419 protein-coding genes, 3 tRNA genes, 2 rRNA genes and 1 other RNA gene (2 of these 425 cut by a window edge) are annotated in these 461373 nt (G+C 49.2%); 234 read left to right on the forward strand and 191 right to left on the reverse strand.

The window, feature by feature from the left end:
- The 4 genes from LQ777_RS08325 to LQ777_RS08340 form a co-directional block, all read left to right on the forward strand.
- Positions 1-689, forward strand: a 23S ribosomal RNA gene (locus LQ777_RS08325) (it extends 2145 nt beyond the left edge of the window).
- A gap of 121 nt (positions 690-810) precedes the next feature.
- Positions 811-921 (forward strand): 5S ribosomal RNA (gene rrf, locus LQ777_RS08330).
- A gap of 122 nt (positions 922-1043) precedes the next feature.
- A complete protein-coding gene (locus tag LQ777_RS08335; RefSeq protein WP_232562058.1) occupies positions 1044-1529 on the forward strand; it encodes a (2Fe-2S)-binding protein in 486 nt (161 codons plus the stop codon).
- 2 nt (positions 1530-1531) lie between these two features.
- On the forward strand, positions 1532-3700 hold the full coding sequence (locus tag LQ777_RS08340; RefSeq protein WP_232562059.1) for a xanthine dehydrogenase family protein molybdopterin-binding subunit: 2169 nt from the start codon (positions 1532-1534) through the stop codon (positions 3698-3700).
- 75 nt (positions 3701-3775) lie between these two features.
- On the opposite strand, the gene LQ777_RS08345 is transcribed toward LQ777_RS08340, so the two are convergent.
- Positions 3776-4150, reverse strand: coding sequence for a hypothetical protein (locus LQ777_RS08345; protein ID WP_232562060.1), 375 nt, complete (start codon positions 4148-4150; stop codon positions 3776-3778).
- A 462-nt stretch (positions 4151-4612) separates the two neighbouring features.
- Here LQ777_RS08345 and LQ777_RS08350 point away from each other — a divergent pair, with 462 nt between their 5' ends.
- Positions 4613-5689: an endonuclease/exonuclease/phosphatase family protein gene (locus LQ777_RS08350; RefSeq protein ID WP_232562061.1), complete on the forward strand. Its 1077-nt coding sequence runs from the start codon at positions 4613-4615 to the stop codon at positions 5687-5689.
- Positions 5690-5757: 68 nt separating this feature from the next.
- Complete coding sequence (locus tag LQ777_RS08355) at positions 5758-6285, forward strand: GreA/GreB family elongation factor (RefSeq protein WP_232562062.1); 528 nt, start codon at positions 5758-5760, stop codon at positions 6283-6285.
- 39 nt (positions 6286-6324) lie between these two features.
- Here the strand turns inward: LQ777_RS08355 and LQ777_RS08360 are convergent, their stop codons facing one another.
- Positions 6325-7065, reverse strand: coding sequence for a pseudouridine synthase (locus LQ777_RS08360; RefSeq protein WP_232562063.1), 741 nt, complete (start codon positions 7063-7065; stop codon positions 6325-6327).
- 161 nt (positions 7066-7226) lie between these two features.
- Between LQ777_RS08360 and LQ777_RS08365 the strand changes: the two genes are divergently transcribed.
- The 6 genes from LQ777_RS08365 to LQ777_RS08390 all read left to right on the forward strand — a co-directional run bounded on the left by LQ777_RS08365 (position 7227) and on the right by LQ777_RS08390 (position 15573).
- Positions 7227-8309 carry a Gfo/Idh/MocA family oxidoreductase gene (locus LQ777_RS08365; RefSeq protein ID WP_232562064.1) on the forward strand — a complete coding sequence of 361 codons (1083 nt, stop codon included), beginning with the start codon at positions 7227-7229 and terminating at the stop codon, positions 8307-8309.
- 80 nt (positions 8310-8389) lie between these two features.
- Positions 8390-9385 (forward strand): phosphotransferase enzyme family protein, encoded by a 996-nt coding sequence (locus tag LQ777_RS08370; RefSeq protein ID WP_232562065.1) that lies wholly within the window; start codon positions 8390-8392, stop codon positions 9383-9385.
- Positions 9386-9408: 23 nt separating this feature from the next.
- Positions 9409-9921 (forward strand): hypothetical protein, encoded by a 513-nt coding sequence (locus LQ777_RS08375; RefSeq protein WP_232562066.1) that lies wholly within the window; start codon positions 9409-9411, stop codon positions 9919-9921.
- A 3-nt stretch (positions 9922-9924) separates the two neighbouring features.
- Positions 9925-10212 carry a hypothetical protein gene (locus tag LQ777_RS08380; RefSeq protein ID WP_232562067.1) on the forward strand — a complete coding sequence of 96 codons (288 nt, stop codon included), beginning with the start codon at positions 9925-9927 and terminating at the stop codon, positions 10210-10212.
- A gap of 466 nt (positions 10213-10678) precedes the next feature.
- Complete coding sequence (locus LQ777_RS08385) at positions 10679-13882, forward strand: SusC/RagA family TonB-linked outer membrane protein (protein ID WP_425276945.1); 3204 nt, start codon at positions 10679-10681, stop codon at positions 13880-13882.
- 86 nt (positions 13883-13968) lie between these two features.
- The gene (locus tag LQ777_RS08390; protein ID WP_232562069.1) at positions 13969-15573 is read left to right on the forward strand and encodes a RagB/SusD family nutrient uptake outer membrane protein; all 1605 of its coding nucleotides are present in this window, start codon (positions 13969-13971) and stop codon (positions 15571-15573) included.
- Positions 15574-15645: 72 nt separating this feature from the next.
- On the opposite strand, the gene LQ777_RS08395 is transcribed toward LQ777_RS08390, so the two are convergent.
- The 13 genes from LQ777_RS08395 to LQ777_RS08455 all read right to left on the reverse strand — a co-directional run bounded on the left by LQ777_RS08395 (position 15646) and on the right by LQ777_RS08455 (position 34554).
- A complete protein-coding gene (locus LQ777_RS08395) occupies positions 15646-16743 on the reverse strand; it encodes a fasciclin domain-containing protein (RefSeq protein ID WP_232562070.1) in 1098 nt (365 codons plus the stop codon).
- 614 nt (positions 16744-17357) lie between these two features.
- A complete protein-coding gene (locus LQ777_RS08400) occupies positions 17358-18743 on the reverse strand; it encodes a mannitol dehydrogenase family protein (RefSeq protein WP_232562071.1) in 1386 nt (461 codons plus the stop codon).
- Positions 18744-18810: 67 nt separating this feature from the next.
- Entirely contained in the window at positions 18811-19056 is a 246-nt protein-coding gene (locus LQ777_RS08405; protein ID WP_232562072.1) for a hypothetical protein, read from the reverse strand.
- A gap of 973 nt (positions 19057-20029) precedes the next feature.
- Positions 20030-20356 carry a hypothetical protein gene (locus LQ777_RS08410; protein ID WP_232562073.1) on the reverse strand — a complete coding sequence of 109 codons (327 nt, stop codon included), beginning with the start codon at positions 20354-20356 and terminating at the stop codon, positions 20030-20032.
- A 222-nt stretch (positions 20357-20578) separates the two neighbouring features.
- Positions 20579-22006: a glycoside hydrolase family 30 protein gene (locus LQ777_RS08415; RefSeq protein ID WP_232562074.1), complete on the reverse strand. Its 1428-nt coding sequence runs from the start codon at positions 22004-22006 to the stop codon at positions 20579-20581.
- Between the two features lie 107 nt (positions 22007-22113).
- Entirely contained in the window at positions 22114-23577 is a 1464-nt protein-coding gene (locus tag LQ777_RS08420) for a RagB/SusD family nutrient uptake outer membrane protein (RefSeq protein WP_232562075.1), read from the reverse strand.
- Between the two features lie 86 nt (positions 23578-23663).
- The gene (locus tag LQ777_RS08425; RefSeq protein WP_232562076.1) at positions 23664-27083 is read right to left on the reverse strand and encodes a TonB-dependent receptor; all 3420 of its coding nucleotides are present in this window, start codon (positions 27081-27083) and stop codon (positions 23664-23666) included.
- A gap of 257 nt (positions 27084-27340) precedes the next feature.
- Entirely contained in the window at positions 27341-28456 is a 1116-nt protein-coding gene (locus tag LQ777_RS08430) for a FecR family protein (protein WP_232562077.1), read from the reverse strand.
- Positions 28457-28708: 252 nt separating this feature from the next.
- Positions 28709-29302, reverse strand: a complete 594-nt coding sequence (locus LQ777_RS08435) for an RNA polymerase sigma factor (protein WP_232562078.1) — start codon at positions 29300-29302, stop codon at positions 28709-28711.
- Positions 29303-29558: 256 nt separating this feature from the next.
- Positions 29559-31304, reverse strand: a complete 1746-nt coding sequence (gene ggt / locus LQ777_RS08440) for a gamma-glutamyltransferase (RefSeq protein ID WP_232562079.1) — start codon at positions 31302-31304, stop codon at positions 29559-29561.
- Between the two features lie 76 nt (positions 31305-31380).
- Positions 31381-32238 carry a sugar phosphate isomerase/epimerase family protein gene (locus tag LQ777_RS08445; protein ID WP_232562080.1) on the reverse strand — a complete coding sequence of 286 codons (858 nt, stop codon included), beginning with the start codon at positions 32236-32238 and terminating at the stop codon, positions 31381-31383.
- 151 nt (positions 32239-32389) lie between these two features.
- A complete protein-coding gene (gene kbl, locus LQ777_RS08450; protein ID WP_232562081.1) occupies positions 32390-33586 on the reverse strand; it encodes a glycine C-acetyltransferase in 1197 nt (398 codons plus the stop codon).
- A gap of 5 nt (positions 33587-33591) precedes the next feature.
- Positions 33592-34554: an NAD-dependent epimerase/dehydratase family protein gene (locus LQ777_RS08455; RefSeq protein WP_232562082.1), complete on the reverse strand. Its 963-nt coding sequence runs from the start codon at positions 34552-34554 to the stop codon at positions 33592-33594.
- A gap of 218 nt (positions 34555-34772) precedes the next feature.
- Between LQ777_RS08455 and LQ777_RS08460 the strand changes: the two genes are divergently transcribed.
- A complete protein-coding gene (locus LQ777_RS08460) occupies positions 34773-35237 on the forward strand; it encodes an Lrp/AsnC family transcriptional regulator (protein WP_232562083.1) in 465 nt (154 codons plus the stop codon).
- Between the two features lie 10 nt (positions 35238-35247).
- On the opposite strand, the gene LQ777_RS08465 is transcribed toward LQ777_RS08460, so the two are convergent.
- The 11 genes from LQ777_RS08465 to aroQ all read right to left on the reverse strand — a co-directional run bounded on the left by LQ777_RS08465 (position 35248) and on the right by aroQ (position 46600).
- Entirely contained in the window at positions 35248-36273 is a 1026-nt protein-coding gene (locus LQ777_RS08465; RefSeq protein WP_232562084.1) for a LacI family DNA-binding transcriptional regulator, read from the reverse strand.
- Positions 36274-36627: 354 nt separating this feature from the next.
- Positions 36628-38913, reverse strand: coding sequence for a family 20 glycosylhydrolase (locus LQ777_RS08470; RefSeq protein WP_232562085.1), 2286 nt, complete (start codon positions 38911-38913; stop codon positions 36628-36630).
- Positions 38914-38942: 29 nt separating this feature from the next.
- Positions 38943-41018: an alpha-L-fucosidase gene (locus tag LQ777_RS08475; protein ID WP_232562086.1), complete on the reverse strand. Its 2076-nt coding sequence runs from the start codon at positions 41016-41018 to the stop codon at positions 38943-38945.
- A gap of 87 nt (positions 41019-41105) precedes the next feature.
- Positions 41106-41324, reverse strand: a complete 219-nt coding sequence (locus tag LQ777_RS08480) for a hypothetical protein (RefSeq protein ID WP_232562087.1) — start codon at positions 41322-41324, stop codon at positions 41106-41108.
- 6 nt (positions 41325-41330) lie between these two features.
- Positions 41331-41972, reverse strand: coding sequence for a histidine phosphatase family protein (locus tag LQ777_RS08485; RefSeq protein ID WP_232562088.1), 642 nt, complete (start codon positions 41970-41972; stop codon positions 41331-41333).
- A 43-nt stretch (positions 41973-42015) separates the two neighbouring features.
- Positions 42016-42798, reverse strand: coding sequence for an adenosylcobinamide-GDP ribazoletransferase (locus LQ777_RS08490; RefSeq protein WP_255720846.1), 783 nt, complete (start codon positions 42796-42798; stop codon positions 42016-42018).
- A 50-nt stretch (positions 42799-42848) separates the two neighbouring features.
- Positions 42849-43862, reverse strand: a complete 1014-nt coding sequence (gene cobT / locus LQ777_RS08495; protein WP_232562089.1) for a nicotinate-nucleotide--dimethylbenzimidazole phosphoribosyltransferase — start codon at positions 43860-43862, stop codon at positions 42849-42851.
- Positions 43862-44335: a nucleoside triphosphate pyrophosphohydrolase family protein gene (locus LQ777_RS08500; protein ID WP_232562090.1), complete on the reverse strand. Its 474-nt coding sequence runs from the start codon at positions 44333-44335 to the stop codon at positions 43862-43864. Before LQ777_RS08500 ends, cobT begins: the two co-directional genes overlap by 1 nt.
- Positions 44336-44469: 134 nt before the next feature.
- Positions 44470-45048 (reverse strand): MarC family protein, encoded by a 579-nt coding sequence (locus tag LQ777_RS08505; protein WP_232562091.1) that lies wholly within the window; start codon positions 45046-45048, stop codon positions 44470-44472.
- 25 nt (positions 45049-45073) lie between these two features.
- Positions 45074-46105, reverse strand: a complete 1032-nt coding sequence (locus tag LQ777_RS08510) for an aminotransferase class V-fold PLP-dependent enzyme (RefSeq protein ID WP_232562092.1) — start codon at positions 46103-46105, stop codon at positions 45074-45076.
- 51 nt (positions 46106-46156) lie between these two features.
- Complete coding sequence (aroQ, locus tag LQ777_RS08515; protein ID WP_232562093.1) at positions 46157-46600, reverse strand: type II 3-dehydroquinate dehydratase; 444 nt, start codon at positions 46598-46600, stop codon at positions 46157-46159.
- Between the two features lie 83 nt (positions 46601-46683).
- Between aroQ and xerD the strand changes: the two genes are divergently transcribed.
- On the forward strand, positions 46684-47595 hold the full coding sequence (gene xerD, locus LQ777_RS08520; protein ID WP_232562094.1) for a site-specific tyrosine recombinase XerD: 912 nt from the start codon (positions 46684-46686) through the stop codon (positions 47593-47595).
- Positions 47596-47713: 118 nt separating this feature from the next.
- Here xerD and LQ777_RS08525 read toward each other — a convergent pair whose 3' ends face one another.
- Positions 47714-48265 (reverse strand): hypothetical protein, encoded by a 552-nt coding sequence (locus LQ777_RS08525; protein WP_232562095.1) that lies wholly within the window; start codon positions 48263-48265, stop codon positions 47714-47716.
- 97 nt (positions 48266-48362) lie between these two features.
- On the opposite strand from LQ777_RS08525, the gene LQ777_RS08530 reads away from it, so the two are divergent.
- Entirely contained in the window at positions 48363-49556 is a 1194-nt protein-coding gene (locus LQ777_RS08530) for an aminotransferase class V-fold PLP-dependent enzyme (RefSeq protein WP_232562096.1), read from the forward strand.
- A 34-nt stretch (positions 49557-49590) separates the two neighbouring features.
- Here the strand turns inward: LQ777_RS08530 and LQ777_RS08535 are convergent, their stop codons facing one another.
- From LQ777_RS08535 to LQ777_RS08550, 4 genes are all read right to left on the reverse strand, one after another.
- A complete protein-coding gene (locus LQ777_RS08535) occupies positions 49591-49995 on the reverse strand; it encodes a VOC family protein (RefSeq protein ID WP_232562097.1) in 405 nt (134 codons plus the stop codon).
- 4 nt (positions 49996-49999) lie between these two features.
- Positions 50000-50200: a hypothetical protein gene (locus tag LQ777_RS08540; protein ID WP_232562098.1), complete on the reverse strand. Its 201-nt coding sequence runs from the start codon at positions 50198-50200 to the stop codon at positions 50000-50002.
- 57 nt (positions 50201-50257) lie between these two features.
- A complete protein-coding gene (locus tag LQ777_RS08545) occupies positions 50258-50764 on the reverse strand; it encodes a SixA phosphatase family protein (RefSeq protein ID WP_232562099.1) in 507 nt (168 codons plus the stop codon).
- Positions 50765-50992: 228 nt separating this feature from the next.
- Positions 50993-51442: a WapI family immunity protein gene (locus tag LQ777_RS08550; RefSeq protein ID WP_232562100.1), complete on the reverse strand. Its 450-nt coding sequence runs from the start codon at positions 51440-51442 to the stop codon at positions 50993-50995.
- A gap of 411 nt (positions 51443-51853) precedes the next feature.
- On the opposite strand from LQ777_RS08550, the gene asnS reads away from it, so the two are divergent.
- The 3 genes from asnS to LQ777_RS08565 all read left to right on the forward strand — a co-directional run bounded on the left by asnS (position 51854) and on the right by LQ777_RS08565 (position 55362).
- On the forward strand, positions 51854-53308 hold the full coding sequence (asnS, locus tag LQ777_RS08555) for an asparagine--tRNA ligase (RefSeq protein ID WP_232562101.1): 1455 nt from the start codon (positions 51854-51856) through the stop codon (positions 53306-53308).
- Positions 53309-53400: 92 nt separating this feature from the next.
- On the forward strand, positions 53401-54483 hold the full coding sequence (locus tag LQ777_RS08560) for a complex I subunit 1/NuoH family protein (protein ID WP_232562102.1): 1083 nt from the start codon (positions 53401-53403) through the stop codon (positions 54481-54483).
- A 192-nt stretch (positions 54484-54675) separates the two neighbouring features.
- On the forward strand, positions 54676-55362 hold the full coding sequence (locus tag LQ777_RS08565) for a sphingomyelin synthase family protein (protein WP_232562103.1): 687 nt from the start codon (positions 54676-54678) through the stop codon (positions 55360-55362).
- On the opposite strand, the gene LQ777_RS08570 is transcribed toward LQ777_RS08565, so the two are convergent.
- Positions 55341-56321: a BamA/TamA family outer membrane protein gene (locus LQ777_RS08570; protein WP_232562104.1), complete on the reverse strand. Its 981-nt coding sequence runs from the start codon at positions 56319-56321 to the stop codon at positions 55341-55343. The two genes, LQ777_RS08565 and LQ777_RS08570, sit on opposite strands and share 22 nt — an antisense overlap.
- Before the next feature lie 336 nt (positions 56322-56657).
- Between LQ777_RS08570 and LQ777_RS08575 the strand changes: the two genes are divergently transcribed.
- The 7 genes from LQ777_RS08575 (at position 56658) to LQ777_RS08605 (ending at position 67308) form a co-directional block, all read left to right on the forward strand.
- Positions 56658-57473, forward strand: coding sequence for a phytanoyl-CoA dioxygenase family protein (locus LQ777_RS08575; RefSeq protein WP_232562105.1), 816 nt, complete (start codon positions 56658-56660; stop codon positions 57471-57473).
- Positions 57474-57596: 123 nt separating this feature from the next.
- Entirely contained in the window at positions 57597-58370 is a 774-nt protein-coding gene (locus LQ777_RS08580; protein ID WP_232562106.1) for an SDR family NAD(P)-dependent oxidoreductase, read from the forward strand.
- Positions 58371-58619: 249 nt separating this feature from the next.
- On the forward strand, positions 58620-59978 hold the full coding sequence (locus LQ777_RS08585) for a DEAD/DEAH box helicase (RefSeq protein ID WP_232562107.1): 1359 nt from the start codon (positions 58620-58622) through the stop codon (positions 59976-59978).
- A gap of 270 nt (positions 59979-60248) precedes the next feature.
- Entirely contained in the window at positions 60249-62723 is a 2475-nt protein-coding gene (locus LQ777_RS08590; protein ID WP_232562108.1) for a TonB-dependent receptor, read from the forward strand.
- A 36-nt stretch (positions 62724-62759) separates the two neighbouring features.
- Complete coding sequence (locus LQ777_RS08595; RefSeq protein ID WP_232562109.1) at positions 62760-63968, forward strand: PepSY-associated TM helix domain-containing protein; 1209 nt, start codon at positions 62760-62762, stop codon at positions 63966-63968.
- 78 nt (positions 63969-64046) lie between these two features.
- The gene (locus LQ777_RS08600) at positions 64047-66182 is read left to right on the forward strand and encodes an outer membrane protein assembly factor BamB family protein (protein WP_232562110.1); all 2136 of its coding nucleotides are present in this window, start codon (positions 64047-64049) and stop codon (positions 66180-66182) included.
- 142 nt (positions 66183-66324) lie between these two features.
- Positions 66325-67308, forward strand: coding sequence for an alpha/beta hydrolase (locus tag LQ777_RS08605; protein ID WP_232562111.1), 984 nt, complete (start codon positions 66325-66327; stop codon positions 67306-67308).
- Positions 67309-67344: 36 nt separating this feature from the next.
- Here the strand turns inward: LQ777_RS08605 and LQ777_RS08610 are convergent, their stop codons facing one another.
- Positions 67345-67986, reverse strand: coding sequence for a hypothetical protein (locus LQ777_RS08610; protein ID WP_232562112.1), 642 nt, complete (start codon positions 67984-67986; stop codon positions 67345-67347).
- A gap of 172 nt (positions 67987-68158) precedes the next feature.
- Here LQ777_RS08610 and ssrA point away from each other — a divergent pair.
- From ssrA to LQ777_RS08630, 4 genes are all read left to right on the forward strand, one after another.
- Positions 68159-68533, forward strand: a transfer-messenger RNA (tmRNA) gene (ssrA, locus tag LQ777_RS08615).
- A 112-nt stretch (positions 68534-68645) separates the two neighbouring features.
- The gene (locus tag LQ777_RS08620) at positions 68646-69047 is read left to right on the forward strand and encodes a hypothetical protein (protein WP_232562113.1); all 402 of its coding nucleotides are present in this window, start codon (positions 68646-68648) and stop codon (positions 69045-69047) included.
- A 58-nt stretch (positions 69048-69105) separates the two neighbouring features.
- Positions 69106-70377 carry a hypothetical protein gene (locus tag LQ777_RS08625; protein WP_232562114.1) on the forward strand — a complete coding sequence of 424 codons (1272 nt, stop codon included), beginning with the start codon at positions 69106-69108 and terminating at the stop codon, positions 70375-70377.
- Between the two features lie 105 nt (positions 70378-70482).
- Positions 70483-71481 (forward strand): hypothetical protein, encoded by a 999-nt coding sequence (locus tag LQ777_RS08630; RefSeq protein ID WP_232562115.1) that lies wholly within the window; start codon positions 70483-70485, stop codon positions 71479-71481.
- A 214-nt stretch (positions 71482-71695) separates the two neighbouring features.
- Here the strand turns inward: LQ777_RS08630 and LQ777_RS08635 are convergent, their stop codons facing one another.
- The 6 genes from LQ777_RS08635 to LQ777_RS08660 form a co-directional block, all read right to left on the reverse strand.
- Positions 71696-71887 carry a hypothetical protein gene (locus LQ777_RS08635; protein ID WP_232562116.1) on the reverse strand — a complete coding sequence of 64 codons (192 nt, stop codon included), beginning with the start codon at positions 71885-71887 and terminating at the stop codon, positions 71696-71698.
- A gap of 36 nt (positions 71888-71923) precedes the next feature.
- Entirely contained in the window at positions 71924-72298 is a 375-nt protein-coding gene (locus LQ777_RS08640; protein ID WP_232562117.1) for a hypothetical protein, read from the reverse strand.
- Between the two features lie 181 nt (positions 72299-72479).
- On the reverse strand, positions 72480-73382 hold the full coding sequence (locus LQ777_RS08645; protein WP_232562118.1) for a CHC2 zinc finger domain-containing protein: 903 nt from the start codon (positions 73380-73382) through the stop codon (positions 72480-72482).
- A gap of 74 nt (positions 73383-73456) precedes the next feature.
- Entirely contained in the window at positions 73457-74914 is a 1458-nt protein-coding gene (locus LQ777_RS08650; protein ID WP_232562119.1) for a Kelch repeat-containing protein, read from the reverse strand.
- 209 nt (positions 74915-75123) lie between these two features.
- Entirely contained in the window at positions 75124-75621 is a 498-nt protein-coding gene (locus tag LQ777_RS08655; protein WP_232562120.1) for a hypothetical protein, read from the reverse strand.
- A gap of 66 nt (positions 75622-75687) precedes the next feature.
- On the reverse strand, positions 75688-76065 hold the full coding sequence (locus tag LQ777_RS08660; RefSeq protein WP_232562121.1) for a hypothetical protein: 378 nt from the start codon (positions 76063-76065) through the stop codon (positions 75688-75690).
- Positions 76066-76327: 262 nt separating this feature from the next.
- Between LQ777_RS08660 and LQ777_RS08665 the strand changes: the two genes are divergently transcribed.
- Both LQ777_RS08665 and LQ777_RS08670 read left to right on the forward strand, forming a co-directional pair.
- Entirely contained in the window at positions 76328-77149 is an 822-nt protein-coding gene (locus LQ777_RS08665) for a DUF1206 domain-containing protein (RefSeq protein ID WP_232562122.1), read from the forward strand.
- Positions 77150-77229: 80 nt separating this feature from the next.
- A complete protein-coding gene (locus LQ777_RS08670) occupies positions 77230-78087 on the forward strand; it encodes a M23 family metallopeptidase (protein ID WP_280059685.1) in 858 nt (285 codons plus the stop codon).
- A gap of 177 nt (positions 78088-78264) precedes the next feature.
- Here LQ777_RS08670 and LQ777_RS08675 read toward each other — a convergent pair whose 3' ends face one another.
- Both LQ777_RS08675 and LQ777_RS08680 read right to left on the reverse strand, forming a co-directional pair.
- Positions 78265-79356: an alpha/beta hydrolase gene (locus LQ777_RS08675; protein WP_232562123.1), complete on the reverse strand. Its 1092-nt coding sequence runs from the start codon at positions 79354-79356 to the stop codon at positions 78265-78267.
- A 210-nt stretch (positions 79357-79566) separates the two neighbouring features.
- Positions 79567-81054: a capsule assembly Wzi family protein gene (locus LQ777_RS08680; RefSeq protein ID WP_232562124.1), complete on the reverse strand. Its 1488-nt coding sequence runs from the start codon at positions 81052-81054 to the stop codon at positions 79567-79569.
- 336 nt (positions 81055-81390) lie between these two features.
- On the opposite strand from LQ777_RS08680, the gene LQ777_RS08685 reads away from it, so the two are divergent.
- Together LQ777_RS08685 and LQ777_RS08690 are read left to right on the forward strand one after the other, a co-directional pair.
- Entirely contained in the window at positions 81391-82548 is a 1158-nt protein-coding gene (locus LQ777_RS08685) for a zinc-dependent alcohol dehydrogenase (protein WP_232562125.1), read from the forward strand.
- 29 nt (positions 82549-82577) lie between these two features.
- On the forward strand, positions 82578-83636 hold the full coding sequence (locus LQ777_RS08690) for an SDR family NAD(P)-dependent oxidoreductase (protein WP_232562126.1): 1059 nt from the start codon (positions 82578-82580) through the stop codon (positions 83634-83636).
- A 136-nt stretch (positions 83637-83772) separates the two neighbouring features.
- Here the strand turns inward: LQ777_RS08690 and LQ777_RS08695 are convergent, their stop codons facing one another.
- From LQ777_RS08695 to LQ777_RS08710, 4 genes are all read right to left on the reverse strand, one after another.
- Entirely contained in the window at positions 83773-84033 is a 261-nt protein-coding gene (locus tag LQ777_RS08695; RefSeq protein ID WP_232562127.1) for a hypothetical protein, read from the reverse strand.
- Between the two features lie 307 nt (positions 84034-84340).
- Entirely contained in the window at positions 84341-84727 is a 387-nt protein-coding gene (locus tag LQ777_RS08700) for a hypothetical protein (RefSeq protein WP_232562128.1), read from the reverse strand.
- A gap of 482 nt (positions 84728-85209) precedes the next feature.
- On the reverse strand, positions 85210-85578 hold the full coding sequence (locus tag LQ777_RS08705) for a hypothetical protein (RefSeq protein ID WP_232562129.1): 369 nt from the start codon (positions 85576-85578) through the stop codon (positions 85210-85212).
- A 132-nt stretch (positions 85579-85710) separates the two neighbouring features.
- A complete protein-coding gene (locus tag LQ777_RS08710) occupies positions 85711-86019 on the reverse strand; it encodes a hypothetical protein (protein WP_232562130.1) in 309 nt (102 codons plus the stop codon).
- A gap of 183 nt (positions 86020-86202) precedes the next feature.
- Between LQ777_RS08710 and LQ777_RS08715 the strand changes: the two genes are divergently transcribed.
- Both LQ777_RS08715 and LQ777_RS08720 read left to right on the forward strand, forming a co-directional pair.
- Positions 86203-86358, forward strand: a complete 156-nt coding sequence (locus tag LQ777_RS08715; protein ID WP_232562131.1) for a hypothetical protein — start codon at positions 86203-86205, stop codon at positions 86356-86358.
- Between the two features lie 405 nt (positions 86359-86763).
- Complete coding sequence (locus LQ777_RS08720) at positions 86764-87576, forward strand: FkbM family methyltransferase (RefSeq protein WP_232562132.1); 813 nt, start codon at positions 86764-86766, stop codon at positions 87574-87576.
- A 24-nt stretch (positions 87577-87600) separates the two neighbouring features.
- On the opposite strand, the gene LQ777_RS08725 is transcribed toward LQ777_RS08720, so the two are convergent.
- Both LQ777_RS08725 and LQ777_RS08730 read right to left on the reverse strand, forming a co-directional pair.
- Complete coding sequence (locus tag LQ777_RS08725) at positions 87601-88293, reverse strand: DUF421 domain-containing protein (protein WP_232562133.1); 693 nt, start codon at positions 88291-88293, stop codon at positions 87601-87603.
- 7 nt (positions 88294-88300) lie between these two features.
- Complete coding sequence (locus LQ777_RS08730; protein ID WP_232562134.1) at positions 88301-88990, reverse strand: DUF421 domain-containing protein; 690 nt, start codon at positions 88988-88990, stop codon at positions 88301-88303.
- 182 nt (positions 88991-89172) lie between these two features.
- On the opposite strand from LQ777_RS08730, the gene LQ777_RS08735 reads away from it, so the two are divergent.
- Both LQ777_RS08735 and treZ read left to right on the forward strand, forming a co-directional pair.
- Positions 89173-90912 carry an alpha-amylase family protein gene (locus tag LQ777_RS08735; protein WP_232562135.1) on the forward strand — a complete coding sequence of 580 codons (1740 nt, stop codon included), beginning with the start codon at positions 89173-89175 and terminating at the stop codon, positions 90910-90912.
- A gap of 238 nt (positions 90913-91150) precedes the next feature.
- Positions 91151-93052: a malto-oligosyltrehalose trehalohydrolase gene (gene treZ, locus LQ777_RS08740; RefSeq protein ID WP_232562136.1), complete on the forward strand. Its 1902-nt coding sequence runs from the start codon at positions 91151-91153 to the stop codon at positions 93050-93052.
- A 123-nt stretch (positions 93053-93175) separates the two neighbouring features.
- On the opposite strand, the gene LQ777_RS08745 is transcribed toward treZ, so the two are convergent.
- The 3 genes from LQ777_RS08745 to LQ777_RS08755 form a co-directional block, all read right to left on the reverse strand.
- Positions 93176-94327 (reverse strand): TIGR03364 family FAD-dependent oxidoreductase, encoded by a 1152-nt coding sequence (locus tag LQ777_RS08745; RefSeq protein WP_232562137.1) that lies wholly within the window; start codon positions 94325-94327, stop codon positions 93176-93178.
- A 59-nt stretch (positions 94328-94386) separates the two neighbouring features.
- Complete coding sequence (locus LQ777_RS08750; protein WP_232562138.1) at positions 94387-95124, reverse strand: HAD family hydrolase; 738 nt, start codon at positions 95122-95124, stop codon at positions 94387-94389.
- Between the two features lie 125 nt (positions 95125-95249).
- Positions 95250-96749 carry a nicotinate phosphoribosyltransferase gene (locus LQ777_RS08755; RefSeq protein ID WP_232562139.1) on the reverse strand — a complete coding sequence of 500 codons (1500 nt, stop codon included), beginning with the start codon at positions 96747-96749 and terminating at the stop codon, positions 95250-95252.
- Positions 96750-96898: 149 nt separating this feature from the next.
- On the opposite strand from LQ777_RS08755, the gene rpoN reads away from it, so the two are divergent.
- The 7 genes from rpoN to LQ777_RS08790 all read left to right on the forward strand — a co-directional run bounded on the left by rpoN (position 96899) and on the right by LQ777_RS08790 (position 104798).
- Positions 96899-98350, forward strand: a complete 1452-nt coding sequence (gene rpoN, locus LQ777_RS08760) for an RNA polymerase factor sigma-54 (RefSeq protein WP_232562140.1) — start codon at positions 96899-96901, stop codon at positions 98348-98350.
- Positions 98351-98529: 179 nt separating this feature from the next.
- Positions 98530-99117, forward strand: coding sequence for a phosphatase PAP2 family protein (locus LQ777_RS08765; protein WP_232562141.1), 588 nt, complete (start codon positions 98530-98532; stop codon positions 99115-99117).
- A 107-nt stretch (positions 99118-99224) separates the two neighbouring features.
- Positions 99225-100022, forward strand: coding sequence for an enoyl-CoA hydratase/isomerase family protein (locus LQ777_RS08770; protein ID WP_232562142.1), 798 nt, complete (start codon positions 99225-99227; stop codon positions 100020-100022).
- 71 nt (positions 100023-100093) lie between these two features.
- Positions 100094-100167, forward strand: a tRNA-Arg gene (locus tag LQ777_RS08775).
- A gap of 365 nt (positions 100168-100532) precedes the next feature.
- The gene (locus LQ777_RS08780; RefSeq protein ID WP_232562143.1) at positions 100533-100871 is read left to right on the forward strand and encodes a PadR family transcriptional regulator; all 339 of its coding nucleotides are present in this window, start codon (positions 100533-100535) and stop codon (positions 100869-100871) included.
- On the forward strand, positions 100868-103594 hold the full coding sequence (locus LQ777_RS08785; RefSeq protein ID WP_232562144.1) for an ABC transporter permease: 2727 nt from the start codon (positions 100868-100870) through the stop codon (positions 103592-103594). The genes LQ777_RS08780 and LQ777_RS08785 overlap by 4 nt, the downstream gene beginning before the upstream one ends.
- 745 nt (positions 103595-104339) lie before the next feature.
- The gene (locus LQ777_RS08790; RefSeq protein ID WP_232562145.1) at positions 104340-104798 is read left to right on the forward strand and encodes a hypothetical protein; all 459 of its coding nucleotides are present in this window, start codon (positions 104340-104342) and stop codon (positions 104796-104798) included.
- Positions 104799-105774: 976 nt separating this feature from the next.
- Here LQ777_RS08790 and LQ777_RS08795 read toward each other — a convergent pair.
- The 3 genes from LQ777_RS08795 to LQ777_RS08805 form a co-directional block, all read right to left on the reverse strand.
- Positions 105775-106389 (reverse strand): hypothetical protein, encoded by a 615-nt coding sequence (locus LQ777_RS08795; protein ID WP_232562146.1) that lies wholly within the window; start codon positions 106387-106389, stop codon positions 105775-105777.
- A gap of 72 nt (positions 106390-106461) precedes the next feature.
- Complete coding sequence (locus LQ777_RS08800; RefSeq protein WP_232562147.1) at positions 106462-107190, reverse strand: hypothetical protein; 729 nt, start codon at positions 107188-107190, stop codon at positions 106462-106464.
- 287 nt (positions 107191-107477) lie between these two features.
- Positions 107478-107771: a TIGR03643 family protein gene (locus LQ777_RS08805; protein ID WP_232562148.1), complete on the reverse strand. Its 294-nt coding sequence runs from the start codon at positions 107769-107771 to the stop codon at positions 107478-107480.
- Positions 107772-107873: 102 nt separating this feature from the next.
- Here LQ777_RS08805 and LQ777_RS08810 point away from each other — a divergent pair, with 102 nt between their 5' ends.
- The gene (locus LQ777_RS08810) at positions 107874-108128 is read left to right on the forward strand and encodes a hypothetical protein (protein WP_425276929.1); all 255 of its coding nucleotides are present in this window, start codon (positions 107874-107876) and stop codon (positions 108126-108128) included.
- Positions 108129-108243: 115 nt separating this feature from the next.
- The gene (locus LQ777_RS08815; RefSeq protein WP_232562149.1) at positions 108244-109464 is read left to right on the forward strand and encodes a hypothetical protein; all 1221 of its coding nucleotides are present in this window, start codon (positions 108244-108246) and stop codon (positions 109462-109464) included.
- 72 nt (positions 109465-109536) lie between these two features.
- On the opposite strand, the gene LQ777_RS08820 is transcribed toward LQ777_RS08815, so the two are convergent.
- The 4 genes from LQ777_RS08820 to LQ777_RS08835 all read right to left on the reverse strand — a co-directional run bounded on the left by LQ777_RS08820 (position 109537) and on the right by LQ777_RS08835 (position 115748).
- Complete coding sequence (locus LQ777_RS08820) at positions 109537-111156, reverse strand: hypothetical protein (RefSeq protein WP_232562150.1); 1620 nt, start codon at positions 111154-111156, stop codon at positions 109537-109539.
- Entirely contained in the window at positions 111143-111727 is a 585-nt protein-coding gene (locus tag LQ777_RS08825) for an RNA polymerase sigma factor (RefSeq protein WP_232562151.1), read from the reverse strand. Before LQ777_RS08825 ends, LQ777_RS08820 begins: the two co-directional genes overlap by 14 nt.
- Positions 111728-111789: 62 nt before the next feature.
- The gene (locus tag LQ777_RS08830) at positions 111790-112731 is read right to left on the reverse strand and encodes a hypothetical protein (protein ID WP_232562152.1); all 942 of its coding nucleotides are present in this window, start codon (positions 112729-112731) and stop codon (positions 111790-111792) included.
- Between the two features lie 641 nt (positions 112732-113372).
- Entirely contained in the window at positions 113373-115748 is a 2376-nt protein-coding gene (locus tag LQ777_RS08835; RefSeq protein WP_232562153.1) for a choice-of-anchor Q domain-containing protein, read from the reverse strand.
- Positions 115749-116051: 303 nt separating this feature from the next.
- Between LQ777_RS08835 and LQ777_RS08840 the strand changes: the two genes are divergently transcribed.
- Positions 116052-117200, forward strand: coding sequence for an acyltransferase family protein (locus LQ777_RS08840; RefSeq protein WP_232562154.1), 1149 nt, complete (start codon positions 116052-116054; stop codon positions 117198-117200).
- A 727-nt stretch (positions 117201-117927) separates the two neighbouring features.
- On the opposite strand, the gene LQ777_RS08845 is transcribed toward LQ777_RS08840, so the two are convergent.
- Complete coding sequence (locus tag LQ777_RS08845) at positions 117928-120645, reverse strand: cellulose binding domain-containing protein (protein ID WP_232562155.1); 2718 nt, start codon at positions 120643-120645, stop codon at positions 117928-117930.
- 670 nt (positions 120646-121315) lie between these two features.
- Here LQ777_RS08845 and LQ777_RS08850 point away from each other — a divergent pair.
- Entirely contained in the window at positions 121316-121693 is a 378-nt protein-coding gene (locus LQ777_RS08850) for a hypothetical protein (protein ID WP_232562156.1), read from the forward strand.
- Positions 121694-121738: 45 nt separating this feature from the next.
- On the opposite strand, the gene LQ777_RS08855 is transcribed toward LQ777_RS08850, so the two are convergent.
- Positions 121739-122854: a DUF5694 domain-containing protein gene (locus LQ777_RS08855; RefSeq protein ID WP_232562157.1), complete on the reverse strand. Its 1116-nt coding sequence runs from the start codon at positions 122852-122854 to the stop codon at positions 121739-121741.
- A gap of 418 nt (positions 122855-123272) precedes the next feature.
- Here LQ777_RS08855 and LQ777_RS08860 point away from each other — a divergent pair, with 418 nt between their 5' ends.
- A complete protein-coding gene (locus LQ777_RS08860) occupies positions 123273-125678 on the forward strand; it encodes an ABC transporter permease (RefSeq protein WP_232562158.1) in 2406 nt (801 codons plus the stop codon).
- Between the two features lie 244 nt (positions 125679-125922).
- On the forward strand, positions 125923-126273 hold the full coding sequence (locus LQ777_RS08865) for a DUF2200 domain-containing protein (protein ID WP_232562159.1): 351 nt from the start codon (positions 125923-125925) through the stop codon (positions 126271-126273).
- A gap of 137 nt (positions 126274-126410) precedes the next feature.
- Here the strand turns inward: LQ777_RS08865 and LQ777_RS08870 are convergent, their stop codons facing one another.
- Entirely contained in the window at positions 126411-126605 is a 195-nt protein-coding gene (locus LQ777_RS08870; protein ID WP_232562160.1) for a hypothetical protein, read from the reverse strand.
- A gap of 334 nt (positions 126606-126939) precedes the next feature.
- On the opposite strand from LQ777_RS08870, the gene LQ777_RS08875 reads away from it, so the two are divergent.
- The 5 genes from LQ777_RS08875 to LQ777_RS08895 all read left to right on the forward strand — a co-directional run bounded on the left by LQ777_RS08875 (position 126940) and on the right by LQ777_RS08895 (position 131649).
- A complete protein-coding gene (locus LQ777_RS08875; RefSeq protein ID WP_232562161.1) occupies positions 126940-127179 on the forward strand; it encodes a hypothetical protein in 240 nt (79 codons plus the stop codon).
- A 448-nt stretch (positions 127180-127627) separates the two neighbouring features.
- Positions 127628-127825 (forward strand): hypothetical protein, encoded by a 198-nt coding sequence (locus LQ777_RS08880; protein ID WP_232562162.1) that lies wholly within the window; start codon positions 127628-127630, stop codon positions 127823-127825.
- Between the two features lie 230 nt (positions 127826-128055).
- Positions 128056-128430, forward strand: coding sequence for a hypothetical protein (locus LQ777_RS08885; protein ID WP_232562163.1), 375 nt, complete (start codon positions 128056-128058; stop codon positions 128428-128430).
- Positions 128431-129102: 672 nt separating this feature from the next.
- Positions 129103-129912, forward strand: a complete 810-nt coding sequence (locus tag LQ777_RS08890; protein WP_232562164.1) for a helix-turn-helix transcriptional regulator — start codon at positions 129103-129105, stop codon at positions 129910-129912.
- A 78-nt stretch (positions 129913-129990) separates the two neighbouring features.
- The gene (locus tag LQ777_RS08895) at positions 129991-131649 is read left to right on the forward strand and encodes a serine hydrolase domain-containing protein (RefSeq protein ID WP_232562165.1); all 1659 of its coding nucleotides are present in this window, start codon (positions 129991-129993) and stop codon (positions 131647-131649) included.
- 407 nt (positions 131650-132056) lie between these two features.
- Here the strand turns inward: LQ777_RS08895 and LQ777_RS08900 are convergent, their stop codons facing one another.
- Positions 132057-132269, reverse strand: a complete 213-nt coding sequence (locus LQ777_RS08900; RefSeq protein ID WP_232562166.1) for a hypothetical protein — start codon at positions 132267-132269, stop codon at positions 132057-132059.
- Positions 132270-132655: 386 nt separating this feature from the next.
- Positions 132656-133390, reverse strand: coding sequence for a murein L,D-transpeptidase catalytic domain family protein (locus LQ777_RS08905; RefSeq protein ID WP_232562167.1), 735 nt, complete (start codon positions 133388-133390; stop codon positions 132656-132658).
- A 103-nt stretch (positions 133391-133493) separates the two neighbouring features.
- Between LQ777_RS08905 and LQ777_RS08910 the strand changes: the two genes are divergently transcribed.
- Entirely contained in the window at positions 133494-134231 is a 738-nt protein-coding gene (locus tag LQ777_RS08910) for an EcsC family protein (protein WP_232562168.1), read from the forward strand.
- A 4-nt stretch (positions 134232-134235) separates the two neighbouring features.
- Here LQ777_RS08910 and LQ777_RS08915 read toward each other — a convergent pair whose 3' ends face one another.
- The 3 genes from LQ777_RS08915 to LQ777_RS08925 form a co-directional block, all read right to left on the reverse strand.
- Positions 134236-135375 (reverse strand): serine hydrolase domain-containing protein, encoded by a 1140-nt coding sequence (locus LQ777_RS08915; protein ID WP_232562169.1) that lies wholly within the window; start codon positions 135373-135375, stop codon positions 134236-134238.
- Between the two features lie 53 nt (positions 135376-135428).
- The gene (locus tag LQ777_RS08920) at positions 135429-136100 is read right to left on the reverse strand and encodes a PorT family protein (RefSeq protein WP_232562170.1); all 672 of its coding nucleotides are present in this window, start codon (positions 136098-136100) and stop codon (positions 135429-135431) included.
- 88 nt (positions 136101-136188) lie between these two features.
- On the reverse strand, positions 136189-136746 hold the full coding sequence (locus LQ777_RS08925; protein ID WP_232562171.1) for a DUF4142 domain-containing protein: 558 nt from the start codon (positions 136744-136746) through the stop codon (positions 136189-136191).
- Positions 136747-136883: 137 nt separating this feature from the next.
- Here LQ777_RS08925 and LQ777_RS08930 point away from each other — a divergent pair, with 137 nt between their 5' ends.
- A complete protein-coding gene (locus LQ777_RS08930; RefSeq protein WP_232562820.1) occupies positions 136884-137840 on the forward strand; it encodes an EamA/RhaT family transporter in 957 nt (318 codons plus the stop codon).
- On the opposite strand, the gene LQ777_RS08935 is transcribed toward LQ777_RS08930, so the two are convergent.
- The 9 genes from LQ777_RS08935 to LQ777_RS08975 all read right to left on the reverse strand — a co-directional run bounded on the left by LQ777_RS08935 (position 137837) and on the right by LQ777_RS08975 (position 146187).
- Complete coding sequence (locus LQ777_RS08935) at positions 137837-138208, reverse strand: hypothetical protein (RefSeq protein ID WP_232562172.1); 372 nt, start codon at positions 138206-138208, stop codon at positions 137837-137839. The genes LQ777_RS08930 and LQ777_RS08935 overlap by 4 nt on opposite strands.
- Before the next feature lie 169 nt (positions 138209-138377).
- Positions 138378-139400: an MlaD family protein gene (locus tag LQ777_RS08940; protein WP_232562173.1), complete on the reverse strand. Its 1023-nt coding sequence runs from the start codon at positions 139398-139400 to the stop codon at positions 138378-138380.
- Positions 139401-139473: 73 nt separating this feature from the next.
- Positions 139474-140229, reverse strand: coding sequence for an ABC transporter ATP-binding protein (locus LQ777_RS08945; RefSeq protein ID WP_232562174.1), 756 nt, complete (start codon positions 140227-140229; stop codon positions 139474-139476).
- Between the two features lie 30 nt (positions 140230-140259).
- Positions 140260-141075 carry an MlaE family ABC transporter permease gene (locus LQ777_RS08950; protein WP_232562175.1) on the reverse strand — a complete coding sequence of 272 codons (816 nt, stop codon included), beginning with the start codon at positions 141073-141075 and terminating at the stop codon, positions 140260-140262.
- A gap of 305 nt (positions 141076-141380) precedes the next feature.
- A complete protein-coding gene (locus LQ777_RS08955) occupies positions 141381-142946 on the reverse strand; it encodes a DUF4384 domain-containing protein (protein ID WP_232562176.1) in 1566 nt (521 codons plus the stop codon).
- Positions 142947-142967: 21 nt separating this feature from the next.
- Positions 142968-143555, reverse strand: a complete 588-nt coding sequence (locus tag LQ777_RS08960) for a hypothetical protein (protein WP_232562177.1) — start codon at positions 143553-143555, stop codon at positions 142968-142970.
- An 86-nt stretch (positions 143556-143641) separates the two neighbouring features.
- The gene (locus tag LQ777_RS08965; RefSeq protein WP_232562178.1) at positions 143642-144388 is read right to left on the reverse strand and encodes a hypothetical protein; all 747 of its coding nucleotides are present in this window, start codon (positions 144386-144388) and stop codon (positions 143642-143644) included.
- Positions 144388-145050, reverse strand: a complete 663-nt coding sequence (locus LQ777_RS08970; protein WP_232562179.1) for an RNA polymerase sigma factor — start codon at positions 145048-145050, stop codon at positions 144388-144390. The genes LQ777_RS08965 and LQ777_RS08970 overlap by 1 nt, the downstream gene beginning before the upstream one ends.
- A 249-nt stretch (positions 145051-145299) precedes the next feature.
- The gene (locus LQ777_RS08975; protein ID WP_341871371.1) at positions 145300-146187 is read right to left on the reverse strand and encodes a lytic transglycosylase domain-containing protein; all 888 of its coding nucleotides are present in this window, start codon (positions 146185-146187) and stop codon (positions 145300-145302) included.
- A gap of 253 nt (positions 146188-146440) precedes the next feature.
- On the opposite strand from LQ777_RS08975, the gene LQ777_RS08980 reads away from it, so the two are divergent.
- Both LQ777_RS08980 and LQ777_RS08985 read left to right on the forward strand, forming a co-directional pair.
- Positions 146441-148147, forward strand: coding sequence for an IlvD/Edd family dehydratase (locus LQ777_RS08980; protein ID WP_232562180.1), 1707 nt, complete (start codon positions 146441-146443; stop codon positions 148145-148147).
- A 32-nt stretch (positions 148148-148179) separates the two neighbouring features.
- Entirely contained in the window at positions 148180-148947 is a 768-nt protein-coding gene (locus tag LQ777_RS08985; protein ID WP_232562181.1) for an SDR family NAD(P)-dependent oxidoreductase, read from the forward strand.
- A gap of 26 nt (positions 148948-148973) precedes the next feature.
- On the opposite strand, the gene LQ777_RS08990 is transcribed toward LQ777_RS08985, so the two are convergent.
- From LQ777_RS08990 to LQ777_RS09020, 7 genes are all read right to left on the reverse strand, one after another.
- On the reverse strand, positions 148974-149894 hold the full coding sequence (locus LQ777_RS08990; protein ID WP_232562182.1) for an EamA family transporter: 921 nt from the start codon (positions 149892-149894) through the stop codon (positions 148974-148976).
- 118 nt (positions 149895-150012) lie between these two features.
- A complete protein-coding gene (locus tag LQ777_RS08995) occupies positions 150013-151440 on the reverse strand; it encodes a leucine-rich repeat domain-containing protein (protein ID WP_232562183.1) in 1428 nt (475 codons plus the stop codon).
- A gap of 96 nt (positions 151441-151536) precedes the next feature.
- Positions 151537-154395 carry a M16 family metallopeptidase gene (locus tag LQ777_RS09000; RefSeq protein WP_232562184.1) on the reverse strand — a complete coding sequence of 953 codons (2859 nt, stop codon included), beginning with the start codon at positions 154393-154395 and terminating at the stop codon, positions 151537-151539.
- 172 nt (positions 154396-154567) lie between these two features.
- On the reverse strand, positions 154568-155545 hold the full coding sequence (locus LQ777_RS09005) for a lipid A deacylase LpxR family protein (protein ID WP_232562185.1): 978 nt from the start codon (positions 155543-155545) through the stop codon (positions 154568-154570).
- 130 nt (positions 155546-155675) lie between these two features.
- A complete protein-coding gene (locus tag LQ777_RS09010; RefSeq protein WP_232562186.1) occupies positions 155676-155861 on the reverse strand; it encodes a CsbD family protein in 186 nt (61 codons plus the stop codon).
- Positions 155862-155920: 59 nt separating this feature from the next.
- A complete protein-coding gene (locus tag LQ777_RS09015; protein ID WP_232562187.1) occupies positions 155921-157069 on the reverse strand; it encodes a flavin-containing monooxygenase in 1149 nt (382 codons plus the stop codon).
- 72 nt (positions 157070-157141) lie between these two features.
- A complete protein-coding gene (locus tag LQ777_RS09020; RefSeq protein ID WP_232562188.1) occupies positions 157142-157591 on the reverse strand; it encodes a DUF2147 domain-containing protein in 450 nt (149 codons plus the stop codon).
- A 206-nt stretch (positions 157592-157797) separates the two neighbouring features.
- On the opposite strand from LQ777_RS09020, the gene LQ777_RS09025 reads away from it, so the two are divergent.
- The 11 genes from LQ777_RS09025 (at position 157798) to LQ777_RS09075 (ending at position 172897) form a co-directional block, all read left to right on the forward strand.
- Positions 157798-158328, forward strand: a complete 531-nt coding sequence (locus LQ777_RS09025) for an acyl-CoA thioesterase (protein WP_232562189.1) — start codon at positions 157798-157800, stop codon at positions 158326-158328.
- An 84-nt stretch (positions 158329-158412) separates the two neighbouring features.
- Positions 158413-159684, forward strand: a complete 1272-nt coding sequence (locus LQ777_RS09030) for a dicarboxylate/amino acid:cation symporter (RefSeq protein ID WP_232562190.1) — start codon at positions 158413-158415, stop codon at positions 159682-159684.
- Between the two features lie 154 nt (positions 159685-159838).
- Positions 159839-160318 (forward strand): hypothetical protein, encoded by a 480-nt coding sequence (locus LQ777_RS09035; RefSeq protein WP_232562191.1) that lies wholly within the window; start codon positions 159839-159841, stop codon positions 160316-160318.
- 275 nt (positions 160319-160593) lie between these two features.
- A complete protein-coding gene (locus LQ777_RS09040) occupies positions 160594-162648 on the forward strand; it encodes a M3 family metallopeptidase (protein ID WP_232562822.1) in 2055 nt (684 codons plus the stop codon).
- A 677-nt stretch (positions 162649-163325) separates the two neighbouring features.
- Positions 163326-168593, forward strand: a complete 5268-nt coding sequence (locus LQ777_RS09045; RefSeq protein ID WP_232562192.1) for a beta strand repeat-containing protein — start codon at positions 163326-163328, stop codon at positions 168591-168593.
- Positions 168594-168702: 109 nt separating this feature from the next.
- Positions 168703-169749 carry a T9SS type A sorting domain-containing protein gene (locus LQ777_RS09050; RefSeq protein ID WP_232562193.1) on the forward strand — a complete coding sequence of 349 codons (1047 nt, stop codon included), beginning with the start codon at positions 168703-168705 and terminating at the stop codon, positions 169747-169749.
- Positions 169750-169866: 117 nt separating this feature from the next.
- Positions 169867-170010 carry a hypothetical protein gene (locus LQ777_RS09055; RefSeq protein WP_232562194.1) on the forward strand — a complete coding sequence of 48 codons (144 nt, stop codon included), beginning with the start codon at positions 169867-169869 and terminating at the stop codon, positions 170008-170010.
- Between the two features lie 97 nt (positions 170011-170107).
- On the forward strand, positions 170108-170395 hold the full coding sequence (locus LQ777_RS09060; protein WP_232562195.1) for a PqqD family peptide modification chaperone: 288 nt from the start codon (positions 170108-170110) through the stop codon (positions 170393-170395).
- Positions 170367-170807: a lasso peptide biosynthesis B2 protein gene (locus LQ777_RS09065; protein ID WP_232562196.1), complete on the forward strand. Its 441-nt coding sequence runs from the start codon at positions 170367-170369 to the stop codon at positions 170805-170807. Before LQ777_RS09060 ends, LQ777_RS09065 begins: the two co-directional genes overlap by 29 nt.
- Positions 170798-171718, forward strand: a complete 921-nt coding sequence (locus LQ777_RS09070; protein WP_232562197.1) for a phosphoenolpyruvate carboxykinase (ATP) — start codon at positions 170798-170800, stop codon at positions 171716-171718. Before LQ777_RS09065 ends, LQ777_RS09070 begins: the two co-directional genes overlap by 10 nt.
- Complete coding sequence (locus LQ777_RS09075; RefSeq protein ID WP_232562198.1) at positions 171719-172897, forward strand: nucleotidyltransferase domain-containing protein; 1179 nt, start codon at positions 171719-171721, stop codon at positions 172895-172897.
- A 1-nt stretch (position 172898) separates the two neighbouring features.
- Here the strand turns inward: LQ777_RS09075 and LQ777_RS09080 are convergent, their stop codons facing one another.
- Positions 172899-173555: an arginine-tRNA-protein transferase gene (locus LQ777_RS09080; RefSeq protein ID WP_232562199.1), complete on the reverse strand. Its 657-nt coding sequence runs from the start codon at positions 173553-173555 to the stop codon at positions 172899-172901.
- A gap of 189 nt (positions 173556-173744) precedes the next feature.
- Between LQ777_RS09080 and LQ777_RS09085 the strand changes: the two genes are divergently transcribed.
- Positions 173745-174278 (forward strand): hypothetical protein, encoded by a 534-nt coding sequence (locus tag LQ777_RS09085; RefSeq protein WP_232562200.1) that lies wholly within the window; start codon positions 173745-173747, stop codon positions 174276-174278.
- A 42-nt stretch (positions 174279-174320) separates the two neighbouring features.
- Here LQ777_RS09085 and LQ777_RS09090 read toward each other — a convergent pair whose 3' ends face one another.
- Positions 174321-174479, reverse strand: a complete 159-nt coding sequence (locus LQ777_RS09090) for a hypothetical protein (RefSeq protein ID WP_232562201.1) — start codon at positions 174477-174479, stop codon at positions 174321-174323.
- A 266-nt stretch (positions 174480-174745) separates the two neighbouring features.
- Between LQ777_RS09090 and LQ777_RS09095 the strand changes: the two genes are divergently transcribed.
- Positions 174746-175519, forward strand: a complete 774-nt coding sequence (locus LQ777_RS09095; protein ID WP_232562202.1) for an OBAP family protein — start codon at positions 174746-174748, stop codon at positions 175517-175519.
- A 207-nt stretch (positions 175520-175726) separates the two neighbouring features.
- Here the strand turns inward: LQ777_RS09095 and LQ777_RS09100 are convergent, their stop codons facing one another.
- The gene (locus LQ777_RS09100) at positions 175727-176623 is read right to left on the reverse strand and encodes an SDR family oxidoreductase (protein ID WP_232562203.1); all 897 of its coding nucleotides are present in this window, start codon (positions 176621-176623) and stop codon (positions 175727-175729) included.
- A 124-nt stretch (positions 176624-176747) separates the two neighbouring features.
- Positions 176748-178724 carry an asparagine synthetase B family protein gene (locus tag LQ777_RS09105; RefSeq protein WP_232562204.1) on the reverse strand — a complete coding sequence of 659 codons (1977 nt, stop codon included), beginning with the start codon at positions 178722-178724 and terminating at the stop codon, positions 176748-176750.
- A gap of 138 nt (positions 178725-178862) precedes the next feature.
- On the opposite strand from LQ777_RS09105, the gene LQ777_RS09110 reads away from it, so the two are divergent.
- Positions 178863-179564 carry a hypothetical protein gene (locus LQ777_RS09110; protein ID WP_232562205.1) on the forward strand — a complete coding sequence of 234 codons (702 nt, stop codon included), beginning with the start codon at positions 178863-178865 and terminating at the stop codon, positions 179562-179564.
- Here the strand turns inward: LQ777_RS09110 and porU2 are convergent.
- Together porU2 and LQ777_RS09120 are read right to left on the reverse strand one after the other, a co-directional pair.
- Positions 179561-182821 (reverse strand): putative type IX secretion system sortase PorU2, encoded by a 3261-nt coding sequence (gene porU2, locus LQ777_RS09115; protein WP_232562206.1) that lies wholly within the window; start codon positions 182819-182821, stop codon positions 179561-179563. The genes LQ777_RS09110 and porU2 overlap by 4 nt on opposite strands.
- A 211-nt stretch (positions 182822-183032) precedes the next feature.
- Positions 183033-183581, reverse strand: coding sequence for a YceI family protein (locus LQ777_RS09120; protein ID WP_232562207.1), 549 nt, complete (start codon positions 183579-183581; stop codon positions 183033-183035).
- Positions 183582-183873: 292 nt separating this feature from the next.
- On the opposite strand from LQ777_RS09120, the gene LQ777_RS09125 reads away from it, so the two are divergent.
- From LQ777_RS09125 to LQ777_RS09155, 7 genes are all read left to right on the forward strand, one after another.
- The gene (locus LQ777_RS09125; protein WP_232562208.1) at positions 183874-184383 is read left to right on the forward strand and encodes a DUF4494 domain-containing protein; all 510 of its coding nucleotides are present in this window, start codon (positions 183874-183876) and stop codon (positions 184381-184383) included.
- A gap of 229 nt (positions 184384-184612) precedes the next feature.
- On the forward strand, positions 184613-185065 hold the full coding sequence (locus tag LQ777_RS09130; RefSeq protein WP_232562209.1) for an HYC_CC_PP family protein: 453 nt from the start codon (positions 184613-184615) through the stop codon (positions 185063-185065).
- A gap of 74 nt (positions 185066-185139) precedes the next feature.
- Positions 185140-187419, forward strand: a complete 2280-nt coding sequence (locus LQ777_RS09135; RefSeq protein ID WP_232562210.1) for a TonB-dependent receptor — start codon at positions 185140-185142, stop codon at positions 187417-187419.
- A gap of 60 nt (positions 187420-187479) precedes the next feature.
- Positions 187480-188064 (forward strand): AraC family transcriptional regulator, encoded by a 585-nt coding sequence (locus tag LQ777_RS09140; protein ID WP_232562211.1) that lies wholly within the window; start codon positions 187480-187482, stop codon positions 188062-188064.
- 128 nt (positions 188065-188192) lie between these two features.
- Positions 188193-188540, forward strand: coding sequence for a four-helix bundle copper-binding protein (locus LQ777_RS09145; protein ID WP_232562212.1), 348 nt, complete (start codon positions 188193-188195; stop codon positions 188538-188540).
- A 56-nt stretch (positions 188541-188596) separates the two neighbouring features.
- Positions 188597-190105 (forward strand): hypothetical protein, encoded by a 1509-nt coding sequence (locus LQ777_RS09150; RefSeq protein WP_232562823.1) that lies wholly within the window; start codon positions 188597-188599, stop codon positions 190103-190105.
- 41 nt (positions 190106-190146) lie between these two features.
- Positions 190147-190509, forward strand: a complete 363-nt coding sequence (locus LQ777_RS09155; protein WP_232562824.1) for a heavy-metal-associated domain-containing protein — start codon at positions 190147-190149, stop codon at positions 190507-190509.
- A gap of 196 nt (positions 190510-190705) precedes the next feature.
- Here LQ777_RS09155 and LQ777_RS09160 read toward each other — a convergent pair whose 3' ends face one another.
- The 6 genes from LQ777_RS09160 to LQ777_RS09185 form a co-directional block, all read right to left on the reverse strand.
- Positions 190706-191938 (reverse strand): MFS transporter, encoded by a 1233-nt coding sequence (locus LQ777_RS09160; protein ID WP_232562213.1) that lies wholly within the window; start codon positions 191936-191938, stop codon positions 190706-190708.
- 62 nt (positions 191939-192000) lie between these two features.
- Positions 192001-193305, reverse strand: coding sequence for a Gfo/Idh/MocA family protein (locus LQ777_RS09165; RefSeq protein ID WP_232562214.1), 1305 nt, complete (start codon positions 193303-193305; stop codon positions 192001-192003).
- 49 nt (positions 193306-193354) lie between these two features.
- Complete coding sequence (locus LQ777_RS09170) at positions 193355-194125, reverse strand: 3-ketoacyl-ACP reductase (protein ID WP_232562215.1); 771 nt, start codon at positions 194123-194125, stop codon at positions 193355-193357.
- Between the two features lie 74 nt (positions 194126-194199).
- Positions 194200-195348, reverse strand: coding sequence for a Gfo/Idh/MocA family protein (locus LQ777_RS09175; protein WP_232562216.1), 1149 nt, complete (start codon positions 195346-195348; stop codon positions 194200-194202).
- Between the two features lie 195 nt (positions 195349-195543).
- A complete protein-coding gene (locus tag LQ777_RS09180) occupies positions 195544-196407 on the reverse strand; it encodes a sugar phosphate isomerase/epimerase family protein (protein WP_232562217.1) in 864 nt (287 codons plus the stop codon).
- Positions 196404-197783: a glycosyl hydrolase gene (locus tag LQ777_RS09185; RefSeq protein WP_232562218.1), complete on the reverse strand. Its 1380-nt coding sequence runs from the start codon at positions 197781-197783 to the stop codon at positions 196404-196406. Before LQ777_RS09185 ends, LQ777_RS09180 begins: the two co-directional genes overlap by 4 nt.
- A gap of 375 nt (positions 197784-198158) precedes the next feature.
- On the opposite strand from LQ777_RS09185, the gene kynU reads away from it, so the two are divergent.
- A complete protein-coding gene (gene kynU, locus LQ777_RS09190) occupies positions 198159-199433 on the forward strand; it encodes a kynureninase (protein ID WP_232562219.1) in 1275 nt (424 codons plus the stop codon).
- Here kynU and queG read toward each other — a convergent pair.
- Positions 199423-200361, reverse strand: a complete 939-nt coding sequence (gene queG, locus LQ777_RS09195) for a tRNA epoxyqueuosine(34) reductase QueG (RefSeq protein ID WP_232562220.1) — start codon at positions 200359-200361, stop codon at positions 199423-199425. The genes kynU and queG overlap by 11 nt on opposite strands.
- A 180-nt stretch (positions 200362-200541) precedes the next feature.
- On the opposite strand from queG, the gene LQ777_RS09200 reads away from it, so the two are divergent.
- From LQ777_RS09200 to LQ777_RS09210, 3 genes are all read left to right on the forward strand, one after another.
- Positions 200542-201153 (forward strand): nucleotide exchange factor GrpE, encoded by a 612-nt coding sequence (locus LQ777_RS09200; protein ID WP_232562221.1) that lies wholly within the window; start codon positions 200542-200544, stop codon positions 201151-201153.
- A gap of 83 nt (positions 201154-201236) precedes the next feature.
- Complete coding sequence (gene dnaJ, locus LQ777_RS09205; protein WP_232562222.1) at positions 201237-202400, forward strand: molecular chaperone DnaJ; 1164 nt, start codon at positions 201237-201239, stop codon at positions 202398-202400.
- A 280-nt stretch (positions 202401-202680) separates the two neighbouring features.
- A complete protein-coding gene (locus LQ777_RS09210) occupies positions 202681-203268 on the forward strand; it encodes a c-type cytochrome (RefSeq protein ID WP_232562223.1) in 588 nt (195 codons plus the stop codon).
- Positions 203269-203461: 193 nt separating this feature from the next.
- On the opposite strand, the gene LQ777_RS09215 is transcribed toward LQ777_RS09210, so the two are convergent.
- Positions 203462-203974: a molybdopterin-binding protein gene (locus tag LQ777_RS09215; RefSeq protein ID WP_232562224.1), complete on the reverse strand. Its 513-nt coding sequence runs from the start codon at positions 203972-203974 to the stop codon at positions 203462-203464.
- Positions 203975-204268: 294 nt separating this feature from the next.
- Positions 204269-206095, reverse strand: a complete 1827-nt coding sequence (locus LQ777_RS09220; RefSeq protein WP_232562225.1) for a glycoside hydrolase family 35 protein — start codon at positions 206093-206095, stop codon at positions 204269-204271.
- 644 nt (positions 206096-206739) lie between these two features.
- Between LQ777_RS09220 and LQ777_RS09225 the strand changes: the two genes are divergently transcribed.
- The 5 genes from LQ777_RS09225 (at position 206740) to LQ777_RS09245 (ending at position 213406) form a co-directional block, all read left to right on the forward strand.
- On the forward strand, positions 206740-208920 hold the full coding sequence (locus LQ777_RS09225; RefSeq protein ID WP_232562226.1) for a prolyl oligopeptidase family serine peptidase: 2181 nt from the start codon (positions 206740-206742) through the stop codon (positions 208918-208920).
- Positions 208921-208970: 50 nt separating this feature from the next.
- On the forward strand, positions 208971-209645 hold the full coding sequence (locus LQ777_RS09230) for a hypothetical protein (protein WP_232562227.1): 675 nt from the start codon (positions 208971-208973) through the stop codon (positions 209643-209645).
- A gap of 178 nt (positions 209646-209823) precedes the next feature.
- Entirely contained in the window at positions 209824-210363 is a 540-nt protein-coding gene (locus LQ777_RS09235) for a hypothetical protein (RefSeq protein ID WP_232562228.1), read from the forward strand.
- 4 nt (positions 210364-210367) lie between these two features.
- Positions 210368-211300 carry an alpha/beta hydrolase gene (locus tag LQ777_RS09240; RefSeq protein WP_232562229.1) on the forward strand — a complete coding sequence of 311 codons (933 nt, stop codon included), beginning with the start codon at positions 210368-210370 and terminating at the stop codon, positions 211298-211300.
- 168 nt (positions 211301-211468) lie between these two features.
- A complete protein-coding gene (locus tag LQ777_RS09245; RefSeq protein WP_232562230.1) occupies positions 211469-213406 on the forward strand; it encodes an alpha-amylase family glycosyl hydrolase in 1938 nt (645 codons plus the stop codon).
- Positions 213407-213553: 147 nt separating this feature from the next.
- Here the strand turns inward: LQ777_RS09245 and LQ777_RS09250 are convergent, their stop codons facing one another.
- From LQ777_RS09250 to LQ777_RS09290, 9 genes are all read right to left on the reverse strand, one after another.
- Complete coding sequence (locus LQ777_RS09250; protein WP_232562231.1) at positions 213554-214927, reverse strand: cytochrome-c peroxidase; 1374 nt, start codon at positions 214925-214927, stop codon at positions 213554-213556.
- Between the two features lie 163 nt (positions 214928-215090).
- Entirely contained in the window at positions 215091-215645 is a 555-nt protein-coding gene (locus tag LQ777_RS09255; RefSeq protein ID WP_232562232.1) for a hypothetical protein, read from the reverse strand.
- A gap of 260 nt (positions 215646-215905) precedes the next feature.
- The gene (locus LQ777_RS09260) at positions 215906-217063 is read right to left on the reverse strand and encodes an acyltransferase family protein (protein WP_232562233.1); all 1158 of its coding nucleotides are present in this window, start codon (positions 217061-217063) and stop codon (positions 215906-215908) included.
- A 367-nt stretch (positions 217064-217430) separates the two neighbouring features.
- Complete coding sequence (locus LQ777_RS09265; protein ID WP_232562234.1) at positions 217431-218432, reverse strand: substrate-binding domain-containing protein; 1002 nt, start codon at positions 218430-218432, stop codon at positions 217431-217433.
- The gene (locus LQ777_RS09270; RefSeq protein ID WP_232562235.1) at positions 218429-219373 is read right to left on the reverse strand and encodes an ABC transporter permease; all 945 of its coding nucleotides are present in this window, start codon (positions 219371-219373) and stop codon (positions 218429-218431) included. The genes LQ777_RS09265 and LQ777_RS09270 overlap by 4 nt, the downstream gene beginning before the upstream one ends.
- A 12-nt stretch (positions 219374-219385) precedes the next feature.
- Positions 219386-220774, reverse strand: coding sequence for a glycoside hydrolase family 140 protein (locus LQ777_RS09275; RefSeq protein ID WP_232562236.1), 1389 nt, complete (start codon positions 220772-220774; stop codon positions 219386-219388).
- Positions 220775-220807: 33 nt separating this feature from the next.
- Complete coding sequence (locus LQ777_RS09280; protein WP_232562237.1) at positions 220808-221641, reverse strand: phosphogluconate dehydrogenase C-terminal domain-containing protein; 834 nt, start codon at positions 221639-221641, stop codon at positions 220808-220810.
- A 21-nt stretch (positions 221642-221662) separates the two neighbouring features.
- The gene (locus LQ777_RS09285) at positions 221663-222493 is read right to left on the reverse strand and encodes a sugar phosphate isomerase/epimerase family protein (RefSeq protein ID WP_232562238.1); all 831 of its coding nucleotides are present in this window, start codon (positions 222491-222493) and stop codon (positions 221663-221665) included.
- Between the two features lie 3 nt (positions 222494-222496).
- Positions 222497-223501, reverse strand: coding sequence for a GntR family transcriptional regulator (locus LQ777_RS09290; RefSeq protein WP_232562239.1), 1005 nt, complete (start codon positions 223499-223501; stop codon positions 222497-222499).
- A 222-nt stretch (positions 223502-223723) separates the two neighbouring features.
- Between LQ777_RS09290 and LQ777_RS09295 the strand changes: the two genes are divergently transcribed.
- The 4 genes from LQ777_RS09295 to LQ777_RS09310 are packed head-to-tail and all read left to right on the forward strand — an operon-like array spanning position 223724 to position 229431.
- Positions 223724-224770, forward strand: a complete 1047-nt coding sequence (locus LQ777_RS09295; protein ID WP_232562240.1) for a Gfo/Idh/MocA family protein — start codon at positions 223724-223726, stop codon at positions 224768-224770.
- Positions 224771-226234, forward strand: a complete 1464-nt coding sequence (locus tag LQ777_RS09300; protein WP_232562241.1) for a sugar ABC transporter ATP-binding protein — start codon at positions 224771-224773, stop codon at positions 226232-226234. It abuts the gene before it with no gap.
- A gap of 9 nt (positions 226235-226243) precedes the next feature.
- Positions 226244-227881 (forward strand): glycoside hydrolase family 140 protein, encoded by a 1638-nt coding sequence (locus LQ777_RS09305; protein WP_232562242.1) that lies wholly within the window; start codon positions 226244-226246, stop codon positions 227879-227881.
- Positions 227878-229431 carry a D-apionate lactonase family protein gene (locus tag LQ777_RS09310; protein WP_232562243.1) on the forward strand — a complete coding sequence of 518 codons (1554 nt, stop codon included), beginning with the start codon at positions 227878-227880 and terminating at the stop codon, positions 229429-229431. The genes LQ777_RS09305 and LQ777_RS09310 overlap by 4 nt, the downstream gene beginning before the upstream one ends.
- A 14-nt stretch (positions 229432-229445) precedes the next feature.
- On the opposite strand, the gene LQ777_RS09315 is transcribed toward LQ777_RS09310, so the two are convergent.
- The 4 genes from LQ777_RS09315 to LQ777_RS09330 all read right to left on the reverse strand — a co-directional run bounded on the left by LQ777_RS09315 (position 229446) and on the right by LQ777_RS09330 (position 231482).
- A complete protein-coding gene (locus LQ777_RS09315; protein ID WP_232562244.1) occupies positions 229446-229946 on the reverse strand; it encodes a YdcF family protein in 501 nt (166 codons plus the stop codon).
- A gap of 2 nt (positions 229947-229948) precedes the next feature.
- Positions 229949-230407: a MarR family winged helix-turn-helix transcriptional regulator gene (locus LQ777_RS09320; RefSeq protein WP_232562245.1), complete on the reverse strand. Its 459-nt coding sequence runs from the start codon at positions 230405-230407 to the stop codon at positions 229949-229951.
- Positions 230408-230571: 164 nt separating this feature from the next.
- On the reverse strand, positions 230572-230988 hold the full coding sequence (locus LQ777_RS09325) for an organic hydroperoxide resistance protein (protein ID WP_232562246.1): 417 nt from the start codon (positions 230986-230988) through the stop codon (positions 230572-230574).
- Between the two features lie 86 nt (positions 230989-231074).
- Positions 231075-231482, reverse strand: coding sequence for a hypothetical protein (locus tag LQ777_RS09330; RefSeq protein ID WP_232562247.1), 408 nt, complete (start codon positions 231480-231482; stop codon positions 231075-231077).
- Between the two features lie 120 nt (positions 231483-231602).
- Here LQ777_RS09330 and LQ777_RS09335 point away from each other — a divergent pair, with 120 nt between their 5' ends.
- The 3 genes from LQ777_RS09335 (at position 231603) to LQ777_RS09345 (ending at position 232975) form a co-directional block, all read left to right on the forward strand.
- Positions 231603-231998, forward strand: a complete 396-nt coding sequence (locus tag LQ777_RS09335) for a DUF1622 domain-containing protein (protein ID WP_232562248.1) — start codon at positions 231603-231605, stop codon at positions 231996-231998.
- The gene (locus tag LQ777_RS09340; RefSeq protein WP_232562249.1) at positions 231985-232302 is read left to right on the forward strand and encodes a DUF1622 domain-containing protein; all 318 of its coding nucleotides are present in this window, start codon (positions 231985-231987) and stop codon (positions 232300-232302) included. Before LQ777_RS09335 ends, LQ777_RS09340 begins: the two co-directional genes overlap by 14 nt.
- A gap of 79 nt (positions 232303-232381) precedes the next feature.
- Positions 232382-232975, forward strand: coding sequence for a hypothetical protein (locus LQ777_RS09345; protein WP_232562250.1), 594 nt, complete (start codon positions 232382-232384; stop codon positions 232973-232975).
- 7 nt (positions 232976-232982) lie between these two features.
- On the opposite strand, the gene LQ777_RS09350 is transcribed toward LQ777_RS09345, so the two are convergent.
- Positions 232983-234017, reverse strand: a complete 1035-nt coding sequence (locus LQ777_RS09350) for a helix-turn-helix transcriptional regulator (protein WP_232562251.1) — start codon at positions 234015-234017, stop codon at positions 232983-232985.
- A 278-nt stretch (positions 234018-234295) separates the two neighbouring features.
- Here LQ777_RS09350 and LQ777_RS09355 point away from each other — a divergent pair, with 278 nt between their 5' ends.
- Both LQ777_RS09355 and LQ777_RS09360 read left to right on the forward strand, forming a co-directional pair.
- A complete protein-coding gene (locus LQ777_RS09355; protein WP_232562252.1) occupies positions 234296-235180 on the forward strand; it encodes a cytochrome c in 885 nt (294 codons plus the stop codon).
- 72 nt (positions 235181-235252) lie between these two features.
- Positions 235253-236770 (forward strand): right-handed parallel beta-helix repeat-containing protein, encoded by a 1518-nt coding sequence (locus tag LQ777_RS09360; RefSeq protein WP_232562253.1) that lies wholly within the window; start codon positions 235253-235255, stop codon positions 236768-236770.
- An 82-nt stretch (positions 236771-236852) separates the two neighbouring features.
- Here LQ777_RS09360 and LQ777_RS09365 read toward each other — a convergent pair whose 3' ends face one another.
- Positions 236853-237641, reverse strand: coding sequence for a glucose 1-dehydrogenase (locus tag LQ777_RS09365; protein ID WP_232562254.1), 789 nt, complete (start codon positions 237639-237641; stop codon positions 236853-236855).
- 232 nt (positions 237642-237873) lie between these two features.
- Between LQ777_RS09365 and LQ777_RS09370 the strand changes: the two genes are divergently transcribed.
- Positions 237874-239556 carry a sodium:solute symporter family protein gene (locus LQ777_RS09370; protein ID WP_232562255.1) on the forward strand — a complete coding sequence of 561 codons (1683 nt, stop codon included), beginning with the start codon at positions 237874-237876 and terminating at the stop codon, positions 239554-239556.
- A 56-nt stretch (positions 239557-239612) separates the two neighbouring features.
- Here LQ777_RS09370 and LQ777_RS09375 read toward each other — a convergent pair whose 3' ends face one another.
- Positions 239613-240512, reverse strand: a complete 900-nt coding sequence (locus LQ777_RS09375; protein ID WP_232562256.1) for a DUF2911 domain-containing protein — start codon at positions 240510-240512, stop codon at positions 239613-239615.
- Between the two features lie 67 nt (positions 240513-240579).
- Between LQ777_RS09375 and LQ777_RS09380 the strand changes: the two genes are divergently transcribed.
- Together LQ777_RS09380 and LQ777_RS09385 are read left to right on the forward strand one after the other, a co-directional pair.
- Entirely contained in the window at positions 240580-241119 is a 540-nt protein-coding gene (locus LQ777_RS09380; RefSeq protein WP_232562257.1) for an NUDIX hydrolase, read from the forward strand.
- Positions 241120-241416: 297 nt separating this feature from the next.
- Positions 241417-241818: a hypothetical protein gene (locus LQ777_RS09385; RefSeq protein ID WP_232562258.1), complete on the forward strand. Its 402-nt coding sequence runs from the start codon at positions 241417-241419 to the stop codon at positions 241816-241818.
- Between the two features lie 70 nt (positions 241819-241888).
- Here the strand turns inward: LQ777_RS09385 and LQ777_RS09390 are convergent, their stop codons facing one another.
- The 5 genes from LQ777_RS09390 to LQ777_RS09410 form a co-directional block, all read right to left on the reverse strand.
- Positions 241889-242392: an O-acetyl-ADP-ribose deacetylase gene (locus LQ777_RS09390; protein ID WP_232562259.1), complete on the reverse strand. Its 504-nt coding sequence runs from the start codon at positions 242390-242392 to the stop codon at positions 241889-241891.
- 34 nt (positions 242393-242426) lie between these two features.
- The gene (locus LQ777_RS09395; protein ID WP_232562260.1) at positions 242427-244088 is read right to left on the reverse strand and encodes a S8 family serine peptidase; all 1662 of its coding nucleotides are present in this window, start codon (positions 244086-244088) and stop codon (positions 242427-242429) included.
- A gap of 279 nt (positions 244089-244367) precedes the next feature.
- Positions 244368-245969 (reverse strand): aldehyde dehydrogenase (NADP(+)), encoded by a 1602-nt coding sequence (locus LQ777_RS09400; protein ID WP_232562261.1) that lies wholly within the window; start codon positions 245967-245969, stop codon positions 244368-244370.
- 56 nt (positions 245970-246025) lie between these two features.
- A complete protein-coding gene (locus LQ777_RS09405; protein ID WP_232562262.1) occupies positions 246026-247165 on the reverse strand; it encodes an amidohydrolase in 1140 nt (379 codons plus the stop codon).
- A 68-nt stretch (positions 247166-247233) separates the two neighbouring features.
- Positions 247234-248160: a sugar phosphate isomerase/epimerase family protein gene (locus LQ777_RS09410; RefSeq protein WP_232562263.1), complete on the reverse strand. Its 927-nt coding sequence runs from the start codon at positions 248158-248160 to the stop codon at positions 247234-247236.
- A 169-nt stretch (positions 248161-248329) separates the two neighbouring features.
- On the opposite strand from LQ777_RS09410, the gene LQ777_RS09415 reads away from it, so the two are divergent.
- From LQ777_RS09415 to LQ777_RS09455, 9 genes are all read left to right on the forward strand, one after another.
- The gene (locus LQ777_RS09415; RefSeq protein ID WP_232562264.1) at positions 248330-249277 is read left to right on the forward strand and encodes a threonine ammonia-lyase; all 948 of its coding nucleotides are present in this window, start codon (positions 248330-248332) and stop codon (positions 249275-249277) included.
- Between the two features lie 26 nt (positions 249278-249303).
- Positions 249304-250794: a glycosyltransferase family protein gene (locus LQ777_RS09420; RefSeq protein ID WP_232562265.1), complete on the forward strand. Its 1491-nt coding sequence runs from the start codon at positions 249304-249306 to the stop codon at positions 250792-250794.
- A 279-nt stretch (positions 250795-251073) separates the two neighbouring features.
- Positions 251074-252765, forward strand: a complete 1692-nt coding sequence (locus tag LQ777_RS09425; protein ID WP_232562266.1) for a CTP synthase — start codon at positions 251074-251076, stop codon at positions 252763-252765.
- Between the two features lie 104 nt (positions 252766-252869).
- Entirely contained in the window at positions 252870-254723 is a 1854-nt protein-coding gene (gene yidC / locus LQ777_RS09430; RefSeq protein WP_232562267.1) for a membrane protein insertase YidC, read from the forward strand.
- A 120-nt stretch (positions 254724-254843) separates the two neighbouring features.
- Complete coding sequence (locus LQ777_RS09435) at positions 254844-256634, forward strand: ABC transporter substrate-binding protein (protein WP_232562268.1); 1791 nt, start codon at positions 254844-254846, stop codon at positions 256632-256634.
- Between the two features lie 63 nt (positions 256635-256697).
- Positions 256698-257984 carry a glutamate-1-semialdehyde 2,1-aminomutase gene (hemL, locus tag LQ777_RS09440; protein ID WP_232562269.1) on the forward strand — a complete coding sequence of 429 codons (1287 nt, stop codon included), beginning with the start codon at positions 256698-256700 and terminating at the stop codon, positions 257982-257984.
- A complete protein-coding gene (locus LQ777_RS09445) occupies positions 257981-258625 on the forward strand; it encodes an HAD family hydrolase (RefSeq protein ID WP_232562270.1) in 645 nt (214 codons plus the stop codon). The genes hemL and LQ777_RS09445 overlap by 4 nt, the downstream gene beginning before the upstream one ends.
- Positions 258625-259632 (forward strand): glycosyltransferase family 2 protein, encoded by a 1008-nt coding sequence (locus tag LQ777_RS09450; RefSeq protein WP_232562825.1) that lies wholly within the window; start codon positions 258625-258627, stop codon positions 259630-259632. Before LQ777_RS09445 ends, LQ777_RS09450 begins: the two co-directional genes overlap by 1 nt.
- A 111-nt stretch (positions 259633-259743) precedes the next feature.
- Positions 259744-260097 carry a hypothetical protein gene (locus LQ777_RS09455; protein WP_232562271.1) on the forward strand — a complete coding sequence of 118 codons (354 nt, stop codon included), beginning with the start codon at positions 259744-259746 and terminating at the stop codon, positions 260095-260097.
- Between the two features lie 26 nt (positions 260098-260123).
- Here the strand turns inward: LQ777_RS09455 and LQ777_RS09460 are convergent, their stop codons facing one another.
- Both LQ777_RS09460 and LQ777_RS09465 read right to left on the reverse strand, forming a co-directional pair.
- Complete coding sequence (locus LQ777_RS09460; RefSeq protein ID WP_232562272.1) at positions 260124-260279, reverse strand: hypothetical protein; 156 nt, start codon at positions 260277-260279, stop codon at positions 260124-260126.
- Between the two features lie 144 nt (positions 260280-260423).
- Positions 260424-260633 carry a zinc ribbon domain-containing protein YjdM gene (locus tag LQ777_RS09465; RefSeq protein WP_232562273.1) on the reverse strand — a complete coding sequence of 70 codons (210 nt, stop codon included), beginning with the start codon at positions 260631-260633 and terminating at the stop codon, positions 260424-260426.
- A gap of 133 nt (positions 260634-260766) precedes the next feature.
- On the opposite strand from LQ777_RS09465, the gene hisS reads away from it, so the two are divergent.
- Positions 260767-262131, forward strand: a complete 1365-nt coding sequence (gene hisS, locus LQ777_RS09470) for a histidine--tRNA ligase (protein WP_232562274.1) — start codon at positions 260767-260769, stop codon at positions 262129-262131.
- Between the two features lie 76 nt (positions 262132-262207).
- On the opposite strand, the gene cobA is transcribed toward hisS, so the two are convergent.
- The 9 genes from cobA to LQ777_RS09515 form a co-directional block, all read right to left on the reverse strand.
- The gene (gene cobA, locus LQ777_RS09475; RefSeq protein WP_232562275.1) at positions 262208-262972 is read right to left on the reverse strand and encodes a uroporphyrinogen-III C-methyltransferase; all 765 of its coding nucleotides are present in this window, start codon (positions 262970-262972) and stop codon (positions 262208-262210) included.
- A 70-nt stretch (positions 262973-263042) separates the two neighbouring features.
- A complete protein-coding gene (locus tag LQ777_RS09480; RefSeq protein ID WP_232562276.1) occupies positions 263043-265187 on the reverse strand; it encodes a nitrite/sulfite reductase in 2145 nt (714 codons plus the stop codon).
- A 149-nt stretch (positions 265188-265336) separates the two neighbouring features.
- Positions 265337-266605 carry a sulfate adenylyltransferase subunit 1 gene (locus LQ777_RS09485; RefSeq protein WP_232562277.1) on the reverse strand — a complete coding sequence of 423 codons (1269 nt, stop codon included), beginning with the start codon at positions 266603-266605 and terminating at the stop codon, positions 265337-265339.
- A 99-nt stretch (positions 266606-266704) separates the two neighbouring features.
- Positions 266705-267607 (reverse strand): sulfate adenylyltransferase subunit CysD, encoded by a 903-nt coding sequence (gene cysD / locus LQ777_RS09490; RefSeq protein ID WP_232562278.1) that lies wholly within the window; start codon positions 267605-267607, stop codon positions 266705-266707.
- A gap of 63 nt (positions 267608-267670) precedes the next feature.
- Positions 267671-268405, reverse strand: a complete 735-nt coding sequence (locus LQ777_RS09495; RefSeq protein WP_232562279.1) for a phosphoadenylyl-sulfate reductase — start codon at positions 268403-268405, stop codon at positions 267671-267673.
- Positions 268402-269511, reverse strand: a complete 1110-nt coding sequence (locus tag LQ777_RS09500) for a Gfo/Idh/MocA family protein (RefSeq protein ID WP_232562280.1) — start codon at positions 269509-269511, stop codon at positions 268402-268404. Before LQ777_RS09500 ends, LQ777_RS09495 begins: the two co-directional genes overlap by 4 nt.
- A gap of 11 nt (positions 269512-269522) precedes the next feature.
- Entirely contained in the window at positions 269523-270716 is a 1194-nt protein-coding gene (locus LQ777_RS09505; RefSeq protein WP_232562281.1) for a trans-sulfuration enzyme family protein, read from the reverse strand.
- Positions 270717-270761: 45 nt separating this feature from the next.
- Entirely contained in the window at positions 270762-271841 is a 1080-nt protein-coding gene (locus tag LQ777_RS09510) for a sulfite exporter TauE/SafE family protein (protein ID WP_232562282.1), read from the reverse strand.
- A 208-nt stretch (positions 271842-272049) separates the two neighbouring features.
- A complete protein-coding gene (locus LQ777_RS09515; protein ID WP_232562283.1) occupies positions 272050-272919 on the reverse strand; it encodes a glycerophosphodiester phosphodiesterase family protein in 870 nt (289 codons plus the stop codon).
- Between the two features lie 267 nt (positions 272920-273186).
- Here LQ777_RS09515 and LQ777_RS09520 point away from each other — a divergent pair, with 267 nt between their 5' ends.
- Positions 273187-274200, forward strand: a complete 1014-nt coding sequence (locus tag LQ777_RS09520; protein WP_232562284.1) for an LLM class flavin-dependent oxidoreductase — start codon at positions 273187-273189, stop codon at positions 274198-274200.
- Between the two features lie 87 nt (positions 274201-274287).
- On the opposite strand, the gene LQ777_RS09525 is transcribed toward LQ777_RS09520, so the two are convergent.
- Together LQ777_RS09525 and leuS are read right to left on the reverse strand one after the other, a co-directional pair.
- Complete coding sequence (locus LQ777_RS09525) at positions 274288-275373, reverse strand: acyloxyacyl hydrolase (protein WP_232562285.1); 1086 nt, start codon at positions 275371-275373, stop codon at positions 274288-274290.
- 351 nt (positions 275374-275724) lie between these two features.
- Positions 275725-278580, reverse strand: a complete 2856-nt coding sequence (gene leuS, locus LQ777_RS09530) for a leucine--tRNA ligase (RefSeq protein ID WP_232562286.1) — start codon at positions 278578-278580, stop codon at positions 275725-275727.
- A gap of 103 nt (positions 278581-278683) precedes the next feature.
- Between leuS and LQ777_RS09535 the strand changes: the two genes are divergently transcribed.
- From LQ777_RS09535 to LQ777_RS09545, 3 genes are all read left to right on the forward strand, one after another.
- Positions 278684-279727, forward strand: a complete 1044-nt coding sequence (locus LQ777_RS09535) for a 3-oxoacyl-ACP synthase III family protein (protein WP_232562287.1) — start codon at positions 278684-278686, stop codon at positions 279725-279727.
- The gene (locus LQ777_RS09540; protein ID WP_232562288.1) at positions 279728-281509 is read left to right on the forward strand and encodes a hypothetical protein; all 1782 of its coding nucleotides are present in this window, start codon (positions 279728-279730) and stop codon (positions 281507-281509) included.
- Between the two features lie 123 nt (positions 281510-281632).
- Entirely contained in the window at positions 281633-282823 is a 1191-nt protein-coding gene (locus tag LQ777_RS09545) for a S8 family peptidase (protein WP_232562289.1), read from the forward strand.
- 274 nt (positions 282824-283097) lie between these two features.
- On the opposite strand, the gene LQ777_RS09550 is transcribed toward LQ777_RS09545, so the two are convergent.
- Positions 283098-284696, reverse strand: a complete 1599-nt coding sequence (locus LQ777_RS09550) for a carbon-nitrogen hydrolase family protein (RefSeq protein ID WP_232562290.1) — start codon at positions 284694-284696, stop codon at positions 283098-283100.
- A 98-nt stretch (positions 284697-284794) separates the two neighbouring features.
- A complete protein-coding gene (locus LQ777_RS09555) occupies positions 284795-285808 on the reverse strand; it encodes a threonine aldolase family protein (RefSeq protein ID WP_232562291.1) in 1014 nt (337 codons plus the stop codon).
- Positions 285809-285903: 95 nt separating this feature from the next.
- On the opposite strand from LQ777_RS09555, the gene LQ777_RS09560 reads away from it, so the two are divergent.
- From LQ777_RS09560 to LQ777_RS09575, 4 genes are all read left to right on the forward strand, one after another.
- Positions 285904-286728, forward strand: coding sequence for an inositol monophosphatase family protein (locus tag LQ777_RS09560; protein WP_232562292.1), 825 nt, complete (start codon positions 285904-285906; stop codon positions 286726-286728).
- 39 nt (positions 286729-286767) lie between these two features.
- Positions 286768-287319 carry a YfiT family bacillithiol transferase gene (locus tag LQ777_RS09565; protein ID WP_232562293.1) on the forward strand — a complete coding sequence of 184 codons (552 nt, stop codon included), beginning with the start codon at positions 286768-286770 and terminating at the stop codon, positions 287317-287319.
- Positions 287320-287397: 78 nt separating this feature from the next.
- Positions 287398-287553: a FeoB-associated Cys-rich membrane protein gene (locus LQ777_RS09570; RefSeq protein ID WP_232562294.1), complete on the forward strand. Its 156-nt coding sequence runs from the start codon at positions 287398-287400 to the stop codon at positions 287551-287553.
- 51 nt (positions 287554-287604) lie between these two features.
- Positions 287605-288993, forward strand: a complete 1389-nt coding sequence (locus LQ777_RS09575) for a DUF4403 family protein (RefSeq protein ID WP_232562295.1) — start codon at positions 287605-287607, stop codon at positions 288991-288993.
- An 8-nt stretch (positions 288994-289001) separates the two neighbouring features.
- On the opposite strand, the gene LQ777_RS09580 is transcribed toward LQ777_RS09575, so the two are convergent.
- From LQ777_RS09580 to LQ777_RS09605, 6 genes are all read right to left on the reverse strand, one after another.
- A complete protein-coding gene (locus LQ777_RS09580) occupies positions 289002-289628 on the reverse strand; it encodes a DNA-3-methyladenine glycosylase family protein (RefSeq protein ID WP_425276930.1) in 627 nt (208 codons plus the stop codon).
- 202 nt (positions 289629-289830) lie between these two features.
- Positions 289831-291300, reverse strand: a complete 1470-nt coding sequence (locus tag LQ777_RS09585) for a cellulase family glycosylhydrolase (protein WP_232562296.1) — start codon at positions 291298-291300, stop codon at positions 289831-289833.
- 118 nt (positions 291301-291418) lie between these two features.
- Positions 291419-292609, reverse strand: a complete 1191-nt coding sequence (locus tag LQ777_RS09590; protein WP_232562297.1) for a threonine synthase — start codon at positions 292607-292609, stop codon at positions 291419-291421.
- Between the two features lie 65 nt (positions 292610-292674).
- The gene (locus tag LQ777_RS09595; protein ID WP_232562298.1) at positions 292675-293580 is read right to left on the reverse strand and encodes a LysR family transcriptional regulator; all 906 of its coding nucleotides are present in this window, start codon (positions 293578-293580) and stop codon (positions 292675-292677) included.
- Positions 293581-293659: 79 nt separating this feature from the next.
- Positions 293660-294556 carry an oxygenase MpaB family protein gene (locus tag LQ777_RS09600; protein ID WP_232562299.1) on the reverse strand — a complete coding sequence of 299 codons (897 nt, stop codon included), beginning with the start codon at positions 294554-294556 and terminating at the stop codon, positions 293660-293662.
- Between the two features lie 125 nt (positions 294557-294681).
- Complete coding sequence (locus LQ777_RS09605) at positions 294682-295713, reverse strand: aldo/keto reductase (RefSeq protein ID WP_232562300.1); 1032 nt, start codon at positions 295711-295713, stop codon at positions 294682-294684.
- 297 nt (positions 295714-296010) lie between these two features.
- Here LQ777_RS09605 and LQ777_RS09610 point away from each other — a divergent pair, with 297 nt between their 5' ends.
- Positions 296011-296229 (forward strand): VF530 family protein, encoded by a 219-nt coding sequence (locus tag LQ777_RS09610; RefSeq protein ID WP_232562301.1) that lies wholly within the window; start codon positions 296011-296013, stop codon positions 296227-296229.
- 31 nt (positions 296230-296260) lie between these two features.
- A complete protein-coding gene (locus tag LQ777_RS09615) occupies positions 296261-297169 on the forward strand; it encodes a glycoside hydrolase family protein (RefSeq protein WP_232562302.1) in 909 nt (302 codons plus the stop codon).
- A 65-nt stretch (positions 297170-297234) separates the two neighbouring features.
- Here the strand turns inward: LQ777_RS09615 and LQ777_RS09620 are convergent, their stop codons facing one another.
- Positions 297235-297747 carry an META domain-containing protein gene (locus LQ777_RS09620; RefSeq protein WP_232562303.1) on the reverse strand — a complete coding sequence of 171 codons (513 nt, stop codon included), beginning with the start codon at positions 297745-297747 and terminating at the stop codon, positions 297235-297237.
- Between the two features lie 109 nt (positions 297748-297856).
- Positions 297857-298612, reverse strand: coding sequence for an SDR family NAD(P)-dependent oxidoreductase (locus LQ777_RS09625; protein WP_232562304.1), 756 nt, complete (start codon positions 298610-298612; stop codon positions 297857-297859).
- Between the two features lie 206 nt (positions 298613-298818).
- Between LQ777_RS09625 and LQ777_RS09630 the strand changes: the two genes are divergently transcribed.
- The 5 genes from LQ777_RS09630 to LQ777_RS09650 all read left to right on the forward strand — a co-directional run bounded on the left by LQ777_RS09630 (position 298819) and on the right by LQ777_RS09650 (position 305712).
- Positions 298819-301377: a DUF7133 domain-containing protein gene (locus LQ777_RS09630; RefSeq protein ID WP_232562305.1), complete on the forward strand. Its 2559-nt coding sequence runs from the start codon at positions 298819-298821 to the stop codon at positions 301375-301377.
- A gap of 27 nt (positions 301378-301404) precedes the next feature.
- Positions 301405-302463: a sugar phosphate isomerase/epimerase family protein gene (locus LQ777_RS09635; RefSeq protein WP_232562306.1), complete on the forward strand. Its 1059-nt coding sequence runs from the start codon at positions 301405-301407 to the stop codon at positions 302461-302463.
- Between the two features lie 69 nt (positions 302464-302532).
- A complete protein-coding gene (locus LQ777_RS09640) occupies positions 302533-303318 on the forward strand; it encodes an SDR family NAD(P)-dependent oxidoreductase (protein WP_232562307.1) in 786 nt (261 codons plus the stop codon).
- A 177-nt stretch (positions 303319-303495) separates the two neighbouring features.
- Positions 303496-304752 (forward strand): MFS transporter, encoded by a 1257-nt coding sequence (locus LQ777_RS09645; protein ID WP_232562827.1) that lies wholly within the window; start codon positions 303496-303498, stop codon positions 304750-304752.
- A 345-nt stretch (positions 304753-305097) separates the two neighbouring features.
- Entirely contained in the window at positions 305098-305712 is a 615-nt protein-coding gene (locus LQ777_RS09650; protein WP_232562308.1) for a hypothetical protein, read from the forward strand.
- 216 nt (positions 305713-305928) lie between these two features.
- Here LQ777_RS09650 and LQ777_RS09655 read toward each other — a convergent pair.
- From LQ777_RS09655 to LQ777_RS09680, 6 genes are all read right to left on the reverse strand, one after another.
- A tRNA-Val gene (locus tag LQ777_RS09655) sits at positions 305929-306006 on the reverse strand.
- A 44-nt stretch (positions 306007-306050) separates the two neighbouring features.
- Positions 306051-307361 (reverse strand): MFS transporter, encoded by a 1311-nt coding sequence (locus LQ777_RS09660; protein ID WP_232562309.1) that lies wholly within the window; start codon positions 307359-307361, stop codon positions 306051-306053.
- 81 nt (positions 307362-307442) lie between these two features.
- A complete protein-coding gene (locus tag LQ777_RS09665; protein ID WP_232562310.1) occupies positions 307443-308348 on the reverse strand; it encodes an alpha/beta fold hydrolase in 906 nt (301 codons plus the stop codon).
- Between the two features lie 51 nt (positions 308349-308399).
- Positions 308400-308852, reverse strand: a complete 453-nt coding sequence (locus LQ777_RS09670) for a hypothetical protein (RefSeq protein ID WP_232562311.1) — start codon at positions 308850-308852, stop codon at positions 308400-308402.
- Positions 308853-309503: 651 nt separating this feature from the next.
- The gene (locus LQ777_RS09675) at positions 309504-313490 is read right to left on the reverse strand and encodes a hybrid sensor histidine kinase/response regulator transcription factor (protein WP_232562312.1); all 3987 of its coding nucleotides are present in this window, start codon (positions 313488-313490) and stop codon (positions 309504-309506) included.
- Positions 313491-313919: 429 nt separating this feature from the next.
- Complete coding sequence (locus LQ777_RS09680; RefSeq protein ID WP_232562313.1) at positions 313920-314258, reverse strand: LytTR family DNA-binding domain-containing protein; 339 nt, start codon at positions 314256-314258, stop codon at positions 313920-313922.
- A gap of 1023 nt (positions 314259-315281) precedes the next feature.
- Between LQ777_RS09680 and LQ777_RS09685 the strand changes: the two genes are divergently transcribed.
- The 15 genes from LQ777_RS09685 to LQ777_RS09755 all read left to right on the forward strand — a co-directional run bounded on the left by LQ777_RS09685 (position 315282) and on the right by LQ777_RS09755 (position 330945).
- Positions 315282-316346 (forward strand): hypothetical protein, encoded by a 1065-nt coding sequence (locus LQ777_RS09685; protein ID WP_232562314.1) that lies wholly within the window; start codon positions 315282-315284, stop codon positions 316344-316346.
- Between the two features lie 50 nt (positions 316347-316396).
- Complete coding sequence (locus LQ777_RS09690) at positions 316397-317116, forward strand: hypothetical protein (RefSeq protein ID WP_232562315.1); 720 nt, start codon at positions 316397-316399, stop codon at positions 317114-317116.
- A gap of 82 nt (positions 317117-317198) precedes the next feature.
- Positions 317199-318026: a YjbH domain-containing protein gene (locus LQ777_RS09695; protein WP_232562316.1), complete on the forward strand. Its 828-nt coding sequence runs from the start codon at positions 317199-317201 to the stop codon at positions 318024-318026.
- The gene (locus LQ777_RS09700) at positions 318013-319173 is read left to right on the forward strand and encodes a YjbH domain-containing protein (protein ID WP_232562317.1); all 1161 of its coding nucleotides are present in this window, start codon (positions 318013-318015) and stop codon (positions 319171-319173) included. Before LQ777_RS09695 ends, LQ777_RS09700 begins: the two co-directional genes overlap by 14 nt.
- A gap of 17 nt (positions 319174-319190) precedes the next feature.
- Entirely contained in the window at positions 319191-319997 is an 807-nt protein-coding gene (locus LQ777_RS09705; RefSeq protein ID WP_232562318.1) for a polysaccharide biosynthesis/export family protein, read from the forward strand.
- A gap of 11 nt (positions 319998-320008) precedes the next feature.
- Positions 320009-322342 carry a GumC family protein gene (locus LQ777_RS09710; RefSeq protein WP_232562319.1) on the forward strand — a complete coding sequence of 778 codons (2334 nt, stop codon included), beginning with the start codon at positions 320009-320011 and terminating at the stop codon, positions 322340-322342.
- Positions 322343-322561: 219 nt separating this feature from the next.
- A complete protein-coding gene (locus LQ777_RS09715; RefSeq protein WP_232562828.1) occupies positions 322562-323083 on the forward strand; it encodes a sugar transferase in 522 nt (173 codons plus the stop codon).
- Between the two features lie 24 nt (positions 323084-323107).
- Positions 323108-324181, forward strand: coding sequence for an NAD-dependent epimerase (locus LQ777_RS09720; protein WP_232562320.1), 1074 nt, complete (start codon positions 323108-323110; stop codon positions 324179-324181).
- Positions 324182-324206: 25 nt separating this feature from the next.
- Complete coding sequence (locus LQ777_RS09725; protein WP_232562321.1) at positions 324207-325049, forward strand: glycosyltransferase family 2 protein; 843 nt, start codon at positions 324207-324209, stop codon at positions 325047-325049.
- Entirely contained in the window at positions 325006-326265 is a 1260-nt protein-coding gene (locus LQ777_RS09730) for a hypothetical protein (protein ID WP_232562322.1), read from the forward strand. Before LQ777_RS09725 ends, LQ777_RS09730 begins: the two co-directional genes overlap by 44 nt.
- Positions 326240-327436 (forward strand): glycosyltransferase family 4 protein, encoded by a 1197-nt coding sequence (locus LQ777_RS09735; protein ID WP_232562323.1) that lies wholly within the window; start codon positions 326240-326242, stop codon positions 327434-327436. Before LQ777_RS09730 ends, LQ777_RS09735 begins: the two co-directional genes overlap by 26 nt.
- Positions 327433-328614, forward strand: coding sequence for a glycosyltransferase family 4 protein (locus tag LQ777_RS09740; RefSeq protein WP_232562324.1), 1182 nt, complete (start codon positions 327433-327435; stop codon positions 328612-328614). Before LQ777_RS09735 ends, LQ777_RS09740 begins: the two co-directional genes overlap by 4 nt.
- 5 nt (positions 328615-328619) lie before the next feature.
- Positions 328620-329156 carry an acyltransferase gene (locus LQ777_RS09745; protein ID WP_232562325.1) on the forward strand — a complete coding sequence of 179 codons (537 nt, stop codon included), beginning with the start codon at positions 328620-328622 and terminating at the stop codon, positions 329154-329156.
- A complete protein-coding gene (locus tag LQ777_RS09750; protein ID WP_232562326.1) occupies positions 329153-330247 on the forward strand; it encodes a glycosyltransferase family 4 protein in 1095 nt (364 codons plus the stop codon). Before LQ777_RS09745 ends, LQ777_RS09750 begins: the two co-directional genes overlap by 4 nt.
- An 8-nt stretch (positions 330248-330255) precedes the next feature.
- Positions 330256-330945 (forward strand): WecB/TagA/CpsF family glycosyltransferase, encoded by a 690-nt coding sequence (locus LQ777_RS09755; RefSeq protein WP_232562327.1) that lies wholly within the window; start codon positions 330256-330258, stop codon positions 330943-330945.
- A 75-nt stretch (positions 330946-331020) separates the two neighbouring features.
- Here LQ777_RS09755 and LQ777_RS09760 read toward each other — a convergent pair whose 3' ends face one another.
- The gene (locus LQ777_RS09760) at positions 331021-331779 is read right to left on the reverse strand and encodes a tyrosine-protein phosphatase (RefSeq protein WP_232562328.1); all 759 of its coding nucleotides are present in this window, start codon (positions 331777-331779) and stop codon (positions 331021-331023) included.
- A gap of 170 nt (positions 331780-331949) precedes the next feature.
- Here LQ777_RS09760 and LQ777_RS09765 point away from each other — a divergent pair, with 170 nt between their 5' ends.
- Both LQ777_RS09765 and LQ777_RS09770 read left to right on the forward strand, forming a co-directional pair.
- Positions 331950-333599 (forward strand): T9SS type A sorting domain-containing protein, encoded by a 1650-nt coding sequence (locus tag LQ777_RS09765; RefSeq protein ID WP_232562329.1) that lies wholly within the window; start codon positions 331950-331952, stop codon positions 333597-333599.
- 21 nt (positions 333600-333620) lie between these two features.
- On the forward strand, positions 333621-335678 hold the full coding sequence (locus LQ777_RS09770) for a thioredoxin domain-containing protein (protein WP_232562330.1): 2058 nt from the start codon (positions 333621-333623) through the stop codon (positions 335676-335678).
- A 183-nt stretch (positions 335679-335861) separates the two neighbouring features.
- Here LQ777_RS09770 and LQ777_RS09775 read toward each other — a convergent pair whose 3' ends face one another.
- Positions 335862-336281, reverse strand: coding sequence for a secondary thiamine-phosphate synthase enzyme YjbQ (locus LQ777_RS09775; RefSeq protein WP_232562829.1), 420 nt, complete (start codon positions 336279-336281; stop codon positions 335862-335864).
- Between the two features lie 267 nt (positions 336282-336548).
- Here LQ777_RS09775 and LQ777_RS09780 point away from each other — a divergent pair, with 267 nt between their 5' ends.
- Positions 336549-337469 (forward strand): hypothetical protein, encoded by a 921-nt coding sequence (locus LQ777_RS09780; RefSeq protein WP_232562331.1) that lies wholly within the window; start codon positions 336549-336551, stop codon positions 337467-337469.
- A gap of 100 nt (positions 337470-337569) precedes the next feature.
- Here the strand turns inward: LQ777_RS09780 and ruvC are convergent, their stop codons facing one another.
- Complete coding sequence (ruvC, locus tag LQ777_RS09785) at positions 337570-338175, reverse strand: crossover junction endodeoxyribonuclease RuvC (RefSeq protein ID WP_232562332.1); 606 nt, start codon at positions 338173-338175, stop codon at positions 337570-337572.
- A gap of 46 nt (positions 338176-338221) precedes the next feature.
- Here ruvC and LQ777_RS09790 point away from each other — a divergent pair, with 46 nt between their 5' ends.
- The 8 genes from LQ777_RS09790 to LQ777_RS09825 all read left to right on the forward strand — a co-directional run bounded on the left by LQ777_RS09790 (position 338222) and on the right by LQ777_RS09825 (position 345262).
- Positions 338222-339184: a lysylphosphatidylglycerol synthase transmembrane domain-containing protein gene (locus LQ777_RS09790; RefSeq protein WP_248478388.1), complete on the forward strand. Its 963-nt coding sequence runs from the start codon at positions 338222-338224 to the stop codon at positions 339182-339184.
- Positions 339181-340302: a glycosyltransferase family 2 protein gene (locus LQ777_RS09795; protein WP_232562334.1), complete on the forward strand. Its 1122-nt coding sequence runs from the start codon at positions 339181-339183 to the stop codon at positions 340300-340302. Before LQ777_RS09790 ends, LQ777_RS09795 begins: the two co-directional genes overlap by 4 nt.
- Positions 340303-340405: 103 nt before the next feature.
- Positions 340406-341053, forward strand: coding sequence for a polysaccharide deacetylase family protein (locus LQ777_RS09800; protein ID WP_232562335.1), 648 nt, complete (start codon positions 340406-340408; stop codon positions 341051-341053).
- Positions 341040-342089: a glycosyltransferase family 2 protein gene (locus tag LQ777_RS09805; RefSeq protein WP_232562336.1), complete on the forward strand. Its 1050-nt coding sequence runs from the start codon at positions 341040-341042 to the stop codon at positions 342087-342089. The genes LQ777_RS09800 and LQ777_RS09805 overlap by 14 nt, the downstream gene beginning before the upstream one ends.
- A 61-nt stretch (positions 342090-342150) precedes the next feature.
- Positions 342151-342954 (forward strand): TatD family hydrolase, encoded by an 804-nt coding sequence (locus LQ777_RS09810; protein WP_232562337.1) that lies wholly within the window; start codon positions 342151-342153, stop codon positions 342952-342954.
- Between the two features lie 24 nt (positions 342955-342978).
- Positions 342979-344064, forward strand: a complete 1086-nt coding sequence (locus LQ777_RS09815; RefSeq protein WP_232562338.1) for an asparaginase — start codon at positions 342979-342981, stop codon at positions 344062-344064.
- A gap of 71 nt (positions 344065-344135) precedes the next feature.
- Positions 344136-344222, forward strand: a tRNA-Ser gene (locus LQ777_RS09820).
- Positions 344223-344401: 179 nt separating this feature from the next.
- Complete coding sequence (locus LQ777_RS09825; protein WP_232562339.1) at positions 344402-345262, forward strand: DNA/RNA non-specific endonuclease; 861 nt, start codon at positions 344402-344404, stop codon at positions 345260-345262.
- Positions 345263-345285: 23 nt separating this feature from the next.
- Here LQ777_RS09825 and LQ777_RS09830 read toward each other — a convergent pair whose 3' ends face one another.
- Positions 345286-346665, reverse strand: coding sequence for a M43 family zinc metalloprotease (locus LQ777_RS09830; RefSeq protein ID WP_232562340.1), 1380 nt, complete (start codon positions 346663-346665; stop codon positions 345286-345288).
- A gap of 777 nt (positions 346666-347442) precedes the next feature.
- Here LQ777_RS09830 and LQ777_RS09835 point away from each other — a divergent pair.
- The 3 genes from LQ777_RS09835 (at position 347443) to LQ777_RS09845 (ending at position 350615) form a co-directional block, all read left to right on the forward strand.
- The gene (locus LQ777_RS09835) at positions 347443-348339 is read left to right on the forward strand and encodes an alpha/beta hydrolase (RefSeq protein ID WP_232562341.1); all 897 of its coding nucleotides are present in this window, start codon (positions 347443-347445) and stop codon (positions 348337-348339) included.
- A 99-nt stretch (positions 348340-348438) separates the two neighbouring features.
- Entirely contained in the window at positions 348439-349392 is a 954-nt protein-coding gene (locus tag LQ777_RS09840; protein ID WP_232562342.1) for a DUF6624 domain-containing protein, read from the forward strand.
- Between the two features lie 785 nt (positions 349393-350177).
- Complete coding sequence (locus LQ777_RS09845) at positions 350178-350615, forward strand: hypothetical protein (RefSeq protein WP_232562343.1); 438 nt, start codon at positions 350178-350180, stop codon at positions 350613-350615.
- Between the two features lie 510 nt (positions 350616-351125).
- On the opposite strand, the gene LQ777_RS09850 is transcribed toward LQ777_RS09845, so the two are convergent.
- On the reverse strand, positions 351126-351320 hold the full coding sequence (locus LQ777_RS09850; protein ID WP_232562344.1) for a hypothetical protein: 195 nt from the start codon (positions 351318-351320) through the stop codon (positions 351126-351128).
- 26 nt (positions 351321-351346) lie between these two features.
- Complete coding sequence (gene yidD / locus LQ777_RS09855) at positions 351347-351703, reverse strand: membrane protein insertion efficiency factor YidD (RefSeq protein WP_232562345.1); 357 nt, start codon at positions 351701-351703, stop codon at positions 351347-351349.
- Between the two features lie 449 nt (positions 351704-352152).
- Here yidD and LQ777_RS09860 point away from each other — a divergent pair, with 449 nt between their 5' ends.
- From LQ777_RS09860 to LQ777_RS09885, 6 genes are all read left to right on the forward strand, one after another.
- A complete protein-coding gene (locus LQ777_RS09860; protein ID WP_232562346.1) occupies positions 352153-352698 on the forward strand; it encodes an RNA polymerase sigma factor in 546 nt (181 codons plus the stop codon).
- Positions 352699-352709: 11 nt separating this feature from the next.
- Complete coding sequence (locus tag LQ777_RS09865; RefSeq protein WP_232562347.1) at positions 352710-353342, forward strand: hypothetical protein; 633 nt, start codon at positions 352710-352712, stop codon at positions 353340-353342.
- A 203-nt stretch (positions 353343-353545) separates the two neighbouring features.
- Positions 353546-353713 (forward strand): hypothetical protein, encoded by a 168-nt coding sequence (locus LQ777_RS09870; RefSeq protein ID WP_232562348.1) that lies wholly within the window; start codon positions 353546-353548, stop codon positions 353711-353713.
- A 73-nt stretch (positions 353714-353786) separates the two neighbouring features.
- Positions 353787-354116 (forward strand): hypothetical protein, encoded by a 330-nt coding sequence (locus LQ777_RS09875; protein WP_232562349.1) that lies wholly within the window; start codon positions 353787-353789, stop codon positions 354114-354116.
- Between the two features lie 259 nt (positions 354117-354375).
- Positions 354376-354558 (forward strand): hypothetical protein, encoded by a 183-nt coding sequence (locus LQ777_RS09880; RefSeq protein WP_232562350.1) that lies wholly within the window; start codon positions 354376-354378, stop codon positions 354556-354558.
- A 161-nt stretch (positions 354559-354719) separates the two neighbouring features.
- Positions 354720-355718: a hypothetical protein gene (locus tag LQ777_RS09885; RefSeq protein ID WP_232562351.1), complete on the forward strand. Its 999-nt coding sequence runs from the start codon at positions 354720-354722 to the stop codon at positions 355716-355718.
- A 65-nt stretch (positions 355719-355783) separates the two neighbouring features.
- Here LQ777_RS09885 and LQ777_RS30585 read toward each other — a convergent pair whose 3' ends face one another.
- Entirely contained in the window at positions 355784-357283 is a 1500-nt protein-coding gene (locus LQ777_RS30585; protein WP_280059686.1) for a PKD domain-containing protein, read from the reverse strand.
- A gap of 167 nt (positions 357284-357450) precedes the next feature.
- Here LQ777_RS30585 and LQ777_RS09900 point away from each other — a divergent pair, with 167 nt between their 5' ends.
- The 7 genes from LQ777_RS09900 (at position 357451) to LQ777_RS09930 (ending at position 362309) form a co-directional block, all read left to right on the forward strand.
- Positions 357451-357663: a helix-turn-helix domain-containing protein gene (locus LQ777_RS09900; protein WP_232562352.1), complete on the forward strand. Its 213-nt coding sequence runs from the start codon at positions 357451-357453 to the stop codon at positions 357661-357663.
- A gap of 208 nt (positions 357664-357871) precedes the next feature.
- Complete coding sequence (locus LQ777_RS09905) at positions 357872-358303, forward strand: hypothetical protein (RefSeq protein WP_232562353.1); 432 nt, start codon at positions 357872-357874, stop codon at positions 358301-358303.
- 2 nt (positions 358304-358305) lie between these two features.
- On the forward strand, positions 358306-359022 hold the full coding sequence (locus tag LQ777_RS09910) for an antA/AntB antirepressor family protein (protein WP_232562354.1): 717 nt from the start codon (positions 358306-358308) through the stop codon (positions 359020-359022).
- Entirely contained in the window at positions 359019-359396 is a 378-nt protein-coding gene (locus LQ777_RS09915) for a LytTR family DNA-binding domain-containing protein (RefSeq protein ID WP_232562355.1), read from the forward strand. Before LQ777_RS09910 ends, LQ777_RS09915 begins: the two co-directional genes overlap by 4 nt.
- Positions 359397-359467: 71 nt before the next feature.
- Positions 359468-359761 carry a hypothetical protein gene (locus LQ777_RS09920; protein WP_232562356.1) on the forward strand — a complete coding sequence of 98 codons (294 nt, stop codon included), beginning with the start codon at positions 359468-359470 and terminating at the stop codon, positions 359759-359761.
- Entirely contained in the window at positions 359754-361040 is a 1287-nt protein-coding gene (locus LQ777_RS09925) for a tyrosine-type recombinase/integrase (protein WP_232562357.1), read from the forward strand. Before LQ777_RS09920 ends, LQ777_RS09925 begins: the two co-directional genes overlap by 8 nt.
- 27 nt (positions 361041-361067) lie before the next feature.
- Positions 361068-362309, forward strand: a complete 1242-nt coding sequence (locus tag LQ777_RS09930) for a phage integrase SAM-like domain-containing protein (RefSeq protein WP_232562358.1) — start codon at positions 361068-361070, stop codon at positions 362307-362309.
- 203 nt (positions 362310-362512) lie between these two features.
- On the opposite strand, the gene LQ777_RS09935 is transcribed toward LQ777_RS09930, so the two are convergent.
- Entirely contained in the window at positions 362513-363787 is a 1275-nt protein-coding gene (locus LQ777_RS09935; protein WP_232562359.1) for a sensor histidine kinase, read from the reverse strand.
- Between the two features lie 266 nt (positions 363788-364053).
- Between LQ777_RS09935 and LQ777_RS09940 the strand changes: the two genes are divergently transcribed.
- Positions 364054-364434, forward strand: a complete 381-nt coding sequence (locus tag LQ777_RS09940; RefSeq protein WP_232562360.1) for a response regulator — start codon at positions 364054-364056, stop codon at positions 364432-364434.
- Between the two features lie 50 nt (positions 364435-364484).
- Here the strand turns inward: LQ777_RS09940 and LQ777_RS09945 are convergent, their stop codons facing one another.
- Complete coding sequence (locus LQ777_RS09945) at positions 364485-364730, reverse strand: hypothetical protein (protein ID WP_232561706.1); 246 nt, start codon at positions 364728-364730, stop codon at positions 364485-364487.
- Positions 364731-364919: 189 nt separating this feature from the next.
- Between LQ777_RS09945 and LQ777_RS09950 the strand changes: the two genes are divergently transcribed.
- Positions 364920-365186: a hypothetical protein gene (locus LQ777_RS09950; protein WP_232562361.1), complete on the forward strand. Its 267-nt coding sequence runs from the start codon at positions 364920-364922 to the stop codon at positions 365184-365186.
- Between the two features lie 78 nt (positions 365187-365264).
- On the opposite strand, the gene LQ777_RS09955 is transcribed toward LQ777_RS09950, so the two are convergent.
- From LQ777_RS09955 to LQ777_RS10005, 11 genes are all read right to left on the reverse strand, one after another.
- Complete coding sequence (locus LQ777_RS09955) at positions 365265-366605, reverse strand: MBL fold metallo-hydrolase (protein WP_232562362.1); 1341 nt, start codon at positions 366603-366605, stop codon at positions 365265-365267.
- A gap of 728 nt (positions 366606-367333) precedes the next feature.
- Positions 367334-367783, reverse strand: a complete 450-nt coding sequence (locus LQ777_RS09960) for a response regulator (RefSeq protein WP_232562363.1) — start codon at positions 367781-367783, stop codon at positions 367334-367336.
- 47 nt (positions 367784-367830) lie between these two features.
- Complete coding sequence (locus tag LQ777_RS09965) at positions 367831-370341, reverse strand: PAS domain-containing protein (RefSeq protein WP_232562364.1); 2511 nt, start codon at positions 370339-370341, stop codon at positions 367831-367833.
- Positions 370342-370510: 169 nt separating this feature from the next.
- A complete protein-coding gene (locus LQ777_RS09970) occupies positions 370511-370972 on the reverse strand; it encodes a response regulator (protein WP_232562365.1) in 462 nt (153 codons plus the stop codon).
- A gap of 1269 nt (positions 370973-372241) precedes the next feature.
- The gene (locus tag LQ777_RS09975) at positions 372242-372787 is read right to left on the reverse strand and encodes a hypothetical protein (RefSeq protein ID WP_232562366.1); all 546 of its coding nucleotides are present in this window, start codon (positions 372785-372787) and stop codon (positions 372242-372244) included.
- 1742 nt (positions 372788-374529) lie between these two features.
- The gene (locus LQ777_RS09980) at positions 374530-375018 is read right to left on the reverse strand and encodes a hypothetical protein (protein ID WP_232562367.1); all 489 of its coding nucleotides are present in this window, start codon (positions 375016-375018) and stop codon (positions 374530-374532) included.
- 436 nt (positions 375019-375454) lie between these two features.
- Positions 375455-376852: a replicative DNA helicase gene (locus LQ777_RS09985; protein ID WP_232562368.1), complete on the reverse strand. Its 1398-nt coding sequence runs from the start codon at positions 376850-376852 to the stop codon at positions 375455-375457.
- Positions 376849-377409 carry a hypothetical protein gene (locus tag LQ777_RS09990; RefSeq protein WP_232562369.1) on the reverse strand — a complete coding sequence of 187 codons (561 nt, stop codon included), beginning with the start codon at positions 377407-377409 and terminating at the stop codon, positions 376849-376851. Before LQ777_RS09990 ends, LQ777_RS09985 begins: the two co-directional genes overlap by 4 nt.
- Before the next feature lie 173 nt (positions 377410-377582).
- A complete protein-coding gene (locus tag LQ777_RS09995) occupies positions 377583-377747 on the reverse strand; it encodes a hypothetical protein (protein WP_232562370.1) in 165 nt (54 codons plus the stop codon).
- Between the two features lie 148 nt (positions 377748-377895).
- Positions 377896-378195, reverse strand: coding sequence for a helix-turn-helix domain-containing protein (locus LQ777_RS10000; protein ID WP_232562371.1), 300 nt, complete (start codon positions 378193-378195; stop codon positions 377896-377898).
- 2 nt (positions 378196-378197) lie between these two features.
- Positions 378198-378434 (reverse strand): hypothetical protein, encoded by a 237-nt coding sequence (locus LQ777_RS10005; protein WP_232562372.1) that lies wholly within the window; start codon positions 378432-378434, stop codon positions 378198-378200.
- A 218-nt stretch (positions 378435-378652) separates the two neighbouring features.
- On the opposite strand from LQ777_RS10005, the gene LQ777_RS10010 reads away from it, so the two are divergent.
- Positions 378653-379363 carry a LexA family transcriptional regulator gene (locus LQ777_RS10010; RefSeq protein ID WP_232562373.1) on the forward strand — a complete coding sequence of 237 codons (711 nt, stop codon included), beginning with the start codon at positions 378653-378655 and terminating at the stop codon, positions 379361-379363.
- A gap of 19 nt (positions 379364-379382) precedes the next feature.
- Here the strand turns inward: LQ777_RS10010 and LQ777_RS10015 are convergent, their stop codons facing one another.
- On the reverse strand, positions 379383-380636 hold the full coding sequence (locus LQ777_RS10015) for a tyrosine-type recombinase/integrase (protein ID WP_232562374.1): 1254 nt from the start codon (positions 380634-380636) through the stop codon (positions 379383-379385).
- A 393-nt stretch (positions 380637-381029) separates the two neighbouring features.
- On the opposite strand from LQ777_RS10015, the gene LQ777_RS10020 reads away from it, so the two are divergent.
- From LQ777_RS10020 to LQ777_RS10060, 9 genes are all read left to right on the forward strand, one after another.
- A complete protein-coding gene (locus LQ777_RS10020) occupies positions 381030-382232 on the forward strand; it encodes a phage integrase SAM-like domain-containing protein (RefSeq protein WP_232562375.1) in 1203 nt (400 codons plus the stop codon).
- Between the two features lie 244 nt (positions 382233-382476).
- Positions 382477-383028, forward strand: coding sequence for a hypothetical protein (locus LQ777_RS10025; RefSeq protein WP_232562376.1), 552 nt, complete (start codon positions 382477-382479; stop codon positions 383026-383028).
- 56 nt (positions 383029-383084) lie between these two features.
- On the forward strand, positions 383085-383705 hold the full coding sequence (locus tag LQ777_RS10030) for a hypothetical protein (RefSeq protein ID WP_232562377.1): 621 nt from the start codon (positions 383085-383087) through the stop codon (positions 383703-383705).
- Positions 383706-383816: 111 nt separating this feature from the next.
- Positions 383817-384041, forward strand: a complete 225-nt coding sequence (locus LQ777_RS10035) for a hypothetical protein (protein ID WP_232562378.1) — start codon at positions 383817-383819, stop codon at positions 384039-384041.
- A 4-nt stretch (positions 384042-384045) separates the two neighbouring features.
- The gene (locus LQ777_RS10040; RefSeq protein ID WP_232562379.1) at positions 384046-385440 is read left to right on the forward strand and encodes a hypothetical protein; all 1395 of its coding nucleotides are present in this window, start codon (positions 384046-384048) and stop codon (positions 385438-385440) included.
- Position 385441: 1 nt separating this feature from the next.
- Positions 385442-385891, forward strand: coding sequence for a hypothetical protein (locus LQ777_RS10045; protein WP_232562380.1), 450 nt, complete (start codon positions 385442-385444; stop codon positions 385889-385891).
- Positions 385888-387642, forward strand: coding sequence for a DNA cytosine methyltransferase (locus tag LQ777_RS10050; RefSeq protein WP_232562381.1), 1755 nt, complete (start codon positions 385888-385890; stop codon positions 387640-387642). The genes LQ777_RS10045 and LQ777_RS10050 overlap by 4 nt, the downstream gene beginning before the upstream one ends.
- Positions 387639-388310, forward strand: coding sequence for a PD-(D/E)XK nuclease-like domain-containing protein (locus LQ777_RS10055; protein WP_232562382.1), 672 nt, complete (start codon positions 387639-387641; stop codon positions 388308-388310). The genes LQ777_RS10050 and LQ777_RS10055 overlap by 4 nt, the downstream gene beginning before the upstream one ends.
- Positions 388307-388552: a hypothetical protein gene (locus tag LQ777_RS10060; RefSeq protein ID WP_232562383.1), complete on the forward strand. Its 246-nt coding sequence runs from the start codon at positions 388307-388309 to the stop codon at positions 388550-388552. Before LQ777_RS10055 ends, LQ777_RS10060 begins: the two co-directional genes overlap by 4 nt.
- 218 nt (positions 388553-388770) lie before the next feature.
- On the opposite strand, the gene LQ777_RS10065 is transcribed toward LQ777_RS10060, so the two are convergent.
- A complete protein-coding gene (locus LQ777_RS10065) occupies positions 388771-389295 on the reverse strand; it encodes a DUF4468 domain-containing protein (RefSeq protein ID WP_232562384.1) in 525 nt (174 codons plus the stop codon).
- Positions 389296-389488: 193 nt separating this feature from the next.
- Between LQ777_RS10065 and LQ777_RS10070 the strand changes: the two genes are divergently transcribed.
- The 15 genes from LQ777_RS10070 to LQ777_RS10140 all read left to right on the forward strand — a co-directional run bounded on the left by LQ777_RS10070 (position 389489) and on the right by LQ777_RS10140 (position 400614).
- Complete coding sequence (locus LQ777_RS10070; protein WP_232562385.1) at positions 389489-389959, forward strand: DNA-packaging protein; 471 nt, start codon at positions 389489-389491, stop codon at positions 389957-389959.
- On the forward strand, positions 389956-391290 hold the full coding sequence (locus LQ777_RS10075; protein ID WP_232562386.1) for a PBSX family phage terminase large subunit: 1335 nt from the start codon (positions 389956-389958) through the stop codon (positions 391288-391290). The genes LQ777_RS10070 and LQ777_RS10075 overlap by 4 nt, the downstream gene beginning before the upstream one ends.
- Positions 391291-391292: 2 nt before the next feature.
- Positions 391293-392087: a hypothetical protein gene (locus tag LQ777_RS10080; RefSeq protein ID WP_232562387.1), complete on the forward strand. Its 795-nt coding sequence runs from the start codon at positions 391293-391295 to the stop codon at positions 392085-392087.
- 35 nt (positions 392088-392122) lie between these two features.
- Entirely contained in the window at positions 392123-392386 is a 264-nt protein-coding gene (locus tag LQ777_RS10085) for a hypothetical protein (RefSeq protein WP_232562388.1), read from the forward strand.
- A 2-nt stretch (positions 392387-392388) separates the two neighbouring features.
- On the forward strand, positions 392389-392634 hold the full coding sequence (locus LQ777_RS10090) for a hypothetical protein (RefSeq protein WP_232562389.1): 246 nt from the start codon (positions 392389-392391) through the stop codon (positions 392632-392634).
- The gene (locus LQ777_RS10095) at positions 392600-393643 is read left to right on the forward strand and encodes a hypothetical protein (RefSeq protein WP_232562390.1); all 1044 of its coding nucleotides are present in this window, start codon (positions 392600-392602) and stop codon (positions 393641-393643) included. The genes LQ777_RS10090 and LQ777_RS10095 overlap by 35 nt, the downstream gene beginning before the upstream one ends.
- A gap of 129 nt (positions 393644-393772) precedes the next feature.
- Positions 393773-394243, forward strand: a complete 471-nt coding sequence (locus tag LQ777_RS10100) for a hypothetical protein (RefSeq protein WP_232562391.1) — start codon at positions 393773-393775, stop codon at positions 394241-394243.
- Positions 394240-394683, forward strand: coding sequence for a hypothetical protein (locus tag LQ777_RS10105; RefSeq protein WP_232562392.1), 444 nt, complete (start codon positions 394240-394242; stop codon positions 394681-394683). The genes LQ777_RS10100 and LQ777_RS10105 overlap by 4 nt, the downstream gene beginning before the upstream one ends.
- A gap of 1 nt (position 394684) precedes the next feature.
- Positions 394685-394831, forward strand: coding sequence for a hypothetical protein (locus LQ777_RS10110; protein ID WP_232562393.1), 147 nt, complete (start codon positions 394685-394687; stop codon positions 394829-394831).
- 238 nt (positions 394832-395069) lie between these two features.
- Positions 395070-395573, forward strand: a complete 504-nt coding sequence (locus tag LQ777_RS10115) for a hypothetical protein (RefSeq protein ID WP_232562394.1) — start codon at positions 395070-395072, stop codon at positions 395571-395573.
- 11 nt (positions 395574-395584) lie between these two features.
- On the forward strand, positions 395585-396214 hold the full coding sequence (locus LQ777_RS10120; RefSeq protein ID WP_232562395.1) for a hypothetical protein: 630 nt from the start codon (positions 395585-395587) through the stop codon (positions 396212-396214).
- Entirely contained in the window at positions 396211-398877 is a 2667-nt protein-coding gene (locus LQ777_RS10125; protein ID WP_232562396.1) for an SGNH/GDSL hydrolase family protein, read from the forward strand. The genes LQ777_RS10120 and LQ777_RS10125 overlap by 4 nt, the downstream gene beginning before the upstream one ends.
- Before the next feature lie 4 nt (positions 398878-398881).
- Positions 398882-399355 carry a hypothetical protein gene (locus tag LQ777_RS10130; protein WP_232562397.1) on the forward strand — a complete coding sequence of 158 codons (474 nt, stop codon included), beginning with the start codon at positions 398882-398884 and terminating at the stop codon, positions 399353-399355.
- A complete protein-coding gene (locus tag LQ777_RS10135) occupies positions 399352-400005 on the forward strand; it encodes a hypothetical protein (RefSeq protein ID WP_232562398.1) in 654 nt (217 codons plus the stop codon). Before LQ777_RS10130 ends, LQ777_RS10135 begins: the two co-directional genes overlap by 4 nt.
- A gap of 12 nt (positions 400006-400017) precedes the next feature.
- Positions 400018-400614, forward strand: coding sequence for a hypothetical protein (locus LQ777_RS10140; protein WP_232562399.1), 597 nt, complete (start codon positions 400018-400020; stop codon positions 400612-400614).
- Here LQ777_RS10140 and LQ777_RS30665 read toward each other — a convergent pair.
- Both LQ777_RS30665 and LQ777_RS10145 read right to left on the reverse strand, forming a co-directional pair.
- On the reverse strand, positions 400564-401097 hold the full coding sequence (locus LQ777_RS30665; protein ID WP_425276931.1) for an RES family NAD+ phosphorylase: 534 nt from the start codon (positions 401095-401097) through the stop codon (positions 400564-400566). The genes LQ777_RS10140 and LQ777_RS30665 overlap by 51 nt on opposite strands.
- 13 nt (positions 401098-401110) lie before the next feature.
- Positions 401111-401590, reverse strand: coding sequence for an MbcA/ParS/Xre antitoxin family protein (locus tag LQ777_RS10145; RefSeq protein WP_232562400.1), 480 nt, complete (start codon positions 401588-401590; stop codon positions 401111-401113).
- 426 nt (positions 401591-402016) lie between these two features.
- On the opposite strand from LQ777_RS10145, the gene LQ777_RS10150 reads away from it, so the two are divergent.
- The 12 genes from LQ777_RS10150 (at position 402017) to LQ777_RS10200 (ending at position 413492) form a co-directional block, all read left to right on the forward strand.
- Entirely contained in the window at positions 402017-402976 is a 960-nt protein-coding gene (locus LQ777_RS10150; protein ID WP_232562401.1) for a restriction endonuclease, read from the forward strand.
- A gap of 210 nt (positions 402977-403186) precedes the next feature.
- Entirely contained in the window at positions 403187-404929 is a 1743-nt protein-coding gene (locus LQ777_RS10155; protein ID WP_232562402.1) for an ATP-dependent nuclease, read from the forward strand.
- A 271-nt stretch (positions 404930-405200) separates the two neighbouring features.
- The gene (locus tag LQ777_RS10160) at positions 405201-406676 is read left to right on the forward strand and encodes a pentapeptide repeat-containing protein (protein ID WP_232562403.1); all 1476 of its coding nucleotides are present in this window, start codon (positions 405201-405203) and stop codon (positions 406674-406676) included.
- 105 nt (positions 406677-406781) lie between these two features.
- On the forward strand, positions 406782-406988 hold the full coding sequence (locus LQ777_RS10165; RefSeq protein WP_232562404.1) for a helix-turn-helix domain-containing protein: 207 nt from the start codon (positions 406782-406784) through the stop codon (positions 406986-406988).
- A 317-nt stretch (positions 406989-407305) separates the two neighbouring features.
- The gene (locus LQ777_RS10170) at positions 407306-408148 is read left to right on the forward strand and encodes an antA/AntB antirepressor family protein (RefSeq protein WP_232562405.1); all 843 of its coding nucleotides are present in this window, start codon (positions 407306-407308) and stop codon (positions 408146-408148) included.
- Positions 408149-408202: 54 nt separating this feature from the next.
- Positions 408203-408565 carry a LytR/AlgR family response regulator transcription factor gene (locus LQ777_RS30670; protein ID WP_425276946.1) on the forward strand — a complete coding sequence of 121 codons (363 nt, stop codon included), beginning with the start codon at positions 408203-408205 and terminating at the stop codon, positions 408563-408565.
- Positions 408562-408873 (forward strand): hypothetical protein, encoded by a 312-nt coding sequence (locus tag LQ777_RS10175; RefSeq protein ID WP_232562406.1) that lies wholly within the window; start codon positions 408562-408564, stop codon positions 408871-408873. The genes LQ777_RS30670 and LQ777_RS10175 overlap by 4 nt, the downstream gene beginning before the upstream one ends.
- Positions 408866-410107, forward strand: a complete 1242-nt coding sequence (locus tag LQ777_RS10180; RefSeq protein WP_232562407.1) for a phage integrase SAM-like domain-containing protein — start codon at positions 408866-408868, stop codon at positions 410105-410107. Before LQ777_RS10175 ends, LQ777_RS10180 begins: the two co-directional genes overlap by 8 nt.
- A 70-nt stretch (positions 410108-410177) precedes the next feature.
- A complete protein-coding gene (locus LQ777_RS10185) occupies positions 410178-411026 on the forward strand; it encodes an HNH endonuclease (protein WP_232562408.1) in 849 nt (282 codons plus the stop codon).
- 124 nt (positions 411027-411150) lie between these two features.
- A complete protein-coding gene (locus tag LQ777_RS10190; RefSeq protein ID WP_232562409.1) occupies positions 411151-411966 on the forward strand; it encodes a hypothetical protein in 816 nt (271 codons plus the stop codon).
- 42 nt (positions 411967-412008) lie between these two features.
- Positions 412009-412401 (forward strand): hypothetical protein, encoded by a 393-nt coding sequence (locus LQ777_RS10195; RefSeq protein WP_232562410.1) that lies wholly within the window; start codon positions 412009-412011, stop codon positions 412399-412401.
- A gap of 371 nt (positions 412402-412772) precedes the next feature.
- Entirely contained in the window at positions 412773-413492 is a 720-nt protein-coding gene (locus LQ777_RS10200) for a hypothetical protein (protein ID WP_232562411.1), read from the forward strand.
- A gap of 177 nt (positions 413493-413669) precedes the next feature.
- Here the strand turns inward: LQ777_RS10200 and LQ777_RS10205 are convergent, their stop codons facing one another.
- Entirely contained in the window at positions 413670-414959 is a 1290-nt protein-coding gene (locus LQ777_RS10205; protein WP_232562412.1) for a Y-family DNA polymerase, read from the reverse strand.
- A complete protein-coding gene (locus LQ777_RS10210) occupies positions 414943-415446 on the reverse strand; it encodes a LexA family protein (protein WP_232562413.1) in 504 nt (167 codons plus the stop codon). The genes LQ777_RS10205 and LQ777_RS10210 overlap by 17 nt, the downstream gene beginning before the upstream one ends.
- A gap of 122 nt (positions 415447-415568) precedes the next feature.
- On the opposite strand from LQ777_RS10210, the gene LQ777_RS10215 reads away from it, so the two are divergent.
- Positions 415569-415889, forward strand: coding sequence for a hypothetical protein (locus tag LQ777_RS10215; RefSeq protein ID WP_232562414.1), 321 nt, complete (start codon positions 415569-415571; stop codon positions 415887-415889).
- A 107-nt stretch (positions 415890-415996) separates the two neighbouring features.
- Here the strand turns inward: LQ777_RS10215 and LQ777_RS10220 are convergent, their stop codons facing one another.
- The 3 genes from LQ777_RS10220 to LQ777_RS10230 form a co-directional block, all read right to left on the reverse strand.
- Positions 415997-416350 carry a hypothetical protein gene (locus LQ777_RS10220; protein ID WP_232562415.1) on the reverse strand — a complete coding sequence of 118 codons (354 nt, stop codon included), beginning with the start codon at positions 416348-416350 and terminating at the stop codon, positions 415997-415999.
- Positions 416351-416900: 550 nt separating this feature from the next.
- Complete coding sequence (locus LQ777_RS10225; protein ID WP_232562416.1) at positions 416901-417137, reverse strand: hypothetical protein; 237 nt, start codon at positions 417135-417137, stop codon at positions 416901-416903.
- Between the two features lie 816 nt (positions 417138-417953).
- Positions 417954-419035 (reverse strand): IS3 family transposase gene (locus LQ777_RS10230; protein WP_232562417.1). Its coding sequence is split into 2 segments (ribosomal slippage): positions 417954-418783 and positions 418783-419035, totalling 1083 coding nucleotides; the frame shifts between segments, so codons are not numbered across the junction.
- A gap of 685 nt (positions 419036-419720) precedes the next feature.
- On the opposite strand from LQ777_RS10230, the gene LQ777_RS10235 reads away from it, so the two are divergent.
- Positions 419721-419978: a hypothetical protein gene (locus tag LQ777_RS10235; protein WP_232562418.1), complete on the forward strand. Its 258-nt coding sequence runs from the start codon at positions 419721-419723 to the stop codon at positions 419976-419978.
- 88 nt (positions 419979-420066) lie between these two features.
- On the opposite strand, the gene LQ777_RS10240 is transcribed toward LQ777_RS10235, so the two are convergent.
- From LQ777_RS10240 to LQ777_RS10265, 6 genes are all read right to left on the reverse strand, one after another.
- Positions 420067-420561, reverse strand: coding sequence for a hypothetical protein (locus LQ777_RS10240; RefSeq protein ID WP_232562419.1), 495 nt, complete (start codon positions 420559-420561; stop codon positions 420067-420069).
- 252 nt (positions 420562-420813) lie between these two features.
- Positions 420814-421308: a hypothetical protein gene (locus tag LQ777_RS10245; protein ID WP_232562420.1), complete on the reverse strand. Its 495-nt coding sequence runs from the start codon at positions 421306-421308 to the stop codon at positions 420814-420816.
- Between the two features lie 50 nt (positions 421309-421358).
- Positions 421359-421751 carry a hypothetical protein gene (locus LQ777_RS10250; protein ID WP_232562421.1) on the reverse strand — a complete coding sequence of 131 codons (393 nt, stop codon included), beginning with the start codon at positions 421749-421751 and terminating at the stop codon, positions 421359-421361.
- Positions 421752-422146: 395 nt separating this feature from the next.
- Positions 422147-423244, reverse strand: coding sequence for a T9SS type A sorting domain-containing protein (locus tag LQ777_RS10255; RefSeq protein WP_232562422.1), 1098 nt, complete (start codon positions 423242-423244; stop codon positions 422147-422149).
- Between the two features lie 6 nt (positions 423245-423250).
- Positions 423251-423631 carry a hypothetical protein gene (locus LQ777_RS10260; RefSeq protein ID WP_232562423.1) on the reverse strand — a complete coding sequence of 127 codons (381 nt, stop codon included), beginning with the start codon at positions 423629-423631 and terminating at the stop codon, positions 423251-423253.
- Between the two features lie 7 nt (positions 423632-423638).
- Positions 423639-424379: a hypothetical protein gene (locus LQ777_RS10265; RefSeq protein WP_232562424.1), complete on the reverse strand. Its 741-nt coding sequence runs from the start codon at positions 424377-424379 to the stop codon at positions 423639-423641.
- Between the two features lie 361 nt (positions 424380-424740).
- On the opposite strand from LQ777_RS10265, the gene LQ777_RS10270 reads away from it, so the two are divergent.
- From LQ777_RS10270 to LQ777_RS10295, 7 genes are all read left to right on the forward strand, one after another.
- Complete coding sequence (locus LQ777_RS10270) at positions 424741-424953, forward strand: helix-turn-helix domain-containing protein (RefSeq protein ID WP_232562425.1); 213 nt, start codon at positions 424741-424743, stop codon at positions 424951-424953.
- A gap of 321 nt (positions 424954-425274) precedes the next feature.
- Positions 425275-426027 carry an antA/AntB antirepressor family protein gene (locus LQ777_RS10275; RefSeq protein WP_232562426.1) on the forward strand — a complete coding sequence of 251 codons (753 nt, stop codon included), beginning with the start codon at positions 425275-425277 and terminating at the stop codon, positions 426025-426027.
- Between the two features lie 3 nt (positions 426028-426030).
- Positions 426031-426450, forward strand: a complete 420-nt coding sequence (locus tag LQ777_RS30675) for a LytR/AlgR family response regulator transcription factor (RefSeq protein ID WP_425276932.1) — start codon at positions 426031-426033, stop codon at positions 426448-426450.
- Positions 426447-426755, forward strand: a complete 309-nt coding sequence (locus tag LQ777_RS10280) for a hypothetical protein (RefSeq protein ID WP_232562427.1) — start codon at positions 426447-426449, stop codon at positions 426753-426755. Before LQ777_RS30675 ends, LQ777_RS10280 begins: the two co-directional genes overlap by 4 nt.
- On the forward strand, positions 426748-428031 hold the full coding sequence (locus tag LQ777_RS10285; protein ID WP_232562428.1) for a tyrosine-type recombinase/integrase: 1284 nt from the start codon (positions 426748-426750) through the stop codon (positions 428029-428031). The genes LQ777_RS10280 and LQ777_RS10285 overlap by 8 nt, the downstream gene beginning before the upstream one ends.
- A gap of 31 nt (positions 428032-428062) precedes the next feature.
- A complete protein-coding gene (locus tag LQ777_RS10290) occupies positions 428063-429304 on the forward strand; it encodes a phage integrase SAM-like domain-containing protein (RefSeq protein ID WP_232562429.1) in 1242 nt (413 codons plus the stop codon).
- Between the two features lie 349 nt (positions 429305-429653).
- Positions 429654-430655 (forward strand): hypothetical protein, encoded by a 1002-nt coding sequence (locus tag LQ777_RS10295; RefSeq protein ID WP_232562430.1) that lies wholly within the window; start codon positions 429654-429656, stop codon positions 430653-430655.
- 82 nt (positions 430656-430737) lie between these two features.
- Here the strand turns inward: LQ777_RS10295 and LQ777_RS10300 are convergent, their stop codons facing one another.
- Positions 430738-431328 (reverse strand): hypothetical protein, encoded by a 591-nt coding sequence (locus LQ777_RS10300; RefSeq protein WP_232562431.1) that lies wholly within the window; start codon positions 431326-431328, stop codon positions 430738-430740.
- Between the two features lie 242 nt (positions 431329-431570).
- Between LQ777_RS10300 and LQ777_RS10305 the strand changes: the two genes are divergently transcribed.
- The 18 genes from LQ777_RS10305 to LQ777_RS10390 all read left to right on the forward strand — a co-directional run bounded on the left by LQ777_RS10305 (position 431571) and on the right by LQ777_RS10390 (position 455457).
- Positions 431571-436565 (forward strand): tape measure protein, encoded by a 4995-nt coding sequence (locus LQ777_RS10305; RefSeq protein WP_232562432.1) that lies wholly within the window; start codon positions 431571-431573, stop codon positions 436563-436565.
- 5 nt (positions 436566-436570) lie between these two features.
- Entirely contained in the window at positions 436571-436879 is a 309-nt protein-coding gene (locus tag LQ777_RS10310; RefSeq protein ID WP_232562433.1) for a hypothetical protein, read from the forward strand.
- Positions 436860-438695 (forward strand): hypothetical protein, encoded by a 1836-nt coding sequence (locus LQ777_RS10315; protein ID WP_232562434.1) that lies wholly within the window; start codon positions 436860-436862, stop codon positions 438693-438695. Before LQ777_RS10310 ends, LQ777_RS10315 begins: the two co-directional genes overlap by 20 nt.
- A 1-nt stretch (position 438696) precedes the next feature.
- The gene (locus LQ777_RS10320; protein WP_232562435.1) at positions 438697-441483 is read left to right on the forward strand and encodes a discoidin domain-containing protein; all 2787 of its coding nucleotides are present in this window, start codon (positions 438697-438699) and stop codon (positions 441481-441483) included.
- Between the two features lies 1 nt (position 441484).
- Complete coding sequence (locus tag LQ777_RS10325; protein WP_232562436.1) at positions 441485-443566, forward strand: right-handed parallel beta-helix repeat-containing protein; 2082 nt, start codon at positions 441485-441487, stop codon at positions 443564-443566.
- Positions 443539-444498: a hypothetical protein gene (locus LQ777_RS10330; protein ID WP_232562437.1), complete on the forward strand. Its 960-nt coding sequence runs from the start codon at positions 443539-443541 to the stop codon at positions 444496-444498. Before LQ777_RS10325 ends, LQ777_RS10330 begins: the two co-directional genes overlap by 28 nt.
- Positions 444498-444734, forward strand: a complete 237-nt coding sequence (locus tag LQ777_RS10335; RefSeq protein WP_232562438.1) for a hypothetical protein — start codon at positions 444498-444500, stop codon at positions 444732-444734. Before LQ777_RS10330 ends, LQ777_RS10335 begins: the two co-directional genes overlap by 1 nt.
- 46 nt (positions 444735-444780) lie before the next feature.
- On the forward strand, positions 444781-445731 hold the full coding sequence (locus LQ777_RS10340) for an Ig domain-containing protein (RefSeq protein ID WP_232562439.1): 951 nt from the start codon (positions 444781-444783) through the stop codon (positions 445729-445731).
- Positions 445732-445796: 65 nt separating this feature from the next.
- Complete coding sequence (locus LQ777_RS10345; RefSeq protein WP_232562440.1) at positions 445797-447839, forward strand: hypothetical protein; 2043 nt, start codon at positions 445797-445799, stop codon at positions 447837-447839.
- Positions 447839-448675, forward strand: coding sequence for a hypothetical protein (locus LQ777_RS10350; RefSeq protein ID WP_232562441.1), 837 nt, complete (start codon positions 447839-447841; stop codon positions 448673-448675). Before LQ777_RS10345 ends, LQ777_RS10350 begins: the two co-directional genes overlap by 1 nt.
- Positions 448675-448980, forward strand: a complete 306-nt coding sequence (locus LQ777_RS10355; protein ID WP_232562442.1) for a hypothetical protein — start codon at positions 448675-448677, stop codon at positions 448978-448980. The genes LQ777_RS10350 and LQ777_RS10355 overlap by 1 nt, the downstream gene beginning before the upstream one ends.
- Positions 448981-449052: 72 nt before the next feature.
- The gene (locus LQ777_RS10360) at positions 449053-449901 is read left to right on the forward strand and encodes a hypothetical protein (RefSeq protein ID WP_232562443.1); all 849 of its coding nucleotides are present in this window, start codon (positions 449053-449055) and stop codon (positions 449899-449901) included.
- Positions 449902-449959: 58 nt separating this feature from the next.
- Entirely contained in the window at positions 449960-451117 is a 1158-nt protein-coding gene (locus tag LQ777_RS10365; RefSeq protein WP_232562444.1) for a hypothetical protein, read from the forward strand.
- A 70-nt stretch (positions 451118-451187) separates the two neighbouring features.
- Entirely contained in the window at positions 451188-453455 is a 2268-nt protein-coding gene (locus LQ777_RS10370) for a putative Ig domain-containing protein (RefSeq protein WP_232562445.1), read from the forward strand.
- 50 nt (positions 453456-453505) lie between these two features.
- Complete coding sequence (locus LQ777_RS10375; protein WP_232562446.1) at positions 453506-453868, forward strand: hypothetical protein; 363 nt, start codon at positions 453506-453508, stop codon at positions 453866-453868.
- Positions 453869-453870: 2 nt separating this feature from the next.
- Positions 453871-454281 (forward strand): hypothetical protein, encoded by a 411-nt coding sequence (locus tag LQ777_RS10380; protein ID WP_232562447.1) that lies wholly within the window; start codon positions 453871-453873, stop codon positions 454279-454281.
- A 1-nt stretch (position 454282) separates the two neighbouring features.
- Positions 454283-454945, forward strand: a complete 663-nt coding sequence (locus LQ777_RS10385; protein WP_232562448.1) for a hypothetical protein — start codon at positions 454283-454285, stop codon at positions 454943-454945.
- Positions 454946-454950: 5 nt separating this feature from the next.
- Positions 454951-455457, forward strand: coding sequence for a CHAP domain-containing protein (locus LQ777_RS10390; RefSeq protein WP_232562449.1), 507 nt, complete (start codon positions 454951-454953; stop codon positions 455455-455457).
- Positions 455458-455776: 319 nt separating this feature from the next.
- Here LQ777_RS10390 and LQ777_RS10395 read toward each other — a convergent pair whose 3' ends face one another.
- The 9 genes from LQ777_RS10395 to LQ777_RS10435 all read right to left on the reverse strand — a co-directional run.
- Entirely contained in the window at positions 455777-456010 is a 234-nt protein-coding gene (locus LQ777_RS10395) for a hypothetical protein (RefSeq protein ID WP_232562450.1), read from the reverse strand.
- Between the two features lie 79 nt (positions 456011-456089).
- Entirely contained in the window at positions 456090-456731 is a 642-nt protein-coding gene (locus LQ777_RS10400) for a hypothetical protein (protein ID WP_232562451.1), read from the reverse strand.
- A gap of 10 nt (positions 456732-456741) precedes the next feature.
- On the reverse strand, positions 456742-457491 hold the full coding sequence (locus tag LQ777_RS10405; protein ID WP_232562452.1) for an ASCH domain-containing protein: 750 nt from the start codon (positions 457489-457491) through the stop codon (positions 456742-456744).
- A 53-nt stretch (positions 457492-457544) separates the two neighbouring features.
- On the reverse strand, positions 457545-458363 hold the full coding sequence (locus LQ777_RS10410; protein WP_232562453.1) for an adenine nucleotide alpha hydrolase family protein: 819 nt from the start codon (positions 458361-458363) through the stop codon (positions 457545-457547).
- The gene (locus tag LQ777_RS10415) at positions 458360-459232 is read right to left on the reverse strand and encodes a DUF5131 family protein (protein WP_232562454.1); all 873 of its coding nucleotides are present in this window, start codon (positions 459230-459232) and stop codon (positions 458360-458362) included. The genes LQ777_RS10410 and LQ777_RS10415 overlap by 4 nt, the downstream gene beginning before the upstream one ends.
- The gene (locus LQ777_RS10420; protein WP_232562455.1) at positions 459232-459465 is read right to left on the reverse strand and encodes a hypothetical protein; all 234 of its coding nucleotides are present in this window, start codon (positions 459463-459465) and stop codon (positions 459232-459234) included. Before LQ777_RS10420 ends, LQ777_RS10415 begins: the two co-directional genes overlap by 1 nt.
- Positions 459465-460106 carry a hypothetical protein gene (locus LQ777_RS10425; protein WP_232562456.1) on the reverse strand — a complete coding sequence of 214 codons (642 nt, stop codon included), beginning with the start codon at positions 460104-460106 and terminating at the stop codon, positions 459465-459467. The genes LQ777_RS10420 and LQ777_RS10425 overlap by 1 nt, the downstream gene beginning before the upstream one ends.
- Before the next feature lie 32 nt (positions 460107-460138).
- Complete coding sequence (locus LQ777_RS10430) at positions 460139-460639, reverse strand: hypothetical protein (protein ID WP_232562457.1); 501 nt, start codon at positions 460637-460639, stop codon at positions 460139-460141.
- On the reverse strand, positions 460639-461373 hold the 3' portion of the coding sequence (locus tag LQ777_RS10435; protein WP_232562458.1) for a P-loop NTPase family protein. 120 nt of this gene lie beyond the right edge of the window; only the last 735 of its 855 coding nucleotides appear in the window; its start codon lies off the right edge, out of view; its stop codon occupies positions 460639-460641. Before LQ777_RS10435 ends, LQ777_RS10430 begins: the two co-directional genes overlap by 1 nt.

Consider the following 461373-nt stretch of genomic DNA (forward strand, 5'->3'; position numbering starts at 1 on the left):
GGCGGTCTAACCTAGACTTAGGGACCGTGTTTGGTGGGTAGTTTGACTGGGGTGGTCACCTCCGAAAGGGTAACGGAGGTTTCCCAAGGTTTGCTCATGCCGGACGGTAATCGGCAGCGGAGTGCAATAGCAAAAGCAAGCTTGACAGTGAGGCAAACAGGCCGATCTGGGACGAAAGTCGGGTATAGTGATCCGGTGGTTCCGCATGGAAGGGCCATCGCTCAAAGGATAAAAGGTACGCCGGGGATAACAGGCTGATCTCCCCCAAGAGCTCACATCGACGGGGAGGTTTGGCACCTCGATGTCGGCTCGTCACATCCTGGGGCTGGAGAAGGTTCCAAGGGTTCGGCTGTTCGCCGATTAAAGTGGCACGCGAGCTGGGTTCAGAACGTCGTGAGACAGTTCGGTCCCTATCTGTGGTGGGCGTTGGATGACTGAGGGGGTCTGTCCTTAGTACGAGAGGACCGGGATGGACCAACCGCTGGCGGATCGGTTGTTTGGCCGCAGGCACGGCCGAGTAGCTACGTTGGGAACAGATAAGCGCTGAAGGCATCTAAGTGCGAAACTGGCCCCGAGATGAGTCATCCGGTATAAAGGGTCGTAGGAGACGACTACGTTGATAGGCGACAGGTGTAGGTGCAGAGATGCATAGAGCTGAGTCGTACTAATGAGCCCGGACGCGTGATTGTTGTTGCTGCAAATGGAATGTGTGGAAATGTGTGTATTGAATTGTTTGTTTCTTTCTGTGGGGACAAAGACAACGCCATAAAGACATAAAGACTTTGAGCGCAAGCTCGACGAGTTCAACAGGTTGGTGCGGTTAAGGCGGGTGAACACCTCTTCCATTTCGAACAGAGCCGTTAAGCCCCGTACTGCCGATGGTACTGCTGTCACAAGCGGGAGAGTAGGAAGGTGCCACCTTATGATATAAAGCGAGTGAATAGGAGACTATTCACTCGCTTTTTTTATGCCTTTTATACTGACTCAGTAGAGTAGTTTAGCCTTTTTCTTAACTTAGTTCTTTGAGTCAACCCTGTAAAGAAATGGCAATCTTCAAACTGCAAGTAAACGGCCGCAGCTATCAGGCTGATGTCGATTCTGATACGCCCCTGTTGTGGGTCTTACGTGATTCTTTTGGCCTTGTTGGAACGAAATATGGATGCGGAATCGCGCAGTGTGGTGCGTGCACTGTGCATTTAGACGGTGAAGCAGTCCGCTCTTGTGTACTGCCTGTATCTTCTGTCGGCAAAGCAAAAGTCACGACTATCGAAGGGCTTTCGGTAAAAGGAGATCACCCCGTGCAGAAAGCCTGGGATGAAGTTGACGTGCCGCAATGTGGTTATTGTCAGGCGGGGCAGATCATGACCGCAGCTGCGTTATTAAAGCGTAATCCAAAGCCAACGCAGGCGCAAATTGACGATACGATGACCGGTAACCTTTGCCGGTGTGGTACGTATCATCGTATCCGCGAAGCGGTTAAGCTGGCAGCTGATTCGACTTCCTCTCCTAAACCTGCAAAAACAAAATAGCCATGCAGACCCTCTCAAAGCCAAGTCGTAGGAATTTTTTAAAGATCGCAACAGCCGCTGGTGGCGGTTTGTTGCTGGGCTTTAACTGGTCTGAGTCCGAAGCTGCTGGATCTACTCTTGTCGATACGACAGCAACTGCTGTTTCAGGCGTTGAGTTTAACAGCTACCTTTCGATCAGCCCGCAGGGAGTTATCACTATTTTTTCGCCAAATCCCGAAGTTGGACAAGGGATTAAAACGGCTTTCCCGATAGTAGTAGCCGAAGAATTGGACGCTGACTGGAAGAAAGTGGTTGTAGAGCAAGCTCCTCTCGACACTAAAAAATTTGAACGCCAGGTAGCGGGTGGTAGTGGTTCTATTCCTCATTCCTGGCAGCGGTTACGCAAGGCGGGAGCGACTGCCAGGCAAATGCTGCTGGAAGCCGCTTCCAAACGCTGGAATGTGCCCGTCTCTGAATGCACAACCGAAAACGGATTTGTCCTCCATACGGCTAGTAATCGTCGACTGAGCTACGGTGAATTAGCTACAGATGCCGCTCAGCAAACGGTTCCGGCTGATGTTAAGCTGAAAGATACCAAGGATTTCAAACTCATTGGTTCGACCATCAAGAACGTCGACAATCCGAAAATCAATACTGGTAAGCCGCTATTTGGTTTAGACTTTTATAAGGAGGGTATGTTGTTTGCCATGCTGCAACGTCCCGCTTTTGGTTATAAGTTGAAATCACTGGATGCGAAAGCCGCCAAGGCAATGTCGGGTATTGTCGATGTAGTGACGTTCGATAACAACGTCGCTGTCGTCGGTAAATCAACCTGGCAGGTGAAGAAGGCGAAAGATGCGCTGAAAATAGAATGGGAAAAAGCGGAAGCACTGGAAAGTACTACGGATCATAATCGTATTCTTAAACAGATGCTGGACGATTCAAACGCAACCGTTCGTCGGAAGGATGGTGATGTAGATAGTGCATTCAAAAATGCGGCAAAGGTTGTCAAAGCCGAATACCAATGTCCGTTTTTGCCCCACAATCCGTTGGAGCCAATGAATTTTTTCGCGCATGTTCGTCCGGATGGTGTTGAGCTGGTCGGGCCTACGCAAACGCCGGAGTTAGCTCGCAACGAAACGGCCAAGCTGCTTGGCATTTCGCCTGATAAAGTAAGCGTTCAGTTAACGCGGATGGGTGGTGGGTTTGGCCGTCGCCTGAAGGCCGACTACGTAATTGAAGCGGTTCAGGTGTCGAAGCTCGTAAATGCGCCGGTCAAAGTTATCTGGACCCGTGAAGATGATATGAGTGGTGGAAGTTACCGTCCTGCTGTGCGATACCGTTTTGAGGCTGCTCTCGATGGGCAGGGCAACATGATCGGTTATAAATTGCGGGGAGCGAGTATCAACGCGGGGAACGCAACGCGCGAAGATAATTTTCCGTCGGGTGCCGTTGACAACCTGTTGATCGATAGTGTAGATCATAAATCGCCGATTACGACCGGTCCCTGGCGCGCGCCAATTACCAACTTTCTGGCTTTTGCTGAGCAGTCGTTCCTGGATGAAGTGGCGCAGGCTGCCGGAAAGGACCCTGTACAGTTCCGGCTGGAGCTGCTCGATAAAGCGAAGCAAAAGCCGGCTGGGGCAATCAAATACGACATCGACCGCATGAAAGGCGTTATCGAACTAGCTGCTGAAAAGTCGGGATGGGGCAAAAAGAAAGGAGCCGATGGTAAACCAGTGGCGCAGGGTTTCAGTGTGTATTTCTCACACCGTTCGTATGTTGCCCAGGTCGGTGAGGTGGTGATGCAGAAAGGCAAGCCCGTTTTGCAAAAAGTTTACTCGGCTGCTGATTGTGGCATTGTTATCAACCAAAGCGGATCGCAGCAGCAAGTGCGTGGTTGCATTGTTGATGGTATTGGACACGCTATGTACGGCAATATGACCTTTAAAGAGGGTGTCCCCGATCAAAAAAACTTCAATGAGTACCGGCTTATCCGGCTCAATGAAATTCCGGAAATTGACGTGCACTTTGTAAAGAATGATATTGAACCGACGGGATTGGGCGAACCATCGTTACCACCCGCCGGAGCCGCCATCGCGAATGCCATCTACAAAGCGTCGGGCAAACGGTTGCGCAGCCAACCATTCATTGAGCAGGAAGAGTTCAAAGAATTTAAAGGCGTATCGTAGTTTTATTACTCGAATAGTTTACAAACAGAAAACCCGGTCTTAGCCGGGTTTTCTGTTTGTTCAGAATGATTGTTGTTACTGCATAGCAATTACTCGGTTTGATTTTTCGGTAGGGCGGGTCGATACGTTTAACTGCTTGCGGATGCTGCCCTCGCTTGATTTTACCTCCAGTTCGTATTTACCGTCGGCCAGTTGCTCGACATTTAATTTTACAGCATACTTCGTTTCTTTTTTGCTGATGTTCTGGTTGAAAATAACCTGATTGTCAGCATTACGAAGCATCACGACAACGGGTACCTCATCTGTCTTATTAACTGATACGCGAATGTGATTGCTAACGGTAACAAAAGCACTGGCATCAAAGGACAAAGCTTTCGGTGTCGTTGGATTGGCTAAGGTTGCAGCGCTCATGAAGAGAGAAATAGCCAGATTACTCATGAATGATAGCATAGTAGTAGTTGTTTAATGTTCTGGAGTTAATTCGTTGTCTTTCGTTGTTTACTCGTTCATTATGTATAAGCCAAAGCTCGTGCCAATCGAGAGCGTGATTGACAGTCAAGTAGTTAACTGTTAAACTGTCCGCTACTTTTGTCCGCAACTGGACAACTCTCGTTCACTTGCGGACAAAAGTAGCGGGTGCTTTACTCGGCAGAAAGTGAGAAAAATATGAATTGTCAGGAATAGCTTTTTAAGCGTATGTTATCCTGCTTGAGCTGTGTTTTGGTTCGTTTTAGCGCTTTGTCTAACAGGTCGCTATTGGTTGGTGCGGGCTCTTGAGTTACACGTTGCTCTCGTTGGTCTTAAACCAATACTTACCTTTCTGAGTGCTCTTCGATCGGTTACAGAATAAGGAACTCAAACTTCGAATGGCCGTTCAGGGTTGTCGTTCTTACAAGCCATTCACATTTAACTATGTCTACCGTTGACCACGTTCTGCTTGGTTACTCCATTTTTATTGTAATAGCCTCCTTTCTTAACCTTATACGGCTCGACTACTGGTGGATTCGGATGTGGGATTTTCCGCATTTGCAGCTTACCGTCATGGCTGCTGCCGGTTTGTTAAGCTGGTTGTGGCTCGATCATCTGATGGACGGGTATCGGGTGTTAATTCCGATTGGATTGCTACTGGCGCTACTCTATCACGGATGGCTTATTTATCCGTTTACGCCCCTCTACCGGAAGCAGGTAGTACGCTATGTGGGTAAAAAGGATGGTGATGAACTTGATGACAACACGATTCGACTGCTCGTGTCCAATGTCTACATGGAAAACACCCAAGTACCAAAAGTCAGGACGTTGGTCGAGAAGCATAAACCTGATGTTGTGCTGATACTGGAAGCGAATCAGAAATGGAAAGATGAATTAGCGTCGATAGAGGTTGACTTTCCACACCGGATAATGCATCCGCTGGAGAATACATATGGTATGCTGTTGTATTCACGCTTTCCCATTCGTCACCACGAACTACGCTTTTTGATTCAGGACGATATTCCATCGGTATACGCTCAGCTTGAGCTGCCCTCAGGAGAGCTGATCAACTTTTATGGGGTTCATCCCATGCCGCCCAGCCCAACTGAACATTATCGGTCAACCGAACGAGATGCTGAACTGTTGCTGGTTGGCAAGGAAGCCAGGGAAAAAACAGGGCCTGTTATTGTGGCTGGTGATTTGAACGACGTGGCCTGGTCGCACACAACGCGCTTGTTTCAGCGAATAAGCGGTCTGCTGGATCCCCGAATCGGTAGGGGGTTATACAATACATTTCACGCCAAGTATTTCTTTCTACGCTGGCCTTTGGATCATGTGTTTGTGTCGCATCATTTCCAGCTACAGAAAATACTGCGCCTGCCAAACTGCGGATCTGACCACTTTCCGATGTTTATTTCGCTAACCTACGTACCCGAAGAAGAACAAGTGATTGAGGAAATCCCGCAACCCGAAGGGAACGATTTAGAAGAAAGCAGAGAAAAGATAGAAGAAGCCACGTAGAGCGGATCTAACGTGATGACAACTAATGGTTGTTTATCGCTGTTATGTTGAGATAAGCAGTAATCAACATGAGCAGGGCTTTTCTAAAAAACGAGAGTGCAGACGATCCCGTTGTTATTCCGGCACGGGCACCGCTGCCAATAGGTACCATCAACTACGTTACGCCACGCGGTTTGGCTTTGTTACGCACCGAACTGGAGACGCTGGAAAGTGAACGGGCACATGTTCAGTCGAACGAGAGTGATGAAACGGAGCGAACCCGGCAACTGGCGTTGCTCAATGGCCGGATTGCTAACCTTAACCAGCGCATTGCCAGTGCAAAAGTTGTCGATACGCGCGACCATCCGGAAAACGAAATTCGTTTTGGGGCGACCGTCAGCCTACATAGCCAAACAGACGCACCCGTTCATACTGATCGTCAGTTGACAATTGTTGGCGTTGACGAAGCAAACGCTAGTCTAGGCAGGATCGCTTTTACGGCACCGATTGCGCGGGCATTGCTGGGAAAGCACGTGGGAGACACCGTTTCGCTGCCCGCGATCCGAGGAATCAACAAAATGGAAATAACCGCAATAACCTATGACGAAGCCAGTTAACCCATAGTACCGTCGTTCGGTTGCTGATAACGGTAGCGCTTACACCTGCAAAATAGATGAATCGTATCCGGAGAATAAGGTGGTCAACATTCGACTAAACTCGGCCTGTACGGGAGCCGTAATGACAACCGGTTCGCCTGTTTGCGGATGCGTAAACTGGATACGGCTAGCGTGTAGCAACATGGTGTTCATGGCAAATTGATCCAGAAAAAGTTTGTTCTGTTTGTTGCAACCGTGGGGACGGTCGCCGATGATTGGATGGAGGATATGCGCCATGTGTTTACGCAGTTGATGCATACGTCCCGTCGTCGGTTTAAGCTCGACCAGCGAATAGCGCGAAGTAGCGTGCTTGCCGAAGGGTAGCGGAATCTCTGCGCGTTGTAATGTTTTCAGTGCCGTCACCGCGTCCTGAACCACACCGTCATCTCGTCGTAGTGGATAGTCAATAACTTGTTCATCATCGGTATAACCCCGCACGATAGCCAGATACGTTTTGTCAACGGCTCCCTCAGCAAATTGCTGCTGCATAACCGAATTCATGGCTTCTATCAGCGCAAAAAGCAGTACACCGCCCGTTTTGCGGTCCAAACGATGCACGGGATATACGCGCTGGCCTAGCTGGTCGCGGAGAAGCTGAACCGCAAATTCGCTGGCGTCACTAGCTATCGGGGATCGGTGGACCAGTAGTCCATGTGGCTTATTGATCGCTACCAAATCCACGGTCTGATACAGCAATGTCAAGGGCTGACGTGGATCAGGTACTACGTTACTTACCTCCATAATGGACAAAAATACGGGATAGATGGCTATGTCGTACGAAACGGCTGGTGTCCGCTCGGGTGAAGTATTATTTTTGCGGCTTGGCTGGTAACTTTTGCGTTTCTTTGCCGAAGAAAAGGCTCGGTGTCCTTAACATTAACTTACCCTTCAACGTCACGTTCATGTCTCTTTCAACAAATTCACTGCGGGTTCTTGTGGTCGGCTGCGGCAACATGGGCTCGTCGCACGCGATTGCTTATAAAACGTTGGATGGTTTCGATATCTGCGGAATCGTATCGACTGGAAATAGTAAGGTAGTTCTTAACGAACGACTGGGCGGAGGGTATCCTTTATTCGATGATTATACGACAGCACTGGCCGAAACCCAACCCGATGCCGTCTGCATTTCAACCTATCCTGATACGCACGAAGCGTTTGCGATACAGGCATTCGAAAAAGGCTGCCACGTCTTTATCGAAAAGCCGGTTGCCGACACCGTAGAGGGCGCTAAGCGGGTAATTGCAGCCGCCGAAAAAGCCGGAAAGAAGCTTGTAGTCGGCTATATTCTGCGGCATCATCCTTCCTGGGAGAAATTTGTGGAAGTAGCCCGCGAAATGGGTAAGCCGCTGGTAATGCGGATGAACCTGAACCAGCAAAGCCACGGCACAATGTGGACCGTGCACCGCAATCTGATGAAAAGTCTTAGCCCGATTGTCGATTGTGGTGTGCATTACATAGACGTAATGTGCCAGATGACGCGGTCGAAACCGGTTCAGGTAAACGCCATCGGTGCTCGTCTGACGAATGACATTCCCGCCGATAATTACAATTACGGCCAGTTACAGATCCGCTTTGAAGATGGTTCTGTGGGCTGGTACGAAGCAGGCTGGGGGCCGATGATGAGCGAAACTGCGTTTTTTGTGAAAGACGTTATTGGACCCAACGGCTGCGTTTCTATCGTCGCCAAAAATGCTGGAAGTGCTGGTAAATCAGATAATGTCGATTCGCACACAAAAACCGAATCGTTACGTGTTCACCGGGCCGCGCTCAATGCGTCAGATCAGTTTGTGGAAGAAGATACCTGGATTGATATGCAGGATGAACCTGACCACCAGGAGCTTTGCAACCGTGAACAGCGCTATTTCCTGAAAGCAATCCAGGAAAACATTGACCTGACTGACCACATGCAGGACGCTGTCAACAGCCTGCAAATTGCGTTCGCCTGCGATGAGTCCGTGCGGACGGGACAGCCGGTACTTTTATAACGGAGAGAAGATCGTTTATTCAGGGCTGTGTTCGCACAGCCCTTTTTGCGTTGTAATCACCATCCATAAAGCCTTCACCTATGACTATCTTTCCTACCCAATATTCGACTTTGTCCGCGTTGGCTTTGCGAGATCGTATTGCAGAACGCTACGGATTTGATGAGCTTCGTTGTCGGTTTCTGCTGCACGGAGTCAGCGATACCTATGTGCTGGAAAGCCCCGTCGAAAAGTACATCTTCAAGGTATATCGGGATGCTCACCGGAGCCTGAACGAAATAAAGGGCGAAGTAGAGCTGCTTAACATTCTGAAGGAGCAAGGGGCAAAAGTGGCTTATCCAATTCGAGACATGCGGGGTGAGCAGATTCAGGTGTTCAACGCTGCGGAGGGAACTCGGCATGGTGTCCTGTTTACGTTTGCCCATGGATATAATGTCTATGATCTAACAGACGAGCAACTGCGGGTAGTAGGGAGAGAGATGGCCTTTAACCACAACATTACGGCCCGAATCGACTTATCGTACGAGCGAAAAGCGTACGACATGGATACCACGCTCACACGACCGCTCGAACTCCTTAAGCCAGCCTTTGCCGATAATCTGGAGGGCTACACATATCTGTTAGCGCTGGCTGATCAGGTCAGGGAAAAAATGGCATCGTTCGATACGGATAACTTTGGTTATGGTTATTGCCACTACGACTACTTGCCAAAGAACTTCCATTTTGATGGTAATGCGTTTACTTTGTTTGATTTCGATTTCGCTGGCAAGGGGTATCTGGCTAATGATCTGGCGTCGTTCCTGGTTCATTTTTTCTTTCATACCATTACCGGAAAAATAACAAAGGAAGAAGGAGATCGGCAGTTCGCGGTATTTATCGAGGGTTATCGGCAAGTGCGTACACTGTCTGATGAAGAATTGGCTGCGGTTCCGTTCTTCGGTATTATGTTCTGGATTTTTTACCTGGGCTTTGCGTACGAAAACGTTGACGATTGGTCCAACAGCTTCTTCGGACCACGGTATCTGAACGAACGGGTATCTGCAATCCGGCGATTCACGGAGATGTATTGTGCGTTTTGACAACTAGTAGAGAATACAGAACGATGCGGCTAGTACAAGCGATAACGACTATTTTTTTCGGGCTACTCCTGCTGGATGGACTGCCTTCTTATGGGCAGCGGGCAAAAGAGCTACAGCGTTTTCAGCTGGCCCAAGTTCAGCAGGGCGTTGCTGTCGATGCGTCTTATTTCTACGTCGTCAACAACCATTCGCTGACGAAACACCTCAAATCGGGTGGTAAGCAAGTGGCCGTCTGGCAAGATACAACGGGGCTGCTAAAGCACATGAACAGCGGTGTAGTTATCGGGAAGAAGCTGTATTGTACGCATTCCAATTATCCGGACGTGCCTATGGCAAGCTCGCTCGAAATTTTCGACACCCGTACGCTACGGCATATCGGTACGCATAGTTTTGGCCTTTTTCCCGGATCAGTTACCTGGGCCGACTTTCACCAGGGACACTGGTGGGTTGCTTTCGCCAACTATTCGGACAAAGCCTCTGCCGAAGGACGTGACAACCGCTGGACTACCCTGGTGAAATTTACCAAAAGCTGGTAACAGGTGGAGGCCTGGACGTTTCCGCCTGTTGTATTGCAGGCATTTTCGCCAAAGAGTACCTCTGGCGGAGCGTGGGGGAAAGGCGGATTCATCTACTGCACGGGCCACGATAAACCTGAACTATACGTTCTCAAGCTACCGGAGCGTGGGCATACCCTGCAATACGTAAAAACAATACCGACCATCAGCGAAGGGCAGGCGTTTGCGATTGACCGGAGCATCAGGTCAAAACAGGTTCTATACGGTATCACCCGGCACGACAATTACGTAATCGTATCGGTTATTGACTAACTGAACACTGACTTTGTACTAAAACCGTTCGACCAATACCCATGACTAAGCCTTACTAGGGTTAATCCTAGTGGTGTTCTTCCGGCAATAATTAGTTGTAGGCATTATTCGGAATCGAGCGTTCCTGCCTATGCGCTTCGTAGCGAGTAGGGTTTGTTAATAATTAGTATATGGGTAGATCGAATTGGATAGAGCTAATTTGGGCTACTAAGATCTACAAATAGGATTAAAAGATAAATATCTGTAATACAATATATTATCTATAGATTTTTGGGTTTATTAAAATGTACTTAAAAATTTATTAAAAAATTTTAATTATCGATGAGTAGTTCGGCCGCATTAAGTATTTCTTACGCCAGAGTCTGACAATTCTTTATTTCCTCTATTGTTGAACCTAAACGGATCGTCTCGGCGACCCAGAAACTTCATGCAAAAACTTTTACGCCCGCAGGCCCCGCTTGTGAGGATGTTGAGGCTGTCCTCCACACAAAGTTTCCTTTTTTTATTCGGGACTTCGCTTGCCTACGCTGCACCGGCTCCAAGCTGGGAGACCTTGTCTGGCAATCTTACGGTTCATTTGGCAACCAATTACGTCGACAGAACGATATCGGGTCGGGTAACGGACGAAACGAACGCGTCGTTACCGGGGGTCAGTATCGTTGTAAAAGGAAGTCAGCGCGGTACGGTCACAGATTCGGATGGTCGGTATAAACTCGATGTACCGAACGGTGATGCGACGTTGGTGTTTTCATTCGTGGGGTATTTGCCCCAGGAAGTACGCCTAGGAGCCCAAGGCGTTATCGATGTATCGCTCAAGACCGATAACAAAGTACTCGATGAGATTGTAGTTATCGGGTATGGTACGACTAGAAAATCGGACTTAACCGGTTCTGTGGCGACCGTCAAACAATCGGAATTGCAGGAGCGCCCTGCGCCTTCGCTCAACCAAGCGCTCCAGGGCCGGATGCCTGGTGTGCAGGTAAATAACAACTCGGGCCGTCCGGGTGGTCGAACCACCGTCAGGATTCGGGGCTTTAGCTCCATTAATACATCGAACAACCCGCTGTACGTGGTCGACGGCGTCATTCTGCCGCAAGGCAACCAGAACCAGTTTTCGAACGCCATCGATTACATCAACCCCAACGACATTGTCTCGGTTGAAGTATTGAAAGATGCCTCGTCGACGGCTATTTATGGCGCACGGGGTGCCAATGGTGTTATTCTGGTAACGACCAAGAAAGGCAAAGCCGGTGAAGGGAGCGTAACCTACAACGCTGATTTTAGCGTAAACACGATTGGCCCTAACCGACCTCGGGTGCTAAACGCCCGCGAATATTTAGCTACGGAGGAGCTGGCTTATAATAACATTCAGAAGTACGATCCCGTTGGCTGGAATGCCGGACGGTACACGTATTTGGACCCGATTGCCCGCCGGAAACAATACAGTGCCAACTTTCCGGGCGTTTTTGACGCTAACCTGAACCCGCTTTACGATACTGATTGGTTTAAAGAAACGACGCAGAACAAGCTGTCGCAAAACCATCAGCTGGGCTTTAGTGGTGGAAGCGAGCGGACGCAGTATTCACTGTCGCTGGGCTACCGGAACGATGAGGGTTTGATCAAAACGTCGTATATGAAGCGGTACTCGGGCCGGTTTACGGTGGACGATCAGGTCAAGAAGTGGTTGAAAGTGGGCGGTACGCTGGCCTATAACAACCAGAGCGAGAACATCGTAGACCAGAATGATGCGGTAGCGCGGCAAATTGTGGAAGATTTTCCGTTCCTGCCCGTTACGTACCAAAACGGTACATACGCCAGCAACCGCGACTACCCAAGCGCTGAAGGAACGTTCAGTTCGTACGCCCGCCTGATGGGCCGCCGGTACATCCTCAACACGCAGACCACGCAGGGTAGTTTGTACGCGAACATCGCCTTAGCCAAAGGCTTAGAATTCCGGTCGATTTTGGGTGCCAACATTGTGACTCAGGAACAGAACAATTCGGAGAGCCGACTGCTGAACATCGGGGGCAGCGGAACGGGAGAAGCTCGAAATCAAAAAGAAACGTTCTGGTCGTTGTCGAACACCCTGACGTACAACCGACAGTTTGGTCAGGACCACTCGGTTACGGGTTTGCTGGGTATTGAGTGGCAGGAGAACCAATTTTTCAGAGTGGCAGCTTTAGTCAATGGCTTTGCCACCGATTATTTCGGCTTTAATAACTTAGGTGCGGGTTCTATAAATCCTCGTGTTGAATCGGATGCATCGCGGTTCGCATTCAACTCGTACTTCGGGCGGTTTAATTACGGTTTTAAGAATAAATATCTCCTGACTCTGACGGGCCGGGCTGATGGTTCCTCCCGCTTCGGGGAAAACAACAAGTTTGCGTTCTTCCCGTCGGCGGCTTTGGCCTGGCGCGTATCGGAAGAAGATTTCCTGAAAACCAATCCGATCATCTCGAACCTGAAGGTGCGGACCAGCTACGGATTGACCGGTAATGCCGAAATTCCGAACTACCAGTCGCTGGCTACGCTAAGTTCGGTCTACAGCACCGTCTACAACGACGCACGGGTCGGCGGAACGGGTATTAACCGATTAGCTAACCCCGACCTGCGCTGGGAGAAAACCGCCCAGTACGACGTTGGGTTAGAAATCGGCCTGTTCAAAGGTCGGGTTAGCCTCGAAGCTGATTACTACTACCGACTAACGACCGACATGCTGTTGGATGCGCCGGTTCCGCGTACCAGCGGCTACGCCACCATTCGTCAGAACGTGGGATCGATGCAGAACCAGGGCTTCGAATTTGGTTTGAACACGATAAACATCAGCCGGGGCGACTTTACCTGGAACACAACGTTCAACATCTCGCTTAACCGCAACAAAGTACTTTCCTTAGCAACGCCGTCGGACATCTTTAACGTGGGTGGTCCAAACTTCACCAATCCCACCAACGTCATTCGCGTGGGTGAACCGGTCGGAGCCTTCTGGGGGCTGACCCGGCTGGGTACCTGGAGCGAAGCCGAGCGCGAAGAAGCGGCTAAGTTTACCAGCTATAGGAACAACCTGACGATGCTGCCCGGTGACATCAAATACCTGGATGTAAACGGTGATAAGGCCATCACCGATGCCGACCGTAGCATTATTGGCAACGGCAGTCCGAAAGGCTGGGGTTCGTTGATCAACAATTTCCGGTTCAAAAACTTCGACGCCACGCTTGATCTTCAGTTCATGTACGGCAACGACGTGATGCTCATGAACCTGCACGCCAGTGAAGACCGGCAGGCGCTGGCTAATAGCTACACCTCGGTGCTGAACGCTTGGACGCCAACGAACCAAAACACCCCCATCGCCGAAATTCGGGAAACCCGCGCGGGTTACGTGACGAATGTGGACAGCCATTGGATCAAAGACGGTTCGTTCCTACGGGGCCGGAACGTCTTGCTAGGCTACACCCTGCCGACGCAGGTAACGAACCGATTGAAACTGAACCGGGTGCGATTCTACGGTACGGTGCAAAACTTCTTCCTGCTGGTCGACGATCCTATCATTGGCGATCCGGAAGTGACGCCTACCAATCAGGGCAACGGCAACAGTTCCTTCTCGCAGGGCATGATCTGGCACAATTACCCAAAACCCACCACCTACCTGATGGGTATACAAATTGGTCTGTAACGTAAATTTTCGTCACCCAGTAGTCACGATTTACATGGTGAACCGTGGCTATCGGGTGACAAACCACTAAACTCCTGAATTTTATCATGCGATTTACCATCGTAAAAAACATAAGCAAGGCCCTGCTGTGCGGCACCGTTCTGCTTGGTCCCGTTGGTTGCTCTGATTTCCTAGACGAGCAGCCACCTTCGAACCTGACTACTGAGAGTTTCTACACGATACCTGACCACGCCGAAGCCGCGTTGGCTTCCGTGTACGCTGAGGTCCGATTCTTCGGCGGTGGTGCCGGTATTTTTTCATCTAACTGGCAGTTACTGGAGGCTATGACCGGCACGTCAACGACGGAAACCGCCCAGAACTCGGACCTCAACAACCTGTATAGCCTGTCACACGACGGTAATACGGTTCACGTTGTTAACTGGTGGAACGGCTTGTACCGCGTCATCGCGCAGGCTAATTTAGTACTCGACCGGGTGCCAGCCATTACGCCGATGCCCGAAGCGCAGAAAAAGAAGATCCTGGGCGAAGCACGGTTTCTGCGGGCGTGGGCGTACTTTACACTGGTTCGGCTTTGGGGCGATGTGCCTCTGATTACGAAGCCACAAGCCGATGCTACAGCCTCAGATTTCCGGCCGGCACGTAACAACCAGGAGGAAGTTTACAAGCTGATCGTTGAGGATTTACAGGCGGCAGAATCGGCTGGTCTGGCCTGGATGGACGTTAGTGGACGGGTGAATCTGGCGGCTGTGAAAACGCAGCTGGCGAAGGTGTATTTGACGATGGCTGGCTTTCCGCTGAGCAAAGGTGCGTCGCACTACAAATTAGCCGCCGACAAAGCCTTGGAAGTCATCACCTACGCTACGTCTAAACCAGCAGAAATTAATCTGTTTTCGACCTACGAGGACGTACACCGCGAACAAACCGAAAACCGCCTGGAACACCTGTTTATGATTCAGTACAACACAATCGTGCCAGGAGTAAACGTATCGGGAGTAGATATCCCGGGGGGATCCAATCCGATGGACAATTTCTATGGGAACTTTAAACCAATCAACTTCAACGGTCCTACGGGTACGGGCAGCTCAATTCCAACGCTGGATTTTTATAATTCATTCGAGACGGGCGACCGACGGACCAAAGACCAGGAAGGGTATTTTTACACTACCTATTTCACCAATGGTACCGGTGCCCGGTTTGACCTGGGCCGTCCATACGTGTTTAAGCATTTCAACCGGACGTCAAACGGTACGGAGGGCGTGGCCGGTACGCGCCAAAATAACCTGAACGTTCCCCTGATTCGTTACGCCGAAACGCTGCTGATTTTTGCTGAAGCGCAGAATGAGGTGGGTGGACCGACGCAGGCCACTTACGATGCCCTAAAGCGCATTCGGGACCGGGCACAGCTGACGACGCCCGCTTTGGGTACGTACACGCAGGCCAACTTCCGGGAGGCCGTTTGGCGGGAGCGCTGGTGGGAATTCTGCTACGAGCAGATTACCTGGTTCGACATGGTGCGAACTCGGAAAGTGTTTAACGAGAAGACCAAAGGTTTCGACAACTTTGTTGGGCACGTCAACTTAAATACGAACAAGGTTCTGGAACAGAAACATCTGCTCCTGCCGCTTGGTGTTCAGGAGATGCTAAACAATCCTAACCTGCGTCCGCAGAACCCAGGGTATCCAGGAGTATAACGGGATGATCACAAATGAAAAACGCCGGGCATGACACCCGGCGTTTTTTGTTACTAGTAATTGGTTCGTCGGTTACTGACTCAACAGTACGCGGTCGATAACATGCACGATGATACCGTTAGATGCTACCTGATCGGCCTGCGTGACCGTAGCGGCATTACTACCATTGCCTTTTCCTGTTACCGTAACTTTGCCATTGTTGACGTTAACCCGAACGCTACCGCCCTGAGCGGTGACAATATCGGCACCGTTCTGGAAGGTTTGTGCATAAGCCCGGTAGTTCAGCACGTGATACAGTAAGAGACTAGCCAGTTTCTGCTGATCTGCTGCCTTAATAGCCGCTTCGTCGGCGTAACCTGCTGCCTTGAATGCGTCGTTGGTCGGCGCGAAAATCGTATAACCGTTCTGGGTATTTTTGTTCAAAACATCCTGCACACTGGCGCCCGCCCGATCAATGGCCGCTGCCAGGAACGATAAATTCGCATTATTTTTTGCTAGCGTAACAACATTGACTGTTGCTGGTGTAAGCACCTGGTTGATAATATGTACTACGCTACCAACCGTTGGATTGTCACCCTGAATAATTTTTGCCTGGTTGACGCTAATGTCGCTGTTGCTGACTTTGTAGACGGAGATTGTATTGTCAGCAAGGGCGGTCTGATAAACGGTATTAACACCGGTTGGAATAGAGGACTGGTCAATACGGGAGTTTACGAGGTGATACCGCAAGATACGCTGTAAATCAGCGGCTGGTGCTGCCTGAATAGCGGCCTCGTTGGCATAACCGGCGGCCTTAAAGGCATCATCCGATGGCGCAAAAATGGTAGCGTTCTCCTTGTTAAATTCAGAAGTTAGTCCAGCTCGTAAAATAGCTGCTTCTAACAGATTAAGATTGTCTTTCTGCGCAATGTACGTCACAGAAGCAACGACGGTTGTTCCGGGTGTTGTAGCGGTGCCCGTGCCTGGCGTTGTTGCCGTACCCGTACCCGGCGTGGTAGCGGTACCGGTACCGGTGCCTGGCGTCGTAACTGTGCCTGATCCAGGATTTGTGGTGCCAGTTCCGGGCGCTGGGGCAGGCGTTTCTTTTGTGCAGCTAAAAAAGAAGGGACCAGCTGCGAGTAAAAGCAGAAGCGAACTCTGTCGAAAGCCCGCGCGAATGAATTGAAACATAAGTTGAGTGGTTTAAAAGATGAACAGATAAAACAAACTAGCATTACAGACGTGGCCCACTTTATGAGTGATACGTACAGTAATTCATATAAATAAAACTTGCTTTTGCTTGTGATGTTGTGTGGTAGAGTAAGTAGAATTGTGCAGTAATAGTTGATTTTTTCAGATAACTGCTTGATTTTGTTAAATTTATATTGTAATTATCCTATTTTTTGGTCGGCAAATTCTTGATTTAACGGTACACCGAGCTTTCGGGCATAGTAGAGTGGAGATAAGTCTGAGTATCCAGCAGTAGGTTACTCAATTCCATTGATTATTCGAAGCTCATAAGGGAGAGTTATGACGCTGGTGACTAACGATCAGATGACCTTTAGGCGTCCCTAAAAACAGGAAAAGGAAAGTGAGATCGGGGAGGATAGGAGAATGCACGGTGGAACTCGGGAGTGGCTCCCACCGCGAAACAAAGGCAATGCCACTCCGGGACGCTGGCAGCACAACTTCGTTGAACCGAACGGTTTATGAGCGATGCAACACGTCGTAGGTGGGTTTGCCTATTCCCGCCGATATTCACAAAAAGCGTTACTTTACTATGAACATCGGCGAGACGTGACAATTTAGTGTAGTTCTAGTAACGTACACATCGTTTGGCGGAGTGTGAACGCAACACCGTAAATGGCTATCTGCTTGCGGTATAATTTGTAAGCTGCCGCAAAATGTGGAATCGTCCGTAGGTTAGCCGAAGCAAAAGGTGAGCTGTCCAGAAAGGCTAGAACGTCCGAGTCCTCGATCTTGTACCAATCATCCTCGCTCAAACAGATCTCATTGATTTCGTACTCTTCGTCCTTGTCGTCGGTTGTTGCCGAAAGGTAGTGCCCGTAAGTAGCTAATAAAAACGCAAGGCAGTACGTCGGTTTTTCCTGTTTTACCAATTCTGCGAGCGTCGGCAGAATAAACGCCGGTAGTTTAGACGCTCCGTCGGCGCACAATCGCGATAAAGGAATGTTCACAGCCGCGCTAGATAAACGTCGGAGTAACTTAGTCTTGTAGTCAGTAAGATCAATGCTTCCGGGTACAGTAACCAGCGGGCTGACAAGGCGGTTGATAAAGACGTTGACGTAATTACTGAACACGCTGTCGCTCATGGCTTCGTGAACGGTTCGGTAGCCAGCCAGAAAAGCAGGATAAGCCAGCAAACTGTAGGACGCGTTTTGAAAGCGTTGTTGCAGAGCTTCGTAGGGATTGCTGTCGTCGACAAATGTGACTCCGGCGATTTCCCAGTCCGGTCGGCCTGAGCCGAACTTGTCTTCAATAACCCAGCTGGTCAATTCCTCCCAATACTCGGCCCTCGTGGCAGTGCGTTCGTCGCTGAGATCGTCTTCCGTTGATGGAATAGACGTTACTGAGTCCGCTACTGAATTAGGGAACGTGACGTGCCGTTCAATCCAACTGGCCAAATCTGCGTCTTTGTCGTTGACAAATGACAGCAACGCTTTTCGGGTCGCATCACCATTGCGTGGTAAATCGTCGCACGATAGAATAGTCAACGGATCGCCCAACTGCTCGCGTCTTCGGGCTAATGCTTTGGTTAAAAAATCAAAAGCTAGCAAGGTTTGGTCAGTATCGACTATACCCTGAACACCCCACTTTTCTCCGTCTTCCGTTAGTGAAAGGGCAACGATTTTGACTGCTGGATCGGCTAAAGAGGAAAGGGCTTCCTCCGGCTGAGTACTGGCCGTTATAACGTCGATGAGGGATCCGCTTTCGTTTATTATCGATAATTTTTCGAGCCTATCGGCGGGAAGCAGGCTGATAACGCGAATTCCCCAGTTGGACTGGTTGGCTAAATTCATAAACTTAGCCGTGTAATAAGCCGGGTGTTTATGAATAATCGTACCGACACCGATATGCACCATACCGGCGCTTAGTTGAGTCGGATTATAAGTAGAGCTGGTGATAGCTGACGTGCCTTCCATCAGAACGGGCTGAGGTAGTGTAAACATGATCAGAGCTATTTTAGCGTGGTTGATGAGTGTAACAAATGCGCAAGAGCCTATCCAAACGTGTCAGCTAGGCCGCTTTTGCATGGACAAGTTGCGGAATGGGGCTCGTTTGCGTTTGACCCATTTCGTCCTGCTGACGCAGTCCTTGAGCAATCTGGATTATCTGGTTCCCCAGTTTCCCCTGTTCTTCAATACTCGCCTGAGCGTACTGGTTCTGTCTGGTTGGTTCCCAGTCAAACAATTCCGTTTTGGCGTCGTAGATGCCAAGTGGCGTATGGCCGTCCTCATCGGACAAAAGTGCTAATGCAGACATGGCTTCTGACTGTGTAGAACAGTAAAAGGCATGGTACTGCTTTTCAAGCAGATATAGAACAGAATATCGGTTCATGATGATAGGATCAGTGCACAACAAAAAGCACTAGCTATAGATTAGACTATGAACGTCGCCGTAAGTCTCCTAACTAGTCAATTTTGTTTTGCGTTGTACAATAAGCGCTGAATGCTTTCCATTAGTAAACCTGTATAGTTAGTCAGCAATACGAATGGGACATACAGGTGGAAAGCTACGGGCGTCTAACGGGCTAGCAATTCGAGAAATGTCTCAACTAGTCATTAGAAATCGCCTTGAGAAATCAGAAAGAATTAGCCGATTAATTGCGGGATGAAAACGTTCGTTGGGGGCAAGGTAGCAGATTACCACCAAAGGGAGTAAGCATGCGCGCCAAACCCTCAAAAACTGCGGTATTATGCTGAACAAAGCCTAACAGGAATAAACGAGAAAAAGTACAAATCGATATCCACGTAGCCTTTGCTGTACTTTTATGTTTTAGTGCGTATGATGAGTTCATAGTCAGGATAAATTCTTAATAATCAACTAATAAATCGAAAGAATGTTGAGCATTCTTCGTTCAGGTAGATAACTAACCAATGCACCTGAATAGTTTGTTAATATTGGTAAAGTTCAAAAAGTGCCTCTGATTCTTCTGCAAAAAAGTAAATTGTACAACCGATTCTTTATCCAGTAATATAGATAACGGGGCTTAAAATGAGCCGTTTATACGATTGTTTGCCCGGTTGATAGTATGCGAGCATACATTTGATAAATTATTCGTCTGTCAAAAGTTCTTCATAAAGTACACAGTAGACTCTACTGCCAATTTGAATTATTGTGTAATAATTGATGCCTAATAGAATAAAAAAAGAAAAGCTGCCCAAGCTTTTAGCGCTCAGGCAGCTTTTTCGAAAAACTTTTCTTTGTATTGTCTAAAACGAAGCAGGCGTGTTCCTTAGTTAACCATGTTCTGCTCACGGGCAAACTTTTCTCGAATGGCCGCTTCGACGTAAGCCGTACTATTAAGTTGTTGACTGACAATTTCCGCTACGTCGAGGGCCACCCCGTTGATGGGTAAAGAAATCTTTTCGTCGGTTTGCTCATCGGCTGTGTGGTTCGGTACCAGCGACCGAACCGGATGCCCGATTAACCGGCCTGTCTCGTCGTACTCGCCCCAGAATTCCCAGTATTTAGAGTGAAACAGGTTCCCACCTACTGATTTGACCAGAACCTGTTTGTCATCAACTAAAAGCCGGATCGCATATTTTCTAGTAGTTAACATCGTGTTTATATTCTCGTTGAGCGTAAGGATCAACGATTGTTTTCGGAGCGTCGATCCTTACGCTTCTGTACTTGACTCGATTAGGAAACACGGCTCGTGCATCGCGTGTTTTGTTGCAAGCTCAAAATTGCCCCGCATTCGTTGCTGGTCGAAATTAAAGTTGACCAGTGCCTGATTTCATCCGCTGAATATGGGTTTTTGTCGGTCGAACGAATTACGAAATCACCAAACGTAGGTTCCAACCGATCCTGCTGGCAGTGCTGTGCTAACCAGTTTGCCGTTGTCGCGGACATTGAACGCCTGTGTTACCTCCTTTGTATTAAGCACGATCAGGACTTTTCGGCCATCGGGCGTTTTAAAGGCTACATTTGGTAAAGCGTCTGACGTGTTTGACTGAATGCGTACCGAGCCGGGCCTGACAAATTTTGACGCTACCGCTATGTTGTAGTAGGCCGGATTTCGTGTCACGGCATTGCCATCCAGCGTGATAGCGCCCAGGCATTGGGTGCATCCACCAATCGTATGAGGTTCCTGTTTCGGATCAGCGGCCAGGTTCCATTCCAGCACGGTACGGCTCCAGTTGCGGGTCGCTCCAATGATGAGCGTCTTGACGTGCCAGGCCAGATCACCTTTCAGGTTGCCGGGCGCACCGATCCATTGCTCGGTGAAGTACAGGTTTTTGTCCGGATGCGCTTTGTGTACGTCCGTCAGAGCGTCGATGGGTCCAGCGTAGAGGTGAAAAGCTGAGCCGTCGACGTATTGCTTTGCGTCCGGATCGTTCAGAATCGAGATGGGGTAATCAGGTCGGTCGGCGTTGTGATCGTACAGAACGATTTTTGTGTCGATACGCGCCTGTTTAAACGCAGGTCCTAAACTTTGCTTGATAAACGTCGCCTGGTCCTGTGGGAGCATCAACAGACTTGGGTTATTGCCCGGATGCAGCGGTTCGTTCTGAATCGTAATCGCATCGATGCGAATGCCTTCCTCCTTCATGCCCCGAATGTATTTGACGAAATACTGCGCGTAGGCATCGTAATACGCCGGCTTTAAACTTCCCCCTTTTGAGTTGGCATTGGTTTTCATCCAGGTTGGTGGCGACCAGGGCGAACCCAGAATCTTGATGGTGGGATTGATCGCCAGAATCTCTTTCAAGATTGGAATCAGATGGGTCCGATCCGGGTTCAGTGAAAACTTTTCCAGCTTCTCATCGGTCTGACCTTCGGGCAAATCGTCGTACGAAAAAACGCGGTCGTCCAGGTCCGATGCGCCGATGCTGATGCGTAGGTAACTCACACCGATGCTGTTTCCTTCGGTAGCGAAGAGTTCTTTCAGCAAGGCCGCGCGGGCTTTTGTGTCCATGCGGTTGAGCAGCATGGCACTACCGCCCGTTAGCGTGTAGCCAAACCCATCAATTGATTGAAACGTCTGCGATGCGTCAATAGCAATGGTTGGATTCTGGTTTGTTGCGCTGGAAAACGAAAGCGTTCCGGGCTGCCTGGCAAACAAGGCCGACCGGTCCGGATTGGTCAGCCAGAACTGGACACCCGCCGACGACGTATGATTGAGCGAACCCCGCTGACAACTGCTTCCAATCCCAAACAAGGTCAGGAAAGTCAACGCAACGATTTTTTGTTTATGACGTGTATGCATGGGGAATAATTTTATTGGAAGCTACGCTTCACGGGTTCGTAGACTCATACGCCGTATCTTGGAGATACGGCGTATGAGTCTACGAACCCGTGAAGCGGCAAACTACACTAATAGCCAGGGTTTTGCTGGATCAACGGATTGTTGTTGATCTCGCTTTGCGGAATCGGGAACAATAAGTAGTTGACATCCCGTGCACCGCGAATCTGTTGGATGATGTCCAGTGCCGTTACTTTGTGCGTAGCGCCGGCATCGGCTTGCGTCTGGCGGGCGTAGCGCAACAGATCAAACCAGCGTTCGCCCTCGAAAGCCAGTTCCAACCGACGCTGGCGGTCTACTTCATCGCGGAACGCTTGTTTGGTAGCAAGATCCGCCTGCGTGAGAGCAGGCAGACCCGCGCGAGTCCGGACCGCGTTCAGGCGGGTAAACGCTTCCTGATTAGGCCCGTTCTGTTCGTTCGACGCTTCGGCAAACATCAGCATCACGTCAGCCAGTCGCAGTACGTAGTAATTGTCGGGGCTGTTGAACGCGTTTGGATTACTCCGCCACTTGTACACAAACGGACCGTTGTCATTCGCGTTGCCCGAGGTGGCCATCACAAAACTGGCGTGGTTGCGACCGGCTTGCGTTACTTCGCCCGTAAACTTCCAACGGAGATCGTTCAGGGTATCCGCGTATTGGAGCAACTCCGTCGTGGGGATGTTAAACTTCGGAAACGAATACGTAGCCGGGGGCGAAGGCAGTACCAGGTCGGGTAGGATGAATCCACCGTCGGCATTACCCGCAAATTGTACTTCAACAATCGACTCGGTATTGTTATCGGGCGGGAACAGCGCATTGAAGCTTGGCGACAACTGGTACAGACCGCTGTTGATCACTTTATTGGCTGCGGTAGCCGCATCGTTCCATTGGCGCTGGGTCAGGAAGACGCGCGTCTGTAGTGCGTTGACCGCAGTTTTGATGATCCGCGTCCGGTTTGCCGTCTGGCTCCCAAACGATGTCGCTGTTAGTTGCTCGGCCTGTTGCAAATCGGTCGTGATCTGCGCGTACACCTGTTCAGCCGTTGAGCGGGCAAGGGCAACGACGCCTGGTTCACCCGATTCGGTGGGTTCTAGCCGCAGCGGAACACCCCCGTACATGCGTACCAGATTGAAATAATGCAGCGCGCGTAAAAAATACGCTTCGCCAATAATCTGATTTCGGCGCGTTTGATCCATCTGGATGTTCGGTACATACCGCAGCACAGCGTTGGCCCGGTTGATACCAACGTACGAATTCTGAAATACACCGCTTACCTGACCCGTCTGGGGTGTCCAGATCAGGCGTTCCAGCGCGTTTACGTCGCCGTTGTTGCTGGTGACGTTGTCCGACGGCATTTCACCCACTACGTTTAGATCCTGTCCGTAAAGACTGCCTTGTTGCAGCGCATCGTAGGCCGCTGTCAGGGCCGCTTCGGCATCGTCAGCACTGGTGAAAAAGTTTTCGGGCGTGATGCTGGGCAAAGGTTGTTTGTCCAGCACATTACAGCTCGCCAGCAGCAGAAAAGGAATGCAAAATATGATAAGACGTTTCATAGAGCTAATGAGAAAGCGACTGAGTGATTGGGCGAACGGTGTTCCAACGGGGTAGTCGGTCAGTCGCCCAATCACTCAGTCACGGATTAAAATGTGACATTAAGACCAGCTGTGTAGGTACGCGCTTGCGGATACACACCAAAGTCCCGACCGAAGCCAACCGACGAGAATGGGTCGGCGCTCACCTCTGGATCGTAGCCACTGTAGTTGGTAAACGTGAGTAGGTTCTGACCCGTCACGTACAACCGAACGCCACTGATTTTGGCCCGTTGCAGAAACTTGTTGGGCAGATTGTAGGCAACCGTCAGGTTTTTCAGCCGAACGTAGGTGCCATCTTCTATGAAGCGGGTCGAGAATCGGTTGTTCTGGTTGGGGTCGTACCGAACCGCCCGCGGAATAGTTGTATTGGTATTCGTTGGCGTCCAGCGATTCAGCACCGCCGTTGTCTGGTTGAGCGGGTCCGACATGCCTTCGATGGTTACCCGGTTCTGGTTGTAGATGTCGTTGCCGAAACTACCCTGGAAGAATAAGCTTAGTTCGAATCCTTTGTACGAGAAGTTGTTCGTGAAACCAGCGATGAAATCCGGGTTCGGATTACCGATGATGGTCCGGTCATTGGCGTCAATGCGTCCGTCGCCGTTCAGATCCGCAAAGCGAATATCCCCCGGTTTTGGCTGACCCGGCTGCGTGGCGGCACTCGCAATTTCGTCCGTCGTCTGGAAAATACTCTGCACCTGGTAGCCGAAGAAAGCACCCAGCGGAGCCCCTTTCTGCGTAATCGTGTAATCGCCGATGATAGTCCGGTCTACTTCCTGGCCCTGCTCGTTGCGGAGCGTACCGATGTCGATTACCTGGTTGCGGTTCAGCGAGAAGTTCAGGTTGCTCGACCAGGTAAAGCCATTGCCTTCGCTCTGGATGTTGGTGCTGTTGATTCCAATTTCAAACCCTTTGTTCTGAACGGTACCGATGTTCTGAATGGTCTGCGGATTTTGGGCACCGGCATTGAACGGCAGGGGTACGCTGGTCAGCAGGTTCCGGGTTTGTTTTAGATACGCGTCGAGCGTAACCGTCAGCCGGTCTTTAAAGAAACCCGCGTCGATCCCTGCGTTGTACTGGTAGGTCGTTTCCCAACTCAGGGCGTTGTTGCCAATGCGATCAGGGGCAATACCGCCCGAAATACCGCTGGTACCGGCGTAGTTGTAACCTGAACCATAAGTGCTGAACCGGTCGTAAGCACCAATCTCCTGGTTACCGTTAGCCCCGAAGCTAGCCCGAATTTTCAGGTCATTGATGGCTTTGCCCTGCGGGAAGAACGGCTCACGCGATAAGCGCCAGCCCAGCGACAAGGCCGGGAAATAGCCAAAGCGATTGTTCGGCGCAAACCGGCTCGACCCATCGGCCCGTAAGCTCAGCGTAGCCAGATACCGTTCGTCGTAGTTGTAAATCGCCCGCGCAAACAAGCTGAACAAACCCCACTGGTCCTGGTAACTTGATGGGCGCGTAAACTGCGTTCCTGCCGACAGATACGGCACGGCATTGGATGGGAAACCGGTCACCGAAGCGCCCGACGTAAACCGATCCGACGCCTGTACCGACTGTCCCGCCAGTAAGGTCAGGTTGTGCTTGTCGCCGATGTTTGGGTCGTAGGTCAGCGTATTTTCCCACAGCCAGATAAGCTGCTGGTTGGTTCCCGTACGGGCACTACCGCGTGTGGCCGGGCTGGCATTCTGCGTACCCGGATAGTTGCGGGATATAAATTCGTTTTCGATCTGCGACCGGAAATCCAGTCCCAGCGAGCTTCTGAATGTCAGATTTTTCAAAACGTCGAACTCGCCGTACGCGTTGCCGATGACCTGGTAGATCACCGCGTTGTTCCGCGTTTCGAGCAGGTTACCCACCGGGTTGTCGAACTGCTGGAACGGGTTGATGCTGTAGGTGCCGTCGGCGTTGCGAATCGGAATGGTCGGTATCTGCGCCAGCGCGCCCAAGACCGTACCGGAGTTTCCAGCGCCTAATTCACTACGAACGCTACCGTTGGTGTTCGTGCGGCTCAGGTTCAGGCTAGTTCCTAACCGGAAACGCGTACTCATCTGCTGATCCAGGTTCAGTTTGAAGCTGTACCGGTCGAAGCCGGAGTTCTGGGCAATACCGTCCTGTTTGAAGTAACCACCCGATACGTAATATTTCGTTTTGTCGGTACCACCACTCAGGCTGATTTGGTAGTTGCGGATAGCCGCCTGCCGATAGACTGCATCCTGCCAGTCGGTGTTGTACGGCAGCGAATCCAGGTTGGCAAACGAAGGCGACTGACCGGCTGCGGTTTGGGCATCGTTATAATACTCGGCAAACTGACGCGAGTTCAGCATGGGCAATTTTTTGCGAAGCTGCTGGATACCGTAATAGGCGCTGAAATTGACCTGCGCCTTGCCGGTTTTACCCCGCTTGGTCGTGATGACGACAACCCCGTTCGACGCCCGTAGCCCGTAAATGGCCGCAGCGGCTCCGTCTTTCAGCACGTCAATCGACTCAATATCGCTTGGGTTGATCGTGTTCAGCGGATTTGGGCGCTGGTTGCCGACACCGAGCTCGCGGTCGTAGGTTGGCAGAACGGGTACGCCGTCGATCACGTACAGGGGCGAGTTGGTCAGACTGACGGAGTTATTGCCCCGAATCCTGACGTTGATACCCGCGCCCGGCGCACCGGTAGGGGAGGTCACCTGAATACCGGGAGCCTGACCCTGAAGCGCCTGATCGAAACCCGCAACGGGCTGCCGCTCGATGGACTGGCTGTTTACCGACGTAACGGCGGTGGTTAGCTCCTGCCGACGCTGGGTACCGTAACCGACTACGACCACTTCAGAAAGCGATTTGACATCTGTTGCCAACGTTACGTTGAGCGTGGTTCGGTTATTAACCGGAACCTCTTGCCCGACGAACCCGACAAAGCTGAAAACTAGCACCGCGTTGTTGTCGGGGACCGTCAGCGTGAAGTTGCCGTTAACATCGGTAACGGTTCCGGTCGTAGTTCCTTTGATAACAACGCTTACACCGGGCAGCGCTTCGCCCGCATCACTGGTTACTTTCCCGGATACGGAGAGGGCGGCCCGTTCGACGTTTGGGCGTTGCTCGGGTGTTGTTGCGGCTACCGCACGCTTCAAAATAATTTGTTGACTCGATACTTCGTAATTGATCTGAAGGGGTTTCAGCAGATTGTCGAGGATCGTAGCCAGCGTTTGGTTCCGCATCGAAAAGCTTACCCGTCGGTCGGCCCGAATCAGCTCGGAGCTGTACAGAAAACGTACCTGAGCAGTTTTTTCTATCTGTTCCAGCACGCTTTCAACGCTCTGGTTGGTGCACGTAATGTTAATTCGTCGATCAAGTAGTTCTTGTCCCTTGCTATCGTGCGCCAGGGACATACCCGCAAATACGACGGCTATAATGAACTGAAAGAGACCAATTTGCATGATTTTAGAGACCTGCTCACGCAACTGTCGTTTATTTTTCATATTTTTTCACGCTTAATGTTAATTCTCTGGAATTGGCAACAAAGTTCCGTTAGCCTCGGCGAGGCCAATGTTTGGCGACATTGTACGGATGCACTACGGGGTCGTCGGTGCTGCAACACCGGCGGCCTTTATCATTGGGTGGTAATCAAGCTGTGGCGATTTATGTCATAGGTGGTTCTGGGTTTTATTGGTTGGTTTTTGAATCTAGTTAGTGATTGTAGCGCTGGTTGGCGAATAGGCGCTTACAAACCATGAACTCACTGGCATCCCTGACTCGTGATGATAATCTGACCGTCTACTACCTCGTAGCTGGATTCGGTTCCGGCGCAGATCCATTCCAGTTTTTTGTAGAGCGATTCATCATCCAGCCGGGCAGTCAGGGTACAGTTGGCCATCAGCGCTTCGTCAAAAACGATATCGACTCCGTAGGCCCGTTCCAGTGCTGCAAATACATCCGCAATGGGTGTTTGTTTAAAGACAAAAGCGGTAGTAAGGATTTGGTTGTCAACCCGAAGCGGTTGGGCTATCAAGGATCGAACCAGTCGCTTATCGACCCGCATCCACGTTGCCTGCTGATTCGGCATCAGAATCATACCGCCTAACTCCCGGCTTGTTTTCTGAATGCCCGCGTCTTTATCCGCCTGGGCAAAAACCGAAACCTTACCCGTCCGGACGGTTACCGAAACGTTCTGGTCTTTCTCGTACGCTTTGACAAAAAAGCTGGTGCCTAATACTTTGGTGACTAGCTCGTTGGCGTAGACCAGAAACGGTTTTCCCGGATTTTTATGGATCTGGAAAAAAGCTTCGCCTGTCAGGTACACCTCACGCGTTTGGGTATTGAACTGCTTGGGGTAGCTGAGACGGCTGTTTTTGTACAGGACGATGGTACTTCCGTCGGAGAGAGTCACCTTTTTGGGCTGCGAGCCACTGTTCTCTACCTCCACAAGCGGCTGAGTAGCGCTTTCGAGTAAGTGTGCATAGGAATTTGTGGTTGACGATTCTGGTTTTAACTGAGTCTGGTAGAGCCACAACAAACCAAGCAGCAAGGCTACCGAAGCCGCCATGTAATACCAGGTTGCGCTGATCCGCCGGACAATCGGTGCGGTAGGTTCTTCGCTCGCCGGCATAGCTTGCGCCCGCTGAACCAACTGCGCTACCTTCTGATCAATATGCTCGTCAGAAAGCAGCAGTAGATTCCCCTTGATCGTCAGTAGCTGCTGACGAGCCTGTTGAATAGTCGCTTTTTGGGCTGGATGATCCGTTTGCCACTGTTCCCAAAAGATGTCATCCTGCGGAAGCGGGTTAAAAACCCAACGCCGGAAAGCAACGTCTTCTAAAAAATCGTCAAACTCGAAGAATTGATAATCTTTCATTGAAAAAGGCAGTTAGGTGCCTCTACATAATGGATTATCCCTTTTCGGTGGCTTTATACTTACTTTTTTGTAAAATTATTTTTTCCGCTGTTAAAGAGGTTGTCTACGGTCTTGGTTCGACATCGTTTTTGTCCTCCTGACGACAGGAAGGATCTTCAAGAATGACCTTTAATGACTATTCGCGAAGATCCTTCCTATCGTCAGGAGGACAAAAAACAATCTAATGGCCTTTCGATGAACCAATTACAGCGTTCACATAAACAGGCTATAATACAGGAGCAGGAGGTAGGTCCAATGGTCGCGGAGCCGTTTGAGCGAGTTCTGGAGCAGGTTGGCAACGGACTGCGAATTGATGCCCATCGTTTGGGCAATCTGTTCGTACGTCAGGTTTTCGTAGTAACGCAGGTATAGGGCTTCCTGCTGGCGTTTCGACAGGTCGGCTACGCGGTTCTTTAATTGTTGCGTGGTTAGCTGCCAGTTTTCTTCACTGATAATTCGGTTTTCAACTCCCGTGTCGTCACTTACGTCGAGCCAACCCTGTAACGTTTCGTTTACGGGCAGGTGCTTTTGGTGGAGTTTAATAAAGTGATGCCGAAGTGTTTTTAGCAGGTAGAATTTAACAAACAGCGTGTCGTTCAGGTGAGCGCGATGTTCCCATAGCTTCAGGAAAATATCCTGAATCGAATCTTCGATTAACGTTGTGTCTTTGGTAAACTTCGTGGCGTAGTTAAAAAGCGTCTGGTAATACTTTTTTGCCAACTGACCCAACGCAACGGTATTACCTTCCCGAAACTGCTGCCATAACGCATGGTCATCGTCGGGTGAGAAACTAGGAGGAACAGACATGCAATCGGTAATCTAATGGGTCAGGCGAACACGCTTGTATCTATGGCAACACTTTTGGCTAAAAAAAGCTTCATTTTCTCCTACTAAATTCTACTGGATCAATCGAACGAACGATACCATCGGGTGTTGTTCGTGCATGGAATTGCGAAGACTCTAAAGTATCTGAGCTATCAGCAAAAGACTGTTAGACAAGAGAAGCTTGGCTTTTACCGTAAAGAAGAACCAAAGCGATGATACAACTACTGCGTATAAACGGCTAATAGCCAGCGGCCTGTCCATCTTTGCGCATTTCGCTGGCACCCCAATAGATCCGGTTCAGACTATCCCACTGAATAGCCTGATAGCCACCAAAAAAATCGGTGTCGATCAGACGGTGTCCCCGGCGTTCCAACTCATCCCGAACGGTCTTGTCTATGCCGCTTTCGAGCGCTAGCCGGCCCCCGTCTTTCATAACCGTTCCAATTGGTTCGCTACTACCCGAATGACTGAACCGGGCGGCATCTCCGGCTTCCTGCACGTTCATGCCAAAATCAATAATGTTGCAAAGCACCTGGGCGTGTCCCTGAGGTTGCATGGCACCGCCCATGACGCCAAAGCTTAAAAACGGTTCTTTATTTTTGGTGACGAAACCCGGAATGATCGTGTTGAACGGGCGCTTGCCCGGCGCGTAGTGGTTGGCATGATCGGGCTGCATGTTGAAGCTCGTGCCCCGGTTGTGAAAGACAAAGCCCAACCCGTCGGGTACCATGCCGCTCCCGAACTCAAGCATGTTGCTTTGAATCAGCGAGACGATATTTCCCTGATCGTCGGCTGCGGTCAAATACACCGTATCGCCCGCGCGTAAGGTCGGATCGTTAGCATCGATGCGCTCGGCAGCTTTCTTGGGGTCGATCAATTTGCGTCGACGAGCTGCGTAGTCTTTGTTCAGTAAAGCGGCTACGGGAATCTTTGAAAAGTCGGGATCGGCATAGTACCGTGCCCGATCTTCGAAGGCTAACTTCTTGGCTTCAACCAACAAATGCAGATAATCCGCGCTGTTGTGCCCCATGCTTTTCAGGTCAAAGCCTTCCAGGATGGTGAGCATCTGCAACACGGCAATCCCCTGACCGTTGGGCGGTAGCTCGTAGACATCGTAGCCCCGGTAGTTTACCGAAACCGGATCAATCCAGGTGCTTTTGTGATTAGCCAGATCGTCTTTACGCAGGTATAATCCCGCTCGGCGGGCGTAATGGTCAATCGCTTCGGCCACAGCTCCTTTGTAAAAGCCATCCCGACCGTTAGCAGCAATTTTTTCGTAGGTATTGGCTAGGTCTGGGTTCCGAAATAACTGTCCTTCGATCGGCGCTTTTCCGTCGATCAGAAACGTTTTACGGAAATTCTCAAATTCAGAAACGACGGCCTGATTGTCGGCTAACCGACGAGCGGCAACCTGCCAGGAATACGCAATCACCTGAGGGACTGGAACGCCTTCGCGGGCGTAGCGAATGCTCGGGGCGAGTAAGTTGGCAACGGGTAATTTTCCGAAACGCTTGTGTAATTCAAACCAGCCATCGACCGCGCCGGGAACCGAAACCGACAAGGGACCGTAGAGCGGTATCTGCGTCTGCTTGCCCAGTAACCCTTTCAACGTCTCGTACGACAATCCTTTTGGTGAACGTCCGCTTGCATTCAGGCCGTACAGTTTCCGGTCCTTAGCTGACCAGACAATGGCAAATAAATCGCCCCCAATGCCGCCGTTGTTCGGTTCGATAACGCCCAACGCAGCGTTGGCCGCAATCGCTGCGTCGATGGCAGTTCCGCCTTGTTTCAAAACATCCAGACCGATCTGCGTAGCAAGCGGATGACTCGTTGCCACCATGCCATGCTTGCCCAGCACCGGACTGCGGGTCGCGAAGTTAAGGCCACTAATGCGGTCGCCTTTGCCGGTAATGGGTTGGCCAAAAAGCGGACACGTAAAGAGGCTTATAAAAACGGTTAGATAACGGACACAACGAATGGTCATGGTTACAGGCTAAAAAGGCAACTTCCCGAAAGTTAGGTGCTTTCGGGAAGTTGAGAAATGTACTACATCCAGGATGCTATTCGGTTAAACCTTTCAGATAGGCAATACTTTGCCGAACCTGCGTATCCTCGTGGTTGCTTTCGTCTTCGATGAAATAATGCTTGATGCCAACTTTCTTAGCGGCCTTCAATACCGCTGGCATATCGATTTGGCCTTGTCCTAGCACTACGTCGTTTTCGGGAGGGGTACCACCACTCAGATCGCCTTTGATACCTTTTTTGAGGTCTTTCAGGTGCATTAGTTTCCAGCGGCTACCGTACTTGTTCAGCAGCTTGACCGGATCGGCTCCACCGTGGGTAGCCCAGAGAATATCCATCTCAAACGATACGTATTCTGGCTTGGTGTTCTGAACGATGTAATCGAACAGGGTACCGTTCTGATAAGGACCGAATTCGTAACCGTGGTTGTGGTAGCAGAACGTCAGGCCATTGTCTTTCAGGATTTTGCCCACGCGGTTAAAATCTTCGACGGCCTTCTTTGCGTTGTCGATGGTGAAGTTGTTTTTTTCGTGCGGTATCCAGGCGACCATGACGTACGAAGCGCCCAGTATTTTGGCATTCTTGATAACGCTTTCCGGATCTTTCACGATCTGCTCATAGCCAGCGCCCGTTGCCGGAACCTTGATACCCCGTTCGTCGAGCATTTTCTTGAATTCTTCGGTGGTTACGCCTTTGGGAGCGCCCCCTTCCAGCTCGGTAAAGCCCAGGGCTTTGATGGTATCCAGCGTAGCTGTGACACTTTTAGGAAAATACGCCCGGTAGGTGTACGATTCGACGCCGAGGGGAAAGGTGTAGAGCGGCTTGCGGGATTGAGCACAGACGAAGCCAACCGAAGCCAGCAAAACGAGAAATGATGAATAACCTATTCTAAACATGATTGACTAAGTTGAGGCTATCCGGTTAAAGCTTTTTTAGGGTGACTACTACTTGTTTTCAGGCACGGCTTTGCGCTAAAAAGGTGAGCCACCCCGACTGTCGGGGTGGCTCGTTCGTTAAAATAGAGGAGGTAGTAGGTATTATTGTTGGTTATGCTTCGGCAAGAACGCCCAGTTCCTGGCCTACTTTCGTAAACGCAGCTACCGCCCGTTCGAGATGCTCCGGTTCGTGACCCGCCGAAATCTGCACGCGAATCCGCGCTTTGCCGTTCGGGACTACCGGATAGAAGAAACCAATGACGTAAATGCCTTCCTGCAACAGCCGAGCCGCAAATTCCTGCGCGAGTGGTGCGTCATACAGCATGATCGGCACAATAGGGTGTTCGCCGGGCAGAATATCAAATCCGGCGGCTGTCATCGCTTCACGGAAGTAGCGCGTGTTGGCTTCCAGCTTATCGCGCAGGGCCGTCGAACCTTCCAGAATGTCGAGTACTTTAAGCGATGCGCCGACGATAGCTGGAGCTAATGTGTTGGAAAACAGATAAGGACGTGACCGCTGGCGAAGCAGTTCGACAATTTCCTTACGCGCGGCTGTGAACCCACCCGACGCACCACCCAGGGCTTTGCCGTAGGTTCCGGTAATGATGTCGATGCGGCCCAGCACGTTCCGGTATTCGGGCGTTCCGCGACCAGTTTTGCCCATAAAACCGCTGGCGTGGCATTCGTCAACCATCACCATCGCGCCGTATTGATCGGCCAGATCACAGATTTTGTCCAGCTGAGCAATGGTGCCGTCCATTGAGAAGACACCGTCGGTTACGATGAGCGTCCGGCGGGCCGACGAAGCTGCTTTTAGCTGCGCTTCCAGATCAGCCATGTCGTTGTGCTTGTAACGGAACCGCTTGGCTTTGCACAACCGGATACCGTCGATGATCGACGCGTGGTTTAGCTCGTCGGAGATAATGGCGTCTTCTTCGTTCAGCAACGGTTCGAATACGCCCCCGTTCGCATCAAAAGCCGCTGCGTACAGAATACAATCTTCGGCTCCAACGAACTCAGCGGTCCGGCGTTCCAGCTCTTTATGAATATCCTGTGTTCCACAGATAAATCGCACCGACGACATACCAAATCCGTGCGTGTCGAGGGTGTCGTGGGCAGCCGCCACCACGTCGGGTTGCGAAGACAAGCCCAGGTAGTTGTTGGCGCAGAAGTTCAGTACTTCCCGACCGTCGTGGATGGCGATCACCGACGACTGAGGGGAGACGATAATGCGTTCTGATTTATACAGACCGGCTTCTTTGATGGTATTCAGCTCCTGCTGAAGTTGTTCTTTGATCGTTCCGTACATGTTGTTTAGTGGATTGAGACGAGCGGTTGGTAAACGGCTGTCAGGTTGGTAATCATGTCGTGCGTCATGCGGGCCAGATCGAAGGCGGGTTTCCAGCCCCAATCCTGCCGGGCCACCGAATCGTCGATGGTTTTCGGCCAGGAGTCGGCAATGGCTTGCCGGAAATCAGGCTTGTAGCGCGTAACAAAATCCGGGAAGTACGTCTGGATGGCAGCTGTCAGCTCGGCGGGCGTAAAGCTCATACCCGCCAGATTGTACGACGTCCGAACGCTGATTTGCGACTGGGGAGCTTCCATCAGTTCCAGCGTTGCCCGTAGCGCATCGTCCATGTAGATCATGGGCAACCGCGTATCGTCGGCCAGAAAGCACTCAAACGAATGTCCCTGAACGGCTTCGTGGAAAATAGATACCGCATAATCGGTGGTGCCACCGCCGGGCATAGACTGGTAGCTGATCACGCCGGGATAACGCAACGAGCGAACATCCAGACCGTAGCGGTTGTGATAATAAAGCGACCAGTTTTCAGTGGCTACTTTGCTGATACCGTACACCGTCGAGGGGTCCAGAAAAGCGTTTTGTGGGGTTTCGTACTTAGGGGCGTGGTCGCCGAAAGCCGCTATCGAACTCGGAATAAATACCTTTTTTACCTTATGCAGCCGCGCTACTTCGAGTACGTTGAGGGCGGTCTGCATGTTTAGATTCCAGGCCCAGAGCGGGTCACTTTCCCCTTTGGCCGACAGTACAGCGGCCAGGTGATAAATCTGCGTTACCCGGTGCCGCCGAACCACTTCGGTCAGCGCATCGGGCTTCGTTGCGTCGAGTAATTCAAAGGGACCGTGTTCAGACTGCGGTCTGCGTAAATCAGCCGCAATAACGTTGTTCAAACCAAACGAATCCTGTAACCGGGGCAGTAACGCCGTGCCGATCTGTCCGTTTGCGCCAATTACTAAAATAGTTTCTCGTTTCATCGTCAATGAATGCTAAGGAAACGTATGTAACAAGCGAAATAGTTGTTGATGAAGTGTCCGTTGATGAGGCAACTATTTCTTCTGCAAAGTTATATTTGCCGTTAATAAATAGATAGATCTTTATAGAATCCGTTATTATTATGGTATGTGACGACGGGGACAGTTATATTTACGGGTACAGATAGGAGACAATTACACTCAATAGAAAAATTTTCGGCATGGAATTAATCGACGAAACCGATAAGAAGTTACTACGGCTATTACAGAAGGACGCGAAGCTGACAACAAAGGAATTGGCTGCGCAACTGGGCCTTACTTTGTCGCCGGTTTACGAGCGAATCAAGCGTCTGGAAGGGCTTGGTTTTATCAAACAGTACGTCGCTGTGCTGGACAAAGGGCTGTTGGGTCAGCCCATAACAACGTTCTGTCAGGTGTCGATGCGTTACCACGACAAAGCGTTCATTGACAAATTTGAAGAGGAAGTGCAGAAGCTGGAGGAGGTACAGGAGTGCTACCACATGGCCGGACAGGTGGACTTTTTGCTCAAAATCCACGTCGGTAGCCTGAACGAATACCACGATTTTGTAAAGTACAAACTGTCGCAGATTGAAAATATCGGTGTGCTCAACAGTACGTTTGTCTTAAAGGAAATCAAGCACAATCTAGGCTATTTTATCCCTTAGACGTGAAGCATTAGCCGCGCATTGACGATGCGCGTACAATCAATTGCGTTTCCATAATTTTTGTTTCTTTGACCACCGGCATATCGTCCGAGGCATCTAACTGGTTAATCAGCAGACGCACCGTTTCGGAACCCATCTCCTGAATGGGCTGGCTGATGCTGCTGAGCGCGGGCGAAAAGAAAGCGGAGACCGGCTCGTTGTTGAAGCTGACAACGGCCACATCCTGCGGAATGCGCAGTCCTTTCTGATTCATGGCGTACATGGCTGGAAACGCGACCCGGTCACTGATCATTACGACACCATCGGGGGGCTGGGGTAGGCTCATCAGCGTCAATGTTTGCATGATCGTGTTTTCGTGCGTGTAATCGCAGTGAACAACGTACTGATCGCCGACGCTTAGTCCGTGTTTGGCCAGCGCTTCCCGGTAGCCAGCCACCCGCTGATTGCTGAGCAGCAACTGAGGAGGCCCCGCCAGAAACCCGATACGCCGACAGCCGTTTTCGATCAAATGCTCCGTCGCTTTAAAGGCCGCAGCTTGGTTATCAACGATTACTTTGGATGCGTCGATGCTTTCGGCGTGGCGGTCGAAAAGCACCAGCGGAATATGTTTACGGGCCAGCCGTTCGACATGTTCGTAGTTGTCGGTATCGCGCGATAAGGAAATAATGAAGCCTTCGACCTGACTACGCATCAGGTTCTGAATGTTGGTAATCTCCCGTAAATACGATTCGTTCGTTTGGCAAACCAACACGCTGTAACCCGCCTGCAACGCCGATTCTTCGATGCTGTTGAGCATGGCCGAAAAAAAATAATAGCTCAGGTTCGGCACGATAACGCCGATGGTCCGGGTGCGGCTTTTCGCCAGATTTTTCGCCAACTGATTCGGCTGATAGTCCAGTTCCTCGGCCAGACGCATCACCGCACTCCGGGTATTCGGATGAATCTCAGGCATTCCCCGTAAGGCGCGAGAAACGGTCGAGACCGAAATGTTGAGCGATCGGGCAATGTCCTTAATGGTGACGGGCGTGTTTTTCACAAGGGTAGCTAGAACGAGTGACGCAATCTAAAAAAAATTGCAAAGCAGATAAGACAACGACCTGCTCGGTCTATAAAGTTTATCGCTGTGATGTAGCGAGGGCCACCCGCGTGGTATCGGCGTGTCCGTGGTGTCGGTTTCTCAAAACCGACACAAATTGCTGACGCCAAGAGTCGGTTTTGAGAAACCGACACCACGACCAAAAGCGTCTTTGTTTGTCCATCATTTGTCACACCGGGGGCAGTCATGACGTTTTAGAAAGCAATTTAATTCGGTCGGAAAACAAAACAGGCTAGCCCAATCCGTTGAGCCAGCCTGCTACTTAAACTGCTGCGTTTACAGCGAAGAACGTTATCAATGCGAAAACCAGCTATCAGGAATGTCCATAGGCTCGCTACCGTTCAGGCTGTATTTGAGCTTGAGCGTGAAGCCACCACCGCCTTCGATAAAATCCGCTGCGAAAGGATGAGCGCCCTGTTGTAAGGCGACCTGACCGCTTTTTTCGATAGGTGCGTGATTCCCGTCGTTGTCAACCACCAGCCGGTCGGCAATGCGCAGAACACCGCCGTCGTCGCAGGTGTAGAAAAAGCTGTAGACACCTGTTTGGGGTACCGTCAAATACCCGCGAAACTGAATACCAAAACTCGGTGCGTTGACCGATTTAGGCACGACAAGGTTATGAATGATGAACGTGCTGTCGGTGGTTTGTCCGTTTATGCCTTTCGTATTGCGAAACGCTTTTTTGTAGTAACTGGCCTGCAAACCCGCTTGTGGATTCGCGGCTGTAACCGGCGTAGCGTACGACTGCTGCTGATACCGCAGTGAATAAACGTCACCCTGCACGCCTGATGGCGTAAACGCAGCTACCTTGACCGTCTGTGGCTGGGTAATATCCAGGCTGGCCGGCAGCTCGGGGGAGTTGCGTTGGGGCTGACTGCCATCCGTCGTGTAGCGCAACGCGTAACTTGCTAACGGCTTTTTGATGCGCAGCGTAGCCTTGTCAACGAAGACGTTTTCTTCGGTAAAGCCGGTCAGATCGGGCAGGCGGTATTTGATACCCATCTGTTCCATCCGTAGAAAGTGCGACAGTAACCGTTGCTGGTACGATGCGTAGTCCGGGTGATTAGTCCAAACCACTTCCGAGAGCGCCGTCATGCGGGGCATGCTCATGTAATCAACGCGGTTTTCGGTCGGGATGTATTCGGTCCAGATGTTGGCTTGTCCACCGATAAACTGGTTCACCTGATTGGCGGGTACGCCCTGTGGGACGATGGCCAGATTATACACGTTCTCGACGGATTGAATCCCCGGCGGATTGTCGAAATAAAGCGTACTAACAGGCGTCATAACAACCGTATTGCCATTCTGAGCGGCTTTCTGGGGGGCATCTTTCACCCAGCTACGCCAGTACATAACCGCCGTAGACGGCTTGAGACCGCCTTCGAGCGCGTCGTCCCAAACCATGAGTTTCTTGCCTTTCGACTGGACAAATTTTTCGATCCGGTGGACAAAGTAGCTTTGCAGTTCTTCGACGTTTTTGATGCCTTCCCGCTTCATCAACTCCTGACAGGCGGGTGATTGCGCCCAAGTCGTTTTTTCTACCTCGTCGGCACCGATGTGCACGTACTGGCTCGGGAACAAGGCAATAATTTCGCTCAGTACGGCTTCCGTAAATGCATACGTGGGTTCGTTGCAGGGGCAAATGGGAACCGAAAACGTTTTACCCCAGCCTTCCTGTCCGGTACAGCTCAGAGACGGGTACGCTTTAATCGCTGCGGTCAGGTGGCCGGGCATGTCAATTTCGGGGATGATCTCGATATGCCGGGCGGCTGCGTACCTGATCAGTTCACGCATCTGGTCCTGCGTATAAAAACCACCGTACTGCGTTTTGCCGTTCTGCTGCCGGATAAACTGCTTGGGTAAATCGAAATCGGGATTGGTAGCGGCCCGTTTCAAAACCACCGAATCCTGGTTGTTAAACGTGCGCCAGGCCCCTTCGCTCGTCAGCTTGGGGTAGGCTTTGATTTCCATCCGCCAGCCCTGATCGTCGGTCAAGTGGAGGTGAAACTTATTGAATTTGTAAAGAGCCAGGCGGTCAATGAATTTATGTAGATAATCCATCGAGAAAAAATGCCGCGAAACGTCGAGGTGCATACCCCGCCAGGCGTAAGCGGGCTGGTCCTGAATCTGTACCGCCGGAAGCGTCAGCGACGGAACGGGTTTCGCCATCTTCTGTTCGATGCTGATGGGCAATAATTGACGGATGGTCTGAACGGCCCGAAACATACCAACCGGTTGAGCCGCTTTCAGGGTTACCTGCTGCGGGGTAATGGTCAGGCTATAGCCTTCGGTCTGGGTGATCGCCGGGTCGTGCTGAAGGATGATTTTGGTACCGTTGCCGCGCGGGCTGAGCGATTTTCCCAGACTCGGTTGCAGGAGTTGGCCGAGCTGGTCCGCTTCGTTACGGAACCGGCTATCCTGAACGATCAGCGCGGTTTGAGCGGTGATCGTAAACTCACCCTGCGCGGGGGTAAGCGATGTTGGGTAGGGAATGAGTGGGTAACGTTGCTGCTGAGTTTGTGCCCACACCAGCAACGGTGTGAGCAAGCTCAGCAATACCGACAAATAGATTCGATTCATTGGAACAGATAATGGAAGAAAAGAGCACTTTACCGGGTCAGAACACCCAGTTCGGCAATAGAAACCATGGTATCGTTGGCCCCCGTCGTTTCGAGCGCGTCGAATCTCAGGTAACGGCCCGTTTGCGGCTGATCAAACCGTATCGTCTGTTTGACCGGATTGTTATTAATGTTGCTGAATGCGCCCTGGCTGACCGGAGCCGACCACGTCTGACCGTCCTGACTGACCGAAACGGCGTAGCGGTACACAATGCCGTCTTTTTTACCATCCTGACGGGGTACGTACGTAAACCCACGCAACGGCAGGGACTCACCAAGATCCAGTACCACCGAAGCTGGTGTTTCACCGGTTTTACGCTGTTGCCAGAAACTTGCGGGGTTACCATCGATTAGCCGATCCGTTGTTTTGCCAGAAGCTGAACCACCCGCTGAAACAACGTTCCATTTCGCCGAACTAATGTCAAACTCAGTCGTAACGGGGCTGCTGGCTCGTTTCATGTTGTCCACGAAAGCGCGGGCTTTTACGATACCACCCGTGGGCATCGCAAAGGGCTGGCTAAAGCGCGGACTCTGGGCGGTAGGCTCCGATCCGTCGGTGGTGTACGTAATGACCGGATCAGTCGTCCGGGGGCAGGCAATGGTGACCATTCCGTCTTTGCTCCGGCTGATAACGGGGGTTACAATCAGTTCGGGAGCGTTGTATACTTCGACGTTGCTGATCAGCGGATTCGCTTTCGCTTCGTCAATACTTATCTGTAGTTTACTCGTCGTCACGGCTGGGAATCGTAGAATGCGCCGGTTGCCGATAGTCGTTCCCTGCGCAATGGTTTGATACTTGCCATTCTGCCAGGCCGCCACCGAGAATTTCTTCACGCGCTGCCCCAGCGCAATGTATTCTTCGATAAGCAGTCGGTTGAGCGTGGTCGGCTTGCCCAGATCGATGTCGAGGGTAGCCTGGGTGGTGCCGTTCGCTGCGGCCCAGTAGGTATCCCGGCTTTTGTCCAGCACGTTGCTGGCCGCAAACGTCGATGCTTTGCCGAACAAGCTGCTGGCGGTTATTTTCTTACCACCCGCCAGGTTATTCGATGCTTTATCGGTGTAGGCCTTCAGCTCCATCAGCCGTTTGGTGTCATTTTCGTGAACCAGTCCCCGTCGGTCTACGGGCAAGTTGAGCAGCCAGTTGCCGTTGCGGCCAATGGAGCTGTAATAAATATCGACCAGATGTTCCAGCGACTTTACCTTGTCATCTTCATTAGCGTGGTAGTACCAGCCCGGACGGATGGAGCAATTGACTTCGGTGGGTACCCAGTCGGTCCCATCTTCGTGGCCCGGTGTCAACTCCCAATAGTTAGGATAACCCGGATATACTTTGGAGCGGTTGAGCGTGCCCCAGTTGGTTTCGCCTGCGTAACCATCTTCGTTGCCCACCCAGCGAATATCGGGGCCCGCGTCGCTAAAAATAACGGCGTTGGGCTGGAACTGACGAACGGTAGCCACAAAACCCGGCCAGTCGTAAACCTGCTTTTTGCCGTTAGGACCTTCGCCGTTGGCCCCATCAAACCATACCTCAAACACGTCGCCGTATTGGGTCAGTACTTCCTGAAGCGTCTTTTTAAAGATCTCGTTGTATTCGGGTGTTCCGTAGGCAGGGTGGTTGCGGTCCCAGGGGGAAAGGTAAACGCCGAATTTAAGGCCATATTCCTTGCAGGCTGCCGACAAATCTTTCAATACGTCGCCCTTACCATCGCGCCAGGGGCTGTTCTTAACCGAATGTTCGGTGTATTTCGAAGGCCACAGGCAAAATCCATCGTGGTGTTTGGCCGTGATGATGATTCCTTCCATACCCGCTTCCTTCGCCACACGCGCCCACTGCCGACAGTCGAGCTGGGTAGGGTTGAACATGGCTGGTTTTTCGGTGCCGTGTCCCCATTCTTCATTGGAGAACGTGTTCATGTTGAAATGGACGAAGGCGTAGTATTTCATCCGGTGCCAGGCCAGCTGACGGGCCGACGGAACCGCACCGTACGGAGCGGGTGTCTGAGCAGTTGCCTGGTGAACGAAAAGCCCTAAAACAACTGCCCAAAGGAAAAAACGCTGATGGATCATTATGAAGTACGAATGGGAATGGACTGGTTACCCAGCGAAATTACTTACCGGAATTCCGGTTTAAGGACGAAGATACGCTGTTTGTCGTTACGGCGGGGTACCCTGATCCGCTTGAAACTCTTGTTCAGTTGTTACTGAAGCTTTTTGTGGTGTCGATTTTTCCGTGGTATCGGCGGGGCAGCCCGCATGGAGTCGGTTTTGAGAAACCGACACGGATTGCTGACGCCAAGGGTCGGTTTTGAGAACCGCGCGGGCGGCCCCGCCGACACCACGCACCTGACGACACCACGCACCTGACGACATCATAAGCGCTTAGCGATTGATGTACTGAATCGTGTACGATGACTCGGTGATGGTCAGTTTGGTAACCGCGCCGTAGTCCAGATTGATGCGGTAAGCATTTTGAAGGGATAAATCCAGAAACAGACAAAGCAAAGCCCGAATCACCCCGCCGTGGGAAACAACAAATACGGGCTGTGTGGGTTGGGTTTGCGCTAATGGCAGGACCATAGTGCGCCAGAAATCACCCACGCGTTCGAAGACATCGTTGAAGTTTTCGCCATTCGGGGTTTTGATGTTTACGAAATCAGCCATCCACGGATCGAGCGCGGCCCGGCCAATGTCAGCCCAGGGAATCATTTCCCAATCGCCGAAAAAGAACTCCTTTAGTCGGTCGTCCAATTGTACCAGGGGCGGGTGTGCGTCTACCACGGCGGTCTGACCGGGAGCGGTTTCGATCTGGCTGCCGTGCGCAAACGTCGCGGCCAGATCGGTAGCGAGCTGCTGGCAACGACGCAACGGCGACGAAAAGATAGCCATCGGATCGTCGGGTAAGTGCTTGATTAAGCGGTCGCGCTGTTCTTCGTACGTATCGGCCAGTTCAACGTCCGACTGCCCATAGGCAACACTTCGCCCGACGGCTACTTCGGTATGACGAATCAGATAAACATCCATGAGGACAAGGGATAAAGGGTTTTTTGGGTGAGTCGGCTAGTGATTAAACCGAAATCCACAATAACGATACAAACGACAGATAAACAACCACTTCCGTAAGCTGCTGCGTAGCGCCCAGACAGTCGCCTGTGTAGCCGCCAAGCCACTTGTTGAAAAACCACACGAGCCGCCAGCGTATGAGCACCAGCGGAATCAGAAACAGCAGATAAATCCAGAGGGTCGTGTAGAGGACGAGCGCCATCAAGGGTAAGAGCCCAAACAACGTAGCCAGCACTAGTTGACCCATCGTGATGCCCTGCGCAATGGGCTTCGCTTTCGCGTCGAGGTCTTCGCGGGCGTAGGGTAGCGCACGAATCACGGTTGTGGCTGTCAGGCGGCTCAGGCTGTGAGCTGATATGTATTTCAGGACAACCGTCCAGCCAAACGGTTCAACGCTCAGCATCGATTGGAGCGCAAAGAATTTAACCGCCAGCAACAAGCCTAAGCCAATCGTTCCGTACGTTCCCAGGCGGCTGTCTTTCATGATCGACAGAATTTTTTCTTTTGTCCAGCCACCGCCGAAACCGTCGCAGACGTCCGCAAATCCATCTTCGTGAAAAGCACCTGTTACCCATACCGTTGCGATCATGCTGAACAGTACGGGTAGGTAGGCCGGTGGAAATAGCACCGTGCCGAGCCAGTACACGCCGACCCCAATACCGCCCACCAGCCAGCCGATAAGCGGGAGAAACATCGTTGCCCGATTGAGTGCCTCCGCCGAGTGATCGATGGACTTTGGCACCGGCAGCCGGGTGTAGAACATAAGGGCGGTAAAGAAGAGTCGCACGCTGTTTGGGAATTTATCGTTTCTGATTCGCAGGCTTTCTCGGTCCGGATTTAGGTCAGGATGTCCATTGTTGCCATGTCGTTGAGCATCGCAACAGCGGCCTGAACGATCGGGTAAGCGAGCGCGCAGCCGGTTCCTTCGCCCAGCCGCAGGTCGAGCGAAAGTAAGGGTTTGGCTTCTAGGAAGTAAAGCATTTGTTTATGCCCCGTCTCGTCGGACTGGTGGCAGAAAATGCAGTGCTGACGTACCGACGGATTCAGTGCATTGGCGACCAGTAAAGCGGCTGTGGCAATGAACCCATCGATTAGAATGACCATGCCGTTTTCGGCCGCCCGTAGCATCCCGCCGACCATAGCCGCTATTTCCAGACCGCCCATCGCCGTTAAAACAGCCATTGGTTCCGTCTGATCGGCGTGTTGGGTGGCGACTTCTTGCAAGATAGCGAGCTTGCGGGCCAAGCCTTCGTCGGAAAGGCCCGTGCCGCGTCCGACGCACTGGTCCAGCGGGAGCCCCGTTAAGCGATGCATCAGCAAAGCGGCTGGTGAGGTATTGCCAATGCCCATTTCGCCGAAGCCAATCACATTGCAACCCCGGTACTGAACCCCGTTGACCAGCGTTTTCCCCGCGTCAATGGCGGCCTCGCATTCGTCGGTGGTCATGGCGGGTTCGTAGCGCATGTTGCGCGTGCCGGGCCGGATCTTGTATTTGACGAAGCTTTCGGTATTCTCTTCGAACGAGCCGTTGACGCCTACATCACAGACGAGCAATTGCAGCCCGTTCTGGCGACAGAAGACGTTAATGGCTGCTCCGCCCGCAATAAAATTTTTAACCATGCCGTAGGTGATATCGGCAGGGTAGGCACTAACGCCTTCTGCCGCCAGGCCGTGGTCACCCGCAAAAACAAGCAGGTGCGGATTGGTCAATACGGGCGTTTCGGTCTGTTGGATCAGGGCAATCTGAAGCGCTAATTCTTCCAGACGTCCCAAAGCACCGAGGGGTTTGGTTTTATAGTCGATACGCCGACGAACAGTTGTTTCGAGCGTTGATGAAGCAGGGGTAAGCATTACGATTGGCTGTTAAGCACCGTTTCTAAATCGGCGGGCGAGTAGTTGATGCTTTTAAGGGTTTTGTGGTCGGCATCCCGGTACACCAGAAACTTTCCGTCAGACTCGATGAAGTGGCAGGGAACGCCCTTGTCCTGATACTGGGCTACCGTTGCTTCCGCTTCTTCGACGGTCAGGCAGGCTTTGCTCATGTTGGATCGTTGTACTTCATCGAACAGGGCTTTGAATTTATCACCCAGGCCAAATTCGAGAACCGCCCCCGACAGTACGTATTGCAAATCACAAAGCGCATCGGCTACCGCCACAATGTCGTTAGCGGCAATAGCATCCCGAAATTCGTCGAGTTCTTCGGCCAGCAATGCCACGCGCAGTTGACAACGGCCTTCGGACGGGATCTGTGGGGTATCGAGTACGGGCGCATGAAACGTGCGGTGAAATTCCGCAACCTGGGTAAGTGAGTCAGGTGAGTGCATTCTAAACGGTGATTACGTTGATGAACGGATTGGATGTCATCAAACGATGATTAATAAATTAGTTTATTGTGGGATTATGCGTTGACAGCACGTTTGAAACGATACGAGCGCTAACTGACGAGCTAAGTAGTGGTCTAGAAATCAGCGATCAGGTTGGTTTTAAACAGTTTGATAGCGATGGCTAGCAGGATAATACCGAATATTTTACGAATAACGGCCAACCCGCCCGATCCTAAACGCGTTTCAAGCCAGCCCGATGATTTTAGAACGACGTAAATCAATATCAGATTCAACAAGATACCGATGATGATGTTGATGGTCTGATACTCAGCGCGAAGCGAGATGATGGTCGTCAACGTACCGGCTCCGGCAATCAGCGGGAAAGCGATCGGGACGATGTGCGTTGCTCCGCCTGTGCTGGCTTCGTCTGGTTTGAAAATCGTTCGGCCCAGAATCATTTCCAGACCAATCAGGAAAATAATCAGCGCGCCCGCTACGGCGAACGAAGCCACATCGACACCGAAGAGTTTGAGGATGCGTTCGCCGACGAAAAGAAATGAGATCATGAGCACGCCCGACACCACGGTTGCCTGCTCCGACTCAATCTTGCCGACTTTTTTGCGCAGATCAATAATCACGGGCAGGGAGCCAATGACATCGATAACCGAGAATAAAATAAGGGTAACCGAAGCAATTTCTTTCAGGTTGAACATAATCGTATGCTGTCATTCTACTTGCTTATGCCCGAAATGACAAAAGGAATTGTTGTAAGGTTTCGATCTCGCCATCGGTAATGGCCGGAAAGTTGGCGATCCGAAACGTTGTCGTTTTCCAGTCGCCGTAGCCGTTGCCGAGCATGATGCCCGCCTGTTGAGCCGCTTGCTTGACCGCTTTTATATCGGCTTCGGAGCCTTCAACGGCGATCACCGTATCGGAACGCTCAGCCGGGTTGGTAACCAGCAATCGGAACGGTGATGCGGTCATTTCCTGCTCAAAAAAAGCGTACCAGGCCGCAGCTCGTTTTTTGGTGATAGCATCGACCTCCACAATGGGCGGCACTTGCTGCAAAACCCGCATGAGCAGGTAAATACCGAGGCCGTTAGGCGTGTAAGGCGTCTGGAACTTGGAAAAATTTTCGTGGATAAATAGGAGGCTGTTGTAATGATCGTTTTCGCCGATTTCCTGTGCCCGCCGGAGCGCTGCCGGTGAATAGATCAGCACCGCCAGTCCGGCGGGTAGGCCGAAGCATTTCTGGACCGACGCAAACCACACATCGGCCAGCGTCCAGTCGAATGAGATACCCGCCATCGACGAAACGGCATCGACCGCAATCAGGGCTGACCCTTCTGTGCCGGAAAAATCGCGCCGGAACTGGGCGAGCGTTTCCATGCTGATCTGCGTACCGTTCGACGTTTCGTTTTGTACCAGACACAACACATCAGCCTGATTAAGCGCGACGGGTGGCTTGATGCGGTACGCGTACTCCGCCCATTTTTTGCCGAAAGCACCGCCATAAGGATGCAGACTGGCCTGTTCCGTTAACGACTGCGCTACAATTTCCCAGCATTCCGTAGCTGATGATACAAAAGCAATGTGGTAATCGGCGGGGATGGCGAGTTTTTCGTGCAGTAGTTGAACCGCTTCCTGCACGATCGTCATGAAACCGGGGCTGCGGTGATTGAGACTGACAATGCCTTCGCGCACGGCATCGACCGCGTAGTCGGCTACCTGCGGGTACACTTTCGATGGTCCGGGATAAAACGTAATCATGGCCGTGAGCAGCTGTGGGCCAGCCGTTCGATTTAGTAGGTAGATAAAACGTTACTTGTTGTTGGCGGCAATCGGTTCGCTGATCAGATAGCGGACCGCCATTTCGTAGCCCTGGAGGCCCAGCCCAACGATAATACCTTTACATTTGGCCGACAAATAGCTGTGGTGCCGGAACGATTCGCGGGCGTGAACGTTGGAGATATGCACTTCGACGGCCGGAGCCGTAACGGCAGAAAGCGCGTCGGCGATGGCGATGGAGGTGTGCGTGTACGCCCCGGCGTTGATAACGATTCCGTCGATGTCGAAACCTAATTCGTGAATTTTATCGATCAGATCACCCTCGTGGTTCGATTGGAAATAACGAAGTTGCACATCAGGAAACAGGTCTTCCAGCGTTCTCAGATAATCCAGAAACGAGCGGTTTCCGTAAATGCCCGGTTCTCGTTTTCCCAGCAGGTTCAGATTTGGACCGTTGATGATGAGGATCTGTTTCATAAAATAACCCGGATAGCAATGTCCGACAGTAGAGTAAACGAAGTATGTAAGCTTACCTGAACGTGAGCGTTCTGGCTCCCTGTATGTGGCAAAGTTATATAAACGCATTCAAGAACTACCTTAAACTCGAACGGTCGCTGTCGGAAAACTCCGTGGAGGCTTACCTGCACGATGCCGAAAAACTGTACGAATACATCCTGCTGACCGACCCGAGCCTGTCGCCCATGCAGGTGACGGAGAAGCAGTTAATGAATTTTCTGAAATACCTGGGTGAACTGGGATTGTCGGCGCATAGCCAGGCGCGGATGTTGTCGGGACTAAAATCGTTTTTTAAGTATTTATTGCTCGAAAACCTGATTCAGCACGATCCGACGCAATTGCTGGAAGCGCCGAAGCTGGGTCGGAAGCTGCCGGATACGCTTAGTTTCCCCGAAATCGAAGCGATGCTGTCCGTCATCGATTTGTCGACGCCCGGCGGAACCCGCGACCGGGCGATGCTCGAAGTGCTCTACAGTTCGGGCCTGCGCGTATCCGAACTGCTCAACTTACGGCTGACCAACTGCTACTTCGACGCTGGATTTATCCGGGTGCTGGGCAAAGGAGATAAGGTGAGACTGGTGCCCATCGGCCAAGATGCGATGCATTACACACGTATCTACGTGGACCACGTACGCTCGACACTGGCTGTTCAGAAAGGCGACGAGGATACTATTTTTCTTAATCTGCGCGGCAAGCAACTGTCCCGGATTTCGGTTTTTACGACGATAAAAAAATTAGCAGCAGAAGTAGGCGTCAAAAAAAACATCAGTCCCCATACGTTCCGGCACTCGTTTGCCACACACCTGATCGAAGGCGGTGCTGACCTGCGGGCGGTTCAGCAAATGTTGGGCCACGAGTCAATTACGACTACGGAAATCTACACCCACCTCGACCGTGATTATCTGCAACAGACACTCCGCGAGTTTCACCCGAGAGCGGGTCGCCGAAAAGGATGACCGACCAAACGAATAGCACGTTCAGTATCAGCATTATATTTCCCGGACAAAAAAAGTCCCCGCCGTCGAAACAACAGCGGGGAGCCTCAATTCTACTAACCCAAAATTTACTGTAATATCATGCTTCGGTGAGCGATTTGTCGCCGACGAATTGTTGCTCCTGATTCTTGAAGAGCAGGTTGAACGAAGTCAGACTACCGTATATCTTCGTGATATACTGTTGAATGTTAATCTTTTCTTCATCGTCAAGTCTGCTGGCGTTGACCCGTTGTTCGAGTACACGAAGCCGGTCGCGTACCATGACGATCTTATGAAAGAACGCATCAATAGGCATTTCTTTTTGGACCAGATCCGTCCGTCCCGGCTTTAAAATTAGTTTGCCGCCTTTCCACTTGTCGCCCAGCGGAACAACCTCGGTGTGATCGGACCCTGCCTCCGTCGCCCAACGCTTCAGAACTCGGTTTAGCGCCTGCTCCACGTCGAATAAGCTAATGAGATCATCATCGGGCTCAATGGCTTCAATGACGGTTAAGGGCGTATCAAATTTGAGTACCTTCACACCCTGGTTCAAAAAGGTAATGGTGTAACCGCTTGCTTTTAAATTAATGATGACGCCATCGCCAAACTCAGCGTGGCTAATCCGGGAACCGATTCCCAATAAAGTCGTCATGAAAGTTACGGTGTTTAAATATTGTAAAAATAATAAACAAAACCTATGCCAAAATAGACCAACGAAGTTTTAAATTGAGTTATTTGTTTCAATTAGTATGCCGAACGTTGACTATACTCCACTTAGTACACAGAAACACCGGTTTAGCTTGCCGGAAGGGCTTCACTACTTAAACTGCGCGACCCGGGCTCCGTTGAGTAAGCTGGCCGAGCAAGCCGGACACGACGCGATTAGCCGGGATACAAATCCGTTTGGTCTTCGGCCCGATGATTTTTTTAGCGGAGCCACTCGTGTTCGGTCCTTGTTCTCCGAATTGATCAACAATCCTGATCCGGACCGTATCGCTATTGTGCCATCGGTATCGTATGGCATGGCAATAGTGGCGCGTAACCTGCCTCAGAAGCCCGGTATTCGCGCCGGACAAACCATTGTTCTGGTCGAAAGCGAATTTCCGAGTGATGTATACGCCTGGGATCGTATTAGCAAAGAACTGAATCTGACGATCAAAACGGTGTCGATGCCCGACGAATTTCCGAAAGGGCCGACCTGGAATGAGCGACTGCTCGACGCAATCGGACCGGATACCGCACTGGTCATGGTGCCGCCCGTACACTGGATGTATGGTATTCGGTTCGATCTGGAAGCGGTGGGTAAACGAGCGCGGGAAGTCGGCGCGTGGTTTGCGATAGATGGTACGCAGGCTGTCGGAGCCTTACCGTTCGATCTGACAGCCGTTCAACCCGACGTTCTTGTCTGCGCGGGTTATAAATGGCTGATGGGACCGTATTCGCTGGGACTGGCATACTTTGGTCCTGCTTTCGACGACGGAGTTCCGCTGGAAGAAGGGTGGATGAACCGACTGGATAGTAATCAGTTTCACCGTCTGATGGATTATCAGCCAGCGTATCGGCCAAAAGCGTATCGCTACAATGTCGGCGAACAATCTCACTTTATCCAGATGCCGATGTTGGAGGCTGCGTTGAGTCAGTTGGTTGACTGGCAGCCGGAGCGCATTCAGACCTATACCAACGAACTAACCCAAGCTGCGTGGCCTGCGCTGGAGAAGCTTGGCTGCCATGTCGAACCCGTAAACGGCAGTCAGGGACGCAGTCACCACTTGGTTGGCCTCTGGCTTCCCGAACATGCGGACCCGATGGCGGTTCAACAAGCCCTATTGGCTCAGAAAGTAGCTGTTTCGGCGCGGGCCCGTGCCCTACGTATCGCTCCGCACCTTTACAACACCCCGGCTGACGTTGATGCGTTGGTTGACGTATTGACGAATGTACTTTAAGAAACAGGAATCAGAAAGATTCCTGACTGTACACTTAATGCACTACGACTGGCTCTTCGTAAAACTCCAACGGTAGATCATCCGGATCGGCAAAAAACGTGAAACGCCGACCCGTGTGCTCGTCAATACGGATCGGTTCTGTTGCCACGCCTTGCTGGTTTAGGTGAGCAACGGCAGCGTCGAGGTCCTGAACGGCGAAAGCCAGATGTCGTAGACCAGCCGCTTCCGGTCGGGATGGGCGTTTGGGCGGATTCGGAAATGAGAATAGCTCAATGATGTACTGACCATTCAGTGCCAGATCCAGCTTATACGACTGGCGTTCTGCGCGGTGTACTTCGTTTACTATCGTCAGTCCTAAAATTTCGGTGTAGAATCGCTTTGACACCGTGTAATCCGAAGCGATGATGGCAATGTGATGAACGGCGGTTAAGTGAAGCATAGGGCTAGCGGCTAAGTAGGGTATCGTCGTCTGTCACAGCCGTGTCGATTGCCGTGCCATCCCGTTCAACAGGCAAAGCACGTTCGACTTCCCGGCGTTTGTTCCAGGGGGCGGTGGTCCGGCTGGCCATGTCGATGGCAAAAAAAATGACGATAGCCGTAAACGTAATAAAGACGATGATGAAGATGCGACGATTGCGGTTCACAGAGAACAGACGTTTTTAGGTGTACGAGCATACTGTTTCGCTTGCATACACCGTAAGTTACGAATCCTGCGGTAGTTGTTTAGGGGAAATCTCATAGGCAATGCTGCCTGTTCGCCCGGAAACCTCTGCCCAGGAAATACCGTCAAAGGTAACAGCTACAACGGCACCTTTGCTCATGGAGCCAACACTTTGATGCGTCAAAAATTCGGAAAAATACGATACGTCCGGGTTATGGCCTACGATCATCACGGATTGGGCGCTGGCAGGTAACGCGTTGACAGCAGCAAGGTATGCTTTAGGGCCCCCGTCAAACAACTCGTCGTCCAGTTGAATGTTGGCTGGGTCAAAACCCAGTTGTTCGGCGATAACTTTAGCGGTATCCTTGGCTCGGGAAGCGGTACTGCTAATAATAACGTTGGGATTTACGGCTTTGTCGTGCAAATAACGACCGATACGGGCCGCTGCTACGATACCGTCGGGGGTCAACTCCCGACTGTGATCGGTCATTAAAATAGATCGGTCTTCGGCCTTGGCATGCCGAACAATGTAGAGTGTAAGTGGCATTAGGAAATACGTGTATGCGTAGAGCTATAACGGCTGCAAGCACGGAAAGTTAGTAAAGAGTGATAAACTCTGTCTACTGCCGAAGAAAAATTTGGTACCAAGCGCCAATAGAATAAAATCTGCTCAGGATGTTCGGGCGTAGTTGAATCCTACGGCTGATACCGACAGGCATCGATACAAGGCTGACTAATCTGTATTTGTGAACAGAAGCCGAACCAGGCTTTAGCGCTAATTGCGAATTGGAAAAAGTGCCAGCTGACTGGAAAGATGACCGATAGCTTCTGCAATGGAAGTTCGATTACACTCAATGATGAGCGGGTAAGGATCGTCAAGTGGCATAGCCCACCAGGGCGGAGTTGCTTCGTAGGACAGTAAAAAACGAAAGCAGAATCGGTCCTTTTGCGGAGAGCATTCCGTTAGTTGAATGACCAGACAGGGTTCCGAAAAGCTAAGCTTATTGGGGACATCGCGACTGCCGAGGATATCGCTCAGCCAGCCAATCAAGTGCTTAACTTCCCAGGTGTGAAGAATAGGCGCGATGGTTTCCCAACGTCGGTTTTTATCAACCAGTTGCAGGCACGTTAGCAGCAGATTTTTGTCTTCCAGCGTGGGGCCACCTCGTGGGCTCTCGTAGTTGATGACTTCGAGATTGAAGGACGATTTAGACGTGTAAAACATGATCGGAACAGGGTGAAAAATAAAATCAGCAGACGTAACCGGGTACCTAAATAAATTAAGAGACCCAAAAACTTGTCAGAATCACTTTTCAATGACCGTTCCTAACAGCTTTTGCTAACCGAGCTATTGACTAACCAATAATAACTGATGTGATTATACGTCAAAGATCAATAAACAAATTGATATTCAGTGGTTTTATTTAATAAATAATAATTGCGGTAAACATTTGTGTAAGAGTTGCGCCAAAGACTTATACAAAATGGGGTATTTGATCATAAATGTGTTTCAGAACCTGTATACGCACAAAGATGCGTTTTGTTGAACGAACCTTCACATTGCGATTAAAGTGGGCGATTTCGAAGGACAATCCGTATTTTTGCAGACCGAACACTATCCGGTTGCCGTTTCAGCATGAGTTATTTACCCATTCAGCACGTATTAAAAACATTACCCGTTGGTACTGAAGTGACCATCAAGGGTTGGGTCCGCACCAAGCGGGAAAGTAAAAACGCGGTATTTATTGCCCTTAACGATGGGTCAACCATCCATACGATTCAGGCCGTTGCTGAGACCGGTCAGCTTCCTGAGGACACTCTGAAACTGATCACGACCGGAGCCTGCTTGGCTGTCACCGGATTGCTGGTTGAGTCGCAGGGGGCCGGGCAGGCTGTAGAAGTCAAAATAGCTTCTATCCAGATTTACGGTCCAGCTGACCCCGATAAATACCCGTTGCAGCCTAAGCGTCACTCGCTGGAATTTTTGCGCGAGATCGCTCACCTGCGGCCACGGACGAATACGTTCAGCGCTGTTTTGCGTATCCGTCACGCGCTGGCCTTTGCGGTGCATAAGTACTTCAACGATAACGGATTTTATTACCTCAACACACCGATCATCACCGCATCCGATGCGGAAGGAGCGGGCGAAATGTTTCGCGTGACGACGCTCGACGCCATCAAACCACCACTCAACGAAGAAGGCAAGGTTGATTACAGCCAGGACTTTTTTGGTCGTGAAACCAACCTGACCGTTTCGGGGCAGCTGGAAGGCGAGCTGGGCGCTATGGCGTTAGGTAAAATCTACACCTTCGGACCGACTTTCCGCGCGGAAAACTCGAATACGACCCGCCACCTGGCTGAATTCTGGATGATTGAGCCGGAGATGGCTTTCTTCGAGCTGGAAGACAACATGAACTTGGCCGAGGATTTTGTCAAGACGGTAATCCGGTACGCCCTGCAAAACTGCGCTGACGATCTGGCGTTTCTCGATAACCGGCTCAAGGAAGAAGAGAAAACCAAGAAGAAAGAAGAGCAGAGCGACATGGGCCTGCTGGATAAACTTCAGTTCGTTATCAGCAACGAGTTTGTCCGGCTGACGTACACCGATGCTATTGATATTCTGGTCAACTCGAAACCCGCCAAGAAAGGGCAATTCCAGTACGAGGTTAGCTGGGGTGTCGATCTACAGTCGGAGCACGAGCGGTACCTGGTCGAGAAACATTTCAAAAAGCCGGTTATCCTGACGAACTATCCCCGTGAGATCAAGGCGTTTTACATGAAACAGGACGAGGAGTCGAACGCGGCTCCGGGGCCAACCGTTCGGGCGATGGACGTTTTGTTTCCCGGAATCGGCGAGATCATCGGTGGTTCGCAGCGTGAAGATAACTACGACAAGCTCGTTGCCCGGATGCAGGAAGTAGGCATCGAGCCCGAAGCGTTGTGGTGGTATCTGGATACGCGCCGGTTTGGTTCGGCTCCCCACGCTGGCTTTGGCCTCGGTTTCGAGCGGCTGGTTCTGTTCGTAACCGGCATGGGTAACATTCGTGATGTAATACCGTTCCCCCGCGCGCCCAAAACAGCCGAATTTTAGTCATTCTTTGTCATTTGTAGTCGTTGATTGTCATTCATCAAACAGTACAGTCAATGACTACAAATGCACGTGATGACGTCATAGGATAATGTATGCTGGCTCTCCCCATTTTTCTCGCTGTTGCTTCCGGCTTTGTGGTGGTCGGCGTTTACACCGAACGTAAGATTTCGGCCTTTATGCAGGACCGACTTGGCCCGATGGAGACGGGTAAGTGGGGATTGCTACAGCTGTTTGCCGATTTGTTGAAACTGCTTCAGAAAGAAGACATTGTTCCGGCAGCGGCAGATCGGCGGTTGTTCCTGCTTGCTCCGGCGGTAATTTTTGCTTCGGTCTTTGCGGGCTTTGCCGTACTGCCGCTCACCCCCGATTTGCAAGGTTCTGGTGCCGTTGTTGGCGTGTTTTACCTGATGGCGATTGTTTCCTTCGACGTGATCGGCATCCTGATGGCCGGGTGGGGGTCCAACAACAAATATTCGCTGTTCGGGGCTATGCGCTCATTAGCTCAGATTATATCGTACGAAATTCCGCTGGGGCTAACGATCCTCAGCGCCGTGATGATCTGTCAGACGCTTAACTTACAGGAGATCAGTTTTCAGCAAGGCATTTTTTCGTCTGAAACAAACTATCTTTTTGGCCTCAAGCCCCTGGGCGTCGATGTAACAAACTGGGGAGGAATCTTTACCTGGAACATCGTTCGTAACCCGTTTTTGCTGGTCGCTTACGTCGTGTTTTTTATCTGTACCCTGGCTGAGTCGAATCGGGCACCGTTCGATTTGCCGGAAGGTGAATCGGAAATCGTAGGTGGTTTTCATACCGAGTATTCAGGAATGCGGTTTGCCTTACTTTACCTGTCCGAATACGCCATGATGCTGCTGGTGTCGTTTTTGGGCGCTGTCCTGTTTCTGGGTAGCTGGAATACTCCGTTGCCCAACATAGGACCGGTTCGGCTGGCCGACTGGACTAGTGGCGCTCCCGGCACGATCTGGGGTAATGTAACCGCTGTTTTCTGGTTACTGTCAAAGGTGTTTCTGGCGGTGCTGCTGCAAATGTGGGTACGTTGGACATTTCCGCGTGTTCGCGTCGATCAAATGATGTTTTTGTGCTGGAAAGTCCTGACGCCAATCGGCCTGATACTGTTACTGATTTCAGGGATCTGGCGGCTTTTGATGGTCTAGACGATTTCGAGTTAATCGAGTCAAGGACTGCCGAAGATCACCGATCAATTCAAGCAGGATTTGTCTGGCGAAATGGCCTAATACACATAAGATACCGCTTGGGTAACTGAACCCTCGATAAATTAGTTAACCTATAATCTGAATTGAATACTACAAGGCGCGTTTGTCGCTTCGCGCCCCTTTACGGCAAGAATGTCTATACTTTCACCTAATCCAACCGGCGATCTAGTCTGGCAGACAGCCTGGAAATCACCCATATTTCGCCGGAAGTTTTTCATTGGAATGAGCTGCGTCACTGTATTGCTGCTGGCATTCCCTTACTTCTTTCAGACAATCGAAAAGCACACGGGCCCCGTTTTACACGACTGGGTGCTCAACCAGCTTCCGCCCAATGATGTCTCGCTGTGGATCTTTCTGATCATCTGGGCGACCGCGTTACTGTTGCTGATCCGGGCACGGTTTAGTCCGGCTGTGTTTATGATGTATGTGTATGGCTATCTTATCATTAGCTTGTCCAGAATGATAAGCATTACGCTTGTTCCGCTCGATCCGCCGGTGGGCCTGATCCCGCTTATCGACCCGCTGAGCAATGCGTTTTACGGCAAGACATACATCACCAAAGACCTGTTTTATTCCGGGCACACGTCCAGTATTTTTCTGATGTTTTTGTGCCTGCGCCGAAAGTGGGACCGGTTGTTTGCGTTGATTGGTTCCCTGATTGTGGGTACCTTATTGCTGGTGCAGCATGTGCATTATACAATTGACGTACTGGGCGCTTTTGTCTTTACGTATCCGCTCTACAGAGTAGGCAAATGGATGGCCCTGAGCGGCTGGAACAATGTCGAGCATCCCGTTGATCAGAAAGCTTCGCCCAGTTGAAAATAAAGGCCGTGAGACGTGCTTTCGCCAAACCCCCAACCATAGTCAACCCGTAGGTTGAGCCGCTCTTTACGGTTCAAGGCTACGCGCAGACCACCTCCGTACGAATACTTAAGCTCCTGCAAGTTCAGATCGCGCAGCTGATCGCCGACGTTGCCGAGACCAAGGAAGCCTACGGCGCCAATTCGGCCTACAATCGGTACGCGGTATTCCGCCTGTAGAACAAGTTGATTTTTGCTCCGAAAGCGACCGTCGTAAAAACCCCGCATGCTGTTCGAGCCACCAAAGCTGGCCAGACTTCGGAGCGGAACATTGCCCGCGTTGAATTGCACGTACGCCTGCACGGCCAGTACCTGTTGGCGATACAGCCGCACAAACCGGCGCAGATCGACGGCGTAAGCCGTATACCGAAATTGTGAACCAAACCAGGGTGAAAAGTGGTTGAAGAAGACCTGCATCAGCGAGCCCTGATCCGGCGCGAAGGCATTGTTGCGCGTGTCGTACGTTAGGCTGAGACCAGCCCCGGAAATGTAATACGGATCGCGACCGACCACGTCCAACTGATCGAACAACCCACCGGGCTGATGATCAACGGCCAGCAGGCGCTGATACTCGTAAAGGATACCACCAAAGAAACGTTCTTTCAGCTTTCGTTGCAGGTGCAGGTAAACGTAGTACTGGCGGAAAGTGTAAGCCTCTTCGTTCTGATCGGGCGCTACTTTTCCTAATCCCCAGAACTTGTCGGGAAAGTAACTGTAAGACAATTGGTGATTGAGAATGTACCGCTCACCGGGAAAATAAGTTGTTCCGTTAACAGCCGTGATAAATTGTTTTCGCAGTGAGTATAAAACCAGCGCCTGCGTGTTAGAGGTTCGGGCGACGGTGTCGAGTCGATTGAAGCGAAACGTAAATGATCCGGCTATGCCAACGGACCAATTTGTTTCGATTGACCGGGCCACTAATGGTAAAATTAGGGTATGGCGGGTTTCTGCGTCTTTTGCCTTTAGTGCTTGAACCGGTAAAGAAAGGCTGTCAGTTTGAGCAAATAGAATACCTGAATGAACAGACAACATGCTGACTAACAGCAGTATGGGTATTCTAGTAGTAAATGCAGGCACGGGTAATGAACGAACCGTTAATTAAAGTCAGATTAATTAAATGCCGGCAAAGTAATCGGAAAATTGTAAATTTAGTAGATTTGGGCTTTAATAAACCATTAAGGTTGTGTCTGTCTGACAGTGCGTGACCACCGGTTGGAACCTAAAACGGAGACTCCGAGTTTGTAAACCACCGATATGAGCAAAATCGATTTACCGCCCTTTACGCTGGGCGAAACCATTACCCCAGAACAACGTCAGTTTTTTAATAAGCATGGCGTGATCGTTTTTCGTAATTTCATTCATCCTGAAACGGTCAAATTATTCATCAGTGAAGTTGAACGCATCGAGAAGGAGTGGCTGGCCGAAGGCCGTGACAAAGTCAACGGAGTACCGTTGAAATTTGGTCAGGATGAAGCCGGTAACTCGATGATTCAGCGGATGTGCTTCCTCTCGCAGCACAGCACCGCGCTTCACGAATTTTTGCAGGACCCGCGTCTGCAAGCCGTCGTGGATCTGTTGCAGCCTTACGAGGGCCGCATTGCCGAAATTGAAAAAGACGGCCTTATCCTCAATCACTACGTTCGTACGCCGAACAGTAAGTTCTCGCAAATGGGTTGGCATACCGATAGCCCCCGCGACATCTTCTTGGGTCAGCGGATCATGCCGATGCTGAACGTAGGGATTCACCTGAACGCTACACCTTACGAAAATGGTGGGTTACGCGTTATTCCAGGTACGCACAAGCAGGGCATTCTTAAAATGCTCTTCCGCAAAAAGTACTTCGTGGACAACGAACCGGACAAGCAGGAAATCGGCTTCGACATAAACGCTGGTGATCTGAGCGTCCATGATGGCCGTCTCTGGCACCGGGCGCAGCAGTCGCCCCACGTTGGTGAAGCGAGTCGTCGTCGTGTTATGTACGTACCGGTTGTGACGGGCAAATACATGCCTAAAAATGAGCACAGCAAAACGCCATTTTACCACCGGTTTATCTCCAAAGTAAATATTTAAGTCTTTAACGGTCTGGTGTAGCGATTGTTAGTCTCCAGTTTTTAGTTGCTCCTAGCGGCAACTTGCGCTAAAACTGAAGACTAAGACTCCCTCACCGGACCGTTAATCGTTAAAGACGGATTTATGGCTTACGCCCTCATTACGGGAGCCAGTAAAGGCATTGGTCTGGCGATTGCCGAAGAACTGGCTCGTCGTAAATATGATCTGCTACTGGTTGCCCGTTCGAAATCGCTCTTGCAGGATATTGCGCAGCGGCTGGCAACGTCCCACCGGATTAAGACTGATTTTTTTGCCGCTGATCTGGCCCAAGCCGGAGCCGCTCAACAAGTATTAGACTGGTGCCAGACGAAGAATTACCCAGTTCGGTTTCTGGTCAACAATGCGGGCTACGGATTAAGCGGACCGTTTGAGAAACACGCGCTGGCTGAGCATATCGACATGATGCAGGTAAACATGATGACGCTTGTGGAGTTGACCTACCTGTTTCTGCCGCAACTTCGTCAGCAGTCCAAAGCCTATATTCTGAATATCGGTAGTTCAGCTGCTTATCAGGCAATCCCCAAACTGAGTTTGTATTCCGCTTCCAAAGCGTTTGTCCTTCAGTTTAGCCGCGGACTTCGGCAGGAATTGAAATCCTCGTCGGTTTCGGTGACCTGCGTTTGCCCTGGCTCTACCGACACCGGTTTCGTTGACCGGGCGCAAATCGGAGACAAAGGCCGGAAAGCCGCACAACGGGTTAACATGACGCCCGAAGAGGTAGCGCTTCAAGCCGTGGACGCTACACTAGCCGGTAAGGCCGAAGTGGTTACGGGGGTACTCAACCAGCTTGGTAAACTGATGGCCTGGTTGTTGCCGAAAGGTATTGTCGAGAAAACCGCCGGAAGCATCTACGACTAAAGAATGAAGCCAGTTTTACAGATCGTTACGTAAATGGGCTAACCAATTGAACGATCATCACGAAGCGGAAGCTGTAACGGTCCTGTTGCAGTTTCCGCTTCCGGCTTTTTGCCCAATGGCACTTTATTTGCGTTACAACAGTTATAAAAATACAACTTTCATTCAGACGTTGGCCGTTGGAAGCGGGGCTGTCGGTTCAGCCAAAACAGCTTACCTTCAAACATCCGGCATTCGACGTCCAGCCAATACATGCAATTTTCCGATTTAAATTTAATTGACCCCATCCTGAAGGCGCTCGCCGAAGAAGGATACTCGAATCCAACGCCTATTCAGCAGCAAGCTATTCCTGTTTTACTGAGTCGCCGGGATTTATTGGGATGTGCTCAGACCGGTACGGGTAAAACGGCCGCTTTTGCGATTCCTATCTTACAACTGCTTAACGAAGAACGGAGTAAGAACCCGACGGGCCCCCGGCGGATCAAAACGCTTGTGCTGACACCCACGCGTGAGCTAGCCATTCAGATTGACGAGAGCTTTGCTGCCTACGGGCGTTACCTGAATCTGCGGCATACGGTTATCTTCGGGGGCGTCTCACAACATAGTCAGGTCAACACGATTCGAAATGGCATCGATGTACTAGTCGCAACGCCCGGCCGACTCCTTGATTTGATGAATCAAGGCATTATCTCGCTGCGGGATGTTCAGTTTTTCGTGCTCGACGAAGCCGACCGGATGCTGGATATGGGCTTTATCCACGATGTGAAAAAAGTTATCGCTCGTTTACCGGAGCGTCGGCAGTCGCTGTTTTTTTCGGCAACGATGCCACCCGATGTGGCTAAATTAGCCGATACCATTCTGAACAAACCGGCTAAAGTTGAGGTGACGCCTGTTTCGTCAACGGCGGATACGATTCAGCAGGCCGTTTACTTCGTGGGACGGGAAAACAAGCGCAAGCTGCTGGTTCACGTGCTCAACGACAACCGGATTGCTTCAGCGCTTGTGTTTGCCCGTACCAAGCACGGAGCTGACAAAGTAGCCAAAGACTTGCTCAAGGCTGGTATTCAGGCCGAAGCCATTCACGGCAACAAGTCACAAAACGCTCGTCAGCGCGCCCTGACAAATTTCAAAAGTCGTCAGACACGCGTGCTGGTGGCTACCGATATTGCGGCTCGTGGTATCGATGTAGACGAACTATCGCACGTTATTAATTACGAACTTCCGAATATTCCCGAAACGTACGTCCATCGCATTGGTCGGACGGGCCGCGCGGGAAATGATGGCATTGCGCTGTCGTTCTGCGATGAAGAGGAAACGGACTTTTTGAAAGATATTCATAAGCTGATCGGTAAGCGCGTACCGGTTGTGGAAGATCATCCGTACGTGCTCGACGTAGCAACGGCGGCTGTTACGCCCGCCCAGCCCCGGCAGGCACAAGGCCGAAACGGGAATGCCAATCGAGGAGGTGGTGGCGGTAAGAGCCGCCCGAACGGTCCATCGAACAACAACTCGTTCCGGCGGGGGAGGAGCGATACCAAGAGCGCTCCGAACACGGGTGGCAGAAGCGGCAACAACCGTCGGTTTGGGAACTCCCGCTCTGAGCAAAACTAATCGATTACAAGTAAGCTACCTGTTTACTAGCGACTCGTTATGAGTCGCTAGTTTTGTTTTTAGACTAAGTAAGTATACTCGTTCGTCTAAGTAGAGTAGTTGGCTAAGACAATGGCAGAGAGCCACAGTATCAGCCTGAAGCAGCAATCGATGTATACCTTTTTTAGGTATAAATACTACATAAACAAGAATAATTGGACACCCTATCTGTAATTAATCTAAATAAACTACTTTTGGGCTCTTGCAGAATACCACCAATCATTCTAATTAATGAAAATCTCGTTTACTTGTTTACTTATCCTAAGCAGTTGTCTGTGTTTTGCGCAGACAGGACTGATAAAAGGCCGGGTTTCTAATGAAAGCGGTGACCCAGTTGAAGCAATTAACATCATTTTAAAAGGTACAGGCAAAGGAACAACTACATCCGCATCCGGTGAATTTACGTTTTCAGGCTTAGCCGCAGGATCGTACCAACTTGTCGCGACCGGCGTTGGCTACCAAACGCTTGGCCGTACAATATCGCTGGCAGAACAGCAAACCGTAACGCTAAACCTGACCGTTCAGGAAGCTATGCAGGAGTTGCAAACCGTTGAAATTGTGGGCCGTCGCGAAACGACGTACAAGAACGACATCTCATTTATTGCCAGCAAAACGGCTACTCCATTGAAAGACGTACCGCAGGCCGTGAGTTATGTCACCAAGGAAGTGCTACGCGATCAGGGCGCTTTCACTATGGGCGATGCCGTGAAAAATATGAGCGGTGTGAACCAGTTTACGTTCTACGACGACCTGACGATTCGTGGTTTTCGCATGAACGGCGGTAGCACTACCCAACTCTTTAACGGACTCCGCACCTTTTCGGGATTCTGGAAACAGCCACCCGTCAACTACCTGGAGCGTGTCGAAGTAGTCAAAGGCGCTGCTTCGGCCCTGTACGGCAATTCGTCGCCGGGGGGGACGATCAACCGGGTCACGAAAAAACCGCTGACGACTCCGCAGAAATCGCTTCTGTTCACGACGGGCAGCTTCAACACCATGCGTGTGCTGGCCGACTTCACCGGTCCGATGAACGAAAGCAAAACGCTCTTGTACCGCCTGAATCTGGGTTACGTGAACGCGCAGTCATTCCGAAATCTTCAGTTCGACAAAAACATCATTATTGCGCCCTCGGTGTCATTCCTGCCGACCACCAAAACCCGCATCAACTTTGACCTGGTTTACAACAAGTCGAACAGCCGACTTGACCGGGGGCAGTCTGTAAAAGGAAACGATTTGTATTCCAGCTCAACGGCTACGTCGCTCAACGCCGTCAACGATTACCTGAACGAAGAAACCTATCTGATCACGACCTCGCTGAACCATCAATTTAGTGCCAATACGTCGTTCAACATGGCTTATCTTCGTACGGGCTACACGGAAGATTTGCTGGAACACCGGAGCAGCAACGTCAACGCCATCGATTCGGCGGGGAAAGCCATTGACAACCTGGTAGCCCGGCAGGTTTTTGTGCGGCAGACCAAATCATTCATGGACAATGTCTCGCTGTTCCTGAACCATAACTTCCGTACGGGTCGGGCGGAGCATAAATTTGTTGTTGGCTATGATTATATCCAGTCGACAACGCCTAAAGGGTCAGGGCAGCAAACCGCCAACGGATATTTGCTGAAGGCCGGTGGAGCCGCAGCGTACAATGCAAAACGTCCGGACCTGTATCAGTTTTACAACTATACGGCCAACGGCGTTACGCGGAGCATTCCGAAACCAAACGTATCACATTACGACCTGACGCTTCAGAATAACCAACTGGAAGATCCTACCAAGTACATCTACAATGTCACGACCAATGCGTCAACTACGCCCGTTTTCTACTCCTTGCACGGTATTTATTTGCAGGAACAGGTAAAGATTGATCGGTTGCAAATTCTGCTCGGTCTTCGCTATGACACGTACATTGACAAAAAAGGCTATACCACCAGCACCGAAAGCAATGTTACGCAGCACGCCTTTTTACCACGGATCGGGGCGGTATACAGCGTAACGAAAAACGTAAATCTGTACGGAACCTACACGACTGGTTATAACCCGCAGGATGCTACGGTGCAAAGCGATCCGTTGTCGGGCGGTCCGTTTGACCCGATCCGAAGCACGTTGAAGGAAGTTGGGTTAAAAAGCGAATGGCTGGACGGACGACTAACCGCTAACCTGTCCGTATACGACATAACTCAAACGAATACGCTTTATTCGGCCAATGCCGCCGATAACCCAAACCTGATGATCCAGATTGGACAGGAGCGGGCAAAAGGGGTAGAGGTTGACGTAACGGGCAATATCCTTCCCAACTGGAGTCTGATCGCTACCTACAGTCGCAATGACGCCAAGATTACGGATGCGGGTTCGCGAGCGGCCGATCAGGTTCTGGTGAATATGCAGAAACCGAATGCGCCCAAAGAGCAAGGCAGCTTATGGACCAAATACACGTTCGTATCGGCTGGGCTGAACGGATTGGGTATTGGTTTGGGCGGTAATTTTGTGACAGAACGTAACTTGTCACTGAACAATACACAGACCATTCCAGGCTATACGCTTCTGAACGCGGCTGTTTATTACAAGATCGATAAGTTTCAGTTTCAGGTGAATCTAAACAATCTGGCTAATAAGACCTACTGGGTGGGTGGATACGACTATTTGCGGTTGTTTCCGGGTACACCCCGTAACTTTATGGCTACTGTTTCCTATACATTCTAGTGGCTTAAAAACAGATCAACTCTATAGCTGGTGACGGTGAGAACAACAGGGAAAAACATCGCAGCAAAACTACATTTATGGCTGGGGCTTGGCTCCGGCCTTGTGGTTTTTATCGTGGCGCTTACGGGGTCGCTACTCGTTTTCGAAAAGGAGCTGGAGCCAATCATCGATGCCCGGTTTCATACCATCGTGCCACCCGATAATGCGCAACGGGTACCCCTCGACGAGTTGGTGACAACGGCAACCACCCAGTTTCCCGGCAAAAAATTAAGCCGCGTTGTTATCGAGCCGCACCCCGACCGCACCGTTGTGGTTGAACTTCAGCAAAGCAAAAAAGCAAAAGATATACTGGCTGTCGCCCTTGATCCGTATACGGGTAAAGTCGTGGAGGCAAGGCAGGAGCAGGACGCCTTTTTTTCGGTTGTGCTGCGGCTGCACCGGTACCTCTGTTTGGGTGACACGGGAAAGATCATCACCGGTATTTCGTGCGTTTCGTTCCTGATCATTATGATTAGCGGCTTAGTGCTCTGGTGGCCGAATCGCAAAAACGCGAAACAGCGCTTTACGGTAAAATGGGGTGCTTCGTTCAAACGGCTCAATTGGGATTTGCACGCCATTTTCGGTTTCTACGTACTCCCGTTTGTTTTTCTGATCGCGTCGACGGGGTTGATCTGGAGTTACAAATGGGTCAACAACCTGCTTTTCTACGCCTTTGACGGTAAACCGCAGACTAAGCGGGAAGCCCCCGCAAATCAGTCGTCAGTCTCGTTGAAAAGTGCGGATCTTCTGGAGGAAATGTACGCAGAAACGAATAGACTTTTACCCCATTCCGGAGCCATTACGTTCGCGTTTCCGGAAACCGACAGTCTGGCCGTAACGGTATCAAAACGGAATGAAGAAGCAGCCATCGATAATATTGTTGACTTCCTGTATTTTGACAATGCAACCGGCGATCTGATCAAAAAACGGTTGTACGACGGCGAAACCCGGGGCTTTAAAGCGCGTAGGATTATTTTCCCGATTCACACGGGCAGTATGCTTGGCTGGCCTACCAAGATCATTGCGCTCATTGTGGCGCTGATAACCGCCAGTTTACCCATCACGGGCTTTCTTATCTGGTGGGGACGGGGCAGGAAAAAGAGCGGGACTGTCAGGCAACGAAGCGTCGACAGAGCCTTGCCCAAACAACCGCAGCACAATCGTTCGGTTGTCGTAGCCGCATCGAACAAGCTGAGCGAAGGCTAAGCAAGGAAAACGGCGGTTTGATCGTATGTGGTAAGTTTGAGTTTTCGCGTAGATTTGTCTAACTACTCCTAAGCTCAAATGAAACGACTGCTTTTGCCCCTTGGAGCGCTGGCCGCGCTTACGTTCGGCTGGTCTCATTTTACGCAGAACCTAACCGACGATAAACCCAACGACAACACAAACTGGAGCGAATACCTCGGCGGTCCCGACCGAAATCATTACTCAGCCTTAAGCCAGATCACGCCTGATAACGTTACCAATTTAAAAGTAGCCTGGACCTACGCTACTCCCGATAGTGGACAGATTCAAACGAATCCGATTATTGTTGACGGCGTATTATACGGTGTGTCGCCTACCGTGAAAGTCTTTGCCCTCGACGCCAAAACCGGCAAAGAGATCTGGACCGCCGGTGATCCGCTCAAGGCGTGGTACAGCACGTGTCGCGGGGTGACGTACTGGCAGTCCGAAGGTCCCGGTGAGCCAGACAAACGAATTCTTTATACGGTCGGGCCGTTGCTGTACGCCCTGGATGCCCGAACGGGTAAGCCAATCCCAAGCTTTGGCGAAAACGGTCATGCCGACCTTCACGCTGGGTTAGGGCAGGCGGCCAAAGACAAATTTATCATCTCCAATACACCCGGTACCATTTTCGGCGACTTGATCGTGATGCCCGTTCGGGTGGCGGAAGAAGTTGGTGGAGCGCCGGGCTACATTCGGGCGTTCAATGTGCGTACGGGCAAGCTGGCCTGGACATTCCGTACGATTCCGTACCCCAACGAATACGGCTATAACACCTGGCCGAAGGAAGCGTACCGAAACCCCGATATTGGCGCGGCCAACAACTGGTCGGGCATGGCCGTCGATCGTCGCCGGGGAATTATCTATGTACCGACCGGATCGCCTTCCTACGATTTTTACGGGGGTAACCGGCATGGTCAGAACCTCTTTGCCAACTGCCTGTTAGCCCTCGACGCCAAAACCGGTAAGCGACTCTGGCATTTTCAGGCAGTGCACCATGACCTTTGGGACCGTGATTTTCCGGCTCCGCCCAATCTGGTGACCGTAACCCAGAACGGTAAAAAAATCGACGCTGTGGCGCAGGTTACCAAATCGGGTTTCGTTTTTGTGTTTGACCGCGTGACGGGAAAACCACTCTTCCCAATCAAAGAGGTACCCGTTCCGAAGTCCGATATTCCCGGTGAAATGACCTGGCCCACGCAACCGGTTCCGCAGAAGCCAGCGCCGTTTGCGCGGCAGAGCATGACCGAGGCCGACATCAACCCGCATTCGGGTGATCGCGATTCGCTGAAAGCCGTTCTTCGGTCGGTTGGTAAGCGGTTCTACGAGCCGATCAGCAAACAGGGCAGTCTGATGTTTCCCGGCACCGATGGCGGAGCTGAGTGGGGGGGCGCTGCTGCTGACCCCGACGGTATTCTGTACGTGAATGCCAACGATGTTCCGTGGATTTTCAAGATGATCGACGCGCCGAAAGCGGATGAACTGGCGCATCTCAGCCCCGGACAGCGCGTTTACACCCAAAATTGCATTAGCTGTCACGGTCCCGAACGCAAAGGCAACGCGCGAAGTGGCTATCCATCGCTGGTGGATATTGGACAGCGACGCGACCGGCCGTATGTGATGCAGATTGTCAGCAACGGGAAAGGAATGATGCCTGGTTTTACTGCTTTGTCAGCCGACGATAAACAGGCGCTGATCGCGTTTCTGTTTGGGGAAGAAAAACAGGAGGTGGGTAGTGCCGCTACCATGGCGAAAATAAAGGAGCCTTACCTGCCGTATAAAGTAACCGGATACAACAAGTTTCAGGACAGTCGGGGCTATCCGGCCATTGCGCCACCCTGGGGTACGCTCAACGCGATAAACCTGAATACGGGCGAATACCTGTGGAAGATACCCTTGGGTGAAGATAAAGAATTGAAGGCAAAAGGCATCCGAAATACGGGTACGGAGAACTACGGTGGCCCGGTCATAACGGCCAGTGGCTTGTTATTCATTGCCGCGACGAAAGACGAAAAATTCCGGGCGTTTGACAAGAAAACGGGTAAGCTACTTTGGGAAACCGATTTGCCCGCTGCCGGATTTGCCACGCCCGCAACCTATCAGGTAAATGGCAAGCAATACGTTGTCATTGCCTGTGGTGGTGCCAAGCTGGGGGCCAAAAAAGGAAATCAGTACGTAGCGTTCGCGCTTCCTTAGTACCAGCGAAGGTCGGTCACCAAACGGCGAAAGGTGTGGTGACCGGCCTAGTTGTGAGTATCATCGTGTTTTGTATCCGTATGCATGCTTTCCATGTGGAAAAGCGCGTGTATGAACTAGTCATCATTAAGAAAATAGCCTCATGCGTTATCGGCTGATTACTACTTTTTTGTTCCTACTTACCGGGCTAACAACCTTTGCGCAGTCCGAAGAGCCGATTCATTACAAGATCACGGTACCAGCAGAGGTTGACCTAACCCTCGACGGAACGTTGACACTTCCGGCCAACCTGACCAAACCCGTACCTGTCGTGCTGATCATTGCGGGGTCGGGTTCTACGGACCGGGATGGCAATAGCCCCGCGCCCATTGCAACCTTCGGAACGCTCAAGGCCGGTACGTACCGAATGCTAGCCGATAGTTTGGTCCGTCAGGGAATCGCCGTGGCTCGCTACGACAAACGGGGTTCGGGGGCTAATATCGCTGCCACCATGAAGGTGCTGAAGCCGCAGGACCACCGCTTCGACTACTACATCAGTGATGCCGTCGGCTTTATTCGTCAGCTACAGGCCGACAAACGGTTTTCGAAAGTCGTGGTTGCCGGTCATAGCGAAGGCTCGTTGGTGGGGATGTTAGCGACTATTGAGACAAAGGCCAGTGGCTTTATATCCCTGGCGGGGGCGGGCCGGAATATTGCCGATGTGTTGAAAGTACAGTTTAAGGGTTTGCCGGAAGAACAGCGACAACTGGTCTACCAGGATCTGGATTCGCTCCGGTCGGGACAAACGGTTCATAAACCGGCTCTGGTTGCGCTGATGGTTTTACATCCATTATTACAGCCTGCCATGATTTCGTGGATGAAATACGATCCGGCCAACGAACTAAAACGGATTAAAGGACCCGTATTGATTATTAACGGGAAACAGGATATCCAGGTTGCTGCGAGCGAAGCGGAGATGCTAAAAGCGGCCCGGCCTGACGCTCGTTTGCTGCTGTTCGATCAGATGAACCACGTGCTTAAGAACGCACCAACGGATACCACCGAAAATTTTAAGACGTACACCGATCCGGCCTTGCCCCTGACGGCGGGTCTGGCAACGGCCATCGCTCAGTTTGTGAAGCGGTAGAGCGAGTAACTCTCCAAGAGTTTTGCCGTCGATTCGCTAATTGGCGGAGTAATGCTGCAAGTAAGCAATCAGGCGCTCGAAATTCAGCTGCTCGTAAGGATTTTGGGTCTGCCGGGTGAGCAAATGCCGGTAGCTGTCAATCAGACCATCGAAGTACGGATTGTGATTGAGTCGGGCGGCAATTAAGCCCTTGTAGCAACGGTGTACCTGATTGTATACGTACTGGCAGGGCTGATTGGGGTGTTCGTTCAGTAGCCGGTCGAGGGAGGGAAGGGTACAGGCGCTTTCCAGAAAGGAAAATCCCTGCGTATCGAAAAACTGCTCGATCTGCTCGCAGCTATGAGCAAGCTCTTCGTCGGAATTGATCTTGTAACGGAAATACTGAAAGCCGTTGAACTTACCAATCGAACTAATCAGCGTATTGGCGTCGGGACGACCATCGGGCGAGGTATTCAGAAATTGCTGGGCGATCTGCTCGATCTGGTCGTTGCGGCACCCAAAGTTCACGTCCAGCACCGTTTCTTCGCCATAAAACGAGGAGGACAGAATAACATTCAGAAACCCAATTGCTACGTTACGGCGGTACTGTTTCTTTTCGGGCAACAGTGTATAGCCATGCTCCGCAAAAAACGGGGTCAAGTGCTGATACAGGTTCGTTTCAAACGGAGTGGCAGTCATTCGTACGTGTCCATGCTGAAAAAATAATGGTAGCCAGTAGCGGCATAACAGCCTAAAAGCAAATTAGTTTATTAATTTTCGGCTAAAGGATAGGGCGTAAGAAAGGCCATTGATCGAACCAAATCAGGCGTCGTTGCGTTATACAGCTACACGCCCGCATTGGGGGTCAATTGGGGACGACCGGAATTGACAGCTTGCTGAGGTCGCGTGTAAGCATGCCGGGAGTTGTCGATAGTTCCCGACCCGAACAAATCGTCAAAACAATAACTGGCGAGTATAACTACGCCATGGCTGCCTAATCCGGAGGATTAAGCAATAGCCATTGTCTCCCCGGCCTACGTGCTGCTGGCTGGATCAGGAGGCATCGACTCGCAGCGCTGGCTCGGTTTATGGTGTTAACGGCCGAGTAAGAAACAAGCACATACGGATGAGGCTTGGTTCGGTACACACCGGGCCGATTCCCGACAATCCTAAGGGTACCTAAGCATGTAGAAAGCACGACGGGTTCCTTGACTGGACGAGAGTTCGAATCTCTCCGTCTCCACAAAAAGGTTCTAAAACCCCGAAATCAGCCTGATTTCGGGGTTTTTTTAAAATGTGCCACCTATAATGTATCTATAATATTTTGTAAATAAGTCGTTTCACTAAATCTTAAAGAAATGAATTCTGAGTTCGAAAATTTCGAGAATAGTTTTCTATCTAAAGTTCTAAACCTATACTCTGCTGCTAAGGAAGGTGGCGATGTTGAACCAAATCTTGAATATAACCTTCCAAATGGTAAAATTATATTGGAAGAGTTTAGAGAGAAAGTAAGTGAATATATTGAAGGTTTAGAGCGTATTCTTTCTCTGACTGATCCCGGTACTTTGTTGTATCAGTATGCTTCCTTTGAGCAAGACAAAATTAAAGATTCGTTTTTCCAAGAAAAACTCGGATCGAACACAGAGGATGATATTGATTCATTAGATGAATATGCTGAAAACGAAACCTTAAATGTAAAAGAGAACTTTGGTAATGATTGTGTTGAGCTGTATAACGTTATACAAGATCTTAAAGAATAATATATAAATACTGGCATAATATAAATTCTTAAAATCAAACAGTATAATTATATATATAATGAATATTTCTGATATACCTAGCTTTGATCTTTACAAGAAGCGATTATTAGAATTAGAAAACAGAGCTGTTACATACGAAGAAAAAGAACAGATTAATGTACTTAAAACTAAATTTTTATCCTTAAGTACAATTTCTGACCGTTTTAATCGAGTGTTTACTGATAAAGGCTGGGTTTCACATGAATCTCTTAGTGTGCCAGTTATGGAAAAAGCATTGAGATTACATAAAGAAAAAGGTATAACTCAAGCAGAAAAATATTTAATAGATTATTATAATGAAGATACTATTAGAATAGGGATCACTAGACTTTGGGGAACAGAACCGTTTAGAGATAGACTACATATTATTAAGCTTGCATATGCAGACTTTATCTGTGGACGTTATCACTCTTGTGTTCCTTTATTACTTATGATGATTGATGGAGTTGTTGCCGATTCAGGTAATAACTTAGGTTTTTTTTCTGATAAGTCAGAAGTTGTAAGCTGGGACTCTATTGCTGGACACGATAGTGGTTTACAAGCGTTAAAAACTATATATTATAAATCTAGAGGTACTACTAATAAAAATCGTATTTCTCTTCCTTACCGTAATGGAATATTACACGGTAGAGATTTAGGTTTTGCAAATCAAGAGGTTGCAACTAAATGTTGGGTATTATTATTTGTAGTGAGGGATGTGCTAGCAGCACAAAAAGATCAAGAAACAAGAAAAGAAATCTATAGTAAAGAAGTAACTAAGACTTTAGACGATATTCAAAATGATATGGATAAGATTACTGCTGATCTATCAGAAGTAATTAATATGGATGTTTTTAAAAGAGCTCCAGTAGTAGTAGGAGTTGATTGTCCTGATTCTGGTAGTGCTGATAACTATGTAGAGAGATCTCCAGAAAGAGCACTAGTAGAATTCATTGAATTGTGGAAGAAAAAAAATTACGGTGGTATGGCTTTAAGTATTTACAAATCAGATTACTATACTAAAGGGCAAATGGCTGGGAGAATAAATAAAACTTTTAAAGAAAAAGATCTGATTAGTTTTAAAATAATTAGTATCAATGATGTGTCTTCGTGTACAGTTGATATTGAAACTATAGTTAATGTATCTCATAAATTAAATCAGCCTAATGAATATACTGTCAAGTTTAGGTTGTTGTATTGTAATAAAGAATCTACAGAGTTGATAGTTAATACTAAAAAAGAAGGACAATGGAAAATTGTGGAAGATTTTTATATAATAAAAATGATAGGTACATCACTTGAATACTTGTAAAGACTTATAAATAAACAAATAACTTGCTATAATTTAAAAGTTCGGAATAGTTAATTAAGGTAAGAATAGATTGTTCATTACACTTCAAATAAACGTATAATTATAATGATAACAGTTTACTTAGATTGGAACATAATAACTAATCTTGCAGATCCCTCATATATAAATAATATAGATATACAAAAAAAATTATTATATATAAAAGATAAGTTTGAAACTCGCGGAAAAGATGTGGCTATACCGTATTCCAATGCTCACATGAATGATTTGTCAAAAAGTTATAAGAAAGGAGAAAGAGAACGTGTAGAAAAATCTCTCAACTACTTATCATTACTTACTTGGGATGTATGTATAGCTAAATATTGGGGTGAAGATGTTCCTAAGTGGCACAAAAGATCTCCAAAGGAGTTTTTTGAGACGACAATCAGCTTAGATGACTTACAATCTAAAAACTTTACGCAGCTCACTGCGGGTATTGATGAATTAGTAAAGACAGGCGTATTTGATGTATTCAAAGCAATACCCCACGACATTGACTTTGGCTATATTATAAAAAATTACCCAGCTCTAGCCAATCTATATCCGTTATCTCAACAGGAAAATAATGTGTATGCAGTTCTACACGATACTTTTAATATTTTGGAACTTATATCTGATGACCCTAGCTTATACAATGAATTAAGGAAAATGGTTAAAGAGAGTATCGGTATTGATCCTCATATAAGCGCACTCAATAATATAGTTGATAAGTTAGACGAATTTTTGCCAAATACTTTATTGAATACGTCTTTTACTGAACTCGCATCATCCAACCAAAGTAACTTATATTATAAGAAATCTTATCAAGATGTAATAGTCCATAAATTTATGCAACTAGATTTTTTAGGTTATAATTCTGATAAGTTGTCAGACAAGAATAAGTATAGTAATTTGTTCAATGATGCATTGCATTGCTACTATGCTGCGTATTGTGATGTATTTATAACTAATGATAAAAAAACAGCTAAGAAGAGTAAAGCTGTTTATGAAAGTGAGGGTATCATTACACAGATATATAGTTTAGATGAATTTACAAGTTTGTTGCAGGAAATAAATAAGAAATAATTAATAGATATACATCGCTAAAAAGTAAGTTTGACTTTATTTTTTAGCGATGTATATCTATCTCCTTTGGCGGTATGAATGATATTACAGCTAAGCTTTAACGTAGATTATTCATTTAAAGACTTCGGGTTTCCTTTTAGCTTTGATTTTGTCTGAAATATTTGCGCCAGAATTGTCGATATATGAACTGGCTCTTTATTTTTGTCTCGTTTTCTCATCGCTCCGAACCATAGTTTTGATCTCGATTGCAACCACCGCCTTCGATGCGGATTCGGTGCTTTAGACTCCCTTTCTTTTGGGCCTCAAACCATTCCCGTTCTTCAGGACTCATCGACTGACCTTTGCTCTGCCGATCTTGTAATGACTTGAAGAGATGCATGCCGGTTAACTCTTTTTCGTTTGCCATTGGCTTGATTGGTTATAGTAAACTAATACAGCGTGTTTAAACTCTGATGCGTCCATAGCGTAGCTTAAAAAAGCCTAACATCGCATGCTGAGTAGGTGTCAAGTGTTGGTTGTTCTGCTCCATTATAACCAAAGAGACATAATCAGGTGGATAGACATAAGCTTCTTCCTGTGGGGGAGCCGGGGCCGCAGCTGGCGGGGGTGTGGGTGGGCTAGGGGTACTACCGACCGTGTTGCCGGTTTTTGTTTCAATGTGCTGCACCAGATCGACAAAGTAGTTGTAGCCCGTTATATCAATGATGCCCGTACCCGGATTACCATTAATCTCCGTGATGTAGAAGTTAGGAGCCTTATTCCCGTATGATGTCCACCCCAGCGAACTCAAGGCCGATCGCTTTAGCCGCTTGAACACAGCGTTTTTGTTCGGTAGCTGACACGGTAACGGCTCGACCGCTATAATAGCTTGAATGCTAAACGGCTGATCAAAGTCTTTAAAGGGTGCGACTTTTTAAATTGCTATAAACAAAAGTGCCACACTATGTATATAGCGTGGCATCCACTAAGCGCGTTTTGTCTGTGCTGGCACTGCACCCTCAAATTTTAGGAACTTCCCGGTTTATCCAGAACTCATTGAAGTCTTTATAGCCTTGATAGAGCGTTGAACGGTCTACAACCGATACACCTGATGCCTGGATCTTGGCTAAGGCCGTGCTACCGGCTTGGTCATTGTCGAGATAGGCGTTGATTTGAGCGAACTGAGTAAGCAGGGGTAGGGCGACATCGAGATTACTGGTTGAGTTGAGCACAATCGTCGTGCAGTTCGGTTCGCTTACCTGGTAATAGTCCAGCGCCGTTAGGAAGTCAAAAAAACCTTCGAACACGTTGACCACTCGCTGATGTTTGCCCGCAATGGTTGTGAACCAGGAGGGGCCAATATTACGCTTGATTTCACGAACGTTTTTGTCTTTGTCGGTCCATTGGTTGCGCAGCGCAAAGCCGCCTTTGTCATTCTCAAAGCCCACGGCAAACAGGCGTTTGTAGATGGATTGATAATAGACATCACGCAGGTATTTGCGGGCTATGGGGTAGCTGATGCGACGCTGAGCACTGTAGGGGACTAAAGCCGGATTGTCGTGCAGCTTAACGGCAATGATTGATTCCTTTTCGTTCAGAGTCTTGTTGGCTACTGGGTCGTCGAAGGAAAATAGAGTTGCTGGTGGTTGGTAGGTAAATTGTTGTAGCGTTTGAATCGCGGTCACGAAATCACATTGTTCAAGTTGGCGAACCAGACGAACCAGATTCCCCCGGTCGCCCCCAAAGTCATTCCATACGTTCTTGACCGGATGCACGAAGAAGGAAGGTGTTTTCTCATCCCGCAGGGGAGACAGGTAAGCAAACTCCTGTCCGCGCTTAAGAACAGGCAGAATACCCTTACTCGCCAGGTAGTCCGTAATGGATATCTGACACAGTTGTTGAATCAGTTCTTGCGTAATCATACCACGCTGTTTGACCTTCTGGTAAAACCGAAGAACACTCCGTTTACCGAAAATGGTCATTTCCTCGAAAATGGTTAAAAGCGCAATTCTCGCATCTGGCTGTTTGACTGATCGATGGCATAGATTCTGCCACCCACAAAAAGGGCTCTGTAACTGCTAAACGGGCTGTCGTAAGCGCTGTTCGTTAACACCGAGAGATCGTAGCGAGCCGTGACCTGACCCGACGTAGTGGAATAGCGAATCAAATCATCATTGATCACCATGCTATGGGTGATGATGCGGGATTCCGGAATCAGCCGTGTGCTCGTGCCTAGCCCCAATAGCAAATCATCCGTTGACGTAACAGCAAAGGAAGGTTGTAAATCACTTTTTCTGTCGGAAACGAGCTTTGCCTCACCAAAGCGATCAGTCAAGGGATCGTAGCGAGATGCATATAGCTCCCCGTTGCCAGTTTCGTCGTACCTGGAAAAATAAGCATACGGTGTGCTGGCGACGTTGACGATTGGCCTGTAATTCGTCAGGTAGTCAATCACGTTCGTCGAGTTAACCGCCTGAAAGCTTTTCTGCTGCGCATCGAATCGGAGTATCTGCTTGCGATAGATATCGCTCAGATAGACCTGGTTATTCTGTTGATACGCGTACTTGTAAGCGGTGATATCGGGTGTGTCGGGCGTGCTGATTTTGGTCCACTGATCCAACTCCGGGTTATACTCCCACTGAAAGGTAGCGCTGTGAGACAGTATATCTTTATACAGGACATACCCTTTGTTGTTCACGCTAAACACGATAGCAGGAGAGCCATTAAAGCGGTCAGAAGGCTCAATAGTCAGGCGCTGACGGGCTACCCATTTATCCTGATCGGCATCGTACTGAAATAAGCTTCCTTCTCGTCCCAGCACATACAGCTTATCGTTGCAGGTGAAAAAATAATCGTCGTAAAGAAGTGAGGTGAATGGGACCGTCGCCCGGTTCAGTACGGTAAGAGGTTTGTAGGCTGATTTGTCGGTTTGGGGAGCCGTAAAGCGGGTAATGGCGTTCATCGGAGGACGTGGCAACCAGCTCGGTGTCTGCAAACGGGGCGTCGGTAAGTAGCGGCCATAATACACACGCCCGTTCTTGAAGATGATGTATGGCTCCAGATAGTAGCGTTGACCGGGGGATAGATTCTGAATGTTCGCCGTAAACAGGTATTGGGATGTATCGAGCGTCGCTTTAAGGCGTAGGTGTTGCGGGTTCTTGACGGATAAAACCGAATCAGTCGAAGACAGACAAAAGCCAACCTCGCGAATCTGGCTGGCACGAAGAGAGCTGTATGCCCGTCCGAATCGACAGGAAATACGCACATCGGTGTTGGCCGTCCGGGTGTAGATAGTCTGAGCGCTGATGTATAAACTGTCGGTCAGGGTCTTTACCTCGACAAGTGGAGGCTCAGGAAGTTGCTCGTCCGGAATTGGTTGTGACGGATCTACCGTAGATCGATGGCAACCGGATACCAACAGCGTAAACGTAAGTAGAAGAAAGTAAAGTCTCATGGCTCTCCTGGATAGTGGTAAACGATCGCTTATTCAGACAAGTTACTTATCCTATTAACGATTCCTGTACCTTTTTTATGGCCTGAAAACCGTGCGCAAACCGGGTCTTTTTACAACCCAGTGAGGTGAAACAGAAGCCGTGCGGTCAGATTCTCAAACCTGACCGCACGGCTTCTTTAAACGTATGGCAACGAATTTGATCAACTCCACTAATGGTTCTCTAAAGAAGACAACTGCTGTAAACTGGCCTGATGTACCTGTTGAGCCGCTAACAAATACCGATGGTAGTTGTCCCGATTTTGCTCATACCAGCGCAGTAAATTCGATTGGCTGTCTTCACTTGCGAGCGATGCTTTTAGTTCGTTAATGCGGTGTTCGGTAGTTCGGATTGTTTCTTCCAGATGGGTTATGTAGCGTTGGTGGCGCTTGGTTCGCTGGCGCGTAACACCCACTAGCCACTGTGTATGAACGGAATGCCAGTTAACGGGTTCGTTTAACACCTCCTGCCACGGACTAGCTATTTCCTGAATAGGCTCCGACGTTGCGCTGATGCCGATCAGTTCGGTCGTGTCAGGATTGTTATCGATATGGTTGATGAAGGCAATAAGCTCCGATTGCGTGTCTGGACTAACTGAATTGATGCAATGGTGAGCCACGCTGAACGAATACTGTTCGAGAATTTGATTAAATAATTGTGTATTAGGCAACACGTCGTTTGTTGAATTAGCTGGATAATAAACTAAGGCGCTGGCTCTTAAAAAACCAGAAGCGTGTCAGGAAGCGGGTAGTTCGGCCAGATGAAGCATGAGTTGTGTATGCTGATTCAATTCTTCCAGTTGTAAAGTGTGCATCGCTAGTTTGTTGAACTTTTGCTGAGCCGACAGTTGATCCGGCTCTTTCATGTCCTGAAGTAAGTCGGCCAGTTCGCTGTGCAGTCTTTCACATAAGCTCATTAACTGCCGCAGGGTGCACTGCCCGACGTACCCGGCTGCTGATGGATCTTGCGGCAGTTCACCAGTACCAGCGATGTAGTTGTTCAATAGGCTGTACTGTTGCTGGAGCGTAGAAACCTCGGCTAACCAACGGGCCAACACCTTATCCGGACTCAACTCGTTGATTGAGAGAACCTTTTTTGAGGGTTGTTTCTTCATGCTGTTCTGTGGAAGGAAATGGTACTAAATTTCTGTAAAAATTCGGCAGAAACTAGCGGTACCGGCTTATAAATTTTGATTTAATAGTCGATCTATAAAACGAATGCAGGGCTTGCCCGATTGTGCTTTTCTAGGCAAGGTGATACCCAACCGGAGGGCTTTGGCTAAGAAATAGCCGCTGGAATAACCTAAACCGGTTTAGCCCGTTATTGACGTACACACGTATACCGGACCCAAAGTGGGAGGGTAGCAGAACGAGTACATGATCGCTACAGAAACAATCAAGCAAAGGTCTTTACAAGGTATCGAAAGACTAGCCAAAGCCAGTTATATCGCGAAAGCCGTATTCTATGGGTCAATCGCCGTCTTTACCGCCAAGTTTGCCTTTGGAGAGCGTAATGCAGATCCGAGTCGCAAACAGGTGCTGGAACAATTGACCATCAGCCCCTTCGGAAAGGTTTTGATTGCCTTTATTGCGGTGGCATTGGCAGGGCATACCCTGTGGCGACTGTTCGAAATCTGGAATGATCCTTACAAAAAAGGAAACGGTCCAGGCGGGTGGCTTTACCGGCTCAATTACACCCTTAGTGCCATTACATACGGCGGTTTAGGTTTCACGGCGGTAAAGCTATTGCTGGGCAAGGGTAGCGGAGACGATAACCAGAAACAGATCTGGGTGGCCAAGCTATTGCAGATCGAAGGAGGAGATTGGCTGGTCATACTGGTTGGTAGTATTTTCATTACCTGGGCGGGTATTCAGTTCTACAAGGGCTTGTCGGGTTGTGTTTATAAAGGACTACAGCTCGAAGGCGTAAATCGTATAGGGAAAGGCTTTCTGTGGCTTTGCGGTCTGGTGGGATTCCTGACAGTGGGTAGCACATTGGCCGGAACGGGCTGGTATCTGATCAAAGGCGCTTTGGCCAAAGATCCGCACTGGGTCAAAAATATGGATGATATCATCAAGGCTGTCAAAACGCTGCCCGGCGGGTGGGGGCTTCAGTTGGGAGTTGCCACCGGATTTTTGTTAATGGGTTGCTTCATGCTGGCAATGGCTCGTTACTTTCCCGTCAAAACAATAGAATAATCGATGTATTGGGCTGAACGTCACTAAAACACAGGGTGGCCTACTCGGGTTGTAACGGGCATACATTCCCCTATCAATCCATGAAAAGCGTAATCGTAACAGTCGTGCTGGGCCTTGTTGTTAGCCTGACGCACGCGCAAAGCAAAAAGTCTGCTTCCGCCGAACCGTCTAAGTCCGTTAGTGTCGCTCAAGGCGAAGTTGCTCGCTGGGCGGGTAATTGCCTGCGTTGTAGTTTTGAAAAACGAGCCTGGGCGGCTGTCAACGGTACGTGTTATTATCCGGTAGACATGGACATGAAGCCCGGCCAGTATACCGTTTCGCGCCGGACAACGGGTGGCAAACTAGAATCGGCTCAGCTAACCGTTACGCCGAAAGAATGCCAGCAGGAAGACATCACCAACTTTCCCAAAAAAGAATATATCAATGTCTCGGCCCAGAATCAGGCACGCGCTGCCAAAGAAGCAACGGTTATTAATCCGCTGATTCGTTACAAAGAAACGGTGCGTCCGGCGGTTTTCGATCTGCCCGCTGGTAAGCCTGCCGAACCCTTGCCAAAAGGTGAAGGTAATTTCGGAGCCTGCCGAACCTTTAACGGGCAGCCTCGGGACCGGCACACGGGACAGGACTATCCAGTAAGTGCTGGTAAACCTGTACTGAGCGTTGGGAATGGCCGCGTACTGTTGGCCGCGAATCATTTTTACAGCGGTAATTCAGTTTACATCGACCACGGTAACGGGCTGATCAGCGAATACTTCCATTTAAAGAGCTATCAGGTAAAACCCAATCAAACGGTTACCAAGGGACAGAAAATTGGCCTCGTTGGTGAAACCGGACGTGTAACCGGACCTCATCTGCACTTTGGCGTGCGTTGGCACGGAGCCTGCATCAATCCGGGCTTTCTGTTGATTGACCCCGCCGATATTCCGGAAGTGAAGTAAGACTAGCAATAAAGCATCTCGCTTGGTTGCTGCTGATTTTGACAGTGATTTGAACGAATCAAGCCAATGACTGATAAGTAAATCTTCGTTATTGCCTATAAACACGAAAGCAACCTCACTCGGGGTTGCTTTCGTGTTTGTAAATAAGTGAATCAATTCGTCACTGGCGTCAGAAAGTTATTTGAATGCATCACGCAACTGCATAGCAGCAAACGCCTGAGCTTCTTCCGCCTTTTTCACGATGGCATACGTACCAAAAAACTCGTGCGTTACGCCTGTGTAAAGCCGGTAATCGACTTTAACACCTTGCGAACCAAGTTTGTCGCGTAGCTGCATTCCTTCCGTTTGTAGCGGATCGATTTCAGCCGCGATAATCGTTGTTGGGGGTAAGCCGCGCAGATCAGCAACGTCTACCAGCGAAATGTACGGTGTATCACCGTCCGCTGGGCTACGGAAATACTTGTCAACGAACCATTCCACAAGCGGGCGGCTCAAAGGCATCGCATTCGCGTACTTGTTGTACGACTCCGTAGTCAGGTCGTTGTTGGCTACCGGATAAACCGACAGAATGTGAACCGGCAACGACAAACCCCGGTCGCGGGCCATCATGCTCACCGTAACAGCCATGTTACCACCGGCACTCTCACCGGCAACCGCTACTTTAGCCGGATTGCCGCTGATGGATGCTGCGTTTTCTTTCACCCACTTGTAAGCAGCGTACGAATCTTCGTGAGCCGTCGGAAACTTGTTCTCCGGTGCCAGCCGGTAGTCAACCGAAACAACCACCGCACCCGTGTTCTGCGCCAGTGCTACCGACGACGATTCGTAAACTTCCGGACTAGCGATAACCCAGCCACCGCCGTGCATGTACACGATCACCGGAGCCGAAGAAGATGCACCAGCCGGTGTGTAAATAACGATCCGGATAGGGGTACCGCCCCAACCTGGAATCATCCGCTGGCTTATGGATACGTTGGATTTAGGGGCAACAATCTTGTTTTTGTCGAGCAGCGAATTGACAGCATCTTTCACGGAAGGTCTCATGCGGGCTTCCTGTGGCGATAGCGTGTACAAGGGTGTCGGATTCAGGCGGCCTAGTTCTTCAATGATAGCCAGCATTTGTGGGTCCATGTCGGGCGCATAAGCCGGCTTAGGCCCGTTCGATTGTATACTCTGACCGGGAAGCGGAATGCGGTGATCCTGACAGGCAGTTAAGCAAGCAACCAGCAGGACTATCAGGGATAATCCGGATAGAAAAGATTTTTTCATAAATGTAACGTTGTTCATATATCATTGGTTTTCCATAAAACGGTTTCCAATTCAGATAGTTTTGTTAATTCCAGTTTGGGATTTTTATTTTATTGGAAGGCGAAATCCGGCTCGTTCATCATGAGTAAACGGATACGGTCCTTACCCAGAATCGGCAGGGTGTTATGCGGGTTGCTTCGGCCCGCTAGTGGAGGATAAACAAAGGGGAAATTACCAAACCTTTCGTATGCTGACAAAGCTCCCGACCGTGTTGGGAAATAACTCGCCCCGATCAATGGCTACGGTTGTCAGCAGCGTAGTGCCCAGGCGACGGCTGAGTGACCATTGCGCCGAGGCCAGCGCCGAGAATTGGTGAAAGGGGTGCGGGTACGATTGATTGAACGTGCCGAAGTTGCGACTGTACGATAATCGGACCTTTAGCGATGGCCCATGCCGAAATACACCTTCCATACCGGTGTACCACGCTACAACCCGATTGTTCGGGAAAAAACTTCCGCCAAGGTTGGCAACGGGTTCGGCCAGTGTCGTGTACGGAGCGAGGAAAGGCGTTCCTATCGTTTTGCCCCGATACGTCCATCCTTCTTTGTACTGACTGTGATTAAAGTAGTTATCACCCCCCTGATAACGGGCTGTCTGATCGAATGTCGGCCCGCTTTGATTGGTTGTGCTAAGGCACTCGACCACCCACCGACGCAGCTTGAAAAAAGAACTTGCGGTCGTGTTGTGGTTCAGGAAGCGAAGTCCCGTCAGGCCATCGGGTACGTTCTGTAACGCTAGTCCGGATGCATCTTCGTAAATATGCTGGTGGTAAAGTAACCAGTTCTGATTCGTGCCAATCCATTCCAAAGCCACATCGTAACTACCGATATGATTGCCAACCCGGTTGGTTCCATCAAAGTCGGTAAAGCGGTCGTTCTGGAGGGCGTCGGGATAATGACCGATTACCATCGACAGATAATCCTGAAAGGAGGTAGGCAGGTGTCCGTTCACCGCCAGTTGCGTGCCGACCAGGTAGTCAGCGTGGCCTCCCCATTGTACCTGGTGGTTCAGGCCGCCGTAAAAGCGCATTCGCCAGCTAGGTTTTCCCAGACGCGCGTAAATGTATTTCTGGTGCAGGTAGCTGCCCTGAATGTAGCTGTTGGCGAACCATCCGTGTGCGTAGCCCGCGCGGATGGCAATCAGGTTTTTGGTAAAACCGATTGGCACAAAATCAGGCGTGTGCAATTGAATTTTAGGAAAAGGAAGCGCATTGCCCGACCAGGCCACAAAGCCCGATGTCAGCACCGTATCGCCCAGTCCGAACACCTCCATCCGGTTACCACCAACTAATTCGAGTGCACCGAAGCGCAATTTCACGTAGGCTTGCGGCAGAAGAACAGTTGGCTGATTCGGCTCTTTTTGATAACCAGCATTGGCTACCACATTGACCCCGAACCCCCAATCGAAGCGCGATTTACGGCGGGAAGCTGAATCGGGCCTGGGTCTGTAAGTTTTTTCCGCACCAAGTCGTACCGTACCGAAAGAACCGCGCAGGGGTACTGTACCGTATTGGTTGCTCCGCAGCCAGAAAGGTATCTGTGGCGTCGTTGCTACCAAGCCGCCCAACTCAGCGGAGTAGTTTATTGAACGACCTGATTGCGCCCAGGCAGGCAGGAACATGACCCAGAAAAAGCTTACTAAACGTAAACGTATCGGCATAAACAGGACTACGCGTTTGAACTACGGTGCGGTGACTCGTTGGAGTGCGATCGGCAGACGTAATATAGCTGTAAATATAGCAGGTGTTATGACCATCCGGAACGACAGAGAAAGAAGTAGGCCACCGATGTATTGAGCGGTTCATAATGGCTGATTCTCAATCAGCGCTCACCGACAACAATTCATGTTTCAGTACGATAGCAGCTGACGCGCATGATGGATTGTTTCTATAGTTATTCTGTCCAATTGGTAGGTTGGTTAAAACTAATTGTAAATGGGATAGTTGAATCGGATAGCACGTTTCAGAACACGCATTGACCAGTTACTTTTCTTTTCATGAAAGCAGCCGTTTTTCACAAAGTTGGCGACATCCGTTATGAAACAATGGATGATCCCAGAATCGAACAATCGCGGGACGTTATCCTGCGCATCACGTCAACCGCCATTTGCGGCTCCGATCTGCACATTTACGATGGTTTTTTGCCTCAGCTTCGCAATGAGGTACTTGGCCACGAGTTCATGGGTATCGTCGAAGACGTAGGCTCGGGCGTAACCAACCTTAAAAAAGGGGATCGCGTCGTTGTTCCGTTTACGATTGCCTGCGGAAAGTGTTATTTCTGTGAACATCACTTGGAAATGCACTGCGAAAATTCTAACCCCGAGTTTTACGGCCCGGACGGTGGTCTGCTGACCCAAAAAGGTGGTGGATTGTTTGGTTACTCTGACCTGTATGGTGGCTACAACGGCGGACAGGCTGAATACGTGCGTGTTCCGTACGCTGACTACGGCTTGCGCCATGTTCCGGAAGGGTTAAAGGATGAACAAGTATTATTCCTGACGGACATTTTTCCGACTGGATGGAGTTCCATCGAGTGGGGCGAACTGAAAGGAGGGGAAACCGTTGCCATTTTCGGTTCAGGACCCGTAGGGCTTATGGCTCAGAAATCGGCCTGGCTGCAAGGGGCGGGGCGGGTTATTGCTATCGACCCCCTCGAATACCGGCTGGAACGAGCCCGACGCGTCAACAAGGTCGAAACGCTGAACCCCAATGAGGTTGACGTAGTTGAAGCCATTCGCAGCATGACCGAGGGGCGCGGAGCCGACCTGTGCGTCGATGCCGTTGGTATGGAAGCCGACCGTAGCTTTCTGGAGAAAGCGAAGGCGGTGATCAACCTCGAAAAAGGAACGCCTAAAATACTGGAGCTTTGCTTTCAGGCCGTACGACGGGGTGGAATCGTATCGGTTGTTGGGGTGTACGGAACACCGTTCGACAACTTCTCTGTAGGGCGGATGTTTGACAAAGGCATTACGGTTCGTTTTGGCCAGTCGTTCGTTCACAAAAATATTGATCACCTACTAGATCTGGTGGTGCAGGGTAAGGTGGTGCTGGACGATATCGTATCGCACGTACTACCCCTGTCGGAGATCTCGCACGGCTACGACATCTTCAAGAAAAAACAGGATGACTGTACCAAGGTGATCCTGAAACCCTGATAAGTACCTTAGACTTTAATCACTCAACGATGGAAACACAACCTAATGGAAAAACGGCCCTGATAACAGGCGCATCCAGCGGTATTGGCCGCGAACTGACTCGACTCTTCGCCAAAGATGGCTACAAGCTGGTATTGATCGGTCGCGACGAAGAAAGTTTGCAACAGCAGACTTACAATCTTAAGAATCAATACGGTACGCAGGCTACAATCATTCGCAAAGATCTGGCGGACCCAAAAGCGCCTGAAGAGATCTACGCCGAAACGAGTCAGCAGGGATTGACGATTGATGTCTTGGTCAACGACGCGGGCTTCGGTCACTATGGTCTGTTTGCTACGGAAACAGATCTACAGAAAGAACTCGATGTTGTACAGGTGAATGCGGTGGCACTGATGCATCTGACCAAACTGTACTTGAAAGACATGGTCGCCCGGAACGAGGGAAAAATTCTGATGCTTGGTTCGGAAGTATCCGTTGTCCCTAACCCGATGATGGCGGTATACGGAGCAACCAAGGCGTTTATCAAATCGTTCTCCGAAGCAATTCGTAACGAGTTGAAAGATACGAACGTAACGGTTACTGTGCTCATGCCCGGTGCAACCAACACGGACTTCTTCAACAAAGCGGGGGCTGCTCATGTCAAAGGAGCCGATCCGCAAAAAACGGCCAACCCATCGGATGTTGCCAAAGAAGGTTATGAAGCACTCATGCAGGGTAAAGATCACGTCGTAGCAGGCTGGGCGAACAAAGCACGCGTAGCACTAGGTCACGTTTTGCCTGATCCGCTACTAGCGGCCCAAACACGCAAAGACATGACGCCGAAAGAGGAAGCGGAACAAGCGCAGAAAAAATCGATTGGTCTTGCGCTCGTAGTTGGCGCAGCAGTGCTTGGTGGACTGTGGTTATTATCGCAGAATAAGTCGGCGGTCCGGTCCGTTGAAGCCTACGGAAAGGGCTTACCCAAAAAGGCGCGCTTCAAAGCCAAAATGGCTGGCCGGTCGGCGCAGGACGCACTGGCATCGGTCGGCGACTCTGTCAAAGGGGCTTACCACCACGCTAAAGCAACAGTCGAAGAAGCGGTTGTATAAAGTAACCCGCGTTGAAAACTACGGCCTCCGTTTCGTTATCGCAGTTAAGATGATGAAACGGAGGCCGTAGTTTTCAACGCGGATTGGCGATTGTTGCCAATGAACTTGGCTGTCCCGTCGTCTGTGTAGACGGTGACTAGCTATTGACGATAAGTTCTTTCCATTCTTCTTCCAGCAGGCGAATTGGCGCACGCATCGGTTCGCCGGTAAACGCTTCAATGGGTAGTTTCATCCCAATCCCCGTACCCGAAGCAAAATAATCGACCCGGATCAGCTGCCAGCCGTTTCTCACCAGCAGACTAAGCATTTCGAAACAGGACTCTGGGTCGCGGTCACCGTAACTTTGCTGTCTGTGTATTCCTCGGGGATCGATACTTTCAAAATCGACTATTGACATCGGGCGCTATTGTTAAAACGCAAGCAAATGACCAGGTAGTTTGCCAGCGGCTTCCATGTACATCAATTACCTGTTGGGTTCTTTGCCGACACGGTCTAGTACCAAACACGTCACCCAAAAGCGCTTATAATGCATATAAGTACCGGCAGGTATCGCATCGGGTACATACGATAAGCCATTCCTATAACGATTTATGATGATCCGGTTATTTACTAAGTGGCATTACGCGCTAAAAGACAGGCTGAGCTAGCGGTCCAGTTCAGATTTTGTCATGTGCGTAGACCCACTAAGGCACTCAAGGCGAAATCTATTCTGACTCGGCCCGTAGCACAGTAACGGTTGCGGACCTGGTTGCCGGATTCGCCTTACCCGTTTGCACACTGTCTATTCGGATCGCTGAGCGAGGCTCAATCGATTGATTGACGGTATAGATGGCGGAGTCGAGCCAGTGGTAATGTTGATCGTAATAATCGAATCGAACCGTTATCCGACGATAACCCGTTTGAAGCGAGGTATTGGTTATCGCAAACTTGTGTTGATTGACCCGTGTATGCTGGCTTTGGTTTTGCTCTGGTTGCCAGAACACCCGGTCAATTAGCAGGTCGCGCGATGCATTTACTGCTGCGGTGCTATTCGGTTTATCCGATTGACAAGCGGATACGAATCCCAGGAGGAGTAACAAAAGTAGTCTCATGATGGTGGCTAATTAACGGCGAAGAGCCTGATTGTGCAATATCTTTCCAAACGAAATGGCATCGGAATTCAGCCACAAAGATGCATCACCTTATTTGTACTTGATAAATAGCTTATTGGTAGCAGTTGACGACAGACGTTTGATAATATAATTATTCCCCTACGATAGAACTATGCCTATGCATTATCTAAACTTGAAAAATTATCGCTAACATTGCATATCAAATAAGCCTTGCTGTAATGGCAGGCTTATTATGGTGTGGATAGAAGCAGAAAGGCCCGGCCGGTTGAGTCGGGTCGTTTCTTTTTTCACACCTTAGCTTCTACAGAAAAGTACACTTTCCTTATCGATACCAAAGCAGCACCGCCCTGCCCAACAATTCTGTTGAGCAGGGCGGTGCTGTACTATAGGTTGAGCAGGGTTTTTGGAAAAGAGAAAGGTAATTTGCTGATACGGATTACGTAGAAAGCAAGCGTATATACTTAGTTCACCAGCAGGCCCTTAACCCACTGAACAAGCGGGGCATTCGAGACGGCTGGAGCGTTGCAATATGAATTTAACAGCTGGCTGGCTTCGACCCGACTAACGGCCTGGGCCAGGGGTTCTCGGCGTAAAACCTCGTCATAGAAGTTTCGTTTAGCTTGTTGAAAACGCTTCGGTACGATGGGGTCAATGGCGTTCAGGTCGATTGTGTAATAGCGAAAATAGCTTTTTTGGCCCGTAAAAAAGTAAATCGTTTGGTACTCATCCGACGAACCGACGACCACAATTCGTTCGCATCGGCGAATTGCATCCTGAACGGCTTTGTTGACAAACTGAATACTGATGCTGGCAAATAACGATTTCTTCATGGCAGGATACAAGTTGACAATCCCTCTTCGGCTAATTCTTAATCAGACTAATCAAAGTCGTTGACCGAGGCAAAGGTTAGGTATTTTTCCTGCCGCTCCCATTCAATCTATCCGAATGCCTGAATTGCTTGGTTAAATCGCCCGTTTTGCCTGCTGAATCCGGTTCGTAACCACTAACGATTTTGTTCGGTATAGGCTGCTATCGGCTTGCTGGACCCCGTAAGGACGCTTTTGGGGCAACTTTCGTACATATACATCCGTAGTTTGCGAAAAGTCGTCGTAGCACTGGCCGACGTTGTAAAAGGGTTTGGGGGTTAGCAGGCATACCACGTTAGTGCCATCCTCCCGTAAGCCATTGCACACGCTGGCGGGGGCTGCTGGTACAGCAATTACAAACTGGGTGGGTTTCAACTGCCGTAGCGCCTGGGCAGCAACCCGCATGGTAGCGCTTGTGGCTAATCCATCGTAAATAAGAAGAATCGGTTTATTCTGTAGGCTGGGAATAGGCTGGTTATTGCGGTAAGCCTACTCATGACGCGCTAATTCGTTTCGTTCTCGCTGCACAACCAGACTAAGCTCAGCGTCTGTTACGTGATGAGCCTGAAGTACAGATTGATTCACAACATGCACTGGCTCGCCCTAGGAACCTACAGCCGCAATCGCTCCCATTGCCAGTTCTTGGTGGCCGGGTACACCAAGCTTCCGGACAACGAACACATCAAGCTCAACCCTCAGGTGAATGGTAACTTCGTAGGCTACGGGAACGCCCCCACGAGATAAAGCCAGGATCAGACATCCGGCGGATCAGCGTACTGGGTTAACTGCTTGGCCAACTAACGGCCAGCATCGCTGCGATCACTAGATTTATTTCATACACGCTGACTGATCAGTAGGCTGCTAAAACGGCCTCGCTGCGTAAACGGATATAGCCCGCTTGTGAATTACCCCACGAGCAGGTTGCTCCCAAAAATAGCTTGCGGAGAGCCCGTATTTACCGTATGGTATTACCATCATGTGTACAGTGTATACACGCTGTTGACTAGTTTAATGTGCAGAAACAATACGAGACACTTTTAGAAAAGTTTGTTTGGAGAAACGGCTTAAGTGAATGTTTTTCATTTAATTAGCGAACTGTTTCCTGTCAAACCACGCCCCTGGCTAGTTCATTGCGGTTAGTAGTCTTTTATGAAAACTCTTGTAGACGTTACAAAAAAAGTAATGGGAATACACCCCCAGCAAGGTGTAAAGCCACTGGCTAACCTGGTGCATGTTGGCTCCGAATTTCATGGATACTTTGTTCCCGAAAATTTCCTGACAAGCGAGTCCGTCTGTTACTGTGTAGGAGCGGGAGAGGACATTTCGTTTGATACCGAATTAAAAGCCCGGTTCGACGCGCGGGTTTACATTTTTGATCCAACGCCAGAAGGCATCAATCATTTTCAAAAACTAAAGGAGTACACACAGGCCGGAAAGACGTTGACGATTCATAACGAACCGCCTAATGACTCGTACCCGTTCACGTACCGTTTATCCACGGAGCAAATCGATGCGGTTACCTACGTAAACATTGGCGTCTGGGATCAGAAAACAGTCCTGCGCTTCTTTGAGCCGCAAAAGGAAAACTACGTTTCGCATTCGGTTTATCTGTTCAAAGATTCCGAAAAGTACATCGAAGCACCCGTTGACCGCCTGAGTAATCTCATGAAGATGCTCAACCACACGACCGTTGATCTGGTCAAGCTGGAGATTGAAGGAGCCGAGTATACCGTAATCGATACAATCGTCGAGGATAAACCGGACGTAAAGATGATCCTGGTCGAGTTCGACGAGGTCCATAACGTTACCGATAAAGGCTATCATTTCCGCATCAAAAACGCCTGTGCCAAGCTACGGAAAGCGGGTTACGTACTCGTACATTCTACCGAATCGTTGAAACGTACGTTTGTGCGGGAGGACGTTCATACGTCGTTGATTAAGACCGAAACGGCCCCCAGTTAATCCGCAAGTCTGGTTAAAAGTCATTCATTTGAGGGCGGGTACCCACTCCTGATGCCCACAGTTGCTGCAAAAAGCCGTTTCTTCGCGACCAGCACCGGGCTGTGCGTTTCCACAGTGGTGGCAGACGTATTGACCCGGTGCTTTTTCCTGCTGATCAACAAATTCCGTATCCCATTCGGGTAAAAGTGAAAGTCCTGGTTTAGGGTTCGAATCTTCAATCAGCGTGAAGGACCCATTGGCTTCCATGTACAGCCGCTTGACATGACCCAGGTGGATCAGGCCACTTGACCGAAGCTGAGCAAACAAAAGCTCACGCGTAACAACTGTTCCTTTCAGATTGGCCAACTGGATGACAGCGTTCTCAACGAGTGTGCTTTTATCACCCTGAGAAAGCGTTTCAAACTTTTCATTCTTTGCCGCGATGTAGGAAACAAGACGCTGAGTAAATACGACCACCAGAGCGATAACGAAAGCCGGTAATAAACCCCGACTGGCGTCCAGAATCGGAATCCCGATAGCGGCTGCCAGCGATACCATAGCCGCCATCTCGTTGCGGCTCAACTGAGACGCCATCCGTCGGCCCATCAGCCGCATGGCCACAACTAGCAGCAGATAAACTGCGGTTGCCCGGATTAGTATTTCGACGTAAAAGATAACCGGAACTTCTCCAATCAGAATTCGCGGCCAATCGTATATATTGATATCTTCCTTATTCATAATGACGTTAAAGTATCGCTTCACTCCATTGCTCCGCATGACAGCTTGGGCAGGTGCCCGGCTTTGGCTCGGCTGGTAGGGTGTAACCGCAATTGCTACAGGCTAGGATTTTTTCGTCTGGATGTTGGTGAATCGATTGAATTTCAGGATCTAAAGGAGGTAGTATGGATAAGCCAGGCTTTCCTTTTTCGTCCTTGTAAATGCTGAATATGCCGTACGCTTCCAGGTACAGCCGCTTCACCTTCCCCAAATTGTACACATTTTCGCTCCGTAAAGCCGCATAAATCTGCTGATGCGATAAGCGATTACTCGCCATCTTATCCAACTGGATAATTCCGTCTTTAACGATCACCGTTTCGGTACCCTGAATGATCGTTTCTGCTTTGCTGCTCCTGAACCCTAATGAGTTTGTTCCCCGCAGAAAAATCAGGGCGCAGATCATCGCCATCACACCCGCCAAAAAACCACGATCCGGTAACTGCATAGCCGGAGAAACGATGGCCCCCATCGTAAGCATAACCGCTAGTTCTAAGTTGGTTAACTGGCCGTTCATCCGTTTCCCCAGCAGCCGCATCACAACCAGCAGTATGAGGTAAATCAGCATCGTCCGAACAAACACTTCTGCCAAGAATTCAATGGGAGCATTCCCGAATAAGATCCGCTGCCAATCGCCTAACTTTATCTCTTCCTTATTCATGTCAACCCTAACTTTTGTCTAATCGAATTGATTGAAAGACGGTGAGTAAACTGACTTTATTTATATAAAAAACTAGAAACATATAATATTAAAATGAGCCAAATGGCCGAAAGAGAATCTTCGTTAACAGATTGGTTCTGAAACCGGTTGTGTAACTAGGATAAGCCTCTGGCCACTACTTCATGAAACATATACTTCCCCTTCTCTTTGTAACGCTACTCGTTTCCTGCCAGACAAAAACATCGGAGAATGAATCCAAGAAAACACCACCCGTTCCGCTGGCAACTGACTTTATTGAGGAACTATGGTATAAGAATGCACTTGTTTACAGCGTAGATGTTGAGGTCTTTAAAGATTCGAACAACGACGGTGTTGGTGACTTCAAGGGGCTGACGCAATCGTTGGATTATCTCAAAACGCTGGGGGTCGATGCAATCTGGCTAGCCCCTTTTCAGCCGACACCCAACAAAGATGATGGGTACGATGTCGCTGATTTTTACGGCATCGACCAGCGCCTGGGCACTAATCAGGACTTCGACGAATTAATTAAACAAGCCAGCCAGCGAAGCATTCGGGTGATGATGGATCTGGTTACCAACCACACGTCCGATCAGCACCCGTGGTTTAAGCAGGCCCGTCAGCAAAAGAATTCGCCGTACCGGTCATGGTATGTCTGGTCGAAAGAGCGGCCAAAAAAGTGGGATACGGGTATGGTATTTCCGGGTGTTCAGAAAGCTGTCTGGACGTACGACAAGCAAGCGGGGGAGTATTATTATCACCGCTTTTATGACTTTCAGCCAGACCTGAACATGCAGAACCCGGCGGTGCAGCGGGAAATGCGCAAGATTGTCAAGTACTGGCTCGACAAAGGAATTGCCGGTTTTCGGGTGGATGCCGTTCCGTTCCTGATCGAAGTAGCGAATCCCGATTTCGACCCGGATAAGCCGGAACATCAGTTTGACATCATTACGCAGTTGCACCAGTACATCCAATGGCATAAGCGTGACGCAATTCTGTTGGGCGAAGCCAATGTCGACCCGAAAGAGCAGGAGCCTTTTTTTGGTAAAGACGGGGAGAACATGCAGACAATGTTCAACTTCTTCGCGAACCAGCACCTTTTCTACGCCCTGGCAAGTGGTGAAACCAAGCTACTACGGAAAGCCCTGCACGATACCAAAGACATTCCACCAACGGCCCAGTGGGCGCATTTTTTGCGCAACCACGATGAAATTGACCTCGGTCGGCTGAGTGATGAAGAGCGGGATAAGGTTTACAAACGATTCGGCCCTGACTCAACGATGCAACTTTACGACCGGGGCATTCGGCGTCGGTTAGCGCCTATGCTGGGCGACCGGCGTCTGGTCGAGTTGGCGTACAGCATGCTTTTTTCGTTACCTGGAATGCCGGTTATCCGGTACGGCGAAGAGATTGGCATGGGCGATGACCTGAAGCTGGAAGAGCGGTTATCGGTTCGAACACCTATGCAGTGGTCTAGCGCTACGAACGGCGGCTTTTCGAATGCACCAAAAACCGTTCGGCCCGTCATCAGTCAGGGTCCCTACGGCTATACGTCGATCAATGTAGCGGCCCAGCGTGCCGATTCAGCCTCGCTGCTGAACAAGGTGACCCAACTGGCCCGTTTGCGCAAACAATGTCCAGAGATCGGTTGGGGAAACTGGGAACTGGTCGATACGGGCTCCCAGCACGTTTTGGCTATTCGGTACGATTGGCAGGGACGGTCGTTGTTGATGGTGCATAACTTTAGTCCAGAGCCGCAGCAATGCCAGATCAGCACGCAATTGAAGGCGCAGACTCAACTGGTTAACCTTCTGGACAACAGCCAGCGTCAAGTTGGGAAAGATGGTGCGTACACGACTCAACTGCCGGGCTATGGCTATACGTGGTATCGCCTGAAAAAGTAAGTAATACTGCTTTTGTTTCCTTTGATGACCCGTAACTGGCGCAGCAACTAAGCGAAGTCGATTTGACTGGTGGCCCATTCCCTTATTTCCCTGGCTTAGTACCAACCTGGGGCGAAAGGTAAGGTTACAATGAGGCAAGTAGTCAAAAGTTCTGGCACTCTATGGGAAATTGCATAGTGTATCCGGCTGCGTAATTGTTGGCTCAGACGGTGCTAGGGCTGCTAAACTTTAATGTTGTATGCGGCAGCTAAACATACATAGACGATCACTCGGTGTAACATTTTTAGAGGACAAGCAAGCGCAGGTAGTTGTATGGAGTCCTACCGCCAGTCAGGTAGCGATCAAGGTGAACGATCAATCGGCAGCACTGCCGCTAAGCCGGGGAGAACTTGGGCATTGGCGGCTAACAACCCGAAAAATCAAACCCGGCGACCGGTACACGTTTATCCTGGATGGCGAACAAGAGTACCCTGACCCGGCGTCGCTTAGTCAGCCAGAAGGCGTACACGAACCATCACAGGCGATTGATACCGATCAGTTCAATTGGGACGATCAGGAGTGGGTCAATCCACCCTTAGAAGACTATCTGATTTACGAAATCCATACGGGGACGTTTACGGACGAAGGTACGTTCGAGGCATTCGAAACCAAACTGGATCATCTGAAAGCATTAGGCGTTACCGCCATTGAAATCATGCCGGTAGCTCAGTTCGCCGATGATCACAACTGGGGCTATGATGGCGTATATGCCTATGCCGTACAAACGTCCTACGGAGGAGCCGCTGGGCTGCAACGCCTGATCAACACCTGTCATAAGAAAGGGATTGCGGTCATTCTGGACGTGGTCTATAATCATTTTGGTCCCGAGGGCAATTACCTGGATAAGTTTGGCCCTTATCTAACCGATACGTATTGCACGCCCTGGGGGAAAGCGGTTAACTTTGACAATACCTGGTGCGATGGCGTGCGACAATACATCATCGGAAATGCCCTTATGTGGCTGCGCGACTTCCATATCGATGCGCTACGCCTGGATGCCGTTCACGCGATCAAAGATAGCGGACCCGTCCATATCCTTCAGGAGCTTAGACAGGAGGTTGACCGATTAATGGAAGCAACGGGACGTCGGCATTACCTTATGATCGAATGTGATCTGAACGACCCCCGCTACATCAATCCGATAGCAGAGAACGGATATGGTATGGATGCTCAGTGGATCGATGAATTTCACCATTCGCTGCGTGTTGCGGTAGGGGAGGACAAGATTGGCTATTACGCGGATTTTGAAGGGCTTGATCATCTGGTCAAATCCTACCAGGATGCCTACGTTTATGACGGACAGTTTTCCGAAGTCCGGCATCGGCTTTTTGGCACAAGAGCCGAACACAATCCGGGCAAACAGTTCATTGTGTTTTCGCAGAACCACGATCAGGTTGGTAACCGCAAGCTGGGTGAGCGATCCAGTCAATTGTACAGCTTTAACACTACGAAGCTGATGGCTGGAGCCGTACTGGTCAGCCCGTACATTCCGTTGTTGTTCATGGGCGAAGAATGGGGCGAAACAAACCCGTTTCTGTACTTTGCGAATCACCTGGAACCTGATCTTGTAGAGGCCGTGCGGGAGGGACGTAAGCAGGAGTTTGCAGCGTTTCACTCGGAGGGTGAGGTTCCCGATCCGCAGGAGGAAGAAACGTTTCTAAGGTCGAAGCTGCAATGGGAGTTGATTGAGCAGCAACCGCACCGGACGATGCTGCGGTTTTATCAAACCCTCATTGCCTTGCGTCAGCAACTACCTGCTCTGCGCCAGCTGGACCGTAAGCAGATGACTGTTAACGCCTGCGATAGTCAGCAGGTACTCGTTTTGCATCGTTGGTACGATGATCAGCATGTACTGTGTTTAATGAATTTCGACAAAGAACCACAGGTGTTGCAACTGACTGCGCAGCCTAAAAACGGACGGTGGCAAAAACTGCTCGATTCGGCTGATCCACAATGGCAGTCGTCAGAGGAAGCACAACCTAGCTCAGCGCCCGAAGAATGGTCTGGTGATGTAGCCGTTACGGTACCCGCCGAGTCACTCATTATTTACGCGCAGGGACACGAGAAAAATGCGCTCAAACTGCCCGATCTGATGGCATAAGATGGCATAATAAGTTCTACGCTTACCGGTCAGAGCCAGCGTGTTCTGACCGGTAAGCTATTTCTTTGCGCGTTGTACCTGTGGAGAGGAGCTTACTACTGTATTGGGTGCTGCTTATTTAGGTTAGGCCGTTGTGCCTAGCCATTGCCGGATGCTATCTTCGGCATAGCCCGCCCCTGAACTCATGCCTTTACCGCCGATACCCGTTACAATACGAATATTCTCGTCTACGTCGTACTCGAAAATTTCCGATTTAGTCTGGCTGTAGAATCCGGCCCACGCTTTTCGGACGTTTAGCGGAAACTTGACAATCCGTTCTGCTTCGGTTAGCATAAGCCGATTGATATAATCCTGCGTATGGTAACCCAGATCTTCGGCTTTTGTCGCATCGGCATACTCGTGCGAATCACCAACGATAAACGAACCGTCCGTGGCTTGTTTGAATAGAATGTGAATGCCCCAACGCTTCAGTTCGGCCAAGTGCTCGGGCGTAGAAACGCGGACGAAAGAAGGGCATTCCTCAAAGGCTTCGTAACGACGTATAGTTAGCCCCGTTAGTATATTTCCGGGCAGGTTGATGCCTGCAACCGATTCTACCAGAAGCATTTGTAGCTTGCTTACAACCAACTCCGCATCGGCCAACACCTCAGGAAACAACAACCGGACTTCGTGCCCGCTGCAAATAATAACCCGTCCGGCCTGAAACCGCTGCCGATTAGCCAGGGACACAATCGCTCCGCTGTAATTGGACTGACAATCGATCACAGCCGAACCCGGTCGGTAGTCGACGCCGTACTTCTTCTGAATAAAAGCGATCAGCCGGTGGATCATCTGTTCCGGTTCAACGCTTAGCTCGTCGGGGAAAAACAGCCCGCCAATGACATAATCAGTCCGTAGGGAAGGGTACTTCTCCAGGCACTGCGCTTTAGACAGTAGTTCGCTGATATAACCCAGGCGTTGGTAGCGGTCGTGCAGTTCATTCGCCAGCGTCCACTCGTCGTTGTCGGAGGCCAGGTAAACGGTTCCGTTGGCGCGTACCGTCAAATCGGTCTGCTGTTGAAGCTCGCGGTAAATTTCTAGGCTCCGGCGACCGTAATCGAACCAACGACCCGCCAGACCTGACGGTACCACTTGCCCGAAATTACGCACCGTAGCCCCAACCGGATACTGATCTTTTTCCAGTAGCAGCACCCGTTGACCAGCTTTAGCCGCGTGGTAAGCATGAAACGTTCCCAGCGCACCCGCGCCGATGACAATCAGATCGTAAGAAGCCATAAGTTAAAAAAACAGACTTGTCGGTGTAGGGCGGAGAAATCGTTCTTTTCTACGCTCGTTTAGGTATTGACCGCGACCGCGTGCGAATCCAGCAGGGCGGGTAAGTCCCGGAGCGATCCGATTAGCCGATCGTGTGGATACGTTTCGAGCTGTTCTTTCGAATGCGTCCCGTTGGTAACCCCCAGGTTAAGCACGACACCTGCCGCCTGACCCGATAGAAGGTCAGAAGGAGTGTCGCCGATATTGACAACGGCTTTGGGCGAGCTGATTCCTAGTTGATCAATAGCCCGCTCAATCATGAGTGGATAAGGGCGTCCGCGCTCTACTTCGTCACTGGCTATCGACAGTTGAATCAGACTGTCAGAGGTTCCTCGCCGGTGCTGATCGAGGCCGTTGAGCCAGCCAAGTTTCTCCAGTATAATATCGGTGACAACCCGGTAGAATCCTGTTGTTAGCGCAATAGCAATGCCCCGTTCACGCAGGTAGGCAAATGTGTCGAGACAGCCTTCGGTGGGCGTAGCGCCGTTGACGCGATAGTGACGTTCCAGAATTTGTTGAAAAGTAGCATAGGATATATCAACATGGGCGGGGACATCGGGATGCATTTCACCCAGCTGTTCTTTCCAGAGCGTGTCAAATACATACCGTTTCGACAAGCCCTGCATCGCCAGAATCCGTTCCGCCGAGGCAATCAGACCTGTTTCAGCGGCTGCCTGCGCAAAGCATTGCTCGACTTCATGGTGGTCGGTCACGGTTGTGCCGGCCATATCAAACACCACTAATTCAATAGGTTGCATCTTTTTTTAGAAGAAAGAGCAGTAAAACAACACAATCTTTCGATACGTGCCGCCCGACTTGTGTTAAGAAATAAAGAAAACTCGGGCAATCGTCCTGTAGGCTGACCGATGATCGTTAATGGTGCCTATTGTTCGTTGCGCTCCCGGAGTTTCAGGATCAGTTCAGTTTTTAGCTCGTGCAGCTGTTTTTCCAACCCAACGGGGTAGGTGTGAGGGTTCACAAACCGCTTGACTCCCGGATGCAGATTTGCCAGTTGTTCCTGAACCCGCGTCCGGATCGAATGAATGTCTGGACTGGTATAGACACAGGTTCCGCTTCGGAAGACGGGTACCAGTAAGTCGTCAAATTCCTGTTTAGCGTCAAAGGTACGCCGTTTAGTGAAGTCCAGCGGATCGATCATCGTCATCGATGCAGTTGAATCCGTGTCGTTTAGGCTGTTTTCATCAACAATCATATCGGCGACGAAGCCACGCTCGTTCCGGAATCGGCGGACCTGCTGAATGCCGGGCGTCGATATCTTGATGGCCTGCTCCGACAGCTTCATTTTGTAGTCCCACCCGCTTTCTGCGTCCGGCGAGATCGACTCCTGGCGGAGAGCCGCCAGCTTGTATACACCACCAAGCGCCGGTTGGTCATAGGCCGTTACTAATTTCGTACCCACACCCCAGATGTTGATTTTCGCCCCCTGCTGTTTTAAGCTGTTAATGATGGTTTCGTCCAGATCATTGCTGGCTACGATGGCCGTATCCGTAAAACCCACTTCATCCAGAAGTTTACGCGCTTCGATGCTCAAATACGCCAGATCACCCGAATCGAGCCGGATACCGGCCAGCTTGTAACCCTTCTGCACGAGCGTACGGCCCGCTTCGATGGCATTGCGAACCCCCTGTAGCGTGTCGTAGGTATCCACCAGCAAGGTTACGTTGTTGGGTAAAACGTCGGCGTAGGTTTGAAACGCTTCCAGTTCGTCGGCAAATGACATGACCCAGCTATGGGCGTGGGTGCCTCGTACCGGGATATCATATAATTTGCCCGCCAGAACGTTTGAGGTAGCGTCGCACCCCCCGATGTAAGCGGCCCGTGAAGCCGTCATGCCGCCGTCGATACCCTGCGCCCGACGCAAGCCGAATTCCAGCAGCGTATCATTTTCGGCAACCAAGCGCAGTCGAGCGGCTTTTGTCGCGACCAGCGATTCAAAATTAATCAGATTGAGCAGGGGTGTTTCGAGCAACTGGCACTGCAAAATAGGCCCGCGTACCCGAACCAGTGGTTCATTCGGAAAAACGACTGTTCCTTCGGGGATCGCTTCGACATCGCAGGTGAGTTTAAGATTGGCTAGGTAATCCAGAAAAGCCTCTTCAAAAAGCGGTTGCCCATCATTGCCCGTAAGCGTGCGCAGATAGCGCAAATCTTTTTTGGATAGACTAAAGTTGTTGATATACCCGATCACGTTCGTTAGGCCGCAGGCAATTGTAAATCCCCCGCCAAATGGATGTTTCCGGAAATACAGGTTGAAAACGGCTTCTTTTTCGGCGGTTCCCGATTTCCAGTAACCATACGCCATGGTTATCTGATACAGGTCGGTAAGTAAGCTTAGGGAGGTGTCGTACAGTTTATTGGTCATGCAGCGAAGGTACTATTCAATGGCTTTACTCAAAATGTTTATTGCTTTTCAAACAAATAAAAGATAAATTGGTCTAATATTTGTGCGGGGCATTTCGCCACCGATTGCCCCACATAACTTGTAAATACTACCGTTTATCTGTACTACCCATGCAGAAGTTAAGCCTTTCCCAGTCGCTTCAGCAAAAACTGTCTCCTCAACAAATTCAGTTTATCAAGCTGTTGCAAATTCCTACTGCCGAACTCGACACGCGTATTGAGGAAGAATTGGAAGTCAACCCGGCATTAGAAGAGGGAATGGACGATGACTACGATCAGCGGGAGGACGATTCCTTCGCCGACGACTACGAAGACGATTACAAAGACCGTAACGACGACCTCGACATCGATAGCTACATCCGCGACGAAGATTATGCGGGCTACAAAATGCAGGGCGATGGCAACTACGGTGAAGAAGATCGCGATATGCCGCTGGCTACCAGTTCGAGCCTGCTGGATTCGCTGATGCAGCAATTCGGTTATCTACACCTTACAGAAACGCAGCGAATTATTGGCCTTCAGCTTATCGGTAGCATCGAAGCGGATGGGTACATCCGGCGGTCAATGCAGGCCATCGTCAATGATCTTGCTTTTTCGCAAAACGTATTTACCGATACCGATGAGCTGGAGGATGTTCTTCAAAAAATCCAGACGTTTGATCCACCCGGCATTGCGGCTCGTTCGTTGCAGGAATGCCTCGTGTTACAGCTTCGGCGCAAAGATACCTCCGATCCGTACATCATTCTGGCTATCCGCATTATTGAAGATTTCTTCGAAGAGTTTTCGAAAAAGCATTTCGATAAAATCCAGCGTCGGCTCAACATCAGCGACGAGTCGCTGAAAAAAGTAATCGACATTATCATCAAGCTGAATCCCAAACCAGGTTCTGTCGAGGGTGAAGCAGGGACGATTCAATACCTGATTCCTGACTTCATTCTAACCAATAACAATGGCAAACTTGATTTGACGCTGAACTCCAAAAACGCGCCCGAGCTACGCATCAGTCGTTCGTTTGCCGACATGCTCGATACCTACGACAAAAGCAGTAAGCAGAATAAATCGCTTAAAGAAACCGTCTCGTTCGTCAAACAGAAGCTTGACGCCGCCAAATGGTTTATCGACGCCATCAAGCAGCGCCAGCAGACGCTACTCAAAACGATGAATGCCATTGTACGTTTTCAGTACGATTTCTTTATGACCGGCGACGAATCGAAATTGCGGCCTATGATCCTGAAAGACATCGCCACCCTGATCGATATGGACGTTTCGACGGTGTCGCGGGTAGCCAACAGTAAGTCAGTGCAAACCGAATTCGGAATTTATCCGCTTAAATATTTCTTCTCCGAAGGTATCGCGACCGATTCAGGGGAAGATGTCAGCAGCCGCGAAGTGAAAAATATTCTCAAGGATCTGATTGATAATGAACCAAAGCTGAATCCGCTTTCAGACGACAAGCTCGAAAAAATTCTGAATGACCGGGGTTACAACATTGCCCGTCGTACAGTTGCCAAGTACCGAGAGCAACTGAATATTCCGGTGGCCCGACTAAGAAAAGAACTTTAATGCAAGTAGAGCCAGTTGGCTGGGCGATGATCAATAAGGAACGATAGCATTTGCTAACTTTGTCGTTACTGGCTGTTACAGACTTATGTATCATTGCACCGGCAACCCGGTCATAATTTTTTAATTCGTTGAACGCTTCGCTTGCCCGATTTCTCTCTGTCATTTTTCACCCGCTGCTAATGCCGACGCTGTTGTTCGGCATTTTACTGTATCTAACTCCTTCGGTTCTTGGGGTCGATGCTTTTTCGGGTACACTTCGAATCAGTCTACTGGTCCTTATCTTCATCGGCACGTTTGCTGTTCCAGCGCTGCTCATTTACTACCTGTTTCGCAGCGGTTACGTCCGAACGTTACAACTGGACACCTTATCGGATCGTCGATTGCCTTACTTTCTAACGGCTTTTGTCTATACAGGCGTGACATTCCTGTTCGCGTTTCGAATGCAGCTGCTGTCGAGCATTGCCCCTGGAATAGCCATCCTGCTGGGTAGTATTACCGTTTCGATTCTGCTGGTTGGGCTTATCAGTCTATACTGGCAGATTAGTGCACACAGTGTCGGCATCAGCGGAGTCGTGGGAGCAATAGCTGGTATCATTGTAAAGTCGAGTCAGACGGATCTCGTGCTGGTTCTGCTCATTCTGATCATGTTAGCTGGGATGATCGCTAGCGCCAGACTTCAACTCAACGCGCACACGCCCGACCAGGTAGGAGCCGGATTTGCACTCGGTCTGAGCATAAGTGTGCTTACGGTATTGTTTGTCATGTAGGATCAGTTAGGTACCGCAACGGTACCAGACCAGGTTACTAGGGCATTTATTTTGTTCTCTCTAGTAAAAACTGTATGCTTGCTACTCGTTTCTAAAAGATCCGTCTCATGTTTGAAAACCTTATTTACGAGGTTGTTGATGGCATATGTCGCATCACGCTTAATCGGCCACAGGTGTACAACGCACTGAGTCCTGCGTTGATCAGCGAGATAACGGCCGCTGTGACAACCGCCGGTAATGATAACCGTGTTCGTGTTGTCGTGCTGACAGGAGCGGGTGACAAGGCGTTTTGTTCTGGCGCCGATCTGAAAGAAGGATTTAGTCCTATCAGTGCTGAGAAAGGTCAGCTCAATCTCGGGGAGTCGTTGCGCAATGGATACAACCCGATGATCAAAGCCATGCGGGATCTGGCAAAGCCGATTGTGGGGCGGGTCAATGGTGTAGCGGCTGGCGCCGGTTGTTCGCTGGCATTAGCCTGTGATATCGTTATTTGTGCTGATGAGACTTACTTCAGCCAGCTATTCGTCAACATAGGCTTAATGCCGGATGCGGGTTCTACGTTTTTCCTTCCCCGGTTGATCGGCTCCCAGCGTGCTTTTGAGCTATGTAGCACGGGTAAGCGGGTATACGGTCCCGAAGCGGCTCAGCTTGGATTGGTAAGCCGTTCGGTTCCTGCCGATAAGTTAGATAGCGCAGTGGATGAAATAGTCGCTTATTACGCTACTGCACCTACCCAAGCGATTGGTGCAATGAAAAAAGTTTTGAATCAATCGCTTTATTCTGATCTCGACCACCAGCTAGAGCAAGAAGCTGAAAATCAAGATAAATTAGGTCGTTCTACGGATTTTCCGGAAGGGGTAGAAGCTTTCCTTTTGAAACGAAAAGCAAATTTTTTAGGCCTATAGCTTGACAAGGGGCATTTTTCTATCTACTTTTGCACTCCCAATCAACGGGAAACAAACAAAAAATAGAGTACGCATTCGTAGCTCAATTGGATAGAGCACCTGACTACGGATCAGGAGGTTTGGGGTTCGAATCCCTACGAGTGCACTTGACAATAAGCCACTTACAGTGTAAAAACGGTGAGTGGCTTTTTTGTTTGCATACGAATTTGCATACAAGGCTGTTTATTCCAGACTAATTAATCTTCCATTTAGTCTTGGCGTCACTTATTTAATGCGCTCCTTTAATAGTTAGTAGAAGACGCTTCACTAGTTCCCATACCGTATCTGCTCACTGTCCATGTATGGACAGTGCAACGTCCACTAACGGACACTATTCTATTGACTGATTTCAGAAAACACGCTCTCTTGATCGCTATTGAGGCTTATTCTTGATTGGTCTGCTATTTGCTATACAAATGAGAAAGATAGGTTAGCTAGAAAATCTTAGCCTTTAAGCAGACACTAAGAAAGATGAAAGGAGATCAATTAGGTGAGTTCGAGGAACTCGTCCTTTTAACCATTGCGCTGCTCTATGACGACGCCTATAGCGTGGCCGTCGTTGAAGAACTTGGCCAGCGGCTTGAGAGACCTTTAAGTCTGGGCGCTGTTCACCGAACCATGCAACGGCTTGAGGAAAAGGGGTTCGTGCACTCTCGGTTCGGTGACGCTACGGCTGAACGAGGAGGCCGGCGTAAACGGCTTTTTATCGTGACTAAAGCAGGGGAACAAGCTTTGCAGGAAGCGCGTCGTGTCCGAAATGACTTGTGGGCAGGTATTCCTAAGGCCGCTTTTGGAGGAGGCATCGCATGAGTCGTACGCCAGCATCCCCCCGGCCCCCTCAGTGGGCTCAACGCCTGCTGACCATCCTTGTGGCGGCTCACTTACAGGAAGAAGTCCTGGGTGATCTGGATGAACTCTTCTATAAACGGCTACAGCGCCTTCCTGCCTTTACCGTCCGACTTTTATACCTGGTCGACATCCTACTCTTGTTGCATCCCCGGCTTTGGCGTCGAGCATCGACAACAGAACATACCGCTAGTTATAGAAGCCTCACTGATTATCCTAAACCTTTCGTTTTACACCCTGCTATGGTTCGCAACTATCTAAAAATTGCTATCCGAAACCTACTAAAAAATAAGGCGTTCAGTTTCATCAATGTATTGGGACTGTCCTTGGGTATGGTATGCTGTCTGTTTATTTTTCTGTGGGTAACCGATGAACGGAGCGTCGATAATTTTCATACGAACGGTCAGAACCTGTATACCGCTTATCAGACGGTTTTCGCAACCGGGCAAGTCGATGGCAATTACAATACACCTTTACAAATTGCAGGAAATCAACGCATATTTTTGCTAGAAGATGCCAAAAAAGCAGTACCAGAAATACAGCATGTAGTCTTTTATGCCACTGGCTATGAGCTTCCCTGGGGGCACCCCGAAACGTTCCAGCTCGGAGAACGAAAATTTAAACTGGAGGGGTCACGTGCCAGCAACGACTTTTTTACTCTGTTCAGTTATCCCCTTCTGGCGGGCAATGCCCAAACCGCACTCAAGGACGTTCGTAGTATTGCCATTTCGCGCAAAATGGCGGAACTGTTCTTTGGTAACCCGTACAAGGCGGTTGGCAAAACACTCCGTTACGAGAATAAGATGGATTTAATGGTTACCGCTGTTTTTGAAAACCTACCCCGCCAAAGCTCGCTCAAATTTGATTTTTTGCTTAGCTGGGAGGCCCAGAGAGGCTCTTTAGAATGGTCGTCCAATAATTTTAGAACGTTCGTGCAGCTCTCGGACGGTACCGATCCCAGTCTGGTAGAAGCAAAGATCAATCGCTTTCTACAACCCCGGTTAGCCCTACCCAAAGAGGTCAAAACGCAAATTGGCTTCCAGGCCATTGGCGACCAATACCTCCATAGTACGTTTGTCAATGGCAAACCCGAAGGGGGGCGGATTGAATACGTGCGTATATTCACCGGGGTAGCCCTCTTTATTTTGTTTATCGCCTGCATCAACTTTATGAATTTGGCTACGGCCCAATCGGTAAAACGAGCCAAAGAGGTCGGCGTTCGGAAAGTATTAGGCTCTACACGCATCCATCTGATCGGTCAGTTTTACAGTGAAGCCTTGCTGTTAGCTTGTTTAGCGATGGTATTTACTATGCTATCCACACTAGTTCTACTTCCAGCCTTTAATAGCCTCACCAACAAGCAAATACCTTACCCCTTTACTCAGTTCTCATTCTGGATGGGTTTAATTGGCTTGACTTTCCTCACCGGCATGCTTGCCGGCAGTTATCCCGCTTTGTTTCTCTCATCGTTGGAGCCGGTTCGAATTTTGAAGGGCATCCTGCGCTTTACCAGGCAGAGTATTTGGTTTCGACAGGGCTTAACGGTCTTTCAGTTCGGCTTGTCAATCATACTGCTTGTCGCCACCTTCGTTGTTTCAAAGCAAACCAGCTATGTTCAAAACACGCACCTAGGCTACAATCGCGATAACTTGATCTATATCCGCATTGAAGGAGAATTAATGGCTCCCCACAACTATCATTTATTCAAAGACCAAGCCGCTAAAATGGCAGGTATCACAATGATTGATCGCAGTAGCGAAGCACCGCATGCGATGGGGTTTGTAGTCGACGATGCAGATGGCATTGCCGAAACTAATGTGGATGATGACGCTATTAACTGGGAAGGTAAACCGAAAAACGCTTCCGTTGGCTTCAAGCCCACTTCGGTTGGCTTCGACTTTGTCCGGTTAATGAATCTAACAGTAGTCAAGGGGCGCGATTTCTCCCGCAATAACGCAACCGACTCGACAGATGCATTTCTAGTGAATGAAGAAGCCGTCAGGCAAATGGGCATGAAACAGCCGCTCGGTAAATGGATATCAGCCTGGCAAAAGAAAGGCCATATCATTGGCGTATTGAAAGATTACCATACACACTCGCTACATGAACCGATCAAACCCTTGATTGTGGACGTAAAAGAATACGAGTATTTCGGGGTGATTTTAGTGCGCCTACAGGCCGGCATGACGAAACAAGCATTAGGCAATCTTGAGCGGACGTATAACAGGATCAATCCGAATTACCCCTTCGTTTATCAATTTCTGGATCAGGAGTATGCGAAGCTTTACCAGAGCGAAGAGGTCATGGCAAAATTAACCACGGTGTTTACGGCGCTTGCCATTGCCATATCCTGTCTTGGCTTGTTTGGGCTGGTTATGTTTTCGGCTCAGCAACGTACGAAAGAAATTGGGGTTCGGAAAGTGCTGGGCGCATCTGTCGCCAGCATCACAGCGCTGCTTTCAAGAGATTATCTCAGACTGATCTTTCTTGCTATCCTTATCGCTTCCCCCGTTGCCTGGTATGCGATGCAGCACTGGTTAGCCGACTTCGCTTATAAGATCAGTATTGAGTGGTGGATGTTTGCCCTGGCCGGTTTATCCGCTTTTGTTGTTGCCTCACTACCAGTAGGTATCCAAAGCATAAAAGCAGCTTTGGTAAATCCGGTAAAGAGTATAAGAAGTGAATAAGCCGTTCAGGCCGTTTTTTAGCTTAGGGTGCACATAGAAACAGTGTAGAGGGCAAAAATGCTCTTTCCAGTGTTTCCATGATTAATGCACGGTCGTTTCGTGCGCGCACGCTAGGGAACCTTACGTTATAGAGCGATAGACAACGCAACGAAGCTTTGGCGTACCGTGCCATCCTCACTTTCGACAAAAGACATTAAGTTAACTTAATGTCTTTTGTCGAAAGTGAGGATAAATGATTTCATCTTACATGATCTATGACCTTTATTAATGAAGTGGAGCCCCCGAAAAATCGAAATTTTAAGCCGGTCAGCTTCATTTCTGTCACAGGTTGCGGATAACTGTCACAGAAGCCTTTCCCATGATTTTTTCGGAGTCAAATCACGCCTGTGTAGCGGAACTGCATTGAGTTTTTCATGTCCATAAAAAAGGGCGGCCATTTTGCTGGATATGCATTATGTTCGCTACCCGATGAGCTGAGAGAAAACCGCGTTTGTAGGCCAATGAAAGCTTATTTGAGCCCATAAAAAGGTGCGTAGGATCAAGCCCATGATTTTTCTGGCATCACATCGTGCGCGTGCGACTCTGCTCAATGGAAGAGTTTCGTCAGTCCATAAAAAGAAGTATTGTCGAGAGCTGTCGAACTACGCTGAAAGGTAACCCATTTAACTCTGTTGGTTGACAAGGAAGAGTTTGTGTCCATCTTTCTTAAGAATTCAGGTTTCCACATTCGGAAAACTCTACCCTCATGCCCCGCATTGCTCAATGTCCCACCACGATCGATGACTTACTCTACCTCAGCACGGCAACCATCAAGCAATCCGGCTATCCGATTGACGGCAAGACGCACCAGCTTGGATGGAGTCATCATGGTGAACGAATCGCCACGATCGACATTGCCGCCAGCCTGAAGGCAAAATGCGTTATGCTGCGCTACTCGTTTCGGGGGGAAAGACAGTTGCACCGCATTAATCTGCTGATTGCACCCAGCAATCTGGGAAAAGGAAAAGTATTCTACTTTGTTTGTCCGGTCACCGCTAAACGCTGCCGGAAGTTGTACCTGGTCGATGGTTGGTTTGTTTTTCGCTATGCGCTAGAGGACACCTATCACGAAAAACAGCTTTGGTCAAAACGGTATCGAGATCTGGACAATACAATGGGCAGGCAGTTACGGGGAGATGATTTTGATTTGTACCAGGAAGCCTAAGGATGTTGTGCAAAGCAGCAATATAGGGGCAAACAAAGCATGTGTTGCGGTACTAGCGGTTGACAGGTCGTTTGTACAGTTGATAGAAAAACGTTTGATTTAAGACACATTCTATGTTCAGATGAGATGCGTTCTGTTGTAGATCGTCGCGTGACGGGGCTAATTTTGCGATTCTATGCCTACGCATTGCTCTTATTCATGACTTATTGAGAGCGAAAAGGCGAATCGATCTGTCACTTCCGCATATTTACGGAAGTTTAAGCCTGTTTGATAAGCAGTACTTAGGCGGCTTTGAAGTCATCGATGGCAAAGACAGGAAGCGAAAAGTCAAAAATGCGCTTACTTGTTTTTACTGTTTTAGTTTGTCGCACTGCAATCGTAGAGTAATCGTACCGCTATCGTAAATATGCGATAGCGAACTTCATATTAGTTACATACGGTGAAAGCTACTACCTGCTTTAGCGAGTAACGTGAATAGAGCGCCTTAAGTCAGTTGATCCACTTTTATGGCTGACTTTATTAAGATAAGGTTGACGGATCACCTAAACATGTCGGGTAGGTAACAGTCAGGCTTCTTTCAACGATCCACGTCTCCAGAACTTAGTATCCTCTTCGATGGTCATCAGCACAAGTTACGCTTTAGCCATTTCGTTAAACGGGGTATTTCTCCGCTTTGACTGGGGTATTCTCCGTATTTTGAATAGAAGGTAATCCAGGCTAACTAACCAATCCGTATTTAGTGCATCGTATCGGCGACGTGTGAACAAGGCTATACATAACGAGATAGACGCCGTTAGTTAGCCGAACTGATACGTGATTCCCGCTGGCGTCTGCTAGCGGGAATTTTGCCCTATCCTATCAACTATTAAGAAAGCTACTAGATCGAGCGGCACAAATGCGGGCGCTTGTATTGACAGTAAGGAGCGGACACACGAAAGTTTTATGGTCTCAGATAGGAGCACTTTATTGCCAACTACTACCGGCCCTCTTTTTTTAGTAGACCAGGAACAAACGATAGACCAGCCTGCCAAGTCTGGTTGGTAAACCCAAAGCGGGCTCCTAAATCCAAGAATGTAAATTCGTTCAGACTTTTAAAATAACCTACTTCTAAACCAAGCCATCGATACTGGTACGATAGGCGACTACTGATGCCTACTTCGATGGGGGCCGCATTATTATTTCTTACATTTTGGCCTAGAGAAACATTCGCTTCCGGACCCACAAAAAGACCGAAGCCTTTAATGGGTGTAATACCAATTAAGGGCGTCAAACTGGCATAATAGAATTTTTGCCGACTGACCAGATCGCCATTCGGCAGTTGATACTCAATCCCCTTTTGTTGATAGTTTATCTCTACTCGATACACTAGCAAAGCAGACAATGTATGCTGATAGAAAGCGCCTGCGTAAAAGCTATTTAGGGGAGCAACGCCCAAGAACCTCATATCACTACGAGAGCTAGTGACACTAGTGGATGCTCTGAGGTATCCGGCTCGAACGCCAAAGTAGTTTGCTTTGGTTAGCGTCTGGGCGCTAGCCAGGGTAGTCGTTAGTAGCCAAAAGGTAAGAATGTGAAAAGAACGAGTTGACATAGCGTTAAGGGTAAGAGTTTCCTGTTATGTAGGTGGCGTAGCTACAGATCGCCGTACGGCTGCAAAAAGGCTTTATTCTAGTAATCGATAACTGGCACTGATTCGCCAGACTTGACTAGTCGTCGCTGAACCCACTCTTCCCATCGAACCCGCACTGTAGTCGGTCAACCCATGCGCGTAGCTCACACTCAAGCCCACATTTTGATAGTAAGCGGTTGCCGTCAAACGAGCCCGTAAATCCAGGCCTGGAACCGCGTGTTTATGATAAGTTAGATAGACGTCATTGCTTGCTGTTACGCCCTTTCCTTTTTCCCAGTTCGCTAAACTAATTGCTGCATCAAGACCAGCGGTCAAATCCAAACTTGTTTGCCGGTTGCCAAAACGCTGGCCGACAAAAGGGTGCAGATTAATATACTCGTAGGTAAATCGGGAACTTCCTTGCTGAAAAGCAATAAATTGTCCCAGATCGCTACCACCAATTATTTTAGTCTTTGTCGCTAGTGACTCATAGGCTAGTTGAAGTCCCGCAATCATGTTCTTTTTGCTTACATGTTGCGCCTGCATATTGACCGTCCAGGAAAAGCTACTGCGGCTACTCCAGGGGTCATTGGTATAGGAAGGTGAACCAACAGTGGCGGGGGTAGACTCTCGAAGAATGGTAAAGAACGATTGATGAACGACTCGATCGCCATGGAAAGCGAATAAACTACTCCCAACCTGCGTACTAAGTTCATTATACTGTGCTTTAGCTACCAGGGCGTTAAGCAGTAGCAGGCCACTAATAAGGTAACAAGTCTTCATACGAGCGAGGGAGACGAACTACTAGTCTATTAGCTAAAGTACAAAATTTGGGGATAAATACTTGTTGATAAGCCGTTTCATCAAAAACCCGTTTTTCTAAGACACCTAGTTAATGTCACCAGAGGTAGCCTTTAAGTTTTCCTACCATTCCCAACTTAGTAAAGCCTTGATCAAGGCACACTTAATTACAAAGGGAAGCAGCCAGCTTCGATTAAGCGAGTTGGCTTTTGCTCACCAGCTTGACCGAAGCCAGAGATCCACAGTTAGTCGGAGGTGATCAGGGGTAGCTAACGCTTGCTAATCCGGTTCTGGCTTATCAAACGTTGCTGAGCAGACTTGAACCGATCACCAACACCACTCGATAAGGCTGCGTGCTTGGTAGACCGGCCTTGCACCCTTGCCCGCCATCGACGCCAGGAAGCAGGCTTTAAGTGCTTCCGTAAGAGTTGGATTACCGCTGACTCGGGTAGGCCAAACTGGACTTGGATGGCCTCAAAGGGAGTGCGATCCTCCCAAGCCATTTCGATCAATCGATCTAGCTCGTCTTGACTTAGTGAATGTGTAGGGAATTGCGTTTTCATAGAACAATAACCTTAGAAGTGGCTGAAGAGTTACGTTCACCAATAGCTCATTGGCTAAGCGGCAGTTAGAAAACGGGAGTTCGTTGAGATCATACCACTACCGTGATTTGGTCAACAATCGATCGTAACACCAAAAACACCGTGTTTTTGTGTTTTGCTGGTTACAGACTCAGCGGTTTTCAGTTTCTGGCGTTCAAAAAAGAACTGGTTGATACAGGAAAAATGACCTACAAACAGTTTCATGATGCCGTTCTGCAAATTAATTCCATGCCCGTCGAAATGATCCGTGCCATCCTGACGAATCAGTCTTTACCAAAGGATTTCAGGACTAAGTGGCGATTTTATGAGCTTGACTAAACGGCATATCTATTGGGGAAAGTAGAGTCACTTATATTTCACTACCTCACGTGCAGCGGTAGGAGCGGTTTTGGTGGTCTGTGTAAATGATTGACACTGTTTACCAAATCCTAATATGAGAAGAATACTTTTCTTGTTTACGCTAAGTTTGACCCTTTGGTCCTGTAAAGATCGTCAACCTGAACCGGCTGCTCCACCCGCTAATCGAAGCGTCCTAATCTACAGCAACAGCTTTCCCGGAACCTTCGAAGTAACCGACTATGATGCCAATGGCCTGCCGACGATGGCCAAAACTTCTATTTATCACAATATGGACGTAGCGCCGGAGGGTAGGTACACCAGTTCCATTAAATTAGAGTACGATGCACAGGCACGCGTTAAAAAAACGGTGCAAGTCTATGATCAACGAGGAATGGCTTCATGTTGCCCTGGATACGTTGTTTATGAACCCGACCAACAAATCGTTAATGAATATGAGTATCTAGGCAATACAGGTAAGATCACCCACGAAATTTCGTATTCCGTCAACGCTAAGAAAGGCGAAAAGAAAATTCTTTCCGAATTCGTTCGACGCTTTAACGAGCAGGGATTACTGCTTGAGGAAAAGAAAGGGAATCAGATTACTTATAAAGCTACTTACGATGCTAACGGCAACGTGCTTGACGAAAGCCTTCCATCCGCCGAAAAACCTGTTAGAAGGCAGTGGGATTACGTATTCGACGCCAACAAACGGGTTGTTAGTCGACGAATTGTTGGGTCCGCAGGTTTTGAAAACAACACTTATGACGAGCAAGGTAGACTTAGTCGCCAAGTGACCAATCTGTCTTTTATTTTACCGTTCAAGCCTCGCTCCGAAGAGATGGGCAAGTTGATCAACTATAATTTCGCCAAGCGAGCCGAGCAACAAGATCTGCTCTTTACCTACTTCGACAATGGCGTCTTCTGGAATGAGCGGCCACGGGTCGTTACTTATGAGTATGTGGGTGAGGAAACCCTGATTACCGCTACAATCTACCAGCTTTGGGACATTAACTGGAATCAAATTTCCCAACCTACCTTCGACTTAACCCTACTTCCTAATGAAAAGCTAGCCTCTATTCAGCAGATCAAGTGGCGACTCAATAAGTGGAATAAACTGACTAGTGAAGAGTTTAGTCATAAATACGTAAGTGACAAGCTAGCGGCAGAGCAACGAGGTACTTATTATGCGTACGATAATGCATACAACTATGACGAATTGGGCAATCTAGTAGGTAGTAGTGGTCATACAACTATCTTCAATATGACTCGTCAGGCTAATGTAAATACGTTTGTTGCTCGATACAAAAACCTATAAGGTCAATTAGAGGCTAAACAATGCCTTTCAAGGGAGTAGTCGATTTATTGACTTGACTACTCCCGTTTCTTGTCACTTAATCTGAGCCGGATGTCCAAGCCGCAACCCAATTGATAAACCAACCTGATAAGGACGTACCCGAAGCTGATTGGCGGTCAATAACTGGGTGAAGCTATAGTCCAGATACGGCCCAATAGACAGAGCCGCCTGACGACTTAAGGCAATATGTTTGCCCGCCGTCAGGTTAACGAAGAAAAACTGATTCGTGGGGCCGGCAAATGAATGAGCGTACTCGGCACCTATCGTCGTAAAGAGCCGGCCAACAAGAGGGCTACCAAAATGGATTTGCTTTCTGAGCGATAAACCAATCGTCTGTACGCTGAAATTCGTTGTGTCCGTGACGCCCAGCCGCTTGATCGTATACTGATTCGTCGCATTTTCGTCTACTACATACTGATCGGTGCTATACTGGTAATACGAGCGGAGATGAAATTGACTTACGTTGAGTGTTGCTTGAACTCCCTTTTTCTCGATGCCCAGGCTGGCCTTAAAGCCACTCGTCTGCGTTAACCCATTCGGGAAGATCACATCCTGCACTCTGGAATCGGCTTTGGGTAGGAGCACAACTCGTTGCAGCGTGGTTAAGGGAACTACGCTAACCAGCCAGGTATAGCCGGTGTTATTGGTCGCGCTTTGGCTATGCAGTTTCCGACGATGCTGTTTCTCAAACTTCTGCGGACTCGGGTATGAAACGGCGCTGGCAGGTATAGGTTGAATAAGCCCTGCATGACTATGAATACGAACGAACGAGAATGATTGTGGAAACAACCTCAAGGGAATAGGTTCTATTGATTGAAACGTATTTCGCTCATCCGCTAATACCTCCGGGTCACGACTACGTGAAGTCAATTCCATTGGCACGTTTACCCTCTTTTGGGTATACAGATGACTAATAGGTTCATCTGCTCCCTTGCGCTCCTCAGATTGTGGCTGACGAGAGGGATTCGGCTCTACACCGATATGTTGTTCTGAATTAACCAATTTCCTAATCCCTTTTCGTCCTACTATCAAGCCAGTTGACTGTTCACGTAACAGTTGTTTAGAACCGAAGCGATGCGTCTGAAGACCCTGTTTTAGTGGCTGTTGATCGGCAACGCTTGACCGCTTCTGGTCTCTATCCTGTTCGGTAAGTAAATCTCCTAGTGGGGTTTCCTGCCTGCGTTCCTGCTGCTCAAGCCCTGATGCTAAATCGTTTATAGTAACCAGCTGTCCGTTAAGCACCGACGTTTTTATCCCCTCTTTTGTATTGGGTCGACTGGATGTCTTGGCTTCTTTCATTAAATAACCTGTTTCGGCTAAGCGGTGAGGGTGATTACTCGATGAGGTCTCTTTCGGAGTCGTAAGGTGTTTCGAAAATGACTGCTGGGGCACTTTTACTCCTTCAACTCGTTGAACCATTGACGAGTCCGACTTTAGATACGTAAAAAGCAGTAAGCCTAGACTTAGAAAGAGAACCGCTAACAGGACAACCTTGCGGAGCGGCTGATAGCGGCTCTGCGGAGTTGACTGCTGAGCCAAAGCCCGATGAATTTTAGCATCAATAGCGGCTCCGGGATCTACTTCATGAGCCTTGAATGAACGTTGAAGCAGCTTCTGTACGGTCTCGTTTCGCTTGTCCTCAGAAGTTTTCATGATGGCTAATCCCTTTTAGTTCTAATTTCTTGATCAGCAATTGGCGGCCTCGGGCGAGTTGGGAGCGCGATGTTCCCTCCGAAATGCCCAGTAGTTGTGCAATTTCGGTGTGCTTGTATCCGTCAATAAAATACAGGTTCACGACCATCCGATAACCATCTGGCAACTCATTAATTGTATGCAGCAGTACGTCAATTGACAGCTTGCTAAAGAGATTCACATAATCGTCTGATTCAATATCAGGTTCTACCAACTGGGCCGAAATATAGCGGTTTTGTTTACGGGTTTCTTTGTTGTAGTAATCGATGGCGTGGCGGATCATGATGGTTTTCACCCAACTGTCAACCGCTTCGGGCTGTTGAAGTTCCGTTATCTTCTCAAATATCTTCAGGATACCTTCCTGAAAAATATCTTCGGCTTCAGCCAGGGTTTTGGTGTACCGTACACAAACGCTCATTAGCTTACCCTTGTATCGTTCATAAAATAACACCTGAGCCCGCGAATCCTGTTTCTGGCAGGCTTCAACAAGCTCGCGGAGTGACCGGGTATATTTAGGGCGAAATAGCTTCATGAAGAAAGCGGGCGGGTAAACAACAAAAACAAATCAGTGGGAACCAGATTTATCTGGTTTGGCTAGGGCTTATACTGCGCTTGAAAGCGGGTATAGACCCGTTGCCCACTGGGCCATTGCAGCCCTATATCCCAGGTCTCTGTCGTGGTTGGCGTTATGCGTTGTAGCGCATAGCGCACGCTGACCAAACCGTCGAAATAGGTCTCAAAAGCCATCGTCGGGGACGCGTCGAAGGAAGGATAGTCGGCGCGAAGCGCTGCCAGCAGCGATGCATCTCCGACTTGCTCATTGTTCGTATAGCCAATAGGATTTCCGTTGGCATTGGCTTCGATCCAGCTTAAATTACCCTCCGTGTCAAAGAAAAGTTGAACCTTTCTCGATACGGTGGTTTGTCCGCCAACCAGAGAAGCTTCAAGCCAATACGTTATTTTATTGGGTGTTTGCTGGATAACGTTGCCGGATACGAAGCGTAGCGATGAGGTATGGTTGGCAAAAAAGTTCTGCGTGCGCTGGGGCAACTGGTTCAGATCCGTGATGGTGTAAACCAGCAAAGGCGTGAGCGTTAGTAGTGCCTGATTATTGACTCCGGGTTGGTAGATAAGTTGATAGGTTGCACCATTAAACGTATACTGCATCAAGCGGGTTTGGCTCGTATCGTTGTCAATACCCTGTAACTTAGAAAAGCTACCGCCTTGAATGGCTAGTTTATCGGTAAGATTCTTGAAGGGTGCAAAGTCAGGAGCGAGTTCTTTGTATACGGCCGAAACGATAGCGGTAGCATTGACCTGCGTCTGGTAGTTGATCGAACGCTGCGTAAAGTTAGCCCGCCAAAGTTGATTTTTGGTCAGGGTCGTAAAGAGGATATTGGTGGCCTGGGGATAGCTGTTTTTAATGGCTTGTACTGCCGTAACCGGTACGCCATCCGGATCGGGGGGTTGTATATCTTTAATGCTATTGCACGCCAGTAGCCATAGCGGCAGTGCAGCTACCAGTAAATACTTCATGAATGTCAAATCAACGGGATTTTATGCCTATCAATACAGCGACTGGTTTTACAGATAGAAACGTTGCATCGTTAACGAATAATTAGTTTGTTTTTTACTCAACCACAATGGTTGCCTGTAGGTAATAGCAGAAGTGTAACCATGGCCTATATAAAATGTACGGCAAAGGCGATTGATTAATTCGTCCGCTGTCGCATCTGTACGATAGCGGTGTGACAGCAATACAGTCTCGACTAAGTACAGCACGTTGCCTCTGTCAGGGTATTGTTCTTGAAAAACGACTCGATTGGTGCTTACGCTTGGGTGAGTTAGCCTGATCAAGCAAATTACCTTTCTGTGATTGCTGAATAGGGAGTATTGGGAATCTGATTTTGACCCGGGCCTTATGGGGACAATTCTAGCGGGCGTTCGTATTGAACTGGGTGAATGGCACCACGCGACATAGACTCCACTTAAAATCAAGGAAGTCAGTTGAGTGGTTGTGTAACCACAAACGATAGGGTGGGGTATCCTTCAGTTGGGGTCGGCACCCAACAGAAACGCAGTGCCTAGGCACTGCGTTTCTAGATTCGAATCGGCTTAGCTTATCCGTGGAGTACTTTTCGGAACAACTCCTGTTTCGTACCTCTGGCAGTTGTTGCCTATTTTTTTACCAAACGCCCCTGGAGATGACCTTTATTGGTCAGTACCAAATATAGATACAAGCCTGCTGGCCAGTCGTGACTATTCAGCGTATGCGTCGTGGGCGTTCCGCTTAGGGCTATCTGCTGAATTCGTTTGCCTTGCAAGGAATATACCTCAATTTGTTGAAGATAGATCCCTTCCGGAACCTGGATCGTTAGTTGATCCTGCACAGGAAGCGGATACACCTGTGCCTCCAGCGCAGGATAGTCGGCCGATGCACTGGCGGCTTGACGGGCACCCGATGGGACAAACTCAAACGCGCCGATGTCATAGCCGCTTCCCTGGGGACGGGTTTGATCCTGCTGGGCAATCGTAACACCCCATTGGGCGGCATTGGCACCCGCGTCAATCAGCGGAGAAGTCGAAAATAAGGCAAAATTGGCGTTGGCCGCATCCACAAATCCAGCCGCTGAATTGGCGGCTACCGTATAATTATTGACCATTGTAGCCGTAGCACCCTGCTGAAAAACAACCGCTTTGCCAACGTAGCCGTTGCTTGCTGCCCCGCTGGCTCCATAATTGGTAATGGCATTGTTGGCAATGGTGTTCACATTGATCTGATTGTATAGCCGGATGCCATCGCGGCCACAACCGCTAATGGTGTTGTTGATCAGTTGCACATAGGTATCCGGCAGGGACCCTGTCCGCTCATCGCAGAAAATGCCATCACTGCCCGGCTGACTGATGACGTTGTTGTACAGACGATTATTACCCCAGTGCCCCACAATGATAAGACCGACCCCCGATGCATTCAGAATGGTATTATTGTAGCACTCGCCACCAGCGCCCCCACCCACCTGTAGGCCATTATTTTGGTAGTTGGCGAAGGGTGAGATACCCGTGTCTTTCAGCCAGTTGTGGTGCACTTTGGCGTCGGGCGCACAGCCGTACTGCAAACCTTCTGCCCCTGTCCGTTCGATGCGGTTGTTGTAGATATCGAGGCCGTAGATGAGGTGGGGGTAGACCTGCTTGGTTACCCCGTTACAGCTTACCGCCATCCCATCACCGAAGAACGAATTGCCGATATAGAGCCCTTCACCGCCCACGTCGTGGATGTAATTGTCGTGGATTTTGACGTTATACATCGTAAAGTTGGACCGCCATGTGGTGGAGTCACAACCCGGATCGGTTTTGGCCATGATCCCCGCAAAGCCCGCTTTGGCTACCTCAACATGATCGATTTCTACATCCGAGCTAAGATCACTTACCGAGATACCCATGTAACCACCCGTATTTTGGTTGTTAACTTTAAAGCCATACGGATAAGCCGCATCCCCCGCACCGCTCAGGGCGATATAGCGACTGTTTTTCAGCTGTAGCGTGTTGGTGGCAGCATTCGACTGGACCAGTACCTGCCCGCCAGCGTTCACGAAGCGAATTGGCTGAGTGGGCGTACCGGCAAAATTAGCTAGGGTGATGTTGTCATATAACCCCGACTGTACACACACCTTTTTGCCGGGTGCGACTTCCAGCAGCCAGTTGTTGTATGCACCGGCCTTCGTGATCGTGTAGTCGCAGCCACTACCGGCCGATCCGCCCACCTGCCAGCCAGCCGGCACCGAGCCCAGATTGTTATAAAGCGTGGTATTGTCGTGTACATTGGCATCGGGGGCGTTGTTAACCCACATAGCCGCGCTGCTGGTCCGCTCAATGCGGTTGTTGTAGACTTGCATGCCATAGGTCTGCGCTGGGTATACCGTCTTGTTTACCCCGTTGCAGGTAATCGTCCGGCCAGCAGCCATCGTGTAGCCACTACCCAGGAACATGCCCGGACCACTGATGTGGTGAATATAATTATCGTGAATTTTTACATCGTTGATCGTAAAGTTGGGATAGTTGGCCGTGGTATCGCAGCCCGGATCGGTCTTCATGAAAAAGCCCGCATAACCGGCTTTGGCTACCTCTACCCGCTCGACTTCGTAATTGGAGCTTAGGCCACCTACCGAAACGGCTGACACGCCCGCCTTTGATTTGTCAATCTTGATGCCATACGGAATTGAACTGTCGCCCGAGCCACTTAGTAGAACATACTTACAATCCTGCATCTCAAGTCCCGGCGCGTTGCTGGTTTCAGACCCAAGGCCAACCTGGCCTCCACAGTTAACGATCCGGATGGGGTTAGTGGCGCTACCGACAAAGCCGACCAGCCGGATAGCGTCGTAGTGGCCGGCCTGAATGCATAAGGTTTGTCCGGGCTGTAGCTTTAGCTTCGTATTCTGGTAGGTGCCGCCAGCGTTGATGGTGACGGCACAATTACAGGAAGTTGATGTCTGGGCAACGCTAGTCAGTACGAACAAACAGCAAACCGAAATAATAAGATAGATGTGTTTCAAGTCAATCAATGTTTAGGGGGAGTTTACGAATCGTTTATCCTCGTAAAGATACTGATAAGGAGAAGATTAAAAGGAGCCGGGCTAGAGATTTCAAGGGCCTAACGTACACCATCCATCTAAGATGTAGCTCTATGAAAGAGACATTTCATCGCACAAGAGCCTGACTTAACCTTAACTGGTTACTTACTTTGCTCAAGTAGAATCATTATACCGGCAATCAACCGATGCGGCCTGCCAATTAATTACCGCTACCTATATTTGTTACTTTTGGTTAATAAGTCTACCCCCTTTCACATCGCTTCCATGCTACCATCAACTACGTCCTCCCCAGTTACTAACCCCCATCCAAAAATAAACTATCTCGATTACACCCGAGTACTCCTGACCCTGCTGGTCATCTTGCACCACGTTTGCATCACCTACGGGGCGCCTGGTGGCTGGTACTTTCGTCAGCCCACAACCCAACTGGCTGCTCTGTTTGGCTTAACCCTATTTGTGGCCACTAACCAATCCTTTTTTATGGGATTATTTTTTCTGCTTTCCGCCTACTTCGTGGAGCCTTCCTACCAGCGGAAGGGAGCCAGGGCATTTGTAGTGGATCGACTCAAGCGGCTGGGTATTCCGCTGGTGTTCTATTCACTGGTGCTATCACCCATCCTCAATTTTTTGATCTATCGCTACGGACATCATCAAAAGGCCACCTTTGGGCAGTTTTTGACCGGCTATGACGACTGGATCGATTCGGGGGTGTTGTGGTTTGTGGCGGCTTTACTGCTGTTCAACTTGCTGTATGTACTCTTGCGGCAACGCTACTCACTCCACTACGTCACTAAACTACCACCCATGAGCGGTATTCTTTTGTTTGCTCTTGTGATTAGCGCAGTCAGTTTTCTGGTTCGATTGGTTTTTCCCGTCGGTTGGGTCATACCTGGTCTGGGCTTTCAGCTTTGTTATTTCCCTCAGTATATCGCCTTATTCGCAGTAGGAATAGTAGCTCGCCAAAATAAGTGGCTCGATGGCTTATCACGCCCAGAAGGAAAGCGGTTTAGTTGGCTAGCCTTGGGTTGTATTGGAATTGGTTTTCCATTGCTGTTTGTAGTATCAACGAAACTAGGGTTATCCATGAAAAACTTCAGTGGTGGCTGGAACAGCCAGTCGCTATTCTTATGCCTGTGGGAGCAGCTAACGGGAATATCCATCAGCGTAGCCTTGCTAAGCTATAGCAAACGATACTGGAATGAAAAGAATATGCTTCTGGACAAGCTGGCTCGAAGCGCCTATAGCACCTATATTTTCCACCCCCTGATTGTTGTCGGTTTGTCCTTGCTAGTAGCTGGATTGGCACTTGATCCTTTGCTTAAGCTGGGTTTGGTGGCACCGTTAGCCATCATCGGTTCATTTTTAGTAGGCCGATTAGTGTTGATGATTCCAGGGGCCGACACGGTTCTCTAACCATACTAGTGACCCATTTTGCTGATGGAAGCTTACAAATTTTTGTCGTTAAAGGGGGTATGTCCTCTACAAATCTTTGCTACCCACAGCCTCGCTTGTTTGCTAAACCTAGAGAGAATTGTGCAACAGCTACCGAGCAATCTTACTTACATCATGCGATAGCGGCTGGTACTCACCTAATCAAATCCGGAAAAGCCTTGTTATAAATACCTATTATCAGTCAGGTAACTGATCGATACCATAAGGTTCGACCTGTGGTTGGGCATTCATATGGTGGTGATACCGGCTTGAGGGCTCGTAAACCAATTGGCGAGCGCGCATGACGCTACCCAAAGGATGATGCGCTATTAGGTGATGAAATCTGCTGAACATCAGTATTTTGTGCCCGCAGGCCCGCCGGGCGGAGCTATAGACGTTCTGAGCCGAATGCTTACTTTAATAATAGGATGGTAGGGACTTTAGTCCCGAGGCCACTTTGCCGAATTATCTTCAACGGTCATGGTGGCTAGATCCGTACAGAGTTGCGCCCTTACTTCGTATTGGGCGGAATGACTAACGAAAAAGAGATTAGCAGATCGCGCAGGGCCGAATCGTTACGGCATCGATCTCCTGTCCCTGCAATCAGATAAGTAAACCAGAAGATTCAGTAGTCGTCAAGCAGGAATAACGACAAGGCCCGAATCAGTGACGATCCGGGCCTTGTTGGTTGAGGGTGTGTTTAGAAAAATTAAGGTCGTAAAATCTTGATTTGTTGGCGCTGGCTAGCCGTACTCACATCTAGCAGAAGCAACCCTTGTGCGTTGCCTAGCGGCAGGCTCACCCGTTCTACCGAACTAGCTTCCCTGATGCTCTGGCTATGCAACGTTTTACCCTGCAAGTCGACCAGCTTTACATGCACGGCCTGACCACTTGCTCCACTAATTTCAATCTCGGCGGATTGGCCCACCACGGGGTTACCCAGTACGTTCACTACCAGGCCACTACCCGCTTCCTCTGATGACACACGGGTGCCACCCGTACCAGTTGGCTCTTGTCCGTAGAAGATGACTCCGTTCTGGTAAGCGGTGATGCGGGGGTTGAGCGTAAAGCTGTTGTTGTTGCTATAGGAGTAATCGTCGCTCTGCACAAATAGGCTGTAGTCCTGTTTGTTGAGCTGTACCTCCAGCGGACCCGAATCGCCATTTGATGCTAAGTTACCCGCTCCGGCATTGAAGCTATACTCGATGTAGCCTGTGGCCCCCTGACGAGCCGGACTCAGCGGTACGTAGCGCAGATTAAGGTTGTTGGGACCAATCGGTACGTAGTTCTTCTGAAACAGTAACGGGACGTTGTTCTCGGTGGTCAGCCAGTAGCGCAAGGTGATGCTGCTATACGCAATTGGCGTGGAGCCTGCGTTTTGCAGCAGCAGATAGGGCTTGATCGTGTTGTTGTTCAACTGGCCGTTGTCGGGATCCCGCGAGAGCACTTTCAGCGTGGGCGCTACTACCGTTACGGTGGCCGTGGCCTGCGGACTGGTACAGCCGTCGCTGGTGCAGGTAGCTGTAAACGTCTGGGTTCCTAGATTGGCTGTCGAGACTGCCAGCGTGTTGGCGCTACCCCCATTCCAGCTAATACTACTACCGGTGCAGCCTGAAACCGTCAGGATCACATTACCCGTATTCTGCGAGATGGTCAGGCTTGATGCACCAGCCGGATAAGGCCCGCCCGTCTGGGTAACCACCGTGGGGGATGTTGGCGTCTGTTTGACGGTAACGGTTTTGGTAGCGGTGTTGGTGCAGCCATTGGCATCACTGTAGCTGTAGCGAATCGTATGATCACCCACCGAAAGCGTTGCTGGCGTAAAGACCATTGCGGGTGAGCCATCAAGGGTAAAGCTTCCCCCGGCCGGATTACCCAGCGGGGCTAGCGTAACGGCAGGGGCATCCTGACAGTAAGCCGTAGCTAGGCCCGTTAGGCTAACGTTGGGTAAAGGATTAACTATTACCGATTGGGTAGCCGTATTGGAGCAACTGCTGCCATTGGTGTAGGTGTAAACAACCGTGTGTTGGCCAACGGATAGGGTAGCTGGATCAAACTGGGTAGCCGCTGTATTATCAATCGTAAAGTTTCCTCCTGCCGGGTTTCCTGATAATGTAACAGCGGTTGCGTTTTGGCAATAGGCATTGGCGAGTCCTTCAATCGTCGGGGTAGGCAGTTCGTTGATGGTCACTTGTTGCTCTACTGTACTCTGGCAGCCATTGGCAGCGGTGTAGCTGTACGATACTGTGTAGATACCGGCCGCTAGGGTAGATGGGGTCAGCGTAGTAGACGGGATCTGATTAATGGTAAATTTGCCGCCCGCTGGTGACGCCATTAAAGGCACCGCTGGTACACTTTTGCAATAAGCGGTGTTTAGGTTCTGAAAATTAAGCGCAGCCGCCACCTTGTCACCGACTACCGTAGTGGTATTAGCGGCTGTTGCGGTGCAGCCACCAGGGTTAGTTGCTGTCACGCTATAGGTTCCGGCCAGTGTAACACTCGCGACAGGACTAGTCGCGCTACCCGATAAAACGCTGGGTTTGAATACATACGTAGACCCCTCATCACCACCGGTTACGGTCAGCTGCACACTCGATACCGCACAGGTAAGTGGACCACTGTTGGTAATTTGTAGCGGTCTATCCGCACAACTTACGGTAAACGAGGTAGTATTGGTTGGGTTAGTCTCTTCATTAGTACCGCTACCACCAGCGAAATAGCCGTTACCATCACGATCATAATAAACAGTTCCCTGGTTGGTAATGACTTGTCCACCAGCGTTATTTTTTATAGTGGCCTTGATCGTAATCGTTATTGGATTAAGCTGAATAAGCGTTCCGTTCCAACTGACCTTGCTGCCGTTAAAGCTAGTCGAACCACTACTAGCGGATGATGACGCGTACGTCAGATAAGAAGGAAGTACATTCGTAAATTCATCACCTGGATTGTTAATTTGTGCGGTCTGCCCATAATTGGTTACTACTATCTGATAGGTGACCTGCCCTCCCGGCACATAGTCCCCCGAAACAGACATCATACCGCCTAACGACGTTGGTGATAACACAGACACCTGAACCGCATTTGATGTGACACTGCTGCAAGAGTTGGTAGCCACTAGCCTATATTGTCCTGCGGAGGATGAATTTGCTCCCGTTAGTACTAAGGTAGCCGATGTTTGGCCGCTTATCTCACCCCCATCTTTATACCATTTGAAGTCGGTAACGGGGCCACTTACCTCGACCGGTATCGTTATAGTTCCCCCGTTTGCCGCAACAAAATCTTCCGGTTGCTTGGTAATTTTGACTTCATCACACCCTGGGTTTTGGGTGCCGACCGCTTTGGCAAGGTAATTTTTACTAGTACCGCTTGCCGGATGCAGGACAGCGGTGCTTAGTAGTACGAACAATAAACGTAGTGTGTTCCTCATAATAGGCTCTGTTAAGTGATACACAAAGCACGCGCTCATTGCCGTCACCAGCGTGCCAAAAAGCATCATCCGTGTGCCAAAAGCGCAGAGAAGCTAAGTTGAGTCGCCAAACACTGGCCGTTCATTGAGATTTCTCGTAAAAGTTGTTTCGCATACATGGCAGGCGGTCAGTGGTCCTGTTGGTCGAGCCGCCGATTTTCTAGTGGGCCTATGTATTGCTCGTTCGATGCGTAAAGAGATGCTTATTTTGCCTTATAGTGTAGTACCTCGCATGACATTAGTTATACAGCGCAAATCATGTTACAGAATTCTGCTTTTTTCTTCTTGCCCTGGGTGCTCATACTCTTGCAACTTATCGCTTACGTAGTTGGTATAACACTGGGCATTTTAGGCATACAAGCCCTTCGCAAGTATCTGCGTGAATAAGTTCAGGTTGGCGCAAGTCCGGTTATACAGTAATCAGATTGATTAACACAGTTGCCAATAACCGAGCAGGTCTAATGAAGCGTTGTTTTTGGGTATTAGAAACTGGTAAGACTATGCTTATGGATAAATCTAAACACTCAGTTCAATGAGGTTGGCTATAGCTACTTTGTATCTACGACAACAAAGATTATTACCATCTCTTGGTCGCAAACAACTCAAAATCAGACTTCATTGTATGAAACTAATGGCTTCGCTCGTCGTTTTATGCTTGGTCAGCCTGGAAAGTCTGGCGCAATCGCCCGCCAGGATTCATTTCCTAAATACGACCATTGGCATGTCTGCCGAACTTAAAACAAGCCTAGACCCTAAGAAGTCGGTCATTGTCAGGTCGAACAGATGGGTTAGGGTGCAGGCCCCGGGCGATAGTCTTGGCATTGTCATCGACAGTAAAACGTACTTTCTCCATTTTGAGCCGAATAAACAGTACTACTTCGTCGTACACTCGGCACACGGTAATCGGTCTATGATCACCGAAAAATCGGAACGTGAATTTATGCTGACTGCTGCTTTACGATCGACAAAAGGGCCGGAAGAGTATATAATCGACAAAATCGCTAATTGATCTGTATCGCAAGCACTTTGATGCAGCGGTTCAGTTACTTCCGTTCTAGTCAGGACAGCCAACCGGTTTGGAGTCAAGTAGCGCCGGAACAGAGACCAACTCGATGTCGGTGAAGGTACGTAAATAGGCTTCGATAAAGGGCTTGTGGGCTGCTCCGACAATCAACAAGGCTCGTCCTCCGGCAATGGGCGCTGTCGCTTCGCGAATCGCTACTGCCATTTGGAGGTTTTGGGCTTCCCAGGCGGCTACTCGCTGACGGCCTGTACGGCCCATCTTGTCACTACGCAGCATCGAAAACCATTGAGCATCGGCGTCCAGCGCGGCAAAGCGGCTTGAATTCTTCCATTTAAACATGGGCATGACCTGGGAGGCCGATCCGAGTTTCATGGTATCTTCCGGAACAGCGCGAAAAGCCGTTGTGTTGTGGTTAAACAAGTCCTTGAGACCAGGCTCGGCTTCGACGGCTGCTTTCATAGCGGCATCGTCGGGCAAGGCCACGTCACTGGCATGGTCGCCAGCGCCGTAAACTCGTTCCAGCCCAACATCGGCGGCAACACGGGCGGCTATTGACGATAACTCACTCCGAAGACCTACAAAGCGATTAAGGCGTTTGACCAGCGAGGGTGAAACGCCATCCTGAGCGATTCGGTCTACTGGTGTCAAACGCATCCATTGGACGGTGGCCGAAAACGGTTCGGCGGCTGCGACAAACAAAGCGGCTAAGTGCCTTCGCTGCGCAGGCGTTAATTGGCCCAGTTGGGCAAGGCTGTCCGCTTTTACCAGTGCCTGAGCCGCTGAGAGCTGCATCTCGGCTTGAGCCGATTTAGCCATTTCTAGTGTAGGCCCCGCATACTTACCGGCATCGCCGTGATAAGCAGCATAGGCGTCCAGACCCATCACTTGCTCTCCGGGTAAAGCTTCCGTCAAGATCACATCGGGTTTGTAAGCACGAAGGCGGCACAAAATGGGTTCCAACCAGGCGAGTTGAAAATTAGCTGAAGCCGCGTCGAGGTGCCAAACACCAAAAACCATTACCTGAGTTGGCGGGAGTGCCAACTGCTGTTTGGCTACTGCCGGATTGAAAAACTCTTTTTCCTGGGCTTGAGCAGACTCAAAAACACTTAGCGATAGCAGAACGAGCACCAGTAATCTGTGCAACATGCGAATACAAATCTAGACGGCTGTACAAAGCTAATGGCTTTTCGCTGCTTCAGGCCCAAAGAGGAACGTTTCTGCCGAAAATAGAGTAGGGACGAGCAGTTATCGGTCGATCCGGTAAGCGACGGTTCATCACCAGCGGCTTTTGAACAAACTGCGGGACTTCTCGATTTGATGCGGGTCTGTATATCAGAAACTGGTAGCGTAAGCTGTACATCACCAACTGGATTGCCTTTTGTCATGGTACGTAACAAAACGGTAGCAGGTGACTAGCCTATAGGATGTTCATAACCGGACAAGACCTGTCCGCTGGTGGACAAGTACGCCAAACCCATATCGTTACTGGACTCCGTAAACAACCTTTTCGAGCCCTGGCATGGTAATTGACCGCCCGATCAACAAGCCCTAATTGCTCGCTACCATGCTGCAAAATTACTTTACTATTGCCTGGCGACAGTTGCTCAAGAATCGAGCGTATGCATTAATCAATGTCACAGGACTAGCTCTTGGCATGAGTTGCGCCCTGCTGATTTTTGCCTTGGTTCGTTACCATTATCAGACCGACCGGCATCATCACCACTACGACCGCATTTATCAATTCACGACTCGGTTTACTTCGTCCGGTGATAATGGTAGTATACGGGGTGTGCCTTATCCCTTCGGTAAAGCAGTACGTACCGATCACCCTGGTATCGAGCAGCTGGCAATGCTGGAAGAATGGTACTCGCCCCTGATCGTAGTGCCAGTTGCTGGCAGGCCCGACAAGAAAATAAAGGAAAAGCGGTATGCCGGCGCGTTTGTCGAACCTGCCTTTTTTCGCATCTTCGACTACACCTGGCTGGCCGGTGGGCCTGATGATCTTGGGCAACCCGGTACGGTAGTTCTTAGTGAAAACATGGCTCGTCGGTGCTTTGGTCGTGCTACGAATGTCGTTGGTCGTACGCTTCGGCTGGACGCCCGAATACCGGCTCGGGTCGTGGGTGTTTTTGCCGATTATCGGGACAATACGGACCTGGCCTATCCGGTTATGGCTTCATGGGCATCGCTCAAGGAGCAACGTGGCAACCGCCCCGAAAACGAACCTTTCGACAACCTCAACGGCAGCACGCATTGCTACGCGCTATTTAACAGCCAGTTCTCAGCCGCTGACTGGAACCGCGAGTTGCCGACGTTTGTCAAAAAATATAATCCTAAAAACGCCAAAGAGACGGATTATCCAGCCGTGTTGTTCAGCACCATGCACCTGTCGTCCGAGTTGGGTGGAGTGGGTCGGGAGCTACTGGTCGCGCTGATCGCCATTGGCCTGCTGCTGATTGGAACGGCGAGTATCAATTTTGTCAATCTAGCCACCGCCCAGGCTCTTAACCGGGCGCGGGAAGTGGGCGTACGGAAAGTACTGGGCAGTACAACGACCCAGCTTTTCTGGCAGTTTATAGGAGAAACCACGTTCATTGTGCTGGTTGCTACGGCGTTGGCTATTGGCTTGTTTCACTACGGGCAGCTATTAGCGCACGAATACCTCAGCGGTCCTTTCCGGTTCACCTTTTACTTTACACCGTCGGTACTGGGCTGGTTACTGCTGCTGGTAAGCTCTGTTATCGGGTTGGCCGGTTTATATCCTGCGCTGGTGCTCGCTGGCTTTCGCCCTGCGGTGGTACTGGCCGGTCGGCTCACCACACGACAGGCCGGTGGTATTTCGCTCCGGCGGGGGTTGGTGGTCGCGCAGTTTGCCATTGCACAACTGCTCATCATCGGACTCGTGGTGGTCGCTCGTCAGCTGCATTACGTACAAACCAAAGACGTCGGCTTTCGTAAAGACGCGATCCTGACCGTTCATCTGCCCGACAGCCCTAGCCAGGACCGTACTAAAATGAGCACCTTCCACCACCTGGTCGCTGCATTGCCGGAGGTCGCTAAGTTCAGCTATTCGATGGCTGGCCCCCCCCAGTCAAACTGGACGAGTCAGACGAGGGTTCGCTTCGAGAACCGTACGGAAGAGGAGCCCTATAGTCCCCAACAGGTCTGGGCCGATGCGGATTATGTGGACCTCTATGGCCTTAAACTAGTGGCTGGCCGTAATTTGCAACCCTCCGATACCGCACGGGAGGCCCTGGTCAACGAAACGTTTGCTCGTCAGTTAGGTTTCGACCGTCCGGCCAGCGTCGTTGGTAAAGTGCTTTATAAAGGTGGATTCGCTCCGCTGAAAATTGTCGGTGTCCTGAAAGATTACAACCAGCAGGACTTAAAACGAAGCATTATTCCCTTGTTCCTAACCACGTTTGCCTATGGGTACTACTCCGCCAACATTCAACTCCAATCGTCCAATTACCACCGGACCTTAAGTCAGTTGGAGAAAATCTATAATCAGGTTTATACCAGTAGTGTTTTTGAACCAGAATTCGTTGATCAGCAGCTGGAAAACGCCTACCGACAGGAGCAGACGATGGGCAAACTGGTCAACTTTTTCGCCGGGGTTGCCTTGCTGATTGGCTGTATGGGACTGTATGGACTGATCCTGTTCATGGTTGCCCAGAAAACAAAAGAAGTCGGCATCCGAAAAGTGTTGGGGGCTAGCATCGGTAGCATTCTGTGGCTATTCAGCCGGGAGTTTGTGCGACTGATTAGTTTTGCCTTTGTGCTGGCTGCTCCGGTGGCGTGGTGGGTCATGGATAGCTGGCTGGGAAATTTTCAGTACCGCATTCACTTGGGGTCGGGTATCTTTTTGGTCGCCCTGCTCACTACCGTTTTAGTCGCTCTGTTGACAATAAGTGTTCAAAGTGTCCGGGCCGCCCTGAGGAATCCGGTCAAATCGCTTCGCTCCGAATAAGGCTGAGTGTAATAGTGCAGGACGAGGTTAACTAAAGGCCAAGTCACGACTATCGATAGCCGTGATTTGGCCTTCGTGTTTTTGCGTATGGGAAACAGGGCCACCTAACCCAAAAAGCTGTTTTTTACATGGTTGAGCACTGCTTTATGAGGGTGAAGGCGTTTCCTAAGATAAAGTAGCTTGGCTTTGTAAATACCTTTTGGGAGTGTTCAGTATCCAATGAAATCCTGCTAGCCTCCTCAACATGAACAACACACGAGTTTACAAAATGGCTTTTGCCAGCGTTTACCCGCATTACATTCAGAAAGCCGAAAAGAAAGGGCGGACAAAAGCCGAAGTGGACGAAATCATCGTTTGGCTGACCGGCTATGATCAACAAGCTTTGCAGCACCACCTCGATCAAAAAACGAATATTGAAACCTTTTTCACCCAGGCGCCACAAATTAACCCCAATGCGTCGAAGATTACGGGTGTAATTTGTGGGTATCGGGTGGAAGAAATCGAAGACAAACTGATGCAGCAGATTCGCTATACGGACAAGCTGATTGATGAATTGGCAAAAGGAAAGGCGATGGAGAAAATACTGCGAAAGTGAAAGTGGTCCGATTGGTAGAATAAACCAGCCGCGTTGGTAGTCCAACTAAATTGGTCAGGGCTGTGGTAGCCCAGCGACGACCGGGTTGCCAGCGCAGGCCTCCATCCCTAAGTCTTTATGGTGTAGTCCAGCTCATGCTAGGCTTCCTGCATGACAATAAAATTGCGCATTCTTGCTGATACGCATTGGCCACCTCGATCTGACCTGACCGGGTTGGTGGCTGGTATGTGCTGATACCGGGCGGTTTTTATTGCACCGAAAAGCTCCTGTACATTAATCAACAGGTAGCCAATGCCGTATGGAAAAATCATCAAGTGCCGTTTCTTTTTCATCCATACCTCCACGCTAAAATCTCTCTTTTAGCTGAAAAAAATAGCTATTCTGCTCTGTTTGGGACAAATGTTATAGTTTTTGTGCGATTTGTTATCGTCCGTCGGCAATGCTTCAAACTACTTTTGCTCTCGTTTTCGTCGATTGAATAGGAAAGCTTGCGAATACCGGCTGGTATAACCTGGCAGATTGCAACGTACTTCGGACAGACAGCGATTGGAGAATCAAACACTCCGATGGCGCCTAAGCATCTCAATCCAGCGTCAACGATTTATTGGGCATGGTCAGTATTGAGATTAACAAAACCACGAATCAAATCACTAATCCATAAACGTTATGTCATCATCAGGAGCCATTTTGGAACGGTACGTATTCAGTGTCGTCGTAAACTATATCCATCTGGCTAGTTCAAAGGAGCAATCGCAGCTTATTGAATTAATAAGAGAACTGGACACTATCTGTCTGACTGCCGACGGCTCGGCACAACCTCCTGATGAATCAACGGAACAAGTACCTGCCTCCTATTTGAGCGAGTTGCAACAGGAATGGGAGGAAGTCTTGAACAAACCAAGCTAGTAGCCTATGTCAAAACGGATACCTACTGAACACCCTGCTGCCTCGAGACCCATTCGAAGCGATTGGACAAAGACAAGCTTATAAAATAAGTCAATCAAGTAAGCCTGGATGCAATGCGTTCAGGCTTACTTGTTGGCCTAATACTCATTGGTTCCAACAGACAACTTACTGCCCGAGTTGTAATAACGTTGTACATCAAAGGTGTGTGAGGATAAACCGGTTTCATTGAGACCGGTTTATTTATTTTTCAGACTGCCACAATAAGCGGTTGGCCGTAAATTAGAACTGCTACAAGGCCTGACACCGGTGTAGCAGAGGCTACTGCTTTGTTACCAGATCAACGAAGAGTTAACAGGCATCGTTTGTTTTGATCAGCGGCCAACCTGTTAGCCGGATAGGACTTTCACGTCAAACGAATCACGAATGTTTAAACCACTGAAACCGACTTATGACAGCCGAGCATAAACAAGCCCTCGCCATGCTGGCCAGCCAATTACTCAATATTGACGATGATCTGGAGCGTCTGGTAAGTGATATTGAAGAGGAGAGCGATCCTGCGGATACAGAAGCGATCTGGGAACAGATTCGGGTAGTCGTATCGGCACTAGCTGTGGCCCGAACCAATCTGGAAGAACTGCTGGAATAAACTGAAACGCTGCCTGTTTCAGGTGAGAAAAGTACTAATTAATGTATTTTATTAACAATACTTCATTTATGTAACTTGTAGTATTTTATTGAGAATATTTAATTATATACTATGTGAAAATTTCACTAATAATTTGATTTTTAATTAGTTAATACGAAAAAAGTTTGTATTATTTGCTAACAGATAAGACACTAGCTAACCTTAAACGGGACTATCCATCCAAAAGCATCATGAATAAGCGAAATATTCACTCTACTAATGATTCTACGAGTCAGCCGTTGTCAGGCGTACTTAGCGACTGGGTGGAGGCTGTTTACCAACTTCAGCATTGGAATTCGATTTTACAAGACGCAATCGATGAGAAAACAACTATTTATTGCCTAACGAAGCCAGCGGACAGTGATAAAAGAAACGAACTGATCGCGCTTATTCGCTTGAGGGAAAAAATAGTATACGGATTAACTAACCTGGAGAAAGGAATAAGGACCTCTAAGGACGAGGCAGATCTTGCGCTGGAAGCGCTAGAACTGATTGAACATACACAAACTGTTCTTCAATGGTGCCTTGATATTAAGCAACAGCTTGAATCCGAACGAAACGAGTAAACAGTAATGAAAAATAGATTAACTTAACAGAGGAGTTTACAAACGTCATAAACCTATACAATTTGTTCTGATAACTTAGAAGCTTTATGCCATCACCGGGGGACGCCTTAGAGCGGTACGCATTTAGTTTTGTTGCAAAGTATATTCATCTTGCTGATTCAGAGGAGCAATCGCAACTTATCGAATTGGTAGGGCAACTACATACTGCCATTCAGGTAAGCAATGGCTCATCCCAATCTGACCATGGGTTAGCCAGACAGCTACCAGGCTCTTGTTTGAACGAACTAAAACAAGAGTGGGAGAAAGCGTTGAATAAGTCAGACTATTAAGCCGAATCTGGCTTTCTAGATACCATAATAAAGCGTATAGTGATTCAAAAATGCCTGGTAGACCGCAGCTACTGGGCATTTTTATGCCTAGCTTCCCAAGAAAGCCTAGTTGACGCAACATGAGAATTGGGTAAAGGCGGGTGCAAGACCCAAGTGCTCCGTACTGGCTGCCTTCGCTGAGCAGCTTGCTGTTGATACGTTTGCAAAAACGAATAAGAAATTAGGTTAGCTTCGTGTCTGGCTGCGTTGGCCCTGCAGAAGTCAAGTCTGATGCGGTAGGCTGAATAAGAGGCTGCTATGCTCGGATAGTTGTTGGTAGTAGTGAATCCATCCTAAGTGATCTATGAACGCTTTGACAAACGGCCAGTTCTACGGGCTGACAAACCAAACGGTCAGGCTTGGTGGCCTGACGTTAACGGATACCGAGTATACCCACGACAGGGTCGATTGGCATTTTCATGAGAATCCCTACTTTACCTTCGTCCTGGAGGGAAAAGTGCTGGAAGGTAACCGAAAAGAAACGTACCACTGTGGAGCCGGTAGTCTTTTGTTTCACAATTGGCAAGAGGCTCACTACAACACCAAGCCCAAAGGCTATACACGCGGCTTTCACGTAGAAATCAATGCTGATTGGTTCAACGCGTATGACCTTCCTACTGCCGCTTTGCAGGGTAGCATGAATTTACCCGATCCGCATCTTAAAACACTCATGTACTGTATTCTCAAAGAAGCCAAACTGTGTGCGGGTGGAGAACGTACAGCTATCAATTCGCTGCTTGTCCAACTGCTCAGCGAAGTAAAGCCAGTGCCAACCAAAATTCACCGGCAAAAGCCCGTCTGGGTAACCCAACTTAGGGATTTATTGCATGATGCACCAGAACAGCCGTGGACGTTAGAGCAGCTCGCGGGCTACTTATCGATGCACCCGGTTTATCTCTGCCGCCAGTTTCCCGGCTACTTCGGTTGCCATTTTGGTGAATATGTCCGTATGATACGGCTTCAAAAAGCGTTGCGACTGATGTTCATTCCGAGCGTTGCTTTGACGGAAATCGCCTTTACGTGCGGTTTTGCGGATCAAAGCCATTTTATCCGGTCGTTTAAAGCGCATTACGGGATCACTCCGTTCCAGTATCGACAACTTATAGTAGGCTAAGCCGCCTAGGTTAATTCTGTTCTATTTCTGAACCACCCAGTTGCAGATATTTGAGGCAGACTTTACAATCTCCTAATCATGGTTATTCGGCCTTTTTTACTTCTATCTATTATACTGGTTACTAGCAGGGAGCTACACGCCCAATCGGACGATCTGGTCAAAAGCCAGGGAATCACATCTGCTGTTCATAAGGCCGCGATCGGCAGGATCGTTTTTACGAGTAAGCAGACACCGCCTGAGGAACTGAAGGCAAGTGATTTTCTCGATACGTACGAGCTTACCAACAAAAGCAACTTGTTCATGACGGTCTTCATGGGCAACTCACTAACCAATTACCTGCATCCGTTAGCCCCTACGCTACAAGCTGACTCCCTGGCTAAAGTGGGTAATTATCAATTTTTATTTTACGTCGATAACCGACTGATCTATCAAAGCAATTTGCATCCGGGAGCACCTTACGCCCGAATTAAAGACTGGGAGACGGTAATCAGTAAACCCTTAATTGATAATCAGCATGAAGGTGCCTGGTGGAGCCAATCCGCCTGGAACCGGTTTATGCGCAACGGGGGCGACAGTGCTTTAACCGAAGGTCACCATGTATTCAAGCTGGAGATTAAACCCTACGTCAAGCTGATTGATGTGAAAGTAGGGGAGCCTATTGCGGTTGGTGAATTAGCCTTGGACGTGAAGCGAAAGCCTGTTTTAAACCTGGCCGACATCCAGCTGGCAGTGCCTAAGCCTTACAGTGGGTTGCCCGTTTCTAGTGAGCCCTTTGACACGCGCAAAATCAAAGAACTCAAGGGTAATATCGAGGCCGATGTATTCAGGCACATCACCAGTGTAGTCGTTATAAAGAACGGTAATCTGCTCGTAGAAGAATACTTCAATGGAACCAATCGAAACACACTGCACGACGTGCGTTCGGTGGGAAAGTCCTTCGCGTCCAGTTTAGCGGGCATTGCTCAGTACGAGGGGTACCTCAAAAGCGAGAATCAGGCATTGGCCGATTTCTACCAACTGAAAACCTTCCCGAACTACTCAACCGCGAAAGCGCAGACTACCCTGAAAGAGCTGTTGACGATGAGTTCTGCTTTTGAGGGTGACGACAACGAGATCGATTCACCTGGGAACGAAGAGAAAATGTACCCAACTGCCAACTGGGTAAAGTTTGTGCTCGACCTACCTGTCAATCCTGGCAAGTTTAAGGGGGAGTGGCACTATTTCACGGCGGGTGTAGTCCTTTTGGGTGATGTCTTAAACAAGCTTGTTCCGGACAATCTGGACAGTTATGCTAAGCAAAAACTATTTAGTCCGCTGGGTATCAGCAATTACAAGTGGCAGTATACTCCGCAGCACGTTGTAAGTACAGCCGGTGGTATCCAGATGAATGCGCTCGATTTTGCGAAGTACGGGCAGTTATACAAAAATGGCGGAAAATGGAAGGACAAACAGGTTCTTCCGGCTGAATGGGTAGCCAAAACGTTTACCAAATACAAGGCAATCCCTGGTCGTAACGACGAACATTATGGCTACCTATTCTGGAACAAAAAATACCACGTAGGCGGCAACGAGTATGAAACGTATTACTGCGCTGGAAATGGTGGGAATAAAATATTTATAATGCAAAATCAGCCTTTGGTGATTGTCGTAACGGCAACCGCTTACAATACCCCCTATGCGCACCCGCAAGTGGATCGAATGATGGAGGAGTATATCCTGCCAGCGGTTCTAAAATAAGGTACTTTATTATTAGACGGATAGGTTGTAGACAACGCTAATAGGAAAGTTTAAAAATCAATTAGTTGTAGGTTCGGGAAAGGTCGTCCTTGCACGTTACTGGCCATGTCAATCCGACTTTCTAATCCCGATAAGCTGTACAAAGTCAATACATACAAAATGCCAGACCGCAGTGCAATCTGGCATTATCACGTTCAGAACTAACCTCATCTCCCTATAAATGAGATTAACCTATGTACGAATATCGTTAAAAGTAAGATTGAAACAATATTTATTTACGAAAAATAATTTACGGTAACAAAAATGCTCGATAGCTAATAAGAATTGCCAACTGCTTTCAGGCTAGTTTTGTCGGTCACCTGAAACAATAAACCTCGTTCATGCGACGAGGTTTATTCCGTTCATTATCACTTTTTCAGCAATTCTTTACGCACTTTGTCTGCTGCGGCCAAATCCGTCAGGGTGATGTTTGCTTTCTGGCGAAGTGTTGGAGAAGCAGCCAGGATTTCGGTCGCCATTTGAATCAACAAAGCCGCCGTGGCAGGACCATTGGCTTTCCGACGGGTTGTACGTGTAGTGGTCGCGTTGGGTGCTAATTGAGGCAGATTTATTGATTGCATTTCTTTTAAAATGAGTTGTTTACGTTCTAGTAATAGAACAAAATTATAGGCGTTTTTAGCTCACTTATATGCTATTTTTTTAGCGTGTACGACGTGTTTTTAATGCCAAGAATAAGCAATTGCTGCGCTGTTTGAGGTCCCAGATTATCCCCATTCGGAAGAGCTTACTGATTCGCAAATTGCGTTGAGGAACTTGGTCGTGGTGTCAGTTTTTGAACCGGGCATCCCCGCCGATAACATAATCTTTAGTCAGATTGTCAAACCTGACTAACAGGCGTTTTGAGGGTAGCCGGAAGTCAACTAGAGTAGGTATAGCACTAAAAAAGGCTGGCCTAAAAAGACCAGCCCTCTACGAGTTAGTATGTGAGCCTGATGGTTCTCCGCAATTAAAGCAGTGGAGCTTTATCGGTCAGGGCTTCGGCCAGAAACGCAGACTTATGTAGATAGTTAGGGTCTGGCGAATAAACAAACAGGCAGGTACCACCTTTTACCGCTTCGATAATCGGCTTTGACAGCGCATAAGGTACGGCCGGGCAACCTTGGCTACGGCCCAAGCGGCCCGTTTTGCGGATAATGTCCTCGCACACGTAATCTGCTCCGTGCAGTACAATGTTGCGATTATAAACATTATCGTTGAAGCCTTTTTCCAATCCTTTCAATTGGAGCGACAAACCGTGTTTGCCCATGTATGTACTAAGCGTTTGGTAGAAACCAAGACTGCTCTGAAACGACGAATTAATGTTGGAGAATCGGCTGGCTACGAGATCACCGGAATTACGACCGTGTGATACGTACGTGTTGAACAAAAGCTTTCTGTTGGTCAGGTCAACGATGTACAACCGCTTCTTGTTCGATGGCTGGCTTAGATCAACAATCGACAAGATCGATTTTGTTGTATCCATTTTCTGCCATCCCCGCAGTGCATACTCAAAAACATCTTTTTGTAAACCAGACTGTGCCAAGTTTAGTTGATCATAAATGTCAAGTCTGGTAAACCTCTTAGCTTTGGTGGCTGTTTTGGTTGTTTCCGATGCCGCAACGACGGTATGAGTCGATTTAAAACCGGTGCTGGCGAAATAAGCCACAACAAGAACAGCCAGAAGCCAAACAGCTTTCTTCATAAGTACAGACGGATATATTAGTTGAGGGGGAATATACTAATAAAACCTGATCGGGAGCGTTTTAATTCGCCGAGGTGGCATCTTTTTTGCCAAAATTGCTTTTATGACCTCTTACGAAGAAGCTGTACAGACCGAACTTAGGCGCTGGCAACAGGCTATGCAAAAGCCGCCATCAGCGGTTGGCCGATTGTCTACGACGGTGCAAAAACGCATAAATCGCATTATCCCGAAGCGCATACATCAGTTAATTACAGCGACGATTAAGCAGATGACGCGGGCGGTACTGTTTGGTGCCGAATATATCAATCGGTTGCCCGAAGTGGGTTCAACATTGCCGCAGCGGGAAGCTAGGGTCATAAGCCGTATTGACTTTTACCGAAAGGCCGGAGCCGCCGAAGGTGGTGTTACAGGAGCGGGAGGAATATGGCTCGGTCTGGCCGATTTTCCGCTGTTGCTCAGCTTGAAAATGAAACTGTTATTTGAGATTGCTGCGCTTTACGGCCATTCGGTGAGCGACTACCGAGAACGGGTCTATATCCTGTACATTTTTCAGCTGGCCTTTTCGAGTCAGGAGCGCCGACAGGTGATTTATCAGTACCTCGTCAATTGGCCCGAACACAGCCGCCAGTTGCCCAACGACATTAATCAGTTTGACTGGCTAACCTTCCAGCAGGAATACCGCGATTACATTGACCTGGCGAAAATGGCTCAGTTGATACCTGGTGTGGGGGCAGCGGTCGGCATTGTCGCTAATTACCAGTTAATAAGCCAGCTAGGCCGTACGGCAATGAACGCTTATCGAATGCGGTGGCTTGAAGAAAACAAGGCGTTGCTGTCGTAACGGGTTACTTACTGACTCGTTTGCGGACCTCGTCGCGCCAGTTAATTCCCAAAAAGCCCAAAGCAGGATGCTGACCACCCAGAGTTAGCCGTAGCAGTTCATCCGCAAAGTCTAATCCGCCGGTACTATTAGTAAAGTAGATGACGGCCTCTTTGCGGCTTAAATGGGCGGTGACGTAGCATTTGAAGGCACCGTTGTCGCCCCAATGCCAGATGTACGTGTCGGACGATGGCTGTTCCAGGCCAATTCCTAATCCCCAGAACAAGTCAGGGGCCAATGTTGTCGAGTCGGAAAATCGTATGGAAAGTTGGCTCTGCGCGCTTAGCATCTGGCTTACGGTTGCCGGTTTTAGTCCCGTTGGCGTCAAAAGAGCCAGTACGAAGCGCGCATAATCGTTGGCCGTGGTATGTAGCGAGTAAGCCATATTGGCCTGCGTAGGTTTGTACTTAGGCTCTACATCACCCGATTCGTTGTGAGGCTGCGCAAAATTGGTGTTGAAACTAGCTTTCCAGACAAAGCCGCTATTGGTCATCCCGAGGGGTTTCAGAACCCGCTCTTCCATCACATCATTAATGGGTTTGCCCGTTATCTTTTCGACTACTTTTTGCAGGTAAACAAAACCTTCCCCTGAATAACCAAACCGCTTACCCGGAAAAAATAGCATTGATAACTTCGGCGACTGCCGGTTTTTGCGCCAGTTCGGAAAACCGGACCGGTGACTTAACACCAAACGGGCCGTTATTTTCTGATAACGTTCATCATCGGCAGCATCCGGGTAGGGAAGGTACTCGTACAGCGGTTTGTCTAAGTCTAATTTACCTTCTTCCACCAGTTGCAAAACAGCGTAGGCAAACACCGGCTTGCTTAGCGAAGCGGCTTCAAATACGGTGGACGAGGTTACGTGCTGGGTCGAATCTACTTTCGTTAGCCCGTAACCATGGCTATACGCGAGCTTATTATCTCGAATGATTGCTATGGACAGACCGGGTACATGAGCGCTGTCCATTAGTTGACGAGTGCGCTGATCCAGTTGGCGAAAATTGCCATCGTCGTTCGTTGACTGCGCAGCCGCTAATCGAGTTATCAACAGGAACACGAAAAACCAGCGGTACGAAAAGCCAGAATGCTGTGTAGACAGGTCCATGAGGGTTGATGAGTGGGCAAACTCATTTACGAAATCAGATTACAGGAACGGGCTTAGAACGTGTAAATAAGCTGGGTCTGAAGGCCAAGCTCATAGGTACGGTTTTCCGTATGAGAGCCGCCAAATCGGCCCAGTCGATACGTAATCGTGGGCTGCGCGGTTAGCGCAAGGGTAGGATTCAATTGATAAACGGCACCGGCACCCAGCATGATATTAAATACCGGACCAGCGTCGGCATTGAGCCGTAGTTTTTGCGTTGGCAGATCATCGCGTACGGCGAGCACGCGTGACGAGAACGGAAAATCGACTAGTGCCGCCAGCGTGTAGTATGGGGATAGTTTTTTGGTTGATGATCGGTAGTTGATCGACAGCGGAATTCGAATTGCCCGACTTCGAACCGTTGTCGTTCCTTCCCCGGCAAGCGGTAACCGGTCGGTACGGGTCGGGAGGTAACGGTAGTGCAATCCGCCGGCTACCGACCATCCCGGCGCGTACGTGTAATAAACGGTTACGCCAGCGGAGTAACCGACTGAACCCATAGCCCCGTTTAGGAAAATAGGTTCAACTACTTGACCGTCGCTGTTGGGATATAAATAAACGTTTTTGTAAGCGGTATGTACGTACAGCGGTGTAACGGTTGCCGAGACAGATAACTTTTCCTGACCAAACACCGATACTGCCTGTACTACAAAGAGAAAGAGTAATGAATAAAAAAGTCTGGTCATAGGCGAGCTTGTCATCATTGTTCGGTGAAATAAAACAAAAAAGGAGACCAACCAACGGCCAGTCTCCTTTTCTGAGGCTACAGCCCCGTTATTTCATGGAGCTTTGGATACTTTCAATCCGCTCCAGGTGTGTTTTTAACGTCGGTAACGTTTTGGTCGCGAAGGCTTTGATATCTGCGTCTTTCGCTTCCTTGCTGGCTTCTTCAAACTCGTCAATGTCTTCTTTATGATCATCGACCATCAGGCTCACGTACTTTTTATCAAATTCTTTTCCTGACAATTTTGTCAGTTCGTTCACGTGTTTCTGGTGGTCTTCGCCCAACATTGTTGGTAGCGTGATGTTTTTACTGGCGGCCAGTGATTTCAGCTCGTCGTTGGCTTTCGAGTGATCGGTAACCATCATAGCACCAAAATCTTTTACTTGCTGATTTTGCGCTTTTTCCTGCGCCAAACGACCCAGCTCAACTTCCAGCATACCACCGCTGGCCGCTTTCACCGCAAACTCAGAATCGTCATCATCCGATGTTTTCTTTTCTTCGTTAATCTGTTCTGCCTGGTCTACACTGTCTTTCTTTTCGCTGCTGCCGCAGGATTGTACCGATAAACCACCGGCTACGAATAAGGCTAGGAGAATGGTCTTTTTCATGATTATGTTGGTTTTATAACGTTGATAAACAGAACTTTAAATAAAACCAGGATTCATTTGTATTGTTTGACTGCTATCCGGTGAGTTATTTTATGAACTGGTTTGTCCCGTTCATTTATCTGACAGCCAGTCGTTTTATGCTTTTTCTGTTTCTCAGTATTTTGCTTTCTGTCGTGCTGTTGCTCAACTTCCGACTGTTTCCACGCTACGATATCAATACATTTCAGGCTATCGTTTTCAATTATCCCGTTTGCTTTCTGACGGGGTATCTGCTGCTACCCGCCGGGCAGTCGTTTAGCCTCGATTTTTCGCAAACCTGGACCTGGTTAGCCCTGGGTCTGGGCGTTGGCTTTATTCTAACCTTTATTCTATCGGGGGCGTCAACCCAGCGAATGGGCATCACGGCGACCTCATTAGCCAGCAATCTGTCGCTTGTTATTCCGGTCTGCTTTAGTCTGTTTGTTTTTCAGGTTGGCGGGAAATCGTTCGATGCGCTTAATTACCTGGGAATGCTTCTGGCGGTGGTAGCGGTTGGGCTAAGCACCTACAAAAAGGAACCGAATGAGCTGGCGGTAGAAACGCCTATTCTACAGGAAGCAGCTGCAAGCGTTGGCCGCCCACGCCGGCTGGGAATAAGCGTATTACTGCCGGTAGGCGTGTTTTTGTGTTACGGTGCCACCAACACGATGACAAACTACATGAACATTCGCTACATCGCCACGTCAGATAAAGCGATTGTTGTCACGTTGACGACAATTCTGGGCGCGGTAGCCGCCGGTTTACTCATGCTGGTCGTACGGGTCGTACAAGGCAAAGAAGTCGTTCGTGTTCGCAATCTGATGGGGGCCGTGACGCTTGGTGTTCCTAATTTTCTGAGTTTTTACACGTTGCTGCTGGCCTTGTCGCAGTTTGGGGGCAACGGTGCGTTTGTGTATCCACTGTATAACATTGGCGTGATCCTGGTCGCTGCGTTGCTGGCCGCTTTATTTTTTCGGGAGAAACTGTCGCTTGCCAATAAAATCGGGTTGGTGCTGGCCGTAACGGCTATCGGACTTCTGTCGTGGCAGGAGTTGCTGGCATCGCTTGCACGCTAAAGCGCTTCGTACCGGATCCTGATCGTTCGCTTGCCGTCTTCGGTAGGTGAGCTAATCGAGATCGTTTCTACCGAAATGCTTTTGTTGTTCAGCACCTCTTTGACGTACTTGACATCGGTTGTTGGCTGGTCGTTGAGGTAATACGTGACGGTTTTGGGCGGGTAATTAAACAAATTAACACGCGCAGCCGTGGTCTTGATGAACGTATTCGATGCGGGAACTTGATCAATTATTTCAGGTTGGCTCGCTTTAATTTGCCGGTAGGTGGGAAATGGGCTTTCCGACTTTTTCGATTGCCCAAAACAGGCGCAGCCTACCGTAGCCAAGTAAAAAAGTACCGCGAAGGCTAGTCGGACGTGAAGTGGCATGGTCGTTTGTCGGTAGGCTAAAAAGACACTACCCTTGCCAAGGTTGCTGCTCAAATGTCAGTAACGGATGGCAAGGGCAGGTAGTCTGTGCATCTATGAAACGCACCAAGGCAAAACCTAGTATATTTTATTGAGTAACGTAAGCCGTAAGTGGTGACAAAAGCAGCGATTATTGTTTTGCCGCTGTACTGTCAGCGCTCCGTTTAGCGTCTGCTTTCGCTTTTTTCTTAAAGAAACCTCGCAAGAGAAAATTGCTCTGGGCCGCTTTCAGATCCTCGTTCAGCAAAGCACTGCCCGTGTTGAGGTTGCGAAGGGTAGTCCGGAGGTTATTGGCTGTTTCCTGGTCCGTAAGCAGTACACCGAGCGGGGTATTGTTGTTGTTTAGCTTTTCCGAAGCGCGGTTGAAGTTATCGGTTGTGCGACGCAGGTTACCAACGGCCACATCCGCCGAAGTAGCCGCATTTTCGAGTCGGCCAGCCGAACGGCTCAGCCGCCGGAAAATTGCCGTATCACTGACCAGTTCGTTTGCCAATGTACCCGGTGTGTTGAGTCTGGATGCGAATTGTGATACCGAGCCCGTTATTTTGGCGGTATTGACCGACGCCCGTTCGAGGTTGACCATCGCCCGCTTGAAGTTGTCGGCTACCATGGAATCTGTCAGCACAGCACCTACGGTTCCTTTTCCTTTCCGCAGATTACCGACCAGTTCCTTAAAGTCGTTGGTTACCCGCAGCAGGTTGTTGTTGTTTTCCTGCAACGTTTCCAGAATCTGGTCTGAACTGAGCGCAGCCTGCGTTTGCAGCCGGTCGCCCTCTTCTACTTCGGGATGGCTGTTTGTGCCACCGGCAATGACAACGATTTTATTGCCAATTAACCCGTCGGAACTGATCGCGGCAGTCGCATCTTTGCGGATAAACTGCTGCGAACTTTGTTCAACATCCATATCGACCTCTACTTGGGCGTTGCTGTTGATGGTTACCCGTTTGACGGTTCCTACTTTTACGCCTGAAAACCAGACGTTGTTGCCTGCCTTAAGTCCGCCAACATCTTTAAAGATGGCAATCAGCCGGATACTTTTTGTAAAGCGTTTTTGCTGTCCGCCCAGCACGAACACCCCCGCAACGAAGATGATAATACCCAGCAGAACAAATACGCCAACAACGACAGAGCGTTTAGTCGATTCTGTACTCATATATAGTGTATAGTGACTTAAATAAAGTGGTTGAACCCGTCACTAATCACCAACCACTAATCCAGGATTCTGTTTAATTCACAAAGTTATAATTGTAAAATTGCTGTATCCGTTCGTCGGGATCGGCAAACACCTCATCGAACGTTCCAACCCGCGCGAAACGGCCATCCAACAGCATAGAAACCCGGTCGCCGGTGGTTTTGGCGCAGGTCAAATCGTGCGTAATGATGATGGATGTTGCTTTAAAGCGCTCTTTCACTTCGTTGATCAGGTTGTTGATCTCGATACTGGTAATCGGGTCAAGACCGGCTGTAGGCTCATCGTAGAGCATGATCTGTGGCTTGAGGATCAGCGTGCGGGCAATACCAATTCGTTTGCGCTGCCCACCCGACAGTTCAGAGGGCATTTGATTGATCGTTTGCGACAGGCCAACATCGTCCAACGCTTCTTCGACGGCACGGTCGATTTCGCCCTGGGTTAAGTTGCGCACATTTCGGATAAGCGGAAATTCCAGGTTTTCCCGGATGCTCATGCTGTCGTATAAAGCACTGCTCTGAAACGAAAAGCCGACTTTCTGTCGGAACTGATCAAGATCATGACCGCGCAACTGCTCGACATCCTGCCCTAGCACGATAACGCTGCCCGCATCGGGTTTCAGCAAGCCAATAATGATTTTGATCAGTACCGACTTCCCCGTACCGGACCGGCCCAGCACAACCATGTTCTCGCCCTTACTTACTTCTAGGTCAACGCCACGCAGTACATGCAGATCGCCAAAGGACTTTTTCAGACCGTGAATATTAATAACAAGATCGTTTTGTGGCGTCATGGTGGTAAAAATAGGATTCAGCCGTGGAAACTAGCTTCCCCGAATAGCTGATATAATTTGAAGCGATAATAATTCTTCAATAAAGACTAAAAACATAGCGGTCACAACGGATGCGTTAGCCGCTTTACCGACTCCCTCAGTTCCCTTCGACGAGTGGTAGCCTTTGTAACAGCCAACCATGCCAACGGTAAACCCGAACACAATTGACTTTGCTAGCGACGCGAAAATGTCGACGTAGGAAATAGCACCGAAAACCTCCTGGAAAAAGGATATGAAGCTGGTTTGCTCGTTCTGATTGACATTGATGAAGGCCCCCAGCAGCGCAACAAAAATGGTGTACATGGTCAGGATCGGAACGGTGATTGACGTTGCCAGCACGCGGCTGACCACCAGAAACTTGAACGGGTTCGTTCCGGATACTTCCATCGCGTCGATCTGCTCCGTAACGTTCATCGAACCCAGCTCGGCCCCGATACTCGACCCCACTTTACCCGATGCGATAATAGCCGTAACGAGTGGCCCCAAAGCCCGGACAATGGCAATGGCAATCAGCGAAGGCAACCAGGAGCTAGCCCCAAATTCAGACAGCGAAGGGCGCGACTGGTTGGTAAAGACAATGCCTGTAATAAAGCCCGTGGTCGAAATCAGTAGTAGCGAGCGGTAGCCGACTTCGTAACACTGCCGGACGACCTCCTTAAACTCGTAGGGCGGAACAAACGCTTCCTGGAAGAAGCGTCCGACAAAAGCCGCGACATCGGCTAGGTTCAGAAAAAACTTGTCCAGTCGCCGGGTAACGACGGGCTTGCTGGATGACTTAGTGGCGGAATTGGTAGTATCAGACTGCATTCAATCGCGGACAATAATACTTGTCGGGTAGTTCAATAACTGATTTGAACGGTTTGGGTTTTAATTTATGCCGTTACAGTGTAAAGTGTATCGGAGGCCAACCATTATTTCTATACGCAACGGCTCCCGGTTGGCTAAAAAACCACGGTATTAACCCATCTAAGCGCGTTTTCGTTGACAATTGGCGGCTATTTACTACCAAAAGGCACAAGAAGAGCGTGTTACTTATTTAGTAACCCTGTTTTGATTGAAAGTAAGCCAGTAAAATTGGGCAAAAGAGTAGGCAAATTGTCCCTTTATAGGGATTATGGTTTGTGCGTCAGGCTGATAAGCAGCGGAATTATTTTGCCCGTAGAATCAATGGGCGTATCTACTTTAATTTGTTCTGGGCTGTAATTCATTTCGCGGCTGTTCATCAGCTGATCACCGAGCGTTTGCGTAAGTCGTTGCGATAAACTGCCAGAAATCTGGCTCATTTTAGAGATAAGCTGACCGAGGTGAAGAGGCTTTTCCGAAACCAAAATCAGGTAATACTCCTGACCCGGATTGTTGTCAAGGCGGATGTGTTTGGTCGGCCCCGGCAGTACCGCCGACTCGTTGGGCGCTATCATGGCGCTGAACTTGTCGGTATACGGAAAAAGCCGCGTCATCTTTTGTGTCTGGTCCGTTCCGATCACATATATGTAAGCGGCCTTGCTGTTGTTTACGGTTAGTTTAAAGCGCGTGCCGGACGGGTAAGCGTTGACGAGACGGTACTCATCGATTGCCTTGTTCATCCCGCCATCAGTGGTTAGGCTGGAATTAAGGCGACGAGCGGCCATGAGCGTCCCATCCACCAACTGCATCGTTACGCTGGCCTGCCTGGTTGTAGGTTGTTCAGAGAAACCAGCAGGTTTGGGCTTGGAAAGCGTACCGGCAAGGTTGGGTAGATGAATGGTCTTGACGGGCGGTAACTCCATCGGGTAAACGCGAAAGGCGTAGCGTGTAAACAAGCCGAAATCATGGTAGTTGATCCAGCACAATCCTTTGTCTGCCCAGCGCGTCCCCCAGCTGTTGACTACCCGAAACGCCTGACGCTTATCGTCATAGCCCACAACCGTAAGCGCGTGACCAAACAACTTATGGCGCTTGAACCCCGACTTAACTTCTTCGAACAAATCATCGGTATCCGATGGGCCAGGTGTCCACGTATCCGTTGAAACGGCCTGAAACGACAGGGGAATCATCATGCCAATCGGTACGGGATAACCGCCCGCCAGCGCTAGTTTAACATTCTGAACATTATCTCGAATGACAGATTCCAACTCCTTGCGATTTTGTTGCGCTTTCTGGAATGTGGCCGCAAAAGTGAAAATCCGTTCAAAATGACGAATCCGAAAGCGAGATGCCTGCTCGTCATACGATTTGACGTCTTTGAGGCACTGTGGATAAGCAAGATTTGACCAAAAGGGAACGCCGTACTTTTTAAGAACCGTCAAGCCCTCGTCCAGCGTGCCACCTCGCTGACAGGTCACATCGCTGGGTGATTTCAGGTGGGCATACAGATAGGTTGGTGAAAACCGCGTCTGGTCGATCTCGGATTTTTTGGTCAGGCCGCGCTGAATGGCCTCGATAACGGTGCGTGTGTAGTAGGCGCAGCTAAAGGCCACACAAGTGCCGTAATCGCCCTGTCGTTCAATGCTTGGCAGGTACTTCTCGTACGACAAGGCTTTGGGAAGCGGGGCTTTGTAAAGCACATTGTCTGGTTTTTGCTCGATTTTCAGATAAGCTTCGTCATCAAACTGTAAGCCCGATTGGCTAAGGTCCAGCGGGGCCTGTGCCCAAACGGGTTGCGTCAGCAGAAGAACCAGGAGCCGGAGAAGCTTTTTCATTGGTCAATGAATCGTGAAAACTTAGCGGGTAAAAGCGCTTTTGGGCAGGCTAAGGTATAGCTTAAAAATTTGCCAGTAATTGGTCGTGGGTGGAGCCGTTTCGGACGGGGTCATCACCGTTGCAATGTCGATGGCTTCGGGTCTGTTTGCGGCAAAACGGGTGGCATTGCGATACGTCGTGACCAGGGTTTGCCAATGGCCGGTTGACGTTTCAATGGTCTGACCGTAGTGGACAACTTCGGCACCCTTGAACTGAATGGGTAGTGGTTGGTTGCCAAACTGTGCCAGATAATCCTTTATTGGGAGACGTAACTCGGGTTTACCGACCCGACGAACCGCAATATAGCCCGACGGTGCGAAATGAACCGTTAGTTCCCGTGCGTATCGTTGCTGCTGGGTTACCGGGACGCGCGGATACAGCCGTAAGTGGTGGAGCACGCTGTCAATTTTTTGCTTTAACGGTAGTTTGAGCAAGCGAAGGGAGGAGGCTGTTGCTCGAGAGCGGCCAACTGTTGTCAGACGGCGTTGCGCCTGACAATCAGCTAGCGAGCCGCCTGTTAGCCAGAGGCACAAAAAAAGAATAAGGTGATGGATAGAAGAGAATTGCATGACCAAAGGAAGAACAGGCTGGTTAGTCTATAGCGTTTGGGCATCCTTTGTGAATAAAATAACAGGTAGAAATTTCGTTCGACACATTAGGGTTCATTGGCGGCTAACTCGGCTAGTAATTGACTGGCTTGCTTGCCGAAATACGGCGTTGTCTGTAGGGTCGTAAGTTCGGCCTTGGCCCGGTCCAGCTGTTCGGTTTGCAGGTAGCCGAGTGCCAGCAGGTAACGGGCGTTGGCCTGCCAGTCGGGTAGCGGACAGTTACGGGCCGGTTCCAGGACCGTAATGGCTTTGGCGGGTTCACGGCTTTGAAGCAGGCGTAATCCCAGCCGTATCGCTGATGTATCGCGGCTGATTGCCTGTTGTTTTTCCAACTGGTCGGGACCGGGCGCTGTGAGCAGTGGCTCGCCATTCTGGGTAATCGAATCGAGCCGAAGGTCATTTTCCAGGAAGCGATTGGCAACGTCGGCGGGCGACGATGCGGTGTATCGATTGATTAGGAAGAACCAGCCCAGACCGAGCAGTAGGAAAACGCTGGCCGCAACGGCCATGTACCGCCACAGCGGCTGCCACTGGCCAAACGGAACGATGCGACCGGCTGGTTGCGCAGGCGGTTGAATCGCTCCCTGACTGACCAGTTCGGCATGGCGGGCAACCATTTCGTCGCGGTAGGCTAACCGGCGTAGCGCGTTTCGCATGGTTTGTAGCCGGGCGGTTTCGCTGGCCAGTTCCGGGTTGCTCGTGAGCTGATGTTCAAATTGAGTCTGGTCCGTAGCCGACAGCCGCCCTGCGACGTAATCTTCGGCCCGCTCGAAATCAGATTGGGAAAGCGACATTACAAATACGATTTTTTTAGTTGGTTAAAAGACTGCCTAAGACTCAGCACGCAATTGCGTCGTTGCTGACGTAAATTTGCTTCGTTAATGCCAAGTTGCCGGGCCGCTTCCCGATCGGGAACATCATCGATGTAAAAAAGCTGCAAAATCGTCTGACAACGATCTTTCAGACCCGACAAGGCAATCTTGAGTGGCTCCAGCGCCCAGCTGTGGTCGTCAACCTCGTTTTGAAGCAGCCATTCAGCTTTTTCCTCGCCCGATATTCCCGATGATTCGTCGGAGTCATCGGCGGCTTGTTCGGCAAAGGGCGACACTTCCTGACGTCGTTTATCTTTGTCATACATGTTCAGGAGCGTAAATCGGCAAACGCTGTAAGCATAGGTGGTAACTTTGGCTTTCTCATGGCTAAAGCGACCGCTTAGGATTTTGTCTTTGACGACGGCCATCCCTTCGGTGTAAGCCGAAATCAGCGTGTCGTAATCGTAATTCTGACGCGACTGTGGTACGACAAACTGATTGTGAACCTGAATCATTAGATAATCCCAAGCCCGTTGATTGTTTTCTGTAAGCGCTTGGTAAAGAGCTTGTTCATTCTGTTGGAACGAATCTGGCGACGACTGTGTAGCTACTTTATTGACAGAATTACGAAAGAATGCGGCCATTATCTGTGCGGAACAATAAGTGGATAGTTTTACTAAAGAGTAAGAAATAGACTTTATTTAATGAAAGCAAAAATAAGCCTACGATACACAGGTATTCTATCCCGGCCGGTTCTCAACGAAACAATTTATTGGTAACGCGAAGTCAGACAGTTTACAAGGTTGATAGAACAGTAACGAAAATGTGAATAAAAAAATAAGGTCCGTTTCTTGCGGACCTTATACTACTATAAATTTTTCGTAAACACGGGCTTATCCCAAATGAGGTATCATAGCCGGTTGAAACCGGTAGGCCGTCTGTGGAGCAGGCGTGAGAAACGACGAATAATCATTGGGACGCGACATTACTTCTTTGTAAAGTAGCACACGATACAAGTAATACCGGGTTTCGCGGGGAAGATTCATGCGGTAGTAATCGCGGTGTTCCTGACGTTTCAACTGGTTCTTCATCAATCCCGGTCCGGCGTTATACGCTGCGGCTACCAGCGACCATGACCCTAACTGATCGTACAGTTTGCGGAGGTATCGACAGGCTGCGTCGGTTGCTTTATGAACGTTGAAGCGCTCATCGGTACGTCCGCTAACCCGTAAGCCTAAGGCACGGGCGGTGCCGGGCATCAACTGCCAATAACCAGCCGCTCCCGCCCGTGAAACAGCTTTCGGGCGTAGCGCGCTTTCGGCAAGAGGAACGTAGCGAAAATCGTCGGGTATGTCGTATTTCTCCAGAATCGGGTCAATAACCGGGAAAAAAGCTTCGGCCCGTTGGCGAAGGCCGCCCAGGTCAGTAGCGTGACTGCGAAAAAGCGTGAACACATGCTTCCAGCGGTCTACCACGTCGGTCTGATCAAGTGGTAAGCATTCTCCGCAGAAATTTACATCAAGTAGCGGCAGATCCGGCGCATTGAGCGAAGTTGGCAGCAGCGCGGCTTTGGCGGTAGCTCGGCCCATATCCGACCGGGTGGCATCGGATTGGACCAAGCTGGATGGCATCAGTTGGGAATGGTGCGCATCCGATCGGGACTCTATACCCATCAGGGAGGGATTCTGATTGGGTATCAGTGGGGCGGTAAACTTCGCAGCGACCGTGATAGCCGGACGAACAACGGCCATCAATAGAGAAAATCCAACTCGTTTCAGCAAAACATAATTGTGATGGTACTAGGGGTTTAACGTCAGCTAAGCGCTTTTTAGTTTGTTGATTGTCAATATTTTACATGGACTGCCTGGCTGAACCGTATGTGCTTGCCTGATACCGTTCAGTAAACAAATTGAAAATCAGCGCCTTAAAAAAATCCACAGAGAAATTTCAAACGACTGGTAGATTATCCCCGGGAAATTCTTTTTTTGGCACTTAATTAATGTTCACTGGCTCCGGCCAACTGCTTACAGAAAAATGCCTTTACGTTCCCGAGACTGGTTTGGCCGCACCGGCAAAGACGGCTTTATTTATCGTGCCTGGATGAAAAACCAGGGTTTTCCGCACCATGAGTTTGAAGGAAAACCGGTTATTGGCATTTGTAATACCTGGTCGGAACTGACGCCCTGTAATGCTCATTTTCGCGAACTGGCCGAAGCCATTAAGCGGGGAGTTTGGGAAGCGGGCGGTTTTCCGCTGGAATTTCCGGTGATGTCGCTCGGCGAATGTCAGATCAAACCGACGGCGATGTTGTTTCGCAATCTGGCGAGCATGGACGTTGAGGAAAGTATCCGGGGCAACTCCATCGACGCCGTTATTTTGATGTGTGGCTGCGACAAAACGACGCCGTCACTCGTCATGGGAGCGTGCAGTGTTGATATTCCTACGCTTGTTGTGTCGGGCGGACCGATGCTAGCCGGGCGGTTCCAAGGCCGGAAAATCGGTACCAGCGACTTATGGCGGTTTGCCGAATCGTATAAAATGGGTGAAATGAGCCAGGCGGAGTTCGTGGATGCCGAAGCAAGCATGGCCCGGTCGCAGGGACACTGTGCCGTGATGGGAACCGCATCGACAATGGCTGCTATGGTCGAGTCGCTGGGTCTGGCCCTTCCCGACAACGCAACCATCCCGGCAGCCGATTCGCGCCGGAAAGTACTCGCGCACCTGACGGGTATGCGGGCGGTCGAGCTGGCGCGTCAGGGGGTAACGCCCTCGAAAATTCTTACTCGTGAGGCTTTCGAGAACGCGATTATGGTCAATGCGGCTTTGGGTGGCTCAACCAATTTTATTCTTCACCTGATGGCGATTGCGGGTCGGGTTGGTGTCGATCTGTCGCTGGACGACTTCGATACGCTGTCGGCTAAAATTCCCTTGTTGACCAACCTGCAACCGTCTGGTGAACATTTTGTAGAAGACTTATTTTACGCCGGTGGCTTACCTGCGGTCATTCGTGAACTGCGCGATTACCTGCACAACGACGCCATGACGGTGAATGGTCAGACCATCGGCGAGAATTGCATCGACGCCCGCTGTTACGACCCTGCCGTGATCGCCACGGTAATCGAACCCTTCAAGCCGGAGTCGGGTATTGCGGTATTACGAGGAAACCTTTGTCCGAACGGAGCCGTATTGAAACCGTCGGCTGCTTCGCCGAGCTTGATGCAACACACGGGCCGAGCCGTGGTTTTCGAAAATATTGACGACTACAAAGCCCGCGTGGACGACCCTAATCTGGACGTTGACCCAAGCTGTGTGCTGGTTCTGAAAAATGTCGGTCCAAAAGGGTATCCGGGGATGCCCGAGGTAGGTAACATGCAGCTTCCAGCCAAGATTCTGGCGATGGGCGTTCACGACATGGTTCGCATCTCCGACGGGCGGATGAGTGGTACAGGCTTTGGAACGGTCGTCTTGCACGTTTCGCCGGAAGCCGCTGTGGGAGGGAATCTGGCGCTTGTTCAGAATGGCGACCTGATTACCCTCGACGTAGAAAACCGGAGTCTCCATCTGCACGTATCCGATGAGGAACTGGCCGGGCGACTTGTCCATTTCAAACCAATCGATCTTGGTTACGACCGTGGCTACGTTAATCTGTACATCCGAAACGTGACTCAGGCGCACGAAGGAGCCGATTTTGACTTCCTAAAAGGTGGCTCAGGAAGCGAAGTTAAACGAGATTCGCACTAATTTGCCGCTACCGAAACAGGAGAAATTCAGTTATGACTGCACCATTTGCAAACCTGACCGCGCTCATCACAGGAGCCGGTCAGGGAATTGGTTTTGCCATTGCCAGTGCGCTGGCCAAACAGGGGGCCAACGTACTACTCAACGATTATGATGAAACATTGGCCCGTAAAGCGGCTGATGTTATCCAGCAGGAAGGCTACAGTTGTCAGCCATTCCCCGGCGACGCATCCGATGTGTCATTTATCGAGCAGATGGTTCATGAAGCTGTCCGGCTATTCGGCTCCGTGGACATTGCTATTGCTAACGCCGGTATAACCGTCTTTGGGGATATTTTCACGACGACTCCCGATGCCTTTCAACAGATCGTTAATGTCAATTTGCGGGGAAGTTTCTTTCTGGCGCAACTAGCAGCTCGTCAAATGCGCGAACAGGGGAAGGGGGGAAGTGTACTATTTATGTCGTCGGTGGTAGGACATCAGGCGCATCCGGGTTTGCCCGTCTACAGCATGACCAAAGCAGGGTTGGAAATGCTGGCCAAGCAACTGGTCATCGATTTTTCACCCCTCGGTATCACGATAAATGCCATAGCGCCCGGTGCTACACTAACCGAACGAACGCTGGACGATCCGACTTATATTCCCATCTGGTCACGTATCACGCCGATGGGTCGCCCGGCCAGGGTAGACGATATTGCCAATGCTGCCTTGTTCCTGGTGTCACCCGCATCGCGGCACATTACCGGTCAGAGCCTGGTCGTAGACGGCGGCTGGACGAGTATCAGTCCACCTCCTGTTGAATAAGTAGCGTGTAAGTAACGCGGACCGCGTTACTTACGACCCAGGGTTATCAGCACAACGCCGACCAGAGCGATTAAGGCACCAATAAGCGACTGGCTGGAGAAAATTTCACCGGCGAAAAAAGTACCCAGCAGCATCGCTACAACGGGGTTGACGAACGCGTAGGTGGACAGCAGTTGCGGAGGTGCATTCCGGGCCAGCCAGGCGTAGGACGAAAAGCCAACAATACTACCAAAAACAACCAGGTAGAACATAGACCAGATGGCTTTGGGCGGGGCAACCAGTAGGCTCCAGGGCGTAACCGGTTCCATCGCCAGGCTGATAAGCAGAAGTACCACCCCGCCAACAATCATTTGAATACCACTCGAAATGGTACCCGACGGTAGCGATACTCGGGGAGCCAGTAAGGTACCAATCGCCCACGCAAAATTCCCAAAAACCACCAGGCTCGATCCAACCAGATTCGCGTGCATACCACCTGTGCCCTGTAATTTATCCGGCTTAATCAGAAAATAAATACCAGCCAGCCCCACCACTAGCCCGGCCAGGGCCATGTTTGTCGGGCGCTGCCGACCGAACGATACCCAGTTAAGCGTCAGCAGAAAAACGGGGAGCATACCACCCAGCAAGGCGGCCACGCCGGTCGGGATATATTGAATGCCAAGCGTTAGACAGCCGTTTGAAATAGTCAGCAGTAAGACACCGATAATACCCGCCGACCGCCATTCGACTCGGGTGGCGCGGGGTGTACCGGTCAAACGCGCGTAGCTATACAAGAGAATACCCGCTACGATATAACGCATTGCCGCCATGTAAAGTGGGGGCATCTGTTCGGTCATAAAATGAATGAACAGATACGTTGACCCCCACAGGATATACACCGAAAGTAAGGCAGACCAGAGGGTTACACGATTGGGAGTTGGTGAAATGGATGGGGAAACGGCTTGCATACTAGTAACAACTTGCTGTCGGTGTAACGCAGATCCATTCACTTTTTCTCCGCCAAACTGTTTCTTTTTTGTGTTATCTATGATTGATTATGAAGATTCTAAGCAAAATTTTATTTGGTTAATAGAAAACTTCGGTTCGGTTTGCTTCCAACTGGTGAATAAGTGGAGCGTAAGGCCCGGTTTTAACCTTCTCGCCAGAGAGTGGGTTTGAGCGCAGGTGCAATTTTTTCAACCGCTTCAACGCTCCCAGTGAGCGGGGTAAATCCTGCAAGTTGTTGTTGCTCAGATCCAGTTCCTCCAGCGAAGGCAACTCCGCTAAAACGTTTGGCGCTACGCTGAACCAATTGTAACCCAGATCAAGAACGGTCAGGTTCGTCATTTTGTCAAACGCCGTGGGTAACTGGCTAAGGCGGTTGTGATGAGCGTATAGAACCTGTAACCGATGAAGCTTCGTGAGCGATTTTGGTAGTTCTTTAAGGTCGTTGTGCGCAACGGCCAACTGTTCCAACCGTTTCATCTTGCCAAGCTGCGATGGTAGTTCGGTGAACTTGTTGTAGTAAAGATCTAAAACCCGAACGTGCTTCAAGCGTCGGATGCCTTTTGGTAATTGAGTAAGTCCAGCATTGTACAAATTAAGATCGTTGAGCCGGCGCAAACTTCGCAGTGTTTTTACGTCTAGCTCTTTCAACTTGTTATTACCCATCCACAAACTCTCAAGCCGACGGTTTTGCCGCACTGAATTCGGAATGCGCGTTAGCTTATTGCCTTGGAGGTTTAATGCCACCAGATGTTTGTTGGACGTAATAAACACACTATCGTCGGGGATGGCGTTGTAAAGCAAACTCAGCCGTTTAAGCGTAGGAATAGCAGCCGTAAGCCGCGCGGGTAGTTCGTGCAGGTTGTTTTTTGATAAGTCCAGTTCTTCGAGTCTAGGAAACCGGTAAACGATTTCGGGCACGGAGGATAATTCTAACTGGTTAAATGCCAGCATGGTGACGGTGTCGGGGCGCGTTGTTTTTTCGGCGGCTTCCAGGGTACTGATAATACCCGCTCCCCGCCGAACCGTGCGCCTTTGGGGAATCGTGCCAAACGAAGTCATGCTCGACCATCGAAAGCCAGTAGACGTTTTCAAAGGAAACGGGCGTTGTGTATACCATTCGGTTAAAATTTCTATGAGCTTGCTTTCCTGCCCGTTAGTCAGATCGCGGCCCGAAAAGGAGCATAGGACCAACTCGTAGGTTCCGTCAGGACGGATAAACTCCTGCGTTTGAAGCAGTATGCCCTGCACCGGCAAACGCTTTTTGTTGCGCTGAGTAAAGTCGAAAAACTGTTGAGTTCGGGTGTTTAGCGTGTCGGTAAAGAGCTTTCCCTGACGGGTAAAAACGCCCTGCTGACCAGCAACTCGGGCAAAAGCGGGCGAGTACTTTTTTTCGAGTTGGGCCACCGATAGATTCAACCGTGTGGTGTCCCGTAGCAAGACAACCTGAGTTTGCGCCCAACCAGACGCCCAAAGGAAACCGAAGAATAGCGTGAGCAAATAGTTCATGAAACGAGAGTTATAGGAGTATGACGAGATTTATAGTTATATTCCATAAAAAAGAACCTGGATTTTTTGACGTGTAAATCCAGGTTCTATCATACGTTAGTTTTTCGAGCCGTTACCGACCGACGAAGCCGGTTGTGTTTTCGCTTTTTCGGCGATTTTTTTAGCCGCGTTTTCAAAATCACCGGCTTTCACAATCGTGAGTTTGTTATAGTCGATGTATTTTTTCACGGCGTTGTTCACCTGCTCGGGCGTCAAAGCGGCAATCCGTTTTTCGTACTCTGTATCGTAGGCGAAGGTCCGGCCTTCGGCTTTGGTCAGGTACTGCGCCAACTTGCGCGTGAGGATGCCGTCCTGTGATCGCTCAACCTGATTGTTCTGAAGCACAGCCGTTTTGGCGGCTTTCAGTTCGTCGGCGGTGATACCATCTTTAACGAGTTTCTCGATTTCTTCTTTGTACGCTTTCTCCAACCGCTCCGAGTTTTCGGGATTGTAAATGGCGTACGAACCGAAGTTGGCTACTTTATCGTTATCGTCGGCATAAATGTATGAACCAACGCCGTAGCTAACACCTTCTTTCTGACGAATGCGGGTAGCGAGCCGTGAGTTCAGAAACCCATCGCCGAGGATGTAGTTCGCCATGTAGAGGGCGGGGTAGTCGGGATCATCGTCGCGCATCGGAAATTTCAGACCGCTGACAAACATCGCATTTGCTTTATCGCTGGTCTGGATCGATTCCGATTTATTCTTCAGATCGGCAAACAGTTGCGTTGGCACACGGGTAAACGGCTTAGCGGCTTTCCATTTGCCCAGATCATTCTTTAGCGTTGTCCGTATCAACGGTTCATCGAACGCGCCAACGACTGAAACAACGGCGTTCTGAGCGCCGTAGAAGTCTTTGTAAAATTGACGTACATCGTTGATCGTCAGCTTTTTAATTTCATCGATTTCCTCATCGAACGTTTTTGTGTACCAGACGTGGCCCTTCGGGTATGGGTTCATGGTGCGTTCGGCCACATTGAATGCGATGGCCTGTGGCTCCTGCTTCTGTGACTCAATCTGCGCCAGCCGTTCTTCTTTTAGCTTGTTAAACTCTGCTTCGGGAAAGGTAGGATTTCGCAGGCCATCGGTAACGAGTTTTAAGACGGCGGGCAAATTCTCTTTCGACGTTTCGACGCTGACCACTACGCTTTGCCCACTGGAATAAACATACGCGCGGGCTTTCAGCTTGTCTAATTCGTCTTTTATCTGCTGGTAGGTTCGTGTTTTGGTCCCCCGCTCGAGCATCGAAGCCGTGAAGCTAGCCGTTGTCATTTTATTGGCCAGACTGCCTTCGTCACCCATGCGGAGCTGGATGCGCATATTCACCGAATTGCCCCGTGTGCTTTTGGGAAGCAAGGCGTATTTCAACCCGTTGGCTTCCTGACCGCGTTTGGTGCGGGCGTCGATGTTGGCGGGCGACGCATCGAAGGCTTCACCAGCCGCTACCATCTGCTCTCCCTTGTAATCTTTTACCAGACTTGCGATGTCGGGAGCCGCCGGAATTTCGGCCCGGTCGGGTTTCTGGTCGGGGTAGAATAGGCCGACGGTTCGGTTGGAAGGCTTTAGGTAAGCGGTAGCCACGCGCTGCACATCCGCCGGGGTTACTTTTCGGATGGCGTCGCGGTAGAGAAATACCAGCCGCCAGTCACCAGCGGCCATGTACTCGCTGAGTTGCAATCCGACGCGGTCTACCTGTTTGAACATCAGTTCGATACCGCTCAGAATTTTTGTTTTGGCGCGTTCAACTTCTTCAGCGGTGGGGGGCTTGCTGGCAATACCGTCCAGGGTATTCATCATAATCGTTCGGGCCGAATCCAGCGAGTTTTCTTTCCGCACCTCGGCGTAGAAATACGCAAAGCCAGGATCATGCAGGGCGGGTGTCCAGCCGTATTGAAAAGCCGCTTTTTTCGATTCGACCAAGGCTTTATACAGCCGTCCCGAAGGCTCGTTGGTCAGAACATCCATCAACACGTCCAGTACCGGATAGTCGGGGTGCGTTCCGGCGGGTGTGTGGTAGGCTGCGGCAACGCCCTGGGTGTCGCCTACCCGTTTGAGCGTAACCGTCCGTTCGCCATCCTGCGTTGGCTCAACGGTGTAAGGTTGTTTAAGAACGCGCGTTGGTTTCGGGACCGGGCTGAAATACTCGTCAATCAATGTCAGCGTTTTGCCTTCATCGAATTTGCCCGCTACGAGCAGAATAGCATTGTCGGGCTGGTAGTATTTCTGATAAAACGCTTTCAGATTGTCGACTGGTACGCGCTCGATATCTTCTTTTGAGCCAATCGTTGACTTGCCGTAATTGTGCCACAGATAAGCCGCCGACAGTACCCGTTCCATCAGCACATACTGCGGGGAGTTTTCGCCCATTTCAAATTCGTTTCGTACGACCGTAAATTCGGTTTCCAGATCTTCTTTTTTGATGAAGCTGTTCACCATTCGGTCGGCTTCGAGGTCGAGCGCCCACTTGAGATTATCGTCTGTCGCCGAGAACGTCTCAAAATAATTGGTGCGGTCGTACCAGGTTGTCCCGTTTGGCCAGGAGCCGTGTTCGGTCAGTTCCTGCGGAATGTTGGTGTGCTTTTTCGACCCTTTGAAGACCATGTGTTCGAGCAGGTGGGCCATGCCGGTTTCACCCAATCCCTCGTGGCGTGAACCAACCATGTACGTCATGTTCACCGTAATAGTGGCTTTGGACGGGTCGGGGAAAAGCAGTACGCGCAACCCATTCTTAAGCTGGTATTCGGTGATACCTTCTACGGAGGTAACTTTGCTGATCCCTTCGGGGAGTGACGTGGTCGTTGACTTGGTCTGAGCAAAGGAAAGCAACTGGCTGCTGAACACCAGTGTTGCCGATAGGGTGGCTCTTCGCGCCCATCTGGACATAAGTTGCCCGCGTCGGGTAAGGGAGGTGGACATAACGAAACGATTAGGTGAGGAAAAAACTAAACGTATAGTTACGCAGGCTTAGCCAGTAAGTCAATGGTGCTGTAAGGCTTTTAACACTTTTTACGTAAACGGTAACCAGATTGGGGTCATCCTTTACAAATCGGTCGTTACCGGCTTAGAATCAGGCGAAAAAAACGGAACGCTAACGACCAAATCGATACGCGACGGATAGACCGGCATACTGTTCGTTGTGTTTCATCGATGCCGCTTCGCGCTGCTTGAACGAGTAAACAACCTGGAACGTCCACCGGGGTTTGGCGAAAACAAGCCCAATATCGTGCCGGTAGAGCCACGGGTTGATCGAAGCCAGAATGGCCCCTTCGTGCGACTCAAAAAGGCTTCCTGCTACCGTCGCATTGTGGACCTGATACTGGTACCGGGGGTGGTAAAAAACATAGAATTCCGCTGAGTTACTACCAGGGCTACTTTTGCGGTCGATGCGGGCGTCGTAGAGTGATGACTGATCGGCTTTCTGGAAAAGACCCAACTGAAACAAAAGACCAGCAGAGGCATTGACAAACGTAGTACCAAACGTTGCCTGCGATGTGCCGTGCACATCAAACCATCGCCTGCGCCACGAAACGGGGATAAACGCGTGCCAGTACTGAACCTGTGCGTTGACACCTAGGGCGTCACTTACCTGATAACGCCAGCCCTTGGGGGGTGTCAGATCGAAGGCTGTATGGATAAAAGACTGCGTTTGTTGCGCTAAAGACGCCTTACCGACGGTACCCACCGACAGATTGACGTTCAGAACGTGGCCGCGCTTGTAGAAAAAGGTCATGCCTTTCTGAGCGTACAGATAACCCGCGTACGGACGGTCGAACTGGTCGAGAGCATCGGTTTTGATGTTTTCGGGCGTAAAAATCATCTGCCCGAGTTGATAGGAAGACGTGATTTTGGTGAGTTTACGCGTTTCGTCAATCCGCTGGTTTAGCCGATCCGGTACGTAAGTAAAATTGACGAACAGGCCGTTCGTGTAGTAGCCGTCGTGGTATTGTAAGCAGTAGTTATCATTCTCTGAGGTGACTTTTAGCTCGTACGGATGCTGACAAAAAGTACGGCAAGAATACACCGTCAACAGAAACAGGGTAAGTAGCCATCTGTGGCGAACGTTCATAAACAGGTCAATTGCTACTTACTGTTGGCGAGAGTAATGGCTGTGGATTGGGCAAATTTCGACTGGATACGATTCACAAAAAAGCCGGAACACGATTGGCTCCGGCTTTTTTGCAAGTACTTACCGCTGCTTACAGATCGGCAATTGTTTTATTGATTTCATCCTTGGTCTTACCCGTTTTCTGCTGGACTTTACCCCACATTTCGTCTTCTTTGCCTTCTTCGTAGGTTAGATCGTCGTCGGTAAGGTCGGCATAGGCTTGTTTGATTTTGCCTTTCAGTTCGTTCCAGCCTCCTTTTATGGTTGTCTCGTTCATCGTTGTAGTGGTTATAACATTGAATGATAGCTGTAATCACCCTGATTACGTAAATAGAACTATGCCGGGATGAAATTGTTTTCGACAATCTGTCGGGCAATGGAATTTGAGTCGCTGTTCAGGTTGTAGAGGACCCCCGTTACAGGTGTCGTAAAGCCAAGAAAATAAAGCCCCCGAAGTGCCGACTCATTGAACCACATAGCTTTAGGATATCCGGACTCCGTCAGGATACGGTCGGTTACTACTGGATTAAAAAATGCTGAGAGCGCTGGTCGGTAGCCCGTAGCCAGAATGATCGCATCGAATGGACGTTCGCGCCCATCCGTGAACGTAATTGTTTTAGCATTCACGCGCTCGATGCCCGGTACAACCGTAATGCGTCCGGCCTTGATCTGTGCCAACGTGCCAACGTCAAGGATTGGGGGCTTGCCCCGCCTGGCATTGTACGAAGGCGAATGCGCGGGTTTGCCCAGGCCATAGCCCGATACATCGCCCACGCTCATCGTTTGCGCTGTCCGCGTCACCAAATCGCAGAACCAGTTAGGAAATTTCTTCAGGAAAATGGCCGTCTTCTGACTCGGTCTGCCAAACAGATCGCGCGGGAGGATACTGACCGGGCCGCGAACGGAAATAAACGGTCTGGCTTCGTAATCCAGTAAATCAAGCGCTAGTTCGGCTCCCGTGTTTCCCATGCCTACAACCAGTACGTTCTCATCGCGAAAAGCAGCGCCATTGCGGTATTCGCAACTGTGCCAGATGATGCCTCGAAAATCGCGCTGACCGGGTAGTTCTGGTTTATTCGGCAAGCGATTATAGCCCGTTGCTACCACCACCTGTTCGGCCTCAAACAGATCGGTCGTAGTCTGCACGTTCCAGCGCCCATCGGTTGTGCGGCTGATCTGACTAACCTGCTGATTGAAAAGCGGTCGGATGTTGAAATGATCGGCGTAGCGTTCCAGATAGTCAACGAATTGAAGACGCGGAACATATGTTGGGAAATTGACCGGAAACGGAAAATGGGGCAGCGCCGAATGCTCCTTGACCGTGTGCAGGTGCAGCCGGTCATAGTGATTGCGCCAGGAAAATCCAATGTAATCGCTGGCTTCGATCACCACAAAGGGCTGTTGCCGGTGAGCCAGTTGCCCGGCTATGGCCAATCCAGCTGGTCCGGCACCAATAATCAAGGTTTTAGCGCTACGGGCTTGCATTCAGGTAAGGGAACAACGTTGATTCATTCGTGACGCTACACGCCATAACCGTTCCGGTAAGTCGGTAACCCCTTATTTGATTCGTGTCCAGGTTTGGGTTTTGCCAATCAGCGAAATGCCTAAATAACCGCGAACGTCGAGCGTGTTGGGGTCCTTCAGGGTCATTTTGCAGTTGTATTCTTTACCGTCTTCCGGATTGTAGATCTTGCCGTCGGCCCAGACATTGCCACCATCGTATTTAAAATTATACATAAGCGGTAGATTCATCAGCGGGCGGTTTCGCTTCGATTCGTTGGTGTTGCGGATGTCTGTTTTGGGTTTACCCGTATCCGGATCGTTCGGTTCGCTGATCCACACTAATTTGCCAAAATAAGTACCACCCTGCTTATAAATCTGAACATGACCTTTCTTCGTACCGTTAAGCCAGGTACCGACTACTGCATCGGGATTATCTTTTGGCGCAAAGGCGGTTTGTGTGATGAATAGAATAGCAATTGCAAACAACGTACGCATGGTTTTCATGAGGTTTAGCCGTTAAAGTGAACGAGTGAATTTGCTGTACTAACGTAAATATGTTGCGAAAAGTCTGAACTGCCTCAACGGGCAGCGGGTTTCGCGTAATTTTTCTGGTTTCGCATATTTTCTGTATTTAGCACAAATTGTTTCCGTATTTGTCTTATTCAGGCGATACTGCTAACCCGTCTGTTTTAATCAACCATTGTTTTACTATGTTTCACCGCGACCCGAACCGCAGCTACCCAACCGAAACCGAAACACGGGTAATCGTCCGTTTTCAGGACTGTGACCCGCTGCAACACCTCAACAATTCGAAGTATTTTGATTATTACTTTAATGCCCGCGAGGATCAGGTAGCCACCCTGTACGACTTCAATCCGGGTCAAATGTTTCGGGAATTAAAAACGAGCTGGGTCGTTTATCAGCACCAGATTGCGTACATCCGCCCGGCTATGGTAAGCGAATGGATTCGAATCACGTCGCGCCTTATTTACTACAATGAAGATACGCTCGTTACGGAATTCATCATGACCGACGATGCCAAAACGCACCTCAAAAATGTGCTTTGGATGACTTCGAAATACATCAGCGTATTGACCGGAAAGCGCATTCAGCACGATCCGGCTGTGATGGAATACCTGGCGGCTACCCGGTTGCCAAATGTCGATTATCCAAACGTGGCGTTCAACGACCGCATCCGGGATATTAAGAACCAGCTATTTCCGGTTAAAAGCGTTCAATAGAACTGGAGCTACGGTTTTCGTAGGCAGAAGTGGCAGATTTGGCCGGAAAATGGTAAACTGCAAGCTATAAACCGAAAACAACCTGTGCGTCTCTTAAACAACCTTACCGTTCGCGTCCTGATTGCCATTACGCTGGGTATTCTGACCGGCTATTTTTTTCCAGATACGGCTGCCAAGCTCAAACCGCTGGGTGATCTCTTTATCAACCTGATCAAGATGGTCATTGCGCCGATTATTTTCCTGACCATCGTGCTGGGAATTAGTAACATGGGCGATCTGAAAAAGGTCGGTCGGGTAGGGGGGAAGGCGCTGCTGTATTTTGAAATCGTTACAACGGGGGCGCTGGCAATTGGTTTACTACTGGCTAATCTGATCCGCCCCGGCGAAGGAGTCCAAACGGCTGCGGTGAAGGGCGGAGACATTAGCAAATACACCGAGCAGGGCGCGGGCATGGACTGGACCGAATTCTTTCTGCACGTCATACCGAGCAATGCCGTTAAAGCCTTTGCCGAGGGCGATATTCTGCAAGTGCTGGTCTTTTCGATCTTGTTTGGTGTTGGTCTGACGCGCATGGGCGAATCGGGCAAACCCCTGATTCAAACCTTCGAGCGGCTGTCGAAAGTGTTTTTTAATATCCTGGGCGTGGTCATGGTACTGGCTCCGCTGGGTGCGTTTGGCGGGATGGCGTTCACGATTGGCAAATATGGTCTGAGCACATTGCTGCCGCTGGCCAAGCTGATGGCTACGGTGTACGCAACCATGTTCCTGTTTGTGTTTGTCGTCCTGAACCTGATCATGCGCTACTACAAAATCAGTCTGTGGGCGGTGCTGAAATTTATCAAGGAAGAATTGCTGATCGTTCTGGGTACTTCGTCGTCGGAGTCGGCCTTGCCGCAAATCATGGATAAGCTCGAAAGTCTGGGGTGTTCGCGGTCGGTGGTTGGGCTGGTGGTTCCGGCGGGGTATTCGTTTAATCTGGACGGCACCACGATTTATCTGGTGATGGCAACGATCTTTCTGGCGCAGGTTTTCGGCGTTGATCTGACCCTCGGTCAGGAGCTGACAATCATCGGTATTCTGATGGTTACTTCCAAAGGGGCAGCGGGCGTTACGGGCAGCGGATTTATTGTGCTAGCCAGCACCCTGACAGCCATTAAAGTCATTCCGGTCGAAGGGCTGGCTCTGTTGCTCGGTGTTGACCGGTTTATGTCCGAAGCACGGTCGATTACCAACATCATCGGCAATACGGTTGCTACCCTTTTTATCGCGAATAACGAAGGCGAATTTGACCGTGCGAAATACAATCGGGTAATCCAGCGTGAGTCCGAAAACGAACTGACCGATTATAAATACTAAATTTTTTTCTATCCTAAAAGATAGACTTTCAGTGGATTGGCGCTCAGATGACGACAAAGTAGCTATCTTTTTTGTGCTTATTCGGAGATTTAATTAAACCATTTTGTGGCTTGTTGTTCAAAGGGACAAATACAACCTGAAAACAACAAGTCACATGAAAAAGGCCCTAATGACAGCCGCTACGCTGGTTGTCCTGCTCACGACCAACGTATTCGCGCAACGCTACAACAACGGCTATCCTGCTCAACCGGGTTATAATCAACCTGGATATAATCAGCCGGGCTACGGCAATGGTCAATCAAATTACAACTACGATTTTGACGACAATCAGTTTGAGCGTCATTTGGAATGGTGGGACCGCGAGTTGAATCTGTCCCGTAAGCAGGAGCGCGAAATTCGCCGGATTCGGGATCGATTCGAGCAGCAAACCCGTAGTATAAATCCGCGTGATCCCCGTCAGCGGGATTCCTTCCGGCAGGCTCGCCAGCGTGAATTCTTCGACATGATGGCCGTCTTGAAGCCCGACCAGCGGGACCGGGTGATCGACCACATGCGGCCTTACGAACGTTCGGCTAGTCGGGGACGTGGCTACGGCAACGGTCGTGACTATTACCCAAACCCAAGAAGGTATTAATGCAAGAGGAGTGGTGCGGAAACAGCCGGTCGTTTTGGTCGGCTGTTTTTCTGTTTATTTCCAGCTAAAACCCTTATCTGCGCACCGCTCGACCGTTCATACGACCGCATATGCAACGTCGAATTGATGAAGCCGTCTTTGTTTCGTATTTTTCCAGGAAACTCATACCCCAACGCTGAATGTTCAGACATCAACAGATCACAAAAACGGGTGTATTGCTGGCCATTGCCGCTACAACTGCGCTTGTCCAGCCAGCAGCATCCCAGACATCGAAAATGACGCAAAACCCATTCCTGACGCCGTATACGACACCGCACCAGACGGCTCCATTCGACAAAATTAAAAACGACGATTACCTGCCCGCGTTGAAAGAAGGACTGGCTCAGGGTCGTAAAGACGTAGACGCGATTGCCAACAACCCGGCCAAGCCAACGTTTGAGAATACCATCGTGGCGCTCGAACGCTCCGGCGATCTGTTGGGAAAGGTGACGTCGGTATTGTTTAACCTGAACAGCGCCGAAACAACACCCGAATTACAGAAAATCGTTAAGGAAGCGTCGCCGTTGCTGACCGAATACGGCAACGACATTACGCTGAACGAAAAGTTGTTTTCGCGCGTGAAAGCCGTGTACGACCAACGGGCCAGCCTCAAACTTGATCCGGAAAGCGCCATGCTGCTCGAAAAAGCCTACAAACGGTTTGCTCGTAACGGAGCCAATCTGGACGAGAAAGGTAAAGAGCGGTTGCGGGCTATCGACAAAGAACTTTCCCAACTGTCGCTACAATTCGGCGAAAACGTCCTAAACGAGACCAATGAATTCGTGATGGTCGTAACGGATGAGAAAGACCTCGCTGGTTTGCCTGACTTTGCACGTGAAGCCGCTAAAGCGACGGCGAAGCAGAAGGGTAAAGAAGGCGAATCCACGCGGGGCTGGGCGTTTACGTTGCAGGCGCCTAGCTATGGTCCGTTTATGCAGTACGCCGACAACCGCGAGTTGCGGAAGAAACTGTTCATGGCGTTTAACGGACGCGGATTCCACGGCGACAAAAATGACAACTCGGCCATCATCGGCAAAATTGTCAACCTGCGTTATGAGCGGGCAAATCTGCTAGGCTACAAAACGCACGCTGACTTTGTCCTTGAAGAAAGCATGGCCGGTTCGAAAGACAAGGTTCAGAGTTTTCTGGATGAGTTAGTGACCTACGCACGTCCGGCAGCCGAACGCCAGCTGACCGAGCTGACAACCTACGCCAAGGCGAACGGTTTCAACGAAGACAAGCTTCAGAGCTGGGACAATAGCTACTACGCCGAAAAGCTGAAAAAAGAAAAATACGATCTTGACGACGAAACGTTGAAACCGTATTTTAAGCTGGAGAACGTGCTGAACGGCGTGTTCACAGTTGCTAACAAGCTGTATGGCATCACGTTTAAAGAGCGCAAGGATATTCCGGTTTACAATCCTGAAGTTAAAACCTTCGATGTGTTTGACAAAGATGGCAAATTCGTTGCGGTATTCTACGGTGATTATTTTCCCCGCGAAGGCAAACGGAGCGGTGCGTGGATGAACGACATCCAGGGGCAAAAGATCGAGAAGGGTGAAAACATCCGTCCGCACATTGTCAACGTGTGTAACTTCACCCGCCCAACTGACACGAAGCCTTCCTTGCTGACCTTCTACGAAGTGACTACGCTTTTTCATGAGTTTGGTCATGGTCTGCACGGCATGCTGGCGAACGGCAAGTATGAAAGTCTAAGCGGTACTAGCGTTCCCCGCGATTTTGTTGAGTTGCCGTCGCAGGTAATGGAGAACTGGTGCTATGACCCGGAAGCGCTGAAGCTATTTGCCAAACACTATCAGACTGGCGAAGTAATTCCGAACGAATTGATCGAAAAGATTCGGGCAAGCCAAAATTTCCTGGCTGGTTTGGCTAACCTGCGGCAGATACGGTTTGGACTGGTCGATATGTATTACCACGGTCAGAAGCCGACTGGCGAAACCATCAGTCAGGTTGAAGGTAAAGTTGATTCAGTCGCCAACCTATTCCCGCGTGTCGAAGGTACCGCGTTCAGCCCTGCTTTCTCGCACATCTTTGCAGGTGGGTATTCGGCAGGCTATTACAGTTACAAATGGAGCGAGGTACTGGATGCCGATGCGTTCGAGTTCTTCAAAGAAAAAGGAGGTCTGGAGAATAAAACGGCTGCGGACAGCTTCCGCAAAAACGTGCTGGAAAAAGGAGGTAGCGAAAAGCCAATGGAACTTTACAAAAAATTCCGTGGTCGCGAACCGTCTCCCAAAGCGATGCTCCGCCGGAGTGGATTAATTCTGTAACCGTAAATTCATCCGTTAGCGAAAATAGGGAATCTGCAAGTCGGATTCCCTATTATTTTGTTAGAGTTTATAAAACAAAAATTTTCTTAACAATTTGTTTACTTATAAAAAATTAGGTGGACACATATTTTATAATTTACTTAAGTATAAATTTGATGATACTCAGTAATTATACTTATTTTTTAGATTATTTAATAAGTATAAGTAAGTAAACAAAAATGTAAATTATGAGAGGCCACACGTAATTAAACACCAAAAATGCATATAAAATATAATATAAATTAATTTATTGATAATCAAGCTGTTGCTTTCATATGGTAGTAACTATATGATTTTTAACATACCGAATAAAAGATTTTTCATTGACAATAAAAGTTCATAACAATACATTTAGGCGTCTTTAGTGGGTTTATGGTAACTAAAAATACTCATATAAGAGTTTAGTGGACTATGTAATCAACTAAACGAGTAAACGATAAGAAAAAATGTCAAAAAAATCTACACCCAATCATGTATCGAATCCTTCTGAGCACTACCGCTCCTCATTGAGTTAATAAGCTCACCATATATTTCTAGTTGCTTAACGCGCCTTCGGCGTGAATAGGGTCTCTTTGTGTTTACTTAATCCGTTTGTTTTTAATTCAACTTTTATGAAAAAACCATCTACTTACCTATGTATGAGTCGTTGTCGAGACTGCTTTACATGGGGCCTTATGATGTTGATGGCTTTTGCTTTTCAGGCGAGAGCCCAGCAAAGTGCAGCAACATGCAATACGTTTGCACCGCTTACAAGTCCAACCTTCGGCAATCTGTCAGTTACTTCCAGTCAGATTCCTGTTTTTGGGGGGGATCAGTTTGCAAATAAGGGCAGAGTTATTGATAATGATCTGACGAATACTGCTGCGTATAGTTTCTTAGTGGCGGGATCAGCCTACCTTGAAGTAAAAGACAATAATGCGACCGGGGCAAACCTGTATCCTGCGGGAACATTTGCCGGGTTTGTGGTCAGTGACAACACGATCCTTTCGGCTTTTGGAACAACAACCATTACCACATATGAAGGTAATACGTTGCAGGAGACTAGTACTACTGGTTCGCTACTAGCAACCGGTATTGCGAGTGGCCAAGCACAGCTCGGTTTTATAACAACGAAACCCTTTGATCGAATTCGCGTCACGTTCAGTGCCTTAGGCGCTGGTACTGTGAGTGTTTATTACGCCGTCGTGCAACGATATTGCGCTAGTCAGACTTTGGCCTGTAATACACCGACCCCCGTGAATAATCCGGCATTTGCCGTTGCTGTTAGTCCGGCTAATACTGGGGTTAGTGGGGTTAATGTGGGGTCGATCAGCAACGCGAACAATGCCGTTAGTAACGACAACACTGATTTTGCCTCAGTTAATATAATAGCGAATGTGGGTACGGCTTCGTTTGCTATCAAGGATCAGGTTACAGATTATCCAGCCGGAACATTTGCTGGACTTGATATTTCCAGATCTGGCTTACTGAGTGTCGGTGCTCTGTCAGACCTGACAATATCGACGTATCTGAACGGGGTAGCTACAGGGCAAAGCGTATCGGGATCCAGCCTGCTTGCTGTTGGAAGCTCGATCCTTAACGGTACAGGGCGGCAAACGGTCGGCTTTGTCGCTACCCAGCCCTTTGATGAAATCAAGTTAACGTTCAGCGGAGTTACTATAGGGGTAACCAATATTTACGGTGCTGTTTTTCAGCGGTTCTGTGCAGGAACCCAGTTGGCTTGTAATGTACTTACACCAGTTGCGAATCCTGCTCAGCCTGTTTATGTCGATGGACGGAATACAGGCATTGACGCAACGCTTTGTGCCGCTTGTAGTATCAATAACTCACAAAACGCCATTGACAGCGACCCATCGAACTTTGCTTCAATCGAGTTGACGGCGGGTGTGGCAACGAGTGCAAGCTTCGCTGTGGCGAACGCCATTGATACCTATGCAGTGAACAGTTTTGCCGGGTTTGATATTGAAACGAATTCGCTGCTGAACGCTAACGCGCTGAGTACGGCAACTATCTCGTTGTACAATAATGGAGCGCTGGTCCAGACGGGTACCGGAAATGCGTTGATTGTTGGGGCGACAACTGGCCTGCAGGACGGTAGAAGCCGACAAATTGTTGGTATCGTAGCCAATGTTGCTTACGACGAGGTTAAAGTCACGTTTGCCCAAGTGGCCAGTGCCAACCTCGGAAGCGTACGGATTTACAGCGCCGTACTTGAAAATACGTGTGCTACTTCCATCGTTTGTAACACGGCCTATAATCTAAGCAGCCCAGCATTTCCGGCCGTTATTGACGGGGCTAGAACGGGTGTAAGCGGAGCGGTTGGTGTAACACTCAGTAGCGCTAATGTGCTGAATGCGCAGAATGTTATTTCGGCCAGCACAACGGATTTTGCCCGGATCACAAACACAGCCTCCGTTGCTGCGGTAACCTCAATTGCGGTCCTTGATCCGGTCAATACATTCCCTGTAGGTACTTTTGCCGGATTTACCATAAGACGAGTCAATGGTTTAGTTGCGGCAGACCTGTTTGACCAGCTAACTGTCACTACATATCTGGATGGCGTACAACAAGAGGTCAGAAGTGGCCGTGGTGCTCTACTTGATTTGTCGGTAGCCTTGTTTGGCTCTACCTCTAATTTTGTCAACGTAGGCTTTGCAACAACAAAGGCATTCGACGAAATTCAGCTAAGTGTTGCTCCGCTGGTTGGTCTTGGTGTGTTGGGAGGGGGGCTTGACGTATTTGGTGCCTTCATCGATACCCGTACCTCAACCGGTGGCAGTCTGGTTTGTGCGCTGAATACCAACCCCGATTTCACGGTGACCAACATCAACGTACCCGTCTCGGGCAGTGTGCGCACCAACGACAACGTGCCCGCCGGTACCACCTACGGTCCCGCTGCGACGCTGATCAGCCAGCCAGGGGGCTCGACGCCTACCCTGACGCTCAACAACGATGGCAGCTTCAACTTCACCAGCGCTACGGCGGGTGTGTACGTCTACAGCATCCCCGTCTGCCCCGCCGGTACGACCACGGGCTGCCAGACCCAGACGCTGACGGTGACGGTGCTCAACCCCGGAGTAACCACCAACAATCCGGTGGCTAACCCGGACTTTGCTACCATCACCGGGGCGGCAGCCAATCCTGGCTCGGTGACCATCGATGTGACGGCCAACGACGGACCGGGCAACACGGGTGGCACGCTAGGCACACCCACCATCGCGGCTGCTCCTGCTAACGGGTCGGCCAGCATCAATGGCAGCGGCAACCTGGTCTACACGCCCACGGCGGGTTTTGTGGGCACCGATGTGGTGACTTACCAGGTCTGTGAGACGCCAGGCGGTCTGTGCGCCACGGCGACGGTGACGATCCGGGTCAACGCAGCGGGCAGCCCGGCGGTGGTCTCGATCAACGACGACTATGTCTCTACACCAAATGGCACGCCAGCCACGGGCAACCTGCTGGACAACGACTTGGGCACGGGCCTGACGGTATCGAACCCAGGCACGACCGTTACCTCGTCGGGTACGCTGGTGACGACGGCCAATGGGGGCTTTAGCTTCTCGGCTACTCCCGGCACGACGGGTCCGGCGACGTTCACCTACACGGCCTGCGACAACGCGTCCAACTGCGGCACGGCTACCTTGCATGTGCTGGTGGGCCAACCGGTAACACCGGCTCCGGTGCTGAATACCAACCCTGACTTCACGGTGACTAACATCAACGTACCCGTCTCGGGCAGCGTGCGCACCAACGACAACGTGCCTGCCGGTACCACCTACGGTCCCGCTGCGACGCTGATCAGCCAGCCAGGGGGCTCGACGCCTACCCTGACGCTCAACAACGATGGCAGCTTCAACTTCACCAGCGCTACGGCGGGCGTGTACGTCTACAGCATCCCCGTCTGCCCCGCCGGTACGACCACGGGCTGCCAGACCCAGACGCTGACGGTGACGGTGCTCAACCCAACGGTGACCACCAACAATCCAGTGGCTAACCCTGACTTTGCCACCATCACGGGGGCGGCAGCCAATCCTGGCTCGGTGACCATCGATGTGACGGCCAACGATGGACCGGGCAACACGGGCGGCAGCTTGGGCACACCTACCATCGCAGCAGGACCAGCCAACGGGTCGGCCAGCATCAATGGCAGCGGCAACCTGGTCTACACCCCAGCGGCAGGCTTTGTGGGTACCGATGTGGTGACTTACCAGGTGTGTGAGACGCCGGGTGGTCTGTGTGCGACGGCGACGGTGACGATTCGGGTCAACGCAGCGGGCAGCCCGGCGGTGGTCTCGATCAACGACGACTATGTCTCTACACCAAATGGCACGCCAGCCACGGGCAACCTGCTGGACAACGACTTGGGCACGGGCCTGACGGTATCGAACCCAGGCACGACCGTTACCTCGTCGGGTACGCTGGTGACGACGGCCAATGGGGGCTTTAGCTTCTCGGCTACTCCCGGCACGACGGGTCCGGCGACGTTCACCTACACGGCCTGCGACAACGCGTCCAACTGCGGCACGGCTACCTTGCATGTGCTGGTGGGCCAACCGGTAACACCGGCTCCGGTGCTGAATACCAACCCTGACTTCACGGTGACTAACATCAACGTACCCGTCTCGGGCAGCGTGCGCACCAACGACAACGTGCCTGCCGGTACCACCTACGGTCCCGCTGCGACGCTGATTAGCCAGCCAGGGGGCTCGACGCCTACCCTGACGCTCAACAACGATGGCAGCTTCAACTTCACCAGCGCTACGGCGGGTGTGTACGTCTACAGCATCCCCGTCTGCCCCGCCGGTACGACCACGGGCTGCCAGACCCAGACGCTGACGGTGACGGTGCTCAACCCAACGGTGACCACCAACAATCCAGTGGCTAACCCGGACTTTGCTACCATCACCGGGGCGGCAGCCAATCCTGGCTCGGTGACCATCGATGTGACGGCCAACGACGGACCGGGCAACACGGGCGGCACGCTAGGCACACCCACCATCGCAGTAGGGCCAGCCAACGGCACGGCCAGCATCAATGGCGGTGGCAACCTGGTCTACACCCCAGCGGCAGGCTTTGTGGGTACCGATGTGGTGACTTACCAGGTGTGTGAGACGCCGGGTGGTCTGTGTGCGACGGCGACGGTGACGATTCGGGTCAACGCAGCGGGCAGCCCAGCGGTGGTCTCGATCAACGACGACTATGTCTCTACACCAAATGGCACGCCAGCCACGGGCAACCTGCTGGACAACGACTTGGGCACGGGCCTGACGGTATCGAACCCAGGCACGACCGTTACCTCGTCGGGTACGCTGGTGACCACCGCTTCGGGTAGTTTCACGTTCACCCCCGCAGCGGGAGTAAGTGGTCCGGCGACGTTCACCTACACGGCTTGCGATAACGCATCAAGCTGCGGCACGGCAACCCTGCACGTATTGGTAGGACAACCGCTGCCGGATTTGACGCCGACCATCGAATTACCGTCAAATAACTTCACTGTCTCCGGCGCGGAGTCTGTGAAAAATTTCACGGTGCGAATAGAGGAAGTTGCGGGAGGACAAACGGCTAGTGGTAACATAGTCTTTACGATTACGGCTCCGTTTGGATACTCGCTTGCTTTTGACAATTCATTGACCAATACGGCGGTCTCAGGTGGAGGTAACGTTCCGGTTGATAATACAAAGTGGACCGTTACGTCGAACAATGGATTACAACTGACGCTGAAGATAAACGCTGGACAGTTTATCCCTGCTAGAGGAAACTCGAACATTGGATTCACCATCACGCGCACTGTAACCAATTCGGGAACAACGTCTAATATTACGGTCAATGTGGCCGACGATGCGTCGAAAACTTACGATAGTAAGCCGGAAAATAATATTTACTCGAGAAATATTAACGCTTTGTAAACCAATGTTAGGTACCAGGTATTATAATTGCGATACCTGGTACCTTAATTAATTAAGGTGTTGGTGAAATAGCCAATAATAAACGTTTTTAATCAAAAAAGTTACAACCATGATCAGGAAGGTTTTACTAATTTTTCTATTAAGTGCAGGCGCGTGGTCTGCCAGCTACGCTCAGGATCCGTCTGTAGGTGGGATCGCTTCTGTTCCCGGTTCTATCTCAGTGGGTGGAGTGGGAACTGTTCAGGCAAACTTTGGTAACGGTAGCTCCACCGCTATTCCTCAGGCTAATAATGCAAGGTACACGATCAACCTGCCGCCAAACATCGGTGTTACGGGATCGAGTTTTTCAACGACGACTACCCCGTCCAATCTAACGGTAAACATTGGCACGTACAGTCCTACTGTCGGGACGATCGTTACGGTGACCAGCAGCTTAGGTGATGTGCCAGGTAACGCTAATTACTTGTTTACACTGAACGTAGTAGGACTATCGGTAACTACGGGTACTCCCGCTCCCATCAGTATCAACGCGGTCTCGTCGCCAGCGGTGGGTACCAACCTTCCAACCAACGATAATGCCAACGGAAACATAACCGTGACTGCAGGCGCTTTGCCGGTGGGATTAGTTTCGTTTACGGCTAAAGCCAACGAAAACCGTACGGTTGATCTGGCTTGGACTACGTCTTTGGAAACAAACAACAAAGGCTTCCTGGTTGAGCGTAGTAAAGACCTGAAGTCTTTTGAAAAAGTGGATGAAATCAGTGAGGTAGCTGCCAACAGCAATGCGCAGAAGCATTACAAACTGACTGACCAGACACCTTTCTCCGGAACGAGCTACTACCGCCTGACGCAGTTCGATCTGAGCGGTAAAGCGACCAGCTTCCCGGCTGTATCGGTTGTTTTGCGTGAAGGTGCCTATGGGGTATATCCGAACCCAGTGCTTAGAGATCAACGATTTGCGCTGAGCCTGGATGAGCCCGAGACAGCCGTGGTTAAATTCCTGAGCGCTGATGGTCGCCAGTTGCCTATTCAGAAGACAGGTGTTCAGGCCGGTAATCTGATGCTGAGAGCGCAAGGTAACCTGTCCGCCGGTATTTACATCATGACCGTTGAAGAGCGCGGCCAAACCCGTCAGCACCGGATAGTGGTAGAATAGTTTCCTGGCGAGTGAGATACGGTCAATCACAATGAATTGACTTGTTCACTCAAAAGGCGTGAAAGCGGTTAATCCGTTCATCTGAAACTCATTCAAGACTTTAAGATCTTAATCATAATGAATAAGCGCATCAACCAGTCAATAACCCCTTCGGCTAAAAAAGCCTATAAAACACCCAAGCTGAAAGTGCTGGGTAACGTGAAAAAGTTAACCTTAAAAGTCGGTTCTAACACCGATGGCTTTGGCGGTACGTTCGTTTAATCGAAAAGAGTAGCCTAATTATACTAGCTTGGTTTGTCGACAACTTGACGGACCAAGCTATTTTTGTTAATTTCCAGCCTGTATCGTACTCTTTTATATGGATATTACACCCGATACTCGGATTCAGGTCGCTTCGAGTCAGTCTTCATCGGTTCTCGGTAATGAAACCGTTGTGTTAAATTACGAACTGGGTAATTATTATGAACTGAACGAGCTGGGAAGCTTTATTTGGTCACTTTTGCAGCAGGAGAAAACCCTGTCTGTAAAAGAAATCAAAGAAAGACTGCTCGATGAATTTGAGGTAGAAGAAGCCGTTTGCCAGGAGGAACTAAACCACTTTTTAGAATCGCTTCTGAATGAGAAACTCATCGAAACGACAGCCTAGTCTTGTCAGGCTAGCGGCTTTAAGCGGTCGTAGAAAGCGGTTGTTGATCGAAGCTTTTCTGACGCTGGCCGTTTACAAAGGGCTACTACTTGTTTTACCCTTCAAATTCTTTCTCAGGAAAGAACAGCCCGAATCTGTTTCTTCACCGACGCTTGACGAGCATTGTGTAAGCGACGTTGTTTGGGCGGTTCGTGTGGTGAGTAGCCGATTGCCACTCGGGTTTACCTGTCTGGTTCAGGCGCTAAGTGCTAAATGGTTACTGAAGCAAGACGCTAGTGTTCGTTTATGCATAGGCGTTCAAAAAAACAGTACGCAGGATTTTTCGGCGCATGCTTGGCTTGTTTATCAACGTAGAATTATCCTTGGCGAACAGGAAGGGCAACCCTTTCAGCCGATTTTAGAATGGAGCTAAGCAACTATTATTACACCGCCTATGGGTTAGCCATTAGTTCTGAAATCGCGCTGCCTCAACTGACGGAAATACAGCCAACAACAGTCGATTTAACGATAAAGCGGGAGCAATTACCAGCGAGCCCGCCGTTGCATACCACGAAAGTTTACCGGAGCGGATTGAATGCCCAATTTGCCCGCAATGATTCGAATAATCTGTGGCTCGATTGGTCGCCGTTGATGCGGTTTCTGGCGGTTGACGGCCATCAACTGACGCTGGACACCGACCAGACCGACGAAGAACTACTGGCGCTTTTTACCCTGAGCGAAGCGCTTGGGCTTATCCTTTTCCAGAAAGGATACTTTTTATTACACGGAAGCGCGATTCAACTCAACAACAAAGGCTTGGTTTTTCTGGGATTGCCCGGAGCGGGTAAATCAACAACCGTAGCGGCTTTTGCGCAACAGGGAATACCCGTGCTCAGCGATGATATGGTCTGTATTCGGTTTGATGAAGCCCAGAAGCCTTTGTTGATTCCCGCCTTTTCGCAGATTAAAATCTGGGAGAGCGCCGTGGAGGGTTTACAGCTTGACAAAACAAGCCTAACACCCGTGCGGGAGGGGCTGACTAAGTTTTCCTGGCACGAGTCCGTCGCGTTTGCGGAAGAAGCCGTTCCGCTGGAACGAATTTTTGTGCTGGAACCGCCCGACGGAGCAGAGCCTACGCCCAAGCAAGTGTCAAAAAGCCAGCTCCCAATCGAACTGCTCAATCATTTTCCCTTGCCTGACTTACTGCTGACCGGCCAGTCCCTGAAAGCGTATTTTGAAAAAAGTGCTGTGATAGCGTCGTCGATACCGCTTTTTAAGCTGAACCGGCCAGCCAACTTTGCCAAACTGCACGAGTTCGTTGCGTATCTTAAAACTACCCTGTAAATGAACGCCGATCATTCTCCCGAAATCCGGTTGTTGCAGCTGGTTTGCACGACGGATGTGCCGGTAGAAAAAAAAGAACAGCTGACTCGTTTTTTAAGCGAATACAAACTTGATTGGGATCGGTTGTACAGACTGGCCGACCGGCATCGGCTTACGCCTTTTTTGTACCAATCGCTGCAAAGCCTGCCGAACGTTCCCGATTCATTAGTAGCAGCTCTCCGGACTAGCTACCAGGTTGCAGCAGCTGATAACATGATCAAGCTGCACCAGTACCGATTGCTTGACAAACTCCTGACCGACAGCGGTATTGCGCATATTGCCTTCAAAGGAATTTACCTGGCCGAGCATTGCTACCCAGTGGGAAGTCTGCGGATTAGCGGAGATCTTGACGTGCTAGTTCGCGTGGAGGACGCCTTCAGGACCATTGAGCTGTTACGCGCCAACCAGTACGAGCTGAACCAAAATCACACGCTTTACTACCAGGATGGCGAGCAACGCTTGTTGACCGAATTGTCGGAGGTGAGCTTGTTCAAACCTTTTTTCAATAACAACTATTTCGACGTTGACCTTCACTGGAAACTGCTGTGTTTCAATAAAGATTATGCCTCCTTTGAACTAGACGACCTGCTGACGCAGGCCGATTACCAGACAGAAGTACAGGTTATTTTGCTGGTGACCCACCACGGCGTGACAAATATCTGGCAGCAGTTGTATTACATCAATGATCTTTATTTTTTGCTTAAAGACAAGGATATCAACTGGTCGTGGCTATTGGCGGAGATGCGCCGTTATGGCATGGAGCAAATTTTTCTGGTCGGTCTGTACTGGTGTCAGCAAATCTGGAAATTACCGGTACCCGCATCTGTGCAGACATTGGTAGACGCGGAAAGTGTACGACAACTGGCAGCTCGTTACGAAAAAAACTGGGAAGCCGACGAGCCACTAGCTTTCAGTAAGCTTGTGCTGAGCCAGATGACCTATTTTTCGAAAGCGCAAACGCAATTTGGTAAGCGGCTGCGCATTTTCACGACCTTTGGCACGAGCCGCGTATTTCGGGCGAGTACGTTTAAAATCGGTAAGCAGCTGATTTACGTTCCGAAAGAGCTTGGGTTCGTGACCGTATTTGTTCGGGCGATGCGTTCCTTGTCCCGGTTTTTCCCGGCTACCCGCTCAGCGTAGGTCACGGGTAAAAACCTGCCTGCATCGCGATGGTCTCCCAGGAAAAAGGAAGCCACTGGTCGCTACCGTCATCGAACACTTCGGTAGCTGATTCGCAGGCAAACAACTTATAATCGAACTTAGGGTAATTGTTGACCAGGTAGCCTGGGTAGTAGTAGATCTTGTGGTTAAAACGGGCGTGATTGATTTTCTGGAGCATCAGGAATTTTCCCAAGCTCTGTTTGCGGTAGGCTGGATGGTAGAAATTCATAATTCCCGCAATGCTTTCCAGACCAGCATCGAAGATCCCGGCGGCAATCAACATGCCTTTATCGCGTACTTCAACAACGTTCGTATCGAACAAATTATAGGTAGCACCAGCCAGTAGGCAGGACTCAACCGATTCGGGAGCATCAAAATCGATGGACTGTCGATAAAGGCTATACAACCCTTCCAGTTCCTGAGTAAGTGAGAAAGGTTTTACCGATACCGAATAGATTTCGTTTATTCGAAGCAATCGTCGTTGCTTTGTTCCAAACTGAACATTGGGGAGCACAAGACGCAGCCAGTGCACCGAATAAAATGTATCATCGAAAAATACGTAGCGACAGGTAAACAGATCCTGTTGCATTCGAAAATAGCCCTTGCTAAGGCAAAAATCCAATTTACTTCCTTTCATTGTTGGCAGGCTCGTTCATCATTAGTTGATGCGTAGGTTAAGTTAAGCCCGGCGGCCTAAAAATCCCAATCTTTATGCGTCTAATTACCGAGACACGCATGTACGAGTTGATTGATAAGGTGGCATCCATCACGCAGCGTTGGGCATAAAAATATGCGTTAACTGCTGGATAAGTACGACATTTGCGGTATGAAACATTCACGTTTACTCTTGCTCGTCACCGGTTTGCTCGCGGCCTGTGGCGGTTCCGAACAAAAAAAGGACAAACCCACCGAAGTTATAGCATCCACCGCCGATTCGGTTGGTGCAGCACCGAAGCGCCAGAACTGCCAGTCGATTATAGGAGCCGAACGATTGGGTAAAGCCAACGAGTATCAGGAGTCGGCGAAACCGCTAAAAGTTACGATTACGCTAGAGCAGGATACCAGTGCAACGCAAACGACCAAGGGCTGTTACTTTAATAATATGGTTACGGTGCTGGCGAACAAAAAGTCAGGGAGCCGAGTGTTCAAGCGAACGCTGACTAAAGACGACCTGGTGTACTTTACCAAAAACGATACACCCATTGAAGAAGCTGTCCTGCAAAATACGCTCTACAAACCAACCTTCAACGGGCAGAAATACATTACGCTAACCATGCGGCTGATGGAGCCGGTTAGCAAGAAAACGTCGGACTATACGGTCTATATGAATTATTTCGGAGAGATCGTCAAGGTACGCTAGGCGCTATCCTTGAAGGTTTTTGCCAACGCTTTTTGGCCGTTATCAGACCGGAATCCCCAAATGACGAAGGACCGTCTGAAGCTTTTTCCAGACAAGTCGTTGATCGTTGGTGCTAACGGCTGGTGGCGTGCTGGTGGATGAATTTGGTATAACTGGCGTTCGATATTGCTTTAAATTGTGTTTGTTACGTTGAGCTTTCATGTGGATGAGCGTCTTTTTTGTAAGAACTTTTTTAGTCTTGTTACGGGTATTCATCTAATGAATTTGTTTATTAAACGCGCTTAAATGTTTTCAATGGTAATTTTTTGTAAACTAAAAAAGGCGTAGTATTTATCAAGTGCAGACTTGTTGATAGACGGGATAAGGCCTATAAAACAACGGTTAGCGGAGCCCGTAAGCTCACTAACCGATCAGGGGGATGCGTATTGTTCACATAACGGGTTACCTACTGAAAAGCCTGCTCCGTTATGCAAAAATCCGTTCTGCGCGTTGCCCCTGCGCTGTTTAGCTTTCTTCTGTTGTTAAGTTGTGGTGGCGATAACACATCGTCGAATGTTCAATCGCCCGGTGCGGAAAAAGCGGGGAAAACCAACGTTCTTGAAGCGGGCGCTGATCTTCTTCAGGACAAAACACCGCTCTCTAAGCTTAATATGTACCTGGATGGTTTTCACTTCTACAACGGAGACACAAAGGCTCAGATGGAAGCGCATCACTACTGTACTAAAATCAACGAGGACCTGACTCAGTGCATTATTTACGACGGGAACACCGACAAGGCGAAAATCATGGGAGTCGAGTATATCGTCTCCGAAAAGCTGTTCAAGACGTTACCAGCCGAAGAAAGAAAGCTTTGGCACAGTCATGTATACGAAGTGAAATCGGGAGAACTGATTGCACCGGGTCTGCCCGACGTGGCGGAGCATGAATTGATGGAGGAGTTGGTATCGACCTATGGCAAGACATTTCATACCTGGCATACCGACCAGGATCTAACCCTGCCGATGGGGCATCCACTAATCATGATGGGGTTTACCAAAGACGGTATGCTTGATCCAACGATGCTGAAAGAACGCGACGAACGGTTTAAGGTATCAAGCGAAAAAAAAAGGAAAAATCGGGCCGACATCCCAACGCCCGCTATTCAACCCGGAGCTAATGCCTGGCAACAGGGTGAGATTCGTCAGCTAAAAATAGACAATACCGCGCAAGGCGGCCACCATCATTCGTCTCCCAATCGATAGCGAGTTGAGCTAACAGATGCTCTTCGGTGTCTTTAGAACGAATCAGGCTACGTCCGGGTAATTATGACAGTACCGTAGCCAGATCGACCAATGCGGATATTGGTCAATCTGGCTACGGTACCATGCCTTATACAAGGCTTAGTCGGTCTCAATACACGTTTTCGCTTAACAAGGGCAAATGTCTTGTTACCGTTATGAGCGCAATACTTATACCATAGGTTTACCGCCCGTAACTCCGTAAATCATTCCGGTGATGTAACTTCCTTCCTGTGAGGCTAGTAACACATAAACCGGGGCTAATTCGATGGGTTGCGCTGGACGCTTGAAATAACTTTCTTCGCCGAATTTCTTGAATTTCTCTTCCGGCATGGTTGATGGAATCAGCGGTGTCCAGACGGGGCCGGGAGCTACCGCATTCACCCGGATTCCCTGTTCGATAGCCGCTTCCGCAAACGCTTTGGTGAAGTTGGCTATAGCCGCTTTGGTGGCTGCGTAGGCCAGCAGTTGTGAACTCGGCTGATACGCTTGAATCGACGTGGTATTGATGATCGAACCACCGGGTTTCATATGTTGCATGGCCGCCTTGCACAGGTAAAACATGGCGAAAACGTTGGTTCGAAACGTTCTTTCGATTTCATCCGACGCTACCTCGTCAATCGATTCGCGGGCCATTTGAAAAGCGGCATTGTTAACCAGAATATCCAGTTGCCCCCATTCATCAATCGCTTTCTGAATCAGTTCCTGGCAGTGCGCTTCCTCCTGAATATCGCCCTTGACGATAATGGCTTTCTGGCCTGACTCCTCTACCAGCCGCGCTGTTTCCTGAGCGTCTTTATCTTCCTCCAGATACGAAATCAAAACATCGGCTCCTTCGCGGGCATAAGCCAACGCGACGGCCCGGCCAATACCGCTGTCGGCACCGGTAATGATTGCTTTGCGACCCGTTAATTTGCCACTGCCTTTATAAGATTGTTCGCCGTAATCAGCCATTGGGTTCATTTCGGCGTCCCGACCGGGATAATCGATTGCCTGCTGCTGCTCAAAAGGCGGTTTTGGGTACTGCTCACGTGGGTCCTGACTCTGGGTTAGATCTGTTGTTGCCATGAAATTTGCGGTTAAACTATACTCGGCATAGTTGCCATTCACTGTCTACATTGAGATATCCTAAACAGTGACTTATTTAATTAACCGGCCAGCGCCGAAAAGGATTAGCCTAATTTGACGGTAGTTAGCGAATGGAACCTGATTCGTTCGCGTCGTTTCGTAGCGAAGAGAGCCAGAGAGAGAGGTAAATGATGCGGCTGAGCAACCAGTTGTAGCGGGTTTTTTTGACAACCGGAATGCGTGGATTGAAAACAACGTCAACGATTTTTGTGAACACCGTGCGGTCGATTACGCCCCAGATCGGATGACCTGGCGTCGAAAAATGATCGAAAGTTGCCTTGTACAATTGCTGAGCTGACAGATTACCGTACTCGACGAAATTAGCTTTCGTTAGCCGTGAGGTAATGGCCGCTGGCAGAACGTCTTTCAACCCGTGGCGGATTAAGCCGCGTCCGCGCCCGTTGTCGAAGCCGACAGCCAACGGTGTTGCCAGCCCGATCTCCATGACATTTCTGTCGAAGAAAGGAAACGAATACTGGTGACCGTAATGAGCGCCGATGTGGTTAAGCTGTTCATTGCAGATGACGTTCGTCGTATTCAGAATCTGCCGGACGGGTTTGTTGAGTGACGTCTCCAACGAAGTCGTCAGCTCTTTGGTTGTTTGGCCTGGCCCTGGCGAAACTTGTTTCTTAAAATCGGCGCTAAGCGCGTTGCTGATGAGCCGTCGATGAGCCAGCTTGTCCTTCAGCCGTTTATAGACGTTTGCTACGAGTGCCGTTGTGGAAAGGTTGAATACTCTTTTTTGTGTCCGCATCGTCTGCCAAACATCACCGATGGGCCGGGTCTGGAGCTGTTTTTTCAGCTTTGTACCCAAAAAATACACGATGTACTTCTCCAGCTTCGTCCGGTCAGGAAGGCTAGACCAGTTGGGGCTTACATAAGACAGGTTCCGATCGCTAGGTGAGATAAATTGCTGACAGGCGAGTAGCAGCGCTTCCCAATCCTGAGCGTCGAATAACTCATCTAAAAAGTCGAAACTGTGGGTGACAACGCTGTCGCCGTCGTGGCCCGTCAGGATGATGTCGCAACCTAACTGCTGGGCTTCCAGCGAGACGCTCAGGTGAAAACTGGACGGAATAATGAAGTGCTCCGGTCGGTCGAAAAGCCGGTTGATGGTCAGGACAGATTCGAGCACATCGGCCACGGGACGAACCGTATGCTGTTGCATTGGGTGCTGAGCCAGTACCGCCCGCACGTATTCGCTCTCGTCGGCGGAGGGCTGTTGGGTGTCGATGGTAAACGTATGCAGCGCGGGTTGGCTTTGTTTTGTTAGCAGCGACTGCGCGACGCAACTAACGGACGAAGAATCCAGTCCACCACTCAAATGAGCACCAACGCCAATTTTTCCCTGAATGCGTTGGTCAATAGCGGTCGTAAAATAATCATTGAAAACCGATGCATACGCGTCTGTTCCGTTGAGGCCGCTGAACCGAGAAAGATTTATGGTCCAGTAAGGTCGTATCTGTAGCTGGTGGGCCGTAATCTGAACGGAATGGCCGGGAAGAACGCTGTAAATACCTTCGTAGAATGTCTCTGCGCTGTACGGTACATAATCGGCGATCCACGTCAGGTATTCGCTGAATTTGTGTTCGTTCGGGGTTACGACGACTTCCGCCAACGCCAACAGTGCTTTTATTTCGGAGGCAAACGCGAAAAAACGACCTGCCTGATGCACGTAATACAGCGGCTTCACACCCAGTGGATCACGTCCGCAGATAAGCATCTGCTGGTTGGTATCCCATACGAAAGCGGCAAAATCACCGTTTATCTGATCGAAGAAAGCCGGACCGTTGTCGCGATAAGCCTGAGTAAATGACTGAGTTGACGTTCCCGAAAAAATATCGGCATCGGCAGTTGTGTAAACAGGGGAGGACGACGCTTGACTGACCTCAATATCTCCGCCAAAATTCAGTAAAATTCCCTGATCGATGGTTCTGCTAGTCACTTTGCCCCGATGCGCTAACCGGTTTGCCAGTTTCGTTGCATCGGCTACGTCGATAGCCTGGCCATCAAATCGAATTATTCCAGCGATTCCGCCCATTCTTGGTACTAACTGAGAAGGTTGACAAACTACTTCTTTCGTATCTTCGCTCGGCTTAAACAGCCTGTTAACCTAACCGGGGCAATATACACCAGTTTGCTAGTTTAAGCCACCGCCCGTTACTAACCAATTCCGACTATGCTCATAAAAGGCCGATTGTACGCGTTCATTTTACTGATTTTTCTCGGTATCGGTGAAAGCTGTCAGCAATCGTCGACCGTTCCTGTGCCTGCCGATACCGCTTATTTCCCGCTGCAAGTGGGCGATTACTGGATTTATCAGGTGACGCAGAATGCGTACTCATCTACCAATCCCGTTGCTGAGCGTGTGTACCAGGTGCAGGAAAAAATTAGCAGTTCGTACACCCAGAACGGGCAGGTTTTTTTTCTGATGGAAGAATCCGTTAAAACGTCGTCGCAACCGGATTGGCAACTGACGGCGATTCGTACCGTGTACAAAAACCAGTCGGAAGTTGTTCGGTTAGAAAACAACGTACCGGTTGTCAAGCTGCTATTCCCGATTGCCGCCACGACGTCATGGAACACAAATATTTACAACGCTAGACCCGATACACTGCTTCATTACGAAGACAGCGGACGTTCGTTTACGCTTGACACGCGTCGTTTCGACAACACCATTTCGGTGGTTGGTGCCAACGATTCAACCTTGATCAGCCAGCAGAAAAATCGCCAGGTGTATGCCTCGAATGTTGGTTTGGTTTACCGCGAAAACGTGTCACTAGCCTACTGCCAAACGTCGCCCGATTGCATTGGAAAAGGTATTGTTGAGTCAGGAACCCGTCAGAAGTGGGTATTGGTGTCGAGCAACCACCTGCCTTAAGGCTGCCAGAGCACTTTGCCCGTAAACAGTTGGGTTCGGCCATCCTTCCAGGTTAGCTGCAACTGATACGGGTACAAACCGGGCGCTGTTCCCTGCCACAGAACCGTATTTTTGCCCATCGATAGGGGAACAGTACCCTCGAACACCCGCTCTCCAGATGTATTGTACACCGTTAATTGTGATGCTATAGGTAGGTCCTGCACATTGAGCGTAAGTTCGAATTTCGCGTAGGTCGAGGCCGGATTCGGATACGTTTGTACCGTAATGGGTTCGTCAGCACCAAGGGTCGTCAGGTTAACGATGTAGGGCGGTTGGGTTCGGTTACCAGCGGCATCTTTCCCGATAACAATAAGCGTATAGGTCGTATTGGCTTTGAGCGTTACGCGGGTCGATACCCGGACCTGATTGGCCGAGATAGCGGTGTTGGTAGCCTGGGCGTATAGTCTTTGCTGAGCGCAGGTCGCGCATTCTTTCAGGTAAAGTTCTACCGCGTTGGTGTCGCCCGGTGTTAAGGCGTTTTCGTCGGTTAAGTAAACGTCGACTTTCGGATTTGTATCGACTACCGCTCCGTTTTCTTTGATCGCGCCGTTGATAAAAACGGTCATCGTCGGGCTGACCACGTCAGGAAGCGCGTCGGCGGGGTAACTGCTGCTCACTTCCGCCCGTGCCCAATCGATGCGTAGACTGGCGCTGTTGTTGGCTTTGTCCAGTTCCGTGATCTGATTGGTAGGATCGATCACAACATCAATTTTGCTAAGAGTTGCGTCTTTGGGAATCGTGTATGTCAATGTATCACGGTAGCGGAATGCATCGAAGCGAAGCGTCGTGGCTGATGTTCCGGTGTTCGTTGTTTTTTTGAGCGACAGTGTCACGGGCTGGCCGGAAGCGAATCGTCCCAGGTTAGCCAGTGGAATAACAACGCGGACCGAATCGCTATTTTTGATCGAACTACCCCCCACCGAGGATTGAAGATAGATCCCTTTCTGACCAACCGTGTAATCGGGATTGGGTAACGGGTATAGACTTAGCGCAGGGTCGCCCTGAAGGACCATTTCGAGCATGACCGATGTATCATACAAATCGATGCCTTCTTTTTCGGCGGCCATGTTAAGTCGTTGCTGCACTTTTCCGAACGGCATACCCAGTGTAGTTGGATCGGTGTACAGGCTGGCATACAGGCGGGACAGGTACTTGCTGGTGGGTTGCTCGAAGCTCAGGTAGGAGTGGGCCAGCACGAGAGCCGAGCCTTTTTCGGGAGCCAGCAGCCAGTCGGTGGATAAAGTAGTGAAGCGGGAGAAAATCTCACCGACTCCGCAACCGTTGAAAATCATAAGCGGGTAGACCTTGTTGCGGTAACCATTTTCCAGCGGAGAGGCAAACCCAAAGTTCATGTCTGTAATGGACGGACCCGCGTGTCCGAAAAACGTAATCAGGCCGACTCCATCGTTGACGAGTGGCGTAATGTTGAGCGGTTCGACTTCTTCGTAGGTGTTGTTTTTACTAAAGGCGTTCACCTGCCCACCCAAAAGTCCATTGGTAAACACATCACCCAACGTACTCAGTGCACCGCGCAGACGTTGGGCTTCTTCTTTGCTTTTTCCTCCGCTGATGTGAATGATGTTCTTGCGCCACAGACCGTTAGGAGTTGTGTTTTCTAATTGTTTAACTTTCTCCAGATACGCAAAAACCTGCTCGTTCGCCGTAACGTTGAGACGCCCCGTAGGAATGGCGGGTGTGTTGAGCGAATAGCCGTTCAGCCCGGCGGTCAGCAAAATATCCGAACCTGGATAGCCAATAGTCGGTACCAAATCGTCGGGGGCCGTTTTGACGAAGTAAGGATAGCTGCACGCTTTGCCAATCAGCAGCAGGTTTTTGATCGGCGCTTGTGCCAGCATAAAATCCGCGAAACGCCGGAGCGCCAACGGACTTTTTTCCCCGTAATTAAACTGGTCGTACAACGAATCGGCAAATACAACCAAGGGCTTGTGACTGCCGCCCTGGTCGGAAGCGCGGTAATTTGCATAAGCTACCGCCGATTGCTGTAGCGTCGAGTGGGTAAGAATCAGGTAATTGGCAGTCGTTGAGAAGGTGCTTTTAAAGTGCACCGCTTTAATCGCCAGCGGTTTTTCGATTTGATCCGTAACCAAAATTGTTCGGCTGCGTGTGGCTTCATCAACCACGATGGTCATTTGATCACCTGCTGCTAGTGGATTGACGTACCGGCAATTGAACTTATCAGTAATGTCGTATGCCACAATCGCCGACGGAGCGCCTTTTATGGACAACAAGGCCGTTGCTGATGATTTTGCCGGAAGATGAAAAAGCTTAGACCGTTGGCCTGTCATGTCCAGCGCCTGCGGGTAGGAGATCTTCGCGTAGGTGATGGAAAACGTATTGAAAAAGCCGACGCGTTCGCCTTTGAATGTCAGCCGTAGCTGGTCGCTCTTAAGGCTGGAGGGGGAAATCTGCTGCTGGAAAAGCTGACTCGTAAAGCCCGAAAAGTTGAGCGTAGCCAGTGGGTTGCTAGCGTCCTCATCCTGCGTTACCCGTACGGTATGGTTCGAATAATCTCGGCCATTTACCATAGCTTCCAGCGTGATCGGCCAGTTGGCAGCTACTCGGTTCGTTAACGGCAACTGAACCGTTCCGACGGAATCGATGGTAAGCAAGCGGCCTGACCAGCCTTCGCCGGGTTCGTAGTAGCTGTGCTGTAACAAGGGTTCCAGCCCTTTCAGCGGATTAAACGTGTATTCGCTGGTGAATGCCTGAACGGTTTCTTCGACGTGAAACGCTTCGGCGGTAAGCCCTTTTGCCGTAAGATTCAGTTCAGGAATGCGCTTGCCGGTTACTGACGGACTACTGGTAAGGAAATAAGCGGTTTCGTCCGAAAAGAGACTTTGGTAGGGGTGCAGCCGTTTTTGGGGACGGTATAATAAGGAGTCCTGGCTACCATCGTTTCCTTCGCCGTAAAATTCCAGGTAATCCTGACGATCAAAGCGACTATCCTGCTGGCCGACCACGCGAAGGGCTACCTCCTGGCCTCGAAAGAACAGCTGCCAGTTGGCCGGATTCGTTGGTAGAAAAGAAGGGTCCGCTGCCTGGATGTCCTGATACGAGATCCGGTATACGCCCGCTTTATTTACCGAAAATTTCAGGTACCTCTGATCCGGCCTGATCCATTCATTGCCGAACGGATGCTGGGCCTGTAAAGTCAGTACGTTAACCAAAAAATACACGAAAAGTAGCCCTTTTCTCATAGACGATTGAGCGTAATCACCAGTGCGGTTGTTTCCTTCAAAGATAAGAAGAACACCCGAAATTAACGGTTACTACAAGCCGTGTACACGAGATAGATATGACGGTAAAAGTTTAACGTTAGGCGTCTTGGACGAAAAAAGCCCATCAATAGCCACGCCCGGATTGAACGTAGCCATTGATGGGCTTCACGATATATATAAACCTAGGTGATTACGCTTGTTTCGTAACCTGAATGTTCATAACCAGCCGTACGTCGTCGCTTACGACAACGCCACCGGCTTCAGTGACACCGTCCCAAGTAAGGCCAAATTCTTTGCGTTTGATAACACCCGTTACTTCGAAACCAGCCTTAGTCTGGCCGTAGAAGTCCTGCATCTGTCCACCGTATTCCGCTTTCAGCGTTACGGATTTGGTAACGCCGTGTAGCGTCAGGTCGCCCGTCAGGTCGTAGGTGTCATCACCTGTTTTCGTAAACTTCGTGGAGGTAAAGGTCAGTTGTGGGAATTGCTCAGCATCAAAGAACTCCGCTGATTTCAAGTGGCCGTCGCGCTGTTCGTTGCCTGTGCTGATGCTGGCAATATCGGCTGAGAACGTAATTTTAGCATCGTCAAAGTCATCGCCGACCATTTCCAGTTTGCCCTCGTACTGGCTGAATAAACCGGTAACGGTTGATACCATCAGGTGTTTTACTTTAAACTGAACTTCAGAGTGCGAAGGGTCAATGATCCAGGTGGTGGCGGTGGTTGCTTGTGCTTCCATGATACTTTGAGTTTTGGTTATCGTTTAGCTAATGCTTGTATCTGCATTTAATGTATATACACGTAATCGAAAAAAAACGTTTCACTACGCTAAAAAAATTTGAGCGGTGTATTAAAACGGCGCTGCGCTCATCCTTTAAGTGTGCCCAACCAGAAAAATTTACGGTCTAGGAACAAGGTTCAAGCAATGAAAATCTTATTCGATGAAGAGCGCTACCGTATGGGATTTGCCCAATTTTTAGGCACTTTTGCCCCCTGTTTTCTGTTTTGTCTATGTATTAAATCACTAAAAAATGCCTAACTGGTTCCTCGGAAAAATCCGTTATCAGCAACCCATTGACGATACCAATGTGGGAACGCGGAACGAAGAGTTTATCAAGCAAAAAACCGTTACGGAGGCTTATCTGGTCGATGCCATTAGCTATACCGATGCTGAAGCCCGGCTTTATCAGGAGATTGCCGCCAATACGCCTGACTTCGAGATTACCGACATCTCCCGCATGAAACTCGCGGATGTATTGCATCATGAAGACGGTGGCGAAACCTGGTATAAAGTGAAGGCGATGTTTATCACCGAAGACGAAAAAACGGGGAAACAGAAAAAATCGCCAAGTTTGATGCTCGTCAACGCCGAAAATCCGAAGCAGGCTTACGAACGCGTTGAACTTAGCCTGAAAACGGCGCTCGATCCGTTTGAGGTGACCGACGTAAACACAACGAAGATTCTGGATATCTTCCCGTATAGCGAAGAAGAAAAACGCAATCTGCGCCCATTAAATGAAGTGATGGAAGGTGCGGAGTAGCGTTCTGTACATGGTAACGAAAAGCGGGCCGACAGTTATTGTTGGCCCGCTTTTTTGTTGCAAACCCGTTGCCATAGTCAAAAAGATACCTTGACCGTGTTTGACTTTGTCCGTAAACGACCGCTTACGAAATGCTTTGTTATATAATTACAAAATAGCATTGCACAATTACGAAGTTCTCGCGGGCGGGTTTGCTTTTATAAGGAACCCGTTTTACTTTTGAGCCACTATGAAACGCACTCTGTTCCAGCTGCTCAACCTACTAATGGCCTGTGTCATACTGCTCAGCAGTACGGGATTTGGTCTGGTGGAGCATACGTGCCAGATGCGCGGAAAGAAAAAGACAATGGTGGTCGCTTTTAGCGATGCTAAAGCGCAGACGGGTTGTGCCGATCGTAAGCAGTCCATTCTGTCGGATCAGACTATCATCAAGAAAACCGAATGCTGCCAGGACGATCAGCGCTACGAAAACGTAGATGTTAGCTCGTCGCTGAGTCAGTTGGTTGCCAAGTTCGTCAAGACGGTCACTGAGTCGGTCTTAGCGGGGGTCACCGTTGTGCTGGCCTGGCTTGTTGATTGGGTTTTTGACCGCAACGCATCCGTAGCGGCTACGATTTCTACGGACCCTCCTTCGCCATCCGGGCGCGAAATTCTGACGCTCGTTCGTAGTCTCCTGATTTGATTCGTTGATGAAACCACGTAGGCGGTGTCGTGCTGACACGGCTGTCTTGTGTTTGTCCATCAATCAACGAACTCATGAAATTTCTGTTTATAGGGATTGCCGTATTGGCTATGTCGCCAGTGCTGGCGCAGTCCGATTCTACGCTATCAAAACCACCCGTTTTATCACTCATTTTTGGTCAGGAAACCGCAATTCGGGGTGTTGTCAGGGAAGTTGTTAACGCAAAACAAGTACCGCTGACTGGCGCGACTGTACGTTGGTTAGGTACATCATCCGGAACGGTTACCGATTCGCTTGGTCGTTTTTCGCTGCCCGTTCACCAAACGGCTACGCAGCTAATCGCTAGTTATGTTGGTTATCAATCGGATACACTCGCGGTTACGAATTCATCCGCTGAACTGCTGATTACGCTCCGCTCCGAAAGGACGTTGCAGGAAGTGACGGTTTCGGGCTCGCCGGGTCAGATCGACCGGATCAATCCCATTCAGACGGAGCTGATTACGCAACGAACACTCGCCAAAGCTGCCTGTTGCAATCTGTCGGAAAGTTTTGAGACCAACGCGTCGGTCAGTGTATCGTATAGTGATGCCGTTACCGGTTCCAAGCAAATTCAGTTTTTAGGATTGGGCGGTCAGTATGTACAAACAAACGTCGAGAATATACCGACGGTGCGGGGACTGGCAACGACCTTCGGGCTGAATTACATTCCGGGTACATGGATTACGAGCATCGACGTGGGGAAAGGAGCGGGCTCGGTCGTGAACGGCTACGAGTCGATGAGCGGTCAGATGAACGTCGAGTTGCAGAAGCCCGATGACAAGCAAACCCTTTTTCTGAACGGCTACGTAAACAGCTTCGGGCGAGTCGAGGGCAACGCCAACTGGTCAAAAGCATTGAGTAAAAAATGGAGTATGGGCGTGCTCGGACATGCCAGTACGCAGCGTACGGAAATTGATCAGAACAACGACGGATTCCGGGATTTACCGCTTTACACGCAGGTCAACGCCATCAATCGGTACAAGTACAGCAGCGAACGATTTATGGCGCAGTTTGGTGTCAAGGCGCTCTACGAAGACCGGGACGGTGGCCAATTGTCGCGCAGTGAACAGAGCGGAATGGCTCCCCGCTACAGTTTTCTGAATACGACGAAACGGCTGGAGTTTTTCTCGAAAACGGCCAAGCTGTACCCCGACAAACCGTACAAAGGCTTAGGGCTGATTCTGAACGGTGTTCACCACGAACAGACGGCTCGTTTCGGGTTTTCGCCTTACGACGGTCGGCAGCAGACGTTGTACGCCAATCTGATCTACCAGACGATTATTGATAATACAAACCACAGCGTCAAAGCAGGACTGAGTTATCTGCTGGACGATTACCGCGAAAATTATAAAATCATTCGTACCGCCCGTACGGAGTCGGTGCCGGGTGCGTTTGCGGAGTACACGTACATCTACCCCGAAAAGCTGACGGTTGTAGCGGGTGGCCGGGTCGATTTCCATAATTTGTACGGTACGCAGTTTACCCCCCGGCTTCATCTCAAATACAATCTAAGCGACAATCTCACGGTTCGGGCGTCGGCGGGTCGCGGCTTTCGGGTACCGAATCCGTTCGCGGAGAATTTTGGCTACCTGGTCAGTTCGCGAACCGTTGTGCTGACCGAGTCATTGCGGCCCGAAGTGTCCTGGAATTACGGGCTTGGGCTTACCAATGATTTTCAGCTGTTTTCCAAAAAGGCATCCCTGACGGTAGACTACTTCCGGACGAACTTTCAGAATCAACTGATTGTCGATCTCGAACATCCGCGCGAGTTGTACTTCTACAATCTGCGCGGCCAATCGTTTGCCAACAGTTTTCAGGTCGAACTGAACGTGCAGCCAACCCGGCGTTTTGACATTAAGGCGGCTTACCGGCTATTCGACGTGAAACAAAGCATGGGTGCGCCCTTTGGTGAGGAGCGGCTACTTCCCAAGATGATGGTGAGTCGTGATCGTATTCTGCTTAACGCGGGTTACGCCCTGCCGTTCGATAAGTGGAAGGTCGATGCAACCCTGCAATGGAACGGTCCCCGGCGTATCCCGTACCTGGGGGAAGGATACGTGCATACGGGCTACGAAAACATGCCGGTTACCAATGCGCCGGGCTTTTACAATCTTAATGCGCAGGTAAGCCGGGCTTTCCAAAGTGGCTGGGAGATTTACCTGGGGGGCGAAAACCTGACGGGCTTCCGCCAACAGAATCCGATTGTTGCCCCGAACGACCCGTTCGGCCCTGGTTTTGACGCGGGTTCGCAGGTGTGGGGACCCATAACGGGTCAGATGGTATACGCTGGTTTTCGTTTCAAACCCCAAATCTAGGTGCTGATTACGCTGTTTTAGCCGCGTTAAAAATAAGCGTACCCCTAGCTCAAGACGACAATGACACTGACAATCCGAAATATGGTGTGCGACCGCTGCAAGCGCGTCGTACGGGAAGAACTCGAACGGCTTGGACTGACCGTAGACCGGCTGGAGCTTGGCGAGGTAGACATTGCGAAGTTGCCGGAGACGATTACGCTCGATACCGTTCAGCAAACCTTACAGGCGAATGGCTTTGACCTGGTTCAGGATAAAAAACAATCGCTGGTGGAGCACATGAAGGTGCTGCTGATCAATGAAATTCAACACCTGAAAGGGGAGCGGCTGCCAACCGAAAATTATTCGACGTTCCTGGAGCGTAAACTCGGCTACGAATACTCTTACCTGAGCGGCTTGTTTTCGGCCAGTGAAGAGCATACGGTCGAGAAATACATCATCGCGCTAAAAATAGAAAAGGTCAAAGAATGGCTGCGGTACGATGAGCTGACCCTAAGCGAAATCGCCTGGCGTTTGGGCTACAGCAGCGTGCAACATCTGTCGAATCAGTTTCGGCAGGTGACGGGGCAAACGCCGGGACAGTTCCGCAAAGCCGCTTTTGGCAATCGGCGGAGTCTGGACGAGGTGTTCAAGCGGGAAGGAGAGTGAGTTGCAGCTATAATAACGACCAGACCTGTCAATAAATCCTGTCCGTAATTATGTAAAAACTGAATGGAAGCCGGGTAGTTATTTGGGTAGACCAATGGTGGTCAGCTGGACAAAACTCACGTTTTATCATGGAAAATAAGACAATGACCTCGCACGTAGATACTTGTTTCGATTGCGCCAAAGCCTGTGAAGAATGCGCTACCGCCTGCCTTGAATCGGGGGATGTCGATAGCCGGGGCCACGACATGACGGCTTGCATTAAGCTCTGCCGCGACTGCGCGGATATCTGCACCTTATGCGGTCGTCTGACGGCCCGCGGTTCGGATTTCATGAAGTCGTTCATGCAAGTCTGTGCGGAAGCCTGCGAAGCCTGTGCCGCCGAGTGCGAAAAACATGCCGACCACTTTGCCCACTGTAAAGCCTGTGCCGAAGCCTGCCGCAAATGCGCGGAAGAATGCCGCCAAATGGCCGCTTAGTCCTGAGTCGGGATGGTGGCGTTGAAAACACCATCCCGCTTTTTTCGTACAATCTGATGAATAAATTCGTACTCGTTTATTGCCTTTTTTTGTCTGCTGGTTTGGCGCTGGGCCAGCACCAGCATCATGAAGGTATGTCCATGCCCGGCAAGGATATGCCCGGCAAGGACTTGCCCAAGAAACCGTTGTCAACGCGTACCAAAGCGGACACGACAAAACCGATGGATCATTCGGCGCATGCCGGTATGAACATGGACGGTGATGGGATGGAAATGAAAGCGACCAATTACGGCCTCACGATGGACACGACAATGGGTATGACTCATTCGCTTTCCCGCCATTTGCCGATGAATCGGAATGGATCGGGTACGTCGTGGCATCCCGATAACACGCCGATGTATGCCTACATGACCCACCCGACGCAAAAGGGATGGAGTTACATGCTTCACTACGCGATTTACCTGCGCTACACCGGCCAAAATACCAACAATCCTGACCGGCGCGGTAACGGACGCCAGTTTGGTGCCCCCAACTGGTTTATGGGTATGGCCCAACGCAAAGTAGGCCAGCGCGGACTGTTTCAGGTGCGGGCCATGCTTTCGCTCGATCCGCTGACGGTCACGAACGGTGGGTATCCCTTGTTGTTCCAAACGGGTGAGAGCTACAAAGGTCAGCCGCTTATCGACAAACAACACCCGCATGATCTAGTGTCGGAGCTGTCGGTCAGTTACAGCCACGCGTTCAGTAAAGACATTGATTTATACGGATACGTCGGTTATCCCGGCGAACCGGCCCTCGGCCCGCCCGCGTTCATGCACCGAATTTCGTCGTTTAATAACCCCGATGCACCGTTGGGTCACCACTGGCAGGATGCAACGCATATCCTGTTTGGCGTGGCTACTGTTGGCTTCCGGTACAAATGGGTCAAGCTGGAAGGGTCGACCTTCAAAGGGCGCGAGCCTGACGAAAATCGCTATAATTTCGACAAGCCCAAGTTCGATAGCTACTCGTATCGAGTGTCCGTCAATCCATCGCCGTCGCTGGCGTTGCAATTTTCGCAGGGGTATCTACACAGTCCCGAAGATGCGCACCCCGACGAAAACGTAACGCGGACAACGGCATCCATTTTGCATAGTAAAGGCTTGGGCGAAGGACGATACATAACGTCGGCGGTTGTCTGGGGAAAAAACAACAACGACGCCAATGAAAACTCGTATCTGGCCGAAAGTAGTTTGCAAGTAGATCGATTTGCCTTTTATGGCCGGTACGAAAATATTCGCAAATCGGCGGAAGAGTTAAGCATTCCTTTCGACGAAACTATAGCACACGATCACGGCAAAAGCTACCTGATTAATAATCTGACGCTCGGGATGAATTATCGATTAGCGCAGCGTTACAATACAGACCTCGTGCTGGGCGCGCAAGTGACGGCGGCTAAACCCGACCACGACTTGCAGACGTTGTACGGTACAACCCCGGTGTCTGGACAGATTTATTTGCGGTTGTCGCCTAGCCTGATGACGATGAAAACAATGCATCGGATGAACGGGCACCATTCTCACTGAATTTTCGTTTAAAATTTACCATAAACCAGTTAGCTATGACTATGTTACGTAACCTATTTCTGACCGCCCTGACCTCACTGATGCTCGTAGGTAATCTGTTCGCCGGGGCACCTACCCGCGACGACAAAGAGAAAGAAGTAAAGATCAAAACGTCGGCCATATGCGGTATGTGCAAATCGCGCATTGAGCGTAATCTTGGCTTTGAAAAAGGCGTTAAAGAAGCCGATCTCGACGTCAAAACAAAAATCGTGACGATCAAATACAACCCGGCTAAGACGGACGTTGCCAAACTGAAAGCAAACATCAGCAAAACGGGTTACGACGCAGAAGAAGTAGCGGCTGATCAGGCTAGTTATAACAAGCTGCCGGGCTGCTGCAAAAAAGGCAGTGACATGGAGCAATAAGACAGTAGTTCAGTGTAAACAATGGATTATATTCATTGATAGTCAAACAGTTATCAATGGATTTTGCATTAATTTTGTCATCCCGACGCCAGGACCGGGCCGCCGGGATGACAAAAAAATACCCATTATTTACGTTAGTTCAATAAAAAAAGCGCGTCGTTGCATCAACGGCGCGCTTTTTTGTTAGTTGAATCTGTCAAACTTCTTCTACGTAATCCAGATCTTTGGTGAACGTTTCGTCGAGGAAAGAGAGGGCGATCAGTGCGCAGACCAGTGTAAAAAGCCCTACTGCCAGTGCGCTGTAAATCGTGCCCAAAGACGGTTTCAACTGAATAAATAGTGCGCTGAGCGGAATCGTAGCACCCCGAACAAAATTCGGAACGGTCGTCGCTACGGTGGCCCGTAAGTTGGTGCCGAACAATTCTGCCGCAATCGTAACAAAAAGCGTCCAGTAGCCATTGGTGAAGCCCAAAAAGACGCAAACGGCGTAAAAAAGTGTGGTGTCGCGTAAGGGAGCCAGCAGGTAAACAAGCATAAAAACGAGCGACAGCAGGATAAACAGACGGATCACTTTTTTACGGCTTTGCATGTACTGGCTAAGAAATCCGCTGACCAGATCGCCCAGAACCTGCCCCGAAAAACTAAGCATAACGGCTTTGCCCGCCACGACGGGTTCGCTCAGGTTTAACGCTTTCCCAAATTCCGGCGAGAACGTAATCAGGATGCCAACGACGAACCAGATCGGTAGCCCGACCAGAATGCATTGGAAATACTTGGCTAACCTGCGCCCGGACGAAAACAGCATGACAACGTTCCCCCGCGGTAACACCCGTTGTTTCGCTTTGACGAAAAGCCCTGATTCCAACACGTTTACCCGCAGCATCAATAAGAGTAACCCCATACCACCCCCGCTAAAGTAGGAGATCCGCCAGTCGAACAGATCGGCGACAAAATACGCGAGAATAGCACCAAGCACGCCCATCGTAGCCACCAGCGTGGTACCGTACCCGCGAATTTCTTTGGGCAAAATTTCGGTGACGAGTGTAATGCCTGCTCCCAGTTCACCCGCCAGACCGATGCCCGCCACAAATCGGAGTAGCGCATACTGATCCAGCGAGGTGACAAAGCCGTTGGCAATATTAGCCAGCGAATACAGCAGGATTGAACCGAAAAGAACCGACAGCCGACCCCGTTTATCACCCAGGATTCCCCAGAAGACACCCCCGAGGAGCAGACCCGCCATTTGGGCGTTCAACAGCAAAATTCCGTCGCTGAGTAACCGGTCTCCGTCAATGCCGAGTGCCTTGAGGCTGGGAACCCGTACAACGCTGAACAGAAACAGATCGTACATGTCAACCAGATAGCCTAATGCCGCTACCAGCACCGGGAGTTGCAGGAGGTGACCCATCACGGTGCGTTGCGTAGTCATTGGTTCAGAAGTAGTTAATGGTTTCATGGGCGGTTATGCGTAAGACCAGGAAAACGGAATCGCTATACTTTTTCGGGAACGACAAACGGAGCGCGGTACTTGCGGGTCAGCATCTGGTTGGCTTCTTTGTCACCCACAAATACTTCGTTTTTTGGATCAAAATGGAGCGTACGGCCCAGGCGGTACGCGATATTGCCCAGATGCGCAATGCCCGACGATAGGTGAGCCGTTTCGACGGGGCCGTTCTGTTTCGACTTGTCCCGCGTCCGCACGGCTTCGATGAAATTGGCGTAATGATCACCCCCTTCGTTGCGGGCGGGACCGGGCGTACGTTCTTTGCCCAGGAATGTTTTGTAATCCGAATAACCGTTGATGACCATGTAGCCTTTGTCGCCGTAGAAAATGTTACCGATTTCAACGCCATCCTCTTTGTTGGTCATCCAGGGGCGAACCTCAAACTGAATGACTTTACCTTCTTTGGGATATTTGTAAATGGACGTGAGCGTTTCGGGCGTTTCCTTGCAGTCTTTCCAAAGAAACTTACCACCCGACGAGGTGATTTCTTCGGGTAAACCAACGTCCAGCCCCCACATGCACAGGTCGGTTTCGTGAATGCCCTGATTGCCAATATCGCCGTTACCGTACTCCCAGAACCAGTGCCAGTTGTAGTGAACGTAGTTTTTGCTGAAATCGCGGGTTTGGGCGGGTCCCTGCCAAAGATTCCAGTTTAGTTCGCCCGGTACCGCCGACGTGCCTTTGTCACCAATGTCGGGACGCCATTTATACACCAATCCCCGCGCCATATACACCTTCCCGATCAGACCGTCGCGCAGGTGTTTGATGGCTTCCTGAATGGCTACCGAACTCCGCAGCTGAACCCCATGCTGAACGATCCGATTGTAGCGGGTAGCGGCTTCGACCAGTTTACGACCTTCGTACAAATTGTGCGCGCCCGGTTTCTCAACGTACACGTCTTTCCCCGCCTGACACGCCCAGATAGCTGCCAGCGCGTGCCAGTGGTTTGGGGTAGCAATGGTTACGGCGTCGATGTTTTTGTCATCGTAGACCTGCCGCAAGTCGCTTAGGGTCTGGACTTTCTTGTTGTACTTCTTTTCGAACTCAGCCGCGCCGTTGCGCAGCACGTCACTATCGACGTCGCAGAGGGTGGCTACTTCCACATCTTTCTGCTTTTGCAAGCCCTGAATGTGATCTTTTCCGCGACCGTTGATGCCGATAACCGCCACGCGGATGCGGTCATTGGCCCCGAAAGCACTGGCCGGAATAAAAGTAGGTATCCCAACCGCTGCCAGCGAACCGATAGCCCCTGCTTTGAGGATATCGCGTCGGGAAACTTGGTTTGAGTTCATGCGTTGAATTGGTTTAGGAATTAGGTTTAAAGGCAATTGGAGGAGGGTGTTACAGTCGCGGCAGGGTGAGTCCACCATCGACCATAATAACCTGGCCCGTCGAATACGGAAAATCGCCCCTGGCCAGCGAGGCAACGGCTCGACCTACATCGTCGGCAAAGCCCCATCGCTTTTGAACACAAAGCCCATTTTCGATCAAGGCGTCGTACTTGGCGGTCACCCCGGCGGTCATATCCGTTTTGATAACGCCGGGCCGCACTTCGTAGACCGGAATGTTGTATTCACCCAATCGGACCGCAAACAACTGGGTCGCCATGCTCAGGCCCGCTTTTGCCACGCAGTACTCACCCCGGTTGACCGAAGCGACCGTCGCCGAAATAGACGATACGTTGATGATACACGCCCAAAAGTCGGACTGCTCGGCACGTTGGGTAATCATCCAGTTGGCGGCTGCCTGCGTGAGAAAGTAAGCTCCCTGTAAGTTCGTCGTGAGTACATGCTGAAAACTTTCTTCCGTGGCGTCGAGAATATCCCGACGTTCTTTGGGCGCTACACCGGCGTTGTTGACCAATACATTCAACTGACCAAAATGCCCGTTGACGGCATCCAGCATGGTACGCCGGGCTTCGGGTGATGCCACGTCGCCCGGACAATACAACACGTCGCGGCCTCGCTCGCGTAAGGCGTTTAGCGCATCCTGAACGGCGGCTTCGGGCCGTACGCCGTTGATGGCCAGATCAAAACCGGCATTGGCCAGGTGTTCGGCAATGCCGTAACCGATTCCCCGGCTTCCGCCCGTTATAAAAGCTACTTTTTTCATCGTCCAGATTGTTCGCAGATGGGCGCTACTAGTGGCGCGGATAAACGCAGAAAATGAAGTGAATTCGCAGAAATTTACCCAAGTTCGGGAACGTCTACCCAGCACCGTTTTGCCCAGCTTTCCAGCCCTTTTTCGGCCAGCTGAACGCCTTTCGCTCCCTCGCGTAAGGTCCACGGGAAAGGCTCATCATTGACGACGTGCTTTAAAAAAAGCTCCCACTGCGCCTTAAAGGCATTGTCGAACAACTCCTGCTCCGGCATCTTCGACCAGCCATCAAAAAAAGGAATAGTTTGGGGAATGTCGGGGTTCCAGACCGGCTTCGGGGTGTTGCCGTAATGCTGCGTGTAGCATTCCCGCAGTCCGGCCACCGCCGAACCTTTCGTTCCATCGACTTGCAGCGTAAGCAAATCGTCGCGCCGAACGCGGACTGTCCAGGAGGAATTGAAGTGCGCAACGACGCCGTTTTCGAGTTGGAAGGTAGCGTAAGCGGCATCGTCGGCGGTGCAGGCATACGGTTTCCCTTGCTCGTCGATGCGTTCGGGAATGTGCGTAGCGCCTAAGCACGAAACAGATTGTACCTTCCCGAACAAATTGTCCAGCACGTAGCGCCAGTGACACAACATATCCACGATGATGCCGCCATCGTCTTCTTTGCGGTAGTTCCAGGAGGGGCGCTGGGCCGGAATGGTATGGCCTTCGAACACCCAATAGCCGAACTCACCGCGTACCGACAAAATTTTACCGAAGAAACCGTTCTCGATCAGCCGTTTGAGTTTCAACAGGCCAGGCAGCCACAACTTGTCCTGAACGACGCCATTTTTTAGTCCGGCTTCCTGACAAAGCGTGTACAGTTCGAGCGCTACGTCGGTGCTGACAGCAGTGGGTTTTTCGCAATAAATATGTTTGCCCGCCTGTACGGCTTTGCGAACGCCTTCGGCTCGTCGTCCGGTGGTTTGCGCGTCGAAGTAAATAACATTGTGCGGGTCGGCAAGGGCTTCGTCAACATCGGTTGTCATGCGCTGTACGCCCGAAAGCTGACACAGCTTTTCCAGCTTGTTTCGGTCGCGGCCCACCAGAATGGGGTCGGGGATGATCGTTTCGCCGGGACCGAGTTTGACCCCGCCCTGTTTTATAATTTCGACGATTGATCGCATCAGGTGCTGATTGGTACCCATCCGTCCCGTCACGCCGTTCATGATAATGCCAATACGGTGTTCTTTCATTGGTTCGTCTCGCAGATTTTTGTGAATGGTTTCGCTGATGCACGCAGACGTTCAGACGGCATCTACTCGTTTAGATTGTTTACAATTCGGACTAAGGAAACTTTATTCTCAAGCCGGTACGGGTTGAAATTGATCAGGAGCCCTAGCCGTTTGTTCGCCAGTTTTAAGTCGATAGCTGTTTGTAATGAATATTCGCTACGAATGATGCAGATACCCATGCTTGATCTTTTCCAGAAAAAGGGCCTGATCTTCGGACCAGTAGCGATTGGAGAAGATCTCGACTTCGGAAAAGCCCGTAAAACCCGTGGCTTCAACCCAGCCGCGAATCTGACGGATATTGATGCAACCCTCACCCATAAGACCCCGGTCGTTCAGAAAATCGGTGGTAGGCGTTTTCCAATCGCAGATGTGAAAAGCAAACAGATTTTTGTTTTTGCCGCACCGGGTAATTTCTCTTTCAAGTGTCGGGTCCCACCACAGATGATAGACATCGACTGCGACGCCAACCCAGGGTGAATGCAATGCTTCGGCCATGTCGTTCGCTTGGTGTAAGGTGTTGATGGCGGAGCGGCTATCGGCGTACATCGGATGCAACGGTTCAATCGCCAGCTTTACGCCAGCGGCTTCGGCATAGGGTAAAACGGCAGTAATTCCGTCCTGAATCTGCTTTCTGGATTCGCTCAGCGACTGTCCCGGATCGGCCCCGCAAACCAGCACAATCAATGGCGCGCCCAGGGCAAAGGCTTCGTCAACGGCTCGTTTGTTATCGTCAATCGCCACTTGCCGGCCAGCGGCTTCGGTATGCGGAAAGAAACCACCCCGGCACAGCGAAACGATGCTGAGGTTTTGGTCGCGCAACAGTTGGCCCGTCTGCTTGATATCGCGACCCGCCAGTGCATCGCGCCAGACGGTAATGCCGCCAATACCCGACGCCGAAAAACGACGGGCGGCTTCCTCAATGGGCCACGGCTTCGTCGTGATCGTATGAACGCAAAGTTTCGACAGGTCACGCTCCGACGGTTCGCGGTTCGACGTTTCGGATGAATTACTCAAGTTCATGACAGACCGTTGAAGAACGTGTAGTAATGTTCGTTGCGAATGATCCGTTGCAGATAGAGGGCAACTTCGCGGGTATGGTAGTCGCCCCACATGCTCGATTCGCCATACGCAATGTTGCTACCGGGGGGTACGTAATCCCAACCGTTGGGCTGGTGGTAAATGGAGTGAAGAAGCAGCCCCTGGTGCGTTGGATCGGTGCTTATATACGGTTCCGCCAGTAACGTATCGACGACGGTCAATCCGGCCTGCCAGTACCGCTTTCCTGCTTCCGTTTCGCCGGCTCCCATCAGGTAGCGGCCCAGCCGCAGCAAGCCTTGCGCACCGATCGCTGCCGCCGAACTGTCAACCGGCTCCACGTCGTTGTACGGGTCTGCCGGGCGGTTGAGGTAATCGCCGAGTCTGTGCAGATTAGGCGCGCCGGTGTCCCAGTACGGAATGCCGTCGGTGGGGGTATTGTCGATGAAAAAATCGCAGGTTGCCGTGGCTGCCTTGCGCATAAATGCCTCGACGTTTGTTCGGCCACCGAACGGTTCAAACTCGGCTTCATCGCGTGTCGCCAGCCATTCGAGTTGCTCGGCAAATCCGCACATAGCCCACGCCAGACCCCGCGTCCAGGTCGTAAAGCCCGAATAACCCTGCTGCGAGTTAGGACAGCGGAAGTTACCATCCTTTACGTTGAAAACACTTTCGTGCGCCGTACGACCCCACCGGTCATACGAGTCGCGACCTTCGCCGTAGAACACCGAGTAGTCGGCGGTGGCTTTGATGTGCTGGAGCGCGCGTTCCAGCAGGTTGATTTTGATGTCGCCTTCGGCCTGAAAAACGTGGCCCAACGCATGGCTCAGTATCACCGCCCGACACGAACGAATGGTATCGACAAAAAGCGAGTGGGGGCCGTTGAACGAACTGATAAAACCACCGTTTTTAATGGTTGTCCAGCGGCTGGCCTGTACGGCTCCCGATATTTTCAGCGCTAACACGTAAAAATTCTCTTCCCAGTCATGTTGAGGTATACGCCTTTCGCGCATCAGTCTGAGGAGGTTGCCGTACGTGCTGACGTTGTTGAAACCGTGGTCGTGGACGCCGATGTGACTGATATGCGGGGCCATCACGGTAAGCGTTTTCTGGCGACCCATTTCCAGAAATTCGGTTTCCGTCGTAGCGTCGAATTGCAAAATGGCCGAACCGAACTGAAAGCCCTGCGTCCATTCCGTCCAGCCCCGCGTGGTGTACTGGCCTTGTACGGTAAAAACCGGCGATCCTTTTGATACGTCGTAGTGCTGGTCGATCAGGCGGATTTTCTGGCCAGACAGTTCCCAGAATTGGTCAAGTTTTGTGGAGAGATCGGAGGTTTGTAACGAATTGTTAATGTGCATGTTGTCGAAAGGGTCGGGATGTAGCGGGGCGAGGAATGCCTGCTATTCTTTCCAAAGCCTTTACGCTACGACTACTACTTGGTCATGTATAAATTATATTTTGTGCAGGATTTGTATAATGGTGAATTGATTCTGACGCAGATAATCAGAAAGTTGTTAATCGATTACTAGAAGTCGTAGTGGTTGGGCACGGGTAAACAAAATGACGTTTAAATCGTAGTTTGTAAAGCAGTTGTTGATAAGTAGATCAACCAAAATCCATTAGACTATTTTTTGTCATGCTGACCGGCCTGCCACTCCGGCGGGCCGGTCAGCATGACAAAAACGCCATTGTACAATACGCTAACATATTCCTGCTTTAGTACTTAGCTTCCAATGACCTACGAAAACGACCGTTCTTTTGCGCAGCAGCTCGATCAAAACGACCCGATCCGTCCCTTCCGTGACCGCTTTCATATCCCGCACCGCGACGAAAAACCGCTAATCTATCTGTGTGGTAATTCACTCGGCTTGCAGCCTAAAACGGCACGAGAAGCGCTAAATCAGGAATTGTCTACGTGGCAGAATTTAGGTGTCGAAGGATGGTTTGAGCAACCGGAGGGCGCTGAACATACCTGGCTCGGCTACCACAACACCTGTAAAGAATCGCTGGCGCAGATTGTCGGGGCCGACCGGTCAGAAGTGTGTCCGATGAATGCCTTGACCGTAAATTTACACCTGTTGCTGGCGTCGTTCTATCAGCCGGGAAAAATAGCCGGAAAATACAAAATCCTGACGATTGCAGGTGATTTTCCATCGGATCAGTACGCGCTCGAAACGCACATCAAGCAACGCGGTCTGGACCCCGCCGATGTACTGATCGAAGTAAGTCCTCGACCCGATGATGGATTGATTCACACGACGGATATTCAGAAGGCTATTGCCCAGCACGCCGATTCGTTGGCGCTGATCTGGATGAGTGGCCTAAACTACTACACCGGACAGGTTTACAATATGGATGCGATCACACGAATGGCGCAGCAGCACTGCGTTCCTGTCGGGTTCGATCTGGCCCACGCCATCGGCAATGTCCCGCTTCGTCTGCACGAATGGGGCGTTGATTTTGCGACCTGGTGTTCGTACAAATACCTCAACGGTGGTCCCGGAGCGGTGTCGGGCGTGTTTGTCCACCAAAAGCATCACGATCAGAATTTACCCCGACTGGCTGGCTGGTGGGGTTATCGCGAGGACCGTCGCTTTGAGATGACGCCGGGTTTTCTGCCCGCTCCGGGTGCCGATGGTTGGCAGGTGAGCACCCCGAATATTCTGGCCCTGGCTTTGCACCGCGCTTCGCTGGCCATAACGGCAGAAGCCGGTATAATTCCACTCCGGCAAAAAAGTCAGTTACTGACGGGTTATCTTGAGCACGTACTAGCTCCCTTCGATGAGATTCAGATTTTAACGCCCGATGATCCAAACCAGCGGGGGTGTCAGTTGTCGCTATTGGTGCGGAAAAAAGGAAAAGAGTTGTTTACCTATCTGACCGAGCAAGGCATCATCGGCGACTGGCGCGAACCCGACTGCATTCGGCTGGCCCCTACACCGCTGTACAACACATTCGATGATGTGTGGCAGGTCGGCGAGGCACTGCGTCGTTATTTCACGAAGTAGGCTTGCTAAAGGCGACGTTCCGTTTCAGCCCTTCTAACTTGGTTCGCTTGACAGCCGATCGGCGGAAGATTTCGCGGAAAACATCTTCCGTGATTTCTTCCCACTCGGAGTTGGTAAACGTCGCGAGGTCTGGATGCGCATCGAAAGCTGGCGTTTTGTGCGGTTTCGCAAAACGGTTCCAGGGGCATACATCCTGACAGATGTCACAGCCAAAAATCCAGTTATTGAATTTTCCCTGAACCTCCTGGGGAATCGATTCTTTCAGTTCTATCGTAAAATACGAGATGCATTTGCTGCCATCAACCACGTACGGACCGACGATGGCGTCGGTGGGGCAGGCGTCGATGCAGCGGGTGCAGGTGCCGCAATAATCGGTGATAGGGCCGTCGGGTTCGAGTTGGAGGTCAAGAATCAGTTCGCCGATAAAAAAGAATGAACCGATCTCTCGGTTGATCAGATTCGTGTGTTTCCCGACCCAGCCGAGGCCCGCGCGTTTCGCCCACGCTTTGTCCATAACCGGTGCAGAATCGACAAAAGCGCGCCCGCCTACCTCACCAATTTCCTCCTGAATGTAGTCCAGTAGCGATTTTAGCTTATCTTTGATAACGAAATGATAATCTGTTCCATAGGCGTATTTGGATAGCTTATAATCGGCGTCGCCTTCCGGTAATTTTTGATCGGGGTAGTAATTCAACAAAACCGTGATGACCGATTTTGCATCATCGACTAGCAGACGCGGATCAAGCCGTTTGTCAAAATGATTCGCCATGTAATTCATCTGACCATGCATGCCGTTTTTAAGCCAGGTTTCCAGCCGCGGGGCTTCCTCTTCCAGAAAATCGGCGTTGGCGACACCACAAAAATCAAAGCCCAATTCTTTGGCTTTCGCTTTGATCAGTGTTGTGTACTGGCTTGTTGATGAATGCATGATAAACGTAAAGATGACTGCTCTTTGGAAACAGATTTGGCGAAAAATAAATCCGACGAAGCAACGAAACTACGCTAACCATTTTTAGAAATTGTGTCAACTTGGCAGTAGGTAAGGTTTTGGTAAAGCTTTTGCCCATCTTTGTATATGAATTTCTGGAAGAGAAATAAAAGCTCATCAATGGAAAATAAAGACACTTTGGACGAACAATCGTCTGCTAATACGCAACAACCTGACAATCTGACAACCGCAACGGCGGACCACGAAGAAGCTGTACCTGTGAATGGGGGAGAACCCGACGGGAATGAAACCTCAGAAAATGTTGTGGCTGAAACCGAAACGTCGAATCAAGCCCGGGTTGGCAGTGAATTAGCCGAACTTAAAGATAAATACCTCCGTTTGTACGCTGACTTTGAGAACTTTCGTCGGCGCACCTCGAAGGAAAAATTAGACCTGATCAGTAACGCCAACGAAGGTGTACTGAAAGCGTTGATTCCCGTTGTTGATGATTTTGAACGGGCGTTGCAGTCAGTAGAAACAACCGAGGATATCGCAGCCGTGAAAGAAGGCGTGTCGTTGATTTACAACAAGTTGTTCAAGACGCTGGAAAGCAAAGGCCTGAAACCAATGATTTCGAAAGGCGAACCGTTCAACGCTGATCTGCACGAGTCGATTACCCAGTTTCCCGCTCCCAGCGACGATCTGAAGGGTAAAGTCATCGACGAAATCGAAAAAGGATACTATTTGAATGACAAGGTCATTCGATTTGCGAAAGTGATTGTAGGAAGCTAAAAAATGCATGATGTGGGACCGATGGTCTATGACAGGCAGACGCTTATCATAGACCATCGGTCCCATATTATACATCATTATACATGGCAACGAAGCGCGACTATTACGAAATACTGGGCGTTGATAAAAACGTCTCGGCGGAGGAATTGAAGAAGGCTTATCGGAAGATGGCCATCAAATACCACCCCGACAAAAATCCGGATGACCCTTCTGCTGAAGAGAAATTCAAAGAAGCGGCTGAGGCTTATGACGTTCTGAACGACCCGCAGAAAAAAGCCCGTTATGATCAGTTCGGTCATGCCGGAATGAGCGGTGCTGCCGGTGGCTACGGGGCGGGTGGCCCGACGATGGAAGATATTTTCAGTCAGTTTGGCGATGTCTTTGGCGACGACAATCCGTTCGGCAGCTTCTTCCGGGGTGCTGGTGGCGGTGGTGGTCAGCGGCAACGCGTTCGGCGCGGTTCCGACCTGCGCATCAAGCTGAAGCTGAACTTACAGGAGGTTGCCAACGGTGTTGAGAAAAAGATCAAAGTAAAACGGCACGTTAGCTGTACGACCTGCGGAGGTAACGGCTCCAAGAACGGTACGGCTGTTCAGACCTGTACAACCTGTAACGGAACGGGCCAGACGCGCAAAGTTGTCAATACGATGCTCGGACAGATGGTTTCGACCAGCACGTGTCCAACCTGTAACGGCGAAGGTAAACTCGTAACCGACCGTTGCGACGTTTGCTTCGGTGAAGGACGGGTATTGCACGAAGACGTTATTCCGCTTAAAATTCCAGCTGGTGTTGCCGAAGGAATTCAACTGTCGGTTGGCGGTAAGGGCAATGTTCCACCACGCGGTGGCGTAGCGGGCGATCTGCTGATCGTTATCGAAGAAGAGGAAGATCCGGATCTCAAGCGGGATGGCAGCAACGTGGTGTTCGATTTGTATGTCAACTTCGTTGATGCTGCCATTGGAACAAACGTTGAGGTACCGACCATTGACGGGAAGGCACGGATCACGCTCGACCCCGGTACGCAGAGCGGTAAAATCTTACGGCTCAAAGGAAAAGGCATTAAGGAGTTGAATGGCTACGGACGTGGTGATCAACTCGTTCATGTCAACGTCTGGACGCCCAAGGTGCTGTCGGCAGAAGAGCGTTCGTTGCTCGAAAAACTCCGTAATTCACCGAATTTCCAGCCAAGACCCAACAAGAACGAGAAGGGATTCTTCGACAAAATGAAGGATTTTTTTCACGGTTGATTTTTGATAACTAAGAGTGACTTTTTGATTCAACAAAAAGCCCCGTTCTGGGACTTTTTTGTTGAATCAAAAACCGGATTGCCGTTCAACGGAGCGTGTTAGGTATTGATTTTTAGGCGTATAGGCTTTAGGTTATTTCGTGCATCACCCAGTCGATGGTACCGAACGATGACGTTTTCGCTACCTTTAGATAAGTTCAGATGACGTTATTTTTCCAACGATAAATAATCAAATGATAATCGTTTAATTGGTGCGATTTTCCTAAATCTATACCACTACCATGCAAACACCTGTACTATCTACGCTTGCCCTTCTGGCGGCAACCACCCTGCTCATTACCGGATTTTCTACTAAATCAGTAGACCCATCTGTATCCGTTACTAAACGCATGCCCCCTGACCAGACGTTGATCAAACGAGGAGAATATCTGGTCAGCATAATGGGGTGCAACGACTGTCATTCACCCAAAACGATGGGACCGCAGGGGCCTGAGCCCGTAGCCGGCAAGCTGTTATCGGGCTACCCGGCTGGCCGTTCTCTTCCGAGCCGGAACGCCGATGTTCTGAAAGACTGGGTGTTGTTCAACAGTGATAACACCGCTGCCGTGGGACCCTGGGGCGTTTCGTTTGCCGCTAATCTGACGTCCGATGAGACGGGGATCGGCAGCTGGACCGAAGAGCAGTTCAAACGGGCATTGACCCAAGGAAAATCGAAGGGCATAGCCAATAACCGGATGCTCTTACCTCCGATGCCCTGGACGAATTATCGCACCCTAAAAGACGCGGATCTAAAAGCTATTTTTGCTTATCTCAAATCGACCAAGCCGGTAGCTAACGTCGTTCCCGATCCAATTGCACCTGCCCATTAAGTTGAACATCTAAGTATGTCAACCATCGTTTCAACGGAGATAGGTGTATAGCTTAGAAGCGTTGGTTGAAACACGCATTCGATTACTTGAATGAAGAACGTAGGGCTTGGGCGCGGGCATGTCAATGACGGGCCAGGCCGTTGTGCTGGCGACTGGAATAGCCGCTACGAATCCGAGCTATTTTGTCGTCATGTTATTTGACAAACCGTACGTCGATGGACTTGACTTCCCGAATCCAGCGGGCCGGTTTTTTCTCGTCGGGGACCACAACCCGGTACGGACCGACGCCCTGCGGTAGCGGAACACCGTCTACCTGATCGGCCAGTACAATCGTTCGCGTGGCAAAGTCGGGGTCGAGTTCGGGCAGGGCGAACAAGACTTCATAACCGTCTGCTGCTTTCACGACGGCTACTTTCATCAAATTCTTACCCCGTAGTTCATCGCCTAGCGTGACTCCGGCCTGTTTTAGCAAGGCAGATAGCGGTATGCCCGAATAGCGGTGTTCTTTGCTATCCCGATCTTTGGCGATCAAGTCGATATGGGGCATCGCTTTCAGGTCGGCTGCCTGTAAGGTAAGAGGGTTTGTCACTTCACCGGAAATTTTCAGCGCGGTTTGTGCCCGGCTGCTAAGCGCCAGGATGAGCACAAATGATAGACTAGCCAGAACCCGACCGATTGGTTTGATAGCTTGAAGAATGTTAGTCATGGATTTATAAATTGGTTAAGACGATAGTCACGAAGAAGTTACGACCCGGCTCCGGGAAGCCTTCGGCCAGCGCATCGTTTCGGTCAAACCGGTTGTTAACGCCCCTTCCAGGTTCACGTAGGGTTGTACCAAGGTCGTTATTTTCTAACAAATATAACGGTCTGCGCGAATTACCGCTTAGTCGTTAGGCCGATCAACGGGTGAGAACAAAAAAAGCTGCGAAATCCGTATCGATTCGATAACGGATTCCGCAGCATAAGTCTCAGAAAGTAACCTTGTACGATTGCTCTGTGATTACTCCAATGTCTTAACGCCGTTGATGGGTGAAGGTGACAACTGGTGCAGGTCAAACACGACGATTTCGTTCTGTCCTTTTTTCAGCCAGGTCGCCGGGCAGTATAGTCGCTTCTGGGGACCAATTTCCCAATAACGGCCTAGGTTATGGCCGTTTACGTACACAACGCCTTTCTTATAAGAACTCATGTCGAAGTAGGTGTCGGCTACCGAGCTAAGGGAGAATGTACCTTTGAAGAAATGGCCCGGTCGGTCGGCATCCTGCTGCGTCGGTTTAAGCTGATCGATGTAGCGGCTATCAAAAGGCAGGTTGTACACCTCCCAGTTCATCAGCGTCATGCTGTTGAGTGACACCCGGTCGGTGATACCCTTGCGGTCGATCATGTACTGCGCGAAGTTGATGCGTCCCATACCTTCTACCAGAATATCGAGCACCGGTTCCTTGTTGGACGTTTTGGGAAGTTCAATGCTCCATTTGCCGCCATCGCGGTATACATGACCGATGTACTTACCATCAAGATAAACCATTGCGTAATCGTGGGGTTCGGTCAGAGTGAGCGTGCCACTTTGGTAACCAGCGATTTTGGTGCGGTACAGGATAAACCCTTCGTTCTGGTCGAACATTTCCATCGGCTTAGGCTGGGCTACCCGCACCGGTTTAGGCAGATTTTGCCAGATTGTAGTAAACGCGTCGAGCTTGATTTCCGGGATGTCCATCGTTGGAATAGGAGCCGGAACATCGGGTAATGCGCCAACGTGCTGACCGATCAGCCGACGCAGGGCGTGGTATTTGGGGGTGGCTTGTCCCTGTTCGTTTATAGGTGCATCGTAGTCGTAGCTCGTCAGATCGGGTTGGTATTCCGTTGGTTTGAAGCCGTTGGCACCCGCCGTAAAGCCAAAGTTGGTGCCGCCATGAATCACGTACAGATTGAACGATTTCTTCGTGTCCATGAGAAAGCGAATCTCGCTCAGAAAACCCGCTGTATCAGGACGCGCCCATTTTTCGCCCCAGTGCGTTAGCCAGCCGGGGTACGACTCGCTGCTGAAAATAGGGACGCCGGGGTTGGTACGGGTTGCCAGATCGAAATTACTCTGGTTCGCACCGGGATCTAACCCAACGGCTACACCGGGTAACGAACCGGCCGCCAGGTTGGCAACGGCGGGTCCATCGGCGGTATAAAACGGTACGTTGATCCCGTTATCCTGCCACAGCTGATGAATTCGCTGCATGTAGGCGCGGTCGTTGGCGTAGCTGCCGTACTCGTTTTCTACCTGTACCATCAGGATTGGGCCGCCTTTACTGATCTGCAACGGTTTGACAAGCCCAGCCAGTTTCTTAATATATCGCTCGGCAGCCGCCATGTACGTTGGATCGAGGCACCGGACTTTTACGTCGGCGGTTTTGAGCAGGTAGGGGGGCAGGCCACCAAAATCCCATTCGGCGCAAACGTACGGACCGGGGCGTAGCAGAACCCATAATCCTTCCTCCTGAACGAGCCGGATAAATTCGACAATGTCACGGTTGTCTGTTTTAAAATCGAACACGCCGGGTTTTGACTCGTGGTAGTTCCAGAACACATAGGCTGCGATGGTATTACAGCCCATCGCTTTAGCCATTCGGATGCGCTGCTGCCAGTACGCACGCGGAATCCGAGCCGGATGCATTTCACCGCTAATTAACTGGAAAGGCTTGCCGTCTAACAGAAAATCCGTTTGACCTAAGGCGAAGGTGTGCTGACTACGTTGGGCGAGAAGGGAGCCACTGAACAGGCAACCACCCAGCATAAGACCGGTAACGATTGTAAAAAAAGAACGCGGTAAACTCATTGGCATGTTAGCGGGATGAAATAAAAGTCGAGTCAAATCCTGTTACGCAGAGTTGGCTCGCTCGCAAAAGTACGGCTTACGGGTTAGCAATACGGTCTTTTCATCTTCGAACTAGCTTGTCTAGTCCTGACTTAGATTGGTGAGTGGTGTCGGTTTCTTAAAACCGACACAAATTGTTGACGCGAAGTGTCGGTTTTAAGAAACCGACACCACTCACCAGGCTGAGAACTGGATTGGGACAAATCTAACATCTCGGACAATACTAGTTAGCGATACGGTCTTTTTGGGTTTAGAAGTCAGTCAACCCTTGCTAACTCCGCAGTGTTTTCGGAGTGAACCGATTTAGGCGATGGTTCGATAGCCGTTGCCTAAAACAGGTCTGGTTACCGGGGGCGTATTCAGTAACTTTCCCCGGTTCGGTACCGTACTCAATAGACGTCGCGGATGGCGGATGGCTGATGAGTGTGTAACGTCTGTCCTGGTAATGAGGGGTTCTGTGGATTACCGTTTGTTCACCCACTGTTACCAACTGATGACTTATCCGCGACTCAGAAACGAGTACGAACCAATCCATCCTTTTCTATTCACACCTGCATACTGAGCGGGTACAATTCATCGGTTCCCAGTTCATAAAATCCCTCCTCATGAAACGGCACATCTACCTTTTCCTGCTGACAGCGTTAGTTACGTCTACGGCAGTGGCCCAGCAGAGTTTACCTACCGCCAGTTTACCCGCTACACCCAAGCGTCCCGTAACCGATGTTTATTTCGGCAAGACGGTGGTCGATAATTACCGATGGCTTGAAGATATAAATAGCCCGGACGTGAAGGACTGGTTCAAGGCGCAGGGCGCTTACACCAACGCGGTACTCGACAAGATTCCGGGGCGGGATAAGCTGATCGAAACTTTCGTGGAATACGACAAACTCGTGTCAGTACGCTACGGTGAAATCAAGAAACGCGGCAATCTTTATTTCTACCGCAAGACGCTACCGGCTGAAAAAGTGGGTAAAATCTACGTTCGGCAGGGGAAAACGGGGACCGAAAAGCTGCTCTTCGATCCGACGGCGGTTGATAAAACCAAAACGTACTCGGTGACGAATTTCGCACCCAGTTCAGACGGTAAGCAGGTTGTCATTGGCCTACAGGAAGGCGGGGCTGAGCTGTCAACGGTTCGAACGATGGACGTAGCGACCCAAACGTTCCGGCCCGAAAGTATCACGGCGGTACAAGGGGGCGAGGTCAATTGGCTGGCCGACAATAGCGGGTTTTTCTATACACCCCAGAACTCAAACGACCCGAAAGATCCGAAAGGTAACCTCGATACAAAAGCCCGTATGCATCGGCTCGGAACCGATCCTAAAACGGACCCGGACCTATTTTCGCGCGCCAAGAACCCCGACATGGGTATCCGTCCCGACCAGTATCCGATCACGTTGATGTCCGGTGATAACACGCAGCTCTACGGGGAACTGGCTTCTGTGGACCGACGGGTCGATGCGTGGGTTGCCGACCCGGCTGACTTGGCGAAACCGGCCATTGCCTGGAAACGGCTGGCGGCCCCGTCTGATAGTGTCCGAAGTTACGTCAAAATAGGGGATCAATTGTTTCTGCACAGCATCAAAGGGGCACCGAACGGAAAAGTCCTGGTAACGGATGCGCGCAATCCCCAACCATCGTCGGCAACGGTACTGCTTCCCGAAGGCAAACAAAATATTAGCCGGGTGGTGCCGTCCAAGGATTTTCTCTTTGTGATCCTAAGCGATGGAATCAACGAAACCGTTCGGCAGTACGATGCGCGCAACAAGCAGTGGGCCGATGTTCCGGTCAAGATGACAGGCACCGTGTATGTCGAACCGTACGATGCGCCCCGCAGCAACGAAATTATCGTTTACGTAACGTCCTGGAACAATCCGGGTATGATGTATGACTATAATCCGGCTAATCAGCAACTGATCGTCAGTCCGTTTCACGTACCCATGAATTATCCGGGCGTGGCTGATCTAATCGTTGAGGAGCTAGAAATACCGAGTCACGATGGGACTAGGGTACCGCTTTCACTGGTGTACAAAAAAGGCCTCAAACGCGATGGAAACACCATTTGCTTTATGACGGGTTACGGTGCATATGGGTCTTCGGCTACACCGTACTTCAGCCGACGGAATCTGGCCTTGCTGAACCGGGGTGTTATTCTGGCCGAGACGCACCCGCGAGGAGGCTCTGAAAAAGGGCAGGCGTGGTATCAGGCCGGTTTCAAAACGACCAAGCCAAATACCTGGAAAGATTTCATCGCCAGTGGTGAATACTTGATTAAAAACGGCTATACCAGTGCCTCTAAGCTTATTGGCGAAGGAACCAGCGCGGGCGGAATTCTCATTGGTCGGGCCATTACCGAACGGCCTGATCTGTTTGCGGCTGCCATCAGCAATGTTAGCTGTTCCAACGCCTTACGAATGGAAAACTCGCCGAACGGTCCCGTTAATGCGCCGGAGTTTGGCACCGTCAAAGACTCGGTCGAGTGCATGGCCCTTTATGAAATGGATGCGTTTCAGCACGTGAAAGACGGCACCAAATACCCGGCGGTACTGTGCATAGGCGGTATGAACGACCCTCGCGTGATTGCCTGGCAACCGGGCAAACTGGCTGCTGCCCTGCAAACGGCCAGTACGTCGGGAAAGCCCGTGCTGATGCAGGTTAATTACGACAATGGTCATTTTACGGAAGACAAGGCCGTCACCTTTCGCAACTTTGCCAATATGTACGCCTTTGCGCTCTGGCAGGCGGGCCACCCTGATTTCCAGCCTAGGGCCGTGGTGAAGAAATAAACTCAGGTCAACTAATCCATTGTCCACACCGTATCAACTAGACCCGGATCATGATAAACGGCTCGTTGTTTCATTTCGAAAAAATAATCATTCTGCTTTCTCTGCTGACCGGAGCGACGGTTACAAAGTCGTTGCCCGAAAAGGTATTAGTTGCGCCGGTTCCCTGTACCATGAGCAACGGGAAGCCCCGACCGTACCCTTGCGAATTTGCCATACAAACCGTCTGGTTTATGGGTAAAAATGGAAACGTGGTTGGAAAAATTACGCCCGGAAATACAAGCGTTAAACTCCCTAAAAGCAAAGCCGACAGCAGCTTTACGTCTACTGCTGGCGAAAGTTTTATCTACACCGTTGCGGTGGATTTCCGACGCATCAATGTACCCGCTTTTCCTAAAAAAGAAGTGACGATTCCTGGTCTGGGTTTTTATACCATTAGCACCTCGACGGTCGATTCGCCCATTTCGCCGGGTGAGTTGACCGTCGTTCGTCGGCTGGATGTGGGTCCGAGCCTACCGAAATCGGGCCTCCGACCCGTTCGGGCTTCGTTCAAGCTGCAACTGAATTATGCCATGTCGGGTGGGCAGCCGACTCTGATTGCGCCGGTGCGGTACATTCAGATTGCGAACCCCATCACATTCACTAAATTTCCGTCGTCTATCAATCTGTATCGCGACCGGGCCGAAGCCTGGATTACCTGTAGCGCGTCCGTAGATTTCTCCAAATAAATAGCTTAACGTGAATAATGGGTATTTTTTGTCATCACTCGTACCTCGGGATGACAAAAAAGCGACATCAAAATGATTGGTGATTGATTGTCAATGAGTAAAATTCATTATTGACGTTAGTTTATGGATTGATCTGCTTTCTCCCGATCCCAATTGCAATAGTTATCAAAACGTGTCTATGCATACAATCAAGTGGTATTTTACCGTGGCGGCCCTGTTGCTCGTTGCTCCCTCGTTTGGACAGCGGCTGGACGTCGGAATCCGGCTTCAGAAAAGCATTAACCTGTACACCGAGAACGGCTTAACGGTGCAATACAGTCACCCGAAACTGGTGTCGCAGCGTTTGTCTATCGGTGTCAGCTACGTCACCTCCCGGTTGGGTACGGCCCTTAACTCCAACGCGATCAAACAGGATAACTTTCTTGTTTCAGCGTCGTATTATTTCCAGCCGGGCTGGCTTATTCAGCCGTTTGTCCGGGCGAATGTCGGGTATTTTAAAGCCAATTATGGCAGTGATCTATTTAACGATCTACCAGCTTCGTCGCTGCTGGCTTCCCCCGAACTTGGCCTCTGCTATTGCCCCAACTTCCCGCTCCGCATCAACGGATCTGTTGGGTACAATGCCATCACCGGCAACGGCCTGACTGGTCCCGGAACGCTCTATCCGGTCTTTGTGCAGACCAGTATTACCTGGAACGTCTTCAAAAAAACAAAATAGACACATGAAAGTAGCCATTAGTTTACTCGTCCTGCTGGTCTTTGGGTTGAGTTGTTCGTCGGAACCAGCCATCACCAAGGAAATGTTGGACGGCGGCACCCTGTTTGACCCCTCGCTGTACAAACCCGAGGAGTATCTGCTTTCGAAAGCGATTCCCAATCCCACATCCGAACAAGCCCGTAGGCCGGTTATCATCGCCTGTCATGGTTACTCCGCTACGACGTTTGAATGGGACGAATTTCGAAGCTGGTCGGCAGGACGATCGGATTTTTACCTGTCGCGGGTACTTTTAGGCGGCCACGGGCGCAGTTACGACGACTTCAAAAAATCGACCTGGCACGACTGGCAGGCGTCTATAACCACGGAGTACGAACAGTTGGTGAAGGCGGGTTATCAAAACATCAGCCTGCTGGGTTCTTCCACCAGCGGAGCGTTGTTAATGGAACTAGTTGCTTCCGGTTATTTCGCCAATCGCACGGCACCGCGCAACCTGTTGCTGGTCGATCCTATTGTGATTCCGTCTGACAAGTCGTTGTCGCTGATCGGTGTCGTTGGTCCCATGATTGGGTATATCGCTACCGATCAATCCGCAGCAGAAGATAAGGTGTACTATCACTTTCGACCGCAGGAAACGCTACAGCAGCTACAAAACCTGCTTGGCGTTGTCCGCAACGATTTAGAAAAGGGAGTAACGCTGCCCGCCAACTGTACGCTGAAAATCTACAAATCAAAGAAAGATCCGGCTGCTGACCCCGTTAGCGCCGTGCTGATGTATCGGGGCACAACCCTGGCCGACGGAAGTCCGGTTGATGTCCAGATGGTCGATTCGGAGTTGCACGTTTACACCCGCTTGCAATTGCGCGAGGGCGTGACGGACAAAGACCGGCAAAATCAGACGGCTACCTTTACGGATATCGTGACCCGCGTACTCCGGTGAGCCACTTCTAGTCTGTGATCCAATAAGTACTAAAGCAGAAATAGGTTAGAGTATTCTACAATGGTGTTTTTGTCATGCTTCCTGCCGCTCCGGCGGGCCGGTCAGCATGACAAAAATGACATAATGTATTTTCGATGATCTACTTAGCCTGAAAACGTACTGCCCTTGATGAATACACTATCCATTCCAGCTCCTTTTGCAACGACCGTAACCATGCGGTTCGCCCCACTTACCAAACGCGACTCGTTCGATCCGGATTCGTGGCCATCGACCCCGCTTCAACCGCTCAGCGCGCAGCCGGGTTACTGGCAGATTGATGTGGCCGAGCTTGCCTTGAGCGACGGTGATTACGAGTACGAATTCATCCTGGATGACAAAACGGATTCGCCCGTGCCGGACCCGTACGCTGAAGAAATTGTCCGGTTTGGTGGGTATCGAGGCTTATTTCGCATCCGCGACGGAGTGCGCTGGCGCTGGCCGTTCTCGTGGGCAGATGAATTGTCCAGTGGCGTTAAACTGCCGGATAACAACCAGATCGTTATCTACGAAATGCCGCTGCGGTGGATGTCCAGCGGACCCGAATTGATCCGTCAGGTAGGCTTGGGTACCTTCGATCAGGCTATTTTCGCGCACCTCGACCAGTTGGCGGATTTGGGCATCAACACCATCGAACTACTGCCAGTTCAGGATTCGGCGGATACGTTGAACTGGGGTTACGGTACGCGCTTCTTTTTTACCACTGACTTTGACATGGGGCCGCCCATCGATCTTAAAGTGTTTATCAAGCAGTGCCATCAGCGGGGTATTCGGGTGTTTCTCGACGTGGTAATGAATCATGCCCGCGAATGTCCGCTCGAAAAGCTGGCCTTCGACTGGTTTTTCCTGAACAGTCCAAGTGAAGAGCCGGGACGAGGGCAGGATTGGGGAGCGCGGATGTTTCGGTACCGAAAACGCTTCAACGGCCACTATCCGGCCCGTGAGTTTCATTACCAGATGGCGCAGTTCTGGATCGAAGAGTACCACATCGACGGCTTTCGGCTGGACGAATTTCAGAGTATCGACAACTGGGACTTTATCCAAACCTTCCGTGAGCGCGCCACGGTTCGTTCTAAACAACTGTTTCCCGACCGGCCCTTCCTGGTGATCGCCGAAGATTCCTGGCGTCGTTCGGACATTGTTTACGACAAGCCGGGCAATCCGTCCGGGCGCAAAGTGGTCGATAGCATGTGGAATTTTTCGTACCGGGACGACATTCGGCAGTTGATGGGTAACGGCATTCAGACCAGCTGGGGGCAGCCGTCCCGACGCGAACGAATTGTCGCGTTTATATCGGGTCGAAAAACCTGGAACGGGCTGAGTCAGTCTTTTGTGGGTGGCTTCGCAGACCTTTCTCAGAACGTAAATTACATTACCTCGCACGATGTTGAGAAGCCGGAAGAAGCCCGGTTTATGAATTACCTATTCGGGCAGTTGCTTCGCCAGAAACAACTAGGAGACGGTTCGGTTGATACCATTCGAACGATTGTCGATACCATTGCCGGGCAGTCGGAGGCAATCATCGCAACGCATGCCGAAGCCCTGGAGCGTGTGCGCAGTGGCTTTGCTATCCTGATGACGTCGGTTGGCATACCCATGTTGCTGGCGGGCGAAGAATTTGGCGACATCCACGACCTGGATCAAACCGATTACCGCCTGAAAATGTCCGATCCGGTTGACTGGCAGCGCCGGACTCAGCCGGGCCACAGCGACCTCTGGAACGCGGTCCGTGCGCTTATCTACCTGCGTACGTCACATCCGGCACTACAACGGAATGAAATTGAGTTTTTCTACTTCCATCCAGCGATTGATCAGAATGATAGTACGCGGGTTTTTGCCTACTGCCGAACCAATGGCCGACCGGTGGGCAGCGAAGGACAGGTCGTTGTCGTTGCCAACTGCGGACCGCACAACTTTGCGCAATTCTGGCTTCCCTGGCCGTGGACGAATACAAGTCAGATAAAAGAGGTTGGGCCGCCAGCGAAGGGTACACTGCCTACGTTTCCGTTCAATGCCAACAGCGCAAACCTCTCGCTCGGCCCTTATCAGGTACGGGTTTTTACTACCTAGATCACATGCGCTTTTGTGAACATAAATAGTCCCCAATCCTAAATTAACGGAACGGCGAGAGAGCCAGAGGAAGTAGCTTTTGTTCAACCCGATCCATGCCAAACGAACGCAGTATGCCAGTGCGGCACGGATCGGATTGACCCCGTGTTAGAAGCCTAAATCCTGACGACTGGCCTGATCATTGTTAGGAAAACATTGTCCTGACGGTAGCGAGCTTGGCGCATAGCGACGCAGATCGGGGTCGCGCAGGCCATCCCGCAAAAACGTCACCAAATACGTTTGTTCGCTAGCCGTCAGATTGAGCGGCTTAAACTCAGTAGCCAGTTGGGCAACCGGTACCTCCTTATTTTCGGGAATAGCCTTGTTCAGATAGTCTACAATCGCTTCCAGACTTGTAAACGAACCCCCATGCCCGTAAAAGGGTGAGTCTTTCAAATTATAAAGCTGCGGGACTTTAAACTTGTACATATCGGCAGCTTTTCCCGTAAAGCCGCCACGACCCTTGTGGTCACTCAGGCTGGGATCAGCCTTCACAATGTGAAACTCGCCCAGCGTGCCGTTGCGCAAACTATTCATTCCGAGCGAGTAAAAGCGCATCGAGTTTAAGGCAGGACCCGTGTGGCAACGCACGCAGCCCGCTTTTCCAAAAAACAAAATGGCTCCTTGCTTCTGCTCGTCCGTCATCGCCTGTACATTGCCCCGGAGCCATAGCTGAAAAGGAGCTTTGTTGGTTAATGCCGTTCGGGTATAAGCGGCTATCGCCAGCCCCGCATTGATTTTTGTCTGGTAATCGTTGGTCCAGTTATCCTTGAAAGCCAGCTGAAAAAGCTGCCGGTACGTATGATTTCCCTGAAAGGCCGACGCCCGCATATCGAGCCGGTGTACATCCTGTGCTGCAATGGACTCGGTTTCTACACCCTGAAACCCTAGTTTGTTTTTCTCCATCGGTGTGCCTACCGCCCAGAACGCTTCGGTACCCACGTTGGCATGGGTAGCACCCAATCGTCCGGCCCAGAGCATATTGGTCTGAAAAGCGACATTCAGTGTTGTGGGAGGGCGCAGGGGCAAGGCATCTATTTCGTCGGGTTCATAGCGGACGTTTCGTCGACGACCTTTACCATCGACACCAAATCCTTCTCCGCCTTCGCCCATGCCCTGTGGTAAGCAAGCCTGAAACCCAGCCTTTGCGTTGTGACAACTGGAACAGGAATACGTACCAAAGCCAATGAGTCTAACAGGTTTGCGGCCTAGCGCCGTCTCATGAAACAAAAGTTTGCCCAGGTTGACTTTCGCATCGCTGAGCGGGTTGCGGGGATCTTGCGGGATCTGATCATACTCTGTAGACTCCGGTAACCGAAAGAAGGCATTCCCGATGTTGTTGGACGTTTGCTTCAGTAAAGCTTCTAATTTGTCATCCGAAGGACCTTTTTGCAGAGCATCTACCTGAGGGTGGCAACTGGCCAGAAGAAACAGTAGAGCCGTAGACACCCAGCAGGATGCCTGATAAATAATGTATTTCATGCTTGTAGCGCAAGTTTGGTAGCCTATAGTCTGATTCGGACGGACATGGACTAGTCAGTCTATTTATCCGTCAACGCGGTGGGCGACTACCTTGAGAAAGGAAAATGACAGCCAAGCCCGACAACGAATAATTGTCGGATTCGGATGGTAAACGAAGTTCAGGTTAGCTAAGAAGCAGCCCGTTGTTTGGCGGAGGAGCGTGGATAGACGAATAGGACTGCGGGACGACTATTCTGACATCGTCAAAGTCGGGCTGTTGGCTACACTCGTAGCAAAGAACCCGGAGCGATTGTCGCTCCGGTGGTGAATACTCGCTGATTATCAGCTTGATCAGTTTTCGCGTTTTATGAGTAGCGTAATCCCAATCGGTAAGATAATCTTCCAGAAAGGAAAGCAGATCTGGATCACCGAAGCGAGCGTTCTTGGTTTCTAGGCAAAGCAATACCAAAGCCTTATCGTGGACTTCCAGCCGGATTGGCTCGTAATAAGCGGACCGGTACGAAAAGCCTCTGTCGGTTATAGCGGGCCTGGACGCCTGGTCTGGTGAGTTTGGTAACGCTACGTTAAATTCAACCAGACTATCGGTTGAGCGATACATGGTTAAGTCGTGAGCAAGCGTCTTTTCCTGTTGCCACTGATACACATTCCATACGAAAGTAACCGCTAGCGTATGGAGCAGGAGTAACCCAGACAGCAGGATGGCAACAATCGTTTTCACTCGTAGGCTGCAGGAACGTGGCGGTTATGATGGTACCCGAAGCGCATGGCGCATACCTATTTCCTGGCAAAAATGAGGCCATTTGCCGAATCTCGCAGAGAAGACTGGAAGATAGCGCTACGAGGAAAACCAGTACCGTTTACAGTTTTCTGCCACCGACGAAGCCGCTTTTGTGTTAAGAATCAATGGTAGTTTTGCCGCTCTAAAAGCAGAAAGGCTGCCAACATGGGCAGCCCGATCTGTACAACGAAACGAAAATGTTAGACACGTAAAAACGTTTTTTTCTTGTAAAGAAAGTACAGAAAAGCCCACTTCGCGGCTAGGAGGGCGATTACACCACCCACTTCCCGAACGGCCTCGGAATGGGACAGCTTCAGAAGCCCGCCAAAAAAGAACTGGGCTGCGTAGCCGAAATCAATAAATTCAACGGCCAGATAAATCAGGATGGAGTTCATGCCGATTATGGTAAAGAAAAACGTCCAGCCTTTGATACCTTTCACGTCGATCACCCAGTAAAACAAAGCCAGGAGCGACAAACTCAAACCGCCGGTAACCAGCACGAACGAACTCGTCCACAGGTTTTTGTTGATGGGGAAAACAAAGTTCCAGAGCCAGCCGAGTGCAACAAGCGATAGGCCCGCGCCGAGCAACTGTAGCGCTTTCTTTGGGCCGGACTTGTACTGTGTACGTAGGTAATTACCGGCAAAAATTCCCAGCAGGGCGTTGCCGATAGCCGGAATGGTTGAAAACAGCCCCTCCGGGTCATGGATGGTTTTGTACAAGTGACCTGGTACCAACAGACGGTCGATGTAGCTAGCCAGATTACATTCCATCGTCAACACACCCGCTCCGCAACCCGGTACGGGAATTAGTTTCATCGCTGCCCAGTAGCCGAGCAGAATACCCACAAACCAGATGTACTGCATCCGGGGCCGAGCGTACAAATAAATCAGTTGGGCAAACATGCCCGCCAGGCCAATGCGTCCCAATACGCTCGGGAAACGCATGTCGTGAATGGCTTTGGTGAATAAGCCGTTGTTGTAAATGATACCCAGCACGACCAGAATAAGGCCCCGGCTGATCACCTTCCGGGCGATCTCTGCTTTGTCGGCCCCTCTGTCCAGACGCGACCCGATGGAAAAAGGCGTCGAAACGCCCGCCATAAATAGAAAGAGGGGAAAGATCAGGTCGTAGGCGCGAAAGCCGTTCCAGTCCGGATGCGTAAACTGGTCGGCCAGCAGCACGGCCCATGCCCAGCCGGTCGTTTTCGCGAGCGCATGAAAGACTTCTTCGCCACCCATGATCCAGAACATGTCGAAGCCGCGTAAGGTGTCCAGAGAGAGTAGCCGTTTGACGGGGGCGGGTTGGGCAACGGCGGGTTCTACCGACGCACTTGAGCTAGTTAGATGTGTTTGCATACGAACGACTTGGTTGTTTTGGCTTGTTTAGGGGTCAGCGAATGAGGATGCTTCGAGCGATTGGCATGAGCCAATTGGTTTGAAAAGCCAATATAGCAGAATCGGGTAAAGCAAAAGCAGTTCGCGGGCGAAATGGAAGAAATTGCTGCCCTGTGAATCAAAGAAGTAAGTCGCTAGCACCAAAGAGCGGGTAAATCCGCTCTGATTCGCTGAGTGGATCAGCCATCAACAGATTGGCAAACCGTTGAAAGAAGTTCTTTGCTGAGCAGTGTATTAGAGAGTCCGATGAATGACGGGTCGGTCGTGCGGACTGGAAGTCCGCGTTACGTGGGTTGTACGTTGCGCTTCTAGTAACTGGTCATTAAGACTAGCGATGAATAAACTCGTTGACGTTGGCCTGGGTAATTCGCAGTAGCCCTGTGTTTACAGAGGTAGGTACATTGGTAATGCCAGCCTGGGCATCGTGGGCCGACAGGCGGTTGGTCTGGTGAACCATGTCGTACAGAAACTGCGCGCCGTACCAGGTGAAAAGTTCGCGTTTTTGCCCGGCCAGCATCTGAATGACACCTTCCCGGACGAGTTGCAGGTGTTCCGGCTCCCAATCGACGGTCGTGACTTTTACTTTACCAACCCGACCCGCTTCTTTCACAGCCAGTCCGATACCGGGGCCGGAGTTGGAATCGAAACCACACAAACCGGCCAAGTCGGGGTGGGCGCTGAGCAGGTTAGACGTGATGCGGGCGGCTTCTTCGACGTTGGATCTGTCATCGAATTTGCCAACAACTTCAATCCCCGGATAGTCTTTGATGACATCGAGCAAACCCCGGAAGCCGGTTTCCATGCTGTTCAAACCGAAAATACCCAGGTACGCAATCTTTCCTTTGCCGCCGAGCAGTCGTACCATTTCGCGACCCTGCATCTGCCCAATTTCATACCAGTCCGTGCCGAGAAACGCGTGACGCTTCGAATTTGGAATGTCGGAATCATATACGACCGTTGGAATACCCGCAGCAACGGCTTTGTCGATAACGGGGCCAATGGCGGGGTCGGTGCCGTTAATAAGCAAGCCGGAAGGTCGGGTTCCGATCACTTCTTCAATGATATTAATCTGAGCGGGGACATCCCACTCGGCGGGGCCGAGCACCGAAACGTTTACCCCATGTTTCGCACCCCATCGTTTGAAGGCGGCCTGATCGTGGTTAATGTACATCGGCATCGTAACGGCGGTCGTTACCATCACGTATTCTTCATCCGCGCCCAGAGCGGTAGAGTCTGAGACGGTATTCAGTGCCGTTGTCGTCGATGCCTGACGGGGTGGTAGCTCGCAGGCAGCAAGGCTTAACAGGCTAAGTAGCAGTAGTTTTTTCATGCTAAGGCTCCCCGTTTTTGCAGGGCTTTATCGCTCCAGACAGCGGCTATCAAGATGAGTCCCAGAATAATATCCTGCCAGTAACCGGACACTCGGGTCAGCACCATGACGTTACTGACCAGTCCCATAAACATAGCCCCGAGCAGTGCGCCGATAATTTTACCGTGTCCTCCCGACAAACTGGCTCCGCCCAGGATTACGGCGGTGATAACGCGTAACTCCAACCCCCGGCCCGCCGTCGGCAGGGCTGTGCCAAGCCGGGATGCTAACAACATACCCGCAACACCGGCCAGAACGGAGGTCAGTACAAATCCCCACAGTTTCATGCGTTTGACCCGAATGCCTGATAAGTCAGCGGCTTGCTCGTTGCCCCCGATGTAGTAGTAGCGCCGAAAAAACACGGTTTTATTCATCAGAAAAGCGAACGTACCGACAATCAGGAGCATGTACCAGACGGGCATCTGAATACCCAGCAGCCTCGATTGACTGAGGGCGTTGAACCAGTAGGGAAGGTTCTGAATACCGGAGCCGCTGATGAGCAGGGCACCTCCACGTACAATGCCCATCATCGCCAGGGTTTGAATCATGGGATTGATGCCCTGGTAGGCGATGAGGTAGCCATTGACTGCGCCAATAAGTCCGGCACCGATCAAGGTTAAGACTACGGCGACAGGAACGGGAATGCCATACACCATCATTGTGTAAGCGGCAATGCCCCCCGAAAAGGCGACGACGGACCCAACCGATAAGTCAAAAACACCCGCAATCAGGAGCAACATCATCCCGACGGCCACGATCGTGTCGATGCTGAGGTTCAGAAGCAGCTGGCTCCAGTTGCCGAATGTTGGGAAGGTCTGTGGAAATACCAGGGCTGCGCCAAGGCCAATCAGCACGATGGTCAGCGTGAGTGAATAGGTGCGTTCCTGAACAAGTTGGCGCATAGGAAGCTGATGTTATAGAGGTGCGTACTGTTTGGCCGCATCATCGAGGATCAGCACCCAATCCTGCCCGTAACCCTTCGAGGGGGGCGTAAATGACTTGGGCTGCTGGTTGTCGAACGTACCCGCCGACTGACTTTTTCCCGAACGCGGGTCGTACCAGGTAGCGGTAACGGTTTTCCCCGAAATCTTACCGGGGTTTACCGTAAACGGCTTTCCAACTGTAGTGTACACAAAAGCGTAATCCTTACCGCGCGTGGCCTGAATGCGCTCCGCCGGACTCAGGTTGTTTTCAACGATCAGCGATTGATCCGGTACGCGATCCAGCAAAGGGCGGGCGGTCATTAACGTTCGAACGTGCTTCATCTGCTTGGCACCGGGCAGATCGAGCGCTTCGGGCCAGAACAGATGCGGATTGTTGACCGATGGCCGTTTCGAACTGTACATCTGCCAGATGTCGTGACAACCGTACGTATGCCCGTGCGCTCCCGCAAACAGATCCTGGTACGCATACAAGCGTACATCATACGCGTTGGACGTGCCCAGATCTTTGGCGTTGAAACAGACCGGATGATCTTCGTAAATTGGTTCGGCATCCATCGTCGGCTTGGTCGGCTGGCGGTTGTACGATACGCTGATGTTGTCGTAGATGGGCGTAAACCGGCAGTGCCCGTTCTGGTGCATGTTGAAGTCAAACCAGGGCTCGTTCTGAAACCACTTGGCCGCTCCACCGTCGAGTCCGTTCGGTTGTGAGTGATAGGATAGCAACGCGTTAGCGGCTCCGCCAACGCCGTCCTGAATCCCCTCGGCCATGGCCCGCCAGACGGCTACATCCTGCGAACCATCGCGCGGATTGCGGTCGCCCCCTAAAATCCAGACAATGTTCTCCCGGTTTTTGTAGCGATTGCCGAGAAAGCGCCCGTACGTACGAGCGTTGGTAGGATTGAAAATTTCCGGTCCTTTCCCCCAGGTGCTTTTAAACAGTTTGTCCCCCCAGGTTGGCAGAAACCCGATAACGATACCGTACTGAGCCGCTTTGTCAACGATATAATCGACGTGCTTGAAATACGCTTCGTTGGGTTTCGTCGGGTCGTAGTCGCTAAGGGGGGTGTCTCCGTAGGGGTTTGGTTCGTTCAAACCGTCAAATTCCGCCAGAGCCACGGCCTGCACTACCGTAAAACCCTGTTCAGCCCGCTTTTTCAGGTACTGATCCGCTTCTTCGCGATTCAACCGGTGAAACAGTTCCCAGGCCGTATCACCCAGCCAGAAAAAAGGTTTACCATTCTGGTGAACCAGGTAGCGTTTGTTGTCAGACACTTTCAGGCGACCGTTGGTAAACGGCTGCTGCGCCAGCAATTGATCCTGAATACACAAGAACAGCATCAGCAAAACGAAATTTTTCATGGGTCTAGGAATAGTCGTTAGCGGACAGAGCGGTTAACGAGCCGTAATGTCTTTTACCTGCTCGCGGATGTCGTCCATCTCGAAGATACGCTGCCAGCCTTCGCGGAACAGGATCGGTTTGGCGCGTTTGGAAATCTTATACGCGGCATCCGAAAACGTCCCGTTTACTTCCTTGAACAGCACAGCAATCTGAATGCGCAGGTGACCGAGCACAAAGTCGCGGGCGGCTGCTTCGGGCACACCAAGGGTAACAATCCGGTCGTACCCTTCTTTCACCACCTCCATGCAGGTCTGGGCCAGCGTTTCAACCATAGCGGGTTCCAGAATAGCCATTTGTTCGAGCGTGATGCGGTGCGTATCCTTGACCGGTCCGTACATATCCTGAGCAACTTTTTCGCCCAGCTGGTAGTGCTCTTCCGTTCCGGCCATCAATGCCACCACAATCGACTGCTTAGCCGAGATTCCACCGTAGAAATCGCGGAAGGCGGCTTCGGTTGGCTCCCAGTTGAATACCGATGGGTGACAGGGGTGAGCAATGACGTAGCCCAAATCGTCGCGGTGGGCGATGACACCATCCAGCGGAGCGGCTGGGTCGAGCGTCAATACCAGCGCTCCCGGTTTCATTTGCGGGATAATTTCTTCCGAAAGTTTGCCAATAGCCACGTCGGGCAGCGCCAGAATGACCACGTCGGCTTCCGAAACGGCTGGCCCCGGCTCGCAGACCGTTACGCCCCGTTGCCGCAGGTTTTCAATACCCTGGGGTGCAATTTCGAGGTAAGAAACGTCGTAGCTAGCCAGCTTTTTAAAGTTGTCGGTCAGGCGGCAGCCCATTTTACCACCGGCCCCTACTAAAGCAATTTTGGTCATTGGTTTTGGGTTTAGGATCTTCTAAGATGTATGGTCAACCGTAAACAAGCCACTATTTTTTAGGTGCGTAAGACTTTCTTCGGCCCAGACGGCTTCCTTCCGGATACTATCCGCCAGCGTTGATTCGGGCACGACCCATTGCTCCAGGATGGCCGTCTGGCAACGCCCGTACTGGCTTACCTGATCCACTAGCCACGGTATATTGAGCATTCCCTGACCAGCGATCCGGCCGTCGATCTGAAAGCCCATTAGGTGCGGAGGCCGCTGAATGCCGAAGTCTTTCAAATGTAGGTTGACCGTATAAGGGGCTAATGTTCGTACTACTTCGGCCAGCCCTTCACCGGCGCCCATCGAGTTGACAGAATCCAGACAAATGCCTACGCGAGAACTGCCCACGCGTTCAACAATGTCGGCAAATTCACGCGCCAGTAGTCGGTCATGATTCTCAATACCAAGCGTCACGTTCGCTCCGTCCAAATCGGGTAAGGCATTTCTCAACAGATCGATAATCACCTCGACGGACGGTTCGTAGTCGACCGTATCCAGAACAAACCGGAGCAGACGACTCTGCAACCGGTCGGCAAGGGCAATGTACCGGTAAAGGTGCGCTTCGGTAAGGCCGCGTGCGCCGATCTCCAGCGTAATTCCCTGTTGAACGCTTTGTCTGCTTAATTCTGCTAACTGCTCGTCCGCTAGTTCGTGCAACGGCCAGTTATCGCCGAATTGCACCAGCCGCACGCCAAGCCGGACGGCCTGATCCAGTAACCGTAGCTCGTCGAGGGGTTGGGCGGGGCGGTTCCCTGGCACGCCAACTGCCCAGCCATAGGTGTACGTGCTGATGCCGAGTTGCATGGCTTAAAGCGAGTTTCGTAGCGTTAAACCACCCGGATTCGCAACCTTATCGCGTTGACGGTCAGCTAGTAGCTGGCCTGCCGTTTTGCCCATCAGGGCGAAGTCGGTCGAAATGACGCTGATACCGCCCGCCAGAATTTCTTTCATGGGGGTGTCATCGTACGAAAGCAGCCCGACCTGTTTGCCTAATTCTAATTTCAGCTGGTCAATGTCTTTCAGAAAACTCACCAGGTCGCGGTCGGCAAAGAGCAGAAACGCTTCACCTTCCTTTACCAGATCCGCCGAATACGTATCGACGATGCGGACAGGAAAGTCGTGAATCTGACCGAACCGGTTAAAGCCGGCTTGCAGACTTGCCGGGACATACTGAAAGCGATCTTTTGACAAAACAAGCGTTAATCGCTGGTAGTGCTGAAGGCGATCAAAAGCCGCCGAGAGCGCATTGAAAATATCTTCTTCGAAATCCTGATAAACCGCCGAAAAATCGCCGGACAAGGTAGGGATTGTCTGATCGAGTAACAGTAATTTTTCGGGTGGAACCAGTGCCACGATTTCGGAAACGTCGCTGTCAAAATGCGGCATAAGCACATAGGCGTTGAAGCGACCCAGGTTGTTACGGATAAGTGTGTCAAAAACCGCCGAATCGTAGTGGTGGAAAAACACACTCAAGGTAGCGTCTTCCGGCAAGGCCGCTTTCAGAGAGTCGTACAGCGTTTCTTTGTAAGCGTTGAGCGTATCAAAGATGACCAGCACATTCAGCGACGTACGCACGTTGGTACTGGCAACGTAAAAACCTTTGCCATGCTGTGAGCGCACAATACCCCGTTGCCGGAGATCCTCGTACGCTTTGGCAACCGTTACTTTCGCTACTCCCTGCGTCGTAGCCAGTTCGTTGATGGACGGCAACTGCTGGCCAAGCGATAGCGTTCCCTGCTCAATACCCGTCAGCACGGTTTCAATCAGTTGCTGGTATTTCGGCTGGTCAGTAACGGCAACGCTGTCTTGCATAATCGGTATAACTTTTTTGAGGATTTATTGCATAGTAAGAAAAAGAAACTACATTTGGCCACTGTTTGACTAATACAGTAGAGTACAGTAGAGTACGTGCAAATGTAAGGCTATTTTGGAATAATCAAATAAAATCAGCTAAAAGTAAAAAAATCGAGATTTTCCAAAGTGGCCTATTGATTTGAAACAACAGACATTGAGTTCGCATTGACCGGCTTAGTCATGAAACCACTAAAATTTGCCGTAATCGGCACCGGCTTCTGGGCCAATTACCAAATTCCAGCCTGGTTTGAGGTCGGCGGGGTTGAACTCATCGCGCTCTATAACCGCACGCGCGCCAAAGCCGAACGAGTCGCTCAACAGTTTGGCGTGCCGAACGTGTACGATACCATTGACGAACTGCTCGACAACCACGCCCACGAACTCGACTTTGTGGACATCATCACCGACGTAGATACGCACGTGTTGTTTACCACGAAAGCGGCTGAACGAGGGCTCGACGTGATTTGTCAGAAACCGATGGGGCCGAGCCTGAACGATGCGCAACAGATGCTGACCGTGTGCCAGCAAGCGGGTGTCCGGCTGTACATCCACGAAAATTTTCGCTGGCAAACGCCCATTCGTGCCCTGAAGTCGGTACTCGATTCGGGGGTGATCGGTAAACCGTTTAAGGCGCGGGTTAGCTTTTGTTCGGCTTTTCCGGTGTTCGACAATCAGCCGTTTCTGGCTGATCTCGACCAGTTTATTCTGACTGATATTGGCTCTCATATCCTGGATATTTGTCGGTTTTTGTTTGGAGAAGCCGAATCGCTTTATTGCCAGACAACGCGGGTGAATCCACAGATAAACGGGGAGGATGTAGCCAATGTGCTGCTCCGGATGGAAAGCGGCTTGACCTGCTACGCTGAGATGTCGTATGCGTCGTTGCTGGAACGGGAAGCGTTTCCCCAAACGCTCGTGAGTGTCGAAGGGGCGGCTGGGTCGGTCGTGCTGACGAATGATTATGTGCTGAAAACGACAACGGCAAACGGGACGGTTACTACCCATGCTACTCCGCCCAACTACAGTTGGGCCGACCCGGACTACGCAGTCGTCCATTCCTCGATTGTAGCCTGCAACCAGAACCTACTGGCTGATTTGCAGGAGCCAGATCGACAGGGCGCTGGACTCGCTGAAACCACCGGAGCCGACAATTTTGAAACCGTCCGGCTGGTCTATGCAGCTTACGATTCAGCAAAACGAAACGAAGTCATTCCGTTGAAACGATAGATGGTACAACTCCGCCACATAAGCAAACACTTTCCCGGCGTGAAAGCGCTGAACGACGTATCGCTTTACATCAGGGCGGGCGAAATTCACGCACTCTGTGGAGAGAACGGAGCCGGTAAAAGTACGCTGATGAACATCCTGACCGGCAATCTGCGTCCCGATGCGGGTCAGATTTTGCTTCGTGATCAGCCCGTACAAATCACCGGACCGGCGGAAGCTACCAGGTTGGGTCTCGCGATTGTCTACCAGCAACTGAGCTTAATCGATAGTCTGACGGTCGCGGAAAATATTTTTGCCAATCGACAGCCCTACAATCGGTTTGGCTTGATTCAATACAACGCTTTGTACGAACAGACTCAGCAATTACTCAATCAGCTGGTTCTGAACGACATTCGGCCCCAGGCGCGCGTTGCTGACCTGTCGCCGGGGCAAAAGCAGATGGTTGAAATTGCCAAAGCGCTTTCGCAAAATCCGGAAATTTTACTGCTTGACGAACCGACGGCATCCCTCACGGAGCGAGAAACAGCTACGTTGTTTGCACTCATCCGGCAGTTGCGGGCGCAGGGTAAAGCCATCGTTTACATTTCGCACCGGCTAACGGAAATTTTCGCTTTGGCCGATTGTGTATCGGTCTTGAAAGATGGTACCTATCAGGGAACGGAGCGAATAAAAGACGTAACGCCAGACTGGCTGATTAATCGCATGGTAGGTCGGGAAATCACCGCTGAACAAAATACGTCGTCGGCTACAAATGATGTATTGCTGCAAGTAGAAAACCTGGGCGGGTTGCGTTTTCAGGGGGTTAGCTTCCAACTTCACCGGGGCGAAATTCTAGGTCTGGCTGGTTTGGTAGGCGCTGGGCGTACCGAAATTGCCCGCGCTATTTTTGGCATTGATAAGCAACGCTCGGGGATTGTCAGACTAAATGGCGAAGTGGTGCAAATCGACCACCCGGACGATGCGGTTCGGTTAGGAATTGGCTACCTGCCCGAAGAGCGTAAACGGCTCGGTTTGTTTATGGAGCAATCCGTCGCCCAGAACATTGTCGCCGTCCGGCCACCCGTTGCCGGGCCGTGGTTCAGAGCCGGACGGGTGAAGGCACTGGCGGAATCGTTTCGGCTGCAGCTGGGTATCCGGACGCCTTCTGTAAACGTTCGTGTGGAAAACCTGAGTGGTGGCAACCAGCAGAAAACGATGCTGGCCCGCTGGTTACTCGCCAATCCCGACCTGCTGCTTGTCGATGAGCCAACGCACGGTATCGACGTAGGCGGCAAAGCAGAAATCTACACGCTCCTTCGTCAGTTGGCCGCCAAAGGGAAAGGTATTCTGCTTATTTCGAGTGAACTGCCCGAACTACTGGCTCTATCAGACCGTATTTTAGTCGTACGGGATGGGCAGTTGTCTGGTGAATTGAGCAGAAGCGAAGCAACCGAGGAAAAAATTATGGCATTAGCAACCGATTGACACAACCCAATGATTCGTTTGACCCACCTACTGACGATAGTACTTATTTGTGCATTACAGCTGACAGGCATCGCTACCTTCGCCCAGACTGGGCGATGGATGAAATTCGAAAAAGCCTTTACAAGCGCCAAAAGCTACTCGGACCCGCTGTATGACCTGAAAACGTTTGATGTTCAGTTCATGTCGCCGTCGGGAAAGAAAAAAACGGTGAGCGGCTTCTGGGATGGCGAGGCAAGCTGGAAAGTACGCTTCGCACCCGACGAAACGGGAAACTGGACTTATCGTTCCATCTGCTCTGATACGCTAAATAGCGGGTTGCATAACGTAACTGGTCAATTCAGTTGCGTAGCTTCAAAATCGTCGTTGGCTATTTACACGAAAGGAAGCATCGTTCATCCGAAAGGGTCGTATTCCCTTACCCACGCCGACGGTACGCCGTTCTTTTTTACAGCCTGTACCGCCTGGAATGGCACACTCAAATCGACCGATGCCGAGTGGAGCACGTACCTTCAGGATCGGGTCAGGAATCAGTACAACGTTATTCAGTTTGCGGCTACGCAGTGGCGCGGTTGTGCGGCCAACAGCGAAGGACAGGTGGCGTTTGAAGGCAGCGGTCACATTCGCATCAACCCGGCTTACTTCCGGCATCTGGACAAAAAGATTGACGAAATCAACCAGTACGGACTTGTCGCTGCGCCGGTATTGCTCTGGGCGTTGCCCGTTGCGGAAGGGCGTGAGCTAAGTCCGGGCTATTACTTGCCCGACGGTGAAGCCGCGTTGCTGGCCCGTTACATGGTGGCACGGTACGGAGGCAACCAGGTCATCTGGATATTGGGAGGAGATGGCAAATACATTCAGGAATACGAACAGCGCTGGAAAAATATCGGGCGGGCGGTTTTCAACCGGGAGCATCCGGGCGTAGTGGCCCTGCATCCGGGTGGACAATCCTGGATCGGAAAAGAATACGCTCAGGAAGATTGGCTCGACATTGTCGGTTACCAGACCGGGCACGATAGTAATCCGTCTACCATCCGCTGGATTACCGACGGACCTGTTGCGCGCGAGTGGGGGAAATTACCGCCTAAAGTTCTGATCAACATGGAGCCGGTTTACGAGCGCATCGGTCCTAATCTGGTGGATAAAGACGTACGAAATGCCAGTTACTGGAGTCTGTTTTCGACACCGGTTTCGGGTATTACGTACGGAGCGGCTGGTATCTGGCCCTGGCTGCGACCCGGCGAAGAAGTGCTGAATCACGGAAAGGCAGAAGGGTTGCCCACCTGGGACGAATGCATCAAACTGCCGGGTAGTGTGCAGATCGGCTACATGAACGCCTTAATGACCCGTTACAACTGGTGGCAGCTCAAACCCGCTCAGGATCTACTAGCCGAGCAGCCCGCTACGCCAAACGCGCTCAACCGATACGTAGCCGTTGTCCGGTCCGACGATCACAAAACCGTCATGGCGTATGTACCCACCGAAGGCACGGTAAAATTGTACAATCCGTTCAATCACGTTTACCAGGGACAATGGTTCAACCCGGTTACCAATCAATCGGCAGCCGCCACGCTTAATAGTCAGTCCGGTATGATTACCGCGAAGGCACAGGGAGCAGATGATAAAATCCTGATCTTGACCACCAAATGAGCCAGTCACCCCAATTTTTGCGGGCCGGTTCCGTACAGGTTCGCTACGAAAACGGCTTTTTACGGTATCTGACAACCGACGACGCCGAAATCGTTCGGATGATTTATTTCGCCATTCGGGACCACAACTGGAGTACGGCTACGCTGACTATCAGCGATGAAGAAATTCATCAAATAGGCGATTCGTTTCAGGTGGCGTATACCTGGCAAACGGACGATCTGGGTATTCAGATGACTGGACACGTTCGTATCCAGGGCGACGCCGACGGAACAATTGCGTTCGATTTTACCGGGAAGGCACTGAATGCATTTCAGAAAAACCGGATCGGCATTTGTGTACTTCATCCAATCGATGGAATATTGGGGCAACCCGCGCAGGTAGTCGCTCCCGACGGTACGATTACGGATGGGTATTTCCCGACGTTTATCAGTCCCCATCAACCTTTCCTGAACATTCAGACCTTACGCTGGAAACCGACTTCGGGTTCTAGCTGGCTGCTCGACTTTTCGGGTGATGTGTTTGAAACGGAAGACCAGCGAAACTGGACCGATGCATCGTTCAAAACGTATTCGACACCCCTGACGATTCCTTTTCCCGCAACCGTTTCAACTGGCGACGAATTCCGGCAACGGGTGGTATTCCGAAAAGCTATATCGGAGTTGACAGTACCGATTGCCGAGAAAGAGGTTCAGGCAATCAATCCGGCGGTGATCCGTACGGAACCGACTCAGCCACGCATCGGTGTAGGACAGTGGGCGGGCGGACCCCCGTTGACCGACGACGAGGCTCGTTTATTGCGTCAGCTAGACCTATCCCATCTACGGGCCGATGTGTTTTTTAGCTTACCGAACTGGCAAACGCTTCTAACTGCCGCCATTGCCGATGCGCGACGCCTGGCAGTTCCTCTTGAACTAGCCGTGTTTTTTGGGGAGGATCCTGCCGACGAACTGGATCGGTTACAGAATTTTTTAGGCGCTCAACTTAGTTTGGTAAGTTCCCTGCTTCTCTTCGACGCGGCCACGCTGACAACCTCGGACGAACTGTTGCATACGCTCGTTCCGGTAATACGGTCACAGTGGCCGGGCGTGACGATTGGGGGCGGAACGGACGATAACTTCGCTGAGTTCAACCGCAATCCGTTTGATGTTGAGCTTATTGACTTTGTGACGTATTCCGTCAATCCGCAGGCCCATGCCGGCGATGACCTGACATTATGGGAAAATATTGCCGGACAGACTGAGACCGTACTGACTGCTAAAAAGTTGGCGCGGGGCAAGCCAGTTCACATTTCGCCCGTTACGCTACGACCGCGTTACACAACCGTTACCAATACGACTACCGAGCGTTTGAATAGCCCTGCCGATCTGCGTCAAACAAACGAGTTCGGTGCCGACTGGACGCACCAAAGTCTGAACGCGTTAGCTAATGCGGGCGTCGAATCGGTGACGTACTATCAGTCGCACGGTCCGGCGGGTTTAGTAACGGGAACTACGGCTTATCCGCTGTTCAGCGTTTTCGAGGAATATCGAAAGGTAGGTCGTGAGGATTGAGCAGCGATTGACGCTTAAAAACGCACACCATGATCACGCAGATCCTGAATGGCGACCTTTTCGTGTTGAATCAAGGGCATAATGAGTGACGGCTCAATCGAATCGCTCGAAGCGGCCACAAACGTAAACTTGCTGAAAGGAGCGTAGACAGCATCAAAAATGATCCTTGCTCGTTCAACGTGGAAGTCCGACGTAACGATGGTTATTCGGTCCGGTTTGTACTCGTCAATAAGCCACTTGGATAGCGTAGCGTCTTCCACCGAATGGCTGGACTCGATCAGGGCGATAATGGCTGAGGACGGTATCCCTGCCTCTACCAGCGCTTCTTTCAGGTAAAAAGCGTGCGGTCTGGGTGAGGTGTTGAAATGAGGGCCAAATCCACCCGTTAACCCAATTTTTTGCGGCTGCTCGGAATAAAGCTGCTGGCATACTTGCAAACGGCTCAGGGCTATCGGCCCTAACGTTCCGTCCGCTGCGTTCGGCGATCCCAATACCAGCAGTATGTTTTTGTTCATCGCTAACCCGCCTGATGCTTTGCGGATAAATTATGAATCAGCACCTGTAGCTGATCCCTTAGATGAATCAACTCATTCAGTTTTATCTCCTCGGATAACAAACTGCCGACCAAACGTTCGGGAATGGATGCGGCATCGGCCTGCAAGGCTTTTCCCTTTTGCGTTAGTCGGATGATTACTTTCCGTTCGTCTTCTTTGGAGCGTTGCCGTTCGATAAACCCAAGGGTTTCCATCCGTTTGAGGAGCGGAGTTACCGTATTGGTATCGAGCAGCATCTTCTGGGTAATCTCCGATACGGGAACGGTATCTTTTTCCCAAAGAATCAGGAGTACCAGGTATTGAGGGTACGTAATGCCAAGCTTATCCAGATAAGGCTGATACTCTTTGGTAATTAGCCTTGAGGCTGCATAAACCGGGAAGCATACCTGATTGGCTAGTTTGAGTTGTTCAACGGTTTCCATCAAAATCGGTTAGAGTAACGGCTGATTGGTAAAGATACCCATTTAAAGAGATCGATCACCCGGTTAATCGTGTTCGAGGACGTTAATCTAGGAAAATAGGCTACACTGGTTCTGGCAGTCGAAAGAACCTATTCCCAGAACCAGTGTAGCCCCAGGCTCGTACGTTAGTCGATCAACTGTAGGTTGACTTGCACGTTGTTGTGAATCGCTTTGGAATACGGGCAGGTAGCGTGTGCTTTCTCCAGCAAGGCTTGTGCCGTGGCTTTATCGGGACCTTCGATCTGAACGGCTAACTCAACCGCCAGATTGAAATTGGTCGGATCTGTCATCTGAAGGCCAACTGTGGCCGAAACCGTTGAGTTTATTTTTAGCTTCTGCTGACGGGCTACCAGATTCAACGCACTGTCAAAACAGGCCGCATAACCAGCCGCAAACAGTTGTTCCGGGTTCGTAAAGCTGCCCGCCGGACCGCCCATCGATTGAGGAACCCGAACGTCAAGCGTCAATACGCCATCTTCGCTGGCAACCTGGCCATCCCGTCCGCCAACTGCTTTTACTGTTGTTTGATATACCGTTTTCATTTTCTTGTTGTATCGTTTGTGATTATATCGTTTGCGATACAAATGTATAAAAGTATTTTGATAATGCTTGTGAAGAAGAAAAAAGGTTATAAACTCTTTAGTCGGAGGGGGGCGAGTCTGCGCCGTTCTGCATAACTAATTGACACAATCTTTTTACCGTTCTCCCGACCAACCAGCACTTCTTTAATGTCATGCTGTGTGAAGACTTTTTTTACACTTTCCCGGTTTGCGGTTCGCCTGTTGTTGAGCATATAGGTAACCGGTTCTGTTTTGTCGAACAAGGGTGTTCCCCAGGTGGACCAGTTATTTTCAGCGGCTAGATCCGTTTCGAATAAAGCCTTAGCCGAATAAAAATCCGTTGAATCTGACTGAAAAACGCAGATAACTTTGGCGAACGAAGTCGCAGGAGCGACGGTTTGGTCCAGCGAGCGGCTACAGGCGGATAGTCCGCTTATCAATAACCCGGAAGCGATAATCAGTAAGCGCTTGTTCATAGCGGTGATGGATTATTTATTGAAAACGATGGCCTTAACGCGGTCATCTTCGAAGGGCCGGCTAATTACTAAGCGGTTGCACAAGCCATTTTTTCACGGCGCTGGTTAATATAGCCTAGTATGGAGGAAATTATCAAAACGTTAACCCTGACGCTTGCTCGCTGGGTCGAAGCAGGGGCTGCTATTGTCATTGCCATTTCGTCGGCGCGGGCGCTGTGGAATTACCTGCGGGCCGTAATCACCGATTACAGTCTGGTTGTGCCAAAAGAAGAAATCCGTCTTTCGCTGGGACGTTCATTAGCGCTGGCGCTGGAATTGGAACTGGGGGCTGATATTCTTAAAACCGCCGTCGCGCCAACCTGGAACGACATCGGGTTATTGGCCGCTATTGCTGTCTTACGAACGGCACTTAATTACTTTCTGGAACGGGAGCTACGCAACGAAGAAAATCGGCGTGGTTCAACCAGTCCGTCGGTTCCGTCAACTACTTCCGCTGCGCGTGATGATGCTGCATGACGTTTTTCAACTAAGCGTCATCGCCACGCTGGTTGACTTTGTGGGGTCACTGCTCATTGGGTTGAGTGCGGGCCGAACACTCTTTCGCTACCTGCTGTCGGGGCATTCAGCCAGGGTCGTTAGCGGGCTGCAATACCGGCTGGCTGCCGATCTGGTAACAGCTTTGTCGTTCAAAAGCGGAGCGGGTATCATCCGGACACTAACCGTCACCGACTGGTCGCATTTCGCACTATTGCTCGCCATTATCAGTCTCCGGTTCTTTCTGGGGCAAATATTCAGTCGACTGTACAAGACAAATCCCTAAAACAGTCTCGTTAGTCAAAGCAAGTGGTTTTTCGGGCCGTAAAAGGTCTATATTGCTGATACCGTTCACTGTCCAGACGATGTTTGTTCGTTACTTCCTGTTTGTTCTATTCTTGTTACCGCATTTAAGTGGTGCTCAGTCAACCGTAGCAGGCTTGGGAAAATACCGCATTGGCTTTACGAAACCGGATTCGCTTGATGCCACTGCGTTTACGGAGCAGGATCAATCCTACGTGAAAGGAACAATCGCGTTACCCTGTACACACATCCGGACATTCACCGCAGCTAACGCAACAGTAGCGGGTGTACCGATTACCAACCTTTCTTTATTCTTCTATGACAACACCTTGTTCAAACTGGCCTGCGACTATAGCGATCCGTTAAAAGAGGTCTTTCTACAGCAGCACGGGTACGGCGTTGGCAGTCCAGCAAGACGCTTTTCGTTGTGCGCCAGCGAAAAAGACAAGCCCATGCTGGTGTGGAGCGAAAGCTGGTTGAATGCCGACCTGCTGGCAATGGTTGTTCATCGAAAAGGGTATACCGTTGACTGCCAGCCGGAAGAGGGGGCTAAGCTGATCATCGCCAGTCAACGGTTCACCGCTCTATCGTCGGACTGCGAGCTGAAACCCACCGATTCGTTCATGGAGGAGTTCGATAGCCATGTTAATCGGTAGTGTCGAATCAGGCAAAAACAGGCGGGAAAGAGGTAGCGAACGTCCGTTGTTTGCCGTGCTGATACTGAGAAGGGGTTAGTCCGGTATACTTCTTGAAAGCGATGGAGAAATGCTGCGAATGTTCATAACCAAGCCGGTCGGCTACTTCATCGACGGTAAGGGTGCAATGGCGTAACAACTGCCCGGCGTAATCCATGCGTAGCTTGCGCACATAGTTGAAAACGGTCGTGTCAAACAGCTGCTTAAAGCCTTTTTTCACCTTGAACTCGTTCAGTAGACAGTGGCGACTCAGCTGGGCCAGGCTCATATCCGATAGAAAGTTAGCGTCCAGATACGCTTTCAGCCGATTTAGTTTTTCGATTTCGTCGGGCCGGATCGTGTCGTCATGGGCCGGGGACGTTTTAAGCTGGTCGATTTCCAGCGCTACCAATTCGAGTACTCTGGACTGAATCAGCAAATTCCGCATGGGACCCGTTGCGTTGCAGTTTCGGATGCCCTCGATCAAATGAAGCATCGGTAGCGTAATGGGCAGCGGAGCCGTAGCCGCCGAAAAGGGACGTTGGTGAGCCAGATCGGTTAACAATCGTTCGCTCCAGGCATCGTCATGACCAATGGCCGACGCGAAAAAATTCTTATCCAGATTGATATGCAACATGGCGATCAACTGGTTTCCTTTCACCGAGTTTATGTCTTTTCCCTCCGGAACGTAGATCAGATTGTGTTTCTGCGGACTCATGTCGAGCGCGTGCTTGAGTCCACTGAAACGCGTGTGAAGGTAGCCGTCGAGTTTAAAATTAATGCGGATGCTATCGGACGGACTTTCGTCGCGGAGTTCCAGATCTTTTTTGGTATTCCAGCGCATGTCCAGCACGTGCATATGCGGGAAGCAAGCACTTTTCAGCTTAAACGAACCCCCGTCGGGGTGGCAGTACTGGTCGAAGGTATCGGTTGCGGTACAGGTAGGCGTCGGGGGTACGTCCTGCGGAGAGGCAACCACTTTGAAGCTGAAAATATCGTCAGAGTTTAGTACAGTAGAGACCATAAGTTATGCCTTTGGAAGAACCCAGCCGGGACGATTTAGCGGAGTAGTTCAAAAATAGGCGATAGACTAGGCCGGGTAAATCCGGACGACAGTCAACTGCGAAAAGGGTGTGGCTAACTGCCGACTTCGGTGCCTGAATTGAAAACGGTTTTTTCGCGATAATCCGGTTTGCGTAGTTCCTTATCCGTTTCGCGTAGGTGCTGAGCCCGCTTTGGTGTTGAGTTTTGCAGCGTTAAAAGGCCGTTGGCAGGCCCGTTAACCAAAAGACAACAACACGAATGAAAGCACTCGTAAAAATTGGTAAATGGATCGGCGGTATCGTGCTAAGCCTGGCCGTCATACTCCTCATTGCGTATTTCTTTATCACCAACAACATCAACCAGCGAACGGCAACGAAACACAGCTTCGCCACCGAAACCATAGACATCCCCCGCGACAGCAGCATCGTGAAGCGGGGCGAACACTTGGCGGTAATCAAAGGATGCATTGAGTGTCATGGTGAAAAGCTCGACGGCAAAATCATGATGGACGATCCGGCGCTGGGTCGGCTCGTCGCTGCTAACCTGACAAAAGGTAAAGGCGGATTACCCGCTGATTACAGCACCGCCGATTGGCTGGCTGCCCTGCGTCACGGTGTTGATCGAAACGGCCGTCCGCTGTTATTTATGCCTTCGCACGAAACAACGTTACTGTCGAAGCAGGATTTACAGGCTATCATCGCATACTGCCAGCAGGTGCCAGCGGCTGACCATGTGGTGCCCGCCAGTAAACTCGGCCCAGTAGTCAACGTAATGGCTTATCTCGACAAGATGCCTTTGCTGTCGGTGGAAAAAATCGACCACAAACTACCTATTGTGGCTAGCGCCGACACGACCGAAGGCATCGCTCAGGGTAAGTACCTGTCAATTTCATGCAGTGGTTGCCACAAGCCTACGCTGAAAGGCGGTGAGCCAGTAGCACCCGGTATGCCTCCCGTACCTGATCTCACCCGTACCGGCCACGTTGGTAAATGGACGCAGGCGCAATTTATTCATACGCTTCGTACGGGTAAAACGCCCAGCGGCCATCAGATCAATAACGACAACATGCCCTGGAAAATGACCGCTCAGTACAGCGAGACAGAACTGGCTTCACTGTATCAATACTTCCGGACAATCCAGTAAACGCGGGTGGACGATCCGAAACCGCGCACTTTTTTTTCGTAATCAAATCAATCCTGTCAAACAACAAAGAACATGAACTACGTTGCTACCCATGCTCAAGGTCCTCGCCCCACGAGACTGGCATTCGTTAAAAAAGTAAGTACCCTGCTGCTAAGCGCTGCGCTGCTCGTGACGGGCTGTAAAAAACCGCAGGTCGAACCCGTTGATGCGCTGACCGCCAACGCAGGTCCTGACCAGACGGTTCAGGTTGGACAAACCGTAACGTTAGATGGTACAGCATCGCACGATGGTCAGGGTAAAGCTATCACGTTTCAATGGACCGTTACGAAGAAACCAGCGGCCAGTACGGTCACGTTAACGGCACCCACTACGACCAAGCCAACGTTTGTACCTGATGAAGTGGGTGAATACGAATTGGAGGTAGCTGTTTCAAACGGGGCTATAACAAACGTTGACAAAGTTCTGGTTACGGCTTCTGTTGCGCAGCCGCTGACGCTGGATAAAGACATTACGGTGAAGACAATACTGGAGGATCGCATTGCTAGTCCGAATCTGCCGGACTATATCGTTCCCAGAAACATTGCCGTTAAACACGAACTGACTATCAAGCCCGGCGTTGTAATTGCGTTTGAGCGGGATGTACGGTTTGACATCAACGACGAGGGTGGAATCCTGATTGCCAAGGGAACAGCCGACAAAAAGATACGTTTCATCGGGGTTGGGCAAACCAAAGGGTACTGGATCGGTATTATGCTGTATTCCGAAAGCAATGTTAATGTGATGGAGCATGTCGAGGTATTACACGCCGGAAGCCGAACCATGCTGGACGGTAAAAAAACGGGGATGGCCATGTTCAAGCAGAGCCAACTGGCACTGAAAAACAACCTGTTCGCGCAAAATGACGGCTATGGATTGCTTGTTCAGGAAGAAGCGATTCTGCGTGAGTTTTCGACAAACGTATTTAGCAACAACAGCGAAGCCGGTATCATCGTATCGACGGAAAACGTTGCCAAACTGGACGTTGCTTCGGTATTCACCAGCGGCAACGGGCGTAACGTGGTAGAAGTGAATGGGTCGTACATCGGCCATTCGAACGGCAGCGACGGCGAAATCAACTGGAAAGGTTTTGCCGATAAAACGCCGTACCGGCTGCTGAATACCATCGCGGTACGCACTGGCTGGCGTCTACATCCGGGCGTAACCGTCGAAGCTGCGCGTGATGTCACGGTGATCATCAATGAAGAAGGGTATCTGCTGGCTAAGGGAACGGCTGAACAGAAGATCCGGTTTACCGGAGCAGCCAACACAACGGCGTACTGGGTCGGAATTTTGAGCCACTCAACGAGTACGCAAAACAGCATCGATCAGGCCGAGATCAGCAACGCGGGCAGCAAGGCGATTGTATCGGGCAAGCGGGCTAATCTGGCGCTCTACGGCCATGACGCAGCTATGACTATTCGCAATACCCGGATCAGTGGGAGTGGGGGTTACGGTATCCTGGTTGGTTACTACGCGTCGATCAACGACGATGCCAACGCCAGCAATACCTTTGAGGGTAACGCGCAAGCCCGTATTCAGTACGAAGAATAAACAAATCAACTAAAGGAAAAGTCCTGTCCAGACTCAGTTCCTATTGAGTTTGGACAGGACTTTTTCGTATGTCAGCTGACGGTTAGATTACTGTCCCACCATCGGCATAAAACAAACTACCGGTGCTGTACGAGGACGCATCCGAAGCCAGGAAAAGTGCCAGTGGGCTAATTTCGTCGGTTGTACCCATGCGGGCAATGGGCAGTCGTTTGGTGAAATGGTCCAGAATTTGCTCGTTCTGCCAGAGAGCCTGGCTAAATTTGGTTTTGATCAGGCCGGGGCAAATGGCATTGACGCGGATACCGTCGGGTCCCCATTCCTTTGCCAGCACCTTGGTCAGCATATTGAGCGACGCCTTGCTGACGCTGTAGATGCCTAAACCGGGGTCGGGTGTGTGACCGGCAATGCTGCTCATCATGATAATACTGCCGCCACCACGCGCTTTCATGCTTGGATAACACAGTTTACTTAACTCAAACGGAGCCTTTACGTTGGCTTGCATGATCTTGTCGAATGCCATACCATCGCAGTCGAGCGCCGGTCCAAAAACCGGGTTTGATGCCGCGTTATTTACCAGAATATCAATGCCGCCATACACGTTTACCGTTTTGTCAACCAGTTGCTTTAGCTGCTCCATATCGCCAACGTGAGCGGCAATGCCAGTAGCCTCTCCGCCCTGCGCCCGTATGTCGGTGGCTAATTGGTCCAGTACATCCTGCTTGCGGCTGCTCACAACGACGTTTGCGCCGAAGCGGGCATATAGCCGGGCAATGTCTTCGCCGATACCTTTGCTGGCACCTGTAATAAGGGCAACTTTGCCGGTGAGGTCGAATAACATTTTTTCGTTGGTAAGGGGAGACTGGCTTTCCATGCGGCTTTGTTGTCAGGTACAGCCGCAAACTAGGGTAATCAGCAGGTAATTCAAAAGGGATCGTCAGATTTACATTAATTTCGCCGTTATTAGTCATCAACCCACCTTTTATGTCCGAAAAACCGTCCGACTTGCCTCCATTTGTCAGCTCCTGGTCTCAGCTCTACGCGATTGTTATTGGTAGTCTAGCCGTTGAAATCGTTTTGTTTTACGTTTTAATGCGCTGGCTTTCATGAGTACACTGGATTGGAGTATACTGGTTCTGACGTTGTTGGGCGTCATGCTGTACGGTGTTGTGCGCAGTCGAAAAAGCCAGAGTATGGACGATTACCTGCTGGCCGGTCGGTCGTTACCCTGGTATCATGTTGGGTTGTCGGTCATGGCAACGCAGGCTAGTGCCGTAACTTTTCTGTCGGCACCGGGGCAGGGATTCAGCGACGGAATGCGCTTCGTGCAGTTTTATTTTGGCTTACCACTGGCTATGGTCGTTCTGTCGGTGACGTTCGTGCCGATCTTTCATAAACTCAAAATTTTTACGGCCTACGAATACCTGGAAACCCGTTTCGACGCACGAGTTCGGACCCTGACGGCGGGCTTGTTTTTGCTCCAGCGGGGCCTTTCGACCGGTTTATCCATCTACGCGCCAGCGATTATCCTTTCGACCATTCTGGGTTGGAATATTTACTGGACCAATCTGATCATGGGCGGAATTGTCCTGATCTACACCGTTTTTGGCGGGACAAAAGCCATCTCGTACACGCACCTCCAGCAAATGGCGATTGTCACGTTTGCAATGGTACTGGCTGGTTACCTGACCGTTAAACTACTGCCCGACGGCGTAGGTTTCGTCGATGCGCTGCACGTAGCCGGTAAAGCCGGACGTATGAACCTGATCGATCTTAAATTCGATCCCAACAGTCGCTACAACATCTGGTCAGGGCTGATTGGCGGTTTCTTTTTACAGCTATCTTATTTCGGCACCGACCAGTCGCAGGTGGGGCGCTACCTGACCGGAGAGTCGATTGGACAAAGCCGGTTGGGACTGCTCATGAACGGCTTGCTGAAAGTGCCGATGCAGTTCCTGATCGTGTTGGTTGGCGTGCTGGTGTTTGTATTTTACCAGTATAATCCGTCGCCAACGTTTTTCAATAAGCAGGAAACAGACAAACTCAAAGAAGGTCCGTACGCCCGCGCGTATCAACTGGCCGAAATAAAGCACCAGAACTTGACCAGCCACCGTCAGCGGGTCGTTGCCGATATGCAGGCCGCTCTCCAACGCAAGGACGATGCCGCGCAGGAAGCAGCCACCGCCAGCCTACGCGAAACCGACGACGCGCTAAAAACGGTAAAAGACGATGTGGTGAAACTCATTAAAGAAAACAACCCCGCTGCGGATACCAATGACGTGAACTACGTATTTCTGCGGTTTGTGCTCGATTACCTCCCGCATGGTCTGATTGGTTTGCTCATTGCCGTAATTTTTAGCGCGTCGATGGGGTCCATTGCGGCTGCTTACAGTTCGCTGGCTTCCACCACCGTCGTCGACGTATACAAGCGGTTGTATAACCACGACGGCGACGACGCGCATTACCTGACGGTGTCGCGCTGGGCTACCATCGGCTGGGGGGTATTCTGCATCGTTGTCGCGCAGTTCGCCAACCAGTTTGGCAGTATGATCGAAGCCGTCAACATTCTGGGTTCCCTGTTCTATGGCGTTATTCTGGGCGTGTTCGTGGTTGCGTTTTACGTCAAATCAATCGGTGGCGCAGCTACGTTCTGGGCAGCCATCATCGCGGAGATTCTGGTTATTCTCAGCTGGCACTTTGAACTGACGGCTTTCCTGTGGCTGAACGTGATTGGATGCCTGTTGGTTGTCGGTATTGCGTGGGTCCTTCAACGATTGATTCGGGCTTAATAAAAAGGTCCGCTCCAGATTCTGGAGCGGACCTTTTTATTGATTAGTTACTAAGCTTACGCTTTTTTCTTGCCTTTTGCACCTTTGGCGGGTGTAGCGGGTACTTTGGTCGAATATTCGGCGATGCTTTTTTCAATGCCCTCTTTGAAGAAGGAGAAAGCAGCATCGTTTGAGGACTGGCCGAGCGTTAGCGCTTTCTGGGCTACGGGCAGCGCATCAGCGTATTTACCCATCTTACCCAGAATCTGTGATTTAACGAACAGGTTCCGGTACGTTTCTTTTGCGGCCACCGACTTGTCGATCCAGCTCAGTGCCTGATCCAGATTACGACCCTTTGACAGATTGTAGCTGGCGGCTGCCTGCAATACCGCCGGATCGTCGGGTTTTTCGGCTACGGCCTTGTCTACGTTGGCGGCTGCATTCGCCGAAACGTCAACGCGCAGATCAGCCGTTGCTTTAACGTCGGCCCACATAAAGTTTAGTTTCGCGGTGCTGTCGGTTAAATCGCTGAAGCCGATGGTGAACGTTTCCAGTTTTTCACCCGTCGTCGTTGGCTTGAGCTGAACGCGCAGTACATCTTCGTCCTGCTTGTAGTTTTGTTCGGTAACCGATTTGTTTTTGTTGAAAATCAACGTCCAGTCGTTCTTGTCGGGAATCGATAGGATGGCGTAGCTTCCGGCGGGGAGCGTTTTGCTATTGATCATCACATCCGTTGATGTTGTGAAGGCCGTTGCGCCATTGGCACCCGTCCGCCAAACTTTACCCGCTGGTACAAACGCGTCCGTAAAGGGCGTGCGACCTTTCAGGCTCGGACGAGAATAGGTAATGCTGAAATCGGTGGTCCCAAGGGTTTGCCCTACTGTTGCGCCAGGGCTAGGTGATGGCAACTTAATCTGAGCGGTGGATAACTGAGCCGCCAGGCAAAGTGTGGCGACCGAAAGCGAAAGTTTACGCATGATTGTCTATAGAGTAATCCAGAAAACTGGACCAAATTGCATTTTTTTACGCAGAAATACCAATATAATGCACCGTTATCCGCTAATTACGTTACTAAAGCAGCACCAGCCAGCCGATTCAACAGAACAAGCGATGACCCAGGACACGCTTTCTTTTGTTCAGGCTAATGCTGATTGTTTTGAACGAAGTCTGCTCATTGGCCACGTGACCGGCTCGGCCTGGATTGTCAGCCCCGATCGTCAGAAAACCGTACTGATCCACCACCGAAAGCTTGATCGCTGGTTTCAGCCGGGGGGACATGCCGATGGCGATCCCAACATTGCTGGTGTTGCGTTTCGGGAAGCCGAAGAAGAGACAGGACTGACCTCATTAAAGCCCATTAGTCCGCAAATTTACGACGTGGATGTTCATCCCATTCCGGCCCGTGGCGACGTGCCTGAACACCTGCACTACGACATCCGGTTTTTACTCGAAGCCGACCCGAACGAGCCATTTATCCTCACCGATGAAGTCAATGCCGTTCGTTGGTTATCGATGGATGAAGTACAACAACTAACGGATTCCGAGTCGGTACTTCGCATGATTCGGAAGATGAATAGCTACTAGTTACGCGCTGATTTTCTGCTAGATAGAAGGAAATAGACCTATACCACTTGCCTTAGCGTAAATTCAATCCTTTCTGGTGGCAAAAAAGTAAAAAAAATAATGTGCACTGTTGGAGGGAAATGCTAAATTTTCACTTGTTTATGGTGAAAACGGGCAAAAATTATACTGAAAAACCCATAGATAGGCATATGATGGTAAAAAATTGGCTTTAACTATAAATATAGTAGCTCTTTTTCTTGTTTTGATGGTATAGTAAAAAGCATAGTTTTGCTTTACAACAAAACCACAGAAAGAGTTATGAAAGCTGCATTCACAGTACTAATCAGTCTGGGGTTACTGGCTTTTGCCGTGCAAACTCAGGCGCAGGATGAGCGAAAGCTCCGTAAGGACCCGACCTACTCGACGCATAACTATAAACATGCCAACAAAGCCGCTACGGCTCGGCGTTGGGAAAGTAATGCCGGCGTCGCTGTTCAGCAGCCATCTCCGGCGGATGCGCGTCTGGCTGACTACAAAAAGTCGGTACCCAATGCACAACCTGCTGGCGGGATAACGGTCGATCATACACCTTCAATGAGTCTGGCTGATCGGAATTACAAAATACAACGAGTGTCAGAACCAAACAATTCTGATAACAACTCATACGTTAAACAACGCAGACAAAAATCAGATAGCAGTTCCGTTATTGGAAATGACTAATAGGCTTGACGATTCAAACAATAAGGCGTTCTCCGATTAACCGGGAACGCCTTATTGTTTGAATCGTTTGCTAGTAGATCTGCTTTTTGTAGCGATCGTAATTTTCGGCGTCAAAGCAGATAAAGACAACGTCTTGGAGGGAAGTGGGCTGGGCCATCGCCTGCCTGACGCTTGAAATTGCTATCTCGGCGGCTTTGTCTTTAGGATAGCCGTAAATACCGGTACTGATGTTTGGAAAAGCGATACTCACCAATTCCTTTTCCTGCGCAATAGCGAGCGAGCGATGATAGCAGCTTGCCAACAAGTCAGATTCTCCGTGCGCACCACCCCGCCAGACCGGACCAACGGTATGGATGACATACTTGGCCGGTAGACGGTATCCTTTGGTAAGTTTGGCGTCGCCGGTTTTACAGCCGTGTAGCGCGCGGCATTCGGCGAGAAGCTCAGGACCCGCTGCGCGGTGAATAGCTCCATCGACCCCACCACCACCCAGTAGGCTTTCATTGGCTGCGTTGACAATCGCATCAACGCTTTGCTTGGTGATATCTCCTCGAATAACCCGGATTGCTGCCATACAAAATTGATTCTTAGTGTATTACGAAATCCGCTTATCGTTTTATCACCTTCACGGTTCGCTTCTTATCACCCGAAACGAGTGTCAGAAAGTATAACCCTGCCGATAAATTTAGGTTTGGTAAAACGAAAGTGGTAAGACCACTATAGGTTGCGCTGTTTCGCCATAAGACACGGCCTGCCAGATTGATAAGGGTAGCCTCAATGGGTGTATTCGCTGCGATTTCACCCCATTGAACTGCCAGTGGCTCTGTTTCGCTAAATGGGTTCGGATACACCAGCAATTGACTGTAGGTAGCGGCCAGAGCGGAGGCCCGTTCAAAATTGGGAATACCATAGCCTAACTCGTCGTTGGGTGTGCTGTACTGGCTGCCTGATTGACGCAAGCTCGCGGTTACCTGAGCAGCCGTGAGTTGGGGGTGCGCCTGCCAGAAACCAGCCGCCAGACCTGCAACCAACGGTGTCGCGAAGGAAGTGCCATTGCCTGTTCCGATCAAGCCGGAAGCCAAGCCAAGGACGACGCCCTGTCCTCGGGCAACCAAGTCTGGCTTCACGCGTCCGTCTGGCGAGGGGCCAAACGAACTAAAGGAAGCGCGCTGACCGGTTTGGGTGACAGCTCCAATAGCGAGCACAGATACGGCATCGGAAGGTGCGGTTATGTAACGCCACGGTTTATTACCTTCGTTTCCAGCGGCTACCACGACTACCATTCCCGTTTCCGTAGCTATCTGGGCCGCCCGGCTGGAAAGCGCCGTTTTACCGTCCATATCCTGGTACGTATAGCTGGTTGAAGCATCGTCGAACGTAGAATAACCTAACGATGAACTGATTACGTCAACACCGACGCTATCGGCATATTCTGCGCCGAAAAGCCAGTTGGCTTCTTCCAGTCGGCTTTCTGAATTGCCTATTTCGGTACAGAGCAAGACAAACGATGCTTTGTAGGCCGTTCCGTATAACTGATTGTCAGTCGTAGCTGCGATAGCCGACAACGCCTGAAGGCCATGATCATCGCCTTCATAAACGCTCGTTTCTTTTCGAACGAAATTATACGTGGCCAGTACCCGACTTTCGCTGAAAAGTGGTTTCAAAAAAGAAACTTGATTGGCATTTCGAAAACCGGCATCCAGCACGGCAATCAGCATGCCTTCGCCATGATAGCCTTGCCGATGCATGTTATCAACTCCAATCTGTTCGACCTGAAATTTTGAATCACCGTAGGCTAGCGAGTCTTGCTCAACTTTAGCCAATTTGCTGATCGTTGTGAGGGTGGCTTCGGCACTAATCCGGCGGCTGGAAAGCGAGCGGCTAAAGTCAAGTCCTTTTACAAACGGTAGCTTTTGAATAGTCGCCAGCGTCGCGTCGGTGGCTTCCACCAAAACCGCGTTAAGCCAACGCGACGGAAACCAGATTTTGGCACCCGCCTGTTGCAGCTGGGTTATGTACGCTGGATTGACCGGTAAATCGCGTTCCCGAACCGGGATGTTTTGCTTTTGCCGACGTAGAATGGACCGTTGCGATAAAAACTGCTCCGGTTTATTAAAGCTGTAGGGCGAGTTCGCTTTATCGTTCAGCAGCACTAGATACTTACCCTGACTAAAACAATTACTCTGAATCAGTATAGACAGGAGCAGGAACCAGATGCGTGTGTGTACTGCCGTACTCGTAGTTGCGGTCGATTTGTTGAATACCCTCATTGCCTGTTCGTCGTACTGTATATGAAAACGTGGTCGGACGGCCTGCTATTGCGCCTTTGGTAGGCATAACCGCCTGAACGTCTAACGGTTTCGATTCACATACTTTTGACCATAGGCAGGAAAGAGAACGAAGGAAATATCCGGGGTCACCGTCAGCGTATTTGACGAATTGCCAGGTAAATCGATGGATGGGGAATTTATGCTCGACGTGTAATCCGAAGAAACAGTTCTCAGTGTGGTGTCGGTTTTGAGAAACCGACACCACACTGAGAACAAGGCCTACGACTTCGTTAATTCGCCGTCGACATTGCGCCAGATGCCGAGGGGGTTCGCATTTTGCAGGGCCAATGGCAATAAAGCGTCTGGAAAACTTTGGTAGGTGAACGGGCGCACAAACCGTAGAATAGCTCCGGTACCCACTGAGGTACTACGACCGCCGTCGCTGGTAGCCGGGAATGGACCGCCGTGGGTCATTGCTTCACTAACTTCGACGCCCGTTGGGTAGCCGCCGAATAACACTCGTCCGGCCTTAGCCTGCAAAATAGAAACCCAATCGAACCCAGTCTGCCCGAGTTCGTCCGGGGTGGCATAGAGCGTAGCCGTTAGCTGGCCTTCGAGTGTTTCCAGGCATTCGGCTAGCTCGGCTTCCGTCTGGCAGGTGATGATCAGCGACGTTGGACCAAAAATTTCTTCGCTCAACGCTGGACTGCACAGGAAAATCGGCGCGGTCGTGGTCATCACGGCAGGGCGACCTTCGGTGCGGCTGTCGGCGGATTCCGTTTCTGATTCCGCCAGCATGTGCACACCCGGAATGACGCGATTATGTTGAACACCTTTGTGGTAATTCTGGCAAATGCCCGTGTTCAGCATCGTGGCCGGAGCCGATGCCCGTATTTTTTCGGCTACCGTATCCAGAAAAAGCGTGGACTGCGGTGAGTCGAGCAAAAAGACGAGACCCGGATTGGTGCAGAACTGACCAACGCCTAGGGTTATCGACGCAGCAAGCCCTTCGGCTACTTTCGTCGCGTTTTCCTGAATGGCTCCCGGCAAAACAACCACTGGGTTTACGGCGCTCATTTCGGCATAAACGGGAATTGGTTCGGGCCGTTCCTGAGCGATTCGCTGTAAGGCCAGACCTCCCGCTCGCGATCCGGTAAAACCGACCGCTTTGACCGCTGGATGAGCGACCAGTTCCCCGGCTACTTCATTGTCGGCGTGCAGGAGCGAGAAAACACCGTCGGGCATGTCTGTTTTCTGAGCCGCCGTGGCAATCGCCTGACCGACCAGCGACGAGGTGCCCGGATGGGATGGATGGGCTTTAAAAATAACCGGACAGCCAGCCGCCAGCGCCGAAGCCGTATCGCCCCCCGCTACCGAAAAGGCAAGCGGAAAATTGCTCGCTCCGAAGACCACAACCGGGCCCAGCGCTACCAGCATCTGACGCAGGTCGGGGCGGGGGAGTGGCTGACGGTCGGGCAGGGCCGGATTGATGCGGGCGTCTACCCAGGAGCCTTCGCGCAACAGCCTGGCAAACATCCGAAGCTGCCCCGTCGTGCGACCCCGCTCGCCCGTCAGACGACCCGTCGGTAAACCGCTCTCCAGCACGGCCCGCTCAACCAGCGTGTCACCCAGCGCTTCAATTTCGGTCGCGATGGAATCCAGAAAATCGGCGCGCCGGTGAGGGTGAAGTTTGGCGTAAGTAATAAATGCTGCGGCTGCCTTTTCTACCGCCTGATGAGCCTGTTCGCTCGATACGTTGGTAAATTCATCCGTTAGCTGTTCCTGGGTGGAAGGAGCAAAGGCTTTAAAGAAATCGCCTTCGCCCGCGACGGCTTCGGTGCCGATGAAATTAGCGGTAAATGGGTACTGAAGTGTTGACATGTGTTCAAAAAGTAAATAAGTCAGGGACGCAAAATCGTTGTTTTGTTACCGCTGTTTTAAGCATGGTGGTCTTCTATAAGCGCCAGAAACAAGCGGGCCGCCGGTTCAATTAGGTTATCGTTAAAATCATAATCGTCGTTGTGCAGAGCCGGTGACTGCTCCCCGGCCCCAATACCAAACATCGCCCCTTTGTGGTGCTGCGTAAACAGCCCGAAATCTTCGCCCCATTTGAACGGCTCTTGCTTTTCAAGATACGGAAACCCTAATTGAAGCGCGCTGGTTCTGATTTGTTCAACGGCATCCGGATCGTTTTGGTTGGCAAAGAAGGCTTCCGTGGTAGCTGTTTCTATAGCAATGCCGCTTCCCGCACAAAGGTTCGATAACGTAGTCAATAGCCGGTCGGTTAAAACATCCATCTGCTGGTTCGTTCGCGTTCTAAGCGTTAAATGAATTTCCCCGTAACCCGCCGAGACGCCGTACGATTTTTCGCCTAAGGTACTATAAACCGGTGTTAACAAGGCAAACTCGTCGGAACCAGGATCTGTGTTTTCCAATTCCTTACTAGCCAACATGAACAGCGCCATCAGATAAGCCGGATTGGTTCCTTTTTCGGGCTCTGCTGCGTGCGATACGGCTCCTTTAAACCGGACAATCAAACTTTTAACGGCTGGCGTAAAATCGCCCGGTCTGCACACGATGACGCCCTGCGGATAACCCGGCAAGTTGTGCAAGGCAAAAACCCGGTCGGGACGAATGGATGCGAAGGCGGGATCATGGAGAACGGCTTCGGCCCCCTGGCCTGTTTCTTCGGCGGGCTGAAAGACGAGGTAAACCCGACCTTTAGCTGGTGGTTTCCGACTTAAAAAAGAAGCGAGTCGGGCGAGGATAGCCGTGTGTCCATCGTGGCCGCATTTGTGCGAAACACCTTTGTGAAGCGATTTATGCGCAAACTCGTTTATTTCCTGAATCGGCAAGGCGTCGATATCCGCCCGGATAAGCGTGACGGGCCCCGACAAGTCAGTGCCATATTGGAGTAGCAGACCGGTGTTGCCCACTTCCGTTAATTTGACGGGATTAAACGGGCTGACGAACGCCTTAATCCGCTGCTGGGTAGCGAATTCCTGGGTGGAAATTTCGGGAAAACGGTGCATCTCCCGTCGGAAGGCAACAAACAGATCCGGGTTTTCGGCGGGCATAATCAGCAAGTAAGGAAAACTATTCTGAAGCGCCGATCTACCTGAACGGCGCTTCAGAATAAGCGGTATTAAACCATAGCACCTACGCGTTCCAGCAGGGCTTTCGTTTTGCGGATACCTTCGTATTCGTCTACTTTATCGCCTTCATATTCAATACCGGCAATACCTTTGAAACCGCTGTCTTTGACGATCTTCATAATGCGGTTGTAATCCGTTTCAACGCAGTTACCGTTTGCGTCGAAGTTGTAGGTTTTGGCTGACACGCCTTTTGCGTAGGGCAGCAATTCCTGCGTACCCTGATATCGATCATATTCTTCTACGCAGCTATGACCCTCGCCCCGCTTAAGGCAGAAATTGCCGAAGTCCGGCAGGGTTCCCACGTTTTTCATGTTCACCTGCTTCATAACACCCGCCAGCCATTTGCCTTCCGACGAATAGCCGCCGTGATTTTCGACAATGACGTTGATGTTCATGGTTTTGGCAAATTCGCCGAGCTTACCGAGCCCTTCAACGGCTGCTTTAGCTACCTCATCAGCGGTTCCTTTCCCGGCGGCATTGACGCGGATGGTTTTGCAGCCCAGGTACTTGGCGCACTCGACCCAGCGGTGGTGATTTTCAACCGCTTTACTCAGTTCGGCTGTGTCGGTAGCGCCCAGATTACCTTCTCCGTCGATCATGATCAGGTGGTTCGTGATGCCGTTGTCTTTGCAGCGGGTCAGCAGGTCATTGAGGTAAGTTTTATCCTGTGCTTTATCCTTGAAAAACTGATTGACGTATTCAACGATACTGATGTCGAACTCTTTGCGGGCAATGCCCGGAAAATCCAGATTCGTAATTTTTTTGGCGAACAGCGATTTGTGTAGGGACCATTCCGCCAGCGAAATGTCGAAAAACATTTTTTTCTTACCAGCTTCGGCAAACGCAGACGGGGCAATTGATAAGGCAGCCAGTGATCCGGCGGCCTGCTTCAGAAACGAACGGCGATTCGTATTCATGGAGGAAGGGATTTAGTACGTGAGTTTTCGAAAACAAAAGACAGCGATCCTAGCCAGAAAATCAAGTTGGAGCGGAAGACAGCCGGTAAGAAAAGGGTTCTCCAGCGCATAATTACCTGCCTAGCGGACGTTTTCTTTGTAATTTGCGCCCTTCGATGCTTCAAAATCCATGATCTCTTTAGCTACCATCCGTGAGGCACACGACCGTATTCGGCCTTACATCCACCGTACCCCCGTTTTAACGAACCACACGATCAACGACCGGGTCGGAGCCGAGCTGTTTTTTAAATGTGAGAACTTTCAGAAAGTGGGTGCTTTTAAAGCGCGGGGTGGTTTGAACGCCGTGTTGCAGGTTGCCGAACATCAGGAAGGAAAGGCGATTACGACGCACTCGTCGGGCAATCACGCCCAGGCGGTTGCCTTTGCCGCCCGTCAGGTCGGAATGCCTGCTTACATCGTGATGCCGCGCACGGCTCCCCAGGTCAAGAAGGACGCGGTGCGAAACTACGGGGCTGACATCATCGAATGCGAACCTACGCTCGACGCTCGTGAAGCCGGGGTTCGGGACGTCATCGAACGCACCGGAGCCGTACTGGTCCATCCGTTCGACGATGACCGGGTGATTGCCGGACAGGCTACGGCGGCCAAAGAACTGATCGAAGATTTTGGTACGGAAAAATCGTTCGATACGATCCTGGCTCCGGTTGGTGGGGGCGGTTTGCTCAGCGGAACGGCGCTGATTACCCACTACCTGTCGCCCACGACGCGCGTGATTGCGGGTGAACCGGAAGGAGCTGCTGACGCCATCCTGTCGTTTCGCAGTGGCCGGGTCGAAAAAGCGCCCTACATTAACACTATCGCGGACGGACTCATGACAAACCTCAGCGAGCGGACACTACGCCTGATTCGCGAACACGTCGCTGATATTCTAACCGTTTCGGACGAAGAAATCATTGCGGCAATGCGTCTGGTGTGGGAGCGGATGAAAATTATTATCGAACCTTCGTGTGCCGTGCCGTTGGCGGCTGTATTAAAACATAAAGATCAGTTTGCGGGACAGCGCGTCGGTATTATTTTGACCGGAGGCAATGTAGACCTGGGCAAGCTGCCTTTTTAACGATACCGCTCGGATTACTCCCTACAATGAACACAAGTTTACAGTTGATACGTCGCGATTCACGGTTACGGTGGCTCCTGCTTTTCTCGCTGCTTCTACAGATTATTTTCTGCATTACTCAGGTTGGTTTCCTGCATCCTGATCAGCATTTTCAATTAATCGAGTTTTCTTCCTGGCAACTGGGCGAACCGTCCGGGGCCACCGGGGTGTGGGAGTTAAACAGCCATATACGGCCTACGCTTCAGGTGTACCTGTTTTCGGGCTTCGTTACCGTGTGCCAATTTTTGCAGATTAATGATCCGTATAGCCAACTAGCTGTTCTCCGAGTCCTTTTTGGCGTATCCGGGTTCGTCTTGTTTAATGCCCTGGGTATTCATTACTTCAAGTCGGACAGAAAGCGACTTTTTCTCGTATTGCTGCTGATCAATTTGTCCTGGTCGCTGCCGTACGTTCGCACTCTGTTCAGCTCCGAAATCGCATCGTCTATCGTGTTCTTCGGCGCTATTCTCCTGTACGAAAAGAGAAATGAGAAATTTGCCTATGTTTTCCTGACCGGATTGCTGTTCAGCCTGGCGTTCTACTTTCGTTTTCAGATCGCGTTCGGCGTTGTCGGATTCGGCATATGGTTGCTGATCATCGAAAAAAAATACAGTAACCTGCTGCCCCTGGCCATCGGCTTTCTCGTCGGGGTGGGTATCAACGTATTCCTCGATTACCATTTTTACCACCAGCTGGTATTTACGCCATATGACTATTACCGGGTCAATATCACGGAAGGTAAAGCGGCTGAATTCGGTACGTCCAGTTTTGTGTGGTACATTCTCATGCTGACTCTGGTGGTGGGTGCGCCCCCTTTTAGTATTTTCTTGTTTTACTACAGTCTGAAAGGAGCGCTGAAAGAATACCGGCAGCCAATCGTTTTGGCCGTCGTCTTTTTCGTTTTGGGCCATTGTCTGGTGGCGCATAAAGAAGAGCGGTTTATGTTCCCGGTTGTCAATGTCATGCCGATTATTGCGGGCTGGGGATTACCGTCCTTTATCCGCTATTATGAGCGGGCAGAAAAATGGATTCGACTGATTATAAAAGGAGTGATGAATTTCAGTATAGGACTGAACGTGCTGGTGTTGGTGCTATTTCTGGTGTTGAATCCGTATTACCAAAGCGTCGAATTTTCGCGCAAACTGGTCAACTACTTCGACGGAGCGAGTCCAACGGTTTATTGCATCGATCACACGCCCTTTGAAACAGAAAGCCATTTGCAATTGATGTTCTACCGTCGGGCCGCGCCGGATATGAAACTCGTTGAAATGCACAATCAGGATTCGATTCGTTATCTGAAAAATGCATGGCTGGCAACTACGTACAACGACGCTAAAGAAAAACTTCCACTTCTGGACAGCCTTGGGTTTAAACCGCAGCTTTATTCGTCAACGCCGTTGTGGCATGTTAACCAATGGCTCCAATCAAAGGATATAGGTACCATTAACAATATTTGGGTACTGTACAAAAAGGAGTAGTCATACAGCAGGTGGTGTCGGTTTTGAGAAACCGACACCACGCGGGCGGCCCCGCCGACACCACTGTACGATTCAATTTGCTTCATCGGTGGGGGCGTGTTGAGGTCATGCTAGGCGAAGGGCTTTGTGAATTCCCAAAAGCAAGGATCGCTTTCTCAAGTACAACGTTGACTAGTAGTGGATTAGCCAGGAGAGTAACTTTTTCCTGGATTTCTTCGCTCTTTTTCGGCTAATTTTTCGTACTTTTACATCCCGTAACGACCAAAACAGGTTTGAATCATGGCGGCTACGGGACCAAAATCCGCGAAATATATTTTTGTTACGGGCGGGGTAACTTCATCACTTGGCAAAGGCATCATTGCCTCTTCACTGGCCAAACTTCTTCAATCACGAGGGCTTACGGTAACGATCCAAAAATTCGATCCGTATATCAATATCGACCCTGGTACACTGAATCCATACGAACACGGTGAGTGCTACGTTACAGACGATGGCGCTGAAACGGACCTCGATTTGGGGCACTACGAACGCTTTTTGAATCGCCCGACTTCTCAGGCGAACAACATCACCACAGGCCGTATCTACAACAACGTCATCACGCGCGAACGCCGGGGCGATTTCCTGGGAAAAACCGTTCAGGTAGTTCCCCACATCACCGACGAAATCAAGCGGAATATCCGGTTACTGGGTGATACGGGCGAGTACGACATCGTGATTACCGAAATCGGCGGTTGCGTGGGTGATATCGAATCACTGCCTTTCGTTGAGGCTGTTCGGCAACTTAAGTTTGAACTGGGCGAACACGATACCCTTGTCATTCACCTGACGCTGGTACCGTACCTGCAATCGGCGGGCGAGTTAAAAACCAAACCAACGCAGCACTCCGTTCGGATGCTGCTCGAAAATGGCGTTCAGCCTGACATCATCGTCTGTCGGACCGAGCACCCCTTGCCGCAGGACATTCGCCGGAAAATCGCGCTTTTCTGTAACGTACAGGTTAGCTCCGTTATCGAAGCCATCGATGCCGAGACGATCTACGACGTACCGTTGCTGATGCAGAAAGAGCGGCTCGATCAGCGGGCGCTGTACATGATGGATCTGTACAACGACCGGGATGCCGATCTGGACGCGTGGAAAGGATTTTTGGGGCGGCTTAAAAATCCGGGCGACACCTTAAAAATCGGTCTGGTTGGTAAATACGTTGAGTTGCACGACGCCTACAAATCGATTGCCGAAGCGTTCATCCACGCCGGTGCGGCCAACGAATGCAAAGTGCAGCTGGAATGGATTCAGTCCGAGACACTGGTTGACGAACACCATTGCGCCGAGGTTCTACGCGATCTGGACGGGGTATTGGTTGCGCCTGGTTTTGGCGAACGGGGAATCGACGGTAAAATCAACGCTGTACGTTTCGTGCGCGAAAACAACATTCCGTTCCTCGGTATCTGCCTGGGTATGCAAATGGCTGTCATCGAATACGCCCGCAACGTGATGGGTATCGAAGACGCGCATTCGAGCGAGATGGAACCGGATACACCGAACCCGGTTATCAGCATGATGGAAGAACAGAAAACCGTCACGGATAAGGGTGGTACGATGCGTCTGGGTGCGTACACGTGTAAACTGAAACGTGATTCGCTGGCGCATCAGATCTACGGTAAAACGCAGATCAGTGAGCGGCATCGGCACCGGTATGAGTTCAACAACGATTACCAGGATCGGTTCGAGAAGGCAGGTTTACGCCCAACGGGAATTAACCCCGATACGAATCTGGTCGAAATCGTTGAACTGAAGAGCCACCCCTGGTTTGTAGGCGTGCAGTTTCACCCTGAACTGAAGAGCACGGTTATGAATCCGCACCCGTTATTTGTGCAGTTTGTACGGGCCGCGCTCACCTATAATCAGCAGAAACGCACCGCTGACACGCCAGAGCGCTCCGCTCCTGTAGAAACCGTCGAGGTGGTTGATTAACCGCCGATATTGGCGTAATTTTGCCAAAAATAATTTTCAGTCGTCAGTCTCGGTTCTACTAGGGTTCGACCGAGACTGATGACCGAAAATTGAAATCATAGAAAATGGATCGTAATCAAGTAATTGGCATTGTCCTGATTCTGGCGATGCTGGTCGGCTATCAACTGCTGGTGCCGAAACCCGCGCCCGAAAAACAGGCTGCCCAAAAAACGCAGACAACAAAACCAACAACAGCGTCGGGCGCGGCTGCGGCTATCACCAAGGCCGAACAACCCCTCGACTCAGCGGCAGCCAAAGCGCAGTTTGGCGACTTCGCAACGGTAGCAACCGGTGAAAACCGCGATATCGTCGTTGAAAACAAAGACATAAAATTAACCTTCAGTACACAGGGTGGTCGGGTTAAAGAAGTAATCCTCAAAAACTACAAGACCTACGATCAGAAGCCACTCGTACTCATCGATGATCAGCGCAGCAAAACGCTGCTGGAACTGCCAACCAACCGGGGCAAAGTCGATTTACACAAGCTTTACTACCAGACTACGGCGCAGAGCGGTACGGTTAGCGGCCAGCCCCAGCAGATTGTCTTCCGGGCGGAAGTAGCGCCAGGTCAGTCCGTCGAGCAGGTCTATACCGTTCCGGCAGAAGGCTACGTACTGGATTACGACCTGAAACTGAATGGTCTGTCGAGCACCGTAGCTAACGGCGATATTCGTTTTTTCTGGGAAGACAAAATGAGCCAGTACGAGAACGATTTATCGAACAACCGTCGCGCGGCTACCATCGATTACCTGACGGCTGACGAGAACTTCGAGAAGCTGACCGAAGGTGAAAGCAATCAGGAAGTTACGGTGGAAGAACCCGTTCAGTGGTTTACCATCAAGCACAAGTATTTTCTGGCGGGTTTTGTGGCAAAAAATGCGCCCATGCCCAAAGCCGATTTTAAAGCGCTGGTCGATCCGGCTGATAGCAGTGTTGTCAAAACGGCCGTAGCCGACGTAACCTTGCCAATTGCTGACGTGAAAGCCGGTAAAGGACAGTACAAATTCTACTACGGTCCCAACGATTTCCAGTTGCTGGGTAGTGTAGCGCCCGAGTTCGACCAGAACGTTTACCTGGGTTACTCGATCCTGAAGCCGATCAACAAATACTTCTTCGTGCCCGTATTTAACCTGCTGGAGAAGTTTATCTCGAATTACGGCCTGCTGATCATCGCGCTGGTTGTCTTCGTAAAGCTGCTTTTGACGCCACTGACCTACAAATCGTACGTGAGTATGGCCAAGATGCGCGTTCTAGCCCCTGAGATCAATGAGATCAAGGAGCGCGTGGGCGACGATATGGCGAAGCAGCAGTCGGAGCAGATGAAACTTTATCAGGAAGTAGGGGTTAGTCCGTTGAGTGGCTGTATTCCGGTGTTGGCTACCATGCCTATTCTGTTCTCGCTGTTCATGCTGTTTCCAAACCTAATCGAACTGCGGCAGAAACCCTTCCTGTGGGCCAGTGACCTCTCGACCTACGATGCGTTTATCACGTTCCCAACGCTGCCGTTCATTGGCGGACACCTGAGTTTGTTTACGGTACTGATGACCGCGTCGTCGATTGCGTACGCTTACTACAACAACCAGACCACGCCGACTCAACCGGGGCCGGTAAACATGAAGGCGTTAAGCTACGTTTTTCCGCTGATGTTTATGTTCGTTCTGAACTCGTATCCAGCCGGTCTGACGTTCTATTATTTTGTATCGAACATCGTAACGATCACGCAGCAACAGCTTATTCGCCGGTTTGTTGACGAGGATAAAATTAAAGCGGTGCTGGACGAAAATCGTCGGAAAAGTGCGTCGGGTCAGGCCAAGAAACCCGGTGGTTTCCAGGCGCTATTGCAAAAACAACTGGCTGCGGCTGAAGAGGCTCGCAAACAGGCTGACGAAGCACAACGGAAAGCAAAACAGAAAAAGTAACGGTTACGGTCAGTCCAAGGTCTTGACAATAGAATCGAAACTGTCTGGTAACAGCCAACAAAAGCAACGCCTGGGCGTTGCTTTTGTGCATTAACCCAAATAAACAACATGAACGGTAGGATGAATTATCGTACACTAACGATAGTTAGTTTGCTTTTGCTTCTAAATAAACTACTCGCTGTAGCGCAGGTTTCTGGCGATGCGTTAAAACGGTATAAAGCAGCCGTTCAGTTGGTGCAAACGGGCAATTACGAGCGGGCTAGGGCAGACCTGAATACCATCATCCAGCGGGAGGGCGCTTTGGCGCCCTATGCACACTACTACTATGCGCTTGCTGCCTTCCGGCAACGAGATTTTACCCAGGCTCGGCTAATGATCAAACAGTTGATGAATCGCTACCCGAACTGGCAAAAAATGGACGACGCGACTTATCTGTTTGCGGCAACCTGCATGGAAACCGGGCAGTACGAAGACGCACTTGACGCCATTCAGCAAATCCGGAATCCAGCTTTTCGAACCGATGTGACAAAGCTAGAACAGGCTTTTCTGGGACGAGTGACGAATTTGAATCAACTGAAGCAACTGAACAGAGAGTTTCCTGATGATCGTATCGTGGGGCTGGCTTTGATCGACCTTATTCAGCGAACGGCTACTGATAAAGATGATCTGGAATTGTCGGATCGCTTAACAAACCGCTTTGGCGTACCCGGTACGGTGGGCCCTCGTTCGACAAGTACGGCAGCCTCGACTACCCCCTCAGCGGCTACCCCAACCGCAACGACGCCCGCTCAACCGGCCCGTAATACGCGGGCAAAAGGCTATTACAACGTTGCCATTATGTTTCCGTTTCGCCTGGACGAATTTAATCCTGATAAGCGTCAGCGGTCTAACCAGTACGTGTATGACCTGTACAATGGCATCAAGATGGCGAAGGACAAGTTGCAGGAAGAAGGAATAACTATCAATCTGTTCGCCTATGATGTTGACAATGATGCGAACAAAACGCTGGAACTGGTCAATAGTCCTGCTTTTGCCCAGACGGACATGATCATCGGTCCGCTTTATGTCGAGCCGAACCGGATTGCGTCGACGTTTGCCAATCAAAACAACATGTTGCTGCTGAATCCCATTGCTACCAGCAGTGAATTGGTGAGCAACCAGCCCATGTCGTTCCTGGCGCAGCCATCCCTGAACCAACAGGCGCTGAAAGCCGCCGAACTAAGCCGTAACCTGAAAGGATTGCGCCGGGCGGCTATTTACTTTGGTTCAACCCGCAAGGATTCGTTGCTGGCTACCGCGTATCGGAACGAACTGAAACGGCAAAACTACCAGATCCTCGATTTTCGAAAGGTGAGCGGTTCGGCTCAGACAATGGCCGACGCCATGAAGCTATCAGGTACCGCAACGCCCACCCGTTCAACCTCGGCAACCACCCCGGCTACCGTCACCCCCGTTTCGGTAGGGCACGTATTCTTTGCAAGCAGTAACGACGAGGAAGGTAATCGCATGATCGACGCCCTAAGCCGTCGTAAAGTAAATGGGCCACTAATTGCCACGGCTTCGGCCTTTGATTTTTACAAGAACGGTCCCTCAACCTTTACCCGTCGGGATCTTTACCTGCTTTACCCGGATTTTATCGACTCATCGCGGGAGCCGGTTACTGCGTTTGAAGAAGAATACTTAGCGAAGCAGAACACCATCCCGTCGATATTCGTCAGTCAGGGATACGACATGATGCTGTTTTTCGGGCGTCAGCTGGCGAAGAATGGCACGCAGTTCCGTAACAGAAACAGCCTGCGTTCCGATACGGATGATTACCTGCTATCGGGCTTCGATTATACACAGAGTAACGACAATCAATTGGCGCCAATCGTCAAGTTCGAGGACGGGCGATTTGTGAAGATTAACTAACGATCAAAAGAGTACGCCATAAACAAACTATTTAAGTCGGTATAAAGCGAACTCATGCAACCTATGACAACAAGCGAACAATTATTTGAGAAAGCAAAAACGCTGATTCCTGGTGGTGTCAACTCACCCGTCCGAGCCTTTCGGGCGGTGGGCGGCTCCCCGGTTTTTATCAAATCGGCGAAAGGACCGTACCTCTATGACGAAGATGGACGGCAATACATTGAACTGATCAACTCCTGGGGGCCAATGATTTTGGGCCACGCTTTCGAGCCGGTCGAAAAAGCCGTTCGCGATGCGATTCAGGATTCGTTTTCGTTCGGCGCTCCCACGCGCAAGGAAGTCGAAATGGCCGAGCTGATCACAACGATGGTCCCTTCCGTCGAAAAGGTGCGGATGGTCAACTCCGGTACCGAAGCGACGATGGCGGCTATCCGGGTGGCGCGGGGCTTTACCGGTCGGGACAAGATTATCAAATTTGAAGGCTGCTACCACGGGCATGGTGACTCGTTTCTGATCGCTGCCGGTAGCGGGGCCATGACGATGGGTATTCCCGATAGTCCCGGTGTCACGAAAGCGACGGCGGCTGATACGCTTACCGCGCCGTACAACGACCTGGCCGCCGTTGAGAAATTGCTGGAAAACAATCAGAATCAGGTAGCCGCTGTCATCCTGGAGCCGGTGGTAGGCAACATGGGTTGTGTACTTCCTCAACCGGGCTTCCTCGAAGGGGTTCGTACCCTCTGCGACAAACACGGCACGTTGTTGATTTTCGATGAGGTGATGACGGGCTTCCGACTGGCTAAAGGCGGAGCGCAGGAGCGATTCGGTATTACGCCCGACCTGACGACGATGGGGAAAATTATCGGCGGAGGTATGCCCGTCGGTGCGTACGGTGGACGCGCTGACATCATGAATGTGGTATCACCTGCCGGACCCGTTTATCAGGCCGGAACGCTTTCGGGTAACCCAATTGCCATGTCGGCGGGACTCGCGATGCTGCACCACCTGAACGATCACCCGGAAGTTTATACGCGGCTAGAAGAAATTGGTGCGGCTTTGGTCAACGGCTTTCAGTCGTCCTTGACAAAGCTGGGTCTGAACTACACGATCAACCACATCGGCTCCATGTTCACCTTGTTTATGACCGAGCGATCGGTAACCAACTTTACCGAAGCCAAAACGTGCGATCTGCCTTTGTTTGGACGCTATTTCCACGCTATGCTGAAGCGGGGCGTTTATCTGGCTCCTTCGCAGTTTGAAAGCTTATTCCTGTCAGTTGCCCTGACCGACGATTTGATCAGCCAGATTATTCAGGCGAACGAAGAAAGCTTGCAGGAGGCATTGGCATGATTGTAAAGGGTGTAATTTTTGACTTCGATGGCACATTGGCCGATACGCTACCGCTTTGTATTCGGGCGTTTCGGTCATCCATCGAACCCCGGCTGGGCCGTTCCGTGAGCGATGCGGAAATCATTGCGACCTTCGGCCCATCCGAGGAGGGAACCATCAAAGCGTTGATTCCCGATGCGTTCGACGAGGGTGTTGCCGCTTACCTAACCCATTATGAACAGTTCCACGCCGATTACCCGGACCTGTTTTCGGGTGTACAATCGCTGTTGACCGATCTGCAAAGCAAAGACGTTAAACTGGCTTTAGTGACGGGAAAAGGCCGACACAGTGCGGCTATGTCGCTCAAGTTTTATCAGTTGACTTCATACTTCAGTGCATTTGGGTACGGCGATTTGCAGGTCAACAGCAAAACCGGCAACATCAACCGGATTCGGGAGGAGTGGCAGTTAGCACCGGAAGAGGTGCTGTACGTTGGCGATGCGCCCAGCGACATTACAGCCTGTCGTCAGGCGGGTGTGCCGATTGCCGCAGCCGCCTGGGCATCAACGGCGGAGCCTGCTGTGTTGGAACCGCTCAAACCCGACGCTTTGTTTCACTCGGTAGATTCGTTCCGAACCTGGTTGTTTGACCGCCTGCCATGATCTTTTTTTCCGTTATCATTCCCGTCTTCAACCGTCCCGACGAACTACGCGAACTGCTGGTAAGTCTGACGAAACAGACCTATACGCATTTTGAGGTTGTTGTCGTTGAAGACGGTTCTAAAACCAAAGCGGACGATGTGGTGGCCGCCTTTGCCGATCAACTAACCATTCGATACTATTTTAAGGAAAACTCCGGGCAGGGGTTTACGCGCAACGTTGGTTTTGAACGGGCCAACGGTGATTACTTTGTTATCTTCGACTCGGACGCGCTGATCCCACCGCATTATTTTTCTGTCGTCCATGAACGGCTGGAATCAGACTGGCTCGATGCCTACGGCGGTCCCGATATGGCCCACCCTGACTTTACACCCGTTCAAAAAGCGATCAGTTACTCGATGACGTCACCGTTCACGACGGGCGGTATTCGGGGCAGCAAAAAGAATCTGGGCGGTACATTTCACCCCCGAAGTTTCAACATGGGGTTGTCGCGGAAGGTGTGGGAAACGATTGGCGGGTATAAGCTGAGCCGAATGGGGGAGGACATCGAGTTCGCCATTCGGATCATTGAAAACGGCTTCAAAACGGGGTTGATCGCCGATGCCTTTATTTACCACAAACGCCGGACAAATTTTGGGCAGTTTTACCGTCAGTTGCGTTTTTTTGGAAGAGCCCGAATCAACATTTCGCGCTATTATCCAGGTGAGCTGAAACTTGTTCATACCTTTCCGGCTCTGTTTACCCTGTTTGTGCTCTCTGTACCGGTTTGGGCTCTCATCAGTACGGTCCTGTTTCAGTTAGCACTGGGTGTGCTACTGCTATTCGCTGTGCTGGTGCTCGTTGACGCTACGCGTAAAGAAAAGAGTGTACAAATTGGTTTGTTAAGCGTAAGAGCCGCTTTTACGCAGTTGATTGGCTACGGCGTGGGATTCATCGGGGAGGGTTGGAAAAAACTTCGCGAGCCTAAAACCTTTCGGGAGACGGGGGCTGGCATCGAGTACCCATCGTGAGAATTATATTGTAAATATATAATGCCGATGGGCTACAAAAGTTAAGCCATTGACAACGAAAGCGGAACGCTTTTTGTTCTATTTTTGAACCTATTGATGCATTAACCCACCATGACAAAGCTTGCGAAACCACCTGGTCAGAAGTTAGTGAAGCGTATGAGTACGCGAACAAAGGGCCTGATTGTGGCTCCGCTGGGGCTTTTGTTGCTAAGTGCGGGCCTGTGCGTGTTTAGTCTGGCAGCGCAAGCCAGACAGGATGGCGCTACGTTTCAGCAGTGGTTTCTGCGAGGTGCTTACAGCCTGATCCTGATCAACGGCGGGTTGTTATTGTTCGGGCAGGCGATTCGGTACCGGGCGCAATTGGATTACCGTCGGTTCGTGCGTCGGGAACTGAAAAAGCGGGATCGGGAGTGGTCACGAAACCGCCAGAAACGAAAAACCTCGCCGAATAAGGGCGAGGCTTAGTATCGTCGGTTCGCGAGTCGGCTCGATTACGCTTCTTTTTTCTCGGCGAACGATGCTTTGATCGCTTCAACGTCTACGTTCTTGATGACCGGCTTACGCAGCAGTTGTTTGATAGCGTTTGTCTTATTGTTAGCGATGGCCCGGTTCCGGCGACCTTTGCGTTTCAGTTCAGTTACTCCCATGACTATATATTAGTTTTCTTGCGGTTCGAATTTTGAAGTGCAAAATTACTGTTTTTTTCGACAGAACTTGCAGCTTTGGCGGGATTTTTTGGTGTCGGCCCGTGCACCCGCCTATTTTTAGTAGAGCGATCAGCAAAGAAAAGGCTATAGCTTCTTTAAAAACTCAGTTCGCAGTACGATACTCATACCACCTACCCGGCAATCTACCTCGTCAGGATCGTCGGTCAGGCGGATTTTCTTGACGGTAGTGCCTCGCTTCAGCGTGGTCGAAGTACCTTTGACTTTTAAGTCTTTGATGAGGGTTACGGTGTCACCATCAGCCAGACTGTTGCCGTTACTATCTTTTACGTCCATTAGTCAGTACAGTTTAATTAGGGCCACAAAGCTATGAAGAAGCGGATAAACGACAGCCTCGCGACAAAGTAGGTAATATTTTATTACGCACACTCCTGTCAATCCTGTTCATCCTGTCTATTAATTTTGCGCCATGCAAAAACCAACATTACCCAAAGGAACTCGTGATTTCGGGCCGGAGCAGATGCGAAAACGGCAACATATACTTGATACCATTCGTCAAACCTTTCAAAGGTTTGGTTTTCAGCCTTTAGAGACACCTGCTATTGAAGAGCTGTCCGTGTTAACGGGTATATATGGAGAAGAAGGAGATAAATTGCTCTATAAAATCAGAAGTAATAAAAGTCTTAGAGATCAATTATCCACTGATAAGATCGATAAACTGGATCAAGCGTATGACTACTGGCTACCTCAAAAGTCAGAGTTAGGATTGCGTTATGATCTAACTGTTCCGTTTGCACGGTACGTAGTAATGAACCGTAATAATTTGGCATTCCCATTCAAACGGTATCAGATGCAACCCGTATGGCGGGCCGACCGTCCGCAAAAAGGACGGTATCGAGAGTTTTACCAATGTGATGCTGACGTCGTTGGTACGGACTCACTACTATGCGAAGCTGAAATTATTCTTATGATCCACGAGGTTTTTAAGAATCTAAGTATCACCGATTTTACGCTCAAAATGAATAATCGCAAGATTTTGACTGGAATTGCTGAATTGATTGGTGCGCCAGGACAGGAAGGAGCCCTAAGCGTAGCGATTGATAAACTGGATAAAATAGGCAAGGATAAAGTACTTGACGAACTCCGCGAACGAGGTTTTTCGGAGGACTCTATTAAGAACCTCGATCCGTTATTTTATAAAGAAACGGCATCAAGTACGCTAGAGAATTGGCTCAATACATCTCTTACTGCTCGTGAGGGAGTTGGAGAGTTAAATGAGATTATCCAACTTGTTAAACAACTTGGATTAACGGATCATAGCCATATCCAAATAGATGGGAGACTAGCGCGCGGTCTGTCGTACTATACCGGGGCTATTTTCGAAGTAAAAGCCAATGGCGTTTCCATCGGAAGCGTTAGCGGGGGCGGTCGTTACGATAACCTGACCGGCGCATTCGGGATGCCGGGGCTGTCAGGGGTAGGTATCTCGTTTGGCGTTGACCGGATCTACGACGTGATGGACGAGCTAAACTTGTTTCCGGCTTCGGCGGGTCAGGGCACGCAGGTACTGATCGTACCATTCGATGCCGAAGCGCGGTCGGTTGCTTTGCCCTTACTAACTAGATTGCGCAGTGTGGGTATCGCTGCCGAAGCGTATCCGGATCAGGCTAAAGTCAAGAAAATGCTGGATTACGCAAACGCCAAGTCTATTCCGTTCGTCGTGCTTATTGGCTCGGAAGAAGTGCAAACCGGTCTACTGACGCTTAAAAATATGGTAACGGGCGAACAGCAAAAAGTAGCGGCTGACGCGCTAATGCAAATAGTCCTTGCCTGATAAAAACTGGAGTCGATTGTGTTGTGGTGTCGGTTTCTCAAAACCGACACCACGACCGATACCGAATGTTGTATACTTATTTCTGTTGAGCCAGATGTTGGCTGATTGCTTCCGAAACAGCAGTTGTCTGGCCGCTTGGAAGCCCCGCTACTTCACCGATAACGATGATTGCCGGGTTACCTACTCCTGATTCGTCGGTCTTCTGAACAATATCCGAAACGCGGCCAAAGACCATCTGCTGATCGGGCAGCGTTCCGTTTTGAATGATCGCAACGGGTGTTTGAGCTTTACCGCAATCGGCAAAAACAGCCATGATCTCCGCTAGTTTATGCATGCCCATCAGCACGACAACCGTGGCGGAGGATTGAGCCGCTAGCTGAAGATCCTTGGATAATTGGCCCGCTTTCGTTGTGCCCGTAACCACCCAAAAGCTTTCCGACAAACCACGCGTTGTCAGCGGCACACCCGCCGAAGCCGGAACCGCATAACTACTGGAAATGCCCGGAATCACGTCGGTTTCAATCCCGCATTGGCGCGCAAATTCAATCTCTTCGTAACCCCGCCCGAACACAAAGGAGTCGCCCCCTTTAAGCCGAACAACGTGACCGTATTGCTGCGCGTAATGCACAATCAGTGGGTTGATATCTTCCTGTACACACGAGTACGCGCCCCGGCGTTTGCCGACGTATACCTTCAACGCATCCGGGTGACAATAATCAAGCAAGTCGGGATGCACAAGCGCGTCGTACATGACAACGTCTGCCTGCTGCAAAGCCCGAATGCCTTTGACGGTTATTAAATCAGGATCGCCGGGTCCGGCACCTACAAGGGTTAATTTCATGCGAATGAGTGATACAAGCGGTATGATACATCGGACTAGCCATCCTGTACCATACCGCATATCGATAAATCTAGCTGTCCTGCGCCTGGGTCAACGCCTGTAGTTCGGGTAAGCCTTCCTGTTCGATCTGCGCTTCACGGTAAGCTTGAACGGCCTGTAAAAAGGCTTCGGCTTTCGCCACAAACTGAGTCGCAAATAGTTCGGACGGCTCCTGCTTATTGATGCTGAACACCAGGGCTTTGAACTCACCATCGGTCTGGTGGAAATCGGGTTCGCCCAGGAACGTTTTGTCAAAGTCGCTCACAATGCCGTGTTGCGTGTTGGTGGGAACATCGCGGCTCATCAGAGCGGCTCTAGCTCCGGTGATAAACACATTGTAGGCATGGTAAAGTGCATCGGCCCAGCGTCCTCCGGTGTGGGCTTCACGCGCCCATCCCAGCTTCTCGTTTGCTTCGGTAAGCGTTGTCGCCACAAGGTCGATCAGCACACTGGCGCATTCGCCGATACCGACTTCCGTAACGTACTTTTCGGTATGATCCCAGTCGATGTAGTCGCTGTCAACGAGTGTTTTCAGATCCGCCAGCGGTTTGAGTAACTGGTAGAAGTAATTCTTTCCCTGACGAGCGTAGTAGTCGCTGTAGTATTCGCCGTCGAAGCTATTGGTTTCAAAATCCCGTAGTAATGCCCGTAGCGAGTGCGGACCGCGTTTGGTTGGAATTTTAATGACCTTGTCAGCAATCAACCCTTCACCTTTGCCATTGAAACCGCCACCGAGCAACACCTGTAAGGCGGGCAACACGTAAGCGCCGTTCTTGAGCGATGAGCCGTGGTAGCCAATGTTCGCCACCGAGTGCTGACCGCAACCGTTCATGCAACCCGAAATTTTGATCTTGATGTCATCGTTGAAAACCAGATCCGGAAATTCGTCGTGCATCATCTGTTCCAGCGCCCGCGTGATCCCGTAACTGCTCGAAATAGCCAGGTTACAGGTATCCGTGCCGGGGCAGGTCGTGATATCAGCGGTGGTGTCAAAACCGGGTTCAGCCAGGCCAAGCGCATCCAGTGCTTCGAAGACAGCAACAAGGTTCTCCGGACGAACGTACCGAAGCAGATAACCCTGGTTGACGGTTACGCGGATGTCGTCGGCTGCGTATTGCTTGACAATCTGCGCCAGGGACCGCGCCGTATCGGAATGCATATCGCCGAGGAGCACGCGCAGTTGAACCGCGTACCAGCCCGCCTGCTTTTGCTCAAACACGTTGGTTTTGAACCAAGTTTTCAGCTTAGGATTGTCACTCGATACCGTATAGTTGCTGGCCTCCGGGCGTCTCGGATACTGATCATCCACCGACCAGCGCGATGGGTCAATTGTAAACGCTTTGTTTTTTAACGCGGGCGTCTCTTCATCGACACGACGGAGCAATTCCTCTAAACCAATGTCGTTAAGCAGGTATTTCATCCGGGCTTTGTGCCGCTTTTGTCGCTCACCGTACCGGTCAAATACCCGAATCACTCCTTCGATGAACGGAATTACCCGCTCTTCTTCCAGAAACTCAGTAGCCGTTTGGGCCGGAAAAGGTTGAGCCCCGAGACCACCGCCCAAAAGCACTTTAAAGCCACGCTTCCCATGCTGAGTGCGCGGGATTAGACCGACATCGTGCATATAGCCGTAGGCCGAATCGCTCTCGCTGGACGAAACCGATATTTTGAATTTCCGACCCATATCCTGGCAAATCGGGTTGCGCAGGAAATAATCGAAAATTGAATACGCGTAGGGGGTAATGTCAAACGGTTCGGTTGGATCGACGCCAGCGCGTGCCGAACCCGTCACGTTACGGACTGTGTTACCGCAGGCTTCCTTTAACGTGATACCCGCATCTTCAAGATCGGCCCAAAGCTGTGGGGAATCAGCCAGCTTAACGAAGTGAAGCTGAATATCCTGACGGGTAGTAGCATGTAAATTGCCCGTTGCAAACTTATCCGACAGATCGGCGATGCGGGTGAGCTGGTCAGCCGTGATCCGTCCGTGCGGAAGCTTGATGCGGATCATCTGAACGCCCGGTTGCCGCTGACCATAAATCCCTCGCGTAAGCCGAAATTTACGGAAGGCTTCGTCGGCTATATTGCCTGACTGGAATGAGCTAATCTTTTTTTCCAGATCAAGGATATCGCGCCGAGCGGCTTCACTAACGTTATCGGTAAGGCGGATGGACATAACTACTATTGTCTATAGATTTAATCAACTAATACAGTTAAACAAAACGCCGTTTTACCGGCGTTCTATCATTGTACAATAATAAAGCAAATTCACCTGACTTAAGTTCAGGGGTTGTATAGCTATTCGTTATGGACGATAACGGTTTGTTATAACGATTCGCCAGTCAGCATTAAGGCTCCCACAGTTACGTTTGACGTTTCGTCGATCAGAATCGCGCCACCCGTTGCGCGATTCTGGGCATACGGATCGAAGCTGACCGGTTGAGCCGTACGAAGAACGACTTTAGCCAGATCGTTGAGCTTCAGGCTTTCTACGCCTTCCGTTTCCTCGTAGGTATTGACGTTCAGTTGATATGCAATTTCACGAACCGAGCAGCGGGTGCGGGCCGTGCCGACTTGCAGGACGTACTTATTACCCGCTTTAAATTCTTTGGTATCCATCCAGCATAGCATCGCTTCCACATTCTGGCTGCTGATCGGCTGGCTATCGGAACGGACAATGAGGTCACCCCGGCTGATGTCGACATCCGTAGCCAGATGCAAAACAACCGACATGGGTGTAGCCGCTTCATCGAGTTGTTTCTCCGCTATCTCAATGGCGTCAATGGTCGATGTTTCGCCGGAGGGCAGTACCGTAATGGAATCCCCTTTTCGGAACGTACCACTGGTGATTTTACCAGCATACCCCCGGTAATCGTGCAGTTCGGCGGTCTGTGGGCGAATGACGTACTGAACGGGAAAACGTGCAGGATGATGGTCTTCGGTTTCGCCATCAACAGCGTCGTTGATCGTTACCGTTTCCAGGTGCTCTAGGAGAGTCGGTCCTTCGTACCAGGTCATCGCCGTTGATTTGTCAACGACGTTATCGCCGTTGAGCGCGCTCATTGGAATGTACGATACCTGATGAACGTTTAGTTTCTGAGCTAGCTCGGCGTAGTGAATGCAAATGTCAGAAAACACATCCTGCGAATAATCGACCAGATCCATTTTGTTGATCGCCACGACGATGTGCGGAATACCCAACAGCGAAGCAATCAGAGAGTGCCGACGCGTTTGTTCAACGACGCCGTGACGCGCATCGACCAGGACAATAGCCAACTGGCAATTCGACGCACCCGTTACCATGTTGCGGGTGTATTGAATATGGCCCGGCGCATCGACAATAATAAACTTACGATTCGGCGTCTGGAAATAACGGTAGGCAACGTCAATCGTAATACCTTGTTCCCGCTCGGAACGCAGACCGTCTGTCAGCAGGGCGAGGTCAATTTCACCGTCATCGCGGCTTTTGCTTGCTCGTTCGATTGCTTCAAGCTGGTCGGCTAAAATGGACTTGGAGTCGTAGAGAAGCCGTCCAATAAGGGTACTTTTGCCGTCGTCAACTGAACCGGCGGTTATAAATCGGAGGAGATCCATTTACTCAGTGGGTGATTTCGTGAATAAACAATTGAGCGAATTAGTGACTGAGGTTTATACCGACAATCCCATATACACTCAATTACTCATGCACAGTTGTCAAAAATAGCCGCCTTTTTTGCGGTCTTCCATGGCCGCTTCGGATAGCTGGTCGTCCATGCGGGTTTCGCCCCGTTCGGAGATGCGTGTGGCCTGAATTTCGTCAATAACGGCATCGAGCGTATCAGCCTGCGATTCGGAAGCTGCCGTGCACGAAATGTCACCGACGGTTCGGAAACGTACTCGGCGGGTCACCAGTTGATCGTCGGCCTCGGGTTTGATAACTCCGCCCGCCGTTGCCATCAGCTTGCCATCACGAATCAGCAGTTCGCGCTCGTGGGCAAAATAGATGCTGGGCAACGCTATTTTTTCGCGACGAATGTAATTCCAGACGTCGAGTTCAGTCCAGTTCGAGATCGGGAATACGCGTACGTTTTCGCCTTTGTGAATGCGACCGTTGTAGAGGTTCCAAAGTTCGGGGCGCTGCCGCTTGGGATCCCAGGAGCCGAACTCATCGCGGACCGAGAAAACACGTTCTTTGGCCCGCGCTTTTTCTTCATCCCGACGGGCACCGCCGATGCAGGCATCGAACTCAAATTCTTCGATGGTATCGAGCAGTGTGAAGGTCTGCAAGCCATTACGCGTCGCGTTTCGGCCGGTGGGTTCCTTTAATTTCTTTTCGCGAATGGTATCTTCAACGTACCGAACAATAAGCTTCTCACCGATCTGCTCGGCCAGATTATCCCGAAAGTCAAGGGCTTCCTGGAAGTTATGGCCTGTATCGATGTGTACCAGCGGAAACGGAAGCTTACCCGGCCGAAAGGCTTTCAGCGCCAGATGCACCAGGGTAATAGAATCTTTGCCGCCGGAAAACAGCAGGGCGGGGCGCTCAAACTGCCCGGCGACCTCACGCATGATGTGGATGGCTTCCGATTCGAGCTGATCTAGATAATCTAACTTCATTGTCATTGTATGGTCATAGGTGTCACTTGCCGGCGCTAGTACGTATAGCAACAACTGAACGACTTATGGTTTGAATGCTTCCTCGTGCGTGTGTAAGCCACACTCTTTCTTGGAGTTATCTTCCCACCACCAGCGGCCAGCGCGGAAATCTTCGCCGGGTTGGATGGCGCGGGTACAGGGCTGGCAACCAATGCTGACAAATCCCCGGTCATGGAGCGGATTATACGGTACGTTGTGCTCTTTTACGTACTGCTTTACTTCCTCAAATGTCCAGTCGAGTATCGGGTGGAATTTGAACAAATCGTGGGCAGCGTCCCATTCCACCTGCGTCATCGCCTGGCGATTGGCCGATTGCTCCGCCCGAATACCCGTAATCCAGATTTTATTGCCTTTAAGCGCCCGGTTCAGGGGCTCTACTTTACGGATGCCACAGCATTCTTTCCGGTTTTCGACGGAATCGTACATGCTATAAGGACCTTTGTCGGTCATCAGTTTCTCAATAGCGTCGGCCTTTGGGAAATAGGTTTCGATTTTGGCTCCGTAGCGGTCGTTTGTTTTTTTCCAGACAGAATACGTTTCCGAAAACATCCGACCCGTATCGAGCGTGAAGATCTTGATCGGAATGTCGTTTGCCAGGATTAGATCGGTGATGACCTGATCCTCATAGCCCAGACTGGTCGAGAAAATAACTTCGCCAGGGTATAAGTGGGCCAGTGTACGCAGGGCTTCGACACTGCTCAATCCCTGTAGCCGCTCGCTCAGGCTCTCGAGCGTATAGGAGGTGGGTTCCGCAATCATAATTTCTGCTTTAAGGACACAGCCTTGCCGGTTTTAGCCGATTGGCGGGCCGCATCCAGGATTTCCATAACAATCAGGTTGTTCTCTAATGACGTTAATTCGTCGGGTTTAGTTTCCCCACGAAGCAGGCTGGCGAAATACGCAAATGGGTCAGCAGCAGGGGCATCCGTTGGCGCGGCTTCCAGCGAACGTTCGGCTTTGTCGTCCTTCCGACGAAGCCGCATTCGGGTGCCGTCCACGGTAAAAACGTAGCCTGTTTGGCCGTACACTTCCATATCCTTGCGGCTAAAGGGCCAGTTCCAGGAAGCCTGAATAATGGTCTGCGTTTTCGGATAGGTCAGAATGATGGTTGCCTCGTCATCGACCTTCGGATAAATGTCCGGCTTGATCTGCTGCGTTACGGCCATCACCGACAGAGGGCGCTGATTCCGCAGCAGCCAGGTCGATAGGTTGGCACCGTAACAACCAAAATCAAACAATGCACCCGCTCCGTTGGTAGCCGGGTCGGTCAGCCAGTCGAGAAATTCCTTGTTGACGTTGATCTCCTTCGGCCCCTGATGCCCATCGTGAACGACGATCTTGCGCAAATCGCCAATGGCTTTTTCCGAATTAGCCAAGGCGAACGCCTTGTGATTGCTACCGTACCAGGTCGTTTCGTAATTCGTCAGCAGTTGGACGCTATGCTTTTTGGCCAGCGATCCCATCTGTTGGGCGTCGGCAAAACTGGTTGCCAGTGGTTTCTCAACCATCACGTGAATGCCGCGTGGTGCACAAGCCTCTACCGTTTTCTTATGATCGACAATCCGGCCAAAATCCGTAACGGCTTCGGGCTTAGTCTTGTCCAGCATTTCGGCGATGGTTGGATAAACCAGGCTCATGCTGTATCCATACTGCTTGGCAAATCGCTCGGCCAGTTCCCGGTTTGGTTCGGCAATGCCTACAATTTCAACGTCGGTCTGTTTTTGCCGAAACGCCTTGTTGAGAATGCCGTGTACATGCGAGTGTACCAAGCCCACGATCCCAATGCGAATCGGTTTTTTCGGAGATTGACCGTTCGTCAGGAGGCTCATAAGCAGGAAAGCGATGTACAGCGGAATTCGCACCATTCGTCAGGAGGTTAAGCAATCTTTTCTTTAACCACTTCCGCCGACTTTTCTACTGCTTGCGTAAAGTCAGCGATCAGATCGTCAATGGCTTCCAGGCCAACCGAAATGCGAATCAAACCGGGCGTAATGCCCAGAGCTGCTTTTTCGTCGGGTTTTAGTTTCGCGTGGGTCGTCGTGTTGGGATTAGTGACAATCGTGCGCGAATCGCCAAGGTTCGAGGATAATGTCGGGATCGTAAGGGCATCGAAAAAAGCTTTCACCCGCTCAAAGCCACCTTCCAACTCGATGGTTACGATAGCACCACCCGCGTTCATCTGCCGTTTGGCCAGCTCATACTGAGGATGCGAAGGCAGGAACGGATATAACACCCGTTCTACGTCCGCGTGAGCGTCGAGCGCCTGAGCCAGTGCTAAGGCATTGCTGCAATGACGGTCCATCCGCAACTCCAGCGTTTCCAGACTTTTGGATAAAACCCAGGCGTTGAAGGGCGACAGCGATGGTCCCGTATGGCGGGCAAAGAATCGGATCTGTGCCATCAGGTCGGCCCGGCCAACCACGATTCCACCCAGTACGCGGCCTTGACCATCCATGAATTTCGTCGCCGAATGCACTGATAAATCAGCACCAAAATCAATCGGCGTTTGCAGGATTGGCGTGGCAAAGCAGTTGTCGACGTTCAGAATAAAGCCGTACTTCTCTTTTAACCGACCCAGCATTTCCAGGTCAACTAATTCCAGACCCGGATTTGATGGCGTTTCCAGATAGACCATGCGCGTGTTGGGTTGCATTGCGGCTTCCCACTCCGCTTCACTAGCCGTCGCATCGACATACGTATGAGTGATGCCCCACTTGCTCAGAATCTGCGTGATAATCTGATGCGCTGATCCGAATAACGCCCGACAAGCAACCAAATGATCGCCGGATTTTAGAATAGCGGCCATGCTGGCAAATACGGCGGCCATGCCGGTGCCCGTAGCAATGCCTTCTTCGGCATTTTCGAGCATACAAACCTTATCGACAAACTCCGTTACGTTTGGATTCGAGAAGCGGGAATAAATGTTGCCAGCTTCGGTTTCCTCGAATAAGGCTTTTCCCTGTTCGGCACTTTCAAAGGCAAAACTGGACGTTAGGTATAGGGGGACAGAATGCTCGCGATACTGCGATTTACCTGTTTGGGTACGGATCGCTTTGGTTTGTTTTTTCATACGGCGAATGAAATCGGCTTTCGAATACCGAGTCTGTAACGGACACTAAAAGAACTTAATTATCTTCCGCAAACTTACGAGGATTATAACAATTCCGACGAGAACCATCATGGTTTTGACGGGGAGTTTGCGGGACAGGTGAGCGGCTATCGGCGCAGCAATCATGCCACCCAGGATCAGCCCCAAAATAACCATCCCGTAATTATCCAGACCTGCGTAAAGGGCAAATACGACGGAAGAAGCGAACGAAACGAAAAACTCAGCCAGGTTGACAGAACCAATCGTGTAGCGTGGGTGGCGACCGGCGGCAATCAAGGTTGAGTTAACGATAGGACCCCAGCCACCACCGCCGATGGCGTCCACAAAACCACCGAACCAGGCCAGTAACCCGATCTTTCGAACCGGCTTTTTCTTGGTTTGCTTAGCCAGTGCTTTTTTTAGGATCAAAACGCCAAGAATCGCCGTGTAGACCGAAATGGCCGGAGACAGATAGTCGGCGATTATTTCCATATCCGACAGTTTGGTGATTAGGAAAGCACCCAGCGCTGCGCCAATAATGCCCGGAATCAGGACAATTTTGAAGAGCCGGTTGTTGACGTTGCCAAATTTGAGGTGCATGTAGCCCGATACACCGGAGGTGAAGATTTCGGAGCTGTGTACACTGGCCGTAGCAAAAACCGGACTGATACCAACGCTGGTCAGAAAGGTAGTGGCGGTAACACCATAAGCCATCCCCAGGGCACCGTCGATCATCTGAGCGACGAAGCCAGCGGCTATGAAGTAAAAAATGTCGGGGGTAATGTCAATCGCCTGTGCAATGACCGTTAACCGATCGAGGGTCAGGTAATCGAACACTAGATGACCCACAATCATCAGGGCGAGGGCCGCGAAAACGTAAATTGCAATTTCGGTGCGATTCCGTCGTCTGAGTAGCGGGTTACGAATCGACTCAGCCGTTACAACCTCAGCGTCGGGGAAAGCCAGTCGAAGTGCGTCGGCCTGCGCTTCCCGACGATTTATATCGCCTTGGATGCTGACTCGTAAGCCGTTAAGGTCAAATGGCAGTGAGGTAGTCGCGACTGCATCACCGGCTGGCACTAGTCCGGCTTCGTCTTGGTTATTCATAGTGTCTAAATCCTATCGACTTAATAGATTTATTTTCTTATGAAAAGCGGCACAATGAAGTGCCGCTTTTGCCGATGAAGAGAAGAACACAAAGGTACGCAGATTGGATCGGTAAAAACAAGCAAACGGCTGATTTCGTCATTATATCCGGCTAAGCCATCCAGCTCCTATGTTGCCGGATATCGTCAGGGTTGCTAACCCTTTGCGCTTATCGCTGTTTCACCGCGTTCCAGACCTCCAGCGGACGGTCGGTTGACATGATGTCGGCACCGTTTTTGGCGAATTGTTTATACACCTGGTCACCTTTGGCTGCGGCCTGTTTGTCGAGGTTGCCCAATGTACCCAAAATACAGGCAATGCCTTTCTGATGCAAAAACTGGTATAGTTCAGCGTCGGGTTCTTTGACGCCGACGAACGCCACCATCCGGTTATCGGGAATGCCAAGATCGTGGAGACGGTCGTACTCAGCCCGGTTCCGAATCGTGACCGAAATCATTAGATTTGGATCGAGTTTGTTGATTTTAGCCGCATCCTGCGCATTGTACGTAATGATGGCCGCGTAGTCACCCATCCCGGTTTTGCGAACCATATTCACGACTTTCTCGAATGACACGTTTCGCTTGACATCGAGCGTAAACGCTACTTTGCCTTTGCCCCAGTTGAGTACCTGTTCCAGCGTCGGAATTTTATACGGTGTCACATTGCCCATGTTGTCTTCCAGCCGGAAAGGAGCCAGTTCCGCATAGGTTTTGTCGATCAGTTTTCCCGTACCAGTCGTTGTTCGGTCCAGGGTGGCGTCGTGCATCATAACCAGCACACTATCTTTTGTCAGGTCGATGTCACATTCGATGATGACCGGCATTTGTTTCGCCAGATAAGCAAAGGATTCGATGCAGTTTTCGGGGTACCCTTTCAAGTCGCCACCGCCCCGGTGCGCCGAAATCTTGGCGGGACCATGTTGGGCCTTGTAACTAAAAAAGTCAGGACCGCCACCCGTGGAAATTTTTGTGTAAGTTTTGGGTGAGCAGGTGATCAGACCGAAGGCTAACCCGAGGAATAAAGCAGGTTTTGTAATCATGGATGTAAGGGATTCTGCGTGTTTGCTATTGAAGGCTTTCCAAAGCTGTAACCAACGCAGGAACCGTTCGGGTAAGTCGTGTTGTTGCTGAAGCAGTGATGTATTCGTTATTCATTCGGTAGCCAGTCTACCAAGCGAGGTCGTAAAAATAAAGCGTCTGGCTTAGAATCCATAACGGCACCACGTAGCGTCTTACGGGTCTACTTCATCTTTTATCAGAAACGGGTTTCCGTTTATCGGTGAACCTTCCGCTTAACGAATACGAAAATGATTCCTTTCTCAGTTCTCGATCTTTCGCCTATTGTTGCGGGCAATACGCCTGCGCAGGCTTTACGCAATTCGCTTGACCTAGCCCAACACGCCGAACAGTTAGGGTATAACCGCTACTGGGTTGCTGAACACCACAATATGCCGGGTGTTGCCAGTGCGGCTACATCGGTTGTGATCGGCTACATCGCGGGTGGTACCCAAACGATCCGGGTAGGAGCGGGAGGGATTATGCTGCCGAACCACTCACCACTGATTATTGCGGAACAATTTGGTACGCTTGAATCGCTGTATCCGGGCCGGATTGATCTGGGATTAGGCCGGGCCCCTGGTGCTGATCAGGCCACTGCGCGGGCACTACGCCGGGATGTCAATAACGGCGATAGTTTCCCGCAGGATGTTGTCGAGTTATTGCAGTATTTTCAGCCGGGCGATACGGATCAACACGTACAGGCCATACCCGGCGTCGATCTGAATGTACCCGTCTGGATTCTGGGTTCGAGCTTGTTTGGTGCACAGCTGGCCGCGTATTTAGGCTTACCGTATGCGTTTGCTTCGCATTTTTCACCAGCGCAACTGATGCGCGCCCTGGAGGTTTATCGGTCACGGTTCAAACCGTCGGCTTACCTGTCCGAACCCTACGCGATGGTAGCGGTCAATGTCGTAGCTGCCGATACCGACCGGGAAGCCGAACGGCTGTTTACGTCGGTACAGCAACAATTTTTGCACATTCGACGCGGGAAAGCGCGTCAGATGCAGCCGCCGGTTGACGATCTGGCAGCACAGTGGCCGGAGTATGAACTAGCGGGTATCGAGCAGGTACTAAGCTGCTCGGCGGTTGGCTCTCCTGAAACCGTACAGCGCGGACTAGCTAATCTGATTGAGCAAACCAAGGCGGATGAGCTAATTATTTCTGCGCCAATTTTCGATCATCAGGCTCGTAAGCATTCCATTGAGATTGCGGCAGGGGTGCGGGCTAATCTGGCCGTTCAGCAGGAGACAGCCTCCGTATAAAGTAGAGGTAGCTAGCAACTAATCAGGGGTTTCTGGGCAGCAACGTACATGCACGTTGCTGCCCAGAAACCCTTTTTCGTAACCTGCTTAGAAAGTCATTCCGCCTAAAAACTGAAACCCTTTCGTATCGTCGCCGTAGGCTTTTACGTCAAAACCGACGGTGATGCCACTGTTGAACCGGTAGAGCAAACCATATTTCTGATACGTTGCTGGTCTGTAAGGCCGGGGACGCACGACGTTCCAACCCATGTGGGCCGTAAATAGGTAACGACCCTGCCAAAACTCGTAACCGGCTAGCAGTGTCGCCTGACGGTAGTTTTGATCCTTGTAACGCCAGCGCTTTACCTGCTCTTTAAAATACAGATCGTCAACGAGTTCAACGCCCCCCGATAGAACATGGGACTGGCTAAGCCGATAACCACCGAGTAATTTGAGGCCAAACATGGGCAAGGCCATTTCCGGGCTTTCTGGACTTTCGGGCAACACGCGAATCGAGCTCATCAATAAAGCGTGAGCGATCCAGCGACGAACCAATGGAGAATGCTTCCATAGCCGCGTGTTTGGGTACGTGGGTTTGTTCGTAGAGTAAACCAAGCCTACGGCAAGGCTCGGGATGTTCATTCCCTGATTGGGCTGGCGTGTTCCGGCGTTTGAAATGTGGTTGTAATGGGCCGATAGATTTACGTGGACACGATCTGTAAGTTGATAATAACCGTTGAGGCTCGCGCCGATCATGCTGCTAATCGGTAAGCTGAAGTATTGATTGGTCGGATTCGTTTCGGGATCATAAACGCGAGTCAGGTACGTCAGACCGATCGAACCACGGACAGACAGATTGAATCGACGACGGTACAGGATCATCGGTTCAAAGAAAAAACCGGCCCCAGCTGTGCGCCCTAATGCAATTGGATTACGGAAAGCAATGTAATTGGCGTAAACGCCTGTTCTGGCAAAGCAGTTGCACTGTTCCCAAGTCTTCCGCTGAACCCCTAACCAACTGTAGTCAAGCTCGATACTCTGCGGTACGTTTCCCGTTGACGGAACCACCTGATCGGGTGCGTATAGCCCCTGGTGTAATTTTATGACGAATTGACGATTGACTAAGCTTGAATCAGATTGAGCGATCACCCACCCCGGAAATAACAAAGCTATATACAGTATACATTTTACCATGATAGTTACAATGTAAATACATTATTGCTATAATTATTAATATGTATACGTAAAAAATGTTGTTTTGCTGTAATATATAAACAAAGATATTTTATAAGTTAAATGAATTCTTGGTAAAGTTTGATTTTGCAGAGCGCATCAGTTTTAAAGTGAGAATAGATTCCTATGTGAAGTAACACGGTAATTGAAATGCCAACCGTAGCGTATTGAAACGAATGCCGTTGTGTAACCAGGGCTTCAACACGTCGGCGGGTCCGTTTGGTGGTGTCGGTTTCTGAAACCGACACCACCAAACGGACCCGCCGACACTAATCCATACTATCAAAAGGTTATTTTTAGATTGCCTTCTGATTAAATCACAACGTTGACGATCCGTTTTGGCACGACAACCACTTTCTTCGGTGATTTACCTTCCAGCCATTTTTGTACGGTCGCGTCGGCCAGTACTTCCTGTTCGATCTCGCCCGGAGCGCGGTCGACGGCAAAACTGATCGTGGTCCGAACTTTCCCATTGATCTGGATCGGGTAGTCGAAGGCGTCTTCGACCAGGAAGTTCGGGTTGAACTTGGGAAACGCAGCTTCGGAAATTGTACCCGGCGCATTGCCTAACGCAGCCCAAAGTTCTTCGGTAATGTGCGGTGCGTACGGCGACAGCAGCAAAACCAGATCCTGTAAAATAGCGCGTTTGTGACAGTTGAGCGTTGCTAGTTCGTTGACGCAGACCATGAACGCGCTTACCGACGTATTGAACGAATAACTTTCAATGTCGTTTTCGGCCTTCTGGATGGTTTTGTGCAGCACTTTCAACTCGGCTGGCGTCGGTTGTTCATCCATTACGATCCACTGGCTTTCTCCGGCTGCGTTATCTTTATAAAACAACCGCCAGAACTTGCGGATAAAACGCGAAACGCCGTCGATACCGTTTGTATTCCAGGGTTTTGCCTGCTCCAGCGGGCCGAGGAACATTTCGTACAGCCGCAGTACGTCCGCGCCGTATTTCTCCACGATCATGTCGGGATTGACGACGTTGAACTTCGACTTCGACATCTTTTCAACCTCCGCACCAACGATATAACGACCGTCCGGCTCGGTGATGAACTCCGCATTTTCGGTCAGATCCGGGCGTGCTTTTTTGAATGCCTCAATGTCCAGAACGTCGTTCTCAACGATATTGACATCAACGTGCAACGGCGTTACTTCCTGATCGCCAACCTGGTTCAGCGACACAAAAACAGGCCGGGTACCTTCGACGCCCGTACCCTTCAACCGATACGCAAAATTGCTCCGGCCCTGAATCATGCCCTGGTTAATGAGCTTTTTGAACGGCTCTTCCTGGGGTACGTAGCCACGATCTTTCAGGAATTTATTCCAGAAGCGGCTGTAAAGCAGGTGACCCGTAGCGTGCTCGGTACCGCCGATGTATAGGTCAACGTTCTGCCAGTAATCGATGGACTGCTTCGAGGCAAAAGCCGTGTCGTTTTGCGGGTCCATGTACCGATACCAGTACCACGACGAACCCGCCCAACCGGGCATGGTGCTTAGTTCGTACTCGTGTTCGCCTTTGTATTTCCAACCTTCGGCGCGTCCCAGCGGGGGCTCGCCGGTTTCGGTAGGCAGATACTTGTCGATGGCGGGCAGTTCCAGCGGTAGCGCACTCTCGTCAATTAAATACGGCAATCGACCCGTCGAACCGCCCTCTTTAAAATATACGGGGACGGGTTCGCCCCAGTAGCGTTGACGGCTAAATACCGCGTCGCGCATCCGGTAGTTAATCTTTCCACGGCCCAAACCCCGTTCTTCGAGCCACGCAATCAAGACTGCGGTTGCTTCTTTGTAGGTAAGCCCGTTGATAATGCCGGAGTTGATGTAATGACCTTCTTTGGTGTTATCCGCCTGCTGGTCAATGTCTTTCTGCGCGTCCAGAATTGGAATAATCGGCAGATTGAAGTGGGTTGCAAAAGTCCAGTCGCGTTGGTCGCCCGACGGAACGGCCATCACCGCACCCGTACCGTAACCCGCCAGTACGTAGTCGGCTAGATAGATGGGGACGGCTTCACCGCTCAGCGGATTGACGCAGTAGCTACCCGTGAACACCCCCGAAACGGCTTTAGTATCGGCCATCCGGTCGCGTTCGGAGCGGAGCTTAGCCGCGTTTACATACGCCGTTACGGCTTCCTGCTGTTCGGGCGTTGTCAGGGCCGGTACCAGTTCATGTTCGGGAGCCAGTACCATAAACGTAACACCGTAAATAGTATCGACGCGGGTCGTGAACACTTCAATGTTCGACGTGGGTATGGAAACAGCTTCACCGCCAAGTTGCTGCGTCGAACGAATCGGAAATTTAACGCTGGCTCCGACCGATTTGCCGATCCAGTTGCGCTGTTGTTCTTTGATCGATTCCGTCCAGTCGATGGTATCCAGGCCGGTCAGCAAGCGGTCGGCATAGGCCGTAATGCGCATCATCCACTGGCGCATGAGCTTTTGCTCGACCGGATAACCACCACGCTCCGAAACGCCGTCTTTCACTTCGTCGTTGGCCAGTACCGTACCCAGGGCCGGACACCAGTTCACCACCGCGTCGGCCAGGAAAGTCAGGCGGTATTTTAAGGTGATCTCGTAGGATTCCCGGGTCGACAGGGCGTTCCACTCGGCGGCTGTAAACGTTGGAGCGTCCTCGTCACAAACTGCATTGACATCGGTGGTGCCGTTGGTGGCAAACTTGTCCGTCAGCGTTTCGATAGGCTCCGCCCGGTTGGTGTCCTTGTTGTACCAGCTGCGGAACAACTCCATGAAAATCCACTGCGTCCATTTGTAATACGATGGATCGGACGTACGAACTTCCCGGCTCCAGTCATAACTGAAACCGATGTTTTTGAGTTGTTCGATGTACCGGGCCAGATTCTGCTCGGTCGTCACCGCTGGATGCTGACCCGTTTGAATGGCATACTGCTCAGCGGGAAGTCCGAACGAGTCGAATCCCATCGGATGCAGCACGTTGTAGCCCTTGAGTCGCTTGTAACGCGCCACAATGTCGGATGCGATATAGCCGAGTGGGTGCCCAACGTGCAGGCCCGCGCCCGATGGATACGGAAACATGTCGAGTACGTAGTACTTCGGTTTATCCGTCTGTTCTGCTGGTTTGTAGGTATGGTTATCGTCCCAGAACCGTTGCCATTTCTGCTCGGTCTGGCGGTGATTATACTCCATGTTAACGAATGAAATTGCTGCGAAAGAATGGGCAAAGATACCAAATTTTGACCGTTTTGGCTGCCGCCCATCAATGAGGTGTCTTTTGTCCAATTAGTACGAAATGAAAAGTGCGCGAATTGCTGGCTTAGGGTATTACGTTCCCGAACGGGTTGTGCCTAATGTCGAACTGGCTCCGCTGGTGAATGTGTCGGATGAATGGATTCAGGGACGAACCGGAATCGAACAACGGCATTACCGCAAAAAACACGGTGAAACGACCACGACGATGGGCGCGGCAGCCGCTCGCATTGCTATCGACCGGGCCGGAATCTTGCCGTCAGATGTCGATTTTATCATTTTCGCGACCCTGAGCCCCGACTATTATTTTCCCGGCAACGGTGTTTTGCTGCAACGCGAGCTAGGCATCACGCACCGGGCGATGGGGGCGCTGGATATCCGAAACCAGTGCTCAGGCTTTATTTACGCTTTATCCATTGCCGACCAGTTCGTTAAAACGGGTAAGTACAAAAACGTGCTGATCGTCGGAGCCGAGACACACTCGCGGAGTCTGGACTTTTCGCCGACGGGCCGCGACGTAACGATTTTGTTTGGTGACGGGGCTGGAGCCGCCGTCATTCAACCCTGTGACGAACCCGGTCGCGGTATTCTGACTACCCATCTCCACGCCGACGGTACCTACGCGGAGGAACTGGCCTGTTTCAATCCGGGTGCCCACGGTGGTTATTATCTTGAAAAAGATTCGTTACGCTTCACCGAGGAGGAAATTAGTAGCATTGCCGAACACGACGATCATGCCGGTTTGCCGTACATGAACGGGCAGACGGTGCTGCGCCACGCCGTAACGCGCTTTCCCGAAGTCATTGGCGAAGCACTGGACGAGATGAATCTATTGCCAAAAGACATTGACCTGCTGGTGCCGCATCAGGCGAATCTGCGCATTGCCCAACTGGTACAGAAGCGGCTGGGCTTATCCGATGAGAAAGTGTTTAACAACATCCACAAGTTTGGCAATACCACGGCGGCTTCCATTCCCATTGCTCTGTGTGAAGCCTGGGAGCAAGGAAAAATCGAGGATGGTGCTTTACTTTGCGTAGCCGCATTTGGAAGCGGTTTTACGTGGGGTTCGGCCCTGATTCGGTGGTAGATGAGCAAAAAGATCGGTTGGTATATTGGCATTGTAATCCTGACGGCTGGACTGGGAAGTCTGGCCGTTGGCAATTTTAGCGTCCCACTATCCGATGGCAACGACACGGATCAGTACGAATACGTTGGGTATTTCTTTGGTAAGAATCTAAACCTGTGGCCGTTCCCTCAACTGAATCTGCTAAATACGCAAAGTTTTTATCCGTACGGTTTAAATCAGGTCTTCCTGGATTGGGGCTTCGAGCGTGATTACTGGTATGCACTCTGTTACCGGCTGTTTGATGGCCCCGGTCCGTACCTCCAGTTTTATTACGTCTACAGTTTAGTCGTTGCGGCTATCGGCACGTTTGCCCTGATTGCGCCCCGGTTTGGCCTGGCGAAAGCGTTTGTGTTTGGCTTGATTGTTTCGGTGTTTAACTTCTATGCCATCTGGAAGTTTCCCGTGCACATGAACGTCTGCGTCGATCATTGGACGGTGCTGTGCATGGTGGCGACGTATCGGCTGTTGCTGGACGTGCTGGACAAAAAAAACGTTTCGCTTGCTTACTGGCTATTCTGGGTGTGGCTGCATCTTCAGGTGCTCGGTCAGGAACTGGGTTATGTAGCTGGATTTGCCCTGACGCTAATGACTCTGACGGTCCCTGTACTGGCGGTGGCATTGTACCGGCAATTTCCTCAGCCGGGCCGATGGATGATGCTTTTTCGGACCTACGTGCGCGATCAGTGGAACCACCAGTTCGTTGTCGTAACAGTGGCTCTAACGCTCATTGTTGTGAGTGCCTGGCTGTATCTGCCGTTGACCTTGCAGATTGCGTTTACCGCCTGGGAATTTGATTTTGGCGCTGTGCCCGAACTCAGGGCTTGGTCGCACCCGTTGCGGTTGCTTATTCCGCATCTGCCCGGTCTGCATACGTTTGCCTTCGATTACAAACCATATCTGCGGGACACCTTTGAAAGCTACGCGCAAGGAAGTCCGGGATTGTACTTGGTTGTTTTAGCCGTTCTGGGCTGGTGGCAGATTCGCCGACGCGTGGCGCTGTGGCTGCCGGTGGTAACCATGCTGATCTTTTGTCTGCTTTATCATCCGGTATTGATACCAACGCTGAAACTGTTTCCCTGGTTTAGTTTCAACCGACATGGCGGGCGAGCCAGTTTGATTTACCCCGTTTTGCTAGGGCTTCTGGCATTGCCTATAAGACCATCACGTAGCCCATTGGCTCTTGGTCTAAGCGTGGTGTTAAGTGTCCTTATGGCAGCAGAGTGGTATACGGGCTACAGCCAACGGTTGCGCATGCCTGTCAACGTAGCCTCGGAAAGTTTGATGCAGTATTGCGCCGTAGTGAAGCAGCAACCCGGCGTAGCGGTACTCGATTGGCCATTTTGCGCCGTGGGGGCCGACGGGGTAGGAGCAAAAGAAGGACTTTGCCCTTATTACGACCAGCAAAATGCGGTTTTTACCTTTCGCCGTTTTTACGACAAAAGTGTTGTTGGGCAATACTTTGGCCGCTTGCACCCGACCCATATTCAGCCGTTTCTGCGCGACGAATGGCCCCGGTTGTTACGGCCCGGCTATGCATTTACCGGACAGGACTGGCAATTTCTGGATGCGTTTCTGCGGACCAATCACTTCGCTGGCATCAACCTCTATCCCGATCTGCTAACAGCCGATCAGGTGGGCGAATTCTACCGGCGATACGGGCGTCCAATCGCCGAAACACGCTTTCCGGCAGCGGGGCGTGTCGTATTTATTCCGCTACGAAATAAGGCAAAAAATACGCTTTGAAATGACACGTTTTGACCCTGATTTGCGTATTGTTAGTATAAGCAAGTCCTTGGGAAAGAACCGCATGATTTGAACGTATACGCATTTTATTCTCGTTTCATTTCTCCGAATTCATACGTATTCATGCGACGATTTCTTTCGCTGGCGACGATCACCAACGTTGCTTTCATTGGCTTTAGTTTGCTGGGTTGTCAGAGTGACCGCGACGTAGAGCCAACCTTTTCGGCCGACTGTCTGGTCAAAGCGTCAACGACCAACGGTCAGACGATTGCCGGTTCTTATATCGTTACCTATCAGCCAACGAAAACCCTGCCAACGGCATCGGGCGCCCGCATGGCTGCCGTCGAAGCGACCGCCGAACAATTGCTGACGAGCTATCAGGTGTCTGATCCGCAGGTCGATGTGCTCGGCGCGGGTGAGCAGACCAGTTTTTTGGCGCATTTATCCGCCGACGAATTGAACCGAGTCCGGCAAGACCCGGCGGTGGCCTCGGTCGAACCCGATCGGATTATGTCGATCTGCAATTGCGTGGATGTGCAAACGTCTTCGACGCTGCTCTGGAACATCCAGCAGACCGGCTACGGGCGGGGGGATGTGCAAACAAACAAAACCGTCTGGATCATTGACACCGGTATCGACCTGGACCACCCGGACCTGAATGTCGATTTAACTCGAAGCCGTTCGTTCGTGAGCGGCCAAACCTCGGCGGACGATGAAAATGGTCACGGCACGCACGTGGCCGGAATCATTGGGGCAAAAAATAACAACGTTGGTGTAACGGGTATCGCTTCGGGAGCGAAGCTGGTCGCATTACGGGTGCTGGACGATGAAGGCGAAGGGCGCTTGTCGGGTATTATTCAGGCGGTCAACTATGTGGCACAGAACGGTAAAGCGGGTGATGTGGTGAACATGAGCCTCGGCGGAGAAGGAATATCCAATTCACTCGAACGGTCTATTCTCCAGGCGGCTAATGCGGGTATTCTGTTCGCGATTGCGGCTGGCAACGACGGCAAAAACAGCGATAATTACTCGCCCGCGCGGGTGAACCACGCCAACGTTTTTACCGTATCAGCGATGGACAAAAACAATAACTTTGCGTCGTTTTCTAATTTCGGTAGCAGCGTGGATGTCTGCGCGTACGGTGTTCGGATCACGTCGACGTATAAAGGCGGTAAGTATGCTATTCTGAGCGGAACGTCGATGGCTGCGCCCCACGTAGCCGGTTTATTATTGATCCGTGGAAACAAGCTGCCTACGCACGGCACCGTACAGGGCGATCCTGATGGTAAGCCCGATCCCATGGCGGGGGAATAACGAACGGCTCGTAGCGTTCAAGCGTCATGAACCAGCACGTAGTCCTCTGCCTAATGAGGAGCTATTTATATATTTTGTAACTGATTATGAATCGGCGTTTTGTCATCCCGACGCTAGGAGGGATCTCCGGTAGCAGGCTAACTTTGTGACAACTACCGAAGATCCCTCCTAGCGTCGGGATGACAAAACGTCGGTTTTACTGCTAAATAAAGAAGAGGACCCGAAGCACTGATAAGCGCTTCGGGTCCTCTTCTTTAGTGTATTATGCGATCGATTACTCGGCCACGACGATGACGGGAGCTACTACTTCCGGGTCGTTGTCGGCCGATGCTTTCTTCTGTTTCAACGCTTTTTTGGCTGCTTTCTTCAACGTAACGTCGTATAGATCCGTCCGGCGGTCTTTAAGCACCTGCACCGAGCCGTGTTCGTGAAGCTCTTTAAGCAAGCTCAGATCTACGTCGGCAATAAGCACCATTTCCGTGTTGGCGGTTGCCTCAGCTTTAACGGCATTGGTCGGAAACTGAAAATCTGATGGCGTAAACACCGCCGATTGGGCGTAGTTGATGTCCATGTTATGCACCTTCGGGAGATTGCCGACGCAGCCCGAAATGGCGACGTAGCATTCGTTTTCGATAGCCCGTGCCTGCGCGCAGTGGCGTACGCGTGAGTAACCATTCTGCGTATCGGTCAGGAAAGGAACGAACAGAATCTGCATGCCCTGCTGCGCCAGAATCCGGCCCAGTTCGGGGAACTCAACGTCGTAGCAGATCAGCATACCAATCTTACCACAGTCGGTGTCGAACGCGCGTATTTCGTAGCCGCCCACCATACCGTAGTGCTTCACTTCATTCGGCGTAATGTGAATCTTCCGGTACTCTTCCCAGGAGCCATCCCGGCGGCAGAGGTAAGCGACGTTATAGAGTTTACCATCGTCGTCAACGAGTGGCATACTGCCGCCCACGATATTGACGTTGTAGGAAATCGCCAGTTCACACAGTTTTTCGCGCACCGGTTCGGTAAAGTCGGCGAGTTTTCGAATCGCTACCGGCTCCGGCAGATCGTTGAAATCGGCCATCAGCGGTGTGTTGAAAAACTCCGGCAACACCATGAAGTCGGCCCGGTAATCACTCACCGCATTCACGAAGAATTCGATCTGATCGAGAAATGACGCCAGGTTTTTAAACAGACGCATCTGCCACTGAATGACGCCAAGCCGGATAATCGAGTCGGTATGCGGCTTTTTGTCTTTCTCGACAACGTAGTAGATATTGATCCATTCCAGCAGCGTTGCGTACTCCTTTGACTCCGTATCGCCGGGTAGGTAGCCGCGCAGCACCTTCCGAACGTGGAAATCGTTCGAGAGCTGGAACGTGAGCGTCGGGTCGTAAATTTCTTTTTGCTTTACCTTGGCGATGTACTCGCGGGGCGACAGTTCGTCGGCGTATTTGCTGTAGTTCGGAATGCGGCCACCCGCCAGAATCCCTTTCAGGTTCAGCTGCTCACACAATTCCTTGCGGGCATCGTACAGCCGCCGACCCAACCGCAAATCACGGTAGTCGGGGTGTACGAATACTTCGATCCCGTAGAGGTAATCTCCGCCGTCGTTATGCGTTTTGAAGGAATATCCCCCCGTAATTTCGTAGTACGTATGGTTGTCGCCGAACTGGTCGTATTTGACCCGGATAGCCAGTGCGCTGGCAACGACTTTACCGTCTACTTCTACGCAGAACTGACCTTCCGGAAAAATAGTCAGCAGCTTATTGATCGAACTTTTCGACCAGTAATCGCCACCGATACCACTGTACACTTCGATCATGGCCTCTTTGAGGTCATGGTAATCTTCTTTCTGTAAGTTTCTAACCTGTATATGCATAGGCGTTGACTGTTCCGGCGGAATGAACCTGACTTTCTGATGGATAAAATAATGCTTGTGCTTGGCACTTGGTAGCGGACTGTATACCAGACCTGAAATCAACGTAAGCGTACTTCCAGATTCGTCATCATCTCGTCCGTTAAGTCGAGGTGGGTTACAAAACGGACCAAATGCTTGCCGAAGGCTACGCTCCGAATGCCTTTCGTTTCTAGTTGTGCAACGTAATCGGTCGCCAAGAGGTTTGCCGACAGCTTAAAAATTACGATATTGGTGTCAATCGGTAAAATGCTCTCTACTTCAGGGGCTTGTTCGAGCATGATGCCGATTTTACGGGCGCGGGCATGGTCGATTTTCAGCCGGTCGATGTGGTGATCGAGCGCGTAGATACCCGCTGCCGCCAGAAATCCGGCTTGCCGCCAGCCACCACCCATGAGCTTACGATACCGCCGGGCCTGACGGATCATGTCGGCCTTTCCGATCAACAGCGAACCGACCGGACAGCCTAATCCTTTCGATAGACAAATGCTGATCGAATCAAAAAGTTGGCCGTACGCTTCCGTGGGATCACCTGTTTCGACGAGCGCGTTGAACAGGCGAGCACCGTCGAGATGCAGGATCAAACCATGCTCGTCGCAGACTTGCCGGATGGCCGCAATTTCGGGAACGGTATAGTAGCAGCCTCCTCCTTTGTTGACCGTGTTTTCCAGCACCACCAGCCGGGATAACGGTTTGTGCGAATCGGCGGGGTTGTAAATGTATTCGCGGATCAGATCGGGGGTAAGCTTACCGCGTTCGCCCTGCGGCAGACTGGCCGATGCCAGCGCATTGACCGAAATACCACCGCCTTCGTATTGGTACACATGGGACAGGTAATCACAGATCACATCGTCGCCGGGGCGGGTATGCGTACGAATCGCCAGTTGGTTGGTCATCGTGCCCGACGCGCAGAAAAGCGCGGCTTCCATACCGAACAAGGCGGCTGCTTTCGCTTCGAGGGCATTGACGGTCGGGTCATCACCCAGTACATCGTCGCCTAGTTGAGCCGTAAACATAGCCTCGCGCATGGCGGGCGTCGGTTGCGTAATCGTGTCGCTTCGTAGGTCAATAATCATGTAAACAAAGGTCGCGCAGAATGGAATTGCGGGCAAACAAACGGCTCCTGTTTCGGCTTTTTTATATCTTAAGCGCCAAAATGGCTTATCTTCGAATGACTTCAAACGAATCAGATTTTTCTTCTCTCGATTTAGCTGCGCTTACGAGCGATATTTGCGCCATCGCCACCGATGCTGGGGCGTTTCTGCTTCAGGAGCGCAGCCGATTTCAGCGGGATGACATTGAGTACAAAGGACTCAACAACCTCGTTTCTTACGTCGATAAAGAAACCGAGAAGCAACTCGTTACCCGGCTTAACCAGTTGCTACCCCAGGCTGGTTTCATCACGGAGGAAGGAACCACGGGGCAGGAAGCCGACCCGACCGCGCTAAACTGGATCATCGATCCGCTCGATGGTACCGCCAATTTTATCCATAATCTACCGGTGTTTTCGGTCAGCATCGGTCTGGCGCTGGGTAGCACGCCCATTGCTGGCGTAATCTACGACCCAAACAGAGCGGAGTGCTTTTCGGCCTGGCAGGGTGGGGGCGCGTATTGCAACGGCAGCAAGATTTCCGTTTCGCCCGCTACGCAATTGGGGGAAAGTCTCATTGCGACGGGTTTTCCGTACTACAGCTTCGATCAGATGCAAAAGTACCTGCAAATTCTGGAGACGCTGATGCAGCAAACGCACGGCCTGCGCCGGATGGGATCGGCGGCTATCGACCTGGCTTACGTAGCCTGCGGACGGTTTGAAGCTTTTTACGAATACAATCTCAATTCGTGGGATATGGCTGCGGGGGTATTGCTCGTGCAGGAAGCGGGTGGTGTGGTTACGGACTTTGAGGGGGGCGATGCGTTTCTGTTTCGAGGGGATGTTATAGCGGGTTCCGGTATGCATTCGGAGCTATTGCGCGTTATTCAGGACTATTGGCGGTAAAACAAGTTGTCTCTAAAAATCGTCAAATCAGCTTAGCAAATGCAGGATATCGATAGTCTCCGCTACCCCATCGGCCACTTTGCGCACGGGAGCGTATTTTCACCTGAAGAATTAAATGGACAAATTAGGTCCATTGCCGAAATGCCCATCCGACTAACGGAACTAGTCGGGAAGTGGGGCGACGACCGGTTGGACACGCCCTACCGACCCGAAGGCTGGACCGTTCGGCAGGTGGTGCATCACGTTGCCGACAGCCATATCAACGCCTACGTCCGAACGAAGCTGGCGCTTACGGAGGACAATCCAACCATTTCTCCCTACGAAGAAGGCGAATGGGCTAAATTACCGGATTACTCGCTTGAAATCGCTTCGTCGCTGGTTATTCTGAGAAATCTGCACCAGCGTTGGACAACTGTGCTCGAATCGCTCAGTGAGGACCAGCTAAACCGTACCTATTTTCACCCAGCCAGTCAGCGGTCGTTTCCTGTGTCGGAAGTGATCGGGATGTATGCCTGGCATGGTGAGCATCATCATCAGCACATTTATCGGCTGGCCGCCCGGAACGGTTGGCTTCAAAACAACGTTGACTAATATATACAGCCAGTCAGACAGTGAATGACAAACGAACGTATTTCGGGTCTGACTGGCCATCAAGTAATCTAGCGAGCCATGCAGGAGTTGATTATTGTGCTGGTTTTTGTGCTTGCCTTAGGGTATTTAGGAAGCCGGGCTTACCAAAGCTTTTCCAAAAAAAAGGCGGGCTGTGGTAAGGGCTGTGGCTGCGCTACGGACGCGAAATCATCTCGCGTAAGTGCCGTCAAATGAATAAGTGTTTTCGGCTTTAACATTTTTGTTAGCTAATGGTTTGTTGTTGCAGTGAAAGCACAACGAATCATCGGACTATTTTTTATAGCAGCGGCATTGATCGGTTCCGTGAGTTGCCATCGTGTCCGCCCAAAACCACCTGTAACCCAGGATTTCGAGCCTCCCATCCCGGAGCCCATTTCGTATGTGGCGGGTGAGGTTACCTTCAAAATCAGGGATCTGGAGCAGAAGATCAACCAATCGCTTGGTGTTGTGCTCGTTCCCGAAGAAACGTTCGAAGGTAAAAAGGGGGAAGCCTGGCACCTTCGGGTCGAACGCACGGGTCCCGTTCGTATCCAGTATGCGAATCGGAAAGTGTCGTTTTCTGCGCCGTTGCGGGTGTGGTACACCAATCCAATTGGCATCAGTAAGAAACGCAAAAGACGCTCGCTCTGTGCGCTCTCCGTCAACTTCGTGAGTCCGCTCGACATTGCGTCAAACTGGCGCTTGAATACCCATTCCCGTTTTGAAAATTACCAGTGGATTGAACAGCCCACCGTGCGTTTGCTGGGCGTGAAAATTGGCGTGACCAAGCTAGCCGAAAGTATGCTCGACAAACGGAAAGCAGAAATCGAAGGTGCTATTGATCAGGCGGTTCACAATGAATTACGGCTGGATCGACACATCCGTAAGGTCTGGCGGGATATGCAAAAACCATTGCGAATCGCTAAAAAACCCGAAGAAATCTGGATTGTTCCCAAGCCCTTCAGCATCGCAGCGGCTCCCGTCTTTGGGGATAAAAAGCGCATAACTGTACCGCTTCAAATCGCCTTTCGGGTTGAAACGAAGGTAGGAGCGATGCCCGTTGCTACCGAATTGGAGCGGCTGCCCCGCCTGCTGAGACGGGCTAAAACGCCGGAATCGTCGCGGTTGAAGGTGAGGGCGTTTATTCCATTTAACGATGTTAACCGAGTCGTAGCCCGCGCGCTGACGGAGCAAAAGTTGGGCCTAGCGGGTGGAAAGGTCAAGATAAAAAACGCAACTGTTTATGGTGGCGGCCATTCGTTGATTCTAAAAACCGAAGTCACCGGAGCTGTCAACGGAACGTTGTATTTTCATGGTCAGCCGAGTTACGATACGTTGAGCAATACCTTGCAGATCAAGGATCTTGATTTTGATGTAGATACGAAAGAACGGCTGTTCGCTACGGCTGACTGGCTACTCCATGATCACCTCCGCGATACGCTCCAGTCGGTGATGGTCATACCCCTGCGCCACCAGATTGCGGGTATTCCCGAAAAGATTGAAACGGCCTTTGCCCGTGGGGGAGCCGGAAAAAAAACGGCCCTCGACATCGACGCATTCCGGCTGGTGCCCGAGCGGGTAGTTGTCCGGCCCGACGGGGTTCAGGTGTTAATCAAGGTGGAGTCGAAGGTAGCCGTCAGCGTAAAGAAAATATAACGGATTGGTCAGGGTTTCCAGCGCCACAGGTACCGGCAGGCGGTAGTTCGGTAGGGCCGCCAGGCATCGGCAATCTGGTGCAGTGCGTTATATAACGTTTTTCCGGTAAGTCCGTTCGTTTGCTCCGGGTAAGCCAGGATCATCCGCTGGCGAATAACCAGATCATCAATCGGGAAAACGTCGGGCCGATTCAGCACAAACATCAGGAGCATTTCGACGGTCCACCGGCCCACCCCCTTGATGGGAATGAGGTACTGCACAATCGCTTCGTCAGTCATCGGATCAAGGTGCGCCCGGTCGATGGGGTTGACCAGCGAAAACTCCGCGACACTTTGCAGGTACTTGATTTTTTGACCGGACAGACCCGCGCTACGTAATTCCTCGGTTGTTTTCAAAAGCAAATCACGGGCGTGTGGGTAACCATCCGCGAACAAAAGCTGAAAGCGGGTAAAAATTGCGTCAGCCGCTTTCACCGAGATTTGTTGCGAAACAATGCTTTCGAGCAGGGCCAGATAAACGTCATCGGCGTAATCATTAAAAACTTTGGGATCGGGCGTTTCGGCCATCAGCCGGGCCATAACCGGGTCTTGCGCCAGGTGGTCGAGAGCCGCTGCTGAATCGGGTGTAATGGGCATGAACTGACTTAGATAATGCGAATAATGGATTTAAATATCTGAAATTCAAACAGTTATTATTTAATTTACATTGTTTTTTGTCGTCGGGATGACAAAAAAATACCCATCATTTACGTTAGATGACGCTTACCGAAACTCGTCTTAGCGGGAATGGTAGCGCTGGTTTGCTGTACCAACCGCAGGGGTACAAATTTGTTTCTGCTTAGTTCCGGTCTGCCACTTTGATGATCGCCACTTTATCGGTACGTCCGGCAGGTACAGTCAACTGTCCATTCGTCAGGGTGGTCTGCCCGATTGATTTTCCCGTCAGCGCATCCATCCAGGCAACCTGATACGATCCTTTCGGCAAATTAAGCGTTAGATCATACGGCTTTGCGGACATTGATTCGTAATAAAGTATCCATTGGGTGCGTCCGTCGCTCAACGTCTGCGTCATGGCTCCCGGCGAAGCGGTGACGAGTGCATGATCGGGACGGAGCTGGACAAACGGCAGCTTGTCGAAAAAATCTTTCAGTACCTTGAACTGAGCGCGTAACGCAGGACTTCCGCCACCCGGTGCTTTATAGGTGGTATCCTGACCCGTTTCGGAGCCTACTGAATAAGAGTAGTCGAGCTGGTTGAACAAGCCTCCGCCTGCCATCAGGAATCGCCACGCTTGACGCCGATAGGTGGAGTCGGCGCGTCCGGCAAAACCCGTTTCGTTGAAGCCAATGACTTTACCTAAGTGGTAATTTTCAGTAACCGCAATGGGCAGCGCGTAGTGAAACGTAAAAATGGATATGTTCGGGTCGGCGTCGGCAACAGGGTAATGAAAGTTGCTGATATCCTGTGAGATCAGGTGCTTGTTGGTTAGTTGCCGTTCTTCGTCTTTAATCCAGCGAGCTACCTGTCGCTGCCAGTCGTTAGATCGTTGGGAAACAACCTGAAGCGTTGATCGCCAGTCGTTATCCGGTCCGTACTCGTTGCTGCGCAGCACAATATCGGTCTGATTGGCCCAGGGTTCGTTTTGGATTTCAAAGTAGATGTTCGGAAAGCGATTCAGGGTGCGGACAATCCGTCGAACGTAGCGCTCCTGATACCCCAGAATACTACCGTTTTGCAGTGTATTGACCAGCGAAGCGGCTACGCTGTCGGTCTGGTTGACGTTGTTTTTCGGATTGAACGCGCTGTAATTCCACCCATCGGCGTAATGAGCGGAGAATAGATTCACCTCCACGATAACACCGTGCTTTTGGGCTTCGGCCACAAAATCGGTCAGGCGGGCAAAATACGCATCATCCCACTGTGTCAGGTCAAACCGGTTGCCGCCGAGCGCATAGCCGGTCGCGTTAGGGCTTCTCTGCCAGGGCAACAGGAGCCGACCTTCGGCGGGGGCCAGGGTGTTCTTCATAATGCCGAAATCGCCCAACTTTTCGACGTAAGCTCCCGTAAACAAACGGGTCGTATTCATGCCGTCGGCAGCCGTAGCACGCAGGTAGGTTTTATAGTCGAAATCGAGATTGATTACGGAACCATAATGCTCGCCCGACCCGACCAGGATCATGGGTTTGTTTTGATAGGCGAAATAGTGCGGGTTTTGAGGATGTAATTGAAACGTGCCGCTCGTCTGCGCCAGGATTTTCGTTGTCAGCAACAGTAACCAGGCAGTAGAAAGTGTGCGTAGTCTTGTCATGGATGGCCAGGAATGAAAAGCGGATAAACAACAAGGCCGCTTTAGCTACCCAAAGCGGCCGGAATGCGGTTTCTAACGCTTAGTGTCCAAGCACGATCAACTGATAAACGATTCAGGACTACCAGATTCCTTTCATGTTGTCCAGATATTTCTGACCAGAGCCGGTGTTGAGCAATAAAATATGTTCTTCTGGATGGAGCCACCCCTGTTTGATCAGTTGCTTTGTCGCAGCCCAGATGGCCCCACCTTCGGGAGCAACAAAGATTCCTTCGTAACGACCCAACTCCCGAACACCTTCCAGCATCTGTTCTTCCGAGACCGCTAGGGCTGTACCGCCGGACTCCTGCAACACCTGTAGCATCAGCGGCTCACCGATGGGGCGGGGAACAGCCAGTCCGTTCGCCAGCGTAGGTTGACCGACGTACTGTTTACTGTTCGCCTGCCGACCCCAAAACGTATCGACAACGGGACGGCAGTTTTCCGCCTGTACCGCCACGAGCCGGGGGAGTGGCTGGTCGGGCGTGAGCCAGCCGAGTTGTTTCATTTCGGTAAACGCTTTCCAGATACCGATCAAACCGGTTCCCCCGCCGGTAGGGTACATGATCACGTCGGGTAATTGCCAGTCCAGCTGTTCCGCAATTTCGTAGCCCATCGTTTTTTTGCCTTCCAGCCGGTACGGTTCCTTTAGCGTCGAAATGTCGAAGTAGTCACCGTTGCGGTTCATCTCCTGGACCTTAGCCGCACAATCGTTGATTAATCCGTCGATCAGGATAACGGTAGCGCCGTACGCCATACACTCTTCCCGGAAGGCTTCCGGCGTGTGGCGAGGCATAACAACTACGGCTTCCAGACCCGCCCGCGCGCAGTAGGCCGCCATCGCGACACCCGCATTACCCGCCGTTGGGACAATACAGGCTTTCTCGCCATTTTCCTTTGCCTTCGATACCGCCAGACTTAATCCACGGGCTTTGAACGATCCGGTTGGGTTAAGTCCTTCGTCTTTCAACGTAAGCTGTTGCAGTGAATACCGCTCGGCCAATCGGGGCAGCGAAAAAAGAGGAGTGAAGCCTTCGCCTAAGGTAACCCGGTTTTCAGGCTCTATGACCGGTAGTACCTCGGCGTAACGCCAGAGCGATTTGTCCCGATGAATCAATGCTGATTTTGAGAAACCCGCTTCGAGGTCATACCGACTCAATAGCGGGGCGTGGCAGCAGACCGACAGCGTTTGCCGAACAAACGGCGAATAGGTTTGCCCGCAGTTTGAGCATTGTAGGGACTGAATTAATGATGAAGTGGCGGTTGTAGTCATGGTTGTCAACTTTAGGGCAAGTTGACCTTATCAAGAACCCGGCGCAAACGATGTTTTGGAATGAGTTATTCCAGTAACGAATAGAAGCGTCGGACGAAGCGGATAAAGGCGTTGACCAGCGGATTATTTTCGGTGCCTTTGCGCTGAATAAAGTAGAACGTCCGTTCGATGGTTAGGTTTTCGATGGGCACTTCCACCAGTTCGCCCGCAGCCAGTTCTTTCAGGATGGCCCGCTTCGGCAAAAAAGCCAGACAGGTATCCGCCAGGACAAAGTTTTTCAGCGCTTCCGTACCGCCAAGCCGAATAAGAATCCGTAGATCAGCGGGGCGGATGCCGTTTTTTTGCAGCGTATCTTCTACCACGGCCAGGGTGCCGGACCCTTGCTCGCGAACGGCTAACGGTACGTGCGGAATATCGGTCACGGACAATGTCTTATCGCGGAGAGGACTATTGCGAGAGCATACCGCCAATACCTGATCGGTGATGAAGGGCGTGTACGTCAATGTGTTAACCTGCGTTAAGCTTTCGACAATGCCAACGTCAATTTCGTGGTCGAGCAGGGCTTTCTGGATATTACTCGAATTGCGGTTCAGGACCTGAATCTGCATGTTGGCATGTTGCCGCAGGTAGGACGAAAGAACCGTTGGCAACACGTAAAGCGTAATGGTCGTGCTCGAACCTACCGCCAATCGGGTCGTGGGCAGAAAGCTGGCGTTGAGATGGTGTAATTGCTCGTGTAGCTCCGTTTTTAGCTGAATCGCTTCGAGCCCTTTCTGGTACAATAGCTCCCCAGCCTGGGTCAGGCTGATGGTGTTGCCGTGCCGCTCGAACAAAGCGGTTTTGTAGAAAGCCTCCAACGCCTTGATGTGTTTGCTGATGGCTGACTGGCTCAGAAACAAAATCTGGCCCGCTTTGGTAAAGCTGAGCAGCCGGGCGACTTCCAGAAAAATTTCGTGTTGTAACGAGAGCATAGCGGATAAAGCTTACCGCAAAAAAACGACGTTGTACGGAGTAAAAACAAGGTAAGCCTACAGTTCCTATCGTGACAACCTATCGGGGTTGACTGTTGATGATTTTATCCGGCCCAACAGCTTCAATATCGGGTGGCCCGGCGGGGTAGTACCGGAACGAGCTTTTTTCGATCAGGTACGGATACGGTTTAAATGTAATCCAGCGCAGGGGCCATTTGCGGAGCCACAGCGCCCCCTGGGCCAAACCGGTAAACCAGCCGGGTGGTCGCTGGTACCCAAAGGCAAGCCGTAGCTTCTCCGGAATCAGGGCCGAGAAGGTAGGCTGTACCATTGGGTGGAGAAAGCGGGGAAACCAGCCCTGTACGATTTTGACGGTAGCGTCGGCGATGCGTTGGTTGCTTTCGGTGTACCGGAAATACTTCGCTTCGTAGGCGTCAACAAAGGTTTGTAGGTCCGCTATCGTATCGGGGAGATCACTCAGGTTCATCCGACGACCTACTTCTCGAAAAAAATAGAAAAATGCCAGTTCTTCCGAATTGGTTAGTTTTCGCCAGCCGTACTGATTCAGCCAGTCAATCGGGTAAAAGACAAACGTAGCCAGCACGAACAGGTAATCGGCGTTATCGATTCGGTAATGGCTGTGAATCAGGTTCATGTGCGCAATGGCCCGCTGTCCCTTATCGCTGTCGTACCCTGACTCCATGAACTGCCCAATCAGGCGACTCGTGTCGTCGTACCGTTTCTGCCCGTGCCGCTCAAACTCACCCGTGCGAGCCAGCAAGCCCGACACCCGCGGACTGGCGTAGGTGTGAAACAAGGCCAGTTCGAGCGCGCGGGTGATGTCAAACGGAAATTCATAGGCCGTCAGCAGATGAACCATGCGCTGATGATCCCGGACAGGATCGAGCGTTTGGAGCTCACGCCCAACGGCTGGATTGCGGAACAAACCAAAGCGTTTGCTATAAACGACTGGCATTGGTTTTAGAAGGATTAGTGATGAATAGCTGTCTCTTGCAGCAAACACAGAAACGCCGGGACAGGTGCCCCTACGGGCCAGATGAGCTGACGTTTCTGTGTTTGGTAGAACAAGCGGCTGTCAGATCAACCAACGGGTGGCGGGTTGATTTGCGACGAAACCGAGCGTTGGTGCCAGTACGGATAAATGGGATCGCGCTGGCTGGCTGCGTCGAGCTTAGCTACCTGCTCTTTGGTCAACTGCCAGCCTACCGCGCCCAGATTTTGCTTAAGCTGTTCTTCCGTTCGCGCACCGATAACGAGCGTTGAAACGGTAGGGCGCTGCAAAACCCAGTTCAGGGCTACCTGCGGAACGGTTTTGCCCGTTTTGGTCGCAATTTCGTCCAGCGTATCGATAATGCCGTAAAACAGATCGTCGGGAATGGGTGGGCCTTCGCCACCGCCCTGCGCAATCCGGGCGTCTTCCGGGATGGGTTGATTCCGGCGATACTTACCACTCAGTCGCCCCGCCGATAGTGGACTCCAGACAAGCGTACCTACGTTCTGATCGATACCCAGCGGCATCAGCTCCCATTCAAATTCACGGCTAACGAGCGAATAATACGCCTGATGGCCTACGTAGCGCGCCCAGCCGTACTTTTCTGAAACTGCCAGGGACTTCATCAGGTGCCAGCCCGAAAAATTCGAACAGGCGATATAGCGCACTTTGCCACTTTGCACCAGACCGTCGAGCGTACGCAGCGTTTCGTCAACCGGCGTAAGCGCATCAAAGCCGTGCATGTGGTAAATGTCGATGTGATCCGTATTCAACCGCCGGAGACTGTCTTCGCAGGCTTTAATCAGGTGATAGCGCGACGAGCCCATATCGTTTGTGTGGGCGCTCATCGGAAAGGTCGCTTTGGTCGAAATAATGACCTGATCGCGCTTTCCTTCCAGGGCTTTTCCCAGAATCTCTTCCGACATCCCGTTCGAATAAACGTTTGACGTATCGAACAGATTGACCCCGGCGTCAAGACATAGGTCTATCATGCGACGGGCCTCGTCAACCTGCGTGCTGCCCCAGGCTTTGAAAAATGGGTTTCCGCCCCCGAAGGTGCCCGTGCCAAAACTTAAAACAGGGACGCGCAATCCCGAAGCGCCTAACTGCCTGTATTCCATAATTGACGTTGATTAATGCGTGTACGCGCCAAAGATAATTGGCTAGACCATTCAAGACGGATGTATGGCTGCATTCTCAGTGCAACGTTTTTTATCCAGATCTTGTGTCCTAATTTGCACAACCTTTTATGCTAAGGTAAAACAGGTAAATACATCATCGAAAATACGCTAGGTTATTTTGTCCTGCCGCACCGGCGGACCGGTCAGCAGGACAAAAACGCAGTCATAAAATGCTCTAAACTATTACTGCTTTAGTACTTAATTAGCCAGCGGGCGGATCAAACCGCACAAACGACTATGCCCGAAACACAACTCAATAACCCGTTACACGGCAAAACGCTCGAAGCCATTCTCAACGAATTGGTAGCTTTCTATGGTTGGAAGCGTCTGGGTGATCAAGTTCCTATTCGCTGTTTTACCGACAACCCAAGCATTAAATCAAGCCTTACGTTTCTGCGCAAAACGCCCTGGGCCAGGCAGAAAGTTGAAGATCTTTACCTGAACATGAGACGATAGTACAGTCAAACGAATGCAAAAAAGAAGGTATATGAAGCGGTACGTACTTTTTTTTGGACTATTGCTGACCGGTTTAACTCCGGGCAGAAGTCAGTCATCGAAACAGGACGCGGACTTTCCACCGGAGCTTGTCTCGTTTACCCCTTACAAGGGCAACCCGGTTTTTTCGGGCACGGGGACGAACACGTGGGATCAAAAAATTCGCGAGCGGGGGTGCATTCTGCACGAAGCCGATGGCTATCATCTGTGGTATACGGGCTACGAAGAGGGCGATGATAAAACCAGGTATCTGGGGTACGCAACGTCATCGGATGGACTGAACTGGACGCGCTACAAAAACAACCCCATTGTAAAGACTAGTTGGGTTGAGGATTTGACGGTGGTAAAACACGACGGAACGTATTATATGTTCGCCGAGGGTAAGGATGACATTGCGCATCTGCTAACGTCAACCGACCGCATCAACTGGCAGGAGAAGGGACTGCTCGACATTCGCTTAACGAACGGTCAGCCGATCAGCAAAGGTCCTTATGGAACGCCGACGGTCTGGAAAGGGCCGCATATGTGGTACCTTTTTTACGAGCGCAAAGACCAGGCGGTATGGCTGGCTACGTCGGACGATCTGAAGCTGTGGACGAACGTACAGGACGAGCCCGTACTCACGAAAGGTCCGGACGACTACGACCAACACGCCATTGCGATGAATCAAGTCATTCAGTATAAAGGGCTTTATTACGCGTATTACCACGCATCGGCGTTTGCGGACTGGCGTGAATGGACGACTAATGTAGCAGTGTCGAAAGACCTGATCAACTGGAAAAAATACGCAGGAAACCCTATTGTTGGCGGCAACAAATCGAGTGGTATTCTGGTCAACGACGGGCGACGTTACCGACTCTACACCATGCATCCGGCTGTAAACGTCTTTCTGCCCAAATGAGCTAAAACGATGATGCTGTGGTGTCAGGTTTAAGAACCTGACACCACAGTAAATAACTGCCTTACTTACTTTTTCGTGAAATAAAGCAATTCGGTGCTGGCGTCTTCTTTGGGACCCGTGTAAAGCCGGAGTTGCCCATGCTGATCAAACTCGAAGTAGGTTGCTTTGCCCAGATTGATGTAGTAGTCATTCTCCGCTTGCATAGCCTCCGGTGATCCACCGATCTTGGTCGAATAGATTCCCTGGGCGGAAACGATCAGGCCCTTTGTTTCATCGAGCAGAAACGAGCCGCCGTAGTAATTGACGAAGCTCTGGCCACCTACCGTCAGATTGTCATTGGACTCTTTTTTTAACACCAGCGTTGTTCGACTTTGCAGCGTAGGCGGTAGCGGTTGATTCTTGTAATTGGTCAGTACCCACTCGCCCGCCAGTGAGCCAAAGCTTGCCCGCATGGTCTGCACCGTGGGGGATGACGTCATATCAACGGGATCAACATCACGGGTTGTGTTGCAATTTGACAAACCCAGTCCGACGAGTGCTGCCAGTGACAACCGTCGTGTTGCTTTTAGTAGAGTCATAGTCGTTTCGGTTTAGTGAATTACTATGGTTACCCTACTAAGGAGTGTACAAAAGCCAAATCGGTTGTAAACGAGTAGCGAAAAAGTAGCCTGTTGTTCCCGTGCTGTTTCAATAAGTGGCCCGGCCACCGGAAAGATCAAAGACAAATCCCGTGCTAAAACTGGCTTCTTCGGAAACAACCCAGGCCGCCAGGGACGCTACTTCTTCGACCGTGCCCAATCGTTTCATGGGAATCTTAGCGGTCATATATGCCAGTTGTTCGGGGGCGGTGTTCGCGTTCATCGCCGTTTGAATGACCGCCGGAGCCAGCCCGTTTACGGTGATACCTGTTTCGGCATATTCTTTCCCGACACCTTTGACCAGCCCGATCAGTCCGGCTTTCATCGATGAATAACCAACCATCAGCGGATTCCCTTCTTTCCCGGCAATAGACGCCATGTGAAGAATACGCCCGTAGTTATACGGCTCCATCGCCTTAATGGCATACTTTGTCATCAGGAAAGCACCCCGCAGATTTACGTTGTAAATGGCGTCATAATCCGTCACGGCGTACTCGGTGATTTTTGTATTCGTTGGCCCGACGATGCCCGCCGAGTTAATCATGATGTGGAGTTGTCCAAACGTACCGTGGACGGTTTGAATGGCTTCGGCCACGGCATCTTCCTGGGTAATGTCAACAACCTGACCGCTTACCTTATAGCCCTGGCCGACGAATTGGGCCACAGTGCGTTCCAGCAGGTCTTTATTTTTATCGAACAGAACGACAGTGGCTCCTTCCGAAGCCAGTCGTTCGGCAATTCCTTTTCCAATGCCTTCAGCGCCACCCGTAATCAGGGCCAGTTGATTCGTAAACCGATTAGACATAACATACACGTAGATTCGCTATGACCAAAAGCGAGTTGGCGCTGCGTCTACTGCTTGAGTGCTGTCATAACATCCGGTCGTAAGAAGGTCGTGGTAAAGTTTGTGGCAACAATGGAAGTATTTCTTGGCAACAATGGACTTTATATATATGACATTTGTTAGTATCGAAGACAAGTGTTTTTGAACTGGAAAAGTCAATTGATTGCATGGTTAAGCCTGCTTACTATACGTTACTGCTCGGTGCCGGCCTGGTCTGTTTGTTAAGCTTTCGGTCTAAATTCGGACAGCTGCTAGGTGATGAGCCATCGCCCGTGCGAACGCCGACGGAGGAACTGGCTACGTTTAAGCTGGAGCCGGGCCTGAAAATTCAGCTTGTGGCCGCCGAACCAATGGTGCAGTCGCCCGTTGTGATGACGTTCGATGAAGACGGACGACTATGGGTCGTGGAGATGCGCGGTTTTATGCCCACCATCGACGGTGAAGGTGAGGAAAAGCCGGTTGGCCGTATATCGGTGCTGGAAGATACCAATGGCGATGGCCAGATGGATGTCAGCACGGTTTACCTCGATAGCCTGATCATGCCCAGAGCGATGGCCTTGGTGCCGGGTGGTGTGCTGGTCGTTGAAAATCAGGCGCTGTGGATGACCAGCGACGCAAACGGTGACCTCAAAGCAGATACCAAAACACTGATTGATAAAGAATATGCTGGCAACGGTTTGCCGGAACATGCACCGAACGGACTCTGGCGGAGTATGGACAACTGGTATTATAACGCCAAATCCCGCTTCCGGTATCGACTGACGGACGGCAAATGGCAACGCGATTCAACGGAGTTTCGGGGGCAGTGGGGAATCAGTCACGACGACAAAGGGCGCCTGTATTACAATTACAACTGGTCGCAGTTACACGCCGATCTGGTCCCGCCCAACTACTTGTCGCGCAACAAAAACCATACGCCAACGACGGGTATCGATTACGGACTGACGCTTGATCGTCGGGTTTATCCGATCCGGGCTACTCCCGCCGTCAATCGTGGGTATATACCCGGTACACTAAACAAAGAAGGGCGATTGCAGGAGTTCACGGCAGCCTGCTCCCCACTTTTCTACCGGGGTAAAGCTCTGCCAACCGCTTATTATGGCAATGTATTCGTTTGCGAACCGGCCGGAAATCTGGTCAAACGCAACAGTGTGGAAGAAAAAGGGCTGTTGATTAACGCGCACGACCCGCATCCGGGTACCGAGTTTCTGGCGTCGACGGACGAGCGGTTTCGTCCCGTTCATCTGGCTAGCGGACCCGATGGTGCCTTGTACATAGCGGATATGTACCGGGGCCTGATTCAGCATTCAGCTTACATAACGCCCTATCTGAAAGAGCAGACGTTAGAGCGGCATCTGCTTCAACCGCTCTCTGCCGGACGTATCTGGCGCATTATTCCCGAAAACTGTACCGCTTCCAAGCCAACGAAATTAACAAACGCTTCCCCGGACGAATTAGTAGCGCAACTGTCGAACCCCGACGGTTGGTACCGGGATATGGCGCAACGGCTGTTGGTCGAACGTAACGACAGAAGCATCGAGAAAGCGCTTACTGCTGTTGCTTTGAAAGGAGAGAACAAGTTTGGGCGCTTTCATGCCCTGTGGACGCTGGATGGTTTGTCGTTGAGCAAGCCGGATGTGCTCTTTCAACTAGTTGCCGATCACGACCCGCTCGTTAGCACTGCGGCACTGCGCCTGATGGAACCCTTCGCAAAAAACGATAAAGCAATTGGGCAAAAACTTGGGAAGCAGCTGTTGGGCCAGTGGCAGAAAGCGTCCGTCGAACAGGTCTTGCAGATGGCGTTATCCGCCAGTGTTCTCGATCAGAAAGATGCTCAGTCATTGCTGGCGGGTATTGTAGAACGACACGGAGAAACGGCCCTGATCCGTGATGCTGTAATGAGCAGTCTGCAAAATAAAGAATATGCGTTCCTGCAAAGTTTACTCAAATCACCCCAGTGGCAGGCCCAAACCCCGTCAAAGGAAATCTTTCTGGAAATGCTGACTACCGCCATTGTTCGGAAGCGGAATACCGCAGAACTAACGGCGCTGCTTACCCGACTGAGTACAAACAAAGCCGCGCTTGGGTGGCAGGACAAAACCATCCTGACCGGTATGTCGATAGCGGGTACGGCAAAGAAAATGAAACCGGTGAAACTAGCCGCAGCACCCGGAATTTTAACGGCATCCAACAGCCCTGTTGATCCGGCAAGGCTGGCTGCTCTATCGTCGATGTTTGAATGGCCCGGTCATGTCGCGGCTAAGGCCGTCGCCGTAAAAAAGAGCCTGCTCAGCGAGGATGACCAAAAACAATTCGCGCTTGGACGTCAGCACTACCTCAGCACCTGCGCGGGTTGTCACGGAACCGACGGGGCCGGTCTAAACCGGTTTGCGCCCCCGCTCATCGGCTCCGACTGGGTGCTGGGCGACGAAAAACGGCTGGCTCTGATTATTCTGCATGGTATGGAAGGGCCGGTAAAAGTAGCCGGGAAAACGTACGACGCTCCGGCTATACTGCCGGTGATGCCCGCTCATTCGACAATGGACGATGGCGCGATCACGGCGATCCTGACCTACATCCGCAACGAGTGGGGAAATCAGGCCGGGGCAGTGGGTAAACGCGTGGTGGGCATGACCCGCGTTACGTCGCAGGGACGGGTTGTTCCTTGGACGGCTAACGAACTGAATAAATACATGCTCGAAGCAAATGCCGCGAGTGCCAAATAACCAGACTACTAGCTCAGTTGTATGCCGATGGACAGACGCGTGTTTCTGCAAAAAGCAGGTATGGGAGCGATGGCTCTTTCGTTGCCGCAATTACCCGATGGGGTCAAAACGACGGGAATGGGCATTGTGGTACATTCGTACGGCATGCGGTGGAACTCAAAAACGCCGAGTAGTGCTTACCCCGGCTTTACTAACGCGCTCGACTTGCTAGATCACTGCCATCAAATTGGGGCGGGGGGAGCGCAGGTTGTCGTGAGTGACTGGACCGCCGACTTTGCCAAACAGGTTCGGGCTAAGCGTGATAAACTCGGTCTGTACCTGGAAGGCTCCATTGGTTTACCCAAAAAAGCAGAGGATGTTCCTAAATTTGAGCGCGAGGTTGTCAATGCCAAAGATGCCGGGGCTCAGGTGTTACGCACCGTCTGCTCGTCGGGCCGACGTTATGAAACGTACCATTCTGGGGATGCTTTTCAGGAGTTAAAAAAGAACGCACTCGCTTCATTACGACTGGCCGAACCTGTGCTTCAAAAGCATAAGGTTAAGCTGGGCGTCGAGAATCACAAAGACTGGCGAGCGCCTGAGCTAGCAGCCATTCTTCAACAAATCAGCAGTGAATGGGTAGGGGTGACGCTTGACTTTGGCAATAGCATTGCCTTGCTGGAAGATCCGATGGACGTGATCAAGACACTTGTTCCGTTCGTATTCACGACGCACGTAAAAGACATGGCCGTTGAGGAATACGCCGATGGCTTTCTACTTTCCGAAGTGCCGTTGGGAACGGGTATTTTAGACATACCAGCGATTATTTCTTTGTGCAAAAAACACAATCCAGCCGTTACGTTCAACCTGGAAATGATCACGCGCGATCCGCTCGAAATCCCCTGTCTGACCGATGGTTACTGGGCCACCTTTGCCGATGTACCGGGCGCTGATCTGGCCCGAACGCTTCGCATGGTTCGTCAGCATAAAGCCAAAGCTGCGTTGCCAAGAATATCACAACTATCCGCCGATAACCGGCTGGCTGCCGAAGAAGAAAACATCCTGGCCTGCCTGTCGTACAGCAAAAACCAGATCGAGCTTAAATAAACGGTTTTTTACCGGCTTGTCTGATGAACTGGTGACAGCATCTATCTCCGAAACAACTAAACTTTTTAGATGAGTAACGAAGCACTACCCGGAATTAAACAGTTTGACTTAACGGGTAAATCCGCCATCATTACGGGTGGGTCAAAAGGACTTGGGCTGGCAATGGCCGCCGGATTAGCCTCGGCGGGAGCCAGCGTAATGCTGGTCAATCGCAATGCGGAAGAAGGAGCCGCAGCCGCCGACCAAATCGCTCGTCATTTTGGAGCCAGGGCTCTTTCCTACAGTGCCGACATCACAGACATCGGGCAAACGGAAGCGATGGCAAAAGCTGCCTACGACGCGTTCGGACGGATCGACATACTCATCAACAGTGCGGGTATCAACATCCGGGGAGCCATCGACGACGTATCGCCCGACGATTTTAATAAAGTCATGCAGATCAATGTCAATGGTACCTGGCTGTGTTGCAGAGCGGTTACGCCGTACATGAAAGAGCAAAAACGGGGCAGCATCATCAATCTGGCCAGTACACTCGGCCTGGTCGGACTGGCAAACCGGACACCCTATACGGCCAGCAAAGGAGCTGTGGTGCAGATGACCCGCGCGCTGGCTATTGAATTGGCACCGTTTGCTATCAACGTCAACGCCATCTGTCCGGGACCATTTTTAACGGAGATGAATATTCCCATTGCCCACACCGACGAAGCGAAAAATTTTGTGGTAGGTGCTACCGTCCTGGGCCGCTGGGGCGAACTGCGTGAGATTCAGGGAGCGGCTATCTTCCTGGCCAGCGATGCCGCCAGCTACATGGTTGGCTCGATGCTGACTGTCGATGGCGGCTGGACCGCAAAGTAGTGTATGTTCAGGATTAAAGCGCAGTATATAATCCTGAACACTCAGTTTCCTAAACCAATCCTTTACTGAATGGAACCGCTAAACGAAGCCTCGCCGAGTGGTAACTCACCAAGTGGCAATTTCTCCGGAGGAACGCTGCCAGCACGAAGCGGCCTGAAAACGCGGGCTCGGTACGGGATGCTGGCGCTCGTTTTCGTCAACGTGGTGATCAATTACTTGGATCGCACCAATCTGGCTGTAGCGGCTTCGGCGCTGAGCAAGGAATTACAGCTAGGGCCACAGAAATTAGGGTATATCTTCTCGGCGTTTGGATGGTCCTATGCCTTGTTGCAAATTCCGGGCGGACTGATCGCCGACCGGGTTGCTCCGCGTGTTCTATACGCGTTTTGTCTTATTACCTGGTCTTTAGCAACGCTTTGTCAGGCATTTGTTCGGGGATTTGCCAGTTTGTTTTCGCTTCGGCTGGCGACGGGTGCGTTCGAAGCACCTTCGTATCCGATCAACAACCGGGTAGTGACCAGCTGGTTTCCTGATCATGAACGGGCGTCGGCTATTTCGCTGTACGTTTCCGGGCAATTCATTGGCCTGGCCTTTCTGACCCCCGTTTTGGTGACGGTTCAGTACTATGCGGGCTGGAAAGGCTTGTTTATCGGTACGGGACTGGTCGGTATCGTTTGGGGGCTGGTCTGGTACCTGTTCTACCGTGATCCGCTGGATCACAAGACCGTCAATCAGGCTGAGCTGGACTACATCGAAGAGGGCGGAGGGTTAATCAGTAGGAAACAGGCAGGACCAGCGCAAGCATCCGCCTGGAGTTGGTATAACGTAAAGCAGGTATTTTCGAGCCGAACCTTGTGGGGCGTGTACATCGGGCAGTTTGCCGTCAATGCTACGCTCTGGTTTTTTCTGACCTGGTTTCCAACCTATCTGGTGCAATATCGTGGTCTTGATTTTATCAAATCGGGTTATCTGGCTTCTGTACCGTTTCTGGCGGCTTGCGCCGGTTTGCTGCTGTCGGGCTTTGTGTCCGACTATCTGGTGAAGACCGGAACGTCGGTGAGCGTAGCGCGTAAGACACCCATTATTGCCGGGCTTTTGCTATCTGTCAGCATCATTGGCGCTAATTATACGAACGATACGACCATGATCATTTTCTTTATGGCGCTGGCTTTCTTTGGTTCGGGCATGGCCCTAATCTCATGGGTATTTGTATCGATTCTGTCACCGAAACACCTGATTGGCTTAACCGGGGGCGTGTTTAATTTTATGGGTAACTTGGCGTCTATTGTCGTACCTATCGTAATCGGCTACCTGGCGAAGGAGGGAAATTTTAACCCGGCGCTCGTTTTTATCGGTACGTTAGGATTTGTTGGCGCTTGCTCGTACATATTTTTGGTTGGAAAAGCCGAGCGGGTTGTAATCCGAGAAAAATAACCTGGACAAATTAAGCACAAGAGGTTGACGTACTATAAGTAGCGAATCAATTGACACATCATCAAGGCTTTTTGTATCCTGTCTGATTCGTGTTGTTCACTATGTCAACGAAGTGAATCGGTAATCAATTGATTAGTAGCGTCTAATCTTCATTAATACGTCAGGCTATTTTTTGACGACATCCTATTATGGGCTTTTACAATTCGTAGTAGAAGGGTGTCAATTCACAACGTTCTTAAGCTAGTTGGCACAAAAGTCGGTTGAACCGCTCCCCGTTCAGCGCCAATTTTGATCTGTCAATGATTGCTGATCAAGTCAGCTCAAAACCCGACAGATACACGGCTTATGAACCAGTTTACCTTAACCAATCGTACACTTGGTGCTATTGGCCTTCTGGGAGCTCACTACATGTTGATTGCTCCACTGCTCCCGATGCGCTATCCTGCTCTAGCGCAATCTGCTTTTGACGGCCTGGTCGGTTTATTTTTTATGCTTACCTGTATGGGCAGCTTAGTTGGCCTGATACGTCTGAATGCAACGGGCAACTCTTCCTTCGGTTACTTCGTGATTCGGCTCAACTTGCTAACACTGGCCATTGCCAACATCTGGAACATTTACCAGGCTCTTGATCCTAATGCCAATACCGTTTTATACAGGATTCTGGATGCGTTCTGGCCTATTAGCATGGTCGTCATGCTCTTGGTAGGAATTATAGTAGTTCGAGCAGGGACCTTGCGCGGATGGCGACGCTATGTGCCGCTGGCTGTGGGGATGTGGCTTCCCCTGACGGCATTGGTAGGCAAACTGATGGGATCGGCCTTGGTTCACATGGATGCTGTTGCCGATAACGGTACGTTATACATCCTATTAATTTCTGGGTCATATGCTTCCATCTGCTGGAGTTTACTGGCTTATCTGGTCTGGACAACACCCCAACCGCAGCCCATTGGCCAAATGTAAGCTATTGTGGTATAAGCGAACCTGTATCTTAGGACGATCGATGTATTAACCGCTTCCGTAGAAGACGCCCGCTCAATTCACGTATTCAATGGGCTTTCGTAATTTCTATTCGCTCACGGGTGATTGCTCTATACGTAGAATTATCCAGTCGAGCTTTTTCTAGAAAGAACACAAAGGAAAATAAAAAAGCCCCAAATTCAGTGAATTTAGGGCTTTTGGTAGGAAGTAGCGGGCTCGAACCGCTGACCTCTGCTCTGTCAAAGCAGCGCTCTGAACCAACTGAGCTAACCTCCTTTGCCGAACGAAAGCGTTGCTGCCTCCTTGATCGTGGTGCAAACTTACGAAAGTTCTGCATTCTCCACACGCAGACCGTAAATTTTTTGTGAAGGAATCCGCCACAGCAGCATAAAACCGACAATAAATAAGACCAGCAAGGCCAAAATGCTGTTACGCATGTTGCCCGTTAATTGCTCGATCAGTCCATATAAAAGCGTACCGAGCACGATCGATGCCTTTTCGGTTACGTCGTAAAAACTAAAGTACGAAGCCGTATCGGTACTCGCCGGAATCAGCTTGGAATAGGTCGAACGCGACAGCGACTGAATACCACCCATCACCAGACCCACAACGGCGGCTAAACCAAAAAACTGCGATTCGGTCTGCACAAAATAGGCGCAGGCGCAGACAACAATCCATATTGTAACGGCAATCATAAGCGCATAGGTGTTGCCCAGCCGTCCGGAGAGCCACGAAAAGCCGTAAGCGCCGGGAATAGCAACTAACTGAATCAAAAGAATTGTAACAATCAGGCTCTGACCGGGGAGTTTGAGTTCATCGCTGCCGAAGATCGTCGCCACGTACATCACCGTCTGTACGCCCATGCTATAGATAAAAAAGGCGACCAAAAACCGTTTGGCTAGCGGCTGTTCCTGCAATTCCGTCCAGACGTGTTGCAGTTCTTTAAAGCCATTCAGCAGGTAATTGCCAGCCTGTTTCACTTTCTTCGTTCCGTCGGGCAGGCGGCTGAACGGGATCTGAGCAAAGCCAATCCACCACAGACCCACCGTCAGAAAAGCGATACGGGAGGCCAGTCCTTCGGAGATGTTACCGAACCAGTCACGTTTGAGAATGACAACCAGGTTGATGACCATCAGGATTACACTGCCGATGTAACCCATCGAAAAGCCCCGCGCGCTGACTCGATCAAACTGATCTTCGGTGGCAATGTCGGGTAGATAGGAATTGTAAAACACAATGCTACCGCTCCAACCGATCAAACTTAGCCAGAAACAGATCACGGCGAAGGTGGTCGTTTCCTTGGTAAAGAAATACAACAAACTGCAACTGATGGCTCCCGTATAGCAAAACACCTTCATGAATGTTTTCTTACGACCGCTGTAATCCGCAATGGCGGAGCAGACCGGCGACAGCAGCGCCGTGAACAGGAAAGCCGCTGAGATTGTGTAGGAAAACAGGACCGAGTTTTTGATGGATAAGCCGAGGAAATTAATAACCGGCCCACCGGTTTCATTTAAGGCGGTGGCTGAAAAATACACCGGAAATATGCTGGACACGATGACCAGCGAATGCACCGAGTTCGCCCAGTCGTAAAGGGTCCAGGCGGTCAGAATACGGGGAACGTTCTTCATTTCTCAACAAGTGATCGGGCAAATTAGCAAATGAATGGGAGGGAACGCAGCACTGGGGAAAATTATCGGTTCAAGGACTGTCTACTTCGTTTGGCCGGGTGGTACGTTATTCGTTAAAAAGTCGATTACGGCTCGCGTAAAGGCATGGTTTGAGTCACCGGCAACCATGTGGCCTGCCTGAGCGACGCTGATGCTCTGTGCGTGAGGAACTGCGTCCAGAAATTCGGCCATCACGTTTTCGCTCACCACATCGCTGATGCCTCCGCGCACAATCAGCGTCGGTACAGTCAGCGAGCGGGCTGCCCGATAAAGCCGTTCTTCGTGTTGTAACTGTTGGTCAGGAGCCGAATTGCGTTGCCATAACGCCAGCATCTTCGGGTCCCAATGCCAGTAATAGCGTCCCTGCCGAAAACGGAGATTTTTCTCCAATCGGCTGTGATCCGACGGGCGGGCTCGGTTGGGTAGATACGAAGCGACAGCGTCGGCGGCTTCGTCCAGACTAGCAAATCCATCCAGATTGCGGCTCATGAACGAAAAAATGCGCTCAATTCCTTTTTGCTCAGCACGGGGAGCGATATCGACAAGCACAATGGCCGTGCACAGGGAATCACTTCCGGCGGGCCGCTCTCCTTCAGCAATCAGTGCGATCATGCCGCCCATGGATGCGCCGACAAGAGCGGGCTTCCGATCAAGCTGAGCAATCACCGCTCGCAAATCATGAGCCAGATCATCAAGGGTGTAATGCGCTTCGGGAGACCAATCGCTGTCGCCATGCCCGCGAGCGTCGAGGGCGATGGCGTACCAGCCCGCGTCGGCCAAAACGTGTGCAGAATCGCCCCACGAATGACGTGTTTGCCCACCACCGTGTAGCAGTAACACCGGCTGGTTCGCAGGGTTTCCGACTGCTTCAGCTGTTACGAAAAAGCCGTGCTTCTTCAAGCCCGGCTCTTCCAAGCCGGACTTGGTTTCGAATCTGAGAAGTGGCATACAGTGTCGAATAAACGGTACGGAAGGTGGCCCGCTTCTTCTGTCAGCCTGTTAGAGCGATGGTTTAAATTCCAGATTGATATCTGATTCCACACCGCTGACCGGCGCCCGTTGACGAAGCGTCAATTTTGTACGCGTCAGTTCGACAATCGGGAAGTTTCCTTTAAACCCGTTCACATCTACGTCCATCGATTTGAAGTCGGGTGCCAGCTTCCAGGTTCCCCCGTTTGGAATCTGACTAGTCAAGCGATTGATTGCCCGAACGGTACCGTCCGATCGAAACTGCATATCAAGCTCGAACAGAACAAGTGTATTGGTACCCATCTGTCCCACGCTAATCGTTTGGTCGTTGGTGTTCGACACGCGGTCGAGAAGCCATTTGTTCGCTACCAGCAATTCCGTTTGCGAAGCAGCTGTCGGCTCCGGGCTGCTGTTATCTTTTTTGCAATTAAAAAGGAAGGCCAACAAAGGCAGTAAAAGAACAAATATGCGAACGTGCTTCATAATAGAGCAAAAGGCTTGTTTTATGGATGGAAGAAACGCGTGGTTTCCCAACACGCGTTTCCTGACCAGTCGATCTGATGGCTTAAAATTCACTAGTTTCCGTGAAAAAACATAGTTACTCACCAAAGAAAGAAGGCTAAACTGCTCGAATGGATACGATCGCATCGGGGAGCGTTGGCTAAGGCAAGCTCCTTGTAAGAGCCACTCCCAGCAGGGGAACAGAACCGGATGACCCTATGGATTGCAAGGATAACGGAAAGGAAAGCAGGCGGAGATGTAAGTGGAATCTTGAAGGTGCAAATTGCACTTACCGGAGATCGTGACTCAACTGCATGTGTTAGTAGTACAAAGAACCTGTTCAGCTATGACAAAGCCTATCGTTATGGTGCGTGGATAAAAACAGAAAGTTTGATAGTAAAAATCTGGCTTTATCAGCTGAACAGGTCTTTAAAAGACTGTGGACTACCTCTCTTTGATGACCCAAAGGTATCAAAACCTCCATAAAGCCACTTTCCGATTTGGGACAGTTTCTTACAGATCTGGGACATATCTAGTTAATTATGCTTAAATCATGCACTTTTTTGACACTTTTCGGGTGCGATTGCTCAAAACGAAGCTAAGCTGGCACAGACGAGGTAAGTAACCAGCGAACTAATTCGATAAGAAATCACTGGGCGTTTTTTTGTAATATTCCTTGAAAACTGTCGTGAAATGGGAGGGTGTTTTGAAGCCTACCAGATAAGCCGTTTCGCTGGCACTGTGGCCGGCTCGTAACAAATCGACGGCCTTCCGCAGCCGATAATTGCGGATGAGTTCGTTAGGAGCAAGGTCAGTCAGGCTACCCAGCTTGCGGTACAAGGTCTTGCGGCTCATCGCCATGTTCTCGGCCAGCCAGTCGACGGTCAGTGTGCTGTCACTAAGGCCAAGATGTTCTTCCAGCAAGGCGTAAATCTGATCGAGAAACGGGTTTTTTGTGTCTTCGGGTAATGTCGGTGCATCAGGTTGCGCCAGCTGCTGCCGGTATTGTTCACTTAATTTTTGCTGCCGACTAATCAGGTTACGTAACCGAAGCCGAAGTTCGTCCAGATTGAACGGTTTGTTTAAATAATCGTCGGCTCCTTCCTGCAATCCTTCCAGACGGCTCGGGTGCGACGATTTAGCGGTGAGCAGCAAAACCGCAATGTGGTCGGTTTCGGGATGACTTTTGATGTTTCGAGTAAGTTCGTAACCGTCCATAAGCGGCATCATTACGTCCGAAATGACCACATCGGGAAGTTCAGCCTGCACCAACTGCCAGCCTTCCTGACCGTTGGGGGCGCTCATTACCCGGTAGGCAGTAGCTAGTTCCGCAGCCATAAACTCGCGCAGGTCGTGGTTGTCTTCTACCAGCAGCAGCAAAGGCGCGGACGAAACATCAACAGAAGCCGTATCGGGCATGACCCCGGATGACCCTGGGATAAGGTCAGGAAGAAGATCGCTGACCGAATGGATCGGGGTCGATGGCCTTGGCGAAACGATACCCTCCTCCGTGGTTGCCAACTCGACAGGAAGGAGAATAGTAAAGGTTGTTCCCACGCCCACCTGGCTGTCAACGGCAATAGTACCGCCCATCAACTCGATGAGTTCTTTAACCAGCGCCAGCCCAATACCGGTGCCTTCGTAAGCGCGGGTATGCGATGAATCGACCTGGTAAAAACGGTCGAATACGTGATGGAGCGATTCAGCGGGAATGCCAGTACCCGTATCGGAAACGACAAGCTGTAGCGTCGTTTTTTCGTCGGTGATCACCCCATCAAGGGGCTTTAGCGAGATGGTGATGCGTCCGCCCGAGGGGGTGAACTTTACCGCGTTTGATAGCAGATTCACGATTATCTTCTCCCACTTATCTGCATCAAATTGTTGGCGCGACGAACTTAGTTCGCTCGTGTACGTCAAGGCAATTGCTTTGTGCTCAGCCGCTGGCCCGAATGAATCGACAAGTTGCTGAACGAAGTCGTCGAGTTCGCCGTGCATCAGCGTCACGGGCATACTCGCAGCTTCGAGTTTCGCCAAATCCATCAGCTGATTGATGAGCCGTAGCAAGTGCTGGGCATTCCGATTCACCAGCGACAAGGTTTGCCGAGTGGATGGATTAACAGCGGATTCCTGTATAAGCTTTTCAACGGGCGAAATGATAAGCGACAGGGGCGTCCGGAACTCATGCGTGATGTTGGCAAAAAATCGATTCTTTATTTCATTAACTGCTTGAAGTTGTTCGGCTTCGGATCGTCTGAGCGCTATTTCCTGCCGTTGACGAATGCGGTCGGTCTGAAAACGGAGGTAGGCCCAGATCATTCCGCCGAATGCCAGCAGGTAGAAACCATAAGCCCAGTAGGTAGCCCACCAGGGGGATTGAATTCTCAGATGCACAACGGCATTGTTCGCACTCCAGAGTCCGTCATTACTGGCTGCCTTTACGCGAAATGTATAATCGCCGGGAGACAGGTTCGTGTAATTAGCAAAATGACGGGTGCCGCTTGGAATCCACGTTTTATCGATGCCAACGAGCTGATAGGCATACTGACTTTGTTGGGGAAGGGTGTAGGTCAAGGCGGCAAACTCAAACGACAGAAAGTTTTCGTCGTGGTCTAATTGGATAAGCGTATCCAGTAAGGGCCGGCTTTGATTTTTGACTTTAAAGTCGGTGATCGTTACGGGAAAGGATTTATCATTAGCCTGAATACTGTCGGGGTTGAACGAAACAAGGCCGTTCAAACTACCGAAATAAACACGATTGCCTTCGTTGAAAACCGCGTTTTCCAGAAACTCATTGCTCGGAAGCCCCGCGTTGCTATCGTACGTTCGAACCGTTTTCGTGCGGGGATCATAGCGGCACAGCCCTTTGTTGGTACTCAGCCATAAAAAGCCCGCGTTGTCGCCGGTAATAGCAACGACCCGGTTGCTGGGTAAACCATTCTCGGTTGTAATCGAGGAGAAGTGGCCTGTTTGCGGATCAAAACGATTCAGCCCGCTCTGGTTGGTCCCCGACCAGATAATACCCTGTCTATCTTCGTAGAACGTAAGGATTTCGTTGCTGTTTAGTTGGTTCGGTTTCGTTCCGGCTGAGAAGTGCGTGAAGCGAGACGTCGTTGGGTCTAACCGACTTATGCCTTTTCCATTAATGCCAACCCAGATAGCACCAGTTCGGCTGGCCAGCAGCGCATAAACGAACTTATCGGATAGCCCGGTTGGATTGGCCGGGTCATACTTATAGTACGTATACTGACGCGTACCGGGGTCAAAGGAAGCGATGCCGCCTTCACCGCCGAGCCAGATCTTACCGTCGGGAGCGCGACTGAGTAATTGACCGGGAACCTCGGATGGATACGCTGTAAATCGTCCGGTTGTCTGACTGTAGTGATAAAGACCATCCCAGGTGCCGAGCCACATACCCGTTGTGCCATCGGGCAGCAGCGAGAAATAATAATTCGTATGCTGAGCCGTGCTGCCCAACGTCTGGGGCGGAACTACAGATGCGTGCTTGCGGGATGCGTCGATACGGTATACCGAAAACTGATTGCTGAGCCATAATTGATTTTTGGGATCGATCAGCAGCGTATTTACTTTGTTGTCCAGCAGATTGGCCGTGCCAAGACTGGGTTTTACCTGATAAGTAGTAAACGCTTTTCGGTTCGAAGCCTGTTCATCGATTCCATTGTCCGTACCCACCCAGATTGTACCGCTTCGGTCGATATATACCGCCTGAACATTCGCGCTGCTTAGTCCGTTGGGCTGATCACCCTGCGGTCGGAGTGTGGTGATCTGGTGAAGAGTGGGATGAATACGCTGCAAACCGTTTGTCGTGCCGATCCAGATAAGACCCTGCGCATCAGCTTGTACAGTGTTCAAACAAACATACCGGTTGAGATTGCCACCTGGGTTGTACGGTACCAATTGCAGCGAAGGACGACGTAGGTCGAGTTGAAAAATGCCGTCGCCAGCCGTGCCGAGCCAGAGCGTTTGATTTTTGTCCAGATGGAACGAGTTGAAAACAGGCTCGTTACCTGTTTTGGTCATGTAGCTCAGTAGCGTATACCGACCCATTGCCCGATCGAATTGATACAGTCCTTTCAACGTACCGACCCACAATCGGTGTTGCGGATCTTCAAATACGCTTTTGATGGGCATATCGCGCTGGGGCGTTGGATACAGGCGGAAGCGCTGGGCCGACGGATCGTAGCGAACCAGTCCGTTATAGGTACTTAGCCAAAGAAAACCCTGACTGTCTTCATACACCGACAGCTGGTTGTTCCACCGGTGCGCGTTCTGCGTACGGATCGGATGCTGGGTCATCCGTCCTCTTTTTTTGTCAACCTCGTACAGGCCCCCGCCTTCGGTAGCTGCCCAAAGCCGACCGTGCCGATCTTCGCAAAGCCCGGCTATCCGACTGCTGTGCAGGCTGGTCAGCTGCGCAGCTGAATCCGGTTGAACGACCGTAAACGCGTACCCATCGTACTTATTCAGGCCCTCGTTGGTACCAAACCACATAAAGCCGTCGCGGTCCTGAAGGATGCAGTTGACGGAGTTATGCGAGAGACCGTCTTTGCTGGAGAGGTGGTTGAATCGAACCGTGGTTGACTGCGCAACAACAGGCGACAAACCAGCATGTCCAGTGATAGTGATTATTAGATAAGTACAAAAGAAGAATTGACGATACGCGGTTGTTGATCTATTGTGTCGAGCAGAGAAAACGACTTCTGATTTATCGTGCTGATACTGAAAAAGAAAGCGACTAATCAGGAAACGAAGAAGCGCTTGAAGAACGATTGAGCTACGGGAGATAGATACGGTTGGCATTCGAACTGGCTCACTAGGGTATACAGCAAACGAAAACTAGTTTGTAATTCTACCTAGTACGCTAACCGATACTACGAGTAAGTAAGAATTAGTACGGGTATAAAATTAGTTTGGCTGCCTACCAAAGATACGCAGCCAAATTAATTTTTTGATGACTTAGAAAAGCTCAGACTTATTTTTCTGTACAATTCGCTAGCCGTTGATGACATAGCAGAACCCGTAATCTGTTTGCTATTGCACTTGCTTGCGCTGCGCGAGATAATCGGCAACTTGTTTAATATTCCGACGAGAAACTTCTAAACGTAAATTGTTTGTCATAATTACGTAACCGGATGGTTGTCTGCCACTTATGAGGCTATATTCGGAAATTTTATCGACGTTGATAAGTGCGTTTTTGTGAATGCGGAGCAGATCAGGCCATCGTTCCAGGTACCATTTGAGGGTACGGCTACGGTGCAAACAATCGCCATTCAAAAAATAAACGTAACTATAATTGACGTCGGCGGTAATGGCTACTACCTGGTCAATGTCGAATTTATGACGTACACCTGCTCCTGGACGAGCTTTCATAAGTGGATAATATTGGTGAGGATAGCGCAAAGTAAATACATCATTTTGATGAACAAAGTTTCGTTTTTAATCGCACCATAAAGATCGCACCAAAATTTATAATGCAATATGTTGATTCGTAGATATTTATACCAAACACTAAATAAATGCTCTGAGTGTATGTTTTCCTGCTACGTAGAAATGAATGAAGCTAAGCAATGACTCGTCATCCAGTGCTGCTATCTATAACGTAAGCACCAAAATCTATAAAAATAAAGATACACGTTATGATTTTTAGTTTACTTAATTGCTCAGGATAATCAACGGAAAGTAGAACGGACTTCGCATGACATAAGCAATACCACAAAATAAGGTTTTACTAGTCATGTCGGTACGTTAAGATGAGTATAATATACCGTTTTGTGTAAGTAATAAATTAGTAGTTAATATAATTTTTTACATGGATTTATATGAATATATTCATGTATATCGAATAATAAATTCTCGAGTGATTAGGTCCGTTAAAAAAACATTAATTACTCAATTTATTACTAGGTTTGTTCTAGTCAAAAACTATAATAAGTGCAATCCTGATAAACTATCCACGCTCATGAACTCTTCTTTACTTCTTCTCGTAAGGTTTACTTCGTTTACCCAACAGAACAGATAAAAGCCAGTAGCAGACAGAACGAAGGAAATACGGTTGCAGACGAAACGCGCATACCCGATCCTGCGATTTGTCAGGTACCAGTAACGTAACTGGTCACACGACCAGCCAAAATAAATAATCAGCGCCTTATCAATCAATAGCGGGCGCGATGCTTTTCACAAAAAGGCTAATTCTTAAAAATGACCCACAAGCGTGGGGTAGGGAATACTATGTCTAAGTCAAATTCATACATCATCTTATTGCTATAACGGGTCATGTTGCGCTCATCGGATGCATGCTGTATACCGGTTCCGCGTCAACTGTTTCGCTCCATAATCACCTTAAATTTTTGTAATCAATCACCTTTAATAAGACTACCTCACACAAACCTTTACATGAGAACTGTACATTCACGCACTAGGTTATTTGCTTACGGATTATGTCTGGCGGCTGCCCTGTATAACTGTAAGACAAAAGAAGTAGAATCGGTCACGCCGTTTACCTACACGTTCAAGGGCCTCGACAATGTGAAACTGCCCGATGTTACGCCAACAGCCCCGGCTGCCGTTTCGGTGACAGCGGCATCGGTCAATTCGTCAACCGTAGCTGCGGCTGTTACCAGCGGCCTGTCTAGTATGACGGCGACGGGACAAGTACCCGCGTCTGTGCAACAAGCGGCTACCAATGTTAGCAAAGCCGTTTCGGCGGAAAAAGCGGCTGCCATCTCGGCTGAATTTACGCCAGCTGTAGTTAGCAACCTCGCATCAACCGGAACAATGCCCGCGAGCCTGAAAACGGAAGTAGCGGCCATCGCGAGCAACCCCGCTCTTCAAGCGTACTTGCCTACGTTTACGATGCCACAGGTCAATGGCAAAACGGTTGGCGGGCGCTTGGGCGCGGAAGGCATTAATGCACCCGTCGCCGTTGCGAACGCTACCACGGACGATGCCTGCGCAACGGCAGCCAACGCGGCTTACACATCAGCCGTTGCCAGACTCGATGCTGCCAAGCAAACGCAATCGGCTCCTATTAACGCGCAGTATACATCGGCTCAGACAACCATTCAGGCAGATGCCACCGCTTGTAAAGGCAGCAAACCCGCTACGTACGATGGGTACAGAGCCGCTGCGTTGCAACAACTCAACCAGGGGTTGTCGAATCTGAATGGCGTTAAAACCATACTGGGCGATGCGACATTCAACCTGCTGACCGTGCTGTATTATGTTGCTTACAGCCAGGCTATAACCGGCATCAATACTTTACAATCGGCTGATACCAGCACCTGTGATGTTGTGGCGAGTGCCAAGCTTGCCAATGCGCAGGCCGCCCGGGATGCCGATCTAAGCAAAATCAATAGCAATTATAATGTAGCCGTTGCCTCGCTTGCAACCGCTCGCAGTCAGGCTATCGCCAGTTGCCATAACCAGGGTAATGGAGGTCGGAAAGGTGCCGACGAATAAGAGTAAGGAATAAACAGAGTCGCACCATCACGTAATCATAAAACGATCTCATGAAAAAAAGATACTTCTCTTTGTCATTCGCCACCCTGGCGCTGGGTCTGTTCATTCAACCGTTGACCAGCCAGGCACAGGTTAATTTAAAATCCATCAGCGTTGGAGCCAGCTATTGGAATCCGTCACTGGACTACTGGAATAAGCGTTCGTTCCTGGTGGAATACAACGGTGGTCAAGGCGCTAAACTGTCGGGAGCCGTTATGCCGACTGCCGCGCTTGAAATCGGTCTCGTCAAAGGACTTTCGATTGGCGGACGGGTTGGCTACTGGTCGAAAGCAGTGTCTAGTGCGCTGAGCAGTGGCGGTATCAACCGGACCGAGGAGTTGAAACTATCGATCATTCCCGTTTCGCTGGATCTGAAATACACCTTCGCCAAGCCACAGACGGACGGATCATCGGAAACACCGAAAGAGCCTTTCCTGACGCCGTACATTGGCGTGAGCGTCGCGCGGTATTTTGTCAATAACGATTTCTCCCGGCAGGTAACGAGCAATACGGGGTCGGTGAACGAAAAGCAGGCGGGCAACAGCTACGGTGCGCAGGTATTCGTCGGTGCCGAGCGGAAACTGGTGAAGAAACTGTACCTCGCGCTTGATGTGCGCTACCATCTGGGCAACTACAATCAGGCCGTTCGGACGGAGACCACCAGCACAACCGAGAAAGTTAGCCTGAACGGCATCGAAGCCGGACTCTCGGCACGGTTTAAGTTCAACTAAGCGAAACGTACGATAATTCTGATTGACGCGTAAACGATTACCCATAGTGATATCTGCCGTATATACATATCCGTTCAGAAAAGTGCAGCGCCGTAGGACCAGTAAAAAGGTTTTTATGGTTGGGCTGATGCTGCTTTGCGGTATGTATTTCACGCGGCTCTGGGCGCAGGTAAACGTTTCCGGTAAATCGGGATTGATTTACATTCCAACGGCTGAAGTACAGGAGGACGGGACGTTTTCTGCGGGCTATGCGTATAACCCGAAAAACTATGCTTTCCGCTTCTACAAAAAGAATTCGGAAAGTATCGCGTTCGTCAATCTGGCTTTCCTGCCCCGGTTTGAAGTCAATATCAATCTGTTGAATCCGAACGGGCCTATACCATTCATGGGTAAAGGCATCGGAGATCGTCAGATTGATCTGAAATACGTGGTGCTGACCGAAAAAGCGAAGCGTCCATCGGTTGCGGTTATTCTTTCGGCACCTTTCGGAATTGACAACTCGCTGATCACGAACGCAGTCGTTGCTACCAAGCACCTAACTCTGACCAAGTCGATCACGGCTGCGGTAACAGTCGGTGTGGGTAGTCCCTATTCGATTTATCGGGCCGAGGTAAAGAATAGTCAGAACTCGGATATTCTGTCTGGTTTTACCCTGACCGATAAACGGGATAAACCTTACTACTACCTGGCTGGACCCATTGGTGGCGTGAAATTCGACTTCGCCAAAAAGGGGGGAGTCATGGTAGAATGGGACTCGCAACACCTGAACGTGGGTGCTTATGCCTTGCTGTTCAAGCATTGGACCGTGCAGGCGGGTTTGCTAAATGGCGATCAGCTTACGCTGGGAACGTCCTGCGCGTTCAACGTACTTCGGTTACCTAAACGACTCAGGAAAAATGAAGGGGCGTAGTCGCGTGGGAGAAAATGCACGGAGCATGGCGAGTGGGTGGCTGCGTAACGCGTTGCTGGTGGCACTACTCGGTCTGGGATTCGCTTGGGAAGGTGTTGCGCAACAGCGTAATGTACTGCTGAATTACGAAAACCTGTCGGTTGACAGTACGGCGCATCGGGTGTATTACGAGCAGCGGTTGTACCGCAACCCGCTGATCGGTATGCTGGAACTGGCAAAGCCGCTGGCGTCAACAGGCATTGACGAGTTTGTGCCGCTCTATCAGGGTGTCCCGATAGCTCGGTATAAACTGGCTTCGACGATTGGCACGACCGTTCTTTCGAAGGAGGAACGGAAGGCGTGGGCAAAAACGCATCGGTTTGATAGCCGCCGGTATAAGCTTGACTTTCGGTTGCAGCCTGAGTTTGTGGCTCAATTCGGCTTTCGGGAGCAGACGGTAGAAAGTAAAACCAATCTGCTGTTGCAAAGCCAGTTGTACCTGAGTCGCGGGCTGGTGCTGAACTGGGGCGTTTTGTTTCCAATCGTGAATAAGCTGGACAACCAGACGTTGAACGTGCGACCGGCTCCGACCTATCTGAACCAGTTTCTGGCGTTGGACGGAACGAATTTTATGAGTCTGTCGGCGGGGCTATTTTACAATGACCAGTACGGTGCCAATGTGCAGTACCGTCACGCGGACCCGACAAAAAACTGGTCGTTTGGGGCGGAAGCCAGCTATACGGGCTTTTATTATTTCCCGCAGAATGGCTTCTACTACGGATCGCCGGAGCACCTGATGCTCCTGGCAGATGTGGCTTACCGCATGCCAACGCATGATATAACCATCAAGCTGTCGGGTGGGCAGTACATGTACCAGGACCGGGGGGCGCGACTGGATGTCATTCGGCAGATGGGCAGCGTCGAAGTTGGGTTTTACGCCCAGAAAACGGTGAACGGAGGGACGGGCGGATTCAATTTTGCGATTCCTATTCCGCCCGGACGGATTGCACAAACACAACGGCTACGGCTGCGGACCACCGAAGAGTTTCGCTGGGAGTATGCCTACAGTCGGGGCTATAATATCGGGACGAGGTATCGGCTCGGTTATCAGCTGGATGCGCTGCTTCGGCAGTACCATCAGCGTTATTTACAGAATCAGTATCAGTAGTTAATTGACGTGAGAGTATGAATTTGCGCAAAATGCGGGCACAGGCGGTTTATTTGGTTATTGGTTTGTGTGCGTGCTTATCCAGTTGCATTTCCAGTAAAGAACTAGCGTTGTATCAGTCGGATGCGGCTGGGAAAGATACCATTGCGTTGGCTCCCCGCTACATACCGACCATTAAAGCCGGTGATGTGCTGTCGGTGCAGGTAAGCAGCCTGAGTCCCGAAGCGACGGCCTTCTTTAACCCCTACGCAACAATCACAATGGCGGAGCGGGCTAACGGGCCACAGACGACAACGCCAACGACGCCCTTGCCGTATACACCGGGTTATCTGGTGAACGAAGAAGGAAAGATCGAATTGCCGCTGATCGGTCCGCAAATCGTTCTGGGGTTGACCAACACCCAGGCCGCAGCGCAGATTCGGCAGAAACTACTTGAGTATCTTAAAGAACCGACCGTGAACGTGCGCAACCTGAATTTTCAGATTGCCATATCGGGCGAGGTAGCGCGTCCGTCGCTTTTTTCGATTCCGAACGAGCAAATTTCGTTGCCCGCTGCCCTGGGTCTGGCCGGTGATATCACCATCTACGGTCGTCGGGACAACGTGCTGATCATTCGCGAAGAAAACGGACAGCGGACGTTCAACCGCGTTGATCTGACCAAACGGGATATGTTTAAGTCGCCTTACTATTACCTGCGTCCCAACGACGTGGTGTACGTTGAACCCGGTAAAGCACGCGTTGCCAACGCCGACCGGACGTACCAGACCTTACCGATTATTCTGAGTGCTCTATCCTTTATAGCCATTATTGCTAGCCGTTTTTAACACCAACCGACATGGTTACGAATCCAAACCCATATACTCCTTACCAGGCTTACGAGATCGAGCCACAGGTTAACCTCCGTGCCATGCTCATGCGGTATGTGCGCAACTGGCCCTGGTTCGTGGCTTCGCTGATTCTGGCGCTGGCGGCTGCCTACGTGTATTCGCTGTACCAGTCGCCGGTCTATAAAGTGCAGGCCAGTCTGTTGATCAAAGACGAAAAGAAAGGCATGTCGCAGGAGAGCCTGATGAAAGAGCTTGACCTGTTCAGCAGCAGTAAGGTTGTAGAGAATGAAATGGAGATTCTCAAATCCTTCACGCTGATGGACCGGGTTGTGAATAACCTGGGACTGGATGTTCGGTATTACCATCCGACAAAGACCGTCAACAAAGAGATTTACAATGAATCACCCATTCGGTTGCTGGTCGAGAAGCCGGTTTCGGAGCTGTACAACGAAGAACTGGAAATTTCCTTTGTGGACGGGAAGACGGTAAAGCTGAACGGAACGGCTTATCCCGTGAATCAAAGCATCAAGACGCCTTACGGCCAGCTACGCGTATTTGCCCGTAAGCCCTTGACAAGTGCTCTGGAACCCGTTATTGTCGCAGTAGCCGATCATGCCGGTGCGGTAGAAGGCTACTTGGCCGGATTGAAAGTAGAGCCAACGGCGAAACAATCGACGGTATTGGTGATGACGCTCGAAGAAACCGTACCGGACAAGGGCGAAGCGATTCTGAACCAGTTGATCAGCGAGTACAACCGGGAAGCCATCGTTGACAAAAACAAAGAAGCCAACAACACGCTCAACTTTATTGAAGACCGGTTGGCCCTGATTTCGGGTGAACTGTCAACCGTTGAGAAAGAGGTTGAACTGTATAAATCAACGCAGGGCATTACGGACCTAAGCGTACAGGCGCAAACGTTTCTGACAACGGTCAAAGAAAACGATACACAACTGACGGAGACGAACATGCGGCTCAACGCCCTGAACGATATTGAGCGGTATATTCAACATCAATCGAATGAAAAAGGATTAGCACCGGCCACGCTAGGATTCAGTGATCCGATTTTGACGGGCCTGCTGACGAAAGTAGCCGAACTGGAATTGAAGCGGGAAGAAGTATCGCGCACCATGTCGCCGAATAACCCGTTGCTGCAATCGCTGGATAGCCAGCTGAAAACGATGAAGGCCAGCATTGGCGAAAACGTTCAGACGATTCGCCAGCAGCTGACCAGCAATCAGAATCAGTTGGTTGCGAACAACAAGCGCATCGAAAGCATGATCCGTACAGTTCCCGGCAAAGAGCGCGCGCTCCTGAACATAACCCGCCAACAGGCGATCAAAAACGGGCTGTATACGTACCTGCTGCAAAAGCGGGAAGAAACGGCTTTGTCGGCGGCTTCGACCGTATCGGACAGCCGGACGGTGGATGCGGCTCGGACCGGTAGTAAACCCATCAAGCCGGTTAAGCTAATGATCTTTGCCTTGTTTGCTGCCTTCGGTATGCTGGTTCCGGTCGGATTCATTACGGCTAAAGATGCCCTGAACAACCGCGTATTGCGTCGTTCGGACGTAGAAGACGTAACCCAGATTCCAATTTTGGGCGAAGTCGTAAAAAGCCGTCAGCTAACGGCGGATAACCTGGTATTCAGACCACGGATGCAGTCGGTTGTTGGCGAACAAATCCGGGCCATTCGAACGAACCTCCAGTTTTTACGGTCTGACCCGCACGACAGTCAGGTGCTGCTCTTTACGTCCAGCATCAGCGGAGAAGGCAAGTCGTTTATTTCGTTGAACCTGGGGGCTAGTCTGGCGCTGGTAGATCGCCCGACGGTGATTCTGGAAATGGATTTGCGGAAGCCCAAGCTGCACAAGAGCCTGCATATCGAAAACCGGGCCGGGCTGAGTAACTACCTGATTGGCGAAGCTACCATTGATGAGTTGTTACAACCCATCATGGGGTACGAGAACTATTACATCATTACGGCGGGTCCGCTGCCACCAAACCCGGCTGAGTTGTTGAGTTCGCCCCGACTGGCTCAACTGTTCAGCGAATTGAAAGAGCGGTTCGACTACGTCCTCGTTGATTCGCCCCCGGTAGGTTTGGTAACCGACTCACAATTGATTGCTCCCTTTGCCGATGCTACGATGTTCCTGGTGCGCCATGACCACACGCCAAAGAACCACCTGAAAATGGTTGATACGCTGTACAAGGAAAATCGCTTTCAGAAACTAAGCATTATCCTGAACGGTGTAGGCGAGGGCGAATCGTATTACTACAACTACAGCTACGGCGATTACTACGGCGGCTCACCCAAAAAAGGCCAATTGGAGAGCGGTGCTTAAAGGCCAACTGAGTTCGTGACACGCAGATTGCTGATTCACTTTTATACGTGCAACACCAACTACTTAACGAATATGCTTAGTCTTGACTCACACTACAAACCCTTGTATGTATACGCTGAGCTAGGTTCCAGGCGTAGCGACCTTACATACCAACAGACAGGAAAGCGCATCTTTGACGTGTGTTTTGCCTTTCTCGTCACCATCATGATTTTGTCCTGGATGATTCCCCTCGTGGGAATCATCATTCGACTAACCTCGGCAGGACCAGTGCTGTACATCCAGAAGCGAACGGGCTATCGGGGAATCGCCTTCAACTGCCTAAAGTTTCGGACCATGACCCATAACCCGGCTGCATCTTTCAAACAAGCAATCAAGAATGACAGTCGGGTAACACCGATTGGTCGATTCTTACGAAGAACCAATCTGGACGAGATGCCTCAATTCTTGAACGTACTGAAAGGCGACATGAGCATTGTAGGCCCTAGACCACACGCGTTGCAACATAGCGCTCAGTTCTGGAACACCATGCCAGAATATAGAAAACGATATCGCGTTAGGCCAGGAATAACAGGACTAGCACAGGTTCGAGGCTGCCGTGGAGAAACAAACGAAGATATCAAAATGGTGCATCGCGTAAAGTATGATCGTTTTTATAATAGGAGAAAGTCTTCATGTCTAGACTTGTGGATTTGTTGGCTAACAATAAAATCTATGGTAAGAGGAAATGCAAACGTGTGGTAAACCAATTTTAACACTACAAGTAAAATGAAAATATTAGTTACAGGAAGCGCTGGGTTCATAGGGTTTCATCTAGTTGAAGCACTAGCATCAACTGAAAATACAATAGTTGGTGTTGATAATATAAATAAATATTACGATTCTAGCCTGAAATATGCTCGTCTAGAAGAAAGCGGTATAAATAAAAGAGACATTGAATGGTATAAAGAGGTTAAAAGTAGCAAGTACATTAACTATAAATTTATAAGACTGAATCTTGAAGATAAAGCTCAGTTGTTAGCTTTATGTGCGAGAGAGCAATTCGATATAATCATACACTTAGCTGCACAAGCAGGAGTGAGATATTCAGTAGAAAATCCTGACATTTATGTACAATCAAACGTTGTTGGTTTCCTGAATATTTTAGAAGTATCTAGATATTTTAAAATAAAACACTTGATTTATGCAAGCTCATCAAGTGTATATGGTTTAAATGAAAAAATGCCATTTAGTATCAATCAGAATGTTGATCATCCAGTATCATTATATGCTGCAACAAAAAAAGCAAATGAGTTAATGGCTCATACATATAGCCATCTATACAATTTACCAACGACTGGTTTACGGTTTTTTACTGTGTATGGACCTTGGGGAAGGCCAGATATGGCATATTTCTTATTTGCTGATTCTATCAGTAAAGGAAAAAATATAAAAGTTTTTAATCATGGTAAGATGAAAAGAGACTTTACGTACGTAGATGACGTAATAAAGGGTATAATCAATATATTAGATTGTCCTGCTAAACCATCATTCGAATGGTGTGGTGAAAAACCAGAACCATCGACTTCAAAGGCTCCTTATAAAATATACAACATAGGAAACAATAATCCCATTGAACTTATTTCTTTTATCAAAGAAATAGAGAAGAATATGGAGGAGACTGCTAAAATGGAAATGTTAGATATACAAGCAGGCGACCTTCCAGAAACTTGGGCAGATATCGATGAATCAACAAATCAATTTAACTATAAACCAGATACTAGTATAGAAACGGGTATTTATAATTTTATAAAATGGTATAAAAAATATTACAAAATAGAGACAGTGGTTGAAGAGTTTTAATTAGCGTTGTTTAAAAAGAAAAAAAATGAAGCAAAATGGACAAATCATAGCAACAGTAATTGTAACTCATAATAGAAAAGAATTGCTTGAGAAATGTATCAATGCTGTAAGAAATCAAACAAAACAAAGTTCTATAATTGTAGTGAATAATGGTAGCACAGATTCTACTAGGCAATGGCTATCGCTTCAAAATGATATAACAGTAATAAACCAAGACAATCTGGGAGGAGCAGGTGGTTTTCATGAAGGGATAAAGTTTGCACACTTAAATGGTTATAAATGGTTATGGATAATGGATGACGATGGATTGCCCGAACATAACTGTTTAGAAATTTTATACAACTTAGCTCTGAAGAATAATGTTTGGTATGTTGCTCCAAATCTAATTGATTTTAATGGTTCGTCACATTTTGAGAGAAAATTTAAAAATTCCGCAAATGAAGTTATATACGATATAGGTGGGCCATTTAATGCAATATTATTAAACGAAAAGTTGATAGATTTAATAGGGTATCCAAATAAAAGTTTTTTTATTTGGGGTGATGAATATGAATATACAGATAGAATAATTGAATTAGGAATAATCACATTAACAGCAAAAGATGCTATACATAAACATAAAAAAACCTCATTTCCAATGCACCGATGCCCAAGGCCCTATTTCTTTATAAGAAATAGGTTTTGGCGATACCGTGTTAACAAAGGTGTTTTCATGAAAAAGCATAATTTAAAATATGAAGCGTGGTGGTATGCTACACACCTATTAATGAAAGGTGCTATCAATATTAATTTTAAACAGGTAAAGGAGGTAATTCACGGGATATATGATGGACTTACAAAAGAGATTAAATCCGACTACTTTAAGTAAAATTTCTATTCGATATAGGTCAAACGAGCGTAAAAATTTAATAATATTGTTAACGTATGTAGCGGCATCAATAAAGTTTTTTAATCCTAGCTTTCTAGCTAATCTAAGCTTTAATATTAATAATTATATTTATGGCGTATTGTTAATATTAATAATTCCGTATAATTATTTATTCTTTATAAAAGTTTATAAATCATATTTCAGTAAGCCGATAAAAATATTAATTTTATCAATTATTCTTGCAATAGCAATGGCAACAGTTTTAAAAAAGCAGTTTTTATTGCATTCAATTTTCGCGACTATTTTCCCAGTAGGAAGTTACCTTACATTCCTCTTTATAACGTACAAAAGGATAAAAACAATCACAGTTGAGAGAGTAATATTAATATTTGGTATTTGTTATATAATACTATATTGTATAAGTTTTATAATGTATCCAATTAAAATATTGCATTTTCAAGATTTTGATGATGAAAGAGGTATTCAAAGAATAATAATTAATGGTATAGGTTTTTTGTTTTTATTCTTTTTTATGTCTATTTCTAAATTTTTTTTAACAAGCAAAGTGAAATGGATTCTTTTTAGTGTAATATCATACACGTGTATATTGGCTACGGCTGAGCGAATGTATATTGCATCTGCAAGTCTGTTAGCTTTTATATTTATTATAAAAAAACAAAACAAATATGTAAGGATAGTTTCTGTTATATGTTTGATTTTTTTGTTTGACTTAATATATAATACACCACAAGTACAGATGCTAATTGAAAAAACAGGTAATGAAGTATCCGTATTAAGTAATTATATAAGATATCAATCTCTTCTATATTTTTTAAATGACTTTCAACAATCGTCAGTAACTTTATTGTTTGGAAATGGATTCGCTTATGGTAATAAAAGTGCCTATGGTTTACAAATGATGAAGCTTCACGATAAATATTATTGGGTTGAAGATTTGGGATTTTTTGGGTTGTATGTTTATCTAGGATTATTGTCCATTATCGCATACTTGGTTATATACTTAAAAATATTCAAGTTGAAACAAGTGAAAGGCTATGAATACGCTTTCTTCTTCATGTATTTTATTGCATTAAATGGATTAACAAATTATGGTACGTATAGCGAAAATTTCGTCATGCCTATAGTACTTTCACTTTACATAATTCAAATTATAAAACATAAATCAATGTATGAAAATCGCGTTAATAGCATATAACTATTCTGAAAGCACTTTGCCTTTAGTTAAGTATTTAGCAGAAAGAAATATTGATGTTGACTACTATTACATTACGTCGATAAAAGATAAAGAATCATACGCTTTTGATTTTAAAAAAACTATATCTAAGCTAGGCATTACACCCATTAATATGGAGTATTCTAACTTAAAGCTTTATTATGAAAAGTATACAGGCATAAGTTTGAATTTGATAAGGCTATTTAGTCGTAACAAAAAATACAAATTTATAAACAGAATATTATTGAAGTTCATCTCTAAAAAAATATCAAATAATAATTATGATATAATAAATTTAGTTGGACAAGATGACTTGTTCGTGTATTTTCATAAGTATTTGAAAAACGAAAAAATAGTGCATTCGTTGCACGAAGTTGCCAATCATTATGTTCAACAAAAAACGAGTTTTAAAATAATAGATTACTTAACAGATAAAGGTAAACATATCATAGTTCATTCAAATAGATCTTATAATCAATTATGTGAAAATTACAAATTGAATAAAGAAAAAGTTTATGTTGTGAATTTCGGTTTATTCGAGACTTATAATTTGTTTAATATTAACGATATTTCACTTGTTAAACGAGAAAAAGGAGAACTATATATATTATTTTATGGTCTATTGAGAAAATACAAAGGATTAAATACATTGATTAATGCAATTTCCCTAATAGATCATCTAACGCCAGATTTACGAATAATAATTGCTGGTCAAGGAGATTGTGATGAGTTGCTTGATATAAATTATAATAATAAGTATATTATTATTAATAAAAAACTCACTAATGAAGAGGTGGCATATTTAAATGTTAATTCAGATGTAGTATTATGCCCTTATACATCGGCGTCACAAAGTGGAATAGTTATGACAAGTTTTGTTTTTAATAGACCAATAGTAGCAAGTAGTTTAGAATCATTTAGGGACGTAATTATTGACGGAGAAAACGGTTTGTTGGTAGAGCCTGGTTCGACACAGTCATTAGCGGAAGCAATTTTGAAGTTGTACAACGATAAGCCGACATTGAAGAAACTACAAAAAGGCGTTGATAATTTTAGTTCTTCAACTGATTACAATTGGGATAATATTGCTTTAAAGACTTATAACATATATAGCAACATAGTGAACGGTAACAATAATCAACGCATGTCATGATTAATAAAATTAACATTTTAGTTCAAAATGTTTCACTTGTGCAAGGAATGGCTGGTACGATGCGAGTGAGGAACCTCTTAGACCCACTAATAGGAAATGACAAGATTATTGTCAGTAATTTGGCATTGACACACACATATGAAAAAGATTTGATAGGAAAAAATGGCATTGCTGATGGAATAAATTACTTATATATAGGCTATAAAAACCCTTTGAACATATTTTCTGTGATAAAGTTTTATGTTGATGGATTCTTATATATTCGAAGTATGAAAAAAGATAATTGTAAAAATATAATTTACAATTATGGTTATCCAGATATAAAAAATATTTTGTTGATCATTTATGCTAAATATCTAAAATATAAAATAGTTTTTGATATAGTAGAAGATAATAGATATGCTACCTCATTCTCTAGTTTTTTGGGATGGCTTAGAATGAAGACATCTATTTATCTTTTGAGGAAAGTTAATTATTTGGGAGATGGAATAATAGTGATATCTTCGCACTTACAGAAGTTGTTAGTTGGTATTGCTGGAAATAATACTACTATTGAATATATACCTATAACTGTAAACTTGGAAAAGTTTGAAGGTAAGAAGAGATTCGATCCTTCGAAGAAGGAGTTTAAAATATTCTATGGCGGTTCTTTCTTTTTAGGTAAAGACGGCATAGAATATTTGATTGAAGCATTCAATATAGTTCAAGCTAAATATCAAAATATTAAATTAGTCTTATCTGGTAAGTCAATAGTTAAAAACGAGTACAACAAGATACAAAAATTAATAGACAGTAATTCTAAGATCATAAACAAAGGATATTTGACTCATGAGCAGTATTATAAAGAATTAAATAGTGCTGATATATTTTGTATGCCAAGAAATAATTCTAAGTTATCTCATGCAGGTTTTCCTTTTAAGCTCGGTGAGTATTTGGCATCTGGAAGGGCAGTAGTAGCTACCCGAGTGGGAGATGTTACAAATTATTTAGTAGACAAGGAGAATTCATTACTTGTTGAACCAGAGTCAGCTGAACAGATAGCAGATGCAATTTTGCACTTATTAGAAAATCCCATATTAATTTCTGAGCTAGGTGATAAAGCAAAGGAATTGGCTAAAAACAACTTCAGTTCTAGAATATTAAGCAAAAAGTTGTACAGTTTTTTAGTTAATATTTGATATATATGAGATTTAGAAAAGTTTTTTATTTTGTTTTGTCTTTAATAAAAGGCACTAGTTATTATGCTAGAAAAGTAGGCGTTAAGGTAGGCCATGATTGTAGATTGTATATTAGAAGATTTGGATCTGAACCCTTTTTAATTGAGATTGGTAATAATGTGACTATCACGAAAGGAGTTACTTTTATCACTCATGATGGTTCTACATGCTTAGTTAAAGATTTAAAAGGTCGAAGATATTTATACAAAAAAATTATTATAGGTAATAACGTTTTTATAGGAATGAATACCTTATTGTTGCCTGGTGTGAGAATAGGTAATAACGTTGTTATAGGTGCAGGAAGTGTTGTCTCCAAATCTATTCCAGACAATACCATTGTGGGAGGAAGTCCAGCTAAGTTTATTACAACCTTTGATTCATATAAGGAAAAAGTTCTTACTTCATGTGTTTCAGATATTGATATCGATTATACGCTTTCTTATGAAGATAGAGTATTAAAATTGTTGGATAATAATTTTAAAAAAAGTTTAATTTCCAAATGAAAGTTTTCATTATATGCACTCAACTTGAAGCAGGCGGTGCACAAAGAGCATCAATTAAATTGTCTCAGCAATTTAGAAACAAAGGTATTTCTTGTGAAAATTTATTTTTGTATAAAAAGCGGGATAGCTTTAAAGGTATTGAACATATTTCTGTAGTTCAAAATAGATTAATCACATCTCCATTAGACTATATATTTATTTCTTATAAGCTTATTAGAAAATTTAAGCGCGACAAGCCTGATGTGGTAATTACCTTCACCCATTATGCAAATATTTTAGGACTTTTGTGCGCATATTTGGCTGGAGTAAAAACTAGAATAGCATCGCACCGTAATCCTAGTTGGGGAGATATGTCAAAACTTTGGTTACAGATAGATGAATTTTGTGCGAAGAGGAGAATATATACTCAAATAACGGCGGTTTCAAAGTCAACAAAAAGTTCTTTTGAATTCTACCCTACACATATTTATGAGCGCATCACAGTAATAAACAATGGTATAGAGGCATTAACATTAAATATTGGAAAAAGAGAAGCTAGACAACAATTAGGTTTACCTATTGATAGTAAGATAATTGGTACTATCGGTAGATTGAGTTATCAAAAAAACCATAAAACATTAATTGAAGCAATGGCAAAAGTAGACACAGGCATTCTTGTCATTGCGGGTGAAGGAGAATTGAGACTGGAAACTTCATTGTTGATTGATAAGCTGGGATTGAATGATAAAGTCATATTACTAGGAGAGATCAGACATGATTATATACCTCTTTTTCTAAAAGCGATTGATTTATTTGTGATGCCATCTTTATTTGAAGGATTAAGTAATGCTTTGATTGAAGCAATGTCTATGGGAGTTCCAGTCCTCACAAGCGACATAGATTCACAGAAGGACGTTGTCATATCTGATGATGGTACCTTAAATGGTATATTGCTGCCCGCTGAAGATGCAGATATGTGGGGCATACAAATAAAGAGCATACTCACCGATAATGACAAATTGTCTTACCTATCGCATCGTTCGTTAGTTCGAGCCTCGGATTTCACTGTTGAGAAAATGTCTAGTGAGTTTTTAAAAGTAATCAATAACTAGTTTAACTTATGGTAAGTAATCCTTGGGCTACTATAATTGGTAAAGTTAAGAATTTTGAAATTGTCAAAGGAATTACATCCTTTGTAAACCCTTATTCAATGCTTGTTTTAAAAAACAATCCAACTATTGCTACAAATATAGATCATTGGCATGTTGACGGTATATCTCTAGTGAAAACTGTTAATAAACACGAATCGAAAAAAATCAACAGGTTCAGCTTCGACGATACGTCTCTTGCTCCTATTGTGTTTAACTTTATTAAAGAGCGTAAGCTAACTTTAGCTATTGTTGGATCTACTCAAGTAAATATAATAGCAGCTGTTGCAATTATAGAAAAAAAATATTCCATTAAGGTAAATTATTTTAGTAGTGGATACTTTGATGATTTAACACAAAGGCAAGAAGTGTTAAATCATATACATAAAAATAATTTTGATTTTGTAATATGTGGTATGGGGACTCCTCATCAAGAGAAGTTCTTGATTGATCTAAAAATGATGGGATGGTCAGGATATGGCTTTACTTGTGGAGGTTATTTGCATCAAATTGCGAAAAAAGAAAACTATTATCCTAAATTATTTGATTCATTAAACATAAGATGGGTTTTTAGAATTATCGATGAACCTAAACTAATTAAACGTTATTTTTATTTATATCCCAAGTTCTTTATTGAATATAGATTAAGACATTTATTGTAAGTAACAAATCAACATTTGTGATGTTCAATATCATTTGGCTATGTTTATTGTCGTAATCTAAAACGAGGTGATATATTACAACGTGCTGTTCAGCAACGTCTGGTCTTCCAACAATTTCATGGTTGATGGTTTGAAGAGCTGTTCCATGGCGGGCAGGTCGTTGGGGCGGTGCATGTCGCTGCCGATAAAGTCAACCCAGTGTTGTTGCAGTAAAAACCTGGCTTGCTTTTCGACCTGGGAGCCGTAGCGGCCGCACAGCGACATCCAGTTCAGTTGAAACAGGCAGCCGGTTTCCCGTATTTTCGCCAGCGCGTTGCGGTCGGCATGGTAGTACTTGTAGCGTTCGGGATGCGCCAGCACGGGAATGTAGCCGTGCGTCTGTATTCGAAACAGAATATCGGGCAGTCGGAGGGGGGCCGACGCCCAGCCGGTTTCAACCAGCAGATACCGTTTTTCGCCGAAGCTCAGCAAATCGTCCTGTTCGAGAAACGACAGGAAAAAATCGTCCAGTAGATACTCGGCGGCTACGTCGATGGTCAGCGGCAACTGGTGTTCAGCAATGAGTTCCTGTACGGCTACCAGCCCCTGCCGAATGTCGGCGGTGCTGTTGGGGTACCAGTCGCGGCTGATGTGGGGCGTGGTGATTACCTTCTGAATACCCCAGTCGGCCAGCTGTTTCAGGCAGGTCAGCGTTTCATCAAGATCAGCAACGCCATCGTCGATGCCGGGCAACATGTGTGAGTGCATGTCAACGCGCCAGTAACAAGCGTCTGCTGTGGGAGCGTGGGCGTCACGAGTCGGAATAAACCGTTGCCAAAAACCTTTAGTAAGCATCTGCTGCAAAGATACGAAGTTAACTGTTATAATGGTTGGTCTATGATTGCATACCCCGGATCGGATGTATAACGACAAACCCGTGCCGTATACTCTTCGTCAACGGGTTCGAAGTTTGATCAATGCCATCGTTTCACCGTTTTTAGATAGTTTTGGCGAAAAATTCACCTATGCGCCTTCAACCTGTCGTTCTTGTCCGGTGTCTGCTCGGTTTGCTGAGTCTGATGACGGCGGATGCGCTGGCCCAGCAAGTGTGTGCTGACCGGTTAACGTTTACTCCCGTCAACGTACCCAATCAGATCAATTGGAGCAGCTTTCCCGACTTTACCCTACCATTTCCGGTTATATACGGCGGTCCGCGTTTTGCCGATTCGCAGGCGAGTCCGTTGCGGCACGGCTTCAGCCACCTGGTTACGGCCAGGGACAACGAAGTGGGGTCACTGGTTACGGCCCGACAACGTGCCAACGTATACTATGGTTTCGCAACCGATATTAACCAGCCGTGGGAAACATTGTTTAGTCCGTGGAACAACGACCTGAACGCATACCGGGCCAAGTGGGACCGCTATCTGTCCAGTCTGGCGAGTGGGCAGAAGAACGCGGCAGGGCAATACATCATTCCGTTCAGTCGGTTTGCGCTTGATATTGAACGCATCCTGCCCAGCGACACGCGGATTCTGGCGCTCAAGCAAAACGCGGCCATTCCCGACACCTACCGGCAATTGTCGGACGCGGCTTTTGTAACGGCTTATAAAACGGCCATGCGGAATCTCTACGCGGAAGGCATCACCTACGTCCGGCAGCATACGGATCTGACCAATACGTCGGTGACCAGCTACGCCGATACGCCCATTCTGAACACGTATCTCAATGTTATCGGCAACACCTGGACCGACTGGACAACGAATTTGAGTCGGGTAAATTACCTCGTGAAAGAGTCGGAAAACAGCGGGGTAGGCGGGCCGTACTACAACCAGCTGGATGCCCTGTCGCCATCGGCCTATTACTACTACGACTACCCGAATCCACTGGCGCGGGATTATTTGCCGTACCTATTATTTCAGGTGGAAGTAAACCGGGCCTGGAGCAACAAACCCGTGGTGCCCTGGGTGTGGATGCGGTATCACGACAGTTCGAGCAGTTACCCAAATTTCATTCAGCCGTTCATGGCCGAAGCAACGGCGATTTTTCCGTTCTTTTCGGGCGCATCGGGGCTTTGGCTGTGGGAAAATCCGTCGTTCGAGCAAACCCGCACGGATACCTACGCGGCTTACGAACACTTCACGCATGGTTTGTACCGGCTGTCGCGCTTCGCCGATATGTTTCAGGGAGCCTATGAGCTGGTGATCGAAACGCCCGCCCGCGATCTGATGGACAAGCAACTACCCGTTTGGCGGGGCGTGGTGAAAGACAACAAGATCCTGATTGCGGCTCATAACTCGTACGCAACCAGCGACGACCAGAAAACGAGCCTGGTTGTGCGGTACAAATCGTGGCAGCGGACCATTGAGCTGACGGGCCGGGAAGTGTACCTGTGTCAGTTCGACATGAGCGCGGTAACGGCTAACGAGCCTATTTTCGCGTCGGTCAGCGTCTCGCCGAACCCTGCCAGCACGGAGCTGACGGTAACTTTCCCCCAGCTACCAAACACCCCGACCGAACTAGAGTTACTAACGATACAAGGTCAGACGGTGGCGAAAAAGACGGTTGCCACCAGTCGGGAAGTGATCGCAACCGCTCACCTGCCCGCTGGCCTGTACGTACTCAACATAAAAAACGAACGTGGAAGCTATACCCAGCGGGTTTTGTTGACCCGGTAGGCTTACTTCTACCTTGCCATCATGCCCAATCAGCTTATCAACGAAACGAGTCCTTACCTGCTTCAGCACGCCCACAATCCGGTCAACTGGTACCCGTGGAATGAGGAAGCGCTCCGCCGGGCCATTGACGAAGACAAACCGATCCTGGTGAGTATCGGGTACTCCGCCTGCCACTGGTGTCACGTCATGGAGCGGGAATCCTTCGAAAAGGAAGAGGTGGCTCGGGTGATGAACGACAACTTTATCTGCATCAAAGTGGACCGGGAAGAGCGCCCGGATGTAGATGCGATCTACATGGATGCCGTGCAGGCGATGGGCGTTCAGGGCGGCTGGCCGCTGAACGTTTTCTTAATGCCGGATGCCAAACCGTTCTACGGGCTTACGTACCTGCCCCAACGCAACTGGATCAATCTGCTGGTCAGCATCCGGGATGCGTACGCCGAGCACCGGGGCGACCTCGAACAATCGGCGGAGGGTTTTGCGCGGGAGCTGAACCTGACCGACGTGGACCGCTACGGACTGACGCAGGGCGACCCGCTGTTTTCGCCCGAAACGCTGGATGTCTTTTACCGAAAAGTAGCCGTAAAAGCCGACGACGAAAAAGGCGGGATGCGTCGCGCACCGAAGTTTCCGATGCCGAGTGTCTGGCGGTTTCTGTTGCGCTACTACGATACTACGGTCGCTACGGGCGCGGGTAACGACGCGGCTTTGCACCAGGTCCGAATCACCCTCGACCGGATGGCCCTCGGCGGCATCTACGATCAGCTCGGCGGTGGTTTTGCCCGCTACTCGACCGATGCGGACTGGCTTGCGCCCCACTTCGAAAAAATGCTTTACGACAACGGGCAACTGCTGACCTTATACGCCGAAGCTTACAGCCTTACCAAAAGTCCGCTGTACCGACACGTTGTCTACCAGACGATTGGCTTTGCGCAACGCGAACTGCTCAGTCCGGAGGGTGGCTTTTATTCCGCGCTCGATGCCGACAGTGAAGGCGTAGAAGGCAAGTTTTATACGTTTACCACCCCGGAGCTGCGTAGCATTCTGGGTGATGACTACGGCTGGTTTGCGGAACTGTACAACCTGACCGAAGAAGGCAACTGGGATCTGGGACACGGTCAACCGAGTACGAACATTTTGCACCGCACTGAGTCCGACGAGTCGTTTATCGAACGCATGGGCTGGACAATGGCCGATCTGAACGTGCGGCTGGATGCGACCCATACGCGGCTGTTGCGCGTGCGCGACCAACGCATTCGACCGGGCCTGGACGACAAGATTCTGTGCTCCTGGAACGGGTTGATGCTCAAAGGGCTGGCAACGGCTTACCGCGTGTTTGGCGAACTGGAGTTCCTGACGCTGGCCCTGCGGCTGGCGTATTTCCTGCTGAAAAACATGCGCGATAGTCGCAACGGTCGTTTGTGGCACACCTACAAGAACGGTCGTGCCCGGCAGGCGGGTTTCCTGGAAGATTATGCCGCCGTGATCGACGGACTAGTGGCGCTTTATCAGGCTACGTTTACCGAAAACTGGCTGTCGGAGGCTGACCAGCTAACGAAATACGTGCTGACCAATTTCACCGACCCGGACCCGGCATCCGACGACCTCCTTTTCTTTACGGACAAAAATGGCGAAGAACTGATTGCCCGGCGGAAAGAACTGATCGACAATGTGATTCCGTCGTCGAATTCGATCATGGCCGAAAATCTATACACGTTGAGTTTGCTGCTGGACCGTCCCGAATACGCCGAGCGAGCCGACCGGATGGTAGGGCGGGTGCAGTCGTTGATTCAGCAAAATGCCGATTACCTGACCAATTGGGCGGCCTTGTTTGCCCTGCGTGTCCGGCCAACGGCGGAGATTGCCATCGTCGGACCCGAAGCCGAATTAGTCCGTCAGGAACTGGATGCCGAGTTTTACCCGAACAAAGTGCTATGTGGTACCACTGGAAAAGGTGATTTGCCCCTGTTGCAGCATCGCGGACCGATTGACGGAAAAACCGCCCTGTACGTTTGTTACAACCGCGCCTGTCAATTACCCGTTACGAGCGTCGCGGAGGTGTGGAAGCTGCTTCGGTAGGCTCATCTTTTCAAAAAAGGGTGGTGTCGGTTTCTCAAAACTGACACCACCCTTTTTTGAAAAGACGGTTTAGGAAGTAAATTCAGTATATAAAGGGGGAGGTGTCAGGTTTGAGAACCTGACACCTCCCCCTTTATATACTGACGCTGCAACAGCATCATTCGCCCAATTTCGGGAAGGAGCCTACTCGCCCCAGGCTGTCAGTACAAGCGTTCGGCGGCCCCCGTTATCACGGTGTTCACCCAAATATATTCCCTGCCAGGTGCCCAGATTAAGCCGACCATTCGTAATTGGAATGGTAACGGAATGACCCAGCATAGCCGCTTTCAAATGAGCGGGCATGTCATCGGAACCTTCGTAATTATGCTGGCAATAGGGGGCGTTTTCCGGTACCGTCTTATTGAAAAATCGCTCGAAATCACCACGAACCGTTGGGTCCGCGTTCTCATTGATGGTCAGGCTGGCCGACGTGTGTTGAATAAACACCTGCAACAAACCCAACCGAATCTGTTGCATATCCGTAAACTCACGCTCAACAAGTCGGGTGATCAGGTGAAAACCGCGCGGGTAGGCGGGTAGATGAATCGTCTGCTGAAAAACCATAAGGTAAAATAAGAAGCAGTAAGCCATTTGGTATCTGATCGAAACCCGTAGGCAAGCCGGTTGTTTGCCGGGTACTTCTTCCGGATTAGCCGAAAAATAAAAAATTAGCATACAGGTATTCCTGTTTATAATTATTTTAATAAATAGTTGACAGTAAGCCGGTTCGAGGACTGGTTTATTCGGCTGTTTTCTGTTCATCACATGCGTAGGTGGTGATGATGCGTACGAATACGTAGTGCTAACTGTCCTCTTTAAACACAACCCATTATGATCACACACCGATTACTTACCTATTTTATTGGGGTTTCGATCGCGTTAGGGCTGACAACCTGCTCCGATCACCGCATTCCCGATGTTACCCCTGGTTCGGCTGCTTCCCGGCTGCGGGTCAAAACGTTAACTTTAGAGCTACCAAATAATGTGTCGAAAGTCAGTTCGTTCCGGTACGATGGTCAGGGGCGGCTCAGCTCAATTTTTACATATCAGACACCGGATAGTACCGTTTCTGAACTAGAGACCAGCCTGTATCAGTACGACGCTCAGAATCGGTTGACGCAGCTTCGGCGGCAGGCAATCCTGTATCCGAGGGGCAACCCGTTCAACCCTACGGAGCAGTACACATTCACTTACAATTCGGCGGGTCAGTTGTCGGGATTAGCGTATCTCAATGGCTTCACCCTCGGATTTACCTACAACAGCGCTAATCAACTGATCCGCAGCGGTCGGCAGTTTTCGATAAGCGGGCTGAGTATAACGGGCTCTAACTCGTTTAGCTACACGGGCAACAATTTGACGCGCCTGACGGATACCCGAACGTTGCCGCTCCGAGGGCCAAGTGGAAATACGGAATCGGTCAGTGATTACACGCATGACGACAAAGTCAATCCGTTCTATGGGTTGTACGTGATTCCGGCACCTTATCCCAGTGGGTTTGTGAACAAGGCTAACTCGCCGAACCTCGTAGCAACCTATTTCGGTGGGCTGGAAAATGTGCTGAACCTGAGCAAGAACAACGTAGTGAGGCAGGTGACAAACACCACGACCACGATTGGGTCACAGGTCTCGACGGGCACGGCCACTGTGGCGTATCAGTATGAATACAATGCCGCCAATCTGCCCTCCGTTCGCCGAATGAGTGTGGACAACGTCATGACGCAAACCTTACGCTTCGACTATGAATCGTACTAAGGGAAAGACGTAAAAAACGAATTGGCTGACTACGGTAAGCGTGGTCAGCCAATTCGTTTTTTAATGGTATAAGGGACCGAAGAAGATCGGGCTGGAGTTATTACATAACACGCCCTGAATTTTCGCTCACAAAGGCGCCCCAGGCCCCTTTTTTTGTTTTCTTGTTCGACACCGTTGGTAACGCGTTGGCGTGGAAATGGTGGCAAACGGCAATCGCCAGCGCGTCGGTTGCGTCGAAAAACTGCGGATTCAGGTTTTCGCCAAGCAGATGCCCGACCATGTGCGATACCTGATCTTTACTTGCGTTCCCGTTGCCCGTCACCGACTGTTTAATACGTCGGGGCGCGTATTCCACGATAGGAATATTGCGCGACAGGGCAGCGGCCATCACAACCCCCTGCGCCCGGCCCAGCTTCAGCATGGCCTGCACGTTTTTACCGAAGAATGGGTCTTCAATCGCCATCTCGTCGGGGTGGTACTCATCGATCAGCCGCAGAATGGTTTCGTAGAGTTTCTGGAGCTTCAGTTGGTAGGTCGTATATTTGCTCAACTGAACAACGCCATGCTCAATCATAGTCATCACGCCCGCTTTAACGGAAATGATGCCATAACCGGCGACCTGGGTGCCTGGGTCGACTCCCAGAATAATCTTTTCTGGAATACGGCTTTCCGGGGAAACGTTGGGTGATTTAGGAGTAATAATCATGAATGTAGCGTTGTGCTCTTTGCAAAGTAACGTGTTCTTATACGTTTTGTCGCTGAAACTAACTAAAAAAATCACGTTTTGGGCTAAAATCGTCGTTTTGGCCGGACTTGTCGTTTATATCGGCTACGTGTTACGGCAGCAGCAGTTCGATTGGACTGTCGTAAACCGTCAGATCCGAACCGTCGCTCACCCCGAACGATGGATGCTGGCGCTGTTGATGCTGACGCCCGTAAACTGGGGCTTTGAAGCGCTCAAATGGCAGATTCTGCTCCGTCGTGTGGAAGGCGTCAATTTCTGGCAAGCCTACAAAGGTGTGCTGGCGGGTGTGGCGCTGGGGTTTGCGTTACCCGCTCAGTTGGGCGATACCGCCGGACGGGTGCTGTCGCTGCGTACAAACCGGGCGGGAGCTGTCGGTGCCTCGCTGGTATCGGGCGGCATGCAGTTTTACGTCGCACTCGTGTTTGGAGCCGCAGCCTGGTGGCATCATCTGACCGTCGTGCCGGAACGAAACACCCTCGGCGGACAGGGGCTGCTGGCGGTCCTGGCTGGTTTGTCTGGACTCGGCGTTGTATTCGGCTTCGTGCGTCGTCCGCTCGTGCGTTGGCTGGAACGGTTTCCAAACGCGCAGCGGTATGCGTCGTACTGGGCCGTTGCGGGACAGTACGATGACCGCGAGATTGGACTAGCGCTTGTTGCGGCTGCCGTTCGTTACCTTGTTTTTTCGGCTCAGTTTTACATCGCTCTTCGCCTGCTGGGTATCACTCTGCCGGGCGCTGTCGCAGCCTCGGGCGTTGGGCTCGTTTTTCTGGCTAAAACCATGACGCCTGCCTTCAATTTGCTGAGTGATCTGGGCGTTCGGGAAGCTGCGTCGCTGTGGGTATTTGCGCCATTCGGTATTCCGGCTCCGGTGTTGCTGACGGCCACGCTGACGCTCTGGTTCGCCAATGTATTGACACCCGTACTGGTCGGTTTGATTTGGGTGTGGAAACTAAAACTAACGGCTGAATGATTCTTTTTTTGTTGGCGGTTAGCGTGATCTACTTCCTGTTTACACTCCTGCTCTGGCTAACCTGGTTGCGGATACCTGCCGTTAATCCACCGCAAAACGGGTCAGCGGGACCGCTTGTGACGGTCATTATTCCGGTCCGCAATGAAGCCGACAACATCGGGGCGCTACTGACGGATCTCGACCGACAGACGTACCGAAACTTCGAGGTGATTGTGGCCGATGATTCGTCTACCGACCAGACAGGGGCTGTCGTGCAACAACATATTCGTCAGGCGTCGTTTCCGCTGCGGTTACTGGCGTTGTCCGATGAACGAACGGCTTCGCCCAAAAAGCGCGCTATCACCCAAAGTATCGCTATTGCGCAGGGTCATCTGATTCTAACGACCGATGGCGACTGCCGCGTGGGACCGGACTGGCTATCGGCTTTTGCCACGTTTTACCAAAAAACCGGATTAAAACTGATTTCGGGGCCTGTTACCTTCACAACCAATCAATCCGTTTTTGACTCCTTACAAACGGTAGAGTTTTCCAGTCTGATCGGGTCGGGAGCCTGCACGATGGCGCTTGGCTGGCCGACCATGTGCAACGGGGCTAACCTATGCTACGAAAAAGCGGCTTTTGCCGAGGTAGGCGGGTTTGCGGGGGTCGATCAGTTGGCTTCGGGCGACGATGAGTTTCTGATGCACAAAATGGCGGTTCGTTACCCCGGCGAGGTTGGTTTTCTGAAAAGCGAAAAAGCCGTTGTCAGGACGCAGCCACACCGGTCGTGGAAAGCATTTTACAACCAGCGAAAACGCTGGGCCAGCAAATGGCGTATGTACCAGAGCTGGGCGCCAACGGTACTGGCGGTATTTATTTTCCTAAGCAACATGTCCCCGCTATTGGCCGTAGTAGGCTGGTTACTCGGATTTTTAAACGGAACGGTTACACTTTCCGTTGTCGTCTTAAAGGTTCTGCCGGAGTTTTTGTTTTTACGGCAGGTTCTTGTTTTTTTACAAAAAAAATCGTCCGTGGCCGCAATTCCATTGACGCAGTTGTTCTATCCGGTTTATGTCGTATTCTTTGGTCTGGTTGCCCAGGGAAAAGGCTATCGTTGGAAAGGGCGCGATCTTAGTTAAACAGGCTGATTGCGCATTGCTTTGGCTTGGTTACGTTGAGCGAGCTGGTAAACCATAGACCTGAGCCATAAATCTGAACCGTAAACTATAAACCGAAACAGCTTTGTCTTTCTTTCTGCATAAGTCAAATTTCCTACTCCGGACGGTTTATCCCGAATTTTGGTGGAAGATCGAGGATGCTGCCGAGCCGACAATCTACCTGACGTTCGATGACGGGCCAATTCCAGAGGTGACCGAATTCGTGCTCGAACAGCTAGATCGATATGCAGCCCAGGCGACTTTCTTTTGCATTGGTGATAACGTCAGAAAGCACCGGGATATGCTTTACAAAGTGCTGGAAGCGGGGCATATGGTTGGTAACCATACCTTCAACCACCTGAATGGCTGGAAAACGGACGATGCCGACTATCTGGAAAATATCCAAAAATGTCAGCAGGAACTAAGTATCGAAACCGCCCTGTTTCGGCCCCCTTATGGCCGGATTAAGAAGACGCAGGCGGCTGAGGTAATGGAAAATTACGCCGTAGTGATGTGGGATGTACTAACCGGCGATTTCGACCGAACTCTGCATCCGGACGTATGCTTACGTAAAACAATTCAGTACACCCAGCCTGGTTCTATTGTCGTTTTCCATGATAGCCTGAAAGCATTCCCGACCATGCGCTATGTGCTACCTCGGATGCTGGCTTATTTTGCCGAGCGAGGGTATTCATTCCGCGCCGTGCCGCAACCCGTTTATGCCGGATACTGACCGCCAGCCGAATGAGGTCAGCGCAAGCCGGTCTGGTGCTAGGGCGCTTGCTCCATCGGTCAGCATCCTGATTGCAGCCCGTAACGAAGAGTCCACCATTCTGAACTGTTTACAGGCTATAACGCAGCTTTCGTTCCCGCTTGATGCGTTGGAAGTGCTAATCGGGAACGATGGATCGACGGACCAAACGGCCTCGCTTGTAACTGCTTATATTGTTGATAAACCGCAGTATCGATTGATCGACATCACCGAAACCGTCGATGGATTGCGCGGGAAAGCGAATGTGCTGGCTCAACTGGCGCGTCGGGCTAATGGGGATTATTTTTTCTTCACGGATGCCGACACAACCGTACCGTCCGACTGGGTCCACGAACTGCTCCGACAACTGACGAACCCGGTGGGTATTGTTACGGGGGTGACCTTGCCTGAGGGGCCACGGGTCTTTCACAAACTACAGACAATAGACTGGCTGTACAATTTAACCGTAACGTACCTGCTTGGCGCGGTCGGCATTCCAATCACAGCGATGGGTAACAACATGGCTGTAAGTCGAATCGCCTATGAGGCCGTTGGCGGGTATGACGCATTGCCGTTTTCCGTGACCGAAGACTACACACTGTTCAGGGCGATTGTGCAGCAGGGGTACGATTTCCGGAATGTTCTCGACGAACGGGTTTTAGCCCGGACGAAAGCGGTCGATACGCTGTCTTCATTCCTGAACCAGCGCAAACGCTGGATGCGCGGAGCGGTTCAATTGCCGGGTTGGATCGTCACCGCGCTTTACCTTCAATACCTTGCTTTACCCTTGTTTATACTATTATTTTGGGTTGCTCCAATGGCCGCCGTTGGTCTTTACGTGGTGCGGTTGATGATACAAACGCTGGCGATCTCGGTTGGATTAAGTCGCTTGCGGCAAACCAACTTGTGGCCGTATGCGTTGCTGTTTGATGGCTACCAACTGCTTATTGGCCCGTTGTCCGTGTTGTTCTATTGGTTACCGACTCCGATCAACTGGAAGGAACGAAACTATAAATAGCTCACATACAGCATAAAAGTCAGTGGATTGCCGCTGGTAGCCATTGAATCAACGATGTAGAATGTTTATTGACACACACGCACATATTTACGACGATCAGTTTACCGACGAGCTTAATGCCATGTTGGAGCGGGCTGAATCGCAACAAATTGGCCAGATATGGATGCCGAACTGCGCCCGCGAAACCATTCCGGGTATGATGGCTTTGGCTGAGCAATACCCCGACCGCTGTTTACCAATGATGGGTCTGCATCCGGCTTATGTCAACGACACAGTTGAGGACGAGTTAGCGGCTGTTGAGGATCATCTGAATCGAAATGCGTTCATGGGCGTTGGTGAAATCGGGCTGGATTTTTACTGGGATATGACATTTGTTGAGCAGCAGTTTGTCGCTTTTGAAACGCAGCTCCGGTGGGCCGCTGAACAAAAGTTGCCGGTTTCGATGCACACTCGTTCGGGCCACGACCGAAACGCATTTAAGGAAGCCGCCGATGTGATCGAAAAGCTCGCCCTGCCCGGACTTACCGGCATTTTTCACTGTTTCGTCGGGACCCTCGACGAAGCCAGCCGAGCCATCGAAATGGGCTTTAAACTAGGAATCGGTGGCGTCAGTACCTTCAAAAACGGCGGTCTGGACAAGGTGCTGCCCCATATTAGTCTGGATGCCCTGGTGCTGGAAACTGACGCGCCTTATCTAGCGCCCGTGCCTTACCGGGGCAAGCGAAATGAACCATCGTACATTCCACTAATTGCTCAGCGCGTCGCTGACCTCAAACAGATAAGCGTGGATGATATCGCGCGCCACACAACAGCAAACGCCCTGTCTCTTCTTCCGTCATTATACGACAACCTGCTACCGGGTTGATCGCCATACTATTCTACAGCATAAATGGAGTACAAAACAGTTCACATAAATCCGGTTCGCCCAAAGCAGCCCCGTTCGTCAGTGTTGGTTATTTATACAGGGGGCACTTTTGGAATGGTTTACGATCCCAAAGCCAGCCAGCTAATTCCGTTTAACTTTGAGCAAGTACTTGAGCGAGTTCCTGAATTGAACCGGCTCGATTTCGAAATTACGATCTTAACGCTTCCCGAGATCATCGATTCATCGAACATGAAGCCCGCCGTTTGGGTAGAACTGGCGCAGTTGATCGAGCGGTATTACAACGAATACGATAGCTTTGTCATTCTGCACGGTACCGACACGATGGCCTACACGGCTTCGGCGCTGAGTTTTATGCTTACAGGCTTGACGAAGCCAGTTATTTTGACCGGGGCTCAATTACCAATCGGTGTCGCACGTACCGATGCCCGAGAGAATTTTATTACTGCACTGGAGATTGCCGCCGATGTTGATACGAGTTCGCAACAGGAGGGGCGTCCTATTGTGCCCGAAGTATGTGTCTATTTTAATTCATTTTTGTTGAGGGGAAACCGGGCCACCAAGCACGAAAGTGTTCAGTTCAATGCCTTTACGTCCGAAAATTATCCACCTCTCGCGACCGCAGGCGTTAGTATTGATTATAATCGACCTTACATCCGTCCTTATCAGGCCGATTTGTCGCTGCGCGTTCAAACAGCAATCGACTCAAACGTAACCATCCTGAAACTGTTTCCCGGAATCACTCAACCCGTCGTGGAATCGATTTTGACTATTCCGAATCTGCGTGGCGTTGTACTTGAAACGTTCGGAGCGGGTAACGCACCAACAGACAGCTGGTTTTTGAATACGCTCGAAAAAGCAATTGATAAAGGAATTGTCTTATTCAACGTATCACAATGTAACGGTGGGCGTGTGACGCAGGGACGCTACCAAACGAGTAAACGGCTGGAACAAATTGGTGTAATAAGCGGAGCAGATAGTACAACAGAGGCCGCCATCACAAAACTGATGGTTGTGTTAGGACGTGAGGCCGACCCGATTCAGGTGCGAAACCTGTTGAGTAAGTCAATAAGTGGTGAGATAAGCGAATAAACGCTATTTTTTGATAGGTGGGTATTGCGTCGAAGAAAACAATGATGCATATTTGCACTCCCAAACGAAACAGAGAGCTGCCGGAGTGGTCGAACGGGTCTGATTCGAAATCAGAAGTACTCGCAAGGGTACCGGGGGTTCGAATCCCTCGCTCTCTGCACTAAATAACATAACCAACTGATTGTTAGCTAGTTAATAAAGAGTTTAAGCGCTAGTTGCTAAATAGTTGTTAGGTACCAAGAAAGAGTCCGGCTGAGTAGTTAGTCGGACTCTTTTTGCGTGTAGTTGATTGTGCTTGCTGATCCCTGTTTTTCACGTTTACTTTTCGGTTAAGCCGATGACCTACGTAAAACAACTACTGTGTTTACTGCTGCTGACCTTTTCTTTCTACGACTGTAAGCATTCATCGGCTCCAGCTCCGCAGAACACCTCCCCCACCCGTGACGATAATATGGCGCTGGGCAATCCAGATAACGCCAAGACTGCCGAGTCTAGTCCAAACGCGTACCTGATCGCTCGGCCAATGTATAGCCTGTCCTACAATCAGTCAACAGGAATAGCTAACTGGTGTAGCTGGCACTTAAGCGCAGCCTGGAAAGGATCAGCTACGCGCTACAACGGAAACTTCATTCCCGATCAATCCTTGCCCGCTGGCTGGTACCAAGCAAAGCATGCTGATTACACCAACACAGGTTTCGACCGTGGGCACCTCTGCCCATCCGATGACCGGGATAGTACGGCCGACGAAAACCGGACTACCTTTATTCTTACCAACATTGTCCCCCAGGCACCAACTCACAACCGGCAAGCCTGGCGACTACTGGAAGAATACGCCCGTACGTTAGTTGCTCAAGGTAACGAGTTATACATCATTGCCGGTACGTCGGGTAAGGGGGGGGAAGGAGACAACGGAAAAGCAAGCAGTATCGCCGGAGGTAAGCTTAGCGTTCCGGCTGCACTCTGGAAGGTGATTGTCGTCTTACCGGTAGGTTCGGACGATGTGAACCGGATAAGTGCTCAGACGCGGGTTATTGCGGTGTGGATGCCTAACACAAACGCTGTTGGTGAACAGCCATGGGGTAATTACCGGGTGAGCGTCGATGAAGTAGAACGGCAGACGGGCTATGATTTACTGTCGAATGTGCCGGAGAGTATACAGCGGGTTATTGAGGCCAAAGTTGACGGGACTCAAATTTGAGCGATTGTTGCTCAAGACTTTCTTTATTGACTCTGACAAGGAATGATACTACCCTGCTCCAAACGAAAGGGTATAGCCCCACTTCGTTGATCACCCCGACGTGTAACAGCTTTAGGAATGTAGCTGCCTACATTTAATGTTCGTCGCATGCTCTTCACCTGATCATAAGTAAAACTATTGTGTGGTACATAATAGTCCATGACATACTGAGAAACAAAAGGAATACGATCACAGGTGTATTTAAGCCCACTAGCGTCAGGGTAAGCCTCCACATGGTAAGGTACATCCACTTCAAGCCCTGAGCGTGAACAGCCGTATTGAAACGTATGAACTAACCCCAGAAAATGCCCTAACTCATGATCCAACGAAATAAATGACCACTGGTCATAAATGTAAATAGCGGGTACATCATTGGTTGGCCAGTCTATTGTCTGGATCTGCTCACAAGTAAGGGGTGTACTGCCCGGGCTACCAGGAAAGTAGGAATAAGAATAGCCACGTCCATACCGCCGTACCCAGTCTAAACTAACGAATACGTTAATGTACTGCTGAGGACACCAGTGATGGACGATTCGGTTAACCCACGCCCGGGCCGTATCAATACTAGAGGGATTATCGACAGTCAAAATATCTAAGCCCGCAATAGTCAATGGGTGTCCATCCGGATCGGTAGTCGCTGGCACGAACTCAAGATATGCATCTGCCTGATTGGGATCCGTTGAGCGCTTGTTTTGACGAAACGTCCGGTTGACGTCGGCTAGTATACTTGTAGGGTTAATTTGGCTGGCATTAGCAGACTGAAGAATATGAATAATGACCGGTAGTCGAACTAGCGGGTAGCGGGCTGGCTTCCGAGCTGTTACAAGCAGTACGTCAGAGCGCTTTCCTAGAAAACTGGCTTGTAGCCTGTGTTCGCCCGCTTGTTGGGTTGACAAGAAGTCGTTGTTGGGATTCCGCGTTTCATTCACGGACAGACTGATGGGTGGATAGTCAATTGGGTTGAGCGAGCGGCCTTTCCCATCAACCAGTTCATAGATCAATGGCAGGCGACTAATCGAATCGGCATTGAGAGCCGGTACTGCGGTTGTGATAGAGAAGCGACTTATCAGATCGGCAACTGAGCCCACCTTTACGACTAGTTCATTGTCACTTTTCCGGTTACCTATTTGAGCTGAGAAGGTGAACTGGCCGGGTTGGCTAAAGGTATAAGTGTTGCTCGATAATGGCTGTCCGTTGACCAAGAACTGGGGAGTCACTGCCGGGCTTACAAACGAATTGTTAGCGTCAAAATAGTAAACATCCAGTGTAACCTGCTTGTGAGTAGAGTCTTCCAAGAAGACGATAGGTAGCAATGGCTTATTTTTTGCCAGCACTACTTCAATGCGTGCGACATCTGGCAGCACGTCTTTTTTATGTTGACACCCCAGAAGGCAAATCAGTAGGAGCGCTATACCTAGCAGGTGTACTCTGCGACTATTGTTTAGTAAATAAGGCATCACTCGCTATTCATTAAATAAATCTATCTCGTATTCCTTGCCTGCAACCTATGTATGTTGTGTAAGGATCAAACGAAAGCTTTATGCTGGTACGTATAAAGAGTTATTTGGGGAGCAACTATTTACTAGTGAGATGTTTGTAAAATTCATTTAAGTAGGCAGTTTTTAATTACGAATCGTGCCTATTGGGTCTTGCCTGATTCTTGTTGTCCATTCGACGTAAACCGATTTTATTAATAACAAATCCTACCCGGTACATAGCCTATACTCCAAGCTTTACTTACGCTTACCCAATTCACTCCTGATCAGTAACGGTTGAGGCCATAGCATTCATTGCTGTGGTAAGCATAAGCGCTACGACTGCCACATATAAATACTATAGTTACAGTTGGTTGATAGCTTACAAGCTATAATGTCCTTAATCGGAAAGAAATAGTCCCCAATCCGAAAGCGTAGAAAGCCGCATTAGTCAACCTTTGAGTCTGGTAACTACCATTCATGCTATGGCCAATTATAAAACCAGTATTGCTGCCGAATTTCCCTAAAATACAGACGCATCCATCTCTACGCCGCCAACCATCAGGCCTTGATAAACTAAACTGTTAAAACTTCATAAATAGCAGACGCTAATCAAAAGATAAGCCCGCATAGTCGCTTCTTGTGCTGAACATCGCTCATTCGCTCATGAAGAAAATGTACCGACTACTCCTTCTTGTTTTCATCAGTTTAGCCGTTCCTGGCCGTGCTCAAGTCACTAAGAAGCAGATTGTCACTGGCTTTGTCGATAGCCTCTATTCCCAGACCCTGAAGGAGAGTCGACATATCTGGGTTCATCTGCCTGACACTAGAAATGACCCGACCAACGAAAAAAAGAAGTATCCCGTTCTCTACGCCTTTGACGGGGGCTATCTGTTCAATTCACTAGTGGGCATGACCGAACTCTTGAGCGGCAGTTCCTTATGCCCGGATATGATTATAATCGGCATCATTCAGACAGATCGTGGACGGGAATTGACACCGACTCATGTCGCCAATATGGCCCCTTTTGATGTATCAGACACCACTTTCGCCAAAACCTCAGGGGGAGGAGAAGCTTTCACCGCTTTTCTGGAAAAGGAGCTGATTCCTTACGTGGAGTCTACCTACCCGGCAACCTCAGATCGCACCCTTGTCGGCCACTCGACCGGTGGGCTGATGGTCATCAACACCCTCCTGAAGCATCCTGGCTTGTTTAAGCAGTATGTAGCCATCGATCCTGCTATGTGGTGGGATCATCAACGCCTGCTGCTGGAGTCAAAAGCAATTCTGTCTCGTCGCTTATTAAGCGGTAAAACGCTTTACCTCTCCCTGTCTAATACACTCCCTAGGGGCATGAGCCTAACCGCAGCGCAAAAAGATACATCGATAAAAACGCTACACTTTCGGTCTGCTCTACAATTGTGCCGGCTTATTAAAAAACATACGCGAAAGGGCTTTGCTTTTCGCTGGAAATACTACCCGAACGATAACCACGGCTCAGTAGCCTTAATTACGTCTTATGATGCGATACGGTTCTTTTCTGAATCCAATACACGTCAATAAAGGCACCTAGTTAAAACGAAAACACTTGGTTATTTTTTCAACTAAATTATACATTCACTACGCCAGAATTTATCCATGACCATCAAACGACAGGAAAAAATGAGACTACATCTTTACGCAACAATTATTGGGCTGGGCCTTTGTTTTGGTCAGCCATCCTGGGCGCAGACGCTTTATGCCATACAAGACACCGCCTACATTGGTGCGGTAGAAAGGGCACTGGCTTATTTGCAGAAAGGACAATGTGAGCCCTGTCTAACTACCTATCAGAAAGCGTTCACTATCGCTCAGAAAAGCGCTTTAAGTACAATGCGGGCAGCTCTGTGCGCTTTTCAATGCAAGCAATATGACTTGGCCAAGTCCTATATTCAACGGGCCACTGATATTGATTACGCAATAGCCGAAGAGACTTGGTACGATCAGCAGACTGCGCCCGAATTTGATCTAGTACGATCCTCGGGCATGAAAGAACTAGCGGAAGAGGTGTTCATCAAAAAGGATGCTCAACTAGGTCTGAATCAAGCCCTGAAACAACAGTTAATTACTATCTACACCACCGACCAGCGACCCCGATCGCGCGTTGATTCTCTTATCCGCAGCTATGGCATGAACTCGCCCCAGATGCAACAGCTATGGCAGCAGATCCATCAAGTTGATTCGACAAATCTGGCAAGGATTGAGCAAATTATTAACCAGTACGGTTACCCTGGCAAGCGTTTAGTCGGTTCTAAACAAGGCAATACCGCCTGGTTAGTTATTCAACACTCTCCCTTGTCGGTTCAGGAAAAGTACTTTCCCTTGATGCAGCAAGCTGCCAAAGAAGGCGAAATGCAAAAATCAAACCTAGCCTTGTTAACGGACCGAATTCGGTTGGCCAAAGGGCAGCAACAGCTTTATGGTACTCAGGTCATTGGGGATAGTACCGGCAAGAAGTCGTTCGGTCCAATAGAAGACGAAGCAAATGTCAACAAACGGCGAGCTGAAGTGGGCTTAGGTCCAATAGAAGAATATGCTAAGCAGTTTGGTTTAGACTATAAACCAGTTAATCACTAGAGCACTGGCTACTACTACTTCAGGCTGCTAACTAGCAGGAGTATGGGCAAGATAAAAACAGATAGCCGGTGCCCCAGGTTCTCGCAATCAAGAAAGACGAATTCTACCAGACAAGCTATTTAACGTCTATACGTGGTTGGCAGGGTACGCCAGCTTGCTTTGGTCTGTATTAATCAGGAATGGCCTACTTGTAGCTGATAGTAGCCAACAGTTTTACGTTTTAGTGTATGCCCGTAAGTACCGTGAGAGTAATCCTATTGACTGCTCTATTTGCCTTAGCACAAGCTAAAGTTGTGGCTCAGAGCGCGTCGGTCAGCACATATTCGTACCTGGATACGCTTCGCGCTGTCGAGCACTTATTTGCTGCCAAGCGAACAGGCGGTAAAATTTATCTAGGTGTTGGCCTGCCTGTAACGCTGGTTGGGGCAAGCAGTGCTTTTCTAATTACCACTTTAGTTACAACGATCAAATTAGGAAAAGGGAAGGAGAATCTAGGGCCTATCATCATCGCAAGTAGTGGAGTGGGCCTACTACCGACGGGCATTGGATTCGTCCGACGCATTCGTTTCAGTCGACGTAACGAGCAGGCTATCCTACGGTTTTATCGAGAGAGCAAGTTGTTACCTAGGCGGGTTAAGCGCCAATTAAGGCCTAAATACTTTTGGTAAGCAGCAAACAAAGCAATTCATTCGGTTAATAGGAAATCAAGTATATTCCGGTAAGAAGATCCAACCTTTTCAGCTTGTTCGGGGTCCTTGTCCAGGTACAAACTGATCTGCTGAACTATGAAAAACATTGTTTTAAGCTTCCTGCTACTATTAGTCTTGGGCATTACAAGTTGTCATAAAACAGATCAGGTGAATCCTACGGGTGATCCCTTGAAAGAGCATACCCAAGATATGGGACAAGCCAAGCTATGGTTACCAGGAAAGTGGAAGTTGACTAAGGTATGGGCTATGATTCCAAACCCGTCTGTACCAAACGTAGTACTGGAAGTCGATCAGAATCAGATTAAGCTAATACAGAATGGTAACCAAACCGATCAGGTTACCTATGAGGTGATCAAGCTAAATGGTGGACTGCAAATTAAGACTGATGCTCAGCCTAGAGAAGACAATTGGTATATACGCAACCCCAGCTTGTACATTAATAGGGGCCGTATGTTTTTCGACTTGGGTGTTGCTACGGATGGGCCAGGCTATGAATTCAGCAGATTGAATTAGTTCAGGTCAAGTCCGACAAAAAACCAGTTCTCGGCTTTACTTACATACTATATACATATTGTAGCAGTGAAGTTATTAATAATTGCTTAGTAAAATTTGATTGCTTTTGTTGTTGGCCGTTTCTCTAATAGCAAATATTTCACGGCACCTAACCCATGCTTCGTACTTCACTTACACTAGACCGGCTTACTCCTGATCAGTAACTGGTGAGGCCATGACATTCATATCTGTGGTAGGAATAAGCCCTACGACTGCCACAAATTAAAACTGTAGCTACGGTTGACTGCTCACTGACATGCTCGCGATGAGTAGTTCGGGGGTTAGGTGCTTGCCTACTCAGACCTGTTACTGTTAAAAGCCAGATAGAACTTATTAGGTACAGGTGTTTCATGGCCGACACTGACAACGCCACTCGAATCAGAAAGCTATTACAATAGAACAAGTATAACCAAGCCTACTGACAAAGGGCATAGTCTTGCCAGTAGGCCGCTGATTATAGGCTCTCACCAATTAATCAGGCTTTTCGTAGATAGCTAGATAAGTAATAACCGGTCGCCCAAGGCTTAAACAACCGCCTGGTTGAGTTACCTGGAATACCGAATGGAGTCGATAGCCATCAGCAGACCGGCTATTAAAACGATTTTCTAGCGTAGTGAGGTCTTTGGAGGCAAAGTGCGCACCAATGGGTTCAACGATATAGGTCATAAAGAGAAGTTATTTGGTAAGGATTGCTAAGGGAGGTCTACTCCTCCACAGCCTGGTTTACAACGGTGCAACCGTTTCGCGGAAAGTATCACCCCTTTAAGTAGACCGTGTTTTCGAAGGGCAAGCTCAGCATACCGGGAACAACTAGGTTCATATACGCAGCGCTGTCCAAGGATAGGCGAAATAGTAGCTCTATACCAACGAAGTAGTCGAATGCAGCTAGAAAGCCACAGCGGTTTGGTGGGTAATGAAAGAAGGTCAACTTCTTGGTCTGTTGGAGTTGTTCCTGTTAGGGCACGTAAAACACTGGTATGGAGAGAAGGATCAATGCGTAATTCCGTTTTTATACCATTAATATCGACTGAACGTAGTTCTTCCTTCATAAGATGGTGATCAGGATAGACTTTGCCAGGGTAAGAAATACCTGGTTTGAATCTGCAATCAAGCCTTTATCCATTGTGAAGCCTACGGGTAAACTACTGGAAACTGCCGGGTAAATACCCGTTTTTATGGTGTACTGAAGCACTTGACTATACTGTATAGTTACATTGTCCAAGCTCCTGTGAGTGATTTACAAAAGAGCAGCAATCAGACAACTTGATTATTGAGCGTGGCTTCACCATATTCAAAAAAAAGCTAAGTATTTAATAAAAAGCCATATGTCTCATCGGGGGCATTTTGAGTAATGATCATTCTAATGCACATAGAAAGCCCCCCGGCTCAGATTTTATATCAGTGCGGGATTGACATATACTTCAAAAAAATATAATTAATACTTACTTTCACTCACAAATTGTCACACCCACTATTAACATGAATGACGGCGCATTACATGACCGATAAACTAGCACTTGAGGCTATTCGAAAAGGAGAAAGGGAAGGATTAGACTTCGTATACCGTCAATGTCGTAATTATTGTTTAAGATTCTTGAATGGGCTGGGGGCTTCTGATGATGTTGCTTCGGATATTTATCAGGATGCAGTAATTAAGTTTAGGGAGAATTTACTAAAGGGTAATTTCAACGAAACTTCTAGTGTCCAGACTTACCTCAACTCGATCTGCAAAAACATGTGGCATGCCCATCGCAGGCAACAGGAGCGACTTGGACATGATCCTGATACGCTAAACAAACTCAGTACTGATCAGCAAGATGCCGAAGATGATAAGCAGGTGCGACTAGACAAACTGGATCGAGCACTTGATGAGATTGGCAAGAAAGGATCGTGCCAAGAGTTATTAAAAATGGTCTTTTATAGAGGGTTGAAGCCTGAAGCTATTGCGGTTCACTTTGGTTATACTGACGCCCAGAACGCGAGCAACCAGATTTATAAATGTAAAGAAAGATTAAGGACTATCTTTCTAGGATTAAAACCATAATACGAACAGTTATGGATGAATTTGAGAAAGACATACATGATGCTTTTCAAATGAGAGAAGACAAAGAGATTAAGACTTACCTTCAAGAACTTGAAGAGCAAATTCGAGCCGAGGAAGCAACTACCTCACAGCAAAGTACAAAACCTGCTGAAACTAAAGTATGGGCATATAAAGCGTCTTATTGGTGGTACGCTACGGCTGCTATCTTACTTTTAACAATAGGGTTGGGTGTTTACTATTTTGCTTTTAATGCTTCCAATAAACCAGCAGGAACGACTATATCCTCAAAGCCGAACCAAGCTGATTCTGAAGAAGAACCTAAATTGACCGGTCCTCAAGCTAAGCTAATAGAGCAGCGGTTTACTATACAAGAAGATAGACAAAGAGCCCCTGTCATACAGAATGTCAGTCAGTATATTACGGATTCTGCTACTGAACCGACTTATGAGTTGAATAGCAAACAACTGTCTATACTAACAAACAGACAGCTTATCATCAAGTCTGTAATCCGTTATGATAACAAGCTTTATTTAAACTCAGCAGGTCAGTTTTACCTGGTTGCTGAGACAGACGGCTTTCAACCGTTAGTTGTTGTAACGGATGCGGAGACTCAGCGGAACTTGGCTAATTTCACGAATAAATAATAGTTAAAATACTTCTATTAAGGCGGCTCCTTTTACGAGGTAGCCGTTTTTTTTGTGCCTAAAAAACAATACACTATTAAGTTTTACTTCTGATTATCAATGAATTATTACAGGCTATAAAAAACATTCAAAAATTCTCAAAAAAAATGGGTGATAAAAGTAAGCTTCTGACACTAATGGCTGAAACTTAAAAAATCATAACAATGAGAAAGCCCATTGGCACAAAAGCACGGACAGGAGAATCCTGCCCAGAAAGCGGAGTCTGGAAAGCACTTAGCACCCCTTCTACAACGGCCCCAATCGCAAAGGATAACCGAATGCCACCCTACGATGGAAAGGCGGTAACCTGGGAGTTAATTCGTTACGCTTAATCAATCAGCACAGCACATAGAAACTCTTCTGTGTGCTGTGTCATCAAATTTTCACTTTATAAGACTCAAAATTATGGCAAAAACCAATGTTCTAGTTACGTACGATGTTTCGAGCAAGCAGCCGGCAGTTAAAAAAGAAATGAAAGATTTAGGGTATGAGGACAGTTGGGTAGCTAACGGTCCTCAACCTTCTAAAGGCACTTACTACTTGCCAAATACAACTCTTTGGAAGCAAGCTGAAGGGTTAACAGCTACTCAAGCGAAGCAAGATTTTATTAAAGCTGTTGAGAAGATCAATGCAACATTGCTTCAAAATCAGAAAGTTAAGATTGAGCGACTTATTACTGTTCAATTTTCAATCTGGGATGGCATACCAGGCGAAGTTCACCAAAAAAACGTATAACTATGCTGGTTTGGCTTGCGACTGCGCTATTTTAGATAAATGAGAAACAACAATTTGAAGCCCGACCAGTTGTGACTGGTCGGGCTTTGTTATTCCTTCAATTCTCATTAATGGCTACCAGTTGGCTTAATTGCGAACGAGTACATCATTCTGGCAGTAGGGATAGGGAGCATAAGTGTAGACTTCAACCGTTACCTCAAGCAAAAAGTCGTTGATTGAGGTTTATTTTATCTTTGGCGGCTTGCTTACCAGCTAATATATGATAGATCCAATATTGCTGCTTTCTTCTAGGGCAGTTGAGATGGGTAACAAAGAAGATCCGCAGTCATTATTTGATTTTATGATCAGTTCATGTCCCCGTATTCATTTAGCGTTTGATGGGTTGTTGCCCAAAACTCAAACAGTAACTATTTCGCTGGTTAAGATTGATAAAGATTTTTAAAAAGATGGTAGCGTGAAGACCAGCCTTGATGTTCACCGGATAGGACAGTGGTCAGTTGGTGAGTTTGCCAACTTTATCCAACAAAACGGCCTTTTTCTAGCAAAGCTATTATCACTGGTTGCCCCTTTTCAGTTCATGATTAATAATAGACTCAATTGATAGTGAAAAATCATCCTGTTTACTTTCGATATACTAATAGTTATCTGATTCCAAATAGCGTAGCAGAAGTCAAGTTTTCAATTTCCGAGGATGAGCCAATTCCGCTAAACAATAACGAATGGGTTCGCTTCTGGGTAAGTCAAGCTAATTTCTGGGGTAATCAAAGAGGTTATCTATGTATCTCAATTGAGTTTGCCGACTTTTCGTCGCTTACAGGTTCGCTATTTAATGCCGAAATACCCTTAGATAAAGGGAGCCAAAAATCGCTGGATGAAGTAGTGTTAGCACAAAGAAAGCTACTCACAACAAGACCTGACGATCTACTTCGTCTATTTCGGTGGCTTACCGGATTGCCTTTTGAGTTAAAAAACAAAAGACAATTAATTCCATTTCAATGGTCGATTGATCAAATCAACTGGGTTGATGTTCCTTTTGACAACCAAGCCCAAGGTGTTCTGTTTGATATTGTCGGAGGACATCCTACTGAGACTGTAAACAGAGATTTAATTGAGAGTCTTATAGTGCCTAATCTACACCTGGCCGAACCCCTAGGACATGATTTACTCATAGAAGCTTACCGGCTCCGTGAGAGCAATGACTTGCGAGGAGCGTTTACAATAGGTTATTCTGCACTAGAAGTGGGTGTTAAAGAATACGTTCAAAAAAGAATACCAGAGACCAAATGGTTGATGGAAAAGTCGCCTTCTCCTGATATGCTGAAAATGTGTAGCCAATATCTACCATCGCTTGATAGGCGACTAGATATCAAGGATACACTTGAAAAGCGGCTGATTAGGAAATATATGGAAAGTCGTAACACGTTAGTGCATGAAGGTAAATTTGAAGAAAGTGACCAGACAGTCATTAAGAAGCTGTGTATGGTTGAATATATGCTTCACCGATTTGATTATTGCTTAGGATTGGATCGAGCGTTGCTATACGTTGAAAAGGCAAAATATAGAATGGATCATTTAGGGATTGAAGATTTACCGAAAGAGTAGGCTACTTATTGTAGCTCTTACCTGACTGATATACACTTGCAGGTAAATTTCCGGGCGCTGTGTGCTTATCGCTTATTCATAGTATAAGTTGGCGTTTTGCTGACTACTCCGGCGCTACTTATTGAGTATAGATTAATCTGTGATGGGGAAACGACTTCTATTTTATACTTCTCCCATTCAGGTCGAAAATCGCTGTTCCATTCCCTACAACTAAACATATTGTCCGAGTCAATCCTAAACTCGCGCTTCTGAATAGATTTAGCCTCGTTGTAGGTAGTGCTATATCTATAATGGTTTTTGCCCGATGAAAAATCAAACGAAACATCGGAGTAGATCGAGTAATTGCCCTGATCCCATATACCATTCAAAATAGAAAGCACTGACGAGGAAGCTATCACGCTGCTTGCTGACATTTCGACATCATTAGTTTTGGTGAGCGTTATTGGAAACAGTTCACTGTAAGACGACGCAGATTCAAAGATTTGGAAAAGCTTCATCTGGTCTTCGGACACAATCTGAATCCGAGCGTATTTTTGCTTTTTGCCGCTATAGTCGTCGGTATAAATTATGTTATTAGCGATGGAAAACTTGTAAGCGAGGTTAGTCGTCTTTGAATCGATCAGTGTCTCGTAGGTATTTGTTACGCTTTTGTATTGCATGGCATTTGACGACAATGCGAACGTATAGACGTAATTGTAATACTTATAGCCTTTGCCAGCCACATAGCTTGCCCAGGTTCCCGGTAAGTAGCTAACTAGCTTTGGATCATCTACTGCACCAGCGAGCACCGAATTGGTAAACGAAATATTTATAAAGCTCTGCTTGACCGATTCTCCGCCTTTTCCTTTCGCCGTTAGCTTTATTGTGTAGTCACCAGCTTTAGAATACTGAGTCGTCGGATTGGGTTCTATTGAGGTTTTACCATTCCCAAAGTCCCAACTATAGGAGTCGGCGTTTTTGGTTCTGTTGATGAAGCTTACCTGTCCGTTCGACTCATTCCAGCTAAAATCAGCAACCGGCTTAGCGTTGACAACCTCAATTTCTTTGCTGGACTTAGTCTGTCCGCCTTTACCCGTAGCGGTTAAGGTAATAGTATACTTCTTGTTTTCCGGGTATTTGAAGGATAGTGAGGCTAAGTCGCTGGTCGTGCCGTTGCCTAGATCCCAACGGAAAGCTGTAGCGTTTGACGAGGTGTTGGTAAAGCTGACTAAACCCTCCTCGCCGTACGACACAGAGAAACTAGCAACGGGTGATGTGTAGGACGAGAGCTGTATTTCCTGGGTTATCTGGTCGGTACCTGTTGGATTCTTGACCATTAGCGCAACCTTGTACATCCCGTTAGTCGCATACGAATGTTTGGGGCTGCTGGTTGTTGCTGTGGCTCCGTCCCCAAAGCTCCATTCGTAATTGTCGGCTTCGGTTGACTGACTGGTAAACTGAACCACACCTTCGCCTGCGTTTGTCCAGGTAAAGGATGCTTTTGGCATTGGTCGAGGTTCTTCTTTGGGTGAGCAGCTATTGAGTAAAAGGGCAAAGGCAATGAGCAAGGTAAACAGGTGCTTCATAAAATAGGCTTTGGTGCGAATAAACTAGCGGGCAGGCGAAAAGTAAAACAGAGTATAGTAAGCGGTACCGCTAATATGAAATAATGACCGATGAGTAAGGGTTTTTTGACTCACTATCTATTATTCGAAAGCTTTGAATCGGATATTTACACCCTCGAATCGTAGTCATGTCAATTACACCAGAAGAAATAGGGCAACTAATTAAGAAACTTCGTAAGGAGCGTAATCTTACTCAAACCGAGTTAGGCGAAAGAATGGGAGTTAAAAAATCAGCTATTGCTTTATACGAAAAAGGACGAGACAATATTTCATTGACAACTTTGAAGCGAATAGCAGACGCTCTAGATGCTGATTTGTCAATAAATATAAGGCTAAAATAGCTTAAAAAATTTGCCCTATAAGTTTGCTTATATGTAAACTTATAGCTAATATTGTACTATCAATGAGGCACGAAAAGAGTGGCATAGTACCGAGGAGGTTGCCCCACTTAACGGTAGACTTACTCATTTGACAACAAAAGTGCCCCAATGCTTCTATTCTTGGCGGAGCAGAGCAAAGGGGCGATGTCAATCTAACCAATGAAATCAGATGACGGAACAAAGCTATGCATCCGGTGGGGAAACTACAACCTCCGCCGAAGGAACACCTGTATCTCCACAGGTCAATCCCAAAATCAGTTATTCGTTAGTGCTTCCCCTGGTTGTGGGTCACGGCAACCAGGAAGCGGGAGCCATGCTGGTCTACAGAGCCATCAGTCAATACCGACAAAACATCCTGCGTAATCTACTACAGAGTCACGGCGCTGAGGATCATTCATCGGCGGTTGAGGATCTACGGGATTTAGAATTGCTGGAAGACTACAGCTTAGAGCTAGTAGGAGCCCTGCAAACAGCAGCTCGTGTCAACTATCAGGCTTACCAGCAGGCAGCAAACCCCGACGAATACGAACAGTCCCGCAAGGAGTGGGAAGCGCGCGACGAAGTACGTTATAACGAGTATTTCAAAGCGTATAGCCGGTAGTCATGAAGGAGCTTATTGCGATTACGACCGGTGGGCAAGGCTCGCCTGTAGTGTCAGCCCGTGAACTACACGAGTTCTTAGGGGTAAAGTCGCGCTTTGCGGATTGGATCAAGGTTCGCGTCGTCAAGTACAAATTTCTGGAAGGTACCGACTACGAGATACTAAATGAGGGAAAAGGGACTTTTTCTAAAATTTCAGAAAAACTCGGCAGGCCAGAACTCGACTACGCTCTGACCCTTGACACGGCTAAGCAACTAGCGATGGTCGAGCGAACCGAAAAGGGTAGACAAGCGAGGTTGTATTTCATCGATTGCGAGAAGCGGTTAAACAAACTAGCGCCCGCGCTGCCCAACCAACTCCTCGTCGATCATGCCCAACGCATCGCTGATTTAGAACAGCAGCTTAAGCAAATGATCGATTCCCAGCAACAGGCCGCTCGTTCCTTGCTGGACATACCCCGCAGCAGTGAGACTTTACCCGAAGAAACGACCCGCATCAAAGTACAGCGGTTAGTCAACGCCTACTGTCGGGCGAAAAGCGTGGGTCAACAGGAAGTATGGCGTAAGGTGTATGACCGGCTTTACTACCTCTATAAGATCAACATCCGCGCTCACAAACGCTCCGAGCGGGAAAGCTGGTTAGATGTAGTCGATAGAAAAGGCTACATGGATAAGGTGTACGCTATTGCCAGCGCGGAGCTTACCTACGAAGAGGAATGAGCGCGCTTGCGTATAGTGGTGGGGTTAGTCGAGGTACTGACCCCGCAGCAACTGTAGCCCTACAGTATGACTCATCGGCTATAGACTCTCGCCTGATCGTACGCATCGAAGGGCGCGGTAATTACGCCATCGTTTATACCAAAGACGATAAACCACACTTGTTCGCTAAGAGTCTGTGCGTACTGGCCAAGCAGCTGCCAACGTTTTGGCGGGTGCACAAGTCGCACCTGATCAACCCGTACTACGTAGCCGGTTCAGTTAGCTCAGTTCGCGCTAAAGCCCTACTTCGACTAACCACGGGCTATAGTGTACCCGTATCCCGTAGGCAACGAGCCGCTATCTGCGCTAAGCTCAACCCGCTTAGCTTCCTGTAAGAAAAGCCTCTACCCCAAATTTCTTCCGCTGACCAATCCGGCTCAGCTTCACTATCTAATCTATGATCTCGATGAAAACCCCAGCCAATACCAATGCCAACGTTCCCCAACTGATTAACCGCTCGGGCCTGACTATAACCTGTACTGATGCGCACCTGGTCGACCTGATGAACGATTTATCGTTTATGAGTGACCTACGTGACGAAGTACGGGACTGGTTTTTGGCGTATGCCTCAAGCACCGAGTTTGGCAACGCGTCCAAGAGTTGCGGCAATTTCGAAACGTTGGACGGTTTCTTTAGTGCCATTATTCTCAAAGCCGCGCAGCAGCAACTAGCGCAGAAAGGAGGGCAAACCAATGAGTAATCTGTCTTCCCTTCTGTCCCGACGCGAACGGTTACGGATTTCCGTTCGCTTCCGGCTTCGTCCCGGTCAGACTACCGGCGATAAACCGCGTCAACTCTACATTCGTCTGAAAGTTGACGGTACTACCTGTGCTGATTATAGCAGTGGAGTCTACGTACAGGTTGACAAGTGGAACTCCCAAGCGCAAAAACTAGTTGGCTACTCCAAACTAGCTCAACAAGCCAATCAGGAGTTAGAAGCTATTGTAGCTGAACACAAAACGTTACTCGCCGAACTGATGCGTTTGCAAAAGGCGGGTATACTTGTCCAGTCCCCAACGGCGGAGGTTGTCAAGCAACACTGGACTCGGAAAACAACCTTAGTGCCCACCCTACTAGCAGCCTACGATCAACAGTTGATTTACTTGCGTTCATTGGAAGGTACACCCGATGCCAGAGAAAAACGAACGCTTGACAAATGGGAAAACGGTAAGCAGCACTTAATGGCTTACATCGAAGAGCAAAAACAGGGACGACTAACCGCCGATTTAATAACCCCTTTGTGGGCCGAAGGGTACTATCATTGGCTTATCAAACGTCCGCTTGGTTTAGCGTCGGCGGCTCGGTATGTGGGCTACTTACGGGCAAGTATTAATTACTTGGTTGCTTCTCAGCAAATTGCTCGCAACCCGATTGAGAACTATTACCCCGACAAAGGCAAAGACAAGCCGGTTTACTTTCTGGAAAGCGTTCATTTGGAGCGGCTGTGGAGTCTAGAAGTTACGGGTTTGCCTACCCTGGCTTTAGTGCGGGACTGGCTACTACTCATGTGCTATACGGGTATGGATCAACCGGATTTGGAACGGTACGTGGTTAATCCGTCTGCGTTTGAGCAACCCACCGAAGCGGGTAGTATGATCCTCATTAACCGGGGCAAAACCGATTTGACCGCTTGTGTTCCATTACTCCCCGAAGTCAACCGGATTTTAGCCAACTACCCGAACGGTATTCCTACCCTGACCAATCAGACGATGAACCGCTGGACTAAGATCGTTCAAGAGCAGATTGGTTTTGAGGAACGGTTGACAACCAAGATTTGCCGCAAAACAGCAGGAGCTTTGTTTCTGCGCTTAGGCTTTCGGATTGAAGAGGTCAGCAAAGTACTTGGCCACTCTTCCATTCAAACCACGCTCCGCAACTATGTACGGGTGACAAGTGCAATGGTTGAAGCAGGTATGCGACGGGTTCAAGCGTCGGGCGGTAGTCAGTACCCCTTCAAGCACATTCACAAAGCGTCTTAATCCACTCAAACCTAGCCTTCAATTGCCATGTATAATTCATTGTTCATCAATTTTTATTTCCGTAAGTCTACTACAGACGCTACGCTTGGTTCGGTCAATGTTCGGGTAACAGTCAATGGTAAGCGGATCACATTGGGTACGGTTACGTCGGTAGCTGATTCGAGCCTACCTAAATCGGTTATGATTCAGTACGATCATTGGGACAAGCGCAAGCTGAAAGTAAAACCACAGTCGCCACACGCAACACTGTTGAATAAAGCCATTGCCGAGAGTGAGCAGAAGCTCCAGAAGGTGTACGCGCAGCACGAAAGTTTCGATCAGAAGATGACCGCTAACGGCTTGAAAGGTGTCGTTAAACACGGTCAGCGGATGCTACTCACGTTTCCTTCGTTAATCGACAAGTTTTTGGAAGAGAAGGTTGCTTTAAAAACCAAAGCTTCGACCGTCGATACGTATCGGTTTAAGATTCGTCCGCTACTGGCTTTTTTGGAGTCTGAGAACGCACTGGATCTACCCGCTGTTGATTTCACTCCTGGAACGCTCAAACGCTACCGGACGTACCTAATTACTCAGCGGGGTAACTCGGATCGCAACGCCGATAAAAGCTGTCAAGTAGTCAAAACCCTTTTGTTGTGGGCGGCTGAAAATGAATTGATTCACAAGAACCCGTTGATGAACATTCGGATACGGGTTGACAAAACGCCTAACCTGGAATGTGTGACACAAGAGGAATTGGCTGTTTTGCGGGATGCGGTCTTACTCCCTCAAATGCGGGAGGTGGCTGACTGTTTCGAGTTCGCTTGCTATACAGGCTTGGCCTATCAGGATATGAAAGCCTTGTCTCCTAAAAACCTGCAACTGGTGGAGGGTAAGCACTGTATAGTCGGCTATCGACTAAAGACCGGAACGGAGTACTGTATACCCGTTACGGAGCGGGTTTGGGCCTTGATGGAAAAATACGACGGCATCAACCTGCCTTTACCTGCGCTTGACGACTACAATCCGTTGCTCCGGCAAATCATGTTCTCGGTAGGTATCGACAAGCGGATCACGTCACACACGGCCCGTAAAACCTTCGCTGACTGGTGTATCAACGAAGTGGGGCTCAGTGAGGAGGCTACCATTGTGGCGATGGGTCAGAAGAACGCCAAAGAGCTAACCCCGTATCGAAAGACTAGGCCTAAACGGTTGCTCGCTGAGTTCCCTACGGACTTGATGCGTCGACAGATTGATCGGGTTCCGTTTAAGCAGATCGTTAAAGCCTCATAAATAATGGACTATTATCGTAGGGCGCGAGAACGGATTGGCCTCGCGCCCTATGATAATAGCACTTGACGAGAGATCCATCGTATCAGCTATATCAATATGGATGCACTCACCGGATGCCTAGCCGTTGGCAGACCCTTAAGTAGGCACGGGTAAAGCCTAGTCCTATAAACCCTATAAGCGCAACGGCGACTTGGGCTGTCAGCTTAGCGTCCCTGCTCGGATAGGCGTTGATTGACCAGCAACCGAATGCGGATCAACGTACCCCGATCACTTGTTTCAATATCCATGCTGCCTTTCATCAACTCACATAAACGCTTGACAATAAACAACCCAATGCCCTCCCCATCGGCTTTAGGCTGACTTGGTCGGTCTTTCTCCTCGCTGGTAGCCGGTATGGCACCGCTGGGATAGGTGGCGGGGCCTTCCGGCTGGTGCGAACTGGTCGGCTGCGCTAAGGATTGCAACTGATCGGCTAGTAGAGCGGTGGGGCCAGCGCTGAAACCAGGCCCCGTATCCTGCACACTGACGATCCAGCGCGTATCGTTTTCCATCGCCCAGGAAACGCTTACCCAACCTTGCTGGGTATATTTGAGGGCATTGACCAGCAAATTCTGCACCAACCGCTGCACCTTTAGCTCATCACCTACCACGGCTAATTTATCCGGTCCGTCTGCTTTTAAGAGCAGATTCTTGCTTTTGGCCACACTCTGAGCGCCTTTGACTAGGGAGTGCAGCAGTTGAGCCACATCAAACGACTTGCTATGGAGGCTTTCCTGGCCCGCTTCCAGACGCGAGTAGTCCAGCAGTTGATTGAGCATGTGTTCGGTATCCTTCAGGTTGCGGCTTAGCATATCCAGAAACTGCGTTCGTTGTGCTTCATCGGGTGGCAGTTGCAGGAGCTGAGCGGCACTGCTGGCAATACCAAAGCTACCCCGCAAATCATGGGAGGCTTGCCGCAGATGATGGCCCCGTTGTTTGGTGAGCTGGTGCAGCTTGTCGAGCGATAACTCCAGGGTTTGTACCTGTTCGGCTGTGGCGGTCTGGCGAAGCTGGTCGTAGTACATCACACTGCCCATGCCCATCTCCTGGGAGAGTCGCAGCAGTTGACTGTGAGCCTGGGCCACAACTGTAGGTAAAGTTTGGGGATACAGGTCAAGAAACTGCCCAATCTCCTCCTCAAGAATTGCGTAGAAGTTGGCCAGTTCATTCATCAGCTCCGCCAGCGAATAGCCGCGCTGCCAGCGGTGGAGTCCGTGCTGACCGGCTCTCTCGACGGGGTCGGTTTCGGGGGGCTCACTGGCAAGACGTTGGGTGAGGATATTCAGCAGGACAGGCAATTGGTCGTTAAACTCTTCGCGCGAAAAGCTGGTTCGGGTGTGCAGGTCCTCATCAATCGAACAACGGGTTCGCCACTGATTGAGAATGGACTCCCGGCGGGCGTACAGGTACTCCTTGAGCTGATTGATTTTGATCGCCATACGGATCGGTTACTTTAGCCATAAACCCTGTTGAACAAGACGATGAGCTAGTGACAACGTGCCTAGGGAGGAAAGGTTTACTAGCCACACCGTTAAGCGGGTAACGGGTTGGGGATCGCGGATTAGTCCTGGTTCATGACTCTTTACCTGGCATTGGTGATTTCCTAGCGTTGTGGCTGCCGTTTAATCACCATTTGGTGAGTGGCGGGAGTAATTCATTAGGTAGCTCGTTACTACTCTAGCTTAACCAGCTGATTACACCCGCTATGATTTATATTGTCGATGATAAGGCCGATAACCGTTTTCTGCTCGAACAGACCCTAAAACGAAATTGTCATTATAAAGACCCCATTCAATCGTTGCCTGATGGGTATTATCTGTTGCAACATATGGCAACCGTAACGGAGTTGCCCCAACTCATTTTGCTGGACCTGCATATGCCCCTGCTCAATGGCTACCAAACGCTCAAAGGCTTGAAACAGCATCTGGACTGGCAAACGATTCCAGTCGTGATCATGTCAGCGGATGCCTCTGAGCAGGAGGTGGAAGCGTGCTATGGGGCAGGAGCTGATATGGTGCTGATTCGTTGTCTGGACTGGCGTGCGTATTCGGCTTCGCTACGAGCGATTTGCCAGCGCTGGCTTTGAGCCACTGACGGCCACTAATTAGCCTATTCGCGTGGGCCAAGTAACGACAATCAGGAATAACGGTTTGGCTTACAACAACCCGCGTTTCGTTTGTTCCTGGCCCGACCCATGCGGCTGGGCTGCTTGAGGTGATTGATTGCTATCTGTATACTCCCTAAACGCTGCGCCAATTGGGTTACTCGATTATTAATTAGCGTCTGGCGCTCAATCGCCTGACGCGCACAAAGCAGTCCTTTTTGACAAACCTGTTTTGCCTGCTCTCGGGCAAGCGTGGCTCGATCGTTTTCTAGTGCCATTATCATGTCGTTTTACCCAGTCGACCCTAAATGGTAGTAATAACCAAATTGGCAAGCTTATGATTATGGCGAATAGCCAAAGCGACGAAAGACGGTAGCGGAATAGCTTTCCCGCGCTTGAATGCGTATTTTTAAGTCCGTTTGGTCGTTAGCGACTAGCCGTACCTACCGTAACTTTTATAAACTTTCATGCTTATCTGTAAGCCTAAACAGGCTCAGCCTTGCTTTTTCTATCGGAGCAGTGCCGATCAACAGGCACTCAACACGTTTCTAGTCCATTGTGGCGGTTCACAAGCCACGTTCGAGCCAACCGGTAAAGCGTTGTTTATCACCGATCGCAAAGGGCAGTCCGTTTCTATCTTCGTGATGCCTGGTTCATGGGTGCGCTGTTTGGATAAGGGGCAGTTCACCGCCGTTCCTGATCGCGTCTTTCAGCAACAGTTTGAACTGGTGTAAGTCTACTAGCCTTTCCAATAAGCGCTGGCTTACTAATGCCAACCATTTCCTGCAAGGAGTCGGCTGATTACCCCTGCTTTACTTTTCTTCTACTGAGGCCTCAAGTTCCGCAAAAGGAATTACCGTCTTGACTCCCATCTCGGAGACTGGCCAGGACTGAACGATGGTTCGGACTGGCAACCCCAAATCCTTGATGGCGCGGTATAAGCCCATTTGGCGAGCACTCGCCTTCTTAGGCGAACCCATCTTGGCAATCCATACCAAGTCATCCTGGAACAGCAATCCTTCAGCGGGAAAGTAATAAATCAAATAATCGTTGGTATGAGCCGACTGCTTGCCAATCATATAAATCTCCATCCTTCGACCCCCGTCCGTAATAGTTTTATACGCACCGATGACTTCTAACTTGAGTGGCCGGGGAGCCAGGGCTAAACTATCGGGTTGGAGTTGGTGAGCCGCATCGACCAGGTAGCGTACATACTCCTCATTATCCGAACAGCAAAGAACCGTTGCTCCCTTATGCACAAAGGGACGTATTCCGCCCAGATAGTGAGGATGGTGGTGACCAAATACAAAGTACCGAATGGGTTTAGTTGGTGCCAGTCGATGGGCTTCTCGAATAATTAACTCACCGTTCTGACTATTAAGGGGCGCTTCCGCCACCAGCAGAAAGTCCGCAAACTCGACCAGCATTACCTTGTCATCGGTATGTGGTAAGTTGATGAAGTGAATATATTCGTTATAGGATTCTAACTGAGCTGTTGGAACGATAGGTTTCGCTGCTTGCCGTTGATAGTCCAAGGGTGTATCAAGCAGGTGGGGAGCCTCAGCAACTACTACGGGCTGACTTAGTTTGATCTGATCATGCAGCCTACCATTAATCTTATCAATCTGAATCCGGGTTGGCTGCTGACCACCTTGCTGACGAACGTAATCGTAGTAAGTAATGGTGCTCAGCACATCCCCCAGTAGTTCATCCGCGCTCAATAGGGTTAGGTGACTGAGTAGGCCATCATCTCGCCGAATGAATAAGCGGACCAGAGTCTGATTGATTGTCGCCGTGTAGCAGCCATACTGGGCTGTGCTGTGTGCAAGGTTGATCGGAATTCGGTGGCGATAGAAATAGTCAATCAGCGTAATTGGAGAATACCGAGCCGCTTGCAGGAGTTGTTCGGCGACCATCTCGGGCGTGATTGTCGCTAACTTATCCTCTCCGTGTTTGAGTAGCAAAAGCGTTTGATCCGATGCCTGCGTCTTGGCAAAGTAGGTTCTGTTACGAGTGGGGCTGCTCAGCGTGTCATTTTGGTAAAAGTTTAGGGGGTTCACCCAAACTACTCCTTTGGCCTGGTAAGGCGTCTGTTGCCAGGGTTGGGCGCTGTGCTCCAGCTCGTAGCGCTGCTCCTGATAAGCGAAACGCAAAAAGTGCTTTTGAACAGGCTTAACTTGTTGATTCCAACAAGCCTGGAGAAGCTTCTTACTAGCTAAGTTTGAAGACGTTATTGACGCTAATGAGCAGGTTATCAGAAGCCAGACTAGCAGTTGCATAAGGTGGTAGAGGAGTGGGGTTTAGGCAAGGCAAGTAAGTTAGTAGGCCTACCGTGGTTTTCAAAACAATAGGTAAGAATAAGTAACGAGTATACTTGTCTGTTGTCGATCGCTATGGAAGAAACTAGGCAACTGCATCTGAGTTGATGAGGCCGCTTTGTATTGCTTCATTTAGTAGCTTACTTATTGCTTACTACCACGAAATAAAATTCCCGCCAGCAAGCGCCAGCGGGAATCACGCATCAGCCGGGCTACCTAACGGTGTCTATCTCGTTATGTATAGCCTGGTTCACACCTTGCTGATACGATGCACTACATACGGATTAGTCAGTTGGCCCAGATTACCTTCTAGTCAAATACGGGGAATACCCCAGTTAAGGAGGAGAAATACCCCGTTTAACATAATAACAAAACCGTAACTTGTGATGATGACCATCAACGAGAATACCTAGAATAGAGTCTTATCAACATGCCTCGCACGAAAAGGGCGTTTTTGAGCTACACCACTACGCGGATTTATAAGCGAATGCGGACTAAGTAGAATCTATATATAGGGCTATCTTTCCTGCCAAGAATCGGCCCATCAAATCCCAAGCCGGTTGTTACTGAAAACTGCGCGGATGCAGGCACCGCCTCCAGTAGGCTACGATCAGACTAAGCTCGGCCTGGAGATCCTCGAAGCTTATGCCTTTCAGGTGATAACCCTGAATAGGACCTTCATAAGCCTGCTCCACGAGCTTTTTGTTGGCCCAGGTCGAGAAGTAGACAAACGGAATGGCTTTCAGCCGTAACACTGGATCCGCAGCGATCCGGTCGCGTAGTTCAAAGCCGTCCATGCCCGGCATGATCACATCGCACAGGATCACCAGCGGTACCTCTTGGGTGGTCTGCAAATACAGCAGCGCCTGCTGGCCATCCCTGAAAAAACGGACCGGGTTCCGAATCGAGGCTGCCTGGAGTGCTTTTTCGACCAGGTAGTGATCGTCAACATCATTCTCAATATGAACGATGGGCATCCGATCGAAGGGATCGATTTGGGTAAAATCAACCATGAATAACGAGTAAAAGAAAGTCTTGAGTTAAAGTGCATGCCTACGATTCAGGCGGGCAGATACACACAAAAGGTGGCACCATGCCCCGGCTGACTGTTGGCCGTCATACCCCCACCGTGATTCTCTACCACCCGTTGGCAGATCGGCAGACCTACCCCTGTACCTGAATAATCGTCCCGGTTGTTGAGCTGCTGAAATACCTGAAAGATACGGTCCAGGTATTTCCCATCGAAACCGATGCCGTTATCGGTCACACTGATCTGATGGTAGAACGGAACCAGCGAGCGACAATGAACATCACTAGGCAACTCGTTGGCGGAGCGATGAAAGTACTCAATCTGAATCCGGGGCTTTTGTTTGGGCTTGACAAACTTGAGGGCGTTGGTCAGCAGGTTCTCAAACAGCTGGGCCAACTGCCAGTTATCGCCCCGGGCCATGGGTAGCTCGGCCAGCTCAATCTGAGCGTCGGTTTTCTGAATTGTCCGGTGCAGGCTTGCTAATACACTCGCCATAACCGCCCGCAGCGAAACGGGTTCAAATGCCTGCTGACGGGTCGAGATGAGCGAGTAAGCCAGCAAGTCGCGCACCAGCTGGGACATGCGCGCTGCCGCCTTGGCAATGCGGTGTAGATGCTCACCCACCGATGAGTCGGCATGATTGGCGAGCTGTGAACCCAGCAGGTCGCTGAAGGCTTGGATCTTGCGTAAGGGCTCCTGAAGGTCGTGGCTGGCCACGTAGGCGAACTGCTGCAAGTTGTCGTTGGAGCGTTGTAGGTCGTCATTGGCGAGCAACAGTTCCTGGGTGCGGGCCTCAACCCGGTTGTCCAAATCGGCGGCTAGCTCCCGATAGCTTTGTTCGCTTTCCTGTAGCCGCTGGCGGGCTATGTAAGCGTCCGTAACATCGACCGCCATGTTCAGAATGGCGTACACCTGCCCCTGACCATCCAGCAGGGGTTGGTAAACAAAGTTGAACCAACGGGTTTGCAACTGGCCCTCAATCAGTAAGTTCGCGGACTGTTCCGTGGTACGGTACGTTTTTGCCGTCGCGTAAACCACGTTCAACAGGGGAATGAAGGGCTGATCGGCCAGTTCAGGTAGCGCGTCGATTAGCTTTTGACCAATCACCGCGTTGGTTTTGCCCCAGAGCTCGATCATCGCGTCGTTGGCCAACGAAATGAGCAGGTCGGCCGTTTCGTAGACGGCGATGGCAAAGGGGGCATCCGCCACCAGACTACGAAAACGTAGCTCGCTTTTTTCAATTTCCTGGCGCGCTGCGACTTGCCCGGTTACCTCAATGGCCAGAATAAGAACGCCCGTAATTTGGCCATCGACTGCCCGGATGGGAGAATAGCTGAAGTCGAAATACACATCCTCGAGTTTGCCTTGCCGGACGAGTTTGGCTAACACCGCCGTCCCATTAAAGGGGGTACCCGTATCGTAGACGTTTTCCAGCAGCGCCATAAAAGGCTGGCCTTCCAGCTCGGGTAGGGCCTCCAGAATGGGTTTACCCACCACCGATGCATCTTTGCCCCATACTTCAAAAATGCGCTCGTTGCCTACCTCGATGACCATGTCACGACCCTTGAGCTGACCGATGGCCATGGGTGCCTGTTCGACGACGCTCCGAAACCGGGTTTCCCGCTCGGCCAGCTGCTGGCGAACGAGGACCTGACTCGTCACGTCAAATGCCACGTTGATGACCCCGTAAATTTGGCCCTTCTCGTCAAGTAGCGGATTGTAGGCGTGGTTGAACCAAACTTGTTTTAGCTGGCCGTTCTCGATCACTTGGGCCATGCCTTCATGTTGAAGGAACGGCTCGCCCGTGTCAAAGACGTGCTGGAGTTGGGCTAGAAAGGGTTGTCCTTCTAGTTCTGGCATCGCCGTTTGCAACGGTTTGCCTTTCACGGAATCGTCTTTGCCCCAGATCGATAGCATGGGGTCGTTGACTTGGTGAATGACCATCTCGCGACCCACAAAGACTGCCGTGGCGGTTGGGGTCGCCATGACTAGATCCTGAAAGCGGGCTTCGCTTACCCGAAGTTGGTGCTGCAAGTGGGCTTCCCGAATCGCCTTCCGACGCGCCGTCAGTAAAGTTACGACCTGTTTGGCCAGAATGTTGAGCGCCCTAAGTTGCCCCTCATCGAGCTGGCGCACGGTTGAATCGATGACGCAGAGTGAACCCAGCGTTTGGCCATCCTCGTCGATCAGCGGTTCGCCGGCGTAGAAGACAATATGGGGATCTCCGGTTACCAGTGGATTTCGGCTAAAGCGATCATCCTGACGGGCGTCTTCGACAATCAAAGGGGTACTAAGCAGCTGGAGATTATGGGCGCAAAAGGCATGTTCTCGGGGTGTCTGTCGAAAGGAGAGTCCCCGGCTGGATTTGAACCACTGTCGCGACTGATCGACTAGGGTGATCAAGGCCACGGGTGTAGCGCAGATTTGGGCCGCTAGCAGGGTAATATCTTCGTAGTCTTTCTCGGGTAAAGAATCTAAAATGGCATAGCTATTCAGAGCCGTCAGGCGCTTGGTTTCCTCGTCCGACAAGCGTGTATTCATGAAGGGTAACAGTTACAAGTTAGGTTGGTAAAAATACGCGTAAATCTACTTACGAACAAGGTCATATTTCGACATGGTTCATAAGCTAGGAGCAGAATGAGCCATACTTACAAAAGCTCAAGTTCTACTTGAGGCGCTCTTTATGTTCATCAAAACGATCCATTTACAATCAAAAAAGCCTATTGGCTGGCAGTGTGACAACATTTGTCCAGTAAGCTTTAAAAATAAGGAAATTGATTTCCCATTCTTCTAGACTAGATGGTTTGTTCATGTATGAATGGATGCCCATCTCATAAGTATCTAAGACGGTATTATCATTACTATTGCCACTTAACGCTACAATGGGTAAGCTACGATAGAGTGTCTTTATCTCTTTAAGAAGTTGTAAGCCATCTTCAATAGAAGGTAATAATATATCGAGTAGTACAATCTTGGGGAAAGAAAGCGGCTTTGACTGGCAGCTCTTTAAGTAGGTCAATGCTTCTGCCGCGGAAGTGACAAAAAAAGGCTCAGCCTGGGGCATGCAAGTTCGTAGACTGTAGCCAATTAGAAGTTGATCATCCGTATTATCTTCAATGACTAATATGGGAAAAGTGCGATTAAGGTGGCTACTTAAGTAGTCAGAGGGCATTGTTTTTTGCAGGTTTAACGTGAGTAGATGAATAAACGAAAATCAATAGTTTATAGATTCTTAAATCTTAATTAAATTTTGCATAATACTGAGACAAGAGAGAGGACTAATACGATACTGGCTTTTAGGTAAAAATTAGTTTAGTGTCATAAATACACTTTTATAAGTGTTGGTACTGATAAAAAGTTATATTTTAAAGAAAGTTGTCTTTTACATGGTAGTTTGTACTATTCTTAGTGATAATCACGTCTAGTGCTACATATATCGATAGCTTTTATCGAATCAAAGCAATTCGCATAGAACAATTAGAGAGTGATGAAATACATTATCAATGCAATAGCTATTGCAAGCAAAACGAAGATAGATGCATCCTATCTTACCAACTAAAAAGCTAATTGTGTGACCGAGTTTTCATTGGTATGTCTAAAAAATAATTAGAAATTAGCTCCTTCCTCTGAACGCCCTCAGTTTTTGCTTGAGGGCGTTTTTGTATCAACTAAAACGCTCTATTCCCGCAACACGTTACACCTGAAGGATCGAAGTAGCTTTATCGCATGTAACCAAAATAAAGTTAGCTATCGCATATTTACGAAAGCCCTACGATTGCTCCGGATTACTCTCCTTAATTGCTATCTAACCTTAGCATATATGCAAATGCTGTGCGACACCATCGATGGTAACACCTCAAAACTGTCGCAGATATGCGATTGCGATGCGATTGCCGTGCGACAGTGACGCTAATTCCGATCCTGAACCTTTGCAGATATGCAATAGCAGTGCAAAAGCCAGTCCAAAACGACGATCAATACAAGGCTGAACCTTTGCAAATATGCAATAGCGGTGCAATAGCAATGCAAAAGCCGGATGAAAACGATGATAATTCTAGTCCTGAACCTTTGCAGATATGCAATAGCGATGCAAACAACAAAAACAATATAAAACAGACTATATATAATGGGGGAATGCCTGAAAAAAGTCAGAAGACCAATCTATCGACGACCCCTGATCTAAAACCACCATTGATACGGCAGTCAAAACAAACGGAGCCGGTCAAATGATCGTACGACCTACCAACGTTGACCAGCCTGAACCTTCATAAATATGCGAAAGTGACACGCTCGGATTATCCCTTTGTCTACACAGAGTAGCGAATCATAGCAGCGAATAGGCACAGAAGTGTAAAATAAGCCCCGTCACGCGACGATCTATAGCAAGACGAACTACACCTCATCCGAATACAGAACGTACCTTAAATCGAACGTTTTACTATCAACTATACAACCGATCCGTCAGGCGCTGGTACCGCAGCACCCGCTTTGTGGGTTTGCCCCGGTAGTGCCGCTTGGCATAAGGTCCGAAGGTTTCCTGATACAACTCAAAATCGTCTCCCCGCAACTGCCTGCCCATGGTGTTATCCAGATCCCGATACCGCTTTGACCAAAGCTGCTTTTCGTAGTATGTGTCACCTAGCGCATAGCGGGAAACAAACCGGCCATCGACCAAATACAACTTCCGGCAGCGTTTAGCGGTGATGGGGCAAACAAAGTAGAATACATTTCCCTTGCCCAGGTTGCTTGGGGCAATGAACAGATCAATCCGGTACAACTTGGTTTCTCCCCGAAACGAGTAGCGCAGCATAACGCATTTTGCCTTTAGGCTGGCGGCTATATCAATCGTGGCGACTCGTTCACCATTGCGGCTCCATCCAAGCTGGTGCGTCTTGCCGTCAATCAGACAGCCGGATTGCTTGAGGGTTGCCGTGCTGAGGTATAGTAGGTCGTCGATCGTGGTGGGACATTGAGCAATGCGAGGCATAGTGGATCGAGTTTTCCGAGTGTTGAAACCTAAATTGTTAAGGAAGATGGGCAAAAACTCTTCCTTGTCAACCAATATAGCCAAATCAGTGACCGTTCAGAGCGGGCTAATTGCTCTCGACGATATCGCTTTTAGGGACTCTCAAAACTCTTCAATTGAGCAGAGAGTCGCACACGCACGATGTGATATCAAACAAATCATAGGCTTCCTACTACACGCCTTTTTTATGGAGTCAAAAAACTCAACGTTGCTCGGATCGTGCGCACGCGATGTGATACCAGAAAAACCTTTATTGATAAGCAGTCTCCCTTTATGGGTAAGACTTCGCTCCTTCATCGGTAACGGATCAGGCTTCGCGGGCGCGCGCACGAAAGGACCGTGCATTAATCATGGAGACAGCGGAAAGGGCATTTTTGGCAGGTCTTTTTTATGAACTGAAATAAACTTCAATTGGCTCTATTCGCCTATGCGTATTGACTGGCAGAAAACCTTCAGTTGGCTCGATTACACATATGCGTATTGATTCCCGAAAAATCATGGCTTTGTCTATACACGCCTTTTTATGGACTGACAAAACTCAACAATACTCAGCTACACATACGCGATTTGACCAAAGAAAAATCATTTTAGTCTATTTAAAACGTAATTGTAGCGCATCAGTATTGATTGGGCCCCGCGCGTGTAGACTGACTGAAATAAACTTCATTTCGCTTTAAACGGGGTTTTCGCCATTCCTTTTTTATGGACTCCGAAAACTCTTCATTTGGCTCTAAATGCGTTTTTTGCCTGTATTATAGGCTGGATGAAAAAACTCTTCGTTTGTTGGGCCCCGCCTTTGTAGACTGACTTGCAAAACACTTCAATTTGAGAGAAAAGGCAGTTAGCTCTGTAGGGACCGAAATAACTCAATGAACCGGCATTAGGCCGAGCCTCGCATGTGCGCACACGCGTGTGGCGGTGTGCAATAACTTAGTTTGTTGGAGTAGGCCAGACGGTTAAGGATATTGATGTCTACGGTTGTTCTTTCTGTTCTACGTGCGCGTATTGATGTCAAAAAAACCTTCCCGGCTCGGTATACACACTAATTAATCCTCAATGGTTAGGCCATAGGTCCGACTCCACGCAATGAACAATCGACGAGAGCGCTGCTACCATTCCTGACAGAGAGCTATGATCGATACCTCTGCAATTGACCGTACATCAATCATCGGATTGGCTTGTAACGTCTTTTTTTATGGACTCCGGAAACTCAACGGTACTTTACTCGCATACCCCGCGTATTTGACCGTCGATAAATCTTCAGATCGTTCTGTATGCCCTTTTTATGGACTCGGAAAACTCAATACAGTTCCGCTACACATGCGTGATTTGACTCCGAAAAAATCATGGGAAGGTTTCTGTGACAGTTATTGGCAACCTGTGACAGAAATGAAGCGGACCCGCTTAAACTTCGATTGTTCGAGGTGCGCTGGCTCGTTAACAAAAGTCATCGATTATCTAAGATGAAATCATTCATTCTCACTTTCGACAAAAGACATAAAGTTAACTTACCCTCTTTTGTCGAAAGTGAGGACGGTAGGCCAAAGCTTTGTTGTGCTATCGATCGCTCTATAATGTAAGGTTTCCTCGCGTGCGCGCGAAACGACCGTGCATTAATCATAGAAACACTGGAAAGGGCGTTTTTAGGCTACTGGCCAGGTAAGCGTTCTTCACTGCATTCTCACTGCTTTTGAACTACCCAGCTATCCAATCAAGCGAAAAGGGAAACGCTCACTTAGCTCAGGCGGAAGGTAGTCGTAAGAGGCTTTCTTTATGAACTCATCGTACAAACTCACTGAGTCAAGTACCCGAATGGCAGCAATTGATTTTCGGTACTCATCCGTGAGCAGCTCGCGCATACAAGAAAAGATGATACCGGTTTTATCGACCCAACCCTCACCGTCAGGCATACAGACATTGAGCTTGAACATACCGCTTATCATGCCATAGTGAGCGGGCGATAAAGACGCTTTCGCCACGTCAATACAATACGGTTCATCCTTCATTTTGTCGAGCATGTCATTTAATGCCTCCACTAAGGAATCGTCGGGCAGTCTAACGTTCGAGCCTGGGCTTTCCACCGCTGCCCGTAGTTCATCAATGGTAAAGGAAATACCACTTTCATGGGTGAAGCTCTCTTCTGACTGGTTGATCATAGCGGCTAATCGTTCGGAGGTTGATGGGTTAGTCATTCGTTTGTTAGGGTTGATAATGGGCCAATTCAGCATCATAGTACATGTGGTCGTTTCGTCCAAACAATAGCTCCAAGCCGCTTTTTACCGGGGATTCGATAGATTTCAACCTCATTGACAACGACCGAATAAGAGTTGTCTAGGAATTTTTCTGCTGCCGGACTGATGTTGATAAAGCTGTGCAGTATGATTCGGTCACCCACCCGAGGCACAAAGCCAAAATCGGAAATGCTAATCGGGTCGGGTTGATGCCACTTTAATTTTCCGTTTCTAACGTAAGGTCTGTCAATCATAACCACAACATTCATAAGCGTCTGTTTTTGGGCAGATAGTTTACTGCCGTGAATAAATAGGATGATAAATCGTCGGGTAAAGCCATATTCCCTCCTCTGGTGAATCGAGCAGGACACAAAGGGCAAAGGGTATAATCTGGGAGCTAGAAGTGAGGCTTGTCTTCCTCTTCACCGGAGAGAGCCGAAAAGCCGCCAAGTCGCATCGTCCCATACCGGGCAATCCGATTGCAGGCGCCGTCGTAATCCAGTAACCAGGGGTCGTCTCGGTCAGTGGCCCGCGCTCCGCGAAGCTTCAAGGCGTGTAGCTCCATGGTATGTTCATCAACGATGCCGCCTTCGTATTGAAGTCCACATTTGGACGGGCGAAACAGAAACAAGACGGCGGTCGCATCTTGCTCGAGCTGACTGGTTTCTTTCAGATCCGACAGTTGAGGCCGTTTATCAAAGTCCTTTCTTCGTTCCCAATCCCGACTCATTTGCGAAATAGCGACGATGACAATGCCGAGTTCTCGGGCCAGGTTTCTCAGGGACCGGCTGATATTTGATACCCGTTCGCGGGTATTCAAACTACGCGGGTCCTCCACCAGTTGAATGTAGTCAACGACGACCATCTTTACGTTCTGACGCCGTACCCATTCCCGAATGATGTATTGAAGTTCTAACGACTCAAGCGGCACATCATGAATATGCAAGGGCATATCGGCTAACACCTGGGTTCGGTTGTAGAGCTTGTTCAAGTCAATCGTAGTAGCTCGGTTTAGCTCCGAATTGGAGTAGTCCGATACGGCGGCAAAGAACCGGGCCATGTAATCGGCACCGCTCATTTCAATCGTCACGCAACCGACAGCGTTCTTTTCCACCAAACACTGATGACGAATCGCGTGGATCATAAAGCCGGTCTTACCCATGGCCGTACCTGCCGCCAGGATAATGTAACTGCCGGGCGGAAACCCACCCGTTCGCTCGTCGATTTCTTTTACGCCGAACGTAATCCCCTTCTTACGGCCTGACTGTTTCTCAATGATGTCGTCATAGACTTCCTTCATGTAGTCATTGGCCGTCTTCTTACGCATGGATGTCAGATTGCCCATAATTGCGTCAGCGTCTTCGTTGAGCTTGCTGAGCAAGGCTACCGGATCGGAACTAGGATCGAGTGCGGATTTTCGTAAATCGGCACCGTACTGACTTAGGTAACGCTTGATTGAGAGCTGAAGCAATGACAGACAATGCGAGTCAATGATGTTCAGGTACCCTTTGTTGGATAGCTCCGTGAGGTAGTAATAATCAATGGCCTCATCCGCTTTTTGAGTGCGTAGGTGTCGGTTGATAATCACTAAATCAATGGGCTCGCTTTGCAGATAGAGTGTGGCAATGGCTTCGTAGACGAGCTGATGGAGTTGATTGTAGAATACAGCGGGCTTGCGAATGTATTTAAGCATAACACCGGCCATACTCGGTTCATTGAGCACTGAGCCCAGTACCGTGGCTTCAAGTTGCTCATCAACGTTGACGAGGTGATTGGGGACTAATTCGTATTTCATCGGACTTGGCCCGGTGCAGACGGACGTTTAGCGGTTGGCTGTTGTGATGTTGTACCTGCGGACTTAGATAAATCAATCGGGTCTTTCCAACATTCCCCGTTTAGGTAAGTGAGCGGATACTTTCGGTAGTCAATATCCGGCGTTGACTTGACGTACAGCGGAACGTGTTCCAGTATGGCTAATTGGTCAGCCCGACTTAGCCTATTGAACTTGGCTGCTGCTTTCTTGCGATCAAACTTTTTGCCGTACAGGTCATAGAACTGCTCAAAAAGATCGGGTTCACCAGATGCGTCAGCATCGGATATAGTTTTATTAGTTTTTACTGTTTTATTAGTTTTTACTGTTTTAGTTGGTCGCACTGCAATCGTATCGCAATCGTCATGCAATCGTAGAGTAATCGTACCGCTATCGTAGAGCAATCGTAAATATGCGATTGCCAACTTTATTTTGGTTACATTACCGGGAAGGCGCTGGACAATCTCAATAATGCCCCAGGCGGCTAAATCGTCGATGCATTTCTTTAGCGTTTTGTCGGAGCCAATGTATGTCCGATCCATGGTGTACTGAACCGGTAAATCTAGAACTTCACGGGTAGGAGCATTTGTCTGAATTTGGTTTCTGAGTTCGCAAATCCATATGTACAAGGAATGATGGTTGGCTGTGCAACCTATCTGCATCGCTTCAGTGGAATCGAAAGCTATCCGGAAGACTTTCGTTAGTTCGTAACCAGTCATAACCTAGATGGTGGGGTAGTGCGCTTAAACGAAATGACCCATAGCCACAGATTGGCCTTATAGACTGCCTGTTTGTGAACGCCAATAACCCACTGCTCAAAGGCAATCATGGCATACGGCTTATCGCTGAGGGACTGAGCTTTATTGATTGATATATTCATGGAATTTGCCTGACAAAAGGGTGTGCGGTACCTAGCTAGACACCATGCCGTGTTAGCCAGGACTCAGAAGGGAATGATCAGGTGTTACCTGGAAGGAGAGTGGGTAGGGAAAGCGGCTTGAGCGTTGTGGGCCTCTAGATATTGAAGGCTACCCATCCGCTTGTGAAAGCTGATTGACCTTGATTGAATTACGCTCGGCAAACTTGATAATTGCTGACTTCTTAAATCGTTTAATCTGGCGGCCATGAACAAATAGCTTCTCATCTGCCAGCATAAGCATTGCTGTCGATTTGCTGATGTCAAAGTATTGACAGATCCATTCCCAGGTGACGTATTGGTCATCTTTCAACGTTGCCAGTTCCTGTTGGCATTCCTTTAGTTCAGTTGCCACGCGTTTATAGTCTTCGACTAGTTTTGGCAACTCAGCAAGAGCTTCGAAAGGAGTCATGGCTATTGAAGAGCTTTTTGTAGTTTTCTGAGTTTCGCCTTGCGTTCTTCTTCTAGTGTCCGTAGCGCTTCCGTAATTGATTCGATTGTTTCAATACGTACACTACCGCCTGATTGAGCTTTCTGAATAACCCGTGGCGTTACACCCGCCAATTGTCCTACTCTGGTCACCCCACCTACATCGTAAATGGCATCTAGCCGCTCGCTTAATCGTCGCTGTTGATCTTGTGATAGTACCATATTTCTACTTACTTGCGTCCTGACTGTGTTCGTTAACCGTTCGCTAATAATGATGGCTCAAAATTAGACAATAATGTCTAACATTGTCAAGCGAAAATGACTGATATTTATGTCTTTATTGCTTAATTAATATTTTACGTATAGAAATGGGCTTAGAAACGAGAGAGGCTATTAGAAAGGTTATAAATGCTAGACATATAACAGTTAGAAACCTGTCAGTGCAAATAGACATTGCCGAGCAAAGTGTATCAAAAATGCTTAGCGGTACGCGGACGTTAACGGACAAGACGTTAGCAAAAGTGGCTAAGGTGTTAGACATACCATTTGAAGTGCTCAAGTACGGGGAGGGGCTTGAAGAGTATATTCTAAAAAAGCCATTCAAGAACGAAGCTATTCCAATTGATTTTGTCGATGAGACAGACGTAGTTGTCAGCGCCAACGGAATGGAGTTCCGTGATCTAAGCAACGGCATGGTCTTGATGACAATGCCTTTTGTTGACGAGTTTGCCTACGCCAGTTATCCACATGGTTGGAAAGATCCCGAGTACGTTATTGAACTTCCTAAATACTCGATTGTACTGCCGACTCGTGAAAAAGGGTTCTACCGGGCTTTTGAAGTAAGAGGAGATAGTATGAGCGATGGTACCATGAATTCGATCTGCTATGGTGATGTGGCCATAGGGCGGCTAATTGAACCGGACTATTGGGATCAGAAATTATACACAAATGGAGGTACCGACTATATTGTCGTTACACATGATGGAGTTATTATCAAGCGGATTATGAAGCATGACGTAAAAGAAGGAATCATTACGTGCGCTTCAATCAATCCGGACAAAGATGAATATCCTGATTTTACGATTCGGCTATCTGAGGTGTATGAATTGTATAAAATACGAAAGATTGACCGGGACTGGAATCGACGCTAACTAATTGACATAAATAGCTTCAATGCCATAATTGATCCATCGCGTCATTGACGTCTGATTGACGGAGTTCTGCCAGGTAAATTTCAGTCGTGGAAAACTTACTGTGCCCCAATGCGGCACTAATCTTGCGCTTATCGCTTATCAATCGATCCGCTAGTGTTGCAAACGTGTGTCGAGCAATGTGAGTTGTTAAATTGACTTCAATCCCAGCTTTCTCGGCGACTTCCTTCAACAAGACATTGACCATCTGCGTTTTGCTTTCGATCTGCGCGATCAATCTCATTTTATTCTCTATATCTGACTTGCCGGGAATATCTTCAAACTTAGCCAGCCACGGTAGAAGGAACTTACCGGAAACAGTTTCAAGGTAGTAAGCTATCATTACCTTCGCCTTTTCGCTAAGCCGGACATCAATTAAATCGCCTGTCTTCATACTGATGTAGTGCAGGTACCACGTATCGCCTTCTTTACGAATATTGTCTTTCTTCCAGGTTAGAGCATCACTGATTCGGCTACCATACGCATAATACTGAAGCATGAATGTATTACGAGCGTCTGCCTGACGACCGGTTAGTTCTACGCTTTCTAGTTGTTTTAATTGAGCTTCGGTGAGCTTAGGCTTTCGCACCTTGGCTTCTTTAAACTCAACAAAAGCCATTGGGTCAGCTTTCGTAAATCCACGTCTACGGGCGTCAATAAAGAGCGTATTTAGAAAGGCCATTCGACGATGAAGGGTATTGTCAGATTTAGAACCGTTATGACGCAGCCAGGCAGCCCAGGCCAAAACCCAATCTTCGTTTATATCATCCATATGGATGTCAATCTGATTACCGAACCGATCATTACCCAGATATTCCGCTAGCTTATGCATGTGGCTACTATACTTTTCAGAAGTATGAATCTGTCCTTTTTGCATACAGCGTTCGACATACTTTTTGCAACTAGCCAATAATAGAGCGCTAGGATTGGAAATCACAGCCTCCTCTGCAATGATCTGATCAGGGTCAATTTTCCGACCTTCTAGTTGAGCCGTATGTAGTTTCTTTTCTGCCAAGTTAAACGCGTCGGCAATACGGACGTTAAGCACCAGCATGTTGGGATGTTTGATAACTCGACAGGCTGACTTATCGAATTGGCTTACCTTGACTTTACAAAGCGTTCTACGTTTCCAGACTGTGCCTGCTGGAGACACAACTTTGCATTGAAGCATAACGGCGTGAGTACCGTCGTTGTATTCTTTGCTGTGGAGGATGATTTTGACTGTAGCGGACATGGACAACTGGTTGCTCAATAGTTGCCACGAATATAATATACTTCAAATACTCTCGTACGCTCTCAATGAGTAAAAGGTACTTAAATTGCCTATTAATTACGGTAGTGACTGGCTGTGAATGTATTTTACTTATATTGTAGTTCCTCGCTCTCTGCCGGAAAGTAAACCGATTATCTTCAATGCCATCGCAAGCCCGCTACTCAGCGGGTTTTCGCGTTTCTGAGCCAATCAGCCCACATTCTTCACGGATACCGCCCCAGTAACGACGGTAAGCGCACGGTAACTTTGCAGTACCCGCGCTAAATATTTTATATGTACACTATTTTATAATACAACTAAAACATAATATTGGCATTATTAACGGATTATTAATCTCTATCCTCTATTGCCAGTATGCTTAATTACATGTACATCAATTTCTATCCGCGCAAGTCAACAACTGATCCGGAACAATGCTCCATTAACCTCCGTGTAACGATTAATCAGGAACGATTGACTCTTGGCGCTGTTACGGCCATCTGCGGGTTAGGTTTCCCAAAATCGGTAATGATCGAGCGAAAGTGTTGGGATGAACGGAAGGGGAGAGTCAAACAGGGTACGCCACACGCTACAATGATTAACCAGGCTATTGCTGAATGTGAAAAGAAGCTTGATAAACTCTACGCGCAGCACGAAGGCTTTGACGTGCACATGACGGCCAACAGTCTGAAAGAATTATTCCTCAATGGCGGACGCATCCGGCCTACCATGTCAGATCTGATGGGAGCCTTTATTGACGAGCGGGAAAAGCTCAAAGCTCGCCAATCGACGATTGATACCTACCGCTTTAAGTTTCGGCCCCTGCTCGCCTTTCTGACCGCCCGAAACTACCTGACAAAAGCCGCCGAGGAATTTACGCCAGGCATCTTAAAAGAATATCGATTGTATCTAATCACCGAACGTGGGAATGGGGACAGGAACGCCGATAAAAGCTGTCAGGTTGTAAAAACCTTGCTTCTGTGGGCCGCTGGTGCGGAGCGTATCAAAATCAATCCTCTGCTTAATATTCGTATCCGCGTGGACAAAACCCCAAACCTGGAGTGTTTAACGCAGGCAGAATTAGAGATTCTGCACAATGCGGACCTAATGCCCGACATGCGGGAAGTCGCCGATTGTTTCCGGTTTGCCTGTTATACGGGCCTTGCTTATCAGGATATGGGGGCGGTCACTGAGGAAAACGTTCAGGAAATCGAAGGCAGACTCTGTATTGTCGGCAACCGGCTGAAAACAGGCACTGAGTACTGTATCCCGATCACAAAGCCAGTCTGGGAGTTGATGCAGAAGTACGAAAACCTGAGTATCCCATTACCAAAACTGGACGATTACAACCCGACGCTTCGCCAGATCATGCACTTTCTTGGTATCAAAAAGCGGATTACCTCACACACAGCGCGGAAAACGTTTGCCGACTGGTGTATCAATGAGCTAGGATTGTCAGAAGAGGCTACCATCGTAGCGATGGGGCAGAAGGACGCCAAAGAGCTGAAGCCTTACCGCAGAACCAGACCGAAGCGTTTACTCTCTGAATTTCCGAAGGAATGGCTAAAAAAAGAGTAGTCTATAACTTCACCAGTTGGCGGTTTGAAATGAGTCCATACGGCTTCTTTGTGTTCAGTATCTACGAAAAGGAGGGACCAACGTTTACCAAACATGCGATCATATTTTTAAACTAAATAATGTAGCCCCGCCATATGGTGGGGCTTTTTGATTAAAATATTTATTGTAAAAAAACATAAAACAAGTATTGTAAATAAAACAAGTATTGTATATTTGTGAGGTCATAATAAAAACACCTCGCATCATGCTCGCCCGATCATTTCAACCCGTTCCCGCTCCGCTGCCTGTTCAGCGCCCGGTTCTGCATACGACCATGAAGTTGCTACTCAACGCCTGGTCAACCGAATACTACGTCCGTCTGGCTGATCCGCGTCCGTACACCTTCTCGCAAGCGTATTACGCGACGTACTTTAGTTTCAAAGCCTTATTAGCCTCAGTCGGCGCGATTGGCGAAGGAAAAGAACTACTAACCGAAGCGGCTATTCGGGGAAAAGTGTCAGCGTGGGAGAGTATGGGTATGTACCGCGATACAAACCTACCGAAAGGGTTCTTTGAAGAATTGGCGCTGTATAGTCCTCTGCTTGTGCCGCAACCCGTTGTTGAAGATCCCAAAGCAGAATACGAACGCTTACTGCGTATAGTCGAAACCGTTTGTGCATCACACGAACGCTATATCCTGCAAAAGTTCGGCGAAGCGCAATACCTCCGCATTGTTGAAGCGGCTCCGCTTCATAGTCAAGACACTTTCCTGCTTGAACGTACCAATCGAATACTTCTGAACAGCACCCTATCTTAAAATAGTACCTACTTATTGGCTATTCAGCCGCTACTACTTCTAAACTAAATACAATTATGACTAAACAAATCGCTCCCATAGCTGAGCAAAAACCAGTTCCATCGTTCAAATATCTAGAAGGGCACCCGCGTCAATACCGCTTCGACGCCAAAGAAGGTGTCTTCAATATCAACGGTCAGGAGAAATTAGGCCGTACGCTGACGTTTCAGCCGATAGCCTGGCGAATATTCACCGACAATATTCTGAATATGGGTACGAAGAATTGGGCTGAACTCTTCTTTATTGATGAGAAGAATTGTGTGTCGGCGATTCTCTTTCACGGCTATTCCGTCGATAACATCTTTCGCTTGATTGAACCGCTGTTCTACGACGATCTGACGCTGGCTGACGTAGTGATAACCGTTGTGGCTGAGCGGAAAGAAAACACCAACATTCAGCCAAAGGGGGTGTATTACATCGCGACGTTTACGTATAAAATTGGCGATAAAGAGCGTACGGCGGAGCTGAAACAGTACGCCGAAGAAAACAAAATATTCCGTCAGGAAACGCTGACCGATATCGCCAACGTCAAAACGGCCATGTACTACTACAATCCGTTTGTTGTCGGCTCCGCTGTCGAAGCAGGTGCATTGCCTCCAGTTGGTGTCAATCACGAAACCGGCGAAGTTTCTCAATAATCTACCATCACACGAAAACCCGCTGACTGTCAAAGGTTAGCGGGTTAAAACCCCTCCTATAATCACATGAGGTACAGCGATATTAATAATTACAGAGACCTATTGAACGCTTTGAAGTCCCTCTCTCCAGAACAATTAGCACAACCGGTCTATGTCTCCCCCGACGATAAGCCTATACTTCAAGTAGGCTCTTTCGAGGTACTGCAACATGACCTGATCAAGACCGACGAAGGACTTGAGCCTCGGTCGTTCTACGGTCAATCCGAAATTGAAGAGCAGGAATACCCCACAGTCTATAAAACCGGCACTGTTTTTCTAAACCTACAACCTCTATAATCCCATGAATACCGAAACAGTCGAACTAGTACCAACTGAGCAGGCCGTAGTACTTGCCGAAATTATTCCCTCCGCTGAATTAATCAAGATCAACGCAACCGATGCGGGGCTCGCTCAACTACGGGAACTAGCTATTACGCTATCCAGTAAGCCTATTGAAAACAACGAACAGTACGTCGAAGTCCACCAAGCCGTTATGGTAGCGGTCAAAGTACGGACCAATTCGGCGAAGCTGGCCAAGGAAATAGCCGCTCCTATCAAAGAGAATTACGACAAAATCCTAGCGGAAGGAAAGCGAATCGGCGAACATGCCAAGGAGTCCGAAGATATGCTCCGTCCACTCAAAGAAGCCTACGAAGCCGAGCAGGAACGTATCAAAGAGGAACGCGCCAAAGCTGAGGCCGCCAAACTTGCGGAACGTACGAACTCGCTGGTTATGCTCGGTGCTACCTTCGACGGTATGACCTACAATGTACATGGTGTGCTGATTGACGCTATCGAATTGAAGCTACCTGACGATGAATGGCTGGACTTGTACGGTTCTGCAAAAAAAGCCTACGACACCGAACAAACGCGACTTGCTGAGCAACAGCGACTTATCGAAGAGGAAAACGCCCGTATCGAAAATGAGCGAAAATTAGAACAACAGCGTCAGGAAGAGGAAAAAGTACGACTGGAGAATGAAGCTAAGCAATTAGCAGAAAGTCGCCGGAAATTCGAAGAACAACAGCTTGAATTCGAAACCCAGGCTCAACGCCAACGTGACGAAATGGCAAAGATGGTTGTCGATACGCAAAAAGCCCGTCTGTTAGGTATAGGCTTAATCGAGAAAGACGGGTTTATGACCTACGACGGGCTTGAGGTTATGCCTGTTGGCTCATTGGGCCTTTTGAGTGCTGACGGATTTGAGGGGAAGGTAGCTGATATCTTGGAGCGCCAAGCCAAGTATAAAGCCGACAAAGAACGTCAGGAACAGGAAGCTGCTCTGTATGTTGCTCGTGCGCCACGATTGGTAGCGATTGGACTTATCGGAAACGGTCAGGGTGGGCATGAAAGCGATTCGCATCGAATAGAATGGCCGTCAATTGTTGGCTTCTCTGACGAGGAATTTGACGCATTTATCACTGATGTTGTCGCCTTCCAAAAGAAAGCCGCCGAAAACGAAGCCGCTCGGATCAAAGCGGAAAAACAAGCCGAAGCGGATCGCAAAAAAGCGAACAAAGAACGACAGGAACGGCTAAAGCCTGACAAAAAGCTGATTACTGGCTACCTCACTAAGGTAAGTACATTAGTTAGTCCTAACCTAAAGGAAGTCGAAGCTAACGAGTTTATGAACCGCTTTTATGCTGATATAGATCGCGTGGTTATCGACTATAAAAAGCAACTCGAAGCTTTGTAATATGGCGAAAGAGGTAGTCACTTTCGGCAATATCCAAAGTGGCAAACTAAATATTGTTGAGCGCGGCCAGTTCCTTGATTCGCTGGCCGCGTTTCCTGACTGCGAAATCGAGCTAACCGTTAAACGACTCGGCAGGCAACGTTCCTCTCCCCAATCCCGCTACTACTTCGGCGTTGTTGTTCCCCTGATTCGTGATGCGATGAACGACGCATTAGGCGAGCGGCTGGATAAAGAAGAGGTTCACGAGTGGTTAAAGAAAGAATTCAACAGCCGGGAAATTGAAACATCGAACGGCCACTTTCTGACGGTTGCGCTAAGCACCCGAAAAATGAATACTACAGACTTTACCGATTATATCGAACGCTGCCGCAATTGGGCCGCTACGTTTTTCGGTATTGATATTCCCGACCCTGTCAAGTTATCCACGACTAAAACCGAATTGAAAGTATGATTACCCTCACTGACATGTTCTGTGGCTGCGGTGGCAGTTCAGAAGGTGCCCGCAACGTTGGCGGCACAGAAGTAAAATATGCGCTTAATCACTGGGCCTTGGCGATTGAATCGCATAACACTAATCACCCCAACACGCATCATGATTGCGCCGATATTTCCGAAACGCATCCCGCCCGCTATAGCCGAACGACTGGCTTGATTGCTTCACCCGAATGTACGAACCATTCACTGGCCAAGGGACAAAAACGGAAGAATCTGCACCAACAGGAAATCTTTCAGGATAAAGCGTTCGACGCATCGGCGGTGCGTTCACGGGCTACGATGTGGGACGTTCCCCGCTTTGCTGAAATCCACAAGTATGAATTCATCATTGTTGAAAACGTAGTAGACGTGCGGATGTGGGTCATGTTCGACGCCTGGTTAAAGGCGATGCATCTGCTCGGCTACAAACACGAATGCGTTTATCTGAACGCCATGTTTGCCCACGGTGAAGGGGTAACGGGGTTTGCGCCACAAAGTCGGGACCGGATTTATATCGTGTTCTGGAAAAAGGGTAACCGTAAACCTGATCTGGATATTTGCCCGAAGGCTCCGTGCGCTAAATGCGGAACCGTCGAAGCAATTCAAAGCTGGAAGCCGGGCCGCAAAGCGGGCAAGTACAAGACTCAGTACACCTATCGCTGTTCGGTTTGCGCTGCGCCAGTCGTGCCGTTTTACTACGCTGCTCTGAACGCTCTGGATCTGTCGATACCTATGACGCGTATTGGTGACCGTGAGCAGCTACGTATGAAGCCGCTGAGTGAGAACACCCGCAAACGCATTCAGTACGGACTGGATAAATACGGTATTCGTCCCACTATCATTGATCAGCGCAATCAGTCGGGGAGTAAGTCAGCGCGTATTCGTAGTGCTGAGCAGGAAGCTTTGAATGCACAGTCCACGGGCTATTCGAGTTATTTGTTTTCGCCCTACCTGTTCAATATGTCGTTTAGTCACTCTCAAGCGGATAAGACCTACGGCATGGATGGGACATTCCCAACGCAAACGACTCAGGAAAGCATGGCCTTCGTTTCGCCGGAGCCGTTCTTACTAGCCAATCGGGATAGTTCACCAGCGCGGGCGCTGACCGAGTACATGCATACACAGACAACGGCTCAACAGGAAATCTTAATCGCTCCTTCGGGTTCGTTCATTGTGGCGAATCGGAAATCGACACCCGCCCGTGAAATGACCCACGCTTTGCCCACGATTACCGGACAGCGAAATAGTATGTCATTGATAATCCCGATTCACGGTACGGCCCGTCCGAAAGATGCTGACCGCGAAGCAATGGATTCGGTCATGACGTCTGGCCATACGGCTTTAGTGTCGGGTGGGTTCATGCCTATACATCGGAATAATTCGACTACGCACGAACTGCATGATCCGATTTCAACTCAGACCGGAAAGGTTACAAACAGTCTGATAATGCTACCGTATCACGGCGGGAGTAAGCAGGCAAACCACGTTTCGGAGCCAACGACTACCATACCGGGCAACGATAGTATCTCGCTGGTTGATGCAAAGCCGCAAATCGATGATTGTTATTTCCGGATGCTGCAACCCAAAGAAACGGCACTCGCTCAGGGCTTCCGAATCGATTACAAAATTCTCGGCAATAAGTCGGATCAGCAAAAGCAGATTGGCAACGCTAACCCACCCCCAACAATGGAATTACTTGTTTCACGCTGTGTAGCATCACTATTATGAACGACTATCAATACCGCACCTTACCCCGCTACGCCAACAGCGATTTGTCTGAACTCAAGCGCTTAAATCTTGGCGAGAAGTTTATGGCAACTCAGAAGTCATTGGACTTTGGCACCGCCTTTCATACGCTTATTCTCGAACCTGCAAAGCGTCAATCTATACTCACTGCTACAGGTATTGAAATGAGTGACCTTATCAGTCTGTACGTGATGGAAGAGCGAATAAATGCTTTTTCGGACCTGCGCGTGATGTTTGCCGATGCAGAGAAAGAAACCGTTCGCCAGTGGGTTTGTCCGATTACGGGTTTGCCGCTCAAAGCCAAGTTGGACGCCGTTATCATGCCCCGTCGTCGGCACCTGGTTGATTTGAAAACAACGTCCTGTAAATCACTAGCTGATTTTTTAGAATCGTGCTACTCCTTTGATTATGACCGGCAGGCCGCGTTTTATCTGTCGTCCGACCCGAATGCGGCTTTCTTTGAGTTTGTCGGCGTTCAGAAAGTGCCACCCTACAACGTGTATCGATTGGCGTTTCACAAGTCCGACGAGTTTATCAAATATGGACAAAAGAAGATGGAGTTCTGGTTACAGAGAGCCTACGAAGAAAGCCTGAAAGAAGACGGTTGGCGACCAAGCAGCTGGAGTAGAAAGGAGGTGGAACAGGTATGAAAGTAAGATTCTCGTTCGACGCATGCAAAGCCGTTGCATTGGAGGTAGATATGGATTTTGCGCCACAAGGAGGACAGCAGGTTCGGTTTCCTCCATCGGTATTGAAAGACAAAGACGGAAACATGGTCTTTTCGCCAGACGATTATAAGTTTATTTATTTCGAAGTGCTCAGTTCCGATATAATCTTCTCGGACGACATGAGCTATTATATACAGGTTGATCTAACCCCAGAAGAACAATAGGCTATGTTAACTCAGCAACAGAAAATAGACATTTGGGCCGAAAAGGACCGACTAACTGAAGAATTGTCATTTACCGCCGAAGAGGAAAAGCAGCGACGAACAGAACTACGAAATCAGATTGAGTTCTGTAATAAACAACTTGTTCAGGAACGAATGGAGCCAGTAGAGAATTCGAGGGAGTAATAAAAGCCCGGTCGTGATTGGCCGGGCTTCTTTGTTTACTGATCAAACTGTTCAGTCAGAATGTACTTATTGAGCGAAGCCATATTCGCTTTTACTTTCTGATCACAGGCTTCAAGGGTACGAATCAGGTTCTTTTCGGGAAATCGTTTAAACTCCTGAATCGGCTTGTTTGGGTCAGACAAGCTCCGCTGAACGTATAAATTGCCGACTTTGATATGATAACCCGATTCTTTGGCGTCAAACTGCGTTTCGGTATGGAGCAATACGCGAAGCTGATCAATCTTCTTTTTGTCGGGCGTTACCGCTTCACCAAATCCCCTAGCAATCAACTCGCCGGTCGCTTCGTCATTCAGTTTGAGTACCTGGTCGGGTGATTTGTACATCAGAACGAACCAGCGCCGGGCGCGTCGAAAGATTTCCGCTTTGCTCATGTCGGGCACCTTCACATCTTCAGTGTAGACAACCTTATCACCTTCGAGCGGTAAAACGCCTTTGTATTTCTCCTGACAGAAGGCCGAAGCCGTGACGAATAGCAATAGTACAGTAAACAGTTTCTTCATATAGTCATTTTTGCGCGAAGTAATCATAACGCGATCAATCGCAAAAACTACTGTACTAAGCGGTTATCGTATTATCTACAATAAATCATTTGTTGTACAATTATTATTTTAAAATATTAGTTATAATTGTAACAAGTATTGTAGAGGTTTGTCCACAGTACTACTACCGTAACTTTTAAGAACTCTTCTCTCAATGCCTTTCCCCGAAGGAAATCAATTCTGGAAGCTCCGTAGCTCCCACGGTCGCGACAAGCTGTTTGCGTCGCCAGAATTGCTATGGCAAGCGGCAACTGAATACTTTGAATGGTGCGACAGTAATCCCTGGAATAGAATAGAGTATAAGGGGGCTGATATCGTCCGTGTTGAGGTGCCTACTTCCCGTCCGTACACACTACAGGGTTTGTGTGTTTACTGCGAAACCTCTCTTCAGTGGTGGGATCAATTCAAGAAGAATCAGGCCAACCATGATTTTTTTGATATCATAACGCGTATAGAGCAAATTATCTATACTCACAAGTTTGAAGGGGCTGCTGTCGGTGCATTTAATCCAAGCATCATTGCCCGCGATCTTGGTTTAGCCGAGAAATCAGAAGTAAAAGCAACGGGTACGCATTCGGTGCGCCGTGACGAGGAATCAGGGGATATAATCATTGAAAGCATATGATTAAGCTCCGTTTGTCAGGCAGTATGTTCACGACGGCTTACCGGAAGCTGAGAGCCGCTATTCAAAAAGCGACGCGTTTTGTTATCTTTTTCGGCGCGGCTGATAGCTCCAAGTCGTATTCCGCGCATCAGGATTTAGTGCTTGATTTGATGACAGCCAAAGACGACATCCTGGTTGTCCGTAAAAACAGCGCTCACATTCGCGAATCCTGCTACAAGCTACTCAAATCAATTATTGTTGCCTGGGGCCTGGCTTCGTCGTTTGATTTCTTCTACTCGTCCGATAAGCGGGAGATTGTCTACAAAGAAACGGGCCGTAAGATTGCGTTTACGGGTATCAACGATCCTGAATCACTTAAATCGATCTTTGGCTTTTACCGGCTACTGATTGAAGAGGCTAATCAACTGGATTGGGAGGATTTCTTGGAGCTTAATCGCCGGTTGCGCTCCAATCAGTCGATTCAGATTATTATGCTGCTCAATCCAGTCTCTGAACAGCACTGGATTAAAGCAAGGCTAATCGACAACCCGGCGTATAGTGGTGACGTAACATCGTGCCACGTTACCTATCACGATAATGAGTACATCACCCGTGAGCGCGTCGCTGAGCTGGAGCGGCTCAAAGAAGTTGACGAGTACCAGTACCGGGTCTACGTACTTGGTTTGTGGGGCATTATCAAGCCCGAGAATCCCTTCTTTCACAAGATTGATCCGAACCGGCATTTTGGTAAGGTCATTTACGATCCGAAGCTTCCCGTTTACCTGGCTTTCGACTTTAACAAGGTCAACTCCGTTACGGTGCGCCAGAAGCAGCCAGGCAAGTCAGGTGGTTTAGTGCCCCGTTTTCTCAAAGAGATTCACAAAGGCGGTGAGGGTGCCGACCTGGAAGAAATCTGCAAAGAGTTGTCGTTCGATTATGGTCGTAATATGATCCTGGTTACGGGTGATGCGTCGGGGAATCAGGGACGGTCTGAAACTAAAGGCAATCGTACTGCCTGGATGCTGATCAAAGGTTATTTCCGCGACAACAATGTATCGTTCATCAACTACGATGCGGTGCCCTCGTCGAATCCAAGTCATACCGAATCCCGATTTGTCTGCAATGCGCTGGTTCATCACTGGAAAGATGATTTTCTGATTGATCGCGACAACTGCCCGACACTGTGCGCCGACGTCATCAAGATGAAAACGAATACAGACGGCGGGCTGGATAAGAAGGATTGCGATAAGTACAACTACGGACACGTCGGCGACTGTGGTCGCTATGATCTCTGCAATTTCGAATACACCACGTTTAAAAACCTTGGCCATTACCAGAAGAAAGCCGCATAACCATGAACCCCGAACCCCTACCCACCGCAACCCGTACCTTATCGCCTGAGACAGTGCAGAAGTACATGCTCGCTTTGAATGAACTGGCTAGTACGCTGTCTATCTATTCGTTCAAGCCAATTGATGTTAGCGAATTCTGCAAGCGTCACGACATCAAGCCATCGTTCTTCGACGCGCTTCGTGATTTGAATAAACTGGAGCTTGATCTAACGAAGGGTGTACAGGAGGGTATGTTCTTCAAGATGGACAAAGAGTTGTACGCTGTTACGCCTGACGAGATTGTTGCGCAGATGCGTCGTAATGGTCACAAGACAGCGAAGAAACAGGCCGAAGCCACATTCGAAGCCATCAAAGAAGTAACTGCTACCAATTTTAATGACCTTGATGCAATGGCGAAAGGTGTTGAGTTGATGAAATCTGCTGAGGAGATAGAAACCGCAAAGGCCAATTGCGTCGCTGGTCCAAACTGCTCGACTAGTGTTTGTATGGGCTGCTCAGGGTCGATTGGTAAGTCACATTTGAATATAACAGCGGAAGAGGCTCAGCAGATTATGCAGGAAGCGGAAACCTTCGAGCAAATTGAAGCCGCTCAGGTTAAGCCGGTTCCTAATGCGCTCAAGGACTGGTCCGCTGATTCGCGGCTTGAACCTCGCCTGCTTTCTCGTCCCTACAAAATCAGCCTCAAAGCGGATAGTCTGGAATTGACGATGGAGGTCAACACAACCGAAGATTCCGACATCCTTGATGCTGTGCTATTCAAGCTAAATCGTGAGTCTTTATCCGTAGTGCTTAAGTAGCGTACAACAACCCACCGTAACCGTAACCCTTTACCATGCAATTCTGTAAACCACGCGAAGGCCAAGCCTGCTTTCTGTATCAGGGCGAAAGTAGCCAGGCTCGATTAGACGAGTTCCTCAAAACCTGTGGCGGTACGGCTTCCAAGCTGGAAGGTGTCAAAGCGGTATTCGTGACCGTCGTCAAAGGTGAGCCGCGGCACATCTACGCCATGCCGGGTTCGTGGGTACGATGCCTCGGTCCTGCGCAGTTTACAGCGATGTCCGGTCAGAAGTTTCAACAACAATACGAACTCGTATAGCTATGGCACGTACAATCATTCGCCCCGATCTCAGGCCAAAGCCTAAGCCAGTACAAAAGTTTCAGAAGAAGGAGACACCAGAGCAGCTACTTGAACGAATGGCTCATATCATGAGCATGAATCGAAAGCTTGATTCTGGCGAATATGGGCTTGACCAGAATTTCAATGTCGTATCGCTTAAGGATAATCCAAAGGCCGTACCCGTTCCTCACTATGCCCGAAATAAACGACGCCATGCAGACAAGTAATCCCTTCGAAAAGACCGTTGGCCTCAAAGGTGTGCAGCCCGAATCCGTCAACTTTCCGGTTTGGATCAACGACTTGCCCGGTATGTCTACTGAACTGGTTAGCGCAGTTGCGGACAGCGAAGACGAATCCGACGACGATCCTTCCGGTATCAAAGCAACATGGGCAAGGGTTTGTCGGCTTGGCCTTGAAACGCTGTCAACGATGCTCGAAGGCGAGTTGAGCAAGTCAGCAGATTTCAGCTACATCGGCACCAGAACGGGGAATCTGACAGGTGAAGCATCGGACGTTGTACTGCTTCCGGCTGCTCAGTGGAAAGGCTATATCGTCAATGCCCAAGTCAGCAAAGACGACGAGCTATTTGTAAAATGTCTCACTGTTGCTTGCGCCAACGAAGAGGATACAACTACTCGTATTCGGGTATTTGATCCAAAAGGCAAGGCATTGTTTGAGAAGGACGATGTTGTTGTAAAGCCAGACATCAATGTGTTGGATATTGGCTATATAGCTCGTTCGCCTTTCGGTCGCTCAATACATCTGTTTGTTGCTATTGACGCAACAGAACTGTCGCTGAATGTGCTTGGCGATGGCCAGGAATGGGATTGCACAGACTTCAATTTCTATCTCGACAGTGTTAAGTCTCCGACTAATCTAATCAACAGTATAGGCAACGTTGATGCGGCTGACACAACCAGCATCTTACTCGAAGCCTACGTTCGGCGCTCGCTGATTGATCAGATTGCGAAATACGAAGATCGCTTTCGTTGGGCGTATGCGTACGTTGTCGGCTCTTTGTTGATGACCGACAAACTAGCCTCGCCGAATATCAATCTGTTCACCAATACCAACCGCTTGTTCACGGAGGAACACAGGGTTGAGTTGATGGATGAAGCGAAAAAGAAGGTTTGCCCCATCGCTCGGGACATTATCAAGGCACTCCGACCAACGCCCGCTTTGCAGCAACCAAACCCTGACGATCAGCGGGGCTATTATCCAGGATCATTTATTTAAAACTATACAGTATGGAAGCCAACGAAAAGATTGAGCTAATGAAGTTAGCAGCTGCTATGTCACATGACGTAGAATCGACAATTAAGAACTACAAGAAACTTTTAGAAACGGTTCTGAAACCGTAAAGCCATGTTTACTCAATCCTTTGATTTGGGTTTGGTTGCTCGGGATCTGCTACGCGACGTACAACTCGCTGACCGCAATCTGTCCATCAACCTACGTCGGGCTGGTATCGATTCGGCAGCGCTGATTGTGTACCGAATCCAAATCAAAGGTGAGGGTTCCGAAAACCAGCGACTACTGTCAAAAGCAAAGCTCCGCGTTGGCGCTTACTCGAAAGGATGGGCGAAGGATCGTACAAGTCGGGGTCGGCAGATTGATCACGTCGATTTTACGGATAAAGGCGATCTGATGCGAAGCTTTGTCGTACTCGAAGTAACTGACAAGCTGGTAACCGTTGGCTTTCTCAATGATGAACAGGCCGATAAAGCCGAGTACTTAGAAGCGTATTTCGGTGAAGCCTTTTACCTGAGTCCTGACGAACAGGAACAAGTGTTAACCGCACTTGCCAATAGTATACTAGACGATATAGATAAATGAAGCCTAAAACATTCGATTTCAACTGGTTCAACCTACACCCGACGTTCTTTCTGGTATTCGGCCAGTACGTCAAACTCTTCAATCTGTTTAATCGCCGATCCGCCGAAGATGGGCACCTTTGGGGCGTTGGCTTAATTCAGATAGGTAACAGACACTTGTTCTTCGTCGGCTCCGATGGCAGCATGAAGCGACTGGCGTTTCTATTCGTCCATCTGATTGGATTCAGAAAGATCGCGATTCCGTTTGATCGAATCCACCATTTAGAGCAGTCGTATGGCTGGCTAATTCTGCCAACCCCGAAAGGGTGGATTGCCTTTTTCGACCGGAAAGAGCTTCGGAACTGGAATAACGACCTGGTCGCAAAGTATAGCTTCTCGCAACGATTCAAGCTTGTAACAAAAGATCGCTTTCACAACTGTACAGCAACCGGACGATACTAACATGAAATCACTCGCTAAAGCCGCTATCATCATTGCTTGCATGCTACTGTCCGGCTACATGACGATGCAAGGTCACTCCGAAATGGGTGTCCTGTTTCTGCTATTCGCTGGTTTGGTTGCTGTCTTTTACGAAGCTCAGTGGAAATGATACGTTTTTCTATAAGTGGAGAAGGGCCAAGGTACTGGCATTCAACCGCTGATCTGATGGTAAACGGTAAGCGTATTCGCATATGGCAACTGTTCAGAAAACGGTATCCATATTCCAGCAAACCGCACTCTGGCTTTGTGATCTTCAACGTGAAAAGCTATTTCTTGTTTGCCATAGATCGCAACAGTAAACGCACAGATCTGATCCTTTTCGGGCACTACTTCACATTTAAGCACAAATGATACAGGACACTATCGACAACATTAATGGGCTTATCAAGCGAGCGATACCTTCCCCGGAAATTCAGGTGGAAGGTATTGTCGTACTCGTCCATGATCAGCAGGAAAACGCGGTTACTGTCAAGCTAGGCGATACAGAAACTCGCTTCTCGCTTGACAGCAAACTCGTGTTTCAGTCGCTTCATCTGGTTGATGGCTACATACCGCGTGATCAGGACACCTTCGGCTCGTTTACTGATACGGTGTACGACGTTCGCTTTGTGCTGGTTGGTGTATCCAAGAAACGCAGCAATATCAATGTAGCGCTCAACGCACTACGTGAAACGAGTTATATCAAGATCGATGGTGTAGAGAATGATACATTGTCGGTCCTGACTCGCTATTTCAAAGTAAAAGCGGATCAAAACAAGAACTACGATCCGGCTTTGTTTGCTTTCGCGATTCGCTACCATATCGAAGGCGTTGCTGACGAAGATTTTACCGAAGTATTTGCAATCGATTAACTATCCACACAATGAAAAAGATCGCATTACTGTTACTGCTCAGTATCGGATTCGCTCAGGCGCAATCGGTTACCGACGTAGCAAGCTACACCATCACAAAGTCCGGCGCTGGCATTAAGATATCCGGTAGTCAGGGACTGGTCAAGTATTACTCCGCACCGACGATAACCGGTGAGCCGCGCATCTTATTTCCGGCGGTATCGGCTGTTATCAAGATTACCTCGGCGAGTTCGGTGTCTGAAATGCCTATCTCGTACATCAAAGTCGTTGGCTCGGAAACAGCGAGTAATACATTAAGCGGGGTTATTGATCAGATATCGGCGCTTATTGGTTCGGGTACATCAGGCACCGTTACCCCCGCACCCGCGACGTTTGGGGCTACAGCGCCCACCTCCGCTGACTACACAACTAGTCAGACGATTACGACGACCAATGTGCTCAAGATCCTCATTGAAAATGTGGGTACCACAGCCGCAACCTTCACCTATTCGGGACTCAGCTACACCTTCGTGCAGGGTGATCAACGCGTGTTTGATGCGGTGTACGATGCGACGAGCAACAAGCTGATTCCGATTGCCAGTCTGGTCATTAACCCCTCCGCGTCGGCTCCGATTCGGGTAACCCGCTTTTTGAAACAATGAGAAATGTATTCGTGATGGTGTTGGCGCTGTGGTCGGGAGTGGCTATGGCGCAGCTAGGGAGCGGGGTGAGTAAGGCGGTGTATGCGAATGATAAGCTGGTTCAGGCGGGGATGGATAGTTTGCAGAGCGCGCAGATTAGCGCGAACACGACTAAGCTTACTCCCTTGCAAAGTCTGACGACTGTTGTTGTTTTCCCTAAAAACATCTTTGACGCGGGCGCTGTACTCAAAGACGTCTTTATTAACAACGCGGACGGCTCATTTGTCACTTCTGGGGCTACGGGGTGGACAGTTACAGGCGCATTACCTGTTTCATTTGGCACCTATACAATTTCAGGTCTGCCGTCTACGACCTCGAAAGCGGTGCGGTTCGAGAATGCGGTTGGTAGCGTAGTTGGGGTCTGGAATATTGCTACGCAGGGAACAACCTTCACCGTGCCTGTGGGTAGCACAGTTGCTTATATTACCCTTTCGCGGGCGGACGAGGTATTGAATCTTTCAGGGGTACAAATCGAGCAGGGAAGTGTTGCTACCGCTTACTCTGCCTATTTCCCTCCTTTTTCCAGGACAACTCTTAATGCTAATACAATCCCGGTCATCAGTCCGCGCGCAGTTACCAGCAAAAACCTGTTCACTGGGCAAAATACGCGGGACGGGTATTTTCTGGAAAACACGGGGCTTGAAACTGCCAACAGTACCTATAGCTACACAGACTTTATCGCTGTCAAGCCTGGGTTAACCTACACCGGATGGGACGGGGTGAACGGGATGCGGAAGACTACGTTTTACGATGCATCTAAAAATGTGGTGAGCGGTGGCTCAACGAATCTAATTACCTCGTTTACGGTTCCATCTGGCGTAGCGTACGCGCGGGTTAGTTACTTTTCAGCCCGAAAAGCTTCGTTTCAGTTCGAGCAAAGTGCAAGCGCAACGACGTTTCAGGCGTATTTTACGCCTATCACAACAGGCTTCTACGCCAATGAAACGTATATTCCCTTTCCATCTAGTCAGGAAACGAAAGTCACCCTGAAAGATGTGGAGCGACTCACGTTTTTTGGTGATTCATACACCGATGGCGTCGATCAGCTAAAGGGGAAAAGCTACATGTCAATCCTTTCGCTGTTTTCGGATTGGAACTTCGAAAACTACTCGTTGGCGGGTAACACGTTTGCCAGTATCCTGACGCGAATTCAGAACAACGACAAGACGTTTCATTCCAGCGTCGGCATCAAGGACTTTTCGGGGGGCGGTTACGCGATGATTCTCTCGTGGACGAACGAGTTTGCCGCCAATCCCATCAATGCGACCAATCAGCTTACCATCTATCTAAGCAGCTTAAAGAGCCTGTGCGACGCGGTTAAGGCGCTGGGCTACAAGCCTATTATCGCAAACGAGTACTATACCGGTAACGGAACGTATGGAAATCTAGTCCAATCGGCGCTGTCTGAATTTGCTCAGCGCGAAGGGTATGTCTATGTCGATGTAGCACAAAAAGCCCAACTGATACGGGGTACGCCAGACAATCCAAAGTACTGGTATGGCTCACACCCTGGCACACGTACCAACACAGTCTTTTGGTCGCCCATGATGCGTCATATCCATGCGTTGCCCAGACCCAGGCAGGCCATTAAGATATTTCCGAAGCGAACAAGCTATACCCAGTCCGGCATCAATGATTTTCTGTACACAGACTATTCGAACCGGGCCAAAATGTTTAAGGAGATTTTTCTAAGTCAGCATCCGATGGGGAGCAGTGTCGAAAAGTACTATGATGATCTAACGACGCTGAACGGACTTGGTACCTATACGGGGCAGACGGTTAACGATTACCTAAAGCTAATGAATAGCGAAACGGTGTCGATTGCGGATTACGCACTCGTTGAATGTGTAGTCAACGCAACCGCGGGTAACGTAACTACGTTTGGGTTGGGCTTATCTGACGTAGGCGCTACGGTGTACGTGCGTGATTACGTCAGTAACGCCTGGGTGCAACTAACCAAGACTGCGCAGGCGGACGGCTCTGCGGTGTATTACATCACCAACACAAAAAACCAGATTAGCTACGATAAAGCCACGTTTCTGATCTATAAAAGTGGTGGCTATGCGCTGCAAAACCCCTACTACAAGTGGTCGGGTACTGTAGGCAAGGACATGAATCAGCGCAGCTTGCCGGTTGATCTTGCTAGCTCGGAGCTACTGACTACGCCTACGTTTAGTAATTCGAGCCTCACGGGTTGGACCGTAACGGGAACCGTAACAGGAACAACACCTGACAATACCCCAGCGGGTGCCAATCTGATCGCAACAGTTGATCAGACTAATTTCGTAAGCCAGACTGTCAACTTCGCGGCTGAATCTGAACGTACGCGTAAGATACAGATTAAAGTTATTGCGCGTCGCAATCCAGCAGCGTTTAGTAGTTCGAACGCGTACCCCTCCGCGTCGGCTATAACAGACGACACCTACGATTTAGCCAGTCTGGGCATTGATCTTACGCTAAACAGCAACAACATCCTGTATTTCTCGCGAAACGTGGGGTTGCACTGGACAGAAGCACTGGTTGAGTTTCAGCTACCTCCAAACATGTCTAGTGTAACAGTAACCCTAAAGAGCAGGGATCTGCAAATTGAACTAGCGAAAGCAAGCGTTAAGATAGAACCCTAATTAGATGCGACTCTTTTTATTCTTATCCTTCGTTCTGCCTGGATGTCTGGCTTCTGCCCAGATGAAGCAAGGTGCTGACGGCACGACGCGCACTAACAACCTTTCGGATCTATCCAGCATGGCCCAGGCGCGCTATAACCTAAAACTAAGCTACTCCGATATCCGGGGTTTGTTTTCGGTGACCGGTTACGGTAGCTACGATCCGCTAACGGGTGTTTTTACCATCACGACGCCAACCTGGTCGAATCTATCCGGCAAACCAACGAAGCTATCGGAGTTCACCAACGATCTGAACTTGGCTACGCTAGGGCAGATCAACGATGCGCTGGCTGCCAAGCAAAACGCCTTGACAACGAGTACGAATCTATCCGTTGGGTCAGTCACAGCGCTAGGGGGCTTGATTCTTAAATCACCCAACGGGACGCTGTACAAACTGATTGTCAGTGACGCGGGTACCTTATCCACCACAACGCTATGAAAAAGCTACTTGTCCTGTTTCTTCTCACGCTCAGTTTGTCCGGTTTCTACGTAGCCGATAACATGCATTTGCCGGTTGTGCAGACGGTAGCGGACTTGAAGCTCAAAGCCGTTTCGCCCTACACGCCCGTGTTTGTGCTGGCAAGAAACGATCTGTCGGATGGGCTTGGCCTCGGCGCGATCTACTACTGGAAGCCGGATGCGACCGACGCTGAAGACATGACGTTTCTTAACGTGATTGGTAGTAGCGTCAGTGCGACGGGGCGATGGATGCGATTAATTGTCCGGACGCAGCAATTGCCGGGCGGTATACTGGTGTCGAACTCCGGTAAGAAGGAATACTTTACCTCCATTGTGACGAGCGCGCAGGGCAAAGCAACGATCAATCTGACCGCAGACGGCACAGCAACCGGTACGGCTTTGTTTTCAACCATCTATTCCAACAGGTGCGAGATGGTGGGGCCGATGCCAACGAGTATCAACAACGCGATTCTAGAATACACAGAGAGCGTGAGCAGTGACAAAAAGCAGACGACCCACCAGTTCTACAAGGGCAACTCCACCGCCGTGGGTGCGCTGGGTCTAAGCGTCGTTTCCTTTACCGCAGCGCCTGCGTCTGTTTCCGCCAATTGTACGATTGCCGGCTTTTAATAATCCTTTACTATGCATAAATCCTTTTCCGAAGCCCTCGGCGCTAACTTGATCGAAGTTGCCGTACTACACGATGGCCTGCCGTTTGTTGTGAATGGTACGCAATACTACCGCGCTACACAGGATGGTATCAACATGCTGATGGGACGCTTTCATGCGCTTTCTGATACCATCCGTCGCCACGATCAATTGAAACTAGCGTCAGAGCACATCGATACGGCATTGGCTACGTACGATATGCTATTTCGCAGGATCAGAGCGCAGGCAAACTTAGATATTGAACAGGTATTAGATGCTGTTACCGAGGGTATGATACTAAATGAACGCTTAAAACAGCGTAAGGATATGGGGCTTTCTGTGGAGCAGGTGTACGAAATAGCGAGTATCTGGTTTTTCTCGGAAAACGAAGATCCCGGCGCTGTCGATTTCGAGATTAACCGCAAAAAGATTCTCGATTGGACGCAGTGGGAACGGGCTGGTGAGTTGTATAAAAAAATAGTCAGCTACTGTATACTGTTCGTTATAAGTGCCATCATATATACCAACAAACGGACAGCACTATTTTCTAGGAAAATATTTATTGATAACCTGGCGAAGAAGCAAATTTAGTGGCCTTCTTGTTGATAATCTTTTGTTAAAAGCTCGCTTGTCAAAAGAATAGGGCTTCTTTTCTATAATTTTGACATTATCTTTCGTGAAAAGAGGATGTAAAGGGTTTATTATATAATTAAAATCGCCGTCTATAACCGCAGACGGAACTTTCATGCAAAGATACTTTCCTTCGCTTAGCCATTTATCAGATATGATAAGTAGATCCTCGCTCAGTGAAGGCCAACTTGGAGGCAGATCGGTCTCACTTATTTCTAATATTGAGCTATCTGGTATTTGTATACTTATTCTAGCGAAGTTATTATCAGAAAGAAGAGTAGATTCTTTTAGATGCACCCAATATTCCCAAGCGCATAAGGAGGTACTTGCACCTGTATACAATACCGGAATTTTTTCCCTGTTCCATCTACCACCTATTAGGCTTGCGCCATATCCAGATAAGTCTTCAATGTACTTTACTCCACTTATTCTGTATACAATCATGTATCACTAAAAATCAAGACAAAATACCATATTCTAACCTCAGAAGTAACTTCCTGACCACTTCAACGCCTTCAGCCGTTGATAAAAGCTCGATAGGCTTTCTATTTTCTGCAAAGCTATTCGGAGTTGTTAACCAATCCAAAAAATCGTACTTCTCCTTGAATACATCTTTAGCAGAGGAATCCCACAATGACTCAAAGTAGGGAATGTCGTTCGTTGTAGGTCGGTATGATGACGAGACGTTGGCTATTCGCTGTAGTCTATCCCTTACCACATTAGCGACACTTTCACGTCTTCTTTGTTTCTTACGTGGTAATATTTTGAAACCGCCGTAATCTTCGACGGTGTCTAGAAAGACTTGATCGTTAATGTTTAACGTTATTGAAGCTCCCCTTGTGCTAACTGTTACTTCTTCCCCGGTGTTGTTCAGCGAAATCCTGTAAGTCCTGTTGTCTGGATCGTAACCTACAACCGTACCTTCGCGCTCTTTCATAAATTATGTGCCAAATGGCGTTACAAGCTGTTTGTGACTATACCTATCAATCTAATTATGGGATTGAAGATATTGTATCCTACAACTAATTGGAAGTAGTCCTGCCGTTATGAGAGCTACTCTTGGAGTTTTACTTCTAATAAAGAAACGTAGTAAAAGTGCGTAAAGTTTAGCTAAAGTCAAAGCACATATAAAAGTACAAATATGCTATGACAAAGATGCTTCAGTAAAGAAGCAGTATTACAGTGATATGGCACAGATGCTACTGAAGTTGAAGTTACGCTAGAAATTTTACCAAATGAGAAAGAATCGCAAGTTTATAGTATTATTATCTTTGTCGTTTTAGTAGGTATAGTCTATATAGTTTCAGGTTGTGACTTGATAAACAGTGACTTATAAAAATAGATAAGTTTTATGTAGCAAATTATGGCTAAAAGGTGTACATCAGACGGCAAGAGCTTAGAAAAGCTAGTTTCTCGTATTTATGAGACTCTAAAAGGCAATCCGCTTGCAGAGGTCCTTCACGACGTTAAACTAGACAATACTACCGGTAGAAAATCTCAGTTTGATGTGATCATAAAAAGCAAAGTAGCAAACTTTGCCCTTATGATTGCGATAGAGTGTAAAGATTATAGTAAACCTGTTGAGAACAATCAGATACATGATTTCATTGTCCGTTGCGAATTAGTGCCAGGAATCAGTCGTAGAGTATTTGTTGCTGTAAATGGCTACAGGTCAGGAGCGAAGGCTGTTGCCAAGGCCAAAGGGGTTGATCTTTACGATTTAAAAGAAGTCTCACCAGAACTACTTTCTGGTTGGATACAGGTCAGTAGCATCAAATCTGCTCATCTTAGCAACAGGGTTATAGAAACTGTAACGTTTTGTACAAAGGATGGCCGTGAGGTGGAAGTTAAACGAGAAGATATTGGTCGAGATCATTTCTTCATTCAACTTGGTAGGCGACCTCAGCCAGTAGCTAGTGTTATCATAGACTTAATAGAACAGTCAACGGATATTTTTGATAAGTATGCGAGTGATGAGTTCGGCAAAGAGACTGAGTGGGGTAGTGATGGGAACTCAATTATTATACCGATGCCGCTTAACTTCAATATGAGTGAAAAGCGTTTTGGAATAATGTTAGATGGGTGGCCGGTAGAGCTGGATAAAGTTATTGTACTTGTAAATTACATATACAGTATAACGCAAGGTAGCAATGTTAAGGTAAGATCATATAAAGCTAATGAAGGTCAGGTACAAGCCGAGATCGTGTCAGGAAAATCAGGGGAGCACGGCTTTGAGTTTATTCGGGATGTGGTCAATGGGGAAATGAAAATGTATGCTTTTCATTCTTCAGGGCAACTAATCGAACTAAGGCGAAGTGTTTAAGGGTCAAGACTGCGTTTGACTAACCAATTACTGTGACTATACAGCTTAAAACCAATATCTGTAAATAAACAAGTAAGTAGGAGAATACCAAGGGTGTAGATTTATCTACCAATTATACATGTATTCCTATCGTAAAATTATAAGTAGCACACTCACAAATTAGTTCGCGCAGCTATAAAGTATTATCATTAAACAAAAGCAAACCTATATATGAAGCATCTAGAAGGGCGTATTGTTGTTGATGCGCGACCAAAGATAGAAGATAGTGAACTAAATGTTTTTATTGAAGAAGTCTCCTTCAGAAGTGGAGAAAGAATTCAATTGAAACCTGATCAAATTGTAATTTTTGTAGGTCCTAATAATGCTGGGAAAAGTGCATCATTGAAGGAAATACACACAGATGTGCAGAAAAAAGTAGACGAGAAGGTAATTATAGATGAAGTAAGGCTTAATAAGTCTGGTACATCCCATGATATTCGAGATTATCTTTTAAAGATTGCAAAAAAGGATGGCATAAATGATGGTTATTACAAGATCGGAAAATCTGAGAGTATTCCTCTATCAAACGTTGATTATTTTTGGAGTGGACAAGAAAAGCTCCACTTGTTAGCTCCGCTATTTACCAAATTTCTTACTACTCAGGATCGGCTAAAAATGTCTAATACTCCAGAAAGTATAGCTACATTAACTGATAGTCCGTCTCACCCTTTTCACTTTTTACAAATAAATGATACGTTCGAGAGAGAGTTTAGTAATCTATTTAAGCAAGCATTTGGGTTAGATCTAATTGTAAATCGAGGAGCCGGTAAGCATGTTCCTGTGCATATCGGAGAAGCTCCCAAAATAGATGATGGTCAGGACAGAGTGTCCTATGGGTATCTTGAAAAACTATCGCTTCTCCCAACACTTGAAAAGCAAGGTGACGGAATGAGAAGCTTTGTTGGAGTGCTTTTGAGTTCATTTGTTGCCTTTGAAAATATATTATTTATTGATGAGCCAGAAGCCTTTTTACACCCTCCTCAAGCTTATTTATTGGGTAAGATGTTAGCCAATGATGTGCCTCCTAGTAAACAAATATTTCTATCAACACATAGCGAAGATTTATTGAAAGGCCTAATAGATAAAAACTCCGATAGGGTGAAAATAATTAGGATAGAACGAAGTGGGAATACAAATCGAATAAGCGAACTTAATAGCGAGGATATAAAAGCTCTTTGGCGAGATCCACTTTTAAAGTATTCAAATATATTAAGTGGGTTATTTCATTCTAAAGTAATTGTTTGTGAAAGTGACGGTGATTGTCGTTTTTTTGGAGCAATAGTAGATGCTTTGACAAATGACAAAGCTCAAGTTAAACCTGATATATTGTTTGTTCACTGTGGAGGCAAGCAACGAATACCAGTGGTTGTAAATGCGTTATTTAAGTTAAGGGTAAAGCTGTTAGTTGTTTCAGATATTGATATACTCAATAACGAAACTCCACTAAAAGATATATATAGTGGCTTAGGGGGAGATTGGCCTGTCTTGGAGCCATTATGGAAAAGGTTGAAAAGTCAGATAGAAAGTAAAAGGCCGGAATTAGAAACAAGTGATGTACTAGCAAGCATTGAAAAGGTTCTAGGGGCTGTAGATCCCAAAGAGAGAGTATTTCCTAAGGAGCATGTCGAAGCAATAAGAAATGTGCTTAAAAAAGTAAGCCCGTGGTCAGAAGTGAAAAGCTCTGGTAAGTCATTTATACCAGCAGGGGAAGCAACTAAACTATTTACAGAAGTAATTAATCTCTGCAAAGCTGTTGGGTTAAATGTAGTCGAAGTAGGTGAGTTAGAAGGATTTGATAAAACCGTAGGTAATCATGGACCTAGATGGGTAAATGAAGTACTTGAGAAAGATTTAAACAATGATCCTGGGCTCGAGGAAGCTCGTAGATTTGTCGGATCATTAATGAATCAATAGAATCCATTATAATTGATTACGTTGGCTTCACTTGTACATAACACCCACTGCCTGCGCTTGACAGTGGGTGTTATGTACAAGTGAAGCCAGCATTAATAACTGTTATTAAATGAATAGACTCTCTACTTTTCTCAATAGGTTCAAGGCAAATAACCAATCATTCGTACTTCGATTAAGAAAGCTAGAACTCTGGGCTGGAATATGGCGAAATATTGGTACTGCGTTCGTAGTAGTACTAGTGTTAGTGCTTTCATTTTCTGTATTTGTTTTCGTGGATGAAGGAGGTAGTTTCTCTTCGTTACTATTCGATGGTACACCTAAACCCCTTTTTAATATCAAAGATGTACTGATCGGTGTTTCAGGATTAATTGCCATTTTCGCTACAGCGTGGCGCTACAAACTTCACGAAATAGAGAACCTACTCAAAACTAGAGACGCTGAAATAAAAGAACGAGATAGTACTATCAATGATAGTAAGCGATTAGATGATCAATTTGCAAAGGCTGTAGAATTACTGAAAGAGGACAACGACATTACTGTACGAAGAGGTGGAGTATATATATTGAAAAATTTAGCAATTAAATCTCCTCAACATCTGCAACAGTGTATTGACTTGCTATGCTCGTTAAACAATTGGATGGGTTCTGCATTGCAACAGGATAAAGAATTTTTTTTAAGAGTAGATAGACATGGAAAGCAGTGGCGATCTCAGAATTTTGAGCTTAATTTAGAAGATGTTCAATCACAGAAAGGTAATGGTGAACAAACAGATGTTTCAAATTATGAAAAGTCTTTTAGAAATAAGCAGATTATAAGTTTAGAGGTACTTAAAGTTGTGGAAAACGTAATAGTAAATTATTCTATTAGGAAAAAAGATGTTGTTGGGATTTTAGATTTATCGGGATATAATCTATGTAATATGGTTTTAAGAGATATAGATTTAGAGGGATGGGTAAAATTCAACTATACGAATTTGCACGCTTCTCGTTTCTCGAATGTAAAGCTAAATAAGTTAAACTTTACAAATGCTAATCTAAGTTTTTGTTCTTTATTTCAGTGCTCGGCAAAGGAAACGGTTCTTTCTCATAGTCAATTAGTGTGTGCCAAGCTTTTTGAGGTAGATCTCCGGTGTGCTAAATTAAGACATACGAACTCTGTTGGCATAGATTTATATAATGTCGAACTTCAAGGCGCAGATTTGCGGGACTCTGACTTCAGGGCTGCCTTCTTTGACTTAGTCCAAATGCAAGGGGCTGATATGGAAATTCTTCATGTTGGAAAGAATTTTTCTATGTATACTAAGACAAATTTTAATGGCGTCATTTTTAATAAATCATGTATAACTGGTGCTGTCTTTAATGAATTAGCTCAAGAGATTTATTACCTTAATCATACAGACAAATGGAAAGGGGCTAAAATAAGCTCATTATTAACTGAGTACGATTGGAGTGAAGAGGCACATAGGAATTTGACTGAAGCATGGGAGAGGTATATCAAGTTTAGAGATGAGCTAATAAAAAGGTTGGCGTTCTATCAGGCGTCAAATCTTAAACTCACAAGTAATGTACAGGAAATATGTACTCATTGGCTATTAGTATCAGGAGGTAACCGTTTAATTATTGATAAATTCAAAAAAAGGTTTGATAACTATGATGAAAAATTAAACAACGCATTTCTTGATGAGCTTAAAACTTGCTATTTAAGCTCTGTAGGTACCAATCAGATCAATAACGATTCTACCTTGTGAGGATGTAATCTAACTATTATGATATAATAATTATTAAACCGTTAGCTAACCGTAAAGGCTTCATATTTCATCATTACGCTATATTTGTTCCGTAACACTGTAGCCATGTCAGAAATCACAGAACAGGTAGGAAGTCAGATTAGAGAAGCTAGGAGAGCCAGGGGATTAACCTTAAAGGAGGTTGGTGAGCGAATGGGAGTGGCAGAAGCAACGGTAAGTAGATATGAGAAGGGTGGGCAAAATCTAACAGTAGAAACACTTCATAAAATTGCAGAAGCACTAGGTCTAAAATTCGGCGTGTTCTTCAAGTGATCTTTTTTTGTTATATAACTTGTTATATATAATCAGTTTTGTTATATTTGTATTGTCAATGAGGAACGGAAAAGGCGATATAGTACCGAGGAGGTTGCCCGCTGGACTGTATGAGAATCAATAGACAATAAAATGCCCCAATGCTAGAAATCCTGGCAGACCATAGCAAAGGGGCTTGTAAACCAAACCTATCAGATTTATGCTTACGGAGCAAAACTACGCATCCGGCGGGGAAACTACAACCCTAACCGAAGGGGCTACAGCTATAGCCCAAAGTTACCCTGTCAATTTCTGGACTGAGTTTATCGGCTAATGCTATGAACTCACTTATCGCAATTACTTCGGATGGACAAGGTTCGTCGGTAGTATCGGCTCGTGAACTACATAGCTTTTTAGAGTCAAAGCAGCAGTTTGCCGATTGGATCAAGAACCGAATTATCAAATACGGCTTTCTTGAAGAGGTGGATTACGTAACGCTTTCTAAAAATTTAGAAACCGACAACGAAGAGGGTTTTTCCGAAAATTCAGAAAAACTCGACAAAGAGGTTTTTCATAAATCTATGAAAAACCCCAAAGGCGGCAGAGTAGCAACCGATTATGCCCTAACGCTGGATATGGCGAAGCAACTGGCTATGGTTGAAAAGACAGAAAAAGGGCGGCAAGCTCGACTGTACTTCATCGACGCGGAAAAGGCTTTACGTAAAACCCTGTCAACGCCCCCCGCCGTTCCTTCGACCGAGCAAGTCTTAATCCAACTGGTAGCCCAAAGCAATCAGCTACTCGCCAACCAACAAGAGCAGCTTAGCCAACTTCGGGCCGATATGGATTCTATCATGCGTGGTCAGCGACCAACACCCCAACGCAAACAGATTGCCAAGCCCACACCTCGTTTAGTTGGTCCGCCAAGGGCCAATCCACTGACAGGGGCTTTGCGCTCAACTATCAACAAAAAGGTTGGCGAGTACTGCGGTTATCACGGAGCCGAACAGGGCGCAACGTATAACTACCTCTACAAGCGCATGAATGATGTATACGGGGTGAACGTCTACCGGCTTAACCGGGCGGCTGGTGAGAGTTTATTGGATGCTTTAGAGCAGTACGGCCAACTCGAAAAGCTGTATTCGCTGATAATGGCTGAACTGACCTACGTAGAAGAATGAGCTATGCAAACGGCACATACTACGGTTCATTGCCTCGCTGTAAGTGTAGGGCAAATGGTTCGCTACGTTCCCGCTAGTTTGATCCTGCGTATAGAGGGTTACGGTAACTATTCGTGGATTTATACGAAAAACGGAGAACGGTATTTAGTCAGCAAAACGCTGTCGTACTTGGAATTACATTTGCCGTTTTTTTGGCGGGTTCACAAGTCGCATTTGGTCAATCCTCAGTACATACAAGGTTGTATTGCGTCAGTTCGGAGAAATAGCCTTCTAAGGCTCAACAATAACCAATCAGTCACGGTAGCGCGTCGCTTGAAAGCAACGGTTTGCCGACTCTTAAAAGAAAAACCCCACCCAAAGACGCCAATCGAACAGGTGGGGCTGGTAGTGCCACAATCTAACCATGAAATCAGATGAACACCACAACTCAAAGTAACAACGAAACGGCCCAAAGCGCAAGCCCGCAAGTGACCGTTGTCACCCCTCAAGGAACGGTTCTCACTCGCGAAGATGCCAACTTAATTGACATGATGCGATGCTTACCGCAAGTAGACTGTTTACGAACCGAGCTAAGAAGCTGGTTTCTGGCTTATATAGCTAATACAGAGTTGAATAAGGCAAGCCTTACCTGTGACTACTACGAAATGCTGGATAGTTTTTTAGGTGTCGTTATCAGCAAAGGCATTGAGCAACTAGCGCAGAAAGGAGGGGAGGCTAATGTATAATTCATTGTTCATCAATTTCTATTTCCGTAAGTCTACTACGGACCCTACGCTCGGCTCGGTCAACGTTCGGGTAACAGTCAACGGTAAGCGGATTACATTGGGTACGGTTACGTCGGTAGCCGATTCCAGCCTCCCCAAATCGGTTATGATTCAGCGCGATCATTGGGATAAGCGTAAATTGAAAGTAAAACCACAGTCGCCACACGCAACGCTGTTGAATAAAGCCATTGCCGACTGTGAGCAGAAGCTCCAGAAGGTCTACGCCCAGCACGAAAGTTTCGACCAGAAAATGACCGCCAACGGCTTGAAAGGTGTCGTCAAACATGGTCAGCGGATGCTACTCACCTTTCCGTCACTCATTGACAAGTTCTTAGAAGAGAAGGTTGCTTTAAAAACCAAAACTTCGACCGTCGATACGTATCGGTTTAAGATTCGTCCGCTACTGGCTTTTTTAGAGTCTGAAGGTTCATCAGACCTGCCCGCCGTAGATTTCACTCCCGGCACTTTGAAACGCTACCGGACGTACTTAATCACGCAGCGGGGTAACGCCGACCGCAATGCCGACAAAAGTTGTCAGGTCGTGAAAACGCTACTCTTATGGGCGGCTGAAAGCGAGTTGATCCACAAAAACCCCTTGATGAACATTCGGATCAGGGTTGACAAAACGCCTAACCTGGAATGTGTGACACAAGAGGAATTGGCTATTTTGCGAGAAGCGGTCTTGCTCCCCCAAATGCGGGAAGTGGCAGACTGCTTCGAGTTTGCTTGCTATACGGGTTTGGCTTATCAGGACATGAAAACCCTGTCTCCTAAAAATCTACAACTGGTAGAAGGGAAACATTGTATAGTCGGCTACCGAATGAAAACGGGAACGGAGTACTGTATACCCGTTACGGAGCGGGTTTGGGCGTTAATGGAAAAATACGAGGGCATTAACCTGCCTTTACCAAATCTTGACGACTATAATCCGTTGCTCCGGCAAATCATGTTCTCGGTGGGTATCGACAAGCGGATTACCTCACACACGGCCCGTAAGACCTTTGCCGACTGGTGTATCAACGAAGTGGGTTTGTCAGAAGAGGCTACGATTGTAGCAATGGGTCAAAAGAACGCAAAGGAGTTGACCCCGTATCGGAAAACACGCCCTAAGCGTCTATTGGCTGAATTTCCTACGGATTTGATGCGCCGGGAAATCGACCGAGTGCCGTTCAAGCAGATCGTTAAAGCATCTTAAATAAAATCGTTGTCACGGCGGGTAGGATTAATCTTGCCCGCCGATTTTATAAACTTATTGAGCTTAAGCAATGCCACGTAAATACACAGATGAAGACCGGCGTAAAATTGTTGATTATTACGTAGCTGGACATTCTCTCAGGGAAGTCGTCGAACGCTTTACGCCAACTAATTATACGACTGTCTTTGAGTGCGTAAAAGCGGCAGGGGCTTTACGGTCAAACGAAATAGACAAAGACCGGCGCGAAAAGCTTATTGAATTATACCAGTCAGGAACTCCATTACGTAGAGCAGCAAAAGCGGCTAATATCAGCGAGGGAGCGGCAAACAGAATTTTAAAGCTTGCTGGTATTGACATTCGTAGCAAAAAAGGAGCAATTAATGAATGCAAACAGGATGTTGTATCGCTCTACTCGCAGGGGTTCACGCTAGAAGAGGTCGGCAATAAATTAGGCTTTTCTGTTAACGCCGTTTATCAGTTATTAAAGCGAGAAGGCATACAGGTTAGAAACCTTAAACAATCGCAGGTTTTAAACTGGCTTAGGCCGGAGTATCGAACAAAGCTGCTTATTAAGTTTGGCAGTTTTGACGGTAATAGTCCGTCATGGAAAGGCGGCATGGAAACGCCAACTAGACAAATTAGAGGTTCTAAAACATATTCCGATTGGCGAAGAGGTGTATTAGTGCGTGATAGGTTCACCTGTCAAGAGTGCGGTACAAAGAAGAATGTAAAAGGTAATCCGTTACACGTTGACCATATTTACCCATTTCGAAAGCTATTAGCTGACCATAATATATTTACCGTCGAACAAGCAGAAGAATGTCCTGAGTTATGGAACCTTGACAATGGGCGAACGCTGTGTAAAAAATGTCACTTGTCAACGGAAACGTGGGGCGGTAGGGCAGGGAAGCGGAGGTGACGAAAACGTATTGATTTTAAGGTAGAATCAATATTTTGCACTACTTTTAGGGTAAGTCATTCGACTTGGTTCAACTTTTTATTACGTCCTCTTATTTCTCAGCGACTGTTATGAAGACGATCTCATGTCTGATACCAACGGCCCATCAGCCAAGCAAGGCCCAATAAATAATACCCCTTTTAGAAATAAAGCATTCGTTGATGCTTATGAGGCTGGACTTGTTGAGCCTGCTACTCTCCACGACGGAACCCCGTTAATTGTTGCGGGTATTCAATACTATCGCGCTGCTCAAGATGGCATAAACATGCTTATGGGGCGCTTTCATGCATTAAGTGATACAATTCGTCGTCACGATCAATTAAAGCTGTCTGGTGAGCATATAGACACTGCGTTAGCCAGCTATGATATGTTGTTCCGACGAATCCGCGCTCAAGCCAATCTTGATGTTGAGCAGGTATTAGATGCTGTCACTGAAGGGATGGTATTAACGGAGCGTTTGAAACAACGCAAAGACATGGGGCTTTCTATAGAGCAGGTGTACGAAATAGCCAGCATTTGGTACTTCTCCGATCAGGAAGACCCAGGGGCGGTAGACCACGATCTAAACCGGAAGAAAATACAGGATTGGTGTAAATGGGATAATGCCGGAGAGCTGTACGCCACTTTTTTTTTACACAGTCCTATGGGCGATTTCTTGCCCTTGACGGAGCTATCCGACGCAAATATCCTGAGTTATTTACAGGTAGCGGGTCAACAGGAACTGTTGGACTTGACCAGGATGTTGCTGAGGTTGAACTCGAATGGTCCAAGCAACGGGATGACGAGCATTTTCGCATCGCGCAAGGCGACCCTAATATCATACGATATCTTATTCGAGCGACTATTGAGCAGTACTACGACTACCGTTCAGCCTTTGTCAGAGCCGAAGAACGACGAATAGCGAAACCCGAAGAATCCGAAGTAGAATAATTTAACCTGAACCATGCCCAAACCTAGCCTAACGCTCGTTCATCTTAAATCAAGTGTACAATACGACGGTCCGGACCTGATTACCCGTCACTGGTTTCAATGGTCCAACCGGAAAAGTCTGGGTAGCATCGTTTTGCGCGTCGAACTGTTGGATAGTGACGGTAAGGTATTGACCGAAGGGCGGTTCGAGCTAAAGAAAACGACGGTTACCGGTTATCTACCCAACGATGAGCAGGGCAATGAGCAACCGATTTACGATACGTCCGTTTGGCTTCAGTTGGATGATGTAGTGCGGGACGCGAAGCCCTGGCAGTTTCGCTATTTTACGGCTAATCTGCTCAGTAAGTCGGACAAAGTAACAGCCGATATGAGCGGCAAATTCGAAGATATAAGCCAGTTAGGGTAACTACTAATTTGCATATCAAATAGTAGGTTTTTTATAGTTCAAGTTTCTTCAACCTTTCTAGTACGTCCTCTTATCCTCCTACATTGCTATGATGACGATACGTGTCAGACCGCAACGAGTAAATGGAAATGCGTGAGCTAGGACAAGCAGCTTAGTTCTATATACTGTATTTAACGAAGTTGCCTAGTTCTGAATGGACTCGCGCGGTAGAGTATTTAAGTCACTAGTCGTGAGCCATAAGAGTAAATAGATAATGCGCCTTTTAATAAATTGACTTTCTAACTATTTCACTTTTAGGTAGATGATATCCAAAAGATGTATATTTTTAAATGTTTAATAGTTGTTTTTCCACATCTCATATTTCTTATATTATGAATAAATACTTTACTTTTTCCGTCTCTTCCGTTGCTACATTCTTTCTATTGCTTTCGACGCTAACCGTTTCTTGTTCAAAAAAATCAGCAGAACCCCGAAATCCACTAGCGTCTACTGCTCCTGACAATGGATTTTCAACTCAGGTTCAACAAATTATCTCAGTGCCTATCCTTGACAGCCTGAAGAAAAAGGGAATGACTATAAATGAAGGTGTCGTACCGCCCAAAATCAATAACATGTACTACCTAGACCCTAACATAATGGTGTCTTCATACGGACCAGAGGATACATATAAAACAGGGGATAAGTTTGTGAGCTACTATTATAAATTTTATGACCAGGATGATGCTGGCAACATTAAATACGATGAAGCATCGGTTAACTTGGTAGCTAGGGCCAATGCAAAAGGATCTGTCATTTCAGGGTATGGAAACAAATTCACAATATTTTCGCAAACAATTGGCACTACTTATAATATACCTAATAAAACGTTAGCTGTTATTTCCGGAGAGTTAACGGCAAATGGTGACATCAAAAATTGGCAGAATGCTCTTATCATGGTAGAGAAGACTAACGATGTTGATAAGAAATTAATTGAGGTTGGTAAAAACCGTATTTTTAAAGATGGGGATGGTACTACTTATAAAACAAACTATTTCCCGGCTCGATTAGGGGCTATGAGTGATGACCTACCTGCTATGGGTAGCTCTAATTAATATTGTAGTTAATTGGATAGTTAAGTAAGTCATCAACTAAGGCTCGATCAAATAAGATCGAGCTTTAAATTTTTCTGTGGATCGTCCTTTACAACAGAAGATATAGGTGCATTAGTTGACAACTTTGTGGTTTAATCGATATTCTCCAATAATTCGATGTTCCAATAAAGTACATGACTACTTAGCTACTAATATATCATCCCAACGAGTCGTGTATCGTTTCGATAGCCATTCCTGCTTCATTACCCATTCAGGATCTTTCATCTGACTAGCTAATCGAATGGTACTCTTTCCATAGCGGTAGTTTAGTTTGTCAACGACTCCAGCTAACTTAATAAGCTGCTCGTTTGGCCCCTCTACAAATACACCCTTTTGCCGGTAATCAGCAGGCACTAAGTCAGACAAAATGATACCCACTTTCTTAAAGTGATAACCGAAGGCAAATATGCTTTTCAAGGCTTCCAGCGCATAGCCTAATAGCTCCGGCGTACTACTAGTAGGGTGCGGTAGTTCGACCGTCCGTGAAGCGGAGTACTGTTTACTGGCTAGGTCGGGTCTGCCTAGGGTTCGCCGGAATTTATTGGTGTACAAAAAGATGGTTATAGCCCCACACAATGAGTTTTGTTTACGCAGCTTCTCACAGGCCCTTGATAGGTGGTTGGTCAATGCATCATTGATCATTTCCAAATCAGGAATGACGCCGGGAAAACTAGGAGCTGATATGATCGTCTTTTTGGCCGGGGCGTTTACCTCGATCATTTTGCAGGGAAGTCCTCGCAGCTCATGCACTAACCGAAGCCCGTTTACAGTCATTACTTTACTAATCCATTCGTCATTCACCTGTCGCAGTTGCAGAGCGGTTTCAATACCGTTATCCCGCAGCTTTCTGGCTGACCGCCCCCCAACGCCCCATAAATCGTCTATATCAAAGCTAGATAGTGCATTTGCAACGTTCTCTTCTGAATCCAGTACACAAACTCCTGCCAAGTCAGGGCTCTTTTTGGCAATTCGGTTGGCGACTTTGGCGAGCGTTTTCGTTGCGCCAAACCCAATGCAAACCGGCAGCCGTAAGCATTGCAGAACTGTATCACGAATGGCAGTACCAAGCCCCTGATAGGATGGGTATAAGCTTTCATAATCCTCGACCAGCAAAAACGCTTCATCAATTGAGTAAACCTCCACATCTTCGACAAAGCGGGTTAGTAGGCTCATTAATCGTGAAGAGGTGTCACCGTACAGGGTGAAGTTGGCCGACCGAACTTGTATTTGATGCGCTTCGATCTCATCCAATACCATATGCAGCGGAGCGCCCATTTTGATCGTACCCAAGCTTTTTACTTCCTGCGAACGGGCAATGATCGACCTGTCATTGTTGCCTACTACAACTAACGGTTTATCGTCTAGGCTTGGGTCGAAACTCCGTTCAACGGAGCAATACATATTGTTCACATCAACGAGTGCGTACATGGTCTTTGGCGGCTAGTAGTTCTTCCTGGCTCCACTTTTTAGGCTTTGAGACAAAGTGCGTCACCTTGCCCAGCACTTTGAATTGATCGACTTCGGGGTGTACGTAGATGGGTAAATAGTCGGGATTACTCGGAAACAGGGTAATCATTTTGCCGGAGCGAACAAACCGTTTGACAAAACAGTCTCCATTCACCCAGCCAACCACAATATCACCCGTACTGATAGGAATAGACGAATCGACTACGAGAATAGTACCGGGCCGGATTTCATCATTGATCATTGAGTCGCCTTCGACAAACACAAAGTAGGTAGTATCAACGTGTTCAACACAGAGATCCTGAAGGTTCAACCGCTGCTCAATGTGGGTTTCGGCAGGGTTACCAAATCCGGCGGAAACGGCAGAGCCAAACAAGGGAATAGGAACCCGTTGATTCGTGTCAACCTGCCATATATTTTCGTCGGGAATCGGATCAATGGTGTCTCTCATAGCGCCCTCTACTTACATAAAAGTGCTATAATATAGTTTTGTTATATTCTTCGCAAATTCTTATAGGATTATGATATAAATATGGAGCAATATCTTATTTTTAAGCCTGATAAGAACCCTATATGAACTACTATCTACGCTTTTTACGCTACGACAATCCGAGTCGTCAAACGACTACCCAAATTCATCCTGATATTGTGCAAGCAGACTTGCCTCGATTTGGCTACGGCCATATTGTACGGGTGGGTGACGATGCCGACGACCCTAAAACATGGCCGGTTTATATCGTAGCTCATATTGCTCACATGAAGCAAATAGCTGACCCTAAAGAAGCAGGGAAGAACGCCTTGCTGTATACTGTGTATTTGGCTAGGTACGAAGAGTGGCCGCAGTTTAAGCTGCCTGAAATGGTGTTAGAGCCGATTGGTGGAGAGTTGAAGTAACAAACAACGCCCGACAAAAAATCATTTTGTCGGGCGTTGTGTTGGTTGCGTAGTACCGCTTTGTAAGTGCCAACAATAGAATGAAAGCGGTCTAATTGCTTGGCTTTTTAACGACCAAGTTGTTGTTGAATTGAAAGACACCAGTCCAGTACGATTTGTGTATGCTCAATCAGCTTTAGAGATCCTAATAAATGGTTTGTTTCATCGGTAGTAACACCCATTTCTTTTCCAAAATCACTCAGGCCGCATCCTATCCTCTGCTTCAGTTGAATATGTTCAACGAGTTGAGTTTTGGTAGCATTGGTTATTAGGTAATGAGTACTCGTTTTTTCTTCAATAGCTCGTTGAAGAAGTGTGTTCCAGTACTGAAGCTGGCAAATCGCTTCCACCCAATCGCTTAACACACGGGAAAGATGCTGATCAATCGAATTGTCAGGAAAATTATTAATCGAATTAGGCATAGAGTTTTACAAATCTTTGAGGATAGACGAAGCGTTACTTACTGATTTGTAAATAATGGAAGGATGTTGATATAAGCTAATTAAAAGTAAATTTCTTATTGATAAGTTTATATGAAATAAAAGTCGTATAGGCTAATTTCTTCTCTACATCAACTAGATAACTCTTATCATGCAACCACAAAAAGCCCGGCTTCAAGAGCAGTCGGGCCAGGTTTAGAGGAAGGCAGTTAACTACAAAATTATTGACTGCTCTACATAAAGAGGATCTATTCGATCAAGTTGACATAGACTTTCGTGCATGACCCGTTTATATTGAGCTAACAGATTTACAAATTCATTCGAGTTCAGGGTCGAAGTTGTAATATTGTCTAATTCAGGATCTTGTAAATTCTCCTTATTCATATATGATGAAATGTATATTTAGTTTACCAAATGTAACTTTATTTTGTACTTGAATAACCGTTCAATATATAATTTAGGGAAAACCCGACACTAGAGAATGAAAGGTGATTTCACTACTCAGTAGATGTATAAGTTGAGTCTGTGCTTGTTATCGTTTGCCTTTAGCTAAAGCGTCTATTCGGCTAAACAGCTCAATGGTTCGCTGTTTGAGCCGCTCTTCTCGCCGGTTTATTCTTTCTACTTTTTTCACTAATTGCTCTGCATGCAGCATCGCTTTGTGGGAAGTAATGGATGCTTTTCTTGACAGGCATTTATAATCAACTAAATCCTTGTTGATTAGCGCCATCGCTTCTTTAGTGTTCGTGGATGACATATTCGTTGCCATTAAAAGTGCTAACTATTGACCTTGTATCCTAAACGATGACTACAAATAAGCCAGCCCCCAACCCCGGAAGCTGGCTTACTAAGCACCATGATTAAATAATCCACTCTTCTCTAACTGAGCTAACAGTCAATGCGTTATCAACAGTAAGGCAACGGCACAAATAAACCTGGACGTATTACCCCCAGGCTTACTAAATCCAACCGTATTAATAATACTAGCATAACACGCTGTGCGAAGAAGTAGGGTTTATAATGAGAATACGGCACAAATAAGCCCGAACGCATCGCACACGGGCTTAATTAACTACAGCTAACTCTATCTGCTTATTTTACTGGTGCTATCATTTAGTGAGTAGTAGGACAAATAAACCCGGACGTACAACATCCGGGTTTACTCAATCATACTTATTAATCCTCGTCATATAACATGCTGCCGTTATAAGTGCGATTTATAGTGAGAATATGGTACAAATAAACCCGAACGCATTGCGTCCGGGTTTACCAACCCACTACTTTATTAAAACCTTCCTACCTAACTTACTGCCGCTGATCCTGCGCTTTATAATGAGGCAAAGGCACAGCACAAATAAGCCCGAATGTATTACATCCGGGCTTATCAACTTAACCTAGAATGATTAGGCTTTAGATGCTTAATCTACTGTTCAAAAAAAAAAGCCCGACTTCATCGCGAGTCGGGCTTTTCAGTTAATCTATCCATATTATGACTAAATCGCAGGCATGACGCGATTTAGATAGTCAGATCAAGATAGGGCTTGATTGTCCTTGCCCCGTTCGGTGAGCCAGTTTTGACTAGAATTCAAGCCGCCTGGCGGTACTCAACCGGCGTCATAAACTTCAATGCTTGGTGAGGCCGTTCCGTGTTGTACTCCACTAACCACCCCGCCACTATTTGACGTACCTGCCGGATACTCGTAAAAATATGAGCATCTAACACCTCCCGGCGAAACGTCCCGTTGAACCGTTCGATATATGCATTCTGCGTGGGTTTGCCCGGTTCGATCCAATGCAAGCTCACTTCCTTATCCAAGCACCAATCCTGCAATGCCTTACTGATAAACTCGGGTCCATTATCACTGCGTAACCGCTCAGGTTTACCATACTGCTCCACTAACCGATCTAATAACCGGGTGACTCGTTGAGCGGGTAGTGAATAATCCACTTCGATGCCCAAGGCTTGTCGGTTATAATCGTCCACCACATTCAGGGTGCGAAACTTGCGACCCCTGGTTAAGTGGTCCGACGTAAAATCCAGCGACCAGCATTGATTGCAAGCCGTGGCTTTGGGCAGCGGCTTACGCACAGCCTCGGGTAGACGCTTTTTCGTCTTTCGTCGTAAACTCAATCCTAACTTTTTGTATAATCGCCTGACCCGCTTATGATTCACTAGCTCCCCCTGCTTGCGCAACCGGCGATAAATCTTGAGCACACCCCACTGTTTATGGCGTCGAGCCAACTGCTCAATCCGACAACACAGCGCTTTGTCCTTGTCTCTGATGGCGGCTGGCTCAGCCACTGCGTTGCGACTCAGACCCACCCAGTGACAGGCTTTACGTTGACTAATCTGTTTGTAGTCAACCATCCACCTGACTACTTCTCGACGTTGGGCGGGCCTCACCACTTTTTTGCCAGTGCCTCCTTGATGATTTCGTTTTGTAAACTCAGCTCGGCATACATCTTCTTTAGCCGCCGATTTTCGTCTTCCAGCTCTTTAAGGCGCTTTACTTCGGAGACCTGCATACCGCCATACTTGGCTCGCCAATTATAAAACGTGGCCTCGCTGATGCCATGTTGACGGGTGATCTGCGTGACGGTCTGTCCGCTATCCTGTTGCTTAAGAATCGCTACGATTTGCGATTCGGTGAATCGTGCCTGTTTCATTTCCCCTTTGTCAACCTGTGAAAGTTAGTTTTTTTACTCTACTTTTCACTGGCTCACTTTTAAGGGTTCAGGACATGATCCTTGCTTAAAGATAGTAATGTCAAAAGCAACTCCGACCAGAAACAAACGCGTAGTTCTATTAAACAATATGCTTAGCAATTAAGCTCTGGCATAGATTATGAACTTACCCGGTGGTTGGTTCGTCCGAAAACAGTTGGTAAATTTGAATTAAGAAAATGCCTTTTTTTTTAAGTTAGGAATCTTGGTACTGACCGCTGGATCTTCTGGCGGTTTTGTCTTTATAGACCAACGTCATCCCACTAATGTTGCCAACAAAAAAGCCCAGTGTCAATGCGCACTGAGCTTTTAATAGTCTATCTAAACAGGTTTAGGCTAATGACGGCCTAAACAGCTAATCGGTACCACTATTCATACCAGTGAACGGATTGTTACAATAAAAGTTCGATAAAACCTATAGGGTTTAGCTTATTAAAATAGTTACGTACTTATTTCAGATAGTTGTTGTACCAATTAATGCAAGAGTCGATAAAGGAAAGAGCATCGGTAGAAGGCCATGAACCAGGACAGACTTTTTTGTAGCTTTCTTTCAAATTCGCAAATGTTTGGTTTTTACGTGAAACAGTTAGCTTAGGGCCTATGTTATTTGATGCAATAGTTACTACTAATGCTCATACTTTTCTTTTTAGTAAAAAATCCAATAGGCGAAACCCACTCTTTGACTTACTGGGGTGAATCAATTGAAGACTGTTTTGAGTGTCTTAATGCGCTCGTACAGGGTAAATGGAAGTTGCTTGATGCTCAGTTGATGGAAAATGGCAAGCGGATTTCTTTACCTATAGAGGCTTTTGACGGCTTTTCGATGGATAAGCCGCTTCGACAACTTTCTCAAGAATGGCAGACTATATTATCAGAATCGACATAGGATTGAGAAAATTACACGAGCTCGGACACTGGCCGTAGTTTTTGACCCATGGATAATACTAGCGGGCGGGTGTGAATTGCTCGATCAATCACTCAAAGTAATCAACTGGTTGTAGATCTTTATTAAGTACTATCGATATAGTATCTGTTGGAATTTTTACATCAGCACGATACTTGTAAAAGAACTTGACCTTGTAGGCGTCCTTTGTCGGGTTAACTCTATTCCTGATAGCTGCCTTGGTTAACGAATCCTTTGCCAAGTAATACCTAGCGGTGTCAGAATAGCGATTGCCTTTTTTTATGTTTAAGCTATCAACGTAATACTGATTATCGATTGCTACTCGATAGCTTGATTCCTGGAGAGTCTTATAGCTATTATAATGGGCCAGGTAGTAGACGCTTTTGGTGCTATCAATGTAGTTACTATCAACCATAGCGTACTCGATAAGGTGTATGCCAAGCAATTCCGCATCTGGGTCGTATTGCCGAATCGCATTGACTAAGTCTTCTTTTACACTTTCTTCTTTGGACTGACAGTTGTAGACGAATATTACAAAGGATATAATGTATAGATGTAATTTCATAGTTTTATATACTTATATACAAAAATAACTAAACTGTTATGTATTAATATATTATAGTAGTAACATTTACTAATTGGTACAAAGAAGATGTAAGCTGATCAAATAATGAACTATAAGCCTAGATTGGTATCAAGGCCACTACCCAAGTTTAGGCTTGCCAAACCTACGAATACGAACCTTGTACATAAATGAGGATCATCAATAAACAACAAAGCCCGACTTGTATTAAGGTCGGGCTTTATTTGCAAGCGTTTATCTATTGAACGTTTTTTCTGCTTCTCGTATCTCATAACTTAGTTGATCAACTAAGCCGTTTAGGATATTCAATCTCCCTTTTATTTTCGTCCACAATTGGCTAGTGTGAGTTTCTGCGCCTGTAAATCCCTCAAAAATGAAACTAGCCTCACTGTTTTCATACCGAAAATCATTGTCTCCGGTCTTTAGTTCGTCCACAAGTAAGTCCCACATTGCAGTAACTTTCCCCTGAAAGCGGTTGTAGTAGGCACTACTCAATGTTCCCGCAAATGATCTTTCTGCCTTGGGGTGGCTCTTTATCGGAGACATATCGAAGCGCATTTCATTGGTGTAAATAAAACTGGCTAATGCATCCATTAACCTATAAGCCTCTTCTACTAAAATCTTTCTCCTAGCTACGTCAGTATACGACTGTTTTTTGGGAAAGTTTTGTGGAGCGAGATTTTCTGACGCTCCATCGGTTGTGGTTGGCGTGTTTTCTTGGTCAGCCATGATTTGTTGTAAGTTTTAAGGGGTTATATGATTAGTTTTCGCTCGTTTAGTTATTCTGTATCACCAATAATACCGGCTACGAGCGCTTTAAATTCGCCTACTGTTATAGAGGTAATAGGCCTTGCATCGATCTCTCTCACCTCGTCTTCGTACTTTGATAAGCGGGCCTCAACTCCTTCCTTCTTGTGCGCAAAAGCACTTATTCTTATTTCATGCAGAGGGAGTACACTTACTGGTATATCACGGTGATGCGGCCAACTCGGGTCGTCTGCGTGTTCGAGTCTTTCCAGAAAGTCCAGCAGTTTTTTGTAAGTCGCTAAAGCTGGTTCATCCTCTGGAGCTATAGTTTGATTATCTATAGACTCTTTGAAACCTGGATCGTCAAACTTTTCAATGTACGCTCTTAAAGCGGCTTGGTCTTTCTTTTTGATTATTGGATACATGGTCATCAAAAGGTTAAATTAATAGTGCAATACACACTTTCTAATTGGGAACAAAGTGATGTATCTATTCTTTTTATAACCTACATCACAGTTTTGTGAATGATTTAAAACAAAAAAAATGCCCAGCTTCAAACTGAGCTAGGCTTTCTGTATTCTCTATCCATAGTAACCACTTAGACGATGGCTATCGCCAAAATAATCAGGCCAGTATGATTGACCTTAGCTGTAAAGTTACACCCATATAAGATGGTGCGCTGTTGAGTCTGAGGTTATTTTTATCGTAGAGGGTGGGAAATAACGACCGATGGATAATGGTCAAATGTAAAAAAGCTATTGCCCTACCGCCGTATATTTTACAGCAATAGGGCAATAGCTACAGAAATAGTAGAACTTGCTTACTTAACAACAAAGCGCTTTGTTTCTGAGGTGTTATTGTCAAAAACAGCTTTGAGATAGTAAGTCCCAGGCTTGAGGTGTCTGACGTCAACCTTAATATCTGCCTGATTAACTTCATGACTGTAATCACCAATTAGATTGTTGCTTTCGTCGTATACGTACAGGTTTTTGGCCGCTTCGCTATTTTTTCCTCTTTTAGTTAAGTTGTTGCCTTCATTTGGCAGGCCCGCTATATTCTCAATCCGCACATTAACTTCATTTGACGCTGGAATAGGATAAGCCGCCATTCTAGCTCCTGAAGGATCACCAATATAGATACCCGTTTGAGTGGATGAAGTGGCGCAACCATTATTCATTGTGACAAAAATGTATCTACCCTGTTGATTATAAGCAGGTTTATCGAAATATACATTGTTGCCAGATTGTGCATAGATCGAAATGCCTGGCATTGGAGCAGGATATGTCGAGAATGTATAATCTGGACTATACGAAGCCGAAACATTTAAACTATGTGAACCCGTTGTGGCAACAAAAGAGGGTGACGATCCGTAATAAATTGGGCCGTTATCCAATTGAGCAGATGTCAAGTAAGACGAAAAGTTACATTGATAGTAGGCATAAGCTGAATAGTAAGATGGTGGAACATCTCCAGGAGCGTGTCTAACCACTGGACCCGCACCCCATTTTGATAAATACCTATTCGCTATAGCTGTTACAACAGCAGAGTGATCCCCACTATACCTTACTCTTACTCGGTATAAGCTTGAGTTAGAAGTAGAAATGTAGCTGTTATCGTTTATATATGTACTCACTGCTCCATAGTTGGGATCATCCAAAGCAACTTGTCTTCCGTTGACCTGAAACATATTCCAAGCATAACCATGACAGTTATACGCATTAGAGGAGTTCGAAACTACTACGCAACTACTTCCGTAATAGCCATTTTGAACATCACTTTGAAATGAGTTCAACTGCGATTGGGAATAGTTGTAGGAGAAGTAAGATGCAGGGGGAACAAGTGTATTATTCGGTGTGTAGATATTTTGTGCCGATAAAGCGGCAGGAAGGCTAACAAGGAAGATTAAACGTTTTAGCATGGCTAGTTAGTTTTTTGAGTATAATACTTTTACTTCTTTCGCATCAGTGATGAACTGATTGTAGGTGACGTTAAGTGCTTTCAGCGCCTTATTTCCCTGGCAATCGTAAATAGTACTAGCTGGACTTGAGCTATAAATTTCCTCTACCACGAAGTAAGGCTTTGATTGATAGTCAACCAGTTTAACGGCTCTATATCCCGCTTTGTAGCTATTCAAAGTAGTGACGATTGACTTAAGCCAGTCTAGGTCGTTTATAGGATCAGCTACGTTACAGGAAGCCTCTGGGTTGCTTACCTCTGGTTGTGGCTTATCATCTGACTGACTGGCTTCGCAACTTAAAAATGTAGTCGTCAATGCCAGTAACGCGATTTTAGCTAAAGTTTTCATAACTGTTTTAGTTTAACAGCGCCAGAGAAGCGCTTAAAGATTTTAATATTGGATCAACGATGTCTTGGTCAAATGGAATCATCCTAGTTTGAAAAGACTCCATTTTTTTGCTGGCTGGAAGAACTGATATTACCTTCAATTCTGCGATTGTAGGTATGACTTTGGCAGCTAAAAAAGCGGTTGTAACAGAACCAAATCCGCCAAGTTCCTCCTTGTACGCTAGTTTCTCCTCGTATTTAGCATAAATCGTTTTCAGAAATAATTTCTTCTTTTCTGCAGATAGTTTACCAATCAGTAAATCATTACTCATCATAAGCTCGACCCCATGAAGACGTAGCGAATATTCCCCTTTTGCGATATCTGTTTTCAGAGTATCTATTCTTGAGAAGTTCTCCTTTTTATAAAAGTCGGCCATTACCTCAAGTGCATTAGGCCGCTTCAAGAGTTCGCTATAACCGTTGAATGAACCCATCGAGTTTCTAAAGCCCTCAATCGGGCTATTGGCGAAAGCGTAGCTTCTAAAGAAAGGATGCTTAGTACAAAGCGTGAACAATTCTTCGGTAGGCAGTTTGGTAACGATGTCTTCCGGTATTTGACAGGCTTTGATCCGCTCACTAACATCGTTCAACTTTGCCCATTCTTCGCTACCCGGCTTCACTGGGTAATCCCAACTCTGTCCGCTAGCGAAAAGTGTGCTACCTACTAGGATAGCGTTTAACAGCAGCAATCTAATTGTAGACTTGTACATAATGTAATTAATTAAGGTTTAAATGTGAATAAAATAATTAATTACACGAAAGGTAGAATATATTTACAAGTATGCAAGGCTTGCAATATTTAATTTTTTTAACGGTATTTTAATACATATTAAACGGTATACAAACATGATACGGTGACACGATGTTGAGTTTCAGAGTATTGTATATAGCAGTTGAAGAGTTAGATTTCTGGTTGTATTCTCCTGTTAAAGACAGCGTACTTAGTGGGCAAGTAGTGATACATTGTACAGGTGTAGTAGGAACAAACATTAATTACTGACCGATGAATAATAGTAAAGTGGGTTCGTATAGCTTCATAGGGCTATATTTGGCCTTGTAACAAGAGTTAGAATGTCAGAGATAACAGAACAGGTCGGGAATCAGATTAGGGAAGCCAGAAAGCGCAGAGGATTGACTTTGAAAGAGCTAGGCGAAAAAGTTGGCGTTTCTGAGTCTGTAATGAGCAGATACGAAAAAGGTAAAATCAACTTCACTGTTGATTCGCTTCAAAAAATCTCATCAGAATTAGGCACAAAGCTTAATATTAACCTAAGCACGGATTAATATTTTTTGCCCTATAACTTGCATATCAGTTACAGTTTATCTATATTTGTATTGTCAATGAGGGAGCGGAACTAGCGGCATAGTACTTCAAAGAGTTGCCCCGCTTAACGGTAGACACCCGAAAAGACATAAAAATACCCCGCGCTACTGCCTGAGAAACAAAACGCGGGGCTTGTAAACCAAACCTATCAGATTTATGCTTACAACGGAGCAAAACTACGCATCCGGTGGGGATTCTACAACCCTAACCGAAGGGGCTACAGCTACAGCCCAAAATTACCCTGTCAACTTCTGGATTGAGTTCACAAGCTGCAATTAGCCATGCAAGAGCTAATTCAAGTAACTACAGGTGGGCAAGGTCAACCCGTAGTAGCGGCCCGTGAACTGTATGAATTTCTCGGCCTCAACAAAGCGGCTTTTGCTCGGTGGGCAAAGAAGAACATTGAGAACAACACCTTTGCTCGAGAGGGTGAAGATTGGGAGGGGTTCAACACAATGTTGAACGGTAATGAAGTCAAAGACTACGCGCTGACTTTAGATTTTGCCAAACGGTTAAGCATGTTGGCACGAACCGAAAAGGGCGAACAAGCAAGACGCTACTTTCTGGACTGCGAAAAGAAGCTTAATGGCCCCGCCGTTCCTTCGACCGAGCAAGTTCTAATCCAACTGGTAGCCCAAAGCAATCAGCTACTCGCCAACCAGCAGGAGCAACTTAACCAACTTCGCGCCGATATGGATTCTATTATGCGCGGTCAACGTCCAACGTCCCAATCCCGCAAGCAGATTGCGCGGCCAACCCCTCATTTAGTTGGCCCACCAAAAGGTCCAATTCCTGGCAACGGTTTACGTCAGGCTATCAACCGCAAGGTTATTGAGTACTGCGGCTATCACGGAGCCGAACAAGGAGCCACTTACAATTACTTATACCGTCGAATGAATGAGGTGTATGTAATCAATGTGTACCGGCTTATTCGAGTAGGCGGAGAGAGCTTGTTAGACGCTTTAGAGCGGTACGGCCATTTAGAAAAGCTGTACTCACTGATTATGGCCGAACTGACCTACGTAGAAGAATGAGCTATGCAAACGGCACATACTACGGTTCATTGCCTCGCTGTAAGTGTAGGGCAACTGGTTCGCTACGTTCCCGCTAGTTTGATCTTGCGTATAGAGGGCTGCGGTAACTACTCGTGGGTTTATACGAGAAACGGAGAACGGTATTTAGTCAGCAAAACGCTATCACACTTGGAACTCCAAGTGCCTACTTTCTGGCGGGTTCACAAGTCGCATTTGGTCAATCCACAGTACATACAGGACTGTATTGCGTCGGTTCGGAGAAACAGCCTTTTGAAGCTTAACAATAACCAGTCGGTCACAGTAGCGCGTCGCTTGAAAGCAACGGTTTGCCGACTCTTAAAAGAAAAACCCCGTACCGCTACAAGCCTGAGAAACTTAGGTACGGGGTCGATAGTGCCACAATCTAACCATGAAATCAGATGAACACCACAGATCAAAGTAACAACGAAACCCCGCAAACTGCAAGCCCACAAATCAAAGTCAATTCTCGACTCACTTTAACCCAGAGCGACGCTCACTTGATTGACTTGATGAACGACCTGTCGTTTATGAGTGGCCTACGCGATGAAGTACGGGACTGGTTTTTGGCTTATGCCTCAAGTACCGAGTTTGGCAACGCGTCTAATAGTTGCGGCAATTTTGAAACGTTGGACGGTTTCTTTAGTGCGGTTATCCTGAAAGCGGCCAAACATCAACTAGCGCAGAAAGGAGGACAAACCAATGAATAGTCTGTCTCCCCTTCTGTCACGGCGCGAACGTTTACGTATATCCGTTCGCTTTCGGCTTCGTCCCGGCCAAACCAGCGATAAACCGCGTCAACTCTACATTCGACTGAAAGTTGATGGTACAACGTGTGCTGACTATAGCAGTGGGGTCTACGTACAAGTTGACAAATGGAACTCTCAGGCGCAAAAGCTTATCGGCTATTCCAAACTAGCTCAAGAAGCCAATCAGGAACTAGAAGCTATTGTAGCCGAACACAAAACGTTACTTGCTGAACTAATGCGCTTGCAAAAGGCGGGTATACTGGTTCAGTCCCCAACGGCGGAGGTTGTCAAACAGCATTGGACGCGGAAAACAACCTTAGTGCCCACCCTACTAGCGGCCTACGATCAACAGTTGACCTATTTACGTTCGCTGGACGGTACGCCCGATGCCAGAGAAAAACGAACGCTTGACAAATGGGAAAACGGCAAGCAGCACTTAACGGCTTACATCGAAGAACAAAAGCAGGGACGGTTAACAGCGGATTTGATAACCCCTTTGTGGGCCGAAGGCTACTATCATTGGCTTATCAAACGACCACTCGGTTTAGCGTCAGCGGCTCGGTATGTGGGCTACTTACGGGCAAGTATTAATCACTTGGTAGCCAGTCAGCAAATTGCCCGTAACCCGATTGAGAACTACTATCCCGACAAAGGCAAAGACAAGCCGGTTTACTTTCTGGAAAGCGTTCATTTAGAGCGGCTGTGGGGGTTAGAAGTTACGGGCTTGCCTACCCTGGCTTTAGTAAGAGATTGGCTTTTGTTGATGTGCTATACAGGCATGGATCAACCGGATTTAGAACGCTATGTGGTTAATCCGTCTGCGTTTGAGCAACCCACCGAATCGGGTAGTATGATCCTGATAAACCGGGGTAAAACCGATTTGACCGCTTGCGTTCCACTACTCCCCGAAGTTAACCGCATACTCTCGCTGTACCCAAACGGTATTCCTACCCTGACGAATCAGGCGATGAACCGCTGGACCAAGATCGTACAGCAGCAGATTGGTTTTGATGAACGACTAACAACCAAGATTTGCCGTAAAACGGCGGGGGCTTTATTTCTCCGCTTAGGCTTTCGGATTGAAGAGGTGAGCAAGGTATTAGGCCATTCTTCCATACAAACCACGCTCCGCAACTATGTACGAGTGACAAGCGCAATGGTTGAAGCGGGTATGCGTAGGGTTCAAGCGTCGGGCGGTAGTCAGTACCCCTTTAAGCACATGCACAAAGCGTCTTAACCCACCTAAACCTAGCCTTCAAACAAATCCCATGTATAATTCATTATTCATCAATTTCTATTTCCGTAAGTCTACTACGGACGCTACGCTCGGCTCGGTCAACGTTCGGGTAACAGTCAACGGTAAACGCATAACGCTCGGTACGGTTACATCAGTAGCCGATTCCAGCCTGCCTAAGTCGGTTATGATTCAGCGCGATCATTGGGATAAGCGCAAGCTGAAAGTAAAACCCCAAAGTCCACACGCTGTATTGCTTAATAAGGCCATTGCCGACTGTGAGCAGAAACTACAGAAGGTCTACGCGCAGCACGAAAGCTTCGATCAGAAAATGACGGCTAACGGCTTGAAGGGTGTCGTCAAACACGGTCAGCGGATGCTACTCACCTTTCCCGCTTTAATCGACAAGTTTCTCGAAGAGCGGATAGCCCTAAAAACCAAAGCGTCAACTGTGAATACCTATCGGTTTAAAACGCGCCCGCTGTTATCGTTCTTAGAGTCTGAGGGTTCTTTGGACCTGCCCGCCGTTGACTTTACACCCGGAACGCTCAAACGCTACCGGACGTACTTAATTACCCAGCGGGGTAACTCGGATCGCAACGCCGACAAAAGCTGTCAGGTGGTGAAAACGCTACTCTTATGGGCCGCTGAAAGTGAACTAATCCACAAAAACCCCTTGATGAACATTCGGATCAGGGTTGACAAAACGCCCAACCTGGAATGTGTGACGCAAGAGGAATTGACTGTTTTGCGGGAAGCGGTCTTACTCCCTCAAATGCGGGAAGTGGCTGACTGTTTCGAGTTTGCTTGCTACACAGGACTAGCTTATCAGGACATGAAAACCCTGTCTCCTAAGAACCTGCAACTGGTGGAGGGTAAACACTGTATAGTAGGTTACCGGATGAAAACGGGTACGGAGTATTGTATTCCGGTTACGGAGCGGGTTTGGGCCTTGATGGACAAGTACGAAGGGGTCAACCTGCCTTTGCCCGCGCTTGATGATTATAACCCGTTACTCCGGCAAATCATGTTCACCGTAGGCATTGACAAACGGATTACGTCACACACGGCCCGTAAGACCTTCGCGGATTGGTGTATCAACGAAGTGGGGCTCAGTGAGGAAGCTACGATTGTGGCAATGGGTCAGAAAAACGCCAAGGAGCTAACCCCGTACCGCAAGACCAGACCTAAACGGTTGCTCGCTGAGTTCCCTACGGACTTGATGCGTCGACAGATTGATCGGGTTCCGTTTAAGCAGATCGTTAAAGCGTCGTAAACAATGGGGGCTTCTAAAGCGGTGAGAAAGGGTGGCAAAACTGCCCTTTCTCAGTCGATCCGTAGGCTAGAAGAATACGAACACTGGAAACGTTCGGTTTTCCTTCGAGATCGGTTCACTTGTCAGCATTGCGGAGCGCGGAACGGTCGCAAGCGAGTAATTGAAGCTGACCACATTAAAAGCTTTTCTAGTCTACTCGCTGAACACGGAATTGACAGCATAGGAAAAGCTAAAGAGTGCTTGGAGTTGTGGGAGGTTTCCAACGGGCGAACCCTTTGCCATACCTGCCACCAAAAGACCGATAGTTATCCACGAAACTTTGTCGATAAACCCAAAAAGAAGAAACGAAATGCCAGGAAAAAAGAAGGAATTTAGACTTACTGACATTCAAAAGCAGGATATTATTGATGCCTACGAACAAAGAAACAGGATTGCGGAAATAGCTGAACAGTTTAATGTGAGTGAAGCTACTGTATGGTACACTGTTAGTAAAGCCGGTAAAATTATAAAGCCTAAGCGCGTTTCGAGTGAAGATAAGCAAAGTATATCTAACGCATATCAGCAAGGTTGCTCAACATCTGATTTATCTGAGCGGTTTGGTTTGTGTCAAGTTACTATTCAAAAAATTGTAAAGTCTGTTCATGGAAGCCTGCGTAAGCGATTTACCACCGAAGAAGAGCGCAACTTGATTATAGTCGCTTACAGGCTCGGCAAGTCTAGCTATCAAATTGCAGAAGACTTTGGTATAAGCCGACCTTCCGTTTGTGACATCATTAAAAAAGCAGGAATTAAGATTAGAGGTTTTTCAAAGCTCACAAAGCAGGAACGCGGAGAGGTAAGAACCGCTTATTTAAGTGGTGTTCTGACTAGCGAGTTATCGAAGCGGTACGGTATAGCGCCAGAAAGCATCAGGGCAATTTTAAAGAGGTTTGGGATAGATACAGGTTGGGGTTCAAATGAGGCCCAAAAGTTAGCCATAAAGAATGCTTACAAAGCCAAAGGTGTTAGATACCGTGGCGAAAAAGCTAGTCAATGGAAAGGGGGTAAAACTAGTCTTAGCTTAAAAATTAGAACATCTGCTAGGTACTCACAATGGCGCAAGTCTGTATTTAAGCGCGATAAATTCACCTGTCAACATTGCTGCTTGACAACATCGGAATCAAGGATAAAAATAGAAGCGGATCATATTTACCCGTTCGGTCGAATACTTCAAGATTATAAAATAAAGACGATTGAAGATGCCGATCAATGTAGCGCACTTTGGGATACTGACAACGGTAGAACGCTTTGTGTTGATTGTCACAAAAAGACGGATACTTATGGTAGAAAGGTAGTAACAGCAGCGATTTAACAAAAAGGCGGATTCGTGAAAGAGTCCGCCTTTTTTCTATTTCAGCGACTAGAATCCTGCTTCCGCCTTGTTCAGCGACAATTTACTTCTGCTTGATGGAGTCTAATTTCGTTTTTGCGGTAACAAGCAAGTTTCGGACGCTCGCAATGTCGCTTTTATTGTGATATGAATTTGTACTACCTATTCTACCGCTTGTTATCGACAGTTTAATTTCCCCTCCCTTGCTGGTATAAGTAGTAAATTTCAAATCTCCTTTTGTTTTATAATCGGCTTGAAAATCATCTAGCTTGACTGATGATTTGTCGATTTTATCAATATAGTCTAAGCCTTTTAGAAGGGATTCTATTTCGTCGTAATCAACATAGGAAGTATGCTCTCTTTCAATTCGGCCTGACTGCTTAACCTCAATGGTAATACCATGCTCTTTCCTACCACTGGTTGGGTTTGCTACCTCCTGACTCTGAATTATAACAGACGAATCGTACAAGCCCTGCACTGTTCCAATGGTTGAGAAACTCGTAACCAATACTATTCCATCCTGTGCAATAAATGATTCTAACTTGGTTTTGGGCTTGTCTGGATTTGTAGCGACAGAGGTAGTTATTTGACTGAAACCTGACAGTGTTTGTAGTGACAAGAGAATGGCGCCAACTATCGTATAAACTTTTTTCATATGTATTTTTTTACCTCAAATGTAATTGCATAGGTATTCATATATCTACTCCTTTACTATTCGGCAAATACCTCTTACTTTTACAGTTATTAGTGTGACAACTAATTTGCCAAGTTGGGTAACTATAATTATTGTTACAATTCTACTCGGCCTTCCTTTTCCTGTCGGAGTCGCTACATCGTTCGGCTGTTCAACCTTTCTAGTACGTCCTCTTATTTTCCTACTTCCTATGAAGACGATAGGTGTCAGAACGCGTTACCAGACTCCGCATTGAAGCCGTTTCGGATTTGCCCGACATAGCAACACAACTTTCTGAGTTAATACGCTTAGAAGGCAAGCTTCTCGAATCGATGAATCAGGCGAATCTAAGCGCCCGCACTGGTTCGATTCAGCAGATTGAGGCCATTAACGCTGTTTCCGCAGCACTGGAAAAGCAGCGTACTTCCAGAAAAAAGGCCGACGACGAAGCCGTTGAAGGCACGAAGGCGATTCAAGCGCAAATCAACAACATTACCAGTGGACTGAAAACGTTTACAGGTATGGTTGCGTCGGCTTTTGCTGTCGCGGAGATTAAAAACTTTGGTGAGTCGATTATTGAGGCAAAAACCAGAATCGACAGTGTACAAATTTCCTTAGAGACCATGCTCGGCTCTAAAAAGGAAGCCGATGCATTGTATGCCCGCGTCGTTGAACTGAGCCAGAAAACACCGTTTAGTCTCCAGGAGGTAAGCGAACAGGTCGGAAAACTTAAAGCGTACAACATTGAAACCGCCGACTTAATCCCAACAATTACAGCCTTGGGTAATATCGCGGCAGCGGTCGGCAAAGAGAAGTTACCACAGTTAACACTGGCTTACGGCCAAGTAGCCAATACCGGCAAGTTAATGCTTAGTGAGCTTCGCCAATTCTCGGAAGCAGGTGTACCATTGTTGAGCCTCATCGAAAAGTCCTACGGCAAGACCTCCGCCGAAGTTCAAAAGATGGCAGAAGATCACCAGATCAGCTTTGCAATGGTTCGTAAAGCCATACTAGATGCCAGTGAAGCAGGTGGAAAGTATGCGGGCCTAATGGAAAAGCTTTCTAAGACGGTCGGCGGTGAAATATCCAACTTAGCTGATACGTTCGAGGTCGCAAAAGCTCGCATCGGTGATTTCTTTGAGGATCAAATTAGCGGAGGCACAGCCCGGTTAAAAGGGCTGATTGATACCCTTGCCGGTAGTAACTCAGCTATTCAGAGGACAGTAACGTTTATTGAGTCGGCGGCTGTCGCTTTCACTACTTGGAAAGTAGCTATGAATGCCGCCGGAGCGCAACAACTCATCCTCAATGGCTACACTAAAGCAAGTGAGGCCGTAATGGGTACGTATAACCTGGTAATGATTCTTGTCAAAGGATCAACCGAAGGCTTCACCCGTGCTCAGCAAGAATCGGCGGTTGCTTCTCGTACCATGTGGGCAACGCTCGCGTCGAATCCAATCGGTGCAGTTGTCGCTTTAGTGGGTCTAGCAACATCGGCGTATTTAGCATGGGAGGCAGCTACGGCAGAGGTTACTACATCGATTGGCGAACAGGAATTAAACCTGAAAACGGAAATATCGTCAATTAACTCATTGGTTGAGGTTGCTAAAAATGCAGCAATAGGTACTCAGGAAAGGAAGGATGCAATTGCAACGCTCATTGCCAAGTATCCCGAGTATTTTTCTGGGCTTAACGCAGAAAAGACCAGCAATTCGCAATTGCAGGGCATTCTTGATAAAGTCAACGGCTCTTATATGACCCGTATCAGTTTGGCGCGACAAGCGTACAAGTTAGAGGGGATTCAGGAAGAGATGAAAAAGAATCTAAAGGAAGAGGAAGAGATTTTACGCGCCTTTCCGGAAGATCTTCGTACCAAATACGGCGGGGATATTAATAAAGCCATACAAGACGTATTTGCTAATCCAGCGGTATTCGACCGCATAAAAACCGACTGGCTAGGTCAGGCTGACTTCAATTTAACCCGCGCCAAAGAGGTTGGCGAAAACCTCAAACGCCTAGCCGCTGAAGATGCCAAAATCCAATTGGATGCTCAGAAAAGCGGACAGGTCGCAAAAGCCGCTGAGCTTGAACAAATCAAGAAGCATTACGCAACACTTAGAGAGCAAGCAGATGGTAATGCGAAAGAGATCGCCAAAATAAATGCTGACGAAAAGGTTGCGCTCGCCAAAGCGAACGGTACTTACAGAGAAAAGGAATTAGCCGACACCATCACCCACGCCGAAAAGACTAAGACCGTCACACTCCTTTCAGCAAAAGAAATTGCTGTCATCAAAAAGGAGGCTGGTGATAGTGAAAAACTGGACAGGTTAGCTGACCTAAAGGACCAACTTGATTATCTAAATAAAAAAGAAGCAGAAGAAATTGAAGCGGTTAATAAACGAATCGTCAATCGTAAGATTTCGGACGCCCAACTCGCAAAACTAAAAGAGCAGGCCCGTGTCCAAATTGAAACTATCGACACCAAATACGATGCAGAGCGTAAAAAGATTGAAGCCGAAATCGAAGTTGAAAAACAAGCTCGCTTCGTAAAATCAACCCAGGAAACGACTGATAAAATCGTCGTTCTTACGAAACAACGCTTGGAGGCTGAACGAATCTTAATCCTTCTGAACGATGCCAAAACGAACGAACAGCGGGTAGCGGCCTTACGTGAATACAATGATAAGTTCGAATTAAACCTAAAAGACCAAGCGGCCCGCGAACTCAAAATTCAACTAGATGCGTCCAAAAAAGCCTTAGACGACATTGTTGCCAAAAACGGTGAACGGGGTGAAGAATACCGCAAGGCTTATGCTCAATGGTTGAAGGACAACCAGCAGTATAATTCTGCGGTATTAACACAAACTGTTACCGCAGCCAAAGAAACGGCTCAGCAGATAAAGGAATATGAAAAGGAAATTCAGGAGGCCAACCGGGAAACTGCGCAGTTAGATAAAGATACCCTCCAAGTTCAAATTAGGTCACGTAAGGAAATCATTGGACTAACACTTGATTTACTTGGTCAGCAATCAGGAATGGTCGGCCAAGCGAGCCAAGCGATTCGATCAGTGATGAACAATATTGACGGACTTTCGGCCAAATCACTCCAAGCCGCTCAGGACGGAGTAGCCAACGCCAATATCTACCTGAGTAACATCAAGCTAGCCTATGAAGAAGGAACCGCTATTGGTGACGCGGCTATCGCCCGCGCTAATCAGGGGGTAGCCGATGCCAACAATGTAGCCGCTAAAGCTCAAGCCGCCACGGATGCCGCCTTTCTGGGTTTGGTTTCTACGGGCATACAGGTTGTTCTTGCATTAGCTGGAGCGATTCGCGAACGTATGGCCGAAGCCTGCAAAGTTGCCGCCGAAAGTATGGGCAGGTTGCGCGATGTATTTAAGGACATATATGAGCAAATGGCGCAAACCAGCCGTGAGTCCTATGAATTGCAAATGGAAGCAGCTAAGGGCAATACCGAAAAGCAGCTCGCCATTATCAATGATTTCTATAAAACCCAAGACGAATTAGCGAGTAGCTCCGCTCGTATTGATGCAGAGGTTGCTTACCATCAGAAGTTTTTCGAACTCCGTGGTGAGCAGAAGAAAATGCTATTATGGTGGGAGCAGGATGAGCAAGATGCATTGTACCGCGAACAGGCTAGGGCCGCTCAAAAGGTACTACTGTTTCAAGCAAATATCGACGCTCTTGAACGACAAAAACTAAAGGCGAAGGAAGTTCACGAAACCCAACTCGCCGACATCGATGCTTACAATCAGCGCTTCAAAGAGGCCGTTGATGAGCGTATTGATAAACTTAACGAAGAGCTAGAAAAAGCCAAAGCAATCAGGGAGCAGGAATCGTCCGATAAGCAACTCCGTCTTGAAAATGACGATACGTTCAGAGCCGAAATCTTAGCCAAGGCAGAAGCCCGCGAAATTCAGAATCTTGAAGAGGCAAAGCAGCGCGAACTACAACGCGCTCAGGAATCCCAGGCAACCGCCGAAGAATTGGCTCGTATCGAAGCCGCTTTCGAGAAGTCAAAAGCCGACACTCACGCTAAATTCGAAGATGCCAAAAAGGACAAGTCGGAACAGGTTAAACTGGCTACTATTGAGATAAAAACGCAGGAAAAGGATAGCGTCAATGCGATGGAATCCGATTCGGCCAAAAAGGTGCTTGCCTTGCAGAATCAGGTAGCACAAAACGAAGCCGAAGCCGCTATCAAAAAGAAGATTGCCAACGCCGAGTATACGAACGCTGTCATTGCGATGAATCAGCAAATCTTCGAAGCGAACAAGCAGATGAAGGTTGCCGAAATTCAGAGTGAAATTGCGATCCTGAATGCACAGAAGTCATGGACAGGCATCGGCAACGGTAAAATCAATGAAGCGATCGGTCAACTGCAGCAAGCTATTTCGACAATTCAGGGCTTGAGTGCGGGAGGGCAAATGGTAGCCGTCGATGGTGGGTACACCTTCAATCCGAACAACAATACGTCAAACTTCAATCTCGATCAGGGAGAATTGCAGTACATCGTTGACATGAACCGGGCCGGGGGGCGCGATAAGATTTCGCTTCGAAACGGGACGGTCGGCGGCCCTAGCCTGCCGGTTCGTGAAGATACCTTGTCGCTACTGCCGGAAGGTCAGGAAGTTGGCTTGTACCGAAATGGCAAGCCTGCAACCTTTACCTACGACGTGAGCGGTAAGCGTGTTGACGTTGTTGATGCGAACGGAAAACCTGTTACCGTTGCTTTCGCCCGGGGCTTTATCCCGTCAACCGGCGAATCATTCTTCAAAGGCTCAGATTTCGTCGAAGGCTTAGGCTATCCGGACGGTCGCGACACCGTGCCGGCGATGGTCAACAAAGGCGAACGGATTGTGCCTACCGTACTCAACAACATCCTTGGCGGAAAGAAACTAAGCAACGAACAGCTTGTCGATAAGGTGCTCGCTCACGACAAGCTGATGCAGATGTTCCCCGATGCGGTTGGCTTGCTCACTGGTTCTCAGGGCGGTTCGATTATGAAGCTACCGGAGCATATCATGAAGGGAGCTGCAACCGATATGTCGGGCGTACGAAAAGACCTGCGCGACGTAAAGCAGGCTATTGAGAATTACAAGCCGCTTCATCTGTCATTTGACGAACACGGCTACACCAAGTCGGTAATTGGTCGCGTGTCAAAAACGACCCTGATTCAATCCTTACTCACCCGTTAACTTGTATGGCAACCCCTAAGAAATTACCCAAAGCCCGTAAGCGCTACTTTATTCAGAACCCTGTTGTCGTACTTGATTTAGCCGATTATGAGCGAATCTACGAACACTTGGTCAGCATGGGCCTGTACAGCAACCAGCCAAAAAATATTAAGGTTGGTTTGGATAGTCGCCATCGGTGCATTCTTAAGGAAATTAAGGATAAAGTTAAAATGGCGCGTCGTCATTACAATATCAGCGAAGGGGCCAGGCTTTACAGCCAAAAGGAAACAGAGTCTAGTTTAAACGAGATGGCTGATGTATTACTATCTCGATAATACGGCGATCGATGCGCCGGTCGGCTTGGATGGGCTGATTCTTCGAAAGATGCGCAATCCGCGTTATTGGGGGTTCTTGCTGGGTAGTATGGGTACGGGGGCAATGTCGGGCATTACCTACCACCAACCCGAAGCAACCCGTTTGCTGGCCAATCAATTCCGGAAGCACGGCACCGAAGCGGTAACACGGTTTCGGATGATCGAATCGGGCTACACCCTGTACGATGGCAACATCGACTATTCAACGTATACAACGGACGGGCAGGTTGTCAGCGTCGATCTTCGGGACGCAAACGAACTGGTTAGTCTGGAAGCGCAGGCGACAACGGATTATAGGTTGACTCCTGATCAGGCCATAACGCTCCATACCCGGCCTTTGGGCGGACACGTTCAATTGCTTACCGATCCGAACGCGTTGACTGTACAGCAATCGTCGATTGGCTCGGTTTCGATTAATCATGCTTTGCCGTTAACGCGAAAAGCGGATAGTGACGAAACGGTGAAGGGTTCCTTAGCGCCGGTCGTAACTCCGCTGGCATTAGATCCTTTTTACCGCAACACAACGACCACTGAGCAGCTTGTTAAATTATCAGGTATCGTTGTCGTGGAAGCAAAAGCCAGTGCAACAGTATCAGTCAAATTGATTGTCGAGTCGGTTAGTGGCGACGGTACTTTACTCGCATCGGTAGTAGTCGGACAATACGGTATAGCGACCACACAAACAACGATTCGCGCGGTCGTTGATCTACGAATTGCGGTACCCGTATCCGGCTCGTGTCGTTTGGTGTGGCGTAGCGATGTGCAGGTTTCTTCGTTTGCGTTTACCTACGTTGATAGTACGGTTGTGTCAGTAACCGACGAAGATGATTTACCTGAATCGACAGCTTACGGCGTTCTGGCAATTGATGCACTCAAAAAGCTTGTTTCGGCATCAACGGCAGGCAAACTATCGGTAAAGAGTGATTTCTTCGAGCGGGGCGAGGGTAAGTACTTCATGATGGCTTCGGGGCTTGGTATTCGGGGCATAAACACTCCATTCAGCACAAGCCTGCAAACGCTGTTTGAGAATCTTTGCTACATCTGGAATCTCAGGTTGTGGATTGATGGCGACACCATTCATATCGAATCACGAAATGCAAAACAAAAGCGGGTAAGTCGGATAACTGATCTATTTACCTTTTCTCAGAGCGTCGCTACTGAGTTTTTGTACAACGAAATCAACGTTGGCTACGAAACCTGGCAGGGTGAAAGTTTACTGGCTCGCGAAGAAATCAACAAATTGATTACCTATACTACGGGTGTAACGGTGCTCCGAAATGTGCTCAATTTACGGTGCACCTTCATTGCCGCGTCAACACTTATCGAAGAGCAGCGCCGAAAACAGTTTGATTCGAAAACGTCGGGGCCCAGCAAAATAGAAGGCAATGACGACAAACTGTTTATGCTCTGTTGCGTACCACACGGTTCGGGCTATCGCGCTGAAACAACGGAACTTAACAAAGATAGTGTCAGTGATTACAGTCCGGACACTTTGTACAATCGGCGCATCACTCCCCAGCAGAATTTGACCCGTTGGGAGCGCGTGATTAGAGCTTCGGGCCCAATAAAAGAGTTTGATCTTACCGCCGTTCCGCAATCAGCTACACCTATGCTGACGACAATAAGCTGTCCGATGGATTTGTACAGCTACTCGCAGATTGGCGACTACATCGAAATAGACGCACCAGGCTACAAAGCATCTGGCGAACTGCTTGATATTGAATACAGAAAATCCCTCAAAGGCGACGAGGCAACCTTAACGATTCTATCCTACTAACATGCAATTGTTCGACGCATTCATTCGGTTTTTTCTGCTTGATGATGACGGCAAAGCGACGCCCCAAAACGGTGTACTGCCCACCGAAAAACACGCGGTTATACCCGCCGTACCCGGTGATTTATTCCGGTTTTTAGTGCCGTGCGCTGATTTGGGCGGTGTTCGGCCCGAATCGACGGGCGTATACATTGGTGAGCAGAAAGTCGGCTTTATTCGCCGTCAGGAAGCGGAAACGTATAGCGAAATCCGTCTTCGGGTGAACAGTGCCGTGTCCGAAGGTGACTACAAACAGTTCGCGCTGCTCGGCGAAATTCCCAATCCAGACCACGCCGTCACGAATCTGGCGCTTAACCGCGCGTGTCTGGCTAGTTCGACGCTCGAAGTATCGAACGTAGGTACGTACGCGCTGACCGATGGCGTTCTTGATAACGGCTTTTGGACAAGCAACAGCGATTACTTTCAGGCGCACGACGAATGGCTTATTATGCCACTGGCTGAACTTTCGCGCATAAACAGCCTAGTTTTCTATGCGCGAAACTCGCGTGACGGCTATACCCACTTTCCGGTATCGGTCCGGCTTGAGATTAGTACAGATGGTACAAATTATTCATTCGTTCGGCAGTGGCTGAATCTTGATCAGCCGTCCGGTTTACTAGCCGTTACGCTGCAACTACCGGAAGCCGTTGACGCTACGCACCTAAAGCTAACCTTTAGCGATATGCGGCTCAACACCTTCGATTCGTCGTACCGTGCGCAGCTCGCTGAGTGGCAGGTTATCGGTTATCCGCTCAGCAAACCGCCGACCATCGAAGCCAATCTGCTCGGCACCTTCAAAAAACAACTGACAAACCTTGGCGACTACGTGCGGGAAATTCGCTCGTTTTTCGAGAGTTATGTCAACACGCCCGTTACCGTCGATGAAGACGGCTCAGAATTAGTAATCAAGATGTATCATACCGACCGATTTGGGCTTGGAAACGTCCGCGTCGGTATTGGCCTAGGTGACGTGTCCGAAAGCAACACAAACGAACCGCGTTTGTCGGTCCGCTTCAAAGATACGATTACTCAGCCCGCTAAAACCTCCTACCGCGTCAGCGTTGATCTGGATATTGCCGAGGGGAATAGCTACGTACTTGGCGAGAAAAATTATACCGCTACCCGAACCGATACGGCTAGTAGTATTCTAACCGCCTTGGGTGTTACCGGCGAAACGATTGAACTACCGGGTGGCACAACGCCGGTTATCAGCGCGTCGGCGGGCTCCGTTTCGGTTATTAACCGCAACCGTCCGGCTATACAAGTCTTGTTTGTGTATTCATCGGGTGGTAGCGATAACTACAAAGCGGTGGTATCTTCGTCCGTTCAGGCGGGCAACACCTACCAAATTTCCGTCGAAGGCCAGACGACGCGTACGTACATTGCGCAGCCAGGCGATGTAGCCGCAACGGTAGAAGCGTATTTCAACGCCAACGGTGGCACTTCGTTTAGTACACCGCTCGGCAAAGTGCCCATTGCCCGCGCCGATGCAGGTAGTCAGGTAATTGCTAATGTAAACAGCCCGGCAATCCGGCTTACGTCCCGTACCGAGATTCCCGCGCAGGTACTTGACCGCTACGACGTTTTTGTGGGCACGAGTATACTCCCCGGCAATACCTTTAGTTTGCAGCAAAATAGCGACGCCAAGCGCGTTGTGGTGGCCAGTTCGGGCGACACGGCACTTTCTGTTGCGCAGGGCTTTGGCTACGACACCAATCCGTTTACACTCAGCATCCCAACCGGCTCGAAGCTTACGGGCTTTGCTGAGTCCGGCCCGCGCTACAATGAGGCTAATATCGCGGATGTGGAAGTGTTATCCGGTCCGATTCTGCAACGAAATCTGCCCTACGTGGCCGAAATCGTTGTACCCACCAATCAGCTCGAAGGTGTATACAGTCTCGATTTGAAAACGGATACCCTTATCGCGCAGAGCAATTATATCGACGTTCGCGCTGACGATAAAAACACGGCGCTCGTTCGCTTCGCGGATACGGGTCACACCTACGGCATGCGCTACGAGGAAATGGGTTTGGTGCAACAAATCCGACTGCCAATCTACGTTTCACCCGCCAAGATTCGTCAGACCGAAACCCTTGGCCAGACGCCGGACGGTAAGATGATTCGGGCAGAAACCCGCAGCGAAGCGGTGCACACGCTAACAACCCGTGCCTTGCCATCCGCTTTTCACAAAGCAATGTGGACTGCTCTGAAACATCGTCAGCTAACAATTGACGGTATTCATTACCAACAACAGGGCGAATACAGCCTCAGTGATTGGGTTGGCCGCAAAAACAAGCTCATACAGGGCTCAGCGGAGCTTATTCGACTGGACAGTTACCGCAACAACCGTTTCGAAAATAAGCATCTATCAACCCTCACTGAATCAATGGGTTATGTACTTATTGAGAATGTAGATACACCGCTTGGACTGAGCGTTTATTTACAGAGCGATAATATTGTAGGCCGGGTTCGGGCGGGCAGTACAGTTGCGCCGGACGTATACCAACTACAGATCCGTTCAGGATGCGAACCTTTGGAGGTCGCCGTTTACGTGGACAATGTGCTGTTCGTGACGAGTCTACTGACCGCTTCCCGGCTTAATCGAATTGATGAGTACCTGATTTTGCAAGCGTCGCAGTCGGTTCGTATTGTCGCCAGACCCGCAGCGAGCAACGTCAAAACCAAAACGTGGCTGCAACACCGGACCGACAGCGCGTACAGTGACGAGTACAGTAACCAATTTGAGCCGTAACATGAAGGTACTTTTTCGGGTAGTTGTGCTGGTCGGCCTTTCGCTGAGCAGCTACGCGCAGCAACTCACGCTGGCGCAGATGTACGCCAAAATTGATAACAGCTTTCCCGACAATGTGGCGGGCAAGATTTCGGCGGCTCAGATGCGGGCACGGTTCAAGGATCTCGCGCTGTACTTCTTTCAGACCGGCACCCCCGATGGTCAGCCCTTTACCCGCTCCCAGGCCCGCGCCATCAGTGCGCCGAGCAACGACGCAAAGTTCAACCTGCTTTTTATTACCGACAAAGGACTCGAAGGCTCGTTTGTGTACGATGCTGCCGATAACTCAACCGCCGACGATGGCGTGTTGACACTCGTCAGCGCGTCAGGCCGTCGCTACAAACGCATTTACGACGTTGCGAAAATTAGCTGGTTCGGCGCAAAAGGCGATGGTATCAACGATGATGGCCCGGCCTTCGTGAAGGCAATTCAATCGGGCTTAACGGTCAGGGTACCTAAGACAAACGCTTATTACCGGATCAATAATCGGGTCGTTATTTCGAATAAAACAGGCTTTGAGATTCAGGCGACGGGGGCTAAGATACTCAACAGCGATACGACAAAAGCCTCGTTCCTGTTTCAGAACTGTTCTGATTTTACGATTCAGGGGGGCGTGTGGGGCTACGCCTTTATTCCAAAGCAGAACGGCGGCAACGATCAGCACATCATGCACATTGATCAGTGTCAGAACGTAGTCTTGCGCAAAGCCGAGTTGCGCTACGGACCAGAAATGGGGCTTGCTATTACCAACTGCAACAACGTGACTGTAGAAGGCAACTACATTCATCACACCTTTCGTGACGGCGTGTATTCCCGCTACAACGCCAATCTGTACATTCTGAATAATTTAGTTCGACACATTAAGGATGACGGACTATCGATTCACGATAAAGACAACCGCGATCCGGGTGTTGATGCATCGAAAGCAATCCTGAGAAGTTACGGCTATTCGCAAACGAGCAACGTTACGCTTCAGGGCAATGATATCAGCAATGTATATCAGGGTGTCGGCTCAATAGCGGCTTACAATCTTCAGATTCTCAATAACACGATTAAAAATACGGTCATCGCCGGTATTGCTGTATTCAATATCAATAACGACGATCCGGCAACGGCGAGTAATATCCGCATTGAAAGCAACAGCCTGGATTCAACCAACCGGACTACGCTCATTAATGGCAAGCTGTACAGCAACAGCGGCCAATCGGGAACAGGCCGGGCCGCTATTGCAACAATCAGCCTGGGCAACAACAATCAGATCGGCCAGGGCGAAACCAAGCGGCTTAAAAACATCGCCGTCCTGAATAACACGGTTAAAAATTCGGGGGCACATGGTTTCTTCGGGCGCACGTTCGACGGGCTTACGTTGTCCAAAAATACGTTTCAGGACTGCGCAGGCCCGAACCCGTCAACAACGTTGTCGGGCGACGTAATCGAAATCGGCGAGGGTACCGACTACGACGAAACGAATAATACAGTTATCGATACCCGTTCGACACCACTCCACCACTACGCGTTTTCACTGAACAACGTAATTGGTCAGTACAACACATCATTCGTAAGGGGCACGACGGCGGGCGAACGGCAAACGCTCAACGCAGCGCCGACCAGTGACCGGGTCAAGTATGGCATTGTCGGTACCAGTGCTACGAACGTCAACACATCGGGCGCTACCAGCTTCAACGCGGTACAGACGCCGAACATCTACCAAATCGCGGGTGGCGCGTGGAATACATCCATATCCGCACCAACCGCACTCGCTACCGCAGGCAATCTACACGTTTCGGTATCCAATGATGCGATAACGCAGGAAGCGTTTGATTACCTCGGCAACAAAGCGTGGCGTGTTTTGAATGGTTACCACAGCTCAAACAACTGGTCAGAATGGACCTACGCTCTGAAACCATTGATCAAATCGGCGGTACCGACAACGGACGAAGTACCCGTTAATAATTCCCGTGTTGTGGTCAATCCTGGTACGTGGGTTCGCTACTACGTGAATCTGGGTGGCCAGTTGTGGTATTCCCAAATGACAACGAACTAATGGCGGACCGGGCACAGATCATATCGGGGGCAATTGCAGGCTCGGCGCTGGTTCATATCAGCGCGCCAGACCGCGATCCGGGTACGGATGTGCTCGTATATGCGGGTCCGGATCTGCTCGGCTCGGCTGATTTGGCCGCTGGCGTGGCTGATGTTGTGCTGAGCCGGGTACTTGTTGCGGGCGAAGTAATACAGGCAAGCCTGGTTAATCCCGGCGACGGATGCGGTTTACCGGTTATTGTGTCTTCGCCGGGCATTACGATCGGCGGCTGGCGTACCCCTTCGGAGCTTGACGTTACCCTACCTGATGGCTCGACGATTAGCATGCCCGCCGATCAGTTCAAGGAACAATACGGCTACTTACCGGCCAGTATTCAGGACCCGGCTGGCGTTCGGGCGAATGTTTACCCCGAATTTTTACCTGAGCAGCTACGCAGCATTCAGTTTTCGTTGACCATCAAGCAGGTACCCGGCCAGACGTACGTAACCGTGTCCAACGTGACTGGAACGCTCGGTACACCGCTTGTGCAGTGGGCTGCTTCGGAACCGTTCGGCTCGGATATGTCGCGTGTATTTACCGTGAATACGGCGCTGAATCTGGCCGTAAAAGGCGCAAACGATACAACACCGGCTACGCGAAACCTGAACATTGAAGTGACAGCAGCCTCTTCGGGTCCGTCGTCGGGCGATATAAACGGTTTAGCTTTTCGCTTCAATAACGGGCCCTACGTTCGCGTACTCGCCAATTCAACGAAGCAACTACAGGCCCGCTTACAGGGCTTTATTGACTGGCAGAATTTCAACTTTGAAGAAAGCCAGTATCAGGAATGCTTTTTTCAGGGCGTACCCAACGGCCCATATACGATACAGGTACGGGTTGCCAATGATACCAATTCGGCAAACTGGAAAAGTTTAACCATCACAAAAAGCTAATGGCAAACGCAGCAGCAGAAGTAGCCAAAACCGATGAAGCGCCCGAAATCACAATGAAAGATGTGAGCCGGGATAATGGGAACGGTATCGTCGTATTCAAGACCAATGCTAAAAAGGGAACTGAATTCACGCTCAAAGTGGACGATAGCCAGGTGAAAGCGAAAGCAGAAAACGGGCAGGTCTGGTTCTACGTCGGTCGTGAGCTAACCGAGGAAAGCAATATCCGACTCGCTTAGCGGTCGCCAAGGATTTAAAACAGGAACAGTAAACAACAAATCAGAAATGACATCACTTAAAAGCTTCCTTTCCGATGGCTCGTCAACTGGAGCAGTCGTTCGGGTACCCGCCAACAAGATTCGACTACCTAAGTCAAACTTTGTGGCCGTTGCCTTCTTACCCAAAAATACCTTACCCGAATTGGGTAGCTCGTACACCCCACCCGGTGGTACTGCCGCCACACTTACCGCTGCCAATCTGGTTTCGGTGATTACGCTACTCGCTATCAACGGTATTGCTACAGTTTTTGGTAATGGTACGGTATCGGGTAAGCGGGGTAAGTACAAAGCCGACGAAGAAACAACGATTTTTGGCTCGCAGCGTACCGCCGAAGATACCGACGAAGGGGAGATCGTGTTCGAGATTATGTTCAAGTACGCCTACCACAACACGGAGTTTATGAACCAGCTTCGTAAGCGTTCGGGGAAAGACGATATCTACTTCTTTACCGACCGTTCAGTTGAGGTTGTACGGGCTGACATTCACGAACCTGTGTACAAAAATTCCAACAACGGCGAGGTAACTGGCAACAACAAAGAAAATCTGACATCGGGCGGCTTTGGCGTTATAATTGGTTCGGATGGGGATATCGTGCCGGAATTCGGAAACTTCGAGAAGAGCCTATCCGCTTCCAACTTCCAGTACACCTTCGGCGTCCCGACTGTGACAGGAACCGGCCTTACGGCTTCTTTGTCGGGTACGGTGATCAACAAAACGGCACCTGGTACGGGCACGATTGCCAACGCGGTGGCAGAAACGGTTACGGCGGGCGTTGTGGCCTACCGCGTTTATCTGGAAGGCGATTCGGCTTTACCCGCTGGTATAACGATCGATTCGGCAACTGGTACGGTAACCGTCGCGGCTAACCTAACAGCAGGTTCGTACAAGGTTATCGTTGCCGCAGAAAACAAGGTTGGCGTCATCGGTGAATACCGCTTTACGCTAATTGCTGCTTAATAGTATTCTATCCACACCATACATAAAATCCGGAGCCACTGGCCGAAGCTAATCGGCTCCGGATTTTGAAAGAACTTCTAATGCTGGACTACACGCGCGATATCCTGCCATACTTGGAACTTGGATCGGACAACAAACCGAATCCAAAGTATCGGCATTCGTTCTATCAGGCCAGTATTGATCACAAAAACCGGTTGAAAGCGGCTTTTCGTAAGAAGATGCCGGACTACCTCAACATCAACCGGCCCAAAGAGCGGGAAGAGTACAAGAAATACCGCGAAGCGATCTATCGCAACACGATGCGTTCGTTTCGTACGCGCATTGTTGAAGCACTGGATTATATCCGGCAAGCGGACGATTTCGAGGTTGTTTACCCCAAACAGCAGGAACAAACCGCATCTGTTAGGGATTCGCTCGAAGGTTTACTGTCGGATAGCAAATTTACCAAAGACGGCGATCTGACGAACTGGTTTTTCTCCAAAGTCAGAAAGAAGTACGTTGACGATCCGAATGCGGTCATTGTCATGTTACCCATGACGCAGCCCATCAGCGATAGCGAACGCGTTCGACCCGAACCGCTACTGATCGGGTCCGAGTTCGTTTACCAGCATCGCAAGGGTGAGTTTGCCGTGTTGCAGTCACCCGAAAAGACCTGGATAACCAATGCCGAAGGCAGGCCCGAGAAAACGGGGGTTATCCTGCTATTCGTTGACGTGGATACCTACTGTGTAGCCCGTCAGAAAAGCCGGTTCGCTGTTGCTGGAAAAACCCAGATTGAATGGGATGTAACGGGTTTGAAACCGCTCGTCAGCGAGGAAGATCCGGCAACCATAACCGGCTATTCCTTTTCTCCGCCGAAACACTACTGCCCGGTACTACCCGTTCGCAAGATCGGTAAGCTTTCGGAAGATGAAGCCGAAGAGAAATCCGGACAATCCTATACGCTGGTTAGTAGCAACGATGCGGGCGAAGAGTTTTTCGAAAGCATTATCGCCGATGCGTTGCCGCATATTGAAGGCGCTCAGGAAGTTGGTAGCGATATTCAGATTGAGCGAAATTTCCACGTCAGTAGCCAGGAATGGCGCTTTGGGCAAAAGCAGTGCGCGGATTCGATTCACAACGGAAACGGCGGACGCTGCAACGGTGGCAAGATTCCTATACTGGATAACGAGGGTATGCCTATCGTAGGCAAAACAGCCATGTGCCCAACCTGCAAAGGTTCGGGCATGGACGTATCCGGCTCCGGTATGGGCTTAATTATCGTGTCAGCTCCGGGAGCAACCAACTTGCAGGACGAAGGCAGGCCGACGAATCTCCCCATTCCACCAGGCGGTTTTATTCCGCGCCCGATCGAGGGGCTGCAAGAGTTCGTAAAAGAGTACGAGCGCGAAAAAAAATCGGGTTACGAAACGGTCAATATGCAGTTCCTGATGGAGCGGCTAAACGATCAGTCCGGTACCGCCAAGCGGCTTGACCTGGAAGAGTTGTACAAAACGCTTATTGTCAACGGGGCGCATCTGTGCGGACTTCTGGAGTTTTTGTTTGAGTGCGCAGCCTACCAGCGTAAGCAGGAATCCGAAAAGCCGTCCATTGAACCTCCCGTTCGACTGAGCATCGAAAACTCGGAACTGACGCGTCAGGAACTGGTCGAAGCAGTCGAAAAAGGATTCGACGTAAACCTTCGCAAGCCGCTTGAAAAAAAACTGATCAAGTACCAGTCAGGTGAAGATTCGGACTACTATCGGCGGTACGAATTGCGCGAACGGATTGACCCCTACCAGGTCTACAATGTAGAAACGAAGCTGTTTATCAAATCCGAAGCGCGTCTGACGATGCAGATCGACGGTCCGGAATACCGGGAGTTATGCGAGTGCATCAACCTGAGCATTCACTTTGATAAGCTGGTTACCGACGAACTGCTCAAAGGTGAAGGTTTCTGGAATCTGAAACCCGCCGAACAGTACGCTAAACTTCGCGAAGGAGCCAGGAAAATGACCGCTCCGGCAAAGCCCGTTCAGATTGATCCAAAAACGGGACTACCTACGCAGCAGGAAGGGCAACTAGCGCCAATCGTCGATTTAAAAAACAACAACCAGCTTAAACTGTAATGAACGAGATTCAGGACATAGAGCAGCTTGATAACGATATTCAAACGTGGGATGCAGCGTTCGCCGTTGCCATGCTCGCCTTGAATAGTGCATTACTGAGCGAGCTATACGCCCTGATTGATCGGCTGGTGCTACGCGGCAGAGCGACAACGTACGCCGAAGTGATGGCGAACTTTCAAACCGTTGTCACCTGGCAGGCTGACTTACCAAACACGTTGTTTCGAATCGGCTTCGACGACGTACTAAACGGACTTCTGGCACATATGGGACAAAGCGCCGAGCGGATGAATCGCTATTACAGCAAGATCCTGTCTGACTTCAACCCAAGTGCGTACAATACCCTCGTCGAACAGCTAACCGAGCAAACGCGCAACCTGGTCACTTCGACGCTTGAATCGACGTATCAGAAAGTCGTTGGCGACGTGCTGACAACGGGCGTCATGACCAAATCAACAGCCGCTGAGCTTCGGGCAACGCTCGCTGAGCGTCTGCAAAACGAAGGCTTATCCACCCGTCCGGTTAATACCGTAGCGTCAGACAGTTTGTACACCTTCACCCGTGCGTACTCGCAGGCAGTCGCCGAAGGGCTAAACCTGAAGCACTACTACTACATGGGTACGCAGATTGCCACAACCCGTAGTTTCTGTGCTGCTCGTTTTGGCCGGGTCTTTACGCAGAAAGAAGTAGAAGAGTGGCCAGAGTTGACGTGGACGGGCAAGATACCGGGCACCAACAAGCAAACAATCTTCTGGTACTGTGGGGGCTTTAACTGTCGGCACCGGCTGCTACCGATTTCAAAAACCTTGTATACCAACTTTTTAAACAACAATAACTAATGGCTAAAAAACTGAGTGAATTGAAATCCCGCGATCAGATCGTTGTAAAGCTCCACGCAATTCAGGGCACAAAAGATAGCGAAGCGGTAACAATCAAGCCCGAACAGGAAATCGTAATGACCAAATCGGCTTACGAGTCAATCGAGCGAAACACTAATAACTATTCGCCTGCATTAAACCGCAAGGTTACTCCGCTCGGAATTCCAAAATTCAAAAAGATCGAATCCGATGCAGGCGGAAAGGTAGATGTCCTTGATGGCTTTGAAGCGTTTGCCCAAGAGGAAGAGGTTGTATCCGCAGCTTAAGTAAAGTAAAAGCATTTTCAGTAAAACCGGCCTTCGGGCAAACCACCAGTAACCGGCCCTCGGGCAAAGCGAATGAAACTTAAAGACCTATTTACAACACTGGCTACCCGTGCAGGCATTGCCGAAACGGATGCAAAATTGAAGGCCGTAATCGACGCCATTCCTGATTTTGACGTAGACGATGAAACGGTTGCCAATCCAATTAAAACCAATCTGATTACTGAATTGGAGGCCGAATCCCGGCCAACGATTAAAAAGAAACTTGTCGCTCAGGCGCTGAACGGCGTTGATGCTCAGTTGGAAGCCAAATTATCTAAAATCTTTACCGCCGAGGAAATCGAAGCACTGAAGAAAGACGAAAAGCCAACCATCAAAAAGCTAACTCGACTACTGGCTAAGTATGACGAACTGGAAGCGTCATCGAAACCCGGCGATCAGGCAGAATTAAACAAAACGATTCTGGATCTAAACGGCACAATCGAAAAGCTGAAGACAGATAACGAAGTCGCTGTAAATGCCGTCCGTTCGGAGTATGACCAGAAGCTGTACTTCAACTCGCTGGCTAACAAAGTAATCGCCCGTGCCGACGTAACCGATTACGCTAAAGCAAAAGAGGGTAAGCGGGTTATCACGGATTTACAGGAAACAATTGAAGCGGCAGGCGGAGTACTGGACTTCAAAACGGGCAATGTCATGCAGAAAGCGGACCCAACGGCTCAACTTTTTATTGACAATAAACCCGCTACGGTTGATTCGATGCTGACCAAAACGCTGACGGAGAATGAATACATCAAAAAGTCAGAACCCGCAGGATCGACAACCATTACAACAGCGGGTGGCAATGATGGTAAGCCGGCGCAAATTGGCTCTGGCATCTTGAAGACGATTCAGCAGGCGACTGAACAGTCGAAAGCAAGCTAAAATTAGATAGTAAAAGTCCGTACCGGTCGGCTACCGGGACTAACTAACAACAACTACAATGAACTTAGGAATTGCAGGAATTGCGCCGGTTGCTTTGGCTCTGACATTGGCCAACGGTAAGCGGTTTAAAAACTACGGCTTTTTGCAGGCAGCCCGGTCACCACAATTGGCCGCTCTGATTGCTGAGCTAAACCCACAAACGGCCCGCGCTGATGGGCGTTATTCGTCGGTAAAAGAAAACGGCAAGCCTAAAGCAGTCGTAAAGCTCAACTATCGCCCGCAGATTAATGCGACACCATTAACCGAGCGTACTGTTACTACAGGCGCAGGTCCGGTTGAAGATCAGTCCATTGATGTGCCGTTTAACGTTCACCGCGAATTGCCCTTAACTTACGAAACGACAGACATTATCCGTCTGGCCAAGGAAACCGAAGAGTATCTGAAGCGGGCAAATGCAAACCAGTTTGCGGTAAGCCTGAGTGATTTTAAGATGCTCTCAGATATGGGTGATCAGATTCTTCGTCGAACTGATGCGGTACTAGCGAGCGTAAACACTGCGGTTGGTACGGCTATGTTAGCTGGCGCAGGCGGAAACCTGATGATCGGCTCGACTTCCCCCGCAAACATGGCAGTTCAACCAATCACAGCCTTTAAATCTGACGGCTCGCTGAGTCTTGATCCGTTTGATTTCTTCGCTGAGTTGAAGCAAACTCACCATTTCGAAGGTAAGCCTATCGTTATTGGTGCAAAGAAATTCGCTAAATGGCTACGTCGTAAGGGCATAGCAACGGCGGCTGATTTAGGTTACGATTATGCAGCGGCATTCGCTGAACTGGATATCGAAGGCTATTTCGATGAGGATGCGGATACCATCTTGGGGCCGGACGAAATCTTGATTATCGATCCAGGCGCGGCCTGCATGGAAACGATTCTAGAGCATAGACTCTATGATCAAGGGGGTGTAATTCCTGGCAATAAAGTAGCGAACACAACCTACGGAACGGCTTCATTCAATATTGCCCAGACGAATGCCGAAACCTTCCAGATGGATATCGATATGCGGGTTCGGGAAGAGGATACGGCCTACCCACGTTTTACGATCACGCCATCTATGCACTTCGGCGTATTCACCCGTCCGGCTGGCTACCACAAAAACTACGGCGGATGGGAAACCCACACCGGTATTTTCCGCGCCAAGCTCGTTCAGGCTTCCTAAGCATCAGGAGTAGCGAATCCGTCCAAACCCCGATTCCGGTTCACAGAATCGGGGTTTTTCTATTCACATCATGAAAAAACTATTGGCCGTACTCCCCGTACTGCTCGCTTTGTCGGCAGCTACGGTAAGGCCCACTCTGTCATTTCGATCACAATCGGATAGTCTGCCCGCTGGCACAAGAATCAGCTTTGAGATTGCCGTACCAGGCGATCCGACACCTACGAAGTTTAGCTACGTCGTTCCCGCTCCAGCTGACAAGCCAACCCCTTCGCCGGTTGTTGTTCCCGACAAAAACAGCTTATCGGTTGCCCAGGTCATCAGCGGCCAGTCAGCCCGCGTCGGCGAACCGTTCAGCTTTGTTATTCCCGTAGGTACCTTCTCCGGCAATGTAACGGGCGTTGATGTATCGGATTTGCCCGCTGGTTTGCGGTATGATTCCAAGACTCGTACGATATCGGGAACGCCAACCAAAGCCGACAAGCGAACGGTTACCGTTACCGCGTCAGACGGCACCCGCATTGTCCAAACAAGTTTCTCGCTCAGCTTTTCAGCGAAAGACGTTCCGATTATTGATACGCCAATTCCAGACGATAAGCAATCGACGGGTGTACCAACTATTCCACCGATTCCTGTATCGGGTTTGGCGCAGCGCTACCCGGTTGCTTTTAATTTCTCCAGTTCGCCCAACCGGATCAATCGGATGCAAGCTCCGCTATCACCCGAATACCGCGACGGCTGGAAAATGAAGCAAACCGAGATTGTGACGGGTGGCAACGGCGGCATTATCGAAACGCCCGACGAACTTCGGAAGCGGGGCCAAAACTGGTTCAATGCCTGTTGGTTCTACTGCCGGGATGATCGCCCGTACGGGTTACCGAAAAGTACCGATAACCTGTTTTACGAATACACCGGTAACTATTGGGGCCCATATCATCAAAACGCATATTTGGCAGTTGTCACAGACTTAACCAAGATCGGTAACGACTGTATTCTCCGACTAGCCGGTTGGAACAGCGTACCCGAAAACGGCCTGATTGACGGCGTTGCCACGGTCAAAGAGGCACATTTTAACATTGAATACAACTGGTTTTTGCCCTCAGACTGGGAAAAGTTAAACGGGGATCAGCGAAATGTACGCTACTTCAACTACGCAATTAATCAAACGGAGAGCCTGCAAGAAACCTATAACCGGGGTGGTATTGAAGCGATTGTATCAGCTCAGCATCAGAAGTTTCGCAATATCATTGCCTTGTCGGTTCTGTATCTCAATCGCAATAACAACGGGATGAAAGCCTTTTATGGGGATTTCTGGGGCCTGTCACGCTACCACGATTTAGCCAACTGGAACGAACCTGTATCGGCAACCGAGCTACTGACCAGGGATGTAAACGACCACGGCTTATTCCCTTACGCCAACGAGGAGGCCAATGCGGGTACGATATCGCTCAACAATGGGCAGAGCTTTTACGTATCGGGCAATCTCAACGCGATGCAGATGCGCCGGAACTGCTATAACTACGAATGGAATGTCTTTATGAGTTACAAAGACTTTCAGGACTACTTCGCCGTCACAAAAGATGCGCCCGCCGAGCAGAAAGACATTCGCAAGTGGCATTCCAAGATGCGGCCAAACCTGACGCGTCCCTACGATATGGCGTACCATATTTTGCTCGATAAGACCATTGCTGCAAAGAAAGGCTGGTCCGACTACAAAGAGTACTGGCAAAACGAGCACATTTACGAGCATCAGATCATTGTTCCCGATTGGCCAGGCGAACCCTGGAAGGCCGCGCAGGGAGCCTGGGTACCGTGGACACTCTATGACGGAAATACAGCGAACTCACCAACCAAAATACCCCTGCACCCCGAAGTGCAAACCAATCTGGTTTTCCTGTCCCGGATGCACTACGACGGCAAGTTTACCTGGGGTAACGGATGCTGCTCGCGTTTGAATCCTGATGGTATGTACGGCGAGAACTTGAACGGTAGTGTGCATTCTGTCAGCCGGGAAGCGGAGCAATCGGCATTGTCGGAGATTAACCAGTACAACGAAACTGTATTCACCGCCGACAAGCGGCAACATATTGGCGATATACCCGTTTTGACGCCGAGCGGCCAGTACGTAACTGGCGATCCGAGTGTACTACTTCGGGCTAATGCCCCACTGGTAACGGGTGTCGATAGCCCGTCGACAGGCTGGGAGTTGTACTACATCTATTATCCGAATCAAAGCCGCGACGGACAAACGACTGTTCGCTGGAAATCGCCGGTTGATGGCGCAGAGCTTTCCGGCGTAGCGACCGGATGGGGCGGCACCTTGTACGCCCGCAAACGCTAATTCCGTACCCACCGTAACGAAGTACACCGTAACATACTCAACCTGTCCAAATGGATAAACTAATTGACTTTCTGGGGCGGGATACGTTCATTATTGCCGTGCTGTTTATCGCCGTCAACATTCGGGCCGGAAAGCCCGAAAAGGTACCTATACTGGATGGATTAACCTTGTCGTTTACCCCGTTTTTCGTTGTGCTCTGTCTGTTGTACCTGTTCGAATTTGGCCTTGGCTTGTTTGGATTAGAGCTACCCGCCAAAGTGCTAGGAGCCACGGCGGGCGTATTTGGCTATCTGGGTAATAGCTGGCTGGTTGGTCTGGCCAAGAATGGGGAACGCATCGAAGAGGGCGGCAGTCTCGAAGCCTTAGCAGGGCTTATTAAATCAGTAATCAACTTCTTTAAAAAAACAGACTAGCTATGTGGATTGTCATCGCGCAGTTTATATGCCTTGCCGCAGCCATTGGCTTGCTGGCTATTATGTATGACCTAGACCACGCAACGCCGTGGTATGTTCGGTACGGGCTACTCGCCCTATCCGTTGCTTTTATCGGCGCATTTGGCGCTAGTTTCCGGAATCCAAGCGTATATGAACATGCGGCAGCTATTGCCTTTACCGGCGTCGGCGTAATGGTTATCGCTATTGTTTTCTATCTGGTAGCGGCCAAAACCATCAAACCGGGCGTACTAAAAGTGTCGGGCGGGGCTTTTCTAATCGCAGCCTTACTATGGACTGTTGGTAGCTGCTCGGATATCAAGCGTCAGCAGTTGCAAATGGAGCATTCAACCGATACGACGCGCGTTCAATCCGATACGTCAACTCACTACTAACATGAACATCCCCGCAAACATACTAACTATTGTACTACTGGTTCTACTGGTTGGTGTATCGGTGTGGGGTGTTCAGAACTGTTCGGGAAAGCAGGATGCAGCGAAAGCCGCGTCCGAGCTACGTTACGAGAAAAAGTTGGACAGTCTGCTACTTCTCAACCGGGCATTGTCCAGCGAGAAAGATGTATCTGCTTTGAAAGAACAAAACGCCAAAGCCGCTGAACAGGCGCAGCGCGACGAGCATAACCGGGCGGATCGCGACAACCAAACGGCGCTTATGGTCGCCATGATGAACCGGCCTAGTCAGGATATTATGGCGCTTCGTGGACTCATCGAAAACGGATTTCTGAGCCGGGAGCGATACGCCGACACGTCGTCCGTTGTCCGTAAAGATTCGGGCTTCACGGCGGCTGTTGCTGTGCAGGGAAAAGTGCTGAGTGATACCCGCGAAGAGGTTCAAAAAATGGGGATTGCGCTCCGGCAGACGCAGCAGCAAATGTCCGGCCTGGAAGAGATTCTTAATAAACAGGACAAAGGAATCAGCAACGCCCAACTGTATATACAGGACCGGATCGACGAGCGGGGTTTGTTTCGCGCAAAAAGTAAAAAGCAGTTCAAAGAAGCCAACCGGATGCTGAACGATATCCGGCGCTATAGACCGTAATTTGTATGAGCACTGAACTTATTAATAAGGCACTCGCTGTTGCTGCTTCGCAGGTTGGCGTCACCGAGAAGCCACTAAACAGCAACCGGGGGCCGCAAGTTGATTTGTATTTGCAGTCGGTCGGTATTTACGGGCCGGCGAGCTGGTGCGCAGCTTTTGTTCACTGGTGTTTTTTGCAGGCCGCAAAAGAGCTTGGTATTGATAACCCACTGGTGAAGACGGGCGGCTGTTGGGATCATTGGCGGAAATGCGAAAGCAAGGGAGCCAAACGCTACACGGCGGCTCAGGTAGCCAAAAATCCGAAGTTACTGAAGCCAGGTTTACTGTTTGTGATGGACTTTGGGAAGGGAGCCGGACACACGGGGTTTGTTCTGGCGATTGACGGAAAACGGATTGTAACGATAGAGGGCAACACAAATACAGACGGGAGCCGAAACGGAATTGGTGTATTCAAGCGAAGCCGTAGTATTGCGTCGATCAATCTTGGTTTTATTGATTACTCAGGTGATTAATTGGGTTTAGGAGTAATACAGAAAACGCCCGGTCGTATTGATCGGGCGTTTCTTTATTTAAGCTTAAGCCAACGTTCTCCGTTTATATCAATGGCCTTCTTTGCGTTGGCTACGCTTTTGTATGTTCCTAATACATGCGCCGTTTGCGGGTGTATTATCTGATAGGCTTCTTTAGGTACGCCCTTAGCTAGAACCTCCTTCGTGTTGATCGTATACCCCTTATAGTCCATAATTGCCTAATCCTATTAATGGCTGACGGATACAGCGATGTATATAAAGCGATTAAGCCCATAAATGTGTAATTATATAAGCGAACGGTCTAATTATCCTGTGCAGCGCCTGGGTAAAACGTTTCGGTTGATTCGTGCTGGTAATCAATCAGCATCTGAATGTACTTGAGATCGCCGGGTTTATCAATGCCGAGTGACAGTCTATGAAAGTAGAAACCCGACTCGCTCAGATAGCCGTGAAAGCCTCGGTAATTGTACCGACCTTCCTTTCCTCGGTCGGGCATAAAACCAAGCTGTAGTAACTGTTCTTCGGTGATTGCCATTCAGGTTGTTGTTTACGTACAACAAAGGTAAGACAGTGAATAAAAAAGCCGACCCGTTAGAAAGGAGTCGGCTTTGTGATTAGAACGGCAAATCGTCGTCCACATAAACAGGCTTCGGCTTTGGCACTTCGGGCAATTGCCCAAAATCAAGATGCTCACGCCGTCGCTGGTACTCATTGATGCAGTAGCGTTTTAGCCGATGCGCCGTTATGATTAGTCCCATTTGCGAATTAGAAAACCGGCGCGTTCGCCACAGTCGCCGGAACGATGCTTTGTCAAATAGCCAGAATAGCCAGAAGTGCGCTTCGGTTGTCCAGGCAGAGGACACAAAATCTTTGTAGCCTTGAATCTGATTTTCCTTGTCTACCCGGTACTGAACAGGAATACTTTCGGGGTGATCGTAGGTCATGAACGGTTGATGGAAAACGTACGGCCCAAACTTGACCCGGTTCAGAACCGTAAACTTTGGGCTGATGTACCAACCGCGCCAACACCGGTTGCAGGTATCATACCACTTCTCGCCACTCTGCCAGTAATAGCCGGTGTAGATTCCGGTACCGTCGCAGGTCCAACATTTCTTACCGGGAATAATCTGGATATCGTTGCCGGCTGGTTTGCCGTAGTAATCCAAGATTCGCTTTTTGATTGCGTAGAACGGATCTTTGTATTCGGGCTGTTTGTTGGCGTGATGCAGTAACCAGGAAAGGATAAGGGTTTTCATGTTCGTGCAATTAATTGACGTTTTTTGCAATTTTGGACCCGATTTTCGCTGTTTTCGCCCGCTTTTCGGCAATTTTTCCCACATCTGGGAAATTGTTAGGCTTCTCGATCCGCTCGAATTCGTACACCCAAACGAACGGGTTTTCGTCCCATGAGCCATTGCCATTGATCTTTTCCCATAGCTTTTGATAGGTCGTTGCGGGGGATATGCTGTAGATATCTGACCCAGCAACCTCGTAATGATAATGCGTACCGTCATTTAATTTATCTACGACGGTTATCCCCTCAGCAATGGCATCCGCTTCGCTGATATCCTGTAACCGCTCAACCCGAATACTCGTAACTTTTAAGAATATACGCGCTGCTTCGGCGGGCATGAACAGCGATGGTTTCCAGTGGTAGACAGACCATTGATCTTTCGGGCAGTCAGCACGGTAAGAAAATCTAGGTTCGCTCTCCGGATCCTCTGGGTCGTAATCAGAGCAAGCGTAGTCTTCAGCATCTAGAAACGTTTCGCGAACCCATAGCACATCACCTATCTGATAAGGAACCTTAACATCGGCGATCATTGGATCGGCAGCCGGATCGGATAATGTTCGATTATCTATCCAGAACCGAGCGTGTGATTGATCTACGATCAGTGCAGAAAACTTCGCTTCGCTTTCAGGTTGAGGCTTTACGAGTCGGCGCGTCTGGGTTTTGGTTCCGGCTAACAAGGCTTGAACCATCAATGTAGAAAACAGGATTGGACGGAATTTCATACGTGTTTTGAGTTATGTCAACCCGCAGCGGACCACGGGTTGACGGGTTGGAGTTAGGAGAATGCACAGACTTCGCAAGGGTTAGAGTCGTGTCCCAACTCGTCGCGCTCAATGCCGAATTCGGTGTAAAATTTATCCGCATCACGGCCCCAGTAGGCATTGAGTTCATTGCTCAGCTCGACTGCTTTAGCGAAGTAGTCTGGATAGTACTTCTCCACATGGCGCAACTGAGCAATGTGCATATTCTTGTAGGGCAGGCAGTTATTATGTGAGAAGAGACGTTTCCCCTTTTCGTCAAGAATCTTGTAAATGGCCGGGTACCAGCCTATTTCCTGCTCAACTATCGCAAAGCAATCGTCGTTACTCAGATTCAGAATCGGAAACCCTTTGTAGTACGCCAGATTCGGGTCTTTGCTGTACATAGTATCAGCCCGCTTCTTTTCTTCCCGGACGTAGCCAACTAAGTCTAATTGAATCTGATGTTCGACCATATACGAATACATGGGTTCTATTTTAAGCTTCTCTGTGCAGAACGCCCGTGTCGGATGCGGTATAAGTCGAATACTCCGAAAGAAGTCCAGCACTGAGTAATTGATCTGTTCGTAGTGCACATTCCCAAAGTGCCGTTTGGCGTACTCAACACCCGCATGAACGAACACTTCGGTATCAGGTGAGTGCTCGACAATATGCGAGTAAAACAGATGCAGTTCAGCGGGCTTTTTCTCGTCTGGCAATGCCGCCAGCATGCACAGCAAGGCCATTGAATTGATGCCACCTGACAAACCGATCAAAACACGGAGGTCCGAGTAATCTTCCGATTCAACAACGTGAACCGCCGTTTTCCGGTCGAAAAGTTCTAGTTGATTGCTCATAGCGGAAACTGTTGAACTTGTAAATAGGCAGGCCACTCGGTCGGATCGGTCGCATGACGCGCTTTGAAACCGTACTGTTTCTGTAAGCTGGTCCCGAGCTGTTTCACCCAACACGACGTACCCGCTTTGTGGCAATCGTCAACGACCTGTAAAATCCATTCGATCTGACAGGGTCGGTAGCGATACTGTCCGTTTTCGTTACCCGATTCCCCGCCGACGATAACCCAGGCCAAACCTCCGTCTGCCGCGCCGAGGTATTTGGAGATATCTACTTTCTCAAGCAGCGGTTCAATCGAAACAAAGTGAACATTGGCCGGAACAGACAACAGAATCGGTACCCGCTTGTCGATGGTGTGCTGATAGCCTGCCGATACACCGAGCCAAACGTTCGCAGGCGGTATACCCCGTAGCCATTCGCCAAGCCAGTAAGCCAGGCTAAGCATACCGCTGTTGTTGCTCCCCTGATTCATCGCCTGCTCGTAGGCCAGCTCCAGCGCCAGCCGAATCCGACCGGGGCGTTTGGTTAAAATCTGATACGTCAGATGCGGGGTTTTGCGGATAATGTCAAACGTTTCGAGCCGAAACGAATCGATATCCTTGTGAAAGAAATCCGTCAATGACGAGGTGAATACTTTGGCCGGTTCTTTCAAGCGCAACGGCAAATTGAACGCGCCACCCGATTTGACGGACGTCTGAGAAACCAGTTCGGGATTATGCCGCGTACCGTTCAATGATTCGCGGTACATGTAGCAGAATTCACATTCGGATACTTTCTCGCCGGTAGTGGGGTGTTTATCGTAAACTTTATGACAGCCCCGGGCAATGTTCCAGGTTATATCTGTCCAGGAAATAGCAGTGTTGATACCCATTACTTGTTTCTTGATTTTGGTTTGGGAGTTGCAGCGGGCACCGAACCCGGTTTGCCGAGTATTTCGCGAATCGCATCTAAGCGCATCGCCCTATCGGTTTCGCTCATATCAGGGATGGGCTTTGAGTCTTGGAGGACAATCAGCCACAGGTGCAGTTGACCGACGCTGTACATGCTTTTGAGGTAAGCGATCAGATTGGCTTTGTCAGCGCCGGTCAGGTTGGGTTTAGCCATTACTCGTCGGTACTTTCGCCCGTATCGGAATTCTCGTCAGCGCCCGTTTGCTCGTCCGGATTCGGGCTTTCGGGCTCCATCGCGCTCAGCACCGATTCCAGTTCTTTGATTTTGGCGCTGATCTCAACGCCTTGATCAATGGCGTGGTCCTGATCGTCAACGTCGGCGAGCGCCTTCATTTTGTCGCGCCAGAAATTCAGCTCCCGGATTAAGTGTGCGTACTGAGCAGGATTGGTTTCGGCGGTACCGGCTGCTTCGGGTGTCGGATCGGTAGCCTGACCAAACGGCATTTCTTCGGTATCGTCAATATCGCGCTGGTAATCACTCGGACGAAACGGCTCGGTTTTAACCAGATCAAAGGTGTCCAAACTGTAGTATTCCCGTTCGTAGGTTTTGTAATTCTTGATCATGCGCGCCCGGACTTCCCGCATCTCGAAACGGTTATTAAGCCGGTTACACATCTCGTTGAATTGCTGCTTGATGGCGTCAATCTGATGCTTGAAATCACTCATGACCGCTTTCTTCTCGTCTTCTTTTTCCTGCCAGTCCTGAGACAGACGGGCAATAACGGGACCCATAAGATTTAGCTCATCCTGGGTAAACTGATAGCGGATTTCGACTTGCTGGATTTCGTGTTTCATCACTGTATTGTTTAGGAGTTAATTGATGCTGATTAGCGACCGAAGCACAACCGGGCCGCGTCGATCTTTTCTTGGTTTTTGGTGTCGATACCCGTGAACTGTTTCATGTCAGCGGGTTTCCATTTGGCCGAGGTTGGCTTGACTTCGACTACTTCATAGCCCGCTTTGCGTAGCTGCTCGCAGATCAGTTGACCCGTTGCCGCGTTGCGGCCTACGTCATTGGCGATTCGGTTACTGACGCCGAGCAGGTAGCGGGCAGCGGCTTCGGGATGCTCTTTGAGTCGATCAGGAATTTTTACGTCGTGATACTGAGGGTTGCGGTTTCGCCATCCCGCATCAACGTAGACTGTCACAGTTGCCAAATCGAATCCGGATATGTAGGCAATCGTTGCGTCAAAATCTTTCAGCGATAATTCAAGTATGCGTTTGGCGATCCGGCAGTACAGAGCGACCCCGTTTTTTTTGACATCCGGATCGATGCCAATTGCATACTGTTTTTGCGGGGTGCGGTTAATCGGCATTACGTAGGCCATTATTTGCGTCGGTCTGGTGTGGTTTCTGGAATTTCGATCTGGTTGAACATTTCGCGCATCCGGCTCCGAATCCGGGAGTCGTAACGGGCTTCGATCTGTTCAGCGGTTAGGTTGGTCGTGATGTGCGTTGTCCGGAAGCCGAGCGGTAAATCGTAGCGATGCAGGCTGTTGTAGCGCATTTGTAGAATCGACATCATTGTATCGCATTCATTGCCCATGCTCTTAGCGATTTGCTCAACACCGAGATCATCGAAACAGAAGCCACCCGCTGTATGCCGGAACGCATTGCTGTACATCGGACCCGCTTGGGCCGCGTAGTAATCCAGACTGGCAACACCGCCACCGCTATCGGGATGGCGCTGGTAGTCAGCAGCCACGTCCAGACAGGTTACCCACCGGTAGGAGCAAACGGGATTTTGCTGGAATAGCTTCATAAGCCACGTTTTACCCTGACCGGGGCGGGTACCGACCAGTAGTATTCCCTTCGAAAGATCCTTGCCGTATTCGGTTTCAAACCGCTGGTCGCTGGTGAAGTACATCGACAGCATCCGAAGCAGGTCTTTGTTGTGGTCATCGACTACGAAGCCGCGAAACTTGTCCTGTGCCTGTTTGAGAATCCAAGCGTAGAATTCCTTCGCGCCAATCTTAATCGGCTGGTTGGCTTCGCGAACCTTCTGTTCGTATTCTTCCCGGTTCTTTTGAATCCGAAGCTGGTTGGCTTTGGCGTGGCGGGC

This window comes from Spirosoma oryzicola (assembly GCF_021233055.1).
Taxonomy (GTDB): Bacteria; Bacteroidota; Bacteroidia; order Cytophagales; family Spirosomataceae; genus Spirosoma; species Spirosoma oryzicola.

Excerpts from the sequence above, each read along its gene's own strand:
- LQ777_RS08560 (WP_232562102.1), top strand. The coding sequence starts at position 53,401 with ATGCTGGCTCTCCCCATTTTTCTCGCTGTTGCTTCCGGCTTTGTGGTG.
- LQ777_RS09160 (WP_232562213.1), bottom strand. The coding sequence starts at position 191,938 with ATGACTACGCAACGCACCGTGATGGGTCACCTCCTGCAACTCCCGGTG.
- LQ777_RS08400 (WP_232562071.1), bottom strand. The coding sequence starts at position 18,743 with ATGTTTACACTACCTCAGCCCGTTCTGATGGAAGGCACGTCAGCTATC.
- LQ777_RS10395 (WP_232562450.1), bottom strand. The coding sequence starts at position 456,010 with ATGGCAATCACCGAAGAACAGTTACTACAGCTTGGTTTTATGCCCGAC.
- LQ777_RS08940 (WP_232562173.1), bottom strand. The coding sequence starts at position 139,400 with ATGAGTACAGAATCGACTAAACGCTCTGTCGTTGTTGGCGTATTTGTT.
- LQ777_RS08435 (WP_232562078.1), bottom strand. The coding sequence starts at position 29,302 with ATGTCTGTTCCTCCTAGTTTCTCACCCGACGATGACCATGCGTTATGG.
- LQ777_RS10380 (WP_232562447.1), top strand. The coding sequence starts at position 453,871 with ATGTGGATTGTCATCGCGCAGTTTATATGCCTTGCCGCAGCCATTGGC.
- LQ777_RS08985 (WP_232562181.1), top strand. The coding sequence starts at position 148,180 with ATGACTGCACCATTTGCAAACCTGACCGCGCTCATCACAGGAGCCGGT.
- LQ777_RS09245 (WP_232562230.1), top strand. The coding sequence starts at position 211,469 with ATGAATACACTATCCATTCCAGCTCCTTTTGCAACGACCGTAACCATG.
- LQ777_RS10025 (WP_232562376.1), top strand. The coding sequence starts at position 382,477 with ATGCTCGCCCGATCATTTCAACCCGTTCCCGCTCCGCTGCCTGTTCAG.
- LQ777_RS10110 (WP_232562393.1), top strand. The coding sequence starts at position 394,685 with ATGAAATCACTCGCTAAAGCCGCTATCATCATTGCTTGCATGCTACTG.
- LQ777_RS09485 (WP_232562277.1), bottom strand. The coding sequence starts at position 266,605 with ATGGATCTCCTCCGATTTATAACCGCCGGTTCAGTTGACGACGGCAAA.
- hemL (WP_232562269.1), top strand. The coding sequence starts at position 256,698 with ATGACAACAAGCGAACAATTATTTGAGAAAGCAAAAACGCTGATTCCT.
- LQ777_RS08825 (WP_232562151.1), bottom strand. The coding sequence starts at position 111,727 with ATGAAGCTATTTCGCCCTAAATATACCCGGTCACTCCGCGAGCTTGTT.
- LQ777_RS09270 (WP_232562235.1), bottom strand. The coding sequence starts at position 219,373 with ATGCGCCAACTTGTTCAGGAACGCACCTATTCACTCACGCTGACCATC.
- LQ777_RS10090 (WP_232562389.1), top strand. The coding sequence starts at position 392,389 with ATGGCACGTACAATCATTCGCCCCGATCTCAGGCCAAAGCCTAAGCCA.
- LQ777_RS10130 (WP_232562397.1), top strand. The coding sequence starts at position 398,882 with ATGCGACTCTTTTTATTCTTATCCTTCGTTCTGCCTGGATGTCTGGCT.
- LQ777_RS08545 (WP_232562099.1), bottom strand. The coding sequence starts at position 50,764 with ATGCCACTTACACTCTACATTGTTCGGCATGCCAAGGCCGAAGACCGA.
- LQ777_RS09615 (WP_232562302.1), top strand. The coding sequence starts at position 296,261 with ATGAAGCGGTACGTACTTTTTTTTGGACTATTGCTGACCGGTTTAACT.
- LQ777_RS08905 (WP_232562167.1), bottom strand. The coding sequence starts at position 133,390 with ATGAAGAAAGCTGTTTGGCTTCTGGCTGTTCTTGTTGTGGCTTATTTC.
- LQ777_RS09810 (WP_232562337.1), top strand. The coding sequence starts at position 342,151 with ATGTTTATTGACACACACGCACATATTTACGACGATCAGTTTACCGAC.
- xerD (WP_232562094.1), top strand. The coding sequence starts at position 46,684 with ATGTGGCAAAGTTATATAAACGCATTCAAGAACTACCTTAAACTCGAA.
- LQ777_RS09705 (WP_232562318.1), top strand. The coding sequence starts at position 319,191 with ATGAATTTGCGCAAAATGCGGGCACAGGCGGTTTATTTGGTTATTGGT.
- LQ777_RS08600 (WP_232562110.1), top strand. The coding sequence starts at position 64,047 with ATGAAACGACTGCTTTTGCCCCTTGGAGCGCTGGCCGCGCTTACGTTC.
- LQ777_RS09580 (WP_425276930.1), bottom strand. The coding sequence starts at position 289,628 with ATGCCCATTACACCCGATTCAGCAGCGGCTCTCGACCACCTGGCGCAA.
- LQ777_RS10200 (WP_232562411.1), top strand. The coding sequence starts at position 412,773 with ATGAATAAATACTTTACTTTTTCCGTCTCTTCCGTTGCTACATTCTTT.
- LQ777_RS10020 (WP_232562375.1), top strand. The coding sequence starts at position 381,030 with ATGCTTAATTACATGTACATCAATTTCTATCCGCGCAAGTCAACAACT.
- LQ777_RS09535 (WP_232562287.1), top strand. The coding sequence starts at position 278,684 with ATGAAAAGTGCGCGAATTGCTGGCTTAGGGTATTACGTTCCCGAACGG.
- LQ777_RS09020 (WP_232562188.1), bottom strand. The coding sequence starts at position 157,591 with ATGAAAACCATGCGTACGTTGTTTGCAATTGCTATTCTATTCATCACA.
- LQ777_RS09915 (WP_232562355.1), top strand. The coding sequence starts at position 359,019 with ATGAGCGCGCTTGCGTATAGTGGTGGGGTTAGTCGAGGTACTGACCCC.
- LQ777_RS09765 (WP_232562329.1), top strand. The coding sequence starts at position 331,950 with ATGCGCCTTCAACCTGTCGTTCTTGTCCGGTGTCTGCTCGGTTTGCTG.
- LQ777_RS10015 (WP_232562374.1), bottom strand. The coding sequence starts at position 380,636 with ATGTCCGCTACAGTCAAAATCATCCTCCACAGCAAAGAATACAACGAC.
- LQ777_RS09805 (WP_232562336.1), top strand. The coding sequence starts at position 341,040 with ATGCCGGATACTGACCGCCAGCCGAATGAGGTCAGCGCAAGCCGGTCT.
- LQ777_RS09770 (WP_232562330.1), top strand. The coding sequence starts at position 333,621 with ATGCCCAATCAGCTTATCAACGAAACGAGTCCTTACCTGCTTCAGCAC.
- LQ777_RS08605 (WP_232562111.1), top strand. The coding sequence starts at position 66,325 with ATGCGTTATCGGCTGATTACTACTTTTTTGTTCCTACTTACCGGGCTA.
- LQ777_RS09155 (WP_232562824.1), top strand. The coding sequence starts at position 190,147 with ATGTTACGTAACCTATTTCTGACCGCCCTGACCTCACTGATGCTCGTA.
- LQ777_RS09090 (WP_232562201.1), bottom strand. The coding sequence starts at position 174,479 with ATGAAAGCTCAACGTAACAAACACAATTTAAAGCAATATCGAACGCCA.
- LQ777_RS08505 (WP_232562091.1), bottom strand. The coding sequence starts at position 45,048 with ATGTTCAACCTGAAAGAAATTGCTTCGGTTACCCTTATTTTATTCTCG.
- LQ777_RS10070 (WP_232562385.1), top strand. The coding sequence starts at position 389,489 with ATGCCTTTCCCCGAAGGAAATCAATTCTGGAAGCTCCGTAGCTCCCAC.
- LQ777_RS08790 (WP_232562145.1), top strand. The coding sequence starts at position 104,340 with ATGCCCCGCATTGCTCAATGTCCCACCACGATCGATGACTTACTCTAC.
- LQ777_RS09280 (WP_232562237.1), bottom strand. The coding sequence starts at position 221,641 with ATGACCAAAATTGCTTTAGTAGGGGCCGGTGGTAAAATGGGCTGCCGC.
- LQ777_RS09995 (WP_232562370.1), bottom strand. The coding sequence starts at position 377,747 with ATGAATATATCAATCAATAAAGCTCAGTCCCTCAGCGATAAGCCGTAT.
- LQ777_RS10190 (WP_232562409.1), top strand. The coding sequence starts at position 411,151 with ATGTCTGATACCAACGGCCCATCAGCCAAGCAAGGCCCAATAAATAAT.
- LQ777_RS09025 (WP_232562189.1), top strand. The coding sequence starts at position 157,798 with ATGTTTCACCGCGACCCGAACCGCAGCTACCCAACCGAAACCGAAACA.
- LQ777_RS09900 (WP_232562352.1), top strand. The coding sequence starts at position 357,451 with ATGTCAATTACACCAGAAGAAATAGGGCAACTAATTAAGAAACTTCGT.
- LQ777_RS08705 (WP_232562129.1), bottom strand. The coding sequence starts at position 85,578 with ATGAAGAAATCGTTATTTGCCAGCATCAGTATTCAGTTTGTCAACAAA.
- aroQ (WP_232562093.1), bottom strand. The coding sequence starts at position 46,600 with ATGAAACAGATCCTCATCATCAACGGTCCAAATCTGAACCTGCTGGGA.
- LQ777_RS08625 (WP_232562114.1), top strand. The coding sequence starts at position 69,106 with ATGAATATTTCTGATATACCTAGCTTTGATCTTTACAAGAAGCGATTA.
- LQ777_RS08475 (WP_232562086.1), bottom strand. The coding sequence starts at position 41,018 with ATGATCCATCAGCGTTTTTTCCTTTGGGCAGTTGTTTTAGGGCTTTTC.
- LQ777_RS09340 (WP_232562249.1), top strand. The coding sequence starts at position 231,985 with ATGATGCTGCATGACGTTTTTCAACTAAGCGTCATCGCCACGCTGGTT.
- LQ777_RS08480 (WP_232562087.1), bottom strand. The coding sequence starts at position 41,324 with ATGATGTCGTCAGGTGCGTGGTGTCGTCAGGTGCGTGGTGTCGGCGGG.
- LQ777_RS10405 (WP_232562452.1), bottom strand. The coding sequence starts at position 457,491 with ATGAAATTCCGTCCAATCCTGTTTTCTACATTGATGGTTCAAGCCTTG.
- LQ777_RS09120 (WP_232562207.1), bottom strand. The coding sequence starts at position 183,581 with ATGGAAGCACAAGCAACCACCGCCACCACCTGGATCATTGACCCTTCG.
- LQ777_RS09415 (WP_232562264.1), top strand. The coding sequence starts at position 248,330 with ATGATCTCTTTAGCTACCATCCGTGAGGCACACGACCGTATTCGGCCT.
- LQ777_RS09375 (WP_232562256.1), bottom strand. The coding sequence starts at position 240,512 with ATGCGTAAACTTTCGCTTTCGGTCGCCACACTTTGCCTGGCGGCTCAG.
- LQ777_RS08670 (WP_280059685.1), top strand. The coding sequence starts at position 77,230 with ATGAAAAGCGTAATCGTAACAGTCGTGCTGGGCCTTGTTGTTAGCCTG.
- LQ777_RS08590 (WP_232562108.1), top strand. The coding sequence starts at position 60,249 with ATGAAAATCTCGTTTACTTGTTTACTTATCCTAAGCAGTTGTCTGTGT.
- LQ777_RS09595 (WP_232562298.1), bottom strand. The coding sequence starts at position 293,580 with ATGCTCTCGTTACAACACGAAATTTTTCTGGAAGTCGCCCGGCTGCTC.
- LQ777_RS09095 (WP_232562202.1), top strand. The coding sequence starts at position 174,746 with ATGCAAAAATCCGTTCTGCGCGTTGCCCCTGCGCTGTTTAGCTTTCTT.
- LQ777_RS09210 (WP_232562223.1), top strand. The coding sequence starts at position 202,681 with ATGCAAACACCTGTACTATCTACGCTTGCCCTTCTGGCGGCAACCACC.
- LQ777_RS09990 (WP_232562369.1), bottom strand. The coding sequence starts at position 377,409 with ATGGATCGGACATACATTGGCTCCGACAAAACGCTAAAGAAATGCATC.
- LQ777_RS10300 (WP_232562431.1), bottom strand. The coding sequence starts at position 431,328 with ATGAAAAAAGTTTATACGATAGTTGGCGCCATTCTCTTGTCACTACAA.
- LQ777_RS08720 (WP_232562132.1), top strand. The coding sequence starts at position 86,764 with ATGAAAACTCTTGTAGACGTTACAAAAAAAGTAATGGGAATACACCCC.
- LQ777_RS09045 (WP_232562192.1), top strand. The coding sequence starts at position 163,326 with ATGAGTCGTTGTCGAGACTGCTTTACATGGGGCCTTATGATGTTGATG.
- LQ777_RS08920 (WP_232562170.1), bottom strand. The coding sequence starts at position 136,100 with ATGACCAGACTTTTTTATTCATTACTCTTTCTCTTTGTAGTACAGGCA.
- LQ777_RS08970 (WP_232562179.1), bottom strand. The coding sequence starts at position 145,050 with ATGGCCGCATTCTTTCGTAATTCTGTCAATAAAGTAGCTACACAGTCG.
- LQ777_RS08610 (WP_232562112.1), bottom strand. The coding sequence starts at position 67,986 with ATGACTGCCACTCCGTTTGAAACGAACCTGTATCAGCACTTGACCCCG.
- LQ777_RS10005 (WP_232562372.1), bottom strand. The coding sequence starts at position 378,434 with ATGGTACTATCACAAGATCAACAGCGACGATTAAGCGAGCGGCTAGAT.
- LQ777_RS08990 (WP_232562182.1), bottom strand. The coding sequence starts at position 149,894 with ATGCAAGCCGTTTCCCCATCCATTTCACCAACTCCCAATCGTGTAACC.
- LQ777_RS08750 (WP_232562138.1), bottom strand. The coding sequence starts at position 95,124 with ATGCAACCTATTGAATTAGTGGTGTTTGATATGGCCGGCACAACCGTG.
- LQ777_RS08725 (WP_232562133.1), bottom strand. The coding sequence starts at position 88,293 with ATGAATAAGGAAGATATCAATATATACGATTGGCCGCGAATTCTGATT.
- LQ777_RS08395 (WP_232562070.1), bottom strand. The coding sequence starts at position 16,743 with ATGTTTCAATTCATTCGCGCGGGCTTTCGACAGAGTTCGCTTCTGCTT.
- LQ777_RS08390 (WP_232562069.1), top strand. The coding sequence starts at position 13,969 with ATGCGATTTACCATCGTAAAAAACATAAGCAAGGCCCTGCTGTGCGGC.
- LQ777_RS08715 (WP_232562131.1), top strand. The coding sequence starts at position 86,203 with ATGCACTGGCTCGCCCTAGGAACCTACAGCCGCAATCGCTCCCATTGC.
- LQ777_RS09585 (WP_232562296.1), bottom strand. The coding sequence starts at position 291,300 with ATGACAAGACTACGCACACTTTCTACTGCCTGGTTACTGTTGCTGACA.
- LQ777_RS09350 (WP_232562251.1), bottom strand. The coding sequence starts at position 234,017 with ATGGTCTCTACTGTACTAAACTCTGACGATATTTTCAGCTTCAAAGTG.
- rpoN (WP_232562140.1), top strand. The coding sequence starts at position 96,899 with ATGCAGAAGTTAAGCCTTTCCCAGTCGCTTCAGCAAAAACTGTCTCCT.
- LQ777_RS09100 (WP_232562203.1), bottom strand. The coding sequence starts at position 176,623 with ATGGCAACAACAGATCTAACCCAGAGTCAGGACCCACGTGAGCAGTAC.
- LQ777_RS08820 (WP_232562150.1), bottom strand. The coding sequence starts at position 111,156 with ATGAAAACTTCTGAGGACAAGCGAAACGAGACCGTACAGAAGCTGCTT.
- LQ777_RS10115 (WP_232562394.1), top strand. The coding sequence starts at position 395,070 with ATGATACAGGACACTATCGACAACATTAATGGGCTTATCAAGCGAGCG.
- LQ777_RS09460 (WP_232562272.1), bottom strand. The coding sequence starts at position 260,279 with ATGGGAGTAACTGAACTGAAACGCAAAGGTCGCCGGAACCGGGCCATC.
- LQ777_RS09330 (WP_232562247.1), bottom strand. The coding sequence starts at position 231,482 with ATGAACAAGCGCTTACTGATTATCGCTTCCGGGTTATTGATAAGCGGA.
- LQ777_RS10075 (WP_232562386.1), top strand. The coding sequence starts at position 389,956 with ATGATTAAGCTCCGTTTGTCAGGCAGTATGTTCACGACGGCTTACCGG.
- LQ777_RS08510 (WP_232562092.1), bottom strand. The coding sequence starts at position 46,105 with ATGATTACGTTTTATCCCGGACCATCGAAAGTGTACCCGCAGGTAGCC.
- LQ777_RS09240 (WP_232562229.1), top strand. The coding sequence starts at position 210,368 with ATGAAAGTAGCCATTAGTTTACTCGTCCTGCTGGTCTTTGGGTTGAGT.
- LQ777_RS09165 (WP_232562214.1), bottom strand. The coding sequence starts at position 193,305 with ATGAACTCAAACCAAGTTTCCCGACGCGATATCCTCAAAGCAGGGGCT.
- LQ777_RS08950 (WP_232562175.1), bottom strand. The coding sequence starts at position 141,075 with ATGCAGTCTGATACTACCAATTCCGCCACTAAGTCATCCAGCAAGCCC.
- LQ777_RS09555 (WP_232562291.1), bottom strand. The coding sequence starts at position 285,808 with ATGATTATTGACCTACGAAGCGACACGATTACGCAACCGACGCCCGCC.
- LQ777_RS10375 (WP_232562446.1), top strand. The coding sequence starts at position 453,506 with ATGGATAAACTAATTGACTTTCTGGGGCGGGATACGTTCATTATTGCC.
- LQ777_RS08360 (WP_232562063.1), bottom strand. The coding sequence starts at position 7,065 with ATGGAGGTAAGTAACGTAGTACCTGATCCACGTCAGCCCTTGACATTG.
- LQ777_RS08925 (WP_232562171.1), bottom strand. The coding sequence starts at position 136,746 with ATGAAAAAGACCATTCTCCTAGCCTTATTCGTAGCCGGTGGTTTATCG.
- LQ777_RS09845 (WP_232562343.1), top strand. The coding sequence starts at position 350,178 with ATGAAAAACATTGTTTTAAGCTTCCTGCTACTATTAGTCTTGGGCATT.
- LQ777_RS09295 (WP_232562240.1), top strand. The coding sequence starts at position 223,724 with ATGAAACCACTAAAATTTGCCGTAATCGGCACCGGCTTCTGGGCCAAT.
- LQ777_RS08585 (WP_232562107.1), top strand. The coding sequence starts at position 58,620 with ATGCAATTTTCCGATTTAAATTTAATTGACCCCATCCTGAAGGCGCTC.
- LQ777_RS09235 (WP_232562228.1), top strand. The coding sequence starts at position 209,824 with ATGCATACAATCAAGTGGTATTTTACCGTGGCGGCCCTGTTGCTCGTT.
- LQ777_RS10385 (WP_232562448.1), top strand. The coding sequence starts at position 454,283 with ATGAACATCCCCGCAAACATACTAACTATTGTACTACTGGTTCTACTG.
- LQ777_RS09525 (WP_232562285.1), bottom strand. The coding sequence starts at position 275,373 with ATGGTAAAATGTATACTGTATATAGCTTTGTTATTTCCGGGGTGGGTG.
- LQ777_RS09000 (WP_232562184.1), bottom strand. The coding sequence starts at position 154,395 with ATGTCCACCTCCCTTACCCGACGCGGGCAACTTATGTCCAGATGGGCG.
- LQ777_RS09015 (WP_232562187.1), bottom strand. The coding sequence starts at position 157,069 with ATGCAAGCCCGTAGCGCTAAAACCTTGATTATTGGTGCCGGACCAGCT.
- LQ777_RS08445 (WP_232562080.1), bottom strand. The coding sequence starts at position 32,238 with ATGTTTAGAATAGGTTATTCATCATTTCTCGTTTTGCTGGCTTCGGTT.
- LQ777_RS08470 (WP_232562085.1), bottom strand. The coding sequence starts at position 38,913 with ATGAATCGAATCTATTTGTCGGTATTGCTGAGCTTGCTCACACCGTTG.
- LQ777_RS09630 (WP_232562305.1), top strand. The coding sequence starts at position 298,819 with ATGGTTAAGCCTGCTTACTATACGTTACTGCTCGGTGCCGGCCTGGTC.
- LQ777_RS08340 (WP_232562059.1), top strand. The coding sequence starts at position 1,532 with ATGCAGACCCTCTCAAAGCCAAGTCGTAGGAATTTTTTAAAGATCGCA.
- LQ777_RS09930 (WP_232562358.1), top strand. The coding sequence starts at position 361,068 with ATGTATAATTCATTGTTCATCAATTTTTATTTCCGTAAGTCTACTACA.
- asnS (WP_232562101.1), top strand. The coding sequence starts at position 51,854 with ATGAGTTATTTACCCATTCAGCACGTATTAAAAACATTACCCGTTGGT.
- LQ777_RS09225 (WP_232562226.1), top strand. The coding sequence starts at position 206,740 with ATGAAACGGCACATCTACCTTTTCCTGCTGACAGCGTTAGTTACGTCT.
- yidC (WP_232562267.1), top strand. The coding sequence starts at position 252,870 with ATGGATCGTAATCAAGTAATTGGCATTGTCCTGATTCTGGCGATGCTG.
- dnaJ (WP_232562222.1), top strand. The coding sequence starts at position 201,237 with ATGGCAACGAAGCGCGACTATTACGAAATACTGGGCGTTGATAAAAAC.
- LQ777_RS09260 (WP_232562233.1), bottom strand. The coding sequence starts at position 217,063 with ATGCAAACACATCTAACTAGCTCAAGTGCGTCGGTAGAACCCGCCGTT.
- LQ777_RS10095 (WP_232562390.1), top strand. The coding sequence starts at position 392,600 with ATGCCCGAAATAAACGACGCCATGCAGACAAGTAATCCCTTCGAAAAG.
- LQ777_RS08410 (WP_232562073.1), bottom strand. The coding sequence starts at position 20,356 with ATGTTAACTACTAGAAAATATGCGATCCGGCTTTTAGTTGATGACAAA.
- LQ777_RS10155 (WP_232562402.1), top strand. The coding sequence starts at position 403,187 with ATGAAGCATCTAGAAGGGCGTATTGTTGTTGATGCGCGACCAAAGATA.
- LQ777_RS08935 (WP_232562172.1), bottom strand. The coding sequence starts at position 138,208 with ATGCCACTTCACGTCCGACTAGCCTTCGCGGTACTTTTTTACTTGGCT.
- LQ777_RS09300 (WP_232562241.1), top strand. The coding sequence starts at position 224,771 with ATGGTACAACTCCGCCACATAAGCAAACACTTTCCCGGCGTGAAAGCG.
- LQ777_RS09795 (WP_232562334.1), top strand. The coding sequence starts at position 339,181 with ATGATTCTTTTTTTGTTGGCGGTTAGCGTGATCTACTTCCTGTTTACA.
- LQ777_RS09505 (WP_232562281.1), bottom strand. The coding sequence starts at position 270,716 with ATGAAAAAACAAACCAAAGCGATCCGTACCCAAACAGGTAAATCGCAG.
- LQ777_RS09125 (WP_232562208.1), top strand. The coding sequence starts at position 183,874 with ATGCCTAACTGGTTCCTCGGAAAAATCCGTTATCAGCAACCCATTGAC.
- LQ777_RS09230 (WP_232562227.1), top strand. The coding sequence starts at position 208,971 with ATGATAAACGGCTCGTTGTTTCATTTCGAAAAAATAATCATTCTGCTT.
- LQ777_RS08850 (WP_232562156.1), top strand. The coding sequence starts at position 121,316 with ATGGCTTCGCTCGTCGTTTTATGCTTGGTCAGCCTGGAAAGTCTGGCG.
- LQ777_RS09215 (WP_232562224.1), bottom strand. The coding sequence starts at position 203,974 with ATGACTAACATTCTTCAAGCTATCAAACCAATCGGTCGGGTTCTGGCT.
- LQ777_RS09905 (WP_232562353.1), top strand. The coding sequence starts at position 357,872 with ATGACGGAACAAAGCTATGCATCCGGTGGGGAAACTACAACCTCCGCC.
- LQ777_RS09680 (WP_232562313.1), bottom strand. The coding sequence starts at position 314,258 with ATGAAAGCTCGTCCAGGAGCAGGTGTACGTCATAAATTCGACATTGAC.
- LQ777_RS08700 (WP_232562128.1), bottom strand. The coding sequence starts at position 84,727 with ATGAGACTACTTTTGTTACTCCTCCTGGGATTCGTATCCGCTTGTCAA.
- LQ777_RS10335 (WP_232562438.1), top strand. The coding sequence starts at position 444,498 with ATGGCAAACGCAGCAGCAGAAGTAGCCAAAACCGATGAAGCGCCCGAA.
- LQ777_RS08745 (WP_232562137.1), bottom strand. The coding sequence starts at position 94,327 with ATGGCTTCTTACGATCTGATTGTCATCGGCGCGGGTGCGCTGGGAACG.
- LQ777_RS09850 (WP_232562344.1), bottom strand. The coding sequence starts at position 351,320 with ATGACCTATATCGTTGAACCCATTGGTGCGCACTTTGCCTCCAAAGAC.
- LQ777_RS08805 (WP_232562148.1), bottom strand. The coding sequence starts at position 107,771 with ATGAAAACGCAATTCCCTACACATTCACTAAGTCAAGACGAGCTAGAT.
- LQ777_RS08910 (WP_232562168.1), top strand. The coding sequence starts at position 133,494 with ATGACCTCTTACGAAGAAGCTGTACAGACCGAACTTAGGCGCTGGCAA.
- LQ777_RS10195 (WP_232562410.1), top strand. The coding sequence starts at position 412,009 with ATGCCCAAACCTAGCCTAACGCTCGTTCATCTTAAATCAAGTGTACAA.
- LQ777_RS08500 (WP_232562090.1), bottom strand. The coding sequence starts at position 44,335 with ATGCACTCACCTGACTCACTTACCCAGGTTGCGGAATTTCACCGCACG.
- LQ777_RS08350 (WP_232562061.1), top strand. The coding sequence starts at position 4,613 with ATGTCTACCGTTGACCACGTTCTGCTTGGTTACTCCATTTTTATTGTA.
- LQ777_RS08415 (WP_232562074.1), bottom strand. The coding sequence starts at position 22,006 with ATGCATACACGTCATAAACAAAAAATCGTTGCGTTGACTTTCCTGACC.
- LQ777_RS09515 (WP_232562283.1), bottom strand. The coding sequence starts at position 272,919 with ATGATTACAAAACCTGCTTTATTCCTCGGGTTAGCCTTCGGTCTGATC.
- LQ777_RS08875 (WP_232562161.1), top strand. The coding sequence starts at position 126,940 with ATGTCATCATCAGGAGCCATTTTGGAACGGTACGTATTCAGTGTCGTC.
- LQ777_RS09945 (WP_232561706.1), bottom strand. The coding sequence starts at position 364,730 with ATGGCACTAGAAAACGATCGAGCCACGCTTGCCCGAGAGCAGGCAAAA.
- LQ777_RS09635 (WP_232562306.1), top strand. The coding sequence starts at position 301,405 with ATGGACAGACGCGTGTTTCTGCAAAAAGCAGGTATGGGAGCGATGGCT.
- LQ777_RS08955 (WP_232562176.1), bottom strand. The coding sequence starts at position 142,946 with ATGAAAAAGCTTCTCCGGCTCCTGGTTCTTCTGCTGACGCAACCCGTT.
- LQ777_RS10220 (WP_232562415.1), bottom strand. The coding sequence starts at position 416,350 with ATGCCTAATTCGATTAATAATTTTCCTGACAATTCGATTGATCAGCAT.
- LQ777_RS08930 (WP_232562820.1), top strand. The coding sequence starts at position 136,884 with ATGCTTTTTCTGTTTCTCAGTATTTTGCTTTCTGTCGTGCTGTTGCTC.
- LQ777_RS09860 (WP_232562346.1), top strand. The coding sequence starts at position 352,153 with ATGACCGATAAACTAGCACTTGAGGCTATTCGAAAAGGAGAAAGGGAA.
- LQ777_RS09985 (WP_232562368.1), bottom strand. The coding sequence starts at position 376,852 with ATGAAATACGAATTAGTCCCCAATCACCTCGTCAACGTTGATGAGCAA.
- LQ777_RS09560 (WP_232562292.1), top strand. The coding sequence starts at position 285,904 with ATGACTTCAAACGAATCAGATTTTTCTTCTCTCGATTTAGCTGCGCTT.
- LQ777_RS08425 (WP_232562076.1), bottom strand. The coding sequence starts at position 27,083 with ATGAAAAATAAACGACAGTTGCGTGAGCAGGTCTCTAAAATCATGCAA.
- LQ777_RS08675 (WP_232562123.1), bottom strand. The coding sequence starts at position 79,356 with ATGAAAAAATCTTTTCTATCCGGATTATCCCTGATAGTCCTGCTGGTT.
- LQ777_RS09940 (WP_232562360.1), top strand. The coding sequence starts at position 364,054 with ATGATTTATATTGTCGATGATAAGGCCGATAACCGTTTTCTGCTCGAA.
- LQ777_RS09565 (WP_232562293.1), top strand. The coding sequence starts at position 286,768 with ATGCAGGATATCGATAGTCTCCGCTACCCCATCGGCCACTTTGCGCAC.
- cobT (WP_232562089.1), bottom strand. The coding sequence starts at position 43,862 with ATGCTTACCCCTGCTTCATCAACGCTCGAAACAACTGTTCGTCGGCGT.
- LQ777_RS08485 (WP_232562088.1), bottom strand. The coding sequence starts at position 41,972 with ATGGATGTTTATCTGATTCGTCATACCGAAGTAGCCGTCGGGCGAAGT.
- hisS (WP_232562274.1), top strand. The coding sequence starts at position 260,767 with ATGCAAAAACCAACATTACCCAAAGGAACTCGTGATTTCGGGCCGGAG.
- yidD (WP_232562345.1), bottom strand. The coding sequence starts at position 351,703 with ATGAAGGAAGAACTACGTTCAGTCGATATTAATGGTATAAAAACGGAA.
- LQ777_RS09840 (WP_232562342.1), top strand. The coding sequence starts at position 348,439 with ATGAGACTACATCTTTACGCAACAATTATTGGGCTGGGCCTTTGTTTT.
- LQ777_RS08855 (WP_232562157.1), bottom strand. The coding sequence starts at position 122,854 with ATGTTGCACAGATTACTGGTGCTCGTTCTGCTATCGCTAAGTGTTTTT.
- LQ777_RS09315 (WP_232562244.1), bottom strand. The coding sequence starts at position 229,946 with ATGAACAAAAACATACTGCTGGTATTGGGATCGCCGAACGCAGCGGAC.
- kbl (WP_232562081.1), bottom strand. The coding sequence starts at position 33,586 with ATGTACGGAACGATCAAAGAACAACTTCAGCAGGAGCTGAATACCATC.
- LQ777_RS09725 (WP_232562321.1), top strand. The coding sequence starts at position 324,207 with ATGAAGCAAAATGGACAAATCATAGCAACAGTAATTGTAACTCATAAT.
- LQ777_RS10120 (WP_232562395.1), top strand. The coding sequence starts at position 395,585 with ATGAAAAAGATCGCATTACTGTTACTGCTCAGTATCGGATTCGCTCAG.
- LQ777_RS09980 (WP_232562367.1), bottom strand. The coding sequence starts at position 375,018 with ATGACTAACCCATCAACCTCCGAACGATTAGCCGCTATGATCAACCAG.
- LQ777_RS10415 (WP_232562454.1), bottom strand. The coding sequence starts at position 459,232 with ATGGGTATCAACACTGCTATTTCCTGGACAGATATAACCTGGAACATT.
- LQ777_RS09105 (WP_232562204.1), bottom strand. The coding sequence starts at position 178,724 with ATGGGCGGAATCGCTGGAATAATTCGATTTGATGGCCAGGCTATCGAC.
- LQ777_RS08620 (WP_232562113.1), top strand. The coding sequence starts at position 68,646 with ATGAATTCTGAGTTCGAAAATTTCGAGAATAGTTTTCTATCTAAAGTT.
- LQ777_RS08800 (WP_232562147.1), bottom strand. The coding sequence starts at position 107,190 with ATGAAGACTTGTTACCTTATTAGTGGCCTGCTACTGCTTAACGCCCTG.
- LQ777_RS09605 (WP_232562300.1), bottom strand. The coding sequence starts at position 295,713 with ATGGAATACAGGCAGTTAGGCGCTTCGGGATTGCGCGTCCCTGTTTTA.
- LQ777_RS08860 (WP_232562158.1), top strand. The coding sequence starts at position 123,273 with ATGCTGCAAAATTACTTTACTATTGCCTGGCGACAGTTGCTCAAGAAT.
- LQ777_RS09250 (WP_232562231.1), bottom strand. The coding sequence starts at position 214,927 with ATGAAATACATTATTTATCAGGCATCCTGCTGGGTGTCTACGGCTCTA.
- LQ777_RS10165 (WP_232562404.1), top strand. The coding sequence starts at position 406,782 with ATGTCAGAAATCACAGAACAGGTAGGAAGTCAGATTAGAGAAGCTAGG.
- LQ777_RS08880 (WP_232562162.1), top strand. The coding sequence starts at position 127,628 with ATGACAGCCGAGCATAAACAAGCCCTCGCCATGCTGGCCAGCCAATTA.
- LQ777_RS08865 (WP_232562159.1), top strand. The coding sequence starts at position 125,923 with ATGAACAACACACGAGTTTACAAAATGGCTTTTGCCAGCGTTTACCCG.
- LQ777_RS08690 (WP_232562126.1), top strand. The coding sequence starts at position 82,578 with ATGGAAACACAACCTAATGGAAAAACGGCCCTGATAACAGGCGCATCC.
- LQ777_RS10040 (WP_232562379.1), top strand. The coding sequence starts at position 384,046 with ATGAATACCGAAACAGTCGAACTAGTACCAACTGAGCAGGCCGTAGTA.
- LQ777_RS10215 (WP_232562414.1), top strand. The coding sequence starts at position 415,569 with ATGAACTACTATCTACGCTTTTTACGCTACGACAATCCGAGTCGTCAA.
- LQ777_RS09620 (WP_232562303.1), bottom strand. The coding sequence starts at position 297,747 with ATGACTCTACTAAAAGCAACACGACGGTTGTCACTGGCAGCACTCGTC.
- LQ777_RS08650 (WP_232562119.1), bottom strand. The coding sequence starts at position 74,914 with ATGAGACTTTACTTTCTTCTACTTACGTTTACGCTGTTGGTATCCGGT.
- LQ777_RS09345 (WP_232562250.1), top strand. The coding sequence starts at position 232,382 with ATGTTTGTTCGTTACTTCCTGTTTGTTCTATTCTTGTTACCGCATTTA.
- LQ777_RS10355 (WP_232562442.1), top strand. The coding sequence starts at position 448,675 with ATGGCTAAAAAACTGAGTGAATTGAAATCCCGCGATCAGATCGTTGTA.
- LQ777_RS09745 (WP_232562325.1), top strand. The coding sequence starts at position 328,620 with ATGAGATTTAGAAAAGTTTTTTATTTTGTTTTGTCTTTAATAAAAGGC.
- LQ777_RS10365 (WP_232562444.1), top strand. The coding sequence starts at position 449,960 with ATGAACTTAGGAATTGCAGGAATTGCGCCGGTTGCTTTGGCTCTGACA.
- LQ777_RS08660 (WP_232562121.1), bottom strand. The coding sequence starts at position 76,065 with ATGAAGAAACAACCCTCAAAAAAGGTTCTCTCAATCAACGAGTTGAGT.
- LQ777_RS08535 (WP_232562097.1), bottom strand. The coding sequence starts at position 49,995 with ATGCTTCACTTAACCGCCGTTCATCACATTGCCATCATCGCTTCGGAT.
- LQ777_RS10105 (WP_232562392.1), top strand. The coding sequence starts at position 394,240 with ATGAAGCCTAAAACATTCGATTTCAACTGGTTCAACCTACACCCGACG.
- LQ777_RS10210 (WP_232562413.1), bottom strand. The coding sequence starts at position 415,446 with ATGAGAGACACCATTGATCCGATTCCCGACGAAAATATATGGCAGGTT.
- LQ777_RS08995 (WP_232562183.1), bottom strand. The coding sequence starts at position 151,440 with ATGAACTATTTGCTCACGCTATTCTTCGGTTTCCTTTGGGCGTCTGGT.
- LQ777_RS09005 (WP_232562185.1), bottom strand. The coding sequence starts at position 155,545 with ATGAACGTTCGCCACAGATGGCTACTTACCCTGTTTCTGTTGACGGTG.
- LQ777_RS08870 (WP_232562160.1), bottom strand. The coding sequence starts at position 126,605 with ATGAAAAAGAAACGGCACTTGATGATTTTTCCATACGGCATTGGCTAC.
- LQ777_RS30585 (WP_280059686.1), bottom strand. The coding sequence starts at position 357,283 with ATGAAGCACCTGTTTACCTTGCTCATTGCCTTTGCCCTTTTACTCAAT.
- LQ777_RS09730 (WP_232562322.1), top strand. The coding sequence starts at position 325,006 with ATGATGGACTTACAAAAGAGATTAAATCCGACTACTTTAAGTAAAATT.
- LQ777_RS09435 (WP_232562268.1), top strand. The coding sequence starts at position 254,844 with ATGAATTATCGTACACTAACGATAGTTAGTTTGCTTTTGCTTCTAAAT.
- LQ777_RS09285 (WP_232562238.1), bottom strand. The coding sequence starts at position 222,493 with ATGCAACTCGGCATCAGCACGTACACCTATGGCTGGGCAGTTGGCGTG.
- LQ777_RS09150 (WP_232562823.1), top strand. The coding sequence starts at position 188,597 with ATGAATAAATTCGTACTCGTTTATTGCCTTTTTTTGTCTGCTGGTTTG.
- LQ777_RS08345 (WP_232562060.1), bottom strand. The coding sequence starts at position 4,150 with ATGCTATCATTCATGAGTAATCTGGCTATTTCTCTCTTCATGAGCGCT.
- LQ777_RS09650 (WP_232562308.1), top strand. The coding sequence starts at position 305,098 with ATGAACCAGTTTACCTTAACCAATCGTACACTTGGTGCTATTGGCCTT.
- LQ777_RS10065 (WP_232562384.1), bottom strand. The coding sequence starts at position 389,295 with ATGAAGAAACTGTTTACTGTACTATTGCTATTCGTCACGGCTTCGGCC.
- LQ777_RS10420 (WP_232562455.1), bottom strand. The coding sequence starts at position 459,465 with ATGGCTAAACCCAACCTGACCGGCGCTGACAAAGCCAATCTGATCGCT.
- LQ777_RS09775 (WP_232562829.1), bottom strand. The coding sequence starts at position 336,281 with ATGGTTTTTCAGCAGACGATTCATCTACCCGCCTACCCGCGCGGTTTT.
- LQ777_RS09110 (WP_232562205.1), top strand. The coding sequence starts at position 178,863 with ATGCTCATAAAAGGCCGATTGTACGCGTTCATTTTACTGATTTTTCTC.
- LQ777_RS09835 (WP_232562341.1), top strand. The coding sequence starts at position 347,443 with ATGAAGAAAATGTACCGACTACTCCTTCTTGTTTTCATCAGTTTAGCC.
- LQ777_RS08945 (WP_232562174.1), bottom strand. The coding sequence starts at position 140,229 with ATGACGCCACAAAACGATCTTGTTATTAATATTCACGGTCTGAAAAAG.
- LQ777_RS09950 (WP_232562361.1), top strand. The coding sequence starts at position 364,920 with ATGCTTATCTGTAAGCCTAAACAGGCTCAGCCTTGCTTTTTCTATCGG.
- LQ777_RS10100 (WP_232562391.1), top strand. The coding sequence starts at position 393,773 with ATGTTTACTCAATCCTTTGATTTGGGTTTGGTTGCTCGGGATCTGCTA.
- LQ777_RS10140 (WP_232562399.1), top strand. The coding sequence starts at position 400,018 with ATGCATAAATCCTTTTCCGAAGCCCTCGGCGCTAACTTGATCGAAGTT.
- LQ777_RS09010 (WP_232562186.1), bottom strand. The coding sequence starts at position 155,861 with ATGAACGAGACAACCATAAAAGGAGGCTGGAACGAACTGAAAGGCAAA.
- LQ777_RS09080 (WP_232562199.1), bottom strand. The coding sequence starts at position 173,555 with ATGAAAGGAAGTAAATTGGATTTTTGCCTTAGCAAGGGCTATTTTCGA.
- LQ777_RS08840 (WP_232562154.1), top strand. The coding sequence starts at position 116,052 with ATGCTACCATCAACTACGTCCTCCCCAGTTACTAACCCCCATCCAAAA.
- LQ777_RS09200 (WP_232562221.1), top strand. The coding sequence starts at position 200,542 with ATGGAAAATAAAGACACTTTGGACGAACAATCGTCTGCTAATACGCAA.
- ggt (WP_232562079.1), bottom strand. The coding sequence starts at position 31,304 with ATGACCATTCGTTGTGTCCGTTATCTAACCGTTTTTATAAGCCTCTTT.
- LQ777_RS09920 (WP_232562356.1), top strand. The coding sequence starts at position 359,468 with ATGAAAACCCCAGCCAATACCAATGCCAACGTTCCCCAACTGATTAAC.
- LQ777_RS08755 (WP_232562139.1), bottom strand. The coding sequence starts at position 96,749 with ATGACCAATAAACTGTACGACACCTCCCTAAGCTTACTTACCGACCTG.
- LQ777_RS08730 (WP_232562134.1), bottom strand. The coding sequence starts at position 88,990 with ATGAATAAGGAAGAGATAAAGTTAGGCGATTGGCAGCGGATCTTATTC.
- LQ777_RS10225 (WP_232562416.1), bottom strand. The coding sequence starts at position 417,137 with ATGGCAACGAATATGTCATCCACGAACACTAAAGAAGCGATGGCGCTA.
- LQ777_RS10285 (WP_232562428.1), top strand. The coding sequence starts at position 426,748 with ATGAATAGTCTGTCTCCCCTTCTGTCACGGCGCGAACGTTTACGTATA.
- LQ777_RS08405 (WP_232562072.1), bottom strand. The coding sequence starts at position 19,056 with ATGTCTGCATTAGCACTTTTGTCCGATGAGGACGGCCATACGCCACTT.
- LQ777_RS09455 (WP_232562271.1), top strand. The coding sequence starts at position 259,744 with ATGACAAAGCTTGCGAAACCACCTGGTCAGAAGTTAGTGAAGCGTATG.
- LQ777_RS09600 (WP_232562299.1), bottom strand. The coding sequence starts at position 294,556 with ATGCCAGTCGTTTATAGCAAACGCTTTGGTTTGTTCCGCAATCCAGCC.
- LQ777_RS10255 (WP_232562422.1), bottom strand. The coding sequence starts at position 423,244 with ATGCTAAAACGTTTAATCTTCCTTGTTAGCCTTCCTGCCGCTTTATCG.
- LQ777_RS09325 (WP_232562246.1), bottom strand. The coding sequence starts at position 230,988 with ATGAAAACGGTATATCAAACAACAGTAAAAGCAGTTGGCGGACGGGAT.
- LQ777_RS10000 (WP_232562371.1), bottom strand. The coding sequence starts at position 378,195 with ATGACTCCTTTCGAAGCTCTTGCTGAGTTGCCAAAACTAGTCGAAGAC.
- LQ777_RS08335 (WP_232562058.1), top strand. The coding sequence starts at position 1,044 with ATGGCAATCTTCAAACTGCAAGTAAACGGCCGCAGCTATCAGGCTGAT.
- LQ777_RS08765 (WP_232562141.1), top strand. The coding sequence starts at position 98,530 with ATGCCGACGCTGTTGTTCGGCATTTTACTGTATCTAACTCCTTCGGTT.
- LQ777_RS08375 (WP_232562066.1), top strand. The coding sequence starts at position 9,409 with ATGCGGCTAGTACAAGCGATAACGACTATTTTTTTCGGGCTACTCCTG.
- LQ777_RS08845 (WP_232562155.1), bottom strand. The coding sequence starts at position 120,645 with ATGAGGAACACACTACGTTTATTGTTCGTACTACTAAGCACCGCTGTC.
- leuS (WP_232562286.1), bottom strand. The coding sequence starts at position 278,580 with ATGGAGTATAATCACCGCCAGACCGAGCAGAAATGGCAACGGTTCTGG.
- LQ777_RS09445 (WP_232562270.1), top strand. The coding sequence starts at position 257,981 with ATGATTGTAAAGGGTGTAATTTTTGACTTCGATGGCACATTGGCCGAT.
- LQ777_RS09825 (WP_232562339.1), top strand. The coding sequence starts at position 344,402 with ATGACCTACGTAAAACAACTACTGTGTTTACTGCTGCTGACCTTTTCT.
- LQ777_RS10045 (WP_232562380.1), top strand. The coding sequence starts at position 385,442 with ATGGCGAAAGAGGTAGTCACTTTCGGCAATATCCAAAGTGGCAAACTA.
- LQ777_RS08665 (WP_232562122.1), top strand. The coding sequence starts at position 76,328 with ATGATCGCTACAGAAACAATCAAGCAAAGGTCTTTACAAGGTATCGAA.
- LQ777_RS10315 (WP_232562434.1), top strand. The coding sequence starts at position 436,860 with ATGTATTACTATCTCGATAATACGGCGATCGATGCGCCGGTCGGCTTG.
- LQ777_RS08815 (WP_232562149.1), top strand. The coding sequence starts at position 108,244 with ATGAGAAGAATACTTTTCTTGTTTACGCTAAGTTTGACCCTTTGGTCC.
- LQ777_RS08575 (WP_232562105.1), top strand. The coding sequence starts at position 56,658 with ATGAGCAAAATCGATTTACCGCCCTTTACGCTGGGCGAAACCATTACC.
- LQ777_RS09545 (WP_232562289.1), top strand. The coding sequence starts at position 281,633 with ATGCGACGATTTCTTTCGCTGGCGACGATCACCAACGTTGCTTTCATT.
- LQ777_RS09965 (WP_232562364.1), bottom strand. The coding sequence starts at position 370,341 with ATGAATACACGCTTGTCGGACGAGGAAACCAAGCGCCTGACGGCTCTG.
- LQ777_RS08370 (WP_232562065.1), top strand. The coding sequence starts at position 8,390 with ATGACTATCTTTCCTACCCAATATTCGACTTTGTCCGCGTTGGCTTTG.
- LQ777_RS08530 (WP_232562096.1), top strand. The coding sequence starts at position 48,363 with ATGCCGAACGTTGACTATACTCCACTTAGTACACAGAAACACCGGTTT.
- LQ777_RS08695 (WP_232562127.1), bottom strand. The coding sequence starts at position 84,033 with ATGTCAATAGTCGATTTTGAAAGTATCGATCCCCGAGGAATACACAGA.
- cobA (WP_232562275.1), bottom strand. The coding sequence starts at position 262,972 with ATGAAATTAACCCTTGTAGGTGCCGGACCCGGCGATCCTGATTTAATA.
- LQ777_RS10270 (WP_232562425.1), top strand. The coding sequence starts at position 424,741 with ATGTCAGAGATAACAGAACAGGTCGGGAATCAGATTAGGGAAGCCAGA.
- LQ777_RS09410 (WP_232562263.1), bottom strand. The coding sequence starts at position 248,160 with ATGAATACGAATCGCCGTTCGTTTCTGAAGCAGGCCGCCGGATCACTG.
- LQ777_RS09060 (WP_232562195.1), top strand. The coding sequence starts at position 170,108 with ATGGATATTACACCCGATACTCGGATTCAGGTCGCTTCGAGTCAGTCT.
- LQ777_RS08420 (WP_232562075.1), bottom strand. The coding sequence starts at position 23,577 with ATGAAACGTCTTATCATATTTTGCATTCCTTTTCTGCTGCTGGCGAGC.
- LQ777_RS09925 (WP_232562357.1), top strand. The coding sequence starts at position 359,754 with ATGAGTAATCTGTCTTCCCTTCTGTCCCGACGCGAACGGTTACGGATT.
- LQ777_RS10390 (WP_232562449.1), top strand. The coding sequence starts at position 454,951 with ATGAGCACTGAACTTATTAATAAGGCACTCGCTGTTGCTGCTTCGCAG.
- LQ777_RS10205 (WP_232562412.1), bottom strand. The coding sequence starts at position 414,959 with ATGTACGCACTCGTTGATGTGAACAATATGTATTGCTCCGTTGAACGG.
- LQ777_RS09640 (WP_232562307.1), top strand. The coding sequence starts at position 302,533 with ATGAGTAACGAAGCACTACCCGGAATTAAACAGTTTGACTTAACGGGT.
- LQ777_RS10150 (WP_232562401.1), top strand. The coding sequence starts at position 402,017 with ATGGCTAAAAGGTGTACATCAGACGGCAAGAGCTTAGAAAAGCTAGTT.
- LQ777_RS08635 (WP_232562116.1), bottom strand. The coding sequence starts at position 71,887 with ATGGCAAACGAAAAAGAGTTAACCGGCATGCATCTCTTCAAGTCATTA.
- LQ777_RS10060 (WP_232562383.1), top strand. The coding sequence starts at position 388,307 with ATGAAAGTAAGATTCTCGTTCGACGCATGCAAAGCCGTTGCATTGGAG.
- LQ777_RS09395 (WP_232562260.1), bottom strand. The coding sequence starts at position 244,088 with ATGAGGGTATTCAACAAATCGACCGCAACTACGAGTACGGCAGTACAC.
- LQ777_RS08460 (WP_232562083.1), top strand. The coding sequence starts at position 34,773 with ATGGAATTAATCGACGAAACCGATAAGAAGTTACTACGGCTATTACAG.
- LQ777_RS09035 (WP_232562191.1), top strand. The coding sequence starts at position 159,839 with ATGAAAAAGGCCCTAATGACAGCCGCTACGCTGGTTGTCCTGCTCACG.
- kynU (WP_232562219.1), top strand. The coding sequence starts at position 198,159 with ATGACCTACGAAAACGACCGTTCTTTTGCGCAGCAGCTCGATCAAAAC.
- LQ777_RS09570 (WP_232562294.1), top strand. The coding sequence starts at position 287,398 with ATGCAGGAGTTGATTATTGTGCTGGTTTTTGTGCTTGCCTTAGGGTAT.
- LQ777_RS09040 (WP_232562822.1), top strand. The coding sequence starts at position 160,594 with ATGACGCAAAACCCATTCCTGACGCCGTATACGACACCGCACCAGACG.
- LQ777_RS09910 (WP_232562354.1), top strand. The coding sequence starts at position 358,306 with ATGAAGGAGCTTATTGCGATTACGACCGGTGGGCAAGGCTCGCCTGTA.
- LQ777_RS09385 (WP_232562258.1), top strand. The coding sequence starts at position 241,417 with ATGAAAGCTGCATTCACAGTACTAATCAGTCTGGGGTTACTGGCTTTT.
- LQ777_RS09590 (WP_232562297.1), bottom strand. The coding sequence starts at position 292,609 with ATGACTACAACCGCCACTTCATCATTAATTCAGTCCCTACAATGCTCA.
- LQ777_RS09665 (WP_232562310.1), bottom strand. The coding sequence starts at position 308,348 with ATGCCACTTCTCAGATTCGAAACCAAGTCCGGCTTGGAAGAGCCGGGC.
- LQ777_RS09170 (WP_232562215.1), bottom strand. The coding sequence starts at position 194,125 with ATGAAAAAAGTAGCTTTTATAACGGGCGGAAGCCGGGGAATCGGTTAC.
- LQ777_RS09645 (WP_232562827.1), top strand. The coding sequence starts at position 303,496 with ATGCTGGCGCTCGTTTTCGTCAACGTGGTGATCAATTACTTGGATCGC.
- LQ777_RS09740 (WP_232562324.1), top strand. The coding sequence starts at position 327,433 with ATGATTAATAAAATTAACATTTTAGTTCAAAATGTTTCACTTGTGCAA.
- LQ777_RS09975 (WP_232562366.1), bottom strand. The coding sequence starts at position 372,787 with ATGCCTCGCATTGCTCAATGTCCCACCACGATCGACGACCTACTATAC.
- treZ (WP_232562136.1), top strand. The coding sequence starts at position 91,151 with ATGCGGCAGCTAAACATACATAGACGATCACTCGGTGTAACATTTTTA.
- LQ777_RS09690 (WP_232562315.1), top strand. The coding sequence starts at position 316,397 with ATGAAAAAAAGATACTTCTCTTTGTCATTCGCCACCCTGGCGCTGGGT.
- LQ777_RS09065 (WP_232562196.1), top strand. The coding sequence starts at position 170,367 with ATGAGAAACTCATCGAAACGACAGCCTAGTCTTGTCAGGCTAGCGGCT.
- LQ777_RS30665 (WP_425276931.1), bottom strand. The coding sequence starts at position 401,097 with ATGATTGTATACAGAATAAGTGGAGTAAAGTACATTGAAGACTTATCT.
- LQ777_RS09425 (WP_232562266.1), top strand. The coding sequence starts at position 251,074 with ATGGCGGCTACGGGACCAAAATCCGCGAAATATATTTTTGTTACGGGC.
- LQ777_RS09075 (WP_232562198.1), top strand. The coding sequence starts at position 171,719 with ATGAACGCCGATCATTCTCCCGAAATCCGGTTGTTGCAGCTGGTTTGC.
- LQ777_RS09865 (WP_232562347.1), top strand. The coding sequence starts at position 352,710 with ATGGATGAATTTGAGAAAGACATACATGATGCTTTTCAAATGAGAGAA.
- LQ777_RS09540 (WP_232562288.1), top strand. The coding sequence starts at position 279,728 with ATGAGCAAAAAGATCGGTTGGTATATTGGCATTGTAATCCTGACGGCT.
- queG (WP_232562220.1), bottom strand. The coding sequence starts at position 200,361 with ATGCATTCATCAACAAGCCAGTACACAACACTGATCAAAGCGAAAGCC.
- LQ777_RS09480 (WP_232562276.1), bottom strand. The coding sequence starts at position 265,187 with ATGTCCATCCGCCTTACCGATAACGTTAGTGAAGCCGCTCGGCGCGAT.
- LQ777_RS10280 (WP_232562427.1), top strand. The coding sequence starts at position 426,447 with ATGAACACCACAGATCAAAGTAACAACGAAACCCCGCAAACTGCAAGC.
- LQ777_RS09970 (WP_232562365.1), bottom strand. The coding sequence starts at position 370,972 with ATGCCCTCTGACTACTTAAGTAGCCACCTTAATCGCACTTTTCCCATA.
- LQ777_RS09520 (WP_232562284.1), top strand. The coding sequence starts at position 273,187 with ATGATTCCTTTCTCAGTTCTCGATCTTTCGCCTATTGTTGCGGGCAAT.
- LQ777_RS10170 (WP_232562405.1), top strand. The coding sequence starts at position 407,306 with ATGAACTCACTTATCGCAATTACTTCGGATGGACAAGGTTCGTCGGTA.
- LQ777_RS08680 (WP_232562124.1), bottom strand. The coding sequence starts at position 81,054 with ATGCCGATACGTTTACGTTTAGTAAGCTTTTTCTGGGTCATGTTCCTG.
- LQ777_RS09760 (WP_232562328.1), bottom strand. The coding sequence starts at position 331,779 with ATGCTTACTAAAGGTTTTTGGCAACGGTTTATTCCGACTCGTGACGCC.
- LQ777_RS10430 (WP_232562457.1), bottom strand. The coding sequence starts at position 460,639 with ATGGCCTACGTAATGCCGATTAACCGCACCCCGCAAAAACAGTATGCA.
- LQ777_RS10425 (WP_232562456.1), bottom strand. The coding sequence starts at position 460,106 with ATGAAACACGAAATCCAGCAAGTCGAAATCCGCTATCAGTTTACCCAG.
- LQ777_RS09625 (WP_232562304.1), bottom strand. The coding sequence starts at position 298,612 with ATGTCTAATCGGTTTACGAATCAACTGGCCCTGATTACGGGTGGCGCT.
- LQ777_RS08795 (WP_232562146.1), bottom strand. The coding sequence starts at position 106,389 with ATGTCAACTCGTTCTTTTCACATTCTTACCTTTTGGCTACTAACGACT.
- LQ777_RS08645 (WP_232562118.1), bottom strand. The coding sequence starts at position 73,382 with ATGATTACGCAAGAACTGATTCAACAACTGTGTCAGATATCCATTACG.
- LQ777_RS09310 (WP_232562243.1), top strand. The coding sequence starts at position 227,878 with ATGAGCCAGTCACCCCAATTTTTGCGGGCCGGTTCCGTACAGGTTCGC.
- LQ777_RS09400 (WP_232562261.1), bottom strand. The coding sequence starts at position 245,969 with ATGTCAACACTTCAGTACCCATTTACCGCTAATTTCATCGGCACCGAA.
- LQ777_RS09880 (WP_232562350.1), top strand. The coding sequence starts at position 354,376 with ATGATAGATCCAATATTGCTGCTTTCTTCTAGGGCAGTTGAGATGGGT.
- LQ777_RS09050 (WP_232562193.1), top strand. The coding sequence starts at position 168,703 with ATGATCAGGAAGGTTTTACTAATTTTTCTATTAAGTGCAGGCGCGTGG.
- LQ777_RS10185 (WP_232562408.1), top strand. The coding sequence starts at position 410,178 with ATGCCACGTAAATACACAGATGAAGACCGGCGTAAAATTGTTGATTAT.
- LQ777_RS09815 (WP_232562338.1), top strand. The coding sequence starts at position 342,979 with ATGGAGTACAAAACAGTTCACATAAATCCGGTTCGCCCAAAGCAGCCC.
- LQ777_RS08915 (WP_232562169.1), bottom strand. The coding sequence starts at position 135,375 with ATGGACCTGTCTACACAGCATTCTGGCTTTTCGTACCGCTGGTTTTTC.
- LQ777_RS09365 (WP_232562254.1), bottom strand. The coding sequence starts at position 237,641 with ATGGAAAGCCAGTCTCCCCTTACCAACGAAAAAATGTTATTCGACCTC.
- LQ777_RS09685 (WP_232562314.1), top strand. The coding sequence starts at position 315,282 with ATGAGAACTGTACATTCACGCACTAGGTTATTTGCTTACGGATTATGT.
- LQ777_RS09335 (WP_232562248.1), top strand. The coding sequence starts at position 231,603 with ATGGAGGAAATTATCAAAACGTTAACCCTGACGCTTGCTCGCTGGGTC.
- LQ777_RS10400 (WP_232562451.1), bottom strand. The coding sequence starts at position 456,731 with ATGAAAACCCTTATCCTTTCCTGGTTACTGCATCACGCCAACAAACAG.
- LQ777_RS10320 (WP_232562435.1), top strand. The coding sequence starts at position 438,697 with ATGCAATTGTTCGACGCATTCATTCGGTTTTTTCTGCTTGATGATGAC.
- porU2 (WP_232562206.1), bottom strand. The coding sequence starts at position 182,821 with ATGAGAAAAGGGCTACTTTTCGTGTATTTTTTGGTTAACGTACTGACT.
- LQ777_RS10245 (WP_232562420.1), bottom strand. The coding sequence starts at position 421,308 with ATGGCTGACCAAGAAAACACGCCAACCACAACCGATGGAGCGTCAGAA.
- LQ777_RS10360 (WP_232562443.1), top strand. The coding sequence starts at position 449,053 with ATGAAACTTAAAGACCTATTTACAACACTGGCTACCCGTGCAGGCATT.
- LQ777_RS09380 (WP_232562257.1), top strand. The coding sequence starts at position 240,580 with ATGCACCGTTATCCGCTAATTACGTTACTAAAGCAGCACCAGCCAGCC.
- LQ777_RS08830 (WP_232562152.1), bottom strand. The coding sequence starts at position 112,731 with ATGAAGTATTTACTGGTAGCTGCACTGCCGCTATGGCTACTGGCGTGC.
- LQ777_RS09550 (WP_232562290.1), bottom strand. The coding sequence starts at position 284,696 with ATGCATATACAGGTTAGAAACTTACAGAAAGAAGATTACCATGACCTC.
- ruvC (WP_232562332.1), bottom strand. The coding sequence starts at position 338,175 with ATGATTATTACTCCTAAATCACCCAACGTTTCCCCGGAAAGCCGTATT.
- LQ777_RS09055 (WP_232562194.1), top strand. The coding sequence starts at position 169,867 with ATGAATAAGCGCATCAACCAGTCAATAACCCCTTCGGCTAAAAAAGCC.
- LQ777_RS08365 (WP_232562064.1), top strand. The coding sequence starts at position 7,227 with ATGTCTCTTTCAACAAATTCACTGCGGGTTCTTGTGGTCGGCTGCGGC.
- LQ777_RS08385 (WP_425276945.1), top strand. The coding sequence starts at position 10,679 with ATGTTGAGGCTGTCCTCCACACAAAGTTTCCTTTTTTTATTCGGGACT.
- LQ777_RS10175 (WP_232562406.1), top strand. The coding sequence starts at position 408,562 with ATGAACACCACAACTCAAAGTAACAACGAAACGGCCCAAAGCGCAAGC.
- LQ777_RS09360 (WP_232562253.1), top strand. The coding sequence starts at position 235,253 with ATGAACTACGTTGCTACCCATGCTCAAGGTCCTCGCCCCACGAGACTG.
- LQ777_RS08965 (WP_232562178.1), bottom strand. The coding sequence starts at position 144,388 with ATGTCGCTTTCCCAATCTGATTTCGAGCGGGCCGAAGATTACGTCGCA.
- LQ777_RS10235 (WP_232562418.1), top strand. The coding sequence starts at position 419,721 with ATGCTCATACTTTTCTTTTTAGTAAAAAATCCAATAGGCGAAACCCAC.
- LQ777_RS10240 (WP_232562419.1), bottom strand. The coding sequence starts at position 420,561 with ATGAAATTACATCTATACATTATATCCTTTGTAATATTCGTCTACAAC.
- LQ777_RS10050 (WP_232562381.1), top strand. The coding sequence starts at position 385,888 with ATGATTACCCTCACTGACATGTTCTGTGGCTGCGGTGGCAGTTCAGAA.
- LQ777_RS08630 (WP_232562115.1), top strand. The coding sequence starts at position 70,483 with ATGATAACAGTTTACTTAGATTGGAACATAATAACTAATCTTGCAGAT.
- LQ777_RS10135 (WP_232562398.1), top strand. The coding sequence starts at position 399,352 with ATGAAAAAGCTACTTGTCCTGTTTCTTCTCACGCTCAGTTTGTCCGGT.
- LQ777_RS09670 (WP_232562311.1), bottom strand. The coding sequence starts at position 308,852 with ATGAAGCACGTTCGCATATTTGTTCTTTTACTGCCTTTGTTGGCCTTC.
- LQ777_RS10250 (WP_232562421.1), bottom strand. The coding sequence starts at position 421,751 with ATGTATCCAATAATCAAAAAGAAAGACCAAGCCGCTTTAAGAGCGTAC.
- LQ777_RS10145 (WP_232562400.1), bottom strand. The coding sequence starts at position 401,590 with ATGAAAGAGCGCGAAGGTACGGTTGTAGGTTACGATCCAGACAACAGG.
- LQ777_RS09710 (WP_232562319.1), top strand. The coding sequence starts at position 320,009 with ATGGTTACGAATCCAAACCCATATACTCCTTACCAGGCTTACGAGATC.
- LQ777_RS09715 (WP_232562828.1), top strand. The coding sequence starts at position 322,562 with ATGATTCCCCTCGTGGGAATCATCATTCGACTAACCTCGGCAGGACCA.
- LQ777_RS10125 (WP_232562396.1), top strand. The coding sequence starts at position 396,211 with ATGAGAAATGTATTCGTGATGGTGTTGGCGCTGTGGTCGGGAGTGGCT.
- LQ777_RS09935 (WP_232562359.1), bottom strand. The coding sequence starts at position 363,787 with ATGGCGATCAAAATCAATCAGCTCAAGGAGTACCTGTACGCCCGCCGG.
- LQ777_RS09720 (WP_232562320.1), top strand. The coding sequence starts at position 323,108 with ATGAAAATATTAGTTACAGGAAGCGCTGGGTTCATAGGGTTTCATCTA.
- LQ777_RS09390 (WP_232562259.1), bottom strand. The coding sequence starts at position 242,392 with ATGGCAGCAATCCGGGTTATTCGAGGAGATATCACCAAGCAAAGCGTT.
- LQ777_RS10340 (WP_232562439.1), top strand. The coding sequence starts at position 444,781 with ATGACATCACTTAAAAGCTTCCTTTCCGATGGCTCGTCAACTGGAGCA.
- LQ777_RS08980 (WP_232562180.1), top strand. The coding sequence starts at position 146,441 with ATGCCTTTACGTTCCCGAGACTGGTTTGGCCGCACCGGCAAAGACGGC.
- LQ777_RS10260 (WP_232562423.1), bottom strand. The coding sequence starts at position 423,631 with ATGAAAACTTTAGCTAAAATCGCGTTACTGGCATTGACGACTACATTT.
- LQ777_RS09070 (WP_232562197.1), top strand. The coding sequence starts at position 170,798 with ATGGAGCTAAGCAACTATTATTACACCGCCTATGGGTTAGCCATTAGT.
- LQ777_RS09495 (WP_232562279.1), bottom strand. The coding sequence starts at position 268,405 with ATGATTGCGGAACCCACCTCCTATACGCTCGAGAGCCTGAGCGAGCGG.
- LQ777_RS08885 (WP_232562163.1), top strand. The coding sequence starts at position 128,056 with ATGAATAAGCGAAATATTCACTCTACTAATGATTCTACGAGTCAGCCG.
- LQ777_RS08890 (WP_232562164.1), top strand. The coding sequence starts at position 129,103 with ATGAACGCTTTGACAAACGGCCAGTTCTACGGGCTGACAAACCAAACG.
- LQ777_RS09870 (WP_232562348.1), top strand. The coding sequence starts at position 353,546 with ATGAGAAAGCCCATTGGCACAAAAGCACGGACAGGAGAATCCTGCCCA.
- LQ777_RS10030 (WP_232562377.1), top strand. The coding sequence starts at position 383,085 with ATGACTAAACAAATCGCTCCCATAGCTGAGCAAAAACCAGTTCCATCG.
- LQ777_RS09610 (WP_232562301.1), top strand. The coding sequence starts at position 296,011 with ATGCCCGAAACACAACTCAATAACCCGTTACACGGCAAAACGCTCGAA.
- cysD (WP_232562278.1), bottom strand. The coding sequence starts at position 267,607 with ATGAAGTTAGATTATCTAGATCAGCTCGAATCGGAAGCCATCCACATC.
- LQ777_RS30675 (WP_425276932.1), top strand. The coding sequence starts at position 426,031 with ATGCAAACGGCACATACTACGGTTCATTGCCTCGCTGTAAGTGTAGGG.
- LQ777_RS30670 (WP_425276946.1), top strand. The coding sequence starts at position 408,203 with ATGGTTCGCTACGTTCCCGCTAGTTTGATCCTGCGTATAGAGGGTTAC.
- LQ777_RS09130 (WP_232562209.1), top strand. The coding sequence starts at position 184,613 with ATGAAACGCACTCTGTTCCAGCTGCTCAACCTACTAATGGCCTGTGTC.
- LQ777_RS10410 (WP_232562453.1), bottom strand. The coding sequence starts at position 458,363 with ATGAGCAATCAACTAGAACTTTTCGACCGGAAAACGGCGGTTCACGTT.
- LQ777_RS09420 (WP_232562265.1), top strand. The coding sequence starts at position 249,304 with ATGAACACAAGTTTACAGTTGATACGTCGCGATTCACGGTTACGGTGG.
- LQ777_RS09750 (WP_232562326.1), top strand. The coding sequence starts at position 329,153 with ATGAAAGTTTTCATTATATGCACTCAACTTGAAGCAGGCGGTGCACAA.
- LQ777_RS09755 (WP_232562327.1), top strand. The coding sequence starts at position 330,256 with ATGGTAAGTAATCCTTGGGCTACTATAATTGGTAAAGTTAAGAATTTT.
- LQ777_RS08355 (WP_232562062.1), top strand. The coding sequence starts at position 5,758 with ATGAGCAGGGCTTTTCTAAAAAACGAGAGTGCAGACGATCCCGTTGTT.
- LQ777_RS09085 (WP_232562200.1), top strand. The coding sequence starts at position 173,745 with ATGAAACATTCACGTTTACTCTTGCTCGTCACCGGTTTGCTCGCGGCC.
- LQ777_RS09180 (WP_232562217.1), bottom strand. The coding sequence starts at position 196,407 with ATGAACTTGAGTAATTCATCCGAAACGTCGAACCGCGAACCGTCGGAG.
- LQ777_RS08580 (WP_232562106.1), top strand. The coding sequence starts at position 57,597 with ATGGCTTACGCCCTCATTACGGGAGCCAGTAAAGGCATTGGTCTGGCG.
- LQ777_RS09220 (WP_232562225.1), bottom strand. The coding sequence starts at position 206,095 with ATGAGTTTACCGCGTTCTTTTTTTACAATCGTTACCGGTCTTATGCTG.
- LQ777_RS09960 (WP_232562363.1), bottom strand. The coding sequence starts at position 367,783 with ATGGTTGATTTTACCCAAATCGATCCCTTCGATCGGATGCCCATCGTT.
- LQ777_RS10055 (WP_232562382.1), top strand. The coding sequence starts at position 387,639 with ATGAACGACTATCAATACCGCACCTTACCCCGCTACGCCAACAGCGAT.
- LQ777_RS08770 (WP_232562142.1), top strand. The coding sequence starts at position 99,225 with ATGTTTGAAAACCTTATTTACGAGGTTGTTGATGGCATATGTCGCATC.
- LQ777_RS09290 (WP_232562239.1), bottom strand. The coding sequence starts at position 223,501 with ATGCAAGACAGCGTTGCCGTTACTGACCAGCCGAAATACCAGCAACTG.
- LQ777_RS08525 (WP_232562095.1), bottom strand. The coding sequence starts at position 48,265 with ATGACGACTTTATTGGGAATCGGTTCCCGGATTAGCCACGCTGAGTTT.
- LQ777_RS08710 (WP_232562130.1), bottom strand. The coding sequence starts at position 86,019 with ATGCGGGTTGCTGCCCAGGCGCTACGGCAGTTGAAACCCACCCAGTTT.
- LQ777_RS08550 (WP_232562100.1), bottom strand. The coding sequence starts at position 51,442 with ATGTTTTACACGTCTAAATCGTCCTTCAATCTCGAAGTCATCAACTAC.
- LQ777_RS09465 (WP_232562273.1), bottom strand. The coding sequence starts at position 260,633 with ATGGACGTAAAAGATAGTAACGGCAACAGTCTGGCTGATGGTGACACC.
- LQ777_RS09700 (WP_232562317.1), top strand. The coding sequence starts at position 318,013 with ATGAAGGGGCGTAGTCGCGTGGGAGAAAATGCACGGAGCATGGCGAGT.
- LQ777_RS08960 (WP_232562177.1), bottom strand. The coding sequence starts at position 143,555 with ATGCAATTCTCTTCTATCCATCACCTTATTCTTTTTTTGTGCCTCTGG.
- LQ777_RS10295 (WP_232562430.1), top strand. The coding sequence starts at position 429,654 with ATGCCAGGAAAAAAGAAGGAATTTAGACTTACTGACATTCAAAAGCAG.
- LQ777_RS09370 (WP_232562255.1), top strand. The coding sequence starts at position 237,874 with ATGAGTACACTGGATTGGAGTATACTGGTTCTGACGTTGTTGGGCGTC.
- LQ777_RS09780 (WP_232562331.1), top strand. The coding sequence starts at position 336,549 with ATGATCACACACCGATTACTTACCTATTTTATTGGGGTTTCGATCGCG.
- LQ777_RS10085 (WP_232562388.1), top strand. The coding sequence starts at position 392,123 with ATGCAATTCTGTAAACCACGCGAAGGCCAAGCCTGCTTTCTGTATCAG.
- LQ777_RS09660 (WP_232562309.1), bottom strand. The coding sequence starts at position 307,361 with ATGAAGAACGTTCCCCGTATTCTGACCGCCTGGACCCTTTACGACTGG.
- LQ777_RS08785 (WP_232562144.1), top strand. The coding sequence starts at position 100,868 with ATGAGTCGTACGCCAGCATCCCCCCGGCCCCCTCAGTGGGCTCAACGC.
- LQ777_RS10275 (WP_232562426.1), top strand. The coding sequence starts at position 425,275 with ATGCAAGAGCTAATTCAAGTAACTACAGGTGGGCAAGGTCAACCCGTA.
- LQ777_RS09500 (WP_232562280.1), bottom strand. The coding sequence starts at position 269,511 with ATGGTGCGAATTCCGCTGTACATCGCTTTCCTGCTTATGAGCCTCCTG.
- LQ777_RS10350 (WP_232562441.1), top strand. The coding sequence starts at position 447,839 with ATGAACGAGATTCAGGACATAGAGCAGCTTGATAACGATATTCAAACG.
- LQ777_RS08735 (WP_232562135.1), top strand. The coding sequence starts at position 89,173 with ATGAAACATATACTTCCCCTTCTCTTTGTAACGCTACTCGTTTCCTGC.
- LQ777_RS09135 (WP_232562210.1), top strand. The coding sequence starts at position 185,140 with ATGAAATTTCTGTTTATAGGGATTGCCGTATTGGCTATGTCGCCAGTG.
- LQ777_RS08455 (WP_232562082.1), bottom strand. The coding sequence starts at position 34,554 with ATGAAACGAGAAACTATTTTAGTAATTGGCGCAAACGGACAGATCGGC.
- LQ777_RS10325 (WP_232562436.1), top strand. The coding sequence starts at position 441,485 with ATGAAGGTACTTTTTCGGGTAGTTGTGCTGGTCGGCCTTTCGCTGAGC.
- LQ777_RS09510 (WP_232562282.1), bottom strand. The coding sequence starts at position 271,841 with ATGAATAACCAAGACGAAGCCGGACTAGTGCCAGCCGGTGATGCAGTC.
- LQ777_RS10265 (WP_232562424.1), bottom strand. The coding sequence starts at position 424,379 with ATGTACAAGTCTACAATTAGATTGCTGCTGTTAAACGCTATCCTAGTA.
- LQ777_RS09275 (WP_232562236.1), bottom strand. The coding sequence starts at position 220,774 with ATGAAAAATTTCGTTTTGCTGATGCTGTTCTTGTGTATTCAGGATCAA.
- LQ777_RS09265 (WP_232562234.1), bottom strand. The coding sequence starts at position 218,432 with ATGAAAAAACTACTGCTACTTAGCCTGTTAAGCCTTGCTGCCTGCGAG.
- LQ777_RS08900 (WP_232562166.1), bottom strand. The coding sequence starts at position 132,269 with ATGCAATCAATAAATCTGCCTCAATTAGCACCCAACGCGACCACTACA.
- LQ777_RS10290 (WP_232562429.1), top strand. The coding sequence starts at position 428,063 with ATGTATAATTCATTATTCATCAATTTCTATTTCCGTAAGTCTACTACG.
- LQ777_RS10310 (WP_232562433.1), top strand. The coding sequence starts at position 436,571 with ATGGCAACCCCTAAGAAATTACCCAAAGCCCGTAAGCGCTACTTTATT.
- LQ777_RS09735 (WP_232562323.1), top strand. The coding sequence starts at position 326,240 with ATGAAAATCGCGTTAATAGCATATAACTATTCTGAAAGCACTTTGCCT.
- LQ777_RS10080 (WP_232562387.1), top strand. The coding sequence starts at position 391,293 with ATGAACCCCGAACCCCTACCCACCGCAACCCGTACCTTATCGCCTGAG.
- LQ777_RS09175 (WP_232562216.1), bottom strand. The coding sequence starts at position 195,348 with ATGAAAGAACACCGTATTGGCATTATCATGAACGGCGTGACGGGACGG.
- LQ777_RS09185 (WP_232562218.1), bottom strand. The coding sequence starts at position 197,783 with ATGCACATTAACAATTCGTTACAAACCTCCGATCTCTCCACAAAACTT.
- LQ777_RS08780 (WP_232562143.1), top strand. The coding sequence starts at position 100,533 with ATGAAAGGAGATCAATTAGGTGAGTTCGAGGAACTCGTCCTTTTAACC.
- LQ777_RS10370 (WP_232562445.1), top strand. The coding sequence starts at position 451,188 with ATGAAAAAACTATTGGCCGTACTCCCCGTACTGCTCGCTTTGTCGGCA.
- LQ777_RS10180 (WP_232562407.1), top strand. The coding sequence starts at position 408,866 with ATGTATAATTCATTGTTCATCAATTTCTATTTCCGTAAGTCTACTACG.
- LQ777_RS09405 (WP_232562262.1), bottom strand. The coding sequence starts at position 247,165 with ATGCCCGCCGAAAACCCGGATCTGTTTGTTGCCTTCCGACGGGAGATG.
- LQ777_RS08685 (WP_232562125.1), top strand. The coding sequence starts at position 81,391 with ATGAAAGCAGCCGTTTTTCACAAAGTTGGCGACATCCGTTATGAAACA.
- LQ777_RS09140 (WP_232562211.1), top strand. The coding sequence starts at position 187,480 with ATGACACTGACAATCCGAAATATGGTGTGCGACCGCTGCAAGCGCGTC.
- LQ777_RS08565 (WP_232562103.1), top strand. The coding sequence starts at position 54,676 with ATGTCTATACTTTCACCTAATCCAACCGGCGATCTAGTCTGGCAGACA.
- LQ777_RS09305 (WP_232562242.1), top strand. The coding sequence starts at position 226,244 with ATGATTCGTTTGACCCACCTACTGACGATAGTACTTATTTGTGCATTA.
- LQ777_RS09875 (WP_232562349.1), top strand. The coding sequence starts at position 353,787 with ATGGCAAAAACCAATGTTCTAGTTACGTACGATGTTTCGAGCAAGCAG.
- LQ777_RS09145 (WP_232562212.1), top strand. The coding sequence starts at position 188,193 with ATGGAAAATAAGACAATGACCTCGCACGTAGATACTTGTTTCGATTGC.
- LQ777_RS08430 (WP_232562077.1), bottom strand. The coding sequence starts at position 28,456 with ATGAAAGATTATCAATTCTTCGAGTTTGACGATTTTTTAGAAGACGTT.
- LQ777_RS09355 (WP_232562252.1), top strand. The coding sequence starts at position 234,296 with ATGAAAGCACTCGTAAAAATTGGTAAATGGATCGGCGGTATCGTGCTA.
- LQ777_RS08895 (WP_232562165.1), top strand. The coding sequence starts at position 129,991 with ATGGTTATTCGGCCTTTTTTACTTCTATCTATTATACTGGTTACTAGC.
- LQ777_RS09320 (WP_232562245.1), bottom strand. The coding sequence starts at position 230,407 with ATGGAAACCGTTGAACAACTCAAACTAGCCAATCAGGTATGCTTCCCG.